This is a genomic window from Enterobacter sp. RHBSTW-00318, assembly GCF_014101375.1.
Classification (GTDB): domain Bacteria; phylum Pseudomonadota; class Gammaproteobacteria; order Enterobacterales; family Enterobacteriaceae; genus Enterobacter; species Enterobacter ludwigii.
On record NZ_JABXQH010000001.1, the window covers coordinates 2636967 to 3096583 of the forward strand.

Annotated in this window: 430 protein-coding genes, 10 tRNA genes, 6 rRNA genes, 4 pseudogenes, 1 riboswitch and 1 other annotated feature (2 of these 452 cut by a window edge); of the genes and pseudogenes, 258 read left to right on the plus strand and 192 right to left on the minus strand. The window is 55.1% G+C overall.

What is annotated here, in order from left to right:
* On the minus strand, window positions 1-46 hold the 5' end (the start) of the coding sequence (locus HV157_RS13100; RefSeq protein ID WP_134179809.1) for an MFS transporter. 1157 nt of this gene lie to the left of the window's left edge; 46 of the gene's 1203 nt are visible here — the first part of the coding sequence; the start codon lies at window positions 44-46; its stop codon lies beyond the left edge, outside the window.
* A 238-nt stretch (window positions 47-284) separates the two neighbouring features.
* The gene (locus HV157_RS13105; protein WP_068795307.1) at window positions 285-983 is read right to left on the minus strand and encodes an autotransporter domain-containing protein; all 699 of its coding nucleotides are present in this window, start codon (window positions 981-983) and stop codon (window positions 285-287) included.
* Between the two features lie 162 nt (window positions 984-1145).
* Between HV157_RS13105 and tag the strand changes: the two genes are divergently transcribed.
* Both tag and HV157_RS13115 read left to right on the plus strand, forming a co-directional pair.
* A complete protein-coding gene (tag, locus tag HV157_RS13110; RefSeq protein WP_014168140.1) occupies window positions 1146-1727 on the plus strand; it encodes a DNA-3-methyladenine glycosylase I in 582 nt (193 codons plus the stop codon).
* Window positions 1705-2145 carry an N-acetyltransferase gene (locus tag HV157_RS13115; RefSeq protein WP_182268108.1) on the plus strand — a complete coding sequence of 147 codons (441 nt, stop codon included), beginning with the start codon at window positions 1705-1707 and terminating at the stop codon, window positions 2143-2145. Before tag ends, HV157_RS13115 begins: the two co-directional genes overlap by 23 nt.
* Here HV157_RS13115 and HV157_RS13120 read toward each other — a convergent pair.
* The gene (locus HV157_RS13120) at window positions 2114-4393 is read right to left on the minus strand and encodes a molybdopterin guanine dinucleotide-containing S/N-oxide reductase (RefSeq protein ID WP_233100347.1); all 2280 of its coding nucleotides are present in this window, start codon (window positions 4391-4393) and stop codon (window positions 2114-2116) included. The genes HV157_RS13115 and HV157_RS13120 overlap by 32 nt on opposite strands.
* Window positions 4394-4605: 212 nt before the next feature.
* On the opposite strand from HV157_RS13120, the gene HV157_RS13125 reads away from it, so the two are divergent.
* The 6 genes from HV157_RS13125 (at window position 4606) to ghrB (ending at window position 10593) form a co-directional block, all read left to right on the plus strand.
* Window positions 4606-5268 (plus strand): OmpA family lipoprotein, encoded by a 663-nt coding sequence (locus tag HV157_RS13125; protein WP_079231514.1) that lies wholly within the window; start codon window positions 4606-4608, stop codon window positions 5266-5268.
* A gap of 123 nt (window positions 5269-5391) precedes the next feature.
* On the plus strand, window positions 5392-6408 hold the full coding sequence (locus HV157_RS13130; protein ID WP_014168136.1) for a LacI family DNA-binding transcriptional regulator: 1017 nt from the start codon (window positions 5392-5394) through the stop codon (window positions 6406-6408).
* Window positions 6409-6511: 103 nt separating this feature from the next.
* Window positions 6512-7261 carry a xylose isomerase gene (locus HV157_RS13135; RefSeq protein ID WP_032679355.1) on the plus strand — a complete coding sequence of 250 codons (750 nt, stop codon included), beginning with the start codon at window positions 6512-6514 and terminating at the stop codon, window positions 7259-7261.
* Between the two features lie 3 nt (window positions 7262-7264).
* Window positions 7265-8203, plus strand: a complete 939-nt coding sequence (locus HV157_RS13140; RefSeq protein ID WP_025206424.1) for a sugar kinase — start codon at window positions 7265-7267, stop codon at window positions 8201-8203.
* Window positions 8204-8311: 108 nt separating this feature from the next.
* Window positions 8312-9592, plus strand: coding sequence for an MFS transporter (locus HV157_RS13145; RefSeq protein WP_182268106.1), 1281 nt, complete (start codon window positions 8312-8314; stop codon window positions 9590-9592).
* Between the two features lie 26 nt (window positions 9593-9618).
* Window positions 9619-10593, plus strand: a complete 975-nt coding sequence (gene ghrB / locus HV157_RS13150; RefSeq protein ID WP_182268105.1) for a glyoxylate/hydroxypyruvate reductase GhrB — start codon at window positions 9619-9621, stop codon at window positions 10591-10593.
* Window positions 10594-10651: 58 nt separating this feature from the next.
* Here the strand turns inward: ghrB and cspA are convergent, their stop codons facing one another.
* Together cspA and HV157_RS13160 are read right to left on the minus strand one after the other, a co-directional pair.
* Window positions 10652-10864: an RNA chaperone/antiterminator CspA gene (gene cspA / locus HV157_RS13155; protein ID WP_014168131.1), complete on the minus strand. Its 213-nt coding sequence runs from the start codon at window positions 10862-10864 to the stop codon at window positions 10652-10654.
* 245 nt (window positions 10865-11109) lie between these two features.
* A complete protein-coding gene (locus tag HV157_RS13160; protein WP_020882641.1) occupies window positions 11110-11820 on the minus strand; it encodes a DUF3053 domain-containing protein in 711 nt (236 codons plus the stop codon).
* A gap of 331 nt (window positions 11821-12151) precedes the next feature.
* On the opposite strand from HV157_RS13160, the gene HV157_RS13165 reads away from it, so the two are divergent.
* Window positions 12152-12439 (plus strand): HTH-type transcriptional regulator, encoded by a 288-nt coding sequence (locus tag HV157_RS13165; RefSeq protein ID WP_014168128.1) that lies wholly within the window; start codon window positions 12152-12154, stop codon window positions 12437-12439.
* A 46-nt stretch (window positions 12440-12485) separates the two neighbouring features.
* On the opposite strand, the gene HV157_RS13170 is transcribed toward HV157_RS13165, so the two are convergent.
* From HV157_RS13170 to HV157_RS13185, 4 genes are all read right to left on the minus strand, one after another.
* Window positions 12486-14105: an ABC-F family ATP-binding cassette domain-containing protein gene (locus tag HV157_RS13170; RefSeq protein WP_182268104.1), complete on the minus strand. Its 1620-nt coding sequence runs from the start codon at window positions 14103-14105 to the stop codon at window positions 12486-12488.
* Between the two features lie 272 nt (window positions 14106-14377).
* The gene (glyS, locus tag HV157_RS13175) at window positions 14378-16447 is read right to left on the minus strand and encodes a glycine--tRNA ligase subunit beta (protein ID WP_014168126.1); all 2070 of its coding nucleotides are present in this window, start codon (window positions 16445-16447) and stop codon (window positions 14378-14380) included.
* 9 nt (window positions 16448-16456) lie between these two features.
* Window positions 16457-17368, minus strand: a complete 912-nt coding sequence (glyQ, locus tag HV157_RS13180; protein WP_014168125.1) for a glycine--tRNA ligase subunit alpha — start codon at window positions 17366-17368, stop codon at window positions 16457-16459.
* 161 nt (window positions 17369-17529) lie between these two features.
* Window positions 17530-17835, minus strand: a complete 306-nt coding sequence (locus HV157_RS13185) for a YsaB family lipoprotein (protein WP_182268103.1) — start codon at window positions 17833-17835, stop codon at window positions 17530-17532.
* A 184-nt stretch (window positions 17836-18019) separates the two neighbouring features.
* On the opposite strand from HV157_RS13185, the gene HV157_RS13190 reads away from it, so the two are divergent.
* A complete protein-coding gene (locus tag HV157_RS13190; RefSeq protein ID WP_020882643.1) occupies window positions 18020-19015 on the plus strand; it encodes an acyltransferase in 996 nt (331 codons plus the stop codon).
* Here the strand turns inward: HV157_RS13190 and HV157_RS13195 are convergent.
* The 4 genes from HV157_RS13195 to xylA form a co-directional block, all read right to left on the minus strand.
* On the minus strand, window positions 19008-19928 hold the full coding sequence (locus HV157_RS13195; protein WP_014168122.1) for a helix-turn-helix domain-containing protein: 921 nt from the start codon (window positions 19926-19928) through the stop codon (window positions 19008-19010). The two genes, HV157_RS13190 and HV157_RS13195, sit on opposite strands and share 8 nt — an antisense overlap.
* Window positions 19928-20467 (minus strand): isochorismatase family protein, encoded by a 540-nt coding sequence (locus tag HV157_RS13200; RefSeq protein WP_182268102.1) that lies wholly within the window; start codon window positions 20465-20467, stop codon window positions 19928-19930. Before HV157_RS13200 ends, HV157_RS13195 begins: the two co-directional genes overlap by 1 nt.
* Before the next feature lie 103 nt (window positions 20468-20570).
* Window positions 20571-22025: a xylulokinase gene (xylB, locus tag HV157_RS13205; protein ID WP_014168120.1), complete on the minus strand. Its 1455-nt coding sequence runs from the start codon at window positions 22023-22025 to the stop codon at window positions 20571-20573.
* A 71-nt stretch (window positions 22026-22096) separates the two neighbouring features.
* On the minus strand, window positions 22097-23419 hold the full coding sequence (gene xylA / locus HV157_RS13210) for a xylose isomerase (protein ID WP_182268644.1): 1323 nt from the start codon (window positions 23417-23419) through the stop codon (window positions 22097-22099).
* 371 nt (window positions 23420-23790) lie between these two features.
* On the opposite strand from xylA, the gene xylF reads away from it, so the two are divergent.
* The 4 genes from xylF (at window position 23791) to xylR (ending at window position 28767) form a co-directional block, all read left to right on the plus strand.
* On the plus strand, window positions 23791-24783 hold the full coding sequence (gene xylF, locus HV157_RS13215) for a D-xylose ABC transporter substrate-binding protein (RefSeq protein ID WP_032679983.1): 993 nt from the start codon (window positions 23791-23793) through the stop codon (window positions 24781-24783).
* 71 nt (window positions 24784-24854) lie between these two features.
* A complete protein-coding gene (locus HV157_RS13220) occupies window positions 24855-26396 on the plus strand; it encodes a xylose ABC transporter ATP-binding protein (RefSeq protein ID WP_086533114.1) in 1542 nt (513 codons plus the stop codon).
* Window positions 26374-27555: a xylose ABC transporter permease XylH gene (gene xylH / locus HV157_RS13225; protein WP_014168116.1), complete on the plus strand. Its 1182-nt coding sequence runs from the start codon at window positions 26374-26376 to the stop codon at window positions 27553-27555. The genes HV157_RS13220 and xylH overlap by 23 nt, the downstream gene beginning before the upstream one ends.
* Before the next feature lie 33 nt (window positions 27556-27588).
* Window positions 27589-28767 carry a D-xylose utilization transcriptional activator XylR gene (gene xylR / locus HV157_RS13230; RefSeq protein WP_020882649.1) on the plus strand — a complete coding sequence of 393 codons (1179 nt, stop codon included), beginning with the start codon at window positions 27589-27591 and terminating at the stop codon, window positions 28765-28767.
* A gap of 47 nt (window positions 28768-28814) precedes the next feature.
* On the opposite strand, the gene HV157_RS13235 is transcribed toward xylR, so the two are convergent.
* Window positions 28815-29639: a protein bax gene (locus HV157_RS13235; RefSeq protein ID WP_020882650.1), complete on the minus strand. Its 825-nt coding sequence runs from the start codon at window positions 29637-29639 to the stop codon at window positions 28815-28817.
* 314 nt (window positions 29640-29953) lie between these two features.
* On the opposite strand from HV157_RS13235, the gene HV157_RS13240 reads away from it, so the two are divergent.
* Both HV157_RS13240 and avtA read left to right on the plus strand, forming a co-directional pair.
* Window positions 29954-31984, plus strand: coding sequence for an alpha-amylase (locus HV157_RS13240; protein ID WP_182268101.1), 2031 nt, complete (start codon window positions 29954-29956; stop codon window positions 31982-31984).
* Window positions 31985-32164: 180 nt separating this feature from the next.
* The gene (avtA, locus tag HV157_RS13245) at window positions 32165-33421 is read left to right on the plus strand and encodes a valine--pyruvate transaminase (RefSeq protein ID WP_182268100.1); all 1257 of its coding nucleotides are present in this window, start codon (window positions 32165-32167) and stop codon (window positions 33419-33421) included.
* 4 nt (window positions 33422-33425) lie between these two features.
* On the opposite strand, the gene HV157_RS13250 is transcribed toward avtA, so the two are convergent.
* Complete coding sequence (locus tag HV157_RS13250) at window positions 33426-33881, minus strand: 4Fe-4S binding protein (RefSeq protein WP_182268099.1); 456 nt, start codon at window positions 33879-33881, stop codon at window positions 33426-33428.
* Between the two features lie 3 nt (window positions 33882-33884).
* Entirely contained in the window at window positions 33885-34703 is an 819-nt protein-coding gene (gene yiaJ / locus HV157_RS13255; protein WP_020882654.1) for an IclR family transcriptional regulator YiaJ, read from the minus strand.
* Between the two features lie 224 nt (window positions 34704-34927).
* Here yiaJ and yiaK point away from each other — a divergent pair, with 224 nt between their 5' ends.
* The 8 genes from yiaK to araD are packed head-to-tail and all read left to right on the plus strand — an operon-like array spanning window position 34928 to window position 42477.
* Window positions 34928-35926: a 3-dehydro-L-gulonate 2-dehydrogenase gene (gene yiaK / locus HV157_RS13260; protein WP_182268098.1), complete on the plus strand. Its 999-nt coding sequence runs from the start codon at window positions 34928-34930 to the stop codon at window positions 35924-35926.
* A gap of 10 nt (window positions 35927-35936) precedes the next feature.
* Complete coding sequence (locus HV157_RS13265; RefSeq protein ID WP_182268097.1) at window positions 35937-36404, plus strand: YhcH/YjgK/YiaL family protein; 468 nt, start codon at window positions 35937-35939, stop codon at window positions 36402-36404.
* 27 nt (window positions 36405-36431) lie between these two features.
* Window positions 36432-37358 (plus strand): DUF4862 family protein, encoded by a 927-nt coding sequence (locus HV157_RS13270; RefSeq protein ID WP_182268096.1) that lies wholly within the window; start codon window positions 36432-36434, stop codon window positions 37356-37358.
* 43 nt (window positions 37359-37401) lie between these two features.
* Complete coding sequence (locus HV157_RS13275; RefSeq protein ID WP_014168105.1) at window positions 37402-38721, plus strand: MFS transporter; 1320 nt, start codon at window positions 37402-37404, stop codon at window positions 38719-38721.
* 48 nt (window positions 38722-38769) lie between these two features.
* Entirely contained in the window at window positions 38770-40275 is a 1506-nt protein-coding gene (locus HV157_RS13280; RefSeq protein ID WP_182268095.1) for an FGGY-family carbohydrate kinase, read from the plus strand.
* Window positions 40272-40946, plus strand: a complete 675-nt coding sequence (gene ulaD / locus HV157_RS13285) for a 3-keto-L-gulonate-6-phosphate decarboxylase UlaD (RefSeq protein WP_182268094.1) — start codon at window positions 40272-40274, stop codon at window positions 40944-40946. Before HV157_RS13280 ends, ulaD begins: the two co-directional genes overlap by 4 nt.
* Window positions 40928-41788: an L-ribulose-5-phosphate 3-epimerase gene (locus HV157_RS13290; protein ID WP_014168102.1), complete on the plus strand. Its 861-nt coding sequence runs from the start codon at window positions 40928-40930 to the stop codon at window positions 41786-41788. Before ulaD ends, HV157_RS13290 begins: the two co-directional genes overlap by 19 nt.
* Window positions 41782-42477 carry an L-ribulose-5-phosphate 4-epimerase gene (gene araD / locus HV157_RS13295; RefSeq protein ID WP_182268093.1) on the plus strand — a complete coding sequence of 232 codons (696 nt, stop codon included), beginning with the start codon at window positions 41782-41784 and terminating at the stop codon, window positions 42475-42477. The genes HV157_RS13290 and araD overlap by 7 nt, the downstream gene beginning before the upstream one ends.
* Here the strand turns inward: araD and HV157_RS13300 are convergent, their stop codons facing one another.
* Window positions 42478-43296 (minus strand): helix-turn-helix domain-containing protein, encoded by an 819-nt coding sequence (locus HV157_RS13300; protein ID WP_025206441.1) that lies wholly within the window; start codon window positions 43294-43296, stop codon window positions 42478-42480.
* 224 nt (window positions 43297-43520) lie between these two features.
* Here HV157_RS13300 and HV157_RS13305 point away from each other — a divergent pair, with 224 nt between their 5' ends.
* Window positions 43521-44921, plus strand: a complete 1401-nt coding sequence (locus HV157_RS13305) for an MFS transporter (protein ID WP_020882660.1) — start codon at window positions 43521-43523, stop codon at window positions 44919-44921.
* 10 nt (window positions 44922-44931) lie between these two features.
* Window positions 44932-46887, plus strand: a complete 1956-nt coding sequence (locus HV157_RS13310) for a glycoside hydrolase family 127 protein (protein WP_182268092.1) — start codon at window positions 44932-44934, stop codon at window positions 46885-46887.
* Between the two features lie 95 nt (window positions 46888-46982).
* On the opposite strand, the gene HV157_RS13315 is transcribed toward HV157_RS13310, so the two are convergent.
* Window positions 46983-47723, minus strand: coding sequence for a MipA/OmpV family protein (locus HV157_RS13315; protein ID WP_014168097.1), 741 nt, complete (start codon window positions 47721-47723; stop codon window positions 46983-46985).
* 117 nt (window positions 47724-47840) lie between these two features.
* On the opposite strand from HV157_RS13315, the gene HV157_RS13320 reads away from it, so the two are divergent.
* Window positions 47841-48806 (plus strand): LysR family transcriptional regulator, encoded by a 966-nt coding sequence (locus HV157_RS13320; RefSeq protein ID WP_062777982.1) that lies wholly within the window; start codon window positions 47841-47843, stop codon window positions 48804-48806.
* Here HV157_RS13320 and HV157_RS13325 read toward each other — a convergent pair.
* The 6 genes from HV157_RS13325 to HV157_RS13350 form a co-directional block, all read right to left on the minus strand.
* Window positions 48803-50341, minus strand: coding sequence for an aldehyde dehydrogenase family protein (locus HV157_RS13325; protein WP_020882663.1), 1539 nt, complete (start codon window positions 50339-50341; stop codon window positions 48803-48805). The genes HV157_RS13320 and HV157_RS13325 overlap by 4 nt on opposite strands.
* Before the next feature lie 86 nt (window positions 50342-50427).
* Window positions 50428-52275 carry a selenocysteine-specific translation elongation factor gene (selB, locus tag HV157_RS13330; protein WP_182268091.1) on the minus strand — a complete coding sequence of 616 codons (1848 nt, stop codon included), beginning with the start codon at window positions 52273-52275 and terminating at the stop codon, window positions 50428-50430.
* Window positions 52272-53657, minus strand: coding sequence for an L-seryl-tRNA(Sec) selenium transferase (gene selA, locus HV157_RS13335; RefSeq protein ID WP_182268090.1), 1386 nt, complete (start codon window positions 53655-53657; stop codon window positions 52272-52274). The genes selB and selA overlap by 4 nt, the downstream gene beginning before the upstream one ends.
* Window positions 53658-53760: 103 nt before the next feature.
* A complete protein-coding gene (locus HV157_RS13340; protein WP_014168092.1) occupies window positions 53761-54369 on the minus strand; it encodes a glutathione S-transferase in 609 nt (202 codons plus the stop codon).
* A gap of 89 nt (window positions 54370-54458) precedes the next feature.
* Window positions 54459-55595, minus strand: a complete 1137-nt coding sequence (locus HV157_RS13345) for an HlyD family secretion protein (RefSeq protein ID WP_014168091.1) — start codon at window positions 55593-55595, stop codon at window positions 54459-54461.
* A 2-nt stretch (window positions 55596-55597) separates the two neighbouring features.
* Window positions 55598-55954 (minus strand): DUF3302 domain-containing protein, encoded by a 357-nt coding sequence (locus HV157_RS13350; protein ID WP_182268089.1) that lies wholly within the window; start codon window positions 55952-55954, stop codon window positions 55598-55600.
* A gap of 655 nt (window positions 55955-56609) precedes the next feature.
* Here HV157_RS13350 and HV157_RS13355 point away from each other — a divergent pair.
* The 9 genes from HV157_RS13355 (at window position 56610) to trmL (ending at window position 66718) form a co-directional block, all read left to right on the plus strand.
* A complete protein-coding gene (locus tag HV157_RS13355) occupies window positions 56610-58517 on the plus strand; it encodes a PTS mannitol transporter subunit IICBA (protein WP_014168089.1) in 1908 nt (635 codons plus the stop codon).
* A gap of 99 nt (window positions 58518-58616) precedes the next feature.
* A complete protein-coding gene (gene mtlD / locus HV157_RS13360; RefSeq protein ID WP_044858417.1) occupies window positions 58617-59765 on the plus strand; it encodes a mannitol-1-phosphate 5-dehydrogenase in 1149 nt (382 codons plus the stop codon).
* The gene (mtlR, locus tag HV157_RS13365) at window positions 59765-60352 is read left to right on the plus strand and encodes a mannitol operon repressor MtlR (protein WP_025206446.1); all 588 of its coding nucleotides are present in this window, start codon (window positions 59765-59767) and stop codon (window positions 60350-60352) included. Before mtlD ends, mtlR begins: the two co-directional genes overlap by 1 nt.
* 58 nt (window positions 60353-60410) lie before the next feature.
* Complete coding sequence (locus HV157_RS13370; protein ID WP_014168086.1) at window positions 60411-60773, plus strand: YibL family ribosome-associated protein; 363 nt, start codon at window positions 60411-60413, stop codon at window positions 60771-60773.
* A 285-nt stretch (window positions 60774-61058) separates the two neighbouring features.
* Window positions 61059-62714 (plus strand): L-lactate permease, encoded by a 1656-nt coding sequence (gene lldP, locus HV157_RS13375; protein ID WP_032680001.1) that lies wholly within the window; start codon window positions 61059-61061, stop codon window positions 62712-62714.
* Window positions 62711-63484 carry a transcriptional regulator LldR gene (gene lldR, locus HV157_RS13380; RefSeq protein ID WP_113656859.1) on the plus strand — a complete coding sequence of 258 codons (774 nt, stop codon included), beginning with the start codon at window positions 62711-62713 and terminating at the stop codon, window positions 63482-63484. The genes lldP and lldR overlap by 4 nt, the downstream gene beginning before the upstream one ends.
* Window positions 63481-64668, plus strand: coding sequence for an FMN-dependent L-lactate dehydrogenase LldD (gene lldD / locus HV157_RS13385; protein WP_113656860.1), 1188 nt, complete (start codon window positions 63481-63483; stop codon window positions 64666-64668). The genes lldR and lldD overlap by 4 nt, the downstream gene beginning before the upstream one ends.
* Window positions 64669-64858: 190 nt before the next feature.
* Complete coding sequence (locus HV157_RS13390) at window positions 64859-66199, plus strand: aromatic acid/H+ symport family MFS transporter (RefSeq protein WP_032679333.1); 1341 nt, start codon at window positions 64859-64861, stop codon at window positions 66197-66199.
* A 45-nt stretch (window positions 66200-66244) separates the two neighbouring features.
* Window positions 66245-66718 (plus strand): tRNA (uridine(34)/cytosine(34)/5-carboxymethylaminomethyluridine(34)-2'-O)-methyltransferase TrmL, encoded by a 474-nt coding sequence (gene trmL / locus HV157_RS13395; RefSeq protein ID WP_014168081.1) that lies wholly within the window; start codon window positions 66245-66247, stop codon window positions 66716-66718.
* On the opposite strand, the gene cysE is transcribed toward trmL, so the two are convergent.
* From cysE to HV157_RS13420, 5 genes are all read right to left on the minus strand, one after another.
* A complete protein-coding gene (gene cysE, locus HV157_RS13400) occupies window positions 66715-67536 on the minus strand; it encodes a serine O-acetyltransferase (RefSeq protein ID WP_008502718.1) in 822 nt (273 codons plus the stop codon). The genes trmL and cysE overlap by 4 nt on opposite strands.
* Window positions 67537-67614: 78 nt before the next feature.
* Window positions 67615-68634: an NAD(P)H-dependent glycerol-3-phosphate dehydrogenase gene (gpsA, locus tag HV157_RS13405; protein ID WP_014168080.1), complete on the minus strand. Its 1020-nt coding sequence runs from the start codon at window positions 68632-68634 to the stop codon at window positions 67615-67617.
* On the minus strand, window positions 68634-69101 hold the full coding sequence (gene secB, locus HV157_RS13410) for a protein-export chaperone SecB (RefSeq protein WP_014168079.1): 468 nt from the start codon (window positions 69099-69101) through the stop codon (window positions 68634-68636). Before secB ends, gpsA begins: the two co-directional genes overlap by 1 nt.
* A gap of 32 nt (window positions 69102-69133) precedes the next feature.
* Entirely contained in the window at window positions 69134-69385 is a 252-nt protein-coding gene (grxC, locus tag HV157_RS13415; protein WP_014168078.1) for a glutaredoxin 3, read from the minus strand.
* 11 nt (window positions 69386-69396) lie between these two features.
* On the minus strand, window positions 69397-69828 hold the full coding sequence (locus tag HV157_RS13420; protein WP_014168077.1) for a rhodanese-like domain-containing protein: 432 nt from the start codon (window positions 69826-69828) through the stop codon (window positions 69397-69399).
* 246 nt (window positions 69829-70074) lie between these two features.
* On the opposite strand from HV157_RS13420, the gene gpmM reads away from it, so the two are divergent.
* The 5 genes from gpmM to HV157_RS13445 are packed head-to-tail and all read left to right on the plus strand — an operon-like array spanning window position 70075 to window position 76014.
* A complete protein-coding gene (gpmM, locus tag HV157_RS13425; RefSeq protein WP_063214986.1) occupies window positions 70075-71619 on the plus strand; it encodes a 2,3-bisphosphoglycerate-independent phosphoglycerate mutase in 1545 nt (514 codons plus the stop codon).
* Window positions 71620-71652: 33 nt separating this feature from the next.
* Window positions 71653-72912, plus strand: a complete 1260-nt coding sequence (gene envC, locus HV157_RS13430) for a murein hydrolase activator EnvC (RefSeq protein ID WP_241190114.1) — start codon at window positions 71653-71655, stop codon at window positions 72910-72912.
* A 3-nt stretch (window positions 72913-72915) separates the two neighbouring features.
* Entirely contained in the window at window positions 72916-73869 is a 954-nt protein-coding gene (locus HV157_RS13435) for a divergent polysaccharide deacetylase family protein (RefSeq protein ID WP_014168074.1), read from the plus strand.
* Window positions 73870-73878: 9 nt separating this feature from the next.
* On the plus strand, window positions 73879-75084 hold the full coding sequence (locus HV157_RS13440) for a glycosyltransferase (protein ID WP_182268087.1): 1206 nt from the start codon (window positions 73879-73881) through the stop codon (window positions 75082-75084).
* A gap of 15 nt (window positions 75085-75099) precedes the next feature.
* Window positions 75100-76014, plus strand: a complete 915-nt coding sequence (locus HV157_RS13445) for a hypothetical protein (protein WP_182268086.1) — start codon at window positions 75100-75102, stop codon at window positions 76012-76014.
* Between the two features lie 30 nt (window positions 76015-76044).
* Here HV157_RS13445 and tdh read toward each other — a convergent pair whose 3' ends face one another.
* Both tdh and kbl read right to left on the minus strand, forming a co-directional pair.
* The gene (gene tdh, locus HV157_RS13450; RefSeq protein ID WP_020882675.1) at window positions 76045-77070 is read right to left on the minus strand and encodes an L-threonine 3-dehydrogenase; all 1026 of its coding nucleotides are present in this window, start codon (window positions 77068-77070) and stop codon (window positions 76045-76047) included.
* A 9-nt stretch (window positions 77071-77079) separates the two neighbouring features.
* Window positions 77080-78276: a glycine C-acetyltransferase gene (gene kbl, locus HV157_RS13455; RefSeq protein ID WP_020882676.1), complete on the minus strand. Its 1197-nt coding sequence runs from the start codon at window positions 78274-78276 to the stop codon at window positions 77080-77082.
* Window positions 78277-78491: 215 nt separating this feature from the next.
* Here kbl and rfaD point away from each other — a divergent pair, with 215 nt between their 5' ends.
* Genes rfaD through HV157_RS13485 form a run of 6 tightly spaced genes read left to right on the plus strand, consistent with a single transcriptional unit; the run spans window position 78492 to window position 84686 of the window.
* Window positions 78492-79424, plus strand: coding sequence for an ADP-glyceromanno-heptose 6-epimerase (gene rfaD / locus HV157_RS13460; protein WP_008502707.1), 933 nt, complete (start codon window positions 78492-78494; stop codon window positions 79422-79424).
* 2 nt (window positions 79425-79426) lie between these two features.
* On the plus strand, window positions 79427-80473 hold the full coding sequence (gene rfaF / locus HV157_RS13465) for an ADP-heptose--LPS heptosyltransferase RfaF (RefSeq protein ID WP_014168068.1): 1047 nt from the start codon (window positions 79427-79429) through the stop codon (window positions 80471-80473).
* Between the two features lie 3 nt (window positions 80474-80476).
* Complete coding sequence (gene rfaC, locus HV157_RS13470; protein WP_032679328.1) at window positions 80477-81460, plus strand: lipopolysaccharide heptosyltransferase RfaC; 984 nt, start codon at window positions 80477-80479, stop codon at window positions 81458-81460.
* A 3-nt stretch (window positions 81461-81463) separates the two neighbouring features.
* On the plus strand, window positions 81464-82573 hold the full coding sequence (locus tag HV157_RS13475) for a glycosyltransferase family 9 protein (protein ID WP_032679327.1): 1110 nt from the start codon (window positions 81464-81466) through the stop codon (window positions 82571-82573).
* A 5-nt stretch (window positions 82574-82578) separates the two neighbouring features.
* Window positions 82579-83487: a glycosyltransferase family 2 protein gene (locus tag HV157_RS13480; protein WP_182268085.1), complete on the plus strand. Its 909-nt coding sequence runs from the start codon at window positions 82579-82581 to the stop codon at window positions 83485-83487.
* Window positions 83475-84686 carry an O-antigen ligase family protein gene (locus HV157_RS13485; protein ID WP_182268084.1) on the plus strand — a complete coding sequence of 404 codons (1212 nt, stop codon included), beginning with the start codon at window positions 83475-83477 and terminating at the stop codon, window positions 84684-84686. Before HV157_RS13480 ends, HV157_RS13485 begins: the two co-directional genes overlap by 13 nt.
* Window positions 84687-84713: 27 nt before the next feature.
* Here the strand turns inward: HV157_RS13485 and HV157_RS13490 are convergent, their stop codons facing one another.
* Window positions 84714-85667 carry a polysaccharide deacetylase family protein gene (locus HV157_RS13490; RefSeq protein WP_059305848.1) on the minus strand — a complete coding sequence of 318 codons (954 nt, stop codon included), beginning with the start codon at window positions 85665-85667 and terminating at the stop codon, window positions 84714-84716.
* A 150-nt stretch (window positions 85668-85817) separates the two neighbouring features.
* Between HV157_RS13490 and rfaQ the strand changes: the two genes are divergently transcribed.
* The 7 genes from rfaQ to coaD all read left to right on the plus strand — a co-directional run bounded on the left by rfaQ (window position 85818) and on the right by coaD (window position 92709).
* The gene (gene rfaQ / locus HV157_RS13495) at window positions 85818-86885 is read left to right on the plus strand and encodes a putative lipopolysaccharide heptosyltransferase III (protein WP_163304333.1); all 1068 of its coding nucleotides are present in this window, start codon (window positions 85818-85820) and stop codon (window positions 86883-86885) included.
* Complete coding sequence (locus tag HV157_RS13500; protein WP_020882684.1) at window positions 86885-88012, plus strand: glycosyltransferase family 4 protein; 1128 nt, start codon at window positions 86885-86887, stop codon at window positions 88010-88012. Before rfaQ ends, HV157_RS13500 begins: the two co-directional genes overlap by 1 nt.
* 2 nt (window positions 88013-88014) lie before the next feature.
* Complete coding sequence (locus tag HV157_RS13505; protein WP_032679322.1) at window positions 88015-89112, plus strand: glycosyltransferase; 1098 nt, start codon at window positions 88015-88017, stop codon at window positions 89110-89112.
* A gap of 14 nt (window positions 89113-89126) precedes the next feature.
* Entirely contained in the window at window positions 89127-90116 is a 990-nt protein-coding gene (locus HV157_RS13510; protein WP_020882686.1) for a glycosyltransferase, read from the plus strand.
* A 65-nt stretch (window positions 90117-90181) separates the two neighbouring features.
* Window positions 90182-91456 (plus strand): lipid IV(A) 3-deoxy-D-manno-octulosonic acid transferase, encoded by a 1275-nt coding sequence (waaA, locus tag HV157_RS13515; protein WP_014168058.1) that lies wholly within the window; start codon window positions 90182-90184, stop codon window positions 91454-91456.
* Window positions 91456-92226, plus strand: coding sequence for a glycosyltransferase family 2 protein (locus HV157_RS13520; protein ID WP_063214977.1), 771 nt, complete (start codon window positions 91456-91458; stop codon window positions 92224-92226). Before waaA ends, HV157_RS13520 begins: the two co-directional genes overlap by 1 nt.
* Before the next feature lie 3 nt (window positions 92227-92229).
* A complete protein-coding gene (coaD, locus tag HV157_RS13525; protein ID WP_014168056.1) occupies window positions 92230-92709 on the plus strand; it encodes a pantetheine-phosphate adenylyltransferase in 480 nt (159 codons plus the stop codon).
* 2 nt (window positions 92710-92711) lie between these two features.
* On the opposite strand, the gene mutM is transcribed toward coaD, so the two are convergent.
* The 4 genes from mutM to radC form a co-directional block, all read right to left on the minus strand.
* Window positions 92712-93521, minus strand: coding sequence for a bifunctional DNA-formamidopyrimidine glycosylase/DNA-(apurinic or apyrimidinic site) lyase (gene mutM / locus HV157_RS13530; protein ID WP_032679319.1), 810 nt, complete (start codon window positions 93519-93521; stop codon window positions 92712-92714).
* Between the two features lie 74 nt (window positions 93522-93595).
* A complete protein-coding gene (gene rpmG, locus HV157_RS13535) occupies window positions 93596-93763 on the minus strand; it encodes a 50S ribosomal protein L33 (protein WP_003024094.1) in 168 nt (55 codons plus the stop codon).
* Between the two features lie 22 nt (window positions 93764-93785).
* Window positions 93786-94022: a 50S ribosomal protein L28 gene (gene rpmB / locus HV157_RS13540; protein ID WP_002436699.1), complete on the minus strand. Its 237-nt coding sequence runs from the start codon at window positions 94020-94022 to the stop codon at window positions 93786-93788.
* Window positions 94023-94239: 217 nt separating this feature from the next.
* Entirely contained in the window at window positions 94240-94905 is a 666-nt protein-coding gene (gene radC / locus HV157_RS13545) for a DNA repair protein RadC (RefSeq protein ID WP_182268083.1), read from the minus strand.
* Window positions 94906-95077: 172 nt separating this feature from the next.
* On the opposite strand from radC, the gene coaBC reads away from it, so the two are divergent.
* The 3 genes from coaBC (at window position 95078) to slmA (ending at window position 97442) form a co-directional block, all read left to right on the plus strand.
* Window positions 95078-96289, plus strand: coding sequence for a bifunctional phosphopantothenoylcysteine decarboxylase/phosphopantothenate--cysteine ligase CoaBC (gene coaBC, locus HV157_RS13550; protein WP_182268643.1), 1212 nt, complete (start codon window positions 95078-95080; stop codon window positions 96287-96289).
* Window positions 96267-96725: a dUTP diphosphatase gene (gene dut, locus HV157_RS13555; protein WP_014168052.1), complete on the plus strand. Its 459-nt coding sequence runs from the start codon at window positions 96267-96269 to the stop codon at window positions 96723-96725. Before coaBC ends, dut begins: the two co-directional genes overlap by 23 nt.
* 120 nt (window positions 96726-96845) lie before the next feature.
* Complete coding sequence (gene slmA, locus HV157_RS13560; protein WP_020882692.1) at window positions 96846-97442, plus strand: nucleoid occlusion factor SlmA; 597 nt, start codon at window positions 96846-96848, stop codon at window positions 97440-97442.
* Between the two features lie 39 nt (window positions 97443-97481).
* On the opposite strand, the gene pyrE is transcribed toward slmA, so the two are convergent.
* Window positions 97482-98123 (minus strand): orotate phosphoribosyltransferase, encoded by a 642-nt coding sequence (gene pyrE / locus HV157_RS13565; RefSeq protein ID WP_014168048.1) that lies wholly within the window; start codon window positions 98121-98123, stop codon window positions 97482-97484.
* A 68-nt stretch (window positions 98124-98191) separates the two neighbouring features.
* Window positions 98192-98908, minus strand: a complete 717-nt coding sequence (rph, locus tag HV157_RS13570) for a ribonuclease PH (protein ID WP_013094888.1) — start codon at window positions 98906-98908, stop codon at window positions 98192-98194.
* 125 nt (window positions 98909-99033) lie between these two features.
* On the opposite strand from rph, the gene HV157_RS13575 reads away from it, so the two are divergent.
* A complete protein-coding gene (locus tag HV157_RS13575; protein ID WP_020882693.1) occupies window positions 99034-99897 on the plus strand; it encodes a YicC/YloC family endoribonuclease in 864 nt (287 codons plus the stop codon).
* A gap of 251 nt (window positions 99898-100148) precedes the next feature.
* A complete protein-coding gene (locus HV157_RS13580) occupies window positions 100149-100766 on the plus strand; it encodes a trimeric intracellular cation channel family protein (RefSeq protein ID WP_020882694.1) in 618 nt (205 codons plus the stop codon).
* A gap of 68 nt (window positions 100767-100834) precedes the next feature.
* Here HV157_RS13580 and ligB read toward each other — a convergent pair whose 3' ends face one another.
* Window positions 100835-102505 carry an NAD-dependent DNA ligase LigB gene (ligB, locus tag HV157_RS13585; RefSeq protein WP_182268077.1) on the minus strand — a complete coding sequence of 557 codons (1671 nt, stop codon included), beginning with the start codon at window positions 102503-102505 and terminating at the stop codon, window positions 100835-100837.
* Window positions 102506-102756: 251 nt separating this feature from the next.
* Between ligB and gmk the strand changes: the two genes are divergently transcribed.
* From gmk to recG, 5 genes are read left to right on the plus strand one after another with little or no spacing between them, the layout of a single operon-like run.
* Window positions 102757-103380, plus strand: coding sequence for a guanylate kinase (gmk, locus tag HV157_RS13590; protein ID WP_014168044.1), 624 nt, complete (start codon window positions 102757-102759; stop codon window positions 103378-103380).
* A 54-nt stretch (window positions 103381-103434) separates the two neighbouring features.
* Window positions 103435-103710 (plus strand): DNA-directed RNA polymerase subunit omega, encoded by a 276-nt coding sequence (gene rpoZ, locus HV157_RS13595; RefSeq protein ID WP_000135058.1) that lies wholly within the window; start codon window positions 103435-103437, stop codon window positions 103708-103710.
* A 19-nt stretch (window positions 103711-103729) separates the two neighbouring features.
* Entirely contained in the window at window positions 103730-105844 is a 2115-nt protein-coding gene (gene spoT, locus HV157_RS13600) for a bifunctional GTP diphosphokinase/guanosine-3',5'-bis pyrophosphate 3'-pyrophosphohydrolase (RefSeq protein ID WP_014168043.1), read from the plus strand.
* A 4-nt stretch (window positions 105845-105848) separates the two neighbouring features.
* A complete protein-coding gene (gene trmH, locus HV157_RS13605; RefSeq protein ID WP_014168042.1) occupies window positions 105849-106538 on the plus strand; it encodes a tRNA (guanosine(18)-2'-O)-methyltransferase TrmH in 690 nt (229 codons plus the stop codon).
* Between the two features lie 3 nt (window positions 106539-106541).
* Window positions 106542-108623 carry an ATP-dependent DNA helicase RecG gene (recG, locus tag HV157_RS13610; RefSeq protein WP_149376825.1) on the plus strand — a complete coding sequence of 694 codons (2082 nt, stop codon included), beginning with the start codon at window positions 106542-106544 and terminating at the stop codon, window positions 108621-108623.
* Between the two features lie 2 nt (window positions 108624-108625).
* Here recG and gltS read toward each other — a convergent pair whose 3' ends face one another.
* Window positions 108626-109828 (minus strand): sodium/glutamate symporter, encoded by a 1203-nt coding sequence (gene gltS, locus HV157_RS13615; RefSeq protein ID WP_014168040.1) that lies wholly within the window; start codon window positions 109826-109828, stop codon window positions 108626-108628.
* A gap of 225 nt (window positions 109829-110053) precedes the next feature.
* Here gltS and xanP point away from each other — a divergent pair, with 225 nt between their 5' ends.
* Complete coding sequence (gene xanP, locus HV157_RS13620) at window positions 110054-111445, plus strand: xanthine/proton symporter XanP (protein WP_020882697.1); 1392 nt, start codon at window positions 110054-110056, stop codon at window positions 111443-111445.
* Window positions 111446-111564: 119 nt separating this feature from the next.
* The gene (locus HV157_RS13625; protein WP_182268076.1) at window positions 111565-113268 is read left to right on the plus strand and encodes an AsmA family protein; all 1704 of its coding nucleotides are present in this window, start codon (window positions 111565-111567) and stop codon (window positions 113266-113268) included.
* A gap of 55 nt (window positions 113269-113323) precedes the next feature.
* On the opposite strand, the gene yicI is transcribed toward HV157_RS13625, so the two are convergent.
* Both yicI and HV157_RS13635 read right to left on the minus strand, forming a co-directional pair.
* Window positions 113324-115642, minus strand: a complete 2319-nt coding sequence (yicI, locus tag HV157_RS13630; protein ID WP_182268075.1) for an alpha-xylosidase — start codon at window positions 115640-115642, stop codon at window positions 113324-113326.
* Between the two features lie 12 nt (window positions 115643-115654).
* The gene (locus HV157_RS13635) at window positions 115655-117046 is read right to left on the minus strand and encodes a glycoside-pentoside-hexuronide family transporter (RefSeq protein WP_020882700.1); all 1392 of its coding nucleotides are present in this window, start codon (window positions 117044-117046) and stop codon (window positions 115655-115657) included.
* Window positions 117047-117333: 287 nt separating this feature from the next.
* Here HV157_RS13635 and HV157_RS13640 point away from each other — a divergent pair.
* Window positions 117334-117428, plus strand: a tRNA-Sec gene (locus HV157_RS13640).
* A gap of 93 nt (window positions 117429-117521) precedes the next feature.
* Window positions 117522-119321 carry a hypothetical protein gene (locus HV157_RS13645; RefSeq protein WP_182268074.1) on the plus strand — a complete coding sequence of 600 codons (1800 nt, stop codon included), beginning with the start codon at window positions 117522-117524 and terminating at the stop codon, window positions 119319-119321.
* 17 nt (window positions 119322-119338) lie between these two features.
* Here HV157_RS13645 and HV157_RS13650 read toward each other — a convergent pair whose 3' ends face one another.
* Window positions 119339-119530, minus strand: coding sequence for a toxin-antitoxin system HicB family antitoxin (locus HV157_RS13650; RefSeq protein WP_040019068.1), 192 nt, complete (start codon window positions 119528-119530; stop codon window positions 119339-119341).
* Between the two features lie 125 nt (window positions 119531-119655).
* Here HV157_RS13650 and HV157_RS13655 point away from each other — a divergent pair, with 125 nt between their 5' ends.
* Both HV157_RS13655 and rhuM read left to right on the plus strand, forming a co-directional pair.
* Window positions 119656-119997, plus strand: coding sequence for a SymE family type I addiction module toxin (locus tag HV157_RS13655; RefSeq protein WP_182268073.1), 342 nt, complete (start codon window positions 119656-119658; stop codon window positions 119995-119997).
* A 59-nt stretch (window positions 119998-120056) separates the two neighbouring features.
* Window positions 120057-121094, plus strand: coding sequence for a RhuM family protein (gene rhuM / locus HV157_RS13660; protein WP_182268072.1), 1038 nt, complete (start codon window positions 120057-120059; stop codon window positions 121092-121094).
* Here the strand turns inward: rhuM and HV157_RS13665 are convergent.
* Window positions 121091-121528: a GNAT family N-acetyltransferase gene (locus HV157_RS13665; RefSeq protein ID WP_182268071.1), complete on the minus strand. Its 438-nt coding sequence runs from the start codon at window positions 121526-121528 to the stop codon at window positions 121091-121093. The genes rhuM and HV157_RS13665 overlap by 4 nt on opposite strands.
* A gap of 62 nt (window positions 121529-121590) precedes the next feature.
* On the opposite strand from HV157_RS13665, the gene HV157_RS13670 reads away from it, so the two are divergent.
* Window positions 121591-121746 (plus strand): hypothetical protein, encoded by a 156-nt coding sequence (locus tag HV157_RS13670; protein WP_153852750.1) that lies wholly within the window; start codon window positions 121591-121593, stop codon window positions 121744-121746.
* Between the two features lie 76 nt (window positions 121747-121822).
* On the opposite strand, the gene HV157_RS13675 is transcribed toward HV157_RS13670, so the two are convergent.
* A complete protein-coding gene (locus tag HV157_RS13675) occupies window positions 121823-122869 on the minus strand; it encodes a class I SAM-dependent methyltransferase (RefSeq protein ID WP_040018368.1) in 1047 nt (348 codons plus the stop codon).
* Window positions 122870-122946: 77 nt separating this feature from the next.
* The gene (locus HV157_RS13680) at window positions 122947-123471 is read right to left on the minus strand and encodes a lipocalin family protein (protein WP_020882704.1); all 525 of its coding nucleotides are present in this window, start codon (window positions 123469-123471) and stop codon (window positions 122947-122949) included.
* Window positions 123472-123588: 117 nt separating this feature from the next.
* On the opposite strand from HV157_RS13680, the gene HV157_RS13685 reads away from it, so the two are divergent.
* The 5 genes from HV157_RS13685 (at window position 123589) to HV157_RS13705 (ending at window position 127545) form a co-directional block, all read left to right on the plus strand.
* The gene (locus HV157_RS13685) at window positions 123589-124314 is read left to right on the plus strand and encodes a MerR family transcriptional regulator (protein WP_014168030.1); all 726 of its coding nucleotides are present in this window, start codon (window positions 123589-123591) and stop codon (window positions 124312-124314) included.
* Between the two features lie 99 nt (window positions 124315-124413).
* Window positions 124414-124827, plus strand: a complete 414-nt coding sequence (uraH, locus tag HV157_RS13690) for a hydroxyisourate hydrolase (protein WP_121340342.1) — start codon at window positions 124414-124416, stop codon at window positions 124825-124827.
* Between the two features lie 102 nt (window positions 124828-124929).
* Window positions 124930-125889, plus strand: a complete 960-nt coding sequence (locus HV157_RS13695; protein ID WP_020882705.1) for a DUF523 and DUF1722 domain-containing protein — start codon at window positions 124930-124932, stop codon at window positions 125887-125889.
* 148 nt (window positions 125890-126037) lie between these two features.
* Window positions 126038-127126: an AAA family ATPase gene (locus HV157_RS13700; protein ID WP_025206503.1), complete on the plus strand. Its 1089-nt coding sequence runs from the start codon at window positions 126038-126040 to the stop codon at window positions 127124-127126.
* Window positions 127127-127335: 209 nt separating this feature from the next.
* Complete coding sequence (locus HV157_RS13705) at window positions 127336-127545, plus strand: hypothetical protein (protein ID WP_182268070.1); 210 nt, start codon at window positions 127336-127338, stop codon at window positions 127543-127545.
* A 109-nt stretch (window positions 127546-127654) separates the two neighbouring features.
* On the opposite strand, the pseudogene HV157_RS26395 reads toward HV157_RS13705, so the two are convergent.
* The 5 genes and pseudogenes from HV157_RS26395 to HV157_RS13735 all read right to left on the minus strand — a co-directional run.
* A pseudogene (locus tag HV157_RS26395) lies at window positions 127655-128516 on the minus strand (VENN motif pre-toxin domain-containing protein); the annotation flags it as partial.
* Window positions 128515-128871 (minus strand): annotated as a pseudogene (locus HV157_RS13720) (hypothetical protein); the annotation flags it as partial. The pseudogenes HV157_RS26395 and HV157_RS13720, both read right to left, overlap by 2 nt.
* 5 nt (window positions 128872-128876) lie before the next feature.
* Window positions 128877-129830: a helix-turn-helix domain-containing protein gene (locus HV157_RS13725; RefSeq protein ID WP_014168024.1), complete on the minus strand. Its 954-nt coding sequence runs from the start codon at window positions 129828-129830 to the stop codon at window positions 128877-128879.
* A gap of 26 nt (window positions 129831-129856) precedes the next feature.
* Window positions 129857-130636 (minus strand): MBL fold metallo-hydrolase, encoded by a 780-nt coding sequence (locus HV157_RS13730; protein WP_121340344.1) that lies wholly within the window; start codon window positions 130634-130636, stop codon window positions 129857-129859.
* Window positions 130637-130730: 94 nt separating this feature from the next.
* The gene (locus HV157_RS13735) at window positions 130731-131618 is read right to left on the minus strand and encodes a LysR family transcriptional regulator (protein ID WP_020882709.1); all 888 of its coding nucleotides are present in this window, start codon (window positions 131616-131618) and stop codon (window positions 130731-130733) included.
* Between the two features lie 198 nt (window positions 131619-131816).
* Between HV157_RS13735 and HV157_RS13740 the strand changes: the two genes are divergently transcribed.
* Entirely contained in the window at window positions 131817-133013 is a 1197-nt protein-coding gene (locus HV157_RS13740; protein WP_025206507.1) for an MFS transporter, read from the plus strand.
* 2 nt (window positions 133014-133015) lie between these two features.
* On the plus strand, window positions 133016-134044 hold the full coding sequence (locus tag HV157_RS13745) for an alpha/beta hydrolase (RefSeq protein WP_032679306.1): 1029 nt from the start codon (window positions 133016-133018) through the stop codon (window positions 134042-134044).
* 43 nt (window positions 134045-134087) lie between these two features.
* On the opposite strand, the gene nlpA is transcribed toward HV157_RS13745, so the two are convergent.
* The gene (nlpA, locus tag HV157_RS13750; RefSeq protein WP_020882712.1) at window positions 134088-134888 is read right to left on the minus strand and encodes a lipoprotein NlpA; all 801 of its coding nucleotides are present in this window, start codon (window positions 134886-134888) and stop codon (window positions 134088-134090) included.
* Window positions 134889-134996: 108 nt separating this feature from the next.
* Entirely contained in the window at window positions 134997-136499 is a 1503-nt protein-coding gene (locus HV157_RS13755) for an MDR family MFS transporter (protein WP_226777994.1), read from the minus strand.
* Window positions 136500-136592: 93 nt separating this feature from the next.
* On the opposite strand from HV157_RS13755, the gene HV157_RS13760 reads away from it, so the two are divergent.
* The gene (locus HV157_RS13760) at window positions 136593-137240 is read left to right on the plus strand and encodes a TetR/AcrR family transcriptional regulator (protein WP_025206509.1); all 648 of its coding nucleotides are present in this window, start codon (window positions 136593-136595) and stop codon (window positions 137238-137240) included.
* Here the strand turns inward: HV157_RS13760 and HV157_RS13765 are convergent.
* Window positions 137237-137656 (minus strand): GNAT family N-acetyltransferase, encoded by a 420-nt coding sequence (locus HV157_RS13765; protein WP_063214961.1) that lies wholly within the window; start codon window positions 137654-137656, stop codon window positions 137237-137239. The two genes, HV157_RS13760 and HV157_RS13765, sit on opposite strands and share 4 nt — an antisense overlap.
* A gap of 186 nt (window positions 137657-137842) precedes the next feature.
* Between HV157_RS13765 and HV157_RS13770 the strand changes: the two genes are divergently transcribed.
* The 7 genes and pseudogenes from HV157_RS13770 (at window position 137843) to HV157_RS13800 (ending at window position 145805) form a co-directional block, all read left to right on the plus strand.
* Entirely contained in the window at window positions 137843-138412 is a 570-nt protein-coding gene (locus tag HV157_RS13770; protein WP_014168015.1) for a TetR/AcrR family transcriptional regulator, read from the plus strand.
* A gap of 146 nt (window positions 138413-138558) precedes the next feature.
* Window positions 138559-139680 (plus strand): efflux RND transporter periplasmic adaptor subunit, encoded by a 1122-nt coding sequence (locus tag HV157_RS13775; RefSeq protein WP_032679304.1) that lies wholly within the window; start codon window positions 138559-138561, stop codon window positions 139678-139680.
* A pseudogene (locus HV157_RS13780) lies at window positions 139680-140672 on the plus strand (efflux RND transporter permease subunit); the annotation flags it as partial. The gene HV157_RS13775 and the pseudogene HV157_RS13780, both read left to right, overlap by 1 nt.
* A gap of 61 nt (window positions 140673-140733) precedes the next feature.
* Window positions 140734-141885: an IS30-like element IS30 family transposase gene (locus HV157_RS13785; protein ID WP_001254932.1), complete on the plus strand. Its 1152-nt coding sequence runs from the start codon at window positions 140734-140736 to the stop codon at window positions 141883-141885.
* 4 nt (window positions 141886-141889) lie between these two features.
* Window positions 141890-144013: pseudogene (locus HV157_RS13790) on the plus strand (efflux RND transporter permease subunit); the annotation flags it as partial.
* A complete protein-coding gene (locus HV157_RS13795) occupies window positions 144013-145377 on the plus strand; it encodes a TolC family protein (protein WP_121340348.1) in 1365 nt (454 codons plus the stop codon). The pseudogene HV157_RS13790 and the gene HV157_RS13795, both read left to right, overlap by 1 nt.
* Window positions 145378-145508: 131 nt before the next feature.
* Window positions 145509-145805, plus strand: a complete 297-nt coding sequence (locus tag HV157_RS13800; RefSeq protein ID WP_020882719.1) for a YicS family protein — start codon at window positions 145509-145511, stop codon at window positions 145803-145805.
* A 27-nt stretch (window positions 145806-145832) separates the two neighbouring features.
* Here the strand turns inward: HV157_RS13800 and HV157_RS13805 are convergent, their stop codons facing one another.
* Window positions 145833-146783 (minus strand): LacI family DNA-binding transcriptional regulator, encoded by a 951-nt coding sequence (locus HV157_RS13805; protein ID WP_014168010.1) that lies wholly within the window; start codon window positions 146781-146783, stop codon window positions 145833-145835.
* 293 nt (window positions 146784-147076) lie between these two features.
* Here HV157_RS13805 and HV157_RS13810 point away from each other — a divergent pair, with 293 nt between their 5' ends.
* The 6 genes from HV157_RS13810 (at window position 147077) to HV157_RS13835 (ending at window position 153005) form a co-directional block, all read left to right on the plus strand.
* Entirely contained in the window at window positions 147077-147391 is a 315-nt protein-coding gene (locus tag HV157_RS13810; protein ID WP_050737657.1) for a PTS sugar transporter subunit IIB, read from the plus strand.
* Window positions 147392-147402: 11 nt separating this feature from the next.
* Window positions 147403-148728 (plus strand): PTS cellobiose transporter subunit IIC, encoded by a 1326-nt coding sequence (locus tag HV157_RS13815; RefSeq protein WP_014168008.1) that lies wholly within the window; start codon window positions 147403-147405, stop codon window positions 148726-148728.
* A 17-nt stretch (window positions 148729-148745) separates the two neighbouring features.
* Entirely contained in the window at window positions 148746-150128 is a 1383-nt protein-coding gene (locus HV157_RS13820; protein ID WP_121340349.1) for a glycoside hydrolase family 1 protein, read from the plus strand.
* Window positions 150128-150430, plus strand: a complete 303-nt coding sequence (locus tag HV157_RS13825) for a PTS lactose/cellobiose transporter subunit IIA (protein ID WP_014168006.1) — start codon at window positions 150128-150130, stop codon at window positions 150428-150430. The genes HV157_RS13820 and HV157_RS13825 overlap by 1 nt, the downstream gene beginning before the upstream one ends.
* A gap of 138 nt (window positions 150431-150568) precedes the next feature.
* Complete coding sequence (locus HV157_RS13830; RefSeq protein WP_014168005.1) at window positions 150569-151948, plus strand: carbohydrate porin; 1380 nt, start codon at window positions 150569-150571, stop codon at window positions 151946-151948.
* Window positions 151949-152099: 151 nt separating this feature from the next.
* On the plus strand, window positions 152100-153005 hold the full coding sequence (locus tag HV157_RS13835; RefSeq protein ID WP_182268068.1) for a DMT family transporter: 906 nt from the start codon (window positions 152100-152102) through the stop codon (window positions 153003-153005).
* 39 nt (window positions 153006-153044) lie between these two features.
* Here the strand turns inward: HV157_RS13835 and nepI are convergent, their stop codons facing one another.
* The 10 genes from nepI to ivbL all read right to left on the minus strand — a co-directional run bounded on the left by nepI (window position 153045) and on the right by ivbL (window position 163390).
* The gene (gene nepI, locus HV157_RS13840; protein ID WP_121340351.1) at window positions 153045-154235 is read right to left on the minus strand and encodes a purine ribonucleoside efflux pump NepI; all 1191 of its coding nucleotides are present in this window, start codon (window positions 154233-154235) and stop codon (window positions 153045-153047) included.
* A 167-nt stretch (window positions 154236-154402) separates the two neighbouring features.
* Complete coding sequence (locus HV157_RS13845) at window positions 154403-154855, minus strand: DUF1198 domain-containing protein (RefSeq protein ID WP_014167992.1); 453 nt, start codon at window positions 154853-154855, stop codon at window positions 154403-154405.
* Between the two features lie 186 nt (window positions 154856-155041).
* Window positions 155042-156046 carry an alpha/beta hydrolase gene (locus tag HV157_RS13850; protein ID WP_182268067.1) on the minus strand — a complete coding sequence of 335 codons (1005 nt, stop codon included), beginning with the start codon at window positions 156044-156046 and terminating at the stop codon, window positions 155042-155044.
* A gap of 153 nt (window positions 156047-156199) precedes the next feature.
* Entirely contained in the window at window positions 156200-157591 is a 1392-nt protein-coding gene (gene uhpT, locus HV157_RS13855; protein ID WP_020882733.1) for a hexose-6-phosphate:phosphate antiporter, read from the minus strand.
* A gap of 132 nt (window positions 157592-157723) precedes the next feature.
* A complete protein-coding gene (locus HV157_RS13860; protein WP_014167989.1) occupies window positions 157724-159043 on the minus strand; it encodes an MFS transporter in 1320 nt (439 codons plus the stop codon).
* Window positions 159036-160541: a signal transduction histidine-protein kinase/phosphatase UhpB gene (gene uhpB, locus HV157_RS13865; RefSeq protein WP_150343624.1), complete on the minus strand. Its 1506-nt coding sequence runs from the start codon at window positions 160539-160541 to the stop codon at window positions 159036-159038. Before uhpB ends, HV157_RS13860 begins: the two co-directional genes overlap by 8 nt.
* On the minus strand, window positions 160538-161131 hold the full coding sequence (gene uhpA / locus HV157_RS13870; protein WP_014167987.1) for a transcriptional regulator UhpA: 594 nt from the start codon (window positions 161129-161131) through the stop codon (window positions 160538-160540). The genes uhpB and uhpA overlap by 4 nt, the downstream gene beginning before the upstream one ends.
* Window positions 161132-161204: 73 nt before the next feature.
* On the minus strand, window positions 161205-161492 hold the full coding sequence (gene ilvN, locus HV157_RS13875; protein ID WP_014167986.1) for an acetolactate synthase small subunit: 288 nt from the start codon (window positions 161490-161492) through the stop codon (window positions 161205-161207).
* Between the two features lie 3 nt (window positions 161493-161495).
* A complete protein-coding gene (gene ilvB / locus HV157_RS13880) occupies window positions 161496-163184 on the minus strand; it encodes an acetolactate synthase large subunit (protein WP_182268066.1) in 1689 nt (562 codons plus the stop codon).
* Window positions 163185-163291: 107 nt separating this feature from the next.
* Window positions 163292-163390, minus strand: coding sequence for an ilvB operon leader peptide IvbL (ivbL, locus tag HV157_RS13885; protein WP_071605430.1), 99 nt, complete (start codon window positions 163388-163390; stop codon window positions 163292-163294).
* Between the two features lie 525 nt (window positions 163391-163915).
* Here ivbL and tisB point away from each other — a divergent pair.
* The 4 genes from tisB (at window position 163916) to emrD (ending at window position 166772) form a co-directional block, all read left to right on the plus strand.
* Window positions 163916-164005 (plus strand): type I toxin-antitoxin system toxin TisB, encoded by a 90-nt coding sequence (gene tisB, locus HV157_RS13890; RefSeq protein ID WP_020684667.1) that lies wholly within the window; start codon window positions 163916-163918, stop codon window positions 164003-164005.
* Between the two features lie 64 nt (window positions 164006-164069).
* Window positions 164070-164516, plus strand: coding sequence for a GNAT family N-acetyltransferase (locus HV157_RS13895; RefSeq protein WP_014167984.1), 447 nt, complete (start codon window positions 164070-164072; stop codon window positions 164514-164516).
* 62 nt (window positions 164517-164578) lie between these two features.
* Window positions 164579-165412, plus strand: a complete 834-nt coding sequence (locus tag HV157_RS13900) for an EamA family transporter (RefSeq protein WP_020882736.1) — start codon at window positions 164579-164581, stop codon at window positions 165410-165412.
* A gap of 175 nt (window positions 165413-165587) precedes the next feature.
* Window positions 165588-166772 (plus strand): multidrug efflux MFS transporter EmrD, encoded by a 1185-nt coding sequence (gene emrD, locus HV157_RS13905; protein ID WP_020882737.1) that lies wholly within the window; start codon window positions 165588-165590, stop codon window positions 166770-166772.
* Here the strand turns inward: emrD and HV157_RS13910 are convergent.
* Both HV157_RS13910 and dsdC read right to left on the minus strand, forming a co-directional pair.
* Window positions 166675-167763: a cellulase family glycosylhydrolase gene (locus tag HV157_RS13910; RefSeq protein WP_020882738.1), complete on the minus strand. Its 1089-nt coding sequence runs from the start codon at window positions 167761-167763 to the stop codon at window positions 166675-166677. The genes emrD and HV157_RS13910 overlap by 98 nt on opposite strands.
* An 85-nt stretch (window positions 167764-167848) precedes the next feature.
* Complete coding sequence (gene dsdC, locus HV157_RS13915; RefSeq protein WP_182268065.1) at window positions 167849-168775, minus strand: DNA-binding transcriptional regulator DsdC; 927 nt, start codon at window positions 168773-168775, stop codon at window positions 167849-167851.
* A gap of 204 nt (window positions 168776-168979) precedes the next feature.
* Between dsdC and dsdX the strand changes: the two genes are divergently transcribed.
* Complete coding sequence (gene dsdX, locus HV157_RS13920) at window positions 168980-170317, plus strand: D-serine transporter DsdX (protein WP_182268064.1); 1338 nt, start codon at window positions 168980-168982, stop codon at window positions 170315-170317.
* A 17-nt stretch (window positions 170318-170334) separates the two neighbouring features.
* Entirely contained in the window at window positions 170335-171627 is a 1293-nt protein-coding gene (dsdA, locus tag HV157_RS13925) for a D-serine ammonia-lyase (RefSeq protein ID WP_020882740.1), read from the plus strand.
* On the opposite strand, the gene HV157_RS13930 is transcribed toward dsdA, so the two are convergent.
* The 4 genes from HV157_RS13930 to HV157_RS13945 form a co-directional block, all read right to left on the minus strand.
* Window positions 171611-171958, minus strand: coding sequence for a DUF202 domain-containing protein (locus HV157_RS13930; protein ID WP_014167977.1), 348 nt, complete (start codon window positions 171956-171958; stop codon window positions 171611-171613). The two genes, dsdA and HV157_RS13930, sit on opposite strands and share 17 nt — an antisense overlap.
* A complete protein-coding gene (locus HV157_RS13935; RefSeq protein ID WP_020882741.1) occupies window positions 171948-172295 on the minus strand; it encodes a YidH family protein in 348 nt (115 codons plus the stop codon). Before HV157_RS13935 ends, HV157_RS13930 begins: the two co-directional genes overlap by 11 nt.
* Window positions 172296-172386: 91 nt before the next feature.
* Window positions 172387-173709, minus strand: coding sequence for a 6-phospho-alpha-glucosidase (locus HV157_RS13940; RefSeq protein WP_040018334.1), 1323 nt, complete (start codon window positions 173707-173709; stop codon window positions 172387-172389).
* Window positions 173706-175328: an alpha-glucoside-specific PTS transporter subunit IIBC gene (locus tag HV157_RS13945; RefSeq protein WP_182268063.1), complete on the minus strand. Its 1623-nt coding sequence runs from the start codon at window positions 175326-175328 to the stop codon at window positions 173706-173708. Before HV157_RS13945 ends, HV157_RS13940 begins: the two co-directional genes overlap by 4 nt.
* Window positions 175329-175551: 223 nt before the next feature.
* On the opposite strand from HV157_RS13945, the gene HV157_RS13950 reads away from it, so the two are divergent.
* On the plus strand, window positions 175552-176298 hold the full coding sequence (locus tag HV157_RS13950; RefSeq protein ID WP_182268062.1) for a GntR family transcriptional regulator: 747 nt from the start codon (window positions 175552-175554) through the stop codon (window positions 176296-176298).
* Here the strand turns inward: HV157_RS13950 and HV157_RS13955 are convergent.
* From HV157_RS13955 to ibpA, 3 genes are all read right to left on the minus strand, one after another.
* Complete coding sequence (locus HV157_RS13955; RefSeq protein ID WP_020882744.1) at window positions 176266-177927, minus strand: putative transporter; 1662 nt, start codon at window positions 177925-177927, stop codon at window positions 176266-176268. The genes HV157_RS13950 and HV157_RS13955 overlap by 33 nt on opposite strands.
* Before the next feature lie 152 nt (window positions 177928-178079).
* Window positions 178080-178508, minus strand: coding sequence for a small heat shock chaperone IbpB (gene ibpB / locus HV157_RS13960; protein WP_025202652.1), 429 nt, complete (start codon window positions 178506-178508; stop codon window positions 178080-178082).
* A gap of 136 nt (window positions 178509-178644) precedes the next feature.
* Window positions 178645-179055: a small heat shock chaperone IbpA gene (gene ibpA, locus HV157_RS13965; protein ID WP_008500162.1), complete on the minus strand. Its 411-nt coding sequence runs from the start codon at window positions 179053-179055 to the stop codon at window positions 178645-178647.
* Window positions 179049-179121, minus strand: a sequence feature (ROSE (Repression Of Heat Shock gene Expression) occurs in the 5'-region of heat shock genes and acts as an RNA thermometer to modulate expression.). (Overlaps the previous gene by 7 nt.)
* Window positions 179122-179369: 248 nt before the next feature.
* On the opposite strand from ibpA, the gene HV157_RS13970 reads away from it, so the two are divergent.
* Entirely contained in the window at window positions 179370-179687 is a 318-nt protein-coding gene (locus tag HV157_RS13970) for a YceK/YidQ family lipoprotein (protein ID WP_025202651.1), read from the plus strand.
* A 10-nt stretch (window positions 179688-179697) separates the two neighbouring features.
* Here the strand turns inward: HV157_RS13970 and HV157_RS13975 are convergent, their stop codons facing one another.
* The 8 genes from HV157_RS13975 to HV157_RS14010 form a co-directional block, all read right to left on the minus strand.
* Window positions 179698-180927 carry a DUF3748 domain-containing protein gene (locus HV157_RS13975; RefSeq protein WP_182268061.1) on the minus strand — a complete coding sequence of 410 codons (1230 nt, stop codon included), beginning with the start codon at window positions 180925-180927 and terminating at the stop codon, window positions 179698-179700.
* A 51-nt stretch (window positions 180928-180978) separates the two neighbouring features.
* The gene (locus HV157_RS13980; RefSeq protein WP_080271857.1) at window positions 180979-182316 is read right to left on the minus strand and encodes an MFS transporter; all 1338 of its coding nucleotides are present in this window, start codon (window positions 182314-182316) and stop codon (window positions 180979-180981) included.
* A 72-nt stretch (window positions 182317-182388) separates the two neighbouring features.
* Complete coding sequence (dgoD, locus tag HV157_RS13985; RefSeq protein WP_182268060.1) at window positions 182389-183537, minus strand: galactonate dehydratase; 1149 nt, start codon at window positions 183535-183537, stop codon at window positions 182389-182391.
* Entirely contained in the window at window positions 183534-184151 is a 618-nt protein-coding gene (locus HV157_RS13990) for a 2-dehydro-3-deoxy-6-phosphogalactonate aldolase (protein ID WP_032680045.1), read from the minus strand. Before HV157_RS13990 ends, dgoD begins: the two co-directional genes overlap by 4 nt.
* The gene (locus tag HV157_RS13995) at window positions 184135-185013 is read right to left on the minus strand and encodes a 2-dehydro-3-deoxygalactonokinase (protein ID WP_014167962.1); all 879 of its coding nucleotides are present in this window, start codon (window positions 185011-185013) and stop codon (window positions 184135-184137) included. The genes HV157_RS13990 and HV157_RS13995 overlap by 17 nt, the downstream gene beginning before the upstream one ends.
* Window positions 185010-185699, minus strand: a complete 690-nt coding sequence (gene dgoR, locus HV157_RS14000; protein ID WP_006177594.1) for a D-galactonate utilization transcriptional regulator DgoR — start codon at window positions 185697-185699, stop codon at window positions 185010-185012. The genes HV157_RS13995 and dgoR overlap by 4 nt, the downstream gene beginning before the upstream one ends.
* Window positions 185700-185925: 226 nt before the next feature.
* Window positions 185926-186738 (minus strand): sugar-phosphatase, encoded by an 813-nt coding sequence (gene yidA, locus HV157_RS14005; protein WP_020882751.1) that lies wholly within the window; start codon window positions 186736-186738, stop codon window positions 185926-185928.
* Between the two features lie 113 nt (window positions 186739-186851).
* Window positions 186852-187877 carry an NAD(P)-dependent alcohol dehydrogenase gene (locus tag HV157_RS14010; RefSeq protein WP_182268059.1) on the minus strand — a complete coding sequence of 342 codons (1026 nt, stop codon included), beginning with the start codon at window positions 187875-187877 and terminating at the stop codon, window positions 186852-186854.
* Between the two features lie 109 nt (window positions 187878-187986).
* On the opposite strand from HV157_RS14010, the gene HV157_RS14015 reads away from it, so the two are divergent.
* Entirely contained in the window at window positions 187987-188934 is a 948-nt protein-coding gene (locus HV157_RS14015; RefSeq protein ID WP_047742681.1) for a LysR family transcriptional regulator, read from the plus strand.
* Window positions 188935-188967: 33 nt separating this feature from the next.
* On the opposite strand, the gene gyrB is transcribed toward HV157_RS14015, so the two are convergent.
* The 4 genes from gyrB to dnaA form a co-directional block, all read right to left on the minus strand.
* Window positions 188968-191379, minus strand: coding sequence for a DNA topoisomerase (ATP-hydrolyzing) subunit B (gene gyrB, locus HV157_RS14020; protein WP_020882753.1), 2412 nt, complete (start codon window positions 191377-191379; stop codon window positions 188968-188970).
* A 28-nt stretch (window positions 191380-191407) separates the two neighbouring features.
* Window positions 191408-192481 (minus strand): DNA replication/repair protein RecF, encoded by a 1074-nt coding sequence (gene recF, locus HV157_RS14025; protein WP_025202644.1) that lies wholly within the window; start codon window positions 192479-192481, stop codon window positions 191408-191410.
* 147 nt (window positions 192482-192628) lie between these two features.
* The gene (gene dnaN / locus HV157_RS14030; RefSeq protein ID WP_014167956.1) at window positions 192629-193729 is read right to left on the minus strand and encodes a DNA polymerase III subunit beta; all 1101 of its coding nucleotides are present in this window, start codon (window positions 193727-193729) and stop codon (window positions 192629-192631) included.
* Between the two features lie 4 nt (window positions 193730-193733).
* A complete protein-coding gene (gene dnaA, locus HV157_RS14035) occupies window positions 193734-195131 on the minus strand; it encodes a chromosomal replication initiator protein DnaA (protein ID WP_020882755.1) in 1398 nt (465 codons plus the stop codon).
* Between the two features lie 600 nt (window positions 195132-195731).
* Here dnaA and rpmH point away from each other — a divergent pair.
* The 9 genes from rpmH (at window position 195732) to HV157_RS14080 (ending at window position 203251) form a co-directional block, all read left to right on the plus strand.
* Complete coding sequence (rpmH, locus tag HV157_RS14040; protein ID WP_000831330.1) at window positions 195732-195872, plus strand: 50S ribosomal protein L34; 141 nt, start codon at window positions 195732-195734, stop codon at window positions 195870-195872.
* Between the two features lie 16 nt (window positions 195873-195888).
* Window positions 195889-196248 (plus strand): ribonuclease P protein component, encoded by a 360-nt coding sequence (rnpA, locus tag HV157_RS14045; protein ID WP_014172301.1) that lies wholly within the window; start codon window positions 195889-195891, stop codon window positions 196246-196248.
* Window positions 196212-196469 carry a membrane protein insertion efficiency factor YidD gene (gene yidD, locus HV157_RS14050; protein ID WP_001307474.1) on the plus strand — a complete coding sequence of 86 codons (258 nt, stop codon included), beginning with the start codon at window positions 196212-196214 and terminating at the stop codon, window positions 196467-196469. The genes rnpA and yidD overlap by 37 nt, the downstream gene beginning before the upstream one ends.
* 2 nt (window positions 196470-196471) lie before the next feature.
* Window positions 196472-198115, plus strand: a complete 1644-nt coding sequence (yidC, locus tag HV157_RS14055) for a membrane protein insertase YidC (RefSeq protein ID WP_014172300.1) — start codon at window positions 196472-196474, stop codon at window positions 198113-198115.
* Window positions 198116-198187: 72 nt separating this feature from the next.
* Window positions 198188-199552 (plus strand): tRNA uridine-5-carboxymethylaminomethyl(34) synthesis GTPase MnmE, encoded by a 1365-nt coding sequence (gene mnmE / locus HV157_RS14060; protein WP_182268058.1) that lies wholly within the window; start codon window positions 198188-198190, stop codon window positions 199550-199552.
* Between the two features lie 111 nt (window positions 199553-199663).
* Window positions 199664-200839: an MFS transporter gene (locus HV157_RS14065; protein ID WP_020882757.1), complete on the plus strand. Its 1176-nt coding sequence runs from the start codon at window positions 199664-199666 to the stop codon at window positions 200837-200839.
* Window positions 200808-201779, plus strand: a complete 972-nt coding sequence (gene yidZ / locus HV157_RS14070; RefSeq protein ID WP_182268057.1) for an HTH-type transcriptional regulator YidZ — start codon at window positions 200808-200810, stop codon at window positions 201777-201779. The genes HV157_RS14065 and yidZ overlap by 32 nt, the downstream gene beginning before the upstream one ends.
* Before the next feature lie 122 nt (window positions 201780-201901).
* Complete coding sequence (locus tag HV157_RS14075) at window positions 201902-202648, plus strand: hypothetical protein (RefSeq protein WP_014172296.1); 747 nt, start codon at window positions 201902-201904, stop codon at window positions 202646-202648.
* A gap of 36 nt (window positions 202649-202684) precedes the next feature.
* Window positions 202685-203251 carry an NADPH-dependent FMN reductase gene (locus HV157_RS14080; RefSeq protein WP_182268056.1) on the plus strand — a complete coding sequence of 189 codons (567 nt, stop codon included), beginning with the start codon at window positions 202685-202687 and terminating at the stop codon, window positions 203249-203251.
* Window positions 203252-203338: 87 nt separating this feature from the next.
* Here the strand turns inward: HV157_RS14080 and HV157_RS14085 are convergent, their stop codons facing one another.
* Complete coding sequence (locus HV157_RS14085) at window positions 203339-204676, minus strand: NCS2 family permease (protein WP_138614807.1); 1338 nt, start codon at window positions 204674-204676, stop codon at window positions 203339-203341.
* A gap of 165 nt (window positions 204677-204841) precedes the next feature.
* Here HV157_RS14085 and yieH point away from each other — a divergent pair, with 165 nt between their 5' ends.
* Window positions 204842-205507, plus strand: coding sequence for a 6-phosphogluconate phosphatase (gene yieH, locus HV157_RS14090; protein ID WP_078775105.1), 666 nt, complete (start codon window positions 204842-204844; stop codon window positions 205505-205507).
* Window positions 205508-205591: 84 nt separating this feature from the next.
* Here the strand turns inward: yieH and phoU are convergent, their stop codons facing one another.
* The 20 genes from phoU to asnC form a co-directional block, all read right to left on the minus strand.
* Window positions 205592-206317 (minus strand): phosphate signaling complex protein PhoU, encoded by a 726-nt coding sequence (gene phoU / locus HV157_RS14095; protein ID WP_008500182.1) that lies wholly within the window; start codon window positions 206315-206317, stop codon window positions 205592-205594.
* 14 nt (window positions 206318-206331) lie between these two features.
* The gene (gene pstB / locus HV157_RS14100; protein ID WP_014172291.1) at window positions 206332-207105 is read right to left on the minus strand and encodes a phosphate ABC transporter ATP-binding protein PstB; all 774 of its coding nucleotides are present in this window, start codon (window positions 207103-207105) and stop codon (window positions 206332-206334) included.
* Window positions 207106-207152: 47 nt separating this feature from the next.
* Window positions 207153-208043: a phosphate ABC transporter permease PstA gene (gene pstA, locus HV157_RS14105; RefSeq protein WP_014172289.1), complete on the minus strand. Its 891-nt coding sequence runs from the start codon at window positions 208041-208043 to the stop codon at window positions 207153-207155.
* Window positions 208043-209002, minus strand: coding sequence for a phosphate ABC transporter permease PstC (gene pstC / locus HV157_RS14110; RefSeq protein ID WP_014172288.1), 960 nt, complete (start codon window positions 209000-209002; stop codon window positions 208043-208045). Before pstC ends, pstA begins: the two co-directional genes overlap by 1 nt.
* Window positions 209003-209082: 80 nt before the next feature.
* Complete coding sequence (gene pstS / locus HV157_RS14115; protein ID WP_014172287.1) at window positions 209083-210123, minus strand: phosphate ABC transporter substrate-binding protein PstS; 1041 nt, start codon at window positions 210121-210123, stop codon at window positions 209083-209085.
* A 321-nt stretch (window positions 210124-210444) separates the two neighbouring features.
* Complete coding sequence (gene glmS / locus HV157_RS14120) at window positions 210445-212274, minus strand: glutamine--fructose-6-phosphate transaminase (isomerizing) (RefSeq protein WP_032679281.1); 1830 nt, start codon at window positions 212272-212274, stop codon at window positions 210445-210447.
* Between the two features lie 228 nt (window positions 212275-212502).
* Window positions 212503-213873 carry a bifunctional UDP-N-acetylglucosamine diphosphorylase/glucosamine-1-phosphate N-acetyltransferase GlmU gene (gene glmU / locus HV157_RS14125; protein WP_182268055.1) on the minus strand — a complete coding sequence of 457 codons (1371 nt, stop codon included), beginning with the start codon at window positions 213871-213873 and terminating at the stop codon, window positions 212503-212505.
* Between the two features lie 305 nt (window positions 213874-214178).
* Window positions 214179-214598, minus strand: a complete 420-nt coding sequence (locus tag HV157_RS14130; protein WP_006177560.1) for a F0F1 ATP synthase subunit epsilon — start codon at window positions 214596-214598, stop codon at window positions 214179-214181.
* A gap of 20 nt (window positions 214599-214618) precedes the next feature.
* Window positions 214619-216001 carry a F0F1 ATP synthase subunit beta gene (gene atpD / locus HV157_RS14135; RefSeq protein WP_006177559.1) on the minus strand — a complete coding sequence of 461 codons (1383 nt, stop codon included), beginning with the start codon at window positions 215999-216001 and terminating at the stop codon, window positions 214619-214621.
* Window positions 216002-216032: 31 nt separating this feature from the next.
* Window positions 216033-216896 carry a F0F1 ATP synthase subunit gamma gene (gene atpG, locus HV157_RS14140; protein WP_020882764.1) on the minus strand — a complete coding sequence of 288 codons (864 nt, stop codon included), beginning with the start codon at window positions 216894-216896 and terminating at the stop codon, window positions 216033-216035.
* A gap of 51 nt (window positions 216897-216947) precedes the next feature.
* Window positions 216948-218489 carry a F0F1 ATP synthase subunit alpha gene (gene atpA, locus HV157_RS14145; protein ID WP_006808751.1) on the minus strand — a complete coding sequence of 514 codons (1542 nt, stop codon included), beginning with the start codon at window positions 218487-218489 and terminating at the stop codon, window positions 216948-216950.
* Window positions 218490-218501: 12 nt separating this feature from the next.
* Window positions 218502-219035, minus strand: a complete 534-nt coding sequence (atpH, locus tag HV157_RS14150; RefSeq protein ID WP_014172281.1) for a F0F1 ATP synthase subunit delta — start codon at window positions 219033-219035, stop codon at window positions 218502-218504.
* Between the two features lie 14 nt (window positions 219036-219049).
* Window positions 219050-219520: a F0F1 ATP synthase subunit B gene (gene atpF / locus HV157_RS14155; protein ID WP_003862370.1), complete on the minus strand. Its 471-nt coding sequence runs from the start codon at window positions 219518-219520 to the stop codon at window positions 219050-219052.
* A 48-nt stretch (window positions 219521-219568) separates the two neighbouring features.
* The gene (gene atpE / locus HV157_RS14160) at window positions 219569-219808 is read right to left on the minus strand and encodes a F0F1 ATP synthase subunit C (protein WP_000429386.1); all 240 of its coding nucleotides are present in this window, start codon (window positions 219806-219808) and stop codon (window positions 219569-219571) included.
* Window positions 219809-219857: 49 nt separating this feature from the next.
* A complete protein-coding gene (atpB, locus tag HV157_RS14165; RefSeq protein ID WP_014172280.1) occupies window positions 219858-220673 on the minus strand; it encodes a F0F1 ATP synthase subunit A in 816 nt (271 codons plus the stop codon).
* Between the two features lie 8 nt (window positions 220674-220681).
* A complete protein-coding gene (gene atpI / locus HV157_RS14170; protein WP_008500194.1) occupies window positions 220682-221062 on the minus strand; it encodes a F0F1 ATP synthase subunit I in 381 nt (126 codons plus the stop codon).
* A gap of 616 nt (window positions 221063-221678) precedes the next feature.
* Window positions 221679-222302 (minus strand): 16S rRNA (guanine(527)-N(7))-methyltransferase RsmG, encoded by a 624-nt coding sequence (gene rsmG / locus HV157_RS14175; protein ID WP_032679279.1) that lies wholly within the window; start codon window positions 222300-222302, stop codon window positions 221679-221681.
* Between the two features lie 100 nt (window positions 222303-222402).
* Entirely contained in the window at window positions 222403-224292 is a 1890-nt protein-coding gene (mnmG, locus tag HV157_RS14180; RefSeq protein ID WP_032679278.1) for a tRNA uridine-5-carboxymethylaminomethyl(34) synthesis enzyme MnmG, read from the minus strand.
* A gap of 374 nt (window positions 224293-224666) precedes the next feature.
* Window positions 224667-225116: an FMN-binding protein MioC gene (mioC, locus tag HV157_RS14185; RefSeq protein ID WP_020882767.1), complete on the minus strand. Its 450-nt coding sequence runs from the start codon at window positions 225114-225116 to the stop codon at window positions 224667-224669.
* A 90-nt stretch (window positions 225117-225206) separates the two neighbouring features.
* Window positions 225207-225665 (minus strand): transcriptional regulator AsnC, encoded by a 459-nt coding sequence (gene asnC, locus HV157_RS14190; RefSeq protein WP_014172275.1) that lies wholly within the window; start codon window positions 225663-225665, stop codon window positions 225207-225209.
* 151 nt (window positions 225666-225816) lie between these two features.
* Here asnC and asnA point away from each other — a divergent pair, with 151 nt between their 5' ends.
* The gene (gene asnA / locus HV157_RS14195) at window positions 225817-226809 is read left to right on the plus strand and encodes an aspartate--ammonia ligase (protein WP_182268054.1); all 993 of its coding nucleotides are present in this window, start codon (window positions 225817-225819) and stop codon (window positions 226807-226809) included.
* On the opposite strand, the gene viaA is transcribed toward asnA, so the two are convergent.
* Both viaA and ravA read right to left on the minus strand, forming a co-directional pair.
* On the minus strand, window positions 226810-228261 hold the full coding sequence (gene viaA / locus HV157_RS14200; protein ID WP_014172273.1) for an ATPase RavA stimulator ViaA: 1452 nt from the start codon (window positions 228259-228261) through the stop codon (window positions 226810-226812).
* On the minus strand, window positions 228255-229751 hold the full coding sequence (gene ravA, locus HV157_RS14205) for an ATPase RavA (protein WP_138614770.1): 1497 nt from the start codon (window positions 229749-229751) through the stop codon (window positions 228255-228257). The genes viaA and ravA overlap by 7 nt, the downstream gene beginning before the upstream one ends.
* A 222-nt stretch (window positions 229752-229973) precedes the next feature.
* On the opposite strand from ravA, the gene kup reads away from it, so the two are divergent.
* From kup to rbsR, 7 genes are all read left to right on the plus strand, one after another.
* Window positions 229974-231842 carry a low affinity potassium transporter Kup gene (kup, locus tag HV157_RS14210; protein WP_014172271.1) on the plus strand — a complete coding sequence of 623 codons (1869 nt, stop codon included), beginning with the start codon at window positions 229974-229976 and terminating at the stop codon, window positions 231840-231842.
* Window positions 231843-232058: 216 nt separating this feature from the next.
* Complete coding sequence (gene rbsD, locus HV157_RS14215; protein ID WP_020882770.1) at window positions 232059-232478, plus strand: D-ribose pyranase; 420 nt, start codon at window positions 232059-232061, stop codon at window positions 232476-232478.
* Between the two features lie 7 nt (window positions 232479-232485).
* A complete protein-coding gene (rbsA, locus tag HV157_RS14220; protein ID WP_020882771.1) occupies window positions 232486-233991 on the plus strand; it encodes a ribose ABC transporter ATP-binding protein RbsA in 1506 nt (501 codons plus the stop codon).
* Window positions 233992-233995: 4 nt separating this feature from the next.
* Window positions 233996-234961 carry a ribose ABC transporter permease gene (rbsC, locus tag HV157_RS14225; protein ID WP_020882772.1) on the plus strand — a complete coding sequence of 322 codons (966 nt, stop codon included), beginning with the start codon at window positions 233996-233998 and terminating at the stop codon, window positions 234959-234961.
* Between the two features lie 27 nt (window positions 234962-234988).
* Complete coding sequence (gene rbsB, locus HV157_RS14230) at window positions 234989-235879, plus strand: ribose ABC transporter substrate-binding protein RbsB (RefSeq protein ID WP_014172267.1); 891 nt, start codon at window positions 234989-234991, stop codon at window positions 235877-235879.
* Window positions 235880-235986: 107 nt separating this feature from the next.
* Window positions 235987-236916 (plus strand): ribokinase, encoded by a 930-nt coding sequence (gene rbsK / locus HV157_RS14235; protein ID WP_032681931.1) that lies wholly within the window; start codon window positions 235987-235989, stop codon window positions 236914-236916.
* A 3-nt stretch (window positions 236917-236919) separates the two neighbouring features.
* Entirely contained in the window at window positions 236920-237912 is a 993-nt protein-coding gene (rbsR, locus tag HV157_RS14240) for a ribose operon transcriptional repressor RbsR (protein ID WP_072255737.1), read from the plus strand.
* On the opposite strand, the gene mdtD is transcribed toward rbsR, so the two are convergent.
* Window positions 237878-239311, minus strand: coding sequence for a multidrug transporter subunit MdtD (mdtD, locus tag HV157_RS14245; protein WP_049021939.1), 1434 nt, complete (start codon window positions 239309-239311; stop codon window positions 237878-237880). The genes rbsR and mdtD overlap by 35 nt on opposite strands.
* The gene (locus HV157_RS14250) at window positions 239308-240015 is read right to left on the minus strand and encodes a FadR/GntR family transcriptional regulator (protein ID WP_020882776.1); all 708 of its coding nucleotides are present in this window, start codon (window positions 240013-240015) and stop codon (window positions 239308-239310) included. The genes mdtD and HV157_RS14250 overlap by 4 nt, the downstream gene beginning before the upstream one ends.
* Window positions 240016-240468: 453 nt before the next feature.
* Between HV157_RS14250 and HV157_RS14255 the strand changes: the two genes are divergently transcribed.
* From HV157_RS14255 to rrf (HV157_RS14270), 4 genes are all read left to right on the plus strand, one after another.
* Window positions 240469-242008: ribosomal RNA gene (locus tag HV157_RS14255) — 16S ribosomal RNA — on the plus strand.
* A gap of 85 nt (window positions 242009-242093) precedes the next feature.
* Window positions 242094-242169: transfer RNA gene (locus tag HV157_RS14260), tRNA-Glu, on the plus strand.
* Window positions 242170-242361: 192 nt separating this feature from the next.
* A 23S ribosomal RNA gene (locus HV157_RS14265) occupies window positions 242362-245267 on the plus strand.
* A 63-nt stretch (window positions 245268-245330) separates the two neighbouring features.
* Window positions 245331-245446, plus strand: a 5S ribosomal RNA gene (gene rrf / locus HV157_RS14270).
* The 16S, 23S and 5S rRNA genes sit together here with 1 tRNA gene alongside, the layout of an rRNA operon.
* Window positions 245447-245520: 74 nt before the next feature.
* Here rrf (HV157_RS14270) and mobB read toward each other — a convergent pair.
* Window positions 245521-246024: a molybdopterin-guanine dinucleotide biosynthesis protein MobB gene (gene mobB / locus HV157_RS14275; protein WP_032680055.1), complete on the minus strand. Its 504-nt coding sequence runs from the start codon at window positions 246022-246024 to the stop codon at window positions 245521-245523.
* Window positions 246021-246605: a molybdenum cofactor guanylyltransferase MobA gene (gene mobA, locus HV157_RS14280; RefSeq protein WP_182269151.1), complete on the minus strand. Its 585-nt coding sequence runs from the start codon at window positions 246603-246605 to the stop codon at window positions 246021-246023. The genes mobB and mobA overlap by 4 nt, the downstream gene beginning before the upstream one ends.
* A gap of 68 nt (window positions 246606-246673) precedes the next feature.
* Between mobA and HV157_RS14285 the strand changes: the two genes are divergently transcribed.
* The 3 genes from HV157_RS14285 to dsbA all read left to right on the plus strand — a co-directional run bounded on the left by HV157_RS14285 (window position 246674) and on the right by dsbA (window position 248656).
* Window positions 246674-246943, plus strand: a complete 270-nt coding sequence (locus HV157_RS14285; protein WP_010436801.1) for a YihD family protein — start codon at window positions 246674-246676, stop codon at window positions 246941-246943.
* A 75-nt stretch (window positions 246944-247018) separates the two neighbouring features.
* A complete protein-coding gene (locus HV157_RS14290) occupies window positions 247019-248005 on the plus strand; it encodes a serine/threonine protein kinase (protein ID WP_182269152.1) in 987 nt (328 codons plus the stop codon).
* 27 nt (window positions 248006-248032) lie between these two features.
* Entirely contained in the window at window positions 248033-248656 is a 624-nt protein-coding gene (dsbA, locus tag HV157_RS14295; protein WP_020883990.1) for a thiol:disulfide interchange protein DsbA, read from the plus strand.
* Window positions 248657-248680: 24 nt separating this feature from the next.
* Here the strand turns inward: dsbA and HV157_RS14300 are convergent, their stop codons facing one another.
* Window positions 248681-249589 (minus strand): acyltransferase, encoded by a 909-nt coding sequence (locus HV157_RS14300; protein ID WP_032679750.1) that lies wholly within the window; start codon window positions 249587-249589, stop codon window positions 248681-248683.
* Window positions 249590-250029: 440 nt separating this feature from the next.
* Here HV157_RS14300 and polA point away from each other — a divergent pair, with 440 nt between their 5' ends.
* Window positions 250030-252828 (plus strand): DNA polymerase I, encoded by a 2799-nt coding sequence (polA, locus tag HV157_RS14305; RefSeq protein ID WP_182269153.1) that lies wholly within the window; start codon window positions 250030-250032, stop codon window positions 252826-252828.
* A 312-nt stretch (window positions 252829-253140) separates the two neighbouring features.
* On the opposite strand, the gene yihA is transcribed toward polA, so the two are convergent.
* Window positions 253141-253770: a ribosome biogenesis GTP-binding protein YihA/YsxC gene (gene yihA / locus HV157_RS14310; protein ID WP_014172255.1), complete on the minus strand. Its 630-nt coding sequence runs from the start codon at window positions 253768-253770 to the stop codon at window positions 253141-253143.
* 578 nt (window positions 253771-254348) lie between these two features.
* Here yihA and yihI point away from each other — a divergent pair.
* Both yihI and hemN read left to right on the plus strand, forming a co-directional pair.
* On the plus strand, window positions 254349-254864 hold the full coding sequence (gene yihI / locus HV157_RS14315) for a Der GTPase-activating protein YihI (RefSeq protein WP_014172254.1): 516 nt from the start codon (window positions 254349-254351) through the stop codon (window positions 254862-254864).
* A 188-nt stretch (window positions 254865-255052) separates the two neighbouring features.
* Entirely contained in the window at window positions 255053-256426 is a 1374-nt protein-coding gene (hemN, locus tag HV157_RS14320) for an oxygen-independent coproporphyrinogen III oxidase (protein WP_182269154.1), read from the plus strand.
* 64 nt (window positions 256427-256490) lie between these two features.
* On the opposite strand, the gene HV157_RS14325 is transcribed toward hemN, so the two are convergent.
* From HV157_RS14325 to glnA, 4 genes are all read right to left on the minus strand, one after another.
* On the minus strand, window positions 256491-256601 hold the full coding sequence (locus HV157_RS14325; RefSeq protein ID WP_032670298.1) for a YshB family small membrane protein: 111 nt from the start codon (window positions 256599-256601) through the stop codon (window positions 256491-256493).
* 110 nt (window positions 256602-256711) lie between these two features.
* Window positions 256712-258124 (minus strand): nitrogen regulation protein NR(I), encoded by a 1413-nt coding sequence (glnG, locus tag HV157_RS14330; RefSeq protein WP_020883985.1) that lies wholly within the window; start codon window positions 258122-258124, stop codon window positions 256712-256714.
* Between the two features lie 11 nt (window positions 258125-258135).
* Complete coding sequence (gene glnL / locus HV157_RS14335) at window positions 258136-259185, minus strand: nitrogen regulation protein NR(II) (RefSeq protein ID WP_014172250.1); 1050 nt, start codon at window positions 259183-259185, stop codon at window positions 258136-258138.
* 185 nt (window positions 259186-259370) lie between these two features.
* Window positions 259371-260780 (minus strand): glutamate--ammonia ligase, encoded by a 1410-nt coding sequence (gene glnA / locus HV157_RS14340; RefSeq protein WP_014172249.1) that lies wholly within the window; start codon window positions 260778-260780, stop codon window positions 259371-259373.
* Between the two features lie 387 nt (window positions 260781-261167).
* On the opposite strand from glnA, the gene typA reads away from it, so the two are divergent.
* The gene (typA, locus tag HV157_RS14345) at window positions 261168-262991 is read left to right on the plus strand and encodes a ribosome-dependent GTPase TypA (RefSeq protein WP_014172248.1); all 1824 of its coding nucleotides are present in this window, start codon (window positions 261168-261170) and stop codon (window positions 262989-262991) included.
* A gap of 83 nt (window positions 262992-263074) precedes the next feature.
* Here typA and ompL read toward each other — a convergent pair whose 3' ends face one another.
* The 7 genes from ompL to yihU all read right to left on the minus strand — a co-directional run bounded on the left by ompL (window position 263075) and on the right by yihU (window position 271812).
* Window positions 263075-263761, minus strand: a complete 687-nt coding sequence (gene ompL / locus HV157_RS14350) for a porin OmpL (RefSeq protein WP_025202732.1) — start codon at window positions 263759-263761, stop codon at window positions 263075-263077.
* Window positions 263762-263835: 74 nt separating this feature from the next.
* Entirely contained in the window at window positions 263836-265260 is a 1425-nt protein-coding gene (locus HV157_RS14355; protein WP_020883983.1) for an MFS transporter, read from the minus strand.
* 43 nt (window positions 265261-265303) lie between these two features.
* Complete coding sequence (locus HV157_RS14360) at window positions 265304-266686, minus strand: MFS transporter (protein WP_020883982.1); 1383 nt, start codon at window positions 266684-266686, stop codon at window positions 265304-265306.
* 45 nt (window positions 266687-266731) lie between these two features.
* Window positions 266732-268756 carry an alpha-glucosidase gene (locus HV157_RS14365; RefSeq protein WP_182269155.1) on the minus strand — a complete coding sequence of 675 codons (2025 nt, stop codon included), beginning with the start codon at window positions 268754-268756 and terminating at the stop codon, window positions 266732-266734.
* 16 nt (window positions 268757-268772) lie between these two features.
* Complete coding sequence (yihS, locus tag HV157_RS14370) at window positions 268773-270014, minus strand: sulfoquinovose isomerase (protein WP_014172243.1); 1242 nt, start codon at window positions 270012-270014, stop codon at window positions 268773-268775.
* A 14-nt stretch (window positions 270015-270028) separates the two neighbouring features.
* Window positions 270029-270904, minus strand: a complete 876-nt coding sequence (gene yihT / locus HV157_RS14375; RefSeq protein WP_182269156.1) for a sulfofructosephosphate aldolase — start codon at window positions 270902-270904, stop codon at window positions 270029-270031.
* Window positions 270905-270921: 17 nt separating this feature from the next.
* Window positions 270922-271812 carry a sulfolactaldehyde 3-reductase gene (gene yihU / locus HV157_RS14380; RefSeq protein ID WP_014172241.1) on the minus strand — a complete coding sequence of 297 codons (891 nt, stop codon included), beginning with the start codon at window positions 271810-271812 and terminating at the stop codon, window positions 270922-270924.
* Between the two features lie 155 nt (window positions 271813-271967).
* On the opposite strand from yihU, the gene HV157_RS14385 reads away from it, so the two are divergent.
* From HV157_RS14385 to fabY, 6 genes are all read left to right on the plus strand, one after another.
* Complete coding sequence (locus HV157_RS14385) at window positions 271968-272864, plus strand: sugar kinase (RefSeq protein WP_182269157.1); 897 nt, start codon at window positions 271968-271970, stop codon at window positions 272862-272864.
* A gap of 34 nt (window positions 272865-272898) precedes the next feature.
* On the plus strand, window positions 272899-273699 hold the full coding sequence (locus tag HV157_RS14390; RefSeq protein WP_032679260.1) for a DeoR/GlpR family DNA-binding transcription regulator: 801 nt from the start codon (window positions 272899-272901) through the stop codon (window positions 273697-273699).
* 122 nt (window positions 273700-273821) lie between these two features.
* The gene (yihX, locus tag HV157_RS14395) at window positions 273822-274421 is read left to right on the plus strand and encodes a glucose-1-phosphatase (RefSeq protein WP_014172238.1); all 600 of its coding nucleotides are present in this window, start codon (window positions 273822-273824) and stop codon (window positions 274419-274421) included.
* Window positions 274415-275296, plus strand: a complete 882-nt coding sequence (locus HV157_RS14400) for a virulence factor BrkB family protein (protein WP_182269158.1) — start codon at window positions 274415-274417, stop codon at window positions 275294-275296. The genes yihX and HV157_RS14400 overlap by 7 nt, the downstream gene beginning before the upstream one ends.
* Window positions 275293-275730, plus strand: a complete 438-nt coding sequence (dtd, locus tag HV157_RS14405; RefSeq protein ID WP_020883977.1) for a D-aminoacyl-tRNA deacylase — start codon at window positions 275293-275295, stop codon at window positions 275728-275730. Before HV157_RS14400 ends, dtd begins: the two co-directional genes overlap by 4 nt.
* 44 nt (window positions 275731-275774) lie before the next feature.
* On the plus strand, window positions 275775-276716 hold the full coding sequence (gene fabY / locus HV157_RS14410; protein ID WP_020883976.1) for a fatty acid biosynthesis protein FabY: 942 nt from the start codon (window positions 275775-275777) through the stop codon (window positions 276714-276716).
* Between the two features lie 28 nt (window positions 276717-276744).
* Here fabY and HV157_RS14415 read toward each other — a convergent pair whose 3' ends face one another.
* The 5 genes from HV157_RS14415 to fdnG form a co-directional block, all read right to left on the minus strand.
* The gene (locus HV157_RS14415) at window positions 276745-277659 is read right to left on the minus strand and encodes an alpha/beta hydrolase (RefSeq protein ID WP_113657038.1); all 915 of its coding nucleotides are present in this window, start codon (window positions 277657-277659) and stop codon (window positions 276745-276747) included.
* A gap of 265 nt (window positions 277660-277924) precedes the next feature.
* Window positions 277925-278854 (minus strand): formate dehydrogenase accessory protein FdhE, encoded by a 930-nt coding sequence (gene fdhE / locus HV157_RS14420; protein WP_182269159.1) that lies wholly within the window; start codon window positions 278852-278854, stop codon window positions 277925-277927.
* Complete coding sequence (gene fdoI, locus HV157_RS14425; protein ID WP_113657036.1) at window positions 278851-279486, minus strand: formate dehydrogenase cytochrome b556 subunit; 636 nt, start codon at window positions 279484-279486, stop codon at window positions 278851-278853. The genes fdhE and fdoI overlap by 4 nt, the downstream gene beginning before the upstream one ends.
* On the minus strand, window positions 279483-280385 hold the full coding sequence (gene fdxH, locus HV157_RS14430; RefSeq protein ID WP_014172231.1) for a formate dehydrogenase subunit beta: 903 nt from the start codon (window positions 280383-280385) through the stop codon (window positions 279483-279485). The genes fdoI and fdxH overlap by 4 nt, the downstream gene beginning before the upstream one ends.
* A gap of 12 nt (window positions 280386-280397) precedes the next feature.
* Complete coding sequence (fdnG, locus tag HV157_RS14435) at window positions 280398-283448, minus strand: formate dehydrogenase-N subunit alpha (RefSeq protein ID WP_088202997.1); 3051 nt, start codon at window positions 283446-283448, stop codon at window positions 280398-280400.
* A 383-nt stretch (window positions 283449-283831) separates the two neighbouring features.
* Between fdnG and fdhD the strand changes: the two genes are divergently transcribed.
* Window positions 283832-284668 (plus strand): formate dehydrogenase accessory sulfurtransferase FdhD, encoded by an 837-nt coding sequence (gene fdhD / locus HV157_RS14440; protein ID WP_182269160.1) that lies wholly within the window; start codon window positions 283832-283834, stop codon window positions 284666-284668.
* 114 nt (window positions 284669-284782) lie between these two features.
* Window positions 284783-284995, plus strand: coding sequence for a DUF1471 domain-containing protein (locus HV157_RS14445; protein ID WP_008501827.1), 213 nt, complete (start codon window positions 284783-284785; stop codon window positions 284993-284995).
* A gap of 40 nt (window positions 284996-285035) precedes the next feature.
* On the opposite strand, the gene HV157_RS14450 is transcribed toward HV157_RS14445, so the two are convergent.
* Window positions 285036-285359, minus strand: coding sequence for an AzlD domain-containing protein (locus HV157_RS14450; RefSeq protein ID WP_032680064.1), 324 nt, complete (start codon window positions 285357-285359; stop codon window positions 285036-285038).
* On the minus strand, window positions 285359-286018 hold the full coding sequence (locus HV157_RS14455) for an AzlC family ABC transporter permease (protein WP_014172226.1): 660 nt from the start codon (window positions 286016-286018) through the stop codon (window positions 285359-285361). Before HV157_RS14455 ends, HV157_RS14450 begins: the two co-directional genes overlap by 1 nt.
* Before the next feature lie 104 nt (window positions 286019-286122).
* Between HV157_RS14455 and HV157_RS14460 the strand changes: the two genes are divergently transcribed.
* From HV157_RS14460 to HV157_RS14475, 4 genes are all read left to right on the plus strand, one after another.
* A complete protein-coding gene (locus tag HV157_RS14460; RefSeq protein ID WP_182269161.1) occupies window positions 286123-286671 on the plus strand; it encodes an XRE family transcriptional regulator in 549 nt (182 codons plus the stop codon).
* A gap of 17 nt (window positions 286672-286688) precedes the next feature.
* Window positions 286689-287684 carry a substrate-binding domain-containing protein gene (locus HV157_RS14465; protein ID WP_182269162.1) on the plus strand — a complete coding sequence of 332 codons (996 nt, stop codon included), beginning with the start codon at window positions 286689-286691 and terminating at the stop codon, window positions 287682-287684.
* Window positions 287685-287788: 104 nt separating this feature from the next.
* Complete coding sequence (locus HV157_RS14470) at window positions 287789-289912, plus strand: alpha-galactosidase (protein ID WP_182269163.1); 2124 nt, start codon at window positions 287789-287791, stop codon at window positions 289910-289912.
* Between the two features lie 44 nt (window positions 289913-289956).
* A complete protein-coding gene (locus tag HV157_RS14475) occupies window positions 289957-291222 on the plus strand; it encodes an MFS transporter (protein WP_044857714.1) in 1266 nt (421 codons plus the stop codon).
* 37 nt (window positions 291223-291259) lie between these two features.
* Here the strand turns inward: HV157_RS14475 and rhaM are convergent, their stop codons facing one another.
* From rhaM to rhaB, 4 genes are all read right to left on the minus strand, one after another.
* Window positions 291260-291574 (minus strand): L-rhamnose mutarotase, encoded by a 315-nt coding sequence (rhaM, locus tag HV157_RS14480; RefSeq protein ID WP_032679248.1) that lies wholly within the window; start codon window positions 291572-291574, stop codon window positions 291260-291262.
* Between the two features lie 27 nt (window positions 291575-291601).
* Window positions 291602-292432: a rhamnulose-1-phosphate aldolase gene (gene rhaD / locus HV157_RS14485; RefSeq protein WP_014172220.1), complete on the minus strand. Its 831-nt coding sequence runs from the start codon at window positions 292430-292432 to the stop codon at window positions 291602-291604.
* A gap of 109 nt (window positions 292433-292541) precedes the next feature.
* Complete coding sequence (gene rhaA, locus HV157_RS14490) at window positions 292542-293801, minus strand: L-rhamnose isomerase (protein ID WP_020883965.1); 1260 nt, start codon at window positions 293799-293801, stop codon at window positions 292542-292544.
* The gene (gene rhaB, locus HV157_RS14495) at window positions 293798-295267 is read right to left on the minus strand and encodes a rhamnulokinase (RefSeq protein ID WP_020883964.1); all 1470 of its coding nucleotides are present in this window, start codon (window positions 295265-295267) and stop codon (window positions 293798-293800) included. The genes rhaA and rhaB overlap by 4 nt, the downstream gene beginning before the upstream one ends.
* Window positions 295268-295403: 136 nt before the next feature.
* Here rhaB and HV157_RS26440 point away from each other — a divergent pair, with 136 nt between their 5' ends.
* The 3 genes from HV157_RS26440 to rhaR all read left to right on the plus strand — a co-directional run bounded on the left by HV157_RS26440 (window position 295404) and on the right by rhaR (window position 297327).
* Window positions 295404-295508, plus strand: coding sequence for an ABC transporter ATP-binding protein (locus HV157_RS26440; protein ID WP_126488657.1), 105 nt, complete (start codon window positions 295404-295406; stop codon window positions 295506-295508).
* Window positions 295509-295568: 60 nt separating this feature from the next.
* The gene (rhaS, locus tag HV157_RS14500; RefSeq protein WP_182269164.1) at window positions 295569-296405 is read left to right on the plus strand and encodes an HTH-type transcriptional activator RhaS; all 837 of its coding nucleotides are present in this window, start codon (window positions 295569-295571) and stop codon (window positions 296403-296405) included.
* 73 nt (window positions 296406-296478) lie between these two features.
* Window positions 296479-297327 (plus strand): HTH-type transcriptional activator RhaR, encoded by an 849-nt coding sequence (gene rhaR / locus HV157_RS14505; RefSeq protein ID WP_014172216.1) that lies wholly within the window; start codon window positions 296479-296481, stop codon window positions 297325-297327.
* Here rhaR and rhaT read toward each other — a convergent pair whose 3' ends face one another.
* The gene (gene rhaT, locus HV157_RS14510; RefSeq protein ID WP_020883962.1) at window positions 297328-298362 is read right to left on the minus strand and encodes an L-rhamnose/proton symporter RhaT; all 1035 of its coding nucleotides are present in this window, start codon (window positions 298360-298362) and stop codon (window positions 297328-297330) included.
* A 289-nt stretch (window positions 298363-298651) separates the two neighbouring features.
* Here rhaT and sodA point away from each other — a divergent pair, with 289 nt between their 5' ends.
* Window positions 298652-299272, plus strand: coding sequence for a superoxide dismutase [Mn] (gene sodA / locus HV157_RS14515; RefSeq protein ID WP_014833772.1), 621 nt, complete (start codon window positions 298652-298654; stop codon window positions 299270-299272).
* 7 nt (window positions 299273-299279) lie between these two features.
* On the plus strand, window positions 299280-300017 hold the full coding sequence (gene yiiM / locus HV157_RS14520; protein ID WP_086462985.1) for a 6-hydroxyaminopurine reductase: 738 nt from the start codon (window positions 299280-299282) through the stop codon (window positions 300015-300017).
* A gap of 54 nt (window positions 300018-300071) precedes the next feature.
* Here yiiM and cpxA read toward each other — a convergent pair whose 3' ends face one another.
* Both cpxA and cpxR read right to left on the minus strand, forming a co-directional pair.
* On the minus strand, window positions 300072-301445 hold the full coding sequence (gene cpxA / locus HV157_RS14525; RefSeq protein ID WP_010436910.1) for an envelope stress sensor histidine kinase CpxA: 1374 nt from the start codon (window positions 301443-301445) through the stop codon (window positions 300072-300074).
* A complete protein-coding gene (cpxR, locus tag HV157_RS14530; protein ID WP_014172213.1) occupies window positions 301442-302140 on the minus strand; it encodes an envelope stress response regulator transcription factor CpxR in 699 nt (232 codons plus the stop codon). Before cpxR ends, cpxA begins: the two co-directional genes overlap by 4 nt.
* Window positions 302141-302290: 150 nt before the next feature.
* Here cpxR and cpxP point away from each other — a divergent pair, with 150 nt between their 5' ends.
* Window positions 302291-302797: a cell-envelope stress modulator CpxP gene (gene cpxP, locus HV157_RS14535; RefSeq protein WP_020883960.1), complete on the plus strand. Its 507-nt coding sequence runs from the start codon at window positions 302291-302293 to the stop codon at window positions 302795-302797.
* 174 nt (window positions 302798-302971) lie between these two features.
* On the opposite strand, the gene HV157_RS14540 is transcribed toward cpxP, so the two are convergent.
* Both HV157_RS14540 and HV157_RS14545 read right to left on the minus strand, forming a co-directional pair.
* Complete coding sequence (locus HV157_RS14540) at window positions 302972-303952, minus strand: tyrosine-type recombinase/integrase (RefSeq protein WP_064106674.1); 981 nt, start codon at window positions 303950-303952, stop codon at window positions 302972-302974.
* Between the two features lie 69 nt (window positions 303953-304021).
* Entirely contained in the window at window positions 304022-304342 is a 321-nt protein-coding gene (locus tag HV157_RS14545) for a helix-turn-helix domain-containing protein (protein ID WP_000229411.1), read from the minus strand.
* 100 nt (window positions 304343-304442) lie between these two features.
* On the opposite strand from HV157_RS14545, the gene HV157_RS14550 reads away from it, so the two are divergent.
* The 10 genes from HV157_RS14550 to HV157_RS14595 all read left to right on the plus strand — a co-directional run bounded on the left by HV157_RS14550 (window position 304443) and on the right by HV157_RS14595 (window position 310974).
* Window positions 304443-304724: a Cox family DNA-binding protein gene (locus tag HV157_RS14550; RefSeq protein WP_021312625.1), complete on the plus strand. Its 282-nt coding sequence runs from the start codon at window positions 304443-304445 to the stop codon at window positions 304722-304724.
* Between the two features lie 10 nt (window positions 304725-304734).
* Window positions 304735-304938 carry a hypothetical protein gene (locus tag HV157_RS14555; RefSeq protein WP_032259814.1) on the plus strand — a complete coding sequence of 68 codons (204 nt, stop codon included), beginning with the start codon at window positions 304735-304737 and terminating at the stop codon, window positions 304936-304938.
* A gap of 10 nt (window positions 304939-304948) precedes the next feature.
* On the plus strand, window positions 304949-305155 hold the full coding sequence (locus tag HV157_RS14560) for a DUF4761 family protein (protein WP_032259815.1): 207 nt from the start codon (window positions 304949-304951) through the stop codon (window positions 305153-305155).
* Window positions 305145-305366: a phage filamentation protein Fil family protein gene (locus HV157_RS14565; protein WP_182269165.1), complete on the plus strand. Its 222-nt coding sequence runs from the start codon at window positions 305145-305147 to the stop codon at window positions 305364-305366. Before HV157_RS14560 ends, HV157_RS14565 begins: the two co-directional genes overlap by 11 nt.
* A 93-nt stretch (window positions 305367-305459) precedes the next feature.
* Complete coding sequence (locus HV157_RS14570; protein ID WP_044597450.1) at window positions 305460-305672, plus strand: hypothetical protein; 213 nt, start codon at window positions 305460-305462, stop codon at window positions 305670-305672.
* Window position 305673: 1 nt separating this feature from the next.
* Complete coding sequence (locus HV157_RS14575) at window positions 305674-306645, plus strand: Dam family site-specific DNA-(adenine-N6)-methyltransferase (protein ID WP_182269166.1); 972 nt, start codon at window positions 305674-305676, stop codon at window positions 306643-306645.
* Entirely contained in the window at window positions 306645-306824 is a 180-nt protein-coding gene (locus tag HV157_RS14580; protein WP_054628207.1) for a hypothetical protein, read from the plus strand. The genes HV157_RS14575 and HV157_RS14580 overlap by 1 nt, the downstream gene beginning before the upstream one ends.
* Window positions 306821-309175 (plus strand): replication endonuclease, encoded by a 2355-nt coding sequence (locus tag HV157_RS14585; RefSeq protein ID WP_096855103.1) that lies wholly within the window; start codon window positions 306821-306823, stop codon window positions 309173-309175. The genes HV157_RS14580 and HV157_RS14585 overlap by 4 nt, the downstream gene beginning before the upstream one ends.
* Before the next feature lie 158 nt (window positions 309176-309333).
* On the plus strand, window positions 309334-310332 hold the full coding sequence (locus HV157_RS14590) for an ImmA/IrrE family metallo-endopeptidase (RefSeq protein ID WP_052929074.1): 999 nt from the start codon (window positions 309334-309336) through the stop codon (window positions 310330-310332).
* Between the two features lie 3 nt (window positions 310333-310335).
* Entirely contained in the window at window positions 310336-310974 is a 639-nt protein-coding gene (locus HV157_RS14595; RefSeq protein WP_064106679.1) for a hypothetical protein, read from the plus strand.
* A 395-nt stretch (window positions 310975-311369) separates the two neighbouring features.
* Here the strand turns inward: HV157_RS14595 and HV157_RS14600 are convergent, their stop codons facing one another.
* Window positions 311370-312419, minus strand: coding sequence for a phage portal protein (locus tag HV157_RS14600; RefSeq protein ID WP_000014576.1), 1050 nt, complete (start codon window positions 312417-312419; stop codon window positions 311370-311372).
* Window positions 312420-314132 carry a terminase family protein gene (locus HV157_RS14605; RefSeq protein ID WP_001090183.1) on the minus strand — a complete coding sequence of 571 codons (1713 nt, stop codon included), beginning with the start codon at window positions 314130-314132 and terminating at the stop codon, window positions 312420-312422.
* 153 nt (window positions 314133-314285) lie between these two features.
* Here HV157_RS14605 and HV157_RS14610 point away from each other — a divergent pair, with 153 nt between their 5' ends.
* The 16 genes from HV157_RS14610 (at window position 314286) to HV157_RS14685 (ending at window position 324501) form a co-directional block, all read left to right on the plus strand.
* Entirely contained in the window at window positions 314286-315131 is an 846-nt protein-coding gene (locus HV157_RS14610; RefSeq protein WP_001373663.1) for a GPO family capsid scaffolding protein, read from the plus strand.
* A 40-nt stretch (window positions 315132-315171) separates the two neighbouring features.
* Complete coding sequence (locus HV157_RS14615) at window positions 315172-316218, plus strand: phage major capsid protein, P2 family (protein WP_096321284.1); 1047 nt, start codon at window positions 315172-315174, stop codon at window positions 316216-316218.
* A gap of 42 nt (window positions 316219-316260) precedes the next feature.
* The gene (gene gpM / locus HV157_RS14620; protein WP_182269167.1) at window positions 316261-317109 is read left to right on the plus strand and encodes a phage terminase small subunit; all 849 of its coding nucleotides are present in this window, start codon (window positions 316261-316263) and stop codon (window positions 317107-317109) included.
* Window positions 317110-317211: 102 nt separating this feature from the next.
* Window positions 317212-317700, plus strand: coding sequence for a head completion/stabilization protein (locus HV157_RS14625; RefSeq protein WP_016246752.1), 489 nt, complete (start codon window positions 317212-317214; stop codon window positions 317698-317700).
* A complete protein-coding gene (locus tag HV157_RS14630) occupies window positions 317700-317900 on the plus strand; it encodes a tail protein X (RefSeq protein ID WP_001102549.1) in 201 nt (66 codons plus the stop codon). Before HV157_RS14625 ends, HV157_RS14630 begins: the two co-directional genes overlap by 1 nt.
* 10 nt (window positions 317901-317910) lie before the next feature.
* A complete protein-coding gene (locus tag HV157_RS14635) occupies window positions 317911-318243 on the plus strand; it encodes a phage holin, lambda family (protein ID WP_064106682.1) in 333 nt (110 codons plus the stop codon).
* The gene (locus HV157_RS14640) at window positions 318230-318670 is read left to right on the plus strand and encodes a lysozyme (RefSeq protein WP_064106683.1); all 441 of its coding nucleotides are present in this window, start codon (window positions 318230-318232) and stop codon (window positions 318668-318670) included. The genes HV157_RS14635 and HV157_RS14640 overlap by 14 nt, the downstream gene beginning before the upstream one ends.
* A gap of 101 nt (window positions 318671-318771) precedes the next feature.
* A complete protein-coding gene (locus HV157_RS14645; protein WP_064106684.1) occupies window positions 318772-319305 on the plus strand; it encodes a DUF2514 family protein in 534 nt (177 codons plus the stop codon).
* Window positions 319305-319799: a phage tail protein gene (locus HV157_RS14650; protein ID WP_000917105.1), complete on the plus strand. Its 495-nt coding sequence runs from the start codon at window positions 319305-319307 to the stop codon at window positions 319797-319799. Before HV157_RS14645 ends, HV157_RS14650 begins: the two co-directional genes overlap by 1 nt.
* Entirely contained in the window at window positions 319760-320404 is a 645-nt protein-coding gene (locus HV157_RS14655; protein ID WP_182269168.1) for a phage virion morphogenesis protein, read from the plus strand. The genes HV157_RS14650 and HV157_RS14655 overlap by 40 nt, the downstream gene beginning before the upstream one ends.
* Window positions 320405-320561: 157 nt before the next feature.
* Window positions 320562-321191 carry a phage baseplate assembly protein V gene (locus HV157_RS14660; protein ID WP_001052319.1) on the plus strand — a complete coding sequence of 210 codons (630 nt, stop codon included), beginning with the start codon at window positions 320562-320564 and terminating at the stop codon, window positions 321189-321191.
* Window positions 321188-321550: a GPW/gp25 family protein gene (locus tag HV157_RS14665; protein WP_000108898.1), complete on the plus strand. Its 363-nt coding sequence runs from the start codon at window positions 321188-321190 to the stop codon at window positions 321548-321550. The genes HV157_RS14660 and HV157_RS14665 overlap by 4 nt, the downstream gene beginning before the upstream one ends.
* Entirely contained in the window at window positions 321547-322458 is a 912-nt protein-coding gene (locus HV157_RS14670) for a baseplate assembly protein (RefSeq protein ID WP_000017070.1), read from the plus strand. Before HV157_RS14665 ends, HV157_RS14670 begins: the two co-directional genes overlap by 4 nt.
* Window positions 322451-323065 (plus strand): phage tail protein I, encoded by a 615-nt coding sequence (locus HV157_RS14675; RefSeq protein WP_000063889.1) that lies wholly within the window; start codon window positions 322451-322453, stop codon window positions 323063-323065. Before HV157_RS14670 ends, HV157_RS14675 begins: the two co-directional genes overlap by 8 nt.
* Complete coding sequence (locus tag HV157_RS14680) at window positions 323055-324053, plus strand: phage tail protein (protein ID WP_182378514.1); 999 nt, start codon at window positions 323055-323057, stop codon at window positions 324051-324053. The genes HV157_RS14675 and HV157_RS14680 overlap by 11 nt, the downstream gene beginning before the upstream one ends.
* Before the next feature lie 4 nt (window positions 324054-324057).
* Window positions 324058-324501, plus strand: coding sequence for a tail fiber assembly protein (locus HV157_RS14685; protein ID WP_182269180.1), 444 nt, complete (start codon window positions 324058-324060; stop codon window positions 324499-324501).
* On the opposite strand, the gene HV157_RS14690 is transcribed toward HV157_RS14685, so the two are convergent.
* On the minus strand, window positions 324473-325075 hold the full coding sequence (locus HV157_RS14690) for a tail fiber assembly protein (RefSeq protein WP_182269179.1): 603 nt from the start codon (window positions 325073-325075) through the stop codon (window positions 324473-324475). The two genes, HV157_RS14685 and HV157_RS14690, sit on opposite strands and share 29 nt — an antisense overlap.
* Window positions 325075-325554 (minus strand): phage tail protein, encoded by a 480-nt coding sequence (locus HV157_RS14695; RefSeq protein WP_249420947.1) that lies wholly within the window; start codon window positions 325552-325554, stop codon window positions 325075-325077. The genes HV157_RS14690 and HV157_RS14695 overlap by 1 nt, the downstream gene beginning before the upstream one ends.
* A gap of 53 nt (window positions 325555-325607) precedes the next feature.
* On the opposite strand from HV157_RS14695, the gene HV157_RS14700 reads away from it, so the two are divergent.
* A complete protein-coding gene (locus HV157_RS14700) occupies window positions 325608-326189 on the plus strand; it encodes a recombinase family protein (RefSeq protein ID WP_000469845.1) in 582 nt (193 codons plus the stop codon).
* A gap of 106 nt (window positions 326190-326295) precedes the next feature.
* Here the strand turns inward: HV157_RS14700 and HV157_RS14705 are convergent, their stop codons facing one another.
* From HV157_RS14705 to HV157_RS14730, 6 genes are read right to left on the minus strand one after another with little or no spacing between them, the layout of a single operon-like run.
* The gene (locus HV157_RS14705; RefSeq protein ID WP_000979934.1) at window positions 326296-326745 is read right to left on the minus strand and encodes a phage tail protein; all 450 of its coding nucleotides are present in this window, start codon (window positions 326743-326745) and stop codon (window positions 326296-326298) included.
* A 10-nt stretch (window positions 326746-326755) separates the two neighbouring features.
* Entirely contained in the window at window positions 326756-329683 is a 2928-nt protein-coding gene (locus tag HV157_RS14710; RefSeq protein ID WP_000775062.1) for a phage tail tape measure protein, read from the minus strand.
* The gene (locus tag HV157_RS14715; RefSeq protein ID WP_000763325.1) at window positions 329684-329800 is read right to left on the minus strand and encodes a GpE family phage tail protein; all 117 of its coding nucleotides are present in this window, start codon (window positions 329798-329800) and stop codon (window positions 329684-329686) included.
* Between the two features lie 8 nt (window positions 329801-329808).
* Window positions 329809-330144: a hypothetical protein gene (locus HV157_RS14720; RefSeq protein ID WP_000047593.1), complete on the minus strand. Its 336-nt coding sequence runs from the start codon at window positions 330142-330144 to the stop codon at window positions 329809-329811.
* 14 nt (window positions 330145-330158) lie between these two features.
* Complete coding sequence (locus tag HV157_RS14725; RefSeq protein ID WP_001207578.1) at window positions 330159-330674, minus strand: phage major tail tube protein; 516 nt, start codon at window positions 330672-330674, stop codon at window positions 330159-330161.
* 12 nt (window positions 330675-330686) lie between these two features.
* Window positions 330687-331880, minus strand: a complete 1194-nt coding sequence (locus HV157_RS14730; protein WP_000224788.1) for a phage tail sheath subtilisin-like domain-containing protein — start codon at window positions 331878-331880, stop codon at window positions 330687-330689.
* 157 nt (window positions 331881-332037) lie between these two features.
* On the opposite strand from HV157_RS14730, the gene HV157_RS14735 reads away from it, so the two are divergent.
* The 7 genes from HV157_RS14735 to HV157_RS14765 all read left to right on the plus strand — a co-directional run bounded on the left by HV157_RS14735 (window position 332038) and on the right by HV157_RS14765 (window position 339163).
* Window positions 332038-333156, plus strand: a complete 1119-nt coding sequence (locus HV157_RS14735; protein WP_044597460.1) for a phage late control D family protein — start codon at window positions 332038-332040, stop codon at window positions 333154-333156.
* Window positions 333157-333210: 54 nt separating this feature from the next.
* Entirely contained in the window at window positions 333211-333447 is a 237-nt protein-coding gene (locus tag HV157_RS14740) for an ogr/Delta-like zinc finger family protein (RefSeq protein WP_223814694.1), read from the plus strand.
* Window positions 333448-333703: 256 nt separating this feature from the next.
* On the plus strand, window positions 333704-334597 hold the full coding sequence (gene fieF / locus HV157_RS14745) for a CDF family cation-efflux transporter FieF (protein ID WP_020883958.1): 894 nt from the start codon (window positions 333704-333706) through the stop codon (window positions 334595-334597).
* A 173-nt stretch (window positions 334598-334770) separates the two neighbouring features.
* Window positions 334771-335733 (plus strand): 6-phosphofructokinase, encoded by a 963-nt coding sequence (pfkA, locus tag HV157_RS14750; RefSeq protein ID WP_014172210.1) that lies wholly within the window; start codon window positions 334771-334773, stop codon window positions 335731-335733.
* 209 nt (window positions 335734-335942) lie between these two features.
* Complete coding sequence (locus HV157_RS14755) at window positions 335943-336932, plus strand: sulfate ABC transporter substrate-binding protein (protein ID WP_182269170.1); 990 nt, start codon at window positions 335943-335945, stop codon at window positions 336930-336932.
* Between the two features lie 109 nt (window positions 336933-337041).
* Window positions 337042-337785 (plus strand): CDP-diacylglycerol diphosphatase, encoded by a 744-nt coding sequence (locus HV157_RS14760; protein ID WP_047954827.1) that lies wholly within the window; start codon window positions 337042-337044, stop codon window positions 337783-337785.
* 73 nt (window positions 337786-337858) lie between these two features.
* Entirely contained in the window at window positions 337859-339163 is a 1305-nt protein-coding gene (locus tag HV157_RS14765) for an SLC13 family permease (protein ID WP_073397772.1), read from the plus strand.
* Window positions 339164-339197: 34 nt separating this feature from the next.
* Here HV157_RS14765 and tpiA read toward each other — a convergent pair whose 3' ends face one another.
* On the minus strand, window positions 339198-339965 hold the full coding sequence (gene tpiA, locus HV157_RS14770) for a triose-phosphate isomerase (protein ID WP_014172206.1): 768 nt from the start codon (window positions 339963-339965) through the stop codon (window positions 339198-339200).
* Window positions 339966-340076: 111 nt separating this feature from the next.
* Complete coding sequence (locus HV157_RS14775) at window positions 340077-340673, minus strand: DUF1454 family protein (RefSeq protein WP_020883954.1); 597 nt, start codon at window positions 340671-340673, stop codon at window positions 340077-340079.
* A gap of 112 nt (window positions 340674-340785) precedes the next feature.
* Between HV157_RS14775 and HV157_RS14780 the strand changes: the two genes are divergently transcribed.
* Window positions 340786-341205 (plus strand): DUF805 domain-containing protein, encoded by a 420-nt coding sequence (locus HV157_RS14780; protein ID WP_025202755.1) that lies wholly within the window; start codon window positions 340786-340788, stop codon window positions 341203-341205.
* On the opposite strand, the gene fpr is transcribed toward HV157_RS14780, so the two are convergent.
* From fpr to HV157_RS14800, 4 genes are all read right to left on the minus strand, one after another.
* Window positions 341206-341952, minus strand: a complete 747-nt coding sequence (gene fpr / locus HV157_RS14785; protein ID WP_014172203.1) for a ferredoxin--NADP(+) reductase — start codon at window positions 341950-341952, stop codon at window positions 341206-341208.
* A gap of 96 nt (window positions 341953-342048) precedes the next feature.
* Window positions 342049-343059 carry a class II fructose-bisphosphatase gene (glpX, locus tag HV157_RS14790; protein ID WP_044858132.1) on the minus strand — a complete coding sequence of 337 codons (1011 nt, stop codon included), beginning with the start codon at window positions 343057-343059 and terminating at the stop codon, window positions 342049-342051.
* A 109-nt stretch (window positions 343060-343168) separates the two neighbouring features.
* Entirely contained in the window at window positions 343169-344677 is a 1509-nt protein-coding gene (glpK, locus tag HV157_RS14795; RefSeq protein WP_014172201.1) for a glycerol kinase GlpK, read from the minus strand.
* Between the two features lie 21 nt (window positions 344678-344698).
* Entirely contained in the window at window positions 344699-345544 is an 846-nt protein-coding gene (locus HV157_RS14800; RefSeq protein WP_014885705.1) for an MIP/aquaporin family protein, read from the minus strand.
* A 398-nt stretch (window positions 345545-345942) separates the two neighbouring features.
* Here HV157_RS14800 and zapB point away from each other — a divergent pair, with 398 nt between their 5' ends.
* The gene (zapB, locus tag HV157_RS14805; protein ID WP_008501806.1) at window positions 345943-346182 is read left to right on the plus strand and encodes a septal ring assembly protein ZapB; all 240 of its coding nucleotides are present in this window, start codon (window positions 345943-345945) and stop codon (window positions 346180-346182) included.
* A gap of 60 nt (window positions 346183-346242) precedes the next feature.
* On the opposite strand, the gene rraA is transcribed toward zapB, so the two are convergent.
* From rraA to priA, 7 genes are all read right to left on the minus strand, one after another.
* Window positions 346243-346728 carry a ribonuclease E activity regulator RraA gene (gene rraA, locus HV157_RS14810; protein WP_014172197.1) on the minus strand — a complete coding sequence of 162 codons (486 nt, stop codon included), beginning with the start codon at window positions 346726-346728 and terminating at the stop codon, window positions 346243-346245.
* 92 nt (window positions 346729-346820) lie between these two features.
* Complete coding sequence (gene menA, locus HV157_RS14815; RefSeq protein ID WP_014172196.1) at window positions 346821-347741, minus strand: 1,4-dihydroxy-2-naphthoate polyprenyltransferase; 921 nt, start codon at window positions 347739-347741, stop codon at window positions 346821-346823.
* Between the two features lie 68 nt (window positions 347742-347809).
* Window positions 347810-349141, minus strand: a complete 1332-nt coding sequence (hslU, locus tag HV157_RS14820; protein WP_014172195.1) for an HslU--HslV peptidase ATPase subunit — start codon at window positions 349139-349141, stop codon at window positions 347810-347812.
* Window positions 349142-349150: 9 nt separating this feature from the next.
* Window positions 349151-349681 carry an ATP-dependent protease subunit HslV gene (hslV, locus tag HV157_RS14825; protein WP_014172194.1) on the minus strand — a complete coding sequence of 177 codons (531 nt, stop codon included), beginning with the start codon at window positions 349679-349681 and terminating at the stop codon, window positions 349151-349153.
* A gap of 94 nt (window positions 349682-349775) precedes the next feature.
* Window positions 349776-350777 (minus strand): cell division protein FtsN, encoded by a 1002-nt coding sequence (ftsN, locus tag HV157_RS14830; protein ID WP_014172193.1) that lies wholly within the window; start codon window positions 350775-350777, stop codon window positions 349776-349778.
* Window positions 350778-350870: 93 nt separating this feature from the next.
* On the minus strand, window positions 350871-351896 hold the full coding sequence (gene cytR, locus HV157_RS14835; RefSeq protein ID WP_182269171.1) for a DNA-binding transcriptional regulator CytR: 1026 nt from the start codon (window positions 351894-351896) through the stop codon (window positions 350871-350873).
* A 119-nt stretch (window positions 351897-352015) separates the two neighbouring features.
* Window positions 352016-354211, minus strand: a complete 2196-nt coding sequence (priA, locus tag HV157_RS14840) for a primosomal protein N' (protein WP_020883948.1) — start codon at window positions 354209-354211, stop codon at window positions 352016-352018.
* A 200-nt stretch (window positions 354212-354411) separates the two neighbouring features.
* Here priA and rpmE point away from each other — a divergent pair, with 200 nt between their 5' ends.
* The gene (gene rpmE, locus HV157_RS14845) at window positions 354412-354624 is read left to right on the plus strand and encodes a 50S ribosomal protein L31 (RefSeq protein ID WP_003862040.1); all 213 of its coding nucleotides are present in this window, start codon (window positions 354412-354414) and stop codon (window positions 354622-354624) included.
* Window positions 354625-354672: 48 nt separating this feature from the next.
* On the opposite strand, the gene metJ is transcribed toward rpmE, so the two are convergent.
* Window positions 354673-354990, minus strand: a complete 318-nt coding sequence (metJ, locus tag HV157_RS14850) for a met regulon transcriptional regulator MetJ (RefSeq protein ID WP_007369220.1) — start codon at window positions 354988-354990, stop codon at window positions 354673-354675.
* A gap of 276 nt (window positions 354991-355266) precedes the next feature.
* Between metJ and metB the strand changes: the two genes are divergently transcribed.
* The 4 genes from metB (at window position 355267) to katG (ending at window position 362369) form a co-directional block, all read left to right on the plus strand.
* Entirely contained in the window at window positions 355267-356427 is a 1161-nt protein-coding gene (gene metB, locus HV157_RS14855) for a cystathionine gamma-synthase (RefSeq protein ID WP_014172189.1), read from the plus strand.
* A 2-nt stretch (window positions 356428-356429) separates the two neighbouring features.
* The gene (locus tag HV157_RS14860) at window positions 356430-358862 is read left to right on the plus strand and encodes a bifunctional aspartate kinase/homoserine dehydrogenase II (RefSeq protein ID WP_040018285.1); all 2433 of its coding nucleotides are present in this window, start codon (window positions 356430-356432) and stop codon (window positions 358860-358862) included.
* 226 nt (window positions 358863-359088) lie between these two features.
* Window positions 359089-359979: a methylenetetrahydrofolate reductase gene (gene metF / locus HV157_RS14865; RefSeq protein WP_014172187.1), complete on the plus strand. Its 891-nt coding sequence runs from the start codon at window positions 359089-359091 to the stop codon at window positions 359977-359979.
* 209 nt (window positions 359980-360188) lie between these two features.
* Window positions 360189-362369, plus strand: coding sequence for a catalase/peroxidase HPI (gene katG, locus HV157_RS14870; protein ID WP_025202761.1), 2181 nt, complete (start codon window positions 360189-360191; stop codon window positions 362367-362369).
* 49 nt (window positions 362370-362418) lie between these two features.
* Here katG and HV157_RS14875 read toward each other — a convergent pair whose 3' ends face one another.
* From HV157_RS14875 to argE, 5 genes are all read right to left on the minus strand, one after another.
* Window positions 362419-363522, minus strand: a complete 1104-nt coding sequence (locus tag HV157_RS14875; protein ID WP_040018283.1) for a glycerol dehydrogenase — start codon at window positions 363520-363522, stop codon at window positions 362419-362421.
* A gap of 12 nt (window positions 363523-363534) precedes the next feature.
* Window positions 363535-364197, minus strand: a complete 663-nt coding sequence (gene fsa / locus HV157_RS14880) for a fructose-6-phosphate aldolase (RefSeq protein WP_040018281.1) — start codon at window positions 364195-364197, stop codon at window positions 363535-363537.
* A 128-nt stretch (window positions 364198-364325) separates the two neighbouring features.
* Complete coding sequence (locus HV157_RS14885; protein WP_040018280.1) at window positions 364326-365090, minus strand: AraC family transcriptional regulator; 765 nt, start codon at window positions 365088-365090, stop codon at window positions 364326-364328.
* A gap of 63 nt (window positions 365091-365153) precedes the next feature.
* Window positions 365154-367805: a phosphoenolpyruvate carboxylase gene (gene ppc, locus HV157_RS14890; protein WP_182378518.1), complete on the minus strand. Its 2652-nt coding sequence runs from the start codon at window positions 367803-367805 to the stop codon at window positions 365154-365156.
* Between the two features lie 270 nt (window positions 367806-368075).
* Window positions 368076-369227, minus strand: coding sequence for an acetylornithine deacetylase (argE, locus tag HV157_RS14895; protein ID WP_020883942.1), 1152 nt, complete (start codon window positions 369225-369227; stop codon window positions 368076-368078).
* 88 nt (window positions 369228-369315) lie between these two features.
* On the opposite strand from argE, the gene argC reads away from it, so the two are divergent.
* The 4 genes from argC (at window position 369316) to oxyR (ending at window position 373798) form a co-directional block, all read left to right on the plus strand.
* The gene (gene argC / locus HV157_RS14900; protein ID WP_040018278.1) at window positions 369316-370320 is read left to right on the plus strand and encodes an N-acetyl-gamma-glutamyl-phosphate reductase; all 1005 of its coding nucleotides are present in this window, start codon (window positions 369316-369318) and stop codon (window positions 370318-370320) included.
* A 6-nt stretch (window positions 370321-370326) separates the two neighbouring features.
* The gene (argB, locus tag HV157_RS14905) at window positions 370327-371103 is read left to right on the plus strand and encodes an acetylglutamate kinase (RefSeq protein ID WP_086462987.1); all 777 of its coding nucleotides are present in this window, start codon (window positions 370327-370329) and stop codon (window positions 371101-371103) included.
* A gap of 78 nt (window positions 371104-371181) precedes the next feature.
* Window positions 371182-372555: an argininosuccinate lyase gene (gene argH / locus HV157_RS14910; RefSeq protein WP_014172177.1), complete on the plus strand. Its 1374-nt coding sequence runs from the start codon at window positions 371182-371184 to the stop codon at window positions 372553-372555.
* A 325-nt stretch (window positions 372556-372880) separates the two neighbouring features.
* Entirely contained in the window at window positions 372881-373798 is a 918-nt protein-coding gene (gene oxyR, locus HV157_RS14915) for a DNA-binding transcriptional regulator OxyR (RefSeq protein ID WP_014172176.1), read from the plus strand.
* Here the strand turns inward: oxyR and sthA are convergent.
* The gene (sthA, locus tag HV157_RS14920) at window positions 373781-375181 is read right to left on the minus strand and encodes a Si-specific NAD(P)(+) transhydrogenase (RefSeq protein ID WP_014172175.1); all 1401 of its coding nucleotides are present in this window, start codon (window positions 375179-375181) and stop codon (window positions 373781-373783) included. The genes oxyR and sthA overlap by 18 nt on opposite strands.
* Before the next feature lie 196 nt (window positions 375182-375377).
* On the opposite strand from sthA, the gene fabR reads away from it, so the two are divergent.
* Window positions 375378-376016, plus strand: coding sequence for an HTH-type transcriptional repressor FabR (gene fabR, locus HV157_RS14925; RefSeq protein WP_008501784.1), 639 nt, complete (start codon window positions 375378-375380; stop codon window positions 376014-376016).
* Window positions 376017-376025: 9 nt separating this feature from the next.
* Window positions 376026-376385, plus strand: a complete 360-nt coding sequence (locus HV157_RS14930) for a YijD family membrane protein (RefSeq protein ID WP_020883939.1) — start codon at window positions 376026-376028, stop codon at window positions 376383-376385.
* Window positions 376386-376426: 41 nt separating this feature from the next.
* Here HV157_RS14930 and trmA read toward each other — a convergent pair whose 3' ends face one another.
* Complete coding sequence (gene trmA, locus HV157_RS14935) at window positions 376427-377527, minus strand: tRNA (uridine(54)-C5)-methyltransferase TrmA (RefSeq protein ID WP_182269172.1); 1101 nt, start codon at window positions 377525-377527, stop codon at window positions 376427-376429.
* A gap of 104 nt (window positions 377528-377631) precedes the next feature.
* Window positions 377632-377808: riboswitch (cobalamin riboswitch) on the plus strand.
* A gap of 65 nt (window positions 377809-377873) precedes the next feature.
* Between trmA and btuB the strand changes: the two genes are divergently transcribed.
* The 9 genes from btuB (at window position 377874) to HV157_RS14980 (ending at window position 386228) form a co-directional block, all read left to right on the plus strand.
* Window positions 377874-379721 (plus strand): TonB-dependent vitamin B12 receptor BtuB, encoded by a 1848-nt coding sequence (btuB, locus tag HV157_RS14940; RefSeq protein ID WP_182269173.1) that lies wholly within the window; start codon window positions 377874-377876, stop codon window positions 379719-379721.
* Window positions 379666-380517 (plus strand): glutamate racemase, encoded by an 852-nt coding sequence (gene murI, locus HV157_RS14945; protein ID WP_020883936.1) that lies wholly within the window; start codon window positions 379666-379668, stop codon window positions 380515-380517. The genes btuB and murI overlap by 56 nt, the downstream gene beginning before the upstream one ends.
* 384 nt (window positions 380518-380901) lie before the next feature.
* Window positions 380902-382441, plus strand: a 16S ribosomal RNA gene (locus tag HV157_RS14950).
* 70 nt (window positions 382442-382511) lie between these two features.
* Window positions 382512-382588: transfer RNA gene (locus HV157_RS14955), tRNA-Ile, on the plus strand.
* Window positions 382589-382626: 38 nt separating this feature from the next.
* Window positions 382627-382702, plus strand: a tRNA-Ala gene (locus HV157_RS14960).
* 180 nt (window positions 382703-382882) lie between these two features.
* Window positions 382883-385788, plus strand: a 23S ribosomal RNA gene (locus HV157_RS14965).
* 63 nt (window positions 385789-385851) lie between these two features.
* A 5S ribosomal RNA gene (gene rrf, locus HV157_RS14970) occupies window positions 385852-385967 on the plus strand.
* Between the two features lie 55 nt (window positions 385968-386022).
* Window positions 386023-386099 (plus strand) — tRNA-Asp (locus tag HV157_RS14975).
* A 53-nt stretch (window positions 386100-386152) separates the two neighbouring features.
* Window positions 386153-386228 (plus strand) — tRNA-Trp (locus tag HV157_RS14980).
* A gap of 97 nt (window positions 386229-386325) precedes the next feature.
* On the opposite strand, the gene hdfR is transcribed toward HV157_RS14980, so the two are convergent.
* Complete coding sequence (hdfR, locus tag HV157_RS14985; RefSeq protein WP_014172169.1) at window positions 386326-387147, minus strand: HTH-type transcriptional regulator HdfR; 822 nt, start codon at window positions 387145-387147, stop codon at window positions 386326-386328.
* 118 nt (window positions 387148-387265) lie between these two features.
* On the opposite strand from hdfR, the gene HV157_RS14990 reads away from it, so the two are divergent.
* Window positions 387266-387604, plus strand: coding sequence for a DUF413 domain-containing protein (locus HV157_RS14990; protein ID WP_014172168.1), 339 nt, complete (start codon window positions 387266-387268; stop codon window positions 387602-387604).
* 27 nt (window positions 387605-387631) lie between these two features.
* On the opposite strand, the gene HV157_RS14995 is transcribed toward HV157_RS14990, so the two are convergent.
* Window positions 387632-389152 (minus strand): YifB family Mg chelatase-like AAA ATPase, encoded by a 1521-nt coding sequence (locus HV157_RS14995; protein WP_182268672.1) that lies wholly within the window; start codon window positions 389150-389152, stop codon window positions 387632-387634.
* Between the two features lie 339 nt (window positions 389153-389491).
* Between HV157_RS14995 and ilvL the strand changes: the two genes are divergently transcribed.
* The 7 genes from ilvL (at window position 389492) to ilvA (ending at window position 396042) form a co-directional block, all read left to right on the plus strand.
* Complete coding sequence (gene ilvL, locus HV157_RS15000; protein ID WP_001311244.1) at window positions 389492-389590, plus strand: ilv operon leader peptide; 99 nt, start codon at window positions 389492-389494, stop codon at window positions 389588-389590.
* Window positions 389591-389676: 86 nt separating this feature from the next.
* Window positions 389677-389727 carry a peptide IlvX gene (ilvX, locus tag HV157_RS15005; RefSeq protein WP_102046757.1) on the plus strand — a complete coding sequence of 17 codons (51 nt, stop codon included), beginning with the start codon at window positions 389677-389679 and terminating at the stop codon, window positions 389725-389727.
* A 2-nt stretch (window positions 389728-389729) separates the two neighbouring features.
* Window positions 389730-391376: an acetolactate synthase 2 catalytic subunit gene (gene ilvG / locus HV157_RS15010; protein ID WP_182268673.1), complete on the plus strand. Its 1647-nt coding sequence runs from the start codon at window positions 389730-389732 to the stop codon at window positions 391374-391376.
* On the plus strand, window positions 391373-391636 hold the full coding sequence (gene ilvM / locus HV157_RS15015) for an acetolactate synthase 2 small subunit (RefSeq protein WP_014172166.1): 264 nt from the start codon (window positions 391373-391375) through the stop codon (window positions 391634-391636). The genes ilvG and ilvM overlap by 4 nt, the downstream gene beginning before the upstream one ends.
* Window positions 391637-391654: 18 nt before the next feature.
* Window positions 391655-392584: a branched-chain-amino-acid transaminase gene (gene ilvE / locus HV157_RS15020; RefSeq protein WP_025202772.1), complete on the plus strand. Its 930-nt coding sequence runs from the start codon at window positions 391655-391657 to the stop codon at window positions 392582-392584.
* A 60-nt stretch (window positions 392585-392644) separates the two neighbouring features.
* Complete coding sequence (gene ilvD, locus HV157_RS15025; RefSeq protein WP_182268674.1) at window positions 392645-394495, plus strand: dihydroxy-acid dehydratase; 1851 nt, start codon at window positions 392645-392647, stop codon at window positions 394493-394495.
* 2 nt (window positions 394496-394497) lie between these two features.
* A complete protein-coding gene (gene ilvA / locus HV157_RS15030; RefSeq protein WP_182268675.1) occupies window positions 394498-396042 on the plus strand; it encodes a threonine ammonia-lyase, biosynthetic in 1545 nt (514 codons plus the stop codon).
* On the opposite strand, the gene ilvY is transcribed toward ilvA, so the two are convergent.
* On the minus strand, window positions 396039-396929 hold the full coding sequence (gene ilvY, locus HV157_RS15035) for an HTH-type transcriptional activator IlvY (protein WP_020882896.1): 891 nt from the start codon (window positions 396927-396929) through the stop codon (window positions 396039-396041). The genes ilvA and ilvY overlap by 4 nt on opposite strands.
* Window positions 396930-397082: 153 nt before the next feature.
* Here ilvY and ilvC point away from each other — a divergent pair, with 153 nt between their 5' ends.
* Window positions 397083-398558, plus strand: a complete 1476-nt coding sequence (ilvC, locus tag HV157_RS15040) for a ketol-acid reductoisomerase (protein WP_014172161.1) — start codon at window positions 397083-397085, stop codon at window positions 398556-398558.
* A 68-nt stretch (window positions 398559-398626) separates the two neighbouring features.
* Here ilvC and ppiC read toward each other — a convergent pair whose 3' ends face one another.
* On the minus strand, window positions 398627-398908 hold the full coding sequence (gene ppiC, locus HV157_RS15045) for a peptidylprolyl isomerase PpiC (protein ID WP_008501570.1): 282 nt from the start codon (window positions 398906-398908) through the stop codon (window positions 398627-398629).
* A gap of 85 nt (window positions 398909-398993) precedes the next feature.
* Between ppiC and rep the strand changes: the two genes are divergently transcribed.
* Window positions 398994-401018: a DNA helicase Rep gene (gene rep / locus HV157_RS15050; protein ID WP_182268676.1), complete on the plus strand. Its 2025-nt coding sequence runs from the start codon at window positions 398994-398996 to the stop codon at window positions 401016-401018.
* A gap of 48 nt (window positions 401019-401066) precedes the next feature.
* Here rep and gppA read toward each other — a convergent pair whose 3' ends face one another.
* Both gppA and rhlB read right to left on the minus strand, forming a co-directional pair.
* Entirely contained in the window at window positions 401067-402551 is a 1485-nt protein-coding gene (gppA, locus tag HV157_RS15055) for a guanosine-5'-triphosphate,3'-diphosphate diphosphatase (RefSeq protein WP_182268677.1), read from the minus strand.
* A gap of 6 nt (window positions 402552-402557) precedes the next feature.
* Window positions 402558-403823 (minus strand): ATP-dependent RNA helicase RhlB, encoded by a 1266-nt coding sequence (gene rhlB, locus HV157_RS15060; RefSeq protein WP_014172158.1) that lies wholly within the window; start codon window positions 403821-403823, stop codon window positions 402558-402560.
* 144 nt (window positions 403824-403967) lie between these two features.
* Here rhlB and trxA point away from each other — a divergent pair, with 144 nt between their 5' ends.
* The 17 genes from trxA (at window position 403968) to HV157_RS15145 (ending at window position 419123) form a co-directional block, all read left to right on the plus strand.
* Window positions 403968-404297, plus strand: coding sequence for a thioredoxin TrxA (trxA, locus tag HV157_RS15065; RefSeq protein WP_004386384.1), 330 nt, complete (start codon window positions 403968-403970; stop codon window positions 404295-404297).
* A gap of 341 nt (window positions 404298-404638) precedes the next feature.
* Window positions 404639-405898, plus strand: a complete 1260-nt coding sequence (gene rho / locus HV157_RS15070) for a transcription termination factor Rho (protein ID WP_008501566.1) — start codon at window positions 404639-404641, stop codon at window positions 405896-405898.
* Window positions 405899-406140: 242 nt separating this feature from the next.
* Window positions 406141-407244: a UDP-N-acetylglucosamine--undecaprenyl-phosphate N-acetylglucosaminephosphotransferase gene (gene wecA / locus HV157_RS15075; protein ID WP_182268678.1), complete on the plus strand. Its 1104-nt coding sequence runs from the start codon at window positions 406141-406143 to the stop codon at window positions 407242-407244.
* A gap of 13 nt (window positions 407245-407257) precedes the next feature.
* Window positions 407258-408304, plus strand: coding sequence for an ECA polysaccharide chain length modulation protein (wzzE, locus tag HV157_RS15080; protein ID WP_182268679.1), 1047 nt, complete (start codon window positions 407258-407260; stop codon window positions 408302-408304).
* Window positions 408305-408360: 56 nt separating this feature from the next.
* On the plus strand, window positions 408361-409491 hold the full coding sequence (gene wecB / locus HV157_RS15085) for a UDP-N-acetylglucosamine 2-epimerase (non-hydrolyzing) (protein ID WP_014172153.1): 1131 nt from the start codon (window positions 408361-408363) through the stop codon (window positions 409489-409491).
* Window positions 409488-410750, plus strand: a complete 1263-nt coding sequence (gene wecC, locus HV157_RS15090) for a UDP-N-acetyl-D-mannosamine dehydrogenase (protein ID WP_182268680.1) — start codon at window positions 409488-409490, stop codon at window positions 410748-410750. Before wecB ends, wecC begins: the two co-directional genes overlap by 4 nt.
* The gene (rffC, locus tag HV157_RS15095) at window positions 410747-411424 is read left to right on the plus strand and encodes a dTDP-4-amino-4,6-dideoxy-D-galactose acyltransferase (RefSeq protein ID WP_182268681.1); all 678 of its coding nucleotides are present in this window, start codon (window positions 410747-410749) and stop codon (window positions 411422-411424) included. The genes wecC and rffC overlap by 4 nt, the downstream gene beginning before the upstream one ends.
* A gap of 4 nt (window positions 411425-411428) precedes the next feature.
* A complete protein-coding gene (gene rffA / locus HV157_RS15100) occupies window positions 411429-412559 on the plus strand; it encodes a dTDP-4-amino-4,6-dideoxygalactose transaminase (RefSeq protein WP_020882890.1) in 1131 nt (376 codons plus the stop codon).
* A 1-nt stretch (window position 412560) separates the two neighbouring features.
* A complete protein-coding gene (gene wzxE, locus HV157_RS15105) occupies window positions 412561-413811 on the plus strand; it encodes a lipid III flippase WzxE (protein ID WP_014172149.1) in 1251 nt (416 codons plus the stop codon).
* Window positions 413808-414887, plus strand: a complete 1080-nt coding sequence (locus HV157_RS15110) for a TDP-N-acetylfucosamine:lipid II N-acetylfucosaminyltransferase (RefSeq protein ID WP_182268682.1) — start codon at window positions 413808-413810, stop codon at window positions 414885-414887. The genes wzxE and HV157_RS15110 overlap by 4 nt, the downstream gene beginning before the upstream one ends.
* Window positions 414884-416236 carry an ECA oligosaccharide polymerase gene (gene wzyE / locus HV157_RS15115; protein ID WP_182268683.1) on the plus strand — a complete coding sequence of 451 codons (1353 nt, stop codon included), beginning with the start codon at window positions 414884-414886 and terminating at the stop codon, window positions 416234-416236. The genes HV157_RS15110 and wzyE overlap by 4 nt, the downstream gene beginning before the upstream one ends.
* 12 nt (window positions 416237-416248) lie before the next feature.
* Window positions 416249-416989, plus strand: a complete 741-nt coding sequence (gene wecG, locus HV157_RS15120) for a lipopolysaccharide N-acetylmannosaminouronosyltransferase (RefSeq protein WP_047356050.1) — start codon at window positions 416249-416251, stop codon at window positions 416987-416989.
* A 197-nt stretch (window positions 416990-417186) separates the two neighbouring features.
* A complete protein-coding gene (locus tag HV157_RS15125) occupies window positions 417187-418572 on the plus strand; it encodes an amino acid permease (RefSeq protein ID WP_014172144.1) in 1386 nt (461 codons plus the stop codon).
* Window positions 418573-418674: 102 nt separating this feature from the next.
* Window positions 418675-418751: transfer RNA gene (locus tag HV157_RS15130), tRNA-Arg, on the plus strand.
* Between the two features lie 67 nt (window positions 418752-418818).
* Window positions 418819-418894 (plus strand) — tRNA-His (locus tag HV157_RS15135).
* 21 nt (window positions 418895-418915) lie between these two features.
* Window positions 418916-419002, plus strand: a tRNA-Leu gene (locus HV157_RS15140).
* Between the two features lie 44 nt (window positions 419003-419046).
* Window positions 419047-419123 (plus strand) — tRNA-Pro (locus HV157_RS15145).
* Window positions 419124-419630: 507 nt separating this feature from the next.
* Here the strand turns inward: HV157_RS15145 and HV157_RS15150 are convergent.
* The 5 genes from HV157_RS15150 to hemC all read right to left on the minus strand — a co-directional run bounded on the left by HV157_RS15150 (window position 419631) and on the right by hemC (window position 425107).
* Entirely contained in the window at window positions 419631-420842 is a 1212-nt protein-coding gene (locus HV157_RS15150; protein WP_182268684.1) for an MFS transporter, read from the minus strand.
* A 169-nt stretch (window positions 420843-421011) separates the two neighbouring features.
* On the minus strand, window positions 421012-422211 hold the full coding sequence (hemY, locus tag HV157_RS15155) for a protoheme IX biogenesis protein HemY (protein WP_032680089.1): 1200 nt from the start codon (window positions 422209-422211) through the stop codon (window positions 421012-421014).
* 2 nt (window positions 422212-422213) lie between these two features.
* On the minus strand, window positions 422214-423407 hold the full coding sequence (gene hemX / locus HV157_RS15160; protein WP_014172141.1) for a uroporphyrinogen-III C-methyltransferase: 1194 nt from the start codon (window positions 423405-423407) through the stop codon (window positions 422214-422216).
* 21 nt (window positions 423408-423428) lie between these two features.
* Window positions 423429-424169 carry a uroporphyrinogen-III synthase gene (gene hemD, locus HV157_RS15165; protein WP_014172140.1) on the minus strand — a complete coding sequence of 247 codons (741 nt, stop codon included), beginning with the start codon at window positions 424167-424169 and terminating at the stop codon, window positions 423429-423431.
* A complete protein-coding gene (gene hemC, locus HV157_RS15170) occupies window positions 424166-425107 on the minus strand; it encodes a hydroxymethylbilane synthase (protein ID WP_049021997.1) in 942 nt (313 codons plus the stop codon). Before hemC ends, hemD begins: the two co-directional genes overlap by 4 nt.
* A gap of 346 nt (window positions 425108-425453) precedes the next feature.
* On the opposite strand from hemC, the gene cyaA reads away from it, so the two are divergent.
* Window positions 425454-427997: a class I adenylate cyclase gene (gene cyaA, locus HV157_RS15175; protein ID WP_014172138.1), complete on the plus strand. Its 2544-nt coding sequence runs from the start codon at window positions 425454-425456 to the stop codon at window positions 427995-427997.
* A 43-nt stretch (window positions 427998-428040) separates the two neighbouring features.
* Here the strand turns inward: cyaA and cyaY are convergent, their stop codons facing one another.
* Complete coding sequence (gene cyaY / locus HV157_RS15180; RefSeq protein WP_014172137.1) at window positions 428041-428361, minus strand: iron donor protein CyaY; 321 nt, start codon at window positions 428359-428361, stop codon at window positions 428041-428043.
* A 135-nt stretch (window positions 428362-428496) separates the two neighbouring features.
* Between cyaY and HV157_RS15185 the strand changes: the two genes are divergently transcribed.
* The 8 genes from HV157_RS15185 (at window position 428497) to corA (ending at window position 435430) form a co-directional block, all read left to right on the plus strand.
* Window positions 428497-428700: a lipoprotein gene (locus tag HV157_RS15185; RefSeq protein WP_025202779.1), complete on the plus strand. Its 204-nt coding sequence runs from the start codon at window positions 428497-428499 to the stop codon at window positions 428698-428700.
* A gap of 35 nt (window positions 428701-428735) precedes the next feature.
* Window positions 428736-429560, plus strand: coding sequence for a diaminopimelate epimerase (gene dapF / locus HV157_RS15190; protein WP_020882883.1), 825 nt, complete (start codon window positions 428736-428738; stop codon window positions 429558-429560).
* Window positions 429557-430264: a DUF484 domain-containing protein gene (locus tag HV157_RS15195; RefSeq protein WP_014172135.1), complete on the plus strand. Its 708-nt coding sequence runs from the start codon at window positions 429557-429559 to the stop codon at window positions 430262-430264. Before dapF ends, HV157_RS15195 begins: the two co-directional genes overlap by 4 nt.
* Window positions 430261-431163 (plus strand): tyrosine recombinase XerC, encoded by a 903-nt coding sequence (xerC, locus tag HV157_RS15200; protein WP_014172134.1) that lies wholly within the window; start codon window positions 430261-430263, stop codon window positions 431161-431163. Before HV157_RS15195 ends, xerC begins: the two co-directional genes overlap by 4 nt.
* Entirely contained in the window at window positions 431163-431879 is a 717-nt protein-coding gene (gene yigB, locus HV157_RS15205; RefSeq protein WP_014172133.1) for a 5-amino-6-(5-phospho-D-ribitylamino)uracil phosphatase YigB, read from the plus strand. Before xerC ends, yigB begins: the two co-directional genes overlap by 1 nt.
* Window positions 431880-431959: 80 nt before the next feature.
* Complete coding sequence (gene uvrD, locus HV157_RS15210) at window positions 431960-434122, plus strand: DNA helicase II (protein ID WP_020882882.1); 2163 nt, start codon at window positions 431960-431962, stop codon at window positions 434120-434122.
* A 149-nt stretch (window positions 434123-434271) separates the two neighbouring features.
* Window positions 434272-434328 (plus strand): YsgD/CorL family protein, encoded by a 57-nt coding sequence (gene ysgD, locus HV157_RS26090; RefSeq protein ID WP_212743980.1) that lies wholly within the window; start codon window positions 434272-434274, stop codon window positions 434326-434328.
* 151 nt (window positions 434329-434479) lie between these two features.
* The gene (gene corA / locus HV157_RS15215; protein ID WP_020882881.1) at window positions 434480-435430 is read left to right on the plus strand and encodes a magnesium/cobalt transporter CorA; all 951 of its coding nucleotides are present in this window, start codon (window positions 434480-434482) and stop codon (window positions 435428-435430) included.
* A gap of 42 nt (window positions 435431-435472) precedes the next feature.
* On the opposite strand, the gene rarD is transcribed toward corA, so the two are convergent.
* Window positions 435473-436369: an EamA family transporter RarD gene (gene rarD / locus HV157_RS15220; RefSeq protein WP_014172130.1), complete on the minus strand. Its 897-nt coding sequence runs from the start codon at window positions 436367-436369 to the stop codon at window positions 435473-435475.
* Window positions 436370-436420: 51 nt separating this feature from the next.
* A complete protein-coding gene (gene yigI / locus HV157_RS15225) occupies window positions 436421-436888 on the minus strand; it encodes an acyl-CoA thioesterase YigI (protein WP_014172129.1) in 468 nt (155 codons plus the stop codon).
* 161 nt (window positions 436889-437049) lie between these two features.
* Here yigI and pldA point away from each other — a divergent pair, with 161 nt between their 5' ends.
* From pldA to rhtC, 3 genes are all read left to right on the plus strand, one after another.
* Window positions 437050-437919, plus strand: a complete 870-nt coding sequence (gene pldA / locus HV157_RS15230; RefSeq protein WP_020882880.1) for a phospholipase A — start codon at window positions 437050-437052, stop codon at window positions 437917-437919.
* Window positions 437920-438009: 90 nt separating this feature from the next.
* Entirely contained in the window at window positions 438010-439839 is a 1830-nt protein-coding gene (recQ, locus tag HV157_RS15235) for an ATP-dependent DNA helicase RecQ (RefSeq protein WP_025202782.1), read from the plus strand.
* A 61-nt stretch (window positions 439840-439900) separates the two neighbouring features.
* Window positions 439901-440521: a threonine export protein RhtC gene (gene rhtC / locus HV157_RS15240; protein ID WP_014172126.1), complete on the plus strand. Its 621-nt coding sequence runs from the start codon at window positions 439901-439903 to the stop codon at window positions 440519-440521.
* On the opposite strand, the gene rhtB is transcribed toward rhtC, so the two are convergent.
* Entirely contained in the window at window positions 440518-441138 is a 621-nt protein-coding gene (gene rhtB / locus HV157_RS15245; RefSeq protein WP_032679213.1) for a homoserine/homoserine lactone efflux protein, read from the minus strand. The two genes, rhtC and rhtB, sit on opposite strands and share 4 nt — an antisense overlap.
* Window positions 441139-441247: 109 nt before the next feature.
* On the opposite strand from rhtB, the gene pldB reads away from it, so the two are divergent.
* The 3 genes from pldB to HV157_RS15260 all read left to right on the plus strand — a co-directional run bounded on the left by pldB (window position 441248) and on the right by HV157_RS15260 (window position 444055).
* Window positions 441248-442240, plus strand: coding sequence for a lysophospholipase L2 (pldB, locus tag HV157_RS15250; protein WP_020882879.1), 993 nt, complete (start codon window positions 441248-441250; stop codon window positions 442238-442240).
* 32 nt (window positions 442241-442272) lie between these two features.
* Window positions 442273-443073: a sugar/pyridoxal phosphate phosphatase YigL gene (gene yigL / locus HV157_RS15255; protein WP_020882878.1), complete on the plus strand. Its 801-nt coding sequence runs from the start codon at window positions 442273-442275 to the stop codon at window positions 443071-443073.
* A gap of 82 nt (window positions 443074-443155) precedes the next feature.
* Window positions 443156-444055: a carboxylate/amino acid/amine transporter gene (locus HV157_RS15260; RefSeq protein ID WP_014172122.1), complete on the plus strand. Its 900-nt coding sequence runs from the start codon at window positions 443156-443158 to the stop codon at window positions 444053-444055.
* Here the strand turns inward: HV157_RS15260 and metR are convergent.
* A complete protein-coding gene (gene metR / locus HV157_RS15265) occupies window positions 443943-444896 on the minus strand; it encodes an HTH-type transcriptional regulator MetR (RefSeq protein ID WP_014172120.1) in 954 nt (317 codons plus the stop codon). The two genes, HV157_RS15260 and metR, sit on opposite strands and share 113 nt — an antisense overlap.
* A 116-nt stretch (window positions 444897-445012) precedes the next feature.
* Here metR and metE point away from each other — a divergent pair, with 116 nt between their 5' ends.
* Window positions 445013-447274 carry a 5-methyltetrahydropteroyltriglutamate--homocysteine S-methyltransferase gene (metE, locus tag HV157_RS15270; protein WP_032680094.1) on the plus strand — a complete coding sequence of 754 codons (2262 nt, stop codon included), beginning with the start codon at window positions 445013-445015 and terminating at the stop codon, window positions 447272-447274.
* Window positions 447275-447319: 45 nt separating this feature from the next.
* Here the strand turns inward: metE and HV157_RS15275 are convergent, their stop codons facing one another.
* Complete coding sequence (locus HV157_RS15275) at window positions 447320-448126, minus strand: dienelactone hydrolase family protein (protein ID WP_014172118.1); 807 nt, start codon at window positions 448124-448126, stop codon at window positions 447320-447322.
* A 255-nt stretch (window positions 448127-448381) separates the two neighbouring features.
* Here HV157_RS15275 and udp point away from each other — a divergent pair, with 255 nt between their 5' ends.
* The 9 genes from udp (at window position 448382) to tatD (ending at window position 456290) form a co-directional block, all read left to right on the plus strand.
* Window positions 448382-449143 carry a uridine phosphorylase gene (gene udp, locus HV157_RS15280; protein WP_003860792.1) on the plus strand — a complete coding sequence of 254 codons (762 nt, stop codon included), beginning with the start codon at window positions 448382-448384 and terminating at the stop codon, window positions 449141-449143.
* Between the two features lie 137 nt (window positions 449144-449280).
* On the plus strand, window positions 449281-450738 hold the full coding sequence (gene rmuC / locus HV157_RS15285; RefSeq protein WP_182268685.1) for a DNA recombination protein RmuC: 1458 nt from the start codon (window positions 449281-449283) through the stop codon (window positions 450736-450738).
* A gap of 66 nt (window positions 450739-450804) precedes the next feature.
* On the plus strand, window positions 450805-451560 hold the full coding sequence (gene ubiE, locus HV157_RS15290) for a bifunctional demethylmenaquinone methyltransferase/2-methoxy-6-polyprenyl-1,4-benzoquinol methylase UbiE (protein ID WP_014172115.1): 756 nt from the start codon (window positions 450805-450807) through the stop codon (window positions 451558-451560).
* A 13-nt stretch (window positions 451561-451573) separates the two neighbouring features.
* Window positions 451574-452179: a ubiquinone biosynthesis protein UbiJ gene (ubiJ, locus tag HV157_RS15295; RefSeq protein ID WP_040019219.1), complete on the plus strand. Its 606-nt coding sequence runs from the start codon at window positions 451574-451576 to the stop codon at window positions 452177-452179.
* Window positions 452176-453816: a ubiquinone biosynthesis regulatory protein kinase UbiB gene (gene ubiB, locus HV157_RS15300; protein ID WP_014172113.1), complete on the plus strand. Its 1641-nt coding sequence runs from the start codon at window positions 452176-452178 to the stop codon at window positions 453814-453816. Before ubiJ ends, ubiB begins: the two co-directional genes overlap by 4 nt.
* A gap of 76 nt (window positions 453817-453892) precedes the next feature.
* Entirely contained in the window at window positions 453893-454147 is a 255-nt protein-coding gene (gene tatA / locus HV157_RS15305; protein ID WP_020882874.1) for a Sec-independent protein translocase subunit TatA, read from the plus strand.
* A 3-nt stretch (window positions 454148-454150) separates the two neighbouring features.
* The gene (gene tatB, locus HV157_RS15310) at window positions 454151-454693 is read left to right on the plus strand and encodes a Sec-independent protein translocase protein TatB (RefSeq protein WP_020882873.1); all 543 of its coding nucleotides are present in this window, start codon (window positions 454151-454153) and stop codon (window positions 454691-454693) included.
* Between the two features lie 2 nt (window positions 454694-454695).
* Window positions 454696-455466 (plus strand): Sec-independent protein translocase subunit TatC, encoded by a 771-nt coding sequence (tatC, locus tag HV157_RS15315; RefSeq protein WP_014172110.1) that lies wholly within the window; start codon window positions 454696-454698, stop codon window positions 455464-455466.
* A gap of 41 nt (window positions 455467-455507) precedes the next feature.
* Window positions 455508-456290 (plus strand): 3'-5' ssDNA/RNA exonuclease TatD, encoded by a 783-nt coding sequence (gene tatD / locus HV157_RS15320; protein WP_182268686.1) that lies wholly within the window; start codon window positions 455508-455510, stop codon window positions 456288-456290.
* On the opposite strand, the gene rfaH is transcribed toward tatD, so the two are convergent.
* Window positions 456287-456778 carry a transcription/translation regulatory transformer protein RfaH gene (gene rfaH, locus HV157_RS15325; RefSeq protein ID WP_020882871.1) on the minus strand — a complete coding sequence of 164 codons (492 nt, stop codon included), beginning with the start codon at window positions 456776-456778 and terminating at the stop codon, window positions 456287-456289. The two genes, tatD and rfaH, sit on opposite strands and share 4 nt — an antisense overlap.
* 170 nt (window positions 456779-456948) lie before the next feature.
* Here rfaH and ubiD point away from each other — a divergent pair, with 170 nt between their 5' ends.
* Both ubiD and fre read left to right on the plus strand, forming a co-directional pair.
* A complete protein-coding gene (gene ubiD / locus HV157_RS15330; protein WP_014172107.1) occupies window positions 456949-458454 on the plus strand; it encodes a 4-hydroxy-3-polyprenylbenzoate decarboxylase in 1506 nt (501 codons plus the stop codon).
* Between the two features lie 30 nt (window positions 458455-458484).
* Window positions 458485-459186 (plus strand): NAD(P)H-flavin reductase, encoded by a 702-nt coding sequence (gene fre, locus HV157_RS15335; RefSeq protein ID WP_014172106.1) that lies wholly within the window; start codon window positions 458485-458487, stop codon window positions 459184-459186.
* A 182-nt stretch (window positions 459187-459368) separates the two neighbouring features.
* On the opposite strand, the gene fadA is transcribed toward fre, so the two are convergent.
* Window positions 459369-459617 carry the final stretch of an acetyl-CoA C-acyltransferase FadA gene (fadA, locus tag HV157_RS15340; protein ID WP_044866329.1) on the minus strand. Its footprint extends 915 nt past the window's final position, so the window shows 249 of its 1164 coding nt (coding positions 916-1164); its start codon lies beyond the right edge, outside the window; it ends in the stop codon at window positions 459369-459371.

Sequence of the window (459617 nt, forward strand, 5' to 3'; positions counted from 1 at the left end):
CAAAAAGCGTTAGCCAGCGCGTACGGTTGTAAGTTGATGTGTTCATGGCAGTTGTCCTGCAAGAGAAAGTAAGGGAATTCGCTGAGGACAACGATAAACAAAACCTTAATATGCCTGGGGTAAAACGGCATGAAATGCAGGAGGAATGGAATGAAATGCCATAAATCGGGAATGAATGACCTTGCCGGGGAATGAAGCGACAGCGTGTTAGTGACTGCTATCGCTACAACCCCCACGGCTATTGTATTGAGGATGTTATCGGCACGTTTAAAAAAGTAACAACCTTAAAAATTAGCGCTCACGCCAAGGGTGTACATAAACTCCTCACCCGTGGTGGTGTATTCCCCTTGTGCTAACGACGCATAGGCCGCCATATGCGTGTTAAACGGAATATCCGTTCCGACGGTTACATCCATCCAGTTGCCGCTTTGTGCCGGTGCCGGCGTCTGTGGCATCCCAAACTGGGATTTCCACTGGTTTTCACCAAACTGCTGGTTATAGCTTATCTGCGCCCACGGGCGAAGCTCGCCGTACTGTGTATCCACGCGCCAGCCGAGCGTGCTAACGCTGGCATGCCAGAGTGGGTCGGTAAGCCCCTGCGTCGTCGCGCTGTCACCAAATTCGTTGATCATCATCGGTGCCGTGCCGTCATAACGCCATGCCATCACCGGACCGGTCGTGATACGCCCTGACACCGGAATATTCCAGCCCACGCTCATGGCCCCTGCCGGCGTGGAACCCGACGGTAAACTCAGCGCAAGTCCGGGGGCATTTTGTGAGGACTGAATCCGCTCGGCGAGAATATCCTCATAACGCGGTTGGTGATCCGCATCCCATGTATAGCGTTCCGCCGTATTACTTTGGGCGTCTGAAACGATATATTCCTGTTGCCAGGCAAAAGCTGTATTACAAAAAAACAGACAGGCTGAAATCCCCGCCAGGCCAGAAACAGCATGGCGACCACTGATTTTTTTTATCATCATCAAAGCGACTCCAGAGAGAGCCGAATTCGGCGATATTTGTCATTGTTTAGGAAGAGTTTTGCGGGCATATGGCCCTGTATTAACTATTGTCTTTATAGTAGACACGTCAAGCCTGACAGAATGAAAATTTTGCGATAACCGTTTCATTAAGGGAGATAACCGATGCAGCGTTGCGGTTGGGTAAGCCAGGATCAGCTTTATATCGACTATCACGATCGGGAATGGGGCGTACCGGAGACAGAAGGGAAAAAGCTTTTTGAGATGATCTGCCTGGAAGGTCAACAGGCGGGCTTGTCATGGATTACGGTGCTTAAGAAACGGGAAAACTATCGTAATGCTTTCCATCAGTTCGATCCGGTCGCCGTCGCTGCCATGACCGAGGACGATGTGGAACGGCTGGTCCAGGATGCAGGCATCATCCGCCATCGCGGTAAGATCCAGGCCATCATTGGTAACGCGCGCGCTTATCTGGCGATGGAGCAAAACGGAGAACCGTTCTCAGAATTTGTCTGGACGTTTGTGAACAACACGCCACAAATTACCCAGGCCGCCACGCTCGCGGAGATCCCGGCCTCCACCCCGGCGTCGGATGCGCTCTCTAAAGCGCTGAAAAAACGCGGCTTTAAATTTGTCGGCTCCACCATCTGTTACGCCTTTATGCAGGCCTGTGGCCTGGTCAACGACCACGTTACCGGCTGCGTCTGTCATCCAGGGAGGCACCATGATCCGCAAATGGGAAAGTGATAATGCCGGGCCACTCCTGAGTCTGTGGCTTGAAAGCACCACGGAGGCGCACCCGTTTATCAGCGCAAGCTACTGGAAAGAGAACGAAGGTATGGTGCGGGATGTATACCTGCCCGCCGCCGAAACCTGGATATGGGAAGAGGATGGAATGCTGCGCGGCTTTATCAGCGTCATGCAGTCCCAGTTTGTAGGCGCGCTGTTTGTCTCAACTGATTTTATTGGTCGGGGGATTGGGCGTGCGCTGCTGAACCATGTTCAACAGCGCTTCCCGTATTTAAGCCTGGAGGTCTACCAGAAAAATGTCCGGGCGGTGAATTTCTATCATGCACAGGGTTTTCGCATTGAAGACAGCGCCTGGCAGGATGACACTCAGCACCCAACGTGGATCATGAGCTGGCAGGCGGATCAAACGCCGTGAGCGTAAGCTCGGGTCCCTGATATTTCTCGACCCAGGCCAGCGCCGTGTTCCCCGCGCAGCCATTCCCCAGCTTCGAGCTGGGGAGATCTTTGGTCAGAACGTTTACTGCACCGTTTTTACAAATACCGCCTTCGCTCGGCTCCAGGTCTGGCCATGCCCCCTGGTGAATGCAGATAACGCCAGGTTTAATCCCGTCGCTCACCACCGCCCCTGCCAGCACCTGGCCACGCTGATTCCAGACGCGAACCACGTCACCGTCAACGATCCCACGCGCGCGCGCATCTGCGCTGTTCAGGGTCACGGGCTCTCGCCCGGCAACCGCATACCGCTCGCGCAGTGATGAATAGTTAAGCTGGCTGTGCAGGCGATGGGCAGGATGGGCCGATAACACCTGCAGCTGTTCCGGCTGGGCATTACCGTGCCACTCGTCCGGCTCAAGCCACGTTGGATGCGCCGGACAGTCGGCATACTTAAATTGGGCGATACGCTCGCTGTAGATCACAATCTTCCCGCTCTCGGTTTTCAGCGGATGGTTCTCCGGGTCGCGGCGGAAATCGGCGAAGCGAACAAACTGTGCATTCTGTTCACTCTCCGGCATCTCAATAATCTGGTTCGCTTCCCAGAATTGTGCAAATGGCGGCAGCGTCACGCCCTGCGGGGCCCCGCGCTGACCTGCAATCTGGTAGAACGTCTCCAGCCACTGCAAATCCGTTTTGCCCTCGGTAAAACGCTCGCGCCCCCCCGTTTCCCACAACTCGCTCAGCTCAGCAAACACCTCAAAATCATCACGCGCCTCATCACGCGGCGCTACGACGCGCTTCATCGGTACCATATGCTGATTGCTGTAGTCACCGGTCATGGTGAGGTCGTTACGCTCAAACGAGGTGGTCGCCGGCAGCACAATATCGGCATGTTTGGCTGAGGCGGTCCAGAAGCATTCTGAGATAACCACCAGTTCTGGCTTCTGCCAGGCGCGGATCAGGCGATTCGTGTCCTGGTGATGAGTAAAGTTCGCGCCGCCGGCCCACCAGACAAACCGGATATCCGGGAAGTGGCGATCCAGACCGTTATGCTGATAAAACCCGCCCGGGTTTTCCAGGGCTTCAACAATGCGCGCCACCGGGATTTTATCCACGGCATCCACACCGCCCTGAACCGAGCCCTGCAGAGAAGCCAGCACTGCCGCTTTGCGGGTCGGGTTGCCGCCATTGGCGAAGTGATAAGAGAGACCAAACCCACCGCCCGGCGTACCAATTTGTCCGAGCATGGCGGCCAGCGTCACGAGCATCCAGTGTTTCTGCTCACCGAACTGCTGGCGCTGCATCCCCCATCCGGACATTAACATCGTGGTGTTTTGGTGGAATAACGCCGCTAGTTCACGCAGTTTGGCCGCAGGAACCCCACAAATCTCTGCCGCCCACTCTGCCGTTTTGGCCATACCGTCTGTAATGCCCGTCAGATAGTCGGCGAAGTTGTCAAAACCGGTGGTACAGCGTGCGAGGAACCCGGTATCGTGCCAGCCGTTCTCCACCAGCGTATGGGCAATGCCCAGCATCATCGCCACGTCGGTGCCCATATGCGGGGCAATCCACTCGGCGCTGTCGCCGAAGAAGTCCATGGTTTCCGAGCGCATCGGGTCAATGCAGATGATGCGTTTGCCGCTTTTACGCAACGCATCGAAATACGGGATCCCCTGCTCGTCACTGGCATTCCACGCGATTTTCAGGGTGTTGAGCGGGTTGGCGCTCCACAGCACCACCACATCGGTGTGCTCCAGCACCAGCGGCCAGCTGGTCTGCTGCTGATACACTTCGTTACCGCCCACCACGTAGGGCATGATCGCCTGCGCTGCGCCGGTGGAGTAATCACCAAGATGGCCGGTATACCCCCCGGCCAGACTCATATAGCGCTGCAGTAACGTCGAAGCCTTATGCAGCACGCCATTTGAACGCCAGCCGTAAGATCCGGCAAAAATGGACGACGGGCCATACGTGTCGCGAATACGTTTGTGCTGCGCATGGATCAGCGCCAGCGCGTCATCCCAGCTCACCCGGACAAACTCATCCTGACCACGAATACCCTGCGGCTTGTCTGGCGACGCCAGAAATCCTTTACGCACCATCGGCCAGCGCACGCGCGTTTTGCTGTGCACCTGATCGCGAACGACGGTCTGTAAAGAGTTGGGATGTTGTGTTGGCAATGCCCCGCGAGACGACAGAACATTTTCGCCATCGGTTTCGACCAGCATCGGCCCCCAGTGGGCGGCGGTCAGAATCGTTTTTGTTGAGGTGCTCAAGCGTGCGCTCCTGGTTGCGTGCAGGTTTTACGGCCTTCTTAGTGAGGCAGTTTATGGTTTGTCACAAATTTCAGAGTTATACCCGGAATTTTCTCCGTATCCGGACGTCATAATCAACTGCCACGCGCGTCGTGGCAAAGAATAAAAAGGATTAAGGAAATAAGATGAAAAAATGCGTATTCGTTATTGCCGCTCTGGTGAGCGGTGCACTGGCTGTTTCTGGCTGCACAACAAACCCTTACACCGGTGAAAGCGAAGCAGGTAAATCCGGCATCGGCGCGGGTCTCGGCTCGCTGGTAGGGGCTGGTGTGGGCGCACTCTCCTCCTCCAAGAAAGACCGCGGCAAAGGCGCGTTGATTGGCGCAGCGGCAGGTGCAGCCCTGGGCGGCGGCGTGGGTTATTACATGGATGTGCAGGAAGCAAAACTGCGCGACAAAATGAAAGGCACCGGCGTGAGCGTGACGCGCAGCGGCGATAACATCATCCTGAATATGCCAAACAACGTCACCTTCGACAGCAGCAGCGCAACGCTGAAACCTGCAGGGGCGAATACCCTGACCGGCGTGGCAATGGTGCTGAAAGAGTACAACAAGACCGCGGTGAATGTGATCGGTTATACCGACAGCACCGGCAGCCAGGATCTGAATATGCGCCTGTCTCAGCAGCGTGCCGATTCTGTGGCCAGCTCGCTGATCACGCAGGGCGTTGCAGCAAACCGCATCCGCACCAGCGGCATGGGCCCTGCAAACCCTATCGCCAGCAACAGCACGGCGGAAGGCAAAGCGCAGAACCGTCGCGTTGAGATTACCTTAAGCCCAATTCAGTAAGGGCTGCCCCCCTCTTCCAGGGGGAGAGGGGGATAGGGCGTCATGCCGCCAGGTCGGCATGAACCGCTTGCCATCGCTAATTTTCCCGCTAAGGTGTTCTCACTCACTTCAGGGAATTCAGCGATGAGCAAACCAACACGGGCCACAATCAGCGACGTGGCGAAAGCCGCAAATACCGGTAAAACCAGCATTTCACGCTACCTCAACGGCGAGAAACACCTGCTGTCCGATGCGCTGCTCGCTCGTATTGAACAGGCCATTGCCGATCTCGACTACCGCCCGAGCCTTATGGCGCGCGGGCTCAAACGGGGTCGTACCCGTCTTATCGGGCTTATCATCGCCGATATCACCAACCCCTACTCCGTCAACGTATTGAGCGGAATTGAAGCCGCCTGTCGCGAAAAGGGCTTTACGCCGCTGGTCTGTAACACCAACAACGAAGTCGATCAGGAGCTGCATTACCTGGATCTGCTGCGCAGCTATCAGGTCGAAGGGATTGTGGTGAATGCCGTGGGCATGCGTGAAGAGGGCTTAAACCGCCTGCAGCAATCCTCCCTGCCGATGGTTCTCATCGACCGCAAAATTCCGGAATTCGCCTGCGATGTCGTCGGGCTGGATAACACTCAGGCGGCGACAACCGCCACTGAGCATCTGATTGAACAGGGCTTTGAAGCCATCCTGTTTCTGAGCGAACCTCTGGGCATGGTCAACACCCGTCGTGAGCGACTGAGCGCGTTTCGTGCCACGCTGGAGCGTTACCCCGGCGTGATTGCCGAGAATGCCGAAACGCCCCTCCACGAAGCCGATCAGCTCGACAATACCCTGCGGCAGTTCCACACCCGCCATCGCGGAATGCGTAAAGCCGTTATCTCTGCCAACGGGGCGCTGACCCTGCAGGTCGCCCGCTCGCTTAAGCGCATTGGCCTGCACTGGGGAAGCGATATCGGTCTGCTGGGGTTCGACGAACTCGAGTGGGCAGAACTGGCTGGCGTCGGGATCACGACCCTCAAACAACCCACCTGGCAGATTGGCTATGCCGCTGTTGAACAAGTGGTTCGTCGTATTGAAGGCACCAGCGATGCCGTTCGCGAGCAGGTATTTTCCGGCGAGTTGATTGTCCGCGGCTCCACCGCCCGTTAATTTTCCCTTGTGATACCGATCATAAATTCAACATCCTGACCTTTTCTTTGGAACCGGTTCCATCTAGCGTAATAGTATTGATGTATTGCGATGGAGTCCGACGATGGGCAGAAAAATCATGGTGGTCACCGCCGCGTATGGCGCGGAACAGGTGCGACAGGCAGGTGGTCAACGGGCAATGCTGCCCGTCATTGCGGGCGCGGGTGCCGACGGCGTCGAGATCCGCCGCGAGCTGTTCAACAGCGAAGAGCTGCTGGCGCTGCCCGCGCTGGGTGAATCCATTGAGCTGCTGGGCCTGCTGGCATGCTACTCCGCCCCTGCGGCCCTGTTTATGCCCGATGGCACCCTCAACCCTGACCTGCCCCGTTATCTCAGCGAAGCCAGTACCCTGAATGCGCTGTGGCTCAAGGTCTCACTGGGTCATTTCAGCGACACCCAGCCGCTTCACGCCCTGCGTGCCCTGCTCGATGAAAGCGGTATGGCCCTGGTGGTGGAAAACGACCAGACCGACTGCGGCCAGCTTGCGCCGATGCAGCGCTTCAAAGCCGCCTGCCGGGACATGGCGCTGCCCGTCACGCTGACGTTCGACATGGGCAACTGGCTGTGGGTGGGCGACTCCCCGGAAGAAGCCGCGCGCCATCTGGCCTCCGCAGTGAGCTATATCCACGTTAAAGCCGCCGTGCCGCATAAAGAAAATTTCCGCGCCGTGGCGCCGGATCGGGCCGATGCGCGCTGGCTGGATCTGCTTTGTCAGCTGCCCGCCGATGCCCCGCGTGGTATCGAGTTCCCGCTGGAAGGGGCGGATTTAACCGCCGTCACCCGTCATTACGTAAACCTGCTGCGTGAGGAGTAAACCATGCACAAGACGCTGGATGTGATCACTATCGGCGAAGCCATGGCGATGTTTGTCGCCACCGAAACGGGCGACCTGAGTACGGTGGAGCACTTTATCAAACGCGTGGCGGGGGCTGAGCTGAACGTTGCGACCGGCCTGGCGCGCCTCGGTCTGAACGTCGGCTGGGTCAGCCGCGTGGGTGATGACAGCTTTGGCCATTTCGTTCTCGATTCGCTGAAAAAAGAGGGCATTGATGCTTCCGGCGTCACCCTCGATGGACGCTTCCCGACCGGTTTCCAGCTTAAATCGAAAGTCGAAAATGGAACCGATCCCATTGTAGAGTATTTCCGTAAAGGGTCTGCGGCGAGCCACCTCTCAGTCGAGGATTACCACGCCCACTATTTCGCCTCCGCACGCCATCTGCATCTGAGCGGCGTGGCGGCTGCGCTTTCAGCCAGCTCGTATGCATTACTGGATCATGCCGCAACCACCATGAAGGCTCAGGGGAAAACGATCTCATTCGATCCTAACCTGCGCCCGGTGCTGTGGAAAAGCGAAGCGGAAATGATCGAGAAGCTGAACCGTCTGGCGTTTCAGGCTGACTGGGTTCTGCCGGGCGTGAAAGAAGGAATGATCCTGACCGGTAAAAACACCCCTGAAGGGATTGCCGATTTTTACCTTAACAAAGGGGTAAAAGCGGTGGTGCTTAAAACCGGCGCCGATGGCGCCTGGTTTAAAACGGCTAACGGCGAGCAAGGCGCAGTCGCGGCCGTGAAGGTCGATAACGTGGTTGATACCGTCGGCGCTGGCGATGGTTTTGCCGTGGGAGTCATTAGTGCCCTGCTGGAAGGCAAACCGCTGCAGCAGGCCGTCGCCCGGGGCAATAAAATTGGCTCGCTGGCAATCCAGGTGCAGGGCGACAGTGAAGGATTACCGACCCGCGCGCAGCTGAACGAATAAATTCCGTTTCCCTCCCCCTCTCCTCAGGTAGGTCAGGGGGAAACAAAACAAACCACCGTGTACCCTACATACAACGGCGGTACAAACCTCAACAACAGAGGCAAGCCTATGAACAGTTCGACCAATGCAGTAAAACGCTGGTGGTACATCATGCCAATCGTGTTTATCACGTACAGCCTGGCGTACCTTGATCGTGCCAACTTCAGTTTCGCGTCCGCGGCAGGGATCACCGAAGACCTGGGGATCACCAAAGGTATCTCTTCGTTGCTGGGTGCCCTTTTCTTCCTGGGCTACTTCTTCTTCCAGATCCCCGGCGCTATCTATGCGGAGCGTCGCAGCGTCCGCAAATTGATTTTCGTTTGCCTGATCCTGTGGGGTGCCTGCGCCTCACTGACCGGCGTGGTGAATAATATTCCCGCGCTGGCAGCCATTCGCTTTATTCTTGGGGTCGTTGAGGCAGCGGTAATGCCCGCGATGCTGATTTATATCAGCAACTGGTTTACCAAATCCGAGCGCTCACGAGCCAATACTTTCCTGATCCTCGGTAACCCGGTCACCGTGCTATGGATGTCGGTGGTTTCTGGCTACCTGATCCAGTCCTTCGGCTGGCGCGAAATGTTCATTATCGAAGGGGTGCCGGCGGTTATCTGGGCATTCTGCTGGTGGATGCTGGTAAAAGATAAACCTGCGCAGGCGAAATGGCTCTCCGAAGATGAAAAAGCCGCTCTGCAGGCGCAGCTGGATAAAGAACAGCAAGGCCTGAAAGCGGTGCGTAACTACGGTGAAGCATTCCGCTCGCGTAACGTGATTCTGCTCTGCGCCCAGTATTTCACCTGGAGCATTGGCGTGTACGGTTTCGTACTGTGGCTGCCATCGATTCTTCGCAATGCCGGTGAAAACCTTGGCATGGTGGAAGTGGGCTGGCTGTCGTCCGTACCTTACCTCGCGGCCACGATCGCCATGATCATTGCGTCATGGGCATCGGACAAAATGCAGAACCGTAAGCTGTTTGTCTGGCCGCTGCTGCTGATCGCTGCCTTTGCCTTCATTGGTTCCTGGGCCGTCGGCGCGAACCATTTCTGGGTCTCTTACACACTGCTGGTGATTGCGGGCGCGGCAATGTACGCCCCTTATGGACCGTTCTTTGCGATCATCCCGGAGATGCTGCCGCGTAACGTGGCAGGCGGCGCGATGGCACTGATTAACAGTATGGGAGCGCTGGGCTCGTTCTGCGGCTCCTGGTTTGTGGGTTACCTGAACGGAGCAACCGGCAGCCCGTCCGCATCGTACATATTTATGGGGGTAGCGCTTTTCGCCTCCGTGTGGCTTACTCTGATTGTTAAGTCTGCTAATAATCAACAATTACCTGTCGGCGCACGCCACGCCTGAATCCTTAAAAATCAACGGAGATTAGCATGAAGCCGTCCGTCATTTTGTATAAAGCACTGCCGGAAGATCTGCAGAAACGCCTTGAGGAACACTTCACCGTTACCCAGGTGAAGAACCTCAGCCCGGAAACCGTGGCACAGCACGCCGATGCGTTCGCCAGCGCCGAAGGTTTGCTGGGTTCAAGCGAAAAAGTGGATGTCGCCCTGCTGGAGAAAATGCCGAAGCTTCGTGCTACCTCTACCGTTTCCGTGGGCTATGACAACTTCGACGTGGATGCCCTTAATGCCCGCAAGATCCTGTTGATGCATACGCCACATGCGCTGACGGAGACCGTGGCCGACACGCTGATGGCGCTGGTCCTCAACACGGCGCGTCGTGTGGTCGAAGTGGCCGATCGCGTTAAAGCTGGCGAATGGACAAAAAGCATTGGTCCGGACTGGTTTGGGGTGGATGTTCATGGCAAAACGCTGGGCATCGTTGGCATGGGCCGTATTGGCCTGGCCCTGGCGCAGCGCGCACATTTTGGTTTTAACATGCCGATTCTGTATAACGCGCGTCGTCATCACAGTGAAGCCGAAGAACGTTTTAACGCCCGCTACTGCGAGCTGGATACGCTGCTGCAGGAAGCCGATTTTGTCTGTTTGATCCTGCCGCTGACGGACGAAACCCGTCATCTTATCGGTAAAGAGGCGTTTGAAAAAATGAAGAAAACGGCCATTTTCATCAACGCGGGTCGTGGCCCGGTGGTGGATGAGAAGGCGTTAATTGAGGCTCTGCAACAGGGTGAGATCCACGCTGCCGGTCTTGACGTGTTTGAACAGGAACCGCTGCCGGTGGACTCACCGTTGCTTTCATTGCCCAACGTGGTGGCCCTGCCCCACATCGGCTCAGCAACCCATGAAACACGCTACAACATGGCCGCGACCGCGGTAGACAACCTGATCGCTGCCCTTAGCGGAAAGGTGGAAATCAACTGCGTTAACCCGCAGGTTCAGCGATAGAAATGAAAAAACCCGCCAGAAGGCGGGTTTTTAAAATTTGTGCTACTGGGTTGGAAGCTTACAGGCTTACAACGTTACCAGCTGCTGGGCCTTTAGCGCCGCTTTCGATGGTGAAGGAAACTTTCTGACCTTCATCCAGAGATTTGTAGCCTTCGTTCTGGATAGCAGAGAAGTGTACGAACACGTCTTTAGAGCCATCGTCAGGAGTGATGAAGCCGAAACCTTTATCAGCGTTGAACCATTTTACCAGACCAGTCATTTTAGCAGACATAGAATTACCTTAATTAACAAATATATTGTGCCTTCCGGCTTGATGGATTGTGTTACAGATTTTTAAGCGATGAAGGAAGGGTCACTACGAAGGGTATCTATGGATAACAATCTGGACTGCTTTACTAAACTGCTTTAGGTCTGTGTAACAAACCGACCTGTATAGTTATACCGATGTGGTAGAAGAATAACAAGCGTTATTTTCGCCCGGAATAAAAAACCCCGCCTGAGGCGGGGTTTTCCGATTTATTCTGTGGCAGCGACCGCTGCACTCCACGCCTGACTAAAGGCCTGGTGCTGGGAGGCCAATGGCCCAATCAGCGCATTATACTGGCTTGCCTGCTGCGAGGTCGGGAACTGAATACCGTTGGCCACAAAGCTCACCTGAGTGCCCTGCTGGGAGATGAAGTCCCCCACCTGAACCAGCTGCTGCGTGAAAATTTGCGCGGCTGGGATCAGCGGTTGCATCGCTTCAGAAGGTTTCGACACCACTTTCTCATACACTTTGTCGAAGACCGGTTTGAGATCGTCGCCCTGCTTCAGCGCGGAACGTGACGCGTCCGCCTGCATTTTCGCATTCTGCAGCTGTTGGCTCAGCACGCCGAGCGCACCGTTGGACTGGCGCAGCGGTTCACGTTGCGTCATGTAATCCTGCGGGACGCGAATAGCGTTCACGCTATCCACAACCGGACGGATACCGGAATCCATCGCCTGGCTCACCTGCTGTGAATAACCATAAAGAATGGCGTAATCAGACACGAAGGGGCCAAACTGTTTTTTCTGATCCGCAGTCAGCGTCGGCAACCGTTCACCGCTGCGCATCACCGTATTCTGTAGAAAATCGATAAACGCTTTGCGCTGATCGCCTTCTTTATCAAAACACCCACTCAGGCTAACAACCATCAACAACGCCGCAATAGGCGCAAACCAGCGAGAGCAGGACTTTCCTGTCGCCATTTCATTACTCCTTTCACCCAAAAAAGCGCACACCGGCACATGCGTGCCCGACGCTGACAAGGATAGTCCAGGTCAGCCCTGCAAGATACTCTTTTCATGCAAAACGGCTATTGCCGTTTTATTTCTTACTATTTACAAAAAAATACCTGGCGAAGCCGACATAAGCGTAATCAGGTAATTAGTCTCACCCTGGCAACGGCTGAAACGCATAAAGCGATCGTTACCGCACGATTAATCACATCCGTGACGATCCGTCGTTTGTATTAGGGACTATTCTTAACAGGCTCTCTGATGTTCTTGATCCCGGTATGTGATTTAAGAGGAGTCCTCAATGGAATATAAAGATCCTGAGCTTGAGCTGCTGAGCAGCCTGGAACAGATTATTTTTAAAGATGTACCGCAGACGTTAACCCTGCAACAAAGATCCAATCCCTTTAAAGAATATGAGCAATTGCGCAAAGGGACTGGATTAAAAACTGAAGAATTCGCCAGAGCGATGGGTGTCAGCGTGGCTATGGTGCAGGAGTGGGAGTCAAAACGCGAAAAACCCACCCCAACCGAGCTAAAGCTGATGCGCCTGATTCAGGCCAACCCTGCACTCAGCAAGCATATAGCATGATGCAGTAAAGTGAGTTACCGCCCCCGCCTTTGCGGGGGCTTGTGTTTTAAAGGGGGGCACACCACCAACCCGCCTCTTCCCAGACCAGTTCATGCGTCAATGCTAACCCCCGCAAAAAAGCCTCATCGTGAGAAACCACCAGCAATGCCCCGGGGAAACCGGCCAGTGCGGCTTCAATCGCCTCGACCGAGGCCAGATCCAGATGGTTGGTCGGTTCATCCAGCAGTAAAAGCTGCGTAGCGTCCTCACGCCACAAGACACAGGCCAGAGCAGCCTTGAGACGTTCCCCGCCGCTCAGCTCAGCCAGCGGAAGCGCCACTTTGTCGGCGCCCAGCTGAAGCTGCGCTAAACGGGTTCGCAGCACACCCTCTTCCAGAGGTGTATGACTCAGATTGAGATGCGCCATCACCGACTGCGAAAGATCGAGCTGCGACAGATGTTGATCGAGATAAGCGCAGTTTACCGATACCTTACACGTTCCTGAGAGCGGAGCCACTTCGCCGAGAATGGCTTTTAAAAGCGTCGATTTACCGCAGCCGTTTGGCCCTTTTAGCGCCACGCGCATCGGTCCGTCCATCCGCCAGTTGGTCGGCGGGAGAGTGACGTGCGGCAGCACCAGCCCCTCCATCACCAGCACCTGTTTCCCCTCAGCAATCTGGCTTCCAGGCAACGTGAACATCACCGGATTCTCCTCTTCAACTCGCTCCCGGGCCTTATTCACCGCGGCATTCAGCGCTTCATGTTGATCGCCATGCTGTTTTTTCCAGGCGCCAATGCGCTCTTTGGCGGCCATTTTGTATTTGACCCGCTCGAACGAGGCGATATTAAGGTTATCGACCGTACGTAACGTCTTCGCCGAACGCCGCTGGCTTTCGTCATGCTCTTTTTGCATCCGCGCGCGGGTGCGTTTGCGTTCTGTTGCCGCATGTTCCAGTGCCGCACGGGCTGCCTGCTGTTCGGCGTCCCGCTGATGCGTATAGTCGTCGTAACTGCCACCGTAGTGGCGAAGACCCGAGGCGCTCAGTTCAAGAATACGCGGTACCTTCGCCAGCAGTTCACGGTCGTGGGAGGCGACCAGCACGCCCCCCTGATAACGGGCGAGCTGGTCGTAGAACCACTCACGTCCCTGCCGGTCGAGATGGTTGGTGGGTTCGTCCAGCAGCAGATAATCCGCATCAGCCGTAAACGCGCCACAGAGCAACGCGCGAATGCGCTCGCCGCCACTGAGTTCCATGGCTGATTTATCCGGGTCAAATGATGGAAGTTTTGCATGGAGAAACGCCTCGCTCAGGCGTTCTGCTACATCCCAGTGTCCGTCGAGTAACGCCAAATCATCGGGCTGGTAGTCACCGCTGTCGATGCGCTTACGCGCCGCAAAAATCGCCTCATACCCCAGCAGCTCAGCAAGCGTGGTTCGCGGGGTGATATCGGGCTGTTGTGCCACATAAGCGTGCGTTGCAAAACGTTCGATATGACCGCTGGCAGGTTCATCACACCCCGCCAGCAAACGTAGCAGACGTGTTTTACCGCTGCCGTTGCGGCCAACCAGCGCGCACAGTGACGGCGCCAGAGAAAGATTCAGCGGACCAAAAAGGGTATCGCCCGTCGCAAACTGACAGGTCACCTGATGCAAAATAAAAGAAGGGGATTGCGCAAAATGAGCCATAAGCACTCCTGAATGAAATCAAAACATCCCCTGCCGACGCGGTCGCGTTTAGCAAGGATCGAAATTCATCAGTCGTGTTTGTTCATTTTCGGGATGCGCTCCTGAGGGAGAAATATAACGAGAAACAGGATAACGGTAATTTGCTGACCATTTCAAGGTGAATTTTTAGGCGATTGCACTGCGCTTAGCTGGTACACAAAAAAACGAGACATAAAAAAACCCGCCGAAGCGGGTTTTTCTCATCTGCTGGCCCGTCACCGGGCACATGCACGTTACTGCAGCAGCGAAATATCCGCCACGCGCAGGAACAGCTCACGCAGTTTTTCGAGCATAGAGAGACGGTTGATACGCAGCTCTTTATCTTCCACGTTCACCATCACTTTCTCGAAGAAGGCATCGATGACATCACGCAGTTCCGCCAGCTCCACCAGGGCTTCCTGGTAGCGGCCTTCGGCGAAATACGGCTCCAGCTTGTCACGCAGTACCACAACCTGCATCGCCAGGGCGATCTCTTCTGGCTCTTTCAGCGTCGCAGCGTTGACACGCTCGTTCAGCGTTTCGTCGGATTTCGCCAGAATGTTAGAGACACGCTTGTTAGCCGCGGCCAGTGCGGATGCAGCTTCCAGCGTACGGAAGTGGGAAACCGCCTTCATACGCGCATCGAAATCTGCCGGACGGGTTGGACGACGTGCCAGTACCGCCTGAATGGTATCGACGGTGTAACCTTCGTCCTGATACCACGCACGGAAGCGACCAAGCATAAAGTCGATCACATCGTCGACCACGTTGGCGTTGGTCAGCTTATCACCGTACAGACGTACCGCTTCTTCAGTCAGGGTCTGCAGATCCAGGTTCAGGTTCTTTTCAACGATGATACGCAGCACGCCCAGGGCAGCACGACGCAGCGCAAACGGGTCTTTGTCGCCTTTTGGATGCTGGCCGATGCCAAAGATACCTGCAAGGGTGTCCATCTTATCGGCAATCGCGACCGCACAAGCCACCGGATTAGACGGCAGCGCGTCACCCGCGAAACGCGGCTGATACTGCTCGTTCAGGGCCACGGCCACATCTTCCGCTTCACCGTCGTGACGCGCGTAGTGCATCCCCATCACACCCTGGGTGTCAGTAAATTCGAACACCATGTTGGTCATCAGGTCACACTTGGACAGTAAACCCGCACGCGTTGCGTGGTTCACATCCGCACCGATTTCACGTGCGATCCAGCCAGACAGCTCCGCAATACGGTCAGTCTTGTCGCGCAGCGTACCCAGCTGTTGCTGGAACAGCACGGTCTGCAGACGTGGCAGGTGATCTTCCAGACGCTTTTTACGGTCGGTGTTGAAGAAGAACTCGGCATCCGCCAGACGTGGACGCACCACTTTCTCGTTACCGGAGATAATCTGGATCGGATCTTTTGATTCAATGTTCGCCACGAAGATGAAGTTTGGCAGCAGCTTGCCGTCGTTGGCGTAAACCGGGAAGTACTTCTGGTCACCCTTCATGGTGTACACCAGCGCTTCAGCCGGCACGGCCAGGAATTTCTCTTCGAACTTCGCGGTCAGTACCACTGGCCATTCAACCAGAGAGGTTACTTCTTCCAGCAGGCTGTCGCTCAGATCCGCTTTACCGCCAATCTTACGCGCCGCGTCTTCCGCATCCGCCTTGATTTTGGCTTTACGCTGTTCGTAGTCAGCAATAACTTTACCGCGCTCCAGCAGGATCTGCGGATACTGGTCAGCATTGTCGATGGTGAACTCAGGCTCGCCCATGAAGCGGTGCCCACGGATCACCCGATCGGACGCCACACCCAGGATGGTAGCCGGAATAACGGTATCGCCCAGCAGCAGCGTCACGGTGTGCACAGGACGTACGAAGTGCACGTCGCTTGCGCCCCAGCGCATCAGTTTTGGAATCGGCAGCCTGGCCAGCGACGTGGCGATCATGTCAGGCAGCAGCGCTTGCGCACTTTCACCTTTCACATGTGCACGGTACAGCAGCCACTCGCCTTTATCGGTGGTCAGACGCTCAGCCTGATCGACGGTGATACCACAACCACGCGCCCAGCCTTCAGCCGCTTTGCTTGGCTTGCCTTCAGCATCAAACGCCTGAGCAATCGCCGGGCCACGTTTTTCAACTTCACGATCCGGCTGAGACGCCGCCAGGTTCGCCACTTTCAGCGCCAGACGACGCGGAGCAGCAAACCATTCAATTTTACCGTGTGCCAGGCCAGCGTTATCCAGCTCAGCAGTCACGTTCGCAGCAAAAGATTCAGCCAGGCTGCGCAGGGCTTTTGGTGGCAGCTCTTCGGTGCCAATTTCCACCAGGAAAGTTTTCTCAGACATGGCCGCCTCTTATTTGTTTCGGTTGCACATCGGGAAGCCAAGGGCTTCACGGGACGCATAGTACGCTTCTGCAACGGCTTTGGTCAGGGTACGAATACGCAGAATGTAGCGCTGACGTTCAGTCACGGAGATGGCTTTGCGGGCATCCAGCAGGTTGAAGCTGTGGGCGGCCTTCAGAATACGCTCGTAAGCAGGAAGCGGCAGCGGAGACTCCAGCGCCAGCAACTGCTGCGCTTCTTTCTCGTACTGCTCGAAGCAGGTGAACAAGAAGTCCACATCCGCGTATTCGAAGTTATAAGTGGATTGCTCCACTTCGTTCTGATGGAACACGTCGCCGTAGGTGGTTTTACCCAGCGGGCCGTCGCTCCAGACCAGGTCGTAAACGCTGTCTACGCCCTGAATATACATGGCCAGACGTTCCAGACCGTAGGTGATTTCGCCGGTAATCGGTTTACATTCCAGACCGCCAACCTGCTGGAAGTAAGTGAACTGCGTTACTTCCATACCATTCAGCCACACTTCCCAACCCAGACCCCAGGCACCCAGCGTTGGGTTCTCCCAGTTATCTTCCACAAAACGGATATCGTGAATGGTTGGATCCATACCCAGCTCTTTCAGTGACCCGAGGTACAGTTCCTGAATGTTGTCTGGCGATGGCTTAATCACCACCTGGAACTGATAGTAATGCTGCAGACGGTTCGGGTTTTCGCCGTAACGGCCATCGGTCGGACGACGTGAAGGTTGCACATAAGCAGTCGCCATTGGCTCCGGCCCCAACGCGCGTAAGCTGGTCATTGGGTGTGAAGTGCCTGCGCCTACTTCCATGTCCAAAGGTTGAACAATGGTACAGCCCTGACGAGCCCAGTAATCCTGTAAGGTCAGGATCAGGCCCTGGAAGGTCTTGGTATCAAACTTTTGCATAGTATGTCGTGCTGGATACGTGTGGTTTTAAATGGAAGGGACCAGTATACCCGCTGCCTGCAAGATATACAGTACGAAACGGGTTTGTTTAGGGAAAATTGGGGAAATAAGCCACCACGCCAGGCAGCTGCCGGCGTCTGGCTGTTGATTATGCGAGCGGCTTAGCGCATGGAGAGATTTAAAAACTGACCGTCTGCGTCAAACGAACAGACAAAGCCCTCTTTACGGGACGTATGGCCTTTCAGCTCATAACTCCCCTGGAATCGCTCAAATCCGGTGACATCAATGTTCTGCGCATCCGAGTTATAGCGGCGCGCAGCCTGATCCTTACAGAACTGCTCCATATTCAGGGAGCGTTCCGGGCTGATTTTTCCCTGCTGTGCTTTTTGCACGGGTGCAGAGGGTGGCGTACTGCATCCTGCCAGGATAAACAGCAGAAAGAGTGACGCCGCACGCTTCATCATCATTTTTATTACCGCCCTGTTCAGTGGCTGTTATTTTTAGTAGCAAAGCTTTTATAGATTATGCCCTGGCATTCTGCGAACCTCGCGGCTTTCAAACAAGGCTGCTCAATAAAACTCAGAATTTTCCAGAGAGAGGCTTCAATACAATCGCAGTCACACTGAATTTACAAGGGATGATGAGGAACTGATGTCGTCAAAAATTAGCTGGATTGATAATCTGCGAGGAATAGCGTGTCTGATGGTGGTCATGATCCACACGACGACCTGGTATGTCACCAATGCGCACAGTATCAGCCCTGTTAACTGGGATATAGCCAATATTCTTAACTCCGCGTCGCGGGTCAGTGTGCCGTTGTTCTTTATGATTTCCGGCTTTCTCTTTTTTGGCGAGCGTAGCGCGCAACCGCGTCATTTTATCCGCATCGCCGCCTGCCTGGGCTTCTACAGCGCCGTGGCCTTGCTCTATATCACCCTGTTCACCTCGATTAACGCCGGGCTATCTCTCAAATACCTTCTGCAAAAACCCGTCTTCTACCATCTGTGGTTTTTCTTCGCCATTATCGTTATCTATCTGGTTTCCCCACTGATTCAGGTGAAAACCGTGAGCGGGAAAATGCTGCTGGCGCTGATGGTGGTCATTGGCATCATAGCCAACCCGAATACGGTCTCGCAGAAAATTGATGGTTTTGAATGGTTACCGGTCAATCTCTATATCAACGGCGATACCTTTTACTACGTACTCTACGGCATGCTGGGGCGAGCTATCGGGATGATGGACACCCAAAAACGCGGCATGAACGGGCTATGTGCAGCGCTGTTTATCATCGGCGTGATCGTGATTTCGCGTGGGACGCTGCATGAACTGCAATGGCGCGGCAATTTTGCCGATACCTGGTACCTGTATTGCGGCCCGATGGTCTTCATCTGTGCCGTATCCCTGCTTACGCTCGTCAAAAACACCCTGAACGCACGCCCCCTTCCGGTGCTGAGCGTTATCTCCCGGCACTCGCTCGGAATATACGGTTTTCACGCGCTGGTGATCCACGCCCTGAGAACGAGAGGGGTCGAGTTCAAAAGCTGGCCGGTGCTGGATATCCTCTGGATTTTCACCGTCACGCTGATGGCGAGCCTGCTGCTGTCAATGCTGCTGCAGAAGGTCGACACCCGCCGCTTCGTCAGTTAACGCTGCGCTGTCGGGCACGATGATACTGGCGCGGGGAGGAAAACCCCGCGGCCAGTGAGGCCTGTTCCACGCCACGCCCTTGCAACAGCCACTGTTCAGCCACCGCCAGACGCAACTGCTCCAGATAGTCGCGAACGCTTATCCCTAAATGCGTCTGAAAAAGCCGCGTTAAATGGCGCGGGCTGACATGCGCCAGAGCGGCAATCTCGGGTAAAGCCCAGGCTTTGTGCGGCTCGGTGGTAAGCGCATCCTGCGCGCGATGAATGGCCGGGTGAAGATGATTGCGGTAGCGTAACCATGGCGACAGCTGGGGATCGTCCCCGGAGCGACGAAACCAGACCACCATTTCGCGCGCCACGGCCAGCGCTTTTTCTGCGCCACACAGGCGGTTAATCATATGCAGCGCCAGGTCGATGCCCGAGGTGATGCCGGCGCTGGTCCAGATATTCTCATCCTGCACGAAGATCCGGTTTTCTTTGATGATTGCCGTCGGAGCCGCCGTACGCAAACGGCTTATAACGTCATGATGCGTTGTGCACTGCCGGTGATTCAGCAAGCCCGATTTTGCCGCCAGCAACGCCCCTGAACAGACGCACATGACGGTGATATCCTGACGATGAATGTGCGGCTGCAGGCGCATTAACCAGTGCTGAATCAACTGCGCCTGCGGCGTTGAAAACTGAAAGCGGGAGTCGCTTACCCCCGGCAGCACCAGCAAACTGCCCTCAGGCAGGCTTTCCGGCAGCGGCTGAATACCGCCCATCATCAGACCAATCGACGTCGGAACCTCTGCCTGCGGACCAATGTAATGCAGGCGAAACGCGTCCCCTGCCAGCACAAAGGTCTCTGCCGGGCCCGTCATGTCTAATGACAGCACCCCGGGCAACATCACAAACCAGACGTCGATGCTCATTACAGTGACTCCAGCGTCTCCGCAACCGTTTTAATGTCGGCAAACCGCCCGGCCAGTACCGTCTCGGTACGATGGCGCAGTTCCTCTGCGCTCAGGGTTATCCCCTTGTGCGTCATTGGAAACGTGAGCATTGCCTCGCTAACGAAGGTCACAGCATAGCCCAGATCGGATGCCACCCGCGCAGTGGTTTCACAGCATTGTTCCGTGCGAATGCCGCACACGATGAGCTGATTAATGTCTCGCTCACGCAGCCAGCGGTCAAGCCCGGTATCCGTGAACGCATTATGGACGTGTTTCTGGAAGACCACGTCCGGCTGATGACGTAAAAAGGCCATCGGTTTGACATAGCCGCTTTGCAGTGTGAACGGACCGTCTTCATCTACATGGAAAATATCAACGACAGGAATGCCACGCGCCTGGCAGCCCTCAATCAGCCCCAGCATCGCCTGCTGAAAGGCAGGAATCTCGTCCTCCTGCCAGTAATGACGATGATGAAAAGACTGCTGAGTATCGATGTTGATTAATGCAGTACGTGACATGTTGAATCTCCTCGCCAGTGGGTATGACACCATACTGGCAAGGAAATAAAGGCCCGCACAGACCAAAAAAGGACAACCTCGTGCCTCTGACAGACAACCGTATTTACGACATCAGCGGCAGCAGCTGTTGGTAGATTTTGCGAAAGACCTCGCGTCTTTGCGCATAACGCGCATGACGTGCCGCATCAGGCAGATGCGCCTGTTCCAGTTGAAGCTGCGGTAACAGCTGAGAAAGCGGCGTTTCCGGGTTCATGGCAATCTGTGCCAGTCGCGCTGCACCGAGCGCAGGCCCCACATCACCACCGGTACGAAAATCGAGCTGCAGTCCGCTGATATCAGACAGCATCTGGCGCCAGTAGCTGCTACGCGCACCGCCGCCAATCAGGGTGATACTCGCCGGCGTCACACCGCAGTCATGCACCACGTCCATTCCGTCCGCCAGGGCATATCCCACGCCTTCCAGAACGGCACGAGCCAGTTCCGCCGGACCATGCTGATGGGTTAACCCAAAGAATACCCCTTTCGCTTCCGGGTTGTTATGCGGCGTGCGCTCGCCGGAAAGATAGGGTAAAAACCAGACGGTACCCGCACTTTCATCCGCCTGCTGTGCAGCAGCAATCAGTGCCGGAACATCAGCCATCCCGGTCAGTTTCGCGGCCCAGTCAAGGCAAGAGGCGGCGCTCAACATAACCGACATCAGATGCCATTTTCCCGGCAGCGCATGGCAGAAACTGTGAACGGCACTTTCAGGATTACTGCGATAACCATCGCTGACCGCAAAATAGACGCCAGACGTTCCCAGCGAAAGCATCGCCTGCCCGGCTTCCACCATCCCGACCCCCACGGCACCCGCCGCGTTGTCACCGCCACCGGCCACCACCGGGACAGCGGGCATATTCCAGCGTTCTGCGACGGCAGGCTGTAAGGTACCCGTTATCTCACTGCCCTCATAGAGCGCTGGCATATGTTCGCGAGTCAGATGGCAGGCATCGAGCATGGCCTCGCTCCAGTCACGTTTGGCCACGTCGAGCCACATCGTGCCGGCAGCGTCGGACATGTCGCTGGCGAAATCACCCGTCATGCGAAAACGCAGATAATCTTTTGGCAGTAAAACTTTCGCCACCTGACGGAAAATTTCCGGCTCATGGCGGTGTACCCACAGTAACTTTGGTGCGGTAAAACCGGGCATCATCAGGTTGCCGGTAATACTGCGGGAGGTGGGTACTCGCTCTTCAAGGAGTGCGCACTCTTCCGCACAGCGACCATCGTTCCAGAGAATGGCCGGTCGCAGAACGTGATGCTGACTGTCCAGTAACGTCGCGCCGTGCATTTGCCCGGCAATGCCGAGGGCTTTTACGTCACGCAGACTGTGCTGTTCACCTAGCGCTTTGATTGCACGATCCGTTGCCAGCCACCACTGCTCCGGATCCTGTTCCGACCATAGCGGATGCGGACGTGAGACCTGCAGCTTTTCTGTCTGCGTTGCTAACACGTCGCCCTGCTCGCTTAACAGGATGGCTTTCACACCCGATGTGCCAAGATCAATCCCGATATACATTCGGTGACTCCTTTAACAGAAATGCCCGGTGGCGCGACGCTTACCGGGCTTACGTTATTATCTACTCGCTGTTATTTATCGAACAGGTAGTGATTAACCAGGTTTTCCAACAGCTCCTGATGCCCGCTCTGATGCTGCGGCGCCAGTTGATGCTGTTCAGCGTACTTCGCGACGTCCGCAAGCGATAACTGGCCTTTCAAAATTTGCTGACCCAGCTCACTGTTCCAGCCGCTATAACGTTTCGCGACACGTTTATCCAGTTCACCGTCTTCAATCATACGGGCGGCGACTTTCAGCGCCAGCGCCATGGTATCCATTGCGCCAATATGGCCGTAGAACAGGTCGTATTTGTCGGTGCTCTGACGGCGCACTTTGGCATCGAAGTTCAGCCCGCCGGTGGTGAAACCACCCGCTTTGATAATTTCATACATCACCAGCGCATTCTCTTCCACGCTGTTCGGGAACTGGTCGGTATCCCAACCCAGTTGCGCATCGCCGCGGTTAGCATCAACAGAACCGAAGATACCCAGCGCGATAGCAGACGCGATCTCGTGATGGAAAGAGTGGCCGCCCAGCGTGGCATGGTTGGCTTCAATGTTAACTTTGATCTCTTTTTCCAGGCCGAACTGTTTCAGGAAGCCGTACACGGTAGCAACGTCGTAGTCGTACTGGTGCTTAGTAGGTTCCTGAGGCTTCGGTTCGATCAGCAGCGTACCGCGGAAACCGATTTTGTGTTTATGGTCGACCACCATCTGCATAAAGCGGCCAATCTGCTCGCGCTCCTGACGCAGGTCGGTGTTGAGCAGGGTTTCATAGCCTTCACGACCGCCCCACAGCACATAGTTTTCGCCGCCCAGCTGATGCGTGGCGTTCATTGCGGTAACCACCTGCGTTGCCGCCCAGCTAAACACTTCCGGATCCGGATTGGTTGCCGCACCCGCGCCATAGCGTGGGTTGGTAAAGCAGTTGGCCGTGCCCCACAGCAGCTTCACGCCGCTTTGCTGCTGTTTAGCCGCCAGCACATCCACCATCTGCGCGAAATTGTTCAGATACTCTTTCAGTGAGGCGCCTTCCGGCGACACATCCACGTCATGGAAGCAGTAGTAGGGCACGTTCAGTTTGTGGAAGAATTCAAAGGCGACATCGGCTTTACGCTTCGCCAGCTCGATGGCCTCACCCGGCTGCTGCCATGGACGGTCAAAGGAACCCACGCCGAACATATCGGCTCCGTTCCAGCAGAAGGTATGCCAGTAACAGGCGGCAAAGCGCAAATGATCTTCCATGCGCTTACCCAGCACCAGCTCATCCGGGTTGTAGTGACGAAATGCTAAAGGATTGGTTGTTTTCGGGCCTTCGTAACGAACACGATCGAGTTGGTCGAAATAAGCTTGCATATTGAGCTCCATAATCAGGGTATGCGGCGAGTCGTTGATACAGGAGTAATAGTGAATAGACATTTTGGCTTGCTCAATTACGTTATTTCACACTGCTATTGAGAGAATGCACAACTGTGCGCTGGCTCGCAAAATAATGTGCAGGCAAACTATTTTTCGGTCCCTCTTCCATAATCAAATGTAATTAAGACGTTACGTATTTTAAAATTCGATCGCGGTCATAAATTCAGAAATAAACCAAATATCATAATGCGAAGATAAAAATCTGTAATTGCCAGCCCGCCTTTCCCCGTTAAAAATTTGCAGCGTCCCAGCAGTGAATGTTTCTTTTATCTCAGCAACACATACCCCTACAAAAAGGCCCTATAATTATGAAGATAAAGAACCTGTCCCTTACTCTCTGCACTACGCTCCTCCTTGCAAGCTTTGCCGGACATGCCAAGGAAGTCAAAATTGGCATGGCGATTGACGATCTGCGCCTTGAACGCTGGCAGAAAGATCGCGATATTTTTGTGAAAAAAGCGGAATCACTTGGCGCGAATGTGTTTGTGCAATCCGCGAACGGCAACGAAGAAACGCAAATGTCGCAAATTGAGAATATGATCAACCGCGGCGTCGATGTGCTGGTCATTATCCCTTATAACGGCCAGGTATTAAGTAACGTCGTTAAAGAAGCCAAACAAGAAGGCATAAAAGTCTTAGCCTATGACCGTATGATTAATAATGCGGATATCGATTATTATATTTCGTTCGACAATGAAAAAGTGGGTGAATTACAGGCTAAAAGCCTGATCGACAAAGTACCTCAGGGCAATTATTTCCTGATGGGCGGCTCGCCGGTTGATAACAACGCCAAGCTGTTCCGCGAAGGGCAAATGAAAGTCCTGAAGCCGTATATCGACAGCGGTAAGATTAAAGTGGTCGGCGATCAGTGGGCGGATGGCTGGCTGCCAGAAAACGCGCTGAAAATCATGGAAAACGCCTTAACCGCTAACAACAACAAAATCGATGCTGTCGTCGCATCCAACGATGCCACCGCAGGGGGCGCAATCCAGGCACTCAGCGCCCAGGGGCTAGCAGGAAAAGTGGCTATTTCGGGTCAGGATGCCGACCTCGCGGGCGTCAAACGCATCATGGCAGGTACACAAACCATGACCGTCTACAAACCGATTACCCAGCTTGCGAATACGGCGGCGGAAATTGCCGTGGAGCTGGGAAATGGTAAGCAACCTAAGGCAGACGCGACGCTGAATAACGGGCTTAAAGATGTTCCGGCTCGTCTGCTCACCCCCATTGAAGTCAATAAAGACAACATTGACGCCACCGTCATTAAAGACGGTTTCCACAAGAAGAGTGAACTGTAATCCAGCGCGCCCCTGCTCTGCGGGGGCGCATCGAGTTGTACTGTTCTTCCCTCGGGTCATGTGGAGCAGTTATGCCTTATTTACTTGAAATGAAAAGCATCACCAAGCGCTTTGGCGCGGTGAAAGCGGTCGACAACGTCAGTCTGCGGCTCAATCCCGGCGAAGTGGTCTCGCTGTGTGGCGAAAACGGATCGGGCAAATCGACGTTGATGAAAGTGTTGTGTGGGATCTACCCGCACGGCAGTTACGAAGGCGAAATTGTCTTTGCCGGTGAAGTGATTCAGGCGACACACATTCGCGATACCGAACGCAAAGGCATCGCCATCATCCACCAGGAGCTGGCGCTGGTGAAGCACCTCACCGTGCTGGAGAACATTTTTCTGGGGGCCGAAATTTCACGTCATGGCGTACTGGATTACGACACCATGACGCTACGCTGTGAAAAACTGCTGGCCCAGGTAAGTCTCGCGATCTCCCCGGATACGCGCGTCGGTGATCTTGGCCTCGGGCAACAACAGCTGGTTGAAATCGCCAAGGCGCTGAACAAACAGGTAAGGCTGCTGATCCTCGATGAGCCAACGGCCTCCCTCACCGAGCAGGAAACGGCCGTCCTGCTCAATATCATTCGCGATCTGCAAAACCACGGCATTGCGTGCATCTACATTTCGCACAAGCTCAATGAGGTAAAAGCCATTTCGGACACCATCTGTGTGATCCGCGACGGTCAGCACATCGGCACACGTGAAGCTGCCGGCATGAGTGAAGATGACATTATCACCATGATGGTGGGGCGCGAGCTCACGGCGCTCTATCCAAACGAACCGCACACCACGGGTGACGAAGTGTTACGCGTGGAAAACCTCACCGCGTGGCATCCCGTTAACCGCCACATCAAGCGCGTGAATAACGTCTCATTTTCCCTTCACAGCGGCGAAATCCTCGGTATCGCGGGGTTAGTCGGGGCCGGGCGCACTGAAGCCGTCCAGTGCCTGTTTGGCGTATGGCCGGGTCGCTGGGAAGGCCGTATTTTTATCGACGGACAGCCGGTAAAAATCGAGAACTGCCAGCAGGCGATTGCCCACGGTATCGCCATGGTGCCGGAAGATCGCAAGAAAGATGGCATCGTCCCGGTCATGGCGGTGGGTAAAAACATCACGCTTGCCGCGCTCGATAGGTTCTCCGGTGCGCTGAGCAGCCTCGATGATGCTGCTGAGCAGCAGTGCATTCTCCAGTCGCTCGCCAGACTCAAGGTCAAAACATCCTCCCCGGAACTGGCCATTGGACGCCTGAGCGGGGGCAACCAGCAGAAGGCAATCCTGGCGCGCTGCCTGCTCCTCAACCCACGCATATTGATCCTGGACGAGCCGACGCGTGGGATCGATATCGGCGCCAAGTACGAAATCTACAAACTGATTAATCAGCTTGTACAGCAAGGGATTGCCGTCATTGTCATCTCGTCTGAGTTACCCGAAGTGCTCGGCCTGAGCGATCGCGTGCTGGTCATGCACGAGGGAAAACTGAAAGCCAATCTGATTAACCAGAACCTGACGCAGGAGCAGGTGATGGAAGCCGCTTTAAGGAGCGAACGTCATGTCGAAAAGCAATCCGTCTGATATTAAAGTCGCTGTTCCGACGCCCGGCGCGTTTGCCGGTCTAAAAGCGTTGAACCTGCAGGTTTTCGTGATGATCGCGGCGATTATTGCCATCATGTTGTTCTTTACCTGGATGACCGATGGCTCGTACTTAAGCGCGCGTAACGTCTCTAACCTGCTGCGTCAGACCGCCATTACCGGCATCCTCGCGGTGGGCATGGTATTCGTGATTATCTCGGCGGAAATCGACCTGTCGGTAGGGTCGATGATGGGTCTGCTCGGTGGCGTGGCGGCCATTTTTGACGTCTGGCTTGGCTGGCCACTGCCGCTGACCATTGCGGTTACGCTGGTGCTGGGTCTGCTGCTGGGTGCCTGGAACGGCTGGTGGGTTGCCTACCGTAAAGTCCCGTCGTTCATTGTCACGCTGGCGGGGATGCTGGCCTTCCGCGGGATCTTAATTGGCATTACCAACGGCACCACCGTCTCCCCTACCAGCGCAGCCATGTCACAAATTGGTCAGAGCTACCTCGCCGATAGCGTCGGCTTTACGTTCGGTGTGATTGGGTTGCTGGCGTTTGTGGCCTGGCAGTGGCGTGGACGAATGCGCCGTCAGGCGTTGGGTCTGGCATCGCCAGCGTCAACGTCCACAGTCGGTCGTCAGGCACTCACTGCGGTCATTGTACTGGGCGCAATCTGGCTTCTGAACGACTATCGCGGTGTCCCGACGCCGGTATTGCTGCTGGCACTGTTGCTGCTGGCCGGGATGTTTATGGCCACGCGTACTGCGTTTGGTCGCCGTATTTATGCCATCGGCGGCAACCTTGAGGCTGCCCGCCTTTCAGGGATCAACGTCGAGCGCACCAAACTCGCCGTCTTCGCCATTAACGGCCTGATGGTTGCTATCGCCGGGTTGATCCTCAGCTCGCGTCTGGGGGCGGGTTCTCCCTCGGCCGGGAACATCGCCGAGCTGGATGCTATCGCCGCCTGCGTCATTGGCGGCACCAGCCTCGCAGGCGGTGTCGGCAGCGTGGCAGGCGCGGTGATGGGGGCATTTATCATGGCTTCGTTGGATAACGGGATGAGTATGATGGACGTCCCGACGTTTTGGCAGTATATCGTCAAGGGGGCCATTCTTTTGCTGGCAGTCTGGATGGACTCTGCAACCAAGCGACGAGCCTGATAACAATATTGTGACTTATTTGGGAAGTTAGCCATGTTTGAAAAGCGTCACCGCATCACGTTGTTATTCAATGCCAACAAAGCCTACGACCGTCAGGTGGTGGAGGGCGTTGGTGAATATTTGCAGGCGTCGCAATCCGAGTGGGATATTTTTATCGAAGAAGATTTCCGAACCCGTCTCGAAAACATCAAAGAGTGGCTGGGCGATGGGGTCATCGCTGACTACGACGACCCCGTCATTGAGCAATTGCTGACTGACGTCGACGTTCCGATTGTCGGCGTCGGCGGCTCTTACCATGCGCCCGAGCACTATCCGCCGGTCCACTATATCGCCACCGATAACCATGCGCTGGTTGAGACCGCCTTCCTGCATTTGAAAGAGAAAGGCGTCCATCGCTTCGCGTTTTATGGTTTACCGTCAACCAGCGGCAAGCGCTGGGCAGTTGAGCGCGAACATGCTTTCTGTCAGCTTGTCGCGCAGGAGAAGTACCGCGGCGTGGTTTATCAGGGGCTGGAGACCGCGCCGGAAAACTGGCAGCACGCGCAAAACCGACTGGCGGACTGGCTGCAAACCCTGCCGCCGCAAACCGGCATCATTGCCGTTACGGATGCTCGTGCCCGCCACGTCTTGCAGGTCTGCGAACACTTACACATTCCGGTGCCGGAAAAACTGTGCGTCATTGGCATCGATAACGAGGAGCTGACGCGTTACCTCTCTCGCGTGGCGCTCTCGTCCGTTGCACAGGGTACGCGTCAGATGGGCTATCAGGCGGCAAAGTTACTGCATCGTCTGCTGGATAAAGAAGCGTTGCCGCTTCAGCGCTTACTGGTTCCCCCTGTCCGTGTAGTCGAACGCCGTTCAACGGATTACCGCTCCTTAAGCGACCCGGCAGTTATTCAGGCCATGCACTACATTCGCAACAACGCCTGCAAAGGGATTAAGGTCGATCAGGTGCTGGACTCGGTGGGTATTTCCCGGTCGAATCTGGAGAAGCGGTTTAAAGAGGAAGTGGGCGAAACCATTCATGCCGTCATCCACGCCGAGAAACTGGAGAAAGCACGCAGCCTGCTGATCTCCACCTCATTGTCGATCAACGAAATCTCACAGATGTGCGGTTACCCGTCGCTGCAATATTTTTATTCGGTGTTCCGAAAGGAGTATGAAAGTACGCCAAAAGAGTACCGGGAGCGTCACAGCGAAGTGATGATGTAGAAAAAAGAGAAAAGAAAACGCCTTCCGATGGAAGGCGTTTTTTTGAATTACATATGTGCGGCGATTAAGCGCTGGTTATCCTGGTACATCGCGAACAGATAGTTGTTATAGCTCTGTCCCTTGGTCGAATAACCTTTCAGCTTGTGGATCATCGTGCTGGCCGTCACTTCCTGATCCGCTTTACGCAACTGAGCGCGCGATTTACGGAACGATGAGTAGGCCGGATGCGTGTTCAGATTCACCACGTAGGCATTCACAGAATCTTTCACCGATTCAAACTGAGAATAGCCTTTCACCTTACCTGGTGCATTGTTACAACGCCCCTTGATACATTTCATACCAAACAGGTTGTTGTTATTACGCGCCAGTTTCGAGGTACCCCAGCCACTTTCGGCTGCAGCCATGGTCGCAACCATGCTCCCCGGGATAATGTCGACACGCTCTAAGAGAGAGTTCCACGGCACACGGCGCGTGTTACCGTTCCAGCTCACCTTGTAGCGTTTGGTGATATCTTTCAGGCGCGCGCGTTCTGATGGCGACCAACGGCTGTCGTACTGTTTGGCAATCAACCAGTTACGATCCGCAGTAATCGCGGCGTTTTGACTTGTGATGTAAGGCATTACCGTCCGGAGAAACGCTTTTTTCCTTGGTGTTCCGGAAGGGTATTTTCGCAAATCAGGAAGTGAACTACTCTTTGCACTATTGCGAGAATACTCTTGTTTACTGCTAACCTTACTACTTGTCGTCTTTATTACGTGGGCTTTCTTACTCGTTGTATCCGTGTGCGTCTTCGCAAGCACCTCACCCGAAAATGCCATGGTGAGTAACATGAGTATCGCGGCCCCATATCGTCGAATGGGAGTCGATATCATTAGGTCTCCTGGTCGGATATAAACATTCCAACACCTTATTTTTTTCACAAATTTGAGAGCGGAATCTCAAATCATAACAAAAATAGACTGCAAGAGCACGTATAGAAATAGTCCAATTCCGAAACTATGTCACCTGAAACCTGCTCACATAAGCATCAATTCTGAAAAATTGTGCGCGAACTCGCAGATAACTTCCTAATTTTGCGCGGGATCACTCATCCTCACGCGTCATCCTTGCAGAAAGCCCCGGGGGATGAGTTTTTACCCAACACCTGATGGCACACTGGTCAAAAATGCCGCGACAGGAAAATGGAATGAAACGCACCGCATTAGCTTTTCTGATGTTACCCGCACTGGCTCATGCTGACTGGTCATCACCGGGTTTCAACGCCTTTAGCGCCGAAGGTACCGGGATATTCACCAGCCAGGCAAAGCTTGCGAAGGGTACTCGCCCTATTACGCTGAGTTTTGACAACACGTGCTGGCAGCCAACGGATGCAATAAAACTCAATGAGATGCTGTCGCTTAAAAAATGTGACGGCACGCCGCCGCAGTGGCGACTGTTCCGCGACGGCGAGTATCAGATGCGTGTCGATACCCGCTCCGGTACGCCCACACTGATGCTGACTATTCAGAGCGCAGCGGAACCGTCGGTTGCAAACGTTACCCGCCAGTGTCCGAAGTGGGACGGTAAACCCCTGACGCTTGAAGTTGGCAACGATTTCCCGGAAGGATCGGTGGTCCGTGATTTCTACAGCAAACAGACTGCAACAGTGCAGAATGGAAAAATCACCCTTCAACCCGCCGCCAACAGCAACGGCCTGCTGCTGCTTGAACGCGCCGAGACCGACAAACCCGCGCCGTTTAGCTGGCAAAACGCCACCGTCTATTTCGTGCTAACTGACCGCTTTGTCAACGGAGATCCCTCTAACGATAACAGCTATGGACGCCACAAAGATGGTATGCAGGAGATCGGCACCTTCCACGGTGGCGATCTCAAGGGGCTTACAACCCGGCTCGATTATTTACAGCAGCTGGGCGTGAATGCGCTCTGGATAAGCTCCCCGCTGGAGCAGATCCACGGCTGGGTTGGCGGTGGCACCAAAGGTGACTTCCCCCACTACGCCTATCATGGCTACTACACCCAGGACTGGACCACGCTTGATGCCAACATGGGCACCGAAGATGATTTACGCCACCTTGTCGATGAAGCGCATAAACGCGGTATCCGCATCCTGTTTGATATCGTCATGAACCACACGGGTTACGCGACGCTCGCAGACATGCAGGCGTTCCAGTTTGGGGCCCTTTATCTGCAGGGTGATGAACTGAAAAAAACGCTGGGCGAGCACTGGACGGACTGGAAGCCGGGAGCAGGCCAAAGCTGGCACAGCTTCAACGATTACATCAACTTCAGCGACAAAGCCGCCTGGGAAAAATGGTGGGGTAAAAAGTGGATCCGCACCGACATTGGTGATTATGACAATCCCGGCTTCGACGATTTAACCCTGTCGCTGGCGTTCCTGCCGGACCTGAAAACGGAGTCGACGACCCCTTCCGGTTTACCCAACTTCTACCAACATAAACCTGATACCCACGCGAAGGCCATTTCGGGCTACACCCCACGTGATTACCTGACCCACTGGCTCAGCCAGTGGGTACGTGACTATGGCATTGATGGTTTCCGTGTGGATACGGCAAAACACGTGGAACTCGAGGCCTGGCAGCAGTTGAAAGATCAGGCAAGCCAGGCGCTGGCAGCCTGGAAAGGCGCGAACCCCGACAAAAAACTCGACAATACCCCGTTCTGGATGACCGGCGAGTCATGGGGCCACGGCGTGATGCAAAGCGATTATTACCGCCACGGGTTTGACGCGATGATCAACTTTGATTATCAGGAGCAGGCAGCAAAAGCGGTAGATTGTCTGGCGGACATCGACCTGACCTGGCAGCAGATGGCGGAAAAACTGCAAAGCTTCAATGTCCTGAGCTATCTCTCGTCGCATGACACACGCCTTTTCCGTGAAGGCGGCCAGCGTGCCGCAGAGCTGCTCCTGCTCGCACCGGGCAGCGTACAAATTTACTACGGCGATGAATCCGAGCGGCCATTCGGACCGACAGGGTCCGATCCATTACAGGGCACCCGCTCGGATATGAACTGGCAGGACGTGACGGGCAAGCAGGCCTTAACCGTCGCCCACTGGCAGGTTCTGGGCCAGTTCCGCGCCCGGCATCCCGCAATAGGTGAAGGCAAACAAACCACGCTGTCGCTGAAAGAAGGCTACGGCTTCGTTCGCGAGCACAATGGCGATAAGGTCATGGTGGTGTGGGCGGGTAATCAATAACGACGCCAACCGGTTCCCTCTCCCCCTCCGGGAGAGGGATATTTTACCAGAACAATCCACTACCTAAATACCTTCCCGCCACATAAAACAACAATCCCGACCGCATCTCTCGATTTGCACCAGCACGGTGCTAGCGTTATGGTTACCCACTTTCAAAATAAGCTCGACAGATCACCTGCTATGACGTTTTCACTTTTCGGCGACAAATTCACCCGCCATTCAGGCATTACTCGCCTGATGGAGGACCTCAACGACGGGCTGCGCACACCAGGCGCCATCATGCTCGGCGGCGGAAACCCGGCTCAAATCCCGGAGATGAACACCTATTTTCAGACGCTGCTGGCTCAGATGCTGGAAAGCGGGAAAGCAACCGATGCGCTTTGCAACTACGACGGCCCACAGGGTAAAACCGAACTGCTGACACTGCTTGCTGAAATGCTGCGCAAAGAGCTGGGTTGGGATATCGAATCACAGAATATTGCACTGACAAACGGCAGTCAGAGCGCATTTTTCTACTTGTTTAATCTTTTCGCAGGCCGTCGCGCCGACGGCACCACCAAAAAAGTGCTGTTCCCGCTGGCGCCAGAGTACATCGGTTATGCCGATTCCGGCCTCGAAGAGGATCTGTTCGTCTCGGCGCGCCCGAATATTGAGCTGCTGCCAGAAGGCCAGTTCAAATATCATGTCGACTTTGAACATCTGCATATTGGTGAAGAGACGGGCATGATCTGCGTATCACGTCCAACCAACCCAACGGGCAACGTCATCACCGACGACGAACTGATGAAGCTGGATGCGCTGGCGAATCAGCACGACATCCCGCTGGTGATTGATAATGCTTATGGCGTGCCGTTCCCGGGGATCATCTTCAGCGAAGCACGTCCGCTGTGGAACCCGAACATCGTCCTGTGTATGAGCCTTTCCAAGCTGGGTCTGCCGGGCAGCCGTTGCGGGATCATCATCGCCAATGAAAAAATCATCACCGCCATTACCAACATGAACGGCATTATCAGCCTTTCCCCGGGGGGAATCGGCCCGACGATGATGTGTGAAATGATCAAACGTAATGACCTGCTGCGCCTGTCGAACGAGGTTATCAAGCCGTTCTATTACCAGCGGGTACAGGAAACGATCGCCATTCTTCGCCGCTACTTACCGGAAGAACGCTGCCTGATCCACAAACCTGAAGGGGCAATTTTCCTGTGGCTGTGGTTTAAGGATCTGCCGATCACCACCGAGCTTCTCTACCAGCGCCTGAAAAAGCGCGGCGTGTTGATGGTACCGGGTGATTACTTCTTCCCGGGTCTGGATAAGCCGTGGCCGCATACGCATCAGTGCATGCGCATGAACTACGTGCCCGATCCGGAGAAAATCGAAGCGGGCGTGAAAATTCTCGCCGAAGAGATTGAGTACGCCTGGCGCGAAGATAGCCAGTAACGCGTTACGCCAGATTATGCAGCCGTTCGGTGCGTAATCTGGCGGGGTCAACGCAGCGCAGCGCGTGGGTTGGGCACGCCTCCACACAGGCGGGTCCAGCCTCGCGATCTGCGCACATATCACATTTCACCGCCTGAACGCGGTTCCCCACTCGCTGAACCTGCATCGCCCCAAACGGGCACGCTACTACACAACTTTTACAGCCAATACAGCGCGCCGGCTCCACCCGCCAGGCACCCGCGGTGTGGCGAATAGCCTGTGTCGGACAAACAGTGGCACAAGGGGCATCTTCACACTGATGGCAGCCCACAGCCGTAGTGAATGCGCCGCCTTTGACCACCCGAATGCGGGGCGTAAACGCGCCTGCAGAAAGCATTCCCTGATGCGACACCACGCAGGCCACTTCGCAGGTACGGCAGCCAATGCATTTTTCCGTATCAGCCAGGATAAATCGGTTCATCTGTCACGCTCCGCGCACGTTAAAACCCAGCTCTTTTGAGATAGCCTCTGCCGTTTCCCGCAGCGGTTTCAGCAGGTTTTTTTCACCAATTTGCTTCATGCGGGACGTCGAGAGCGAAATGGAGATCGCGTACGGCACGCGGCCATGAATATCAAACACCGGTACGGCAAGACAGGAGACGCCCAGTTCGTTCTCTTCTTTATCCATCGCCATGCTGTGCTCGCGGATTTCCGCCAGCTCGTCATACATCGCGCTCAGCTCAGTAATCGTGTTGCGGGTGAGCGGCTGGATCTGCTCCTGATGGCTCTGCCAGTAGCTCGCCACATAGTCCTGATGACCAAACGCCATGTAGATTTTGCCCATCGCCGAACAATAGAGCGGCATATGCTGACCGATGTAAGCACGCGTGCGCAGCATACCGGTTGTGGGCTCCAGCTTATAAATCAGAATCGCGTGATCGTCCTCGCGGCTTGAGAAGTTCACCGTCTCACCGGTGGCGATATTCAGCGTCTCAAGGTGCGGGGCCGCCACGTGAATGATATTCAGCGACGACAGCGCCTTTTGCCCGACGGCGATAAATTTGGTGGTCAGGCGGTAGCTGCCCGCCGCAGGCGCCGGGGTAACGTACCCGCACGACTGTAATCCCTGCAGTAAGCGGTGCACGGTGCTTTTATTCAGCCCTGCCAGTTCCGATAAATGGGCCAACGGACACCCGTTCGGGTAGTTGCTGAGGATCTCAATCAGCATCAGGCCGCGAAACAAGCTCTGGCTACCTGCTGGCCTCTCTTTTTCTTGCGTCATTTCGCTCTCTTTCGTGCTCATCCAATGGCTCCTTTTTATCGCGTCCTGATGGTAGCGCAAAGTGTGGTTCAGTTCACGATCTCAACAGAAAAAACACAACCAGTTGATTTTAATCGATTTTGAAAATCATGAATGTCGTTGATCTGGCAAAATTTGATCGCTATATTTGAAATCAGATTTCGCATAGTGAAATTTAGCGATAAAAAAGCACTCGCACTTGCCCCGACAAAAACAGGAGAACAGGGATGAAAGTGACCTTTGAAGAGTTAAAAGCGGCGTTCAGGCGGGTCCTGGTCGATCGCGGCGTAAAAGCGGACACCGCCGACGCCTGCGCGGAGATGTTTGCCCGCACCACGGAATCGGGCGTCTATTCACACGGGGTTAACCGCTTCCCTCGTTTCATTCAGCAGCTTGATGCCGGCGACATCATTCCTGATGCCCAGCCAACACGGGTGACCTCGCTGGGTGCCATCGAACAGTGGGATGCCCGACGTTCCATTGGCAACCTGACGGCGAAAAAGATGATGGATCGCGCCACCGAACTGGCCGCCGACCACGGTATCGGCCTGGTGGCACTGCGAAACGCCAACCACTGGATGCGCGGCGGCAGCTACGGCTGGCAGGCCGCAGAGAAGGGGTACATCGGGATCTGCTGGACTAACTCCATTGCCGTCATGCCAGCCTGGGGCTCAAAAGCGTGCTGCATCGGCACTAACCCTCTGATCGTGGCGATTCCGTCTACGCCGATCACAATGGTCGATATGTCGATGTCAATGTTCTCCTACGGCATGCTGGAAGTGAATCGCCTGGCCGGACGCACGTTGCCGGTGGATGGGGGCTTTGATGATGAAGGGCACCTCACCAGAGAACCTGGTGTGATCGAGAAAAACCGCCGCATTCTGCCGATGGGCTACTGGAAAGGATCGGGCTTATCCATCGTCCTCGACATGATCGCAACCCTGCTCTCCAACGGATCCTCCGTTGCGGAAGTGACCCAGGACAACAGCGACGAATATGGCGTGTCACAAATCTTTATCGCCATCGAGGTCGATCGTTTGATCGACGGCCCCACCCGCGATGCCAAACTGCAGCGCATCATGGACTTTATCATCAACGCCGAGCGGGCTGATGACAACATCGCGGTTCGACTGCCGGGTCATGAATTCACACGTCTGCTCGAAGAGAACCGCCGCAACGGCATCACTATTGACGACAGCGTGTGGGCGAAAATCCAGTCTCTGTAAGGAGTGGGTCATGATTTTAGGACATATTTCGCAGCCAAATCCGTGTCGCCTGCCGTGGGCGATAGAGAAAGCGCTCGATTTTCTGCGCACCACGGATTTCACGGCGCTGGCACCTGGCGTGGTGGACATTGACGGACGTAACATTTTTGCTCAGGTGCTCGACCTCACCACCCGGACGTGGGATGAGAACCGTCCCGAAGTGCACCGTCGCTATCTGGACATACAGTTTCTGGCATGGGGTGAAGAGAAAATCGGTGTCGCCATTGATACCGGCAATAACGAAATAAGCGAATCACTGCTGGAACAGCGGGATATTATTTTTTATCACGGCAGCGAAAATGAATCATTTATAGAAATGACGCCCGGCACGTACGCCATATTTTTCCCGCAGGATGTTCACCGTCCTGCCTGCATTAAAAATAAGGTATCGGCAATTCGTAAAATTGTGGTGAAAGTAGCAATCAGCGAAATAGATTAATTTTCTGAACTCTATTGGGAATGCGAAATGACTAACACCGGTTTTATAATTGGTGCGTACCCCTGCGCACCCTCGTTTCACCAGCAAGGGGAACAAGAAGAGCAGGACTTCTGGCGAGCGCTTTCCGACACGCCAGACATTCGCGGGCTGGAGCAACCGTGTCTTGAGGATCTCCATCCGTTGGGTGACGAATGGCTGTTCCGCCATACGCCGGGGGACTGGCAAATGGTGGTTACCGCGGTGATGGAAACCATGCGCCGCCGCGGCACAAATGGCGCGTTTGGCCTGGCCTCTGCCGATGAAGAACAGCGCAAAGCCTGCGTTGACTATTACCGCCATCTGCTGCGAAAGATTGATGCCATCAATACTCGCTTTCCAGGCAAAATTATTGCCCTGGAGATGCAAGCCGCGCCGCAGGCGGGAAACCCGTCTGTTGAACAAGCTACCGCTGCGTTTTCCCGTTCTGTACGTGAAATCACCTCATGGGACTGGTCATGCGACCTGGTGCTTGAACACTGCGATGCCATGACCGGCCCCGCGCCACGCAAGGGGTTTTTGCCCTTAGCGCAGGTGCTTGAGGTGGTGAAAGAAACGGATATCAGCGTATGCATTAACTGGGCGCGGTCGGCTATCGAAGGACGCAATACCACGCTGCCGCCTGAACATGTTAAAGCCGCACTTGAGGCCGGGAAGCTGGGCGCACTGATGTTCTCCGGGACCTCCGTTCGCGGAGCGTACGGCGAATGGCAGGATCTGCACGCGCCATTTTCCCCGTTCTGTGCCGACAGTTTAATGACCACCGAACAGGTAAAAGCACTTTTTACTGCGGCGAGCGCCGCAACATTGAAATTCTCCGGTATTAAATTACTGGAAATAAATGCTAATGCTAACGTCAGCCATCGCATCGCTATTTTGCGCGACGGCATTAGTGAAATGAAAAAAGCAACGCAATAACAATAAAAATCTTATTCCGGTTACATTCACTGAGATATTAAATATGAATATTTCTACTCATGCTCTACAAGCGGATATTCCGCGCCAGCGCTGGTTAAGAATCATTCCGCCTATTCTTATCGCCTGTATTATTTCATATATGGACCGCGTGAATATCGCATTTGCGATGCCAGGCGGTATGGATGAAGAGTTAGGTATCTCTGCCACCATGGCAGGCCTGGCGGGTGGGATCTTCTTTATCGGTTATCTGTTCCTGCAGGTGCCCGGCGGCAAGATTGCCGTGCATGGCAGCGGTAAGAAGTTTATTGGCTGGTCGCTGGTTGCCTGGGCGGTGATTTCGGTCCTAACCGGCGTTGTGACCAACCAGTATCAACTGCTGGCACTGCGCTTCTTACTCGGTGTGGCAGAAGGCGGGATGCTGCCTGTGGTGCTCACGATGATCAGTAACTGGTTCCCGGACGCCGAACGCGGCCGCGCCAATGCGATTGTCATCATGTTTGTTCCCATTGCGGGGATCATCACCGCACCCCTGTCGGGCTGGATTATCACCGCACTCGACTGGCGCTGGCTGTTCATCATTGAAGGGCTGATGTCCATTGTGGTGCTGGTGCTCTGGGTGTTCACCGTCTACGACCGCCCGCAGGAAGCTCGCTGGATCTCCGAGGCCGAGAAAAATTATCTGATACAAACGCTGGCCGCAGAACAGCAGGCTATTGCCGGAAAAGCGGTGAAAAATGCCTCGCTGAGTGCTGTTCTGTCCGACAAAACCATGTGGCAGCTGATTGCCCTGAACTTCTTCTACCAGACCGGGATTTACGGTTACACCCTCTGGCTGCCAACCATTCTCAAAGAGCTGACGCATACCAGCATCGGCCAGGTGGGAATGCTCGCCATCCTGCCTTATGTCGGCGCCATTGCGGGCATGTTCCTGTTCTCCTCACTGTCTGACCGTACCGGCAAGCGCAAGCTGTTCGTCTCCCTGCCGCTGATTGGCTTCGCGCTCTGCATGTTCCTCTCCGTGGCGTTGAAAGAGAACATCTGGCTGGCCTATGCCGCGCTGGTGGGCTGTGGCTTCTTCCTGCAGTCCGCTGCGGGTGTGTTCTGGACGATTCCGGCACGCCTGTTCAGCGCAGAGATGGCCGGTGGCGCTCGCGGCGTGATTAACGCCCTGGGTAACCTCGGTGGATTCTGCGGCCCTTACGCGGTGGGCGTGCTGATCACCCTCTACAGCAAAGATGCCGGGGTGTACTGCCTCGCGGTTTCGCTGGCGCTGGCCTCGCTGCTCGCCCTGATGCTACCGGCGAAATGCGATGCCGGAGCGGAACCCAACCCCGGCGTGAACCCGCATAAGCACGCAGCCTGATCCCCCCGCCCTCTCCTGAAGAGAGGGCGTAAGACAAGAGAGTCAACGATGAGTGAAAAAGAGCCCTTCTGGCTGGGTATCGATTGTGGCGGAACGTATTTGAAAGCCGGTCTGTACACCCGCCAGGGCCAGGAAGTCTGTATTGAGCGCCGCTCGGTTGCCACACTCAGCCCACACGCAGGCCACGCTGAGCGGGATATGCACCAACTCTGGCAGCAGTGCCACACCACCGTCGCCCTGCTGCTTAAGAAGGCCGGCATCGGCGGCGCACAAATCAAAGGCGTCGGGATATCTGCTCAGGGTAAAGGACTGTTTTTACTGGACAAGCATGACCAGCCGCTCGGCAACGCCATGCTCTCCTCTGACCGCCGGGCGCTGGAGATTGTACAGCGCTGGCAGCAGGACGGTATTCCTGAAAAGCTTTATCCGCATACGCGCCAGACGTTATGGACGGGGCATCCCGCCTCCCTCCTGCGCTGGGTGAAAGAGAATGAACCGCACCGCTATCAGCAGATTGGCTGTGTAATGATGGCGCACGACTACCTGCGCTGGTGCCTCACCGGCGTTAAAGGGTGTGAAGAGAGCAACATCTCTGAATCCAATCTCTACAACATGAACACCGGGCAGTACGATCCGCAGCTCACACGCTGGCTCGGCATCGATGAAATTGACGGCGCACTGCCGCCGATCGTCGGTTCAGCAGAAATGTGCGGGGAAATCACCGCTCAGGCCGCCGCCCTGACCGGTCTCGCAGCGGGTACACCCGTTGTGGGGGGGCTGTTTGATGTGGTTTCCACCGCGATCTGCGCCGGGTTACATGACGACAGCACGCTCAACGCCGTGATGGGCACCTGGGCTGTCACCAGCGGGATCGCCAACGGTATAGGCCATAACGAGCCGTATCCCTATGTGTATGGGCGCTACGTTCATCCGCAGCACTACATCGTTCACGAAGCCAGCCCCACCTCGTCCGGTAACCTCGAATGGCTGACCACACAGTGGGGCAACATGTCATTCGATGCGATCAACCAGGCCGTGGCCAGCCTGCCGAAAGCCGGAAGCGATCTGCTCTTCCTGCCGTTCCTCTATGGCAGCAACGCCGGGCTGGAGATGACCTGCGGGTTTTACGGCATGCAGGCCCTGCATACCCGCGCGCATCTGTTGCAGGCGGTCTATGAAGGTGTGGTCTTCAGCCACATGACCCATCTTAACCGCATGCTAGCGCGCTTCACGCACGTGCAGGCATTGCGCGTAACCGGCGGCCCTGCCCATTCGGATGTGTGGATGCAAATGCTCGCGGACGTCAGCGGTCTGGCAATAGAACTGCCACAGGTCGAAGAGACCGGCTGTTCCGGCGCGGCGCTGGCCGCGCTGGTGGGTACCGGCGTTTATCCCGATTTCCGCACCGCGCAGCAGGCTGTCAGACATCACATTCGCGTCATCACACCCGACAAGCATGCCCATGCGGCCTACCAGCGCAAGTATCAGCGCTACCAGCTACTGATTTCAGCACTACAGGGCTATCACGCCCATGTTAAGGAGCACGACCTATGAGCCGACCATTACTGCAGCTGGCGCTCGACCATACCTCACTTCAGGCCGCACAGCGCGACGTCGAGCGGCTTGCGGATCACGTCGATATTATCGAAGCAGGCACCATTTTGTGTCTCACCGAAGGGCTTAATGCCGTGCGCGCACTGCGCCAGCAGTGTCCGAAAAAAACGATCGTGGCTGACTGGAAAGTGGCCGATGCCGGAGAAACGCTGGCTGAACAGGCGTTTAGCGCAGGCGCGAACTGGATGACCATCATCTGCGCCGCGCCGCTGGCAACCGTCGAGAAGGGTCACGAGGTGGCTCTGCGCTGCGGCGGGGAAATTCAGATGGAGCTGTTTGGTCACTGGACGCTGGATGATGCGCGTGAATGGCACCGTATCGGGGTCACACAGGCCATTTATCACCGTGGGCGCGACGCACAGGCCAGCGGCCAGCAGTGGGGCGAAGTAGATCTCGCCAGCATGAAAGCCCTCTCGGATATCGGCCTGCAGCTCTCGATCACCGGCGGCATTACCCCCGCCGACCTGCCGCTGTTTAAGCAGATCAATGTGAAAGCGTTTATTGCCGGACGGGCACTGACAGGCGCTGCCAACCCACCGCAGGTGGCCCATGCATTCCATTCACACATCCGCGACATCTGGGGGGAGTCACCATGCGTCAGCATCCGTTAGGTATCTACGAAAAAGCGCTGCCGAAAGCGCTCACCTGGCCAGAGCGCCTGGTGCTGGCAAAAAGCTGCGGATTTGATTTTGTCGAGATGTCGATCGATGAAACCGATGAGCGTTTGTCCCGCCTTGAATGGAACACCGCGCAGCGCGCCTCTCTGGTTGAGGCGATGCTGGAAACCGGGGTCGCGATCCCGTCGATGTGTCTGTCTGCCCACCGCCGTTTCCCGTTTGGTAGCCGGGACGAGACCGTCCGCGAGCGCGCACGCGCCATCATGACCAAAGCCATCCGTCTGGCGCGCGATCTCGGTATTCGCACCATCCAGCTTGCCGGGTATGACGTCTATTACGAAGAACATGACGAAGGTACCCGGCAACGCTTTGCCGAAGGGCTGGCATGGGCCGTGGAGCAGGCCGCCGCCGCGCAGGTCATGCTGGCAGTGGAGATCATGGATACCGCGTTTATGAACTCCATCAGCAAATGGAAAAAGTGGGACGAAATGCTCGCTTCGCCATGGTTCAGCGTTTATCCGGACGTCGGCAACCTGAGCGCGTGGGGTAACGATGTGGCCGCCGAGCTGACGCTGGGCATCGATCGCATCGCCGCCATCCACCTGAAAGATACCCAGCCCGTGACTGAACAAAGCCCCGGACAGTTTCGTGACGTACCGTTCGGTGAGGGGTGCGTCGATTTCGTGGGCATATTTAACACGCTGAATCAGCTCAATTATCGCGGTGCATTTTTGATTGAAATGTGGACTGAAAAAGCCAAAGAGCCGGTACTGGAAATCATCCAGGCACGCCGCTGGATTGAAGCCCGGATGCAGGAAGGAGGGATGACATGTTAGAACAACTCAAAGCCGAGGTCCTGGCGGCAAACCTGGCGCTGCCCGCCCACCAGCTGGTGACTTTCACCTGGGGCAACGTCAGTGCGGTGGATCGTGAACGCGGCCTGATGGTGATTAAACCCTCCGGCGTGGAATATGACGTGATGTCCGCAGAGGATATGGTGGTGGTGGACATTGCCACGGGCCAGGTGGTCGAGGGGGTTAAAAACCCCTCTTCCGACACGCCAACCCACCTGGCGCTGTATCGCCGTTACCCTGAAATTGGCGGCATTGTGCATACCCATTCCCGTCATGCCACTGTCTGGGCGCAGGCAGGGCAGGATTTACCGGCATGGGGTACCACGCACGCTGACTATTTTTATGGTGCAATCCCCTGCACGCGGTTGATGACCCCGGCTGAAATTGCGGGTGAATACGAATACCAGACCGGTGAAGTGATCATCAAAACCTTTGAGGAGCGCGACGTAAACCCGATGCAAATCCCGGCGGTGCTGGTGCATTCTCACGGCCCGTTCACCTGGGGAAAAAATGCGGCCGATGCGGTACATAACGCTGTGGTGCTGGAAGAGTGCGCCTTTATGGGGCTGTTTTCACGCCAGCTTGCGCCACAACTACCGACGATGCAGCAGGAACTGCTCGATAAACATTACCTGCGCAAGCATGGAGCAAATGCCTACTACGGGCAGTGATCACCCGGAATTAATATGCTCCTTACAGTACCGCCGTTTCCAGACGGCGGGCGTTAAGCCGGTATGCTTTGAAAATATCTGCCGGAAATACCCGACATCATTAAAACCGCAGCGGGTTGCCACTTCGGTCAGGGACGCGGAGTCGTTCAGCAACAGCTTTTCTGCCGCCCTGACGCGCTGGCGATGGATCGCCTCCGTCAGGGTTAAGTGAAAGGTCCGGCGAAATACGCGTCCCAGATAATCGGCATTGCAGTGCAAGGCTTTTGCCAGTTGCGATGTGGAAAGCGGCAGATGAAACTGCGTGCGAATAAGCTGTTTTGCCTTCCATGCCATGGCCGCGCCGGCTTCATCGGCTCTGTCTTCATAACCTGAGGAGATCGACACTTGCTGTAAAATCAGCAGCAAAATCATTTCCAGCGCCACGCTTCGCTGTAATTTTTCCTGCTCACTCAGGAATTGCCGGAATAGCGCAATCACATATTGAGCATCGCGCACGCAGCAATGTTGTTCAATGGCCACCGGAAAAGCATGTGGCAAAGGCGACGATTGCGCTTCGACCTCAAAATGCAGCCAGTAGAACCGCAGGTCCGCCGGGAAATCTTCTGTCCCCACGTGTCGACGCGCCGGCCAGAGCAGCAAGCTCTCTCCCGCTTTCACCTCAAAGAGCGTGTTTTCTTCCTGGATCGTTAATGTCCCTTTTTCAACGAAGATAATCTCCCACGAGGTTAATTTGCGCGCCGGATGCCGGCCCACGCCCCGGGAAATAAAGAGCCCACCATTTTGCACTTTAATCGGAAGCGCTATGGATAATTCAAGCATGGATATTCACCATTCCGCTCTGATTGCCATTAATATTCATCTTATGCTTTGATTATTAATGAATATCTTCCTGCCTTCCCGATCGAAATCACAAATTTATCATCAGGTCGGAATCGTCACCTTTTTATACTTTTCCCTTCCCTTGTTGGCCTGAGCGTTCGGTGCAGAATGAATGGGGTACCTTGCATAAATACGATAAAAATCGATTACCGAGGAGTTACCTCATGACTTCCACACCGATTACAGAATCACAGGTCGTACAAGGGGCAATGGATGACCGCCTGTCAGTCCGCGAAAAAATTGGCTACGGCCTGGGTGACGCGGGTGGCACGGTCATTACCTGCCTGATCATGAATTTTCTTACCTTCTTCTACACCGACGTTTTTGGTCTGACGCCTGCGCTCGTTGGCACGCTGTTTATTGCCCTGCGCGTGTTTGACGCCATTTCCGATCCGGTGATGGGGGTGATTGCCGACCGAACACAAAGCCGTTGGGGGCGTTTTCGCCCGTGGCAGCTGTGGGTGGCGCTTCCTGTCGGGGTTATCGGTGTACTGACCTTCACCGTGCCTGACGCCAGCATGGGGGTGAAAATCGCCTGGGCGTTTGGTACCTATCTGCTGTTGTCAGTGGGCTATACCGCCATCAACGTGCCCTACTGCGCGCTGATCAACACCATGACCACCCGCCACAGCGAGGTCATCTCCTGTCAGTCATGGCGCTTTGTGCTGTGCGGTGTGGCGGGCTTTTTGGTCTCTGTTGGCCTGCCGTGGCTGGTCGCAGCGCTGGGCGAGGGCAACGCTGCGCGAGGCTATCAGCTCGGCGTTGGGGTGTTGTGCGCCATCGCCGTGGTGATGTTCCTCTGCTGCTTCTTCTGGGTGCGTGAGCGCGTCCCGCTGGCGCTGATGGGCAAATTCACCTTACGCGAGCACCTGGCCGGCCTGCGCAACAACGATCAGCTCCTGCTGATGCTGGTGATGTCATTCCTGCTGATCAACGTCTTCAACATTCGTGGCGGCGGCTACATGTACTTCATCACCTACGTGCTCCAGGGCAGTACCGCTTATACCTCGCTGTTCTTCACAATGGTGACCTTTGCGGCCATTCTCGGCGCGGTGATCGTGAATCCCCTTTCTCGCCGGATTGATACCGTCAAACTCTATTACTACACCAACCTCGTGCTGGCCGCGCTCGCGGCGGGTATGTGGTTTCTGCCAGGCGGTCCGGCTCATCAGATGCTCTGGCTGATCGTTATTCTGAGTAACGGTGTCATTCTCGGTTTTACCCTGCCCCTGCACTTCTCGCTGATGGCATTTGCAGATGACTATGGTGAGTGGAAAAACGGGGTACGTTCATCTGGCATGAACTTCGCTTTCAATCTGTTTTTCATCAAGCTCGCCTGGGCGTCCAGCGCCGGGATCATCAGCCTGGTGTTTATCGCCGTCGCCTACCAGCCGGGCGCGGGCAACCAGACACCAGCCTCGTTACAGGGAATTACTGCGATGGAGACGCTGCTCCCCGCCCTTTTCCACCTGCTGCTGGCGGTCTCAATTCGCTGGTGCAGACTCAACAATCCCATGATGTCGCGCATTGCCACCGATCTGCGCCAGCGTCACGTATCGTCCTGAGGAGAATGACATGTCCATAATGGAAGCCGACCTGCACACACTGAACATCAACGACCCGTTTCTCGGTCAGTATCAGCGGCTGGTGCGTGATGTGGTGATCCCCTACCAGTGGGATGCGCTAAACGATCGCGTTACCGAAGCCGAACCGAGTCACGCCATCACCAACTTCCGCATTGCGGCAGGGCTGGAACAGGGGGAGTTCTATGGAATGGTGTTTCAGGACAGCGACGTGGCGAAATGGCTGGAAGCCGTCGCGTGGTCGTTGTGCCAGAAGCCCGACCCGGAACGTGAAAAAACCGCCGATGAGGTGATTGAGCTGATTGCGGCGGCGCAGTGTGACGATGGCTATCTCAACACCTACTTCACGGTGAAAGCACCCGGTGAGCGCTGGACGAATCTCGCCGAATGCCACGAACTGTACTGTGCCGGACATATGATTGAAGCTGGCGTGGCCTATTTTCAGGGGACCGGAAAACGCCGTCTGCTGGAGGTGGTATGCAAACTGGCGGACCATATCGACCGGGTCTTTGGCCCCGGCGAGGAGCAGCTTCACGGTTATCCGGGCCATCCGGAAATTGAGCTGGCGCTGATGCGGCTTTACGACGTCACTCAGGAACCACGTTACCTGGCTCTTGTGAAATATTTTATCGACACGCGCGGCACACAGCCTCATTTCTACGATATCGAATATGAGAAACGGGGCCGGACATCGTACTGGAACACATACGGCCCGGCGTGGATGGTCAAGGACAAAGCCTATAGCCAGGCGCATCAACCGCTTGCCGAACAACACACCGCCATCGGCCACGCGGTTCGATTTGTCTATCTGATGGCGGGCATGGCGCATCTTGCTCGCCTGAGTCATGACGAGGGTAAACGCCAGGACTGCCTGCGGCTGTGGAATAACATGGCCCAGCGACAGCTCTATATTACCGGCGGGATCGGCTCGCAAAGCAGTGGCGAAGCCTTCAGCAGCGATTACGATTTGCCTAACGATACGGTATATGCCGAAAGCTGCGCCTCCATTGGCCTGATGATGTTTGCCCGCCGGATGCTGGAGATGGAAGCGGACAGCCAGTACGCCGACGTGATGGAGCGTGCCTTATACAACACGGTACTGGGCGGCATGGCGCTGGACGGTAAACATTTCTTCTATGTGAACCCGCTGGAGGTACACCCTAAAACGCTGGCATTTAATCATGTCTACGACCACGTTAAGCCGGTTCGCCAGCGCTGGTTCGGCTGCGCCTGTTGCCCGCCCAATATCGCCCGCGTGCTCACTTCGCTGGGCCACTATCTCTATACCGTTCGTCAGAACGCGCTCTTTATCAACCTCTATGTGGGGAACGACGTCGCCATACCGGTAGATGAGGGCACCTTACAGCTACGGATTAGCGGTAATTATCCATGGCAGGAAGAGGTCAACATCGAGATCACCTCACCTGTCCCGGTGACCCACACGCTGGCACTACGTTTACCGGACTGGTGCGCAAGCCCGGCTGTGTCACTGAACGGCGAAAGTGTCACGGGTGATGTCTCCCGGGGGTATCTGTACCTCACCCGCCGCTGGCAGGAGGGAGATACCCTTACGCTGACCTTACCCATGCCGGTCCGGCGCGTGTACGGTAACCCGCTGGTACGCCAGCAGGCCGGCAAAGTCGCGCTGCAGCGTGGCCCGCTGGTCTACTGCCTGGAAGAGGCCGACAATGGCGCGAACCTGCATAACCTCTCCCTGCCTGAGCAGAGCGAATTTCGGGTCTTTGAAGGAAAAGGGATCTTTGCGCACAAGATACTGATTCAGGCGGAGGGCATCGCGCGTCACGCTGATGAGGAAGGCACGCAGGCACTGTGGCAGTACGATCGCGCCCCGGTGCAGCGCCAGCCCCGGACGTTGACCTTTATTCCGTGGTTCAGCTGGGCAAACCGGGGAGAAGGGGAAATGCGGATTTGGGTGGATGAGGCCTGAAGGCATCTATCCTGTCAGCCTCACCCCAACCCTCTCCCACAGGCGCGGGAGATAAAAACCGAGGCCGGGTAAGGCAATCGCCACCCGGCTTTAGATCAGAAACGCCAGGACATGCCGGTCATCAGCGCGAAACTGTCTTCGCGGTCGATCATCGGACTGTTCTTCACGTCGTCAGGTAACACGGTATAGACCGCGCTGGCGTTGATGAACAGATTCTGGGTTAACTGATATTTAGCCGCGAGACCCACATACGGCGTCCAGCTATCACCTGCGGTGTATTCATTGAGGCCTGAGCGGCGAGACTCATTGCCGGATACGCCGTAGTAGTAATCGTTATAGCTTTCGTCGCTGTAGAAAATACCTACCGATGGCGTCAGCGTCAGACGTTCCATCCGAACCGGACGGAAGTATGAGATTTCACCGATCACGCCGCCGCTCTCATCCATCGCATCACCCGAGACCGCCACTTTCAGCGAGCCCCAGTGTTCATGGCGGTAGTACGCCCCGCCGAGAAACGCTGATGCTTTACGCTCATCGAGGTGTTTCATCTGAGCGTCGTCGTTATCTTCAGGATCAAATCGCAGTGGCATCCACGATGCGGTCATACTGAATTCATTTTTTTCGTCTTTCCACAGGATCCATCCGCCGGTGGTCTGGCGAATATAAAACCGGTCGCCTTCATAGCTAATTAACGGTACCGCCGTGGTATTTTCGTTATATCCTTTATAAGGCGACTCATTAAATACAGCCCCCGCCCCAAGTGAAAAGTCACCAGCCATTGCAGATGATGTTGCAAATAACGTGGCTGCGATGAGTAAATTGTATTTAATAGTCATTACATGTAATCCATTTAGACGCCAAACAAGCGAGGCGAATAATAATGGTTACAAATTTGCCAATGCAACGCTGCAGTTTATATAATATTATATATAAAAACATATAAATGGGTGCGCATGATGAATAAGTTCCAGCTAAAGCCACGCGAGTTAAAAATTATTTCCGTCATCGCAGCCACCCACAGTATTGGCGATGCCGCCGCCCTGCTGGGCATGGCACAGGCTAACGTCAGTAAATACCTTTCTGACTTTGAAACGCGTGTCGGTCTTAAGGTATTTGAGCGCACGACCCGTCAACTGGCGCTAACCCAGTTTGGCGAAGCGTTACTCCCCTACATTGACGCCACGCTGGATAAAAATAGCCAGCTCATTAATTTCATTGCTGATTATAAGCATGAGAAGCGCGGAAAAGTGACCATTTACGCCCCAACGGGTATCGTGATGTATCTGGCGCGACACGTGATCCATCAGATTGAGGACATCGGTGATATCCGCATCTCGTTAAAAACATACAACCTGGATCGTAATGAATATTCCGAAGGGGTCTCGTTCCCCGATGATTGCGATATTCTCATTACCTATGCTCAGCCGAAAGATGAAAGTCTGGTCGCCAGTGTATTAACGAAATATTCCGTCACGGCATTTGCCACTGAAGAATATTTGAAAAACCACCCCTTAACCGGACCTGAAGATTTAATTAATCACTCCTGTATTTTAATAGACTCGATGCTGGTGGATGAGGCGAACATCTGGCGTTTTCGCGTCCACGGTAGTGAGACCGTATATGATTACAGAGTGACCGGAAATTATATTTGCGACAATACGCAGACGGCGCTGGAACTGGCACGAAATAATCTCGGTATTGTTTTTGCGCCGAAAGAAAGCCTGAAAAAAGAGCTTAAGAGTGGTTCTCTGGTTCCCTGCTTCCCCCATCAGGAAGAGTGGTGGCTCGACCTGACGGCGATATTCCGCAAACGTGAATACCAGCCCTGGCGCGTGCAGTACATTCTGGACGGCGTACTGAACTGCCTGCGTCAGCAAATTGCTCAGGCTGCCCAGGGGCAACCTGAGCTGGAGGGTTAGAACAGCCCCAGTGGTTTATCGGAATAACTCACCAGCAGGCATTTCGTCTGCTGATAATGCTCCAGCATCATCTTGTGGGTTTCACGCCCGATGCCCGACTGCTTATAGCCCCCAAAGGCCGCGTGCGCCGGATAAGCGTGGTAGCAGTTGGTCCACACACGCCCGGCCTGAATGCCCCGCCCCATTTTGTAAGCCAGATTACCGTTGCGGCTCCAGACGCCAGCCCCGAGGCCATACGGCGTATCGTTAGCAATCTCCAGCGCCTCTTCCATCGTTTTGAAGGTGGTGACGGCCAGCACCGGTCCGAAAATTTCCTCCTGGAAGACGCGCATGTTGTTTTTGCCGAACAGGATCGTCGGCTCCAGGTAATACCCGTCCTGCAGATCGCCGCCCAGCATTTTACGCCGACCGCCGGTCAGGACATCCGCCCCTTCTTTCTTGCCGATATCAATGTAGTTGAGGATAGTGTCCATCTGCCCGTGCGAGACCTGCGCGCCCATCTGGGTCACGTTATCAAGCGGGTTACCGCTGCGGATAGACTCGACGCGGCGAATGGCTCGCTCCATAAAGCGCTCATAGATAGACTCCTGCACCAGCGCGCGGCTTGGGCAGGTACAGACTTCACCCTGGTTAAAAGCAAACAGCGCAAAGCCTTCCAGGGCTTTATCGAAGAAGGCATCCTCTTCCTCCATGACGTCGGCGAAGAAAATGTTCGGCGATTTACCGCCCAGCTCCAGGGTCACTGGAATGATGTTCTGGGTCGCGTACTGCATGATCTGCTGACCCACTTCCGTCGACCCGGTAAACGCGACTTTGGCGATCCGTTTTGATGTCGCCAGATATTCCCCTATCTCACCCCCCGCCCCGTTCACCACGTTAATCACGCCTGGCGGGAGAAGGTCGCCAATGACTTCCATCAGCAGCAGGACTGACAGCGGGGTCAGGCGGGCCGGTTTGAGCACAATGCAGTTACCCGCCGCCAGCGCGGGCGCCATTTTCCAGCTCGCCATCAGCAACGGGAAGTTCCACGGAATGATCTGCCCCACCACGCCCAGCGGTTCGTGGAAGTGGTACGCCACGGTGTCGCTGTCTACCTCGCTAATTCCGCCCTCCTGAGCGCGAATACAGGAGGCAAAATAGCGGAAGTGGTCAATGGCCAGCGGCACGTCTGCCGCCATCGTTTCACGGATTGGCTTGCCGTTATCCCAGGTTTCCGCCGTTGCCAGTAGCTCCAGATTCTGTTCCATCCGGTCAGCGATTTTGAACAATATCGCCGCTCTGTCCTGAACAGAGGTATGCCCCCATTTGTCTTTGGCTTTGTGCGCGGCGTCCAGCGCCAGGTCGATATCCCCCTTGCCGGAGCTGGCTATTTCACACAGCGGCTGGCCGGTAACGGGCGTCAGATTGGAATAGTATTCGCCGCCGACGGGTGCAACCCAGTCGCCGCCGATAAAGTTTTCATAACGGGGCTTCAGCTTGAGGGGAAAACCATACTCGCCAGGCTGGATACGCGATGAGGGAGGATTGTTTGTCATGACCGTCTCCTTGCTGTTGGTGTACAACAAGGGTAGTTCCGGCTGGCGATTTTCTCGCCAGCCGGTAACGGTGTTTACGACGGGGGTCACGGAGTTTCAGGAAATAATAACGAATCCCGCAATAAATGATCGTTGCCACGACGACGAGTAAAGCCGATGCGGTTGAAATATTCCAGGATCTGAATCGCCAGCTTGCGCCCGACGTTCAGCCGATCGCGGAAATCTGCTGCGCAGGTCGTGCCTCGCGCCTGATCCAGCTCGCGGATCAGGTTAGCAAACGCCACAATGCGATCGTTACGGTAATAACGATCTTTCACGATCGCGACGATTAATCCCTGCTGCGCCGCATGGCGCAACACCTGGCGCATCACCTGTTCGTCGGTATTCGTTTCACGTGCGAGATCGCGAACCCACCACGGCTCGTCGCCAAACAGCGGAGCCACTTTCTGCCATATCGCCTCTTGCCCGGCGTTGAACCCGGCTTTGTGATCCGGCAGATGCAGCCAGCCGTGGTGGCTTTTTATCAGCCCACTTTCGCGCATGTTTTCAATCAACAGCAGCACCAGCGCATCGTTTTCCATCGGCAACGCCATGCGTCGCAGGCGTTCACGTCCCGGGCCGGGTTCATCCTGATGCTGTTCATGGTAAGTGGCGAGCGTGGTCAGTACCTTGCGCTGCCAGCATGCTGCGACCGGGGCATTCAGTAAATTGTTACCCGCCTGAATAAAGCCGGGCTCCTGGGTCAGCAGGCGTAATCCTTCCGCGCTGAGCTGACGAGCCCATGCGAAATCGCTCAGATTGACGGCACCGCGCTCAAGATGAACAAGCAACGCGGCTTTATCATCCGCGGCCTGCGCCAGCGCTCCCAGCCATTGCAGATACTCCGGCTTGCGCTTGCCGCGACGCGGCGGGTTGAGCGTGACCACCCGCGCCCCGGCCAGCGTCTCCCGGGCCGAAATGTCACGCAGTACCAGACGGTCATTATCCGCGATCCACAGTGGCGAATCGAAAACCAGTTCGGCAAGGTCGTTTTCCAGCAGTGACACGCGCCCGGTGATATGGCTGGCCGCGTGGTGGATATGCAGCGGCTGCCATTGGGTCAGCGGCACATGCGTCTGCAGGGCGACGATCGCCCGCTCAGAAGGCTCTGGCGGTACACCGGCCAGCAGCCAGTCGCCACGGTTAAGCTTCTCTTTTTCCGCATCGCCCGCAATATTGAGCGCGATCCGTTGCCCGGCATGGGCATGCTCTACGGGCTGGTTCTGCGCATGCAAACCGCGCACACGCATCGGGGCGTTGGCACCCGTGAGCCATAAGGTATCGCCCACGTTCACTTCACCGCTCAGCGCGGTACCGGTGACCACCAGCCCCGCGCCTTTAACGGTAAAGGCCCGGTCGATCGCCAGACGGAAACGATGATGGCTGGCATGCTCGCGTGAAGTAAGCTGCTGCAAATGGTGGCGAAGTTCGTCAATACCGCGCCCTTCTGTCGCCACGGTGACGAACAATGGCGCATCGGCAAATCCATACTCCCGCAAGGTCGCCTGCACGGTTTCACGCACCGCGTTGAGTCGCGCCTCATCGACGCGGTCAGCTTTGGTCAGCGCAACGGTCAGCTGCGGGTTGCCCGTCAGCTGTAAAATTGCCAGATGTTCACGCGTTTGCGCCATCACGCCGTCATCACAGGCCACCACCAGCAGAGCATGATCGATGCCACCGACGCCCGCCAGCATGTTAGAAAGAAACTTCTCGTGTCCCGGTACATCAATAAAACCCAGCACCCGGCCATCAGGCTGAGGCCAGTAGGCATAGCCCAGATCGATGGTCATACCGCGTTTTTTCTCTTCCGGCAGACGATCGGCATTCACCCCGGTCAGGGCCTGTAATAAGGTGGTTTTTCCGTGGTCGACGTGACCGGCGGTGGCAATAATCATTTCAACAGCATCTCCAGAAATCGCGCTTCATCTTCAAGACAGCGTAAATCCAGCCACATTCGGCCATCGTAAATGCGCCCGATAACCGGTGCTGGCAAGGCACGCCAGCGCGCCGACAAAGCGTCAAGCTGGCTGCCGCGCCCGTCACGGGGTGTAAACGTGAGCGCCGCGCTGGACAGCCTGTCCACCGGCAGTGAACCGCTGCCGATCTGCGACTGACAAGCTTCAAGGCGCACGTCAAAATCGGGGTAGTGCGGCGCAACGTGTGGCAAGAGCAGCTCACCCTGGGCGCGAATTGAGGCGGCATCACGGGCCAGCAGGCGTAGCGTGGGCAGACGTTCAGCCAGTTTTTCCGGGTGGAGATAAAGGCGCAGCGTCGCTTCCAGCGCGGCAAGCGTCATTTTATCGGCTCGCAGTGCACGCTTGAGCGGGTGCTGCTGCAGCTTCGCAATAAGCGCACGTTTACCCACGATAATCCCCGCCTGCGGTCCGCCAAGCAGTTTGTCGCCGGAGAAACTCACGAGACTGACGCCCGCCGCAATCATCTCCTGCGGCATGGGCTCTTTTGGCAGACCGTACTGGCTCAGATCGACCAGCGAACCGCTACCGAGGTCGGCCACCACCGGCACACCCAGCTCACGGCCCAGCTCCGCCAGCTCCGCCTCTTCAACGGTTTTGGTGAATCCGGCTATCTGATAATTACTGGTGTGGACCTTCATCAGCAGCCCGGTATTTTCATTCACTGCCGCGCGATAATCTTTTGCATGCGTGCGGTTGGTGGTGCCCACTTCATGCAGGGTACAGCCCGCCTGGCGCATAACATCCGGAATGCGAAACGCACCGCCAATCTCGACCAGCTCGCCACGGGAAACCACCACCTCTTTACCGCTGGCGGTCGCTGCCAGCATTAACAGTACCGCCGCCGCGTTGTTATTCACGATGCAGGCATCTTCTGCGCCGGTCAGCTCGCAGAGCAGGTCCGCCAGCGCCCGATCGCGATGTCCGCGCCCTGCGCCGTCCAGATCGTACTCAAGCGTCACGGGGGAACGCATGGCCTGCACGACTGCAGCGACGGCCTCTTCTGCCTGTTGAGCGCGACCAAGGTTGGTGTGCAGCACGGTTCCCGTCAGGTTGATGACCGGGCGTAACGCGCTTTGTGCTTTCTCCTCGAGCCTCAGTTCCACTTCCTGCCCCCACGCCGCACACCAGTCCGGCAATGCATTTTCTGTCTGAATATGGCTGCGGGCTTCGTCCTGAAGCAGACGTAATATTTCAACCGTCGCGGTATGGCCGAACCGCGCAACGGCAGCATGCACGCGCGGCTCGCGAAGAAGACGGTCGGTTGCAGGGATCTGGCTGTACAGGGAGTGATGAGTTGTCATGAAAGCGCCTGGCGAGTAAATATCATCCCCCCTCCCGACGGGAGAGGGAGTCAACATAAGAAGGGATTGTACCGCCTCCTGCTGCGAAGTGTTATAACCCGCATCAAGCCTTTGGCGGTTCGGTACGGGCAAAGCTCTCGCGCTGAAAGAGCGTTTCTGCAAGCTTCACCAGCAATGGACGGTCGACGCACCAGCCGGGGGAAACGTGGCGGAAATTGAGATAACCGATGGCACAGGCAATGGCTATCGTCGCCAGGTTCAGGCTATCGGGTTGAATTTTTCCCTCCCGGATAAGCTGTTCGCACCAGTCCAGGCTGCGGCTGATTTTTTCACGCTGGCGTAACAGTTCCGTTTCAGACTGCTGGGCGGCGGGTCTTGCCTGCTCGCGCACGGACGTTAACGCCGCATCCATAATACCATCGGCCAGCGCTTCAATTTGCTTCATTGCCAGGGCCGCGTTTGGATCGGCCGGTAACATCGCCGGGGCCACGCCGAGCAGCTCGATGTACTCCGCAATAATGGGGGAATCAAACCAGTACTGGCCTTCGTCTGTTACCAGCGCCGGTACTTTTCCCAGCGGGTTGTACTGTGCCACACCGTTTTCAGCGTGATAAGGCTGTTCATTGACGAACTCGAATTCAATCCCTTTCTCCAGCAGGAGAATCGAGATTTTTCGCACGAAGGGACTGGTGTAGCTGCCGATAAGTTTCATTGCCTGATCCTTGATGCCGAAAAAAGTCAGTATGGATCAAGCGATGAAAAAAGGGCAGGTATGCGTGTCGCATTCCTGCCCTGAAGGGGTTAGTGATCGAGATAGAGGTAGTGCATCCAGCTGGTCATACGCAGCAGCACCTTACGCATTACCGAGACGTGAGCAAAGTGATCCGAATAGACCGCCACCTGAGCATAAATGCCGTCGGGCAGCGCATCGACATCAGCATTCGGCTCCAGCTCGATAGTGCCTAATACGCCATCGGTGCCAGGGATCACGGTCAGCGACTGCAGCGCACCCTGCGCCTGGTATGACCCCCCCGGCACCACCGGCAGAATACTGGTGAGCTTGCCGGAGAAGACCTGGCCCGGCAGCGCGTTGAAGACCACTTCCGCTTCGTCGCCCGGCTTCAGACGCAGCAGCGAGTTCTGACGGAACTGGGCCACAATCTGGCGTTTCTGTTCAGGAATAAAGACCATGACCGGGCGCAGCGGCAGCGCGGCAGCATAGGTCCCCGGACGAATCAGCACCTGCGTGATATAGCCATTGCTCGGCGCACGCACCACGGTCTGATCCAGGTTGTATTTCGCTTCAGCAAGCTGAGCGCGCAGGGAAGCAACCTGGGATTGCTCACCGTTGACCATACTGTCTAACTGACTTTGTATTTGCGTCTGTTCAGCCACCGAGCCTTTTACCAGCGCATCCTGCGCCAGATAGTTTTGCCGTGCGTTGTCGATATCGCTTTCAGAGAACGGGTTAACCTTTGCCCGGCTGCCTTTCAGGTAGCGCTGGTAATCTTTATACAGGCGATCACGTTCAGCAGACACGCGCGTGGTATTGGCGACCGCTTCCGCAAGCTGCGCTTTGAGATTGTCGATATTGTGCGTGGCGGTGACCAGGTCGGCCTGCAGTCTGTCGACGCGCGCCTGATAGCGGCCCGGATCAAGTTTAAATAACACTTCGCCTTTTTTAATTAGCTGGTTATTTTTATCGGTAACTTCACTCACTACCCCAGTAACCTGCGGCGTAATCGGAATGGAAATAACCGCTTTTTGCGCCGTAAAGGTATAGGGATGGTTATAGTTCATCAACAGGATAAGCCCGGCGACAATAAACACCCCACCTAATGTTGCGGTCGCGAGGGTCCACTGGTTTACCGGAATACGGAATATTTTAAAAATGGCCCAGGCAAAGGCCACATAGGTCAAAATAATCAGCAGATCCATGATTAGTGCTCCAGCGTATTCTTGTCAGCCGTGGGAGGTGCCGCTGCCAGTTTTTGTTCTAATTCGGCCACACGTTTAGTCAGAGCATCCATACCCGGGACCTCATCAGGTTTTGAGATGTGGTTCTGCATCCCCCAGCCGCGATCTTCGCGGTACAACGTGGCCCAAATCCACAGGAACGGCCAAATCGCATGGAGCGTAAACAGGCTAATCCATCCCGCCGTATGAATGGCATCCGCATGGGGATGATTCCGTTTTTTGGCCATATTATAAGGAATATCATGGATGGCGATGATTCCGTAAAAAAGAACCAGAAATACAAAAATCAATACGCCCAGCGCAAAATAGTTGAGAAACATATTCTCCTCACTTAAACAACGTCAACTCATTAAATTAATAAAACGGTACGCAACCTAATTAATTTTTTATAAATACGAGGTGTACTTATATTTCAGAGCCGGGGAGTATCGTTTTTTATAATATCTCCATGCAAGTTTATAAGCGTGTCAAAATATATCCTGAATAATAATAGACTTAACCTTACAATATGAGCGTAACGTACCTTATTGCTTTTCGCCATACCACACATGAAAAGTCATTTTTTAGCTTTATGTGTGACTTCATGACATCCTGGCGTTGAATCGCCAGGCAGAATTTGTCGCCGATCACATCCGGAGAATTCTGCATAAAAATTTTTTGTGAAATTAGTCACAATCCAGAAACAAACTCACGACAACCAAATGTGATTTACATCACAGAAATGGGTGGTTTTTGCTTTATTTATCGCCATCGTATTTTTTTTATCCACCATTTTTGTGACGAAGATCACTTCATTCATGTCTGCACCCCCTACATTTACGTGATTCATATCACACAAATTTCCATCATCTGGACAGTTGAACGATTCAGTGCCAGATTTCACAGCATCAGAACAGGGCCCGGCTACCTCTGCCGCCTCATTAACAATAAACCTCGGGCCGCAAGCCTAAGCGTAAACAGAAGAAGGGGTGTTTTATGTCATCCGATTTCAAGATCAAAGTTCAAAGCTTTGGTCGTTTCCTCAGCAATATGGTGATGCCAAATATCGGCGCGTTTATCGCGTGGGGTATCATCACTGCGTTGTTCATTCCGACAGGGTGGTTGCCTAACGAAACGCTGGCGAAACTTGTTGGCCCAATGATTACCTACCTGCTGCCGCTGCTTATCGGGTTTACCGGTGGTCGTCTGGTGGGTGGAGACCGTGGTGGCGTTGTGGGTGCCATCACGACGATGGGGGTTATCGTCGGTGCGGATATGCCGATGTTCCTCGGTGCAATGATTGCGGGCCCTCTGGGCGGCTGGGCAATTAAGAAATTCGACGTCTGGGTTGATGGCAAGATCAAATCCGGCTTCGAAATGCTGGTGAACAACTTCTCTGCGGGCATCATCGGTATGATCCTCGCGATTCTGGCGTTCCTCGGTATTGGCCCTGCGGTTGAAGTGCTGTCCAAAGTTCTGGCGGCAGGCGTTAACTTCATGGTTGCGCACGACATGCTGCCGCTGGCGTCTATCTTTGTTGAACCGGCGAAAATCCTGTTCCTCAACAACGCCATTAACCACGGTATCTTCTCACCGCTGGGCATTCAGCAGTCTCATGACCTCGGCAAGTCCATCTTCTTCCTGATTGAAGCCAACCCGGGCCCGGGCATGGGTGTTCTGCTGGCGTACATGTTCTTTGGTCGCGGCAGTGCGAAACAGTCTGCGGGCGGTGCGGCTATCATCCACTTCCTGGGCGGTATCCACGAAATTTACTTCCCTTACGTGCTGATGAACCCACGTCTGATTCTGGCCGTTATCCTCGGCGGTATGACGGGCGTGTTCACCCTGAGCGTGCTGGGCGGTGGTCTGGTTTCTCCGGCCTCTCCAGGCTCCATCCTGGCGGTCCTGGCGATGACCCCGAAAGGTGCCTATTTCGCTAACATCGCAGCCATCTGTGCGGCAATGGCCGTCTCCTTCGTGGTCTCTTCTATCCTGCTGAAAACCAGCAAAGTGAAAGAAGATGACGATATCGAAGCGGCAACCCGGCGTATGCATGACATGAAAGCCGAATCAAAAGGCGCAACGCCGCTGGCGGCGGGCGATGTCTCTAACGACCTGAGCCACGTACGTAAAATCATCGTGGCCTGTGACGCGGGTATGGGTTCCAGCGCCATGGGTGCCGGCGTGCTGCGTAAGAAAGTGCAGGATGCGGGTCTGACCAACATCTCCGTCACCAACAGCGCCATCAACAGCCTGCCTGCAGATGTTGACCTGGTGATTACGCACCGCGATCTGACCGAACGTGCGATGCGTCAGGTTCCTCAGGCACAGCACATTTCGCTGACCAACTTCCTGGACAGCGGCCTGTACACCAACCTGACCGAACGTCTGGTGGCCGCGCAGCGTCATGAAGATAACGAAGTCAAAGTCCGCGACAGCCTGAAAGACAGCTTTGACGCGAACGACAGCCACCTGTTCCGCCTGGGCGCAGAAAACATCTTCCTGGGCCGCACGGCGTCCCACAAGGAAGAGGCGATTCGCTTTGCCGGTGAACAGCTGGTGAAAGGCGGCTACGTGCAGCCTGAATACGTTGACGCGATGCTGGAGCGTGAAAAGCTGACCCCAACCTATCTGGGTGAATCCATTGCGGTTCCACACGGTACGGTTGAAGCGAAAGACCGCGTACTGAAAACCGGCGTGGTGTTCTGTCAGTATCCGGATGGTGTACGCTTCGGTGAAGAAGAAGACGACATCGCCCGCCTGGTGATTGGTATCGCCGCTCGCAACAACGAGCACATCCAGGTGATTACCAGCCTGACCAACGCGCTGGATGACGACTCTGTCATTGAACGTCTGGCCAACACCACCAGCGTGGAAGAAGTGCTGGCGCTGTTGAACAAGTAACGGAACCTCTTCCCTCTCCCCCTGTGGGGAGAGGGTTAGGGTGAGGGCAAAGCCTCACCCCAGCCCTCTCGGGTAAAAACATTGATTAAGGTTAATACTATGAAAGCATTACATTTTGGCGCAGGTAATATCGGTCGTGGCTTTATCGGTAAACTGCTGGCAGACGCAGGCATTACGCTGACATTCGCCGATGTGAATCAGGTAGTCCTGGATGCCCTGAATGCCCGTCATAGCTATCAGGTACACGTGGTAGGCGAAAACGAGCAGGTTGAGACGGTGTCTGGCGTTAATGCGGTAAGCAGCATTGGCGAAGACGTTATCGACCTCATCGCCAGTGTCGATCTGGTGACCACGGCCGTTGGTCCGGTGGTGCTTGAGCGCATTGCCCCTGCGGTGGCGAAAGGCCTGGCAAAACGTAAAGCGCAGGGCATCGACACACCGCTGAACATCATCGCCTGTGAAAACATGGTGCGCGGCACCACGCAGCTGAAAGGCCATGTGCTCGCCGCCGTCGCGGACGAAGATAAAGCCTGGGTGGAAGCGCACGTCGGCTTTGTGGATTCCGCCGTTGACCGTATCGTTCCGCCGTCAGAATCCGCCACCCACGATCCGCTGGAAGTGACCGTGGAAACCTTCAGCGAGTGGATCGTCGATAAAACCCAGTTTAAAGGCGCGCTGCCAACCATTCCGGGGATGGAATTAACCGATAACCTGATGGCCTTTGTCGAACGTAAACTCTTCACGCTGAACACCGGGCATGCTATAACCGCGTACCTCGGAAAATTGGCCGGTCATCAGACCATTCGTGACGCGATCCTCGATGAGAGCATCCGTGCGGTGGTTAAAGGGGCAATGGAAGAGAGCGGCGCGGTGCTGATCAAACGCTACGGTTTTGATGCTGAGAAACATGCAGCATACATCCAGAAAATCCTCGGTCGTTTTGAAAACCCGTATCTGAAAGATGACGTTGAGCGCGTAGGCCGTCAGCCACTGCGTAAACTGAGCGCGGGCGATCGCCTGATTAAACCGCTGCTGGGCACGCTGGAGTATGATCTTGCGCACGCCAACCTGGTGAAAGGGATTGCCGCCGCGATGCATTACCGCAGCGAACAGGATCCACAGGCGCAGGAGCTGGCTCAGCTGATTAACGATAAAGGCCCGCAGGGTGCGCTGGCGCAGATCTCTGGTCTGGATGCCAACAGCGACGTGGTTGTGGAGGCGGTGAACGCTTACAACGCAATCAAATGATGCAGAGTGCGGCGCAGGATAGCCTGCGCCCAAATAACAGATTGTCAGATATGCAGGCAATAATGGAACAAACCCAGGCCTTTGAAAATCGTGTGCTTGAGCGTCTGAATGCTGGCAAAACCGTACGAAGTTTCCTGATTGCCGCCGTCGAGTTGCTAACCGAGGCGGTGAATATTCTGGTACTTCAGGTGTTTCGCAAAGACGACTACGCGGTAAAATATGCTGTAGAACCGTTACTGGACGGAGACGGACCGCTGGGCGATTTATCGGTACGTCTGAAGCTGATTTATGGTCTTGGCGTGTTGAACCGACAAGAGTATGAAGATGCCGAGTTGCTGATGGCACTGCGCGAAGAGTTAAATCATGACGGTAATGAGTACACCTTTACCGATGATGAGATCCTTGGCCCTTTCGGCGAGCTACACTGCGTCACCGCGCTTCCCCCTGCTCCCCATTTTGATAACAGTGACCCTGAGCTGTACGCGATGCAAAAGCTGCGTTATCAACAGGTTGTCCGTTCCACAATGGTCCTTTCCCTGACTGAGCTGATTTCCCGAATCAGCTTAAAAAAAGCGTTTCAGAAGTAAGCCTGCTCACATTGGTGTATCCTTCCCTGTAAATTCCCCGTTTTCAGAGTTATTTGTCATGAAAGAAGTCGAAAAGAACGAAATTAAACGCCTGAGCGACCGCCTGGATCTGATCCGCCACCAGATGGCTGGTCTGTCGCTGGTTGAGTCCGCCGAGAAGTATGCCGAGCTGGAGAAAGAGAGTGAGAAGCTTGAAGCGGAAATCGAGCGTCTGCGCGAAGTCAAAGGCCAGAAGCTGAGCAACGAAGCCCAAAAGCTGTTGAGCATGCCGCACCGTCGCGCCATCACTAAAAAAGAGCAGGCCGACATGGGCAAGCTGAAGAAAAGCGTCCGTGGCCTGGTGGTGGTTCATCCCATGACCGAGCTTGGTCGCGAAATGGGTCTGAAAGAGATGACGGGTTTTTGTAAGACCGCGTTTTGATCGTCCCCCGCCCTCTCTCCCAGGCGAGAGGGCGAAAACCACACCGCGTCGCCCCCCTCACCGCTTAAAATTGGCCCAACCAATCTTCCGGTAATCACTTTCCTGGTTCACAATTCCACTAATTCCCCTCACAAAATCATTGCCGACTCATAACAACTGGTTAACCATTTATTGTCATTCACCCTACAACACAATATTGGCAGGACCACTTTTACACAGTTTGTGACGCAGAGATGAGCGGAGACTCACCCGCTACGCAGACTGTCTGGTCCTCAGGAGACCTGCATGAGCCTCTGGCAACAAAACTACGATCCGGCTGGCAATATCTGGCTGTCGAGCCTGATCGCATCGCTTCCGATCCTGTTCTTCTTCTTTGCGCTGATTAAGCTCAAGCTGAAGGGATACCTGGCCGCGACGTATACCGTTGCCATCGCGCTGATGGTGGCACTGTTCTTCTATAAAATGCCGGTCGATCGCGCGCTGGCCTCCGTCGTCTATGGTTTCTTCTACGGCCTGTGGCCGATTGCGTGGATCATCATCGCGGCGGTCTTTGTCTACAAAATCTCGGTGAAAACCGGGCAGTTCGACATTATCCGCTCATCGATACTTTCCATTACCCCGGACCAGCGTCTGCAGATGCTGATTGTCGGTTTCTCCTTCGGGGCTTTTCTGGAAGGGGCGGCCGGGTTTGGCGCACCGGTTGCCATCACCGCGGCGCTGTTAGTCGGGCTGGGGTTCAACCCGCTTTACGCCGCAGGTCTTTGTCTGATCGTTAACACCGCACCGGTGGCGTTTGGTGCGATGGGGATCCCGATTCTGGTCGCCGGGCAGGTCACCGGTCTGGACAGCTTTGAAATTGGCCAGATGGTTGGCCGTCAGCTGCCGTTCCTGACCATCATCGTGCTGTTCTGGATCATGGCGATTATGGATGGCTGGCGCGGCGTGAAAGAGACATGGCCTGCGGTGGTCGTCGCTGGCGGCTCGTTTGCCATTGCCCAGTATCTCAGCTCGAATTTCCTCGGCCCTGAATTGCCGGACATTATCTCTTCACTGGTGTCGCTGGTCTGCCTGACGCTGTTCCTGAAACGCTGGCAGCCGGTACGCATCTTCCGTTTCGCCGATATGGGTGCTTCACACGTCGATCAAACCCTGGCACGTACCGGTTATACCGCGGGACAAATCATTCGCGCATGGTCTCCGTTCCTGTTCCTGACCGCCACGGTTACGCTCTGGAGTATTCCACCGTTTAAGGCCCTGTTCGCACCGGGCGGCGCACTGTATGAGATGGTCATTAACATCTCCGTGCCGTTCCTTGACAAGATGGTCGCCCGTATGCCGCCCGTGGTGCACGCCGCCACGCCGTATGCCGCGGTGTATAAATTTGACTGGTTCTCGGCAACCGGCACCGCAATCCTGTTTGCCGCTATCCTGTCTGTGGTGTGGTTACGCATGAAGCCAGCAGCTGCAGTACAGACTTTTGCGGCTACCATTAAGGAACTGATGCTGCCGATCTACTCCATCGGCATGGTGCTGGCGTTCGCGTTTATCTCGAACTATTCCGGCCTGTCATCGACACTGGCGCTTGCGCTGGCGCATACCGGCCACGCCTTCACGTTCTTCTCGCCGTTCCTCGGCTGGCTGGGGGTGTTCCTGACCGGTTCAGATACCTCATCTAACGCCCTGTTTGCGGCCCTGCAGGCGACGGCAGCCCAGCAGATTGGCGTGTCGGACATCCTTCTGGTGGCCGCCAATACTACCGGCGGCGTGACCGGCAAGATGATCTCACCGCAATCCATCGCCATTGCCTGTGCGGCGGTGGGACTGGTCGGTAAAGAGTCGGACCTGTTCCGCTTTACCGTGAAACACAGCCTGATATTCACCTGTATGGTCGGGGTGATCACGACCCTGCAGGCCTATGTCTTAACCTGGATGATCCCATGATAGTCATGCCCAGACGCCTGTCCGACGAGATTGCCTCTCGCGTACGGGCGCTGATTGAAGAACAACAGCTGGAAGCGGGCATGAAATTGCCCGCCGAGCGCCAGCTCGCCGCCCAACTGGGTGTATCGCGTAACTCACTGCGTGAGGCGCTGGCGACGCTGGTCAGCGAAGGGGTACTGGTAAGCCGTCGGGGCGGCGGCACCTTTATCCGCTGGCAGCACGATGACTGGTCCGAGCAAAACATCGTGCAGCCGCTTAAAACGCTGATGGAAAACGACCCGGACTACAGCTTCGACATCATTGAAGCGCGGCACGCCATCGAAACCAGTACCGCCTGGCATGCGGCCATGCGGGCCACTGAAGCCGACAAAGAGAAGCTCAAAGCCTGCTTTGACGCCACCCAAAGCAGCGACCCGGACATCGCCTCGCAGGCGGACGTGCGGTTTCATCTGGCGATTGCCGAAGCATCGCACAACGTCGTTCTGCTCCAGACCATGCGCGGTTTCTTCGACCTGTTGCAATCCTCCGTGAAGCAGAGCCGCCAGCGTATGTATCTGGTCCCGCCGGTATTTGCCCAACTGACCGAACAGCACGAGGCGGTACTCAACGCCATTCTGGCCGGGGATGCAGAGGCCGCGCGCAAAGCGATGATGGCGCATCTGGGGTTCGTGCACACCACCATTAAACGATTCGATGAAGATCAGGCCCGACAGGCGCGTATTACCCGTCTGCCTGGCGACAGTGATATTTCCAGGGAGAACAAAGCATGATTATTTCAGCAGCCAGTGACTATCGCGCCGCGGCGCAGCGCATTTTGCCGCCGTTCCTGTTCCACTATATCGACGGTGGGGCATATGCCGAATACACTCTGCGCCGCAACGTGGAAGATCTGTCGGAAGTGGCGCTGCGCCAGCGCGTGCTGAAAGATATGTCTGAGCTGAGCCTTGAGACAACGCTGTTTAACGAAACGCTTTCCATGCCGGTGGCCCTTGCGCCAGTCGGTTTGTGCGGCATGTACGCCCGCCGGGGTGAAGTCCAGGCGGCAGGGGCAGCGGATGCCAAAGGTATTCCGTTTACCCTCTCCACCGTCTCCGTCTGCCCGATTGAAGAAGTGGCCCCGACCCTCCAGCGTCCGATGTGGTTCCAGCTGTACGTCCTGCGCGATCGCGGCTTTATGCGCAATGCGCTGGAGCGTGCCAAAGCCGCGGGCTGTTCAACGCTGGTCTTTACCGTTGATATGCCGACGCCTGGCGCCCGTTACCGTGATGCCCACTCCGGGATGAGCGGCCCAAATGCTGCCCTGCGTCGCTACTGGCAGGCGGTAACGCACCCGCAATGGGCCTGGGATGTCGGTGTGAATGGTCGCCCGCACGATCTGGGGAATATCTCGGCCTATCTCGGTAAACCCACCGGGCTGGAAGATTACATCGGCTGGCTGGCGAATAATTTCGATCCGTCCATCTCGTGGAAAGACCTGGAGTGGATCCGCGAATTCTGGGACGGCCCGATGGTGATCAAAGGGATCCTCGACCCGGAAGATGCCCGCGATGCCGTGCGCTTTGGCGCTGACGGTATTGTGGTCTCTAACCACGGCGGACGTCAGCTTGACGGGGTACTCTCTTCCGCACGCGCACTGCCGGCGATTGCCGATGCGGTGAAAGGTGATATCGCTATCCTCGCCGACAGCGGTATCCGCAACGGGCTTGACGTGGTGCGTATGATTGCCCTTGGCGCAGACAGCGTATTGCTCGGACGCGCATATCTTTATGCACTGGCTACGGCTGGTCAGGCAGGGGTGGCGAATCTGCTCAATCTGATCGAAAAAGAGATGAAAGTGGCGATGACGTTGACCGGCGCAAAAACGATTCGCGAAATCAGCAAGGACTCCCTGGTGCAGGAGTTGGGTAAATTACCCACCGCACTGGCACCGCTTGCCCAGGGTGACGCAGCCTGACGCCCGTCTGATTCCCCTTCCCCTCTCCTCGCGTCCGAACTCCCCTCGGGCGCTTTTTTTTGTCAAAAATAACATCTAGGTAACATATTGGATAAGAAAATTTGACATACCTGTGCCGCACGCAATTGTATAGACAAGCAAATACAAGAACACAAAAACACAAAAACACCATCACATCAGAGGGGAGCGTATGAGATATTCAGGTCAGGTGGATATTCAGCAGGTGATCGACGACAGTCCCTTTTCCGGGTTTCACTGGGTGCTCATCGTGCTGGGCTTTCTGGTGCTGGCGATCGATGGTTTCGATACCGCAGCAATGGGCTACATTGCGCCCACGCTGTCGGCGGAATGGGGCATACACAAACAGGATCTGGGACCGGTACTGAGCGCAGCACTGCTCGGGCTGTCGCTGGGAGCGCTGGTCGCAGGCCCGGTATCGGACCGGATAGGCCGCAAGCGCGTACTGGTCTTTTCTTGTCTGTTCTTCGGCCTTTCAAGCCTGGGGACGGCCTGGGCACAAAGCCTTAACACCCTGACGCTATGGCGGTTTCTGACAGGCCTGGGGCTGGGTGCCGCCATGCCGAACGCCATCACCCTCATCTCAGAGTTTGCCCCTCAGCGCTGTCGCGCCATGGCGATTAATACCATGTACTGCGGCTTCCCGCTGGGCGCGGCCGGCGGTGGGGCGATATCGTCCTGGCTTATCCCGCATCATGGCTGGCGAAGCGTACTGCTGACCGGCGCGATAGCACCGCTGATATTAACGCTGCTGCTGATGCTGTTTTTACCGGAATCGGTGAAATACCTGGTGCAGCGCGGGAAAGACATGATGCAGATCCGCCGTATCACCAGCCGTTTCGCCCGCACGACCCTCGATGGCGTCACTGGTTTCTTCCTCGCAGAGGATCGGGTCGCCGCCAAAAAAGGGAGCGTAGCACAGCTGTTTTCACAGCCCTGGCTGCCTGGTACCCTGATGCTATGGGTAACCTATTTTATGGGGCTGGTGATTTATTACGTTCTGCTTAGCTGGATGCCGACACTGATGCTGGGGATGGGCTATCCCCTCGCGGAATCCGCATGGCTTACCTCGCTGTTCACCTTCGGCGGTACCGCAGGCATCCTTCTTGCGGGCTGGATGATGGATCGCTGGGAGGCACACAAAGTGGTCGCAGGTGGCTTTGTCCTGACCATGCTGCTCATTCTGGCGCTCGGCATTGAACATAATCATATCGCTCTGTTTGGCGGCTTGATTTTCCTGATGGGGATCGCGATGAACGGCGCGCAATCGGGAATGCAGACGCTGGCAGCCACCTTTTATCCTACCGAGTGTCGCGCAACGGGCATTGCCTGGATGCAGGGCATTGGCCGCTTTGGTGGCGTGGCGGGCACCATGACCAGCGCGCAGCTTCTCTCCATGCAGTGGCAGGCAGACAGCATTTTGATGATCCTTAGCCTGCCCGCTCTGCTGGCGGCCGCGGCAACCTTCTACAAAATGCTGCGTTGCCGCTCGCAGGATCTCGGCGTCGCATAAGCGGCCCGGTTTCTGCTATTCTGCCCCCGCAATTAAGGGGGCAGCATGCTTAACATCGTTTTATTCGAACCAGAAATTCCGCCGAATACCGGCAATATTATCCGCCTGTGCGCCAACACCGGTTTTCGTCTGCATATCATCGAGCCGATGGGTTTTACGTGGGACGACAAACGTCTGCGCCGCGCGGGGCTGGATTATCATGAATTTACGGCCGTGGTTCGCCATCATGATTACGCCGCGTTTCTGGAAAGCGAAAACCCACAGCGCATGTTCGCCCTGACCACCAAAGGTACGCCGGCACATAGCGCCGTGCGCTATCAGGACGGTGATTATCTGATGTTTGGCCCGGAAACGCGCGGCCTGCCGGCCACCATTCTTGATGCCCTGCCCGCTGAGCAGAAGATTCGTATTCCGATGATGCCGGACAGCCGCAGCATGAATCTGTCAAATGCGGTGTCGGTGGTGGTGTATGAAGCATGGCGCCAGCTGGGATACCCGGGCGCCATTCTCAGAAGTTAAATACCGTCACCATACTCAAACGTATGGTGAATACCGTTGAAATGCTGATCCATATCCATCGACGGTTTGTCGCTGTCTGGTTTACCGACAATACGTGCCGGTACGCCAGCGGCAGTCGTGTGCGGCGGAACAGGCTGTAGAACAACCGAACCGGCGCCTATCTTCGCACCACGACCCACTTCGATGTTGCCGAGGATCTTGGCGCCCGCGCCAATCATCACCCCTTCACGGATTTTCGGATGGCGATCGCCGCTGGTTTTACCGGTACCGCCTAACGTGACCGACTGCAGAATCGAAACGTCATCTTCAATCACCGCGGTTTCACCGACGACAATGCCGGTGGCGTGGTCAAGCATGATCCCGCGGCCAATTTTCGCGGCCGGGTGAATATCCACCTGGAAGGTTACGGAAACCTGATTTTGCAGGAAGATAGCCAGCGCGCGGCGGCCTTCATTCCACAGCCAGTGGCCGATGCGATACGCCTGCAAGGCATGAAAACCCTTCAGATACAGCAACGGCGTAGAGTATTTGTCCACCGCCGGGTCACGCGTGCGCACGGCCTGGATATCACAGGCGGCAGAAGCGATCATTTCAGGGTCAGCGGCATAGGCCTCTTCCACCACTTCACGAATGGCGATAGCGGGCATAATCGAGGAAGCCAGTTTATTGGCGAGCATATAGCTCAGGGCGCTGCCGAGGTTTTCGTGCTTGAGTAGCGTCGCATGATAGAAACTGGCCAGCATTGGCTCGCAGTCAGCCAAAGCCCGGGCTTCAGCTTTAATATTGTTCCAGACGATATCCAGTTCTTCACACGGCATTGCTTACTCCAGACGACATGTTAATGACCGGCCAGTTCTGTGCTGGCCGGGTCATAGTGCTAACAAGAATCCCTGCGACTAGTTACTGCTGCGCTCATCCTTGCGCGAACGACCTAATAAGGTCAATGCTGCCTCGCGCGCATTTTTTCCGCAATACAATACCTGATAAATTTCCTCGGTTATTGGCATTTCGACACCAAAACGGTGCGCCAATTCGCGAACTTCTTTGGTATTGCGATAGCCTTCAACCACCTGACCAATCTTCTCCTGCGCGCCTTTCACATCCATGCCCTCACCGAGCATCATGCCAAAGCGGCGGTTACGGGACTGGTTGTCGGTACAGGTCAGCACCAGATCGCCCAGGCCCGCCATGCCCATGAAGGTGGTCGGATCGGCACCCAGTGCTGCGCCAAGGCGGGACATCTCGGTTAAGCCGCGCGTAATCAGTGCGGTACGTGCGTTGGCACCAAAGCCAATCCCATCGGACATTCCGGCGCCGATCGCAATCACGTTCTTCACCGCACCGCCCAGCTGTACGCCGATAAAATCGGGGTTGCTGTAAACGCGGAAACTTTTGCCGCAGTGCAGCAGATGCTGAAGATCGTCGGAGAAGGCCTGATCGGTTGATGCCAGCGAGATCGCCGTCGGCAGGCCAGCGGCCAGCTCTTTAGCAAACGTCGGCCCCGAGATAACCGCCAGCGGGATGTCATCACCCAGCGCTTCGCGGGCGACATCCTGCAACAGGCGTCCGGTTTCGGCTTCCAGCCCTTTGGTGGCCCATACAATGCGCGCATCAGGGCGCATCAGCGGCTTGATCTGACGCAGTACTTCGCCAAACACATGGCTCGGCACCACAATCAGAATGTTGCGGCTGGCCGCCAGCGCGGTCGCAAGGTCACTTTCAAGGTGCAGGGAGTCTGGGAACGGAACGTCCGGGAGGAACGCCACGTTGCAACGGTCGCGTTGCAGCGTCGCGATATGTTTTGGGTCGTGGCCCCAGAGAACCACTTCGTGACCATTTCTTGCCAGCGTGATGGCAAGAGCGGTGCCGTATGAGCCGGCACCGATCACAGTCATTGACGCATTAAGAGTGCTCATCAGGCATCCTGATGTTGTTCAGTACCTTCGCCAGCTTGCTGCTGCAGATAGTTCATGAACAGCGCATCAAAGTTAACTGGCGCAAGGTTCAGTTGCGGGAATGTACCGCGAGAAACCAGGCTGGTGATGCATTCGCGAGCATACGGGAACAGAATGTTCGGGCAGTATGCACCCAGGCAGTGCGCCATCTGGTTGCCTTCGATGCCGCCGATGGAGAAGATGCCGCCCTGCTGTACTTCACACAGGAATGCAGTCTCTTCACCCAGAGAGGCAGTAACAGTCACACGCAGTACGACTTCATACACATCATCCGCCAGTTGGGTAGATGCGGTATCAAGATCAAGTTTAACCTCTGGCTGCCAATCTTTCTGGAAAACGTGTGGCGCATTTGGCGCTTCGAAAGAGACATCCTTGGTGTAGATACGCTGGATCTGGAAAGTCATTTCGGTGTTGTTTTGTTCTGACATGGAAAAACCCTTTTTAATTGTCCTAAAGTCTCTTAGCTCAGCAGCGGATCGAGTCCACCACGGGCATCGAGCGCATACAAGTCATCACAGCCGCCAATGTGCTGCGCATCAATAAAAATCTGCGGAACCGTCGTACGACCACTACGTTGGATCATCTCTTCGCGTTTAATCGCGTCACCGTCAATCGGCAGTTCTTTGAACGCTACGCCTTTGCTGTTCAGAAGCGCTTTTGCACGGTGGCAGAACGGGCACGTTGCTTTGGTGTAGATCTCGATATTGGCCATTACTGAACTCCTTATTTACCGCGAACCAAAGGAAGATTTTCCCCGCTCCAGCCGGAAATACCTTCTTTCAGAACCGTTACGTTTTCGAAGCCTGCTTTATGCAGCGCGCTGGCAGATTCCTGCGCCTGCATACCGGTCGCGTCAACAACGATAATCGGCTGGGCTTTATGTTTCTCAAGCTCGCCAACGTTGTTCGCTTTGATTTCAGCAGGTAACAGGTTGATAGCACCAGCAATGTGACCTTTACGGAAATCGTCACGCTGACGCAGATCGACCACGACGGCATCTTCTTTGTTAATCAGACGCGTCGCTTCACCACGGGTGATAACCTTAATCTTAGACGTCAGGCCTTTAAATGTGGTGAACAGCACAGCAGCCAGCAGGCCAATCCACGCGATGCTCAGAACCGGATGGCGGCTAACGAATTGCATAATTTCTTGCATGGAGGGTAACTACTCCGACTTAGTGATTAAAAAAACCAGGACAGGAGTATACCTGTGCGTTGTGGCAAATACAGCCAGCGACCATAACCTAATCCATTTTCTGAGGCCTGCCACCTAAAAAATTGCCTCAAAAGCGTCCGCTAAGCACCTTGCCCCTGCGCTTTCTTTGATCTTCTGCGGCTATTTGATCGATTCAGCTGTAGTAAAATTACGCAAATTTTGACTCTTGAGCATGAGGTTGTCGCAATGTCGGTTTCTAAAAAACCTATGGTACTGGTGATTCTGGATGGCTATGGCTACCGTGAAGATCAACAGGATAACGCCATTTTCAACGCCAAAACGCCGGTGATGGACGCGCTGTGGGCAAAACGTCCCCACACCCTGATTGATGCGTCCGGGCTGGAAGTGGGTCTGCCAGATCGTCAGATGGGCAACTCCGAAGTTGGACACGTAAACCTGGGTGCAGGTCGTATCGTGTATCAGGACCTGACGCGTCTGGACGTTGAAATCAAAGAACGTACCTTCTTCAACAACCCAGTGCTTTGCGGCGCGGTGGACAGAGCCGTGGCGGCCGGTAAAGCAGTTCATATCATGGGTCTGCTCTCCGCCGGTGGCGTACACAGCCACGAAGATCACATCATGGCGATGGTTGAACTGGCGGCTGAGCGCGGCGCAGAAAAAATCTATCTGCACGCTTTCCTGGACGGTCGTGATACGCCACCACGCAGCGCAAAAGGTTCACTGGCCTCCTTCGAAAACAAATTCGCCGCGCTTGGCAAAGGACGTGTGGCCTCTATCATCGGGCGCTACTACGCAATGGACCGCGACAACCGTTGGGATCGCGTTGAACAGGCCTATGACCTGATGACGCTAGCAAAAGGTGAATTCCAGTTCGCGACCGCGGTGGAAGGTCTGGAAGCCGCTTACGCGCGTGATGAAAACGATGAATTCGTGAAAGCAACCGTCATTCGTGCTGAAGGCCAGGCTGATGCCGCCATGGAAGACGGCGATGCGCTGATCTTCATGAACTTCCGTGCTGACCGCGCGCGTGAAATCACCCGTGCGTTCGTGAACAGTGATTTCGACGGTTTCACCCGTAAGAAAGTGGTGAAGATCGACTTTATTCAGCTGACCGAATACGCCGCTGACATCAATGCGCCATGCGCTTATCCACCCGCATCACTGGCCAATACCTTCGGCGAGTGGATGGCGAAGAACGACAAGACACAGCTGCGTATCTCCGAAACCGAGAAATATGCCCACGTCACCTTCTTCTTTAACGGCGGTGTTGAAGAGCCGTTCAAAGGCGAAGATCGCATTCTGATTAACTCACCCAAAGTGGCTACCTACGATCTGCAGCCAGAAATGAGCTCTGCCGAGCTGACTGAAAAACTGGTTGCGGCAATCGAAAGCGGCAAATACGACACCATCATCTGTAACTACCCGAACGGCGACATGGTGGGTCATACCGGCGTGATGGAAGCCGCCGTAAAAGCGGTAGAAGCGCTGGATCACTGTGTTGACCAGGTCGCGAAAGCGGTTGAATCCGTTGGTGGCCAGCTGCTCATCACCGCTGACCACGGTAACGCAGAACAGATGCGCGACCCGGCAACCGGCCAGGCGCACACCGCTCACACCAACCTGCCTGTTCCGCTGATTTATGTGGGTGATAAATCACTGAAAGCAGTGGAAGGCGGCAAGCTTTCCGACATCGCGCCAACCATGTTGTCGCTGATGGGCATGGAGATCCCTGAAGAGATGACTGGTAAGCCGCTGTTCATCGTGGAATAATCGCTCCCCATGAGGGGAAAGGCGATTTTTTCAATCACATGGGTCGTGAAGCCGCTTAGGTTATCAGTCAGACCTCTGCTTTGCGCCAGCGCACTCAGCGCTGGCGTATTGCTGTGCGCCGCATCCGCCCACGCGGATGACCGTGACCAGCTGAAATCCATTCAGGCCGATATCGCCACGAAAGAGCGTGCGGTACGCCAGCAACAGCAACAACGCTCTGCTCTGCTCGCTCAGCTTAAGCAGCAGGAAGAAGCCATCTCCGCTGCCGCACGTAAATTACGTGAAACGCAAAACACCCTCGCCCAGTTGAATAAACAGATCGACGAAATGAACGCGTCGATTGCCAAACTGGAACGCCAGCGTGATGCCCAGGAACGCAACCTTGCCGCACAGCTTGATGCTGCTTTTCGCCAGGGTGAGCATACGGGCCTTCAGTTGATCCTCAGCGGTGAAGAGAGCCAGCGCGGTCAGCGTCTGCAGGCCTACTTTGGTTACCTGAACCAGGCGCGTCAGGAGACTATCGCGCAGCTGAAACAGACGCGCGAAGAGGTCACCACGCAAAAAGCCGAGCTCGAAGAGAAGCAGAGCCAGCAACAGACGCTGCTCTACGAACAGCAGGCGCAACAAGCGAAGCTCGAGCAGGCCCGCAACGAGCGCAAGAAAACCCTTTCCGGTCTCGAGTCCTCTATTCAGCAAGGCCAAAGCCAGCTGAGCGAAATGCGCGCCAACGAATCGAAACTGCGTAACAGTATCGCCCGCGCGGAAGCGGCGGCGAAAGCGCGCGCCGAAAAAGAGGCCCGCGAAGCGCAGGCCGTACGCGACAAGCAGCAGGAAGCCTCACGCAAAGGTACGACCTACAAGCCAAGCGAAAGCGAACGCTCCCTGATGTCACGTACCGGCGGTTTAGGCTCCCCTCGTGGTCAGGCTTACTGGCCCGTGCGCGGTACAATTCTGCATCGCTATGGCGAACAGCTGCAGGGTGAACTACGTTGGAAAGGGATAGTTATCGGTGCGTCTGAAGGTAGCGAAGTAAAAGCCATCGCCGATGGCCGTGTGATTCTGGCCGACTGGCTGCAGGGTTACGGGCTTGTGGTAGTGGTGGAACACGGTAAAGGCGATATGAGCCTTTACGGCTACAACCAGAGCGCACTGGTCAGCGTTGGTACTCAGGTGCGCGCCGGCCAACCCATCGCCCTCGTGGGCAGCAGTGGCGGTCAGGGCCGCCCGTCACTCTATTTCGAAATTCGTCGCCAGGGTCAGGCGGTCAATCCACAGCCGTGGTTGGGAAGATAAGTTTTGCTTCAATTTCGTCGAATTGTTCTCTCCTTCGCCAGTGCACTGGCGCTGGCAGCACCGGTCTACGCTGGCAAACTCGCGATAGTGATTGATGACTTCGGTTATCGTCCGCACACCGAGAATCAGGTGCTGGCGATGCCAGCCGCCATCTCTGTCGCCGTCCTCCCGAATGCGCCGCACGCGCGTGAAATGGCGATCAAAGCGCATAACAGCGGTCATCAGGTTCTCATCCATCTGCCGATGGCACCGCTCAGCAAGCAGCCGCTGGAAAAAGATACTTTGCGCCCTGATATGAGCAGCGATGAGATCGATCGCATCATTCGCGATGCTTACAATAAAGTGCCGTACGCCGTCGGGCTGAACAACCACATGGGCAGCGCGATGACCTCCAGCCTGTACGGGATGCTCAAAGTGATGCAGTCGCTGGAGCGCTATAACCTCTATTTCCTCGACAGCATGACCATCGGCAACAGCCAGGCGATGCGTGCCGCGCAGGGTACAGGCGTGAAGGTAATAAAGCGCAAGGTGTTCCTCGATGACACCCAGAACGACGCGGATATCCGCGGACAGTTCAATCGCGCCGTACAGCTAGCCCGACGCAATGGCTCGGCTATTGCTATCGGCCACCCGCACCCGTCTACCGTTCGCGTTCTGCAGCAGATGCTGCCGACATTGCCCTCTGATATTACGCTGGTTCGTCCAGGCGATCTGCTGAATGAGCCACAGGTTGATACGTCGCGTCCTGGCAATGCACAGCCACCGGTAACACAGCCGCGCAATCCATTCAGGGGTGTGACGCTGTGTAAAACGAAACGCCCGCCGGAACCCGTCTACGCGACACGGTTCTTTGCCGTGCTTAGTGAGAGCGTGAGCCAGAGTACACTGGTGCAATATTTCCAGCACCAGTGGCAGGGCTGGAATATTACCCGGCAACAGACTGTGAGAGGCGATTAAGGTAGAACGATGCTGCAACGACACAAAATACTGCTCCTCGATACCGGCAAAGAGTGGGGCGGTGGCACCAACAGCATGCTCGAACTTCTGAAGCGGATTGACCGCGAGAAGTTCGATATCACCTGCTGTTTTTACAGTGATTACAGCCGTGCCGAAGGGCAAACAATCGGCCAGGTGCTGGACAGTATCGGCATTCCCTTAATTGTGATCCCTCAGCCACGGCAGCCCGTATGGGCGAAACTTGCGAAAGAGCTGGGCCGCAGTCTCCTTTTCTTCTCGCGCCGGGGGCGTAAGGCCTTTACGCGCCATATCGATACGCTCTGGCGTATTCGGCCCAATGTTCGCAGAATTGCAACGCTGCTCAGTGAAGGCGGATTCGATACGCTGTATATGAACAATCAGCCTGGCTCAAATGAAGAAGGGTATTTAGCCGGTGCAAAACAGCATGTGCGGTTAATTCAGCACTGCCGCATCGAACCTGTCATGACACCGCCGCTGGTCAGGCTGGTTAATGACCATGCCACAAAAATCATCGCGGTCTCCCACGGCGTTGAGCGTGTTTTACTTCAGAATGGGGTTCGCCCTGAGCTCTGCACAACCGTAAACAATGCAATCGACATCCACCAGCCCCTGCCAGACCGACGTGCAATGCGCCAGCGGCTGAACATTGATGACGATACTTTCGTTTTCGGTAGCGTGGGGTCACTGATCCCCCGCAAAGCAAACCATCATACTCTGGAGGCGCTGGCGCAGTTCAGTCAGAAGAACCCTGACGCAAAATGGAAGATGGTGTTAGTCGGTGAAGGTGGCGAACGCGACGCATTAATTGCCCAGGCCACCGCATTGAGTATTGAGAAGCAGGTCGTCTTCACGGGGTTCCAGAATACCCCCTTTGATTACCTTGCGACATTTGACGCTTTTATTTTAGCCTCACAGAGCGAAGGATTACCTCGCGTCGTGCTGGAAGCCATGTTGCTTAATATCCCTGTCATTGGCTCGCAGGTGACCGGGACAGCGGAATTAATTGACCCAGGGTCGACGGGACTCTTGTTCCCCTGGGGCGACGTTTCACAGCTTGCCGCGCATCTTGAGAGCATCTGGAAAGATGCCGATCTGCGCGCACGCCTGGCTTTGGCTGCCCGTCAGAATGTCTGTGGAACCTATGCCATTGAACAGTATGTTAGCGGCGTCGAAGCGGTACTTGGCGCAAAATAATCACACGAGATGAACATGTTTAAATTCCTTAACGCTCGCTATCGTCATATTACCGGACGACATAACATTCCGTACCGTTCCCTACCGGTAACGGGCAATCTTGTTGCCGTTGACTCCATCGTCATTCCTTGCACCGGCGCTGATTTTGTTGAAGAGGCGTTACTGTCGGCAACTTTTGCTGAGCGTTATGCCACCGGCGTCAGCGAGATCGTGATTGTCAGCGATCAGCCAGAATCTGCTTTCGGGGTGCTTCCCCCTAAAACTCGCGTAGTGACACTCACGCTTCCTAAACGAGAAGAGAGTTACCGCTACAAGCAGATCTATCTTAGCCGTCTGGTGAAGCTCAATGCGCCGCTACAGGCCCGGGGTGAAGGCGTTTTGATGATTGACTCCGATCTCAATCTGCTCAAAATGCCTGAGATCAACATGGCCGATATGCACATCTACTCCAGCTTCCGTCAGGGTAAGATGATCGCCAAACTCGATGGCGCTCCCGAGGAGAAAGTGCCCGCCTATTACAAAGAGACGGTGCGCCCTTATCTTGTCGATCACGTTAACGGCGCTTTCCTCGCAGCAACCCAAAAGACGTGGCGACGCATTTGCCCGCTGTGGTTGACCCTGTTCCAGGATACCTGGGAGCTAATGGAAGATAATCAGCCCCCAACCGATCAGCTTCCGCTCGCCGCACTTCTGGATATGCTGGATGTGAAAACGGTCAATCTGGGTGACTGGATGAACTGGCCGGTCTCTAAGAAAATTGGCGGACAAGAGGCTGTGGTACCGAAAGAGGTCATTGGCGCACACGGCGGTTTCCCGCTGTCCGAATGGCAGAAGTATCTTGAGTCACCAGACAATAAGCTGCAGTTCAAAGGTCAGGATTACACGCGAAAGGTGCGTTACCTGACAGACGAAGAGAAGAAGAACCAGTAAAAAAGGGGCCTGAGGCCCCTTTTTTTATGACTAATCCCAGCTCAGGATAACCTTTCCGGACTGGCCAGAGCGCATCGCGTCAAAGCCTTCCTGGAACTCATCGATGGAGAAGCGATGGGTGATAATCGGAGACAGGTCCAGACCAGACTGGATCAGTGCCGCCATCTTGTACCAGGTTTCGAACATCTCGCGGCCGTAGATACCTTTGATGAACAGCCCCTTGAAGATAACCTTGTTCCAGTCGATAGACATATCAGACGGTGGAATGCCCAGCATCGCAATACGTCCGCCGTGGTTCATGGTGTCCAGCATGGTGCGAAACGCCGGTGGTGCGCCGGACATCTCAAGACCCACGTCAAAACCTTCGGTCATGCCCAGCTCTTCCATCACGTCGCTCAGGCTCTCTTTAGAGACATCCACCGCGCGGGTCACACCCATTTTGCGCGCCAGCGACAGGCGATACTCGTTCACATCGGTAATCACCACATTGCGGGCACCAACGTGCTTCGCCACCGCGGCCGCCATAATCCCGATGGGACCCGCGCCGGAAACCAGCACATCTTCGCCGACCAGGTCGAAAGAGAGCGCCGTGTGTACCGCGTTGCCGAAGGGATCAAAGATAGAGGCCAGATCGTCAGAAATGTTGTCCGGGATTTTGAACGCGTTAAACGCCGGGATCACCAGGTATTCTGCGAAGCAGCCCGGACGGTTCACGCCCACGCCGATTGTGTTACGGCACAGGTGCGTGCGTCCACCGCGGCAGTTACGGCAGTGACCACAGGTAATATGACCTTCACCCGAGACGCGGTCGCCAATGTTGAAGCCTTTTACTTCCTGACCCATGCCCACCACTTCGCCGACATATTCGTGGCCCACGACCATCGGTACCGGAATGGTTTTCTGCGACCACTGGTCCCAGTTGTAGATATGAACGTCAGTGCCGCAAATGGCGGTTTTACGAATTTTGATCAGCAGATCGTTATGACCGACTTCCGGCTCCGGCACGTCGGTCATCCAAATCCCTTCTTCCGCTTTCAGTTTGGATAACGCTTTCATCACACGTCCTCAGGCAATTACGCCCAGCTGTTTGCCGATGCGGGTAAAGGCTTCCACCGCACGTTCAATTTGTTCAGGCGAATGCGCCGCAGACATCTGGGTACGGATACGCGCCTGGCCTTTTGGTACCACCGGGAAGAAGAACCCGGTAACGTAAATTCCTTCTTTCTGCAGCTCGCGGGCAAAATTCTGCGCCACAACCGCATCGCCCAGCATCACCGGAATAATGGCGTGATCGGCACCGGCGAGCGTAAACCCTGCGGCACCCATTTTTTCACGGAACAGGCGGGCGTTTGACCACAGACGGTCACGCAGCTCAGCGCCAGACTCCACCATTTCCAGAACTTTAATGGATGCGGCAACAATCGCCGGCGCCAGCGAGTTGGAGAACAGGTATGGACGGGAACGCTGGCGCAGCCACTCAACCACCTCTTTACGCGCAGCAGTATAACCCCCTGACGCGCCGCCGAGCGCTTTACCCAGCGTACCGGTGATAATGTCCACGCGGCCCATTACGTCACAGTATTCGTGAGATCCACGGCCGTTCTCACCAACAAAGCCGACGGCGTGTGAATCATCAACCATCACCAGCGCATCGTATTTGTCTGCCAGGTCGCACACGCCCTTCAGGTTGGCAATCACGCCATCCATAGAGAACACGCCGTCTGTGGCAATCAGCACATGGCGGGCACCTGCTTCACGTGCTTCTTTCAGGCGCGCTTCCAGTTCAACCATGTCGTTGTTGGCGTAGCGGAAGCGCTTCGCTTTACACAGGCGCACACCGTCAATGATAGAAGCGTGGTTCAGGGCGTCGGAGATAATGGCATCTTCTGCGCCGAGCAGCGTCTCAAACAGACCACCGTTGGCGTCGAAGCACGAGGAGTACAGGATCGCATCTTCCATCCCCAGGAAGTCCGCCAGCTTTTTCTCAAGCTGCTTATGGCTGTCCTGCGTACCGCAGATGAAGCGTACGGAGGCCATACCGAAACCGTGGGTGTCCATGCCTTGTTTTGCCGCGGCAATCAGCTCAGGGTGATTCGCAAGACCTAAGTAGTTGTTCGCACAAAAGTTGATCACATGGCTGCCATCGGCAACGGTGATGTCCGCCTGCTGAGCAGACGTGATAATACGCTCTTCTTTGAACAACCCTTCCGCACGTGCGGTGTCGAGGTCGCTGTTTAACTGTTTGTAAAAATCACCACGCATTGCAATTCTCCAGACTCGGCAAATTTTGGCACATATTACCCAACCCTGGCCGCCATGACGAGATGACACATTATCTCTTCTCGTTTTTGCAGCATAAATCACGTGTACCCTTGCGCTATGTCGGTGAATGGCTGAAGGGCAGCCATACTAATGATATGATAAGAACATTAGCGTCCGGGATTGTCCCCGGACTCCACACTTCAAAGGTTACAGTTATGATCATCGTTACCGGCGGCGCGGGCTTTATCGGCAGCAACATTGTTAAGGCCCTCAATGACAAAGGCATCACCGACATTCTGGTGGTGGACAACCTGAAAGACGGCACCAAGTTTGTAAACCTGGTGGATCTGAACATCGCTGACTATATGGATAAAGAAGACTTCCTTATCCAGATTATGGCAGGTGAAGAGTTCGGCGAGATCGAAGCCATCTTCCACGAAGGTGCATGCTCTTCCACCACCGAGTGGGATGGCAAGTACATGATGGACAATAACTATCAGTACTCTAAAGAGATCCTGCATTACTGCCTGGAGCGTGAAATTCCGTTCCTGTACGCCTCTTCTGCAGCAACCTACGGTGGCCGTACGTCAGACTTCATCGAATCCCGCGAATATGAGCAGCCGCTGAACGTCTATGGCTACTCCAAATTCCTGTTCGATGAATACGTGCGTCAGGTTCTGCCTGAAGCCAATTCCCAGATTGTGGGTTTCCGTTACTTCAACGTGTACGGACCGCGCGAAGGCCACAAAGGGAGCATGGCGAGCGTCGCGTTCCACCTGAACACGCAGCTGAACAATGGCGAAAGCCCGAAACTGTTTGAAGGCAGTGACGGCTTCAAGCGTGACTTCGTCTACGTAGGCGACGTGGCGGCAGTGAACCTGTGGTTCTGGGAAAACGGCGTCTCCGGTATCTTTAACCTGGGGACAGGCCGTGCGGAATCCTTCCAGGCCGTGGCGGATGCCACCCTGGCGTACCACAAAAAAGGCAGCATTGAATACATTCCGTTCCCGGACAAACTGAAAGGTCGTTACCAGGCCTTCACGCAGGCGGATTTGACCAACCTGCGTGCAGCGGGTTACGACAAACCGTTCAAGACCGTTGCCGAAGGCGTAACGGAATATATGGCCTGGCTGAACCGCGACGCGTAAGTATGAAAATTCTGGTGATCGGCCCGTCATGGGTGGGCGACATGATGATGTCGCAAAGTCTCTATCGTACGCTCAAGGCGCGTTATCCCCAGGCGATAATTGACGTGATGGCACCTGCCTGGTGCCGTCCGTTGTTATCGCGTATGCCGGAAGTTAACGAGGCGATCCCAATGCCGCTCGGCCACGGCGCGCTGGAAATTGGTGAACGTCGCAAGCTCGGCCATAGCCTGCGCGAAAAGCGCTATGACCGCGCCTATGTCCTGCCTAACTCCTTTAAATCCGCCCTGGTACCCTTCTTTGCGGGCGTCCCCCATCGCACCGGCTGGCGTGGAGAAATGCGCTACGGTCTGCTGAACGACGCGCGCGTGCTCGATAAAGACGCCTGGCCACTTATGGTCGAGCGCTACGTCGCGCTGGCCTATGACAAAGGCGTGATGCGCAGCGCAAAAGATCTGCCGCAACCGCTGCTCTGGCCCCAGCTCCAGGTCAACGACGGTGAGAAATCCCACACCTGCAACGCGTTTGGAATTTCATCAGAACGCCCTATGATCGGTTTCTGCCCGGGAGCAGAGTTCGGCCCGGCAAAACGCTGGCCGCATTATCATTACGCTGAGCTGGCAAAACAGCTGATCGATGAAGGTAATCAGGTCGTGTTGTTTGGCTCGGCGAAAGACCACGAGGCGGGTAACGAAATTCTGGCTTCGCTGAATACAGAACAGCAGGCATGGTGCCGTAATCTGGCAGGGGAAACCCAGCTGGAACAGGCAGTAGTTTTACTTGCCGCCTGTAAAGCCGTCGTCACCAACGACTCAGGCCTGATGCACGTCGCCGCTGCGCTCAACCGGCCGCTGGTTGCTCTGTATGGCCCCAGCAGCCCTGACTTTACGCCACCGCTTTCTCATAAAGCGCGCGTCATACGTCTGATCAGCGGTTATCACAAGGTGCGAAAAGGCGATGCGGCTGAAGGCTATCACCAGAGCCTGATCGACATCACGCCCGAGTGTGTCCTTGAAGAGCTCAACGAGCTGCTGTTGAGTGAAGAAGGATAACGGATGCGGGTATTGATCGTTAAAACCTCTTCCATGGGCGATGTCCTGCATACTCTGCCGTCGCTCACCGACGCCATGCAGGCCATTCCCGGCATTCGTTTTGACTGGGTGGTGGAGGAGGGCTTCGCACAGATCCCCACCTGGCATGAAGCAGTAGACCGCGTGATCCCGGTTGCTATCCGCCGCTGGCGTAAAGCGTGGTTCTCAGCACCGATTAAGGCTGAACGTCAAGCCTTCCGTGATGCGGTGCAAGCGCAGCGTTACGATGCCATCATTGACGCACAGGGTCTGGTCAAAAGCGCCGCGCTGGTCACGCGTCTGGCACATGGCGTAAAGCACGGTATGGACTGGCAAACCGCCCGCGAGCCGCTGGCGAGCCTGTTCTATAATCGCCGCCACCATATCGCGAAACAGCAGCACGCCGTGGAGCGCACCCGCGAGCTGTTTGCGAAAAGCCTCGGCTATGCAAAACCGGACACGCAGGGTGATTACGCTATTGCGCAACATTTTTTGCGCGATGCGAAGACGCACACACCGCCCTATCTGGTCTTTCTGCATGCCACAACGCGCGATGATAAGCACTGGCCGGAATCACACTGGCGAAGACTCATTGAGCTAATGCAACCGACCGGCATCCATATTAAACTCCCGTGGGGCGCAGAACACGAAAGGCAACGCGCAGAGCGTTTGGCCGCGGGTTTTTCAAATGTGGAAGTGTTACCTAAACTCACGCTGGCTCAGGTTGCCGCGCAACTGGCAGGCGCCAACGCCGTCGTATCCGTGGATACCGGATTAAGCCATTTAACCGCAGCGCTGGACCGCCCCAATATCACCCTCTTCGGTCCGACCGACCCGGGACTGATCGGGGGGTACGGTAAAAACCAGCATCAAATGGTGAGTCCGACGCAGCAGATGAGAGACATAACCGCAGATGCGATTTTTTCGTTTTTACAGGGCAGCCATCGGCTTTCTAACAGGGATATTTAACCCATGAGTTATGTATTTCTGCTGATTTTACTTTTTCCGGTGAAACTCATCCGGAAGCTGTTTCGCAAAGACACGGGCAGAAACCTTGTCATTCAGACAGCCAAAATCGGTGACTTTATCAATGCAACGCCTCTACTGGCGTATCTGCAAAAAAGCGATGTGCTGATCAGCCGCAGCGTTAACGCATTGGCTCAGCATGACGACAGTATCGAAGAGATCTTTTTTGTGGAGCAGCAAAAGCGCAACCTGTGGCGTAAGCTCTGCTTCGCCTGCCGGATCATGAATCGCTACGACAATGTCTATCTGCTGCAGCCCAACAGTGTGAATCTCTTTTTCGCCTCAGCCTGTAATGCAAAAAACAAACAATTTTTAAGCACTTATACGCGCAGGTGGTATCACGGAATTTTTTATGCCACGGCTGATGGTACCGTTGAGCATGGCAAAAAGACGCTGTCCGTCACTAACTATCTCAAGCTCGCCGATCGCGCGCTCACCTGGCAGGACTCACCCAAGCACGCCACAAAGCCCCTGTTCAAGCCTGCGGTTTACCCGCAAATTCTCGATAAACCCGGGGTTATCCGAATTGGTATCAGCATTTCTGCAGGCAATAAAGCAAAGACGGTTCCCCCGGTTATCTGGAAGCGTATTGTCGATCACCTTGCCGACCTGCCCTGCGAGTTTTATGTTTTTGGCGCACCGAACGAACAAACATGGATGGATGATATCACTCGTGAATACGGTGAAATTCCCAATTTTATCAATCTCATTGGTAAAATATCGCTTGAAGAGCTGCCGTGGGCGATATCAAAAATGGATTGTTATATTGCGTCAGACTCAGGGAATATCTACATCGCCGATGCGGTGGCCGTCCCGGTGGTGTTGCTGTTTGGCCCTTGCTGCCATTATGAACAACGTCCGCTTGGTAAGGTATTGCTGATTGGGAAGGATGAGAATATTTGCTCATATGTATTTGAAACACGCTACTATTTCTCACAAGATCGGGAAGAACTTTTCGCTGTGACAGACGAATCACTACGTGAGCTTAAAGATTTTATTCGCGAATTACCAAAAGCTAACACAATCACATCTCTCACTGATGCCCAGGGAAACTAATTTTTATGGCTTTTCTAAGCATCATTATTGCCGCGCATAATGCCGAAGATACCCTTCATGCCACTTTAGAAAGCCTGCAGAATGCGATTGGCAGTGCAGGTGATGCTGTTGAGATCATCATCTTTAATGACAGCTCAGATGATGGCACACAGGATATTATTGAAGCGTGGTTACCAAAATTACCTCATGCAACAGCGCGATGTGTGGATTACCGTAACGTGGGTCAGGTCCGAAACAGTGCTGTTACGCTGGCATCAGGGGACTATATTACGATGCTGGACAGCGATGACCGGCTAAAACCGGGCAGCATTCGGGATGCCGTGGATTTTCTGCAAGCACAGCGTCCAGATATGCTACTGACGCGCTTATGTGAAATTCGTGATATTCAAAAGATCACCTCAACCTGGCAGGGTTTCGACCCTGTGGCAATCTCGCAACAAGACGCGATCTCCCGTTTTTTGCGACATAAAGACTTTCAGGCACATCTGATCGGCCAATTTATTCACAAAGACCTGTATAAAGCTAACCCTATACCTTCGATGGTCTGTTACGAAGATTTCGCTGTATTCCCCGGAATGATTATGCAAGCGCATAAAATATTTTATCAGCGTCAGGGGCATTATTATTACATCAAACGTCATGGAAGCTTATCCAGCGAACTTGACGCCAGCAAAATCACTTCACTTGTTGATTGCACGCTTCGCATGGAAGAAACTTTTCCGCGCAGTTTTAAACATCTCATCAATTGTCACTGGTTTGATATATACAGTAACCATAAAAAGTATCTCTCGACGCCACACTTACATTTGGTAAAAGCTCGGGTGAGCCAGCTTTATTCGCTTTCGTTCTTCATGGACACTCATATTCGGTTTAGTTATAAGAAAAGGGTTATTAAGGCATTATGGAAAAAATAAAACTTCGACTTTATCAACTGACACTTTTTCTGAGTTTCATCTCTTTGATGCTTGCATTAGTCAATTCAGGGAAGCAACGTGAGTTTTTCTATATTGCAATTTATATCGCTATCCTCGGTTTAGCGTTTGAGTACAAAAAAATTACGCTAAAACCATTCTCAATAGCTCTTCCCATACTTCTTATCGGATTACTGAACTTTGCCTGGTATATGGTCTACGAGTACCATAACGAAGGCTTAAACATGTACAGCGATTATCTCGGTGCAAGTAAAAAATTACTTTTGGCGAGTATTCTCGTTTTCTATATTGACCGTTTTAAAGCTTATATCGACAGAGAAAGCTTTAAGAAATATTTTCTTTTAGCAACTGCGACAGGATTTGCTCTTGCAACCGGTTATGGATTGTGGCAGGCATCACAAGGTATGGCTCGTGTTGAAATGGCAATCAATCGAGCCACGGTCTCTGCCTATGTTTACTCCGTGCTGTCACTTGCCTTTGTATACAGTCTTTACCTTCAGAAAAATGTAAAGCTCTATGTTCTGGCCGGTTTAACCATTTTGGTCTCATTCTTTATTATTCTTTTGACCGGAACGCGTGCTGCAATGGGGCTCTATTTACTTCTTGCTATCGTAATGACGCTTTATCATTTCAGAAGAATTCATCTGAAATCGACTCTGATCTTTTTATGTATTGTGGCGGGTATTGTAGTCGTAAGCTACAAGCCTCTGATTTCACCTAAGATCATGCAAACTCAAACTGAACTAGAGAACTATGAGAAAGGCAACGATCGCACTTCTCTCGGCGCACGTTTTTCCATGTGGACTATCGGTATTCAAAATGGTCTGGCGCATCCTCTGGGACAGTCAGTCGAGGATCGAGAAGCATGGACAAAACGCTATGTTAGCGATGGTCATCCGCATCTCGCTGCTGCACTCGATTTTATCAAAGTACATCTACACAATGAATTCATTGAAAAGTATTCATTACAAGGAATACCTGGCCTGGCAATACTGCTCTTTTTCTTTGTGTCGATGATTGGCTACGCCATCAGAAACAAAAATGGTCTGCTATTGACTGCCATGCTTCTATTATTGCTCTATGGCCTGACAGACGTCATATTGTTGAGTTCAGAGGCATTGATATTCTTTATGATCCTGTTTGCTCTGAGTACACCTTTCTCTCAGACAAAACAACAATGATAAATAATGCCCGCCTGGCGGGCATTATTATTTCTGGTGTTGATAAAACTCCGCCAATGTCATCCCCACCGTCTTGTCCGACAGCCATGTAAACAACTGTTCCAAATCCTGGTACAACCCTTCAATGGCCGCATCATCTTTGAACGTAGGACTTCCGCCGGGCATAAATTCTGAAGAATGGAGCATAAACTCCACATAATCATTGCCCTGCGACAAGCACTGTTGTGCGACCTTAATCATCTCAGACGCGTTTCCACCGGACGGACGCAGCCAGTTAACTGACGGGGAACGGTATTTCCCACGCAGCCGATCGTAGCCCTGTTTAACGGTGTTCAGCCAGGCCGGGTGTTTATACTGAATACTCATCGGCACTTCGAGTAAAGGGCTCTTTCCCGGGCGGGAAATATCCTCTGTATCAATAAAGTAGGCATGGTCAGGGAAATGCTGATAATTCGTTCCTCCGTGACCCTGCGGTGCCCCTTTGGCATTTCGCCAGTTCACCCGTGGGGTGACGGAACAGTCAACCTGATAACCCAGCTCTATCAGCAAGTTTGCGTAGCGACGATCAAACGCCCAACGCCCGGCACGGTGGCTCAGCATTTTGGTCTGGAAGGTCTCTTCCAGTAAGTGCGTCATAAAAAGCACTTTCTCGCGCATAATTTCATCTGAAAACTCAATCAGATAAGGTTGCCAGCGCCAGTCATCACCGGTGAGGTCATGTTCAGGTGGGCTGTTCCACGCATGAAGATGCATGCCAACCTCGCCCTGGCCGCGGGCAATCACATCTTTTGCGAACTCAATGAAAACCGGTTCGATCGCCATCTCATAGTTGGTCAGCCAGACCGGCTTAAAACCAAAACGCTCGCATAGCGCCTGAAATCGCGCCAGGTAGCGTGCGTTTTCCGTTTTGATAACACGGTGGTTTTGCCAGAGATTATCGCCTTCTGTATCAATGGTGATGATAAACGCTGGTTTTTTCATAATGAGTCCGTAAGACGTAAGAGTGAGGGCTATGTTACGCACTCTGCGAAGCAGGAGTAAACCCTTCCAGGGAAATTCCTGACATTATGGAGAAAGAGTGCAAGTCGCCATCAGGTCTATTAGAATTGCTGACAGTATACCGCTGATAAGATGATGATGATTAACCTACTCGACACGCCTGATTTACGTATTTTACTTATCAAACTTCGACATCATGGCGACATGTTACTCACAACTCCGGTCATTAATTCGTTACGTCAAAAATGGCCCACGGCGCAAATCGATGTTCTTCTTTATGAAGAGACACGCGATATGCTCGCCGCGCATCCGGCGATCGGCACCATCTACGGTATAGATCGTAAATGGAAGCAGCTCGGCACCCTGAAACATCTGCAAAAAGAGTGGCAGTTACTCTGTGCCTTAAGAGCGCAGCGTTATCATCTGGTGATTAACCTTGCCGATCAGTGGCGCAGCGCCATTGTCACCCGTTTCACCGGCGCGCCAGTACGCCTCGGGTTCGCGTTTAACAAGCGAAAAAACGCGTTCTGGCGTTTTTGTCATACCGATTTGGTTTCCGTCGCCAATCACCCGTCTCTCCATACCGTTGAGCAAAATCTTTCTATTCTTTCACCGTTGCCCGTCCCGACTCAGCCAGCCGTCACTATGGCCTATCGCGCAGAGGACTGGGATCGCGCGCGCCAGCTACTGACACAACAGGGTGTGGCTGATAACTACGTGGTGATCCAGCCAACGTCACGCTGGTTCTTTAAGTGCTGGGACGAAGGCAAGATGGCGCAAACCATCACGGCACTCCAGCAGGATGGCCACACTGTAGTTCTCACCGCTGGCCCGGATAAAAAAGAGCTGGCGATGATAGACCGCATTCTCGCCGCGGCGCCAAAAACGGGCGTAGTCTCACTGGCCGGTCAACTCACGTTGCGCCAGCTGGCATCACTTATCGATCATGCACGCCTCTTTATTGGCGTCGATTCCGTTCCGATGCACATGGCCGCCGCGCTTCAGACGCCGTGCATTGCTCTCTTCGGCCCGTCAAAACGGGTGTTCTGGTCGCCATGGCAGGTCAACGGTGAAGTCATCTGGGCTGGCGATTTTGGCCCACTTCCCGACCCGGACGCCATTGATACCAAAACAACTGAACGCTATCTCGACGCCATTCCCGTTGATGTCGTGGTCTCCGCCGCCAGGAGATACCTGTAATGAAACACCATCGTTTAGCGATTGTTCGCCAAAAATACCGCCCTGATGGCGGGGCGGAACGCTTCGTTTCCCGGGCACTTACCGCACTAAGCAACCAAAACCTGGAGCTCAACGTCATCACGCGTGAGTGGCAGGGGGAGAAGCAGGACGACTGGCATATCCATATTTGCGACCCGCGTAAATGGGGCCGAATCAGTCGCGAACGCGGGTTTGCACATGCTGCGCGTGCACTGTGGGAACAGCAGCAGTTTGACATTGTGCAGAGCCACGAGCGTATTCCTGGCTGCGATATTTACCGCGCAGGGGATGGCGTGCATCGGCGTTGGCTGCTGCAGCGTGCGCGCATTCTGCCTGCCTGGCGTGCACAACTTCTGATGCACGATCGCTACCATCGCTACGTCATGCACGCCGAACGTGAAATGTATCAGGCTCCTGAATTGAAAGCCGTTATCTGCAATGCGGAGATGATCAAACGCGAAATCATCGAAGACTTTGATATTGACGCAAAAAAGATACATGTGATTTATAATTCAATTGATTCCAGCCGCTTCGTTCCGGCAACCGAAGGACAGCGCGCTGCACTGCGTCAGCAGCTCGGATTGCCTGTCGATGCCGTGGTGTTGTGTTTCGTCGGGTCAGGTTTTGAACGTAAGGGGCTGGCCAGCGCTATCCGCGCTATTGCGGGCACACCCGCGTGGCTGATTGTGGTTGGACAGGATAAAGCAGAAAGTCGTTACCGTGACCTCGCCCGTTCATTGGGCTGTGAGGGGCAAATTCGCTTCCTGGGGATGCAAAAAGAGACACTGCCATTTTACCAGGTATCCGATGGATTACTGCTGCCAACGCTGTATGATCCTTTTCCAAACGTCATTCTTGAAGCGATGGCCTGCGGTTTGCCCGTCATTACTTCAGTGAGTTGCGGTGGTGCAGAGTTTATTGAGCAAGGTCAGAATGGCTTTTACTGTGATGCACTTGATATCAGCAGATTGAAGGAGGCAGTCATGACCCTTCCATCTTTGGATAAGAATAACGATATGGGGCGGGCAGCGCGTGAGCGCGTAAAAGAAGCGACCCCAGAAAAATTATCAAGTCAGCTTATTTCGCTTTATCAAAAATTACTGGATTAAAAATGCGCATCCTAATGATTATTGATGGTTTGCCCGGTGGAGGAGCCGAAAAAACGGTTCTCACCCTCTCCAGCGGATTGATAGAAATGGGGCATCAGGTCTCCCTTTTCTCCCTGCGAAAGGTGTGCGACTACGCCATCCCGGCAGGCATTGATTATCAGGTCATTCAGGATACGTGTAAAAAGCCCTGGAGAAAGCTCACCGAGATCCCGCGCCGGGCGCAGCTGCTGGACAATGCCATTGAACAGGCTGAGCGCAGCGGGAAGTTCGACGTCATATTCTCGCACCTGCATAAAACCGATCGTATTGTGGCGCACAGTCGTGCGCTGGATCGCGATAAGGTCTGGTTCTGCGTGCATGGCATGTTCTCATTCTCCTACCTGCGTCATCGCCACGGCCTTTCACGCTGGTTTAAGCATTACAAAATTCGTCATACCTACGAAAACCGAAACGTTGTCGCCGTCTCCGCCGCCGTGCTGAAAGATCTCTCAGAGACGCTGTCCATCGACCTTCGTCGCAAAGCGGTTATCCATAATCCCTTTGATATTCCTGAAATCCAGCGTCTGGCGGATGCGCCTTTTGAGATGCAGGGGCAGGATTACATTATTCACGTGGGTCGTTTTCATGAACATAAACGCCACGACCGCCTTCTGCGTGCCTATGCGCAGAGCAAAATAGACGCATCGCTGGTGATGATGGGCAACGGTTCTGACACCAAAATTCAACAGCTTAAACAGTTAGCGAAAGAACTCGGGATCGAAGACAAGGTTATTTTCCGCCCCTTCGAGTCCAACCCTTATCCGTGGATTAAAGGCGCACGGCTTTTAGTGTTAAGTTCTGACTGTGAAGGTTTTGGTAACGTACTGGTAGAATCCATCATCTGCCAGACGCCGCCTGTCAGTACGAACTGTCCTGGCGGGCCCGCTGAAATCCTCACGGGTACGCTGGCGCGCGGGCTGTCGGAGATGAATGACGAATCACTGGCGAAAACACTGGCCGATCTCTATACCTCCCCGCCTGTCGTTGATAGCGCAACGATCGCGTCGTTCGGGATAAATGCCATTTGCCAGCAATATGTTGCGTTGGTAGACAATCAATAATAATCAGGTTTCTTATGCAAAATTCAGCGCCATTATTAAGCGTAGTGGTTGCCGTTTATAACGGCGAAGCTTTCCTGGATCAGTTCTTTACCTGCCTTGCGAATCAACAGATCGACAGTATGGAAGTCATCATCGTCAATGATGGCTCCACGGACAGTTCGATGCAGATAGTCGAAACCTGGCGTGAAAAACTGCCGCAAATGCAGGTTATCGAACAGGAAAATCAGGGTGTATCCATTGCGCGCAATACCGGTCTGGCCGTCGCTACCGGTCAATATCTCTCTTTCCCGGATATTGATGATGTCTTTAAGCCGGGCATGTATCAGCGCTTGCTTGATATGGCCGTCACGCAGAATCTGGATGTCGCCACCTGCAACGGAAACTACGTCTGGGAAAACAATAAGAAGCCTTCACGGCCGATTTTCCCGGAAGACAAGCTGGCCTCGACAGGCGTCATGACCGGTGCGGCATGGTTAAAAAAAGCGCTCGACTCACGTAAGTTTCTGCATGTGACCTGGCTGAATATCTATCGCCACGACTTTATTCGTCAGAACGGTTTTCGTTTTGAGCCCGGCCTGCGTCATCAGGATATCCCGTGGACTACCGAAGTCTTGCTCGCAGCTGACCGCGTGCAATACACCAGTGAACGTTTTTACGACTATTACATTCACTCCGCATCGGTTTCCCATATGCCGGACAATGATGACACGCTGATTCGCTCGGCGCGCCATTACATGAAAATTCTGCAGATGCTGGATGCCATCAACCAGCGTTACCCGGAAAAAGTGAAAGATATCCCCGCCTGCCACTGGCAAATCGCCAAAGAGGGGCTTGGGATCATTCATACCTTCGACAATATGAAGGATGTGCAGAAGAAGTCGATGATAATAAAAGAGTTCTTCGACACGGGTATCTGGAGGCTTATCTGGAAAAGCGCCAAAAGCCCCCGTTTGCGCTGGCGCCTGGGCCGACGCTACTTCCGTTTAAAACGGTATCTGGCATAAGAGATAGCTTTACCCGGCTTAAATGCTTAGAATTTCCCCGCCGAAACTAAAAAACGGATAATCGCTTGGAATTGTTGTATACCGCCCTGCTCTACATCATCCAGCCACTGGTGTGGCTGCGACTGTTGCTTCGTAGCCGTAAAGCGCCTGCGTATCGTAAACGCTGGGCTGAACGCTATGGTTACTGCCGCAATAAAGTCGTGCCGGACGGTATTTTGCTGCATTCCGTTTCTGTGGGCGAAACGCTGGCGGCGATCCCGCTGGTTCGCGCCCTTCGTCACCGCTATCCGTCACTGCCGATCACGGTCACGACCATGACGCCGACGGGGTCTGAACGCGCATTATCGGCGTTCGGTAAAGACGTTCAACACGTCTATTTGCCTTACGACCTGCCTTGCGCCATGAACCGCTTCCTGAATACCGTTCGCCCGAAACTGGTGATCGTCATGGAAACCGAGCTGTGGCCAAATATGATTTCCGCCCTGCATGCCCGTAAAATTCCGCTGGTGATTGCCAACGCGCGCCTTTCAGAGCGCTCGGCGAAAGGTTACGGCAAATTAGGTAAATTTATGCGCCGCCTGCTCAGCCGAATTACGCTGATTGCCGCGCAGAATGAAGAAGACGCGGCGCGCTTTCTCGCTCTGGGTCTGAAGCGCAACCAGCTTGCGGTGACGGGTAGCCTGAAGTTCGATATCTCCGTCACGCCTGAACTCGCCGCCCGTGCGATTACGCTACGTCGCCAGTGGGCACCGCGTCGGCAGGTGTGGATTGCAACCAGCACCCATGACGGCGAAGAAGCCATTATCCTGCAGGCCCATCGTAAGCTGCTGGAAAAATTCCCCGATTTGCTGCTGATTCTGGTCCCCCGTCACCCCGAACGTTTTAAAGATGCGCGTGAGATGGTGCAGAAAGGCGGCTTCAGCTTTACCCTGCGCAGCAGCGGTGAGATCCCCTCCGGCAGCACTCAGGTGGTGATTGGCGATACAATGGGCGAGCTGATGCTGCTTTACGGCATTGCCGATCTGGCTTTTGTCGGCGGCAGCCTTGTGGAGCGCGGCGGCCATAATCCGCTTGAGCCGGCCGCACACGCCATTCCGGTGCTGATGGGCCCACACACGTTTAACTTCAAAGATATCTGCGCTAAATTGCAGCAAGCCGACGGGTTAATTACCGTGACCGACGCGGACTCGGTGGTCAAAGAGGTCTCAACCCTTCTGACCGACGAAGACTACCGCCTCTGGTATGGTCGCCATGCTGTCGAAGTGCTGCATCAGAACCAGGGCGCACTCACTCGTCTGCTGCAACTTCTGCAACCTTATCTGCCTCAGCGGAGCCACTAATGTCAACGCGTCTGTCGGTCGTGATGATCGCCAAAAACGCCGCCGACCTGCTTCCGGACTGCCTGGCCTCCGTCGCCTGGGCTGACGAAATTGTCCTTCTCGACTCCGGCAGCGAGGACAACACGGTGGATGACGCCCGTGCCGCGGGTGCAAAGGTCTTTATCGATACCGACTGGCAAGGCTACGGCATCCAGCGCCAGCGCGCGCAGCGCTATGCTACTGGCGATTACGTGCTGATGCTGGACACTGACGAGCGCATCACACCAGAGCTCCGCCAGGCCATTCAGGCGGTGCTGGCAGCACCTCAGCCTGGCGCGGTATACAGCATTGCACGTCGCAACTATTTCCTTGGCCGTTTTATGCGCCACAGCGGCTGGTATCCAGACCGCGTAATGCGCCTCTACGAGCGTGAGCGATATCAGTACAACGATAATCTGGTCCATGAATCCCTGGCATGCGACAGTGCCCCCGTCATTCCTCTGACGGGCGATCTGCTGCATCTGACCTGCCGGGATTTCGCCAGCTTCCAGCGCAAACAGCTTAATTATGCCACCGCATGGGCGCATGAGCGCCACCTGCGCGGCAAGAAGGCCACGCTGACCGGTATTTTCACCCACACGCTCGGGGCATTTCTGAAAACACTGCTGCTGCGAGGCGGCGTGCTGGACGGTAAACAGGGGTGGTTACTGGCGGTGGTGAATGCCCAGTATACTTTCAACAAATACACCGAGCTGTGGGCGCTTTGCCGCGGCTACTCAGAGAAAACGTGAGCCATGAGCACAAAAGCGATTTATCCGGGTACCTTTGATCCCATCACCAACGGTCATCTTGACATCATCACCCGTGCGGCATGCATGTTTGATAAGGTGATTCTGGCGATCGCCGCCAGCCCCAGTAAGAAACCCATGTTCGACCTCAATGAGCGCGTTGCCCTTGCCACTGACGCTATCTCACATCTGCCAAACGTCGAGGTGGTGGGCTTCAGCGATCTGATGGCCAACTTCGCCCGTGCCCGGCAGGCTAACATTTTGATCCGCGGGTTACGCGCGGTGGCTGACTTCGAATACGAAATGCAGCTGGCGCACATGAACCGCCACCTGATGCCAGAGCTGGAGAGCGTGTTCCTGATGCCCTCAAAAGAGTGGTCGTTTATCTCTTCTTCGCTGGTCAAAGAGGTGGCGCGTCATCACGGTGACGTGACCCATTTCCTGCCGGCTAACGTCCATCAGGCGTTGATGGAAAAATTAAAGTAGCCCTATTTCTGGCACTGACGGCAATAGAACGTGGCGCGCTGAGCGTGCTTCGTTGCAATAATCGGTGTCCCACAGACTCTGCACGGCTCACCCTTACGGCCATATACCTGCAGCTCCTGGGCAAAATAGCCGGGTTTACCGTCGCTCTGCAGGAAGTCCTTCAGGGTGGTCCCCCCTTGCTCAATAGAACGCAACAGCACCGCTTTAATCACCCGGACCAGCAGTTCACACTCCTGAGATGACAGCGATGAGGCCAGTCGATCGGGATGGATCCCGGCGGCAAACAGCGATTCGCTGGCATAAATATTCCCTACTCCCACCACCAGCTTATTGTCCATCAGCCACGGTTTGATCGGGGTTTTCTTCTTTGCACACTTCGCTTTCAGGTATTCCGCGTTAAATGCCTCTGAGAGCGGCTCTGGCCCCAGATGCGCCAGAACGCTGTGTCCTTCAAGCTCTTTGGTCCACAGCCATGCGCCAAAGCGTCGTGGGTCGGTGTAACGCAGCACTTTACCGTTGCTCATCACCAGATCGACATGGTCATGCTTTTCCGCGGGCAGTTCTTCGGTAAGGATGCGCAGACTACCAGACATACCGAGATGGATGATAATCCAGCCGTCGGGCAGCTCCAGCAGCAGATATTTGGCGCGACGCTGGACGCTGAGAATCGGTTTATCGCTTAACGCATGGATTTCATCGGACACCGGCCAACGCAGGCGACCGTTGCGAACGATAGCATGAAGAATAGTCGCGCCGACCAGATGCGGCTCAATACCGCGGCGGCTGGTCTCTACCTCAGGTAATTCAGGCATGGTTCCTCCGGAGTAAGATGCAGAATGCAAAAAACCCCGCAGTTGCGGGGTTTTTCAATACAAGGAGGCTAAAATTATTTGATTTTAGCTTCTTTGTACAGTACGTGCTGGCGTACAACTGGATCGAATTTTTTCAGTTCCAGTTTTTCCGGCTTAGTACGTTTGTTCTTCGTGGTGGTGTAGAAGTGACCTGTACCAGCAGAAGAAACCAGCTTGATTTTCTCGCGAATACCTTTAGCCATGATTTATTTCCTCTTTAAGTACTTAGTACTTTTCGCCACGGGCACGCAGTTCGGACAGAACTGTATCAATGCCTTTCTTATCGATTACACGCATACCTTTAGCAGATACGCGCAGGGTGACAAAACGCTTCTCGCTCTCAACCCAGAAACGGTGAGAGTGCAGGTTCGGCAGGAAACGGCGTTTAGTCGCGTTCAGTGCGTGGGAACGGTTGTTACCGGTCACCGGACGCTTGCCAGTAACTTGGCAGACTCGGGACATGTCTATTCTCCAAAAATCAAATTAGCTCGAGCTTCGTATGGGGTATCGGCGCCTCGTCAGGCTTTACAGCCCGGTCATCGCATAGTTCTATTGAACTCTCGATTGCCAGGCCCAAATGCCAAACCCGAGATTCTCAAAGGTGGCGTAGTATACGCTGACTCGGCGGTGTGCTCAAGTCCCGAACAGACAAAGATCCCGATGGATCGCGAGAAATAGCCTAAATCCAGCCATGTTCTGCAAAAGAAATGTACTCGCCGCGACCAATTATCAGATGGTCGAGCACACGAATGTCCATGAATTGACAGCATTTGATAATGCGTTCGGTCATCTCTTTGTCAGCTCTGCTTGGTTCTGCACAGCCAGAGGGGTGATTATGCGCGAGTATCACGCCGGCTGCATTCACTTTTATCGCTTCCCGCACAATTTCTCGCGGATGAACCTCAACGTGGCTCAGTGTTCCGGAAAAAAGACGGCTATGTTTTAGTACCCGGTTCCTGTTATCAAGAAAGATCACCATAAAGATCTCGCGCTCCAAATCTGATAGCTGGCTCTGGAGAAATACGCGTGTCATATCCGGGGTGAGTATGGGATCTTCCTCTTCCATACGGACGTCGTAAAAACGGCGGGCCAGTTCAACAATCCCCCTCAGTTGGGCGAACTTCGCCACGCCAATTCCTTCGACGTGCCTGAATTCTGTCAGATCCGCCGTCAATAAGCCATACAACGAACCAAAATGGTCGATGAGCTCCTTTGCCAGCGTAAATACCGTTTTGCCGGGCGTTCCGGTGCGTAAAAAGAGTGCCAGCAACTCGTCGTCCTTTAACAACGTGACGCCATAGCGCAGCATTTTTTCACGCGGTAGCAGCAGTTCAGTCTCTTCCATGCCTGTCTCCTTCGGTTTGCCATCATGCTGCCACAGCCACCCCCGGCACTCGACGCCCACTTTTCATTCCTGCGTAACGCCTCGCAAACTGGCCGAAGGACAAAATCACCCCCTTTTTGGGATTGTGATAAAATGCCCGCTCTCTGGTGAAACCCAACAGGAAAGAATCATGATGAGCCTGGCCGGTAAAAAAATCGTTCTTGGCGTGAGCGGCGGTATTGCTGCCTATAAAGCGCCGGAGCTGGTGCGTCGTTTGCGCGAGCGCGGGGCGGATGTGCGGGTCGCGATAACGGAAGGCGGCAAAGCCTTTATCACGCCTCTGAGCCTGCAGGCCGTTTCAGGGTACCCCGTCTCTGACAGCCTCCTTGATCCGGCCGCCGAAGCCGCGATGGGCCATATTGAGCTGGGAAAATGGGCAGACCTGGTTATCCTTGCCCCCGCCACAGCAGATTTTATTGCCCGCGTAGCAGCCGGCATGGCAAACGATCTGGTCTCGACCATTTGCCTGGCCACGCCCGCACCTGTTGCCGTCGTCCCCGCGATGAACCAGCAGATGTACCGCAACGCCGCCACCCAACATAATCTGACGACGCTGGCCTCACGCGGCCTGCTCATCTGGGGGCCGGACAGCGGTAGCCAGGCGTGTGGTGATGTGGGTCCTGGTCGTATGCTTGACCCGCTGACCATCGTTGAGCTGGCCGCCGGCCATTTTTCGCCTGTCAACGATCTGCAACATCTCAACATCATGATTACCGCGGGTCCAACGCGCGAGCCGCTGGACCCGGTGCGTTACATTACCAACCATAGCTCCGGTAAAATGGGCTTTGCGATTGCTGCCGCGGCGGCAAAACGCGGTGCAAAGGTCACGCTGGTGAGCGGCCCGGTCTCGTTACCGACACCGCCATTTGTGCAGCGTATTGATGTCACCACCGCCCTGGAGATGGACGCCGCCGTACAGGCGCATGCGCAGAACCAGCAGATTTTTATCGGCTGTGCGGCTGTTGCAGATTACCGTGCCGAAACCATTTCCGGGTCAAAAATTAAAAAGCAAGGCGATGAATTAACACTAAAAATGGTGAAAAATCCGGACATTGTTGCGGGTGTCGCCGCACTGAAAAACCATCGTCCTTACGTTGTTGGGTTTGCCGCAGAAACAAATAATGTGGAAGAATATGCCCGGCAAAAACGTACCCGCAAAAACCTCGATTTGATTTGCGCGAACGACGTATCGCTGGCCACGCAAGGATTTAACAGCGACAGCAACGCACTGCACCTTTTCTGGCAGGATGGAGATAAAGTCTTACCGCTTGAGCGCAAGGAACTCCTGGGCCAACAATTACTGGACGAGATCGTTACCCGTTATGATGAAAAAAATCGACGTTAAGATTCTGGACCCGCGTGTTGGTAAGCAATTTGCGCTGCCAACCTATGCCACCTCCGGCTCTGCCGGTCTTGACCTGCGTGCCTGTCTCGATGACGCCGTAGAGCTGGCTCCGGGTGCAACCACCCTGATCCCAACCGGCCTGGCAATCCACATTGCTGACCCGTCGCTGGCAGCGGTGATCCTGCCGCGTTCTGGTCTGGGTCATAAGCATGGAGTGGTACTGGGTAACCTGGTCGGCCTGATCGACTCTGACTACCAGGGTCAACTGATGGTTTCCGTCTGGAACCGTGGTCAGGACAGCTTCACCATTGAACCGGGCGAGCGTATCGCACAGATGGTCTTTGTACCGGTGGTTCAGGCAGAATTTAACCTGGTGGAAGACTTTGACGCCACCGACCGTGGCGAAGGCGGCTTCGGCCATTCCGGGCGCAAATAACCGCCCGACCGACACGTATCTCACAGCGCCATAATGCAATAACAAACCGCAAACGTCAGTTTGCGGTCGCTGTGTGGATGCCAGCCTGGCAAGTGCTTATTTTCAGGGGTATTTTGTAACATGGCAGAAAAACAAACCGCGAAAAGGAACCGTCGCGAAGAAATACTTCAATCTCTGGCGCTGATGCTTGAATCCAGCGATGGTAGTCAACGCATCACCACCGCAAAACTGGCCGCCTCCGTGGGCGTGTCTGAAGCGGCGTTGTATCGTCATTTTCCGAGCAAAACCCGGATGTTTGACAGTCTGATCGAATTTATCGAAGACAGTCTGATCACTCGCATCAACCTGATTCTGAAAGACGAAAAAGACACGACTGCGCGTTTGCGTCTGATTGTGCAGCTCATTCTGGGCTTTGGTGAACGCAATCCGGGCTTAACCCGTATCCTGACTGGCCACGCGCTGATGTTCGAGCAGGACCGATTGCAGGGCCGTATTAACCAGCTCTTCGAGCGTATTGAAGCACAACTGCGCCAGGTACTGCGCGAGAAAAAAATGCGTGAGGGTGAAGGTTACAGCACCGATGAAACGCTGCTGGCAAGTCAGATCCTGTCGTTTTGCGAAGGCATGCTCTCCCGCTTTGTACGCAGCGAGTTTAAATACCGTCCAACGGACGATTTTGACGCCCGTTGGCCGTTAGTGGCGGCACAGCTGCAATAATCTTCAGGCCCGGTAAGCAGAACGCCACCGGGCTTGATATTACACGCCGAAAGCTTCGCGATACCCACGTACCGCAGCCAGATGATCCGCCATCTCAGGCTTCTCTTCCAGATACGCAATCAGGTCTTTCAGGGTGATGATCGACGTCACTTTACAGCCATAATCGCGCTCAACTTCCTGAATAGCAGAGATTTCACCACGCCCGCGTTCCTGACGATCCAAAGAGATCAGCACGCCAGCAAGCGTAGCGCCGTTGGCCTGAATAATCTCCATCGATTCGCGAATAGCGGTACCAGCGGTGATCACATCGTCCACCAGCATAACGCGACCCTGCAGCGCGCTGCCTACCAGATTACCGCCTTCACCGTGGGTTTTAGCCTCTTTACGGTTAAAGCAGTACGGTACGTCGCGGTCGTGGTGTTCCGCCAGCGCAACCGCAGTGGTAGTGGCAATCGGAATGCCTTTATAGGCCGGGCCAAACAGCAGGTCAAAATCAATGCCGGAGTCCACCAGCGCTTCGGCATAGAAACGGCCTAACAATGCCAGATCGCGCCCGGTATTAAACAGTCCGGCGTTGAAGAAATAGGGGCTCTTACGCCCGGATTTCAGCGTAAACTCGCCAAATTTCAGGACCTGCTTGTTAAGCGCAAACTCAATAAACTCACGCTGCCAGGATTTCATGGGCTTACTCCTCCGACTTTTGCTTTTGTACGAACAAAAAAAAGGCGACTCATCAGTCGCCTTTAAAATCAATTTTCTAACGCCGCCTTCTGCGTCGTTACGATAGATTCAATTCCCCCTCGGGCCAACGCCAGCAAGGTAAGAAGTTCTTCATGGGTGAACGGCTCACCTTCTGCCGTGCCCTGCACCTCAATGATGCGACCGTCTTCAGTCATCACCACGTTCATGTCAGTCTCAGCAGCGGAATCTTCGACGTATTCCAGGTCGCAAAGCGCTTCACCGTTAACGATACCCACGGAAACAGCCGCGACCATCCCTTTCATCGGATTCGTTTTCAGCTTACCGGCTGCAACCAGCTTATTCAGGGCATCAGCCAGCGCTACACATGCACCGGTAATCGACGCCGTACGCGTACCACCGTCTGCCTGAATGACGTCGCAGTCCAGAGTAATGGTAAATTCACCCAGTGTTTTCAGATCAACGGCGGCGCGCAGCGCACGTGCGATCAGACGCTGGATTTCCATGGTACGGCCGCCCTGCTTGCCTTTTGCCGCTTCGCGGGCGTTACGGGTATGGGTTGCACGCGGCAACATGCCATATTCCGCAGTGATCCAGCCCTGGCCCTGACCTTTCAGGAAGCGTGGAACGCCCTCTTCGATGGACGCGGTGCACAGCACTTTGGTGTCACCAAACTCAACCAGTACGGAGCCTTCTGCGTGTTTTGTATAGTTACGGGTCAGGGTGACGGGACGCACCTGATTGGCGCTACGACCTGCTGGACGCATAATGAAATCTCCGGCTTGAAACGAATGTGGCTGCGCATTATACGGATAAAGGACGCTTATTCCTATCCTGAGAAGCCCCCGAAAGCTATAATCCCCCCATCTCTCCTTTAAAAACGGGAATGTCTATGATCCGCAGTATGACCGCCTACGCCCGGCGTGAAATCAAGGGTAGCTGGGGTAGCGCTACATGGGAAATGCGCTCGGTAAACCAGCGCTACCTGGAAACGTATTTCCGTATGCCGGAGCAGTTCCGCAGCCTTGAACCTGTTGTACGCGAGCGTATCCGTGCTCGTCTGACGCGCGGTAAAGTGGAATGTAACCTGCGTTTTGAGCCTGATGCCAGCGCCCAGGGTGAGCTGATCCTCAACGAAAAACTGGCGAAACAGCTCGTCACTGCAGCGAACTGGGTCAAGATGCAAAGCGATGAAGGGGAAATCAACCCGGTCGATATTCTGCGCTGGCCTGGCGTCATGGCCGCCGGTGAGCAGGATCTGGACACGATTGCCGCTGAAATTCTCAGTGCCCTCGACAGCACGCTGGATGACTTTATCATTGCCCGCGAAACTGAAGGCCAGGCCCTCAAAGCGATGATTGAGCAGCGTCTGGAAGGCGTGACCACCGAAGTGGCTAAAGTCCGTACCCATATGCCTGCGGTCCTGCAATGGCAGCGTGAGCGCCTGGTGGCCAAACTGGAAGAAGCGGAAGTTCAGCTGGAAAATACCCGTCTGGAACAAGAACTGGTGCTGATGGCACAGCGCATTGACGTCGCCGAAGAGCTGGATCGTCTGGAAGCGCACGTTAAAGAGACTTACAACATCCTGAAGAAGAAAGAAGCCGTAGGGCGTCGCCTCGACTTTATGATGCAGGAGTTCAACCGCGAGTCGAACACCCTGGCCTCGAAATCGATCAATGCTGAAGTGACCAACTCCGCCATTGAACTGAAAGTGCTGATTGAGCAGATGCGCGAGCAGATCCAGAATATCGAGTAACGCTTTATTCAAGCCGCTTTCTCATCATGGCCCCGTTCAGGGGCCATTTTTTTATCGGAACAGGCTATCGGCGGCAAACGCCTATAACATGAATAATTGTAATGTGAAAATTACCGTTTATCGCCATCACACCCAGCCAAACAACGTTCAGTCATTACCAAAAATAAGGCTAACGCCCTCACACAAGAAAAACTAAATCGTGACAGACCGCACAAAACGCTACCCTGTTGCCCTCACTGTCGGGGGAACACATGCTGCTACATATCCTTTATCTCGTCGGGATCACTGCCGAAGCCATGACCGGTGCACTCGCTGCCGGACGCCGTCGTATGGATACGTTTGGGGTCATCATTATTGCTACCGCCACCGCGCTGGGAGGCGGATCGGTACGCGATATCCTGCTGGGGCATTACCCTCTCGGCTGGGTTAAGCACCCCGAGTACATCATCATTGTGGCTGTCGCCGCAGTGCTGACCACTATCCTTGCTCCTGTAATGCCCCATCTTCGACGTCTGTTTTTAGTGCTTGATGCTCTGGGCCTGGTCGTGTTCTCCATCATCGGGGCACAAATTGCGCTGGATATGGGCGAAAGCCCGGTGATTGCCACTATTGCCGCAGTCGTGACGGGCGTATTTGGCGGCGTACTGCGCGATATGTTCTGCAAACGCATTCCCCTGGTCTTTCAAAAAGAGCTCTACGCCGGGATATCCTTTGCATCAGCCGTTCTGTATATCGCTTTACAGCATTATGTTTCCAGCCATGACGTCGTGGTCATCGCCACCTTGTTATTTGGCTTCACGGCTCGCTTGCTTGCGCTGCGCTTGAAACTGGGACTGCCCGTGTTTCATTACACTCAGGACACCCACTGACTGGCCGCTATCTATTCTCCCCAACAAGATAGCGGCGTTTATCAGCGATAAGCGACAGCAAGCTCACGTCAGAATCCTTGCACTCCCTGCTTGCCGAGCCAGGCAACCAGGCCGGCAATGCCAGGATCATGAATAAACGCAACAAGCTGCCGGGCTTTCTCCTTTCCTGTGCCGGGAAGTGCCTGCCAGTCTGCTGCGTTACGCTCACGCATTTTCTGCCACGTCAGGTCTCCCAGAGCGTTTAGCGAGGCCTGCGTCAGCGGAACACCCAATGCCATGATCCAACGAATAAAGGGTCGCTCACGTACCAGATTAAAGCGATGCCAGAGCGCCAGCCCGCGTGCTGCGGAAAACCCCGGGGTAGACTCCAGCTGCGCCTGCGTTAATGTCAGCCATGAGAAGATATGTTCAAAATGATGCGCCTGATGCAGCGCTCGCCAGCCTGACTCACCGACTCCTTCAATATCCAGCACGTGCTTTGAACCAAGCCACGTCAGGCGGGCAAAGAACTGCTCCATACACGCCGGCGAGGCGTAAAAACAGCTCTGCGCATGATAATGCGAGGCCGGGGGTGTGGGCTTTTGTCTCTCTTCCCCCCGCCAGACCACCTTATCGAACCGCGGGATACCCTGCCCGGCCAGACTGACCTGTATCTGATCACCCGTCGCAATATCCAGCCTTTGCCAGCGTTCAACGGACCCGAGACTGACCCGTTGTACCTGCTTATCATCCAGCAGGACAGGGACCAGCGCCGCCACGACCGAGATTTTTCCCGTGCGCCCCACGGCAAAATGAATATCTCTTACTTCGGCGATCTGTGCGACCGGGGGGTATTTCCATGCGACGACCCAGCTGCCTTCTCCGGGCAACCAGTTTTCGCCGGGAGGAGCATCCGCGGACCGCACCACAATGCCGTCCGTGGCAAAGGGTAATGCCGTGTCGTGCCACGTCGAGCGCTGTTTCTCGACAGCATCAACAGTCTGTACAGGCAGGGTATAACGCGCCGTCAGGGAAAAGCCGGCTTTAGATAACTCAGACAGCGCACTCGACATCACTTTCGGCCCATCCGGCCAGGCCCAGATAAATATCCCTGTCTGGCTCAGAAGCGGACTGTCCTTTTGCCGCATCATCGCGCCCGCCACTTTTGCCCGTGCGTTCATTCCCCCCATCTGTCGCTGAAGATGGTTGTCGCGTAACCAAAAAAGCTCCCCCTGTAAGACGCTGTTGGCCAGCGCTCCGGTCACTTTTTTGGGCACTGCGGGAATTAAATACACTTGTGCAGTCCAGTCTTCACCTTTAAGCCCATCACCACGACTGATAGCCTGGGTTAACTTTCCGTCGCGATACACCAGCGTCACTGCCACCCCGTCGACTTTTGGCTGCATCCAGAGAGTGTCACGACCACGCATCCACTGGCGTAGCTCTTCTTTACTGGCCGCTTTATGCACTCCCGTATGGGCAACAGGATGTCTTACGCTCCCCGTTAGAACCGGTAAGGCCTCCTCAGAAGGTATATCGCCGAAGCAGCGCTGCCACTGCTTTAAACGGCCATTGAGCTGGTCATAGACGTCGTCATTCACCTCGCTCATGCCCTGCTTCCAGTAGGCATCATCCCAGCGTTTGACTTGCGCACTCAATGTCGCAATCTCTTTCTCTGCTTTTGCCTGAGACCACACGGGACACACCGCGGCACCATAGCCGCACCACAACAGCATTAATCCGCTCATCCATCGCCACATCGCCACCCCTCCTTTGCGTTGGTGGAGGTATAACCCGACGCGGAAAACCGTGCTAATAGCAATCTTTCGCTCTGCGAGGCGTTGTCAGAGGTTTATTTTTATTGCTGCAAAACAGCTGTAAAACCTGAAAACGGCGCGCAAAATTCAATAATGCAGGGGAAAAAGTGTGACAAAGGCTACGTCACACAGCGGCGACGTGTATAATAAGCCCGTATGTAGGACTTCTTCGTTAACACATACAAAAGACTCTCATGGCTCAAGGCACGCTTTATATTGTTTCTGCCCCTAGTGGCGCGGGTAAATCCAGCCTTATTCAGGCACTGTTAAAAACCCAACCGTTGTACGACACACAGGTTTCTGTTTCTCACACCACGCGTAAACCGCGTCCGGGTGAAGTGCACGGTGAACACTATTTCTTTGTTGATCACGATGAATTCAGAGCGATGATTGGCAGAGACGCGTTTCTTGAACACGCAGAAGTTTTCGGTAACTACTACGGCACTTCGCGTGAAACCATTGAGCAGGTTCTGGCCACGGGCGTAAATGTGTTCCTGGATATCGACTGGCAGGGCGCACAGCAGATTCGCAAGAAAATGCCTGATTCACGCAGTATCTTTATTTTACCGCCATCGAAAGATGAGCTGGATCGCCGACTGCGTGGCCGCGGTCAGGACAGCGAGGAAGTGATCGCCCGGCGTATGGAGCAGGCAGTTGCAGAAATGAGCCATTACGCGGAATATGATTACCTTATTGTGAATGATGATTTTGATGCCGCGCTGAGCGATCTCAAAACCATTCTTCGCGCAGAACGCTTGCGTATGAGCCGCCAGAAGCAGCGACATGACGCATTAATCACCAAACTGTTGGCAGACTGAACCCACTTTCAGTATCATGCCCAGTCATTTCTTCACCTGTGGAGCATTTTAAGTATGGCACGCGTAACTGTTCAGGACGCTGTAGAGAAAATTGGTAACCGTTTTGACCTGGTGCTGGTCGCCGCGCGTCGCGCTCGTCAGATGCAGGTAGGCGGTAAAGATCCGCTGGTACCGGAAGAAAACGATAAAACTACCGTTATTGCACTTCGCGAAATCGAAGAAGGTCTGATCAACAATCAGATCCTCGACGTACGTGAGCGCCAGGAGCAGCAAGAGCAGGAAGCCGCAGAACTGCAGGCCGTAACCGCCATTGCTGAAGGTCGTCGTTAATTAAACCTGCGGGTCGCCCTTGTATCTGTTTGAAAGCCTGAATCAACTGATTCAAACTTACCTGCCTGAAGACCAGATTAAGCGTCTTCAGCAGGCGTATCTCGTTGCACGTGACGCTCACGAGGGCCAGGCACGTTCAAGCGGTGAACCCTATATCACGCACCCGGTAGCGGTGGCCTGTATTCTGGCCGAGATGAAACTCGACTACGAAACGCTGATGGCCGCCCTGCTGCATGATGTGATCGAAGATACCCCTGCCACCTACCAGGATATGGAACAGCTGTTTGGCAAAAGCGTTGCCGAGCTGGTGGAAGGGGTCTCTAAGCTTGATAAGCTGAAATTCCGCGACAAGAAAGAGGCGCAAGCCGAAAACTTTCGCAAGATGATTATGGCGATGGTGCAGGATATCCGCGTCATTCTTATCAAACTTGCTGACCGTACCCACAATATGCGCACGCTGGGCTCACTTCGCCCGGACAAACGTCGCCGCATTGCCCGTGAAACCCTCGAAATCTACAGTCCGCTGGCGCACCGTTTAGGTATCCACCACATTAAAACCGAGCTGGAAGAGCTGGGTTTTGAAGCGTTATACCCGAACCGCTATCGCGTGATTAAAGAGGTGGTGAAAGCCGCACGCGGCAACCGTAAAGAGATGATTCAAAAGATCCTCTCTGAAATTGAAGGACGTTTACAGGAAGCGGGAATTCCGTGCCGCGTCAGCGGTCGCGAAAAACATCTGTACTCCATTTACTGCAAAATGGTGCTCAAAGAGCAGCGTTTTCATTCGATCATGGATATCTACGCGTTCCGCGTGATCGTCCACGACTCTGATACCTGCTACCGCGTGCTGGGCCAGATGCACAGCCTGTACAAACCGCGTCCAGGGCGCATGAAAGATTACATCGCCATTCCAAAAGCGAACGGCTATCAATCTTTACATACCTCGATGATCGGTCCACACGGCGTGCCTGTTGAAGTGCAGATCCGCACCGAAGACATGGACCAGATGGCGGAGATGGGTGTGGCTGCACACTGGGCTTATAAAGAGCACGGTGGTGAAAGCAGTACAACCGCACAAATCCGCGCCCAGCGCTGGATGCAAAGCCTGCTGGAGCTGCAGCAGAGTGCGGGTAGCTCGTTTGAATTTATCGAGAGCGTTAAATCCGATCTCTTCCCGGATGAGATTTACGTTTTCACCCCAGAAGGCCGCATTGTCGAACTGCCTGCAGGCGCTACGCCGGTCGACTTTGCTTACGCCGTGCATACCGATATCGGCCACGCCTGCGTGGGCGCGCGTGTCGACAGGCAGCCTTATCCGCTCTCTCAGCCGCTTTCCAGCGGCCAGACGGTGGAAATTATTACCGCACCGGGCGCACGTCCGAACGCGGCCTGGCTGAACTTTGTCGTGAGTTCCAAAGCACGCGCCAAAATCCGCCAGTTGCTGAAAAACCTCAAGCGCGATGATTCCGTCAGCCTGGGGCGTCGTCTGCTCAACCATGCGTTGGGTGGTAGCCGTAAGCTGGCTGAAATCCCGAAAGAGAACATTCAGCGTGAGCTGGAGCGCATGAAGCTCGCCTCGCTTGATGACCTGCTGGCAGAAATCGGCCTCGGCAACGCCATGAGCGTGGTCGTGGCGAAGAACCTGCAGCAGGGTGATACCACGGCGATCCCGACGACGACGCAAAGCCACGGTCATCTGCCGATCAAAGGCGCGGACGGCGTACTTATCACCTTCGCGAAATGTTGCCGTCCTATCCCGGGTGACCCGATTATTGCGCACGTCAGTCCGGGTAAAGGGCTGGTTATCCACCACGAATCCTGTCGTAACATCCGCGGTTATCAAAAAGAGGCGGAGAAGTTCATGGCAGTCGAGTGGGATAAAGAGACGGCACAGGAATTTATCACCGAAATTAAGGTGGATATGTTCAACCACCAGGGTGCCCTGGCGAACCTGACGGCAGCAATCAATACGGCCTCTTCCAACATTCAGAGCCTGAACACGGAAGAGAAAGATGGCCGCGTCTACAGCGCCTTTATTCGTCTGACCGCCCGTGACCGCGTGCATCTGGCGAACATTATGCGCAAGATCCGCGTGATGCCGGACGTGATTAAAGTCACCCGTAACCGAAACTAGACTTATGAATTCAAAACGTTACGAGCGTATCTGCGAAATGCTCGCCAGGCGTCAGCCTGACCTGACGGTCTGCATGGAGCAGGTCCACAAACCTCATAACGTCTCTGCAATTGTCCGTACCGCAGACGCCGTAGGCGTGCATGAAGTACACGCCGTCTGGCCGGGTGCCCGCATGCGAACCATGGCTTCAACTGCCGCAGGCAGCAACAGCTGGGTGTCCGTCAAAACCCACCAGACTATTGGCGAAGCCGTATCGCACCTGAAAGGTCGCGGTATGCAGGTCCTGGCCACTAACCTGTCCGCAAAAGCCGTCGATTTTCGTGAGATCGACTACACCCGCCCGACCTGTATTTTGATGGGTCAGGAGAAAACCGGGATCACCCAGGAAGCGCTGGATCTGGCGGATCAGGATATCATCATCCCCATGATCGGCATGGTGCAGTCTCTCAATGTCTCCGTGGCCTCTGCGCTCATTCTCTATGAAGCGCAGCGCCAGCGTCAGAACGCGGGCATGTACAAGCGCAGCAACAGCATGCTGCCGGAAGAGGAGCAGCAGCGCCTGCTGTTCGAAGGTGGTTACCCGGTGCTGGCTCGCGTCGCGAAACAAAAAAAACTGCCTTACCCCCACGTCAACGCGCAGGGCGAAATTGAAGCCGATGCCGAGTGGTGGGCCACCATGCAGTACGCAGGATAACCGATGAAAGGCCGTCTGCTGGATGCCATACCGCTCAATAGCCTGACGGGCGTAGGCGCGGCGCAAAGCAGTAAACTGGCAAAAATTGGCCTGCATACAGTGCAGGATCTCCTGCTCCATCTCCCCCTGCGTTATGAAGACCGCACCCAACTCTATAAGATTGGCGATCTGCTGCCTGCCATTTACGCCACCGTTGAAGGCGAAGTACTGAACTGCAATATCACCTTTGGCGGACGCCGGATGATGACCTGTCAGATCAGCGACGGCACCGGCATTCTCACCCTGCGCTTTTTCAACTTCAATGCGGCCATGAAAAACAGCCTTGCGACCGGTCGCAGGGTGCTGGCCTATGGTGAAGCCAAACGCGGGAAATACGGCGCAGAGATGATCCACCCGGAGTATCGCGTTCAGGGAGATCTGAGCACGCCGGAGCTGCAGGAGACTCTGACCCCGGTTTATCCGACGACCGAAGGCATCAAGCAGGCAACGCTGCGTAAACTCACCGACCAGGCGCTGGAACTGCTGGATACCTGCGCCATTACCGAGCTACTGCCGCCTGAGCTGGCTCAGGGCATGATGAGTCTGCCCGAGGCGCTGCGCACCCTGCACCGCCCGCCGCCAACCCTGCAGCTTAGCGACCTGGAAAGCGGCAAACACCCCGCTCAACGGCGTCTTATCCTTGAGGAATTACTGGCTCATAACCTGAGCATGCTGGCGGTACGGGCGGGCGCGCAGCGTTTTCATGCCCAGCCCTTAAGCCCGCGAAATGAACTCAAAGATAAGCTGCTGGCCTCACTGCCGTTTAAACCCACCGGTGCACAGGCACGCGTCACGGCCGAGATCGAACGCGATATGGCGCTTGATGTGCCCATGATGCGCCTGGTTCAGGGGGATGTGGGGTCCGGTAAAACGCTGGTTGCAGCCCTGGCTGCCCTGCGCGCAATTGCCCACGGCAGGCAGGTGGCGCTAATGGCCCCCACTGAACTGCTGGCTGAACAGCACGCTAATAACTTCCGCGCGTGGTTTGCCCCGCTTGGGATTGAAGTGGGCTGGCTTGCCGGGAAGCAAAAAGGTAAAGCGCGTCAGGCACAACAGGACGCCATTGCCAGCGGTCAGGTACAGATGATTGTCGGCACGCACGCGATTTTCCAGGAGCAGGTGCAGTTTAATGGTCTTGCCCTGGTGATTATCGACGAACAACACCGCTTCGGTGTACACCAGCGTCTGGCGCTGTGGGAGAAAGGGCTACAGCAGGGCTTCCATCCGCATCAGCTGATCATGACTGCCACACCTATCCCGCGCACCCTGGCAATGACCGCCTACGCCGATCTCGATACATCGACCATCGACGAACTGCCGCCGGGCCGTACACCGGTCACCACGGTCGCCATTCCGGACACACGCCGGAGCGATATCATCGACCGCGTGCGCAACGCCTGCACTCACGAAGGCCGTCAGGCCTACTGGGTCTGCACGTTAATTGAAGAGTCTGAACTGCTTGAAGCGCAGGCTGCGGAAGCGACGTGGGAAGAGCTGAAGCTGGCGCTGCCCGAGCTGAACGTGGGTCTGGTTCACGGGCGGATGAAGCCTACTGAGAAACAGGCGGTGATGCAGTCGTTCAAACAGGGTGAACTGCATTTGCTGGTTGCCACAACGGTGATTGAAGTGGGCGTAGACGTGCCCAATTCCAGCCTGATGATCATCGAAAACCCGGAACGTCTTGGCCTTGCGCAACTCCATCAGCTGCGCGGCCGCGTTGGCCGCGGTGCTGTCGCCTCTCACTGCGTGCTGCTCTACAAAGCACCGCTCTCGAAAACCGCACAGATGCGTTTGCAGGTGCTGCGCGACAGTAACGACGGTTTTGTGATTGCACAAAAAGACCTGGAGATCCGCGGCCCAGGCGAACTGCTGGGCACGCGTCAGACGGGTAACGCCGAATTCAAAGTGGCGGATTTACTGCGCGATCAGGCCATGATCCCCGAAGTTCAGCGCCTCGCACGCCATATTCATGAGCGCTACCCCGAACAGGCGGCAGCGTTAATTGAGCGCTGGATGCCGGAAACCGAACGCTATTCCAACGCCTGATCTCAGGCAAACATCGGCAGCATCAGGTAAAGCTTGATCACCAGCGCGTTGACGATATCAATGAAGAACGCCCCGACCATCGGAACCACCAGAAACGCCATATGCGAAGGCCCAAAACGTTCTGTGATCGCCTGCATGTTGGCGATAGCCGTCGGCGTTGCCCCCAGACCAAACCCACAATGCCCCGCCGCCAGCACTGCTGCATCGTAGTTTTTGCCCATCATGCGCCAGGTAACAAACATGGCGTAGAACGCCATAAACAGCGCCTGAACGGCCAGAATAGCCACCATCGGCAGCGCCAGTGAGGCCAGCTCCCAGAGCTTGAGGCTCATCAGGGCCATCGCCAGGAACAGCGACAGGCAGACGTTGCCAAGCACCGATACGGCACGTTCAAATACGCGGTAGAAGCCCATCAGCGCCAGACCGTTACTCAGCAGCACCCCAACAAACAGCACGCACACAAACGTCGGGAGCTCGAACGCTGAACCTGCCAGCCATTGCGCAACCACTTTGCCCACCGTCAGGCAGATGGCAATCATCGCGATAGTTTCAATCAACACCAGCGAAGTGATGGTGCGTCCGACGTCGGGTTTTTCAAAGGCAGTGGGCACCAGCTCATCGTCCGGTCTTCCGTCTGGCGTACCAGAGTGCTTCACCAGATACCGCGCCACCGGCCCGCCGATCAGGCCGCCCAGCACCAGACCGAAGGTGGCGCAGGCCATCGCCACTTCGGTGGCGTTTTCAAAGCCGTAGCGCTCAGTAAACAGCTTGCTCCACGCCGCCCCGGTACCGTGGCCACCAGAGAGGGTGATTGATCCGGCCAGCAGCCCCATCAGCGGATCCAGGCCCAACAGCGTGGCCATCCCGATACCAATGGCGTTTTGCATCACTAGCAGCCCTACCACCACGATCAGAAATACGCCGAGCACTTTACCACCCGTCCGCAGGCTCGCCAGGTTGGCATTCAGGCCAATGGTGGCAAAGAAGGCCAGCATCAGCGGATCTTTCAGGGACATATCAAAATCAATTTCCCAGCCCATGCTTTTCTTCAGCACCAGCAGGGCCAGCGCCACCAGCAGTCCGCCGGCAACAGGTTCAGGAATGGTGTATTTCTTCAGAAGGGAAACGCTGTGTACGAGCTTACGGCCAAGCAGTAAGACCAGCGTTGCGGCAACAAGGGTCGACAACGTATCGAGATGAATCATAAAAGGCTCCTGTTATGCGCGTGTTCCATACACACGCGGCGTTATCCTGGGCCGGCTTGCGCTCGTCATGAGCCGCCGGCGCAAAAAGTGTAATTTTTTTTCCCCATGGGTTGTAGAAAACCTGCTCACAGCGGCAGATTTTCTTGTCTTTTTTTGTTGGCAATCGTTTGCTTTTACCAGGTGGTCAGATAAAATGCCCGCTTTTCCACCGTGGGATTGCCGCCGATGTCCGTTAACACCCTTGAGTCTTCCGATGCGCAACCGATTGCGCAGAAGCAAAATAGCGAACTGATTTACCGCCTTGAAGACCGTCCGCCTCTTCCTCAGACGCTCTTTGCCGCCTGCCAACACCTGCTGGCTATGTTCGTTGCGGTGATCACCCCGGCGCTGCTCATCTGCCAGGCGCTTGGTTTACCGGCTCAGGATACACAGCACATCATCAGTATGTCCCTCTTTGCCTCCGGCGTGGCGTCCATTATTCAAATTAAAGCGTGGGGCCCGGTGGGGTCTGGATTGTTGTCGATCCAGGGCACCAGTTTTAACTTTGTCGCACCGCTGATCATGGGCGGTACAGCCCTCAAAACCGGCGGCGCGGATGTTCCGACCATGATGGCGGCGCTGTTTGGCACGCTGATGCTGGCCAGCTGCACCGAGATGGTGATCTCCCGGGTACTGCACCTGGCGCGTCGCGTGATCACGCCGCTGGTATCCGGCGTGGTGGTGATGATCATTGGCCTGTCGCTGATTCAGGTTGGCCTGACCTCCATCGGTGGCGGTTATGCGGCAATGAGCGACCACACTTTTGGTGCACCGAAAAACCTGCTGCTGGCCGGCGTGGTGCTGGCAATCATTATTCTGCTAAACCGTCAGCGTAACCCGTATCTGCGTGTGGCATCGCTGGTGATCGCCATGGCGGCCGGTTATCTGCTGGCCTGGGCGCTGGGTATGCTGCCGGAGAACACCCCGCAGACCAACAGTGCGCTGATCACCATTCCAACGCCGCTGTACTACGGCCTGGGCATTGACTGGGGTCTGCTGCTGCCGCTGATGCTGGTCTTTATGATCACCTCGCTGGAGACGATTGGCGATATCACCGCCACGTCTGATGTCTCCGAGCAGCCGGTCTCCGGCCCGCTGTATATGAAACGCCTGAAAGGCGGCGTGCTGGCGAACGGCCTGAACTCGTTTGTCTCTGCGGTCTTCAACACCTTCCCGAACTCCTGCTTCGGCCAGAACAACGGCGTGATCCAGCTGACTGGCGTTGCCAGCCGCTACGTCGGTTTTGTGGTGGCACTGATGCTGATCGTCCTCGGCCTGTTCCCAGCGGTAAGCGGTTTTGTGCAGCATATACCTGAACCGGTGCTGGGCGGCGCAACGCTGGTGATGTTCGGGACCATCGCGGCTTCCGGTGTACGTATCGTCTCTCGCGAACCGCTGAACCGCCGCGCCATCATGATCATTGCCCTGTCGCTGGCCGTGGGTCTGGGTGTTTCACAGCAACCGCTGATCCTGCAGTTTGCCCCGGACTGGGTGAAAAACCTGCTCTCTTCCGGCATTGCGGCAGGCGGTATCACCGCGATTGTTCTGAACCTCGTTTTCCCGCCTGAGAAAAATTGATCGCCCTCACGGCAGGCTGTCAACGCCTGCCGTGACATCTCTTTACACCATTCCCGCCTTGAGCATTGCGCATAAATCGTGCATAACTCCCTTATGTGCGTTTCGCGGGATGGAAGACCATGAAATTTATTGGAAAGGTACTCGTCTATCTTCTGGTGGCCCTGCTCGTTGTGGTGCTGGCGCTCTATATTCTGCTCCAGACCCGCTGGGGAGCATCTCAGGCCAGCAACTGGATAACGGTGAATACCGATTACGAACTCAATTTCGACCTGATGGATCACCGCTTTTCGTCACCTTCCCACATCATTCTGGAAAACGTCACGTTTGGCCGCGACGGTAAACCCGCCACGCTGGTGGCCAGGAAAGTCGATATTGGTCTGAGTAGCCGTCAGGTCACCGATCCGCTGCACATGGACACCATTACCCTGTTCGATGGCACGCTTAATCTTTCTCCTCAGACGGCACCGCTCCCGTTCCAGGCGGACCGTTTGCAGTTGAACAACATGGCCTTTAACAGCCCCAATACGGAATGGGATCTCAGCGCACAGAAAGTGACGGGCGGCGTCAGCCCGTGGCAGCCAGAAGCAGGCAATGTGCTGGGTAAAAACGCACAGATCCAGGTGAGCGCAGGCTCACTTACCCTGAACGGCGTGCCGGCCACCAACGTGCTGATCCAGGGGCAGCTCAACGGCAAAGAGGTGGTGCTGAACACCATTGGTGCCGATATGGCGCGCGGTTCGCTCACCGGGTCCGCCCTGCGCAACGCTGACGGCAGCTGGATTATCGACACCATGCGTCTGAATGAGATCCGCCTGCAAAGCGATAAGTCACTGGTGGATTTCTTCGCGCCTCTGACCACCATTCCCTCGCTGCAGATTGGCCGTCTGGAAGTGACTGACGCACGCCTGCAGGGGCCGGACTGGGCGGTGACCGATCTCGATTTAAGCCTGCGCAACCTGACGCTCAGCAAAGGCGACTGGCAAAGTCAGGAGGGGCGTTTGTCCATGAACGCCAGCGAGTTTATTTATGGCTCTCTGCATCTGTTCGACCCGATCATGAATGCGGAGTTCTCCCCGCAAGGCGTGGCGCTGCGCCAGTTTACCTCCCGCTGGGAGGGCGGCATGGTACGTGCTTCCGGCAACTGGCTGCGCGAGGGTAACGCGCTGGTGCTGGACGATGTCGCCATCGCCGGGCTGGAATACACCCTGCCGCAGAACTGGAAAACGCTGTGGATGGAGCCGTTACCGGAATGGCTGAACAGCCTGACGCTGAAAAAATTCGGCCTGAGCCGCAACCTGGTTATCGATATCGACCCGGCCTTCCCGTGGCAAATCACCTCTCTTGATGGCTATGGCGCGAACCTGCAGCTGGCGAAAGATCGCCAGTGGGGCGTATGGGGTGGCAGCGCAACGCTGAACGGCGCGGCGGCGACCTTTAACCGCGTGGACGTGCGTCGTCCGTCGCTGGCGCTGAACGCTAACGCCTCAACGGTAAACATTACCGACCTGAGTGCTTTCACCGAAAAAGACATTCTGGAAGCCACGGCGACGGTTTCACAGCTTCCGCCACGGCAGACCACAATCAGCCTGAACGGACGCGGCGTGCCGCTCAACGTGCTGCAGGCGTGGGGCTGGCCGGCGCTGCCCATTGGCGGTGATGGCAATATCCAGCTAACCGCCAGCGGCAGCGTGCAGGCCAACGCACCGCTGAAGCCGACGGTTAACGGGAAACTGAATGCGGTAAATATGGATAAACAGCAGGTGCAACAGACGATGACGGGGGGAGAGGTGTCGACACTATCCTCGCCCCAGCCCTCTCCCTGAAAGGAAGAGGAAGCAAACCCTCCCCCCGTTGGGGAGAGGGTCAGGGTGAGGAAAATTAAAGGTGTACCACCACCTCATTACCCTCCGCTTTCACCACCACGCCCCACTCGCTCCCGGCCTCTGAGCCGCCTTTTACGCCACTCAGTTTCTGCACGTTGCGCAAGCAGACCGACCAGGTTCGCGCGTCACCTGTGCCGGTAATGGTCACGGTGTCGCCACTGCGTGTGGCTTTCAGCGTAAATGCCACAGAACCGTCCGCCGCAGGCACTTCGCTCACCGCCATCGCGCCATCGCCCAGGTTAAACAGCTGGAAAGCTGTTCCCTCGTTCCAGGCGTAGTCCGGTTTCTGTTGATTGTTGCCCAACGCCAGCAGGGTGTTATCGCGCACATAGACCGGCAGGCTGCGGAAATCATGCTGCTGTTTATGCCAGCGGCTGCCCTTGATTTCATCGTTATGCCAGAGATGGGTCCAGCGCCCTTCCGGCAGATAAAACTGCACGTCACCGGCCTCAGAAAACACCGGGGCTACCATCACCGACTCCCCCAGCATGTACTGACGGTCGAGGTAATCGCATGCCGGATCGTCCGGGAACTCCAGCATCATCGCCCGCAGCATCGGTGTGCCATACTCGCGAGCCAGGGCAGCCTGGCGATAGAGATACGGCATCATCTGACATTTCAGCTGAGTGAAGTGACGCACCACATCACAGGACTCATCATCGTACGCCCACGGTACGCGGTAAGATTTGCTGCCATGCAGGCGGCTGTGGCTGGATAACAGCCCAAACGCGCACCAGCGTTTGTAGACGTGTGCCGGCGCGGTGTTCTCAAATCCACCGATGTCATGGCTCCAGAAGCCAAAGCCGGACAGACCAATCGACAGCCCGCCGCGCAGGCTTTCCGCCATCGACTCGTAGTTGGCGTAACAGTCGCCACCCCAGTGCACCGGGAACTGTTGCGCACCTACCGACGCCGAGCGGGCAAACAGCACCGCCTCATCCGCGCCCACCGTTTCTTTCAGTACGTTCCACACCAGTTCGTTATAAAGGTATGCGTAGTGGTTGTGCATCTTCTGCGGATCGGAACCGTCAAACCACTGGACGTCCGTCGGGATGCGCTCGCCAAAGTCGGTCTTAAAGCAGTCGACGCCAATATCCACCAGGCCTTTCAGCTTGTCGGCATACCACCGGCACGCGTCCGGGTTAGTGAAGTCATAAATCGCCAGCCCCGGCTGCCACTTGTCCCACTGCCACAGGGAGCCGTCCGGGCGCTTGAGCAGGTAGCCCTTCTCTTTCAGTTCGCGAAATACCGGCGACTTCTGGCCGATGTACGGGTTAATCCACACGCAAACCTTCAGCCCTTTCTCCTTCAGGCGGCGGATCATCCCTTCCGGATCCGGGAAGGTCACCGGGTCCCACTCAAAATCACACCACTGGAAGGCCTTCATCCAGAAGCAGTCGAAGTGGAAGACATGCAGCGGCAGGTCGCGCTCCGCCATGCCATCAATAAAGCTGTTCACCGTGGCTTCATCGTAGTTGGTGGTGAACGACGTGGTCAGCCACAGGCCGAATGACCACGCGGGCGGCAGTGCCGGACGCCCGGTGAAGCGCGTATAACGGTTCAGGACCTCTTTTGGCGTCGGGCCGTCTATCACAAAGTACTCGAGATATTCACCTTCCACGCTGAACTGCACTTTGGAGACCTTCTCGGAGCCAATTTCAAACGACACGTTTTCCGGGTGGTTCACCAGCACCCCGTAGCCGCGGTTGGTCAGATAGAACGGGATATTTTTGTATGACTGCTCGGTACTGGTGCCGCCGTCGCGGTTCCAGGTCTCGACCGTCTGGCCGTTACGCACCAGCGCGGTAAAGCGCTCACCGAGGCCGTAGACCGTTTCACCTACGCCCAGATCCAGACGCTCAAAAACATAATGACGATCGGTACGGGTATCCTGCACGTAACCGTTGTTTTTCAGCTGACTGCCGGTAATACGCTGTCCGTTGCGCAGAAAATCCAGCGCCCAGCACTCGCCTTTGGTGACGCGCACGCTGAGGTGACCGCTTTTCAGCTCAGCAAATTCGGCATTGTTTTCAATCTCAACGTTCACCTCTTTGATGACATTCAGAGGATAGTGCGGGCCGTTGTTCAGCGCGCCCTGGAAGTGCTCGATACGCACGCCGACAATCCCTTCCTGAGGGGAGAAAAGACGGACGGTGAACATCAGGGTATCAAGCTGCCAGGTACGTTCTCGTACATCACGCGGCGCCACGTACACCACAAGGTCATTGCCCTGCTGCTCTACATCGAACACATGAACCGGGCAGGTGACGTTCAGGCCCGGTTGAATGAGCCAGTTTCCATCACTGATTTTCATACTATCGTCCTCTTAGTTCTGTAATTCTTTACTCACCGGCAGGTTGTCAAACTCCTGCTGATTGCGGCGCGCGCCGTGTGCCAGCTCGCTCATGATTTTGGTCAGGAAAGGCGTTTTCAGGGTGTAGTAGCGTTTGGCGATGATGGCGCTCAGCACATAGCAGACCGCCGGGGCCAGGGTGAACAGGCCGATAATGATGCTGATGGTCGCGCTGTTCTGGGTTTTAGCTGCGGCGTCATAACCCCCCCCTGCCAGCATCCAGCCGATCATCGCCCCGCCCAGCGCCAGGCCGAGTTTCAGCACAAACAGCGTGCCCGCGAAGCTGATGCCGGTAAGACGCTTGCCGTTTGTCCATTCGCCGTAGTCGACGGTATCGGACATCATGACCCACTGGATCGGCGTCACCAGCTGATGCAACACCCCAATCACAAAGATGAAGGTGAACATCACTACAGTGGCATGCATGGGAACGAAGAACATCGCCACGCTGACCACTGCCAGGGCGGCGTTAGTCCACCAGAAGATGCTGACCTTGCATTTCCAGTCGGTGAGCGGTTTCGCCAGCGCAGAGCCAATCAGGTTGCCGACACAGTAGGTGGTGAGGAACGCGACAAAGATTTCCGGTGAGCCCATGATCCAGGTGCAGTAGTACATCATCGCGCCGCCACGCACGCAGACGGCGAGGATATTAAGAATGGTCAGCACACCAACAATACGCCACTGGTCGTTGTGCCAGATATCTCGCAGGTCTTCGCGCATGGAGGTGGTGCTCGGCGGCACCTGGATGCGCTCTTTGGTGGTGAAGAAGCAGAACGCCAGCATCAGAAACGCGACCACCGACAGCACAGCTATCCCACCCTGGAAACCGAACGCTTTGTCATCGCCACCAATCAGGTTAACCAGCGGCATCATCAGTACCGTCGAGAGCATGCCGCCCGCGGTCGCCAGCACAAAGCGCCAGGACTGCAGGGAGATACGCTGCGTCGGGTCGTTGGTGATCACACCGCCCAGCGCGCAATAAGGGATGTTAACCACGGTATAGAGCAGCGTCAGCAGCGTGTAGGTAATGGCGGCATAGATCATTTTGCCGTTGAGGCTGAGGTCCGGCGTGGTGTAGGCCAGCACGCAGACAATGCCGAACGGGATAGCACCGAACAGTATCCACGGCCGGAATTTACCCCAGCGGCTGCGGGTGCGGTCAGCGATCAGGCCCATGCACGGGTCCGAAATCGCATCCAGCGCACGTGCCAGCAGGAACATCGTGCCGACAAACCCGGCAGGAATACCGAAGATATCGGTATAGAAAAACATCATGTACAACATAACGTTATCGAAGATGATGTGACTGGCGGCGTCACCCATGCCGTAGCCAATCTTCTCTTTTACTGACAATACGTCGCTCATTTTTTTATCCTTCACGCTGTAGGGGGCGCTGAGACCGGTTACAGATTTTTAAACCATTGTTTCAGGAGCGGGTATTGCGTTTTCTGGTTAGCTGGTTACGTTTCTTGTTTTTTGTGATCGCGGTAAATATTGACGAGCACGAAATGCTAACCTGAGGATTTTCTTAGGAATTAACTGAAACAGGGGTGTTAAGGTCAAAAGAGAGGTGAAAAAAGTGTGCCGGGGTATGTGGTAAATGCCTGAAAGTAGCTATAATGCGCCCCGCCTCCATGTAGCAATGCAGGCGCGGAAGATCGTCATCTCCGGTGAGGTGGCTGGACTTCAAATCCAGTTGGGGACGCCAGCGTTCCCGGGCAGGTTCGACTCCTGTGATCTTCCGCCAAAATTCTTTTCATATGTGATGGACATCACTAGATCATTCTAAAAATTCATATATACATCTCATTTCTCACTTCCTATAATTAATGAGATCGTTATGAACGATATTCAAAAGGAACATCTTTCGCCTTTTTTCTCTGTTTTAGTTGGTTTTAATAAATCAAACTACACGCCTAAATTTATACATGAAACTATAATGCAAATTATAGATACTAAAATTTATAATGAAGGAGATATATTAAAATACCCATTATCAACTGAACTAATTAATGATTCCACATTATTTATTTCTCCTTACTCTATAAAAAAAATTCCAAGCTGGACCAGCAGAAATGATATTCATGATACAGAAAATCATGTTGCTTTGACTTTTAACCTTGGTAGTTATGTGGCATTTTATTTTTCAGAAAAAGGAATGAAAGACTCGATAAGGGAGTATTTTAAAAGCACATCACTGCCATACTTACATCCTGTTGAAATATCTAAATTAAATCACTTATTTATTAATGAAGATAATATCAAGATGTTATGGTTGTTAGGTATACATGGAAAGAATACTTTTAAGGCTGATTCAAAAGTATTGGGCGGCAATAGTGTAGCAGAATCTTTAGATCCTTTAGAGGATCAATCTTACATGATGTCTGCTGTGCGAACCGAAATTGGTATCAATAATAAAACAATAGGGCTAAATCCCTTTAAGTCATCTATTTGGAAAGGTCCATGTAAAGATTGGGAAACTTTTGAAAAAAATGTTATCGAAATATTGGACATGCTAAACTCTAACGACCAAAACAACCTTTCGCCAATAGGCATTTTAGCTAGCCCAATAAATGAGTTAACAGGCGTAAAAGATGCTTATGATTTTTCCGTGCTTGATCACGATTTCGTTCCTTACGAAATGAGCATTACAAAATCTGAATTACTAAGAAAGATTTCCAAGAAATATAAGACTGAAATCTCGCCTAACATAGGCTCATCCTTTTCACTAAAAGTTTTTTATGAAAATGTTCATTGCGGCGATATTAGCGTAAAGTTAATAATAAAAGAATATGAAGTTTCTTTTGAGATTTGTAGCCTCCATCCAATTCCACAAAAAAAAGATATACTCAATAATTACGCTAAGATTCTTAAATACCCTGAATTAATTAAGTGTTGGTATGAGTCCGGTCATGCGATAGTAAATACATGGATTTTTAAAACCGATTATAAAGATGTTGAATATAATAGGTTCATTTGGGCTGACTTCGAGAAATTTGATATCTGTAAAGAGAAACCTTTAGTGTCAGAAAAACTCGATTTAAGCATGATAGGAATGCAGGATTCTCTTTTTTGCTGGGTAAGGAATAGATGGAATAGTCGTTGGAATACTTACGAAAATTTCAATACTACTGAAAAACCTACAGGTTGGTTATATTGCGACGATGGCGCGGGAGAAAAAGCAGATTTTATTCATATCGATGAGTATCTTGGAACGACTATAGTATCTCTGATTCATATAAAAGCAGCCAATAGTATTAGCAGTGGTAGAAGAATATCTGTTGGTGCTCATGATATTGTTTTGAGTCAAGCAGTAAAAAACCTTAGATACTCAAATCGTAAAAACCTCATTCAGGATCTAACTGAAAGGGCTGCTAATTCTAAAAATAAAATGTGTTGGCATGAAAATAAATTAATACAATCTTCTGATTTTTTAAATAAACTTACAACTTTAAACGCCAACCCTAATAAAATAAAAACCCGTGTGATAGTTATACAGCCCCATACAACTAAGAGCTATTATTTGAAATCACATAATAATAATATCAAAAGACAATTAGACGTACTGTTAGTTAGTTCCGACAATGCAATAAAATCTTCAGGCGCAGAGTTTCACATTATAGGCTTTAATGATGATTGAATTTTTGAATATTATCTCTAACCGTTAGGTTCAATTCCTTTAGATCTCAATGCATCCCTCGCCAGCTCCTTCAGCCAGCTGGCGAGACTCACTCCTTCCTCAGCCGCTACAGCATCCAACTGTTCCTTCAATGCCGGATCAATACGCATCTTAAATTGCGGAGACTGTCCGCCGCCTTTTGGTTTTTTTTCGCGCGATATGATTGACATGACGCCACCTATCCATTTAATCTCACACACATAGGAGGCCACCTATACCTCCTGTCTTTGCAACGCCCCGATGTGCGGGAACACAACCGGAGCGTCTAACCTCACCAACTATCAAGGAGTTGATTATGGCTGATTCGCATTCTAACCCAGACACCGACCAGTCCGGAACCGAGCGTTCGTTAATTGTGGGATACCGCCCGAATGTTTTCGACAAATCCACGCCGAAAATTATCCTTTCCGGCAAATGGCTACGTGCCGCGGGTTTTGATACCGGAAAGCAGGTCACGGTAAAGGTCATGAAAGGGTGCATCGTTCTGATGGCTTATAACGAGCAGGAGCAAAGGTTGCAGGATGATTACAAACGGACGAAGGCAAAGCTTATTCAGATAGAGGAAGCGCTTGCCGCGATTAAAACTCAATTTCCTGGAAAGCTCCTCGAAAAATCAAATACAAACCACCTGGTTTAGCAGTTGTTTCTGGCATACTACGTGCTTATAGGGTTAGACGTTGAAGGTGTGGAGGCGACATGGTAGATAAAGACGTAATCCAATCTCCGGTAGGCGAATTTATTATGTTTTCCAGCGGTGACGGAAGAGTACGTGTCGAATGTCGCTTCGAATCAGACACAATCTGGTTATCCCAGGCAGCAATGGCCGATCTGTACGGTAAAGATGTTCGAACCATCAATGAGCATCTTATGAATATATTTTCCGAGGGTGAAATTGATCAACATTCAACTATCCGGAAATTCCGGATAGTTCGCCAGGAAGGAAAACGTAACGTGTCCAGAGAGATAGATCACTACACCCTCGAAGCAATACTTGCTGTGGGGTACCGTGTTCGTTCGCCTCGCGGCATCCAATTCCGCCAGTGGGCTACCCAAACGCTCCAGGAATATCTGGTAAAAGGTTTCGTTATGGACGACGAGCGCCTGAAGAATCCGCCTGTCGGATCATCCGCCGTACCTGACTATTTCGATGAAATGCTGGAACGCATTCGCGACATTCGAGCCAGCGAACGCCGGGTGTATCTCCGCGTGAAGGAGATTTTTGCGTTAGCCGCTGATTACCAACCATCGCTTAAAGAAACCACCCAGTTCTTCCAGACCATCCAGAATAAACTGCATTTTGCCTGCACGGGTCATACCGCTGCTGAGTTGATTCACCAACGTGCAGACGCCACTCAACCGCATATGGGACTGACCAGCTATAAAGGCGAAGAAGTCAGCAAATGCGATGTCACCACCGCTAAAAATTATTTGTCGCAAGATGAAGTAAGCGAACTAAATCGCGTCGTGAATATGTGGCTCGATTTTGCTGAAGATCAGGCCAAACGCCGCAAGCAGGTATTTTTACGAGACTGGCAAACCAAACTCGATCAGTTCCTGCAATTTAACGACCGGGACGTTTTAGAAGGGGCAGGTAAAATCAGCAAGAAAGCGGCTGATGAAAAGGCATGCTCAGAATACATGGCGTTTGAAAAAAAGCAGCGCCTGCAGAAAGAAGCCGAAGGAGAGAAAGATATCATCGGCTTAGTAAAATGGGATAAGCAGGCTAAGCGCTAATCCCGGAGCTTCATATGCAACAACGGAAATGCATTCCCTTGTCCGTCCAGTTCTGAGCGCCCCACCTGCACAAACCCCATATGCTGATAAAACGCAACGCCCTGCGGGTTTTGCTCGTTTACATCCACTTCATTCGCACCAAAATGCGCAATGGCATAGTTCAGCAGCAATTTCCCTACGCCTTTTCCCCGGCTCGCATCATCCACAAACAGCATTTCAATGCGGTTTTCATCGACGCCTAAAAAGCCATGAATAACACCCGCTTCATCACGGGCAATCATAACCTTGAGATTGGGCAGATAGGCATTGAGCAATAACGGGCGCAGCGCCGCAATATCACTTTCCTGTAAAAAGTGATGGGTGGCACGAACGGAAGACTCCCAGACTGTGACGAGACGTTCGAAGTGTGAGGGGTGTGCAGATTCGATTTTCATGAGGGGGATCATTATAGAGCGCAGCGATTAAATCAAGTATCCAGAAGCATGGAGGCAATAAAATGAAGACCTTAAATGAAGTAATAAACTCTCGAACCTGTGAAAGTCGAGAGCGTATCAAGGAAATGGCCCGGAAGTTGGTGCAGGAAACTGGTCAGCAGATAGAGCATGAAAAGCAAGAATCCCCAACAGACATTGAGAATAAAGAAACCAGCTAATCCTTCATGGTAGTTGTTCGGGTAAACCGAACAACTGAGGAACGGTAAATATTGTAGCGCCCTGTCCCCCCTCACCCTAGCCCTCTCCCTCAGGGAGAGGGAACTGACCGTGCGGTTTGTCATCCCCCACCTTAATCTCCATCACCGCATACACCCCGTCTTTCGGGACCACCACGGTGACATTTTCCACCGGCACGCCTGCCGCGATATGAATATCCTGCAGCTGCCGGAGCGTCCGCGGATAAATATCCTCCCAGCCGATACAGCGCAAAATAAAATCGATTTGTGGGCTGCTGGCCAGCATATTCGAGACAATCACCGCCCCGCCGGGCTTTATCAGCCGCAGCGCACGCTGGAGAAAAATCACCGCATCGGCATCGTTGAAATAGTCGAAAATTCCCAGCGCATCCACCAGTTCGGCCTGATGCTCGCCCAGCTCATGCAATAAATCTTCGTTACGCACCAGCGTATGGAGCAAGTTGCGCCTGAGCAGGGTCAGCTGTTCACCCACGATAATACCTTCCTGCGCCGCCATGGTTTCGGCCCAACTGAGCGCCACAGGGTCTTTATCCACCAGCGTCAGATACACCTGCTGGCCGTCGAGCTTCGCCTCGCGCAGCGCCTCCAGCACGGGAATTGCAGCCCCGCTCGCCAGGCTCACCCAATTGTTATCGTTCCCGTTGCGGATGTATTTATCCACCATCGCAGCCAGTACTTTTGCACGGGAGCGCACACCAATGGCATCGTTCGCATGGATAAACCACTGGCGGCTGTCGCTGTCCATTCGGGTTCCGTCTGGCAGGCGCTCCTCCAGCGGGTTTTGCACCACAAAAAGCGCCAGCGCAGAGGGAACCAGCCGGGTACGCCACGCGGTGAGCGCCGGACGATTGCGGTAGGCTTGCCCGGAATAACGGTTCTGTGGGACAAGCACGGCCTGTCCCCCCTCTTCGTATTCAATCAACGGAGGACGAAGCGCCGGGTCGGCTTTCAACGCCCGATTAATCGAATTGATCTCACGGGCAGTGTCGTCCTTCATCGGCCACTGGTCGCTAATATCCGGAAATGACGCACTGAAAATGGTCATATTTTCCGGTGCGTCGCCGCGAAAAGGCTGCCAGTTCATGTCGTCGTCTCCCGTTGAGCTTTTAACGGAAGTCTATCCAGGCGAGCCAGTAAAACCCTACGAAGAAAGCACGATCTTCACTGCTTAACCCACACCAGCTGATCAACCTTGAAGCCCAGACTGCGTGCGGTATTCAGGTAGTCCTGTTTCACGGCATCCGGAATCGTCGGCGTGCGAGACAGGATCCACAGATAGTCGCGGTTCGGGCCGCTCACCAGCGCATACTGGTACTTATCGTCCAGCTTGATCACGTTATAGCCGCCGTAGAAGGGGCCGAAGAACGACACCTTCAGCGCTGCCGTCGTCGGTTCGCCGGTAAAGTACGCTTTGCCTTCACTCTCATTCCACTTGTTTTTGACCGGGTCGAAACCCCGGTTAAGCACGCTGATGCCACCGTCGCTGCGCTCGCCATAGGTGGCGGTCACCTGCTCCAGACCTCGTTCGAAGCGGTTTTCCAGGCGGGCGACTTCATACCACTTGCCGAGATAGCGGCTGGCTTCAAAATTTGAAATGGGCTTTACGCCTTTCGGTGGCGTAGGGGATTTGCAGGCCACCAGAGTCAGGGCAATGGCGACACCCGTCACAACAGGCCATAGTTTCATGAGAATTCCTTTCATTTGCACGGTTGGAAGTAAAGTGTAGTGCACCGTTACGGCGCTTCATCCCGTGAGGGAAAATTCGTAGTATATTGAGAGTATTCCTCCACTCTGGACACGGACATGGCTTACTCCATCGGCGAATTCGCCAGACTCAGCGGGATCACCGCCACGACGCTGCGGGCATGGCAACGTCGCTATGGTTTACTCAAGCCACAGCGCACGGAGGGCGGCCATCGCCAGTACAGTGATGAGGACGTCCAGCAGGCACTGAAAATCCTCGACTGGGTGAAAAAAGGCGTGCCCATCGGCCAGGTCAAACCGCTACTGGAACGCCCCGTCCCGCGCCGGACCAACAACTGGCAAACGTTGCTTGAGACCATGCTGCAACGCCTGCAGGACGGGAAAATTGAGTCCCTGCGCCAGATGATTTACGACGCTGGCCGCGAATACCCCAGGCCAGAGCTGGTTGCAAATGTGCTGCGTCCGTTGCGCAGCCAGATGTCAGCCAACATCCCTGCCGCCATGACCCTGCGCGAGATCCTCGACGGTATTATCATCGCCTACGCCTCGTTCTGCCTTGAAGGCGACAAAAAAGCGCCGGGTGATAACATCCTGCTTAGTGGCTGGTACCTGAATGACCCATGTGAAATCTGGCTCGAGGCCCTGACGCGTACCGGACAAGGACACCGTATCGATATTTTGCCTACCCCCTCCACGTCACTGGCGCCTGAGATTTTCCCCGAGCGCAAATGGCTTCTGGTGACCAGCGGTAAACTGACCGCCGCACGGAAAAAGCAGGTGGCACAGTGGCAGCAGCAGGTATCCCTTGAAGTGATTATCCTCTGATTATTTTCTCCTGCGGTAAACTTCACGAAAAGTTGAATATTTTTCCGTCCCGCAAATGCTAACGTTTTCCTGTGACTGACAACCCCACAGGAAAACACAATGAAAAAAACAACCCCTCTGCTGATGCTGGCCGCCATGGCCTTTACTCCTGCCGCGTTTAGCGCCCCTGCCGGCACCCTGAGCGTACATATTCTCGACCAGCAAACCGGGATGCCGCCATCTGACGTTACCGTCACGCTGGAGAAGCAGCAGCAGCAGAACACATGGACCCAGATTGCCAGCGGCAAAACCGACCACGACGGACGTATCAAATCACTCTATCCGCAGGATCAGGACATGCAGCCAGGCGTGTATAAAGTGACCTTTAAAACCGCTGATTACTTCCACGGCAAAAAGCTGGACACCTTCTTCCCGGAGATCCCAGTGCTATTTACCGTGACCCGAACCAACGAGAAACTTCACATCCCGCTTCTGCTGAGCCAGTACGGCTACTCGACCTACAAGGGCAGTTAAGCCGCATTGATTTTAAAGGATAATAAAAAATAACTCCGCCAATACTTGGACAAATTACTAATGTTGTGTAAGTTTTAGATATACGAACTGGAGACACACACCATGACAATGAAACCTGTAATCGGTATTAGCGGATGTTTGACCGGTTCCGCCGTTCGCTTCGACGGCGGACATAAGCGTATGGGCTTTGTCATGGACGAACTGGCCCAGTGGGTGAATTTCAGGCCCGTCTGCCCTGAGATGGCCATCGGCTTGCCGACGCCACGCCCTGCACTGCGTCTTATCGTGACGGACAGCGGTGAAACCCAGATGCGTTTTAGCCACGCCCCGCACGAAGACGTTACGCAAAAGATGGCTGACTTTACGGCAGATTATCTGCCTAAAATCGGCGATCTGGCGGGATTTATCGTCTGTGCAAAATCCCCCAGCTGCGGCATGGAACGCGTGCGGCTGTATGATGAAAACGGCAACCGGGGCCGCAAGGAGGGTGTCGGGCTGTTCACTGCCACCCTCCTTGAAACCCTGCCGTGGTTACCCGTGGAAGAAGATGGCCGCCTGCACGATCCGGTGTTGCGGGAAAACTTTGTTGAGCGTGTTTTCGCGCTTCATGAACTGAACACACTGCGCGCCCAGGGTCTGACGCGCCGTGCGCTATTAGATTTCCACAGCCGCTACAAACTTCAGCTGCTGGCGCACCATCAGGCGGGTTATCGTGAAATCGGCCCGTTCGTTGCCACGCTGCACGAGTGGGAAGATCTGGACGCCTTCTTTGTGGCGTACCGCGAAAAGCTGATGACCATCCTGAAAAAACCTGCCTCGCGGAAAAATCACACCAACGTGTTGATGCATATTCAGGGGTATTTCCGTAACCAGCTCAACAGCCGCCAGCGCGGCGAACTTCGCGACGTGATCCTGCACTACCGTAACGGGCAGTTGCCCATCCTCGCGCCGATCACGCTGCTGAAGCACTACCTGGCCGAATACCCTGACCGGTATCTGATGACGCAAAACTACTTTGATCCCTATCCTGATGATTTGGGTCTGCGTCTGGCAGTCAAGTGATCATAAAAATGCGAAGGCCCCATTGACCCTCAGAGGCCCAAAGCAGTACCCCGTTTAGACGACACCCTCACTGTCGTCTCTTTTTTTGCATTTAACCTTAAAGACTGTAATTATATACAGGCCTACAGTGCAAAAAAGGAGCCTGCCTGTGATCAAAAGCCTGCATATCCAAAACTACCGCTCGATTCGCGACATGTCGCTGGAACTGGAAGCGCTCAATATCGTCTTCGGCCCCAACGGTACCGGGAAATCGAATATCTACAAGGCGATATACCTGATGCACAGCGCGGCGCAGGGGCAGTTCTCCCAGGCGCTGGCAAATGAAGGCGGTATTCTGAAGGTGTTCTGGGCAGGTAAGACCCGTAGCGACCAGCTCCGGCGGATGAACCTCGCGGTGGAAACGGACACTTACGAGTACGAGCTGCAGGTGGGCTTTGTCGAGCAACTGCCCTATCCCTCCCAGTTTCAGCTCGATCCAGTCATTAAAGAAGAGTCCATCTGGCTTACCGGTCAGCGCCGTCGCCCTTCATCACAGCTGATGAAGCGCAGGAATCAGGCGGTGTTTCTCAACAACGTGCACCACGAAAAAGTGACTCACAGCGGCACGCTGTATGAAAACGAATCGGTGTTCGGGCAGCTCGGTGAACCGCATCTCTACCCGGAAGTGTCGCAGATGCGCGAGTCCCTGCGTAACTGGCGCTTTTATCATGAATTTTCCGTCTCATCCGGCTCGGCGATGCGTGCCCCGCAGGTCGGTTTCCGCTCCCCGGTACTGGCCAGCGACGGCGCCAACCTGGCGGCCGCATTTCAGACCATTGTCGAGATTGGCGATGAAATGTTGCTGATGCGCATTCTCGACCAGGCCTTCCCCGGCTGCGAGTTTTACAGCGACAACACCGGCGGACGTTTTCGCATGATGATGCAGCGCGAGGGGCTGAGCAGGCCGCTGGAACCGGCGGAGTTTTCCGACGGGACGCTGCGCTTCCTGTGCCTGGCGGTAGCGCTGTTAAGCCCACGCCCACCGGCCTTTATCGCGTTGAACGAACCGGAAAACAGCCTGCACCCGCAGATGCTGCCCGCGCTGGCGAGCTTAATCGCCGAGGCCAGCCACTACTCACAAATTTGGCTCACCAGCCACTCGCCGGAACTGGCGAATTTGATTGAGAAACAGCGGTCGTTTTCGCTGTATCAGCTGTCGATGGTGGAGGGGGAGACGAGGGTGGAGAGGCTGGGGTAGTTTTTTGTCTTCTTGCTTCATTAAATTGAGTGATTAATAAGTGACAACGCCTTCGACCAACCACCAGTGAACTGCGGGGATGCGCTGAAGGGCTGAGCGTCGTCAGTATTGACCAGCCAAAGATATGTGAATGACTAAGATCCCGGTTCAGTAAGCGAGATCTTAGTTTTACTCTTTTCTCAGATATACCATATGTATTTTTATTTTTTATGGGTAGTCAAGACACTGGAATGTTGTATCACAGTAATTATGCCTCAGATCCAGCCCATTATTTTTTGCTACAACTTGCCGATTTTTATCATTTTTTTAGCACGTTAGCGATCAATAACATTACTCCAGCAAAACTACCAATGTATATACTTATTTTACCTAAAAAAAAAATAATACTCGGTGAAAAAGATATTGGTATTCCTTTATAAACTAAGAAAAAAACCTCTCCGCATGCATATAAAACGATCCCTGTCAGAAAAATTGAAACCATACTAAATACTATAAAAAAAACCAGAGGAAGAGTATATTTTAGTATTTTCATCTACCATCTCCTACTTGCTTCATTTTATACTCTGTATATTTACCTCCAACTTCTGAAGAAATACTACCACCAATGTCACCAATTGAGCTTGGCACATTGCTTGGTTTCATTTCTTTTGAAAGACCATAATCCCCTTTTACTTCAGTAAACTGTCTTAGGTGAGTGTTAAACTTGGGATCCCAACCACCTTTCCACCAGTTAGCACCAGCGTTAACTCCCCATTTAAGGCCATTGCCAATGCCATAACCCACAACGGAACCTGCACCATTTACTAACGCACCAGATATTGGATCTTTACCTTCAAGCCAGTTTCCTAATGCACCTCCGGCCGCATTCCAGCCAACTGTTCCTCCAATACCATTTCCGGCACTGATCACATTAACCCAGCCACCAATAATAGCTGTTGTTAGGTCTATAGTTCCATCAGCTAGATAGTTGATACCAGCATTAGCACCTGCGCCTAATCCCCATAAGACCTGAGCGCTACCGGGTAAGAGAGCTAAGCGCCACCCCTACGGCATAACGTTCATTCATTGCTTTCTGACATGCGGCCCCACTCGGATTATCGGAACAGGTCGTCATATCGACGCCGTGCTGGCGTATCCACGCTGCCTGAGCCTCTTCACTACCGTCGAATAAATTATTCTCAACACTATTCTTCCCTGCACTGGCCCCGGCCGCCGCACCAGCCGTATTTCCCCCGGCCAGCCCGCCAGCTATGCCCGCTGAAACAGATGCCAGCGTACTCACGGTCTGCTTCTGCCCTTCCGTCAGCGTCGACGGGTCTGTGTCCGGACAGAGCTGTCTGGCAATCGCTGTCGCAATCAGTTCGCCGGATGCCGCCCCCACAGCGCCTGCTGTTGGTGATGCTTCCCCCCTTCAGGGTGACGTTGTTGCCCGCAATCACGCTGCCGTTATTGACGGTAACGTCCTTCGGGGACAGGTAAAGCTTCGGCACCATCACCGTTTCGCCGTTGACGGCGGCCTTCTCCCACCACAGTAAGCTGTGGTCGAGCGCAGCAATCTGATCCGCAGTCAGCGAGACGCCAAACTGCAGGCCCAGCGACTGCTGCGCCGCCGCGGCGTTATCCATCAGATAGCGCATCCGATCCAGATCGGAGCCGATACCGTTCAGGTAGCGGTTATCGGTCTGGTCGAGCACTACGTTGGAAACATAGCGGGTATCGAACGCCGCATCGCCGAGGAAGCCGTAATAAATTAATGACGAAGCCGAAAAGTCTTACGCCATTCTGCCGGACTCACGCCAAAACGCGCCTTAAATTGCTGGCGCCAGGTCACCGCAGAGTTAAACCCTACCAGCTCTGCCACGCTTTCAATGGGCATATTCCCGGCTTCTAACAGTATCTGGCTGCGCCGCAGGCGCTCGGTGGTCAGCCAGTCGGCCACGCTCATTCCGGTGGCTTTTACAAAATGGCGGGTAAGCGTGCGGCGGCTCATCGATACCACCTCTGCCAGCGAGTCCAGATTATGCGGTTCGGCAATGTGCTGCTGGAGATAGTCAATCAGGGAGTTGATTCGTCCGTCACGGGTATCTTTCGGTACCGGCTGGGCAATAAACTGTGCCTGCCCCCCCTCGCGGTGTGGCGGTACGATCATACGGCGGGCAATCTGGTTAGCGACCACGCTGCCAAAGCGCTGGCGGATGATGTACAGGCAGCAGTCAAGCGCGGCAGCGGTACCCGCAGAGGTGATGATATTGCCGTCATCGACGTAGAGCGCATTGATATCCAGCTTTACGTCCGGGAAAAGCGTCTGAAACTGATGTTCAAACTCCCAGTGCGTGGCCGCGCGTTTACCGTCGAGAATGCCCGCATAACCCAGCACAAACGACCCCAGACAAAGCCCGACGATCTCCGCCCCGTTGTCTCTGGCCTGGACCAGGCTGTCGAGAAGCGTCTGGGGCGGGCGTTGCTGGACATGCTGCCAGTAAGGCACCACGACGATATCAGCCTGGCCGATGGCGGAGAAATCGTGAGTCGCGTTAAGCGCAAACCCGTCTGTGGATGTCAGTAATCCCGGTTTTTCGGCGCAGATCAACACACTAAAGCGCTTTTCGCCGGATACCGTATCACCAAACAAAATGCAGGGAACGGAGTAGTGGAACGGGCTGAACCCGTCTACCGCAACAATCGCGACGTTGATTAGCGCCATGTATCTCTCCTTTCCCCTGGTGATGCTCAGAATATAACGGTTTCACCATCCTCGGGAATGCTCACCGCATCACCAATCAGGTTCGCGTCAACGTACTCACGCAGCGCATGGCGGGTCAACAGACAGTGGTTGATGGCCTCCATATGGGTCGCCACAATTTTCGCCTGCGGCAGCAGGAAGTGGACGTTGAGCACATCTTCCTGGCCCATGATAATCGGCCCAAACCCGATGACGTGAGCATAGCCCGCGTTAAGCACCACCACATCCGGCTGATGCTTTTGCAGGTCGGCTGCCACTTCATCACGCCAGATGGTATCCCCGACAATGTAGAGCGTCTTCTCATCAGGATGACGTAAAACCACGCCACAGGCTTCACCCAGCCGTTCCGCCAGCTCCGGCACGGCGTAAGCACGATCGGTACCGTGCTGGCCGCCGCGGGTTTTCGCGATCCGGATATCGCCAAACGCCGTCTCCTCGGTCATTACCGTCAGGTGGGTAAATCCCTGGCTGCGCAGCAGCGCGGCGTCGCTGTCGTTCTGCACAAAGACAGGTTTATCTTTGCCGATCAGTTCCACTGCGGCGCGATCCCAGTGATCGTCATGGATATGGGTGACGATCACCGCATCCGCCTCCAGGAGCGTGCTGACGTCAACGGGAAGCTCGACCATCGGGTTGCGGATCTCCGCATGCGCCGTGCCGGGGAAGCCCGGATAAGCGCCCTTCGGGGCCAGCATTGGGTCGATTAAAAAGCGTTTCCCGGCGTAGGTAATCAGCTGAGTGGCATTACGAATCTGAGTGATGTTCATGGGTATTCTCCTCATAGTGTGAAGAGGAGAATAGCCCGATGCCGCGCGTAACAATGTGGGCCACAGGGCGATGATCGATGAAATCGGGTCAACGTTATCGCATTCGCAGCGCATCTACCACCAGAGAAAAGGCCGGCGACGGCTGCTTTCGGCTCGGGTAGTAGAGATAATACCCCGGGAAGGGCAGACACCAGGGTTCCAGCACGCGGATTAACCGGCCTTCAGCAATATGATCGCCAAACTCGTCTTCGGGCAGGAAAGCAATCCCGAATCCCGCCAGGGCAGCTTCGACAATATGCCAGGAAGTATTGAAGGTCAGTTGGCCATTCACGCGCACGTTCAGATCGCCACCGTCCTGATCAAAATCCCAGACGTAAATCCCGCCGGATTTAATCATCCTCTGGTTAATACACTGGTGCTGCGTCAGCTCATGCGGCGTTTGCGGAACAGGATGACGAGCGAAGTAGTCCGGCGAGGCGACCGCGGCCATACGCAACTGCGGGCCTATCGGCAACGCGATCATGTCTTTATCGATGGTATCTCCCATACGAACGCCCGCATCGAAGCGGTCGGCAACGATATCGCGAAAACCGTGATTGGCGTCGAACTCGATGTGAATGTCGGGGTATTGCCGCAAAAGTGGCGTCAACTTAGGCAACAGAGTGCGCGATAACACATCGGGTCCACAGGTGATCCTCACCGTGCCGGCAGGCTTGTCGCGAAGCTCCGTCAACATGTCCAGCTCCGCTTCGATTTCATCGAAACGGTTGCCAATGGCGTTGAGCAAGCGTTCGCCGGCTGCGGTGGGGGAAACGCTGCGGGTGGTGCGGGTCAGCAGGCGGATCTGCATCCGGTTCTCCAGCCCGGTTATGGCCTGGCTTAACGCGGGCTGGGTCACGCCCAACTGTGCCGCGGCACGGGTAAAACTGCCCTCACGCGCCACGGTGACAAAAGCAAAAAGATCGTTCAGGTTACGCTTCATCACACCCTCATTTATAAGCCACACTTATAAGCTCATTAAGCATTGATTAGCTAGTCAGAATACACCCGCCGTGTAAAATTTTCACTGTGACCTGACGTCAACCACATTCCAACACTTCATCTGTATGCGTTATTCCCGCGAATAGCGCCCGGCCCCGGCTTGTTCGAATCTGGCCGAACGAATAACAAGGTAAACACGATGTCCGCTATGGTGAACGAAACATCAGCGCGCCAGTCCCGTGCCTGCTGGAGCGGCGTGCTGGCAATGACCCTCTGCGCTTTTACGCTGGTCGCCTCAGAATTTATGCCGGTAAGTCTGCTGACGCCCGTTTCGCGGGATCTCGCCGTCAGTGAAGGCCTGGCGGGCCTCGGGATCGCGATATCCGGCGCGCTGGCCGTATTGACCAGCCTGTTTCTCTCTTCTCTTGCGGGAGGCATTAACCGCAAATCGCTGCTGCTGGGCCTGACGGCGTTGATGGCCGTCTCCGGTCTGATTATCGCCGTGGCTGAGAGCTATCCCCTTTATATGCTGGGACGCGCACTGCTTGGCGTGGCCATTGGCGGCTTCTGGTCGCTCTCTGCGGCGACCGCAATTCGCCTTGTGCCACCGCATCAGGTTCAACGTGCGCTGGCCATTTTTAACGGTGGCAACGCCCTGGCGACCGTCGTTGCGGCTCCGCTCGGCAGCTGGCTGGGGGCGACAATCGGCTGGCGCGGTGCCTTTTACTGCCTGGTGCCCGTGAGCCTGCTCGCGTTTATCTGGCAGTGGTTCAGCCTGCCTTCCATGTCCGTGGAAAAGCGCACCGCGTCGTCCACCAGCGCCTTCGGCCTGCTGAAAAACCCTCTGGTGGCAAAAGGAATGGTCGCGTGCGGCGTCTTTTTCATGGGGCAGTTCGCGCTGTTTACCTACGTGCGTCCGTTCCTGGAAACCGTGACTTTCGCCAGCGCGACGCAGTTATCGTTAATCCTGCTGGTGATTGGCGTGGCGGGTTTTATCGGCACCCTGCTGATCGGCACGGTTCTGCGCCGCGGATTTTACACCACGCTGGTCGCCATTCCCGTGGTGATGGCGCTGATTGCCGCGGCACTGATGGCCTTCGGCCATCACCTTGCCGCCGTCACCGCCCTGCTCGGCCTCTGGGGACTGGTCGCGACGGCCGCCCCCGTCGGCTGGTGGACCTGGGTTGCCAGAACGCTTCCTGAAAATGCCGAGGCGGGGGGCGGACTGATGGTGGCAATGGTGCAGCTCTCCATTGCGCTCGGCTCCACGCTCGGTGGCCTGGCCTTTGACCACAGCGGCTGGCAAAGCACCTTTGCACTCAGCGGTGTACTGCTTATCGCCGCTGCCATGTTCACGTTTTACACCTCACACAACGACACACTTCACAGGAGTTAATCATGAGAAGATTCACCATGGCGCTCGGGCTGTTAGTCAGCGCCTTCGCCGCCAGCGCTGCCGATATGTCCCGGGGCGCAGATAATTTCTATAAAAGCGATAAGGTTACGCAGCAGAAGGTGACCTTTAAAAACCAGTATCAGATGAACGTCGTCGGCAATCTGTATCGGCCAAAAGAGGCGGATAAAAACGCCAGACTGCCGGCGATCGTGGTCGGCCATCCGATGGGCGCGGTGAAAGAGCAAAGCGCCAGTCTCTATGCGCAAAAGCTCGCGGAACAGGGCTTTGTCACCCTGGCGATTGATCTCTCATTCTGGGGGGAAAGCGAAGGTAAACCGGGGCATCTGATCTCACCAGAAATCTATTCCGATGATTTCAGCGCGGCCGTGGATTATCTGAGCACTCAGTCTTTTGTCGATCCACAGCGCATCGGGGTGCTGGGCATTTGCGGCAGCGGCAGCTTCGTTATTAGCGCGGCGAAAATTGACCCGCGCATGAAAGCGATCGCCACCGTCAGCATGTATGACATGGGCTCCGCCTTCCGCAACGGCCTCAACCATTCCGTGACGGTTGAACAGCGTAAAGCGATGATTGCCTCTGCCGCTGAGCAGCGTCTGAAAGAGTATCAGGGTGCAGAGACAGCCTACATTCCCGGGACGGTAAATAAGCTGGATGATTCTACGCCGGCTATCCAGCGTGAGTTCTTCGATTTCTATCGCACCGAACGCGGCGGGTACACGCCACAGGGCGAGAAAGAGGCGCTGACGACGAAACCGATGATGAGCAGCATCGGTAAGTTTATGAACTTCTATCCGTTCAACGATATCGAAACCATTTCACCGCGTCCGATGCTGTTTATCACGGGTGATAAAGCGCATTCGAAAGAGTTTAGCGAAGACGCCTATAAACGCGCCGGTGAACCGAAAGAGCTGTATATCGTGCCGAATGCAGGCCACGTTGACCTGTATGACCGCACGGATCTGATCCCGTTTGCAAAACTGGCCTCGTTCTTTAAAGCCAACCTGAAATAACCCGGTAAGGCGTATAACACCCTGTTATACGCCTTTGTCCTGACTACCAGCCCGGCACCGCGCCACCGTTAAAGAGGGTCTCTGCGGCCTTCGCCACTTCCGGCGACTGATACGACTGGATAAATTCCTTCACGTTTTCCGCGTCTTTGTTGTCTTCCCGCGTCACCACGATGTTCACATACGGCGAGTTTTTATCTTCAATAAACACGCTGTCATGCACCGGCGACAGCCCGGTTTGCTGGAGATAGGTGGTGCTGATAATGGCAACATCCACTTTCGGATCATCCAGCACGCGCGGCAGTTGCGCCCCTTCCAGCTCCATGATGTTCAAATGCTTCGGATTGGCGGTGATATCCAGCGCCGTCGGCAGCAGGCCAACGTCCGGCTTCAGGGTAATCAGCTTCTCTTTTTGCAACAGCAGCAATGCGCGGCCAAGGTTGGTCGGATCGTTTGGAATGGCGATGGTCGCGCCGTCCTTCAGCTCAGACACGGATTTTATCTTGCGGGAGTAGCCGGCCATCGGGAAAACAAAGGTGTTCGCCACAGCAACCAGCTTGTAGTGATGCGCCTTGTTATCTTCTGCCAGGAACGGGCGATGCTGGAAGACATTGGCATCAAGATCGCCCTGACTGGTGGCATCATTGGGCAACAGCGAGCCGCTGAACCCCACCAGTTCCACATCCAGACCGTATTTCTCTTTCGCCACTTTTTTAGCGACTTCCGCCACGTCCTGCTCCGCGCCGTTAATCACGCCGACTTTGATGTGTTTGGCATCGCTGCCGCCTTGATCGCAACCTGCCAGCAGCAGGCCCGCGAGAACCAGAGCACCCAATCGAAGTTTCACGAGACATATCCTTTTGATAAACGTTTCAGTGACTATATCGACAACGGTACGGCTGGCTAAAAAACGAAAAAGCATCAATAAGACGGATAAGTTATATGTGCGGGGTCGCTATTGATCCGACCTGAGCATGCCCGCACGGCGTAACGGCGTTTCACGTAAAAACCACGACAGTACAAACGCCAGCACCATAATGCTTGCCGCCAGCAGGAACACCGCGTGAATGGCTGAGCCAAACGCATCAAGGTAATCGAGCCGCAGGGCCTCTGGCAGCCGGTGAATGGCCGCAGGATTGAGCTCATGCGGTAACTCCGCCCCTTGCGGTAAACGGTCCATCAGACCCGATTGCAAAACGTGGGTGAAGACCGCGCCAAACAGCGCGACGCCGATGGCCCCGCCAATGGAACGAAACAGCGTGACCCCGGAAGTCGCTACCCCGTATTGATCGGCAGAGACGCTGTTCTGCACGGCCAGCACCAGTACCTGCATGACCAGCCCCAGACCCATCCCCAGCACGCCGGTAAAAATGTACAGCTGCCAGGTCGGCGAGTGGATCGAGATACGCGTCAGCAGCACCATGCCCACCACGCCAAGCAGCGTACCGGCGATCGGAAACAGACGGTATTTTCCGGTACGGCTGATAATCCGCCCGCTGATGATCGAGGTTAGCAGCAGTCCGCCCATCAGCGGGATCAGCTGCAGACCGGCCTGAGTCGGCGTGGCGTCTTTCACAACCTGCAGATAGAGCGGCAGGAAGGTGACCGAGCCAAAGAGCGACATCCCGATAATAAAGCCAATCAGGCTGCAGAGCAGAAAACTGCGATCGCGGAACAGCGAGAGCGGAATGATCGGCTCCCAGGCCAGACGCTCCTCATAGATAAACCCGGCGATACCCGTCAGGCCAAAGGCCAGAATGCACCACAGCTGCGGGTCGTTCCACTGGCGTATCGTCCCGCCTTCAGTGGTAAACAGGATGATACACAGCAGCGCCATACTGAGGTAAATCGCCCCCAGATAATCAATCTCGTGCTTGTTGCGCCGTGCGCTGCCGTGGAACACCGCGCCTATCACCAGCAGGGCAAAGAGACCGAGCGGCAGATTGATATAAAAAATCCAGCGCCAGGAGGCGTGCTGCACGATAAACCCGCCGATAAGCGGCCCGATCACCGTCGCCAGACCAAACACGCCGCCAAACAGCCCCTGATAGCGGCCACGCTCCGCAGGCGGAATAACGTCCGCCACGGCGGCCATACTGATGACCATCAGACCGCCGCCGCCCAGCCCCTGCAGGCCGCGCATCAGCACCAGTTGGGTCATGTTTTGCGCCAGACCGCAGAGCACCGACCCTGCCAGAAACAGCACAATAGCGATTTGAAGGACGATTTTACGCCCAAACAGATCGCCGAATTTTCCGTACAGCGGCACCACAATGGTCGAGCTGAGGATATAGGCCGTCACCACCCAGGAGAGCTTATCCAGGCCACCCAGTTCCCCAACGATGGTGGGCAACGCCGTGGAAACAATCGTCTGGTCCAGCGCCGAAAGCAGCATCACCAGCAGCAACGCGCTGAACAGCAGCTTTATCGACGGCGCGTTTTGCGCAGGTTGAGTCATTACGTCGGACTCCATAAGAGATCGCTTGAAATTAATTAACTAGATAATTAATATTTAAGTAAGTGATGAATAAGATCAAGAGATCCTGCGACTATGCCAGCACATAAGGACAATTCTGAACCGCGCCGCCCCGGTCGACCACGCGGCGGAAAGCGGGCAACCGCCAGCCGCGAACAACTGCTGGATATTGCGTTGAGCCTCTTTTCCCGCCAGGGGATCGCTCAAACCTCGCTGAACGCCATCGCCAAAGAAGCGGGCGTAACGCCAGCGATGCTGCATTACTACTTCAATTCACGAGAACAATTGCTCGACGCGATGATTGAGGAGCGCTTCCTGCCCTTACGTAATCGGATCGGCGCAATTTTCGCCGAAAACCCCGACTCGCCGGTCAACGCATTAACGCAAATGGTGAAGGTACTGGCCGAGCTGGCGGAGCAGCACCGCTGGTTTGCCCCGCTGTGGATGCAGGAGGTCATCGGGGAGATGCCTGTACTGCGCACGCATCTGCACGCGCGGTTCGGTGACGACAAATACCAGGCAACGCTTGCCACCCTTAAACGCTGGCAACAGGAAGGACAACTGAACCGGGCACTCGCGCCAGAACTGCTGTTCACCACGCTGCTAAGCCTGGTGCTGGTGCCGTTCTCAAGAATGCGCAACGACGAGAGGCTACACGCCCTCTCGCCAGAGATCATTGTGCGTCACGCGCTGGCCGTGATGGGTAACGGCATCGGCGGTTAAAGGAATTTGGTCAGATAATGCCTTTGCATACCCGGGTACGGATAATCCGGCAACGACATCTGCAGCTGATAGCCCTGCTTTTCATAGAATGGACGTGCCTGGAAGCTGACCGTATCCACCAGCGCATGGGTGCAGCCTTTGCGTCGGGCTTCGTCTTCTGCCGTTTTGATAAGCTGGCTGCCGACGCCCGATCCCCGCACGGTGTCGCTGACCCACAGAAAATCGATGTTTAGCCAGTCGCCTTTGCGCACGCCAATTAACCCGCCCAGCATCACGCCCTTATCGTCTCGCACATAAACGCCAATGTCGCCGCTAAAGTTTGAGAGATCTAAAAATTGTCCGTTGTAGGCGCGAAGCCCTGTTAATAATTCTTCTTTTTCATCGTGTGTGACGTTATCCGTCGTGCTCAGATGCATATTTTTCTCCTTATTTTCTGTGCAATCTTAATATTGCACAGCCTTTCCTTCATCAAAACTCCTTTTTTTCTCCATTCTTTAAACATTGAAATATTCATTCAATAAGTACTTAAAAAAAGTCTTTCCAATACGCACCTGAAACGTATAATGAGAACGATCATTCTCACTTTTATAGGGTAACCGACGATGAGCACAAAACTGGAAGAACGCCAAAAGCAGCGTCAGGACGACATCATCGCTGCCGCGCGTCAGTGCTTTCGCGCCAGCGGTTTTCATGCGGCCAGCATGTCGCAGATCGCCAGTGAGGCAAAGCTCAGCGTCGGGCAAATCTACCGTTATTTCAGTAACAAAGATGCGATTATTGAAGAGATGATTCGCCGTATCATCGACTCACGCATCGAAGAGATTCAGGGTAAAACGCTGGTCGAGGGGATGCCTCAGGCGCTCGCCTGGCGACAGACCCTGAATGAAGATGACGATGCGCTGATGCTTGAGATGTCGGCTGAAGCCACGCGCAATCCCCAGGTGGCGGCCATGCTGGTCGAAGCGGAAAAGCGGATGTTTGCTAATGCCTGCGCACACCTGAAAAAACAGTTTCCCCACCTGAGTGATGATCATATTCGCTGCTGCGTGGAGATTACCGCGGTAATGATTGAGGGGTCTATTTACCGTCGACTCACCCCCTTAAACGTACCCTCTGAACAATTAGAGCCTCTTTATCAAAATATTTTAAATATGCTTTTCTCTGCGAAGTAATCGCATGTGAATAATTAGCGGGAAGACGTTATTCCCTTATTAACATTTCCGGCTCTGCCGGAGATGCGGTATCGCTGTGCCTTTAAATAGCCCCCTTCCTTGTTAAGCCATTAACAGGGCAGGCATCGTTCACCCTGGAAAAAATTATGAAAGCCATAACAACCTCCATCGCAGCATTATTCCTCCTGACGGGGTGCGATAATGCACAAACATCTGCTCCTCAACATCCCCTCCCGCAAGTGGGGATTGTTACGCTCCTGAGCCAACCCGTTTCCGTGGTCAGTGAACTGACCGGACGCACCACGGCCGCCATGAGCGCGGAAGTGCGTCCTCAGGTGGGCGGCATTATTCAGAAACGGCTCTTTACCGAAGGCGATACCGTGCAAGCCGGACAGGCGCTGTATCAAATTGACCCTTCCAGCTACCGCGCCGCCTACGATGAAGCCGCCGCGGCCCTGAAACAGGCGCAGGCGCTGGTGCAGGCCGATTGCCAGAAAGCTCAACGCTATACACAACTGGTGAAAGACGACGGCGTATCGCGTCAGGATGCCGAAGATGCAAAGTCCACCTGCGCGCAGGACAAGGCCAGCGTGGAGTCGAAAAAAGCAGCCCAGGAAAGCGCGCGCATTAACCTCAACTGGACCACGGTGACCGCCCCGATTGCCGGACGTATTGGCATCTCTTCGGTCACCCCCGGCGCACTGGTCACTGCCCAGCAAGAGACCGCGCTCGCCACCATTCGCGGCCTGGACAATATGTACGTCGATTTAACCCGCTCCAGCGCCGATCTTCTGCGATTACGCAAACAAACGCTTGCCAGCAACAGCGAGACATTGAGCGTGTCGTTGATCCTTGAAGATGGCAGCACCTATCAGGAAAAAGGCCGTCTGGCCCTGACTGAAGTGGCAGTGGACGAATCCACCGGGTCGGTCACACTGCGCGCCGTCTTCCCCAACCCGCAGCATCAGCTTCTGCCCGGGATGTTTGTTCGCGCCAGAGTGGATGAAGGGGTAATGAGCGAGGCCATTCTCGCCCCGCAGCAGGGAATTACCCGTGATGCCAAAGGCAACGCCACCGCGCTGGTGGTGGGGGCCGGCAATAAGGTAGAACAACGTCAGCTGGAAACGGGTGACACCTACGGCGACAAATGGCTGGTGCTGAGTGGACTGAAGGCTGGCGATAAGCTGATTGTGGAAGGCACCGATAAAGTGACCGCCGGTCAGCAAGTTAACGCCGAAGAGATGAAAACCGCGGGAGGAAACGCCTGATGTTTTCCCGCTTCTTCGTGCGTCGCCCGGTTTTTGCCTGGGTGATTGCCATTCTGATTATGCTCGCCGGGGTACTGGCAATCCGTACCCTGCCCGTCGCGCAGTATCCCGACGTCGCCCCGCCGTCGATAAAAATCTCTGCCACCTACACTGGCGCGTCGGCACAGACTCTGGAAAACAGCGTCACCCAGGTCATTGAGCAACAGCTGACCGGGCTGGATAACCTGCTCTATTTTACCTCCACCAGCAGTTCGGACGGCTCGGTAAGCATCACCGTCACATTCGAACAGGGAACCGACCCGGATACCGCGCAGGTTCAGGTGCAGAACAAAGTTCAGCAGGCCGAGTCGCGCTTGCCGACCGAGGTACAGCAGGCCGGCATTACGGTGCAAAAATCGCAGAGTAACTTCCTGCTGATCATGGGCGTGTACGATAAAACCGACCACGCCAGCAGTTCGGATATCGCCGACTGGCTGGTGAGTAATATGCAGGATCCGCTGGCACGCGTAGAGGGCGTCGGCAGCCTGCAGGTGTTTGGTGCGGAATACGCCATGCGCATCTGGCTTGACCCGGCAAAGCTGGCGTCGTACTCGCTGATGCCATCCGACGTTCAGAGCGCCATTGAAGCGCAGAACGTGCAGGTTTCCGCCGGTAAAATCGGCGCTTTACCCGCGTCCGGTACCCAGCAGTTGACCGCCACCGTGCGTGCCCAGTCGCGCCTGCAGACGGTCGATCAGTTTAAAAATATCATCGTTAAGAGCCAGTCCAGCGGCGCAGTGGTGCGTATCGGCGACGTGGCGCGCGTGGAGATGGGCAGCGAGGATTACACGGCTACCGCCAGGCTGAATGGCCACCCGGCAGCCGGTATGGCGGTAATGCTCTCGCCGGGCGCGAATGCGCTCAATACCGCCACCGCGGTGAAAGATAAAATTGCCGAATTCAAACGGGCTATGCCGGAAGGCTATGACGTGGCCTATCCGAAAGACAGCACTGTAGATTCAATTGGTCAACGCAACAGTTATGTGAAAACATGGGGTTGCGGAGGTTTTTTGAATGAGACGAACATTTACAGCAGAGGAAAAAGCCTCTGTTTTTGAACTATGGAAGAACGGAACAGGCTTCAGTGAAATAGCGAATATCCTGGGTTCAAAACCCGGAACGATCTTCACTATGTTAAGGGATACTGGCGGCATAAAACCCCATGAGCGTAAGCGGGCTGTAGCTCACCTGACACTGTCTGAGCGCGAGGAGATACGAGCTGGTTTGTCAGCCAAAATGAGCATTCGTGCGATAGCTACTGCGCTGAATCGCAGTCCTTCGACGATCTCACGTGAAGTTCAGCGTAATCGGGGCAGACGCTATTACAAAGCTGTTGATGCTAATAACCGAGCCAACAGAATGGCGAAAAGGCCAAAACCGTGCTTACTGGATCAAAATTTACCATTGCGAAAGCTTGTTCTGGAAAAGCTGGAGATGAAATGGTCTCCAGAGCAAATATCAGGATGGTTAAGGCGAACAAAACCACGTCAAAAAACGCTGCGAATATCACCTGAGACAATTTATAAAACGCTGTACTTTCGTAGCCGTGAAGCGCTACACCACCTGAATATACAGCATCTGCGACGGTCGCATAGCCTTCGCCATGGCAGGCGTCATACCCGCAAAGGCGAAAGAGGTACGATTAACATAGTGAACGGAACACCAATTCACGAACGTTCCCGAAATATCGATAACAGACGCTCTCTGGGGCATTGGGAGGGCGATTTAGTCTCAGGTACAAAAAACTCTCATATAGCCACACTTGTAGACCGAAAATCACGTTATACGATCATCCTTAGACTCAGGGGCAAAGATTCTGTCTCAGTAAATCAGGCTCTTACCGACAAATTCCTGAGTTTACCGTCAGAACTCAGAAAATCACTGACATGGGACAGAGGAATGGAACTGGCCAGACATCTAGAATTTACTGTCAGCACCGGCGTTAAAGTTTACTTCTGCGATCCTCAGAGTCCTTGGCAGCGGGGAACAAATGAGAACACAAATGGGCTAATTCGGCAGTACTTTCCTAAAAAGACATGTCTTGCCCAATATACTCAACATGAACTAGATCTGGTTGCTGCTCAGCTAAACAACAGACCGAGAAAGACACTGAAGTTCAAAACACCGAAAGAGATAATTGAAAGGGGTGTTGCATTGACAGATTGAATCTACAACCGAGTTCATTAAGATCTCGGTGGAAGATGTGATTCAGACGCTGTTTGAGGCGATTATCCTCGTGGTGGTGGTGATGTATCTGTTTCTGCAGAACATTCGCGCCACGCTCATCCCCGCGCTGGCGGTGCCGGTAGTTCTGTTGGGCACCTTTGGCGTGCTGGCGCTGTTCGGTTATTCCATTAATACCCTGACGCTGTTTGCGATGGTGCTGGCGATAGGTCTGCTGGTCGATGACGCCATCGTGGTAGTGGAAAACGTCGAGCGCATTATGCGCGATGAAGGTCTGCCCGCCCGCGAAGCCACCGAAAAATCGATGGGCGAAATTTCCGGTGCGCTGGTCGCCATTGCGCTGGTGCTTTCCGCCGTGTTTCTGCCGATGGCCTTCTTCGGCGGCTCAACCGGCGTCATCTACCGCCAGTTTTCGGTCACCATTATCTCAGCGATGATCCTCTCGGTGGTGGTGGCGCTGACCCTGACACCCGCGCTCTGCGGCTCGGTACTGCGCCATACGCCTCCTCACAAAAAAGGGTTCTTCGGCGCCTTTAACCGCTTCTACAGTAAGACCGAGCATGGCTACCAGAATAAAGTCCTCCGCGCGCTGCGCCGCTCCGCGGGCATGCTGGTGGTCTACGCCCTGCTCTGTGGCGCGATGGCCGTGGCAATGCTGAAGCTGCCCGGCAGCTTCCTGCCCACGGAGGACCAGGGTGAAATCATGGTGCAGTACACCCTGCCCGCCGGTGCGACAGCAGTACGTACCGCGGAGATCAGTCGTCAGGTTCGCGAGTGGTTCCTCACTAAAGAAAAAGCCAACACCGATGTGATTTTTACGGTCGAGGGCTTTAGCTTTAGCGGCAGCGGCCAGAATGCCGGGATGGCGTTTGTCTCCCTGAAAAACTGGTCCGAGCGTAAAGGCGATGAGAACACCGCTCAGGCGATTGCCCTGCGCGCCACTCAGGAACTCGGCTCCCTTCGCGATGCCACCGTCTTTGCCATGACGCCCCCGGCCGTAGACGGCCTCGGTCAGAGCAACGGTTTTACCTTCGAGCTCATGGCCAGCGGCAGCACCGATCGCGACACGTTGCTGAAGATGCGTAATCAGCTGATCGGCCAGGCGAATCAGGACACCTCCCTGCATGCCGTTCGCGCCAATGATTTGCCGCAGATGCCGCAGCTGCAGGTGGATATCGACAACAACAAAGCCGTATCGCTGGGGCTTTCCCTGATCGACGTCACCGATACCCTCTCCAGCGCCTGGGGCGGAACCTACGTGAATGACTTTATCGATCGGGGCCGCGTGAAAAAGGTCTACATCCAGGGAGACAGCGATTACCGCGCCGTGCCTTCCGACCTCAACAAATGGTACGTACGCGGCAGCGACAGCACCATGACACCGTTCTCCGCGTTCGCCACTACGCGCTGGGAATATGGCCCGGAGAGTCTGGTGCGCTACAACGGCTCGGCGGCCTATGAAATTCAGGGCGAGAACGCCAGTGGTGCCAGCTCCGGTACGGCGATGACCCGGATGGAACATCTGGCGAACAACCTGCCGGCCGGCACAACCTGGGCGTGGAGCGGGTTGTCGTTACAGGAGAAACTGGCGAGCGGTCAGGCAATGAGCTTGTATGCCCTCTCCATCCTGGTGGTATTCCTGTGCCTGGCCGCGCTGTATGAGAGTTGGTCGGTGCCGATTTCAGTCATTCTGGTGATCCCGCTTGGGGTGCTGGGTGCGGCGCTGGCCGCCTCGCTGCGCGGGCTGAGCAACGACGTCTATTTCCAGGTGGCGCTGCTGACCACCATCGGCCTGTCGTCGAAAAACGCCATTTTGATCGTTGAGTTTGCGGAGGCGAGAGTCGCGGAAGGTTACTCCCTGACGCGTGCCGCGCTGCGTGCGGCTCAGACGCGACTGCGTCCGATCATCATGACGTCGCTGGCGTTTATCGCCGGGGTAACACCGCTGGCCGTCGCCACCGGTGCAGGCGCCAACAGCCGCGTGGCGATTGGGACCGGCATCATCGGCGGGACGCTCGCGGCAACGCTGCTGGCCATCTTCTTTGTTCCATTATTCTTCGTACTGGTGAAACGTCTCTTCTCCGGTAAGCACGCAAACCGGAGGTCATAATGTTTCGTGTATCTGTTTTAGTGTTGGCCCTGCTGAGCGCAGGCTGTGTTTCGTTAGACCCTACCTACCAGCGTCCTGACGCGCCCGTCCCGGCCACGTTGCCGGGCACCCACGGCGAAGCCACCGCCGTGGTCAGCCAGTGGCAGCAGGTGATGAACGATCACCGCCTGAACAGGGTGGTAACAATGGCACTCACCAGCAACCGCGATGTGCAAAAAGCGATTGCTGATATCGACGCCGCCCGCGCCCAGTATGGTGAGACGCGCTCGTCTCTGTTCCCGTCGGTGGATGCCAGCCTGAGCCATACCCGCAGCCGCACGCTGGCCAGCGGCGTGAGCACCAGCGATGAGGCTAACGGCACCGTCTCCAGCTTCGAGCTGGATCTGTTTGGTCGTAACCAGAGCCTCTCGCGCGCCGCGCGTGAAACCTGGCTTGCCAGCGAGTTCACGGCGCAGAACACGCGCCTGACAATGGTCAGCGAGCTGACTACCGCCTGGATTACTCTGGCGGCAGATAACAGCAATCTGGCGCTGGCAAAATCCACTCAGGAGAGCGCAGCGAACTCGCTCAAGATTGTGCAGCGTCAGCAGGACGTCGGGGTCGCCGCCGCAACGGATGTCAGCGAAGCAATGGCGGTTTATCAGCAGGCCCGCGCCAGCGTCGCCAGCTATCAGACGCTGGTGATGCAGGACAAAAACGCCCTGAATTTGCTGGCGGGCGAGACGGTACCGGAAAACCTGCTACCCGGTACGCTGGAGAGCCTGAGCGATAACGCCATCACCCTGATCCCGGCGGGCGTTAGCTCCGCCACGCTGCTGCGTCGCCCGGATATTCAGGAGGCTGAACATAACCTGTTGAGCGCGAATGCCAACATCGGTGCTGCGCGCGCCAACTTCTTCCCGACGATTTCGCTTACCGCCAGCGCCGGGGTCGGCAGCGATTCGCTCTCGTCATTGTTCAGCCACGGCATGAAGGTCTGGTCGTTCGCGCCGTCCATCTCCCTGCCGCTGTTCAGCGGCGGCAATAACATGGCGCAACTGCGCTATGCCGAAGCGGAGAAAAAAGGGCTGATTGCCACCTATGAGAAAACCATCCAGAGCGCGTTCAAAGATGTAGCCGATGCGCTGGCGCGCCGCGAAACCCTGAGTGAAGAGCTTGATGCCCAACGTGAATACGTGGCGGCAGAGCAAAAAACGCTGGATGTGGCAACGCGCAGATATCAGGTGGGGGCGGGTGATTACCTGACCGTTCTCACCGCGCAGCGCGCCCTGTGGTCGGCACGGGCATCATTGATTACCCTGCAGCAGACCGACTTTGAAAACCGTATTACGCTGTGGCAGTCGCTGGGCGGAGGGATTCAATAACCGCCGGTGCCGGTCCGGGTGCAGGGTTCTCATACGCAGGAAGACAAAAATTCATACTTTCGGCTGGCGTCGCTACACTGAATGTAACGATATATTTCATGGGAAGCCTGTGACGTCTAAAGGGGATTTTGATGAAAGCTGCACACCTGGTTTGCCTGCTCGTTTGTCTGCTCTTCGCCGCGTTTGTCCATGCCCAGGAAAAAGACGATCCCGTGAAAGAGGCCCAGATAAAGCAGCAGATCCTTAAAGATGTGAAGAAGGCCTGCACGCCCCAGAAAAAGCAGAGCGATAAAGCCTGGCAGGCGATGATTTTGTCGTCTGAGGCCAATCAACTGTTGATCAAAAACGCCATCACGGCCGTGAAGCGCGACAATCTGGATGCTTACTGGGACGCGGTCAGTCAGGTAGATTGTATGGAAGATTATTAAGCGTGAAGCCGGGCTTCACGCTTTTTTTTAGCGCTTTCGTACATCCGGAATAATCAAATCCCCGCGCAGAACATAGGACCCCAGCATCTGCGTTTTCTCCGTCAGCCAGCCCACAATACGTGCCGCCATAGCATCCATTGAGTATTCAATGGCCGGGATCACCGGGATACCCGGCAGATGCAGCGATCCGGCAAGGCTAAAGACCATAATGTCGTCCGGTACGGATTTATTAAACGCCTGCAGCTGCGGGATCACCCGCTGAGCTTCCTGTTCGTCCGCCACCAGCAGCGCGTTAAAATTCAGCGTGCTCGCATTGTTAAGCAACTCCTGCAGCGCAACGGATGAGGAGGTGGCATCCATAAAGACGAGGTTGCGATTAAAGGGCAGGAAATTTTTCTCCAGCGCGTGTTTATAGCCCAGCAACACCTGGTCGGCGAAACCGCTGCCTTGCGGATGGATCAGGGCTATCTGGCGTCGCCCCTGGCTGGTCAGATAGTTACAGGCGGTTTCGGCGGCAAAGGCGTGATCGAACTGGATGCTGTTGGAATTATCGGACTCCATACAGTCAACGAGAATGACATTGTCCATCTCGACGTCCAGCGGGAAACGCGCGCCAATCACCAGGATGTCATCACATAACCCACAGGAAAGTTCTTCCAGGGCGTGCATCACTTCCGCTTTGGTATGCGCGAAGCGCAACAGCAGATGTTTTTGATGCTGGCTGAGGTGCTTTTCCAGCGCGTAAAGATAACCGGTGGTCTGGTTAATATTCTCCTGCGCGCAAATCACCCCAATACACCCCGTCGACTGGCTCAGCAGCGACTGCGCAATCACATTGGGCCGGTAGTTCAGTTCATCAACCGCTTTTAAAACGGCCTGGCGGCTGGCTTCCTTTACGCCACGCGACCCACTCAACACTCGCGATACCGTGGCTTTAGACACCCCGGCAAGACGTGATACATCATTGATTGTCGACATCTCTTTCCCCTGGCAGGCTTACTTCGCACCTGCAAATTCCATCACCGCTACGGCTCATATTATAGCCAGAATGGAGTATATCCTTTTCCGTTTTTCATGGAAACCGATTTTCCATTTCAACTCAAAATGATGTCAAAACGCGCAAATTATGTGACATGCATCTGGTTAATTAGCGTCATAAGTAGTGGATCTTGATGGTTGTCACACTTCTGTCTTTTATAAATGGAAACCGGTTTCCGTATAATGTCCAATCATCCTCGCAATAACTTTTTACATTTAGAGGATGGTTGTCGATGTTCAAGATTATGCTGTGTTGCTCTGCCGGGATGTCCACCAGCCTGCTGGTCAGCAAAATGGTCGATGTCGCGAAAGAGCGCGGGTTGCCGGTAAAAATAGACGCGTATGGCGTTTCCGAATTTGATACGCAGTTTCCGCAGTACCAGGTTGTCCTTCTCGGACCCCAGGTGAAGTACATGTTACAGACACTCTCAGACAAGGCGGCTACAAAGGGCATCCCGGTCCAACCCATCGACATGATGGATTACGGTATGCAACGTGGCGATAAAGTACTGGACTATGCTCTGTCGCTCATCGAAGCGACACACTAAAAGGTGTTCACATGAGTTCGTTATATCAATCAATGGTCGCGGTTATTGAGCAGTCAATTACCCCGCTGGCCGCGAAGCTCGGCCAGCAAAAGTATGTGATTGCCATCCGCGACGGCTTTACCGCCGCGCTGCCGTTTATGATCATCGGCTCGTTTATGCTGGTGTTCATCTTCCCGCCCTTCTCCGCGGATACGACAAACAGCTTTGCCCGCGGCTGGCTGGATTTCTCCCAGACTTACCGTGAACAGCTGATGCTGCCGTTCAACCTCAGCATGGGCGTGATGACGTTCTTCATTTCGGTGGGGATTGGTGCAAGCCTGGGGCGTCAGTTTAACCTCGATCCGGTGATGTCCGGTCTGCTGGCCTTTATGGCCTTCCTGCTGGTGGCAGCTCCGTATGCCGACGGCAAGATCTCGACCCAGTACCTCTCCGGCCAGGGGATTTTCACCGCGCTGATCACCGCCATCTACTCCACCCGCGTGTATGCGTGGCTGAAGCAGAACAACGTGACCATCCGTCTGCCGAAAGAAGTGCCGACCGGTGTGGCGCGTTCGTTTGAGATCCTGATCCCGGTCATGGTGGTGATCGGTACCCTGCACCCGCTGAACCTGTTTATCGAAGCACAAACCGGGATGATTATCCCGCAGGCGATTATGCACCTGCTGGAACCGCTGGTCTCTGCGTCTGACTCCCTGCCTGCCATTCTGCTCTCCGTGCTGCTGTGCCAGATCTTCTGGTTTGCCGGTATCCACGGCTCGCTGATTGTCACCGGCATCATGAACCCGTTCTGGATGGCCAACCTGTCCGCAAACCAGGCGGCACTGGCGGCTGGCGCAGCGCTGCCACACGTTTACCTGCAGGGTTTCTGGGACCACTACCTGCTGATTGGCGGCGTCGGCTCCACGCTTCCGCTGGCCTTCCTGCTGCTGCGCAGCCGCGTCACACACCTGCGCACCATCGGCAAAATGGGCGTTGTGCCCAGCTTCTTTAACATCAACGAACCGATTCTGTTCGGCGCGCCAATCATCATGAACCCGATGCTGTTTATCCCGTTCGTGTTTGTTCCGCTGGTGAACGCCTGCCTGGCGTACGGCGCCACCAAAATGGGCTGGCTGGCACAGGTGGTGTCGTTAACCCCGTGGACGACCCCGGCCCCTATTGGCGCATCGTGGGCGGCAAACTGGGCGTTGAGCCCGGTGGTGATGTGTCTGGTGTGTATGGTGATGTCAGCGCTGATGTACCTGCCGTTCCTGCGTGCTTACGAGCGTACGTTGATGAAAAACGAAGAGCAGAAAGCCCAGGCAACCGTCGGTGCCGCTGAAACAGCAAGTCATTAAGTCAAAGAGGAAAGGTCATGAAATACGCATTTCCCGATAATTTCTGGTGGGGCAGCGCAAGCTCCGCCCTCCAGACCGAAGGGACACGAGAGGGTGAAACCACCTGGGATTACTGGTTTGCCCGCGAGCCGAACCGTTTTCATAATGGCGTGGGACCGCAGCACACCTCCACGTTTTATCAACACTGGAAAACGGACATTCAGCTGTTAAAGCAGCTGAACCACAACAGCTTTCGCACCTCGATTAGCTGGGCGCGCCTGATCCCCGACGGTGTCGGTGAAGTGAACCCGGAAGCGGTCGATTTTTATCATCAGGTCATTGATGAGCTGATTGAACAGGGTATTACCCCGTTTATCACCCTGTTCCACTTCGACATGCCGATGGCGATGCAGGAGATTGGCGGCTGGGAAAACCGCAACGTGGTGGACGCTTACGCCCGTTATGCGCAGATTTGCTTCGATCTGTTTGGCGATCGCGTGCTGCACTGGTTTACCTTCAACGAGCCGATTGTGCCGGTGGAAGGCGGCTATCTGTACGATTTCCACTATCCCAACGTGGTGGATTTTCGTCGTGCGGCCACCGTGGCGTATCACACCGTGCTGGCGCATGCGCAGGCGGTACGCGCTTACCGTGCCGGGCACTTCGCCGGGGAGATCGGTATCGTACTGAACCTGACGCCGTCCTATCCGCGCTCGCAAAACCCGGCTGACGTCAAAGCGGCACACATTGCGGACCTGATGTTTAACCGCAGCTTCCTTGACCCCGTCCTGCGCGGCGAATACCCGGCGGATCTGGTGGCGTTGCTGAAATCTTACGATCAGCTCCCCGCCTGCAAACCGGAAGACAGTTTCCTGATTGCGGAAGGAAAAATCGACCTGCTCGGCATTAACTATTATCAGCCGCGTCGCGTGAAATGCCGTGACAGTGCGGTGAACCCACAGGCCCCGTTTATGCCGGAGTGGTTCTTTGATAATTACGAAATGCCTGGCCGCAAGATGAATCCATACCGTGGCTGGGAAATTTATGAGCCGGGTATTTACGATATTCTGATTAACCTGCGCGACAATTACGGTAACCCACGCTGTTTTATTTCTGAGAACGGTATGGGTGTCGAAAATGAACAGCGCTTTATTGAGAATGGTCAGATAAACGATCAATACCGCATCGATTTTATTTCCGAACATTTGGCCTGGCTGCATAAAGGTATTAGCGAAGGGTGCCAGTGTCTTGGCTACCATATGTGGACCTTTATTGATAACTGGTCGTGGTGTAATGCGTATAAAAATCGCTACGGATTTATCCAGCTCGATTTAACTACCCAGCAGCGCACCATCAAGAAAAGCGGCGAGTGGTTTGCCGCCACCGCATTAAATAACAGTTTTGACAGAGAGTCAGTGTAATGATCGCATTAGAAGAAGCCGTAATGGAAATTATCGTCAACGCCGGTCAGTCGCGTAGCCTGTGCTTTGAAGCCCTGCACGCGGCGCGTCAGGGCAACCTTGACGAAGCCAAAAGCCTGCTGCGTGAAGCCGATGGCTACGCGCGCCAGGCGCACAAAATGCAGACCAAACTGATCGAACAGGATGCGGGCGAAGCCCGCCAGCCGATGACCTTAATAATGGTTCACGCGCAGGATCATTTAATGAATTCCCTGCTGGCACGTGAATTATCCGAAGAAATAATCCATTTATATCAGAGATAATGTATGGCGAAAAAACGTTAATGTAATCACTCTGTACCTAAAATAGAAATCCACTTGTTCTGATGATAGCGACAAACTCTGTCAGATCGGAGCGGGATGGTTATTGTCTGAATAAAATTAAACTATATTGAGATAACCATGAATTATATTAAAAAACTTCCATTAACCATGGCGGTTGTCGCCGCGCTTTGCCCAATTTCTGTACTCGCACAAGAATTTACGCAAGAGCAAATCGACGCCATCGTGGCGAAAGCGGTAGACAAAGCGCTGGCCGAACGGCAGGCCAAAATGGACGCCGCCGTCGCGAAAAAAGCGGACGTGGTCACCGAACCGCAAAGCGCGGCGCAATCACCGGACCTCGCGATTCCGTTTGGGGTTAAATTTACCGGCTATGCCCGCTACGGCGCGCACTTCCAGGCAGCCGATCAGAAATACGTGGCGGTAGACGGTTCCTATAACGGTGCATCCGCAATCGGTCGTCTGGGTAACGAAGGCAACGGCGGTGAATTCCAGCTCTCCAAAGCCTTCAAGGGCGACAACGGTGCCATCTGGGACATCAACGTGATGATCGACCACTGGGGCGACGAGGTTAACCTGAAAAAAGCCTATGCCGGTGTGACCAACATTATGGCCTCCAACCCGAACGCCTACTTCTGGGCCGGCCGTGACTTCCACCAGCGTCCACAGCAGGGTATCAACGATTACTTCTGGATGAACCACGACGGCCAGGGTGCCGGGGTGAAGAACTTCGACATCGGCGGCGTGCAGTTTGACGTTGCCGCGGTGGCCGCGGTGGAATCCTGTAGCCCGGAAGTGATGGAAGATGAGGCAAACCCGTCGCGCATTACCTGTACCGGCGGTTCCGGCACGGGCGACAAGGGTAACTACGCTGCGACCTCTAAAATCCACGGCATGAAAGTCGGCCCGCTGGATCTGGAGCTGTACGCGAACTACGGTTTTGACTCCAAAGCCATTGAGAGTGAAGAGCGTCTGAAGGCCTGGCAGGGCGGCGTGGTGCTGAGCCACACCAACGACAGCGGCGTGAATAAGGTGATTGCCCGTTATTCTGATAACGCGGATAACAGCGTATTCAACAAAACCGAAGATCTGACCACGGTCTACGCCAGCTTCGAAGGGCTGTACAAATTCACCCAGGCCACGCAGGTGGAGTACATCCTCGCCTTCCACGACTACGACAACAGCCGCGATAAAACCGATAACCGTAAGAACTACAACGCCATCGTGCGTCCGATGCACTGGTGGAACGACGTTCACTCCACCTGGCTGGAAGCGGGCTGGCAGCACGTGGATTACGACAATGGCGGTGATAACAAAGGCTGGAAGCTGACCCTGTCGCAGAACATGTCTATCGCCATGGGGCCAGAGTTCCGCCCAATGCTGCGCTTCTACGTGACCGGCGGCAAAGTGGATAACGAACGCACCGCCCGTGTGAACGGTACAAAAGATGAGACGCTGGATGATTTCAACGTCGGCGCGATGTGGGAAGCGTGGTTCTAAGCAAGGTAAAAGCAAAACGGCAACGCACGTTGCCGTTTTTCGTGTTTGCACCCTCTCCCGTGGGAGAGGGCCGGGGTGAGGGCATCAGGCCACACCGCACCCGGCAAGACCCATGTTATGCTACACAAAAACCAACATAACAGGGGAGAACATGGGTTCCACACGTAAAGGAATGCTCAACGTTCTGATCGCCGCCGTTTTATGGGGCAGCTCAGGGGTTTGCGCGCAGTACATCATGGAGAAAAGCCAGATCTCGTCCCCTTACCTGACGATGATTCGCCTGCTGTTTACCGGCGTCATCTTGCTGACCCTCTCCTTCGTTCATGGCGACAAGATTTTCTCGGTCATCAAACATCGTAAAGACGCCCTCAGCCTGCTGTTTTTCTCGCTGGTTGGTGCGCTCACCGTCCAGCTCACCTTCCTGCTGACGATTGAAAAATCCAACGCGGCGACGGCCACCGTGCTGCAGTTTCTCTCGCCAACGATCATCGTCGCGTGGTTCGCGCTGGCGAGGAAAAAACGTCCAGGCGTGTTTGTTTTATCCGCCATTTTGACGTCACTTGTCGGCACCTTCCTGCTGGTCACCCACGGCGATCCAACCTCGCTCTCCATCTCCCCTGCCGCCCTGTTCTTCGGTATCGCCTCGGCCTTTGCCGCCGCGTTTTATACAACCTACCCGTCGACGCTTATCGCCCGCTACAGCACGCTGCCGATTGTTGGCTGGAGTATGTTAATCGCGGGGGTCGTGCTGACGCCGTTCTACGCCGGACGCGGGACCACCTTCGTGATTGATGGCAGCCTGCTGCTGGCGTTTTTCTATCTGGTGGTGATTGGCACGGCGCTGACGTTCAGCCTGTATCTGAAAGGCGCGCAGATGATTGGCGGGCCGAAGGCGAGCATTCTGAGCTGTGCCGAGCCGCTGAGCAGCGCCCTGCTGTCGGTGATTTTGCTTGGAGTGGCGTTTACGCTGCCGGACTGGCTGGGCACGCTGCTGATTGTGTCGTCGGTGGTGCTGATTTCGATGGATTCGAGAAGACGGGTTCAGACATCGGCGTAGCCTGATATCCCCTCTTCCCTGTGGGAAGAGGGGATTTACTTATTTTGCTTTAACCTTACTCGCCACCAGCAGCGCCGTCAGCAGCATCAGGGTTCCTGAGATCACCAGCGGTGACGTCAGCCCCAGATGGTCCAGCGCAACGCCGCCGATCGCCGCACCGCAGGTGTTCGCCAGCTGGATCACCGCGACCTGAATCGACCCGGCTTTTTCCGCCTGATCGGCGAGCGAGCGGGTGATCCACGTCGACCAGCCCACCGGCACCAGCGCAAAAGCAAAGCCCCAGATAATCGCAATCGCCGACGCAACCCACTTATCGCTGCCCCACAGCACCAGCACCGCAGCGCTAATTGCCAGCACCAGCGGCGCACCCGCCAGCGCCACTTTCAGAGAACGCTTCAGGAACGGGGACGACAGCGAGGTGCCGACAAAGCTGGCGATACCGAAGCTCAGGAGTACCAGCGTCAGGCCATCCACATCAAACCCGGCCATGTTCATGAATACCGGGCGGATATAGGTGAAGAAGGCAAACTGTCCGGCAAATGCCATAAAGATGGCGGTCATCCCCGCCAGCACGCCCGGGCGCTTCAGCAGGCTGAACATATTCTGTTTATGGTGTGCCGCTTCCCCCGGTAAGGACGGCAGCGCTTTCCAGACCCAGAGAATGCATAGCACCCCCATCACCGCGGCAGCGTTAAAGACGTTACGCCAGCCGATGATCCCGCCAAGGAAACTGCCCAACGGCGCAGCTATGACCAGCGCAATCGAAACAGCACCAAAGATCACGGAGAGGGCTTTCGGCACGGTGCGCGCGGGAACCAGACGCATGGTGAGCGAGGCCGACATTGCCCAGAAGCCACCTAATCCCAGCCCCAGGCAGGCGCGACCCAGCAGCAGCAGGGTGAAGTTATTGGCAAAAGAGACCAGCAGGCAGGAGAGCGTCAGCAGCACGCTGAACAGAATGACCACTTTGCGGCGGTCGATGGCGCCGATCACCTGGGTAATAAACAGGCTCGCGAACATCGCCACAAAGGCGGTCACGGTGACGGACTGCCCCGCCACGCCTTCGGAAATGCCCAGATCCTGCGCCATCGGCGTCAGCAGGCTCACCGGCAGAAACTCAACGGTAATCAGGCAGGCAACGCAAAATGCCACGGAGAAAACCGCCGACCAGTTGGGGCGAGTGACCTCCTGGGTCTGCGGTCTGGGCGTGGGCTGAATGTGTTCTGTCATGGCGTCACCTGAAGATAAAAACGTGCGGAAAAGTCGCGCAGTTTATCATCAAAAGTGTGACGGATTTAACGTTTCAACAACTTTCGTCGTATTTTTATCGGGCAGCGCGCACCTGTAAGACCCGCTAAGCACAGCGCCACCGGGACCGGCGGCAGGAGCATGTACTATCAATGCAAATAAAACACGCCCTCTTCCGGCAGGAAAAGCTGGTTATAGCGTAACTGGAAGGCGTTTAGCTCCTGCGGATCGGGCTCCATTTCACGCATAAAACCCAGCGTCAGACGGACCTGCGCGTCCGTGATCGGCGCGGCCAGACGGGCTTTACGCAGCATACGGTGCCAGGCAAGCAAATTCTCTTCACTGCCGTCGACAATGCAGACCTGCCAGATCAGCAGCACCTGCGCCGCGTTTTGCAGATGCGCTTCGTCCGGGCGTTCAAGGTAGCGGATAAACTCATTGCCGGGCGTTTTACCGAACTGATCGATCATCGATTCTACAGGAACCGGGGTGATCCCCAGCCGCTCGCTCAGGCGTTTAATTGCGCGACGTGAATCTGAGGTCAGGACCCGAAATCCCACCACAAACACCACGGCAAGCGTTGCCAGCATTATCCAGACCATGCGTTCTCCTCTACGTCAGCCGCTCATCATAGCGGGAAACGCGCGGCGTCGACAGCGGGCAAGGCCATAATAGTGCAGTGAAAAAAGGTGGAAAATCGTTATGAGGGCAGCGCCAGGGATGCTGGCGAGTAGTGCGCGGGAGACAGCCCGCGCAGAACGGGCTGCGGGGCTGTTGCTTTAGACCGGTCAGCGTACCTGCAGCCCTTTCAGCAGCGCGTCATGGAAGCGCTGAGGGTCCTGCATCTGTGGCGCATGGCCCATGTCGTTAAACTCAACCAGCGTCGCATGCGGAATGCGTTTTTCCGTCTCCTTACCCAGTACTGCATAGTTGCCCAGCGTCTTGCGGATCGCCGGCGGGGCGAGGTCTTTCCCGATGGCGGTGTTGTCTTTGGTGCCGATCATCAATAATACCGGCATCTTCAGTTCACCAAATTCGTAGATCACCGGCTGGGTATAAATCATGTCGTAGAGCAGGGCTGAGTTCCAGGCGACACGCGTTTTGCCCGGCCCATTGTTCAGCCCGGCCAGCATCGTCACCCAACGCTCATACTCCGGCTTCCACTCCCCGGCATAGTAGGTATTTTTCTCGTACTGACGAATGCCATCGGCGCTGGTTTTAAGTTCACGCTGATACCATTGATCGACCGTAATATGCGGTACGCCGCGGGCTTTCCAGTCTTCTAAACCAATCGGGTTAACCATCACCAGCTGTTCCACTTCCTGCGGCCACATCAGCGCGTAGCGGGTCGCCAGCATGCCGCCGGTCGAGTGTCCAATAACCGTCACGCGATCGACGCCGAGCTGCTTAAGCAACGCGTGGGTGTTATCCGCCAGCTGCTGGAAGGTGTACTGGTAATGCTCGGGTTTGGTGGATTTACAAAAACCAATCTGGTCTGGTGCCACCACGCGGTATCCGCTGGCGGAAAGCGCGCGGATAGTCCCCTCCCACGTTCCGGCGCAGAAGTTTTTACCGTGCATCAGCACCACGGTGCGGCCGTTGGGTTTTTCTGGCTTAACGTCCAGATAGGCCATATCAAGCGGCTGAAGTTGCGAGGTAAAGGTGAAATGCTTAACCGGCCAGGCGTAATCAAACCCCTCCAGCTTCTCACCGTACGTCGGCGCATCCGCCGCCAGGGCGGGGGAGGCAAGCGCCACCAATAGCGCAAGACAGGATAGTCGTCGGTTTACCATGCAAGCTCTCCATAACAAAACGGACAAAAGCCGCGGGGTGCGGCAGCAAAATTAAAATGTAGAGCATTGCAGGGAGCGGGTCTGTAAAGGGGGGTAAAGGTGGGATGTAAAAAAAGCCCGGCGGTCAACCGGGCAAAGAAGTTACCTGCACACTCAGGCTACTTTTAATTTCTGCATCCGATTTTCACGGCGAATCTTACGTTCTTCCAGCACCGCGACCATCGCCATCAGGACGATACAGCCGATGGCGGCGGCATCCAGCGCGGCAAAGGTCCCGGCCCAGCCGGTGAGGCCGAAAATCGGCGTGCCGTCGGCGATCATACCCAGACCCAGCTTGGCGAAGCTGTCACCGATCAGGTAGGCGAAGGTGCCTTTAATTCCATCGGCAGCGCCGATCGCTTTTTTCGGTACGAAGCCGACTGCTGCCACGCCGATCAGCAGCTGTGGACCAAACACCAGGAAGCCGAGCGCGAACAGGGACGCCAGGTAAACGTACTGGTTGCTGGCGTGCTGGTAGACGCCGAGCGTGGCGATAATCAGCGCCAGCGCGACGCAGGCCACCAGCGCGCGGCGACCATTGGCGAGGTCCGAGAGCCAGCCCCACAGCAGCGTGCCGACCAGCGCGCCCACTTCGAACAGGGTGAAGCCCTGAATCGCAACTTCTTTGGAGAGCTTCAGCTCCTGGAAGGCATACACGGTTGACCACTGGTCGATGCCGATGCGCACCACGTACAGGAAGATGTTGGAGAAACAGAGCAGCCAGATCACTTTGTTTTTCAGCACGTACTCAACAAAGATCTGCCATTTGGACATCTCGTTTTCTTCGGTCTCTTTGTCCTCTTCGCTGATCTCCTCGCCGAACAGCTCTTCGGCTTTGCCGAGGCCGTACGATTCCGGGGAGTCGCTGCCGTAGCGCAGGCCGATAAAGCCGACAATCAGGGCGATAATCGACGGGAAGATAAACATACCGATCACGTGGCCGTCGAACAGGTAGTTTGCGCCGAACAGCGCCACGCCTGCCGCACCCGCCCCGCCGAGGTTGTGGGAGATGTTCCACATGCCGAGGTACGAACCACGCTTGCGGCGAGGGGTCCATTTGGTGATGGTGGAGTAACTGCACGACCCGCCGGTACTCTGGAAGAAACCGCTCAGGGCGTAGAAGGCGATCATCATGAACAGGCTGACGGAGCCCGCGCCCATGCTGGCGCTGAAGCCGAGCATACAGATGGCGGAGAGGATCAGCATAAACGGCAGGAACTGCTTGGTGTTTTTGCCGTCCGCGTAGTAGGAGACGACGGTTTTACCCACGCCGTAAGTGATGGAGAAGCCCAGGCCAATCATCCCCAGCTGCGTCATGCTCAGCCCGTAGGTTGAGATCATGTCGTTCTGCGCGATGTTAAAGTTTTTGCGGATCAGGTACATGGTCAGGTAGCCGATAAAGACCACCAGGTAAGACTGCATGAACGGTTTGAACCACATTTTACGCCGCACATCGAGCGGCAGATCCAGGGTCGGCTTGCGCACCTGATTTAAGAAGGCCAGCATGATTGGTTTACTCCTGAGCTGATTTTTGCAGCATTGTAAAAACCAGCCGGGAGCGACGCCTGAGACAGCGTCCAGGTGAAACCAGGAAAATTTCTTAGTTTTGCGCCATTCGGGATGAAAAGGTGAAGCACATCACGCTTCGTGTGCCTCGCGCGGCGCCTGCGCATGCAGGAACGGCAGCAACAGCAGGGCCGAAATTCCTGCCGCGATGGCGATCACGGCGAAGAAACCGCTCCAGTGCCAGACGTCGATCACCCGCGCCAGCGGCCAGCCGGAGAGCGAAGCGCCAAGGTAAGCAAACAGCCCGACAAAGCCCGTCGCTGCTCCCGCGGCGTCTTTGTGCGAACACTCCGCCGCCGCCATGCCGATCAGCATCTGCGGGCCAAAGACGAAAAAGCCGGTGGTGAAGAAACACGCCGCCTGCATCACGTAGCTGGCAAACGGCATCAACCATAGCGAACCAACGGAAAGCAAAATCCCGGCGGCGAAGATCAGGTTCATCGGCCCGCGGTTACCGTTGAAGAGCTTATCCGAGCCCCAGCCCGCCACCAGCGCGCCGATAAAGCCGCCCAGCTCGAACATCGTCACCGCCGAGTTGGCGGTCACCAGATCGACGCCCAGGGTTTCGGACATATACAGATTGCCCCAGTCGTTGATCGCCGCACGCACCACGTAGACCAGCACGTAGCAGAGGGAGAGTAACCAGATATAGGGATTTAACAGCACATATTTGGTGAGGATCTCTTTACGCGTCAGCCCTGCACCTTCCTGCTGTTGAGCGACTTCCATCTCGTCGTGCCGCCAGTCGCCTACCGCGGGCAGGCCCACGGTTTGTGGCCTGTCACGCAGTCGCCAGCAAAGAAACAGCCCGGCAACGATCGCCAGCCCGCCGGCAATCATCATTCCCGTGCGCCAGCCGTAGTGCAGCGCCGCCGCCCCGACCACCATCGGAATAAGCGCCCCCCCGACGTTATGCGCCGTGTTCCAGATAGCCCACCAGCCGCCACGCTCGTTGCGCGAGTACCAGGCGGTAAGCAGACGGGCACACACCGGCGCGCCCCATCCCTGGAAAAAGGCGTTCAACGCCCACAGCAGCGCGAAGGCCCATAGCGAGGTGGAGAAGCCAAACAGAATGTTCACCACCCCGGTGGCAATGAGTCCTGAGCCCATAAAATAACGGGCATTCGAGCGGTCGCTGACGATACCGGAGAAGAACTTCGACAGGCCGTAGGTGATGTAAAACAGCGTCGCCAGCAGGCCAATATCGGTGCGTGTCATCACCCCGCTGGCGAGGATTTCCGGCGCGGCGGCGTTGAAACTTTTGCGGGTAAAGTAAAAAAGCGCATACCCCAGCCAGATGGTGATCAGGATATGGCGACGCCAGTAACGATAGCGGGCGTCAATTTCACGTTTATCGTTTAGCGGGGCGGCATTCGCCGGGGTTTTAAACATGCTGACTCCTCAGCGGTAAACTGACGCTGACGCGCGTGCCGTGGGTGCAGGAGATCGTCAGGGTGCCACCCAACGCCTTGACGCGCTCACGCATGCCCGCCAGGCCAAAACCCAGCTGGCCGGAGCCCGGCGGCAGACCGCAGCCATCATCTTCAATCACCAGCATCAGGCGTTCATCCTGTTGCCATCCCTGCAGCGTTACCGCGCTGGCGCTGGCGTGCTTAACAATATTATTCAGCCCTTCCTGACAGACGCGGAACAGCGTGACGCGCTGGCCCTCGCTCAGCAAAGATTCATTGATGCGCCAGTCAAGATGACTGACGATCCCGCGGCTTTCCAGCTCCATCTCGCGCATCAGAGACCGTACCGCCTGCTCAAGCGTAAGATCGTCCAGCTGGCGCGGTCGCAGCCTGCCAAGCAGTCGCCGCACCGAGTCATACACACCAAGAGAGAGCTGTTCGATATGTGCCCCGCCCTGCTTTACGCCAGCGTTTTCGGCCGCCAGACGCTGAACGATGCCTGCCTGAGTGCGAATGGCGGTAATGGTCTGGCCGATGTCATCGTGCAACTCGCGGGCCACCTCCTGCCGGACGCTCTCTTCCGTTTCCAGCAGGCGTTCTGCCAGACGGCGATTACGCGCCAGCTCGGTTTGTAATGAGTGGTTAAGTTCACGCAGGCGCTGAATCCCGGCCCCCAGCAGCAGCCCGGTCAGGCTCTGGGCCAGCAGGGAGAGCAGTAAATCGACGGGGTGATCGTGCCAGGTCTGGCTGGCAATCAGGGCGATAGCGTTCATCAGGGTGGCAATCAGCGCGCCCTGCCAGCCGTAGTGCCACGCAAGGGCAATAATCGGCAACGCCAGGCAAAACGGGGTAAAGCGCGACAGCTCATCGGGCAGGCCAAGCTGCAGCCACAGGCTGATCGCAAACAGCAGCAGATACCAGATAAGATGCCGGGCGCGCCAGTTTACCGGCTGAGAGACCAGCGCCGGTCCGAGCGGCTGCCAGACGGTACTGGTGAGGTAGTGCCAGATAACCAGGCAGGTGGGAGCCAGCGTCAGACCGCCGGTCAGCGTCAGCAGAAGGGCGTTAAGCATCTCCTCCTCGCCGGTCCACGGCAGGGACTGCAACAGCGCGGCGGCAATCAGCGCAGCCCCCTGACGCAGCAGCGTGCGCCAGTCGCGCTGGTGACGATAACGGGAGATCAGCGCCACCGGGATCAGCGTGAGTACGCTGCCCGTCAGCAGTAAAGGCAAGTGCGCCAGCGCCACCTCCTGCGCCAGCCAGACCAGCATCAGCCATTCGGCGCCCAGCAGTACCGGCCAGAAACCGCGCGGGCATTGCAGCATCAGCCCCAGACGCAGGCCAAACGGGAAAAGCAGCACCGCCAGCTCCGGGCGTTCAACCAGATGCAGGCTGATGCTCCACAGGCAGAACCAGGCGGCGGAGAAAATGGAAAAACTGGCAGCAACGGCGATCAGCCGTGAAAACAGCGGGTTCATTGCCAGCTGTCGAACATGCGGCGCGCCAGCTCAACGTCATTACTGACGCCGAGTTTTTCCATCAGGTTAGCGCGGTGAACGTGAACGGTTTTTGGCGACAGCCCCAGGTCCACGGCAATCTCTTTCACCGACATCCCCTGCGCCAGTTTTTCTGCCACCTGACGTTCGCGTCGGGTGAGTGGGTCTTGTCGCCCTGCCGCCAGCTTGATGGCGATATCCGGCGTCAGGTAGCACCCGCCGGTGGAGACCGTGCGCACGGCAGCGATCAGTTCGTCCGGGCTGCAGCGCTTGGAAAGAAATCCGCGTGCGCCTGCGTTCAGTGCCTGCTCCACCAGCGCCGGGCTGTCATGGACCGAGAGCATCACGATCGCCATCCCTTTCGGCAACTGGCTCAGCAGCTCAAGCCCCGAGAGATCCGGCATCGAGATATCGCAGATACAGACCTGGACACCGCGCCCGGGCAAACCTGCCAGCGCCTCGCGACCGGAGCCGAACTCCGCCACCACCTGAAAATCAGGCTCAAGGTTCAGCAGCTGGGCAAATCCGGAGCGGACGATGAGGTGGTCGTCGATAAGGGCGATGGTGGTCATGGCGCGTTCCTGGCGGGTTAAAAAACGCGCTTACCTTAACGATAAGCGCGTGGGGGTTCAAGCTTTGCGCTATTTACTCGAAGAACACCGCAATTTTGTTAAACATGGTGGGATCGGACTGGTTGCGCACCACTTTCTCGACATCTTCCAGCTTATCGATCTGCGCAATCATCTGCTCCAGACGCTGATCGTCATTCACCAGTAGCCAGATGCGGCTGTGCTCGCTGCCCTGAATGGGCAGACAAAGGATACCTTCCACGTTAAACGCGCGGCGGGCAAAAAGCCCACAGACGTGCGTCATCACGCCAGGGTGGTTGCGGACGGTGAGTTCCAGAATGACGTTATCATGTTGTTTCTGCATGGCTTATTCCCCCACCATCTCAGTATTTGCCGCACCTGGCGGCACCATCGGGTACACTTTTTGTTCAGGATCGATACGCACGTGGATCAGCGCCGGGCCAGGACGAGAAATCGTCGCCTGCAGCGCCGCATGAGGGTCCGCTTCCGCGTTCAAATCGCAGGTATGCAGGCCAAAACCGGCGGCAATCTGCATAAAATTAATCGTGCCTGGATAGGTCGCGGCAAACACGCCCTGCGTATAGAACAGACTCTGCTGCTGGTGCACCAGCCCCAGCGCCTGGTTGTTCATCAGGATGATTTTCACGTCTAACTGGTTTTCGGCTGCCGTCGCCATTTCCTGAATGTTCATCATCAGGCTACCGTCACCGGAGAAGCAGATCACCTTGCGATCGGGATTGGCCAGCGCCGCGCCCACTGCCGCCGGCAGGCCAAAGCCCATGGTCCCCAGTCCACCCGAGGTCAGCCACTGACGCGGACGGTTCAACGGGTAGGCCTGGGCGGTCCACATCTGGTGCTGGCCTACGTCGGTGGTGATAATTGCGCTGTCATCAACGCAGGCGGCCACGGCGTTAATCAGCCCGTAATGGCTCAGCGGGTCCCCCTCGGTTGGGATAGCGCCCGGGAACTCTTTTTGCAGATCGGCAACCAGCTGACGCCAGTCGGCGCGATCGGAAGCGTCCGTTTGCGGAATCAATTGCGCCAGCACCTCGGCAACATCACCCTGAATCGCCACATGCGGCTGCTTGATTTTACCCAGCTCGGCACGGTCGATATCCACATGAATGATTTTGGCGTTCGGGCAGAACTGCTCGGTCTTGCCAATCGCCCGGTCATCAAAACGTGCACCCAGAACAATCAGCAAATCCGCTTCTTGCAGAATGTAGTTCGTGCTGCGCGCGCCGTGCATCCCCAGCATACCCAGCGACAGCGGGTGCGCTTTTGGCAACATACCCAGCGCCATCAGGGTCATGGTGGTGGGCAGGCTGGCTTTCTCTGCGAGCTGGCGTACCGCGTCGGAGGCATTAATCGCCCCGCCACCCAGATAAAGCACCGGACGTCTGGCGGCGTTAATCATCGCCGCTGCAGCCTGCACGCTCTCTGCGCTGAACTGCGGCGCTGGCGCACGTTCACCCGGCTCCGGCAGCACGTCAATCTCGATCTCTGCGGTCTGAACATCCTTAGGAATGTCTATCCACACCGGGCCGGGACGGCCGGATTGCGCAATACGAAACGCATCGCTGATAACCTGAGGAAGCTCGGCGATATCGCGAACTAAATAGTTATGTTTAGTGATGGGGATAGAGATGCCGTAGGTATCCACTTCCTGAAACGCATCGGTACCGATCATGGAGGACGGCACCTGGCCGGTGATGCAGATCAGTGGAATTGAGTCCAGGCGCGCGTCGGCGATAGCGGTGACCAGGTTAGTCGCACCCGGGCCACTGCAGGCCATACAGACCGCGGGTTTGCCCTGCGTACGCGCCATACCCTGAGCGATGAAACCCGCACCCTGCTCGTGACGCGCCAGAACGTGACGAATCTGCGTGCTTTGGCTTAACGCATCATACAGCGGCAGCACCGTGCCGCCCGGGATCCCCGCAACCGTGGTGATGCCCTGTCGTTCCAGCAAATGAACGATTAACTGCGCGCCCGTGAAACGCGTTTTGGTGGATGTTGTGCCCGAACTTGCCATGCTCCAGTCCTTTTCTTCTGAGCCGACTTTCCGGGGAGGGTCCTTAAACGAAAAACCCCGCCCGGTTTGCGCCGGCGGGGTTTTGGATTCGTGTGTTGATCCAGTCCCTACGGCGCATTGCCGACGACCACCACCACACGCACGACGACCACTGCGGCTGGTTGCGCAGTTGCTAGTAGGGTCGAGGTGAACATGGATGCTGTCATTGGGGACCTGTGTTTGGAATCTATTGATAGAATTTATACAAACACAGCTTTTCGGGCATGACAATGGAAATATTTTCATCTGCGCAAAAATGCGTCGAAGATCACGTTTCGTTTGTTGCGTGCAGAAAACAAAAAACCTCGCCTGAGCGAGGTTTTTTTTCAGAGGTTTTGCGGTTGGTCGCCGCAGAACACACTGTGTTACGTCAACGCAAAAAGTATACGCGATCGAAGACGAACGCGCAATTCAGGCACGGATTTTGACGTTTTTGAGTATGGACCGCCTTCTGAATTTTGTCCAAAAAATACTGTTCATGCATACAGTATTTATCTATACTGAGGGTGTTCGCAGTGAGCGAGGGGGCCGCAGTTCTACCGGCGCAACGAAGTCCTGGCTGAAACGGGTGGTGCCGTCAGTGCCTTAACCCCCTGAAGTGAGCACACTGTGTTACGTCAATCCAGGTGCTGGTCACAGGCGGCGGAAAGGTACGCCAGCATCGTGCTCCTTTTAACCAAAAGGAGACGCGTATGAGCGTAGTGGATATGGTGATACTTATCCTCAAACTCATTGTTGCTGTACTGCAACTACTTGATGCTGTCCTGAAATACCTTCGGTGATTCAGGTTCAAGTCGCACCTGAGAGGGGCGGGCAACCGCCCCTCTTTAATAACGAGGGAATGCTATGTCGCGTCTGTTAATTGAGCCTGTCACGCCAGAAGAACCAGGCTATATCGCCTTAAAGGCCGAAAGTATCGCATCGAATTTCAACATGCTGCGCCGGCTGGAAGAGAACTGGCAGCGCGGTGAAAACCGTTTTAACGCACCGGGCGAAAAGCTGCTGGGCGCCTTTTTGAACGGCAAGCTGGTGGGCGTATGCGGTCTTAACCGCGATCCCTTCAGCCAGCAGCCGCGCGCCGGCCGCATTCGTCATCTCTACGTCAGCGAGAAGTGCCGCGGGCTGGGCATTGGTAAGCAGCTTCTGACCGTGGTAATGGCCGATGCCAGCATCTGGTTTGATTTTCTCAACACCCACGCGCCGGACGCTGCATACGGGTTTTATCATCAGGCGGGCTTTACGCTGGTCTCGGATGAACCACGGGTCACACACCGTCTGTTTTGCGCGGTGTGACCGGCTGGCAGCATCAGGTTGTGAATGTTACAGTTGAGTGACAATTCACCGCCAGATACGCCATGACCATTACCGTCTTCTGCATTTTACTGTTCGCCGCACTGCTGCATGCCAGCTGGAACGCCATTGTTAAAGCCGGTACAGACAAGCTCTATTCAGCAATCAGCGTTAGCGGTTCCGCCGCGTTTATCGCCCTGGTATTACTGCCCTTCTCCCCACAGCCGTCTGCTGCCAGCTGGCCGTTTTTAGGGGTCTCCTGCGCGCTGCAGGTGGTGTACACGGTGCTGGTTGCAAAGACCTACCAGGTCTCCGATATGAGCCAGACCTATCCGCTGATGCGCGGTACGGCACCGCTGCTGGTGGCATTGATAAGCGTGCTGGTGCTGGGAGATAGCCTGTCATGGCTCGCGTGGTCCGGCATCGCCGTGATCTGCCTGTCGATTCTGGCTATGGCCATGAACGGCCGCATGACGTCGCGTAAGGGGGTCTGGCTTGCACTGCTCAATGCCTGCTTTATCGCCGGGTATACGCTGGTCGATGGCACCGGCGTGCGGTTATCAGACACCGCGCTGGGCTATACGCTGTGGACCTTCTTTATGAATGGCTTCTGCCTGCTCTTCTGGGCGATGATGGCACGCCGACGCGAAGCTTCCAGATACCTGCGTACGCACTGGAAAAAAGGGCTGCTCGGGGGGATCGGCACCATGGGCTCTTACGGCCTGGCGCTCTGGGCGATGACCCAGGCTCCGCTGGCCGTGGTCGCCGCCCTGCGTGAAACATCCATTCTCTTCGGGGCGCTGATCGCATTTGTGCTGTTAAAAGAGAAGGTTGCGGGCCTGCGTATCGCGGCCGCAGTGGGAATTGCGGGCGGGGCGATCCTGCTGCGCCTGGCATAAATCACTGGCAACATTAGTTGCCGATCTTGTTTACAAATCCTGCCTTTACCCCTTCTGACATTCATCACAGGAATGCTTAATTTGTCATCTCTCTGTGGTAGATTCCTCGCGCATTTATGGGAATGCGTAGTCACTTATTCTTTATTTCTCTCTTTTGGCAAAAGTATTCAGCGACATGAAAAAACACAGGAACGTTAACTTATTGTTGATGCTGGTGTTACTGGTGGCCGTCGGTCAGATGGCGCAAACCATCTACATTCCGGCGATCGCCGATATGGCAAAGGAACTTAACGTCCGCGAGGGCGCAGTACAGAGCGTAATGGCAGCTTATCTGCTGACCTATGGCGTTTCGCAGCTGTTCTATGGACCGCTGTCTGACCGCGTCGGGCGTCGCCCGGTGATTCTGGTGGGTATGTCCATTTTCATGGTGGCGACGGTGATTGCCATTACCACCCATAACCTGACCATATTGATTGCCGCCAGCGCCCTGCAGGGTGTCGGCACCGGCGTCGGAGGGGTGATGGCGCGAACCCTGCCACGCGATCTCTATCAGGGCACCCAGCTCCGCCATGCCAACAGTTTGTTAAATATGGGGATTCTGGTGAGCCCGCTGCTGGCGCCGCTGATTGGTGGCCTGCTCGATACGATGTGGTCCTGGCGTGCCTGCTACGCTTTCCTGCTGGTGCTGTGCGTGATTGTGACCTTCAGCATGGCGCGGTGGATGCCGGAAACCCGGCCAACGGACGCGCCACGCACCCGCCTTATCACCAGCTATAAAACGCTGTTCGGCAACGGTGCGTTTACCTGTTATCTGCTGATGCTGGTTGGTGGCCTGGCGGGTATTGCCGTGTTTGAAGCCTGCTCCGGCGTGCTGCTGGGTGCCGGGCTTGGCCTGAGCAGCATGGTGGTCAGTATCCTGTTTATTCTGCCCATCCCGGCCGCGTTCTTTGGTGCCTGGTTTGCCGGCCGTCAGAACAAGCGTTTCTCAACGCTGATGTGGCAGTCGGTGATCAGCTGCCTGCTGGCAGGTCTGATGATGTGGATCCCGGGGCTGTTTGGCGTGATGACCGTCTGGACGCTGCTGATCCCGGCGGCGCTGTTCTTCTTCGGCGCGGGGATGCTGTTCCCGCTCGCCACCAGCGGCGCAATGGAGCCGTTCCCGTTCCTCGCAGGCACGGCGGGCGCACTGGTGGGGGGACTGCAGAACATCGGTTCCGGCGCGCTGGCCTGGCTCTCGGCGATGATGCCGCAAACTGGCCAGGCTAGTCTGGGGTTGCTGATGACGCTGATGGGGCTGCTGATTTTACTGTGCTGGCTGCCGCTGGCGTCGCGTGTTCCCCATCACGAGCAGCCGGTTTAACCGCATGATGGCCCGGCTTCTCGCCGGGCTTTTCACAAACAGGCGCGATCATGGCCTGCAGTAGCGGCTCTGGCGCAGGACGCCAGGCGCCCTCTTCCCCGTCGTAAAACTGAATATCCGCGTTGATAGCGTAGGGAATGTTGGCCTTTTGCAGTTCGCAGGCCATAAACGAGGCAAACGCCATTTGCGATGCGGTGGGGGTGAAGTGATTTGATTCACCTACGCCCCAGCCGCCCACCCAGCTGACGTGACCGGTTTTTTGCTGCCAGTGCAGCGCGGTCGCAATCCGATTATGGATAGCCGCTTTCTCCGCCACCGTCCCGGACGTCCACGGATATTTACCGTTACTCTTTAGCGGACCCCACGGGAAAATGTGCCACTCCGCCAGCAGATAATTTTGGCTGTGCGCCGGGAGTTTCAGGCTGGAGAGGTCCTCTGGCGCAGCCCGCAGACGTGGCGCGATGAAGATCATGCGATTAGCATCAATTGCATGAATGTCTTTGACAGTTTTCTCGTAAACCCGGTTAAGCGACGCGGCGTTATGGTTGAGCTTGTCCGCGGGTTCATAAATCAGGTCAAAACCCAGCAGGGGATAGCTTTGGCCGAAGTAGTGCGCCACGGCAATCCACCAGTTAATCACCTCTTTTTCCGTCTCGGCTTTCGGGTCGTTTTTATATTCATCGGCCTGATAAGCGATAATCGGGATCACCCCGTATTGCTCGCAGGCTTCCACCAGCTTACGCAGATGAATCAGCCGCGCCTCCGTCGGTTCATCGGCCACGCGGATACGCACATGGCTGATACCCTTCGCACGAAAATCGCGAACCACCAGCGGATCGAACTCCCGAATGCCGCGCTCGGTGCGCGCCCAGTCTACGTCCATCCCCACGCCCAGCTTTTGCGCATAAAGCGCAGCCGTCAGCGGTGGCTCAGCGGCAATCACCCAGCCGGAAGAGAACAGTAACGCAGTGGCAATCAAAGGCTTTAACACGGTGTACCTTGCGAGAAATCAAAAGCATTACCTGTATTTAGCACGCTTTTTCACATTTGGTGTAGCGCCAAAGCGTAATAATTCTTCAGCCAGCCAGTTCTCTCAGCCAGCTAATAAAGGCATCAATTTTCGGCCACTGTCGTCCTGGCAGGGTCGACATGTAGTAATGCTGATGGCATTTAAGCGTTTTCTCCCCAAACGGTGCAATCAACTCACCGCGTTCGAGCCGCTTTTGTACCAGCCGTTTTCGCCCCATCGCGACCCCGACATGGTTCATTGCCGCGACAATCGCTAAATCAGAGCGATCGAAGCCAATGCCCGATGATGATGGCATGTTCACTGCAAAATGTGCCGCCCAGCTGAGCCATTCGTCGGTACCGGAATCGTTACTCCAGGCCTGGCGATCGTGCAGGAGCGTACAGTGGCTGAGGTTGGCGGGATTTTTCAGCAGGTCATGTTCCCGGGCATACGCCGGCGAGCAGACGGGTAAAATCGCCTCGTCCATCAGGAAGTGATGCGTCAAATTGGCTGGCGGCGTATCGTCGAAATAGAGCGCCAGATCGATACCGGTTCGCTGCATATTGACGTTTTCATTGCCGGTCAGGATGGTCAGCGAGATCGCGGGATAACGCCGGGTGAAATCCCCGAGCATGGGCACCAGCCAGCACTGGGCAATCGACGGACGAGAGTAAACCGTCAACGTGCCGGACAGCGCCTGATTCTTGATATCCAGGATCTCCTGGTTCAACGTATCCAGCGACGATTTCAGCGTCCAGTAGACGCGTTTACCCTCCTGCGTCAGCTCCACTTTACGGTGGGAGCGGACAAACAGTGCTATCCCTAACTCCTCTTCCAGCAGGTTGATACGGTGACTCACCGCACTGGGGCTGAGCGACAGCTCCTCCGCCGCCAGCGCGAAGGACTCGTGGCGGGCGGCCACTTCAAACGTATACATTTTTGACAGCTGCCAGCCGTTTAACAGCCGGTTTCGACCTTCATTTGCGTCATTCATCGCACTTCTCACACGGACTTTTTCTGCTCAGGATACCGCTCAAAGTTGAATTTATGTGAACCAAACACGCATTAAGTGCGCTTTTTTGAGTCCAGTCACGCGTTTGATCCAATCTGGCTCACCTGAAAGGCAATTTATATCGTTTGTCAGCACCCGCTGATTTTTCGTCCAATACCCGTAAATAACATAAGGGTGAGGTGAGATATGGGTGCTCAGGTCTGGGTTGTGGCGACGCTGCTCATCAGCATCGCGTTAATCGTATTAACTATCGTAAAACTGAAGTTTCACCCGTTCCTGGCGCTGCTGCTGGCGAGCTTTTTTGTCGGTGCCATGATGGGAATGCGCCCGCTGGACATGGTGAATGCCATTGAAAGCGGTATTGGCGGCACGCTCGGCTTCCTGGCGGCGGTGATCGGGCTTGGCACCATCCTCGGCAAGATGATGGAGGTGTCCGGTGCGGCAGAACGCATTGGGATAGCGCTTCAGCGTTGCCGCTGGCTGTCAGCCGATGTCATCATGGTACTGGTGGGGCTTATCTGCGGCATTACGCTGTTTGTTGAAGTCGGCGTCGTCCTGCTGATCCCGCTGGCCTTCTCCATCGCCAAAAAGACCCATACCTCGCTGCTGAAGCTGGCCATTCCCCTCTGTACCGCGCTGATGGCGGTGCACTGCGTGGTTCCGCCGCACCCGGCTGCCCTGTTTGTCACGAATAAGCTGGGGGCGGACGTGGGGACGGTTATCGTCTATGGTCTGATGGTTGGCCTGCTGGCCTCGCTGGTTGGCGGCCCGCTGTTCCTGAAATTGCTGGGCGATCGCCTGCCCTTCAAAGCCGTCCCGGCTGAATTTTCTGACCTCAATGTTCGTGAAGAATATACGCTGCCCTCGCTGGGAGCCACGCTGTTTACCGTGCTGCTGCCCATCGGCCTGATGCTGGTGAAGACCCTTGCCGAACTGAATATGGCAAGAGAAGGCACGCTTTATACGCTGCTGGAATTTATCGGTAACCCGATCACCGCCATGTTCATCGCCGTGTTCGTCGCCTATTACCTGCTGGGGCTGCGCCAGCATATGGGGATGGGTACGATGCTGACCCACACCGAGCATGGCTTTGGCGCCATCGCCAACATTCTGTTGATAATCGGCGCGGGCGGCGCGTTTAACGCTATCCTCAAAACCAGCGGCCTGGCCGATACCCTGGCGCACATTCTGTCGAACCTGAATATGCACCCGATCCTGCTCGCGTGGCTGGTGGCGCTGGTTCTGCACGCGGCGGTGGGGTCGGCCACGGTGGCGATGATGGGCGCAACCGCCATCGTCGCACCCATGCTGCCGCTCTATCCTAACGTCAGTCCGGAGATCATCACCATTGCTATCGGTTCCGGTGCCATTGGCTGCACGATCGTGACCGATTCCCTCTTCTGGCTGGTGAAGCAGTACTGCGGTGCCAGCCTGAACGAGACCCTGAAGTACTATACGACGGCGACGTTTATCGCCTCGGTACTTGCACTTGGCAGCACATTCCTGCTTTCTTTCATTATCTGAGCGCGAAGAGACGTACTATGGAAAACGCAACTATCAGCACCTTAACCGCACAGTTCCCTCTGATTGAGGATCTGATTGCCCTGAAAGAGACCACCTGGCTAAACCCGCGCACCACCTCGCTTGCTGAAGGGTTGCCGTATGTCGGGCTGAGCAAAGCCGATGTGGACGATGCGCATGCACGCCTTAACCGCTTTGCGCCGTATCTGGCAAAAGCGTTCCCCGAAACGGCGGCCACGCAGGGGATTATCGAGTCCGAACTGGTGGCTATTCCGGCGATGCAGAAAAGGCTGGAGAACGAATCGGGGATAGCCATTCCCGGCACGCTGCTGCTGAAAAAAGACAGTCATCTGCCTATCTCTGGCTCCATCAAAGCGCGCGGGGGCATCTATGAAGTGCTGACTCACGCCGAAAAACTGGCGCTGGAAGCAGGGTTGCTGAGCGTCGAAGACGATTACAGCATCCTGCTGGAACCGCGTTTTAAAGCGTTCTTCAGCCAGTACAGTATCGCGGTGGGATCCACCGGCAACCTCGGGATGTCCATTGGCATCATGAGCGCGCGCATCGGCTTTCAGGTTACGGTGCACATGTCTGCCGATGCCCGTGAGTGGAAAAAAGCCAAACTGCGTAGCCACGGTGTTATCGTCGTTGAATATGAGCAGGATTACGGCGTGGCGGTGGAGCAAGGACGTAAGGCCGCGGAGAGCGATCCGAACTGTTTCTTTATCGACGATGAGAACTCCCGCACGCTGTTCCTCGGCTATGCGGTGGCAGGCGAGCGGCTAAAAGCGCAGTTTGCCGCGCAGGGCCGCGTGGTGGATGCGGAACATCCGCTGTACGTCTATTTACCCTGTGGCGTCGGTGGCGGCCCTGGCGGCGTGGCGTTTGGCCTGAAGCTGGCCTTTGGCGATAACGTACACTGTTTCTTCGCCGAGCCGACGCACTCCCCGTGCATGCTGCTGGGCGTCTACACCGGGCTGCATGATGCCATCGCCGTGCAGGATCTGGGTATCGACAACGTGACGGCCGCCGACGGGCTGGCGGTTGGACGTGCGTCTGGCTTTGTGGGCCGGGCGATGGAGCGGCTGCTTGACGGGTTCTATACCCTTTCCGATCAAAGCATGTACGACATGCTCGGCTGGCTGGCGCAGGAAGAAGGCATTCGCCTTGAGCCGTCGGCGCTGGCGGGCATGGCCGGGCCGCTGCGTGTTCCTGTCGCATCCGCGAACGCGACCCATCTGGTCTGGGCAACCGGCGGCGGAATGGTGCCGGAAGACGAGATGGCGAAGTACCTGGCTAAAGGGAAAAAATAAACTGCAGATGGGTGACCGCAAACAGCAGTGACAACGACAGCACCGCGAGGGCGATCAGGAACTTATCGCGCACCGCCTTCGGCTGTACAAAATCGTCCTGCGTCACATCCATTACGTTGCGACTGCGGGTATAGCGCCACAAAACGATCGCCACAAGCGCCAGCACGACCAGTGAGATCCAGAATGGTACGCCTGTGCGATGCCAGTTGTGCTTGATGGCGAGGGCAATCAGCGCGCCATACCCCAGTAACGTACGCAGCCAGGCCAGCGACGTCCGCTCCGGCTGCAGACCGGGGTCGGCTTCGCGTCGCGCTTTGCGGTTATCCACCATACAACACCAGCACCATCACCACGCCCGCTACCGCCAGCAAAATCATGCTGATGATGAGTAACCCACGCGTATAGGGGAGATCCTGCTTGAGCCGCATCGCCTTTTCGTTACGCAGCCAGCGTAGGTAGCCGTAAATGGCCAGCACGCCGGCAAACAGGCACAGCAGCAACGCCAGCACTTCACGGATCAGCGGCGTGGCAAAATCAGGCGCGAGCTGGTCAAGCCCCACACCCGCGGCGAGAAAGCCCAACGCGGTGCGGATCCATGCGAGGAACGTACGCTCATTAGCCAGCGAGAAGCGGTAGTCAGGGGCTTCACCGAGGCGGGAAATTTTCATGAAGATTCCTTGTCTGCTACAGGCAGGTTCCAGCATAGCGTAAATCGACAAGGACAAGGAGACCGGCATCGGGCGATGCCGGTCAGGACGATTAATGCAGCGCTGGCCAGTACGCTTTGTTGGCCTCGATCAGATCATCCAGAATCGCTTTCGCAACGGAGGCACTCGGCACCGTTTTCGACAGCGTAATCGCCTGCCACAATTTCTGGTACGAGCGCTGCTCCCAGGCATCCACTACCAGTTTTTCCACCGCTACCTGTTGGCTCATCAACCCTTTCTGGAAGTGTGGAATGTCGCCCACCGTTAACGGCTCCGGCCCGTTATGACCGACCAGGCACGGAATTTCTACCATCGCGTCGGCATCAAAGTTATGAATGGCACCGTTGTTGGGCACAATCAGCAGCATGCGCTCCTGAGTGTTGAAGGCAATCGCAGTCGCCAGATCGACGATGTACGACGCATGTTCGTCGATTTCCAGCTCCCCGGCGGACGATATACCGGCTTCGATAATCGCCCGGCAGGCGCTGAACACATGCTTCTCACGATGATCCATCACCTCGTTAGCGCGCGTGCGTTCCGGATTGGAGTGCGCGACCACGTAGTCCGGGAACAGGTAATATTTCAGATAGGTGTTTGGCATGGTGTCCGGATCCAGCGCCTGCACATCTTTTGCCTTCGCGAACGTGTCGTTCCAGCTGGCTTCGGTATGGGCATTGTCAGAGGGCGGCACATAGCCATTTTTCGCGACATATTCGCGCAGTTTCGGCATTAAATCATTGCCGTTTGCATCTTCAATGGATGTCCACCATCCGAAGTGGTTCAGCCCGTAGTAACGCACGCGCATCTCTTTACGGTCTTTAAGGCCGACTATCTGCGCCATACGCCCTTCAATGCCGATGGGCATATCGCAGATGTTGAGGATTTTGGCGTTGGGTCGCAGGCGACGGGTCGCTTCAGCCACGATGGCCGCCGGGTTCGAGTAGTTCAGCATCCACGCATTCGGGGAGTATTGCGTCATGTAATCGACCAGCTCCAGCACGCCGCCAATAGAGCGCATGCCGTAGGCGATCCCGCCGGGTCCGCAGGTCTCCTGACCCAGCACACCGTGACGCAGGGGGATTTTCTCGTCTTTTTCACGCATCGGGTATTTCCCCACGCGGATATGTGCCATCACAAAATCGACGTCGGTAAAGGCCGCTTCAGGATCGGTGGTGTAGCTAAACTCAATCTCCGGAGCCTGCTCTTTAAGGATGATCTTGCACGCCTCAGCGATGGTCTCCTGACGTGCGCCGTCGTTGTCATAGAATTTCAGCGCGCGCAGCGGAAAACGGTCGCGGTTGGCTAACAGCATCAGGACGATACCCGGCGTGAAGGTACTGCCGCCGCCTGCAATGACAACTGAGAATTTTTTCATGATATAGCCTCTGTCAGGGTAGTTTGTTCGTTTGTTGAAGGGGTTTTCATCAGCGATTCAAGCTGGTCTCGCACCTGAGGGACGTGCAGTCCAACAATCACCTGAATGCCGTTGCCGCGTCGCACCACACCGTGTGCACCCAGGGCCTTAAAGACGTCGTCGCGTTGGGTTTGCGCCATGTCGACCAGCGCGATACGTAAGCGGGTGGCGCAGTTATTAATGCTTTCGATATTGGCCGCGCCGCCCAGCGCCTGCAGGAATCCGGCGGCTTGCCCAACCTGCTGGCTGGCGGCAGCCGGTGCGGTGGTTTGCCCGCGTGCCGCTTTATAATCCGCCTTGCTGTAAAGTTTGACTTCGCTCTCTTCACGGCCCGGGGTTTTAAGGTTCAGCCGTTCAATCAGCGTTTTGAAGACCACGAAATAGAGGCCGGTGAAGCAAAGACCGATACCCATCTGGGTGAATACCGTCGAGGCGTGGTTGTGGAACATGGGGATCCAGTTTTGCGGCAGGAACTGGTCCAGCAGTCCGCCGCCCATGTTGCCCACGACGCCGAAGATGTACATCACCGTCGCCATCGTGGCGGCCAGAACGGCGTGGACGGCAAACAGTAGCGGCGAAATGAACAGGAAGGTGAATTCCAGCGGCTCGGTAATGCCCACCAGCACGGCGGTCAGCGTGGCCGGGATCAGCAGGCCTGCCACTTTGACGCGGTTTTCCGATGACGCGGTGTACCAGAGCGCCAGCGCAATCCCGACAGAGCCAAACACTTTGGCGTTGCCATGAAGCGCAAAACCGCCTTCCGGGAACAGGGTTTTCAGCGGCAGCGTGCTTTGGCTAAATTCCTGAAGATGCTGCGCCCAATAAACCTGGATGCCGCCCTCGACCGCTGCCGGGCCAAAGATAAACGGACCGTAGACAAAGTGGTGTAATCCGGTAGGGATCAGAATGCGTTCCAGGAAGGTATAAACCCACACCCCCAGCGCCCCGGCAGAGCGTAAAAAGGCCTGCAGGGACTCAATGCCGAGCTGCACTTTCGGCCAGCCCAGAAGCGTCAGCCAGGCGCAGGGGATCATCACAAAGAACGCGAGGATAACGACAAACGAGGTGCCCTGAAAAATCCCCAGGAAAACAGGCAGCTGCTTGTCGAAATAGCGGTTGTGGATAGCGGTGACAATCCCCGAAATCACAATCGCCCCAATGATGCTGGTATCGAGCGTTTTGATACCGGCAATCATGGCCAGTCCGCTGCCGGCAGTGGGCTCAGCGGCGAAGTCGACGCCAAAGAAATGACCCCATGTCATCCCCATCGCATTGATAAAGTAGTTCCAGGTCAGAAAACTGATCAGCACCGCCAGGCAGGCGCGGCCCTGCGCCTGCTTCGCCAGACCAATCGGTAAACCCACGGCAAAAATCAGCGGCATATTGCGAAACACCGCCCAGCCGCCCTCTTCAATGATGTGAACAATTTGCGCGAACAGATTATCGGGGGCGGTTAAGGCCTCGCCCACAAACAGCGGGTTGCGAAGCATGATGGCGATCCCGACCACGATCCCGGCAAAGGGAAATAACAACACCGGGGTAAACATGGCGCCGCCAAAACGTTGTATTTGACTGAGCATTTTTAAATCCTCACGTAACAACCTGTAGGGGGTAGAGGCCTTTATGATTTTTTGCTGGGCCTGAAGTGAGCATAAGAATTTACCCATGGGCGAACATGACGTGCCGCTGCGATTCGTGATCGCATTCATGGTTTTATTTTGACCAGTCAGGTCTACTTTTCGTTGTTAATATGGACATGTCAGGACGCAAGCCACGCGTTAATACGGGAAGAGAGGTCTACTGGTGATCTACAAATCTATCGCTGACAGGTTGCGGCTGCGGCTGAATTCGTCGGACTACAATATCGGGAGTCCGCTGCCGGGTGAGAAAGCGCTGGCGCAGGAGTTTGGCGTGGCGCGGATGACCATTCGGAAGGCGCTGGATCTGCTGGTGAACTGGGGGCTGGTTGAACGCCGACACGGTAGCGGGACATTCGTGGCGCGTAAAGATGTCCACCACGAAACCACCAATCTGACCGGGCTGGTGGAGGTGCTGCGCCAGCAGGGAAAAGAGGTGCAGAGCAAGGTGCTACAGTTCGAAGTGATGCCCGCTCCGCCCGCTATCGCCAGCCAGCTCCGCATTCAGGTGGATGAGCGTATCTACTTCTCGCGCCGGGTGCGTTATGTCGACGGAAAACCCCTGATGCTGGAGGACAGCTTTATGCCCGTGAAGCTGTTCCGCACGCTTTCACTGGCACATCTGGAAGGGTCGAAGTTTGATTACATCGAGAACGAGTGCGGAATAACCATCAGCGGCAACTATGAGAGCCTGACGCCGGTGCTGGCAGATAAACAGCTCGCCGGTTACCTGAACCTGCCGGAACAGACGCCGCTGCTGCGGATAACGTCTCTCTCCTACAGCGACAGCGGCGAATTTCTCAATTATTCCGTGATGTTCCGTAATACCCGTGATTACCAGGTGGACTACCATCTGCGGCGCATCCACCCGGACGATCTGCTAACTCATCCCCCAGAACAGCACCGCCAGTAGCTGCGGGGTAATAATACGCAGGAACATCACCAGCGGGTAGACCGTGGCGTATGACAGCGCCGCCGCGCCGCTGGTGGCGTGCAGGTTGTTGGCAAAGGCCAGTGCGGGTGGGTCAGTCATTGATCCGGCGAGCATGCCGCAGAGCGTCAGATAGTTCATTTTGGCGAACATCCGCGCCAGGATCCCCATCGTCAGGAGCGGAATCGCCGTGATAAATATCCCGTAGCCAACCCAGCTCATCCCCTCGCCCTTCACCAGGGTATCGATAAAATCGCCCCCGGATTTCAGGCCGACCACCGCCAGAAACAGCACAATTCCCAGCTCGCGCAGCGCCAGGTTGGCGCTCGGCGGCATAAACCAGTAGAGCTTACCGATACAGCCGATACGCCCGAGGATCAGCGCCATAATCAGCGGTCCGCCCGCCAGGCCCAGCTTGAGCGCGACCGGAAAACCCGGGACATACAGCGGAATGGAGCCAAGCAGCACCCCCAGCCCGATACCGATAAAGACCGGCAACATCTGCACCTGCTGCAGTTTTTGCTGGGCGTTACCCACCATGTCCGCTACCGCATCAATGGATGACGGGCGCCCAACCAGGTTCAGGATATCGCCGAACTGCAGGCTGGCTTCCGGGCTGGCGACCAGTTCCACCCCAGCACGGTTAAGACGGGAGATCACGACGTCATAGCGCTCTTTAACCTGCAAATCGCGTATTTTCTTGCCAAGCACATGCTCGTTGGTCACCACGACGCGCTCTACGCGCATATCGGTGCCGCGCGTGGAGAGCGAGGTCTCCACCTCCTGACCAATCACCAGCCGCGCGTTGTTTAAATCCCCGGGCTGTCCGACCAGGTGCAGCAGGTCACCCTGCTGAATAATGGTCCCGGGCGCAGGAACCATCAGCATATCGTCACGTTTAAGGCGTGAGCAGATAATATTGGCGCTGTTCAGGATCGGCACATCCTGAATCGCCATATTGTTGAGGTTGGGGTTATCGACGCGAATGTTGATGGTTTTGATCGGCATATGGCCGTTGGTGAGTGTGGTTTCGTGGTCTTTTGCCTCGTTTTCGACGTTAATGCGAAAGAGTACCCGCACCAGCCACATGGAGAGCAGAATGCCGCAAATCCCAAACGGATAGGCCATGGCGTAGCTCATCCCCATCTGGTCGACAATACCGGGAGAGATGCCAAGGTCGCGCAAAATTTGCTGCCCTGCACCCAGTGCAGGCGTATTGGTGACCGCCCCGGAGAAAATACCCAGCACCACCGGCAGAGGAATATCGAAGAGCTTATGCAGAATGGCGGTGACCAGCCCTCCCATCACCACAATGCCGAAGGCAAACAGGTTCAGCCGTAATCCGGAGACCCGAAGGGAAGCGAAAAAGCCAGGCCCCACCTGAATACCGATGGTGTAGACGAAGAGGATCAGACCGAATTCCTGGATGAAATGGAGCATTTCGGCGCTGAGCACCAGCCCAAGCTGGTCGGCAAAATGGCCGACAAAAATCCCGCCGAACAGCACCCCGCCTATCCCAAATCCGACGCCGCGGATTTTAACATTGCCAATCCACAGACCCACCACTGCGACCAGGGCCAACACGCTAACGGTTAACGCGATATCACTCATGATCCACTTCCTGTGCATAACCTTAGTTATGCTAAGGATTCTCTCAGAGCCGCACGCGGTTGTATGGGCGATGGCGCACAAAAAAGCCCTGCCGGGGCAGGGCGTTATCTTTTCATCCTCTCCCTGTGGGAGAGGCAACAACCCGCAGAGGGTTAACTGTTCAGCGCAGGACGCTCGCTAATGGCGATACGCTGCGGTGCAATGGCTTCCGGCACGTTGCGGGTCAGGTCGATATGCAGCAGCCCGTTGGTAAATGTCGCGCCGGACACTTCCATATGGTCAGCCAGAGTAAAGCTCAGGCTAAACGGCTGATTAACCAGGCCCTGGTGCAGCCATTTGGTCTCGGTTTCTTGTTTTTCCGGCGTACCTTTCACGGTCAGGCGCGTGCCTTCGAGCTGAATATCCAGATCGTCCTGGCGGAACCCGGCCAGCGCAAGGGTAATGCGATAGTGGTTGTCATCGCTTTTTTCGATGTTGTACGGCGGAAACGTCTGTTGCTCGGTGGTACTTTGCAGGGCATTAGCCAGTTTGTCAAAACCAATCCACTGACGCAGCAGGGGGGATAAATCGTAGTTACGCATACTAAATCTCCTTCTGAGAAGCGAGTTCGGCACAGTTTATTTTTGTGCGCAGTTGTTCCTGCAAATCCTCATGGATTCACATATGCTCCCATTACGGCAAGCAATTCTGGGTGGGCCGCTCGCGCGACCCGCATAATCAGTTGATCTCGATACGGCGCGGTTTTTTCTCTTCCGGAATCACACGTTCCAGTTCGATAAACAGCAGGCCGTTGACCAGGTTCGCGCCTTTCACGTGAATGTTCTCGGCTAACTGGAACTTGCGTTCAAAGTTGCGCTCGGCGATACCCTGATAAAGGTAGGTGCGTTCTTTCTGCTCAGCCGTATGTGAACCTTTCACCACCAGCAGGTTGTCCTGCGCGGTGATCTCCAGTTCGTTCTCTGCAAAACCGGCGACGGCAATGGCGATGCGGTAGTGGTTTTCATCAACCAGTTCAACATTGTATGGAGGGTAGCCGTTGCTCTGGCTTTGGTTATTTTCTAAATGGTTAAACAGGCGGTCAAAACCAATTGCAGAACGGTATAGCGGGGAAAGATCGAAGTTACGCATAAATAAAAGCTCCTGAAATCAGCGAGAAATTGTAGCCTTCCACCATGGACAGGCCAGTGTGCCCCTGAACACCCCTCAGGCGTGTTCGTTATCGGGTTACATTCTTAAAATGGGTCTGGAACCGGTCTTTTCAAGCGCAGCGGGCGCACTTTTTTTTGCACTTTCGTGCATCTCGCTTAGACTGGGACAACAGCACAAAGGGTTAAATTGCGATGGCTGCCACAGTGCGGGGTTATCGGGCTATCCATTTTGAACGAGGCTCGCTATAACCCTGAGTTGCAGGTTTATGCAGTGCCATTAACGATGACTGAGTGATGATGAAAAATGTTCTGATAAAGCTGACGACGTTCAGCGGGGTTGTTTTACTTTGCGGGTGTTCGAGCGTGATGTCTCACACCGGCGGTAAAGAAGGAACATATCCGGGGACGCGTGCCAGCGCTGAGATGATCTCCGATGACGATACCAACTGGGGCACAAAATCCCTGGTCATCCTGGATATGCCGTTTACGGCTGTGGCCGATACGCTTTTGCTGCCGTGGGATATGTTCCGTAAGGACAGCTCCGTGCGCTCGCGGGTAGAGAAAAGCGAGCAGCAAAATCTGGCCACCAATTCCGTCATTCCACCCGCTTAACGCCAACGCGTTAACGCTGCCCGGTTTCCGTTAGCCAAAGCTGACGGAAACTTTCTGTCTCTTCCATCCATGCAATAAAACGCCCGTCCGGGGAAAACACGACCGCATCACCAGACGGTGGATTGCCGTGATCGGACGTCAAAAACGTCACCTCTCCGGTTTGCGCATCACAGCAGGCAATCCGCTCTTCCAGCACAAATCCAAGACGGTGACCGGCAGGGTGCCAGGTAAATGCCGACTGAATGTCACTTTCGTTATGCGTCAACTGGCGTGGTTCGCCGCCCTCAGGAGCGATAAGCCACAGCTGCACAATACCCTTATCATCACGCATCAGAAACGCAATCTGCGTCCCCTGTGGGTTGCAGCGCACCCAGTGACGCGGCACGTTTACCAGCCCCGGGAATGCCCGCTGGTGGGTAAAGGTCAGCCGGCGCTGCATGACACCCGCCGGGGGCGCAGGCAGCGTCTCAGGAGTCCCCTGCAGCGGCGCATCGCCCGCGCGTTTCCATCCCTGCTCGTCGTTGGGCAGATCCACAATAAACAGTTCTGGCACTTTCTCGCCTGTCGCAGACACGGTATCGCCGATAAACGCCAGCCTGTCATTGCCCACCCAACCCTCTTCATAGGCTCGGTTGATCTCATCGCTGCCGGGCTGAGGTGCGGGCGTCGTGCGGCTCACCAGCACGCTCCAGAAGGTGCCGGAATATTCACGTGGATGCGTCCCCTGCGGCATCACCGGGCCAAAAGGTACTGCGAGGCCGACGTTACGTAAATCGAGCTTCGGGTCACGCTCATGCAATACATGGTCGTTGTAGGTAAAGCTCACGAACTGTCCGTCAGGGCTAAAAACGTGCACGTGGCTGCCGCCACGCAGCGCGCCTGCGGTATAAGGCGACGTGATATCCATGGCGTCCAGGTTACTCACCTGACCGTTGTGTACAACCACGCCCTGACGATGATGAAAATCGTAGTGCCAGTCTGCATCCGGGTTTTCCGGGCCGTGGATAAAGACATATTTGTCCTGCTGCGGATGAACGGTCACCACGCCAACATGCGCACCGTGACTGGCGCGATAGATCACCTCGACGTCACCCGTAATAACATTGACCCGCTCAATGGTTTCACCGGTAAACGATGCGCCGGACGGACGCACATCGTAGGCCAGCCACTGGCTGTCCGGCGTCCAGGTATTGATATTGGTAAGCTGGTGATGACGGGAGGCGAAGGTGATTTGTTTCATGGCGTTACCCTGATGCGCAGTTATCGCATCAGGGTAAAACATTGCGGGGAATTAGCCTACACGTTTGACGTCACCCACCAGCAGGATGTAGGAGAGCGCACCGAGCAAGGCCACCGCGGAGATATAGATCAGTGCCGGGCCAAAGCCATAGTCCTGAGCCAGATAACCGATGACCAGCGGAACCGTGATCCCCCCCAGTCCACCGACAAAGTTGAACACGCCACCGGTCAGACCAATCAGGCGCATCGGGGCCAGCGAGGAGACCAGCGACCAGGTGATGGAGGCAAAACCGTTCCCGAAGAACGCAATCGCCATCAGCGTCATAATCCAGACCGGATCGTTGGTGTAGTTTGCGCCCATGATGCAGGTGGAGATCAGCAGCCCGCAGATAATAGGCGTTTTACGCGCGACACCCAGCGAGAACCCTTTTTTCACCAGCCTGTCCGCCAGCCAGCCGGAAAGCAGCACACCAAAGAAGGCCGCCAGGAACGGTACGGTGGTCATAAAGCCCGCCTTCAGCGCGGTGATGCCTTTTTCCTGGGTCAGATAGTTCGGGAACCAGGTCAGGAAGAACCACAGCGTGGAGGTCACCGCGAACTGCCCCAGATAAACCCCCACCAGCTTGCGGTGGAAAACCAGCTTCCAGTCGGCTTTGGTCAGCGGCTGACGCGCCTCTTTTTTCACCGGCGCATCGCCATCCACCAGGCCGCCACCGTCGCGGATATAGTCCAGTTCAGCTTTGCTGATACTTTTGGTGAGACGCGGCGGTTGATAGACCTTGAACCAGATCAACGACCAGATAATGCCGATCCCCCCGGTCACAATAAAGACCCAGTGCCAGCTCAGCAGTTCCTGGATCCAGATCAGCAGCGGCGTCAGGAACGCCAGGCCGACAAACTGCCCGGAGGTGTAGAACCCAACGGCCGAGGCGCGTTCATGCTCCGGGAACCAGCTGGTCACCATGCGGTTATTGGTCGGAAACGCCGGGGCTTCGAAAATCCCGGTGATCGCACGCAGGCCAATCAGCGACATCAGCCCGGTGGCAAAGCCCTGGAACAGGGTCGCCACCGACCAGCCGAAGATGGCAATGAAATAGGTCAGGCGCGAGCCGACGCGGTCAAGGAACCAGCCGCCGGGGATCTGGCACAGCGTATACAGCCAGGCAAACGCCGAAAAGACGTAGCCCATTTCCGCTTTGCTGATCCCAAACTCCTCCTGAATATGGGCTGAAGCCACGGCAAGGTTGGCGCGGTCAACGTAACAGATGACCACCGTAATAAAGATCATGACCAGCGTCAGGTAGCGCCGACGCCCGGTTTTTGCAGCAGTAACAGGAATATCCATCGCAATCTGTCTCCAGATTTTGGGCATAGCGAAGCCGCTCACCATGCCCTGTAATTTACAGAGGGTGTGTTTGTTATTGTTGAAATTACTTTTTAGTGGCGATGTGCTTAGGCTGAATTACCACTCAGCGACAGAGCCATCTTCATGACGCCATAACGGGTTGCGCCAGTCCGGCGCGTTTTTACTCAGCTCAATGACTTTGTCTTCGTCGATATCCACGCCAAGGCCCGGCTTCGTTAACGGTTTAAAGAAACCGCCTTCTATGCTGAAATCATCTTTGTTTTTCACAAAGTCGAGCAGTTCCGCGCCCTTGTTATAGTGAATGCCCATGCTCTGTTCCTGGAACACCGCGTTGCGCGAGACAAAGTCGACGTGCAGACAGGCTGCCAGTGCGATCGGCCCCAGCGGACAATGCGGTGCCAGCGCCACGTCGTAGGCTTCCGCCATCCCGGCGATTTTGTAGCATTCTGTGATGCCGCCGGCATGCGACAGATCCGGCTGCAATATCGCCAGGCCGCCAGCTTCCAGCACGCGTTTGAACTCGAAGCGCGAGAACATGCGCTCACCGGCGGCAATCGGGATATGCGTCTGTGCGGCCAGTTTCGGGTAGTACTCCGCCTGCTCGGCCAACACCGGCTCTTCGATAAACAGCGGACGGTACGGCTCCAGCTCTTTAATCAGCACTTTGGCCATCGGCGCGCTGACGCGACCGTGGAAGTCCAGGCCAAACTCAATCTCGTTACCGAACGCTTCACGGATCTGCGCCACGGTATTTACCGCGCGGTCTACCGCCCGTGCGTTGTCGATGACGCCCATCTCTTCGCAGCCGTTCAGTTTAAAGGTGTCAAAACCAATATTGCGCAGCTGCCTGATACCGTCGATCACTTCCGCGGGACGGTCGCCGCCCACCCAGCTGTAGGCTTTGATTTTGTCGCGCACCAGGCCGCCCATCAGCTGCCAGACCGGGGCATTCAGCACTTTGCCTTTGATATCCCATAACGCCTGGTCGATACCGGCGATGGCGCTCATCAGAACCGGTCCGCCCCGGTAGAAACCCGCGCGGTACATCACCTGCCACAGGTCGTTGATGCGGGCAGGATCTTGTCCTGTCAGGTACTCGCCCAGCTCATGCACCGCCGCTTCCACGGTACGCGCACGCCCTTCAATGACCGGTTCGCCCCAGCCGACCACGCCTTCATCGGTTTCGATTTTCAGGAACAGCCAACGCGGCGGTAAACGGTACGTGGTGAGTTTGGTTATTTTCATTTCACTGCCTCTCGATACGCTTTCACAAATGCGGCCGCCTGCTGTGCGGTACGTTCGACGGATTGCCCGGCGCGATAGAGATCGCTGCCCAGACCCGCCCCGACACAACCTGCGTTGATCCACTGCGCCAGGTTTTCTGGCGTCACGCCCCCCACGGCAAAGACCGGTACGCTGGCGGGCAATACCGCTTTCAGCGCGCTGATATAGGCCGGACCAAAAGCCGATGACGGGAAAATTTTGAGCGACTGCGCGCCCGCATCGAGAGCCGCGAACGCTTCTGTTGCCGTTGCGCATCCCGGGCAGACGGTCATGCCGTAGCCCACTGCGCGACGGATCACCTCAGGGTGAATATTCGGCGTCACAATCAGCCTGCAGCCCATCTGCGCAAGCTGGTCCACCTGCTCCGGTTGCAGAACGGTGCCAGCGCCAATCAGCGCCTTATCACCAAACGCGTCCACGACCGCCGGGATGCTCTTTTCCCACTGTGGGGAATTAAGCGGTATTTCCACGGCGTCAAAACCGGCGTCGATCGCTGCGCCTACGTGCGCTAAAACCTCGTCGGGCGTGACGCCGCGCAGGATAGCGATGAGGGGAAGATTAGTTTGCCACTGCATGAGCGATGCTCCTTATTCCTGCCTGAAATGCCGTGTCGCCTTCTACCGCCGCCACATCCCGCCCGATGGCATTGAACGCCTGGCGGTAGCGAGAGGTCAGCGATGAACCCGCGACGAGGGTGATGGTCTGTTGCCCGGCGAACTGCTCGCTCAGGCTGGCGACTTCCGCGCCAATCAACAGGCCCGATAAAAATTCGCTGACCTGCGTACGGGGAAGCGTGCCCAGTACATGCGAAGCGCGAACTTCAAAAAGTTGCGGCAAAACGGCAGGGCTGGCGATACCCCGCTCCAGCCCGGCGGCAAAGGCCTCGGGCGAAGCGTCCTGCTCCGGCAACCCCGCGCCCACCAGCGAGTGCGTCAGCAGCAAGTGGTGCAGCTCACCGGTCATCACGGTGCGAAAATCGTGGATGTGCTCAGCGTCGGCCTGCACCCATTTACAGTGCGTGCCGGGCATGACGTAGACAGAAGAAGGAGAGAGCGTGCGCGCGCCAAGGAGCTGGGTCTCTTCGCCGCGCATCACATTGTGGTTATCGTTCCGGGAAACACACAATCCTGGAATAATCCAGATATTGTCACCAACGGACGTTAACTGCTCGCCAATGGCAGCGAACGCGGCAGGTACGGGCAGATAAGGCGCGACCTTCCAGCCCACGTTACTGCCCACCATGCCCGCCATAACCACCGGCGTGGCGCCCTCGCGCCAGTTGTGTGTCACCTCTGCTAACACCGCCTCGGGGGATTTACCGTTCAGGCGCGTCACGCCTGCTTCTGATTGCCTGCTTTCCAGGCACTGCTCGCCCTGATACAGCCAGGCGCGCAGATTGGTCGATCCCCAGTCAATAGCGATGTAGCGAGATGTCATGTGATTTCCTTCAACCTTCGTGTCGAGCTGGCAATCATCGTAAGTGCCGCCTGCTCTGCCGCGTCGCCGTCCTGATGCCGGATAGCATCGAACAGCGCTTTATGTTCCTGGAGCGTTTTTGGCATGTTGGCCTCATCGCCCATCCAGGTTCGTTCAAATACCGCGCGCTGTAGCGAGCTGATGGCAACGCTAAGCTGCTGTAATACCGGGTTATGAACCGACTGCAGCACCGCTTCGTGATAGCGGATGTCCGCTTCGTTGAACGCATCCCGGTTCTGGTTATTGGCAATCATGTCGTTCAGGGCGGACTCAATCTGAGCCAGGTCTCCTGACGTTGCACGTTCCGCAGCCCAACGGGCGATGGCCGGCTCTACCAGGTTTCGTACCTCACTCATCGCGCCAATCAGCCTTGGGTCGTAGTCGTTTTCCAGCACCCACTGCAGGACATCGGTGTCGAGGTAGTTCCACTGATTACGCGGGGCGACAAAGGCGCCGCGGTAGCGCTTCATTTCAATCAGCCGCTTTGCCATGAGCGAGCGAAACACTTCCCGAATGATGTTGCGCGAGGTTTCAAACTCCTCACACAGCTCTGCCTCAGCAGGCAGCGGTGAACCGGGAACGTACTTTCCACCCACGATCTGGGTGCCCAGCGTGATGACGATGCGATCGGTTTTATTGAGAGTCATGGAGAGTCCTTATGCTCTGTATGTTCAGGACTACTTTACCTCGACCGCTGAATTTCGCCTCACTTTTGCAGTACAAACGTGACGCCTTTCGTCATTACCGTGGCTGTAATGTAGTACAATCAATTAATGTTGTACTACAATCCAGATCACAAAAAGAACAATTCGATAAATTCAGAGCAAAAAAAAGCCCCGGTTGATAACCGAGGCTGATGAGCGTGAAACGCTGTTACTGCAGAACAAATTTCTCGATCGCGTAGGCAACGCCGTCTTCGAGGTTAGATTTGGTCACGAAATTGGCCACGTCTTTCACCGACGGGATCGCATTGTCCATTGCCACACCCATGCCCGCATATTCAATCATCGCAATGTCGTTTTCCTGATCGCCCAGCGCCATGATCTCGTCCGGTTTGATGCCCAGCGTATCTGCCAGCGATTTCACACCGGTGCCTTTATTGACGCGTTTATCCAGGATTTCGAGGAAGTACGGCGCACTTTTCAGCACGGTGTATTTCTCTTTTACCTCAGCCGGAATGCGCGCAATCGCTTTATCCAGGATATCTGGCTCATCAATCATCATCACTTTCAGGAACTGGGTGCCCGGATCCATTTTCTCAGCTTCGCAGAACACCAGTGGGATCGTCGCGACATAGGATTCATGTACGGTGTAATAGCTGATATCACGGTTAGCGGTATAGAGCGTATTGCGATCGAGCGCGTGGAAATGGGAACCGACCTCGCGGGACAGTTTTTCCAGGAACAGGTAATCGTCATAGTTCAGCGCGGTTTGCGCCACCGTGCTGCCATCCGCCGCCTTCTGTACCAGCGCACCGTTATAGGTAATGCAGTAATCGCCCGGCTGATTCATGTGCAGCTCTTTCAGGTAGCTGTGCACGCCCGCATACGGACGACCGGTGGTCAGTACCACATTCACGCCTTTTGCGCGCGCAGCGGCAATCGCGTTTTTAACGGCTGGAGAAATAGTGTGGTCTGGCAGCAACAGCGTGCCGTCCATGTCGATAGCAATAAGTTTGATAGCCATAGGGTCCCCGGGATAAATGAGTGCTGCCTCATGCTAACGCGATTAAGCCCACAAAAATAGAGCTACATTGCGCAACAAAAGCCCCCTTTTACGCCTGTCCCGGGGATCACGGCTTACTCGCGGGTGAGGACTATTTTGCCAAAAGCACCGCGGTCGAGGTGTACAAGCGCCTCTTCAAGCTGGTTAAAACGGTAGCGGTGTTCAATCACCGGTTTCAGCCCCGTGACATCGACGGCGCGGACAAAATCTTCCAGCGCACGGCGGTGCCCGACACCAATCCCCTGAATCACAGGTGATTTCAGCAAGAGTTCGCTGGCAGGCAGCGAGATTTCACTCCCGGCCAACACGCCAATGACGGATATGCGCCCGTGAACGGTAACGGCCCGCAGGGAATGTCTCAGGTTCTCCCCGCCAACGGTTTCAATAATATGGTCGATACCGCGATCCTGCGTCAGCGCGTAAATCTCGTCAGCCCAGTTCCCTTTAAGCCGGTTGATGCCCCGATCGGCACCGAGCGTTTTAGCCAGCGCCAGTTTTTCATCACTGCCCGACGTCACAAAAACTTCTGCACCGTGTGCTTTGGCGATTTGCAACGCGAAGATTGCGACACCGCCTGTGCCTTGCACCAGCACCGACTGTCCGGCACGTAACTGTCCGCGCTCCACCAGTGCAAACCATGCGGTAAGCCCCGCGCAGGGTAAGGTGCTGGCCTCTGCGTCATCCAGCGTTTCCGGGGCGGCCACCAGCCAGTTTTCACGCATGATCACGTATTCAGACAGCATCCCCTGAAAGTAACCGCCCAGCGTCTGGTAGGGCAAATTGCGGGCGTCGCCTTTCGGTTTACCGTCTACCCACTCCGGAGAGAAGGTGGAGATGACGCGAGCACCGGGTTTAAAGCGGGTAACGCCTTCACCCGTACTGTCCACCACGCCTGCCATGTCAGATGCCGGGGTAAACGGGAAGGTGAGCGCGATCGGCATGTTGCCTTCGATGACCATTTTATCGCGATAGTTGAGCGCAACAGCGTTCACCCGCACGCGCACTTCACCCGGGCCCGGCTGGGGAACAGGCGCCTGAGTGAGTCTGAGGTTTTCACGCCCAAGGGCGTCCATTGACCAGCGTTGCATCATCTCTGTCATCTTTTTCTCCTGTTATCAAATGCACTTCAGTACTGACAGTCTAACGTTGACTCATGGTCGCCAGTGGCGATACATTTTCCCACTATTGATTCCTGAAGAACGACAATCCATGACCGATACGCTGAAGGATATTCCCGTTTTTGTCGCCGCCGTAGAGGCAGGCAGTTTTGCTCAGGCCGCGGTGCGTTTGCATTTGTCGCGCTCGGCGGTAGGGAAAAGCATTGCTCGCCTTGAAGCGCGGCTGGGAGTACGCCTGTTTCAGCGCACAACGCGTAGCCAAAGCCTGACCGATAACGGTGCCCTTTTTTATGAACGCTGCCTGCGAGCACTCCAGGAAATCCGTGGCGCGGAGTCGCTGCTGGAAACAGGGAAACATCAGGTGAGTGGCCGTCTGCGTGTTGCCATGCCGGTGCTGTTTGGTCGCCAGTGCATCGCCCCGCTGCTGATAGCCTTGACGCAGGAGCATCCTGCCCTTGAGCTGGAAATGTCATTCAGCGATCGCGTAGTGGATATCGTCGAGGAAGGGTTTGATATGGCGGTGCGAAACGGCGCACTGCCGGACAGCACCATGCTGGTCGCCAGACGCCTGGGGGAACACCGAATGGTGCTGTGCGCCGCGCCGGAGTACCTGAGGAATAACGGCCAGCCTGAAACCGTTGCCGATTTACGCCAGCATAAGGCCATTAACTACCTGCGTGCCGGCAGGGTGTTACCGTGGGAACTGGCGGACCACGAAGGCACGCAGCACACCCTAATTCCCCGCTCATCCCTCAATATGGACGATCTGCAGGCTATCTGCGACGCAGCGCTGGCCGGGCATGGTATTGCATGGTTACCCTGCTGGATGGTGCGCAAAGAGCTGCAGAATGGAGGGCTCATCCCACTCTTAAAACAAGCGCCGGATGTGCGTTTCGACGTTCACGCGGTCTGGCAGCAGACGCCGCATCTGCCCCTGCGAGTCAGGATTGCGGTCGACATGCTGGTCAGCCGGTTACCGTCAGTCCTGTCGCTGGAGCTGGATGCTGATAATTCTGCGCCCACAAAAAAGCCGCGCTAAACGCGCGGCCTCTGACTTGCGGTGTAACCACTCTTAAATATCGATATTCGCCGCTTTCAGGGCGTTCTCTTCGATAAAGGCACGACGTGGTTCAACCGCATCGCCCATCAGGGTTGTGAACAGCTGATCGGCTGCAATCGCGTCTTTAACGGTCACGCGCAGCATACGACGGCTTTCCGGATCCATGGTGGTTTCCCACAGCTGATCCGGGTTCATTTCACCCAGACCTTTATAACGCTGAATAGACAGACCACGACGGGACTCTTTCACCAGCCATTCCAGCGCCTGCTCGAAGCTTGCTACCGGCTGACGACGTTCACCACGTTCGATAAACGCATCGTCTTCGATAAGACCACGGAGCTTCTCACCCAGCGTACAGATACGGCGATATTCCGGACCGGTCACAAACTCGTGCTCCAGGGGGTAATCGGTATCAACGCCGTGAGTACGCACGCGCACAATCGGTTCGAACTGCTGCTGAGCATTCTGCTGGACATCAAACTTCCACTGGCTGCCGTGCTGCTCTTTCTCGTTCAGCTCGGTTACCAGGGTGTTCACCCAGCGGGTAACAACCTGTTCATCGCTCAGATCGGCTTCCGTCAGGGTTGGCTGATAAATCAGCGCCTTCAGCAGCGATTTAGGATAACGACGCTCCATACGACCAATCATTTTCTGCGCCGCGTTAAACTCGGACACCAGACGCTCCAGCGGCTCACCGGCCAGTGCAGGGGCGTGAGAGTTCGCATGCAGGGTCGCACCATCAAGCGCGATCGCGATTTGGTACTGATCCATCGCTTCGTCGTCTTTGATGTACTGTTCCTGTTTGCCTTTCTTCACTTTGTACAGCGGTGGCTGTGCAATGTAGACGTGGCCACGTTCAACAATTTCTGGCATCTGACGATAGAAGAAGGTCAACAGCAGCGTACGGATGTGCGAGCCGTCGACGTCCGCATCGGTCATGATGATGATGCTGTGGTAGCGCAGTTTGTCCGGGTTGTACTCGTCACGGCCGATGCCGCAACCGAGCGCGGTGATCAGTGTTGCCACTTCCTGAGAAGAGAGCATCTTGTCGAAACGGGCCTTCTCTACGTTGAGGATTTTACCCTTCAGCGGCAGGATAGCCTGATTCTTACGGTTACGGCCCTGCTTCGCAGAACCGCCCGCGGAGTCCCCTTCCACGAGGTACAGTTCGGACAGCGCCGGGTCGCGTTCCTGGCAGTCAGCCAGTTTGCCTGGCAGGCCAGCTAAATCCAGCGCGCCTTTACGGCGGGTCATTTCACGGGCTTTACGCGCCGCTTCACGGGCACGTGCCGCATCGATAATTTTGCCAACCACGATTTTCGCGTCTGACGGGTTTTCCAGCAGGTACTCGCTCAGCAGTTCGTTCATCTGCTGTTCAACCGCCGATTTCACCTCAGAAGAGACCAGCTTGTCTTTAGTCTGAGAGGAGAACTTCGGATCCGGTACCTTCACGGAGACAACCGCAATCAGGCCTTCACGGGCATCGTCACCGGTGGCGCTGACTTTCGCTTTCTTGCTGTAGCCTTCTTTGTCCATGTAGGCATTCAGGGTACGGGTCATCGCCGCACGGAAGCCCGCAAGGTGAGTACCGCCGTCACGCTGTGGAATGTTGTTGGTGAAGCAGTAGATGTTTTCCTGGAAACCATCGTTCCACTGCAGCGCCACTTCCACGCCAATACCGTCTTTTTCGGTAGAGAAGTAGAAGATATTCGGGTGAATTGGCGTTTTGTTCTTGTTCAGATACTCAACGAACGCCCGGATACCGCCTTCGTAGTGGAAGTGGTCTTCTCTGTTGTCGCGTTTGTCACGCAGACGAATCGAGACGCCGGAGTTCAGGAACGACAGTTCACGCAGGCGTTTCGCCAGAATCTCATATTCGAACTCGGTAACGTTGGTGAACGTTTCAAGGCTCGGCCAGAAACGCACCATGGTACCGGTTTTGTCGGTGTCACCCGTAACAGCCAGCGGTGCCTGCGGCACGCCGTGCGTATACAGCTGACGGTGAATTTTGCCTTCGCGCTGGATAACCAGCTCCAGTTTCTGCGACAGGGCGTTAACCACGGACACACCTACACCGTGCAGACCGCCGGAAACTTTATAGGAGTTATCATCGAACTTACCGCCTGCGTGCAGAACGGTCATGATAACTTCCGCAGCCGATACGCCCTCTTCCGGGTGAATACCGGTTGGGATGCCACGACCGTCATCGGTGACGGAGACGGAGTTGTCCGCATGGATCGTGACCACAATGTCTTTACAGTGACCCGCGAGCGCTTCGTCGATAGCGTTATCTACCACCTCGAATACCATGTGGTGCAGACCGGTGCCGTCATCCGTGTCGCCGATATACATACCCGGGCGCTTACGCACCGCATCCAGCCCTTTCAGGACTTTGATACTGGAGGAGTCATAAGAATTCGACATCAACGTTTCTCGCTCATTTCAACTTGGGTTAATCCGTTATTTTACCCTTTTCCACGGTAAACATCTTCGAATTTTCGTCCGACATGTCTATAACGTGTTCAGCGCTAATCGCACTGACGAAAACCTGTGACTGCGTGGCTTTTAAGCGGCTGGCAAGCAGCCCGCGCCGCGCGTCGTCAAGTTCCGAGGCAAAATCATCTATCAGGTACAGGCAGCGTCGCCCGCTCTCGCGGGTCAAAAACTCTCCCTGCGCCAGGCGCAGCGCACACATCAAAAGCTTGAGCTGCCCACGCGACAGCGTGTCTTCCACCGGCGCACCGTCGGCACGAATGCGGAAATCCGCCTTGTGCGGGCCATGTGCGGTGTAGGTCAGCATGCGGTCGCGCTCGAAATTTCTCTCTAACACTTCGGCATAATCTGTCTCTTTCTCCCAGCCGCGCTGGAAGGAGAAGGTGAGAGAGAATTCAGGTAAAAACTGTTTGCAGGTGTCGGCCATATCGTCGGCGATACCCGCGCTGTATTCGGCACGCCAGCAGCTGATTTGTTCCGCAAGGGGAATTAATTCCTTGTCCCACGGGCGCAGCTGGGCGTAGCGTGTCACCTGGCGCAGTGCAGCGTTACGCTGCTTAAGCAGGCGCTTCAGGTTGCTCCAGGCGTTAAAGAAACCGGCTTCGTTGTGAAAGCATCCCCAGTCAAGGAAGGCTCTTCTATATTTGGGGCCGCCATTGAGTAAAGTAAACCCCTCCGGCGTAATCAGCTGCATTGGCATCAGCAGCGCGAGCTCAGCCACTTTGTGGCCGTCAGTACCGTCGATACGAACCTTGCTGTCGCCCTGCTTGTCTTTGGTCAGACCGATGGCCGTTTCACGCTCCTCGCCCTGCAAACGCCCGTGCAGAACAAAGGCTTCCTGTTCGTGGCGAATGACGCGGCCAATTTGCAGACTGCGAAACGCCCGTCCGTGGCCGAGCGTGTAGATGGCCTCAAGCACGCTGGTTTTACCGCTGCCGTTCGCGCCAACCAGGAAATTAAAGCCAGGGGATAAAGCGAGATCCGCGTTTTCGATATTGCGGAAATCTTTAATTAAAAGGCGCGTCAGTGACATATCTGGATTTCTTCGGGCCAGGGCGTAATCGGCTCAGCCCGTTTCAACGCGGACTGCACGCAGACCCTGGTGCGTACACGAAGTACGAGACAGGGGCGAGCACAGCCCGGGTTGAAAAAGGCAAGTAAGATAGCCCGATAGCGTTCACTACAGCCTCATCGGCATGACAACGTAAGCCGCACTTTGGCTGGCCGCATCTTCAATCTGTACACTCGAAACGGAGTCGGTCAGCAGAATGCGAACGTTCTCGCATTTAAGCGCGTTCAGTACATCCAGCACATAGCTGACGTTAAAGCCGATTTCCATCTCAGTCCCGGCATAGGTGACGTCCAGAATCTCTTCTGCCTCTTCCTGCTCCGGGTTGTTGGCGGTGATTTTGATCTGATTTTCGCTCACATACAGACGCACCCCGCGGAATTTCTCGTTAGAGAGAATCGCGGCGCGGGCAAAGGCCTGCTTGAGGCTGTCGCAACCGGCTTCCAGCGTTTTGTCCGGGTTCTTCGGCAATACGCGGCGATAATCCGGGAAACGACCGTCAACCAGCTTCGATGTGAAGACAAAATCACCCACGTGAGCACGGATGTTATTGCTGCCGATCTGCACGCGCAGTGGCGTATCACCACCGTCGAGCATACGCATCAGCTCAATCACCCCTTTACGCGGTACGATCACCGAATGGTTTGGCAGCGAGTCGCCAATGGGCATAGAACAGACTGCCAGTCGGTGACCGTCGGTAGCCACGGTACGCAGCTCTTCACCTTCGGTTTCGAACAGCATGCCGTTTAAGTAGTAACGAACGTCCTGATGCGCCATTGAGAACTGCGTGGCTTCAATCAGACGCTTCATCGTTGCCTGCGGCAGGGTGAATTCAACTTCACTCTGCCAGTCGTCCAGGTTCGGGAAGTCCGCGGCTGGCAGCGTCGAGAGCGAGAAACGGCTGCGGCCAGAGCGCACCAGCATACGGTCGCCTTCCAGCTGCACGGCAATTTCAGCGCCTTCCGGCAGCCCGCGGCAGATATCAAAGAATTTACGTGCCGGAACAGTGGTCGCGCCCGCTTCATGCGGCTGAGACAGCGTAACGCGCGCGATCATTTCCATTTCCAGATCTGTGCCGGTCAGCGACAGCGTACCGTCCGCGACCTGAAGCAGCAGGTTTCCGAGAATTGGCAGCGTTGGGCGGCCACCTAATGGGCCACTCACCTGTTGCAGCGGTTTTAATAAATGTTCACGTTCAACGGTAAATTTCATAGCGTCACGATGATAATGTTCTGATTAAATTGGAAAAATCTTCTTTTATGTCGTGGCTTTCTTCGCGTAACTGCTCAATCTTACGACAAGCGTGCAGCACGGTCGTATGGTCACGGCCACCAAACGCATCGCCGATCTCCGGCAGACTGTGGTTGGTTAACTCCTTTGCCAGCGCCATCGCCATCTGACGCGGACGCGCCACCGAGCGGGAACGACGTTTAGACAGCAAATCTGCCACTTTGATTTTGTAGTATTCGGCCACCGTCTTTTGAATATTGTCGATAGTGACCAATTTTTCCTGCAGTGCCAGCAAATCGCGCAGCGCTTCACGCACAAAATCGATGGTGATCGCACGGCCGGTGAAGTTGGCATTGGCAATCACGCGGTTCAGTGCCCCTTCAAGCTCACGGACGTTGGAGCGCAGACGCTTGGCAATAAAGAACGCCACTTCACCCGGCAGGCGAATGTCGTTTTCATCGGCTTTCTTCATCAGGATCGCGACGCGGGTTTCCAGTTCCGGTGGCTCGATCGCCACGGTCAGGCCCCAGCCAAAACGGGATTTCAGACGATCTTCAACGCCGTTGATCTCTTTTGGATAACGATCCGACGTCAAAATGATCTGCTGATTACCTTCCAGCAGCGCATTAAAGGTGTGGAAAAACTCTTCCTGGGATCGTTCTTTATTGGCAAAGAACTGGATGTCATCGATAAGCAGTGCGTCAACAGAACGGTAGTAGCGTTTAAACTCTTCGATCGCATTGTTTTGCAGGGCTTTTACCATGTCCTGAACGAAGCGCTCGGAGTGCATATACACCACTTTCGCATTTGGCTTACGCGCCATAATGCCGTTGCCTACCGCATGCAGAAGGTGCGTTTTACCCAAACCCGTGCCGCCATAAAGGAACAGCGGGTTGTAGGCACCACCGGGGTTATCTGCAACCTGGCGTGCCGCCGCGCGCGCCAGCTGGTTCGATTTACCTTCAACGAAGTTATCGAACGTGTGTTTAACATTGACGTTAGAACGGTAGGTTTGCTCTGCCGGAGCAGGCACGTTGTCCCAGCCCGAACGGGTCGCCGGAAGGGCGCGCGGTGCCGGCGCGGGGGCTGCCTGAGCAGGTATTGCCACATTTACCGTTTCACGCACGGTCTGCGTGACCGGTTTTGTTCCCACTTCAAAGCGTAGCTGAGGCGCATCGGATCCGCAGAAATCATTCAGCAGTCCATTGATGTTATTAAGGTATTTATCCCTTACCCAATCGAGCACAAAACGGTTTGGCGCATACAAAGCCAGCGTGTTATCGCTCAGTTCCGCCTGCAAGGGGCGGATCCACATACTGAATTCTGTGGCTGGTAACTCATCCTGCAATCGGGCAAGACACTGCTGCCAAAGCGAAAGTGACACGGCGGACTCCACTCGAACAATAAAAGAAAACTATTGAATATTCATGATTGTTGGCGCACATCGACATGACCCTGTGCAAAAGGGTGATGTGCGAACCGCTATATGCGGTTATACCCGGCCAGGATCGCTGGATCCCGATCGGGACCGCGGATCATAGCCTAAACTGAGCCAGAGATCTTCTGTTTCTCACAGATTCTTCCCGATTTATCCACAGGAAGATCGGAAACCGGGTAAGTGTAAACGATCCTGGGGTGAGTACCCTACGATTTAGCCCGCATATTGGAAAAATTAATGAGCACAGACAATTTCTTGCTTAAATGATCTAACGAAGATCCGGGACGATCCTTGCGCTTTGTTTGGGAGGCCGTATAATCCTCGACCCGGCGCGTGGTGCTCATCTTCCTGCGTCGTCCGTTGCTCATTTTCCACGCGAAAACGTGCGGAAATACGCGGGAAATAAGGAAAGAGAATTGACTCCGGAGTGTACAATTATTACAATCCGGCCTCTTTAATCACCCACGCTGAGGCGTTAGTCGTTCGAAACTCGTTCGGGTATACGCAAAAGTCAGTGAATTTATTCAAGTTTAGGTAGAAATCGCCATGAAACGCACTTTTCAACCGTCTGTACTGAAGCGCAACCGTTCTCACGGCTTCCGTGCTCGTATGGCTACTAAAAATGGTCGTCAGGTTCTGGCACGTCGTCGTGCTAAAGGCCGCGCTCGTCTGACCGTTTCCAAGTAATAAAGCTAACCCCTGAGTGGTTAAGCTAGCATTTCCCAGGGAGTTACGTTTGTTAACTCCCACTCATTTCACTTTCGTCTTCCAGCAGCCACAACGGGCTGGCACGCCGCAAATCACCATCCTCGGCCGCCTGAATTCGCTGGGGCATCCCCGCATCGGTCTTACTGTCGCCAAGAAAAACGTTAAGCGTGCGCATGAACGCAATCGGATTAAACGTCTGACGCGTGAAAGCTTCCGTTTACGTCAGCACGAACTGCCTTCAATGGATTTCGTGGTGGTGGCTAAAAAAGGGGTTGCCGACCTCGATAACCGTGCTCTCTCGGAAGCGTTGGAAAAATTATGGCGCCGCCATTGTCGCCTGGCTCGCGGGTCCTGATAGCCCTCATTCGGGTCTATCAACGCCTGATTAGTCCGCTACTCGGGCCGCACTGCCGTTTCACGCCAACATGCTCAAGCTACGGAATTGAGGCATTGCGCAGGTTTGGAGTGATAAAAGGCAGTTGGTTGACGGTGAAACGCGTATTAAAATGCCACCCTTTACACCCAGGTGGAGACGATCCCGTCCCGCCAGGACCCTTTGATACCAGAGAACACTAACGATGGATTCGCAACGCAATCTTCTTATCATCGCTTTGTTGTTCGTGTCTTTCATGATCTGGCAGGCATGGGAGCAGGATAAAAATCCTCAACCCCAGCAGCAGACCACGCAGACTACGACCACCGCAGCGGGTAGCGCCGCCGACCAGGGCGTACCGGCCAGTGGCCAGGGGAAACAGATTACGGTTAAGACCGATGTGCTTGAGCTGACTATCAACACCCGTGGTGGTGATGTTGAGCAGGCGCTGCTGTTGACCTACCCAAAAGAGCTGAAGTCTAACGAACCGTTCCAGTTACTGGAAACCACGCCTGAGTTTATCTACCAGGCTCAGAGCGGCCTGACCGGTCGTGATGGCCCGGATAACCCGGCTAACGGTGCGCGTCCACTGTACAACGTCGAGAAAGAGACCTTCGTGCTGGCTGATGGTCAGAACGAAATCGCTATCCCGATGACCTACACCGACGCCGCGGGCAACACCTTCACCAAAACCTTCACCCTGAAACGCGGTGAATATGCGGTGAACGTGGGCTACAGCGTTCAGAACACCGGTGCGAAACCGCTGGAACTGTCGACCTTTGGTCAGCTGAAGCAGTCCATCAATCTGCCGTCTCACCGTGACACCGGAAGCAGCAACTTTGCGCTGCATACCTTCCGTGGCGCGGCGTACTCCACGCCTGATGCGAAGTACGAGAAATACAAATTCGACACCATTGCCGATAACGAAAACCTGAACGTCAGCGCTAAAGGCGGTTGGGTGGCAATGCTGCAGCAGTATTTCGCCACTGCGTGGGTGCCAACCAACGACGGTACTAACAACTTCTATACCGCGAACCTGGGTAACGGTCTTGCAGCCATTGGCTACAAATCTCAGCCGGTTCTGGTACAGCCGGGTCAAACCGGTAAGCTGGCAAGCACCCTGTGGGTCGGTCCGGAAATCCAGGACAAAATGGCTGCCGTTGCGCCGCACCTGGATCTGACCGTGGACTACGGCTGGTTGTGGTTCATCTCTCAGCCGCTGTTTAAGCTGCTGAAGTTCATCCACAGCTTCCTGGGTAACTGGGGCTTCTCCATCATCGTTATCACCTTCATCGTACGTGGCATCATGTACCCGCTGACTAAAGCGCAGTACACCTCCATGGCGAAGATGCGTATGCTGCAGCCTAAGATTCAGGCAATGCGTGAGCGTCTGGGCGATGACAAACAGCGTCAGAGCCAGGAGATGATGGCCCTGTATAAAGCAGAGAAAGTGAACCCACTGGGTGGTTGCTTCCCGCTGCTGATTCAGATGCCAATCTTCCTTGCGCTGTACTACATGCTGATGGGTTCCGTTGAGCTGCGCCACGCGCCGTTCGCCCTGTGGATCCATGACCTGTCTGCACAGGACCCGTACTACATCCTGCCGATCCTGATGGGCGTAACGATGTTCTTCATCCAGAAGATGTCGCCGACCACCGTGACCGACCCGATGCAGCAGAAGATCATGACCTTTATGCCGGTCATCTTCACCGTGTTCTTCCTGTGGTTCCCGTCAGGTCTGGTGCTGTACTATATCGTCAGCAACCTGGTGACCATTATCCAGCAGCAGCTGATTTACCGTGGTCTGGAAAAACGTGGCCTGCATAGCCGCGAAAAGAAAAAGTCCTGATTCGGTAAGTTAACGCTAAAATAAGGGCGGTCGATTGACCGCCTTTTTTATTTGTATTGAACGAGACCAACCATGAGCCATAACGACACTATCGTCGCCCAGGCAACCCCACCGGGACGCGGTGGTGTAGGCATTCTGCGTATCTCCGGCCTGAAGGCCCGCGAGGTCGCCGAAGCGGTGCTGGGTAAACTGCCAAAGCCGCGCTACGCTGATTATCTGCCGTTTAAAGACACTGACGGCACGCCGCTGGACCAGGGCATTGCGCTGTGGTTCCCGGGCCCGAACTCCTTTACCGGAGAAGACGTGCTGGAGCTGCAGGGCCACGGTGGCCCGGTCATCCTCGACCTGCTGTTAAAACGCATTCTGACGCTGCCGGGCCTGCGCATTGCAAAGCCAGGTGAGTTCTCCGAGCGTGCCTTCCTGAACGACAAGCTCGACCTCGCACAGGCAGAAGCAATTGCTGACCTGATCGACGCCAGCTCCGAGCAGGCAGCCCGCTCCGCACTGAACTCGCTTCAGGGCGCGTTCTCGGTGCGCGTGAATCATCTTGTGGAAGCACTTACTCACCTGCGCATCTATGTCGAAGCGGCTATCGATTTCCCGGATGAGGAGATCGACTTCCTCTCTGACGGTAAAATTGAAGCTCAGCTCAATAGCGTGATGGCCGATCTCGACGCGGTGCGTGCCGAAGCACGTCAGGGTAGCCTGCTGCGCGAGGGGATGAAGGTCGTGATTGCGGGCCGCCCTAACGCCGGTAAATCGAGCCTGCTCAACGCCCTGGCGGGCCGTGAAGCGGCGATCGTCACCGACATCGCCGGTACCACCCGTGACGTGCTGCGTGAGCATATTCATATCGACGGTATGCCGCTGCACATCATCGACACGGCAGGTCTTCGCGACGCCAGTGACGAAGTAGAGCGCATCGGTATCGAACGTGCCTGGCAAGAGATTGAGCAGGCTGACCGCGTGCTGTTTATGGTGGACGGTACCACGACCGATGCCGTTGATCCGGCGGACATCTGGCCCGACTTTATTGCCCGCCTGCCGGCAAAACTGCCGATCACCGTGGTGCGTAACAAAGCGGATGTAACCGGCGAAACGCTGGGTATCAGTGAAGTGAATGGCCACTCACTTATTCGCCTGTCGGCCCGTACCGGTGAAGGCGTTGACGACCTGCGCAACCATCTCAAACAGAGCATGGGCTTTGATACCAGTATGGAAGGCGGCTTCCTTGCGCGCCGTCGTCACCTTCAGGCGCTGGAAGACGCGGCACGCCACCTCGATCAGGGGAAAGCGCAGCTGCTTGGCGCATGGGCGGGTGAACTGCTGGCTGAAGAGCTGCGTCTGGCGCAGCAAAATCTGAGTGAGATAACCGGCGAATTTACCTCGGACGATCTGCTGGGACGGATTTTCTCGAGCTTCTGTATCGGCAAATAATTACCGCTGATTAAAGGTGATTTCCCGGGAGGAAATCACCTTTGTCCAAATGGCAACTCGCCTAATCCCTTTTATCCCCCTATTCTGCTTGCCTGCATCTATGGGGGGTTTATGGCTCGTTTTCTGTTTTGTAGTTTTGCGCTGGTTCTGCTTTATCCATCGGGTATTGATATGTATCTGGTGGGGCTGCCGCACATTGCCCGCGATCTGGGTGCCAGCGAGGCGCAGCTGCATATTGCGTTTTCGGCCTATCTCGCCGGGATGGCATCATCGATGGTATTTGCCGGGAAAATCGCGGACAAAGCGGGTCGTCAGCCCGTGGCCATTACCTGTGCCATCATCTTCGCGCTGGCGTCAATGCTCTGTTCCCTGGCCCAGGACAGTACCCTGTTCCTGACAGGACGCTTTATCCAGGGAATAGGTGCCGGTGGCTGTTATGTGGTGGCCTTCGCCATCCTGCGCGATACCTTAAGCGCTCAGCGGCGTGCCAAAGTGCTTTCCATGCTCAACGGTATTACCTGCATCATTCCGGTGATGGCGCCGGTGGTGGGCTATCTGATCATGCTGAAATTCCCGTGGCAGAGCCTGTTCTGGACGATGGCGGCCATGGGCGCGCTGGTCTTTATCCTCTCGATCACGGTGCTGAAAGAGACCCATCCAGGCTCGCAAAACGCAGGCCATACGGCAACCCTTCATCCGGCCGAGACGCTGCTAAACCGCTTTTTCCTGAGTCGCCTGGCCATTACCACACTGAGCGTGGCGGTGATCCTGACGTATGTAAACGTTTCCCCGGTGTTGCTGATGGAGACCATGGGGTTTGATCGCGGTGAGTATTCCACCGTGATGGCACTTACCGCGATGGTCAGTATGGCCGTCTCGTTCTCGACGCCGTTCGCACTGAATATCTTCCGTCAGCGCACGCTCATGCTAACCTCGCAGGTGCTGTTCCTCGCTGCGGGGGGGATTCTGGCGACCACCAGCACACATGCGCTGATGCTGGTAGGGATTACGCTGATTTGCGCCGGCTTCTCCGTCGGCTTTGGCGTGGCGATGAGTCAGGCACTTGGCCCGTTCTCGCTGCGCGCGGGTGTGGCAAGCTCGGTGCTGGGTATTGCACAGGTCTGCGGTTCGTCGCTGTGGATATGGCTGGCGGCGGTCATCGGCCTTAATGCGCTCAATATGCTGATCGGGATTCTGATTGGTTGTAGCATGCTCTGCATCACCTTACTTATGGTCATCCAGCCCGCGGCCCATTATGAAGAAGCCAATCAGCAGTCTCGATCTTAACCTGTTGTTGTGCCTGCAGCTTTTGCTGCAGGAGCGCAGCGTAACCAAAGCCGCGAAACGGATGAACGTGACCCCGTCCGCGGTAAGTAAATCGCTGGCGAAACTGCGCGACTGGTTTGACGATCCGCTGTTTGTGAAAACACCGTTAGGCCTGCTGCCGACACCGCTGACGATGAGCCTGGAGCAGGATTTGGCCGACTGGATGCAGATTGGCAATCAGATCCTCGATAAATTCCATCATGACTCCCCGGGCGGGCTGACGTTCGTGCTGGCCGCGGAAACGCCTCTGATGCTGATCCGCTTTAATGCCCTGCTCGAGCAGGTCAATCAGCGCTATCCACAGGCCACGGTAAAGATGCGCCACTGGGATTACGACTCGGTGGATGCCATTACGCGCGGAGAAGTCGATCTTGGCTTCACGGGCCGTGAAACGCATCCGCGCTCCCGCGAGCTGTTGAAGCTCATGCCGTGGTTTATCGACTACGAAATTCTGTTCAGCGACCGCCCCTGCGTCTATTTGCGCGAAGATCATCCGGCTCTTCAGGAAAAGTGGAACCTGGAGACTTTCCTCCGCTATCCGCATATCAGCATCTTCTGGGAGCGCAGCGACACCTGGGCGCTTGATGAGGTGCTCAGAGAGATGGGACGTGAGCGTAATATCGCCATGAGCCTGCCCGGTTTCGAACAGTCGATGTTTATGGCGGCGCAGCCCGGCCATAACTACATCGCCACGGCGCCATACTACTGTCATCACTATAATCAACTCCACCAGCGTAAGCTGATCGCCCTGCCCATTCCCATTGATGAAGCCCAGGCTGAAAAACTGACCGTTCCTTTCACGCTGATCTGGCATAAACGAAACAGCCATAATCCGAAAATCCTCTGGCTCCGTGAGACAATCAAAGCGCTATATGCCGCTCCAGCGCTTATTTTTGCCTAAGAAAATGTAAAGTTGGGTCCTCAGGCTTCTCTTACTCCCATTTACTGATTAAAACAGAAGGCAAGTTAAGCGATAATCATGTAACCGTTTAACCGAATACGACCATTATCAAGGAGCGAAAAATGGCAACGCACTTTGCAAGAGGGATACTGACAGAGGGACATCTCGTATCGGCCAGAATTTCATCCGCGTGTCACCAGGAAGCACGTAAACTGCCGGAGCATCGCCGGACGCGGTTTTTGGCATCCCGCGCGCTTCTCGCTGAGCTGATGTTCATGCTGTACGGCACCAGTGAACTGCCGGATATCCTCACCCAACCTGAAGGCCGCCCGGTCTTTGCCGACCCGGAGCTGCCGCGTTTCTCCATTGCCTATACGGGCAATATCATTGGCGTCGCGCTCACCACTGAAGGGGATTGCGGCCTGGACATGGAGCTTCAGCACGCAACCCGCGGCTTCCACGGCGCGAACCCGCACGATGACTACCCGCTTTCCAGCAATGAAAAGCTGTGGGTGCGTAACCAGAACGATCCCATCGAGGCCAGAGCTCAGCTCATTACCTTACGCCAGAGCATTCGAAAGCTCTGTGGCTGTGCATCAGACGACGCCAGCCTGCTGCAATTGCTTCCAGGCTCCGGACGTCTGCGTTCCGCTAAAGCCACGCTGGTAGAGGCGCTCAGCGATGCCGAAGACGTACTGATTTGGTCCATCGCGGTGACCCCCGCCATCGAACGATTGAAAATCTGGGAATTTGACAGTCAACACGGATGGAGTAGCCTTCCGGATGTGCCCGAGCGAGCCAACGAACCCGCCGCGCGCCTGATGAGATTAACCAGTTTACCGGCAGAAAAAGCATATACCCTTAGCTGATCCATTCAGGGTCATCATGATGAAACAGGAGTAATCATGTCTGATACGTTGAAAGTTGTTACGTTACTGGGAAGCCTGCGCAAAGGTTCATTTAACGGGATGGTTGCCCGCACGCTGCCTCAGCTGGCACCGGCAGGTATGGACATTAGCGCCCTGCCATCGATTGGCGACATTCCGCTTTACGACGCGGATGTGCAGCAGGAAGAAGGGTTTCCACAGAGCGTAGAAGCGCTTGCAGAGCAGATCCGCCAGGCAGACGGCGTGGTGATTGTTACGCCTGAATATAACTACTCCGTCCCGGGTGGCCTGAAGAACGCCATTGACTGGTTATCCCGTCTCCCGGAGCAGCCGCTGTCGGGTAAACCGGTGCTGATCCAGACCAGCTCTATGGGCGCGATTGGCGGGGCACGCTGCCAGTACCATCTGCGTCAGATCCTGGTCTTCCTGGATGCGATGGTAATGAACAAACCGGAATTTATGGGGGGCGTGATTCAGAACAAGGTCGACCCGCAGACGGGTGAAGTGGTGGATAAAAGTACGCGTGACCATCTTTCTGGCCAGCTCACCGCGTTTGGTGATTATATTAAGCGAGTGAAAGCTTAAACGTAGCCTGACACCCTCACTCTGGCCCTCTCCCACCGGGAGAGGGCGCAAACACAAAAGCCCTTTTCGACGAAAAGGGCTTTCTGTTTATTTGGCATCAATAAAAACAATCTTCAGCACAAACAGCAGCGCCACAATGATAACGCACGGGCTGAGGTCGCGGAAGCGACCGGTACCAATCTTCATGACGCAGTAGGAGATAAAGCCCAGCGCGATACCTTCGGTGATCGAGAAGCTAAACGGCATCATCACCGCGGTAATAAACGCAGGCACCGCTTCGGTTAAATCATCCCACTTCACGCGCGACAGGCTGGAGGTCATTAACACCCCCACGTAGATCAGCGCGCCGGCTGCTGCATACGGAGGCACCATGCCCGCCAGTGGTGACAGGAAGATCACCAGCAGGAACAGGATACCCACCACAACCGCCGTCAGACCGGTACGGCCACCCACAGAGACACCTGAAGAGGATTCAATGTAAGCGGTAACAGACGATGTACCGATAAACGCGCCGGTGACAGAGGAGACACTGTCAACGAACAGCGCCTGCTTCATGCGCGGGAATTTCCCATTCTCATCCGCCAGGCCGGCTTTGTCGGTCACGCCAATCAGCGTACCGGAGGAGTCAAACAGGTTAACCAGCATGAAGGAGAAAATCACGCCCGCCAGACCCAGGTTCAGGGAGCCTGCCAGATCGACGTGCCCAATGACGGTAGATACGCTCGGTGGCGCGGAGACAATCCCTTTGTACTGCACATCGCCCAGCATCCAGCCCAGTAGCGTGGTGACCACGATGGAAACCAGCACGGCCGCATGAATATTGCGCGAAGCCAGGATAGCGATGATAAAGAAGCCCAGCACGCCCAGCAGCACGTTGTGCGAGGTCAGGTGACCGATGCTCACCAGCGTGTCCGGGTTAGCCACGATAACGCCTGCGTTTTTCAGACCCATCATGCCGATAAACAGACCAATACCGCTGGTAATGCCCACACGCAGGCTCACCGGAATATTGGCTATCATCCAGTAACGTACGCGGAAAATAGTCAGCAACAGCAGGCCAACCGCGCCCCAGAAGATAGCGCCCATGCCGACCTGCCATGGCAGACCCATCGCCTGGACGACCACGAACGCGAAGAAAGCGTTCAGACCCATTGCCGGGGCCAGCGCCACGGGCAGGTTAGCGAACACACCCATCAGGATACTGCCCAGCGCAGCGATCAGACAGGTGGTCACGAAGACGGCGCTGGTGTCCATGCCAGCAACGCCCAAAATTTGTGGGTTAACAAAAACGATATAGACCATCGTCAGGAAGGTGGTGAAACCGGCGATCACTTCGGTGCGTGCCGTTGTGCCGTGCTCACGCAGTTTAAACACGCGCTCAAGCAGACCCTGACCAGATGTCTGGGTAGTGTGTTGTTGACTCATCATCAATTTCCGAACAAGGAGGGAAAATTCGTCGCTATCCTATACCAAAATGCGACAATAGTGGCGGTTACAAGATACTTTTTTCATTGATTTTGCTTATACGGCAACGATTGCGTCTCATTAAACTGCCGTACGTAAACGTTAAACTTGTAAAAAGGGAAAGGCATGTCCGGAATTGAAGCGGTATTTTTCGACTGCGACGGTACGCTGGTCGACAGTGAGGTCATTTGTTCCCGCGCGTATGTGACCATGTTCAGGGAATTTGGCATTACGCTGGATCTCGAAGAGGTGTTTAAACGCTTTAAAGGCGTGAAGCTCTACGAGATCATCGACATCATTAACGAAGAGCACGGTGTGGATCTGGCGAAAGCAGATCTGGAGCCGGTCTACCGCGCCGAGGTCGCACGCCTCTTCGACTCCGAGCTGGAAGTCATTGCCGGGGCGAATGCGCTTCTGGATGCGATGACGGTGCCCATCTGCGTGGTCTCGAACGGTCCGGTCAGCAAAATGCAGCACTCGCTGGGTAAGCTTGAAATGTTGCACCACTTCCCGGAAAAACTGTTCAGCGGCTACGATATCCAGCGCTGGAAGCCAGACCCGGCGTTGATGTTCCATGCAGCAAAAGCGATGAACGTTAACGTGGCGAACTGCATTCTGGTGGATGACTCTTCTGCGGGAGCGCAGTCGGGAATTGATGCGGGTATGGAGGTGTTTTACTTCTGCGCCGATCCGCACAACAAACCAATCGATCATCCAAAAGTGACGACCTTCACCAATCTGGCGCAGCTGCCAGAATTGTGGAAGGCTCGCGGGTGGAATATTACTCGCTGAAAAAAGCCGGATAGCGCTGACGCTTATCCGGCCTATAGCGCTCGCAGGCCCGGTAAGCGCAGCAGCACCGGGCATGTTAGCGCATCACTCTTTCGGATCTTTACCCGCCAGCAGCTTGTCCAGCTCATCGCCGCCAACGTGACGGAAATCCTGTCCTTTCACGAAGTAGAAGATGTATTCGCAAATGTTCTGGCAACGGTCACCGATACGCTCTATTGAACGCGCGCAGAACAGCGCGGTCAGGACGCTTGGGATCGTACGGGAGTCTTCCATCATGTAGGTCATCAGCTGACGCACGATGCCTTCATACTCCTGGTCGACCTTCTTGTCTTCACGGTAGATACGTACCGCTTCGTCCAGATCCATTCGCGCAAAGGCATCCAGTACGTCATGCAGCATCTGCACGGTATGACGACCCAGCGACTCGAGGCTCACCAGCAGTGGCTGGTGCTGCTGAGAGAATTTCTCCAGCGCGGTGCGGCAGATTTTATCTGCAACGTCACCAATACGCTCCAGCTCGGCGATGGTTTTGATGATCGCCATAACCAGACGCAGGTCGCTCGCCGTTGGCTGACGCTTGGCGATAATACGCACGCAGGCTTCATCAATGGCGACTTCCATCATATTGACGTTTTTATCACCTTCGATAACGCGCTTTGCCAGCTCGCTGTCCTGGTTGTGCATCGCGGTAATGGCATCGGAAAGCTGCTGCTCAACCATGCCACCCATGGTCATCACCTGAGTGCGAATACTTTCCAGCTCTGCGTTGAACTGGCCTGAAATGTGTTTGTTAAGATTGAGATTGTCCATAGCGCGCTCCTGAATCAACCGTAACGACCGGTGATATAGTCTTCTGTTTGCTTTTTAGCGGGCTTGGTGAACAGATCGTCCGTATTACTGAACTCAATCAACTCGCCCAGGTACATAAACGCCGTGTAATCGGAACAACGCGCAGCCTGCTGCATGTTGTGGGTCACGATAACCACGGTGTAATCCTGCTTCAGCTCGGTGATCAACTCTTCAATACGGCCGGTAGAGATCGGGTCCAGAGCTGAACACGGCTCATCCAGCAACAACACTTCCGGGCGAATGGCGATACCACGCGCAATGCACAGACGCTGCTGCTGACCACCGGAGAGAGAGTAACCGCTCTGGTGCAACTTATCTTTAGTTTCGTTCCATAATGCGGCCTTGGTCAAAGCCCACTGAACGCGCTCATCCATATCCGTACGGGAGAGCTTTTCAAACAGACGTACGCCAAAGGCGATGTTGTCATAGATGGACATCGGGAACGGCGTCGGTTTCTGGAACACCATCCCGACTTTCGCACGCAGCAGGGCGATATCCTGGCTGTTGGTCAGAATGTTATCGCCGTCCAGGATGATTTCACCTTCGGCACGCTGCTCCGGATAGAGCGAATACATTTTGTTAAAGGTACGCAGCAGCGTGGATTTACCACAGCCAGACGGACCGATAAATGCCGTGACCTGGTTCCTGGCGATATCCAGGTTGATGTTCTTCAGGGCATGGAATTTGCCGTAGTAGAAGTTCAAATCACGAACCTGAATCTTACCCGGGGCAGTATCAACCATACTCATTGACTCATTTCCTCATTCGGCGCCGCGATCTGCCGCGCCGTAAAAATTTAACCGTGTTTCTGCTTCGCGAAAATGACGCGCGCCAGAATGTTCAGCAACAGTACGCAAAGGGTAATGATCAGCACCCCGGCCCAGGCCAGCTGCTGCCATTCCGCGAATGGGCTCATCGCAAATTTAAAAATCGTCACCGGCAGGTTGGCGATCGGCTGCATCATGTCCGTACTCCAGAACTGGTTGGAGAGGGCAGTAAACAGCAGCGGCGCCGTTTCGCCTGCAATACGGGCAATGGCCAGCAGGATACCGGTCATGATCCCCGATACGGAGGCTTTCAGCGTAATCGCGGAGATCATTTTCCACTTCGGCGTGCCCAGCGCGTAAGCCGCTTCACGCAGGCTATCCGGCACCAGTTTCAGCATGTTCTCGGTGGTACGAATGACGATAGGTACCTGCAGCAGCGCCAGCGCAATCACACCTGCCCAGCCGGAGAAGTGTTCCATCTGCGCCACCACAATGGTGTAAACAAACAGACCGACCACGATAGACGGCGCAGACAGCAGGATGTCGTTAATGAAACGAATCACCTCTGCCAGCCAGGATTTACGCCCGTACTCCGCCAGATAAATCCCCGCCATAATGCCAAGCGGTGTACCAACTACCGTCGCCCAGAGGATCAGCAAACCGCTGCCCGCCAGGGCATTCGCCAGGCCGCCGCCCGCCGTATTTGGCGGCGGCGTCATCTCGGTGAACAGTGACAGCGACATCCCGTCGATGCCGCGTACAACGGTCGAGAACAGGATCCAGACCAGCCAGAACAGACCGAACGCCATCGTTGCCATTGAGAGCGTCAACGCAACGCGGTTTTTGAAACGACGCTTCGCCTGCATTTTGCGACGGGATTCCGCCAGCGCAGTGGTGCTTTGCATTTCGAGAGTTGCCATTAGCGTGCCCCCTCATTTTTTGCGAGACGCAGGATCATCAGCTTGGAGATCGCCAGCACAATGAAGGTAATCACAAACAGGATCAGGCCCAGTTCCATCAGCGCCGCGACGTGCAGCCCGGATTCCGCTTCGGCAAATTCATTCGCCAGTGCGGAAGTAATACTGTTACCCGGCATGTAGAGGGAGGCGCTGTCGAGCTGGTAGGTGTTACCGATAATAAAGGTCACCGCCATGGTTTCACCCAAAGCACGGCCTAAACCCAGCATGACGCCGCCAATCACCCCATTTTTGGTGAACGGAAGGACGATGCGCCAGATAACTTCCCAGGTGGTACAGCCGATGCCGTAGGCCGACTCTTTCATCATCACCGGCGTTTGTTCGAAGACATCGCGCATTACCGCCGCAATGTACGGAATAATCATAATGGCGAGGATCACCCCCGCAGCCAGAATACCGATACCGAAAGCCGGGCCAGAGAACAGGGTGCCGACAAACGGAATGGCGGAGAGAACATTACCCACCGGTTCCTGGAAGTACGTTGCGAACAGGGGAGCAAAGATAAACAGGCCCCACATGCCGTATACGATACTTGGAATAGCGGCCAGCAGTTCAATGGCGATACCCAGTGGACGACGCAGCCAGCCCGGCGCCAGTTCCGTCAGGAACAGGGCAATACCAAAGCTCACCGGCACCGCAATCAGCAGGGCGATAAACGACGTCACCAGCGTGCCGTAAATCGGCACCAGCGCACCGTAGATATCGTTCGGCGCATCCCACTCTTTGGTCCACAGGAAGGAGAAACCGAATTTCTGGATGCTCGGCCAGGAGGAGAAAATGAGGGACACGATAATGCCGCCCAGCAGCAATAGCACAATCAGCGCAGCCAGTTTGACCAGCGCGCTGAAAATCATGTCACCTTTTTTACCCGGAGGGTTAAATGCAGGCTTTGTTGCAGCCATAAATCACTCTTCTGTTAAACGCGTTTACGAAATCGGCGGGTAGCGCGAGCGCCACCCGCCATTTTCGTCAGAATACTAAATTAATACAATGCTTTACCGCTGCTGTCTTTCACGTTGGTTTTCCATGCAGCGCGAATCTGCTCAACCACGTTGTCCGGCAGGGTGGCGTAATCCAGCGCGTTAGCCTGTTTGCCGCCGTTTTTGTACGCCCAGTCGAAGAACTTCAACACTTCAGCGCCCTGCTCAGGTTTCTTCTGCTCTTTGTGAACCAGAATGAAGGTGGTAGAGGTGATTGGCCACGCACCATCGCCTTTCTGGTTAGTCAGATCCTGAGCGAAGGATTTGCTCCAGTCAGCGCCTTTTGCAGCGTTAGCAAAGTTCTCTTCAGTCGGGCTGACTGGCTTGCCATCGGCAGAAACCAGTTTGGTGTAGGACAGGTTGTTCTGCTTAGCATACGCATACTCTACATAGCCGATAGAACCAGGCAGACGCTGTACGAACGCGGCGATACCGTCGTTGCCTTTACCACCCAGACCGGTTGGCCAGTTAACGGTAGAGCCGGAACCGACTTTAGATTTCCACTCTTCGTTCACTTTCGCCAGGTAGCTGGTGAAAACGAAAGAGGTACCGGAACCATCTGCACGACGAACCACTGCGATGTTCTGCGAAGGCAGTTTGACACCCGGGTTCAGTTTGGTGATGGCTTCGTCATCCCATTTTTTGATTTTACCGAGGTAGATGTCACCCAGGGTTTTGCCGTCCAGGACCAGCTCGCCTGATTTCAGGCCTGGAATGTTAACGGCCAGCACAACACCACCGATAACGGTCGGGAACTGGAACAGGCCTTCCTGCGCCAGTTTGTCATCAGACAGTGGAGCGTCTGATGCGCCGAAATCAACGGTATTCGCGGTAATTTGTTTTACGCCACCGGAGGAGCCGATACCCTGATAGTTAACCTTGTTACCGGTTTCTTTCTGGTAGGTATCCGCCCATTTGGCATACACCGGCGCAGGGAAGGTTGCACCAGCGCCAGTCAGGCTTGCTTCTGCAAATACAGAGAACGCGCTCAGAGATAAGGTCGCGGCGACAACAGTTGCGACAGTGGTACGCATAACTTTCATAATGTCTCCTGCAAGATTTTCGTAAATCGTTGTTTAGTGGCTACGATGAGCAAAATAGGACAAACAGGTGACAGATAAATGTACGAATTATGACAGTTTTATGACAATGAAAATTTAACTTAAATATCAGTAAAAATTCATTTAATTATCATCTAGTTAACCACTTACATGACAGCAAGTTTTCAGAAATATTTTCTTTATGTGACACTGAAAAAAGTAGCTGAAGATGACAGATTGTCATAAATAAAAATGCGGATGGGTTGATTAAAAACAAACCAGGAAGGGTAAAAAAGCTCCACCCGAAGGTGGAGCCTGAGGGGATTATTCTACGGTGACCGATTTCGCCAGGTTACGTGGCTGGTCAACGTCAGTGCCTTTGATCAGCGCGACGTGATAGGCCAGCAACTGCAGCGGAACGGTGTAGAAGATAGGGGCAATCACCTCTTCCACATGCGGCATATCGATGATGTGCATATTGTCGCTGCTCGCAAAGCCGGCGTCTTTATCGGCGAAGACGTACAGTACACCACCGCGGGCGCGGACTTCTTCGATATTGGACTTCAGTTTTTCCAGCAGTTCGTTGTTAGGTGCCACAACGATGACCGGCATGTCTGCGTCAATCAGCGCCAGCGGGCCGTGTTTCAGCTCGCCTGCTGCGTAAGCTTCCGCGTGGATGTAGGAGATCTCTTTCAGCTTCAACGCGCCTTCCAGCGCAATTGGATACTGATCGCCACGGCCGAGGAACAGGGCGTGATGTTTGTCAGAGAAATCTTCCGCCAGCGCTTCAATGCGTTTGTCCTGAGACAGCATCTGCTCAATACGGCTTGGCAGCGCCTGCAGGCCATGAACGATGTCATGCTCAACAGCCGCATCCTGTCCTTTCAGACGCGCCAGTTTCGCCACCAGCATCAGCAGAACGGTCAGTTGAGTGGTAAACGCTTTGGTGGAGGCCACGCCGATTTCCGTGCCTGCATTGGTCATCAGCGCCAGATCGGATTCACGAACCAGCGAAGAACCCGGCACGTTACAGATGGCCAGAGAGCCCAGATAGCCCAGCTCTTTAGAGAGACGCAGCGCCGCCAGGGTGTCCGCCGTTTCGCCAGACTGGGAAAGGGTGATCATCAGGCTATTACGACGCACCGCGGATTTGCGGTAGCGGAATTCTGAAGCGATTTCCACGTCACACGGGACACCGGCCAGGGATTCAAACCAGTAGCGGGAGACCATACCGGAGTTGTAGGAGGTACCGCAGGCCACGATCTGAATATGCTCAACCTTACCGAGCAGCTCATTGGCGTTGGCGCCCAGTTCGCTCAGGTCCACCTCGCCGTGGCTAATGCGCCCGGTCAGGGTGTTTTTGATGGCGTTCGGCTGCTCGTAAATTTCTTTCTGCATGTAGTGACGGTAAGCGCCTTTGTCGCCTGCGTCGTACTGCAGATTGGATTCGATCTCCGGGCGTTTCACCTGCTCGCCTTTGGTATCGAATACCGTCACGCTGCGACGCGTCACTTCCGCGATATCACCCTCTTCCAGGAAGATAAAGCGACGGGTAACCGGCAGAAGTGCCAGCTGGTCAGAGGCGATAAAGTTCTCGCCCATGCCCAGACCGATAACCATTGGGCTACCGGAACGTGCGGCCAGCAGCGTGGACGGATCGCGTGAATCCATGATTACCGTACCGTATGCACCGCGCAGCTGAGGGATCGCGCGCAGCACCGCTTCACGCAGTGTACCGCCCTGCTCCAGCTCCCAGTGAACCAGGTGAGCAATAACTTCGGTGTCGGTTTCAGAGACGAAGGTATAGCCGCGCGCTTTAAGTTCTTCGCGCAGCGGTTCGTGGTTTTCGATAATGCCGTTATGCACGACCACGATGTGTTCGGACACATGCGGGTGCGCATTGCCTTCAGACGGTTCGCCGTGGGTCGCCCAGCGGGTGTGCGCAATACCCGTGCCACCGTGCAGCGGATGATCTTCCGCAGCCTGGGCCAGCATCTGCACTTTACCGAGACGACGCAGACGGGTCATATGCCCTTCTGCATCCACAACCGCCAGACCGGCAGAGTCGTAACCACGGTATTCCAGACGACGTAAACCTTCGAGAAGGATTTCAGCAATATCACGCTGCGCAACTGCGCCAACAATTCCACACATAGTTTAATTTCCTGATTATGGCGTTATGCCATGCGTTGTCGCTGACCTGTATTTGCCCTTTCCGGGCACCCCGAGCCTTGTAGAGAGTGGGGTTATTGTTATAAGTACTGCCTTTGGGGGGAGGATTATGTTATCCCCTCACCCCAACCCTCTCCCCATAGGGGCGAGGGCGAAAAACACCGCACCGAACGAGCGCTCTCCTCGCGGGAGAGAGCAGGGTGCAGGTCGTTACTTTTTCTTCACCGGGCGTTTCCAGCCCTGCTTGTGAACCTGCGGCACGCGGCTCAGCACCAGCTCATTGTCGGCGACATCGCGCGTCACGGTCGTCCCGGCGGCAATGGTTACCCCGTTCCCGACCGTCACTGGTGCCACCAGCTGGGTATCAGAACCGACAAAAACATCATCACCGATGATGGTTTTAAACTTGTTGGCACCGTCATAGTTGCAGGTGATTGTTCCTGCACCAATGTTCACGTTATCGCCAATTTCTGCATCGCCCAGGTAGGTTAAATGGCCGGCTTTGGAACCTTTGCCCAGACGCGCTTTTTTCATCTCAACGAAGTTGCCAACATGGGCGCCTTCGAGCAATTCAGCGCCAGGGCGCAGGCGTGCGAACGGCCCAATGGTGCATGCCGCGTCCAGATGTGCATCTTCAACCACGCTGTACGGGCTAATGTCGCAGTCGTCACCGATGACGCTGTTTTTGATAACACAACCGGCACCAATTTTGACGCGGTGGCCAAGCGTGACGTTGCCTTCAAGGATAACGTTAGTATCGATTTCAACGTCGCGCCCGTGAGATAAGGTCCCGCGCAGATCGAAACGCGCCGGGTCGCGCAGCATAACGCCTGCCAGGAGCAGTTTTTCAGCCTGTTCGGACTGATAAACGCGTTCCAGGTGGGAAAGCTGAAGGCGGTTATTCACCCCTTCGGTTTCGCTAATCCGTGCCGGATGAACCGCCGCAATCTCACGCCCTTCCTGATAGGCCATCGCGATGATGTCGGTGATGTAGTACTCACCCTGCGCATTATTGTTGGTGAGCTTCGACAGCCAGCGCTTCAGGTCCGCGCCATTGGCAATCAGGATACCGGTGTTGATCTCCTGAATCTGACGCTGTGCGTCGCTGGCATCTTTATGCTCAACGATACCCGTTACGTTACCGTTTTCGCGGGTAATGCGGCCATAGCCGGTCGGATCGTCAAGCACGACAGTTAACAACCCGATGCCACCCTGCGGTTTAGCTTCACGCAGGCGGGCAAGGGTGTCGACAGAGATCAGCGGGACGTCGCCGTAAAGCATCAGAATATCTTCGTCATCCGCAAAGAACGGGGCGGCCTGCTGCATGGCGTGTCCGGTCCCCAACTGTTCTGCCTGAAGCACCCAGTTGAGTTTGTCATCGTTCAGCGTCTTTTTAAGCAGATCGCCGCCGTGACCATAGACCAGATGGACCTGACGGGCACCCAGTTCATTAGCGGCATCAATGACATGCTGCACCATCGGCTTTCCTGCCAGCGTGTGCAGTACCTTTGGAAGATCGGAATACATGCGGGTACCTTTACCGGCGGCAAGGATGACCACGCTCATTGTATTGTTCAACATACGCGTCCTGACTGTAATTTGAGTAAGAAGTTAAACCCGTTGACGTTGAAAATTCTACATATTTTGCGTCATAAAATGGAATGGCGGTAAAACGTTCAACATCAGCCAATAATGGCTATTTGAGGCGATTTTTAGGGGCAGAGTAAACCCCTTTTTCTCTGGAAAATAGCCTTCTCGCGATAAGTCGCTAGCACACACAATAGTTTAGCTATTCTTTTGGATCATGAATAAAGATCGGTGTGATACGAAACCATAAAAAAAGCCAGCCTGGAAACCAGACTGGCTTTGTGCTTTTCAAGCCGGTGTTACATCGCTTTTTTGGTCAACTCGATAACGCGCAGTTTCGCGATCGCTTTGGCCAGCTCCGCAGACGCCTGAGCGTAATCCACGTCACCATGAGAGCTGCTAATGTGCTCTTCAGCCTTACGCTTCGATTCCAGGGCTCGTGCTTCGTCGAGATCCTGGCCACGAATAGCGGTATCGGCCAGAACGGTCACGCTGCCAGGCTGCACTTCAAGAATGCCGCCGGACAGATAGATAAACTCTTCATGACCGAACTGTTTAACGATGCGGATCATACCAGGCTTAATGGCGGTGAGCAGCGGTGCGTGACCCGGGAAAATACCCAGTTCACCTTCACTACCCGTTACCTGGATTTTCTCGACCAGACCAGAGAACATTTGTTGCTCTGCACTGACGACGTCCAGGTGGTAAGTCATTGCCATATCACCCTCCGATTAAGGCGTTAAAGTTTTTTGGCTTTTTCCACGGCTTCGTCGATGGAACCAACCATGTAGAACGCCTGCTCCGGCAGGTGATCGTATTCGCCTTCCATGATGCCTTTAAAGCCACGGATGGTGTCTTTCAGGGAAACGTATTTACCCGGAGAACCGGTGAATACTTCCGCAACGAAGAACGGCTGGGACAGGAAGCGCTGGATCTTACGCGCACGTGCTACCACCAGTTTGTCTTCTTCAGACAGCTCATCCATACCCAGGATGGCGATGATGTCTTTCAGTTCCTGGTAACGCTGCAGCAGGGACTGTACGCCACGCGCGGTGTCGTAGTGTTCCTGACCCACAACCAGTGGATCCAGCTGACGGCTGGTGGAGTCCAGCGGGTCAACGGCCGGGTAGATACCCAGAGACGCGATCTGACGGCTCAGTACCACGGTTGCGTCAAGGTGCGCAAAGGTGGTGGCTGGGGATGGGTCAGTCAAGTCATCCGCAGGTACGTATACCGCCTGAACGGAGGTGATAGAACCGGTTTTGGTAGAGGTGATACGTTCCTGAAGAACACCCATCTCTTCCGCCAGCGTCGGCTGATAACCTACCGCTGAAGGCATACGACCCAGCAGTGCAGATACTTCAGTACCGGCCAGGGTGTAACGATAGATGTTATCAACGAACAGCAGAACGTCACGGCCTTCGTCACGGAACTTCTCAGCCATAGTCAGGCCAGTCAGCGCAACGCGCAGACGGTTTCCTGGTGGCTCGTTCATCTGGCCGTAAACCAGGGATACTTTGTCCAGAACGTTGGAGTCGGTCATTTCGTGGTAGAAGTCGTTACCCTCACGAGTACGTTCACCTACGCCCGCAAATACGGAGTAACCGGAGTGCTCGATCGCGATGTTACGGATCAGCTCCATCATGTTTACGGTTTTACCTACACCCGCACCACCGAACAGACCAACTTTACCGCCCTTCGCAAACGGACACATCAGGTCGATAACTTTGATGCCGGTTTCCAGCAGTTCCTGAGAGCTGGACAGCTCTTCGTAGGAAGGTGCTGCGCGGTGGATAGCCCAACGCTCTTCTTCACCGATGTCGCCTTTCATGTCGATTGGTTGACCCAATACGTTCATGATACGACCCAGTGTTGCTTTACCTACCGGGACTTCGATCGGGTGCTCAAGGTCTTTAACTTCCAGACCACGACGCAGACCGTCGGAAGAACCCATCGCGATGGTACGCACGATACCGCCGCCGAGCTGCTGCTGAACTTCCAGCACCAGGCTCTCGTTACCATTCTGTACCTCAAGCGCGTCGTACACGCGTGGTACGGCGTCCTGAGGGAACTCGACGTCCACCACGGCGCCGATTACCTGGACAATCTTTCCAGTAGCCATCTTGAATCCTCTACGTAATTCGTAAACCTGGTTAAACCGCGGCGGCCCCCGAGACGATCTCGGTGAGTTCCTGAGTAATGCTGGCCTGACGAGCTTTGTTGTAAACCAACTGCAGCTCTTTAATCAGGCTGCCGCCATTATCGGTCGCGGCTTTCATCGCCACCATTCGTGCGGCCTGCTCGCTGGCCAGGTTTTCTACAACGCCCTGATAAACCTGAGATTCAACGTAACGACGCAGCAGGGTATCCAACAGCGGTTTCGGATCGGGTTCATACAGGTAATCCCAGGATTTTTGCTTCAGCTCGTCATCTTCTGATGCCGGTAAAGGCAGCATCTGAGTGAGCGTTGGAACCTGAGACATGGTGTTAATAAATTTGTTGCTGACAACGTACAGTCTGTCCAGACGGCCTTCATCGTAAGCCTGCAACATCACTTTAACCGGGCCGATCAGCTCGGACAGGGAAGGGTTATCACCCATACCCGTCACCTGAGCGACAATGTTGCCACCAACGGAGTTAAAGAAAGAGACGCCTTTAGAGCCGATCATTGCGATATCGCACTGAACGCCTTTTTCAGACCATGCTTTCATATCCGCCAGCAGTTTTTTGAACAGGTTAATGTTCAAGCCGCCACACAGACCACGGTCGGTCGACACCACCAGGTAGCCCACGCGCTTAACGTCGCGTTCTTCCAGGTAAGGGTGCTTATATTCCAGATTACCGTTTGCAAGGTGACCAATCACTTTGCGCATGGTTTCTGCATAAGGACGGCTGGCCGCCATGCGATCCTGCGATTTACGCATTTTGGAAGCGGCGACCATCTCCATCGCTTTAGTGATCTTTTGCGTGTTCTGGACGCTTGCGATCTTACTACGTATCTCTTTTGCGCCGGCCATGAGCTTCTCCTCAATGCCAGGCGGCTTGTCCTGAGACAAGCCGCCGGACGATTACCAGGATTGGGTTGCTTTGAAGGAATCGAGGATAGCTTTCAGCTTGCCTTCGATTTCGTCGTTATAGCCACCGGTCTGGTTGATCTCTTGCATCAGCGGAGCGTGATCACGGTCGACGTAAGCCAGCAGAGCGGCTTCGAAGCTACCGATTTTCGCCAGTTCCACATCTTCGAGGTAACCGCGTTCAGCCGCGAACAGAACCAGGCCCTGCTGAGCAACAGACATTGGTGCGTACTGTTTCTGCTTCAGCAGCTCGGTCACTTTCTGACCGTGGCTCAGCTGTTTACGGGTTGCTTCGTCCAGATCGGATGCGAACTGAGAAAACGCAGCCAGTTCACGATACTGTGCCAGCGCGGTACGAATACCACCGGACAGTTTCTTGATGATCTTGGTCTGAGCAGCACCACCCACACGGGATACGGAGATACCCGGGTTAACTGCCGGACGAATACCGGAGTTAAACAGGTTGGTTTCCAGGAAGATCTGACCATCGGTAATGGAGATTACGTTGGTCGGAACGAACGCAGAAACGTCACCCGCCTGGGTTTCAATGATTGGCAGCGCGGTCAGAGAGCCGGTTTTACCCTTCACTTCACCTTTGGTGAAGTTCTCGACGTATTCCGCGTTAACGCGGGAAGCACGCTCCAGCAGACGAGAGTGGAGGTAGAATACGTCGCCAGGGAACGCTTCACGTCCAGGTGGACGACGGAGCAGCAGGGAAACCTGACGATATGCAACGGCCTGTTTAGACAGGTCATCGTATACGATCAGCGCATCTTCACCGCGGTCACGGAAGTATTCGCCCATTGCGCAACCGGCGTATGGTGCCAGGTATTGCAGTGCAGCAGATTCAGAAGCGGTCGCCACAACAACGATGGTGTTAGACAGCGCGCCGTGCTCTTCCAGTTTACGAACCACGTTAGAAATGGTGGACGCTTTCTGGCCGATAGCCACGTACACACATTTGATGCCGGAGTCACGCTGGTTGATGATGGCGTCGATAGCCATCGCGGTTTTACCGGTCTGACGGTCACCGATGATCAGTTCACGCTGGCCACGACCGATTGGAATCATGGCATCAACGGACTTATAACCAGTCTGCACTGGCTGATCAACGGACTGACGGTCGATAACGCCTGGTGCGATAACTTCGATTGGGGAGAAGCCATCGTGCTCAACCGGACCTTTACCGTCGATTGGCGCACCCAGGGTGTTAACAACGCGACCCAGCAGGCCACGGCCAACCGGCACTTCCAGAATACGGCCAGTACACTTAACCTTCATGCCTTCGGCGAGGTCAGCGTATGGACCCATCACAACTGCACCTACGGAGTCGCGCTCCAGGTTCAGTGCGATAGCGTAACGGTTACCCGGCAGGGAAATCATCTCACCCTGCATACAATCGGCCAGGCCGTGGATGCGGATAACACCGTCACTTACAGAAACAATAGTACCTTCGTTGTGAGCTTCGCTCACAACACTGAACTGAGCAATGCGCTGCTTGATCAGTTCGCTGATTTCGGTGGAATTCAGTTGCATGCTCCAGTCCCCTTAAGACTGCAAGACGTCTGCAAGGCGTTCAAGACGGCCGCGTACGCTGCCATCAATGACCATATCACCCGAACGGATGATTACGCCTGCCATTACAGACTTATCGATTTTGCAATTCAGCTTAACTTTGCGTGACAGACGTTTTTCCATCGCGGCGGTAATTTTCGCAAGCTGTTCATCACTCAGTTCAGTCGCAGAAGTCACTTCGACTTCAGCGGTAGCTTCACTAAGGGCACGTAAGTGCTCAAACTGCTCGAGAACATCCGGGAGCACACGGAGACGACCATTTTCTGCCATTACCTTAATCAGGTTCTGACCATTGGCATCCAGTTGCTCTCCGCACACGGCGATAAACGACGCGGCGAGAGTTTCAGGCGCTAACGCACCAGAAAGCAACTCGGCCATTTGTTCGTTTTTCGTCACCTCAGCGGCAAACGCCAGCATATCCTGCCAGCGATCGACATTTTGGTGTTCGACAGCAAAGTCAAAAGCTGCTTTGGCGTAGGGGCGAGCTACCGTAACAAATTCAGACATCAGCCCCTCCCTCCTTACAGTTCAGCGACAAGTTTGTCCACGATGTCGCTGTTAGCAGCTTCATCCACGGAACGTTCGATGATCTTCTCGGCGCCAGCAACAGCCAGAATCGCAACCTGCTTACGCAGTTCTTCGCGAGCACGTTTACGCTCAGCTTCAATTTCAGCCTGAGCTTGTGTCACGATCTTAGTACGTTCCTGTTCTGCTTCAGCTTTGGCTTCGTCCAGGATCTGCGAACGGCGTTTGTTAGCCTGTTCGATGATAACCTGAGCTTCCGCTTTCGCTTTTTTCAGCTGGTCTGTCGCGTTGGCCTGTGCAAGGTCCAAATCTTTCTTAGCGCGTTCTGCAGAAGCCAGACCGTCAGCAATTTCTTTCTGACGTTTTTCGATGGCAGCCATTAAAGGCGGCCATACATACTTCATGCAGAACCAGACAAAGAGAATAAACGCGATGGCCTGGCCGAGGATTGTTGCGTTCATGTTCACAGCACAATACCTCTTTAATATCTGTGGCTTAGGGTTTTAAAACTACTACTACGCGACAGCAAACATCACGTACAGACCCAGACCTACAGCGATCATTGGGATAGCATCCACCAGACCCATAACGATAAAGAACTGAGTACGCAGCAGAGGAATCAGATCAGGTTGACGCGCTGCGCCTTCCAGGAATTTGCCCCCGAGGATGCCGATACCGATCGCAGCACCGATAGCCGCCAGACCCATCATCACAGCGGCAGCCATGTACAGCAGATCCATATTCAGGTTTTCCATGACAGTCTCCAGTTTGTTTCAATTAAAACGTAGTAGTGTTGGTAAAAAATCAGTGCTCTTCAGACGCCATCGACAGATAGACGATCGTCAGAACCATGAAGATAAAGGCTTGCAGCGTAATGATCAGGATGTGGAAAATGGCCCAAGGCACATTCAGAATCCACTGTGACCACCACGGCAGAAGACCCGCGATCAGAATGAAAATCAGCTCACCCGCATACATGTTGCCGAACAGTCGCAGACCCAGTGAAACAGGTTTGGACAGCAGGCTAACGCCTTCCAGGATCAGGTTGACCGGAATAAACGCCCAGTGGTTGAACGGCTGCAAGGTAAGCTCTTTCACGAAGCCGCTTACGCCTTTCATTTTGATGCTGTAGAAAAGAATCAGGATAAACACGCCCAGCGCCATCGACAGGGTGATGTTCACGTCAGCGGACGGCACCACGCGCAGTGCTGGCAGACCGAGGACATGTTCGCCAATCCACGGCAGGAAATCGATTGGCAGCAGGTCCATCAGGTTCATCAGGAACACCCAAACGAACACGGTCAGGGCCAGCGGAGCAATCAGCTTGCTCTTACCATGGTACATGTCTTTGACGCTGCCATGGACGAAGCCGATGATCATTTCGATGAACGTCTGGAATTTCCCTGGAACACCGCTGGTCGCTCTTTTCGCAACACCGCGGAACATGGCCAGGAACAGAAGACCCAAAACGACCGAGAAGAACATGGAGTCGATGTTGATCGTCCAGAAGGTGGCCGGGGGGTTATGCGGATCCACCAGCGAGAATGTACGCAGGTCCAGCTGAAGGTTATTCAGATGGTGACCTATGTAATCCTGCGGCGTCATATTTTCTGAAGCCATGATGCCTTTTACCCTTTGTTGTTGATTACAGCTGGAGCCAGAACTTGTACCACCAGCACCAAAACCCACGTTGCTATCAGCGGCATGAATACCACTTTCAAAACCGCCAGCGCCATCACCAGTAGAGCAAAGGTCAGCAACACCTTACACACTTCACCGAGAGCGAAGGACCAGGCCACACGGCCTTTGGCGGGTGTATGCGCCTGATGACGCCAGGCAAAAATCATAAACAATACGTTTGGCAGAACAACCGCCAAACCCCCGCACACGGCGGAGATGCCCCAGAAGGGGTCTTTGAGGCTAAACAGCAGTCCACTTGCTATCACAGCCAGAAACTGAATGAACAGAAGCTTACGAGCAACGTTTCTACTCAAGAGCGACACAGACATCACGTTTTTACTCCTGCTCCCTTCGAGGTATGCCGCGTGTCGTATAAAACGTCCTTTAAGGCTCAGAGTCAAGCATCAAAAAGCGGTCAAATTATACGGTGCGCACCCGTGATTTCAAACATTAAGTAGCGAAAAGGTGAATAAATGTTTAAATATTTTTCCCCGCCGCTATTTTTTAACTTTTCCTGAAAGCCACGACCTTCGACCAAAACTGCAAACAGCGCGAAAACGTTGGCTACAAAGCGTGCACGAGATCACAAAACACACATTTGCGATAAAGGTGTATTTATCAAAGACGCAAATCGGTTTATTTCATCTTTATGAAATTAAAGACAAATTATCGTAACTATTTTCAAAACAGCCCGGTATACAATAAAAACCTTTTATTGACATTCTTAATAAATATTTAACATTCAATTCTGGTTGCCGTATTCCACTTTTAGCAGGCTGATATTTTCGATGTTGACTATCTTCATGCTGAACAATGGCTGTTACGTTAACCGTTAGAAAAACCTTAGTAACACAGAGGTTAAACTCTCTTCGGTAAAACCCGAGAATTTGTGCTGTTATTTAACATGGTCAGAACAGCACGAATTCCACAATTTTTATTAAATATTTAAAAATTGTTTGGCTTAATTATCACCAGATGGCGTTCACCCTCAAGCTGAGGAATGTTTAATTTCTCAACGGATTCGACAGCAAAACCCTCCGGAAGCTGTTCAATTTCATCGCCCGGCAACTGCCCTTTCAGGGCATAAAAGCGGCCATCTTGTGCAGGCAAGTGCTTACACCAGCTCACCATATCATTGAGCGACGCAAACGCGCGGCTGATAACACCGTCAAACGGTGGCTCCGCGGGGAACGCCTCTACCCTGCTCTGTACAGGAGCGATGTTCTCCAGCTTCAGCTCATGCTGGACTTGACGTAAAAAACGGACGCGTTTGCCAAGGCTGTCCAGCAGCGTGAAATGGCTCTCAGGGCGGACAATCGACAGCGGGATCCCCGGCAGGCCAGGACCTGTGCCCACATCGATAAAGCGCTCCCCTTTAAGATACGGCGCAACCACGATGCTATCGAGGATATGACGAACCAGCATCTCGTTGGGGTCGCGAACAGACGTCAGGTTGTACGCTTTATTCCATTTGTTCAGCATATCGACATAGGCCACCAGCTGAGTTTTCTGGTGATCGGTGAGCGAAATACCTGCCTGTTCCAGCAGACGAGAGAGTTTATTGAGCACAGTGGGTACCTGTTTAGACATAAATTGCCCGGTGGCGCTTACCGGGCCTACGAATTAGCAGGGCGGGTAGCGAAGCGCCACCCGCCAAAAGCACTGGATATTATGCGCTACGGCGCAGCATACCTTGCTTTTTCAGCCACACCAGCAGAATCGAAATCGCGGCAGGTGTGACACCGGAGATACGGGATGCCTGACCGATCGACACAGGCTTATGATCGTTCAGCTTGGCGATCACTTCATTGGAAAGCCCCGTCACCTGACGGTAGTCCAGCATTTCCGGCAGCAGCGTATTTTCGTTGCGCTGCTGTTTTTCAATCTCATCCTGCTGACGCGCGATGTAACCTTCGTATTTGACCTGGATCTCAACCTGTTCAGCCGCTTCAGCGTCTTCAAGGCCAGGCGCGAACGCGGTCAGTTTCACCAGGTTCTCGTAGGTCACTTCAGGGCGACGCAGCAAGTCTTCGCCGCTGGCTTCGCGCGAAAGCGGCGCAGTTAAGTGAGCATTCACTTCTGCAGCGGTTTCCGCCTGTGGATTCACCCAGGTGGTTTTCAGACGCTGACGTTCCTGCTCAATGCGTTCCAGTTTTTCGTTATAGCGCGCCCAACGTTCGTCATCCACCAGACCCAGTTCACGACCCACTTCGGTCAGACGCAGGTCGGCGTTATCTTCGCGCAGCATCAGGCGATATTCCGCACGAGAGGTAAACATACGGTACGGTTCTTTGGTACCCAGGGTGCAAAGATCGTCGACCAGCACGCCCAGATAAGCCTGAGAACGCGCAGGTGCCCAGCCCTCTTTCTCCGCAGAGAAGCGTGCTGCGTTCAGACCGGCAAGCAGACCCTGAGCGGCAGCTTCTTCGTAACCGGTCGTGCCGTTAATCTGGCCGGCGAAGAACAGACCGTGGATGAATTTGCTCTCCAGGGTTGGCTTCAGGTCACGCGGATCGAAGAAATCGTACTCAATAGCGTAGCCAGGACGAACGATTTTCGCGTTCTCCATACCCTGCATTGAGCGAACAATTTGCATCTGCACATCGAACGGCAGGCTGGTGGAGATGCCGTTCGGGTAAATTTCATTTGACGTCAGTCCTTCCGGCTCCAGGAAGATCTGGTGCTGGTTACGATCGGCAAAGCGCATCACTTTGTCTTCGATCGACGGACAGTAACGCGGGCCGATCCCTTCGATCACGCCAGCGTACATTGGGCTGCGGTCAAGGTTATTGCGGATCACGTCATGGGTTTTTTCGTTGGTATGCGTGATGTAGCACGGTACCTGCTGCGGATGTTGAGCCGCATTGCCCATGAACGAGAACACCGGCATGGGGTTATCACCGTGCTGTTGTGCCAGCACGCTGAAATCAATGGTGCGCGCATCAATACGCGGTGGCGTGCCTGTTTTCAGGCGACTGACGCGCAGCGGAAGTTCACGCAGACGACGAGACAGCGGAATGGACGGCGGATCGCCAGCACGGCCACCGCTGTAGTTATCCAGACCGATATGGATTTTGCCATCCAGGAAGGTCCCGACAGTCAGTACGACGGCTTTCGCGCGGAACTTGAGGCCCATCTGGGTTACGGCACCCACAACGCGATCGTTTTCAACGATAAGATCTTCTACCGCCTGCTGGAAGATCATCAGGTTTGGCTGATTCTCCAGGGCAGTACGTACCGCCTGACGGTAAAGCACGCGGTCTGCCTGAGCACGGGTAGCGCGCACAGCGGGACCTTTGCTCGCGTTTAGTATCCTAAACTGGATGCCGGCATGATCGATCGCTTTCGCCATCAGGCCGCCAAGTGCATCCACTTCTTTTACCAGGTGTCCTTTCCCAATGCCGCCAATCGCCGGATTACAGGACATTTGTCCCAGCGTGTCGATATTGTGTGTCAAAAGCAGGGTCTGCTGACCCATTCGCGCTGCGGCCATTGCGGCCTCAGTGCCTGCATGACCCCCGCCAATGATGATGACGTCAAAAGGATCCTGATAAAACATGGTGGTCTGCCTCGCGTAAAGCGGTATGAAAATGGATTGAAGCCCGGGCCGTGGATTCTACTCAACTTTAGTCTTTCGAGAAAGCATTGGGATCTTGGGCTATTAAAAAGAAGATCTTTTTATTTAGAGATCTGTTCTATTGTGATCTCTTATTAGGATCGAGTACCTCTGTGGATAAGCCCGATCTCACGATGAAGATCATGCAGTTAGAAAGGATCGTTTGCTGTGAATGATCGGTGATCCTGGCCAGTATAAGCTGGGATCAGATCGCGACTTTATACACAGGCCCAAAACAGCCTCAGAGTTATAACTTGGATAACTACCGCTTAATACGAGCTTTTAACCAGAGTTATCCACATCTGTTCGCGCGATCTTTAATCGTTTTTGAGTAAATTTTTCCATTCACCCAGCCAGATCTCCGCTGGATCTTCCGGAATGTCATGATCGAGGATGTTGATCTTCAGTGTTTCACCCAGCTGTTTTGCCCCACAGGCAGTCACAGCGGCTTCGACTTTCTCTATTGCACCGCAAAAGGTGTCATATTCACGACTGCCGATACCTACCGCGCCAAAACGGACGTTTGACAGGTCAGGCTGCTGTTCCAGCAGTTCGTCATATAAAGGTTGCAGATTATCCGGCAGATCGCCTGCGCCGTGCGTCGAGGTGATCAGTAGCCAGACCCCATCAGTCGGGAGATCGTCAAGCAACGGGCCGTGCAGTGTTTCGGTGGAAAAGCCCGCGTCTTCCAGCTTCTCAGCCAGATGTTCCGCAACGTATTCCGCGCCGCCCAGGGTGCTGCCACTGATAAGGGTAATGTCCGCCATTGATCGCTCGCTCAAATAAAGAGGGGCTCATTGTACGCTGTGAACGAGCTGGGATCTACCTGTGGAAAATGTGGGAATGAATTTGCCCGATCAGGGGCGGATGGTACGCATGATCGGGTTCTGCAGGGAGATCAATGTTTCAGTGGACTGAATTTCATCAATTGTTTGGATCTTGTTGATAAGTACCTGCTGGAGGGCATCAATAGAGCGGCACATCACCTTTATAAAGATACTGTAGTGCCCGGTGGTGTAGTACGCCTCTGTGACTTCTTCAAGCGCGTTGAGCTTCGCCAGGGCTGACGGATAGTCTTTGGCGCTTTTGAGAATAATGCCAATAAAGCAGCAGACGTCATAACCCAGCTGCTTAGGGCTGACGTCGATACGTGCGCCGGTAATAATCCCCGCCTGTTTCATCTTTTCCACGCGGACGTGGATTGTGCCCGGACTGACGCCAAACTGTTTCGCCAGTTCCGCGTAGGCAGTACGTGCATTGGCCATTAAGGCCTCCAGGATGCCGCGGTCCAGATTATCGATCTGATAATTTTCCATAGCTTTTTCTTATGAACATTAATGAATCTCTCTATTCTAGCGCCTTATTTTAATGAATCAAAAGTGAAGGTGGCTTTTTGTTGATGGGTTATTGAATAACAGGCCATTTCTGTTGCTTAATCTCTATCAACAGGACGCAGGAGTATAAATAATGAAAACCGCTTACATCGCAAAACAACGCCAGATCAGCTTCGTTAAATCCCATTTTTCACGTCAGCTGGAAGATAAGCTTGGTCTGATCGAAGTCCAGGCGCCCATTCTCAGCCGCGTGGGTGACGGGACGCAGGACAACCTTTCTGGATGCGAAAAAGCGGTACAGGTGAAAGTGAAAACACTGCCAGACGCCCAGTTCGAAGTGGTGCATTCCCTTGCGAAGTGGAAACGTCAAACCCTGGGACAACACGACTTCAGCGCGGGCGAAGGGCTTTACACGCACATGAAAGCCCTTCGCCCCGATGAAGACCGTCTTACGCCAATGCACTCTGTCTACGTCGATCAATGGGACTGGGAGCGTGTCATGGGCGATGGCGAGCGTCACGTCGGTACGCTGAAATCCACCGTTGAGGCGATCTACGCCGGGATCAAAGCGACCGAAGCGGCAGTGAGCAAAGAGTTTGGTCTGGCACCGTTCCTGCCGGAATCGATCCACTTTGTCCACAGTCAGGAACTGCTGAGCCGTTATCCCGATCTGGATGCCAAAGGCCGTGAGCGTGCGATCGCCAAAGAATTGGGTGCTGTATTCTTGATCGGGATTGGCGGCAAATTGTCTGACGGTAAACGCCATGATGTGCGTGCGCCGGATTATGATGACTGGAGCACGACGGGTGAGGGCGAATTCGCCGGTCTGAACGGTGATATTCTGGTCTGGAACCCGGTGCTGGAAGATGCGTTCGAGCTCTCTTCAATGGGGATCCGCGTGGATGCTGACGCCCTGAAGCGTCAGCTGGCACTGACCGGGGATGAAGATCGCCTCACGCTGGAGTGGCACCAGGCGTTGCTGCGCGGAGAGATGCCGCAGACCATTGGCGGCGGTATTGGCCAGTCCCGTCTGACCATGCTGCTGTTGCAGCTGCCTCATATTGGTCAGGTACAGTGCGGTGTCTGGCCACAACAGGTATGCGATCGCGTTGAATCTCTTCTGTAATTAGCGCTGCCAGCGTCTTAGCAGGCGGCTACGTAACCCGGTATCAAAGCGCCAGATATGATCGAAGATGCGCATGATACCGGGTTTTCCATGGGCGGACATCGCCACAGCATGGAAACGGTGCTGATGCACTCGCTGTAGCTCCTTCACTTTATTCACCACGTCATCCGGTAGCCGCTGGGCAATAAAATCGGAGATGACCACGGCGTCAGCGTCATACCAGTCTCCGCCCTGCATCCGCTCAACGATGCTTCGAAAACAGCTGGCCAGATCGGTACCGCCACGAAAGCGCTGGCTTAAAAAGCGGATCGCCTGCTCAATACCCTGCTGATGGGTCAGTTCATACCCCACAACTTCGCTGGAAAAGAGCATGATGAAGCAGCGACGTCGATCGGCGAGCGCCACGCGCATCAGAGCCAGGCAGAACGCTTTCGCGCACTGTTCGTTAAACCCTCCCATCGAGCCGGACGTATCCACGCACACAATAAAAGGCCCGCGCGGCTGTTCGTCAAAATCCTGATGGATGACCGGGCGCTGGCTGAGCTTTTCACGCCAGGCTTCGCCATGCAACCGGTAGGTCAGAAGCTGTTTTTCCACCAGCCGGCGATAAAACTCGTACTCAAGCTCGGTCATCCCCAGCGTACTCAACTCCGTGGGCAGCAGGCGCAAAATATCGTCGCTTTGCTGGAGCCCATCCACCTGCTCAGGCACGGTGGCTGGTTCACGGACCAGGGTGCGGAAGGTCTCCATTGGGGCATCTTTCTTTGGGACCGATTTGGCCTCCCGTGAGCGACCCAGCTGTTCGGCAAGCTTCATCAGCTCTGGCTGCTGTGCCAGAAAATCGCCGTACTTGACGATGAGCTGGTAATCTCCGCGCCGCAGCTGACCGGCGCTCATATCCCAAAGACGCCCGGCGGCGTTTTCATTTTCCACCAGCACCTGCTCCAGCTGACCGCTTAAGGTCATGCGTTCCTGCACTTCGCTAAGCAGCTGTTCACGCTCCTCATCCAGCAACTGCTGGTTCAACGTTGTGGCCTGCACCACCAGGCTGAGGCGCCAGCGTTGTAAAAAGAGGGTGTGTAGCGCGGGGGTAAACGTGGCGTTATCCGTGACCAGCGCTCGCGCCTGGCTGGCAAACGGAGAGTGTACCGTGTCGAGTAACGTCAGGGTTTGCGGGAGCTGGGCGATAAACTGTGACGTAGAGAGCCGCTGGCACTGCTGATAGCAGGCCACCTCGTCAGTTAATTCAGGGGGGACTTCGGTCTCTTTGAACCGCTGACGCAGGTTTTCGCGCCAGCGCGGGAGATCGTCGGTCATCGCCTTTTTGAGCCGCGGGAATTTTTCAAAAAAAGCCGCCAGCTGCGGGGAGGCCAGAAGGGTGATGACCACCTCTTCGATCAACCCCTCTTCGCTGACGGCCAGCATGACGTTAAGCGTATCCAGCGTTAGCATTGACGAGCCTGTTTGATCTGCGCGCTGACATCCTGCAGGCTGGCTTCGATGCGACCTAACCAGTCGCTATGAATAAAGAGGCATTTTTGCTGCTCGCTGAAGCGCGTATGTTGCTGGTGCCATTCCGTATCCAGCGCTTCAAGCTGGCGTTTAATCTCTTCCGGCACGCTGTCAGAGGCGCTTCCCGGAAGCGCAAGACGTGATCCCTGCAGGCTGACGTCGCGGATCACCAGATGCTGGCTGCTGTCCACTTCCAGCGTCAGCGGCTGGGCAAAACCGATGCCGTTGAGTTTGCCGCGGATCTCCCCGCCCTTATCAAGCCACTGAGCCAATGGCTCTCGCTCCACGGTGATATGGACCACCTGCATGTCATGCAGCTTAAGGGGCTGCTGAAGCAGGAGCGTCAGCGTTGTACTGGTCAGTTCGGACGGCAGCTCATAATGCGCTTTGCGGGCGAACATGCCGCCAAGGCGGTTTACTTTCAGCGCTGTTTTGTCGCTTTGTTGTTGCTGCAGCTGAATACGCCGTTGGGCAATCGCCCCGAGCTGGTTGAGCATCGACTGCTGGCCCCAGGCGTGTCCGGTCATCAATACGTCAAGCTGCTGCTGCATCAGATTCATGCCTTCCGCGTCGTGCCAGAGACAATCTTTTAAAAGGATCAGATCGATTGGCGCAACGGCATCGCGGCCGCTGAACAGGGCGCTGGCCTGCAGCAGGCGGATCGCTTTTTTCCAGCGACGATCGGAGACATACGGCGCAGAAGGCAGTAAATCGAGCTGCTGGCGCAGCAGATAGATCAGCTCAAACACCGAATCCGGCAGTGTGATTTTGCCGATATCCTCCTGCCACTGGTAATACTCCTCATCCGTGACCTGCAGCGAAGCGGGGACCGGGTTTTCATTCTCATCCTGCTGGCTGATCAGCATCGAGCGGAAGTTGGATTTATCCTGCACTTTGTCGAGCCACAGGCGGATCAGCATGCGGTCATACAGCGCTTCAAGGCTGCTGTCGGCTTCCGGGAGTTCGTTAGAGGCCGCCACCAGCAGGCGCATCGGGATTTTCTCTTCGCTGGCACCGTTGCGGAATCGACGTTCGTTTATCGCCGTGAGCAGGGTGTTCAGAATAGCCGGCCCCGCTTTCCAGATCTCATCAAGAAAAACAATTTCCGCTTCCGGAAGATACCCCTCAGTCAGGCGCTGATAGCGCCCCTCATCTTTCAGCGCCTGAATGGAAAGCGGGCCGAAAACTTCTTCTGGGGTGGAAAAGCGGGTCATCAGGTATTCGAAAGCGCGGGCGTTCTGAAAGGCAAATTTCAGCCGGCGGGCAATCAGGCTTTTGGCGATGCCCGGAGGTCCAAGCAGAAAGACGCTTTCGCCGCTCAACGCCGCCAGTAAACAGAGGCGAATGGCGTGGCTACGCTCGAAAAGGCCTTTTTCCAGCGCGCCGCTGAGGCGGGAAATTCTTTCTGCTATTAAATGTGAGTGAGCCATAATAGTTTTGCATCCTTTCGCCGTCGTGGCGGCCAATTGAAGCGAGTATAGACGTTTCAGTCAGGGCTGGTAATAGACTGAAGTGCGGCGCTATTTTCTTTGCGCTACATTAATGCGGTTGCATTTAGGGGTACGATTTTGCATTGAATCGTGCATACTGTGCGCTTTTTGTGGGCCAAGGGACTAAGCACACATTTGTTATTTAAACGAAAAGACTAGTCTATGAGCACTGATAATAAGCAATCATTACCCGCAATAACGCTTGCGGCGATCGGGGTTGTCTACGGTGATATCGGCACCAGCCCGCTTTATACGCTTCGTGAATGTCTGTCCGGTCAGTTTGGTTTTGGTGTTGAGCGCGATGCCGTCTTTGGCTTCCTGTCCCTCATCTTCTGGCTGCTGATCCTGGTGGTTTCAGTGAAATACCTCTCCTTCGTTATGCGTGCAGATAACGCCGGTGAAGGGGGGATCCTGACTCTGATGTCCCTTGCCGGGCGGAATACCTCCGCCAGAATGACGTCGGTGCTGGTCATTATCGGCCTGATTGGCGGCAGCTTCTTCTATGGGGAAGTCGTCATTACGCCCGCGATTTCGGTTCTCTCGGCGATAGAGGGGCTGGAGATTATCGCGCCACAGCTTGATTCGTGGGTTGTTCCGCTGGCGATCCTTGTCCTGACGCTGCTGTTCATCATCCAGAAGCACGGCACCGGGCTGGTGGGCAAGCTGTTCGCTCCGATTATGCTGGCCTGGTTCCTGGTCCTGGCGGCACTCGGTTTACGCAGCATTATTGCTAACCCGGATGTGCTGCATGCGCTGAACCCTTACTGGGCCGTGCATTTCTTCCTTGAATATAAAGTGGTTTCCTTCGTCGCGCTCGGTGCCGTCGTGCTCTCTATCACCGGTGTTGAGGCGCTGTATGCCGATATGGGGCACTTCGGGAAACTGCCTATCCGCGTGGCGTGGTTTTTAGTGGTCCTGCCGTCGCTGGTGCTGAACTATTTCGGTCAGGGTGCGCTGCTGCTGCAAAACCCGGAGGCGATTAAGAACCCATTCTTCCTGCTGGCTCCGGACTGGGCGCTGGTGCCCATGCTGATTCTGGCGACGCTGGCGACCGTTATTGCCTCGCAGGCGGTAATTTCAGGCGTGTTCTCTCTGACGCGTCAGGCCGTGCGTCTGGGGTATCTCTCGCCTATGCGCATTATCCATACCTCCGAGATGGAGTCGGGCCAGATTTACATTCCGTTCATCAACTGGCTGCTCTATTTCGCCGTGGTGATTGTCATCGTCAGCTTCGAGCACTCCAGCAACCTGGCGGCGGCGTACGGTATTGCGGTAACCGGTACGATGGTACTGACCTCGCTGCTCTCCACCACGGTAGCGTACCGAAACTGGCACTGGAACAAATTCCTCGTGATGATGATTCTGGTCGGCTTCCTGTGCATTGACGTGCCGCTTTTCTCCGCCAACCTCGACAAGATTGTCTCCGGTGGCTGGCTGCCGTTGACGCTCGGTCTGGTGATGTTCATTGTCATGACCACGTGGAAAAGCGAACGTTTCCGCCTTCTGCGCCGTATGCATGAGCACGGTAACTCCCTGGAGGCTATGATTGCCTCGCTGGAGAAATCGCCGCCGGTACGCGTGCCGGGCACCGCGGTGTATATGTCGCGTGCGCTGAACGTTATCCCGTTTGCGCTGATGCATAACCTCAAGCACAACAAAGTGCTGCACGAGCGCGTGATCCTGCTGACCCTGCGCACCGAAGATGCCCCGTACGTCCACAATGTCCGCCGCGTGCAAATCGAGCAACTGTCGCCGACCTTCTGGCGCGTCGTGGCAAGCTACGGCTGGCGTGAGACACCAAACGTCGAAGAGGTGTTCCATCGCTGCGGTCTGGAAGGTCTGAGCTGTCGCATGATGGAGACCTCGTTCTTTATGTCCCACGAGTCGCTGATTATCGGCAAGCGCCCCTGGTATTTGCGTCTGCGCGGCAAGTTGTACCTTATCCTGCAGCGTAACGCCCTTCGCGCGCCTGACCAGTTTGAGATCCCGCCTAACCGTGTGATTGAGCTGGGAACGCAGGTCGAAATCTAGGTCCTCGAGTGGCCTGAAGCCCTCTCCTGGATGGAGAGGGTGCAACCCTAAAAAAGCGGTAACCAAAGGGTTACCGTTTTTGCATTTATCGCCTTCTCATTTCACGTAGCGAAACGTTTCGACGCCGATCACAAATCTGTTATGTCATGGTGGTTTTCTGAACACCGTTAAGACTAAACTGATTTCAGCGAAACGTTTCGCTAGTGGAGCAAGAAAATGAAGAAAGGCACCGTTCTTAACGCAGAAATCTCATCGGTTATTTCCCGTCTTGGGCATACCGATACGCTGGTGGTTTGCGATGCAGGCTTACCGGTTCCACGCAGCACAACCCGTATTGATATGGCGTTAACGCAGGGCGTGCCCTCGTTTATGCAGGTACTGGACGTGGTGACGGCGGAGATGCAGGTTGAGGCGGCCATTCTCGCGACGGAAATTAAACACCATAATCCGCAACTCCACGAAACGTTGCTCAGCCACATTGAGCAACTGCAACAACACCAGGGAAACACCATAGAAATTCGTTACACAACGCACGAGCAATTCAAACAACAAACCGCAGACAGTCAGGCGGTGATTCGCAGCGGGGAGTGTTCCCCGTATGCGAATATCATTCTCTGTGCTGGCGTCACCTTCTGAGGCCATCATGGACGCATTACTGCAACTGAAAGGGATCGATAAAGCGTTCCCGGGCGTAAAAGCCCTCTCTGGCGCGGCTCTGAACGTTTATCCCGGACGCGTAATGGCGCTGGTGGGCGAAAACGGGGCCGGCAAATCCACCATGATGAAAGTGCTGACCGGTATCTATCAACGCGATGCCGGCTCGCTGCTGTGGCTGGGTAAAGAGACCACGTTCAACGGCCCGAAATCCTCCCAGGATGCGGGGATCGGTATTATCCACCAGGAGCTGAACCTGATCCCGCAGCTCAGCATTGCGGAAAACATCTTCCTCGGACGCGAGTTCGTTAACCGGTTTGGCAAAATCGACTGGAAAACGATGTATGCCGAAGCGGACAAACTGCTGGCGAAGCTAAACCTGCGCTTCAAGAGCGACCGTCTGGTGGGCGACCTCTCCATTGGCGATCAGCAAATGGTTGAAATCGCGAAGGTGCTGAGCTTTGAGTCGAAGGTCATCATTATGGATGAACCGACGGACGCGCTGACCGACACCGAAACCGAATCTTTATTCCGCGTTATCCGCGAGCTGAAATCGCAGGGACGCGGGATTGTCTATATCTCTCACCGTATGAAAGAGATTTTCGAGATCTGCGACGACGTAACGGTCTTCCGCGACGGGCAATTCATTGCCGAGCGCGAAGTCGCCACGCTGACCGAAGATACCCTTATCGAAATGATGGTGGGACGTAAGCTCGAAGACCAGTATCCGCATCTGGACAAAGCACCGGGTGAGATCCGCCTGAAGGTGGACAACCTCTGTGGCCCGGGCGTGAACGATGTCACCTTTACCCTGCGCCAGGGGGAGATCCTTGGCGTGGCGGGGTTAATGGGGGCAGGCCGTACCGAGCTGATGAAAGTGCTCTATGGCGCACTGCCGCGTACCAGCGGTTATGTCACGCTCGACGGTCATGAGGTGGTGACTCGCTCTCCACAGGATGGCCTGGCAAACGGCATCGTCTATATCTCCGAAGACCGCAAGCGTGACGGCTTAGTGCTGGGGATGTCGGTAAAAGAGAACATGTCGCTTACTGCCCTGCGCTATTTCAGCCGCAGCGGTGGCAGCCTGAAGCACAAAGATGAACAGCAGGCGGTCAGCGATTTTATCCGTCTCTTCAACGTTAAAACGCCGTCGATGGAGCAGGCGATTGGCCTGTTGTCCGGTGGTAATCAGCAAAAAGTGGCCATTGCGCGCGGTCTGATGACGCGCCCGAAAGTGCTGATCCTTGATGAGCCAACCCGCGGCGTGGACGTTGGGGCCAAGAAAGAGATCTATCAGCTGATTAACCAGTTCAAGGCCGACGGCCTGAGCATCATTCTGGTCTCTTCCGAGATGCCAGAAGTATTAGGCATGAGCGATCGCATTATCGTCATGCATGAAGGGCATCTCGGTGGTGAATTCACTCGCGAGCAGGCCACCCAGGAAGTTCTGATGGCTGCCGCTGTGGGCAAGCTTAATCGCGTGAATCAGGAGTAAGAAGATGACTACCCAGGCTGTTTCTGGTCGCCGTTATTTCACAAAGGCATGGCTGCTGGAACAAAAATCGCTGATTGCCCTGCTGGTGTTGATCGCGATTGTTTCGACCATGAGCCCAAACTTTTTTACCGTTAATAACCTGTTCAATATTCTTCAGCAGACGTCGGTTAACGCCATTATGGCGGTAGGGATGACGCTGGTGATTTTGACATCGGGTATCGATCTGTCCGTCGGTTCCCTGCTGGCGCTCACCGGTGCGGTTGCGGCTTCAATTGTAGGGATTGAGGTCAACGCGCTGGTGGCCGTTGCAGCTGCGCTGGCACTTGGGGCGGCAATTGGTGCCGTGACCGGTGTGATTGTGGCGAAAGGTCGCGTTCAGGCGTTCATTGCGACGCTGGTCATGATGCTCCTGCTGCGCGGTGTCACCATGGTTTATACCAACGGCAGTCCGGTAAATACCGGCTTTACGGATAACGCCGATCTGTTTGGCTGGTTCGGTATTGGTCGTCCGCTGGGTATCCCGACGCCGGTCTGGATCATGGCTATCGTTTTCCTCGCGGCGTGGTACATGCTGCATCACACCCGTCTGGGTCGTTATATCTACGCGCTGGGCGGTAACGAAGCGGCAACGCGTCTGTCCGGGATCAGCGTCAATAAAGTCAAAATCATCGTCTATTCGCTGTGTGGTCTGCTGGCCTCTCTGGCAGGCATCATCGAAGTGGCGCGCCTCTCTTCTGCGCAGCCAACGGCGGGGACGGGGTATGAGCTGGATGCCATTGCGGCAGTCGTTCTGGGCGGTACGAGTCTTGCGGGCGGTAAAGGTCGCATTGTTGGGACATTGATCGGCGCACTGATCCTTGGTTTCCTGAATAATGGTTTGAATTTATTAGGTGTTTCCTCCTATTACCAGATGATCGTTAAAGCAGTGGTGATTTTGCTGGCGGTTCTGGTAGACAACAAAAAACAGTAACTGACGACACTACAGGACATCTTAGATATGAACATGAAAAAACTGGCTACCCTGGTTTCTGCTGTCGCGCTGAGCGCAACCGTAAGTGCTAACGCAATGGCGAAAGACACCATCGCGCTGGTTATCTCCACGCTGAACAACCCGTTCTTCGTCTCTCTGAAGGACGGAGCACAGAAAGAAGCTGACAAACTGGGCTACAACCTGGTGGTGCTGGACTCTCAGAACAACCCGGCGAAAGAGCTGGCAAACGTTCAGGACTTAACCGTACGTGGCACCAAAATCCTGCTGATCAACCCAACGGATTCTGACGCCGTGGGTAACGCCGTGAAGATGGCAAACCAGGCGAAGATCCCGGTCATCACCCTTGACCGTCAGGCGACGAAAGGCGACGTAGTCAGCCACATCGCTTCTGATAACGTACTGGGTGGCAAAATCGCGGGTGACTACATCGCGAAGAAAGCGGGTGAAGGCGCGAAAGTTATCGAACTGCAGGGTATTGCCGGTACGTCAGCGGCGCGTGAGCGTGGTGAAGGCTTCCAGCAGGCTGTTGCAGCGCACAAATTTAACGTACTGGCCAGCCAGCCTGCTGACTTCGACCGCACGAAAGGTCTGAACGTGATGCAGAACCTGCTGACCGCGCACCCTGACGTGCAGGCTGTGTTCGCACAGAACGACGAAATGGCGCTGGGCGCGCTGCGTGCTCTGCAGACCGCAGGTAAATCTGATGTGATGGTTGTCGGATTTGACGGCACGCCGGATGGTGAAAAAGCAGTAAAAGATGGCAAACTGGCGGCGACCATCGCTCAGCTGCCTGAGCAGATCGGCGCAACGGGCGTGCAGACTGCTGATAAAGTGCTGAAGGGCGAAAAAGTTCAGGCCAAATATCCTGTTGACCTGAAACTGGTCATCAAGCAGTAAAAGGCGAATCAGGCAGTCGCTGGCTGCCTGAGGGACACCCTATAAAGAAAAGTGTGGCATACGCCACCGGGTCACACCGGTGGCGCTCTCAGATGGACACCTCAACCATGAAAACCGCAGGCAATCTTGTCGTCCTTGGCAGTATCAATGCCGATCACATTCTTAACCTTGAATCGTTCCCGACACCGGGCGAAACCGTCACCGGTAATCAGTATCAGGTGGCATTCGGCGGTAAGGGCGCCAACCAGGCTGTCGCTGCAGGACGCAGTGGGGCGAAGATCGCCTTTATTGCCTGCACGGGTGATGACGATACCGGTGAGCGCGTACGCAAACAGCTGGCCAGCGATAACATTGATATTGCGCCTGTCAGCGTTGTCGAAGGGGAATCAACCGGCGTGGCGCTGATTTTCGTCAACGCGGAAGGTGAGAATGTGATCGGTATTCATGCGGGGGCTAACGCCGCGCTGACCACTGAGCGGGTGAACGCGCAGCGCGAGATCATCGCGCATGCCGAAGCGCTTCTGATGCAGCTGGAATCACCCGTTGAAAGCGTCCTGGCGGCCGCAGAGATAGCGCATCAAAATCATACCACTGTCGTACTCAATCCTGCGCCTGCGCGGGTATTATCAGACGAGCTGCTGGCGCTGGTGGATATCATTACCCCGAACGAAACTGAAGCGGAGAAACTGACAGGCGTTCGCGTTGAAAATGATGACGACGCCGCGCGGGCGGCGAAAGTGCTGCACGATAAAGGCATCGGCACCGTTATCATTACCCTTGGCAGTCGTGGAGTGTGGGCCAGCGTAAACGGGGAAGGCCGTCGCGTGCCTGGCTTTAAGGTTAAGGCGATTGATACCATCGCGGCGGGAGATACCTTTAACGGTGCATTGGTGACTGCGCTGCTGGAAGGCAAGAGAATGGATGATGCTATTCGCTTTGCCCATGCCGCCGCGGCGATTGCCGTAACGCGCAAAGGTGCCCAGCCTTCCGTTCCGTGGCGTAAAGAGATTGATGAATTCTTAAGTCAGCAGGGGTAACGCTTGGCCACAATGAAAGATGTCGCCCGCCAGGCGGGCGTTTCTACGTCGACAGTCTCCCACGTCATTAATAACGATCGCTTCGTTAGCGAGGCGATTCGGGAAAAAGTCGAAGCCGCGGTTAAAGATCTCAACTATGCGCCGTCCGCGCTGGCGCGCAGCCTCAAGCTCAACCAGACGCGCACCATCGGCATGCTGATCACCGCCAGTACCAACCCCTTTTATTCTGAACTTGTTCGCGGTGTCGAACGCAGCTGCTTCGAGCGTGGTTACAGCCTGGTGCTGTGCAATACCGAAGGGGATGAGCAGCGAATGAACCGCAATCTGGAGACGCTGATGCAAAAACGCGTCGACGGGTTACTGCTGCTGTGTACCGAAACACATCAGCCCTCGAAAGAGATTATTCAGCGCTACCCTTCTATTCCCACGGTGATGATGGACTGGGCGCCGTTCGACGGTACCAGCGATCTCATTCAGGATAACTCGCTGCTGGGAGGTGACATGGCCACCCAGTATCTGATCGATAAAGGCTATACCCGCATCGCCTGCATTACCGGCCCCCTGGATAAAACCCCGGCGCGTTTGCGCCTTGAGGGGTATCTTTCTGCGATGGCGCGGGCGGGGCTTACTGTTCCGGATGGCTACCGTATTACCGGTGATTTCGAATTTAACGGCGGCTTTGAAGCTATGCAGAAACTGCTGTCGCAAGCGCAGCGTCCGCAGGCTGTGTTTATCGGCAACGATGCGATGGCGTTTGGCGCGTACCAGGCGTTATATCAGGCGGGGCTGCGTGTTCCACACGATATGGCGGTGATTGGTTACGATGACATTGAACTGGCCCGCTACATGACGCCGCCGCTCACCACGATTCATCAGCCAAAAGATGAACTGGGCGAGCTGGCCATTGATGTGCTTATCCACCGAATGGCCGAGCCCGGCCTGCAGCAGCAACGTCTGCAGCTTACTCCTGTTCTGATGGAACGGGGTTCGGTTTAGCCTTTGCTTTGTGGCGCTCTTTGATCAGGTTGCGGCCATCTTTGGGTTTTAACAGCATAAAGACCAACGCCGACACGACGGTGAGTGCGCCCATGGTAATAAAGGTATAGTGGAACTGTTCGACGGTGTTCGCGCTGTCAAAACCTTCATAAAACCGCAGTACCGCCGCACTGACGGCCACCCCCAGACTGATCGACAACTGCTGAGTCACTGCCAGCACGCTGTTGCCGCTACTGGCGTTATCGTCGGTCAGGTCGGCGAGGGTGATGGTGTTCATCGACGTGAACTGTGTCGACATGGCCATTCCCAGCACAAACAGGGGCAGGATCAGCATCCAGACCGGTAAAGAGGCGGATTGCAGGGAGAACTGCGCGATCATCAGCCCGATAAAGACCGTTACACCTACCAGCGTCTTACGATAGCCAAACCAGCGCAACACCTGCGTGACGGTTGATTTGGCCAGAATAGAGCCCATCGCCGTGGGTGCCATCATGCAACCGGCAATCAGAGCCGGGTAGCCGAAACCCACCTGCAGCATCAATGGCATCAGGAACGGCACGCAGCCCGTCCCCAGGCGTGAGGCAATGTTGCCCGCAATCCCCACGGAAAACGTTCGGGTGTTAAACAGCGACAGAGAAATTAACGGCGTCGGGTGATGTCGTGCATGACGTATATAAAGAAGGAACAGCAAAATACCGCCGAGGATGACGGAGAGTGCAATCCATGTCGCCACGATTTTCTCACCAAACAGCTCCATCCCGCTGGAGAAGAGCACCAGGCTCAGGCCAAACAGGAAAAAACCACGCATATCGAAACGGCGTCTTGGGGTGGTGAAGTTCGGCATATATTTGCGGGCATAAAGCAGCCCCGCGACGCCAATGGGAATATTAATCAGGAAGATCCAGTGCCAGCTTGCCCAGGTAACGAATACCCCGCCGAGAACCGGACCCAGTATGGGGCCGACCAGGCCGGGCATCGTGACGAAGTTGAGCACAGGAAGCAGTTCACTGCGCGGATAGGCGCGCAGTAACGCCAGACGCGCCACGGGCATCATCATTGCCCCGCCAACGCCCTGAAGAACACGGAAGATGACCAGCTCTGTAAGAGACGTTGACAGCGCACAGGCCAGAGAGCCGAGCGTAAAGAGCGTCACGGCCAGCATGAATATTTTGCGGGTGCCGAAGCGGTCAGCCAGCCAGCCGCTCACCGGAATGAGCATCGCGACAGTCAGGGTATAACTGATGATGGCGGACTGCATCGCCAGCGGGGAGCGGTTAAGGCTTTGTGCAATCGCGGGTAGCGCTGTGTTGAGGATGGTGGCATCCAGTGCCTGCATAAAGAACGCCATGGCTGCAATCCACGGCAATCCGGCCATGCTGCGCGCTTTTTTCTCTCTCATTTATGTACCTGCTGGTGGGTTGGCGCGGCCAGCAATGCCTGGCATGCATCCTGGGCTCGCTGCCCGTCGCTCTCCTGAATGGCATCAACAATCGCCTGGTGCAAATCCAGCTTTACCACTTCGTCTTGCGTAATAGAGGTAAAGTAGGTGTGGTATACCGAATGGAATAAAGAGGCAAAGGATGTCAGGAATGGATTGGCGCTCATCATATAGATGTGTTCATGCCAGGCCATATCGACCTCAATCCAGCGTTCGCGGTTGAAGTGTTTTTTCAGGAACACCATCTCTTCCATTAGGGCATTGAGCTGCGCTTTCTGTTCTGCCGTCCCGAGCGTGGCGGCAAGGAGGCAGGCCTGAGGTTCAAGACTGCTGCGCATCACCAGGAAGTGATCGACGACCTGATGAAAGTTATCTTCCGTCATCCACCATGAGAGCAGTTCCTGATCGAGGAAGTTCCAGTTGCTCTGTGGCATCACACGCGTACCAATGCGAGGACGCGGAAGCACCATGCCTTTTGCCGTTAAGGTTTTCACCGCTTCGCGAACGGCGGTACGGCTCACCCCAAACTGCTCACCCAACTCCATTTCACCCGGCAGGATGCTCCCCGGGGCATATTTACCCGCTAAAATCAGCTGAGCCAGTTTTTCTGCCAGCACATACGACAGGTTTTTTTGGGCAGCCAGTTGTTGTGCGCTTAATGGCATCGCGTTTATTCCTTAAAGATTCATGCTGATAATTATGCCACCTCGGGTGTTATTGTGGTTGCAGATACATCAAATAGAACAATTTGTAGCTTGATTTCACCCCTGTTGGTGAAAAAAAACACGGACAGAAACTTTTTTTTAATTTCCTCTTGTCACTTCAGAATAACTCCCTATAATGCGCCTCCACTGACACGGAACAACGGCACACACGCCGCCGGGTCAGCAGAGATAAGCGAAAATAAATGCTTGACTCTGAAGCGGGGAAGCGTAATATGCACACCCCGCGCCGCAGCGAAAACGAAGCGGCACTGCTCTTTAACAATTTATCAGACAATCTGTGTGGGCACTCAAAGTGACATGGATTCTTAATGTCTTCGGACAAAAAATGAATACCAAGTCTCTGAGTGAACATACGTAATTCATTACGAAGTTTAATTCACGAGCATCAAACTTAAATTGAAGAGTTTGATCATGGCTCAGATTGAACGCTGGCGGCAGGCCTAACACATGCAAGTCGAACGGTAGCACAGAGAGCTTGCTCTCGGGTGACGAGTGGCGGACGGGTGAGTAATGTCTGGGAAACTGCCTGATGGAGGGGGATAACTACTGGAAACGGTAGCTAATACCGCATAACGTCGCAAGACCAAAGAGGGGGACCTTCGGGCCTCTTGCCATCAGATGTGCCCAGATGGGATTAGCTAGTAGGTGGGGTAACGGCTCACCTAGGCGACGATCCCTAGCTGGTCTGAGAGGATGACCAGCCACACTGGAACTGAGACACGGTCCAGACTCCTACGGGAGGCAGCAGTGGGGAATATTGCACAATGGGCGCAAGCCTGATGCAGCCATGCCGCGTGTATGAAGAAGGCCTTCGGGTTGTAAAGTACTTTCAGCGGGGAGGAAGGTGTTGTGGTTAATAACCGCAGCAATTGACGTTACCCGCAGAAGAAGCACCGGCTAACTCCGTGCCAGCAGCCGCGGTAATACGGAGGGTGCAAGCGTTAATCGGAATTACTGGGCGTAAAGCGCACGCAGGCGGTCTGTCAAGTCGGATGTGAAATCCCCGGGCTCAACCTGGGAACTGCATTCGAAACTGGCAGGCTAGAGTCTTGTAGAGGGGGGTAGAATTCCAGGTGTAGCGGTGAAATGCGTAGAGATCTGGAGGAATACCGGTGGCGAAGGCGGCCCCCTGGACAAAGACTGACGCTCAGGTGCGAAAGCGTGGGGAGCAAACAGGATTAGATACCCTGGTAGTCCACGCCGTAAACGATGTCGACTTGGAGGTTGTGCCCTTGAGGCGTGGCTTCCGGAGCTAACGCGTTAAGTCGACCGCCTGGGGAGTACGGCCGCAAGGTTAAAACTCAAATGAATTGACGGGGGCCCGCACAAGCGGTGGAGCATGTGGTTTAATTCGATGCAACGCGAAGAACCTTACCTACTCTTGACATCCAGAGAACTTTCCAGAGATGGATTGGTGCCTTCGGGAACTCTGAGACAGGTGCTGCATGGCTGTCGTCAGCTCGTGTTGTGAAATGTTGGGTTAAGTCCCGCAACGAGCGCAACCCTTATCCTTTGTTGCCAGCGGTCCGGCCGGGAACTCAAAGGAGACTGCCAGTGATAAACTGGAGGAAGGTGGGGATGACGTCAAGTCATCATGGCCCTTACGAGTAGGGCTACACACGTGCTACAATGGCGCATACAAAGAGAAGCGAACTCGCGAGAGCAAGCGGACCTCATAAAGTGCGTCGTAGTCCGGATTGGAGTCTGCAACTCGACTCCATGAAGTCGGAATCGCTAGTAATCGTAGATCAGAATGCTACGGTGAATACGTTCCCGGGCCTTGTACACACCGCCCGTCACACCATGGGAGTGGGTTGCAAAAGAAGTAGGTAGCTTAACCTTCGGGAGGGCGCTTACCACTTTGTGATTCATGACTGGGGTGAAGTCGTAACAAGGTAACCGTAGGGGAACCTGCGGTTGGATCACCTCCTTACCTTAAAGAACCTGCCTTTGTAGTGCTCACACAGATTGTCTGATGAAAAGTAAATAGCAAGGCGTCTTGCGATTGAGACTTCAGTGTCCCCTTCGTCTAGAGGCCCAGGACACCGCCCTTTCACGGCGGTAACAGGGGTTCGAATCCCCTAGGGGACGCCACTTGCTGGTTCGTGAGTGAAAGTCACCTGCCGACATATCTCAAAACTCATCTTCGGGTGACGTTTGAGATATTTGCTCTTTAAAAATCTGGATCAAGCTGAAAATTGAAACGACACACATGTTATGTGTGTTCGAGTCTCTCAAATTTTCGCAAACCGGTGATGAATCGAAAGAAACATCTTCGGGTTGTGAGGTTAAGCGACTAAGCGTACACGGTGGATGCCCTGGCAGTCAGAGGCGATGAAGGACGTGCTAATCTGCGAAAAGCGCCGGCGAGGTGATATGAACCTTTGACCCGGCGATGTCCGAATGGGGAAACCCAGTGTGTTCCGACACACTATCGTTAACTGAATACATAGGTTAACGAGGCGAACCGGGGGAACTGAAACATCTAAGTACCCCGAGGAAAAGAAATCAACCGAGATTCCCCCAGTAGCGGCGAGCGAACGGGGAGCAGCCCAGAGTCTGAATCAGCTTGTGTGTTAGTGGAAGCGTCTGGAAAGTCGCACGGTACAGGGTGACAGTCCCGTACACGAAAGCACACAGGCTGTGAACTCGAAGAGTAGGGCGGGACACGTGGTATCCTGTCTGAATATGGGGGGACCATCCTCCAAGGCTAAATACTCCTGACTGACCGATAGTGAACCAGTACCGTGAGGGAAAGGCGAAAAGAACCCCGGCGAGGGGAGTGAAAAAGAACCTGAAACCGTGTACGTACAAGCAGTGGGAGCCTCTTTTATGGGGTGACTGCGTACCTTTTGTATAATGGGTCAGCGACTTATATTCTGTAGCAAGGTTAACCGTATAGGGGAGCCGAAGGGAAACCGAGTCTTAACTGGGCGTTAAGTTGCAGGGTATAGACCCGAAACCCGGTGATCTAGCCATGGGCAGGTTGAAGGTTGGGTAACACTAACTGGAGGACCGAACCGACTAATGTTGAAAAATTAGCGGATGACTTGTGGCTGGGGGTGAAAGGCCAATCAAACCGGGAGATAGCTGGTTCTCCCCGAAAGCTATTTAGGTAGCGCCTCGTGAACTCATCTTCGGGGGTAGAGCACTGTTTCGGCTAGGGGGCCATCCCGGCTTACCAACCCGATGCAAACTACGAATACCGAAGAATGTTATCACGGGAGACACACGGCGGGTGCTAACGTCCGTCGTGAAGAGGGAAACAACCCAGACCGCCAGCTAAGGTCCCAAAGTCATGGTTAAGTGGGAAACGATGTGGGAAGGCACAGACAGCCAGGATGTTGGCTTAGAAGCAGCCATCATTTAAAGAAAGCGTAATAGCTCACTGGTCGAGTCGGCCTGCGCGGAAGATGTAACGGGGCTAAACCATGCACCGAAGCTGCGGCAGCGACACTATGTGTTGTTGGGTAGGGGAGCGTTCTGTAAGCCGTTGAAGGTGTCCTGTGAGGGGTGCTGGAGGTATCAGAAGTGCGAATGCTGACATAAGTAACGATAAAGCGGGTGAAAAGCCCGCTCGCCGGAAGACCAAGGGTTCCTGTCCAACGTTAATCGGGGCAGGGTGAGTCGACCCCTAAGGCGAGGCCGAAAGGCGTAGTCGATGGGAAACAGGTTAATATTCCTGTACTTGGTGTTACTGCGAAGGGGGGACGGAGAAGGCTATGTTAGCCGGGCGACGGTTGTCCCGGTTTAAGCATGTAGGCGGAGGTTCCAGGTAAATCCGGTTCCTTGTTAACGCTGAGGTGTGATGACGAGGCACTACGGTGCTGAAGTAACAAATGCCCTGCTTCCAGGAAAAGCCTCTAAGCATCAGGTAACATCAAATCGTACCCCAAACCGACACAGGTGGTCAGGTAGAGAATACCAAGGCGCTTGAGAGAACTCGGGTGAAGGAACTAGGCAAAATGGTGCCGTAACTTCGGGAGAAGGCACGCTGATATGTAGGTGAAGCCCCTGCGGGTGGAGCTGAAATCAGTCGAAGATACCAGCTGGCTGCAACTGTTTATTAAAAACACAGCACTGTGCAAACACGAAAGTGGACGTATACGGTGTGACGCCTGCCCGGTGCCGGAAGGTTAATTGATGGGGTTAGCGGTAACGCGAAGCTCTTGATCGAAGCCCCGGTAAACGGCGGCCGTAACTATAACGGTCCTAAGGTAGCGAAATTCCTTGTCGGGTAAGTTCCGACCTGCACGAATGGCGTAATGATGGCCAGGCTGTCTCCACCCGAGACTCAGTGAAATTGAACTCGCTGTGAAGATGCAGTGTACCCGCGGCAAGACGGAAAGACCCCGTGAACCTTTACTATAGCTTGACACTGAACACTGGTCCTTGATGTGTAGGATAGGTGGGAGGCTTTGAAGCGTGGACGCCAGTCTGCGTGGAGCCAACCTTGAAATACCACCCTTTAATGGCTGGTGTTCTAACGTAGACCCGTAATCCGGGTTGCGGACAGTGTCTGGTGGGTAGTTTGACTGGGGCGGTCTCCTCCCAAAGAGTAACGGAGGAGCACGAAGGTTAGCTAATCCTGGTCGGACATCAGGAGGTTAGTGCAATGGCATAAGCTAGCTTGACTGCGAGAGTGACGGCTCGAGCAGGTGCGAAAGCAGGTCATAGTGATCCGGTGGTTCTGAATGGAAGGGCCATCGCTCAACGGATAAAAGGTACTCCGGGGATAACAGGCTGATACCGCCCAAGAGTTCATATCGACGGCGGTGTTTGGCACCTCGATGTCGGCTCATCACATCCTGGGGCTGAAGTAGGTCCCAAGGGTATGGCTGTTCGCCATTTAAAGTGGTACGCGAGCTGGGTTTAGAACGTCGTGAGACAGTTCGGTCCCTATCTGCCGTGGGCGCTGGAGAATTGAGGGGGGCTGCTCCTAGTACGAGAGGACCGGAGTGGACGCATCACTGGTGTTCGGGTTGTCATGCCAATGGCACTGCCCGGTAGCTAAATGCGGAAGAGATAAGTGCTGAAAGCATCTAAGCACGAAACTTGCCCCGAGATGAGTTCTCCCTGAGACTTTAAGTCTCCTGAAGGAACGTTGAAGACTACGACGTTGATAGGTCGGGTGTGTAAGCGCAGCGATGCGTTGAGCTAACCGATACTAATGAACCGTGAGGCTTAACCTTACAACGCCGAAGATGTTTTGGCGATGAGAGACGATTTTCAGCTGATACAGATAACAGAATTTGCCTGGCGGCTTTAGCGCGGTGGTCCCACCTGACCCCATGCCGAACTCAGAAGTGAAACGCCGTAGCGCCGATGGTAGTGTGGGGTCTCCCCATGTGAGAGTAGGGAACTGCCAGGCATCAATTAAAAGAACCCCGTACCGTATGGTGCGGGGTTTTTTGCTTTGGGTTTTTCCCGTCATCAGAGAGAGCATCAGACAGCACACCAATTCAAAATAAACGCGGCGATCTCCTCAACGTTATTCAAATCCAGTACCGGTATCTCCAGATCCAGGGCTACGTCACTGGCGACTGCAATCACATGCTCATCGAGCGTCAGCTCGTGAACATCATGCCCGGCATGGCTTCTGAACAGCAGGATCTTTGCCACCGCGTCATGCTTAAACCCCTCAACCAGCACCAGATCCAGAGTAGAGTGATCCATCCGGCTAACCAGATACATGAGATCCAGCGGCGCTTCATCCGGTGTTTCAGTCATCAATGCCCAGCGCTGATCACTCGCCACCATCGTTTGGGCTGCTCCCGCCTTACGCAGCTCATAGCTGTCTTTTCCCGGCTTATCGACATCCATATTGTGATGCGTATGCTTAATTAATCCGGGGCGAACACCTTTAGCGCAAAGCGCAGGGATCAGTTTTTTCAGCAGCGTCGTTTTCCCGGTACCACTCCAGGCTGAAATGGCCAAAACAGGTATCATTTTTTCTCCTGCATCATCTGCAAATCTTCTGTGGTATTGACGTTCATAAACGCCGACTTCAAATCGCTAAAATCGACGGAATGGCCGCCTGACTGGCGCATAAAAGCCATCACCCTGCGCTCTCCTGCCGTCAGGTACTCCTGTAACGCCGGAACTAACGAACGGTGGATCAACGCAACAGCAGGGTGGTCGCGCTCACCGTCATGGGCCCAGACAACGGGTGCGCTACCACGAAGCCGTACCATGCGTTCGACAAGACAAGACGGAATAAACGGGGTATCACACGGACAGAAGATAAACCACTCTCCGTGCGACTGCTGCATAACCGAAAGCATACCGGCCAGCGGCCCGGGGTAATTCTCCTGGGTATCCTCGTAAACGGGATACCCGCTACGCTGATAAACATCTCTATGCCTGTTAGCGCTGATGGCCATTGTCATGACCTGGCCCGCAAGCGTATCAGCGACATGCTGCCAGAGTGGCTTACCGTTAAGGAGCTGAAGACCTTTATCTTTCCCCCCCATTCGGGTTGCCTTGCCACCCGCCAGAACAACGCCGATTATTTGCTGGCCATGATTCATGAATATCGCCTCTTTTATTGTGGGATTGACCCTGCTAACGTGTCACTCTCAATGAAAGGAGCACCACCATGAAATGTAAACGTCTGAATGAAGTCATTGAACTCCTCCAGCCGGCCTGGCAAAAAGAGCCAGAGCTTAATCTGATGCAATTTTTACAGAAACTGGCGAAAGAGTCAGGTTTTGACGGCGAACTGACAGACCTTTCTGACGATATCCTGATCTACCATCTCAAAATGCGCGACTCTGCCAAAGACGCTGTTATTCCTGGTATTCAGAAAGATTATGAGGAAGATTTTAAAACCGCGTTGCTGCGCGCACGTGGCGTAATTAAAGAGTAAAAGCTTGTAAGCGGCGGCACCGAAATCGCCACAAGATGATATCCTGAATCATTCGTATAATTTCCGGATGATCGGATGAACGACCAGGCTTTTACTTTCCAGACATTACACCCGGATACCATTATGGATGCGCTGTTTGAACAGGGTATTCGGGTGGATTCCGGGCTAACCCCCTTAAATAGCTACGAAAACCGCGTCTATCAGTTTCAGGACGAGGATCGTCAGCGCTTCGTCGTAAAGTTCTATCGCCCTCAACGTTGGTCCGCAGAACAAATTCAGGAAGAGCACCAGTTTGCTCATGATCTGCTGGATGATGATGTTCCCGTTGCTGCGCCGCTTAAATTTAATAACCAAACGCTGCTCACCCACGAAGGGTTTTACTACGCCGTATTCCCAAGCCTGGGGGGCCGCCAGTTTGAAGCGGATAATATCGATCAAATGGAGTGGGTTGCCCGATATCTGGGACGCATTCACCAGACGGGACGCAAAGAAGACTTTATTGCCCGTCCGACAATCGGTATTAAGGAATACCTGCTTGAACCTCGTCAGGTATTTGAAACCTCGGCGCTAATCCCCAAAGCTCTTAAGGATAATTTCCTCAACGCGACCGATAAACTTATTGATGCGGTGAAAACCTGCTGGCGCGATGATATTTCCGTTCTGCGTCTGCACGGCGATTGTCACGCTGGTAATATTCTCTGGCGTGATGGCCCGCTGTTCGTCGATCTCGATGATGCACGTATGGGGCCAGCGGTTCAGGACCTGTGGATGCTGCTCAATGGCGATAAAGCTGAGCAACGGATGCAGCTTGAAACGATTATTGAGGCCTATGAAGAGTTTAGCCCTTTTAATTCAGACGAAATTGTCCTGATTGAACCTTTACGCGCGATGCGTTTTGTTTATTATCTCGCATGGTTAATCAGGCGTTGGGACGATCCTGCATTTCCCCGTAATTTCCCGTGGCTTACCGGAGAGGATTACTGGCGCAGCCAGATATCCACATTTACTGAGCAGGTTAAGGTTCTTAAGGAGCCCCCTCTGCAATTAACGCCGATGTATTAATTGGACACACCCAGGAGAGAGTTAATCATGAAAAAAATTTGGCTGGCGCTGGCAGGTATGATTCTGGCATTTAGCGCTTCTGCTGCGCAGTTTACCGACGGCAAACAGTATACGACACTGGAAAAGCCAGTCGCTGGCGAGCCACAGGTTCTGGAGTTCTTCTCGTTTTATTGCCCACATTGCTATCAGTTCGAGCAGGTGCTGCATGTTTCCGATAACGTGAAGAAAAAGCTTCCAGAAGGCACCAAAATGACCAAGTATCACGTTGAGTTCCTGGGTCCATTGGGTAAAGACCTGACTCAGGCGTGGGCGGTAGCTATCGCGCTGGGCGTGGAAGATAAGATCACTGCACCAATGTTTGAAGCAGTCCAGAAAACCCAGACAGTTCAGACGACTGCAGATATCCGTAAAGTCTTCGTGGATGCCGGTGTGAAAGGTGAAGAATACGACGCGGCATGGAACAGCTTTGTGGTGAAATCTCTGGTAGCCCAGCAGGAAAAAGCCGCCGCAGACCTTCAGCTGCAGGGCGTTCCGGCGATGTATGTTAACGGCAAATATCAGCTGAACACGCAGGGCATGGACACCAGCAGCATGGATATCTTCGTACAGCAGTACGCGGATACCGTGAAATATCTGGTCGAGAAGAAGTAAGATCAATAAAGAAAAAAACGCCGGTCACTGACCGGCGTTTTTGTATGAAGATTTAATCTTTTCTATCTGTTCATCTTTCTCATTCCAGAGCGTATTCAGCCAACGCTGGAAAAGACGTTTGAAATTCTTATCGTTAACGTAATCCCCGTGCAACCCGTCATCAACCGGCACCAGCTCGATGCGTACAACGATCCGCGTCAGCTTGCCGCTGAGCATATCGAAGAAGGGTGTCCTGTCGTTTTCCGGATAGCAGAGCGTGACGTTGAGTAATTTATCGAACTGCGCGCCCAACACGTTAAGCGCCATCGCAATGCCCGCAGCCTTGGGCGGCAGCAGGTGCTGATAAGGAGAGCGAGTTTGTTGACGCTTCTCTTCCGTAAAGCGCGAGCCTTCCACGAAGTTCACAATGGTTGTCGGATGCGCGCGAAATTTTTCGCAGGAACGGCGCGTGGTTTCCACATCTTTACCACGACGCTCCGGATGACGAAGCAAATAGCTGCGCGAATAGCGTTTCATAAACGGCATATCGAGCGCCCAGCAGGCCAGACCGATAAAAGGTACCCAGGCGAGCTGCTGTTTCAGGAAGTATTTGTTCATCGGGATATGTTTGCGGAAAAGCACGCATAACACCACGATGTCAGCCCAGCTGTGGTGGTTGCAGATAAGCAGGTACCAGTTCTTTTTGTTGAGGCCTTCAAGCCCTTCCACATCCCACTTCAGGTGTGGGTTCAGGTACAACAGGAACGCCAGTCCTTCACACCAGCAGTACATCATAAAATTACAAAATGCGGATACGGCTCGCCATACCACGGGCACGGGCAGCAGCAACTTAATGATGCCGGCAATAATGATCGGCACAGAACAGGCGACAGTCACCAGAATAGTTAAAATGATGCTTAAAGGTAATGTTATTGCTGCGAGCAATCTCGACATGATGAGCTTTTTCAGATGGTTAGCTGTAAGTGAGCGGCCGGCTATCCGGTGCAGGGCGCTGATTTTATCAGAAATCAGACAAAATAAGGGTGCTTTCATGCCAGGCGTTGCGGGATAACGCCCGGGAGCAGAAGATTTCGCTATAACGGCATGCGGCCCAGGGCTTATATCCACATAGACTAAATTGTCATCAATTGGCCATAAAGATCAAATGAAAGATAATAAATCTATGATATATAGCATCTATTTATTATGAGGTATGTACTTTTAGCGTCTGTTATTCCTGTGACGTAAAAGTATGCACAAACTTATCCACAGATTTATTTTTGCGAGCGTTCCTCACGATCGTAAAATCTTTTCCTGTATCTGGCGCTAATAACTGATGTTTTCATCCTTCTGTGGCATCCTTTACGCATAAATTGATTAAAGGCACGGACATTATGGTTCAGATCCCAGAAAACCCTCTTATTCTCGTCGACGGCTCTTCTTACCTGTATCGGGCGTATCATGCGTTTCCTCCTCTGACCAATAGCGCAGGGGAACCTACCGGCGCAATGTACGGCGTGCTAAACATGCTGCGCAGCCTGATTCTTCAGTACCAGCCAACCCATGCGGCAGTGGTGTTTGATGCGAAAGGTAAAACCTTCCGCGACGAGCTTTTTGAGCATTACAAATCTCACCGTCCGCCAATGCCTGACGATCTGCGTGCGCAGATTGAACCGCTGCACGCGATGGTAAAAGCGATGGGCTTGCCGCTGCTGGCCGTCTCTGGGGTCGAAGCCGATGACGTAATAGGTACGCTGGCACGTGAAGCAGAAAAAATGGGTCGTCCGGTACTGATCAGTACAGGGGATAAAGATATGGCGCAGCTGGTAACGCCAGGTATCACCCTGATTAACACCATGACCAACACCATCCTGGGGCCTGAAGAGGTGGTCACAAAATATGGCGTGCCGCCAGAGCTGATTATCGACTTCCTCGCGCTGATGGGCGACTCCTCGGATAACATCCCGGGTGTACCTGGCGTGGGTGAAAAGACCGCCCAGGCTCTGCTTCAGGGATTGGGCGGGCTGGATACGCTATACGCGGAGCCGGACAAAATCGCCGGGCTCTCCTTCCGTGGTGCAAAAACCATGGCCGGAAAGCTGGAAGAGAACAAAGAGGTGGCTTATCTCTCCTATAAGCTGGCAACCATTAAAACCGATGTTGAACTGGAACTGGAACTGGGTTGTGAGCAGCTGGAAGTGCAGCAGCCTTCCGCAGACGAACTGCTAAGCCTGTTTAAGAAATACGAATTCAAGCGCTGGACCACGGACGTGGAAGCCGGTAAATGGCTGCAGGCAAAAGGGGCCAAACCGGCCGCTAAGCCAAAGGAGACGATTGTCATTGATGCCGAAGAGCTGGCAGAAGAAGAGGCCATCGCGCTCTCTTTCGACAATTACGAAACCCTCCTTGAAGAGTCACAGCTGGTGGCGTGGATTGAGAAACTCAAAAAAGCGCCGTTCTTTGCCTTCGACACGGAAACCGACAGCCTCGATAACATCTCGGCCAATATGGTCGGCCTGTCATTTGCGACGGAGCCGGGAATGGCGGCCTATGTGCCCGTTGCACATGATTACCTCGATGCGCCTGATCAGATCCCGCGTGAGCGTGTGCTGGAGCTGCTGAAGCCGATTCTGGAAGATGACAAGGCGCTTAAGGTCGGGCAAAACCTCAAATATGATCGCGGCATTCTGCAAAACTATGGCATTGAGCTGCGCGGCATTGCGTTCGATACCATGCTGGAATCTTACATTCTCGACAGCGTGGCGGGTCGTCACGATATGGACTCCTTATCCGACCGTTGGCTCAAGCATAAGACCATTACCTTTGAAGAGATTGCCGGAAAAGGTAAAAACCAGCTCACCTTCAATCAGATTGCCCTGGAAGAAGCGGGTCGCTACGCGGCCGAAGACGCCGATGTCACGCTGCAACTGCACCTGAAGATGTGGCCAAAACTGCAGAAGCACGAAGGTCCGCTGAACGTGTTCCAGCACATTGAGATGCCGCTGGTACCTGTGCTCTCGCGCATTGAGCGCAACGGCGTAAAAATTGATCCGACGGTGCTGCATAACCACTCCGGAGAACTGGCGCAGCGGTTGACCGAGCTTGAGCAGAAGGCGCATGAGCTTGCCGGCGAACCGTTTAACCTTTCGTCTCCGAAACAGCTTCAGACCATCCTGTTTGAAAAACAGGGAATTAAGCCGCTGAAGAAAACCCCTGGCGGCGCGCCATCAACGTCTGAAGAAGTGCTTGAGGAACTGGCGCTGGATTACCCGCTGCCAAAAGTGATTCTCCAGTACCGTGGTCTGGCGAAGCTGAAGTCTACCTATACCGATAAACTTCCGCTGATGATCAACCCTAAAACGGGCCGCGTGCATACCTCGTATCATCAGGCTGTGGCGGCGACCGGTCGTCTCTCCTCGACCGATCCAAATCTGCAGAACATTCCGGTACGTAATGAAGAAGGCCGTCGTATCCGTCAGGCGTTTATCGCGCCAGACGACTACCTGATCGTCTCGGCCGACTACTCGCAAATTGAGCTGCGTATTATGGCGCACCTGTCACGCGACAAGGGGCTGCTGACGGCCTTTGCGGAAGGAAAGGATATCCACCGTGCAACGGCGGCTGAAGTCTTTGGGCTGCCGCTGGACAGCGTGACTCACGAGCAACGTCGCAGTGCGAAGGCGATCAACTTCGGTCTGATCTACGGCATGAGCGCCTTTGGCCTTTCGCGCCAGCTCAACATTCCGCGTAAAGAGTCGCAGAAGTATATGGATCTCTACTTCGAGCGTTATCCGGGCGTGCTGGAATATATGGAGCGCACCCGTGCGCAGGCGAAGGAGAAAGGCTACGTCGAAACCCTGGATGGTCGTCGCCTTTATCTGCCGGACATCAAATCAAGCAACGCCGCGCGTCGTGCCGGTGCAGAACGTGCTGCCATCAACGCCCCGATGCAGGGGACGGCGGCAGACATTATTAAGCGCGCGATGATTGCGGTTGATGCCTGGCTGGAAAAAGAGAAGCCACGCGTGAAGATGATCATGCAGGTACACGATGAACTGGTATTCGAAGTCCACAAAGATGATCTGGACACCGTGTCGAAGAAGATCCACGAACTGATGGAAAGCAGCATGACGCTTGACGTGCCGTTGCTGGTGGAAGTGGGCAGCGGTGAAAACTGGGATCAAGCTCACTAAAGGTTCTGCCAATAACGCGCTTTTTATGTAAGTTAGCAACATAACAAAGTGCGTTTTGTGACGATCATTAGAATTCCCTATGTAAAGAATGAAAAAAAACTACAAAAAGTGCTTTTTCTACAGCAAAAAAAGGGGTAGAGTTATTCGCGTAGGGTACAGAGGTAAGATGTTCTATCTTTCAGACCTTTTACTTCACGTAATCGGATTTGGCTGAATATTTTAGCCGCCCCAGTCAGTAATGACTGGGGCGTTTTTTATTGCGGCAAAGAAAAATCCAGGCAAAAAAAAGCGCGGACATCGCCGCGCTCGGTATTACTCTTCTTCCGCTTCCGTCGCGGGTTCCAGCTCGTTGAACCAGCTATCAAGCTTCTGACGCAGCTTGTCGACACCCTGCTTTTTCAGCGAGGAGAACGGCTCCACCTGTACGTCGCCGTTAAAAGCCAGCACCGCTTCGCGAACCATATTCACCTGCGCTTTACGCGCGCCGCTCGCCAGCTTATCCGCTTTAGTCAGCAGTACCAGCACGGCTATCTCACTTGAGACAGCCCAGTCGATCATCTGCTGATCAAGATCTTTCAGGGGATGGCGGATATCCATCAGCACCACCAGACCTTTCAGGCACTGGCGTTTTTCCAGGTATTCACCCAGCGCGCGCTGCCATTTGATCTTCATCTCTTCCGGTACTTGCGCGTAACCATATCCCGGTAAGTCGACCAGGCGTTTGCCTTCTGCCACTTCAAACAGGTTAATCAGCTGAGTACGGCCAGGTGTTTTTGAGGTACGCGCCAGGCTCTTCTGATTGGTCAGCGTATTCAGGGCGCTGGATTTCCCCGCGTTAGAGCGGCCAGCAAAAGCCACTTCAATGCCAGTATCAGAAGGAAGGTGGCGGATATCGGGCGCACTGGTGACAAAATGCGTCTGTTGGTAGTTCCAGGTAGTCACGTGGTCGTCTCCAAAATCGTAATCTGAGGGGGATTATACCTGAATGCCGGCAAAAGACTTTTTTGATTGCACAGTGCCTGTAGGTTAAAACCCTGGCGGTTGTGAGAGATCGGCTATGAATACTATGGGAGATTTCAGAGAATTCGCAGGCGTTAAAAAAGCCAAATTGTTTTAAATCATAAGCTTATTCTCGGGTAATTATCTGAAAATCCGTTTTTGTGCCGTTTCGTTGCTTGTCAGTTTAACTGAACAGGGTAAAGTGTGCGTCAGGGCGAGGAAGCCAACAGGAAACAGACTTAAGGATTAGGGTCAGGAGCGCCAGGAGGCGAAGACGCAGGATTGTCAGGATGACCAACGCCTGGAGGCGTTTTAACAGGAAACGGAACCGTATCACGGACGGTATTAGCCAAGGGATAAACAGGGTTTGTTGTTGGCAAACACGGAATGTCTGACCCGTTAAGGGTTGTGAGTCAGGAAAAAAGGCGACAGATTGCTCTGTCGCCTTTTTTCTTTGCTTGCTTTCTGCTAGATTTCGCCGCAATTCTATACTGAAGAAAACGACTTAAAGATAAAACATCATGAAAAAACCGACCTCCGCTGCGGGCGCTAAACGCCCTGCAAAAGCACACCGCAAAACGCGCGAAGAACTGAACCAGGAATCGCGCGATCGCAAACGCGATAAAAAACATCGCGGTCATGCTGCGGGTAGCCGTGCAAACGGTGGTGATGCTTCTGGCGCTTCTGCGAAAAACAAGCAGCAGAAAGACCCACGTATTGGCAGTAAAACACCTGTTCCACTGGGCGTGACAGACACCCCGGTCACTAAGCAGCACAAACCAAAGAGCGAGAAACCTATGCTTTCACCGCAGGCTGAGCTGGATTTGCTGGAGAACGATGAGCGCCTGGACGCGCTGCTGGAACGTCTTGAAGAGGGTGAAACCCTGACCGCCGAAGAGCAGTCATGGGTTGATGCCAAACTGGACCGCATTGATGAGCTGATGCAGAAGCTGGGTCTGTCTTACGACGATGACGAAGACGAAGAAGAAGACGAAAAGCAGGAAGATATGATGCGTCTTCTGAAGGGTGGAAACTAACATTTGCATCCGGCAGGGACGATAGTCCTGCTAATAACCCTTCCGGTTATATGTTATCTGGTGTGGTTATTCGTTAAACTACGGCGGTTGTCGCGGCGACAGAAGTGGCTGCGCACCCGAGTGATGGCCCGCGATGGGGCCAGAACGGGCCGCCGTATGCGAACGCGACACCAACGGAAGGAGTGAGCATGTCTGTACCAACTATCGACTGGGATTTGGCCCTAATCCAGAAATATAACTATTCCGGGCCGCGTTATACGTCATACCCCACCGCGCTGGAGTTCTCCGATAGTTTCGGCGAAGCGGCGTTTCAGCAGGCTGTCGCGCGCTACCCCGAGCGTCCGCTGTCGCTCTATGTCCATATTCCGTTCTGCCACAAGCTCTGCTACTTCTGCGGCTGCAATAAAATCGTTACCCGTCAGCAACATAAAGCCGATCAGTATCTGGATGCGCTGGAGCAGGAGATTCTGCACCGTGCCCCGCTGTTTGCCGGCCGTCACGTCAGCCAGCTTCACTGGGGTGGGGGGACGCCAACGTATCTGAATAAAGCGCAGATCAGCCGTTTAATGACGCTCCTGCGCAACAACTTCCGTTTTAACGACGATGCTGAAATCTCGATCGAGGTCGATCCGCGCGAAATTGAGCTGGATGTACTGGATCACTTACGCGCTGAAGGTTTCAATCGCCTGAGCATGGGCGTGCAGGACTTCAACAAAGAGGTGCAGCGGCTGGTGAACCGTGAGCAGGATGAAGAGTTTATCTTTGCCTTACTCAACCACGCCCGCGATATCGGCTTTACGTCGACCAATATCGACCTGATTTACGGCCTGCCTAAGCAAACGCCGGAGAGCTTCGCCTTCACGCTGAAACGCGTGGCCGAACTCAACCCAGACCGCCTGAGCGTCTTTAACTATGCGCATCTGCCGACGCTGTTTGCCGCTCAGCGCAAAATCAAAGATGCCGATCTGCCTTCTGCCCAACAGAAGCTGGATATTCTGCAGGAAACCATCGCCTCGCTGACCGAAGCCGGTTATCAGTTCATCGGCATGGATCACTTTGCTCGTCCGGATGACGAGCTGGCTATTGCCCAGCGCGAAGGCGTACTGCACCGAAATTTCCAGGGCTACACCACCCAGGGCGACACCGATTTGCTGGGGATGGGCGTCTCCGCCATCAGCATGATCGGGGACTGCTACGCGCAGAACCAGAAAGAGCTGAAGCTTTACTACCAGCAGGTAGATGACGCGGGCAGCGCGCTGTGGCGCGGTATCGTGTTAACGCGCGATGACTGCATCCGTCGTGATGTGATTAAGGCGCTCATCTGTAACTTCCGTCTTGATTTCAGCGACGTGGAAGCGCAGTGGGATCTGCATTTCAGCGATTACTTTGCTGATGACCTGAAGCTGTTAGCGCCTCTGGCAAAAGATGGGCTGGTGGATGTTTCAGAACGTGCAATTGACGTGACACCCAAAGGGCGCCTGTTGATTCGTAACATCTGCATGTGCTTCGACGCCTATCTGCGTCAGAAAGCGCGTCTGCAGCAGTTCTCACGCGTCATTTAAGACGTGCCAACATATTTGGCCGGGTAAGGCGAAGCCGCTACCCGGCTTTTTTGTTAGCGACTCTCTAGCTAAACAGCCCAACCAGCGCCGCGCACAGCACAGCAGCAACGGCTGTTTGTGGCGTGTGGCTTTCAGCTGCTCCACTTGAGAGCATATTCACTAATGTTTCCAGCATGATGATCACCCTCACTTTCCGGGCACGATCATACAAAAATCATTGATACAGTAAAGCGCAAAATAGCAGCAATTTGCGCTCAATTAATAACCTTTACACAAGGGTAAAGATCACTCCATGCCCAGCTCTTTCAGCTTACGCGTCAGGGTATTACGTCCCCATCCCAGCAGGCGTGCCGCTTCCTGCTTATGGCCCTGTGTATGGCGGAGTGCGGTGGTCAACAGCGTGCGCTCCATCTCGGGCTGGGCTTCAGACAGCAAGTTTTGATGACCGGAACGCAGCGCGCGATCGGCCCACTGTGCCAGCAGTGTCGCCCAGCTGTCAGGCAATGCATGTCCGGTGCTGCTTTCTGGCGCAGTCGCTTCAAACAGTTCAGCCGGTAAATCCTGAATCAGGACTTCCTGTCCGGCGGCCATTACGGTCAACCAGCGACAGGTGTTTTCCAGCTGACGCACGTTGCCCGGCCACGCCAGACGGGTGAGGGCGGCATCGGTTTCCGGGTGCAGCTGCTTGGCTTCCACGCCCAGCTCACGGGCAGCGACCTGCAGAAAATGACGCGCCAGGCGGGGAATATCTTCACGGCGTTCACGTAGCGGTGGCAAATGAACGCGGATCACGTTCAGGCGATGGAATAAATCCTCACGGAATTTACCTTCCTGGACGCGCTGCTCCAGATTCTGGTGCGTCGCGGCAATAATGCGTACATCGACCTTCACCGGCGCATAGCCACCTACGCGATAAAACTGTCCGTCGGCCAACACGCGCAGCAGACGGGTCTGGACATCCAGCGGCATATCGCCGATTTCATCCAGGAAGAGTGTTCCACCGTCAGCCTGCTCGAAGCGACCCTGGCGAATGGTATTCGCGCCGGTAAAAGCCCCTTTCTCATGGCCAAACAGTTCGGATTCAATTAAATCCTTTGGGATGGCGGCCATATTCAGGGCGATAAACGGTGCTTTTGCCCGCGGGCTGTGGCGATGTAAGGCATGCGCTACCAGCTCTTTACCGGTTCCCGATTCACCGTTAATCAGTACGCTGATGGACGAGCGTGACAGACGGCCAATGATACGAAACACATCCTGCATGGCCGGCGCTTCGCCAATGATGTCCGTCGTGGGCCCGAAGTCAGGCGTGTGACGAGGCTGCTGCTGCTCCTGGTAGTGGCTGATCGCGCGCTCAACCAGGGCGACCGCTTCGTCGATATCAAACGGTTTGGGCAGGTAATCGAACGCCCCTTGCTGATAGGCGCTCACCGCGGCGTCCAGGTCGGAATGCGCCGTCATTATGATGACCGGAAGCATAGGATGGCGTTGTTTGATCTGCTTTAAAAGCGCCAGCCCGTCCATTCCCGGCATGCGAATATCCGAAAGCAGCACATCCGGCGTTTTGGTGGTGAGTGCGTCGAGCACTTCGCTGCCGCTCTCAAACGTCGTGCAGCTTAATCCTGCCCCTGTGAGCGCGCGTTCAAGCACCCAACGGATGGAGCTATCGTCATCGACTACCCAGACTATCCCTCGTTGCATAAACGTCACCTTTATTTTTTAATCGGCAGGAAAACCGAAAACTCGGTATGTCCCGGCCAACTGGTAAATTCAATTTTTCCAGAGTGTTGATCGATCAAACTACGGGCAATGGATAACCCCAGGCCGGTACCGCCTTCGCGACCGCTGACCATCGGGTAGAACAGGGTGTCCTGAAGATGCGACGGAATACCCGGCCCGTTGTCCTCAACGTCGATGCGGGCAGCCAGACGATAGCGCACGCCGTGCAGCGTGAGCTGGAACGCGGTGCGGGTGCGCAAAATAATTTCGCCCCCTTCCGGCCCTAGTGCCTGCAGGGCATTACGCACAATATTCAGCAAGACCTGCTCAATCTGATCCGGGTCGTGCGCCAGTTCCGGCAGGCTTGGGTCGTAGTCACGGACCAGCGTGACGTTCTCCGGCAGCTCCATCGAGACGAGTTTCACAACCCGCTCAGCTACTTTATGAATACTTTCTGAGACATGCATGCCGGGCTGTTGTGGCCCGAGCAGACGGTCAACCAGGTTACGCAGGCGGTCTGCCTGCTCAATAATGACGTTGGTGTACTCCGCCAGCGCAGGGTCGGGCAGCGCTTTGGTCAGGAGTTGTGCCGCACCGCGTAAGCCACCCAGCGGGTTCTTGATTTCATGCGCCAGGCCTCGCACTAGGTCACGGGCGGCAATTTGCTGAGCATGCTGAAGTTGTTCCTGGCTCAGGCGGCGCTGATTATCCATCGGCGCCATTTCAAGCAGGATCAGCCCTTCTGGAAGCCGTTGTGCGGTAAGCGATAAAATATGTGAGCGCCCGTCGATCACCAGCGTGACTTCGTTATCGGTAAAGCCCTGACCGGCCTGCAGACTTTCCTGCATCAGGCCAATATTCAGCGAGAAATAGCTCAATAATTCCGGAAGCGGGGTGCCAAACAGTTTGCGTGAGCTCTGGGCGAGCAGCTGCTGCGCCGCCGGGTTGGCGTAATGTACGGCCAGCTCGTCGTCGACCAGCAAAATACTGTTAATTAAAGAATTGAGGATCTGCCCAGCATCGGGCAGCGTGCCAGTTGCCATTCAGCAGTCTCCTGGAGTTGGTTGCACTAATTTAGTGCAGTATAGCTTTTTCGTCGTAAAAAGCGCGTGAAATCAGTTTGTTGGTGGAGAAAAAAGCCCATCCGGAGATGGGCTGAAAGTTTCCACGGCAACAAATAAAAGCTTGTGAGATCGCGCGTAAAAGGGCGCGCGAAACTCATTGAAACTTAAACGCTGTAGTACAGTTCGAACTCAACCGGGTGTGGCGTCATACGCACACGGTCGTTCTCTTCAGTACGCAGGGCGATGTAAGCATCGATAGCGTCGTCAGTGAACACGCCACCCGCAGTCAGGAACTCGCGGTCTGCGTCCAGCGCCTGCAGGGCTTCTTCCAGAGAGCCTGCAACCTGTGGGATCTCTTTCGCTTCTTCTGGCGGCAGGTCATACAGGTTTTTGTCCATGGCTTCGCCTGGGTGGATCTTGTTCTTGATACCGTCCAGACCCGCCATCAGCAGTGCTGCGAAGCACAGGTATGGGTTAGCAGCTGGATCCGGGAAGCGAACTTCGATACGACGCGCTTTAGGAGACGCTACCACAGGGATACGGATAGAAGCAGAACGGTTACGCGCAGAGTACGCCAGCATTACCGGTGCTTCGTAGCCTGGGACCAGACGCTTGTAGGAGTTAGTGGTTGGGTTCGCCAGGGCGTTGATCGCTTTAGCGTGTTTGATTACGCCGCCAATGTAATACAGAGCCTGCTCAGACAGACCGGCATATTTGTCGCCAGAGAACAGGTTGGTTCCGTTCTTGGACAGAGACATGTGGCAGTGCATACCGGAACCGTTATCGCCGAACATTGGTTTTGGCATGAAGGTCGCGGTTTTACCGAAACGGTGCGCAACGTTGTGCACAACGTATTTGTAGATCTGAATTTCGTCTGCTTTTTTGGTCATGGTGTTGAAGCGGGTTGCCACTTCGTTCTGACCCGCAGTCGCCACTTCGTGGTGGTGAGCTTCAACCACCAGGCCCATCTCTTCCATCACCAGACACATGGTGGAACGGATGTCCTGAGCGGAGTCGACCGGAGGAACCGGGAAGTAACCGCCTTTAACGCCAGGACGGTGACCTTTGTTACCACCTTCGTATTTGGTGGAGGAGTTCCATGCACCTTCGATATCGTCGATGGCAACGTGGGAGCCAGAAATAGAGGCACCAAAACGGATGTCATCAAACAGGAAGAATTCTGGCTCTGGCCCGAACAGTACGGTGTCTGCGATACCGGTTGAACGCAGGTACTCTTCAGCGCGTTTCGCGATGGAGCGTGGGTCGCGGTCGTAGCCCTGCAGTGTGCCTGGCTCGAGGATGTCGCAACGGATGATCAGGGTTGGTTCTTCGAAGAACGGATCAATGACCGCAGTGGAAGCGTCAGGCATCAGAACCATGTCAGATTCGTTGATACCTTTCCAGCCGCCAATGGAGGAGCCGTCAAACATTTTGCCTTCTTCAAAGAATTCGGCGTTTACCTGATGAGCAGGAATAGTGACGTGCTGTTCTTTACCTTTGGTATCGGTGAAGCGCAGATCAACAAACTTCACTTCATGTTCGTTCAGCATCGTCAAAACGTGTTCAGCGGACATACTTAACTCTCCAGATTGGTCATTGTCGTCGTGGTAACGAGGTCTTCAATTTCTGTCTTGGGCTGGCTGTGTGCCATTTTTTTGCCGTATTTTTATAAAGCGAAATCTGTGCCAACTTTTAAAACACCCCAAAAAGGCGTTATCATGCGCACCATAGTGCAAAAGTGCTGCACCACAATGGTTATGTTGCACCAGTATAGTGCTTCAGTGTGAACACTAAGCACCATATTGGTGCAATTTTCGTTAAAGTGCCCTTTTTACGCTCCGTGAAAGCGATCACAAAGCATCTCTGCAATACTTGTTTGCGGGGGATGTTTGTGATCCTGTTTTGTAGTGCGATTAATCCGTGTACAATAACGCGCTATTTCTAATGCCTGAGGCAAAGTTGTGATCGAAAATTTGCGTAACATCGCCATCATCGCGCACGTCGACCATGGTAAAACCACCCTGGTTGATAAGCTGCTGCAGCAGTCCGGTACGTTTGATGCTCGTGCCGAAACTCAAGAGCGTGTGATGGACTCCAACGATTTGGAGAAAGAGCGTGGGATTACTATCCTCGCGAAAAACACCGCTATCAAATGGAATGACTACCGTATCAACATCGTTGATACCCCAGGGCACGCCGACTTCGGTGGTGAAGTTGAGCGCGTGATGTCCATGGTGGATTCCGTGCTGCTGGTGGTTGACGCATTTGACGGCCCAATGCCGCAAACGCGCTTCGTGACCAAAAAAGCATTTGCCCATGGCCTGAAACCTATTGTTGTTATCAACAAGGTTGACCGTCCGGGCGCGCGTCCTGACTGGGTTGTTGATCAGGTGTTCGACCTGTTCGTTAACCTCGACGCGACCGACGAGCAGCTGGACTTCCCTATCATTTACGCTTCGGCGCTGAATGGTATCGCGGGTCTGGATCACGAAAATATGGCGGAAGACATGACTCCGCTGTATCAGGCGATTGTCGATCACGTACCGGCTCCGGATGTTGATCTTGATGGTCCGCTGCAGATGCAGATCTCCCAGCTGGACTACAACAACTACGTTGGCGTTATCGGTATCGGCCGCATCAAACGCGGTAAAGTGAAGCCGAACCAGCAGGTTACTATCATCGATAGCGAAGGCAAAACCCGTAACGGTAAAGTGGGCAAAGTGCTGACTCACCTGGGTCTGGAGCGTATCGACAGCGAACTGGCTGAAGCGGGCGACATCATCGCGATTACCGGTCTGGGCGAGCTGAACATCTCTGACACCATCTGCGACCCGCAGAATGTGGAAGCGCTGCCAGCCCTGTCCGTTGATGAACCAACGGTAACCATGTTCTTCAACGTCAACACCTCTCCGTTCTGTGGCAAAGAAGGTAAATTCGTTACCTCTCGTCAGATCCTTGACCGCCTGAACAAAGAGCTGGTGCACAACGTTGCGCTGCGCGTTGAAGAAACTCAGGATGCTGACGCATTCCGCGTTTCTGGTCGTGGTGAGCTGCACCTGTCTGTTCTGATCGAAAACATGCGTCGTGAAGGTTTCGAAATGGCGGTTTCCCGTCCGAAAGTTATCTTCCGCGAAATCGACGGCCGTAAACAAGAGCCGTTCGAGAACGTAACGCTGGACGTTGAAGAGCAGCATCAGGGTTCTGTTATGCAGGCTCTGGGTGAGCGTAAAGGCGACCTGAAAAACATGAATCCAGATGGCAAAGGCCGCGTACGTCTCGACTACGTGATCCCAAGCCGTGGTCTGATCGGTTTCCGTTCAGAGTTCATGACCATGACGTCCGGTACCGGTCTGCTGTACTCCACCTTCAGCCACTACGACGACGTTCGTCCGGGTGAAGTTGGTCAGCGTAACAACGGCGTGCTGATCTCCAACGGTCAGGGTAAAGCGGTTGCGTTTGCGCTGTTCGGTCTGCAGGATCGCGGTAAGCTGTTCCTGGGTCACGGTGCTGAAGTTTATGAAGGCCAGATCATCGGTATTCACAGTCGTTCTAACGACCTGACTGTAAACTGCCTGACCGGTAAGAAACTGACCAACATGCGTGCGTCCGGTACTGACGAAGCAACGGTTCTGGTTCCACCGATCAAGATGACCCTGGAGCAAGCTCTGGAGTTCATCGATGACGACGAACTGGTAGAAGTGACCCCACTGTCTATCCGTATCCGTAAACGTCACCTGACCGAGAACGATCGTAAACGTGCAATGCGCGGTGCGAAAGAAGAGTAATACGGTCAATCCGTAGGCCGGGTAAGCGCATGCGCCACCCGGCACGTAAAAAGCCGCTGAGCGATCAGCGGCTTTTTTTATTATCAGAACGAATACCTTAACCCCAGGCGGATACGGTACTGCTCGCGGTTGTAATCATTCCATCTGTCCAGCCACTGGAGCTCGAGATAGGGCAGCCAGTTTTTATCGATTTTATAGCTAAATTTGTGAGTGATTTCCCAGTGATGGTCTTTGCCATTTTTGCTGTGGTAATCGTTCACGCGCTGGAAAAAATGCGGTTCAAAGGTATAGAAAAACGCATCCGTGACCTTGAAATTCCAGTAGTTAGCGAATTCGTGGGTGTCGTTTTTATCCATCTGGCCGTTGTAGTCCGGCGTATCGTAATTGTTGTGGTTATAGCGATAACGGAAGGTCAGGTTAAACCAGTCGAGAAATTTATAATTGGTATCCAGATAGATAGCGCCTCCGGACCCGGCGCTGCTGTCATTCAGTAAACCGCCAGGCTGAAAGGTGAGTTTATCGGTCGGTCTAAAAAGCGGATACCACCCTTCAATTTCGTTATAGCTGTGCTTAAGCTCGTCCCATTTGCCCACGTTATAGGCGTTAGTGAACATCAGCCCCGCGCCCTTATCGAAGTTATAGCCGGCACGCAGGATCACTTCGTGCAGTTCAGAGGCCGTATTATAGGCTTCGCGCGTTTCGACATAGGCGCCGGCAACTGCCGAGCAGGACACAGACGACACAACCAGTGCAGTAACGATTCTTTTCATAATCAGTCCATGTATGAGGTACAGAAAGGCCCCCCTCCTGTTACACAGGAAGGGAATCAGGGCCGGATTTATTGTTATAAAGTGACTGCTGACGCTTTATTGTTGGTGGTTAACTCAGGGGGTTTTGCGGGTTGTTTTTTCCGTTTTCCAATCTCCTCAATAATAAAGGCGAAGCGTGCTTCGTTGAGTTTATAAAAGAGTCCCATGGTTATCGCGGCAACGATCGCCAGGCCGCACGGCCAGAGAAAAATTAGCTGACGGAGCCCCAGTAGCGTGCCCGCACTCTGCACGGCGTGTGGAATGTAGCCAATCTGCGTCAACATAATGCCCGGCAGGAAACCGGCGAGGGCGGCGGAGATTTTGCGCGAGAAGGTATAACCGGTATAAACCGACCCTTCGGCGCGAATGCCTGTTTTCCACTCGCCATAATCCACGGTATCGGGCACCAGCGCCCAGTTGAGGCTGTTTACGAATGCCGTACCGAAAAAGGCCATGCAGGAAAAGAGCACAAAGAGCAGGGAGCTGGTTCCCCAGAGGAAGTTCATTACGTCGCCCACGGCCCACAGCGTCAGCCCGCCAAGGTAGACCGGCTTCTTGCCGAAGCGCTTAACCGCGCCAGGCACCAGAAACACGCCAACCAGAATGCAGCCCATACTGAAAAAACCCATCCACGACAGCAGATGCAGATCGTTTAGCACGTACTGGGTGTAGTAGACCTGAATCGCCAGTTTGATATTAAACGCGGCGAGGGTGCAAAGGTTGGCGATACACAACACCAGCAACGGTGGGTTGCGGAAAATGGCACAGAAGGATTTCAGGATGCCAGGCTTATGATGATCGGGCGTGACCTCCACATAGCGCTCTTTCACACCGCTGTAGCACCACCACATGCAGAACAGACCGCCGGTGACGAACACCAGTGCGGCCACCAGATAGCCGAGAGAGGGCTGGCTGACAAACAGCGCCTGGATTGGCATAAACCCCACGGTGCAGAGCAACAACCCAACCGTTGCGCCACCCTGACGCCAGGCCGCAAGCTGCGCCCGCTCGTTCGGATTTTTAGTGATGGCGGGAACCATCGCGCCATAAGAGCAGTTCATCAGGCTATAACAGAGGCCAAACATCATGAAGAGCAGGGTGGCGATAGCGGTTTTCACCGTCAGGCTAAAATCGGTGGCCACAAACTGCGCCGTGGCCACCAGGGCAACCGGCACCGAGGCATAAAGAATAAACGGCCTGAATTTGCCTCTGGCACCGATGTTACGCCGCGAATCCAGCAACACCCCGGTCAGCATGTCGGTGAATGCGGTAAAGAACTTCGCTACCAGGAAAATAATGCCGCCATAAAAAGCGGGCATGCCCAGTTCATCAGTATAAAACTTCAGCAGATACAGCGTGCCAATACAGAGCATCAGGTTAGAGCCAAAATCGCCCATCCCGTAGGCGCACTTTTCGCGCAGGCTCAGCTTCAGGGTTAACGGATCACTCTTGTGTGTCATGGTCGATCCTCACAGCGCCCCGCAGGGCGCTCTCTCAAGTCAGTTATGCTGTACGTTTGCGCAGTTCAATTTCTTCCACGATGCGCACATACATCTTCTCGTTGAGGTTGTAGAAACAGCCCATCGCCACGATGGTGATGACGGCCAGCAGACTGGGGTAGATAAATATCAGCTGCCGCAGCCCTTCAACCGTTCCGGCGGATTGCACCACGTTTGGCACATAGCCGATTTGCGTGAGCATGATGCCGGGGAAGAAGCCGGCCAGCGCCTGTGAGACCTTCCGGAAGAAGGTAAAGCCGGTATAGACCGTCCCTTCGGATCGCACGCCGGTGCGCCACTCGCCGTACTCCACGGTATCGGACACCAGCGCCCAGTTGAGGCTGTTCACGAAGGCTGAGCCGAAGAAGGCCAGACAGGAGAACGCCACAAAGCTCACCGAACCACCGCCAAAGAAGTAGTTGAGCAGGTCGCCTGCCACCCAAATCAGCAGCCCGCTGATATAGACCTTTTTCTTGCCGAAGCGACGCACCGCGCCGGGCATCATAAAGACGCCGATAAAAATGCAGCCCATGCTGAAAAATCCCATGTAGGACAACAGAATAGGGTCGTTCAGCACGTACTGCGTGTAATAAACCTGAATGGCGAGCTTAACGTTAAAGGCCCCCAGCGTGCACAGGTTGGCGATGCAGAGAATAAACAGCGGTCGGTTACCGGCGATGGCGCGAAACGACTGCAGCAGGCCGGGCTTCTGGGCTGGATTGGCGGGCTGCATCTCAACGTAACGCTCGGTCACGCCCTTATAGCACCACCACATAAAGAACAGCCCGAACAGCGAGAAGAGGGTCGCGGCAAAGATATACCCAAGCTGGTCATTGCCTTCAATCAGGTTCATTACCGGCACAAACCCGACGGTACAGAGCAGCAGGCCAAGCGTGGCGCCACCCTGACGCCAGGCGGCCAGCGAAGCGCGCTCGTCCGGGTTTTTGGTAATGGCCGGCACCATCGCACCGTAGGAGCAGTTCATCATGCTGAAGAACAGGCCGTAAAGCATGAACAGCACGGTCGCCATCACCGTTTTGCCGGTGATTTCAAACGGCGTGCCGACAAAGTTTGCGATGGCCAGTAATGTCACCGGGAACGCCGCATACAGCACGAACGGGCGGAATTTTCCCTTAGGACCGATCTTGCGTCGGGAATCGAGCATGATACCCGTGCCCATATCGGTGAAGGCGGTGAAGAACTTGGCAATCAGGAAGATGATTCCGCCGTAGGTACCAGGCAGGCCAAGAACGTCGGTGTAGAACTTCAGCAGATACAACGTGCCGATATCCAGAAGGATGTTAGAGCCGAGATCGCCCATCCCGTAGGCGAGTTTCTCTTTAAACGGCAGGCGTAGCGTTGCCGGATCGGAAGCGTGTTGACGCATTATTGTTCTCCATCTGCCCGCAGGTTTCCCTGCGGGCGAGCCTTATCAGATATGACGTAAGGTGCTAAACAGGTCTGCCCATTCGCTTTGCTGGCGATAAAACACCGGCGGTTTGCCGAGCGGAGCGTCAACGGTGATGTCACCGCCCTCATGCGTTTCACCCGTCCAGGCATTCACCCAGGTGTCCTCAGGCAAATAGAGCGTCCAGTCACGACGGCCTTCTTCATGGACCGGTGCCACCAGCAGATCGCGGCCAAACAGATACTGGTATTTCAGCGTGTAGCTGCGCGCATCGTTTTCGTAATGCAGGAACAGCGGGCGCATCACCGGCAGGCCGCTTTTCGCATTCTGCGCAACGGCGGCTTTGATGTAGGGCTTCAGGGTAGTGAAGACGGTCGTCATACGCGCAAAGTGGGCGATGGTTTCGCCGTCGCCATCAAACTGCCAGTTATCGCCAGGGCGGTTGCCCTCGTGGGTACGCATCATCGGTGTGAAGGCGCTGAAGTCGCACCAGCGCAGCAGCAGCTCTTTGCTGCGTTTCATCTCAAACAGCGTGGTATAACCGCCGATGTCGCTGTGATGCAGCCCGTGCCCGGTCATTGCCAGTGAGAGTGCCGCAGGAACCACTGACGCCAGACCGTCGTCCAGACTCCAGTCGACGTTCTGATCGCCGGCCCACATCATCACCGAGTGTTTCTGGCTGCCGGTATAACCCGCGCGCATAAAGAACAGGATCTCGCCGAGCTTGCCGGTCTCTTCCAGCGCCTCGTAGTTACATTTCGCCCATAGCGCAGGCCAGGCGTTATGCATGATTTCCGCGCTCACGCCGTTGTGCAGGAAGGTATCAGTCGGCAAATATTCACCAAAATCAGCCATCCAGCCGCCACAGCCCAGCGCTATCAGGTTCTTTTTGATGACCTCTTTGTACCAGTCGTAGGCTTCCGGATTCGTCAGGTCGATAACGCCCGCGTAGAACTCGCCGAACTCGACGTGATAGTCCTGACCGTCGGCGTTTTTGGTCAGATAACCGCGTTTCGCCGCCTCTTCACAGAGGTCTCTGTCGCTGGCCACGTAAGGGTTGATATAGGAGAGGAACTGCACGCCCTCCTGCTTCCACTGCGGGATACGTGTATCCAGCTGCGGATACAGATCGCTGTTCCACTTCCAGTTCCACATCACGCGTTTGCCAAAGGAGGTCATCCGGATGCCGGACCAGTCCTGCGCCCAGATACCGTTCACCTTCACACCGCCGTTGCGCATGGTGTCGAGCTTTTGCTGGCACACGTCGGTGCCGCCCTGAACGCCCAGCGTTACCCCGTCGTAAACCCAGTCCGGCAGTTCGGGCTGACGGCCCAGTAACCCGGTCAGTTTTTCCAGCAGATCGGCATACGTTTGCGCACATTCGAAGCGCAGCGTGGCGTTATCTTCCCAGAAGGCCAGCTCGTGGAACCCCGGCGCGCTGAAGTCGAAATTCATATAACAGCTGTTATCCACGTGGCAGTAGTACTTCTGGGTACTCACAAAGGTGGGTTGCGGGAAGAAGGTCCAGTAGTAATCGCCGCCCGCGTTCTCTTTGCAGTCTGCCTGCCAGGTGACGTAGGTCTGCTTATTACGGCCCACGCCCTGCTCGCTGGTCCACAACGGGAACGGCTTGCCGCGCAGGTCGAAGTAGGAGAACTGCTCTCCGCAACCATAGATATGATCCTCGGGCTGGGCCGCCAGCCGCAGCCAGATGCGGTTATGGCTGGAGGCATCATTTTTGAGTTTCAGCTCCAGGCGTCCTTCGGCATCCACACCCACCAGTAGCGTGGCGCTGACGGCGTCACCCCGGGTAAAGCGAATCGCCCAGCCCGCATTTTGCGGCGCGACGGTGGCCTCGGTCAGGGCAATTTTTTCGTTGAGTTTGTCTTTGATGCTGAAGTTGCCGCGAAACATCTCGATATCGGCTTCACCTGCGCCGATCCACAGGCACGGGGTGTCGGCGGTGTGGGACAGAATCAGACGATCCTGCCAGCTCAGGGTGAAACCATGTTCACTGCTTTTAAGAATAATATTGTGTAGGGTACGCATAAGATCTCCGTTTTTATTATTTGGCCTGGCTATCCAGTAATCCGGCGGCAACGGCCGGGGCTAACCCTGGCGCCAGCGGTAAGCGAGGGATCACCAGGCAATGCAGCAGATGATAAATATCCTGCTTGCCGTCCCAGACTTTGGTGGTCACTTCGTTATGGATATCCAGCTCCTGCCACCATGAACCGTTCTCGTAGTCGATCAGGTATTTGATGCAGTAATCCCACCATTTCTGATACCAGGCTTCGTACTGCGCCTCGCCGGTGACGGTATAGAGCGCATAGGCCGTTCCCATCGCTTCGACAATCGGCCAGCGCACGCGCTCGCGAACGATGGGTTTACCATCCCAGCCAACGGAATAGACAAAACCGTCGGCACCATCGGGTGCCCAGGCGTCGCGGATTGTGGCGTGGAACAACCCTTTTGCATCTTCCAGCAGCCATGCGGGGGGTGTTTCAAAACGCGCTTCCAGCGCAGCGCGCAGGTGCAGCATCAGGCGGCCCCACTCGATCCAGTGGCCTGGCGTACCGCCGTAGGCGCGAAAACGGTGAGCGGGGTTATCAATGTTGTAATCGCGGATGGGGTTCCACTGCGTATCGAAATGCTCATTAACCCGGTACTCGCCCTTGCGTGCCACGTCGTGAATGATCACCGAGGCAATGCGCAGGGCGCGGTCGAGCCATTTACGGTCATGCGTCACGTCATACACAATCAGGAAGGCTTCGACAGCGTGCATATTGGCGTTGCCGCCACGGTACTCTTCGGTTTTGCTGAAGGCCTCATCCCAGGATTCCAGGCACATCTGTTCCTGTTCGCTCCAGAAATAACGCTCAATCACCTCGATGGCATCGTCCAGTAACTTGCGAGCCTGTGGATGGCCGGTGGTGACGGCGCTGGCCGCGCCCAGCAAAACAAAGAAGTGCTGATAGCCCTGCTTGGAGGCATCCATAACGCCTTCATCGTTAATACAGGCGTACCAGCCGCCATATTGCGGGTCACGCAGCGGACCATTCAGGGCGTTGATGCCATGCTCCACCAGGGCATATGCGCCGGGACGCCCCATGTTTGCCGCCACGGCATAAACGTGCAGCATACGGGCGGTGATCCACAGATGCGTGCCCATATCGCTGCGCACCTGACCGTTATTGCCCAGCCAGCCAAAACCGGTCGGCACGGCGGCGTTTTTACCGAAATCGAGAATGCGGTCAGTCTCTTGTTCAAGCCAGCGGTTATGGCTCAGGGTGTTAAACCATTTCATGTTCGGGTCCTTTCTTAACGGCGAGCCATCATTTCGTCGACGATCTCACCCAAACGCTGCAGTTTCGGCACAGAAATATCACGGAGCATCAGTTCCGTGTCCGGCAGGCCAATCACTGATGACCAGACGGCGCGGCCAGCTAAAAAGCCGGATGCACCCGCCTGCATCGCAACACTCACCGCCCTTGGGAACAACTTATCGTCCACGCCGGATGAGAGGATCACCCACGGCATGGCGATGTTCTCGTTCAGTTTTTGCGAGGCTGTCAGCAATTCCTGCTGAGAGCCTTTGCCGAACAGGGGCATCTCCACTTTGTAGAGATCAGCTCCGCTGTCTCCCAGCTCTTTTGCCGCGTCGATAATGGCCTGTTCACGATTAAACGTCGCGCCGCGACGCGGCGGGCGGACTACCGGCTCAATAATGCTGAGCAGTCCATTGTTATGGCACAGCTGATTGAACGCCTTCACCATCTCCAGACGCTGCTGTGGATCTTCGTCGCTACGCCACAGCACCAGTAGCTTCAGTGCTTTGCCGCCATCGCGCCTGACCGCCTGAGCATCAACGTTTTTATCGATGACGACGCTGTCAACGGGGATCCCGTTCCCCGGAATAAATTCGTCTGCTGACACAATCATCGCGCAGCTTTTGGCAACGGCCTGTTGCTCAACGATCTGCTGGTAGCAAAACTGCTGATCGACAAGAATGGCGGAGGCATACGGCGACAGAATCTTGGCCGCGTTGACCTTAAAGTCGGTGAGATGCCGATCGGTGACCGGCACCGGTGCGCCAGCCGCAGCAAACATCAGGCGCATTGCTTCGCGCTGGTCAACAGCCAGCATCGCAAAACCGCCGGAAGGTCGGGTGATATCTTTCAGGGTGTACATCGTCATTCCTCAGTCCTTTCGTATCAGTGTGTTTTTTTCAGCCCGGCGGATGCGCGAACCTGTTCAAGAATGGCTGTCCAGTCTTCGCGCCCGCGTCCGGCGGCCCGCGCCTGGTTGTAGACTTCACGGGAGGCGGCGCCCAGCGGCATCGGGACGTGGAGCTGGTTTGCCACGTCCAGCGCGATCCCCAGATCTTTATGCGCGAGGTCGATCATAAAGGCCGGTGTAAGATCGCCTTTGAGCACCTTGTTAGGCCATGAGGTGGTGAAGTGGCCTTTGCCTGCTGGCGTACCGCTCATGACGCTGAGCGCCACATCGAAAGAGAGGCCGAGGGCTTCACACAGCACGGCGGCTTCAGCGGACAGCGCGTTCAGGGCAATGCTCATGTAGTTGTTAATAAGCTTCACGCGGATGCCCATGCCTGGCCCACCTGCGTTTATCAGTTCATTGCCCATCGCCATCAACACCGGCGTGGCTCGTTCAACCTGCTGCGCGCTGCCGCCAGCCAGAAGGAGTAATGTTCCGGCGACGGCATGGTCCGATGTGCGTCCGACAGGCACATCCATCATGCTGAAACCACGTTCAGCCATGTCGCGGATCAGGGCATCGGTCTGTAGCGGGTGAATGGTGGACATATCAATGACCAGCGCTTCGCGGGATAACCCTTCGCAGACGCCCTGCTCACCAAACAATACTGTGCGAACCAGGTCTCCGTTTGGCAGCATGGTGATGACAAATTCGGCTTCCTTTACTGCCTGTGCAGGCGTGGCTGCAGCCCGGGCTCCACGCGCCACCAGAGCCTGTATCGCCTGCGGGTTTACATCAAAAACGTGAAGCTGGTGGCCCTGTTTAAGCAGATTCGTTGCCATGGGCGCACCCATCTGTCCTAACCCGATAAAGGCAATTGCTGACATGCTTCTCTCCTGTCACATCGTGTCAATTATTGAGCGTTTGTGTTGTCTGTTTTTGATCGTATTTGTAATTTATAGTCAAAAAATTGACAGGGGTCACTTTTTAAACATTTCGTGAAATTAAAATGAGAGCATCAGAAAACGCAGAAGGAATCACCATGACTCGCATCGTTTGTGTCGGCATTACCGTGCTGGATCGCATCTGGTATCTCGATGATTTACCGAAAGAAGGTGGCAAATATGTCGCAAAAGACTATACGGAGGTGGGCGGCGGTCCTGCGGCGACTGCGGCGGTGGCGGCAGCGAAACTGGGGGCTGAGGTGGACTTTATTGGCCGGGTGGGTGATGACGATACCGGCAGAAGACTGCTCGCGGAGATGGAGTCCCTGGGGGTAAACACGCGCTATACGCGGATGGTGAAAGGAGCCCGTTCATCGCAATCGGCCGTGCTGGTGGATGGTCACGGGGAGCGTGTTATTGCTAACTACCCCAGCCCCGATCTCCCGACTACAGCGGCATGGTTGCAGGATATCGATTTTTCGCAATGGGATATCGTATTAGCCGACGTGCGCTGGCACGAAGGGGCTAAACAGGCGTTCACCCTTGCCCGCCAGCAGGGCGTCAGCACGCTGCTTGATGCCGATGTCACCCCGCAGGACATTGCTGAACTGGTCGCCTTAAGCGATCACGCGGCCTTCTCCGCGCCGGGTTTGCGGCGTTTAAGCCAGCTGGACGACACGGAAAACGCGCTGAGAAAAGCACAAACGCTCACAAATGGACATGTCTACGTCACGCAAGGGCGTGAAGGGTGTTACTGGCTGGAGCAGGGCGCGCTTCGTCATCAGCCGGGATTTGCGGTCGACGTGGTGGATACCACAGGTGCAGGAGATGTCTTTCACGGCGCGCTGGCGGTGAGTCTGGCGCAGCAGGGGGCGTCACCAGACGCGGTACGTTTCGCGAGCGCGGTTGCGGCACTGAAATGTACCCGGCCCGGCGGACGGGCGGGTATACCTGACTGTGATCAAACCCGCTCTTTTTTGTCACTTTTTGTATAAAATGCGGGGCGTGATGGTTTTCAGAGGACAGCCCATGAGCCTTACCGAACTGACCGGCAACCCGCGGCACGATCAACTGCTTACGTTGATTGCTGACCGCGGCTATATGAACATTGATGAACTGGCGCAACTGCTGGACGTCTCAACGCAAACCGTGCGCCGGGATATCCGCAAGCTGAGTGAGCAGGGGCTGATCACGCGTCATCATGGCGGCGCGGGCAGGGCATCCAGCGTGGTGAACACCGCGTTTGAGCAACGTGAAGTCTCCTTGACCGAAGAGAAGCGGGCCATTGCCGAAGCGATTGCCGACTACATTCCCGATGGTTCAACCATCTTCATTACTATCGGGACGACGGTGGAGCACGTTGCCCGGGCGCTGCTCAACCATAATCATCTGCGCATCATCACCAACAGCCTGCGGGTGGCGCATATTCTGTATAAGAACCCGCGCTTTGAAGTGATGGTGCCTGGCGGTACGCTGCGTCCGCATAACGGAGGCATTATCGGGCCTGCAGCGACGGCGTTCGTGTCAGGCTTCCGTGCCGATTACCTGGTGACCAGCGTCGGAGCAATTGAACACGACGGCGCGATGATGGAGTTTGACGTTAATGAAGCCAGCGTGGTGAAAACCATGATGGCCCACGCGCGACATATTTTACTGGCGGCCGATCATACGAAATACCACGCCTCTGCTGCCGTTGAAATTGGTAACGTGTCGCAGGCAACCGCGCTCTTCACCGATGAGCTACCGGGATCTGCGCTGCACAATCATCTCAAATCCAGCAAGGTTGAAGTCGTTGAGGTGAATTCAGGCGACGAACAGCAGGCAGGCTAACCCTTCTTAATGGCCCGATATTCAGGCTCGGGCCTTTCCTTTCTGTAAGCTGAATCTGGCGCATAGCCAAACCTTATCTTTCCCGCTACAGTTACTTTTCCACGGCGAGCAGGAGATAAAAAATGCTTTATATCTTTGACTTAGGAAATGTAATCGTCGATATCGATTTTAATCGGGTGCTGGGCGCATGGAGCGACTTTAGCCGTGTCCCGCTGGCGACGTTAAAGCAGAGTTTCGCCATGGGCGAGACCTTCCATCAGCACGAGCGCGGCGAAATTAGCGATGAAGAATTTGCTGAACGTCTGTGTCATGAAATGGATGTGCCGTTAAGTTACGAGCAGTTTTCCCATGGCTGGCAGGCAGTGTTCGTCGCGATCCGCCCTGACGTGATCGCCATTATGCATAAACTCCGCGAGCAGGGGCATCGGGTTGTGGTGCTGTCGAATACTAACCGTCTGCATACCACGTTCTGGCCTGACGAGTATCCTGAGGTGCAGGCGGCGGCCGATAAAATCTACCTCTCCCAGGAGATGGGGATGCGTAAACCCGAAGCGCGTATCTATCAGGCGGTTCTGCAGGCGGAAGGATTCACCGCGGCCGATGCGGTCTTTTTCGACGACAATGCCGATAATATAGAGGGAGCTAACCAGTTGGGTATCACGTCAATTCTGGTGACCGGAAAGGAGACGATACCAAACTATTTTGCGAAGCAGTTATGCTAAAAACCGTTCATCAAAAAGCCACGCATCATACTCGTCCGCTCAGGGCGTGGCTGAAACTGCTCTGGCATCGCATTGATGAGGACAACATGACCACGCTGGCGGGTAACCTCGCCTACGTGTCACTGCTCTCGCTTGTGCCGCTGGTGGCCGTCATTTTTGCGCTATTTTCCGCTTTTCCAATGTTTGCAGATGTCAGCCTGCAGCTTCGCCACTTTGTCTTTGCGAATTTTATTCCCGCCACCGGGGACGTCATACAGAACTACATTGAACAGTTTGTCGCTAACTCCAGCAAAATGACGGCGGTCGGGGCGTGTGGCCTGATCGTCACGGCGCTGTTATTGATGTACGCCATAGATAACGCGCTGAATGCCATCTGGCGGAGTAAAAAGGCGCGGCCCAAGGTTTATTCCTTTGCGGTGTACTGGATGATCTTAACGCTGGGGCCCTTGCTGGCCGGTGCGAGTCTGGCTATCAGTTCGTATCTGCTTTCGCTGAGCTGGGCCAGCGATCTCAACGGCGTTATCGATAACCTGTTGCGTATCTTCCCGCTGATTTTATCGTGGCTCTCTTTCTGGCTGCTTTACAGCGTGGTACCGACCACGCGCGTGCCTAACCGCGATGCGGTCGTGGGCGCGCTGGTCGCGGCATTGCTCTTTGAACTGGGCAAAAAAGGGTTTGCCCTTTACATCACCATGTTCCCGTCTTATCAGCTGATTTACGGCGTGCTGGCGGTGATCCCCATTTTATTTGTCTGGGTCTACTGGACCTGGTGTATCGTCTTGCTTGGTGCCGAAATAACTGTCACTCTCGGCGTATACCGCGAACTTAAAAAAGCAGCAGAAGCTGAAAAACAACAAGAAGCAGACCAACCATGATTGCATTGATACAGCGCGTAACCCGTGCCAGCGTCACCGTGGAGGGAGAGGTGACGGGTGAAATTGGCCCAGGACTTTTAGTGTTGTTAGGTGTCGAAAAGGATGATGACGAACAGAAAGCCAACCGCTTGTGCGAGCGCGTGCTGGGCTACCGCATTTTCAGCGATGCGGAAGGTAAGATGAACCTGAACGTTCAGCAGGCGGGTGGCAGCGTGCTGGTGGTCTCCCAGTTTACGCTGGCGGCCGATACCGAGCGCGGCATGCGCCCGGGTTTCTCTAAAGGTGCCGCACCGGATCGTGCAGAAGCCCTTTACGAGTACTTTGTGGCGCGTTGTCGTCAACAGGACATGAATACGCAAACCGGACGATTCGCTGCAGATATGCAGGTATCGCTGGTGAACGATGGCCCCGTCACATTCTGGCTTCAGGTATGAGCCAACTGGCGGCGTGGCCGCGGGTAACAAGAGAGAGTACAGCTATGTATCACCTTCGAGTACCGCAAACGGAAGAAGAGTTAGAAGCCTATTACCAGTTCCGCTGGGAAATGTTACGCAAGCCATTACATCAGCCAAAAGGGTCTGAGCGCGACGCCTGGGATGCGATGGCTCATCACCAGATGGTGATGGACGAAGAGGGTAACCTCGTCGCCGTCGGGCGTTTGTACATCAATGCCGATAACGAAGCTTCAATCCGCTTTATGGCGGTTCATCCTTCCGTGCAGGATAAAGGCCTTGGCACCTTGATGGCGATGACCCTTGAGTCCGTCGCCCGTCAGGAAGGGGTTAAGCGCGTCACCTGTAGCGCCCGCGAAGACGCCGTCGAATTCTTCGCCAAACTCGGTTTTGTTAACCAGGGGGAAATCACCGCCCCGCAAACCACGCCGATTCGTCACTTTTTGATGATCAAACCCATCGCTACGCTGGATGATATTCTCCATCGCGCCGACTGGTGTGGGCAGCTCCAGCAGGCCTGGTATCAGCACATTCCCCTGAGTGAAAAAATGGGCGTGCGTATTCAGCAGTACACCGGGCAAAAATTCATTACCACCATGCCGGAAATCGGCAATCAGAACCCCCATCACACCCTGTTTGCCGGCAGCCTGTTTTCACTCGCCACGCTGACCGGCTGGGGGCTAATCTGGCTGATGCTCCGCGAACGCCATCTTGGCGGCACCATTATTCTGGCCGATGCCCATATTCGTTACAGCGCGCCGATCAGTGGTAAGCCGAGCGCCGTTGCCGATTTGGGCGCACTTGGGGGCGATCTCGACCGCCTGGCGCGCGGGCGTAAAGCGCGCGTACAGATGCGCGTTGAGCTGTTCGGCGATGAAACGCCGGGTGCCGTCTTTGAAGGTACCTACATCGTTCTTCCTGCGAAGCCGTTTGGCGCGTTTGAAGAGGGTGGAAACGAAGAAGAGTAGGCTCCGGCGTCCCGGCATGATTGCCGGGCTAATTCCCCGCGCCGATCCGTCTGGCAATATCCCTCAGAAGATCGCGCGCAGACGGGCTGACCCCGCCAAGCTGGAAAAATCCATGGATAACCCCCAGCCACCGCTGAGCCGTACACGTGACGCCTTGCTCAGTCAGGCGCTGATATAGCGCCTCACCTTCGTCGCAAAGCGGATCAAACTCGGCAGTAATGATGTGCACGGGAGGCAGGCCGCTAAAATCCTTTCGCCAGAGCGGGCTCGCTTCAGGATGCTGGCGTTCCGTGTTGGCCAGATAGCGCTCATATCCGCTCAGCAGCGTATCGCGGGTGATGACGTAATCCGCGCCGTTACGGGTATAGCTTTCAAAAGAGGCCGTGGCATCCAGCATCGGGTAGATAAGAATGAGCTGCGCAGGCTGCCAGAGTCCGGAAGACGTGAGCCGCAGGGCAGTCACCAGTGCCAGATGGCCTCCCGCGCTGTCCCCGCACAGGGTGATACGGTTTTTATCCACGCCAAACATATCCGCGTATTGCCAGATCAGATGTGCGCCTCTTTCTGCATCATCATGGGCGGCAGGGTAGGTATGTTCAGGAGCAAATCTGTACTGGATCGCAATGACGCGGCAGTTGCCATAAAACGCTAACTGGCGCAGTTGATTATCGTGAGTATCGAAGCCGCCGCTGATAAAGCATCCCCCGTGGTAGTAGATAACGGTCGGCAGCTTTTCAGCAGCATCTGGCGGAGAGAAGACGCGAAATGTGATGCCTTCGAGGTTCAGCGTCTCTACGTCAACGCGCGTTTCTGTCTCACCGGCAAGCGCCGTGCTGGCAATATAGCCTGCTCTCCGGTCATCAATACTTTGGCTACGCGCAGAAGGGCGTCCTGCTGCGATGAACGCCTGAACCAGCGTATCAATCCCTTTTTCGAGTGCCATGTGGGTCCCTTTAATCTGTATGAATATACAGTGTTATAACTCAGTTTGTTGTCGAGTGAAACAGGGAAAATGAGGCTGAAAACGATTCTGGAAAGCGGCTCGCAAAAGTAAGCATGGATGTTAAATTTGGCTTTAGTCCTGAATAACGCACGTGTAGTTTGCCTGCACAGTGATGCTGGAAGATATGCGAGAGGAAGGTGAGGATGTTGCAGTCAACCAGATACAGGCCGGGCAAACCAACGTTGCCCGGCACTGTGAGTGGGGATTATTCCCCTTCACCCGGGAACAGGAACGGGTTAATAGAGCTGCGGGCAAAGCCCTCTTGCTCCATTTTGGCGTCCAGAATCAGCGAGGCGAGATCGTCGGCGACGGCTTCGACTTTCGGGTCTTTTTCCTGATAAAGGATCTTCAGGTAGGTACCGCAGCCACCGCAGCTTTCAGCTTTGACCGCCGCGTCTTCATTTTCCAGCGACCAGTAGTTGAGATCGCGCGTCTGCTCGCAGTTGCTGCATTTAATGCGCACCACGTGCCACTCGGTTTCACACAGGTTGCAGTGCAGATAACGCAACCCTTGAGTGGTACCGATCTGCACCATGCTGGACACCGGCATTGAGCCGCATACCGGGCAGAATTGACGCGCTTCGCCGTATTCGGCGCGGGCTTTACCCGGGATCAGGCTGGCCATTTGCGCCCAGTAAAGCGACAACGCCGCCCAGATGAACGGCGCTTTATCGCTGCTGACCAGGGAGAAATCGGACGCAAACAGCGCGCTCGCCATCTCTTCCAGCTCCTGATCGGAGGCTTTTTCCAGATTCTCAATGACCGCCAGCGCGGTACCGCTCATCTCGGGTTTCAGCTCGGCAATCAGGGAGTGCAGCAGCGTATGCCAGTGCTTATCGCGCGGCAGAACGTGGATATCCAGCGGAGGCTTACCCTGCTCGCTGGCCTCTTTGATGCGCGCGGTCAGGTCAATTTGCAGCGGGTGGTCGTACAGCACCACTTCCTGCGCATGGGCAACCAGCGCGGCAAAACGCAGAAAATCGCCCAGTGGGTTGTTCTCTGCCAGCTCGCGCAGACGCTCTGCGCGGCGGTTATAGAGGTTCTTGAGTCTGGGGAATAACAACGGCGGAATATATTCCGCCGTGCGTTTCTCGCTCGAACCCAGCTCATCTTGCGGGATTATGCGAATACTCATTCAGATGACTTTTCCTGTTTCTGGCGGACCTCTCGGTACCAGCGCGGGTGATGTTTCTTCGCCCACGTACTGGTTACCCAGCCTTCCACCATCGCGGTAATGGTGCCTTTCACCCAAAGGGCGGCGTAAATATGCACCATGATAACCACAATTAACGCCACTGCGGCAAATGAATGCATCATCAGCGCGAATCGGATCACCGGGATTGAGAAAGCAGGCGCAAAATACGGACGCCAGATGATCACGCCGCTCACCAGCAACAGGACCAGGAAGATAATCGCCGCCCAGAATACGCACTTCTGGCCGAAGTTATAACGCCCGGTATCACCCACTTCCTCGTTGACGACGATCTTACGAATATTCTTCGCCCAAAAGATATCATCCCGATTGATTAGGTTATGGTGCCAGTATCGGAAAAACATGATGATGAACGACGCGAACATGATGACGCCAACAAACGGGTGCAGTATACGCGCCAGCTGTGGTGTCCCCATGATCTGCATCAGCCAGTTGAAGGAGGGGAAGAAGAACCCCAGCCCGCTTATCGCCGCCAGCATGAAGCAGAAGGCGGTGACCCAGTGGTTGATGCGTTCCGGCGCGGTATAGCGCACGATGGTGTCACGTTTTTTCATTTGCGCACCTCGTCTTTCTCTTCATGCAGGTTGTCGTCTTCCTCTTCCGCGCGGTTCGGACCAACACCGACATAGTGGAAGATGCTCGCTGCGAAGGTGGCAGCAAAACCCACCGCTGCCAGCGGTTTCCAGATGCCTTTCCAGAACTTCACGGTCGCGCTGATTTCCGGGTTCTCCGGCAGGCCGTGATACAGATTCGGCTTGTCTGCGTGGTGCAGCACATACATCACGTGCGTGCCGCCCACGCCGGCCGGATCGTACAGGCCTGCGTTGTCGTAGCCACGGGTTTTCAGTTCGCCCACGCGTTCAGCCGCCAGCGTTTTCATATCCTCTTTGGAACCAAAGTGGATAGCGCCCGTCGGACAGGTTTTCACGCACGCAGGCTCCTGGCCGACGTTTACGCGGTCTACGCACAGCGTGCATTTGTAGACGCGGTTGTCTTCCGGGTTCATGCGAGGGACATCGAACGGGCAGCCCGCTATGCAGTAGCCGCAGCCAATGCACTGTTCGGACTGGAAGTCGACGATACCGTTAGCATACTGAATGATAGCCCCTTCTGACGGACATGCCTTCAGGCAGCCCGGATCCGCACAGTGCATACAGCCGTCTTTGCGGATAAGCCATTCCAGTTTGTCGTTCTGTTCCACTTCCGAGAAACGCATCACCGTCCAGGACTTGGCGGTCAGGTCAGCCGGGTTGTCGTACACCCCGACGTTGTGACCCACTTCATCACGGAGGTCGTTCCACTCAGAACAGGCCACCTGGCAGGCTTTACAGCCGATACAGGTGGTCACGTCGATAAGCTTCGCCACTTCCTGCTGGTGGTCCCGCGCCTGAGGCGCGGGCGTGAAACCGTTAGTCGCGGAACGACGGATAATGTCTTGAGATTGATAAGCCATAAGTCGTCTCCGTTACACCTTTTCCACGTTCACGAGGAAGGCCTTAAACTCCGGCGTCTGCGTGTTCGCATCACCGACGAACGGCGTCAGGGTGTTCGCAATGAACCCTTTCTTCGCCACGCCCTCATAACCCCAGTGAATCGGAATACCGATGGTATCCACCTGCTGACCGTGAACGTTCAGCGTGCGAATACGCTTGGTCACCACCGCCTTGGCCTTGATGTAGCCACGGTTAGAAGAGACCTTCACGGTATCGCCATGGGCAATGCCGAGCTTGTTCGCCAGCTTCTCGCCGATCTCCACAAACTGTTCCGGCTGCGCGATAGCGTTAAGCAGCGCGTGCTTGGTCCAGTAGTGGAAGTGTTCGGTCAGACGGTAAGTGGTGCCCACATACGGGAACTTGTCTTTTTTACCCAGCGCGTCGAAATCGCCTTTAAAGATGCGGGCTGCCGGGTTAGAGACCACGTTCGGGTGCAGCGGGTTGGTGCCCAGCGGCGTCTCAAACGGCTCGTAGTGTTCCGGGAATGGCCCTTCCGCCATCTTATCGATAGCAAACAGGCGTCCCATCCCTTCAGGCTGCATGATAAACGGTCCGACATCGCTGCCTGGAGGGGCAGTACTGTAGTCCGGAATATCCACACCGCCCCATTTCGCGCCGTCCCATTTCAGCAACTGACGCTTCGGATCCCACGGATTACCCTGCGGGTCAGCGGAAGCACGGTTGTAGAGAATGCGGCGGTTCAGCGGCCATGCCCAGGCCCAGCCCAGCGTATTGCCGAGGCCTGACGGGTCAGCATTATCGCGGTTGGCCATCTGGTTACCTTTCGGCGTCCAGCTACCGGCAAAGATCCAGCAGCCACTGGCGGTCGTGCCGTCATCACGCAGGTGCGCGAAGGTACTGAGCTGATCGCCTTTCTTCGCCAGCACCGTCCCGGTGGCCGGGTCGATAACATCTGCCAGCGCTTTACCGTTGCTCTCCATCGCCACTTCTTCCGGCGCTGGGTTTTCCGGCGTCGAGTAGTTCCAGGTCATGTTCAGCACCGGTTCCGGGTTCGCACCACCTTCTGCCGCATACATCTTACGCAGGCGTAAGAAGATACCGGCCAGGATCTCGCCGTCGTTCATGGCGATGCCAGGGGCGTCCGCACCTTTCCAGTGCCACTGCAGCCAGCGGCCAGAGTTCACGATGGAACCGTTCTCTTCCGCGAAGCAGGTAGAAGGCAGACGGAACACTTCAGTCTGAATCTTCGATGGGTCAACATCATTCGACTCACCGTGATTCTGCCAGAAGGTCGACGTCTCGGTGTTGAGTGGGTCAATCGTCACCAGGAACTTCAGTTTCGACAGCGATTCAACCACCTTGTTCTTGTTCGGGAATGAGGCGACCGGGTTAAAGCCCTGGCACAGATAGCCATTCACCTTGCCCTGATGCATCATCTCGAAGTACTGCAGAACGTCGTAACCTTTGTCCCACTTCGGCAGCCAGTCAAAGCCCCAGCTGTTTTCTGCTGTCGCTTTGTCACCGAAGAAGGCTTTCATCATCGAGACGAAGAACTTCGGATAGTTGCCCCAGTAGTTCACCTGACCTTCGAGCAGCGGTTTAGGCGTGCTGGCTGTGAGGTAGGTTTGCAGGTCGGTCTGTTTTTCGCTTGGCAGGTTCATGTAACCTGGCAGGCTTTGAGACAGCAGACCAAGGTCGGTCAGACCCTGAATGTTGGAGTGACCACGCAGGGCGTTCACGCCGCCACCTGCCATCCCCATGTTGCCGAGCAGCAGCTGAACCATCGCCATGGTACGGATGTTCTGCGCGCCGACAGAGTGTTGGGTCCAGCCGAGTGCGTAGAGGAACGACGCCGTTTTGTCTTTCGCGCTGGTTTCGGCGATAAGCTCGCACACCTTCAGGAAGTCTTCCTTCGGCGTACCACAGATGTTTTCGACAACGTCCGGCGTGTAGCGGGAAACATGCTCTTTCAGCAGGTTCCACACGCAGCGCGGATGCTGCAGCGTCGTATCACGCTTCGCAAAGCCTTTTTCGTCCAGCTCATAGTTCCAGCTGGTCTTGTCGTATTTGCGTTTTTCGGCGTCATAACCGCTGAACAGTCCATCTTCGAAGTGGTAATCCTCACGCACGATCAGGCTGGCGTTGGTATAGGCTTCAGTGTATTCGCGGTTATATTTTTCGTTGGTCATCAGGTACAGCAATACGCCTGACAGGAAAGTGATGTCAGTACCTGAACGAATAGGGGTGTAGAAATCCGCCACTGACGCAGTACGCGTAAAGCGGGGATCGATCACAATCAGTTTCGCACCGTTGTGGATTTTGGCTTCCATCGCCCAGCGGAACCCGACAGGGTGCGCTTCAGCGGCGTTACCGCCCATCACCACAATAAGGTTGGCGTTCTTGATGTCGACCCAGTGGTTGGTCATCGCACCGCGACCAAATGTTGGAGCAAGACTTGCTACCGTTGGTCCGTGTCAGACACGCGCCTGGTTGTCGACCGCGAGCATACCGAGTGCACGCGTAAATTTCTGGGTTAAATAGCCGGTTTCGTTACTGGAAGCAGACGCACACAGCATCCCGGTGGAGAGCCAGCGGTTGACGGTGACGCCTTCAGCATTCTTCGCAATAAAGTTGGCATCGCGGTCTTCTTTAATCAGTTTAGCGATGCGGTCAAATGCGTCTTCCCAGCTGATTTGCTGCCATTTATCGGAACCTGGCGCACGATATTCAGGGAATTTCAGGCGGCTTTCGGAGTGGATAAAGTCAACCAGGCCGGCACCTTTCGGGCACAGCGCGCCGCGGTTGACCGGATGGTCCGGGTCACCTTCGATATGGAAGATAGACGCTTTGGCGTTTTTAGCACCGTCGCCGAGGCTATACATCAACAGCCCGCAACCGACAGAGCAGTACGTACAGGTATTACGGGTTTCACGGGTGCGCAGCAGTTTATATTGCCGCGTCTCCGCCAGCGCTACACCGGGTGCAAAACCCAGTGCCGCCGCCGTGGTGCCTGCCATACCGCCAGCGCAGATCTTAAAGAACTGCCTTCTGCTGACCTGCATGGGTCACTCCTTGTTTCGACATTGCTTACATATGTAGTTTTGACTTCGCGGTTGAACGGTGACCGCAAAGGAGAAAAATTTGCGTTAATCCCTCAGTTCTACGAGGGATATCATCAGAATACCACAATGTCGGTACGCCTGTTCCAATGGCGTTAATACAAAGTGAACGTATTATCACTGTGTTGATTATAAAGTGTGACATGAGTCACATTATTGCCCCGGCATGTTAAAGGGCTGTATCACCGCCTCGGTTGCGCCTCTCCCAAATGAGTAGGTAAACTTGATGAGGATGGGTGCTGAAAAGTTGATCCATACTATGCGTATGGCCTGCGGTTTGTGATGCAATAGCAGGCTCACCTCCGTGGTTGTTCAGGAATACCGCTGTGTCTAAACAAAACCGTGTTACCCACTCGTCGCCACTGCCTGCCGGTATCGTGGAACTGTCGGTACACAGACCGCCCCACATTACCCACACCACGCCTGATTTTCTGGCGGAGGAAGTGCCCGTTGCTCTGGTTTACAACGGTATTTCCCATGTGGTGATGATGGCCTCGCCGAAAGATCTGGAGCTGTTCGCGATTGGCTTTTCCCTCTCGGAAGGCATCATTGAGCACCCGCAAGAAATTTACGGCATGGATGTGGTGAAGGCCTGCAACGGCCTTGAAGTGCAAATCGAACTCTCAAGCCGCCGGTTTATGGGGCTCAAAGAGCGGCGACGCGCGCTGGCCGGGCGTACCGGATGCGGGGTTTGCGGGGTAGAGCAGCTCAATGATATCGGTAAGCCTGTCGCACCTCTGCCGTTTACCCAGACCTTCAATCTGGCCCATCTCGATCATGCCCTTGAACATCTGAATGACGTGCAACCTGTCGGCCAGCTGAGCGGATGCACGCATGCGGCGGCATGGGTTCTGCCATCGGGCGATATTGCCGGGGGGCACGAGGATGTCGGCCGCCATGTGGCGCTGGATAAACTGATGGGCCGCCGGGCGCGTGAAAGCGACCTCTGGCAGCAGGGGGCGGCACTGGTCTCCAGCCGCGCCAGCTACGAGATGGTGCAAAAGTCGGCGATGTGCGGTGTTGAAATCCTTTTTGCCGTATCGGCCGCGACCACGCTGGCGGTAGAAGTGGCGGAGCGCTGTAACCTGACGCTGGTGGGGTTCTGTAAGCCGGGAAGGGCGACGATTTATACCCATCCGCAGCGTTTAATGGTTAATCAGTAAATTTGAAAAAGAATAGCAAATCCTTCCGCTTTTAGTTGTTCATGATGAGGTCTACTATTTATCTCATCAAGGCACGGTGCCTTAAACAAACGACTAATTGAAAGGGTTTATATCATGAAAAGCATCAAAACTTTTGTCGCAGTAATCGCTCTGGCTACATCTTTCGGTTCTTTCGCTGCACAGACTGTGACCGCAACCGCCTCTACCATTGATGGCGCAGAAGCGAAAATCGCTGCACAGGCTCAGGAAGCGGGCGCGTCATCTTACAAAATTACCCAGGCGTTTACGGGTAACCGCGTACACATGACCGCTGAACTGAACAAATAAGCTGCCACACCGTCGAAAGAGCGCCCCCGGGGCGCTTTTTTTATTGGATACCCGCCAGGCGCAGCAATGCAGTCACGACCGCTGCCGCCACGATCACCACAATTAACGGCATTTTTCGCCATGCCAGAAACACTGCAAACGCCACGCCCAGTACGCGCGCCATACCGGCAAAATGCTCACCTTCATAGAAGGTGGTCGCCAGTGCGACGGAAAACAGCAAAACCGTTGCCGCATCTGAAAGCAGAGCCTGAGAGCGGTCTGACAGCGCCAGTCGGTTGCCGAGTTTTGCCCCGCCGAGACGCATTAAATAGGTTCCCACGGAAAGCACGGCGATACCGAGAATAAAGACCGTCATATTCCCCATTATTTTTTCCTCGCAGCAAGACCGAGTAAAGAGAGCAGAACCGGTAAACCCACCGGGGCAAACGGCACGGCGGCCAGTGACAATGCAGCACCGCTGCAGGCGCGGATCAGGGTGGTGCGATTTTTAAAAGCCGGCACCACTAACGCCAGTAAAATCGCCGGGAATACCGCATCCAGCCCGATGGTTTCAAGGTCCGGCAACAGTTTGCCAACCATGGTGCCCAGCAATGTACCCAGCGGCCAGACGATCGCCACGCCTAAACCGCATAACCAGTAAGCCGCCTTACGCTGTTCGGGCGTTTTTTGCGACAACCCGAACACCACGCTTTCGTCGTTCATAATGTGGCAACCCAGAAAACTCAGGCCACGTTTACCCACCAGTTCACGCACCGTCACCCCAAACGGTACATGACGTGCATTAACCAGTAATCCGGCAGCCGCCGCCGCCAGAGGGTTACCGCCGCTTGCCACAATGCCGATAAACATAAATTCAGAGGCACCCGCCAGCACGGTAATGGAGAGTAAAAACGGGACCCAGACCGGGAAACCGTAGGCCATTGCCAGCGAGCCATAGGACATCCCGACGACGCCTACCGCGAGACACACCAGGATGATTGCTTTTATCGTGTCGCCTTTCAGGGTGGAGAGATGATGCTTCATACAATTTTAGCCATATCGAACGTATTTCCATTATAATGAACGCATCAGAACCGTTTTTCAAGACGAACGATTCGTTCGATTTATAGAACAAAGGGGCCGTTTTTATGACGCAGCCAATCAGCGTGATCGCTAAAAGTCTGGTGCGAGAACGCCTGCGAACCGGACTTTCACTGGCGGAAATCGCGCGCCGTGCCGGGATCGCTAAATCCACGCTGTCGCAGCTGGAGTCCGGCAACGGGAATCCCAGCCTGGAGACGCTCTGGTCACTCTGTGTGGCGCTGGACATTCCTTTTGCCCGTTTGCTCGAACCGCAGCAGCCGACCACTCAGGTGATCCGCCGTGGAGAAGGAACGAAGGTGGTTGCCGGACAGGCCAACTATGAAGCCATTTTGCTGGCGGCGTGCCCGCCGGGCGCGCGTCGTGACATCTACCTGTTACTCACCCAGCCGGGTGCCGACCGCATTTCTCAGCCACATCCGGCAGGCTCAGTGGAGCATATTATTGTGACGCAGGGTAGAGCGCTGGTTGGTCTGATCGATGCGGCGGAAGAGCTTGGCCCGGGGGATTACATTTGCTATCCCGCTGACCAGCCGCATATCTTTAAGGCCCTGGAGCCGTATACGCACGCGCTTCTGGTGGCTGAACAAAATTAACGCAGATACGGAAAATCATGTCGCTTAAAGCCATTGCCAAAGAACTGGGGCTGTCTGTTACCACCGTCAGCCGCGCCCTTAACGGGTATGACGATGTCTCCCGCGAGACGCGCGCCCGCGTCGAAGCGGAGGCTCAGCGCCGTGGCTACCGGCCAAACACCTTCGCGCGTCGCCTGAAGATGGGCAAAATCGACGCCGTGGGTCTGGTTTTTCCGGTGCATCCTGTTCCGCTCAATAACAGCGTCTTTATGGACATGGTCGGCGAAATTAGCCACGAACTGGCGCGACATGAAATCGATCTCCTGCTGATTGCCGATGACGATCTGGCGGATAAGCACAGCTATATGCGTATGGTGCAAAGTCGTCGCGTGGATGCGCTGATTGTGGCGCACACGCTGGATCATGACCCGCGGCTGGAACAGCTTCAGGCCGCCGGTTTTCCCTTTCTCGCGCTCGGACGCAGCCAGCTACCGCAGCCCTATGCGTGGTTTGATTTCGACAACTATGCCGGCACGTACAATGCCACCCGCTGGCTGATTGAAAAGGGGCATCGCCGCATCGCCTTGCTGGGTGAAAGCAACAATCAGGCCTTCATCACCCAGCGCCGCCAGGGTTATCTGGATGCGCTACGCGAAGCCGGGTTATCCAGGGAATGGCTGCGCGCCATGCCGCCTTCGCGCCGCGTGGGTTACGCCACGACGAATGAACTTCTCTCCTTGCCGCAGCCCCCCACGGCCATCATTACCGACTGCAACACTCACGGCGACGGTGCGGCCATGGCGCTGGCGCAGCGGGGTCTTCTCTGCGGTGAAAACGCCGTTTCGCTGGTGGTTTACGACGGCTTACCGCAGGACAGCATTGTCGATGTTGATGTGGCGGCGGTTATTCAGTCCACCCGCCAGGGCGTCGGGAAACAGATCGCTGACATGGTGCGTCAGTTGATTAACGGCGACGATATCGCTCAGCTACAGGTGCTCTGGCAGCCAGAGTTCTTCCCGGGTCAGACGGCCTAAACACAGCAAAATTCCAAAGCCGATCACAGATCCGAAACGTTTTGGTTTGTATCCGAAACGTTTCGGATCAACACTCAGATCATCCCGATGACAGGAGAGGTCTGATGCACGATTCCATTTTTCGACTCGAAAGTAAGGCGGTTGACCTGGTGATCACCACGCACCCGTTCGCCGAAATTCTCTACTGGGGGCCGCACCTTCACCACTTTTCACCGCAAGATGTGGTAAGTCTGGCTCGTCCGGTGGCGAACGGCAGGCTCGACGTTGACGCCCCGGTGACGCTGATGGCGGAGCTTGGACACGGCCTGTTTGGTTCGCCCGGTATTGAAGGGCACCGCCAGGGGCTGGACGGGTCGCCTGTCTTTAAAACCACCCATGTGCAGCACCAGGGGCAAACCCTGACGTTAACGGCGGAAGATGAACATGCCGGGTTGCGTCTGACCAGCGAGCTGGCACTGGATGCAAGCGGGGTTCTGGTGGTGCGTCACGGTTTAACTAACCTGCGGGCGCAGGCGTGGCAGGTTGATCGTTTCGCCGTGACGCTACCGGTCGCTGAACGCGCGCAGGACGTGATGGCGTTCCACGGACGCTGGATCCGTGAGTTCCAGCCGCATCGCGTGAAGCTTGAACACGACAGCGTTGTGATTGAAAACCGCCGCGGCAGGACCTCTCACGAACACTTCCCGGCGCTGATCGCCGGTACGTCCTCATTTAACGAAATGCACGGCGACGTCTGGGGCGTGCATCTGGGCTGGAGCGGCAACCACCGCCTGCGGGCGGAAGTCAAAACCGACGGACGCCGCTATCTGCAGGCCGAAGCCCTCTACCTGCCGGGAGAAATGGCGATTGAAGAGGGGGAAACGCTCTGGACACCACGCCTGTATGCGAGCTACTCCGCACGGGGTCTGAACGGCATGAGCCAGTCGTTCCACCGGTATCTGCGCGACAACGTTATCCGCTTCCCTGAAAACAAACCGCGCCCGGTACATCTCAATACCTGGGAGGGGATCTACTTCAGCCATGACCCGGCGTACATCATGCGCATGGCCGATGAGGCTGCGGCGCTGGGCGTGGAGCGTTTTATCATCGACGACGGCTGGTTCAAAGGCCGTAACGATGACCACGCGGCGCTGGGTGACTGGTACCTGGACGAGAAAAAATACCCGGACGGGCTGACGCCGGTGATTAACCATGTGAAAAAGCGCGGCATGGAATTTGGTATCTGGATTGAGCCGGAGATGATTAACCCGGACTCGGATCTGTATCGTGCCCATCCCGACTGGGTGCTGGCGCTGCCGGGCTACACCCAGGCAACGGGCCGTCATCAACTGGTGCTCAACCTGAATATTCCGCAGGCTTTTGATTATCTGGTCGAGCGCATGAGCTGGCTGCTGGGCGAACATGACATCGACTACGTTAAGTGGGATATGAACCGCGAACTGGTACAGCCCGGGCACCACGGCAAAGCCGCTGCGGATGCGCAGACGCGGCAGTTTTATCGTCTGTTAGACGTGCTGGGCGAGCGTTTCCCGCACATTGAATTTGAGTCCTGCTCCTCGGGCGGCGGGCGAATCGATTATGAAGTCCTGACCCGCAGCCACCGCTTCTGGGCCTCTGACAACAACGACGCGCTGGAGCGCAATACCATCCAGCGTGGCATGAGCTACTTCTTCCCGCCGGAAGTGATGGGCGCGCATATCGGTCATCATAAATGTCACGCCACCTTCCGCCAGCACAGCATTGCTTTCCGCGGCCTGACGGCACTGTTTGGCCACATGGGACTGGAGCTTGACCCGCTCACCGTCGATGCTCAGGAGCGTGAAGGCTATCGCCATTACGCCGCGCTGCACAAGCAGTGGCGGGAAGTCATCCATCACGGTACCCAGTGGCGCGTGGATATGCCGGATGCCAGCACGCTGGCGCAGGGTATAGTGAGCGAAGACAAAACGCAGGGGTTGTTTATGGTCAGCCAACTGGCCATGCCGGATTACACGCTCATGATGCCGCTGCGCATGCCGGGGCTCGACGCGCAGGCGCAGTACCGCATCACGCTGCTCGACCACCCCAACATTCGACTCACTGGTGAGGGCGGGCACACCATGCGCAAGCTACCGGCGTGGATGGAAACGTCCCAGACGGCCAGCGGTGAGTGGCTGATGCAGGCGGGGATCGCACTGCCGATTCTGGACCCGGAAACCGCCATTCTGATTGGCGTTGAACGCGTGTAAGGGTGATGGGCCAGGAGACTGGCCCTCCGTTGAGGATAAAAATAATGAACACAACAACCTGTACCCACAAAGACAACCCTAACTTCTGGATCTTCGGGCTGTTCTTCTTTCTCTACTTCTTCATTATGGCCACCTGCTTTCCGTTTCTGCCGATCTGGCTGTCGGATGTCATCGGCCTGAACAAAACCCATACCGGGATCGTGTTCTCCTGTATCTCGCTTTCGGCCATCGCCTTTCAGCCCGTGCTTGGGGTCATTTCGGATAAGCTGGGGCTGAAAAAACACCTGCTGTGGATCATCACGGTGCTGCTGTTTCTGTTCGCACCGTTCTTCCTGTATGTCTTTGCGCCACTGCTGAAAACCAGTATCTGGCTGGGGGCATTGAGCGGCGGTCTGTATATCGGTTTTGTCTTCTCCGCAGGTTCAGGCGCGATTGAGGCCTACATCGAACGCGTGAGCCGTAACAGCGTGTTTGAATACGGCAAGGCGCGCATGTTCGGCTGTCTCGGCTGGGGGCTGTGCGCTTCAACGGGCGGTATTCTGTTTGGCATCGACCCGTCGTATGTCTTCTGGATGGGATCAGCGGCTGCGCTGCTGCTGATGCTGTTGCTGGTGGTTGCGAAACCGAAGCCAAACCAGACTGCGCAGGTGATGAATGCGCTGGGGGCCAACCAGCCGCAGATCACCGCCAGGACGGTCTTTAACCTGTTCCGTCAGCGCAGAATGTGGATGTTCATTCTGTACGTCATCGGTGTGGCCTGCGTGTATGACGTTTTTGACCAGCAGTTTGCCACCTTCTTTAAAACCTTCTTCGCAACGCCGCAGGAGGGAACGCGAGCCTTTGGTTTTGCCACCACGGCGGGGGAAATTTGCAACGCGATCATCATGTTCTGCTCGCCGTGGATCATCAACCGTATCGGCGCGAAGAATACGCTGCTGATTGCCGGGCTGATTATGGCGACGCGCATTATCGGCTCGTCGTTTGCCACCACCGCGGTGGAGGTCATTGCCCTGAAGATGCTGCACGCGCTGGAGGTTCCGTTCCTGCTGGTGGGGGCGTTCAAATACATCACCGGCGTGTTCGATACCCGTCTGTCGGCCACTATCTATCTGATTGGTTTCCAGTTTGCCAAACAGTCGGCGGCGATTTTCCTCTCTGCTTTTGCCGGGAATATGTATGACCGGATCGGTTTCCAGGAGACCTACCTGATGCTGGGCTGTTTTGTACTGGCGATTACGGTGGTCTCGGCCTTTACGCTGAGCAGTAAGCAGGAGATTGCGGCGCGCCGCGCTGCGGTGGAGGCAAACTAACGCAGGACGCTGCCGCGGATGCGGCAGCGTTAACGCTTTAGGGCAGGTAAAACACCGCTTTCAGTTCGGCACTCACCGGGCTGTTGTCGGGGTTCGAGGGCATTACCTCACCCATGTATTTCCACCAGCGCTGACAAACGTCGGTCTTTGCCACCGCGTTCCAGCGCGCTTCCGATTCAATCTCAACGCTCGCAAACAGCAGGTTACGCGCCTCATCGAGATAGATAGCGTAGTGGTGCGCACCGTGGTCTTTTAATACCGCCTCCAGCTCTGGCCAGATGGGGTTATGGCGACGCGCGTACTCGTCGTGCGCGTCAGGGTTCACCTGCATCACAAATGCTTTGCGGATCATCATGCCTCCAGCCGCTTTCGCGGGCCGCTATGGGTACAAATCCAGTGCCGACTGCATCGGCGTGACGCCAAAGCGTTTACCGAGTGCAATCAGCTCTTCCCGGGTGATGGTCTGCTTCATGCCGCCCATCGACAGAACCTTCACCAGCACCTCGGCGGACTTCTCGGCGGTATCAATCAGACCAAACGTTTCGTCGAGCGTCGGCCCGCTGCCGAATACCCCGTGGAACGGCCACAGCACCAGGGAGTGGGACTGCATTTCGATGGCGGTGGCCTGGCCGATTTCGTCGGTACCCGGCACCATCCACGGCAGAATGCCGACCCCGTCGGGGAAAACCACCAGACATTCGGTGCTGCCTTCCCACAGCTTCCGCGTGAGGTAGTCGCTACTGTTTTCCAGCACGTAGGTCAGGGCGATCAGGTTAGTGGCGTGACAGTGCATGATCACCCGGTCCTTGCCGTGAGTTGCCTTGATACGCTCACAGTGAGAGAGGAAGTGCGCCGGGAGTTCAGACGTGGGCACTGCATCGTCCGTCAGCCCCCAGAGGATGTGATAGCCTGCGCCGTCGCTGTCCACTCTCACCACCCCGAGGTTGGCCTGCGGGTCGAGCTGCACGTTACGGAAGAATTTACCGGAACCGGTGACGATAAACGGCGTACTGGCGAGCTGCGGCATTGGCTGGCTCAGGGCGATATAGCGCGGCTTCTGATGGAACTCGGCGGCGAACGGTTCAATGTCGGCATCATCCAGGCGCAGCGTCAGGTTACCGCCATTGCGCTCGTCCCAGCCTTTCAGCCAGGCGTCGGAGGTGGCTTTAATCATGCCCTGGACGAACCAGGCGTTAGTGATGGTCTGCATAGTGTTTCATTTCCCGTGATCGTGGTGAGCGTTTCCCTCACCCCGGCCCTCTCCCACAGGGAGAGGGGGTAAAAGTGGCCTCTTCCACAGGAAGAGGGTGAGGGCATATTTATCCGCGCTGACTCAGCACGTCTTTCTCATACATCCGCACGTTATCCAGCCACTGACTGCCCGCTGGGGTGTCGTTACGCTGGCAGTACATCTCCCACACCGCCTGCCACGGCAGGGTTTTCTGCTCTTCCAGCAGCACCAGGCGCGCGGTGTAATCGCCGTTCTCTTCCAGCTGCTTCAGGGCGCTGGTGGGCTCCAGCAGCGCACGCAGCAGGGCTTTCTTCATGTTGCGGGTGCCAATCACCCAGGCCGCGATGCGGTTGATGGAGGCATCAAAGAAGTCGAGGCCAATGTGCACGCGGTCAAACAGATCGTGGCGAATGATTTCGCTGGCAATGGCCTGGGTTTCGTCATCCAGCAGTACCACGTGGTCGCTGTCCCAGCGTACGGGACGGCTCACGTGCAGCAGCAGGCGGGGTACGTAGAGCATGGCGGCGGAGATTTTGTCGGAGATCACCTCCGTCGGGTGGAAGTGGCCGGCATCCAGGCACAGCGCGGTCTGGCGGCTGGTGGCGTAACCCATGTAAAACTCGTTCGAGCCAACGGTGTAGCTTTCCGCACCAATACCGAACAGCTTGCTCTCTACGGCGTCGATGTGGTGCGCCGGGTTCAGTTTTTCGCTGATGGCTTCATCCAGCGCCGCCAGCAGGCGCTGACGCGGGGCCAGACGGTCAACGGTGATGTCTTTCATGCCGTCCGGGATCCAGATGTTCATCACCGACGGCGTGCCGAGCTGCTCGCCAAAGTACGCGGAGACGCGGCGGCTGGCTTTTACGTGGTCAATCCAGAACTGGCGGATATCGTCGTTCGCGTGGGCAAGGGTAAAACCGTCGGCGCTCAGCGGGTGCGAGAAGCAGGATGGGTTGAAATCCAGGCCCAGCTGGTTGGCTTTCGCCCACGCCACCCAGTTTTTAAAGTGCGCAGGTTTGATCTCGTTACGCGCGACCGGCGTGTCAGATTCCAGATAGATAGCATGCAGGTTCAGCCGCTTAGGCCCCGGGATCAGGCTCAGCGCCAGCTCCAGGTCGGCGCGCAGCTCGGTGGCGTTACGCGCTTTGCCCGGATAGTTGCCGGTGGCCTGAATGCCCCCCGTCAGCGAGCCGCCCGGGTTTTCAAAACCGGCAACGTCGTCGCCCTGCCAGCAGTGCATGGAGACCGGCAGACGATCGAGCTGGCGCAGCGCCTCATCGACATCCACGCCGACGGCGGCGTAACGCTGTTTAGCCAGGTCCCAGGCTTGTTCAAGTTGAGTGGTCATGCGCAAAGCTCCTTAGTCAGTCGGTTTTGCTGAAACTGCGCCCGATAGCGGGCAATTTCATGGCAGGGATTGGGGATGAACGTGGTCAGCGTGGCGTTCGCCGACACCACCGTGCGGAAATCGTCCACGCTGGCGAGTTCGTCCAGGGTCATGAGCTGAATGCCAATATTGCCGAGCGTCGACGCTTCAATCGGACCTGCCACCACGGTGATCCCGCAGGCATCGGCGCAGAGCTGGTTCAGAAGCTGGTTCTGGCAGCCGCCGCCGACAATATGCAGCTGAGTGAACGGCCGGCCGCGAAGGTCGGCCAGCTCGCTCAGGATCTCGGCATACAGCAGGGCGAGGCTGTCGAAAATACAGCGTGCCAGTTCTGCCGGTTTCGATGGCACGGGCTGCCCGGCGTCGACGCAGGCGGCCTGGATTTCGGCGCTCATGTCCGCCGGGTTGATAAAGCGGTCATCATTGGGATTGATCAGGAAACTGCAGGCTTTCAGTCTTTCGGTGTCGGCAATAAGCGCGGGCAGGTCGGTAATGTTCTGCTCTTTAAGCACGCGCTGGAGCAGCCACAGACCCATGATGTTCTTCAGCACGCGGTAGCGCCCTTCGGCACCGCCTTCGTTGGTGATGTTCGCGGCCAGCGCGGCATCGCTGGTGTAGGGGGTTTTGCTCTCAAAGCCCATCAGCGACCAGGTCCCGGAAGAGAGGTAGGCGGCGTCGTTACCGGCAAGCGGTGACGCAATGACGGCGCTGGCGGTATCGTGACTCGCAACCGCCACCACCGGGATCGCATTACCCTGCGGGCACATCCATTGCCCGATCACATTGCCAGGATGCGTCGGCGTACCGAACCAGGAGGGTGAAGCCCCGGTCCAGGCCAGCAGGTGTTCATCCCAGTTATCGGAGTTGATGTTCACCAGTTGCGTGGTGGTGGCGTTGGTGTATTCCCAGTTCATGTTGCCGGTCAGGCGGTAGCTGAAGTAGTCCGGGATCAGCAGTGCATGCGCCACGCGGGGAACCAGCGCCGGCTGCTGTTCGACCAGCGCGCGCAGTTGATACAGCGTATTGAATGGCAGGAACTGAATACCGCTGCGGCCATAAATATTCTCTTTGCCAAGCCCGGCAATCGCACGCGCCATCAGGCCGTCGGTGCGGCTGTCGCGATAGGCTATCGGCAAACCGACGCGTTCACCGTTGCTGTCCAGCAGGACGTAATCGACGCCCCAGGTATCGATGCCGATACTGTCGATACGGATCCCCGCATCGCAGACCTTCTGCAGTCCGGTGCGGATCGCTGCCTCAAGGCTGTCGATATCCCACACCTCACAGCCGTCCTGCTTTTGCAGGCAGTTAACAAAGCGGTGCATCTCGCGAAGCGAAAGCGTCTGCCGCTTGCCGTCATAAGTGGCCAGCATTACACGGCCGCTGGATGCACCGAGATCGACAGCCACGCAATGGCGAAAAGTCATGGTTGTGTCCTTCTTAAAGTCATTAGCGGTGAGTGTAAAAAAAGGAACCCATCACCACCTTCTCGCCAGTGACAGCGGTTTTCCGGGGCTGGCAAGAAAGCAAAGATGAACGTGAGGGAGTTCACAGTTTCCAGGCGTGGCGGGGTTTGCAGGCAGTGTGACGCTTACCGCATTTCCTGATCTTTCAGCCTGTTTCTTGAAAAACGGACAGTTTTTGCGAGGTTTACGGTCGAAAATTTAAGGTGAGGGGGCGGGGCCTTAATTACTATTTTGAGAACATTTCTCATTGGTGGGGGCCGTTATGACCGTACTGCACAGCGTGGATTTTTTTCCTTCGGGTGGGTCGTCTGTCGCGATTGAACCGCGACTCCCTCAGGTGGCGTTTCCTGAGCATCATCATGATTTTCACGAAATTGTGATTGTTGAACACGGAACGGGGATCCATGTGTTTAACGGCCAGCCGTATACCATCAGTGGTGGGACGGTCTGCTTTGTGCGCGATCATGACCGGCACTTATATGAACATACCGACAACCTGTGCCTGACTAACGTGCTCTACCGTTCGCCCGATGCGTTCCAGTTCCTGTCCGGGCTGAACCATCTCCTGCCGCAGGAGAAGGACGGCATCTATCCTTCACACTGGCGGGTGAATCAGTCCACGCTGCAGCAGGTGCGTCAGCTGGTGAGCCAGATGGAACCGCGCGACGAGGGACAGGAGACCCACGTCATCGCCACGCGTGAGCTGTTGTTTATGCAGCTGCTGGTGCTGCTGCGCCGCAGTAGCATGATGGCCGGGCTGGAGAATAACGATGCGCGTTTGACTCAACTGATGGCCTGGCTGGAGGACCATTTCGCCGAGGATGTCTGCTGGGAAACGCTGGCGGATGATTTTTCGCTGTCGCTCCGGACCTTGCATCGTCAGCTGAAGCAGCAAACCGGGCTGACGCCCCAGCGCTATCTGAACCGGCTGCGCCTGATTAAAGCGCGCCATCTGCTGCGTCATACCGATGAGAGCGTCACGGATATCGCCTATCGTTGCGGTTTCGGCGACAGTAACCACTTTTCGACCCTGTTTCGCCGGGAATTTAGCTGGTCACCGCGCGATATTCGCCAGGGAAAGGACGCGTCACTGCAGTAACGCGAGGGTTGTCACCGTTTCCCGTGGGCAAAAACGCTAATAATGTCAGGTTATTTGCTGTCGAGGTGGTGTCGTGGTTGCTCAGCTAATGCTTCGCAAAGTGGATTTTTTTGCCTCCGCCGGCCAGGCCGTCGCGGTGGCGGATCGCTATCCGCAAAACGTCTTTGCCGAGCACACTCATGAGTTCTGCGAGCTGGTGCTGGTGTGGCGGGGCAATGGCTTGCATATCCTCAACGACCGGCCCTACCGCATTACGCGTGGGGATCTGTTTTACATCCGTGCTGAAGACAAACACGCCTACGCTTCGGTCAACGACCTGGTCCTGCAGAACGTGATTTACTGCCCCGACAGGCTGAAACTCAACGTCGACTGGGCGGCTTACATTCCGGGTTTTAATGATACGAAGTGCGCGGCGCACTGGCGACTGAGCAGTAACGGCATGACGCAGGTGCGACAGGTGATTTCTCAGCTGGAGCAGGAGAGCCAGAAAAGCGATCCTGAGGCTCACCAGATGGCAGAACTGCTTTTCGCCCAGCTGGTCATGACGTTGACGCGCCATCGCTACGCCATTGATAACCCGTCGGCTACCGCGCAGGAAGCCCTGCTCGATAAGCTCATTACCACCCTGGCGGGCAGCCTTAACAAAAGCTTTGTGCTGGAGAAATTCTGTGAGCAGGCGCAGTGCAGCGAGCGCGCGTTGCGCCAGCAATTCCGCACCCAGACCGGGATGACGGTGAACCACTATCTGCGCCAGCTGCGCATCTGCCATGCCCAGTACCTGCTTCAGCATACGGAACTGATGGTCAGCGATGTGGCGATGCGCTGCGGCTTTGAGGACAGTAACTATTTTTCGGTGGTCTTTAACCGCGAGGTGGGGATGACGCCGGTTCAGTGGCGTCATCGCAGTCGTAACGCGGCGTAATCAGTTCGCCATGCCGAGACCCACAATGTTGGCCGCAATAATGATCACCACGCACCCCAGACTCAGCACGCCCACCGGGCGACGCCCGGCGTTGTTCCACTCTTTCAGAAGCAGACCAACCAGCCCACCGCACAGCACGTAGAAGCTCATGTGCAGCATCCAGCTCATATAGTCATACTGCGCCGGAATACTGGCGTGACCCCACGCGTAGAAGAAGAACTGGAGATACCACATCAGCCCGCCGAGCGCCGAGAGCAGCACGTTCCCGATAATCATCTGTTTAGCCAGCGAGAAGTCGGCTTTCAGCGACAAGGTCTTCACGTTTGCCAGACGGAAAAAACAGAAACCGAGGTTAACCACCGCTCCGCCACCCATGATCACCACGTAGCTTGGCAGTGCCACGTACAGCGGGTCGACGCCCAGTGCGGCAGCGGCTTCATGCATCGGTTTGGCGGCGTTCATCGCGAATGACATGCCTGCGGAGAAGATCCCGCACATCACCGCCAGCAGCAGGCCTTTCTTCAGGTTGAACTCTTCGGCTCTGATGCCCATTTTGCGCTCTTTCAGCTGCCCTGCGCGGGTGACAATGCCCACGCCAATGACGGCCACCAGCACGCCCAGCAGCGTCATCTGGCCGCCTTTGGTGTTGATCAGCACGTCGACGTTGCCGTTGAGGATCGGCGTCATCAGGGTGCCGACAATCAGCGTAATACCAATCGCGATGCCAATGCCCATCGACATGCCGAGGTAGCGCATGGTGAGGCCATAGTTAATGTTACCGACGCCCCACATGGCGCCAAAGAGAAAGACCGGCAGCAGGGTGGAGGCGTTAAAGGAGGAGAAGTAGCCCCAGAAATCCGGGAGCAGCATGGCGCTGATGGTCCAGGGAAGAATTATCCACGAGACCACACCGCCGACGGACCACATGGTTTCCCATGACCACTGTTTGACCTGTTTAAACGGGGCATAGAAACAGGCTGCACTGGCCGCGCCTATCAGATGCCAGAAAATACCCATCGTAATCGCATGATTCATGTTTACATCCTCATCGTTTTTATATGCCGGTGGCTTCCCACCGACTCGATGAGTGTAAAAATTAAGCAGCCGGGTAACCTTCGGAAGGTTGCCGCACTTTGGTTTTGAATGGCAATCAACGCGTTAACCGGGTGAGCAGACTCACAATTTCAGCAATAATCGAAAACCGAATAACCTTATAAAAACTACGGCATTGATAATCATTTTCAATATCATTTAATTAACTATAATGAACCAACTGCTTACGCGGCATTAACAGCTGTGCCGCCCGACAATAATGGAGAGGATTATGAGTTATACACTGCCATCCCTGCCGTATGCCTACGACGCACTGGAACCGCATTTCGACAAGCAGACGATGGAAATCCATCACACTAAACACCACCAGACCTATGTGAACAACGCGAACGCCGCGCTGGAAAGCCTGCCAGAGTTCGCTAGCCTGCCTGTTGAAGAGCTGATCACCAAACTGGACCAGCTGCCAGCTGACAAGAAAACCGTTCTGCGTAACAACGCAGGTGGTCACGCTAACCACAGCCTGTTCTGGAAAGGCCTGAAAACCGGTACCACCCTGCAGGGCGACCTGAAAGCGGCTATCGAGCGCGATTTCGGTTCTGTAGACAACTTCAAAGCGGAATTCGAAAAAGCCGCTGCGACCCGTTTCGGCTCTGGCTGGGCGTGGCTGGTTCTGAAAGGTGACAAACTGGCGGTTGTTTCAACGGCTAACCAGGACTCCCCGCTGATGGGTGAAGCAATCTCTGGCGCATCCGGTTTCCCTATCCTGGGTCTGGACGTGTGGGAACACGCTTACTACCTGAAATTCCAGAACCGTCGCCCGGACTACATCAAAGCCTTCTGGGACGTGGTGAACTGGGACGAAGCAGCAGCGCGTTTCGCCGCGAAAAAATAAGGTTGCATTGACGCCTGTGAGAAGCGAGTCTGATGACTCGCTTTTTTTGTATCTGCAGAAAGGAGCAGCGATGCATTTTCCGGTGAATGTCTTTACAGGCAAGGTAAGGGAGTACGACGGCAGCCGCCCGAGCGCCATCGCCAAAATTCAGGTCGACGGCGAGTTGACGTTAACCGACCTCGGGCTGGTGGGCGATGAGCAGGCCGAAAAGAAAATCCATGGCGGGCCTGACCGCGCGCTGTGCCACTATCCGCGGGAACACTATCAGCACTGGATAACCGAGTTTCCCGAACAGGCGGATATGTTTGTCGCGCCAGCGTTTGGTGAGAATCTCTCAACGGAAGGGCTGACCGAGAAAAACGTCTTTATCGGCGATATCTACCGCTGGGGCGATGCCCTGATTCAGGTAACGCAGCCGCGCTCGCCGTGCTTCAAACTAAACTATCATTTCGGCATCAGCGACATGTCTGCCCGACTGCAGAGCGCGGGTAAAACGGGATGGTTATATCGGGTGGTGCTGGCAGGTCAGGTATCGGCAGATGCGCCGCTGGTGCTGGCATCGCGCCTGAGTGATGTCTCGGTATATGACGCCTGCGCGATTGCCTGGCATATGCCGTTTGATGACGACCAGTACCATCGGCTTTTGTCCGCTGCGGGGCTGTCCACGAGCTGGACCCGAACGATGCAGAAACGCCGTTTAAGTAGCAAGATCGAAGATAATTCGCGGAGATTGTGGGGGAAATAGTTTCCCCGCAGGAGAGGCAAGCCGGGTCAGCGATACCGCCGCCCGGCTAAACGGCTACGAACGTTTATACAACGGCAGCCACAGCGTTAACCGCAACCCACCCAGCGGGCTGTCGTCGGCCTTCACCCAGCCGCGATGCTGCTGCATGGCGGTTTCCACAATCGCCAGACCCAGCCCCGTGCCGCCAGATTCACGGTCACGCGCCTCGTCGGTACGGTAGAACGGACGGAAAATCTGTTCGCGGTCTTCCGGGCTTACCCCAGGACCATCGTCATCAACGATGATGGTGATCCCGTCTTTATCCACCGAGAAGGCTACCTCAATCTTCGTGTGCGAATAGCGCAGGGCGTTACGTACGATGTTCTCCAGCGCGCTTTCCAGCGTGTTGGGGTTACCGTACAGCGGCCATGGCCCCGGCGGGAAGTTGACGGTAAAGGATTTCCCCATCTGCTCCGCTTCGAACGCCGCGTTATCCAGCACCTCATGCCACAGGTGGTTGGCTTTCACCGTTTCGCTCACCAGCGCATTTTTCTGCTGATTGCGCGACATGACCAGCAGGTCGTTAATCATGCTGTCCAGACGATGCGCTTCCGTTTCAATACGTTCCAGCTCTTTGCTCTCACCGCTGCGGCGACGCAGCAGCGCGGTGCCGAGCTGTAAGCGCGTGAGCGGCGTGCGCAGCTCGTGCGAGATATCCGACAGCAGGCGTTGCTGTGCCGTCATCATGCGGTCGAGGGCGCTCACCATCTGGTTAAAACTGGTCCCCGCGGCAAGGAACTCCTGTGGACCGGCTTCCAGTTCAGGGTGTTGTCGCAGGTTACCCTGCGCCACTTCGTCCGCCGCGTTTTTCAGCTTACGCGCCGGTTTCGCCAGACTCCACGCCAGCCACAGCAGCAGCGGTGAGCTAACCAGCATGGTGACAATCAGCAGCAGAAGCGGACGGTCAAACAGCAGGTTGATGAAATCGGACTGGGAGTTGCTCGCCGGGCGGATCAGGTAAAGCTGGTAATTATCCTCGCCATCTCTGACGGAGAAGGGGCCTACCATCTCAACCCGACCGTATTTTTTCTTCTGAGGATGGTCGGCGTTATCCGCCTGACCAATGAAGTTACGGATGATCTGCATTTCATTGCGATCGGCGCCAATCACGCGCCCTTCGCTGGTCACCAGCAACAGGCGCTGGCCTGGCGGTGCCCATTTGTCGATAGCGCGAAACAGCCTGCGCCACCACATTAAATCGTTCGGCGGGTCGTTTGCCAGCTCGGCTTCCACGTGCTGCTCGATCATCACGCCCTGACGTTGCTCGCTGTCGAGAAGCTCCGTCATCTGGCGTGAGTCGAGTTTTGGCAACATCAAAACGAGCATTAAAACCAGTGCCAGCGTCAGCCAGAAAATGGCGAAGATGCGGGCTGTTAAGCTTCCTATCATGAAGCGGAAACCATCAGATAACCGCGACCACGCAGGGTTTTAAACCACGGGTGCCCGTCCTTGCGTTCCGGCAGCTTGCGGCGCAGGTTCGAGATATGCATATCGATGGCGCGATCAAACGGGGTGAGGCGTTTGCCGAGCACTTCCTGGCTCAAATGTTCACGCGATACCACCTGGCCGAGGTGCTGGGCCAGCAGATACAGCAGGGTGAACTCGGTGCCAGTCAGTTCCAGCGTTTCACCGTCAAAACTCGCTTCCTGACGGCCCGGATTCAGGCTCAGGGAGTCGACTTCCAGCGTCGGTGAACTGTTGTCGCTGTTCTGCTGCTGTTCGCTCCAGTGAGAACGACGCAGGATAGCGCGAATACGGGCAACCAGTTCACGGTCGTTAAACGGCTTTGGTAAATAGTCATCCGCGCCCAGCTCAAGGCCAAGTACACGGTCAAGTTCGCTGCCGCGAGCGGTCAGCATAATTACGGGCGTCTGGTGTGTCTGGCGAAGCTCTTTCAACGTATCAATGCCGTTTTTCTTCGGCATCATAACGTCGAGCAAAAGTAAATCGATGCTGTCGTCAAGGAGACTCAGCGCCTGCTCGCCATCATGGGCAACCAGAACGTTGAAACCTTCCATGTCGAGCAACTCCTTTAAAAGGGATGTGAGCTCTCGGTCATCATCAACTAACAGGATTTTATTCATTGTTTAAATACCTCCGAGGCAGAAATTACGACATCAAGGCTATCTAATCCATGACTTTACGTTGTTTTACACCCCCTGACGCATGTTTGCAGCCTGAATCGTAGACTGTCTCTCGTTGAATCGCGACACGAAAGATTTTGGGAGCAAGTGATGCGCAAAGTTACCGCTGCCGTCATGGCCTCAACGCTGGCGTTCAGTACATTAAGCCAGGCCGCTGTAGCTATCCCCGGCGATAACGGGCCCTCAACGGAGGGGGCAACGCAGCACAGCAGCCAAAGCCATATGTTTGATGGCATAAGTTTAACCGAACATCAGCGTCAACAGATGCGAGATCTGATGCAGAGGGCACGACACGACCAGCCCCCTGTTAATGTTAGCGAAATGGAGACAATGCACCGCCTTGTCACCGCAGAAAAATTTGACGAAAGCGCTGTACGCGCTCAGGCCGAAAAAATGGCACAGGAGCAGGTTGCCCGCCAGGTAGAGATGGCGAAGGTCCGCAACCAGATGTTCCACCTGCTAACGCCCGAGCAGCAAGCGGTTTTGAACACAAGACATCAGCAGCGAATGGACCAGTTGCGTGAGGTTGCACGGATGCAGCGAAGCTCAGAAACAACGTTTTTCAGTAGCAATAGCAGTACCCGTAGTAACCAGTAAACCCTGTTTTCCTTGCCATAGACACCATCCCTGTCTTCCCCCGCATGATGCGGGGGTTTTTTTTATCAGGCACTTAGAAAAAATCCCTTATAAATCAATCCTCCTTGCAACAGCCATAAGCAGTTACAAGAAGGATATAGCGCTACGGGTGTAGACAAGATGTAGACAACATTGTCACACCATCAGCCCGCCGCCAAGAGGGTTTAAAGTTACTGCGTGTTGCAGGTAATCAGGTGCAAGGTGAGCATAAACCATCGTCTGTTGTATGCTGGCGTGCCCCAGAATTTGCTGTAACGCAATAATGTTCCCCCCGTTCATCATGAACCAGCTTGCAAATGTATGCCGAAGCACATGCGTGGCCTGCCCGCGTGGTAAATCGGGCTTAACCTGTCTGAGCCGTTCGCAGAAGTTTTCATAGTCAACTTTGAACAATGGCCCGGTGTCGCTGGTCTTGATCTCTTTCTCCAGTTCTTCCGATATGGGAACCGTGCGCTTTTTCCCGTTTTTGGTCTTAAGGAACGTCACGCGCCCGTGATTAACCTGCTCACCTCGCAGCGTGCTGCCTTCACCCCAGCGTGCGCCAGTGCTGAGGCATAGCAGTGCTACACGTCGATCGTCGCCGGTCAGAGTATCCAGCAATTTGCTGATCTCTGATTTGGCGAGATAAGTCATAGCTGGCGGCGCTTCTTTCAGTGGTTCCAGACCCTTACAGGGGTTTTCCTTTCTGAACTCTTCCAGCTTTATCAACGTGCTGAACATCCCGGACAAACGGTAAATATCCCGGTTGATCGTTGCTGCGCTGATACCGTCTTCCAGCCGTTGGCTTCGGTGCTGTGCAATCATTCGCTTGTTCAGTCGGTTAACGGCTGGATCACCAAGCGCCCTGATTGTTTTATTCAGGTGCCGCTTTTCAATCTCGCCATTTTCCTGAGTCTGTCCATATAGCAGCCACCAGGTATCTAACAACTCGCTTAAGGTGCGGCGGTCAACGCTCGCGCCCAGCCATTCTTTTTTGTCGGCGTTGGCTAATACATAACGCTCAAAAAGAACTGCCTCTTGTTTCTTCTCAAATCGCCTGCGGATACGTTTTCCGTTACGTCCGCGCGGCCATACGTCCACTTCATATTGACCACCTTCGAGCTTCTTAATCGACATAAGAAAGCCCTCCGGCGTTTATTTCCCCATCCTGATAACAGATAGTGAAAATGTAATGTTTATAAACAGTTAACCAGTTTGTTTCTCGGAGCGGTCTGATCCAGTTGACTCTGGCCCAATGTGTGCGAGGGCCGGTGCGATTTGACCAGCTTGAGGGGCGGTCTTATCAGTCATTAGCCAGAGCGTATATTTTGCGAAACGTGAATGCTGAGTGATCTTAAGCAAGATATCGCTACCAATACTCTCCACTCTTCCTGTCTCGTAATACTTCTGCGTGCCAGCAGGTATTCCTGTTAATTCAAAGAATTGCTGCCTTGTTAACCCCTCCGCATCCCTGATAGCTCTGATTTTTTCACCCACGCCGCTTGACGGGGTAGGGATCTCTACCATAACATTCTCCTTAAGGGTGGTAATCTCTACCATGAGCAACCGCCAATATAAGCAGTTACAAGCCGAAATAAGCGCCTAGCGCCGATGGGGATTATGACACATGACAGAGAAAGAGTTAGAGGGGTTCATTGAAGTGCGTCACGCCGTTGACGCGGTTCCATACCCTAAATTTGCTGAGTTAATCGGTAAGAAGCCCGCCACGGTTAAGAGCATGATTGAAGACGGTAAGTTGCCGATCATTCCGTGGAAGAACCCGGAAAGCCTGGGCGCCCGTGCTGAGAATTGGATCTATATTCCTGAGTTCAATCGTGCAATGCGTGACGCCTACTACAACCGTCCGAGAGAGCAGCGCGACGCTTGGTTGCTGTGGATCGGTCTTTGAGGTTATCGCGATGAGCCAGAAAACAGCCAACCACGAAAACCGGGTGCGTGAATGCAACGACATTCTGGACACCCATTTAAAAGATATGCAAACGGGATTCATGATTCGCACTAATAGCGGCGAGTTTATGATCAGGGATAAAAAGCTGATTAAGAAAATAACCAAAGACGTGGCCCGCCATGTTGATGGTAAATTGCTTAAATTGGGAATGTGAGGGGGCTTTTGTGGCTGTGCAATTAATACAGTTAAGTCGTCATTCATATTTATATCGTGGCTTCACTATTCAGAAATGCCCGCGTAATCCATTTACGTTTAAGCACTCTTATCGTATTTCCAGCAATGGTGATTATTACGGGCGTGACTTTGCTTTAGCGGAAGCCATGCGCACGGTTGATCAGATGTATAAGCAAGGGGGCAGTGATGCACGATGAAGGCCCATCACTGGCAAGCCTGCTTAAGCACGGGTGCCAGGTCACACACTTCAAGAACTCACGCGGCTGGCTGGAAACGCCGGACGGAAGATTTTTTAAGCCCGAACCGGCGAAGGTTCAATTTATCAAAGGTAAAAATAAACCGTTTATTTATACCCAAAGAATAAATAAAGGATTCCTGCTTGCACTGGCTGAATTATTAAAAAACTAATTAAGTAATTCGGTTTTAAAAAATCAACTCTATTTTCTCCGCCTCTTTATTAAGTGGCGGCGGTTCAACTCATTCTTTTTTGAGGAAGAGATAATGACTAGACGTGATCAATATAGCTTCATTTTGCATGTTCTTTTACCTGCTATCGAAAATGAAGGTTTAACCATTAAAACCCGCCGTGATGGCGAGTTAACCCTTTCTGCCAGTGGGTCAGTAACCACCAATTTTATAAGCAATCTGCGCCAGCACTGCATTGAAGAGTTGCAGCGCCCTTCTATTCCAGCTTCCCATTACGGAGTCCTGTAAAATGATCCGCCCGTTCATCAAATGGGCAGGGGGTAAAACCCGTGCCCTCCCTGACCTGCTGCCGCATCTTCCTAAAGCCGACTGCCTGATCGAACCGTTCGTAGGCGGCGCATCGGTATTTCTGGCGACTGAATACCGCCGCTATGTGCTGGCTGATATCAACCCGGATCTTATTAACCTGTATCGGGAAGTCACCCGTTACCCGGACTTAGTGATCGATGCGGCCCGCGAACTGTTCAACAGTAAGAACAGCCCGCAGGGATACAACGAAGTCCGCGCCGCGTTCAATAAGCAGGTGGGTACGGTAAAAAGCGGTGGGTTGCGTTATGACGCTGAAGTGGCGTGCATTATGCGCGCTGCTCAATTCCTGTATCTGAATCGCCACGGTTATAACGGCTTATGCCGATACAGTCGGAAGACCGGCTTTAACGTGCCGTTTGGCAAGTATAAGAGCGTCTACTTTCCAGAAAATGAAATCCGACTGTTTGCCGAAAAGGCCAACGATACAAAGGCAATATTTCTTTGCGCGCCGTTCCAGCGTTCTTTACAGGTCGTCACGGGTGGCGATGTTCTCGTTTACTGCGATCCGCCTTATCTGCCTGAGAGCAAAACAGCGGACTTCACCCAATACCATACCGAACCATTCACGGAAGACAACCACCGCCAGTTAGTCCAGGCACTGCTGGAAGTTAACCGTAAGCATGGCGTGAAGGTCGTCATTTCAAACAGCGACACCGAAGCCACCCGCGCGATTTATCAGCCCTTCAAGATGCACGAAATCAGCGTGCAACGTTCCGTCAGCACCGACAAAGACAACCGCCAGAAGGCCAAAGAAGTGATCGGCGTGCTGCCTGTCTGCGACTGCTGCGGGTGTTACGGCGGCGGTTGCCCTGATTGTGGCGCCGTGATGGGTGATGCGACTTACAACGCGATGGTTGCGGCGGGCACGTTTGACGATCTGGAGGCTTTTTAATGAATCTTATAGACGCCTGGATCGTTGAAATCATAAGCGTGAGTCGTGGCGAGATTGCGCCGTATTGGTTGGTTGAGGCGAAAGTAACAGCTTATGGAAGGGAGTCAATAACCACAATTCTGAAGAAATCAGAAGAGGAAGCCCAAGCCGTTAAAGTAGGGGATGTAGTTCAAATATGACCACGGAAACCCGTGGCCGTCGCGCCCCTTCTCCACCTCCACCGTATCCGGGTAGCACTGACAATGCTATCCCTTACGCTTATGGCGGGAACAAACCATACCAGCCGATTGGCGTTGATGTAGCGCCGGGGCTGGATGGTTTCGACTATCTCACGCCGGACGGCACGCGTAAGCATATTGCGTTCAGTGAACTGGTAGCGGAAGACGAAAAGCCGGAGCGCGGCAAGCTGCTGCGTCGCCGTCTGGCTTCACTTCCGCAGTATGTCCGCCGCCACTTTGCCGCGAAGCTGGATGCACTGGACGCGAAAGACCGCAAAGCAGCAGATCACTGGCTGGTTAATACCTTTGAGCGCCACGTATTAACGCGAATTGATAGCGTGAACAGTGTTTACCAGCCTGACACTGTGATGCCCGGCATTCTGCTGCCAATCCGCGATCAGCTGTTCCGTATGCTCTGGGCAGGGAAGAAAGAGTTAAAAAGACTGGCTTATACGCTTGCCGATATCTTTACGAGCGAGTTTATACGCGAGTCCGATCACCAATTGGCACGCACCGGAGATCCTGAGTTCGCGGCGCTTTCTGGCTATGGCCGTATTGCGTCGCTGGCGGTGCATATGAAAACGCCGATCCCAGGTTGGACAGCATATTGCAATGAAGAACTTGAAGCGGAGGACGCGTTACGCGCGGTTCTCCGTCTTGAGTCACCGCAGTGGTGGTTAAACCGCCTGCGCCGTATCCATGCCCGGTGGCGTGAGCATTTGATGATCGCAGCGGGATACGTCCAGAAAAAATCTTCCCCATACAGTAGCGCCCCGTGCCTTACGGAATGGCTGGCCCAGAAAAAGGCTAACCGTGAATACCTCAAGGCTATGGAACTGGAAGACCAGGACACGGGCGAGCGCATTTCACTGATCGATAAAGTCGCTGGCAGTGTTGCCAATCCGGCCAACCGTCGCCGCGAACTCATGACGAGAATGCGCGGCTTTGAAGATCTGGCGAAGCTGGAAGGGTTGGCCGGTGATTTCTACACGCTGACAGCACCTTCCCGTTACCACTCCATGCAGCATAACGGGCGCCGCAATAATAAATACTGTGGCGCGTCGCCGCGCGAGACGCAGCAATATCTTTGCAAAGTCTGGGCGAGAACCCGCGCAGCTTGGAAGAGAAAAGGGATCCGCGTCTTTGGTTTCCGCGTGGTCGAACCGCACCACGATGCAACACCCCACTGGCATTTACTTCTTTTTATGCGCCCGGAATGCGTCGAGCAGGCGCGCGAAATCTTCCGTAAATATGCCCTGAAAGAAGACGGCAACGAACCGGGAGCGCAGGAAAACCGCTTTCAGGTTGTGCCGATCGACGATGCCCACGGCAGCGCAACCGGCTACATAGCGAAATACATTTCGAAGAATATCGACGGCTTCGCGCTCGATGGTGAGAAGGACGACGAAACTGGGGAAGACCTGAAAGAAATGTCACTCCGCGTTAGTGCGTGGGCATCGCGCTGGGCTATTCGCCAGTTTCAGCAGATCGGCGGTGCGCCGGTCACGGTATATCGGGAACTTCGCCGCCTGGGCGATCGCGAACTGGTGTTACACCCTGAACTGGAAACCGCCCGGCAGGCCGCTAACGGTGGCGAATGGGATAACTACGTATTAGCCCAGGGTGGCCCGTTGGTTGAGCGCGATAAGCTGCGCATCCGTCTGAACTATGAAACCACTGAAAACGGCAACGCCTACGGTGATAACGTCCAGCGAATCACTGGTATTTACTGCCCGATTACGGGCAATGACTCTTTGATCTTCACCCGCACCACTCAATACAAAATCGTGCCGAAGCGCCAGAGCGCTGACGGTGTGGCCGTTGACGTTGGTTTTTCAGGCGGCAGCGCCGCCCCTCGGAGTTCTGTCAATAACTGTACGCGGGATCCCGCGACAGGTGCAGACGGTCTTGAACATGCCGATCACGAAGTGGGAGAGACGGTGAATTTTGATGCTCTTTCACGGCAAGAAAAGCGGGAACTGGCGCAGCGGTTAAGTGACGATGTACGCGCCAAGCGGAAAACGCGGCCACCGGAACGGGAAGACGGGGCCGGGCTATCCGTGAAAGAGCAGCAGATTAGTGAACTGCTGGCGCTACGTGGGATTGATGCCAGCGCCGGAATGGTCAGATCGATGATGGCCGGTGCGTCAGTGGCGTGCGGCGATCTTGTTATGACCGTGCAGGACGGGCGGCTGGTATCGCGCAACCGCGCCGCGTCGGGGCTGGATAAGCTGCCGTCGCAAGTGATGGCGGCGAAGCAAAAAACAAGCGATCTTGTGAACAGGATGAAAGCAGCATTTTCGCGGAACTAAGCCGATATAAGACGCTCTAAGAAGCAATTACCCATTTTCCACACAACCGAAATAGTTATGACTTTCGCCGTTTTCTGCTTATAGTGTGCGCGCTTTTGTGTCATAACTAAGCTAATAATAAATGGCATTTCGCTTACACACGCAGTTAGGAGGCTCTTATGACGAACCATAATCAGATGAGTCAGATATATTCTAAATTCGGCCGGGCCGGGTTTAATCTCTCTTACATCCGCAGGTTGTTGCCTGACTGGTGGGATGAGAAGCTTGCTGACACCCCATCAGGGCGCCAGTATGCGTGCCTGCACCTTGCGCGTATGTTTAGCATTCTCCCGGATAGCCTGAAAGATGGTAGCGAAGGGGTATGCTTTAACTTTGGTGGAAACCATAAATATAAACATCGCCAAAATGTAGCCGAGAACGATTTAGATATCGCTACTGCTGTTGCCTATACTGCGGCCGGTATTGTCGCGTCTAATTTTAAAGTCCCTTACGATGCCAGTGCAGTGCTGGATCCTTTGGCGATACGAACCCAGATTCTTACTAAGGAATCATGGGTGTCGCTAGATAGCCTGGTAACATACTGTCATTCGATTGGCATTCCTGTTGTTTATCTAAAATGCTTCCCTCAAGCTGCCAAAAAAATGGCCGGGCTGGCGCTAATGAGTCATGGGCGCCCGGTGATTGTTCTTACTCAGCCTCAGAAATACGGCTATATGCTGTTTGATCTCGCGCATGAGTTAGGCCATATCGCCAGAGGGCATCTGAACGCAGAAAACGGGCAGTGCCATATTGATGCAAAAATTGAGAATGCTTCGACGGACAACGTAGAGAAAGAAGCCAACGAGTTCGCCTTCCAGGTCATTTCGGGGCAGAAGTCTTTACGTATTGTTCCTACCGCTGGCAGGTTGAATGGGCCAGGCTTGGCTCGCGCGGCTCAAAAGTTTGGAAGTGATAATCACATTGACCCAACTCACATCGCTTTAAATTATGGTTTCGCGCAGAACTGCTGGGGCGTTGCTGTTAACGCTGTTAAATCACTCTGCGCTGGTGAAGACTCAGATCAGGATTTTGTGAGGGCCATGATGAAAAGCGGGATGGATTTAGAAAATATTCACGAAGATGATCTTAAGGTTTTAGAAAATCTAATCGGGGAATAATAAGTGATTGTTCTTTCTGACAATGATGTCATTTTGAAGCTGGCCCAGTGCAATCTGTTATCACAACTGCCAGTGGTTTTTAATCAACCCCCCGAACAGATCTTCATTAACCCTGCTGCTCGTTTTCAGCTTCTGCCAAAAAATCCTGATAAAGCAATCAGGAAGTGTGGTAGTCAGGTTGTTTACGAGCAGGTGGGTGCCTTCATCGAATCTGTGCAGGATATCCCGGAAGTTCAGGACTCACAGCTTATTGAGCTTTTGGGGAGTGTGCCCGGAATTGATGTAGGCGAACAGCTATTGCTTGCATCGTGCATAGAGAACCCGGAAGCCATCTTCATGACAGGTGATCGCCGCTGTTTGAATGCAATTGTTGCAAACCAACCAGCCCTTGCCGTAGTGCATCAGCGCTTATTGGATGCCGTTGTTACATTTGAGTCGTCACTTTTGCTATGTGTCCACGGTACAGATCGGGCTCAAGTTTATGAAAATTTGGTGAGTAATCCTAAACCTGACGGCATGTTGAAATTGGCTCTTTCAAACGCAGGCGCTGCAATGTGCGAATGTATTTTTTCCCATACTCGTGAGTTTTACGATTACCTTGCCTTCAAAGATCGACTTCCTGATCGGGAGTGGGGAAGATAAAAAATTAAGGGCTAACAAAGCCCTTTTTTATTGCGTAAAAAACAATGCAAAAAATTGCACGTAAATGCACAAAAATTTCGGCATTCGTATTGTCAGTGCAGACCAGACGGGGCGGGCCTTCCGGTGGTCTGCACATTTGCACAAAAAAGCGGGGTTTCTGCGTGCGGGCGAGGCGGGGGAATGAGCGCGCGCTGAGGGGTGGGATAGGGTCGGTATTATCTGCGCCGATTTTCGCGCCGCTGCGCCTCGCTGCTGCGTCGTTTTCGGTTCGCCGTGGTGGTTTGAGGCAAAAGAAAAGCCCCTGCCAGCGGGCTGCTGAGGGGCTTACGTGCGGTGTGGTCAGTTGCGGCCGTGCTGGCCGTTCCACGGTGGTGGTGGGTGTGTCCGGGCTGGCGTCAGATTGCTGCCTGCAACAGTGCGTAAGGATTGAAGCGCACCACGTCGATCCCCAGCCAGTCGTTTAACTCTTTCAGGCTTTCTTGTATCGGAGCCAGTTCGTTGATGGAAAACACCTTCGCCGCTTTCTCTACGTCGCCGAAGCCACCGGAGTTATTAGGCATTACCCCCATCAGAACGGGCGGCACGCGGTGCGCGGCTAGCAGGTCGTCGCGGGTGGCGTCTTTGATGCCGGTAAACTCATCCTTCGCCGCCACCTGGCTGAACGGCATAATTTGCAGGCCGTCTTTTTTCCCGCCCGCCGCGTAGACAAACAGGTTTTTAAAAGCACCGTTGCCGCGTGCATCTTTCAGCGACTTCTTAAGCTTTTCCACATCGTTATTATTCGCCACCGGGTCAGTGAGGTAGACGATCACACCCGCATGACTGCCGTTAATGTAGTAGTTGCGGCGGAACACCGTTGCTTCACCGTTCAGCATGGCGCTTTGTAGCGCGGCCAGATATTCCGGCGCGCCGTAGATCTCCTGGTGCGGGCTGGGGTTCTTGATCTGGCAGACGCTGCCCGGTTCGAACGCGTGATCGTCAACGTAGCGCGGAACAAACCAGAATTGAGCCGGGTCTATGCCGCGCCGCGTATATTTCGCCTGGCTGTGCCGCAGCTCAATCGGCTGGCCGAGTCGGTTGCGGCGGCATTCCATGTAACAGTTACCGAAAATTAAATAATCCTGCACCCAGGCGGTGAACTCCTGCCGGGTCAATAGCGGGTGTGGTATGTAGCAACTGGCGATAACATTGCGTTTAAATATCAGCGGTGACTGGTGATAGGCGGCAACGTCGAACATGCGCGCAAGCCCGTAGGGGCTGATCGGTGGTTCATACCAGCGTCCATTGTTATGGCATTCGAGGCACTCCATAAGAGACGCGCGATCGTTGACTGCGATCGGGTCGCCAAAGCTGAAAGATTCCACGCTTTCCAGCGGGGTGGCTGCGTTGCTGGCCGTGCTGGCTGGCGCAGCAGTTGGCGCCCTGAATTTCTTTTTGCCGCTCAATTAAAACTCCTCCACAAAACTGCCGTTATCGCCGGTCACTTCCGCGCCGATCGGTTCGTTGTAAATGCCCTGCATAGTTGCCCATGCCAGATCGCCGTGATTGCTGCCACGGGCGCGATCGGACTGGTAGGTTATAACGCCGCCTGCGGTGACTTTACGCACGGTCATAAACGACTGCGCGAGATCCATCATTCCGGCGTCGAACTCAAAGCGCCCGGCGCGAATGACCATCAACATTTTGAGCACCATCGACCGCTTAAGAACCGGTGAATAGTTGTATTTAACCGCCTGCGGGAAGAACTTGACCACCAGTTGATAAACCGCATCGCCGATCCCTGTGCCGTCGATAGCAATGTGCTGCACGTTGTAGCGGGTGGTGATCTCTTTAATAAATTTGGCCTGCTCTTCATACTCCATGCCGCGTAACTGGTGGCGCTCTACCGCGCGGAACTTACCACCCGGCACGGCTGGCGGGGCTAGCACAACCAGCCCGGCGCTGTCGCCTTTGCCGCTGCTGCCGTTGGGATCATAGCTAACCCAGACAGGGCGATTACCCAGCGGACGGGGTGCAAACGGGTTCCAGTCCGGCCACGCGTCCGGCATGTAGCCATCAACGCCGCAGCCCAGAATTGCGTTGTAGTCGAAGGCGCGTTCCCCGGCTTTAACGAACGTGCAGCCGTATAGGTTGGCGTATTCGTCGGGGGAGTTTTCGTTACGGATTTCATCGGTATCAACCAGATCGAAGCCGAGCTTCACGGCGTCTTCCAGCGTGACTATCTGGCGCCAGATGTTATCCCCGCATAGCTTGCCGTTTTTCAGTGCCTTATAACTGGTGTCTATATCCACCCGATCGGCACGGGGACGGTGTTTATTGAACTGATCGCCAGTCCAGAAGGGATAGGCTTCATGCTCTTCACTGGATGGCGTTGAAAAGTAGGTGCGGCGTAGCCCTTTCTGCGTCGCCATGCCTGCGGCGACTTTGCGCAGGTTGATGAAGTTGCTGATCCAGAAGGCTTCATCCAGGTACAGATCGCCGGTATAACTCTGGGCCGTCGCGGCGGAGGTGCCGAGAAAGTACAGGATCGCACCGTTGCTTAATTCAATCGCATCACCGCCCTTTAGTTCTACCCCTATTTCCCTTGCCAGCTTCTGAATGAACCGCTTGAACTGGAACGCCTGGGCGCGGCTGGCTGACAGGAATATCTGGTTATTTCCGGTTTCCAGCGCACGCAACAGCGCTTCGCGGGCAAAGTACCAGGTGGCACCAATCTGGCGCGATTTGAGGATAAAGCGGTTACGCCGGTTCCACTGTTTGAACCAGCGTTTTTGATGCTCGTATAGCGAATCAAAGACCAGGGCGCGAAGCTGGGTTATCTGTTCTTCGGTGAAATGGTTTTTCGGGGTCTTTGCCTTCTTCTCTTTCTCCTGGTCGCGTCGCTCATGCCGTTCAAAGCGGTCAAGCTGGCGCGCCAGCAGGTCAATTTCTTTGAAGTCCTTCGGGGTTTTGTCGTCCTTTTCCACCAGGCGCAGGTAACGAACGTGCGTGCGATCCTGCACCCGCTGCATGGGGGTGGCTTTATCCCATTCATAGCGGCGGCGCCAACTGTAGATCGTGTTAATGCTCACCCCGATTTCCTTAGAAATCTGAGTGATGCTAAACGCCTGCCAGTAGAGGCTTTTGGCTTTTGTGCTGAGGTCTTCGGCTGTATTCATGGCAACAGGCTATCGCGCTCGCGCGCGCAACAATATCGCCGCTGGTTGTCGCCTGAGTCCGACAAAGTGAAGGCTTTGCGCCTTCCGGCTGCAAAGGGAATGATTGGGGCACTGGTTAATATCAATCGCTTACCAACCCGGAGCTTTGTCACCATGCCAATGACAAATTTTTTCCGCGCCGCAGTAGAGGGCGCAACCTGTGACGGCCGCGTGCTGGAACGTCAGCACATCACCGAAATGGCCGAACAGTACGATCCCCAGGTCTATGGCGCCCGCGTCAATCTGGAGCACATTTTAGGCTGGTCGCCGACAAGCGATTTCCGCGCGTATGGTGATGTGGTCGAGACTAAAACCGAAGAGATTGCCGAAGGCCCGTTAAAGGGCAAGCTGGCGCTTCTGGTGAAGGTGGACGCCACGGATGAACTGGTCGAACTGAAGAAGAAACGCCAGAAAATCTACCATAGCGTTGAGGTGCATCCGTCCTTTGCAGACACCGGCAAAGCCTACCTTATGGGGCTGGCCTGTACTGATAACCCGGCGAGCCTGGGCACCGAAATGATGAAGTTTTGCACCCAGAACGCCAGCGCCAACCCACTGGCCGCGCGTCACTACGCACCTGAATGCTTCTTCACTGAAACCCTGGAATCATCCCTCGAATTTGCGCAGGAAGAGCCGCCAGCGTCCGACACCGGGAAGAATTTCTTTTCCCGTATCAAGGAAATGCTGACTGGAACCCGCCAGCACTTCGATCGTGAAAATGGCGATATCCGCCAGGCGGTTGAACTGGTAGCGGAAAGCCAGGGTGAATTGCTGGACAAGATGGAAAAACTGAGCGCAGGGCAACTTAAGAACAAGCAGACCGCCGAAGCGGTGGAGAAGTTGCGCTCTGAGTTCGACGAGATGAAAGCGCAGCTTTCTACCCAGGACGCCAGTAAATTCCGCCGCCCGGAAGCGACCGGCGCAACTGAAAAATCTAACGCCCAGCTTGCTGACTGCTGATCGCCGCCAGTAACGAAGGAACAGTACAGGAAATATAACTATGCGTAATTCTACCCGTGAATTGTTTGATGCGTATCTTGAGCGACAAGCTGAACTGAATCACATCAACAAGTCCCACGTAACAAAGTCGTTCAGCATTGATCCAAGTGTTGAGCAGACGCTTGAAGACAAGGTGCAGCAGTCTTCCGAAATGCTGAAGCTGATTAACATCTACGGCGTTAACGATCAGACCGGTGAAAAAATCGGTCTGGGCGTGAGCGGCCCGATTTCCAGCACTAACAATTCCACCACCGATCGCCGCCAGCCTGTATCCGTTACGGCGCTGGATTCGAACAAGTACACCTGTAATAAGGTGAACGCGGATACTTTCGCCTCATATGCGCAGCTTGATGCCTGGGCTAAATTCCCGGATTTCCAGCAGCGTCTGAGCAATCAGATCATTCAGCGTATCGCGCTTGACCGCATCATGATCGGCTTTAACGGAACCAGCTACGCGGATAAGTCCGACCGCAACGCTAACCCGCTTTTGCAGGATTGTGGTATTGGCTGGTTGCAACAGTACCGCGCGAACGCGCCGCAACGTGTCATGAAAGATATCACCGTGACCAGCCGCGACGATTCCAACCAGGTGATCGCTAAAGGTGATTACGGTAACTACGACTCGCTGGTTTATGACGCGGTTAACTCACTGATGGACGAATGGTACAAAGATTCGCCCAATCTTGTGGTGATCACTGGTCGTAACCTGACGGTTAGCCGTTCGTTCCCGCTCATCAATGCCGTAAGCACCAATAACCCGAACTCCGAAGCGCTGGCCGGTCAGTTGATCGCATCGCGTAAGACGATCGGCAACCTGCCTTCGTTCATCGCGCCTTTCTTCCCTGATGGCAGCATGTTTATCACTTCGTGGGAAAACCTGTCGATTTACTGGCAGGAAGGTGCGCACCGTCGCCGTATCGTGGAAGAGCCGGAATATAACCGCGTCTCTACCTACAGTTCGTCAAATGATGCCTACGTTGTTGAAGATTACGGCTTCGGCTGTCTGATCGAAGGCATTACCGCCGCAGAACCAGCACCGGCACCATAAATCAGCGCAGGCCAGCTAACTGCTGGCCGCTTTGGGGGCATCATGTTGACACCTGCTCAACAACATTTTAACCGCGTGATGGCAGAACGCCGCCACGCCAGCCGTGAGCCGTCGCAGCTTGAAATGACGGCCTACGAAACCATACTTCACCGCCTGCGACTGGATAAAGCACGTTTGAGCCGTGTCCAGTCCCAGAAGGCTAAAGCGGATTTAAAACGCGAACTGCTGCCGGACTATCAGCCGTGGATCGAAGGCGTACTTACGGCAGATTCCGGCCAGTCTGACGACGTGTTAACCACTGTCATGATCTGGTGTTGTGACTGCGGAAACATCGCCGAAGCCCTGCGCATTGGTCAGTACGTATTGCGCCATAAGTTGCCGATGCCGGATCAGTATCGCCGCACCACCGCCACCGTACTGGTGGAAGAAATTTGCGATCCCGTCCTGGCTGCATTCAAAGCTAACCCGGCTGTTGCGCCGGTCGCTGCTGACCTGCTGGAAGCGTTACGGGGTTTAACCCTGAACGAAGATATGCCGGATGAGGTGCGCTCAAAGCTGCTTAAGGCGCTGGGGTATACGCTGCGCCTGACTGACAACGTTGAATCGCTTACCGCTGCGGTTGAATACCTGCGTCAGGCGGCAGTGTTGAACCCGAAAAAAGCAGGCGTAACCCGTGATATTGAGCTTCTGCAACGTGCGCTTAAGAAGTCCGGGCAACCTGCTGACAGTGACGGCGCAGGCGGCAAGCCAGAAGCGAACAGCACCGAAACCCAGACGGCAACGCCGCCAGCGCAGCCAAAAGCGAAGCGGGAAACCAAAAAGCCCGCCGCTAAAAGTAAGCCGGCAGCGAAGAATAGAACCACGACAGCCCGCCAGAAGGCGGCGTCATAACCGAACGTGCCCCCGCGCACCCAGGCGGCACGGCAGGCGAAAACAGGCAACGCCGCGTCTTCGTCCTGCCGTCCACCGCCTGACTTATACGGAGTAGAGATCATGAGTCTGGTAGCCACTGAGCCAGTACGGCCACCATCCGATCCCGTACCGGATGATGGCGGCGCGAAAGTTGAAAGCCTGCCATTCTGGCCGGTCATTTCGCTGGCTGAACTACGCCGTGCGATGCGTCTTGATGGGCAGGTTACAACCGATCGCCTGATGTCGCGAACGGTGGAAGCGGTGGCCCATGTTAATGATCAGCTTTTCCTGTGGCGCCAGGTGCAGATTGATGCGGGATATGAGTCACTGGCAGAAATTCCGGCCAGTCCGGTGAATGGCACTTCCGTGAAGGTATGGCGCTATAAAAACGCCGTGTATTCACTCACTAAGGCGCTGTTGATTGAAGGCTACCGCGATATTGACACCACCAGTAAAGGCGAAGACCACGCGGCGGCATTGAGCACGCAGATCGATACGCTGTGGCGGGATGTGCGCTGGTCAATCCGTGATATCCAGGACGAAAGCCGGGGCCTGGCGGAGTTGGTGTAATGAACGTTCAGGCGCAGCAAAACGACACGATCGACCTGCTTTGCTGGCGCTATTACGGCAGAACAGCAGGCGTTACCGAGGCGGTGATCGATGCCAATAAGGGCATTTCCGCCGCCACTGAGTTGCAGGCCGGGCAGATTGTCTACCTGCCAGAGATCCAGCCGCCAGCCCAGCGGGAAACCGTGCAGCTATGGGATTAAGGGGGATGGTATGCACGACACACCACCGGGACTATTCGAACAAACAATGAAATGGATCGCCACTTATCTGCCAACGCTTTACGCGGCTGGTGCGGCGCTGAGTATTTCGGCGCTAATGAGTATCTACGATGGGCAGTCAATCGTTAAAACTGCCACCGGTTCACTGGTCTGCGGGATTGTCACGCTTGCGGTAGCTGGTTCGCTTGAATATTTCGGTTTGCCATCAAACGCAGCAATTTTCGTAGGTGCCTCAATCGGATTAATGGGTGCTGACAAAGTACGCAGCAAAGTAAGCGGGCTATTCGACGCACGATTTGGAGGGCCAAAAAGTGGAAGTGAGTAATAACGGCATCAACATGCTGAAAGGTTTTGAAGGGTGCAGGCTGGCCGCTTATCAGGATTCTGTAGGCGTCTGGACGATCGGTTATGGATGGACTCAACCCGTCAACGGCGTGCCGGTTGGCAAGGGTATGACCATTACGCAGGAAATTGCCGATAGCCTGTTGCGTAGCGGTCTGGTGCAGTATGAAAAAGGCGTTACGGGGCTGGTTAAAGTCACCATCAATCAAAATCAGTTCGATGCGCTGGTCGATTTTGCCTACAACCTGGGCGTAAAGGCGCTGGAAGGTTCCACACTGCTGAAAAAACTGAATGCTGGCGATTTCGCCGGGGCTGCGGCTGAGTTTCCGAAATGGAATAAAGCAGGTGGCAAGGTGTTGCCGGGGCTGGTTAAGCGTCGGGAAGCAGAGCGCACGTTATTTCTGGCCTGATCATTTTTAACTGTGCTGGCCGTGCGTATTGAGCGCGGTCATTTTTGACAGTGCTCCAGCACGTCCGGTATTGACGGTGCGAGCTGGCGAGAGGTTTTGAAATGGGGATGTTGTCACGCTGGAAAGTGATTGTTTGTTTTGTGCTGGTCGCTGCTGCTGTATGGGGGTTTAGCCACTGGCGTTACTGCGCCGGTTACGGTGATGCCAATCAGCACTGGCGTGAAAAGTGGGCGCAACGTGATGCACGCGACGCCACCGCACTGGCGCAAAGACAGGCTGAGGCCAGGGCAGAAGAGCAACGCCGACAAGGTGAAATTGATGCGATCAGAAAACAAGCCAGCCAGCAGCTTGCTGGCGTGCAGGCTGATGCCGATCGTGCCCGTGCTGCTTCTCGTGGGCTGCACGACAGGGCCGACAAACTCGCCAGGCAACTGGCAGACCGTGAACGCGCCTGCGGTGCCGGAACTCCCGGCAGAAGCGAGGCAGAAACCAGCGGCGCCGTACTGCTCGCCGACCTGTTCCGCCGCGCTGACGATCGAGCGGGGCAACTGGCAAAAGATGCTGATGAAGCAAGAGCCAGAGGATTAGCCTGTGAGGCTGCATATGATGCGGTTAAGTCCAGGAGGGATAAGTAATGCTTAAACCCGATTTGCTGCGCCAGATGATAAGCCAGCATGTGCCCTGGCTGCGCGAGAATCCCGATAATCTGGCGGTTTACCTGCGTAAAGGCCGTATGGTCAGCACCGGCCAGCGTGCTGCTGCGTTTGAGTATCGCTATACGCTGGAAGTGCTGGTGATGGATTACCCTGAATCTCTGGATACTATCAGCGTGCCGGTACTGGCATGGGCGCGATTATATCAGCCTGATCTGTTATTTAACCCGGACAGGCAGCAGAACGGCATAACATTCGAAGCCGATATCCTGAGTAACAGCACGATGGACGTGCTGATCCAGATTCAGGCTGATGAAGCGGTGATCGTCACCCGTGAAGATGGCGAGATCGTCACCCGTCACCGTGCTGACCCTGCACCGGGGCCAGAAATTGGCGCGTGGTCACTGGTATTTGTTGATGAGGTCAGCGGCGAAACATGGCAGGACAACAAACCGATCCCCTCTTCCAGCAGTTAGACGACTGGCTAGCCAGTGTGGCCGCGCAGCTTTCGCCGGGGCACCGTCGCAAGCTGACGCGCGACGTTGCGATTGGGCTGCGTAAGCGTCAGCAAAAGCGTATCGCCAGCCAGAAGAACCCCAGCGGCGAAAGCTATCAGGCCCGCCGCCGCAAAATCCTGCGCACCCAGGGCGGGATAAAGTTCATATGGAATGATGAGGCCAGGGAGTTACGCAACTGGCGAACCACGGGCAGGGGTGAGCACCGCGCAATCACCGGCTATGACGTTGATCGCGGTGCCCTGCGCACGTTCTATAAGCGCGATATCCAGCGCTATATTGAAATCAATCTCAACCAGTCAAAGCAGAACCGCACCAGAAAGGATCCGATGTTCCGTAAGCTGCGCACCGCACGCTTTCTTAAGGCTTACGGTACGGGCGGCATGGCCGTGGTTGGCTTTCAGGGGCATACCGCCGAAATTGCCAGCGTTCACCAGTACGGTGAAGTCGATAACGTGATGCCGGGTGCCCGTGCGCGCTACCCGGTGCGTGAACTCCTGGGCATGACCGAGGAGGATTTAGACTGGCTGGCCGATACTGTTGTTGCCTTCATGCAAGAGATTTGATTGTCACCAACCCGCCACAATGGCGCCGCGTTGTTTGCGCGCGCGCGACTCCTGATACTGACTGCATAACCCAAAAGCCGAAACGGTCGTAAAGCCTGCTACCGGGTGGAAGCGACGCCGGACAGCGTAACCGGCACCACGGGAGACAGTCAGCACTATGAATTTAAACGAACTCTATCGCCTTATCTGCAATCTCGCCCGCATTGGCACCGTGCTGGAAGTGGATACGGAAAAGTATCTTGCACGCGTCGAAACCGGCGAGAACAAAACCGACTGGATCCGCTGGGCAGTGCCGCGCGCCGGTGAAGCCGTGACGTGGTGGGCGCCGACAGTGGGCGAACAGGTTTATATTTTGTGCCCCTGCGGTGAGATGGAAACGGCATTTATTGCCGGAAGCCTTTACAGCGAAGACGCACCGCCGCCAGATGCTGGCGCTACCACCTGCGTAATCCTGCACCCGGATGGCGCCCGTATTTCATATGACCCGGAGGCCAGCGCGCTGGTTGTCAGCGGGGTAAAAACGGCAAGCGTCACCGCGTCGGAATCCATTACCGCCACCGTGCCGGTGGTAACGGTCAAGGCAGACACGCGCGTTACCCTGGACACGCCGGAAGTGGTCTGCACCAACAAGCTGATCACCGCCACGCTGGAAGTGCAAAACGGTGGGGAAATGAAGGGCAACATTACCCATTCAGGCGGATCGCTTTCGTCTAATGGTGTCGTTGTCCATTCGCACAAACATAGCGGCGTCCAGTCCGGTGGCAGTAATACAGGTGGCCCGGTATGAGTACAGTCCGTTACAGCGGCATGAATGCCGGTTCAGGCCATGCCATCACCGACAACGAGCATATAGCGCAGTCTATCGGCGATATTCTGTTAACGCCGATCGGTTCCCGTGTAATGCGCCGCGCTTACGGTTCGCAGCTTTTCAACCTGATAGATCAGCCGGTCGATAACGCCATAACGAAGCTGCGCGTTATGTCTGCCATTTACAGCGCCCTGTATTTATGGGAACCGCGTATCTCTCTGACCAGTATTACCCTGAGCGCGCCGGGTGCTGGTCGGCTGGTTGCCACTATTCAGGCCAACCGCACCGACAATCAGACGCCATTTAACGCCGATATCACATTGAGGGGCCAGGCATGAGCGGCACGATCGATTTATCGCAGCTACCGCCGCCCGTGGTGGTTGAACCGCTGGACTTCGAAACGCTTTTCGCGCAGCGCAAGGCCGCATTTATTGCGATGTACCCGGAAGATGAACAGGAAGAGATCGCCCGCACGCTTGAGCTTGAATCGGAGCCGATCACCATGCTGCTGGAAGAGAATTGCTATCGCGAATTGCTGTTGCGCCAGCGGGTGAATGAAGCGGCCCGCGCGGTGATGCTGGCTTATTCCACGGATAGCGATTTGGATAATCTGGCGGTCAATTTCAACGTTGAACGTCTGACCATTCAGGAAGAAGACGACAGCGTTACCCCGCCAATTGAAGCCGTGATGGAGTCAGATCCGGATTTACGCACGCGTACCCAGCAGGCTTTTGAAGGTCTGAGCGTGGCCGGGCCAACGGCGGCGTATGAATTTTGGGGGCGTTCGGCAGACGGGCGCGTAGCTGATATTTCGGCGGTCAGTCCTACACCTGCTTGCGTCACCATTTCGGTGCTGTCGCGTGAGGGTGACGGAACGGCCAGCGATGATCTGCTTTCCGTGGTCGCTACTGCCCTGAACGATGAAGAGGTGCGCCCGGTGGCCGACAGGGTAACGGTGCAGTCTGCGGAGATCGTGCCGTATCAGATCGATGCAACGCTTTACATCTATCCGGGGCCGGAAGCAGAACCCGTCCGGCAGGCATCGGAGCAACAGTTACAGGCGTATATTGCCGCGCAGAATCGCTTAGGGCGCGATATCCGTCTTTCAGCTATCTACGCCGCCCTGCACGTCGAAGGTGTCCAGCGCGTGGAACTGGCACAGCCTGTTGCGGATATCGTGCTGAGTGACTACCAGGCATCACACTGCACCGAATACACCATAACGGTGGGTGGTTACGATGAGTAATGACCTGTTACCGCCGAGCGCCAGCCGAATGGAGCGCGTCGCCGCGCGCGTCTGTGCGTCGTTGGGTGAAGTGCCCGTGCCATTGCGCCAGTTGTGGAACCCGTGGACGTGTCGGGCTGATCTGCTGCCCTATCTGGCGTGGGCCTTCTCCGTTGATCGCTGGGATGAGGCCTGGCCGATCAGCACGAAACGAAAGGCGGTGGCCGATGCGTTCTACCTGCATAAGTACAAGGGTACAACGGGTGCCATGCGCCGGGTTGTGGAGCCGTTCGGCTTCTTCATCCGGGTTAACGAGTGGTGGAACATTGATACCGCACCGGGCACCTTCACGCTGGATATTGGCGTGGAAGACCAGGGCATTAGTGAAGAAACCTATCAGGAGCTTGAACGCCTGATCGCCGATGTGAAGCCGTGCAGCCGTCATATGCTGGGAATGTCTCTTCACCTGCAAACAACCGGCGATCTGTATATCGGCGCGGGTAGTTATTCCGGCGATACGCTGACTGTGTACCCGTATTTCCCTGAAACCATAGCCGTGGGCGGTGATGATTACACCGGGGCGGCAATCCATTTAATTGACACCGTGGAGATCGCAAGTGGCGACTAAATATTATGCCGTGCTAACCAATGTGGGCGCGGCGAAACTGGCAAATGCCACGGCATTGGGTGCGCAGGTTGAGATCACCCAGATGGCTGTAGGCGATGGTAACGGCGCATTGCCGACGCCGAACCCGGCACAAACGGCGCTGGTTCATGAGTTGCGCCATGCGCCACTCAATACCCTGAGCATTGATCCTAACAACGCCAACCAGATTATTGCCGAGCAGGTGATCCCCGAAGACGTGGGCGGGTGGTGGATCCGTGAAATCGGCTTATTCGATAAAGACGGCGATATGATTGCCGTAGCCAACTGCGCGGAAACCTATAAGCCGCAGTTGCAGGAAGGTAGCGGGCGCGTTCAGATTGTCCGCATGATCCTGATCGTCAGCAACACCGCCGCCGTGACGCTCAAAATTGACCCGTCCGTAGTGCTGGCAACTCGCGCTTATGTTGATTCTCAAATTATTATCGCGAAATCGTATGCAGATGATTTGATGGATACACATCTTGCGAATGCGAATCCACATGATCAGTACCCATTGATTGCGAATGCGCTCAAAGAAATGGCCGACGCCGGATTGGTTGACGAGGTTCTCAAAAACCTTGGTTTGGGAGAAGCGGCAACGAGGAACGTCGGAACGGGTACCGGCCAAGTACCAGATATGAGTAGTTTTACAACGGGGCACTCTGGAGCAGCAGACTGGCCGATTCCTAAATCTGGATGGAGTAAGGGGCCGGATGGGGTAATTACACAATGGGGTATTTTCGGTTTCCCCGTTGGACAGACAGGGACGAATGTTGTTTTCCCGCTACCTTTCCCCGCGCGGGTCGAATCAATTACACTGACAATGGCAGATATCCAGGAGTCTCTGCTTTCTCCAACAACCATGCCTGCTTATGGAGTTAACTCAACTGGTACTTCAAGAACGGGTTTTACAGCCCGTATGTCAGGCGGCGGTGGGTTTAATCTTTGCTATATAGCGAAAGGGAGATAACAGAATGAATAAAGTTAAAAGTGTTTACAGCCCGTCCGAAAATGCAATCTACAACGCAGCGCTATACGAAAGTTATATCAAGGAGGGGACATGGCCGCAGGATGGTATTGAAATCAGCGATGAGGATGCTGTCAGATTTAATGGGGGAAATAAGCCAACAGGAAAAATGCTGGGAATGGTTTCAGGGACCCTTGCATGGGTTGATGAGCCGCCGCTTTCACCAGAACAGAAAATATCAGATGCAGAAAACATGAAAGCCACCCTTCGTGCAAAAGCAGATGCTGAAATATCCTGGCGACAGGATGCTGTTGATGCTGGTATCGCAACTGATGAAGAAACTTCAACTCTCACCCAATGGAAGAAATACCGTGTGCTGCTGATGCGTGTTGATACGTCAACAGCACCCGATATTGAATGGCCTACGCCTCCGGCAGTTCAGGCCAGATGACATCAGGCGCGGTGCTGGTATCTGTTGCCGTCACCGCGTCAATGTAATCCAGCACAATGTTAAGTCGGGTTGTTTCTGCCTGCGTCAGTTTCCGCCCGGCCTGTAATTTCAGCTGAATCAGACTAATGGAAGCCATTGCTGCATCAATCAGTGACTGGCGCTGTGCTTCTGCCGCGTCTACTGCGGCGCTATGCTGTGCCTCAGTATCGGTCACCCATTTCTCACCATCCCATTTATCGTATGGCGTTAACGGGGCTATAGTGGTTGTATTTTCGGGGTAATCACCCGGAGCTGTGATTTCTTTTGATTCTCCTGTTTTGGTGCTATAGACCGTTTCACCGCGATGGTCTGGCACATATTCCCATGAGTTAAAATCTGCAGAACGGCAGATTGCATAACCAGCCTTATGTGTGCCAGGGGCATCTAAACAGGAACATGCCGGAATGCCGACACCAACGGCAAGATATTCATTTGAAGTGGAAATATATTCCCGAGTTTCACCATCATAGCTATAGACGGTAATATTCCCCGCCTTCGTGGCAATAAGCTCGCTATTTAATACAGCGTTATCCATTATGCAGCCCTCACGATAAAGTTAAATGCAATATTTCGCGCACGTGTTTCCGTTGATGTTCTGGCAACACGTGATGCATCAAAATAATAATTCGCCTGTTTATATGTACCACCTGTCGCAATTGATGCGAGATTTGGTGTCAATGTTGAAGAGGTAAATGCGCCGACAGTATTATTATTTGGCCCCGTGGTCATATCCCAAAAGCTACCTGTAATATTTTGCAGCGTATCGCTCTGAGCACTCAATAACGCTCGCCCACTGTCCACTCCACGCCCATCATCCCAGCCACGAATAAACTCACCACGTAAATCAGGCAATTTATTTGTCGGGTAAGCCTTTGCCAGCTCCGGGTATTCTTCAGCAGAAAAAGCTGCACCATTGCATTTCAACCAGCCTGTCGGTGGTGTAGCTGAAGGCCACGGAACAGGCACACCAACCGGTAATGCAGAGCCTTCTCCCAAACCAACGTTTTGGAAAATGCATAATTTTTATGCGAATGGCATGATTTATCGTTTTAACGGAATGAAAAACTATGTTTATTGGGTATGTGCGCGTATCAACAAATGACCAGAACACGGCTTTGCAACGTGATGCGCTTGAGCGGTCAGGATGTGAGCTAATTTTTGAAGATAAAATGAGCGGGAGAACAGCGGAAAGGCCAGGGCTTAAAAAATTACTAAAGCGCCTTTCTCCAGGAGACTCGCTTGTTGTCTGGAAGCTGGATCGTCTTGGGCGGAGTATGCGGAACTTGGTAATTCTCGTGGAGGAGCTAAAGCAACGTTCCGTGAACTTCCGCAGCTTGACTGACAGTATTGATACATCAACGCCAATGGGGCGTTTCTTTTTTCATGTTATGGGGGCACTGGCAGAGATGGAGAGAGAATTGATTGTCGAGCGTACGCGTGCAGGACTGGTGGCCGCTCGCGCGCAGGGAAGGATCGGAGGTAGACGACCAAAACTAACACCAGAACAATGGGCGCAGGCGGGTAGATTAATAGCGGCAGGAGAATCTCGCCGGAGGGTTGCTATAATTTACGATGTTGGGATATCTACGCTTTACAAAAAATTCCCTGCGACCAGGAATAAGGATTCCGGCACGCATGGCCGGTTCTAACCGTGCTGGCCGTGCGTATCGAGTACAGTCATTTTTAACGGTGCTGTAGCACGGTCAGTTATGGCGGTGTGTTCCGGAAGACGAAGCGGGCAAAGGCCCGCTTTTCTTATATCGAAAGGTTGGTTTTCACCAGAGAGAAGAGATCGTCGGTAGTTGTTTCAGCCAGCTTTTCCCGTATGTCCTCGCTTACCCGTTTCAGGTTGAGCGTAAAATCAATTTTCTTTGCCTTCCCGTCCTTAAAAAATTCCGTCCGGTTTTGCGTGATCTGCTCAATGACATACATGCCGTAGATCCTGCCCGTGCCTTCTATCAGGGGCCACGGGCGCCCGGAAAAAGCCATAGTTTCCAGCATGACAAGCGACACATCACCGCCGCTTATTTCGGGGTACAGCGTGCCGCTGAGTACGAACGGTTCTTCATCTGCGCCGATGAACTGATAGCGCGGGGATTTCCCCACGCGATCGTTTTTGACGTGCCGCCAGGAGTTGGTTTTATTCGCACTCTGGTAAGGCGTGGTTTGCAGTGAAAAGGGGAACATCCCCAGAATCATCATCATGATATTGCCCTTAGACGTGATCGGTCAGTTGGGAACGCTTGCGCCGGTCGGCCTGCTGCTTCGCTAACGCAAGTTCTTCGCGCACGCGCCTGATAATGGTTTCTTCATCCAGTTTCTGGCCGCTAAAGTCGAAGTTAAGGTTATATACATCGCCACCCGGTGCAGGCATCAGCGCAGCGACGGAGGCCGCAGACGGCGACGCCGAAACGGGCACCCGGGCGGCGGGCTTCTCAACCTGCCAGGGGGTAACGGAAGCGATCAGCGATCCGGCCTGCTGCGTCACCCAATCGGTAAGGGATGGTAGCTGGCGCTGTGCCTGCTTAAGAGGTTCCGAATATCCGCCACGGATCGGGATATAGGGCTGCTTATTCTTGAAGACAATTTCGCCGGGGCCGTCTTTCTTCTCCGTGGTATTGGTGGCGATTTTGTCCAAGCTACTGCTCATCTTCGGCACGATGTTGGCCGGGCCTTTGAGCGAGTTAATCAGGTTGTCCTGTTTCTTCTGCTCATCGGTTTTCTTTTTCTCTTCGGCTTTTTTGCTTTCCTTCGCGACTGCCTGCACGTCACCGGAAAAGGCGTTAACCCGGTCTGCCAGATTGTTGACCGCTTCCGGCGTCATTTGCTGCGCAACCTGCTGCGCTGCTTTCGCTGCGTCGGGAATGGCGCCAAGCTTTTCCAGAATCCAGCCCAGCCCTTTGGCTACGGACTGAATGGGAAGAGTCAGCGCGCTGATTGCACCCCCTACCACCTTGCCGAATGTTTCCCCTGCACTGGTACAGGATGCCAGCGCTTCGCTGGAAAACTGGATCGGTTCCAGCAGTTTGGTAAACCACTCCCAGACGCCGCTGATCGCGTTGCCGATACTGTCAAAAATCGGGGCCAGCGGTGCAAATACGGCGTTAAATGCCTGCGTGATAGGTTGAAGGCCAGCCATCAGCCCGGTAAAGAACCCGCTGAAAAATGCCTTAATCGGTTGCCAGAATTTAATGACGGCCACAGCTGCCGCAGAAAAGAGAGCAATCAGCCCCCAGACGGGCGCAGAAATGCCAGCCAGTAGCGTGATAAGCGGGCCGAATACCATGCGACCGGCGCTTAACAATGCCTGCATAGGCGAGCCAGCAAGCCACTGGAACGCACCACCCAGGCGCATTACGCCGCCAGTCAGCCGCGCTATTCCTCCTTCCCCGGCCAACGTGGTGAAGCTGAGGCGAACAAGTGCCATTGGGCCGAGTACCGCACCAATGGACAGCATCAGACCGCCAACGACAACCAGCAACGCGCCTATGGCTGCGGTGACTTTCATGATTGAACCAACCAACGCCGGGTTTGCCTCAACCCAGCGGCGGACGCTGCCAACCACCTTACTGACAGTAAGCATGATATCCATCAGCGGTTCGCGGAGCGTTTCCCCTGCTGAACTGAATGCGTTAACCGCGCCGGTTTTGGTCAGTTGCCACTGAGCAGAAAGGGAAGCTTTGTTGATATCCGATTCCCGATTCATGGATCCTTTAGCGGCTGCGCCCTGCGTCAGTTCTATCTGGCGGCGTAGTTCGGGCAGATTGTTCGCAAGTTTCTGCGCATCATCGCCGAACTCTTTGCCGAAAATCTGGGTAAGGTTGGCTACCTGCTGATCCGGGGCCAGTTTTTTGGACGCTTCCAGCACTGAAATGATTGTGCCCATCGCGTCCACTGACATGCTCTTCTGAACTTTTTCGGCGCTGAGGCCGAGGGCGTCCAGACCCTGCATAAAGTTTTTGCCCTGAACCGTAGCGATTGAGAGTTCGCGCACCATTGCATTGGTGGCGCTGGCGGCAACTTCGGCAGGGGTGCCGAGCGTCAGAAAGGTGGAACCCAGCGCGGCGGCTTGCTTGTAATCCAGTTGGCTGGCAAGTCCGCCAACGCGCTGGAGCACGTCGATAATATCGGAGCCTTTCGACTTCGCGTTATCGTCCAGGTAGTTTATGGCGTCGCCTAACTGTTCAATATTCTGGGTAGGGATTTTATACAGCCCGGCAATCTTACCGAGACTTTCAGAAAGCTGGTCGGCGGGAAGTTCAAAGGCAACAGAAGCCTTTGCCGCCATGCTGGCGAAAGACAGCAGATCGGCTTTTTGTTTTTCCCACGGATCATCGATGTTTGCTACGCCCATACGTGCGCCGCCTTCGACCAGTGCGGCATAGTCAACAGCACCGTTTGCCATTGGCAGCTTTTCGCTGGCATCCATGATCGCCCGCTGCATTTCTTCATATTGCGGGGTGCGGTTGCCGCTGTCGTCACGCAAGCCGTTTACCTGTTTGGCTACGCCTTTCATGGCGTCTTCAAGGCTGCTGTAGGATTTAACCGCAGCGGCGACAGGTGCTAGGGTTGCCGCCCCTACTGCGGCGCTTTTCATCCCCCCGCTCATCATCTTTTCGCCGGTTTCTTTGGCGCGGCTGTAACGGGCCTGCGCCTGGTTAACAGCGTCAAGCCGTCGCTGCTGTTCGGCAAGCTGGCGGTTGTATTGCGCGGTGCGCTGGTTGATCTGTTCCGTCGCCCGGCTGGCGCTGCTGATCGCAATGCCTTCGCTGTAGAAGCTGGCCCGCAACTGGTTAAGCTGCGTCTGCTCGCCTTTCTGCTGCTGGGTTAACTGGCGAATGGCTGCACGTTGCTGATTGAGGGCGGCAACCTGTTCGGCGCTGCGCTGGCGTAACGGGCCATAAGCCGCCGCCATTTGCCGGGCCTGTTCTTTCGCCTGGGCCAGTTGTTCGGTGGTTTTTTTATTGGCTGCGGTGAGGCGGTCAAAGCTGGTTGCCTGACGCTCAAGCCCTTTAATGCTGGTTTTAGTCTGGTTGATTTGAGACGCCAACGCGGCGGCACTCTGGCGCGCCGCGTTGACAGGGCGGGACATATTATTCAGGGCGCTGAATGCCACCCTGATATTTAAATTGCGGTCTGCCATTTAGTTATCTCCACCACTGCGCGCAGCCGCCTGATCACGCCATAACAGTATTTCCTGTACCGTCATGGCGTCCATCTCTACCGGCCGCCAGTGGAATATGACGGCGATATCTGCCATCAGGTCTTCTATGCGTTCGCAGGGGCATCGGATGATTCGTTGCCCGTATCCGTCGCGGTCAGATCCGAAGAGGGTTGCAAAAAATCAACCACCGCGTTGGCTAGCTGGCAAAAATCCCAAGTATCCATACGGGCAATCTCATCGGCGGTTAGTGCCGGAGCGGTAACGCGGGGCAGCAGAATAACCAGCGCGTCATAGTTGGAAGTCAGCACGTCATAGGCTTTTAAGCCGCGCAGTGATCCAGCCTGTTTAAGCACGGAAGTGATCGCCACTTCGGTGATTTTGGTCTTACCGCGCGTAATAGGGGCGGTAAGAATAACGGTGTTTTCTTTGGTCTTGCTCATGGTGCCGGGTTTCCTTATAGGCCGATGTTAGCGCGGTGTTTTTCCAGCACATCCACACCGGCAACTTTGTAGATCATGTTGAGCACATCAACTTCGATGATCTCTTCGCCGTTGATGGTCAGCTTGTAATAGGTGTTTTTCAGGGTGTACTTATGCGAAGTGTCATCCCCGACTTTTGCCGAACCGGGATCCAGTTCAGTGAAGCGGCCACGCGTCTGGATTTCGCACGGTACAGCGTCGCCGGTTGCGTCGTCCTGATAGGAGCCAGCAAAACGTGTTTGCATCCCGTCCGCAGTGGTAACGCCCCATTTTTTCAGCAATCCGGCATCCAGACCGCCAAGCGTGATATCCATATCCAGGGCGCCAGCGTCGAAGCCAAGATCCACCGCAACCGAACCCGGCATACCACCCGCCTGGTAGTCTTCCGTTTTTTTGGTGAGTTTGGCGGGGGTGATTTCCGGCACCATGCCGAAGTAGTTATCCCCGTCAAAGAACATATTGAAATATTTGAGTTTCTTAGGCAGTGCCATAAGCGCCCCCGGTTAGTTATTCACTGCGCTGGAAAACGTAGCGAAATATTCGTCGGTGAACTCCTGTACCAGGCTGAGATTTTCCAGCGGTGGAACAGGGGTGTAGTTGTACTTAATGGTCAGTTGACCATTGCGCAGAGTTTCCGAGGTATTCGGTTCTGGGTCATACCAGCAGCGGGCGCCCAGCAGCTTGCCAGCCGTCACATATGAGGTCAGCTTCTTATTGATGCCGTCCACAATGTCCTTTACCAGCGACGGGGTAAGCGGTTTATCAACATAGGCGAAATGGGCTTCGGCGACGGTATCCGCAACAATCTGCGCGGTTCGGGTATAGCTTTCGAAGATATACGTTTCCGCGTCGCAGGTACGTGATCCCCAGATGCGGTAGCCGTCCTGCTTGATCAGCGTGGTAACACCTGCTGCGTTCAGTTCGTCGGCGTCGGTATCGGTGCCCTGCAACGTGAAATAGATATCCCGATCCATCCCCAGCACGTTATTAACGGGCACGTTGGAAATGGTTTTATGCCAGCCCTGCGTTGCGTCGATTTTGGCGCGCATCCCAACAGCATGGGCACCCACGGGCACGGTGGCATTAGCCCCGGCGTTGGTGTCGTAGCAGATGAAATTAGGCCAGATAACCATCATTTCACGCTGGGAGAATTGCTCGCGGTATACCTTCACTTCGGCGATTGTGTTGCAGCCGTTCGCTGCCACGTAAGCAAACGCGCGCAGCTTTTCGGCAATGACGCCGAGTTGTGCGGCTACCGCTTCCGTATCAAGCCCAGGAACAGCCAGTACACGCGGGCGCACACCTACGCGCATTTCGGCAGACAGCAGCGCGTACATGCCGGTAAAGCGCCCGTTTGCATCGGTGCCGCCAATAACCAGTTGATCCTGAGTCTGTGCGGTGCCGCCTTCTGGCGGTTTGATATTTGCAGCATCAGCAACGCGGATCACAATGGTTTGCGGGCTGGTCTGGTCTGAAATCGCTTTCAGGGTGGTAAACAGGGTGCCGGTTTTACCTGCCTTGCCCAGCATGTTAGCCACGCGGGTAATCAGTACAGGGGTATCCAGCGGGAACGCTGTTTCGTCCGCATCATCAGCGGTGCAGACAACGCCGATCACCGCCGAATCAATGTCGGTGATCATCGTGCTAAGGTCGGTGGTTTCCGTGACGGTAACACCGTGATGGTAGTTAGTGGCCATGTATTTGCCTCGCCAGTTTAATGACTGCGAATATCATTGCGGCAATGGCGGGCCGATGCGATGGATAAGGGTTGTCAGCAACCTGCAACAATGACGGGGCGTTGTTCATGCGCGCGCGCGTGGCGACGATGTACCCCATCATGATGAAGGGGTTGATATGGACACGACAGAAAACCGATATTCGCCGCGCCCGGCGTTCAGTATTGAGATTGAAGGTAAGCAGCTTACGGCGCTGGATAACCGGCTGATCTCCCTTTCCCTGACAGATAACCGGGGCTTTGAAGCGGACACGCTGGATCTGACTCTGGATGATGCAGACGGGCAGGTAGCCTTACCATCACGCGGCGCAAAGATATCGGTGGCGCTGGGCTGGGATAATGATCCATTGGTTTTTAAGGGCGTGTATACGGTTGACGAGATCGGACACTCTGGCCCGCCTGACCAGCTAACGATCAGTGCCAGAAGCGCAGATTTCCGCGATACCTTTAACGTGAAGCGGGAATATAGCTGGCACGATATTACCGTGGGGGACGTGGTCGCCAGCATTGCCAGCCGCTACGATCTGCGTGCGGGCGTCAGCGAAGAACTGGCGAAGATTGAGATAGACCACGCCGATCAGACGAGTGAATCAGATATCAGCTTCTTAACGCGCATGGCCGAAATGCTGGGCGCGGTGGCAACCATTAAAAACGGTATGCTTCTGTTTATCACGCCGGGCAAGGGAGTGACGCAGAGCGGCAAGCCGCTGCCGGTGATCGAGATAGTCCGGTCATGCGGTGATAAACATCGGTTTAACGTAGCTGACCGCGACGCGTACACGGGCGTAACTGCATACTGGCTTGATCTCAACTTTGGCAAGAAACCATCCACTACCGTGAAGAAAACCACCCGCAGGCGACGAACCAGCCAGGCCAAAAAGAAAGAACCCGCATCAAGCAAAAAAGAAGGGGATTATCTGGCCGGGGCCGAAGGCAACGTTTTTGTTATCCGTAAAACCTTCAAGACGGAAAAGGCGGCAAAGCGTGCCGCAGCGGCTAAGTGGCGGGAGTTGCAGCGCGGGGCAGCGACGTTCAGCATCACCCTGGCGCGTGGCCGCGCAGATTTGTACCCGGAACAGCCCGCCAGCGTCTACGGCTTTAAGTCCACGATCGACAGTGGGAACTGGACGATAACGCGGTGTGTTCATGATATTGGTGGGGGAGGGTTTACCACGTCGCTGGAACTGGAAGTAAAAATCGACGACTGGACAGCGGAGAGTGACGATTCAACGTCTTAAGCGTTATACTTGCGTTGATATTAACCAGTCCTGAAAGGAGGCCCGCGTATGGCAATGCGCTGTCCTCGCTGCCGTGCAATAGCAAAAACCAGAACCAGCGTTGAGCTGAGTTTGCTTGTACGGCGCAGCTATCACCAGTGTCAAAATATGTTGTGCGGGTACTGTTTCACCAGCATGACGGAAATAGACGGTTCACTAAACCAGACCCAGCCAGCGCCAGGCGCGATGGTGCCACAAGAAGCTTTTCCACGAAGTCACCACGGCGAAGATCAGCTATCGCTGGCACTGTAAACATAACGAGAAAAGATAGGGCCGGGCATGAAACCCGGCCTATTTTTTTGTCGAAGTGTAGTCAAAATGTAGACGAAGTTAAGAATAAATCCTTTTATTCCATTATGTTACTGTCTGGATTTCTTCACCATCCCTGTCTTCCCCCACATGATGTGGGGGTTTTTTTTGCCCTTCATTCTGCTTTGTTAACCGTTTATTCATCCTTTGACTCCCCATGCTTCCGTTATACTAGCGGCATGACATGACAGGAGCGTTTATGAATCAATCCTATGGAAGACTGGTAAGTCGGGCAGCGATTGCAGCGACCATCGTGGCTTCAAGCCTGTTAGTGATTAAAATTTTTGCGTGGTGGTATACCGGCTCAGTCAGTATTCTCGCGGCGCTGGTGGACTCGTTGATGGATATTGCCGCCTCGCTGACGAACCTGCTGGTTGTGCGTTACTCGCTGCAACCGGCGGATGAAGAACACACGTTTGGGCACGGGAAAGCCGAGTCGCTGGCCGCGCTGGCGCAAAGCATGTTTATTTCCGGCTCAGCGCTGTTTCTGTTTTTAACCGGTATTCAGCATCTCGTCTCGCCGTCACCGATGAACGATCCCGGCGTGGGCGTGGTCGTGACGATTGTGGCACTTATATGCACACTTGTTCTGGTAACGTTCCAGCGCTGGGTTGTTCGCAAAACGCAAAGCCAGGCTGTACGGGCGGATATGCTTCATTATCAATCTGATGTTATGATGAATGGCGCTATTCTTATTGCGCTCGGTCTGGCCTGGTATGGCTGGCATCGGGCCGATGCGTTGTTTGCGTTAGGGATTGGCATCTATATTTTATATAGCGCCTTACGGATGGGGTATGAAGCGGTGCAATCGCTTCTGGACCGCGCCCTCCCGGACTCAGAACGTAATGAAATTTTTTCTATCGTGACCTCCTGGCCTGGTGTCAGAGGTGCACACGATCTTCGAACGCGGCAGTCAGGGCCGACCCGCTTTATTCAGATTCATATTGAAATGGAAGACAACCTGCCACTGGTTCAGGCTCACGTTATTGCTGAGCAGGTCGAGCAGGCGATTTTGCAGCGTTTTCCTGGTTCAGACGTCATTATTCACCAGGATCCCTGCTCGGTTGTACCCGGACATGTTGAGCTTTCGTAATTGGTTGTAAAAAAGTGAGCCAGGCCAGCATTTTGTGTATAAATTACCGCCATTTGGTCTGACCTGAATCAATTCAGCTGGAAGTGATTGATATACTATTTGCAGTATTCGTTGGTCGATAAATTCTTCCGGCAACAGATTTCAATTTTGCATTCCTAAGTTCAGAGGTAGTCATGATTAAGAAAATCGGTGTGTTGACAAGCGGCGGTGATGCGCCGGGCATGAACGCGGCAATTCGTGGGGTTGTCCGTTCAGCGCTGACGGAAGGCCTGGAAGTTTTTGGTATCTATGATGGTTATCTGGGCCTGTATGAAGATCGCATGGTTCAGCTCGACCGTTACAGCGTGTCCGACATGATCAACCGTGGCGGTACCTTCCTCGGTTCTGCGCGCTTCCCGGAATTCCGTGATGAACACGTCCGTGAAGTGGCTATTGAGAACATGAAAAAACGTGGCCTCGACGCACTGGTTGTTATTGGTGGTGACGGCTCGTACATGGGTGCAAAACGTCTGACTGAAATGGGCTTCCCGTGCATCGGGCTGCCGGGTACGATCGACAACGACATCAAAGGCACTGACTACACCATCGGTTATTTCACCGCACTGGGCACCGTTGTTGAAGCGATTGACCGCCTGCGCGACACCTCTTCTTCCCACCAGCGTATCTCCATCGTGGAAGTGATGGGCCGTTACTGTGGTGACCTGACGCTGGCTGCGGCCATCGCCGGCGGTTGTGAGTTCGTGGTGGTTCCGGAAGTGGAATTCAGCCGTGAAGATCTGGTGGCTGAAATCAAAGCGGGTATCGCAAAAGGCAAGAAACACGCCATCGTAGCCATCACCGAGCATATCTGTGACGTTGACGAGCTGGCGAAGTACATCGAAACCGAAACCAAACGTGAAACGCGCGCTACCGTTCTGGGCCACATCCAGCGTGGGGGTTCCCCGGGTCCATACGACCGCATCCTGGCATCACGTATGGGTGCATACGCCATTGAACTGCTGCTGCAGGGTCATGGCGGTCGTTGCGTGGGTATTCAGAACGAAAAACTGGTTCACCATGACATCATCGACGCCATTGAAAACATGAAGCGTCCGTTCAAGGGTGACTGGCTGGACTGCGCAAAAAAACTGTACTGAGCGGTGACTTTCCCCCGGTCGCGCTGAGTTAACCGGGTCCGCAGTCCACGCTCATAAAGACCGGGTAAGGCGATTTCGCCGCCCGGTTTTTTTATGCCTGCTCGTTTTTTATTCCTCTACGTTATAGCCAATCTTTTTTTATTCTTTAATCATTGGTTAGCTTTCTGGCACGCTGCAAGCATCAAAACACTACACAAGAGATCCGGGCGATGAATAAATGGGGCGTGGGGTTAACATTATTGCTGGCATCGACCAGCGTTTTGGCTAAGGACATCCAGTTACTGAACGTGTCATACGACCCGACGCGTGAGCTGTACGAGCAGTACAACAAAGCCTTCGCGGCACACTGGAAACAGGAAACCGGCGACAACGTGGTGGTGCGTCAGTCGCATGGTGGCTCCGGTAAGCAGGCGACCTCAGTCATCAACGGGATTGAAGCCGACGTGGTTACCCTGGCGCTGGCCTATGACGTCGACGCCATCGCCGAGCGTGGGCGTATCGATAAAAACTGGATCAAACGCCTGCCAGACAACTCAGCGCCTTACACCTCGACCATTGTTTTCCTGGTGCGTAAGGGCAACCCAAAACAAATTCATGACTGGAACGATCTGGTTAAGCCGGGCGTTTCCATTATCACCCCGAACCCGAAAAGCTCGGGTGGCGCACGTTGGAACTACCTGGCGGCCTGGGGCTACGCGCTGCATCACAACAACGGTGACCAGGCGAAAGCCCAGGCGTTCGTGAAAGCGCTGTATAAAAACGTTGAGGTGCTGGACTCTGGCGCACGTGGTGCCACGAACACCTTCGTTGAGCGTGGGATTGGCGACGTGCTGATCGCATGGGAAAACGAAGCCCTGCTCGCCACCCACGAACTGGGTAAAGACAAGTTCGAGATCGTTACGCCAGGCGAATCTATCCTCGCCGAACCTACCGTTTCTGTGGTTGATAAAGTGGTTGAGAAGAAAGAGACCAAAGCGGTGGCGGAAGCGTACCTGAAGTATCTCTACTCGCCAGAAGGCCAGGAAATTGTGGCGAAAAACTACTATCGTCCACGCGATCCGGCAGTGGCGAAGAAATATGAAAGCGTCTTCCCGAAACTGAAGCTTTTCACCATTGATGAAGAGTTCGGCGGCTGGGCGAAAGCGCAGAAAGAGCACTTCTCTAACGGCGGAACTTTCGACCAGATCAGCAAGCGATAAACGTTAGCAGGACAGACACGGTGACCCGGCGCGAGAAATCCGCCGGGTTTTTTATTTGGTCATCATTTTGCGTTACTCTTTCGCCACTATCGAAAACAGGGAACGCATTGTGAAAAAAATACTATTACTGATTCTGGTTGTCATCATTCTTGCCGCGGGTGGCTGGTACTGGATGAAAGCGGGTAATCCGAATGCGTTGCGTCATATCGTTCTCGACCAGTGTCTGCCGAATCAACTCCAGCACCGTAACCCGGCCCCGTGCGCGCAGGTGAAGCCTGATGCGGGTTATGTGGTGTTTAAAGACCGCAACGGGCCGCTGCAGTATCTCCTGATGCCGACTTACCGTATCAAAGGAACCGAAAGCCCGCTGTTGACCGAACCGAATACGCCCAACTTCTTCTGGCTGGCCTGGCAATCACGCAACTTTATGAGCATGAAGCGCGGGACCGAGGTGCCGGACAGCGCAATTTCGCTCACCATTAACTCCCCGACAGGCCGTACGCAGAACCATTTTCATATCCATATCTCCTGCCTGCGCCCGGACGTGCGCGAGAAGCTTAATGCCGCGCAGGGGCAAATCAGTACCCAGTGGTTACCGTTCCCGGGCGGGCTGGAAGGGCATGAGTACCTCGCCCGTCGCGTGACGGAAAATGAGCTGGTACAGCGCAGTCCGTTTATGATGCTGGCTGAAGAGCTGCCGGAAGCGCGTGACCATATGGGGCGCTTCGCGCTGGCCATGGCGCAGCAGTCGGATGGATCGTTTGTCTTACTGGCGACCGAACGTAACTTGCTGACCCTGAATCGCGCGTCGGCTGAGGAATTGCAGGATCATCAATGCGATATCCTGAAGTGACATCACCATAAATAGCGTTTACTCGTCCTGCCTGTCGCCGTAGACTTGCTGAAAAAAACGACAGGAGACAGGAATGTCGCTCTGGTTAACGCATCCTCTGTTTGTGCCCTCATTGATAGTCGGCGTCACCATCGTGCTGTGGGCGACGTCGCTATTGCCGGAATTTATCACCGCGCTGCTGTTTTTCACGGCGGCGATGGCCGCCAGAATCGCCCCGGCGGAGGTGATTTTTGGTGGTTTTGCCTCGTCTGCATTCTGGTTAGTGTTTAGCGGCTTCGTGCTGGGGGTGGCAATCCGTAAAACCGGTCTGGCGGACAGGGCCGCACGGGCGTTGTCGGCAAAACTCACTGATTCGTGGGTATTGATGGTGGCAAGCGTGGTGGGGCTGAGCTACGCGCTGGCGTTTGTGATGCCGTCGAATATGGGCCGTATCGCGCTGCTGATGCCGATTGTCGCCGCCATGGCCAAAAGGGCCGCCATCCCCGACGGTTCCCGCGCGTGGTATGGCCTGGCGCTGGCCGTCGGGTTCGGAACCTTCCAGCTCTCGGCGACCATCCTGCCTGCCAACGTGCCGAATCTGGTGATGAGCGGCACCGCGGAGGGCTCGTACGGGATCCATCTGAACTATGTCCCGTATCTGCTGCTGCATACACCCGTCCTCGGGATCCTGAAAGGGGGCATTCTGATCGGCCTGATCTGCTGGTTGTTCCCCGGCAGCCCGAAACCGGCCACCGATCTTACGCCGTCTGAACCGATGGGGCGGGATGAAAAACGTCTCGCCTGGCTGCTGGCGGTGGTGCTGGGGATGTGGGTGACAGAGAGCTGGCATGGCATTGGACCGGCGTGGACGGGCCTTGCGGCGTCGGTCATCGTCATGCTGCCACGCGTCGGGTTTATCACCGGTGAAGAGTTTTCTGCGGGAGTGAACATGCGCACCTGCATTTACGTGGCGGGGATTCTCGGGCTGGCGATTGTGGTGACCCAAACGGGTATCGGTTCCGCGGTGGGGGAGGCGTTATTGCGGATTATGCCGCTTGATGCCAGCAGACCGTTCACCAGCTTCCTGGCGCTTACCGGTATTACCACGGCGCTCAACTTCATTATGACCGCGAACGGTGTACCGGCGTTGTACACCACGCTGGCACAGAGTTTTTCGGACGCCACCGGTTTCCCGCTGTTGTCGGTGATCATGATTCAGGTACTGGGGTATTCCACGCCGCTGCTGCCGTATCAGGCGTCGCCGATTGTGGTGGCAATGGGTTTAGGGAAGGTGCCTGCAAAGGCGGGGATGTTGCTCTGTCTGGCGCTGGCGATTGCAACGTATCTGGTGCTGCTGCCGCTGGATTATCTGTGGTTTAGCGTGCTGGGGAAAGTGTAATTTCCCTCCCCGGTGGGGGGAGGGAAGTCGGTTTTTACGCCTGTTTAGCCGCTTCTGCTGCTTTAACGATCACCGCGAAAGCGTCAGCTTTCAGGGATGCACCGCCAACCAGCGCGCCATCGATGTCTGGCTGGGTGAACAGCTCAGCAGCGTTGGATGCGTTAACGGAACCGCCGTACTGAATAATTACCTGCTCAGCCACTTTCGCGTCCGCTTTAGCAATGTGGTCACGGATAAATTTGTGAACCGCCTGTGCCTGCGCAGGGGTCGCTGATTTGCCGGTACCGATCGCCCAGACGGGTTCGTACGCGATAACCGCGCCTTCGAATGCTGCAGCACCCTGCGTTTTCAGCACGGCGTCGATCTGACGAGCACACACTTCTTCCGTTTTGCCTGCTTCGTTTTCGGCTTCGGTTTCACCGATGCACAGAACCGGGATCAGACCCTGCTCTTTCAGCACCGCGAATTTCTTCGCGATAAATTCGTCGGATTCTTTGTGGTAAGTGCGACGCTCAGAGTGGCCGATGATGATGTATTTCGCGCCGATATCTTTCAGCATTTCAGCAGAGGTTTCACCGGTGAATGCGCCTGACAGGTTAACGTCAACGTTCTGTGCGCCCAGAATGATGTGGCTGCCGTCAGCGGCATGTTTAGCCAGATCCAGGTACATATCCGGCGGAGCGATAGCAACCGCGCAGCCCGTCACGCCCGCCAGCTCTTTACGCAGGTTCGCAACCAGTTCGTTTACCATGTGGCGGCTGCCGTTCAGTTTCCAGTTACCCATCACTAAAGGATGTCGCATTTCAATTCTCCACGCTAAATTAGCGAATTAAGGAATATGGCCGCCCTGTCGGGCAGCATGGTCTGTGAATCAGTATAGAGATTTTCCCTCGAAAGGCTTTGCTTTTTGTCATTAATTCGCCCCTCCGAGTGTGTCTGATAGTGCCAGCTTAATCGGTTCAACAGCGAAGGTCAGTCCTTTTTCGCCGTTATCTGCCACCACATAGCGTATGGCCCCTTCGGTATCGGCGTAGTAACGCTTATTTTTACCGGCGGTGAGGAGTTTTTGCAGCTTTTGCTGGCTTTGCTTTTTGGTCAGCGCGGGCGTAAAAGCCTGCAGTATCGCGCTCATGTACTCGAGCGCTTTTGCCTTAGCGGCTTTCTGCTCTGGCCCCTGAATCGGCAGCCAGGTTATTTGCATGCTTTTGATTTTTAGCGTGCCGCGCTCCAGCGCAGTGGAGGCATATAAATTCTCGTTGATCTTGCTCGCAGCCCGGGTCAGGGTTGGCGTATCCCGGGAGCTGTCAATGGCGCGGAATTCATCCAGCGGTAGCGTGGGGTTGGTTTTATTGAAGGTTTCACGAAACTGGCTGATTGACTGATCGAACGAGGGCGCACCTGCCAGCAGATAGGGAGCTGTCGTCGGGGCAGTGGTTTCGGCGGCGTGCAGGGGGACACCCGCGATGAGCATCGCTAAACACAGGAAAAGAGAACGTGCCGAACTTTTCATCAACATTGCCCCTGGCCGTAAGTGTTCATGATTAAATCGATATCTGGTCGGCTTGTCAAAAGGTCACAACTCCAGGGTAAAATGCGCGCTATATGATAATAAGGAACCTTACATGACCATACAGCAGTGGTTGTTTTCATTCAAAGGGCGTATTGGACGCCGTGACTTCTGGATCTGGATGGCGACGTGGATCGTTGCCATGCTGCTTCTGTTTTTCGTGGCCTTCAACGCATGGCTCAGCACACAAACGGCGGCGTTTGCGCTGGTCTGTTTACTGTGGCCAACCGCGGCCGTGGTGGTGAAACGTCTGCACGATCGCGGCCGTTCCGGCGCGTGGGCTTTTCTGATTATTCTGGCGTGGATGCTGGTGGCCGGGAACTGGTCGATACTTCCGTCCATCCTTCCCTGGGTGGTGGGCAGACTGCTACCAACCATTATTTTTGTCATGATGGTGGTCGATCTGGGCGCGTTTATCGGCACCCAGAGCGAAAACAAATACGGCAAAGACACCCTTGAGGTGAAATACCGCTGATCACCAGTAGTGTTCGGCAGTCATATGGCCCGGCCGGCGGCGAAGATGTTTCGTCATCTGCCGGGTATCCTTCAGAAGCTGCTGCGTGTCGCGAACCATCTGCGGGTTGCCACACAGCATGACATGGCTGGTTTCAGCGCTCATCGGCAAGCCAATTGCGTCTTCCAGTGCACCACTCTCAATCAATGCCGGTACGCGGCCCGTCAGTGAGCCTGCTGCGGTTTCGCGGCTGACCACGGTCTGAATTTTCAGTTTCCCGCCGTACTGCTTTTCCAGCGCCTGCATCTGCGGAAGATAGCTCAAGTCTGCGGCATAGCGCGCGGCGTGAACCAGCACGATGTTTTTAAAGCGCTCAAGGTCTTTGCCGTACTGCAAAATAGAGAGATAGGGGCCAATGGCCGTGCCGGTTGCCAGCATCCAGAGGGTGTCGCAGTCCGGGATTTCGTCCAGCACGAAGAAACCGGCCGCTTCACTCACAATTTGCACATCGTCACCGGGCTTAAGCGCGGCAAGGCGTGGGCTGAGTTTGCCGTCCGGGACGGTGACCAGATAGAACTCGAGATCCGGGTTATCGGGGGCATTAACGTAGGAATAGGCGCGCTGCACGCGCTCGCCGTCAACATCCAGCCCCAGCTTCGCAAATTGCCCGGCCGTAAACGGGTGGACGGGAGCATGCAGGGTGAGACTAAATAGCGCATCGGTCCAGAACTGTATCTTTGTGACTTTACCTGTTACCCAGTCCGCCATGATCTTCTCCTGTGCTTTTTCTCTGTTCTATCTTCCGGACTTGTGGTGAAGATTTCCAGCCCATTTGGGCCGGAAAGCTCTATCGATCAAACGGTTTTACAGAATGTGCGCCTGCACGTCAGGGTCTTTACGATCCAGATAGTGAACAGACTGAATGCGGCGAATGGTGCGCGATTTACCGCGGATCAGCAGGGTTTCGGTGGTGGCCATATTGCCCTTACGGGTGATGCCATCCAGCAGGTCACCTTTGGTGATGCCGGTTGCGGAGAAGACAACGTTGTCGCTGCGCGCCATGTCATCCAGCGCAAGCACCTTGTTGGCTTCAATACCCATCGCTTCGCAGCGTGCCAGCTCTTCTTCCCCAATACGGCGATTCTCTTCGCTGTCGCCTTTGACTTCGTGACGGGGCAACAGACGGGCCTGCATGTCGCCATCCAGAGCGCGGATCACCGCGGCGGAGACCACACCTTCCGGCGCGCCGCCGATGCCGTAAAGGACATCCACTTCGCTGTCTGGCATGCAGGTCAGGATAGACGCTGCTACGTCGCCATCCGGGATGGCAAAGACGCGAACGCCGAGCTGTTGCAACTGGGCAATGGTGGCATCGTGGCGCGGTTTCGCCAGAATGGTCACGGTGAGCGCGCTAAGCGGTTTTTCCAGCGCCCTGGCAACGTTACGCAGATTCTCTTCCAGCGGCAGGCTCAGGTCGATAGCCCCTTTGGCACCGGGGCCGACAATCAGCTTTTCCATGTACATATCCGGTGCGTTGAGGAAACAGCCTTTGTCCCCTACCGCCAGCACGGCCAGCGCGTTGGCCTGGCCCATTGCCGTCATGCGGGTACCCTCAATCGGGTCGACGGCGATATCCACGGCATCACCTTTGCCGGTGCCCACTTTCTCACCGATATAGAGCATTGGCGCTTCGTCGATCTCGCCTTCGCCAATGACGATGGTGCCATCGATATTGACCTGGTTAAGCACAATGCGCATGGCATGGACAGCCGCACCGTCTGCGGTATTTTTGTCGCCACGGCCAAGCCATTTATAGCCCGCCAGTGCGGCAGCTTCGGTGACGCGGGAAAACTCGATAGCCAGTTCACGTTTCATGAGGTACTCGTGCAATCAAAAGGAATTGCACGAAGTTTATCACAGAGTGGGGGTGGGTGCGGTCGGTCCCCTCTCCCCGGCGGGGTGAGGGGACGGGTGAGGGGAGAAATTACTGCTCGTGCTCTTCCCACGCCAGGGCGCGTTTCACCGCTTTCTTCCAGCCGCTGTAGCGGTAGTTACGCTCAGTGGTTTCGATGCCAGGGCGGAATTCGCGTTCGATAACCGCTTTTTCCTGCAGTTCATCCAGATTCTGCCAGAAGCCGACAGCCAGACCTGCGAGGTACGCCGCACCCAGCGCGGTGACTTCACGTACTTCCGGGCGCTCTACGCGGGTGCCCAGAATGTCGGACTGGAACTGCATCAGGAAGTTGTTGGCAACGGCGCCGCCGTCCACGCGCAGGGCGTGCAGACGAATGCCGGAGTCAGCCTGCATTGCTTCCAGTACGTCGCGCGTCTGATAAGCGATGGATTCCAGCGTCGCGCGGATAATGTGGTTCGAGTTTACCCCACGGGTCAGGCCGAAAATCGCGCCGCGTGCATACGGGTCCCAGTAGGGGGCACCCAGACCGGTAAAGGCCGGAACCACATACACACCGTTGGTGTCCTTCACTTTGGTTGCGAAATACTCGGAGTCAAACGCATCGCTGATGAGTTTCATCTCGTCACGCAGCCACTGAATAGACGCACCTGCCATGAACACCGCACCTTCCAGCGCATAGTTCACTTCACCGCGTGGGCCGCAGGCGATGGTGGTCAGCAAGCCGTTTTCTGATTTCACCGCTTTCTCACCGGTGTTCATCAGCATAAAGCAGCCGGTACCGTAGGTGTTTTTCGCCATCCCTTCCTTAACGCACAGCTGGCCAAACAGCGCCGCCTGCTGGTCACCGGCAATACCGGCAATTGGAATACGCGTGCCGCCTTTGCCGCCGATATTGGTCTGACCGTAAACTTCAGAAGACTTGCGGACTTCTGGCAACATCGCACGCGGGATATCCAGCGCGTCCAGCATCTTGTCATCCCACTCCAGGGTATTGATGTTGAACAGCATGGTGCGCGAGGCGTTGGTGTAATCAGTGACGTGGACACGCCCCTGGGTCATCTTCCAGATAAGCCAGGTGTCGACGGTACCGAACAGCAGCTCACCGCGTTTTGCACGTTCACGTGAACCCTCAACGTGGTCGAGGATCCATTTCACTTTGGTACCGGAGAAATACGGGTCAACGACCAGACCGGTTGCGCTACGCACATAGTCTTCCATACCGTCGCGCTTCAGCTGTTCGCAGATTTCTGATGTACGGCGGCACTGCCAGACGATGGCATTGTAAATGGGCTTACCGGTTTCGCGCTCCCAGACGATAGTGGTTTCACGCTGGTTGGTAATACCGATAGCGGCAATCTCGTCGGAACTGATATCGGCTTTCGCCAGCACTTCTACCAGCGTGGAGCTTTGAGAAGCCCAGATCTCCATAGGATCGTGTTCGACCCAGCCTGGACGAGGATAGATTTGCTCAAATTCGCGCTGTGACACGCTGACGATATTCGCGTCATGATCCATTACGACAGCGCGGGAGCTGGTAGTGCCCTGGTCGAGCGCAACGATATATTTTTTTTCGGTCATGGTATGTGTCCCGTAGTCAGATTACAGCGAAGCTTTTTGTTGTGCGGTAGAAGTCGTTTCCTTCTCCTCTTCCACACAGGTGTCGCACGGTAAATGGCGACCAATTAATTTGCGGTAGCTAAATGCACCCAGCGCAGCCCCGACAACCGGTGCAAACAGCGGTACCAGGAAGTAAGGGATATCTTTACCGCCGGTGAAGGCCACGTCGCCCCATCCTGCGATAAAGGCAAAAGCTTTAGGTCCGATATCACGCGCCGGGTTCATCGCAAACCCGGTCAGCGGGCCCATGGATGCACCGATCACCGCAATCAGCAAGCCAATCAGCAGCGGTGCCAGCGGGCCGCGCGGAATGCCGTTTCCGTCGTCGGTCAGCGCCAGGATAACGCCCATCAGAATAGCGGTAATCACCATTTCAACTGCGAACGCCTGCACAAAATTGATATGCGGGTTGGGATAGGTTGAGAAAATGCCTGCCAGATCCAGACTTTCGACACTGCCACGCACCATATGATGTGTCTGTTCGAAGTCGATGAAAAGATTGTAATAAAGCCCGTAAACTAACGCCGCTGCGCAAAACGCGCCGGCAAACTGAGAAAGGATGAAGGGAACAACTTTGCGTCCGTCGAAGCACGCGAACAGCCACAGCGCGATGGTCACCGCCGGGTTAAGATGTGCGCCGGAAACCCCTGCGGTCAGGTAGATGGCCATCGCCACGCCCAGACCCCAGATAATACTGATTTCCCACTGACCGAAACTGGCACCCGCCACTTTCAGTGCAGCAACACAGCCCACTCCGAAGAATATCAACAACCCGGTACCAAGGAACTCGGCAATGCACTGGCCTTTTAAGGTTGATGTCTGACTCATAATCGGAATCCTGAAGAAATTGATGTTTATTGTTAGCATGACCGCCCGTGACAGCCACGATGCCCTGTAGACATAGTGTTAATTTATCGTTAACGAGCAAAAACGAGAAATATCGAAATCAAAATGTGTGGTCTGCGTCAATAAAATGAGCGTTTTCGCGCCATAAAGCGCATTTTTACACCAATAGAAAAATGTGAGCTGAATCATTTCATTAACGAATCAGTTAACAATTTAGGGGTATATGCCGCGAACGCACCAGGACGAGGCCGAAAAGTGTTGCAAACCACGATCTGCGCGGTCTGCCGCTGGACAGGGGCGACGGGGCTTCATACAATCGGCATATCTGTTGTGCGCGTTTACGTTAAAGCGTCGCCTTGCAATTCAGGAGAGGTAGGATCATGTCTTTAGAAGTGTTTGAGAAACTGGAATCGAAAGTACAGCAGGCGATTGACACCATCACGCTGCTGCAGATGGAAATTGAAGAGCTGAAAGAGAAGAACAACAGCCTGGCGCAGGAAGTTCAGAACGCCCAGCACAGCCGTGAAGAACTGGAGCGCGAAAACAACCAGCTGCGTGAACAGCAGAATGGCTGGCAGGATCGTCTGCAGGCGCTGCTGGGGCGTATGGAAGAAGTGTAATTTCTTTCGGGAAATGCAGAACAGGCCGGGTAAGGCGTCGCCGCCACCCGGCTTTTTTTATTACTCGATATCCAGCGGATCTTCGGAAAGGATAATCCCGGTGTTATCGGCATAGAGATGGTCACCGGAGAAGAAGGTCACGCCGCCGAAATTGACGCGCACGTCGCTTTCGCCGATACCTTCACCTGCAGCACCCACCGGAATGGCCGCGATAGCCTGAATGCCAATGTCCAGGTCTTCGAGATCGTCCACCTGGCGCACTGAGCCATACACTACAATGCCTTCCCACTCGTTCTGTACGGCAAGACGGGCGAGCTCAGCATCAATGAGGGCACGACGTACGGAGCCCCCGCCATCAACCAGCAGAACGCGGCCACGGCCGTTCTGTTCGAGCAGATCATAGAGCAACCCGTTATCCTCGAAACATTTCACCGTGACGATTTGTCCGCCAAACGACGACCGCCCACCAAAGTTGGAGAACAGCGGTTCAACGACGTTGACATCTTCCTGGTAGATGTCACAAAGCTCGGAGGTATCGTATTTCATAGGTTTAACGCTCAGTTGCTGCGAATGTGTTCAGTATATCGTGCTAAATGCGTTGTTGGCAAAATCATCAATTGTTAATTGATATTTGTCAGTTAACCCAGCGTCTGACTTAAGACAATCCCGATGACGAACAACAGGTTAGTCAGCAGTGCCCCTTTTACCGTACGCTCCAGCATTGGCGGCATGGCCGCAGGACTGAGTTCACGCATGACGAATCGCGCCTGCTTAATCAGCAGCGGTGCGGCGAGTACAAACAGCCAGCCCCATATGCTGTGCAGCGAGATAACGTTAAACAGCGCCAGGCACAGCAGAGCGCCCAGCAGCAGACACGCATGATAACGGCGTGCATTAACGGGCCCCAGACGCACGGCCAGCGTGTTTTTGCCGTTCTCACGGTCGCTGTCGATATCGCGCAGGTTGTTGATGTTAAGCACCGCCGTCGCCAGCATGCCGCAGGCGGTTGCCGGCAGGAACAGGGCCGGGATCAGGGTATGTGCCTGTAAGTATCCGCTCCCCATCACGCTCAGCCAGCCGAAGAACACAAGCACGGAGATATCACCCAGCCCAATATACCCGTAAGGGCGGGTACCGACGGTATAGGTAATGGCGGCAATAATGGCGAGCAGACCCAGTACCAGGAAACCAATGAAATCGCTGGGGGTTTTAGACGCGACCGTTACCAGCGCCAGGCCGGAAAGACAAATCAGCGCCACGGTGATGATCAGCGCGCGCTTCATCTGCGCCTGGGTAATGACCCCTTTCTGCATACCGCGCAGTGGCCCGATACGGTCGGGTTTGTCGCTGCCTTTAACCGCATCGCCATAGTCGTTGGCGAGATTGGAGAGAATTTGCAGCAGACCGGCGGTAATCAGTGCCAGCCCGGCAACCAGCGGATCGAAATAGCCTTGCCACCAGGCAAGCGCCGTACCGACGATAATGGCGGCAAAGGCCAGAGGAAGAGTTTTAGGGCGCAGACTTTCGAGCCACGCCTGAGTACGGCTGATGTCAGTCATAGTAATTTAGCCAATAAAAATGGGGGCTTTAGCCCCCATTAAACGTGATGAGAATGCAGTAACCGCGATTATAGGATAAAACGGCTCAGATCTTCATCTGCCACTAACGCATCCAGGTGTTTACCCACATATTCTGCGTCAATGGTAATGCTTTGACCGTTCAGGTCGCTCGCATCATAAGAGATATCTTCCATCAGGCGCTCCAGCACGGTGTGCAGACGACGGGCACCGATGTTCTCGGTGGTTTCGTTGACCTGCCAGGCGGCCTGGGCGATGCGTTTGATACCGTCTTCAGTGAACTCGATGTTCACACCTTCGGTTGCCATCAGCGCTTTGTACTGTACGGTCACAGAGGCATTTGGCTCGGTCAGGATGCGTTCGAAATCTTCAGTGGTCAGCGCCTGCAGCTCCACGCGAATCGGCAGACGACCCTGCAGCTCCGGGATCAGGTCAGACGGTTTCGCCACCTGGAATGCGCCAGAGGCGATAAACAGGATGTGGTCCGTTTTGACCATACCGTGTTTGGTGGAGACGGTGCAGCCTTCAACCAGCGGCAGCAGGTCGCGCTGAACGCCTTCACGGGAGACATCCGGGCCTGAGGATTCGCCACGCTTACAGATTTTGTCGATTTCGTCGATAAACACGATACCGTGCTGCTCAACCGCGTCGATAGCATCCTGCTTCAGCTCTTCCGGGTTCACCAGTTTCGCCGCTTCTTCTTCGATCAGCAGCTTCATGGCGTCTTTGATTTTCAGCTTACGCGCTTTCTGCTTCTGGCCGCCCAGGTTCTGGAACATGGACTGCAGCTGGCTGGTCATCTCTTCCATGCCAGGCGGTGCCATGATTTCCACACCCATAGGGGCAGCAGCAAGATCGATCTCAATCTCTTTGTCGTCCAGCTCGCCTTCACGCAGTTTTTTGCGGAACGCCTGACGCGCCGCTGACGGCTCAGCCTGCTGTTCAGCCTGGCCCCAGTTGTTTTTCGCCGGTGGGATCAGGACGTCAAGAATGCGCTCTTCCGCCATCTCTTCGGCGCGGTAGCGGTTTTTCTCAATCGCCTGGACGCGCACCATTTTGATCGCCGAGTCGGTCAGATCGCGAATGATGGAGTCCACTTCTTTACCCACATAGCCCACTTCGGTGAACTTGGTGGCTTCGACTTTGATGAACGGGGCGTTAGCCAGTTTCGCCAGACGACGGGCGATTTCGGTTTTACCGACACCGGTCGGGCCGATCATCAGAATGTTTTTTGGCGTCACTTCATGGCGCAGCTCTTCTTCGAGCTGCATGCGGCGCCAGCGGTTACGCAGGGCAATAGCCACGGAACGCTTGGCGTTGTCCTGGCCGATAATATGTTTGTCCAGTTCGCTGACAATTTCGCGTGGGGTCATTTCAGACATGGGAGATCCTTACGCTTTAGACGGTAATTCTTCGATGGTGTGGTTGTGGTTGGTATAGATGCAGATATCACCTGCAATATCCAACGCCTTCACCGCGATATCGCGCGCGTTCATGTCGGTATTTTCCAACAGCGCACGGGCTGCAGCCTGGGCGTACGGGCCACCAGAGCCAATAGCAATCAGGTCGTTTTCAGGCTGAATGACGTCACCGTTACCGGTGATGATAAGCGAAGCGGTTTCATCGGCCACCGCCAGCAGCGCTTCAAGTTTGCGCAGCATGCGATCGGTACGCCAGTCTTTCGCCAGCTCAACGGCGGCTTTCACCAGGTGACCCTGGTGCATTTCCAGTTTGCGTTCAAACAGTTCGAACAGCGTGAAGGCGTCAGCCGTGCCGCCTGCAAAACCGGCGATCACTTTGTCGTTGTATAAACGACGAACTTTCTTCACGTTGCCTTTCATTACGGTATTACCCAGCGTGGCCTGGCCATCACCGGCGATTACCACGTGGCCGTTACGGCGTACACTTACTATTGTTGTCACGAGCAGACCCCCTGGTTACAGAATCGGGAAACAGAAGCCCTGAGCCTGTGCTCAGGGCTGAATAGAATGATAGATGGGGGGGAATTTGGGGGTTTCAACCCCCGGTAGCGAGTCGAATGCAGTTTGTGTGTCCCGCCACTTTCAAACGGGAAATGGTTCCGTCGGCATTTTCTTTGCCTTTGACCGGGCCAATCACCACGCGATTCCAGCCGTTATTGGTGGTAATGCGTGAATCAAACCCTTCAAAAGCCAGCTGTGCGCGCACCGTTTCCGCCTGCTCAGCACCTTTGAATGAACCACATTGCACCATCCAGCGGCGTTCGTCTTTTTTCTCCGCAGTCTGCTTCGGCGCATCGGTCTCTTTGGTTACCGGTGCGGCCTGCTGCGTTTTCGGCTGCTGCGCAGTGGTATGCGCCGGCGTCTGCAGCAGATCCTGGTACGGCTGAGCCGCCTGCTTCTGCGGCTGGGCCTTCGGCGGTTGCTGCACTGGCTGGGACTGCGCCGTTCGCGTTTGCTGCTGATACGGCTGTTCCGTCACCCGCGGCTGCGTTTTAGGCTGCTGCACTGGCTGGGTTTGCGCCCACTGCTGTTGTTGCTGCTGTTGCTGTTGGAGCTGCTGCTGCGCCTGACGACGCTGCAGCGTTTGCTGACGCTGTTCCGGCGTCTGCTCGTTCCACGGCACTTCGTTCAGCTGCGTAGGCTGCTGGCGCATATCGGCCTGCATTTGTGCCAGCAACTGACGCTGTTCATCCGTCAACTGGCTGGCATTTTGCACTTCACCACCCGCTGAAGGTTCGGTCGGCGCACGTACGCCAGGCTGACGGCTTTCCAGCTCTTTGATATAGCGCCAGCGCTCTTCAGGCTTCGGCGGAAGGCCGTTTCCGGCAACCTTGCTGGCCTGAAGCGCCTCGGACTCTTCTTTTTTATGGTGCGTGATAAAGTACAGACCACCAATAAAGGCCACGACTACAGCCGCAGCAATAGCGACCATCGCTGGCGAGACAGCAGGCAGGTTACGTTGCTTTTTCCTTGAGCTACTCTTTTTGCGTCGCGAAGGTGCCGGCTGGCCGCGACGTACATAATCTCGTTGTGCCACTATCGTTTCGCTGTATTTATTCGTTCGTCAGCCCGCCATGTTACTTAAGCGGCGGGGCTTTGACCAGATAAGGGTGTCTGAAAGACATTTACTTTAAGTCAATGCCTGGGTAGAACCGCGCACAATCAATTCACAGTCCAGCAACCGCGAGCCGCTGTTAACTGTTTGACCATGCAGATGATCCAGCAGAAGAAGCATCGCTTCACGCCCAATATCATAGCGCGGCTGCGCCACGGTCGAGAGTGGAGGATCGCAAAATTCTGACAGCGAAATATTATCGAATCCGATGATCGACAAATCTTTCGGTATGCGCAGGCCGCGGCGCTTCGCATACGATAATGCCCCCAGTGCCATCACATCGCTGTGACAGAACACCGCGGTCGGCGGCTCGGGCAGATCCAGCAGCTTCTCCAGTGCCTGTCCACCGGCTTCAAAGGTGAAATCCCCGCGAGCAATGTAGTGCGGATCGACGGTGACGCCGGTACGGCGCAGCGCCTGAACGTAGCCCTGCAGGCGGTAGTGGCACAATGGCATCTCTTCCGGCCCGGCAATGCAGCCAATACGCTTGTGCCCCAGCTCCTGAAGATAGTTGACGGCGTTGAACGCGGCGGTCAGGTTATCAATATGTACCGTCGGCAGCTCCAGCTCTGGTGCAAACTCGTTGGCCATCACCATCGGCGGTAAATTGCGCTGCTCTTCAATGCTGGCATCAAACGGCAGGCGAGACCCAAGCAGCAACATGCCGTCGATCTGCTTGGTGATAATGAGGTCGATAAAGGTTTTTTCCTGCTGGTTCTGGTGAGCGCAGTCGCCAATCAGCACCAGATAACCTTGCTCTGCCGCCGTCACTTCGATACCGCGAATAATCTCGCTGAAGAAGGGATCGCAGATGTCCGGCACAATCACCAGGATGGTGCGCGACTCATTGCGTTTAACGTTTCGTCCCATCGCCTGCGGGAAATAGCCCACTTCCAGCGCAGCCTGCTCTACCCGGTTACGGGTCGCCTGGGAGACTTTATCCGGGTTCATTAATGCGCGGGACACGGTTGCCGTAGAGACTTGTGCTTTCTGGGCAACGTCTTTCATGGTCGCCGTGGCAACCTCTTTCCTGGACTTCAACGTCTTCTCCTCGCCTGAACACCGAACTTCTGACGCCACCATTTTTACAGATAGTTAATGGAATCGGTTACAGAATTTTCATAAAAAGTGTGAGGAGCGTTAAATTTTTCGATCCGTCTTCAGCCTTCGATAGGATCAACGTCCAGTACCCACTTCACTTTGCGCGCTTCCGGTAGGGTATTGATCAGCACCAGCGCGCCGCTGACGATATGTTGCAGGCGGATGCGCGAAGGGTGCTGGAGCAAAATCTGCCAGCGGAAACGTCCACCACGCTTTGGTGCCAGCGCCGGCACCGGCCCCAGTATCCACAGCGGGTTATCCACCAGCGGACTGGCCTGCAGGAGGTTTCTCAGCTGCTGCAGGAAAAGCGGTGCCTGCTGGTTGTTGTGATCTTCTGCGCGGATGATGACGTGGCTGGTCCACGGCGGAAGCTGCATCGTCTGGCGTTCTGCCAGCGCCTGCTCCGCAAACGCGTCATAGCCTTTATGCAGCAGGGTTTGCAGTAACGGATGTTCAGGATGGTGGGTCTGTAATACCACCTCACCCTGTTTGCCTGCGCGACCGGCACGTCCGGCAACCTGGGTATAAAGCTGGGCAAAACGTTCTGCAGAGCGGAAATCGGCCGAAAACAGCGCGCCGTCTACGTCCAACAGGGCGACCAGCGTTACGTCCGGGAAGTGGTGCCCTTTGGCCAGCATCTGCGTGCCAATCAGAATGCGTGCACCACCGCGATGCACTTCCGCCAGCTGCTGTTCCAGCGCCCCTTTGCGGCTGGTGGTGTCACGGTCGATGCGGGAAAGAGGAACGTCAGGGAAGAAAGGCTTAAGGGCCTCCTCCAGTTGCTCCGTCCCCAGACCGACCGGCACGATATGCGTTGAGCCACATGACGGACACTGGCGTGGTACCGGCCGCTGGCTGTCGCAGTGGTGGCAGCGCAAATGGCGCTGGGCCTGATGGAATGTGTAGTAGTGGTCGCAGCGCGGGCATTCGGCAATCCAGCCGCAGTCGTGACACAGCAGCGCCGGGGCAAATCCGCGGCGGTTAAGGAACAAAATGACCTGATTACCGGCCTGCAAATGCTGGCGCATCCGGGTGATAAGCGCAGGCGCTAACCCCGCCTGCACCTGCTGGCCTTTTAGATCCAGCACATGCTGAATGGCAGGGCGTGCGTTCCCTGCGCGCCGCGTCAGGCGCAGCATGTGGTATTTACGCTGGCGAACGTTATGCAGCGTTTCGAGGGCGGGCGTCGCGGAGCCAAGAATAATCGGGATTTGCTCGCTGTGGGCGCGATAAACGGCCAGATCGCGGGCGTGATAGCGCCAGCCTTCCTGTTGCTTATAGGAGCTGTCATGCTCTTCATCGATGACGATAACGCCGAGGTTTTTAAACGGCGTAAACAGCGAGGAACGGGTGCCAATCACAATCGCCGCTTCGCCGTTTTTGGCTTTCAGCCAGGCGCTGAGGCGCTCGCTGTCGTTCAGGCCCGAGTGTAACACTTCAACCGGCGCATTAAACCGCTCGCGAAAACGGGCGATGGTTTGTGGTGTAAGGCCGATTTCCGGAACCATCACCAGCGCCTGTTTACCCTGCGCAAGCACGTTTTCCAGTACGCTGAGATACACTTCTGTTTTGCCGGAGCCGGTGACCCCTGCCAGTAGCCAGGCGGAGAAATGATCGGAGGCGCTGTGAATGGCTCCTACGGCGGTGGCCTGCTCGGTGTTGAGTCGCAGACGATCCCCTGAAACGGAGAAACTGTCCCGCCAGTCATAAAGGGCAGGCGCCTCGCTTGCCAGTTCGCTCAGCCCTTTTTTGCGCAGGGCCTGCAGCGCCGTTTCACTCACCGCAAGCTCATCAACCTGATGTCGCCAGATTTTCCCCTGACGCAGGGCCGCCAGCGCCTGCTGCTGTTTCTGCGAGCGTTTCAGGCTATTGATATCGACCGCCTGACCCTCTTCAGTGGCAAACCAGTACCACAGGGGAGCGTGGCTGGCACTTTTACCCTGACGAAGCATAATAGGCAGGGCGTGGAACAGGACATCGCCGATGGGGTGATGGTAGTAATCTGCCGCCCACAGCAGGAGCCGCCAGATGCTGGTGGAGAAAACGGGCTCGCTGTCCAGTACCTCCGCGACGGCTTTCAGCTCATTGAGCGGCAATTCGCTCTTATCGCTCACTGACACCACAATCCCAATACGCTGCTGTTTGCCAAATGGCACGGTCACGCGACAGCCCGCTTTGGCGCTCATGCTGTCAGGCAGCAGATAGTCAAAGGTGCGGGGAAGCGGAACGGGCAGGGCAACGTGAGCGACGGGCATCGAATCTTCCTGACTTGAAAAGTGGCGCGTTAGTATACACATTAGTGAAAGCGGCGTGCGGATCAGTTTGCATACGTTGGTCAAATTCTGTATGATTCGCCGCCTTTGGTGTACTTTACGCCAAAGAACTTACATTCAACATCGCGTGGTGTCTGGCGTTAGGGCTGGAAGAGCGACGCGGCCTTAACTGAGGTTCTCCCATGAAAAAAGATATTCACCCGAAATACGAAATGATTACTGCAAACTGTTCTTGCGGTAACTCTATCCAGATCCGCTCTACCGTGGGTCACGATCTGAACCTGGACGTGTGCGGCAAATGCCACCCGTTCTACACTGGTAAGCAGCGTGATGTTGCAACCGGTGGCCGTGTTGACCGCTTCAACAAGCGTTTCAGCATCCCGGGCGCTAAGTAAGTTTCCCGAAAAAAAGGCACCGCAAGGTGCCTTTTTTGTATCCGCTTCTCAGTATTCCCACGTATCCGGGTCGATACCCAGTTCACGCATGATCACCTTCGCCTCTTCCGGAATTTCATCACTACGCTCTTTGCGCAGATCTTCATCGTTTGGCAACGGTTGACCGGTAAACGCATGCAGAAACGCTTCGCACAGCAGTTCGCTGTTGGTCGCGTGGCGCAGGTTGTTCACCTGACGACGCGTACGTTCATCGGTGAGGATCTTCAACACCTTCAGAGGAATGGAAACCGTAATTTTCTTTACTTGCTCACTCTTCTTACCGTGCTCAGCGTATGGGCTGATATATTCGCCGCTCCATTCAGCCATGAGATACCTTTAATCCTCTCAGTCATTAATCTAAAGGTGCAAAACCCGTCATCGCCAGTTTTGACCGTAATCCAGCGTAGTTTACCGTAGAGACGATACCGTGGCACGGATATTGCCGCTGCAGCGTGCACTAAAGCATATAATTTTAACGGCTATTTGCGCATTGCTCAATCTATACGCAAAGAAGTTTAGATGTCCAGATGTATTGACGTCCATACTTTCAGTGTTTACTCTGGTGCCTGACTTTTCACCTCTTTTAGCCAGGAAGCCTTCACCATGACGCGTAAACAGGCCACCATCGCAGTGCGTAGCGGATTAAATGATGACGAGCAGTACGGCTGTGTTGTCCCGCCAATTCATCTTTCCAGTACTTACAATTTTACCGGTTTTAATGAACCCCGTGCGCATGACTACTCCCGTCGCGGCAACCCGACGCGTGACGTAACCCAGCGCACGCTGGCGGAGCTGGAAGGCGGTGCAGGCGCCGTGTTAACCAACACCGGGATGTCTGCGATTCACCTGGTGACGACGGTATTTCTGAAGCCGGGCGACCTGCTGGTGGCACCGCACGACTGTTACGGTGGTAGCTATCGTCTGTTTGACAGCCTCGCAAAACGCGGGTGCTACCGCGTGCTGTTTGTCGATCAAAACGACGAACAGGCGCTGAAACAGGCGCTGGCAGAGAAACCGAAGCTGGTGCTGGTGGAAAGTCCAAGCAATCCATTGTTGCGTGTCGTCGATATTGCGAAAATTTGTCAGCGCGCAAGGGATGCGGGAGCGATAAGTGTAGTGGATAATACCTTCCTCAGTCCGGCCCTTCAGAACCCGCTTGCGCTGGGTGCCGATCTGGTATTGCATTCATGCACTAAATATCTGAACGGTCATTCTGATGTGGTAGCGGGCGTGGTGATTGCAAAAGATCCCGACGTTGTCACCGAACTGGCATGGTGGGCCAATAACATTGGCGTCACTGCGAGCGCTTTCGACAGCTACCTGTTGTTGCGCGGTATCCGCACGCTGTCGCCGCGCATGGAAGTGGCGCAGCGCAATGCTCAGGCGATTGTTGATTTCCTGAAGACCCAGCCGCTGGTGAAAAAGCTCTATCACCCGTCGCTGCCGGAAAACCAGGGGCACGAGATTGCCGCGCGTCAACAAAAGGGATTTGGCGCGATGTTAAGTTTTGAACTGGACGGTGACGAGCAAACGCTGCGTCGCTTCCTGAGCGGGCTGTCATTGTTTACGCTGGCGGAATCATTAGGTGGGGTTGAAAGCTTGATCTCCCACGCCGCGACCATGACGCACGCAGGTATGGCACCAGAAGCACGTGCCGCCGCCGGTATTTCTGAGACGCTGCTGCGTATCTCGACCGGTATTGAAGATTCTGAAGATTTAATTGCCGATCTGGAAAATGGCTTCCGGGTCGCAGCCAAGGGGTAATCATGAGTGTGATAGCGCAGGCAGGGGCGAAGGGTCGTCAACTGCACAAGTTTGGTGGTAGTAGTCTTGCTGATGTGAAGTGTTACCTGCGTGTCGCAGGGATCATGACAGAGTATTCGCAGCCGGGGGACATGATGGTTGTCTCCGCGGCTGGCAGCACCACCAACCAGTTGATTAGCTGGCTCAAACTGAGTCAGACCGATCGCCTCTCTGCGCATCAGGTGCAACAGTCCTTACGTCGTTACCAGAGTGAGCTGATTGCCGGCTTACTGCCTGCGGACGTCGCGGACGGATTGATTAGCGCCTTTACGCATGACCTTGAGCGTCTGGCTGCCCTGCTGGACAGCGGTATTACCGACGCGGTGTATGCCGAGGTGGTCGGTCACGGTGAAGTGTGGTCTGCGCGCCTGATGGCGGCCGTGCTGCAACACCTGGGCGTGGATGCAGCCTGGCTTGACGCGCGTGACTTCCTGCGCGCCGAACGCGCCGCTCAGCCGCAGGTGGATGAAGGCTTGTCATATCCGCTGCTGCAACAGTTGCTGGTTCAGCATCCGGGCAAACGTATTGTGGTGACCGGCTTTATCAGCCGCAGCAGTGCCGGTGAAACCGTGCTGCTGGGACGTAACGGCTCTGACTACTCAGCGACGCAAATTGGTGCGCTGGCAGGCGTTTCCCGCGTCACCATCTGGAGCGACGTGGCCGGTGTCTACAGTGCTGACCCGCGTAAAGTGAAGGATGCCTGCCTGCTGCCGCTGCTGCGTCTGGACGAGGCCAGCGAGCTGGCACGCCTGGCGGCACCGGTTCTGCATGCGCGTACGCTACAGCCCGTTTCCGGGAGCGACATCGACCTGCAGCTGCGCTGTAGTTACACCCCGGATCAAGGCTCTACCCGTATCGAACGCGTCCTGGCGTCCGGTACGGGGGCGCGAATTGTGACCAGCCATGACGACATCTGCCTGATTGAGTTCCAGGTCCCGGTGGGCCAGGATTTCAAACTGGCACACAAAGACATCGACCTGATCCTCAAACGCGCCCAGGTGCGTCCGCTCGCCGTTGGCGTGCATAACGATCGCCAGCTGCTGCAGTTCTGCTACACCGCTGAAGTGGCGGACAGCGCCCTGAAAATTCTTGATGAAGCGGGCCTGCCGGGCGAGCTTCGCCTGCGTCAGGGTCTGGCGCTGGTGGCGATGGTGGGGGCGGGCGTTACCCGCAACCCGCTGCACTGCCATCGTTTCTGGCAGCAGCTGAAAGGCCAGCCGGTTGAATTCACCTGGCAGTCGGAAGAGGGCATTAGCCTTGTGGCCGTACTGCGTAAAGGACCTACCGAGAGTCTGATTCAGGGGCTGCATACCTCTCTGTTCCGTGCGGAGAAACGCATTGGACTGGTGCTGTTTGGCAAAGGAAACATCGGCTCACGCTGGCTGGAGCTGTTCGCTCGCGAGCAGGTGACTCTCTCAGCGCGTACGGGGTTTGAATTTATTCTCGCGGGCGTGGTGGACAGCCGCCGCAGCCTGCTGAACTACGAAGGGCTGGATGCCAGCCGGGCGCTGGCCTTCTTTAACGATGAAGCGGTTGAACAGGACGAAGAGTCGCTGTTCCTCTGGATGCGCGCGCACCCGTATGACGATCTGGTGGTGCTGGACGTGACCGCCAGTGAACAGCTTGCCGATCAGTATCTTGATTTCGCCAGCCACGGTTTCCATGTTATTAGCGCCAATAAGCTGGCGGGGGCGAGCAGCACGGACAAGTACCGTCAAATCCACGACGCGTTTGAAAAGACAGGCCGTCACTGGCTGTATAACGCCACGGTGGGCGCTGGCTTGCCGGTTAACCATACCGTGCGTGATTTGATTGAAAGCGGCGACAGCATTCTGGCGCTGAGTGGCATCTTCTCCGGCACGCTCTCCTGGCTGTTCCTGCAGTTTGATGGCACCGTGCCGTTCACTGACCTGGTGGATCAGGCATGGCAACAGGGCTTAACGGAACCTGACCCACGCGTTGACCTCTCCGGTAAAGACGTTATGCGTAAGCTGGTGATCCTGGCGCGCGAAGCCGGTTATGACATCGAACCTGATGCCGTCCGCGTTGAGTCGCTGGTGCCTGCTGGCTGCGAGGACGACTCTGTCGACCACTTCTTCGAGAACGGCGAAGAACTGAACGAGCAGATGGTGCAACGTCTGGAAGCGGCAAACGAGATGGGGCTGGTGCTGCGCTACGTGGCGCGTTTCGAAGCGAACGGAAAAGCACGTGTGGGTGTCGAGGCGGTTCGTCCTGAACATCCGCTGGCGGCACTGCTGCCGTGCGATAATGTTTTCGCCATTGAAAGCCGCTGGTACCGCGATAACCCACTGGTGATCCGTGGCCCGGGTGCGGGGCGCGATGTGACCGCCGGGGCCATCCAGTCCGACATCAACCGTCTGGCTAAACTGCTGTAATCTTTCTTGTTCCCTCTCCCTATGGGAGAGGGACAGGGTGAGGGCATCAGACCGCACTCACCTGCCATCATGAACTCCCTTCATCTTCCCTGAGCATTCCTCACCATTCCTGGCGATTATTTCTGTTGACGTCCCTCCGCTTTTCCGTCATTTTTACATCTGGACGTCTAAACGTATAGAAGTTCGAAACACAACACACAATGACACGCGATTGATGAGGTAAGGTATGAGCTTTTTTCACGCCAACCAGCGGGAAGCCCTGAATCAGAGCCTGGCCGAAGTAAATGGTCAGATTAACGTCTCTTTTGAATTTTTCCCGCCGCGCACCAGTGAAATGGAGCAAACCCTCTGGAGCTCTATCGATCGCCTGAGCAGCCTGAAACCGAAGTTTGTCTCCGTCACCTACGGTGCCAACTCCGGTGAGCGTGACCGTACGCACAGCATCATTAAAGGCATTAAGGACCGTACGGGTCTGGAAGCGGCTCCGCACCTGACCTGTATCGACGCGACGCGCGATGAGCTGCGTGCCATTGCCCAGGACTACTGGAACAACGGTATTCGCCATATCGTCGCCCTGCGCGGTGACCTGCCGCCGGGGAGCGGTAAACCGGACATGTACGCCACCGATCTGGTCGCGCTGCTGAAAGAGGTCGCAGACTTCGACATTTCCGTTGCTGCTTATCCTGAAGTTCACCCGGAAGCGAAAAGCGCCCAGGCGGATCTGCTTAACCTGAAGCGTAAAGTGGACGCCGGTGCGAACCGCGCCATTACCCAGTTCTTCTTTGATGTGGAAAGCTACCTGCGCTTTCGTGACCGCTGTGTGTCCGCGGGCATAGACGTCGAAATTATCCCGGGAATTTTGCCGGTCTCTAACTTCAAACAGGCGAAGAAATTTGCCGATATGACCAATGTGCGCATTCCACACTGGATGTCTAAAATGTACGAAGGGCTGGACGATGACCCGGAAACACGCAAGCTGGTGGGCGCAAACATCGCGATGGACATGGTGAAGATCTTGAGTCGTGAAGGGGTGAAGGATTTCCACTTCTATACGCTCAACCGCGCGGAAATGAGTTACGCCATTTGCCATACGCTGGGTGTTCGGCCTGGCGCATAACAAATAGAAGCCCTCTTCGGAGGGTTTTTTGATTTATAAGGGTTTTATTTACCCGCCATATCAGCAATGCTGCCTTTGACGTACAGAACGCACATACTTTCAATGGGAAATTAAACGGAATTAACTATCGAATCTGTGGGTTATCTCAACTATACCTTATCAACAAGGGCGTATATCGTAACCGTAACACTGTAAAAGGGAGCATAGCGATGAGCACGTCAGACGACAGCAATAATGCGGCATCAATCGGCAAGTGCCCGTTCCATCAGGGCAGCGTCGATCACAGCGCGGGGGCAGGCACAGGCAGCCGCGACTGGTGGCCAAAACAACTCCGCGTCGATCTTCTTAATCAACATTCCAACCGTTCTAACCCTCTGGGTGAAGACTTTGACTACCGCAAAGAATTCAGCAAACTTGATTACTCAGCGCTCAAGGGCGATCTCAAAGCACTTCTGACCGACTCTCAGCCGTGGTGGCCAGCCGACTGGGGCAGCTATGCGGGCCTGTTTATCCGTATGGCCTGGCACGGCGCAGGTACCTATCGCTCCGTTGACGGTCGCGGTGGCGCAGGGCGCGGTCAACAGCGCTTTGCCCCCCTGAACTCCTGGCCAGATAACGTAAGTCTGGATAAAGCGCGCCGTCTCCTGTGGCCTATCAAGCAAAAATACGGTCAAAAAATTTCCTGGGCTGACCTCTTCATCCTTGCCGGTAACGTGGCGCTGGAGAACTCTGGCTTCCGTACCTTTGGTTTTGGGGCCGGGCGTGAAGATGTCTGGGAGCCGGATATGGACGTGAACTGGGGTGATGAAAAAGCCTGGCTCACCCACCGTGACCCGGAAGCACTGGCGAAGCGCCCACTGGCAGCCACCGAAATGGGGCTGATTTACGTTAACCCGGAAGGGCCAAACGCCAGCGGTGAACCGCTGTCAGCGGCCGCGGCGATCCGTGCCACCTTTGGCAACATGGGGATGAACGACGAAGAGACCGTTGCGTTGATTGCAGGCGGTCATACCCTCGGTAAAACCCACGGTGCAGGTGAGGCGACCCATGTCGGCGCCGACCCGGAAGCCGCGCCAATTGAAGCGCAGGGTCTGGGCTGGACCAGTACGCACGGTACCGGCGTTGGCGCAGATGCGATCACCTCCGGGCTGGAAGTCATCTGGTCACAAACGCCGACCCAGTGGAGTAACTACTTCTTCGAGAATCTGTTCAAATACGAGTGGGTGCAGACCCGCAGCCCGGCGGGTGCGATTCAGTTCGAAGCGGTGGATGCACCAGACATTATGCCTGATCCGTTCGACCCGTCGAAAAAGCGCAAACCGACGATGCTGGTCACCGATCTGACGCTGCGTTTTGACCCCGAGTTCGAGAAAATCTCCCGCCGCTTCCTGAACGATCCGCAGGCCTTTAACGAAGCCTTTGCGCGAGCGTGGTTCAAGCTGACCCACCGTGATATGGGGCCAAAAGCGCGTTACATTGGTCCGGAAGTGCCGAAAGAAGATCTCATCTGGCAGGATCCACTGCCGCAGGCGGTGTTCAATCCGACCAAAGAGGACATCGAGAGTCTGAAGGCGGAAATCATTGCCTCGGGTCTGTCCGTGAGCGACCTGGTTTCCGTTGCCTGGGCGTCTGCATCGACCTTCCGCGGTGGCGATAAGCGTGGCGGCGCCAACGGTGCGCGTCTGGCACTGGCACCCCAGCGCGACTGGGAAGTTAACGCCGCAGCGGTTCGCGCGTTACCCGCCCTGGAAGCTATTCAGCGTACCACCAACAAAGCGTCACTGGCCGATATCATCGTGCTGGCAGGTGTGGTGGGTGTTGAACAGGCGGCGAAAGAGGCCGGCGTTTACGTCAATGTACCGTTCACGCCGGGCCGCGTTGATGCGCGCCAGGATCAGACGGATATCGAGATGTTTAACCTGCTCGAACCGATTGCCGATGGCTTCCGTAACTACCGTGCACAGGTTGATGCCTCCACTACCGAGTCTCTGTTGATTGATAAGGCCCAGCAGCTGACGCTCACTGCACCAGAACTGACGGTGCTGATTGGCGGTCTGCGCGTACTGGGGGCGAACTTCGATGGCAGTCAGAACGGCGTGTTCACCCATCGTGAAGGCGTGCTGAGTAACGATTTCTTCGTGAACCTGCTGGACATGAATACCCAATGGAAAGCGACCGATGAATCAAACGAGCTGTTTGCCGGCAGCGATCGCGCCAGCGGTGAAGTGAAATACACCGCCACGCGTGCCGATCTGGTATTCGGTTCGAACGCCGTGCTGCGCGCGCTGGCCGAGGTTTACGCCAGCAGCGACGCCCATGAGAAATTCGTCCGCGACTTTGTTGCCGCTTGGGCGAAGGTGATGGATTTGGATCGGTTTGATCTGCAGTAAATACAATCCCCGCTTCGGCGGGGATTTTTTTATTATCCGGCCATACCGGTTATGCCCACTCCCGCAGGAACTGTTGCCCGTACTGATCGGCCACCAGCAGCGCCGCGTAAACCTGATCCGGTGATACCCCGCCTGGCATGTTGTGAATGGTTTCACCCTCTGCGCAGGCTGCCTCGGCAATCAGCCGCATTTTAAGCGGAATATCCTCTTTAATGTTCAGTTGTGCCAGCGTGATGGGCAAACCTACGCTGTGACACAGCGCCGCGACGGTTTCAATTTCCTCTACCGGGGCATTTTCCAGCACCAGTTGCGTCAGCGTCCCAAACGCCACTTTTTCACCGTGATAGAACGAATGTGCCTCCGGCACGGCGGTCATTCCGTTATGAATGGCGTGCGCGGCCGCCAGTCCACCGCTTTCAAATCCAACGCCGCTCAGATAGGTATTGGCTTCAATGATGCGCTCCAGCGCCGGTGTGACCACGTGCTGCCCGGCCGCGAGCATCGCTTTCTCACCCTCTTCAATTAACGTGTTGTAGCACAGCTCGGCGAGGGCTAGCGCAGCCTGGGTACATTTTCCGCCCGCCATCGTGATTGCGCCGCTACGGGAACAGGCGCGCGCTTCAAACCAGGTGGCAAGGGCATCGCCTATCCCGGCGGCCAGCAGACGCGGCGGAGCGCCAGCCACCACCCGGGTGTCGACAATCACCATGTTCGGGTTATGCGGCAGCATCAGGTAGCGATCGAATTCACCGCTGTCGGTATAAATGACGGAAAGGGCGCTGCACGGGGCGTCGGTGGAGGCGATAGTCGGGGCGATGGCAACGGGCACGTCCATAAAATGCGCCAGCGCTTTGGCGGTATCCAGCGTTTTCCCGCCGCCGATACCGAGCACCGCCATACAGTCGGCGCCGTCGGCCCGTTTTTTCAGGCGATCGATTTCGTTTTGCGAACATTCGCCACCGAAGGGCGCGATTTCAGCATGAATTCCCGCTTTTTTGAAACTCTCAAGTAAGGTCTCTTGTGCAAAACCCAGCACAAACTTATCGCCCACAACCAACCAGCGTGTTGCCAGTGGTTTCAGATAGTCGCCGAGACGGGTGAGAACATCAGCGCCCTGGATATATTTCCCCGGCGATTGAATGATACGGTCCATAACAGATCTCCCTTAGAGATTGAGGTTACCAAACGCGTTTTTCCAGTCGTGCTCAAACTTCTCTATGGCTGACTCTACCGCCGGGGTGCCGAGCATTTGTTGCGCTACATCTAAAGGAAGCGTGATTGCTTCACATCCGGCGAGCAGGCAGTCCAGCGCCTGACGTGGTGTTTTGAAGCTGGCGGCCAGCACGCTGCTTTCTGGGGCGTGCCGTTCGAGCAGGGATTGCAGCTCCTGTACCATACGAATGCCGTCCCCGCCCTGAGCGTCGACGCGGTTAACATACGGTGCGACATATTTCGCTCCCGCCAGCGCGGCCAGTAAACCCTGGGCGGCGCTGTAAACGGCCGTGCCCAACGTGGTTATGCCCTCTTTTTTCAGCATTTTTATCGCCATAAGGCCCTGTGCGGTCACCGGGATTTTCACCACGATGTCAGGAATGGCGTTACTCAGGCGTTTGGCTTCTGCCACCATCCCTTCGGCTTCACGGCTCATGGTCTGGGCAAACAGCGTACCCTGTGGCCCGATGGCGTTTTGCAGACGCGGCAGTACGTTCCAGAGGGTTTCGCCGCTGGCGGCTACAATGCTCGGGTTGGTGGTGACGCCGGCAATCGGAAAAATGCGCGCCAGGCGCTCAACCTCTGCCACGTTGGCGGTATCCAGATACAGTTCCATTATTTTTCCTTAAGTCAGAAAGGTTAACTTAAGGATAAGGTGGGGCTGCTGGCCGGGGATACAGGTCAATTTTGCCAAATACTGGACAAATGTAATGTGCTTAGTGAAGTGAGAGGGCGATCACAATGCTAGTTTTTGGCAGTCAGCTGGCTGTGATACTGGCGGCGGTACTCGGAAGGGGAGCGTTCGGTATGTTTACGAAAGAGGCGGCAGAAGTAGTTGCTGTCTGTAAAGCCGCAGCGGGCGGCAATGTCTTTGATTTTTAGATCATAACCCTTGAGCAACTGGCGCGCGTGTTCCAGACGCGTTTGGGTCAGGTATTCATTGAACCCCACGTTCCCGGTCTTCTGAAACAGATGTGAAAGGTAGTTGGGTGAAATATAAAACGCCCGCGCCACGGAATCGCGGGTCAGCGGTGAGGCGTGATGTTCATCGAGATAGCGCCGGATGGCTTCAAACAAAGCACGACTGCGGCTGTCAGTATGAATGTCGCTGCCAAGAAGATCGCGACAGTGGCTGAGCATACTCAGTACCACCAGTCTGGCCGTTTCCTGTTCATCAGGCTGCATCTGCAGCTCGGCCAGCGTTTGCAGGAGAAACGCTCCGGTTCGGGGGCCGCGCCGGGCAACCTGCTGGTGCTGTATAAGCACGTTATCCCGATAAAGACGAAGCGACAGCTGCTGTTTACCGAAGCTGATGCTGAGCGCGTGACCGGTATGAAGTAACCCCTCCGCAGAGGAAGAAAACCACGCTTCGCAGGCATTATCGAGGTTAATGACCAGGCAAGGCGTTGTGCGGGAGTGTGGGTCGGGCGGGGCAACAAACCGTACGTCACGTAGCGCGACGGTGCCATTAATGAGGTCGGTCAGAAGGGTGCTGATGTCGTGGTGCATGGCGTGAATACCGGATATCGCCCGGCAGCGTTAGCGCTGCCGGGCCTGTATGAAGCCAATGGATTAGCCTGTGTTACGCATACCTGCCGCAACGCCTGCAATCGTCACCATCAACGCCTGTTCGACGCGTGGATCCGGCTCTTTACCTTCTTCTTCCGCCAGACGTGAACGGTGCAGCAGCTCCGCCTGCAGGACGTTCAGGGGGTCGGTGTAGATGTTACGCAGCTGGATGGACTCGGCAATCCACGGCAGATCCGCCATCAGGTGCGAGTCGTTAGCAATATCCAGCACCACTTTGATGTCGTCTTCCAGCAGTTCGCGCAGCTCTTTACCCAGCGTCCACAGCTCAGGCTTCACCAGACGCTGATCGTAGTATTCCGCCAGCCACAGGTCTGCTTTCGAGAAGACCATCTCCAGCATACCCAGACGGGTGGAGAAGAACGGCCAGTCGCGGCACATGGTTTCCAGTTCGTTCTGTTTGCCATCTTCCACCACTTTCTGCAGCGCCGCGCCTGCGCCCAGCCAGGCGGGCAGCATCAGACGGTTCTGGGTCCAGGCGAAGATCCACGGGATGGCACGCAGAGACTCTACGCCACCGGTCGGGCGGCGTTTAGCCGGACGTGAACCCAGCGGCAGTTTACCCAGCTCCTGCTCAGGGGTAGCTGAACGGAAGTAAGGCACAAAATCTTTGTTTTCACGCACGTAGCCGCGGTACAGATCGCAGGAGATATCTGACAGCTCGTCCATGATATGGCACCAGGACTCTTTCGGCTCTGGCGGTGGCAGCAGGTTCGCTTCCAGAATCGCACTAGTGTAGAGCGACAGGCTGCTGATGGTCACTTCCGGCAGGCCGTACTTGAAGCGGATCATTTCGCCCTGTTCGGTCACACGCAGGCCGCCTTTCAGGCTTCCCGGCGGTTGTGACAGCAGTGCCGCATGCGCTGGCGCACCACCACGGCCAATCGAGCCACCGCGTCCGTGGAACAGCGTCAGTTCGATGCCTGCTTTTTCACAGGTCTTGATCAACGCGTCCTGTGCCTGATACTGCGCCCAGGATGCCGCCATGACGCCCGCGTCTTTTGCGGAGTCGGAATAGCCAATCATCACCATCTGTTTGCCCTGAATAAAGCCGCGGTACCAGTCGATGTTCAGCAGCTGCGTCATGACGTCGTTGGCGTTGTTCAGGTCATCAAGGGTTTCAAACAGCGGTGCAACCGGAAGGGCATAGTCGATACCGGCTTCTTTGAGCAGAAGGTGAACGCCCAGCACGTCAGACGGCGTTTTCGCCATGGAGATCACATAGGCAGCCACCGATCCTTTCGGCGCATCAACGATCGCTTTACAGGTGTTGAGCACCTCGCGGGTTTCGTTGCTTGGTTCCCAGTTACGTGGCAGCAGGGGACGCTTGGAGTTCAGTTCACGGATCAGGAAGGCTTGTTTGTCCGCTTCGGACCAGCTTTCATAGTCGCCGATGCCGAGATAGCGGGTCAGTTCGCCCAGCGCTTCGGTATGACGGGTGCTTTCCTGACGGACGTCAATACGCACCAGCGGCACGCCGAAACACTTCACGCGACGCAGGGTGTCGAGCAGTTCGCCATTCGCGATGATGCCCATTCCGCAGGCCTGCAGTGATTTATAGCAGGCATACAGCGGCTCCCAGAGCTGCTCGTTCTGGCTCAGCAGGCCTTCCGGCTTTGGCAGGCGCTGGCCTTTCAGACGCGCTTCCAGCCAGGCCTGCGTCGCCATCAGTTGGCCACGCAGTTTTTTCATCAGGAAACGATACGGCTCGCTGGCACCTTCTTCGCCGGCCAGCGCGCGCAGTTCCGGCGTGGCCTCTACCATCGACAGCTCGGAGATCAATACCTGAATATCTTTCAGGAACAGGTCGGTTGCTTTCCAGCGGCTCAACAGAAGCACGTGGCGGGTAATTTCCGCGGTGACGTTCGGGTTGCCGTCACGGTCGCCGCCCATCCAGGAGGTGAAGCGCACCGGCACAAAATCGACCGGCAGGCGGTAATCCAGATTCGCTTCCAGCTGCTCGTTCAGTTCACGCAGGTAGTTCGGCACCCCTTCCCACAGGCTATTTTCCACTACTGCAAAGCCCCATTTGGCTTCGTCGACCGGGCTTGGACGATGCTTACGAATTTCATCGGTGTGCCAGGACTGGGCAATCAGCTGGCGCAGACGGCGCATCAGCTGGTTGCGTTCGTAGTCAGCAATGTCTTTGTTATCCAGCTGCTTGAGGCAGTTGTTCACTTCCACCATTTTGTGGATCAGGGTGCGGCGAGTGATTTCGGTTGGGTGAGCGGTCAGAACCAGCTCCAGCGAAAGGGACTCCACCGCTTTTTTGATGATGTCTTCGTTGAGGTCTGGTTGGTCTTTCAGTTTACGAAGCGTACGGGCAATGACTTCCGGGTTGCTGGCAGCTTCGCCATTCGGCGAAATGCTGTGGTATTGCTCAGCGGTGTTTGCCAGGTTCAGAAACTGGCTGAAGGCGCGGGCAACGGGCAGCAGCTCATCGTTAGAAAGGTTCTGCAAGGTGGTGAGCAGCTCCTGACGACTGGCCTCGTTACCTGCACGGGAAGATTTTGACAGCTTGCGGATGGTTTCAACGCGGTCGAGGATGTTTTCCCCCAACGCCTCTTTGATGGTATCTCCAAGCACTTTGCCGAGCATACTGACATTACTACGCAACGCGGAATATTGTTCGTTCATAAAAACCCAGTCACCCCATCATTTTTGTTTATGCCCAATCGAAAATCTTTTGGACAATATTTTGTCATCTCCCTTTATAAAGCCACGTAAAACCCCCGTCGTCAATTGCTGCGAAAACGGTTCAGCAAACGAATAAATGTGGGTAATTTACGAAATTTAATTCGCTTTGCGTCAGATAAGAGATGCTTATGGGAATGTGACGAAGATCGCGGGATTTGTTGCCCTTACCCTGACCCTCTCCCACCGGGAGAGGGAACCCTCAGGGGCATTTTAATGCCAGCAGAAGTGATGCACGACCTGAGTAATCAGTTCACGGGTCGGTTTGATAAAGCGCGTTTCCAGATATTCATCCGGCTGGTGAGCCTGGTTGATGGAACCCGGGCCAAGCACCAGCGTAGGACACAGGGTCTGAATAAACGGTGCTTCGGTGCAATAGTTCACCACGTCGGTTTTCTCGCCGAGCAGCTTTTCCACGACTTCAACCAGTTGATGATCCGGCGGACATTCGTAGCCAGGGATCGGCGGATGAAGCTCGGAGACCGTCAGGCGGCCCGGCCAGCGCTCGCTGACCGGCGCCAGCGCTTCGGTCAACAGGCCGTCGAGATCGCTCAGCGTCATGCCCGGCAGCGGACGGATATCCATATGCAGTTCGCAGCAGGCGCAGATACGGTTGGATGCATCGCCACCGTGCAGGCTGCCGAGGTTCAGCGTCGGGTAAGGCACGGTGAATGCGTCGTAGTGATAACGCTCTTTCAGCGAGTCGCGCAACTGCATGATGCGGCCGATGGCGTCGTGCATCAGTTCGATGGCGTTGACGCCGCGCGCCGGATCGCTGGAGTGGCCTGACTGGCCCAGCACGCGCACCGCCGTGGAGATATGGCCTTTGTGGGCGCGGATTGGCTGCAGTGACGTTGGTTCACCAATAATGGCGCAATCCGGGCGAATCGAGGTGTTTTCAGAGAAGTAGCGCGCCCCGGCCATGCTGGTCTCTTCATCGGCAGTGGCCAGAATGTAGAGCGGTTTCTTCAGCGTTGTCACGTCCACGTCACGCAGCGCATCGAGGATAAAAGCAAAAAAGCCTTTCATGTCGGCGGTGCCCAGACCGTAAAGCTTGTTGTCATGCTCGGTCAGGGTGAACGGATCGCGTGTCCAGCGGCCATCGTCAAAGGGTACGGTATCGGTATGACCGGCCAGCAGCAGGCCGCCGGCACCCTGTCCGGTACTGGCGAGCAGGTTAAATTTATGGCGTGTTCCGGGGACGGGCTGAACCTCAACGTTAAACCCAATATCGCTAAACCAACCTGCCAGCAGATTGATTAAAGACTCATTGCTCTGATCCAGCGCTTCTTCGGTCGCACTGATGGAGGGTGTGGCAATCAGGGCGCGGTAAATCTCGATAAATGGCGGTAAGTTCATTTTCATTGTTGACACACCTTAGGTCGTGATAGTATCAATATTCATGCAATAAATGTGAATAAAAATACATTAACGTTGAGCATAAAGGAACCCGATGTTGAATACGCTGATTGTAGGCGCTAGCGGTTATGCGGGCGCAGAGCTTGTAAGCTACGTGAATCGCCATCCTCATATGACCATAACCGCTTTGACCGTGTCAGCGCAAAGCAATGATGCAGGAAAGTTAATTTCCGATTTGCATCCGCAACTTAAAGGCATTGTTGATCTGCCGCTGCAGCCAATGTCTGACATCCGCGCGTTCACCGACGGCGTTGACGTGGTGTTTTTAGCTACCGCACACGAAGTCAGCCACGACCTGGTTCCGCACTGTCTGGCGGCCGGCTGTGTGGTGTTCGACCTCTCCGGCGCCTTCCGTGTGAATGACTGCGCGTTCTACGAAAAATATTACGGTTTCACCCATCAACACCCTGAACTGCTGGAAAAAGCGGTTTACGGCCTGGCGGAGTGGAGCACAGATAAACTGAAAGAAGCGGATCTGGTTGCCGTGCCGGGCTGTTATCCGACGGCGGCACAGCTTTCTCTGAAGCCGCTGATCGACGCAGACCTGCTGGATCTGAACCAGTGGCCGGTGATCAACGCCACCAGTGGTGTCAGCGGCGCGGGGCGTAAAGCCGCTATTGCCAACAGCTTCTGCGAAGTGAGCCTTCAGCCGTATGGCGTGTTCAATCACCGCCATCACCCTGAAATCACGACGCATCTGGGTGCGGATGTCATCTTCACGCCGCATCTGGGCAGCTTCCCGCGTGGGATCCTCGAAACCATCACCTGCCGCCTGAAACCCGGAGTGACCCACGAACAGGTGAGCGAAGCCTTTACGCAGGCCTATGCGGACAAACCGCTGGTGCGTCTGTACGACAAAGGCGTGCCGGCGCTGAAAAACGTGGTTGGCCTGCCATTCTGCGACATCGGTTTTGCCGTGCAGGGTGAGCACCTGATTGTGGTGGCTGCGGAAGATAACTTACTCAAAGGCGCTGCCGCACAGGCAATGCAGTGTGCAAATATTCGTTTCGGTTTCCCGGAAACCCAGGCTCTTATTTAAGGTGTGATGATGAACCCATTAATTATCAAACTCGGTGGTGTACTGCTGGACAGCGAAGAAGCGCTGGAGCGTCTTTTTACCGCGCTGGTGAACTATCGCGAATCACACCAACGTCCGCTGGTGATTGTGCACGGTGGCGGCTGCGTGGTTGATGAGCTGATGAAAGGGCTCAACCTGCCGGTGAAAAAGAAAAATGGCCTGCGCGTCACGCCTGCTGACCAGATTGACATTATAACCGGTGCCCTGGCGGGGACGGCGAACAAAACGCTGCTGGCGTGGGCGAAGAAACACCATATCGCCTCTGTCGGCCTGTGCCTGGGCGATGGTGACAGCGTAAAAGTGACCCAGCTCGACGAAGAGCTCGGACACGTTGGACTGGCACAGCCTGGTTCGCCTAAGCTGATTAACATGCTGCTGGAAGGAGGATTCCTGCCGGTGGTGAGCTCTATCGGGGTGACCGAAGAGGGCGAGCTGATGAACGTCAATGCAGACCAGGCGGCAACGGCTCTGGCGGCTACGCTGGGCGCGGACCTGATTCTGCTCTCTGACGTAAGCGGTATTCTCGACGGCAAAGGCCAGCGTATTGCGGAAATGACCGCAGCGAAAGCCGAACAGCTTATCGAGCAGGGCATTATTACCGACGGCATGATCGTCAAAGTCAATGCGGCGCTGGATGCCGCGCGTACGCTCGGACGTCCGGTGGACATCGCCTCCTGGCGCCACGCGGAGCAACTCCCGGCGTTGTTTAACGGCACGCCGATTGGCACGCGTATTCTGGCGTAAGCAATTTACCGATTCTGCAGGCCCGGTCAGCGCAGCGCAGCCGGGCAATGAAATTCAAAGATATTAAGGAAGCATGTTATGGCACTTTGGGGTGGGCGTTTTACACAGGCAGCGGATCAACGGTTCAAACAGTTCAACGACTCTTTGCGCTTCGACTACCGCCTGGCCGAGCAGGATATCGTCGGCTCTGTGGCCTGGTCCAAAGCGCTGGTCACCGTGGGCGTTCTGACCGCAGACGAACAGCTGCAGCTGGAAGAGGCGCTGAATAACCTGCTGGAAGAGGTGCGTCTGGACCCGCAGCAGATCCTCGCCAGCGATGCGGAAGATATTCACAGCTGGGTGGAAGGGAAACTCATCGATAAAGTCGGCCAGCTGGGTAAAAAACTGCATACCGGGCGTAGCCGTAACGACCAGGTCGCGACTGATCTGAAATTGTGGTGTAAAGATACCGTTGGTGAACTGCTGGCAGCCAACCGTCAGCTGCAGGGCGCGCTGGTGGAAACCGCGCAGAACAACCAGGACGCGGTGATGCCGGGTTATACCCACCTGCAGCGCGCGCAGCCGGTAACCTTTGCGCACTGGTGTCTGGCCTACGTTGAGATGCTGGCGCGTGATGAAAGCCGTCTGCAGGATACCCTGAAGCGTCTGGACGTGAGCCCGCTGGGCAGCGGTGCGCTGGCAGGGACGGCCTATGAAATCGACCGTGATCAGCTGGCAGGCTGGCTGGGCTTTGCTTCAGCCACCCGTAACAGCCTGGACAGCGTCTCTGACCGTGATCACGTGCTGGAGCTGCTTTCCAATGCGTCTATCGGCATGGTGCATCTGTCGCGTTTTGCCGAAGACCTGATTTTCTTCAACTCCGGTGAAGCCGGGTTTGTTGAGCTGTCTGACCGCGTGACGTCAGGCTCCTCCCTGATGCCACAGAAGAAAAACCCGGATGCGCTGGAGCTTATCCGCGGTAAGTGTGGCCGTGTGCAGGGCGCGCTGACCGGCATGATGATGACCCTGAAAGGGCTGCCGCTGGCGTATAACAAAGATATGCAGGAAGACAAAGAAGGGCTGTTCGACGCGCTCGATACTTGGCTGGACTGCCTGCATATGGGCGCGCTGGTGCTGGATGGCATTCAGGTGAAACGCCCGCGTTGTCAGGAAGCGGCGCAGCAGGGCTATGCAAACTCGACCGAGCTTGCCGATTACCTGGTGGCGAAAGGCGTACCGTTCCGTGAAGCGCACCATATTGTCGGTGAAGCGGTGGTTGAAGCCATTCGTCAGGGTAAGGCACTGGAAGCGTTGCCGCTGACCGACCTGCAGAAATTCAGTGCGGTTATCGGTGATGATGTGTATCCGATTCTGGCGTTGCAGTCTTGTCTGGATAAGCGTGCAGCGAAAGGCGGCGTGTCACCGAAGCAGGTCGCGCAGGCGATTGCGGATGCGAAAAACCGGCTGGTTTGATGAGTGCGGGCTGGTGCCCTCACCCCGCCCTCTCCCACGGGGAGAGGGAGTAAACACTAAAAATGGCAACTTCGGTTGCCATTTTGCTTTTATCCCCGGCCTTTTTTACGCAAAAAAAAGCGGACCACGGGGTCCGCAAAAGTTCACGTTGGCTTTAGTTGTTCGAGTTTTGAGAGAAACTCGCTGACGGTGCGGGGACGTCAAGGGTCAAACACGTGCCGCCTCGTCTATGTGGTGTATTATTCAACAGAATGCTTGATAGGGATAATCGTTCGTTGCTATGCTATCTATCGCCATGAACTATCGTGGCGACGGAGGATGAATAATGAATATTCGTGATCTTGAATACCTGGTAGCGCTAGCCGAGCACCGCCATTTTCGCCGCGCGGCAGATTCCTGCCACGTCAGCCAGCCTACCCTGAGCGGCCAGATCCGCAAGCTGGAAGACGAGCTGGGCGTGATGCTGCTGGAGCGCACCAGTCGTAAGGTACTGTTCACCCAGGCAGGTCTGCTGCTGGTGGATCAGGCGCGCACCGTGCTGCGCGAGGTCAAAGTGCTCAAGGAAATGGCAAGCCAGCAGGGGGAGGCGATGTCCGGCCCGTTGCATATTGGCCTGATCCCAACCGTTGGCCCGTACCTGTTGCCGCACATCATTCCAATGCTGCATCAGACGTTCCCGAAACTCGAAATGTATCTGCATGAAGCGCAAACCCATCAGCTGCTGGCGCAGTTAGACAGCGGCAAGCTCGACTGTGCCATTCTGGCGCTGGTCAAAGAGAGCGAAGCTTTTATCGAAGTGCCGCTGTTTGATGAGCCCATGATGCTGGCGATCTATGAAGATCACCCGTGGGCGAACCGCGATCGCGTGCCGATGGCCGATCTGGCCGGTGAAAAACTGCTGATGCTGGAAGATGGTCACTGCCTGCGCGATCAGGCGATGGGATTCTGCTTCGAAGCGGGTGCTGACGAGGATACCCATTTCCGCGCAACCAGCCTTGAAACGCTGCGTAATATGGTGGCGGCGGGCAGTGGGATCACATTGCTGCCGGCACTGGCCGTGCCGCGCGAACGTAAACGTGACGGCGTGGTTTATCTGCCATGCATTAAACCAGAGCCACGTCGTACCATTGGTCTGGTTTATCGTCCGGGTTCACCGCTGCGCAGCCGCTATGAGCAGCTGGCAGAGGCCATCCGTGGTTCGATGGATGGCCATTTTGACAATGCGTTAAAACAGGCGGTTTAAACCGTTCAGTGCCGCGACCCGATAGGCTTCCGCCATGGTCGGGTAGTTGAAGGTGGTGTTAACGAAGTACTCGATGGTGTTACCACCACCTTTTTGCTCCATGATCGCCTGGCCGATATGAATAATCTCTGCCGCGCGTTCACCAAAGCAGTGAATACCGAGGATCTCTTTCGTCTCGCGATGGAACAGGATCTTCAGCGTACCCACGCTCATTCCCACGATTTGTGCCCTCGCCAGATGTTTAAACTGCGCGCGACCCACCTCGTAAGGCACCTTCATTGACGTCAGCTGCTGCTCGGTTTTCCCGACGGAGCTGATTTCCGGGATGGTATAAATACCTGTCGGAATATCTTCGATAAGATGTGCCGTCGCTTCGCCTTTCACCAGCGCCTGCGCCGCGATGCGTCCCTGATCGTATGCTGCAGAAGCCAGGCTTGGATAACCGATAACATCACCGACGGCATACACATGCGGCAGGGCTGTCTGGTACATGCTGTTCACCTTCAGCTGACCGCGGCTGTCGGTTTCGAGCCCGATATTTTCCAGAGCCAGAGAATCAGTGTTACCGGTACGGCCGTTGGCGTACAGCAGGCAGTCTGCTTTCAGCTTCTTGCCCGATTTCAGATGCATGATCACACCGTCGTCGCAGCCTTCAATTTTCTCGTACTCTTCGTTGTGGCGAATCACCACGCCGCTGTTCCAGAAGTGGTAAGAGAGCGAGTCTGACATTTCCTGATCGAGGAAGGCCAGCAGGCGGTCGCGGGTGTTGATCAGGTCAACTTTCACGTCCATACCCCGGAAGATCGACGCATATTCGCAGCCAATCACCCCTGCGCCATAGATAATCACATGACGCGGTTCGTGGTGCAGGCTCAGGATGGAGTCGCTGTCATAAATGCGCGGGTGGGAGAAGTCCACGTCTGCCGGATGGTACGGGCGTGAACCACAGGCGATGACAAATTTTTCCGCCGTGATGGTTTCGACCGACCCGTCGTGGCATTCGAGTGCCAGGGTGTGTTCATCAACAAAGTGCGCATTGCCCTGCAAAATTTCACAGTGGTTACGCTCATAAAACCCCTGGCGCATCCGCGTCTGCTGGTTAATAACGGTATCCGCATGATTCAGGATGTCAGCAAAGGAGGAACGAAGAAGTCGGGAGTGGTCGCTGTAAAGAGGGTTCTGGTTAAATTCAATAATGCGGCTAACGGCATGGCGGAGGGCTTTGGAAGGGATGGTGCCCCAATGGGTGCAACCGCCGCCAACGTTATGGTAGCGCTCTATCACCGCTACTCTGGCTCCCTGTTTCACCAGTCCCATAGCAGCGCCTTCGCCGCCGGGGCCGGAACCTATCACAATTGCGTCGTAATCGTAGGAATGTGGCATGGTAAGGCTTACCTGTTCTTATACATAAAAGCAACAGAATCATAACATCATTGCCCGAGTAACCCAATTATCGTTGTGCTTTTTTCCGGCAGTGGAGCACAAACCGTACGTAAACAATCATTCACAAACCCAGGCAAACAGATTAATTTTATTCTCTGGTATAGTGCCATCAGGCCTTTGGAAGGATTCAACTATCGTGATGGGCGTAAGAGCACAACAAAAAGAGAAAACCCGGCGTTCGCTGGTGGAAGCCGCATTCAGTCAACTGAGTGCCGAGCGTAGTTTTGCCAGTTTAAGCCTGCGTGAAGTTGCGCGCGAGGCCGGGATTGCGCCAACGTCCTTCTATCGTCATTTCCGTGATGTGGATGAGCTGGGTCTGACCATGGTCGACGAGAGCGGGCTGATGCTGCGTCAGCTTATGCGCCAGGCGCGGCAGCGTATCGCTAAAGGGGGGAGCGTGATCCGCACCTCTGTGTCGACCTTTATGGAATTTATTGGCAATAACCCCAACGCGTTTCGCCTGCTGTTGCGGGAACGTTCCGGAACATCAGCCGCGTTCCGTGCCGCTGTGGCGCGTGAAATTCAGCATTTTATCGCGGAACTTGCCGACTATCTTGAACTCGAAAACCATATGCCGCGTGCGTTCACTGAAGCACAGGCTGAGGCGATGGTGACGATTGTTTTCAGCGCGGGTGCCGAAGCGCTGGATGTCAGCATCGAACAACGCAAGCAGCTCGAAGAGCGACTGGTATTACAGCTCAGGATGATCTCCAAAGGCGCGTACTACTGGTATCGCCGTGAACAAGAGAAACTGGCACATCAAACCGAAGAGTGAAGGTGAGTAATGAAACAGTCAGGTCAGGATAAGGGTACGCTGTTGCTGGCATTGATCGCTGGCTTATCAATTAATGGCACGTTTGCGGCTGTGTTCAGCTCGATCGTTCCATTTTCTATTTTCCCGCTCATTGCGCTGGTGCTGACGGTGTACTGTCTGCATCAGCGTTACCTGAACCGCACCATGCCGGTCGGGTTGCCTGGGCTGGCCGCGGCCTGCTTTATTCTTGGCGTGTTGCTGTATAGCACCGTGGTGCGTGCAGAGTATCCGGATATCGGTTCTAACTTCCTGCCGGCGGTACTTTCTGTGGCACTGGTGTTCTGGATTGGCTCGCGCATGCGTAGCCGCAAGCACGAGCTGCCGGAGTAAGAGAGTGTGATGGCAGGCAGGTTGACCTGCCTGCCATCACGTTACTTCGCGGTAAGAAGTACGCCGCACTCCATATGGTGCGTATACGGGAACTGATCGAAGAGAGCCAGACGTTCAACATTGTGCGTCTGGCTTAATGTTTCGAGGTTCTTGCACAGCGTTTCCGGGTTACAGGATATGTACAAAATACGCGGGTACGCCTGCACCATCTTCTCGGTTTCGCTGTCCAGGCCACTGCGCGGCGGATCGACAAAAATCGTCTCACACTGGTAACTCTTCAGATCGATCCCCTCCAGGCGATTAAACTGGCGTACGCCATTCATGGCCTGCGTGAACTCTTCTGCAGACATACGAATGATCTGCACATTGTCGATGTGATTGGCGGCAATGTTGTACTGTGCAGCGGCAACGGACGGCTTGGCAATCTCCGTCGCCAGGACGCGCTCAAAGTTACGCGCCAGCGCCAGGGAGAAGTTGCCGTTCCCGCAGTACAGCTCTAGCAGATCGCCCTTTGACCCTTCGGTCGCCTTCAGCGCCCAGTCCAGCATCTGTACGTTCATTGCTGCGTTTGGCTGGGTAAAGCTGTTCTCAACCTGGCGGTACACCATCTCTTTTCCCGCCACCGACAGACGTTCGTCGATGAAATCCTGATCCAGCATGATTTTGGTTTTTGTTGCACGACCAATCAGGTGAACATTGATGTTCTGCGCGCGCAGGGCATCGCGCAGCGCTTCTGCCTGCTCGCGCCATTCGTCATTCAGCGCTTTGTGATACAGCAGAGAGACGATCGCCTGGTTGCTTTGTGTGGTCAGATAATCAATCTGGAACAGCTTGTGGCGCAGCACAGGGTTGTTGCGTACGCCGTCGATCATCAGCGTCATGAGCTGGTTGATGAGTTCACTCGCCGCCGGGAAACTGTCCACCCGAATGCGGGACTTCGTCTGCTGATCGAAAATGATGTGGTACAGGTCGTCAACGTCGTGCCAGATGCGGAATTCCGCACGCATGCGGTAGTGGCTAACGGGCGAGCGGAACACCTCAGGAACGGGCGCGTTGAAAGGCGTCATCATACTTTGCAGGCGGACAACTTTCTCTGCCAGCTGTGCGTCGTACTGTTCTGTTGGGAGGTGTTCGGGGGTCATGATGCGTCCTGAGTGATAAAGAATTACGCGGGGATTGTAGGGATTGTGCAGTGGATGTCCAGATTTAATGGCCAATAGCTATCTGGACATCTATACGTGTCTAATTGTAGCATTCTGTTTCCGGTCTCCTGAGAGTGAAAAGGGAATCCAGTGAAAATCTGGAGCTGACGCGCAGCGGTAAAGACTGGCGGGATGAGAATTGTAGACACTGTGAAAATGGGAAGTCTTCATCCGCAAAACGCCACCTAGCCCGAAGACCTGCCGGGATCACGTCGCATTTGGTTTCGTCATCGCGTGCTATAGATGAAGCCTGCGGCATCCTTCTTATATTGTGGATGCTTTAACAATGATTAAAAAAGTATCGCTGTTGACGGCGTTGTCCGTCACGGCATTTTCGGGCTGGGCGCAGGATAGCGCCGACTCGTTGGTGGTGACAGCAAACCGTTTTGAGCAACCTGTTAATACCGTTTTTGCACCAACGTCTGTGGTGACGCGCGAGGATATTGATCGCTGGCAGGCAAACACCGTCATTGACGTTATGCGTCGCTTGCCTGGCGTGGATACCGCCCAAAACGGCGGAATGGGGCAACTTTCCTCTCTTTTTATTCGGGGAACTAATTCCAGTCATGTTCTTATTCTTGTCGACGGGATCCGTCTTAACCAGGCTGGGGTAACGGGGTCGTCCGATCTCAGCCAATTCCCGATCGCCCTGGTGCAGCGCATTGAATATATTCGCGGGCCACGCTCTGCAGTCTATGGTTCTGATGCGATTGGTGGCGTAGTGAACATTATTACTACCCGCGCAAAGGACGGCACGACGTTGAATGCGGGCGTAGGCTCGCATGGCTACCAAAATTACGGCGGCAGCACCCAGCAAACCCTGGGTGACAGCACACGCGTGACGCTGGCGGGTGATTATACCTATACCAAAGGCTTTGACGTGGTTGCGGATGGCAACAACGGTGGTCTGGCTCAGACCGATCGTGACGGCTTTATGAATAAAACCCTCTACGGTGCGCTGGAGCATGCTTTCTCTGATCAGTGGAGCGGGTTCGTTCGCGGCTATGGCTACAGCAACCGTACCGCCTATGACGGCTATTACAGTTCATTTACGCCTGATGTTTTGGTTGATACTCGCCAGCTCTATAGCCAGACCTGGGACGCTGGACTGCGCTTTAATAATGACATCGTCCATTCACAACTTCTCACCAGCTATAGCCACAGCAAAGATTATAACTACGACCCGCATCTGGGACGTTATGATTCCAATGCCACGCTGGATGAGATCAAACAGTACAACGTGCAGTGGACCAACTCCGTTGAGGTGGGCCATGGCAATATTGGCGCAGGTGTCGACTGGCAGAAGCAGAGCACCGAACCAGGAACAAGCTATGTCACAAACGGCTATGACCTGCGTAACACCGGCGTCTACCTGACTGCGCTGCAGCAGTTTGGCGACTTTACCCTGGAAGGGGCAGCGCGTAGCGACGATAACTCTCAGTTTGGTCGCCATGGCACCTGGCAGAGCAGTGCGGGCTGGGAGTTCATTGAAGGTTATCGATTCATTGCCTCGTATGGCACTGCCTATAAAGCACCCAACCTCGGGCAGTTGTATGGTTTCTATGGCAACGACCATCTTGATCCTGAGGAGAGTAAACAGTGGGAAGGCGCGTTCGAAGGCCTGACGGCTGGCGTAAACTGGCGCGTATCGGCCTATCGCAATGACGTTGATAACCTGATCGACTTTAATAACAACCTTCAGGAATACTACAACGTAGGCAAGGCGCGTATTAAAGGGGTTGAAGCCACAGCGTCCTTTGATACAGGTCCACTGACTCATACGGTCGGTTACGATTACGTGGATGCACGCAATGCGGTAACAAACCAGCTATTGGATCGCCGGGCTAAGCAGCAGGTGAAGTATCAGCTTGATACGCAGGTCTATGAATTCGACTGGAGCCTGACTTACCACTACCTGGGAACACGTTACGACACTGACTTTGGTACCTACCCGTCTGAAAAGGTGAAAATGGGCGGCGTAAGCCTGTGGGATGTCGCAGTTTCATATCCTGTCACCTCTCACCTTACAGTTCGTGGTAAAATAGCCAACCTGTTCGACAAAGATTACGAGACAGTTTATGGCTACCAAACTGCAGGACGGGAATACACCTTGTCTGGCAGCTACACCTTCTAATCCGCGTCCCACCGTGCTGGTATTTGATTCCGGCGTCGGTGGGCTTTCGGTCTATGATGAGATCCGACATCTGCTGCCGGATCTCCATTACATTTACGCCTTTGATAACGTCGCGTTCCCGTATGGGGAAAAGAGTGAAGACTTTATTGTTGAGCGTGTGGTTGAAATCGTCACCGCGGTACAAAAGCGTTATCCCCTCTCGCTGGCGGTCATCGCCTGTAACACGGCCAGTACAGTATCGCTTCCTGCATTGCGCGAAAAATTCCAGTTCCCGGTTGTGGGCGTTGTTCCTGCAATAAAGCCTGCCGCGCGTCTGACGGCAAACGGCATTGTTGGTTTACTGGCAACGCGAGGCACGGTGAAGCGACCTTATACGCGCGAGTTAATCGACCGCTTTGCCAACGAATGCCAGATTGCGATGCTCGGTTCGGCGGAACTGGTCGAGATCGCCGAAGCGAAGCTGCACGGAAAGGCAGTGCCGCTCGAAGAGTTGCGCCGTATTCTCCGCCCGTGGCTGCGGATGCCGGAGCCACCGGACACCGTTGTGCTGGGGTGCACCCATTTCCCTCTATTACAGGAAGAGTTATTAGAAGTTCTGCCTGAGGGCACGCGGCTGGTGGATTCGGGGGCGGCTATAGCCCGACGTACGGCCTGGTTGCTGGAACATGAAGCTCCGGATGCAAAATCTGCCGATGCAAACATCGCTTTTTGTATGGCCATCACTAATGAGACCGAGCAACTTTTGCCCGTTTTACGCCGTTATGGCTTTGAAACGCTCGAAAAACTGGCGCTGTAGCACGATTTTGAGCAAAAAAGAGACGGTTGAACGTTTTTTTTAAAAGAGGGGTTGTCAACGTCTGAGAACTCCCTATAATGCGCCTCCACTGACACGGAACAACGGCTTGCAAGCCGCCGGGTTAGCGGGGTTCAGAGATGAACACCAACAGAGAAAAGCAAAAATAAATGCTTGACTCTGAATGAGGAAAGCGTAATATACGCCACCTCGCGACGGTGAGCTGTAAGCCGCGTCGCAACTGCTCTTTAACAATTTATCAGACAATCTGTGTGGGCACTCAAAGTGACATGGATTCTTAATGTCTTCGGACACTAAATGAATACCAAAGTCTCTGAGTGAACATACGTAATTCATTACGAAGTTTAATTCACGAGCATCAAACTTAAATTGAAGAGTTTGATCATGGCTCAGATTGAACGCTGGCGGCAGGCCTAACACATGCAAGTCGAACGGTAGCACAGAGAGCTTGCTCTCGGGTGACGAGTGGCGGACGGGTGAGTAATGTCTGGGAAACTGCCTGATGGAGGGGGATAACTACTGGAAACGGTAGCTAATACCGCATAACGTCGCAAGACCAAAGAGGGGGACCTTCGGGCCTCTTGCCATCAGATGTGCCCAGATGGGATTAGCTAGTAGGTGGGGTAACGGCTCACCTAGGCGACGATCCCTAGCTGGTCTGAGAGGATGACCAGCCACACTGGAACTGAGACACGGTCCAGACTCCTACGGGAGGCAGCAGTGGGGAATATTGCACAATGGGCGCAAGCCTGATGCAGCCATGCCGCGTGTATGAAGAAGGCCTTCGGGTTGTAAAGTACTTTCAGCGGGGAGGAAGGTGTTGTGGTTAATAACCGCAGCAATTGACGTTACCCGCAGAAGAAGCACCGGCTAACTCCGTGCCAGCAGCCGCGGTAATACGGAGGGTGCAAGCGTTAATCGGAATTACTGGGCGTAAAGCGCACGCAGGCGGTCTGTCAAGTCGGATGTGAAATCCCCGGGCTCAACCTGGGAACTGCATTCGAAACTGGCAGGCTAGAGTCTTGTAGAGGGGGGTAGAATTCCAGGTGTAGCGGTGAAATGCGTAGAGATCTGGAGGAATACCGGTGGCGAAGGCGGCCCCCTGGACAAAGACTGACGCTCAGGTGCGAAAGCGTGGGGAGCAAACAGGATTAGATACCCTGGTAGTCCACGCCGTAAACGATGTCGACTTGGAGGTTGTGCCCTTGAGGCGTGGCTTCCGGAGCTAACGCGTTAAGTCGACCGCCTGGGGAGTACGGCCGCAAGGTTAAAACTCAAATGAATTGACGGGGGCCCGCACAAGCGGTGGAGCATGTGGTTTAATTCGATGCAACGCGAAGAACCTTACCTACTCTTGACATCCAGAGAACTTTCCAGAGATGGATTGGTGCCTTCGGGAACTCTGAGACAGGTGCTGCATGGCTGTCGTCAGCTCGTGTTGTGAAATGTTGGGTTAAGTCCCGCAACGAGCGCAACCCTTATCCTTTGTTGCCAGCGGTCCGGCCGGGAACTCAAAGGAGACTGCCAGTGATAAACTGGAGGAAGGTGGGGATGACGTCAAGTCATCATGGCCCTTACGAGTAGGGCTACACACGTGCTACAATGGCGCATACAAAGAGAAGCGAACTCGCGAGAGCAAGCGGACCTCATAAAGTGCGTCGTAGTCCGGATTGGAGTCTGCAACTCGACTCCATGAAGTCGGAATCGCTAGTAATCGTAGATCAGAATGCTACGGTGAATACGTTCCCGGGCCTTGTACACACCGCCCGTCACACCATGGGAGTGGGTTGCAAAAGAAGTAGGTAGCTTAACCTTCGGGAGGGCGCTTACCACTTTGTGATTCATGACTGGGGTGAAGTCGTAACAAGGTAACCGTAGGGGAACCTGCGGTTGGATCACCTCCTTACCTTAAAGAACCTGCCTTTGTAGTGCTCACACAGATTGTCTGATGAAAAACAGCAGTAAAAAACCTCTACAGGCTTGTAGCTCAGGTGGTTAGAGCGCACCCCTGATAAGGGTGAGGTCGGTGGTTCAAGTCCACTCAGGCCTACCAAATCTGTCATGCAGATTTGAAGAGGTTGGTCATACGATGGGGCTATAGCTCAGCTGGGAGAGCGCCTGCTTTGCACGCAGGAGGTCTGCGGTTCGATCCCGCATAGCTCCACCATCTTTTACTGCGAAAACAAGAAAACTTCAGAGTGAACCTGAAAAGGTGCACTGCGAAGTTTTGCTCTTTAAAAATCTGGATCAAGCTGAAAATTGAAACGACACACATGTTATGTGTGTTCGAGTCTCTCAAATTTTCGCAAACCGGTGATGAATCGAAAGAAACATCTTCGGGTTGTGAGGTTAAGCGACTAAGCGTACACGGTGGATGCCCTGGCAGTCAGAGGCGATGAAGGACGTGCTAATCTGCGAAAAGCGCCGGCGAGGTGATATGAACCTTTGACCCGGCGATGTCCGAATGGGGAAACCCAGTGTGTTCCGACACACTATCGTTAACTGAATACATAGGTTAACGAGGCGAACCGGGGGAACTGAAACATCTAAGTACCCCGAGGAAAAGAAATCAACCGAGATTCCCCCAGTAGCGGCGAGCGAACGGGGAGCAGCCCAGAGTCTGAATCAGCTTGTGTGTTAGTGGAAGCGTCTGGAAAGTCGCACGGTACAGGGTGACAGTCCCGTACACGAAAGCACACAGGCTGTGAACTCGAAGAGTAGGGCGGGACACGTGGTATCCTGTCTGAATATGGGGGGACCATCCTCCAAGGCTAAATACTCCTGACTGACCGATAGTGAACCAGTACCGTGAGGGAAAGGCGAAAAGAACCCCGGCGAGGGGAGTGAAAAAGAACCTGAAACCGTGTACGTACAAGCAGTGGGAGCCTCTTTTATGGGGTGACTGCGTACCTTTTGTATAATGGGTCAGCGACTTATATTCTGTAGCAAGGTTAACCGTATAGGGGAGCCGAAGGGAAACCGAGTCTTAACTGGGCGTTAAGTTGCAGGGTATAGACCCGAAACCCGGTGATCTAGCCATGGGCAGGTTGAAGGTTGGGTAACACTAACTGGAGGACCGAACCGACTAATGTTGAAAAATTAGCGGATGACTTGTGGCTGGGGGTGAAAGGCCAATCAAACCGGGAGATAGCTGGTTCTCCCCGAAAGCTATTTAGGTAGCGCCTCGTGAACTCATCTTCGGGGGTAGAGCACTGTTTCGGCTAGGGGGCCATCCCGGCTTACCAACCCGATGCAAACTACGAATACCGAAGAATGTTATCACGGGAGACACACGGCGGGTGCTAACGTCCGTCGTGAAGAGGGAAACAACCCAGACCGCCAGCTAAGGTCCCAAAGTCATGGTTAAGTGGGAAACGATGTGGGAAGGCACAGACAGCCAGGATGTTGGCTTAGAAGCAGCCATCATTTAAAGAAAGCGTAATAGCTCACTGGTCGAGTCGGCCTGCGCGGAAGATGTAACGGGGCTAAACCATGCACCGAAGCTGCGGCAGCGACACTATGTGTTGTTGGGTAGGGGAGCGTTCTGTAAGCCGTTGAAGGTGTCCTGTGAGGGGTGCTGGAGGTATCAGAAGTGCGAATGCTGACATAAGTAACGATAAAGCGGGTGAAAAGCCCGCTCGCCGGAAGACCAAGGGTTCCTGTCCAACGTTAATCGGGGCAGGGTGAGTCGACCCCTAAGGCGAGGCCGAAAGGCGTAGTCGATGGGAAACAGGTTAATATTCCTGTACTTGGTGTTACTGCGAAGGGGGGACGGAGAAGGCTATGTTAGCCGGGCGACGGTTGTCCCGGTTTAAGCATGTAGGCGGAGGTTCCAGGTAAATCCGGTTCCTTGTTAACGCTGAGGTGTGATGACGAGGCACTACGGTGCTGAAGTAACAAATGCCCTGCTTCCAGGAAAAGCCTCTAAGCATCAGGTAACATCAAATCGTACCCCAAACCGACACAGGTGGTCAGGTAGAGAATACCAAGGCGCTTGAGAGAACTCGGGTGAAGGAACTAGGCAAAATGGTGCCGTAACTTCGGGAGAAGGCACGCTGATATGTAGGTGAAGCCCCTGCGGGTGGAGCTGAAATCAGTCGAAGATACCAGCTGGCTGCAACTGTTTATTAAAAACACAGCACTGTGCAAACACGAAAGTGGACGTATACGGTGTGACGCCTGCCCGGTGCCGGAAGGTTAATTGATGGGGTTAGCGGTAACGCGAAGCTCTTGATCGAAGCCCCGGTAAACGGCGGCCGTAACTATAACGGTCCTAAGGTAGCGAAATTCCTTGTCGGGTAAGTTCCGACCTGCACGAATGGCGTAATGATGGCCAGGCTGTCTCCACCCGAGACTCAGTGAAATTGAACTCGCTGTGAAGATGCAGTGTACCCGCGGCAAGACGGAAAGACCCCGTGAACCTTTACTATAGCTTGACACTGAACACTGGTCCTTGATGTGTAGGATAGGTGGGAGGCTTTGAAGCGTGGACGCCAGTCTGCGTGGAGCCAACCTTGAAATACCACCCTTTAATGGCTGGTGTTCTAACGTAGACCCGTAATCCGGGTTGCGGACAGTGTCTGGTGGGTAGTTTGACTGGGGCGGTCTCCTCCCAAAGAGTAACGGAGGAGCACGAAGGTTAGCTAATCCTGGTCGGACATCAGGAGGTTAGTGCAATGGCATAAGCTAGCTTGACTGCGAGAGTGACGGCTCGAGCAGGTGCGAAAGCAGGTCATAGTGATCCGGTGGTTCTGAATGGAAGGGCCATCGCTCAACGGATAAAAGGTACTCCGGGGATAACAGGCTGATACCGCCCAAGAGTTCATATCGACGGCGGTGTTTGGCACCTCGATGTCGGCTCATCACATCCTGGGGCTGAAGTAGGTCCCAAGGGTATGGCTGTTCGCCATTTAAAGTGGTACGCGAGCTGGGTTTAGAACGTCGTGAGACAGTTCGGTCCCTATCTGCCGTGGGCGCTGGAGAATTGAGGGGGGCTGCTCCTAGTACGAGAGGACCGGAGTGGACGCATCACTGGTGTTCGGGTTGTCATGCCAATGGCACTGCCCGGTAGCTAAATGCGGAAGAGATAAGTGCTGAAAGCATCTAAGCACGAAACTTGCCCCGAGATGAGTTCTCCCTGAGACTTTAAGTCTCCTGAAGGAACGTTGAAGACTACGACGTTGATAGGTCGGGTGTGTAAGCGCAGCGATGCGTTGAGCTAACCGATACTAATGAACCGTGAGGCTTAACCTTACAACGCCGAAGGTGTTTTGGCGATGAGAGACGATTTTCAGCTGATACAGATTACAGAATTTGCCTGGCGGCTTTAGCGCGGTGGTCCCACCTGACCCCATGCCGAACTCAGAAGTGAAACGCCGTAGCGCCGATGGTAGTGTGGGGTCTCCCCATGTGAGAGTAGGGAACTGCCAGGCATCAAATTACGTAGTAAGCCGGTGCATAAATCCGGTGGTTACAGCAGTCTTCGGTGGAGCGGTAGTTCAGTCGGTTAGAATACCTGCCTGTCACGCAGGGGGTCGCGGGTTCGAGTCCCGTCCGTTCCGCCACTTATTAAGACATTAAGCCTGCCTACCCGACAGGCTTAATGGCAAAAGACTTTAGGGGCGTAGCTCAGTTGGTAGAGCACCGGTCTCCAAAACCGGGTGTCGCGAGTTCGAGTCTCTCCGCCCCTGCCATATATAATCCTTTGCTTCGGCAAAGGATTTTTTTTGCCTGAAAGACGCCGAGTCCCCTCTTCAGACGTTGCAGCCAGCATTTCTGCTGGCGCATGCATCAATCCATAATATTAATTTTTAGAAGATCTTTTATCTGCGATTGCTTATCGCTGTTCTGGAGCCAGATGGCATACAGCGGTCTGGAAAGCGTGGTGGAGTCCACAACGGTATGCAACCCGGGTTTCGTGTCTGCCCAGCGAACAGGTAACCAGGTGCACCCCTTCAGCAAGGAGAGCTGCTGACAGGCGATCTCCGCAGAGCTGGTTGTTAACTGTGGCACATCATCCGGAGCAATCAATCCCGCCTCGTGTTGCTGGAAATCTGGCCCCCACTCCAGACGCAGATAGGTCAGGTCGGCTTTCATCATTGAAGGCTCGGAGGCATAAAGCGCAAGGCCAAACTGGCCAACAATCTGGCTGCTAAATTCGTCCATTTTGGGGGCTTCGGTCGTGATCAGAAGATCCAGCTGGCGCTCGTGCAGTTGCTTAACGAGCGACTGACGTTGCGCAATCCGCGCTTCAAATTGCAAATGGTTGTGGGAAGGGTAGAGCCGGGTAAGCCACTGACTGAGCATACATTCCCACAACGATGCGCTGGCCCCAATGGAGAACTCGTTATGCCTCGAGGTGTGCGCAACCTCTTTACGTGCCGCCTGCCAGGTGTTCATCAGGGTCTCTGCATACGGCAGCAGTTTTTCACCGGCTGGCGTGAGGCGTATGTTGTTGCGGTGGCGGGTAAAAAGATTCACACCCAGTTGATTTTCCAGCTGTCGAATACGAAAACTGACCGCTGACTGCGTCAGGTAAAGGGCTTCCGCTGCTCGCCCAAAGTGGCGCGTTCTGCTCACTTCCAGGAAAGTTTTTAGCAATTCCGTATCCACATCTTTCTCCGCAAAATAATTTGTCGTTATGATTTAAATGTTTTGTTTTACACTCTGTCAAGCGTAACTAATACTCCGCGCCATAAATAGCTCGGCCAAAGAATTAGGAGCGTGTAGGATGGCGGAAAGCTTTACGACGACTAATCGTTTTTTCGACAATAAAAATTATCCACGCGGGTTCTCTCGTCACGGCGATTTCACCATCAAAGAGGCGCAGATGCTTGAGCGTCATGGTTATGCCTTTAACGAGCTGGATCTGGGTAAACGTGAGCCTGCAACTGAAGACGAAAAACAGTTTGTCGCAGTCTGCCGTGGCGAGCGTGAGCCACAGTCTGAAGCAGAACGTGTATGGATCAAGTATATGGCACGCATTAAGCGTCCAAAGCGTTTCCATACGCTGTCTGGCGGTAAGCCGCAGATGGAAGGTGCTGAAGACTACACTGAGTCTGACGACTAACAAGAAAAGGGGCTGTGGCCCCTTTTTTTATGCCAGTAACTTTTGCAGGTGCAGGAGCAAGCGATCGATCGCACGATAGCTTAACGCTTCCTGCAGATGCCGCCTCTCAATGTCAGGGCACTTTTCCACATCGGCGATGGTGCGGGCGACTTTTATAAGACGCTGCCATGCGCGAATGGAAAGCCCAAAGCGCGTCAACGTATCCTCCAGCCAGCATGAATCTTCAGTCTTAAGAGGACAAAACTGCCGAATCTCAGCGTTATCCAGACGGGCATTCAGCTTATGTTGACGCATATACTGCCGGGCCTGCGCGGCGATAACCCGCTCGCGAACCTCCACCGTACTCTCTCCTCTGGCGCTGCTCTGGCTGAGCAGGCCGGGAGGAGGCAAGGGGATTTCCAGCGACAAATCGAAACGATCCAGGAAAGGACCAGATAACTTCCCCAGGTAGCGTAGCGTCTGTTCAGGCGTGGAGCGATTGTGGTTTCCCTGATAATGGCCCGATGGGCTGGGGTTCATTGCCGCTACCAGCTGGAACCGCGCGGGATAGCTTATTTTGGCGCGTGCACGGGAGATATGGATCTCACCCGATTCGATGGGCTCCCTCAGCGCATCCAGAACGCGGCGTTCAAATTCAGGCAGTTCATCCAGAAACAGGATGCCGTTGTGCGCCAGAGAGATCTCTCCCGGCCCTGGTATGGTGCCACCGCCGACCATGGCCGCCAGTGAGGCACTGTGGTGCGGAGAGCGAAACGGGCGACGTCGCCACTGTTTTTGCAATGACACGGAACTCACCAGACTAAATATCGCCGCGCTTTCCAGCGCTTCATGGTTATTAAGTGGAGGCAGTAAACCATTCAACCTGCTCGCCAGCATCGTTTTTCCTGTACCCGGTGGGCCAATCAGCAACAGGTTATGTCCGCCGGCAGCGGTGATCTCCAGCGCCCGCTTCCCCTGCTCCTGGCCGTAAATATCGCTCAGATCGTCCGGGCTTTCTGCCAGGGGATCGCCTGATTCTTCCGGCTCTGACAGCACATGTCGCCCCTCAAGATACGCGCACACTTCCTGTAAATGCCCGGCTAGCAGACATCCTCTCTCGGCTATCAGGCTCACTTCTGCACCATTTTCATTGGCAACAATGATTTGTCGACCAGCGCGAATGGCCTCCAGCGCACCCGAGATGGCACCAGGAACGCCCCTCAGCGCGCCTGTGAGCGCCAGTTCACCGATGAACTCATATGCGCCTAGTCTGCTGCTGTTAAGCTGCTCAGAGGCGGCGAGGAGCGCTATAGCGATAGGTAAATCATATCGCCCTCCCTCTTTAGGCAAGTCTGCAGGCGCAAGGTTGATGGTGATTTTCTTTGCCGGAAAGGTATAACCGCTATTAATAATCGCACTGCGCACCCGATCTCTGGCTTCCTTTACCGTGGTCTCCGGCAATCCAACCAGCGTCAGCCCGGGCAGCCCGTTGCTGAGATGAACTTCTACCGAAATAAGCGGTGCTTTTACTCCAATGGCCGCTCGGGTATAAACAACTGACAGTGACATAAGCACCTCCTCAGGAGATGACTATGCCCGTGACCGATATGCATGTTTAGCAACATTTAGCGGATTTACGCATCCTCTTCCGAGGTTTTAACGTCAAGATGTAACCTTTTCTTTTCTGTGGAACCCTGCTCGCAAAAAAATGAACAGGCGACATGCCGCTCTGTCCGTGCTGAAAAAATGAAAAATATTCACTATCTAATTTCTCCATATAAAACAATACGTTCAGAAAATATGATTCGCAGACTAACGAAACCAGCCATAAATAAATCTTGTGTTTGATTTAAAAACTGTGATACCTCTTTAGGTATTCCTTCGAACAAGATGCAAAAAGAACTGAAAATGACAGCCCTTCTACGAGTGATTAGCCTGGTCGTGATTAGCGTGGTGGTGATTATTATCCCACCGTGCGGGGCTGCACTTGGACGAGGAAAGGCTTAGAAATCAAGCCTTAACGAACTAAGACCCCCGCACCGAAAGGTCCGGGGGTTTTTTTATGACTAAAAAACTTACACGAGGAGCAGAGAATGACTAATAGCACAAAATTCTGTTTCTCCCGATTTATGACGGGGAACTAACTATGAATGGTGCACAGTGGGTAGTACATGCGTTGCGCGCACAGGGAGTCGACACTGTCTTCGGTTATCCGGGGGGCGCAATAATGCCGATTTACGATGCATTGTATGACGGCGGCGTGGAACACCTCTTGTGCCGACACGAGCAGGGCGCAGCGATGGCCGCCATTGGCTATGCACGTGCCACCGGTAAAACCGGTGTCTGCATGGCAACCTCAGGGCCGGGCGCCACAAACCTGATCACCGGCCTGGCGGATGCACTGCTTGATTCCGTTCCCGTTGTCGCCATCACCGGTCAGGTGGCCTCGCCCCTCATTGGTACTGATGCCTTCCAGGAAGTGGACGTGCTCGGCTTGTCACTGGCCTGCACTAAACACAGCTTCCTCGTTCAGTCTCTGGAAGAGCTGCCGCGTGTGATGGCAGAGGCGTTTGAGGTGGCAAACTCTGGTCGTCCTGGACCGGTTCTGGTTGATATCCCGAAAGATATCCAGGTTGCTCTCGGCGATCTGGAACCGCACTTCTCCACCGTTGAAAGCGACGATGCATTCCCGCACGCCGCGGTGGAAGAGGCGCGGCAGATGATTGCCCATGCTAAACAACCGATGTTGTACGTAGGGGGTGGGGTTGGTATGGCACAGGCCGTTCCCGCCCTGCGCGAATTCATCGCGGTTACGCAAATGCCCGCCACCTGTACGTTGAAAGGTCTTGGCGCGGTAGATGCGAACTATCCGTACTATCTGGGCATGCTGGGGATGCACGGTACCAAAGCGGCGAACCTGGCCGTGCAGGCGTGTGACTTGCTGATCGCCGTAGGTGCCCGTTTTGATGATCGTGTCACCGGCAAGCTGAATACCTTCGCGCCGAATGCCAACGTGATCCACATGGATATCGACCCGGCGGAGATGAACAAACTGCGTCAGGCGCATGTGGCCCTGCAGGGCAATCTCAACGCGTTATTACCGGCTTTACAGCAGCCTCTGAAAATCGACGCATGGCGTCAGCACACCGCCGATATGCGCGTTGAACATACCTGGCGTTACGACCATCCTGGTGACGCCATCTATGCGCCACTGCTGTTAAAGCAATTGTCCGACCGTAAACCGGCAGACTGTGTGGTCACGACGGATGTAGGCCAACACCAGATGTGGTCAGCACAGCACATGACTTACACGCGCCCGGAAAACTTCATTACCTCCAGCGGCTTGGGGACGATGGGCTTCGGTCTCCCTGCCGCGGTAGGGGCGCAGGTTGCCCGCCCGAACGATACGGTTATCTGTATCTCCGGTGACGGCTCTTTCATGATGAACGTTCAGGAGCTGGGCACCGTTAAGCGCAAGCAGTTACCGTTGAAAATCGTCTTGCTCGATAACCAGCGTTTAGGAATGGTTCGTCAGTGGCAACAGCTGTTTTTCCAGGAACGCTACAGTGAGACTACCCTGACGGATAACCCCGATTTCCTCATTCTGGCCAGCGCCTTTGGTATCCCTGGCCAGCACATCACCCGTAAAGACCAGGTTGAAGCGGCACTCGACACCATGCTGTCAAGCGAAGGGCCGTACCTGCTTCATGTCTCAATCGACGAGCTTGAGAATGTCTGGCCGTTGGTACCGCCAGGTGCCAGTAACTCACAAATGCTGGAGAAATTATCATGATGCAACATCAGGTCGCCGTGCAGGCTCGCTTCAATCCAGAGACATTAGAACGCGTTTTGCGTGTGGTACGTCACCGTGGCTTTCAGATTTGCTCTATGAATATGGAGACGGCCACTGATGCTCAAAATATCAGTATCGAATTAACCGTTGCCAGCCCGCGGTCGGTCGACTTACTGTTTAGTCAGTTAACAAAACTGGTAGACGTTGCACATGTTGCCATCTGCCAGAGCACAACCACATCACAACAGATCCGTGCTTAAGCGCGACAGGAAGAGAAAATGACGACAAAAAAAGCTGATTACATTTGGTTCAATGGTGAGATGGTTCGCTGGGAGGACGCGAAAGTCCACGTTATGTCCCACGCGCTGCATTACGGTACCTCTGTCTTCGAAGGCATCCGTTGCTACGACTCACACAAAGGGCCAGTGGTGTTCCGTCATCGCGAACACATGCAGCGTCTGCATGACTCAGCCAAAATTTATCGTTTCCCGGTTTCTCAGAGCGTGGATGAGCTGATGGAAGCCTGCCGCGACGTGATTCGTAAGAACAACCTCACCAGTGCCTATATTCGTCCGCTGGTGTTTGTAGGTGATGTGGGCATGGGCGTGAACCCGCCAGCCGGTTATACCACCGATGTGATCATTGCTGCGTTCCCGTGGGGTGCTTATCTGGGGGCTGAAGCCCTGGAGCAGGGGATCGACGCAATGGTTTCTTCCTGGAACCGCGTGGCACCAAACACGATCCCGACGGCGGCAAAAGCGGGCGGTAACTACCTCTCCTCACTGCTGGTCGGTAGCGAAGCGCGCCGTCACGGTTATCAGGAAGGTATCGCGCTGGACGTGAATGGCTATATCTCTGAAGGTGCAGGTGAAAACCTGTTCGAAGTGAAAGACGGCATCCTGTTTACGCCGCCATTTACCTCTTCCGCTCTGCCGGGCATTACCCGTGACGCCATCATCAAGCTGGCAAAAGATTTGGGTATCGAAGTCCGTGAGCAGGTCCTGTCCCGCGAATCCCTGTACCTGGCCGATGAAGTGTTCATGTCCGGTACCGCGGCGGAAATTACGCCGGTTCGTAGCGTAGACGGTATTCAGGTTGGTGCTGGCCGCTGTGGTCCGGTCACCAAACGTATTCAGCAAGCCTTCTTTGGCCTCTTCACCGGTGAAACGGAAGATAAATACGGCTGGCTGGATCAGGTTAATCAATAAGCATAAATATGGGACGGCACGCACCGTCCCATTCAATAGTCAGACGGGAGTAAATAAAGCATGCCTAAGTATCGTTCCGCCACCACCACTCATGGCCGTAATATGGCAGGTGCCCGCGCACTGTGGCGCGCCACCGGGATGACCGACGCCGATTTCGGTAAGCCTATTATCGCCGTGGTGAACTCCTTCACCCAGTTTGTGCCGGGCCACGTGCACCTGCGCGATCTCGGCAAACTCGTTGCCGAGCAAATCGAAGCCTCCGGCGGTGTGGCGAAAGAGTTCAACACCATTGCGGTGGATGACGGTATCGCGATGGGTCACGGGGGTATGCTCTATTCACTGCCGTCGCGTGAGCTGATCGCCGACTCGGTGGAGTATATGGTGAACGCCCATTGCGCGGATGCCATGGTTTGTATCTCCAACTGCGACAAAATTACCCCGGGGATGCTGATGGCCTCCCTGCGTCTGAACATTCCGGTGATCTTCGTCTCCGGCGGTCCAATGGAAGCGGGTAAAACCAAGCTTTCCGATAAAATCATCAAGCTCGACCTGGTCGATGCGATGATTCAGGGCGCGGATCCAAAAGTTTCTGATGAGCAAAGCGATCAGGTTGAACGTTCTGCGTGCCCAACCTGTGGCTCCTGCTCAGGTATGTTCACCGCGAACTCCATGAACTGTCTGACCGAAGCGCTGGGTCTGTCTCAGCCGGGCAACGGCTCGCTGCTGGCGACCCACGCCGACCGTAAACAGCTGTTCCTCAATGCCGGTAAACGCATCGTTGAGCTGACCAAACGCTACTACGAGCAAGATGATGAAAGCGCGCTGCCGCGTAATATCGCCAGCAAAGCCGCGTTTGAAAATGCCATGACGCTGGATATCGCCATGGGCGGTTCCACCAACACCGTTCTCCACCTGCTGGCCGCTGCGCAGGAGGCTGAAATCGACTTCACCATGAGCGATATCGACAAGCTGTCCCGCAAAGTACCGCAGCTCTGTAAAGTTGCGCCGAGTACTCAGAAATACCACATGGAAGATGTCCACCGTGCGGGTGGCGTACTGGGTATTCTCGGTGAGCTGGATCGCGCCGGGCTGCTGAACCGCAACGTCAAAAACGTGCTCGGCCTGACGCTGCCGGAGTCGCTGGACAAATACGACATCATGCTCACGAAAGACGATGCGGTGAAAAAGATGTTCCGCGCCGGCCCGGCAGGTATTCGTACCACCCAGGCCTTCTCACAGGATTGCCGCTGGGACACGCTGGATGACGATCGTGCAGAAGGCTGTATTCGCTCACTGGAACATGCCTACAGCAAGGACGGTGGTCTGGCCGTGCTCTACGGTAACTTTGCAGAAAACGGCTGTATTGTAAAAACCGCAGGCGTGGATGACAGCATTCTCAAATTCACCGGCCCGGCAAAAGTGTACGAAAGCCAGGACGACGCGGTAGAGGCTATTCTCGGTGGTAAAGTGGTGGAAGGCGACGTGGTTGTCATTCGCTACGAAGGGCCGAAAGGCGGGCCGGGTATGCAGGAGATGCTCTATCCCACCACCTTCCTGAAATCCATGGGCCTCGGTAAAGCCTGTGCGCTGATCACCGACGGACGTTTCTCTGGCGGTACGTCTGGTCTCTCCATTGGCCACGTGTCACCGGAAGCGGCAAGCGGCGGCAACATCGCAATTATTGAAGATGGCGACCTGATCGAAATTGATATCCCGAATCGCGGTATTCAGTTGAAACTGAGCGACCAGGACATTGCGGCGCGTCGTGAAGCCCAGGAGGCTCGCGGCGACAAAGCCTGGACGCCAAAAGATCGCCAGCGCGACGTCTCCTTCGCCCTGCGTGCCTATGCGAGCCTTGCCACCAGTGCAGATAAAGGCGCGGTGCGCGACAAATCGAAACTTGGGGGCTAATGATGGCCGAGTCGCAACCGTTATCCGCCGCCCCTGAGGGGGCGGAATACCTCAGGGCGGTGCTACGTGCACCGGTCTATGAAGCCGTGCAGGTTACGCCGCTGCAGAAGATGGAGAAACTCTCCTCGCGCCTCGACAACGTGATTCTGGTGAAACGCGAAGACCGTCAGCCGGTACACAGCTTCAAGCTGCGTGGCGCCTACGCGATGATGGCCGGGTTGACCGATGAGCAAAAAGCGCGGGGGGTGATTACCGCCTCTGCGGGCAACCACGCGCAGGGCGTCGCGTTCTCCTCTGCGCGCCTGGGGCTGAAAGCGCTGATTGTTATGCCGGTTGCTACTGCCGATATCAAAGTGGATGCCGTACGCGGTTTCGGCGGTGAAGTGTTGCTCCACGGCGCAAACTTTGACGAAGCCAAAGCAAAAGCGATAGAGCTGGCGCAGCAACAGGGGTTTACCTGGGTGCCGCCGTTCGATCATCCGATGGTCATTGCCGGGCAGGGGACGCTGGCGCTTGAGCTGCTGCAGCAGGATGCGCATCTCGACCGCGTCTTCGTGCCGGTTGGCGGTGGCGGCCTCGCGGCGGGCGTAGCGGTGCTGATCAAACAGCTGATGCCGCAAATCAAAGTGATTGCCGTTGAGGCGGAAGACTCGGCCTGTCTGAAAGCGGCGCTGGATGCCGGTCATCCGGTGGACTTACCACGCGTCGGGCTGTTTGCTGAAGGCGTGGCGGTTAAACGCATTGGCGATGAAACCTTCCGTCTTTGCCAGGAGTATCTCGACGATATTATCACCGTCGACAGCGACGCCATTTGCGCCGCAATGAAAGATCTGTTCGAAGATGTGCGTGCGGTAGCGGAACCTTCCGGCGCGCTGGCGCTGGCGGGGATGAAGAAATACATCGCGCAACACAACATCCGCGGCGAGCGTCTGGCGCATGTCCTTTCTGGTGCCAACGTGAACTTCCACGGTCTGCGCTATGTTTCCGAACGCTGCGAGCTGGGTGAGCAACGCGAAGCGCTGCTGGCGGTTACCATTCCGGAAGAGAAGGGTAGCTTCCTGAAGTTTTGTCAGCTGCTGGGCGGCCGTTCAGTCACGGAGTTTAACTACCGTTTTGCCGACGCCCGAGATGCCTGCATTTTTGTCGGCGTACGGTTAAGCCGTGGTCTGGAAGAGCGTAAAGAGATCCTCCACCTGCTCAACGAAGGTGGTTACAGCGTCGTGGATCTCTCCGACGATGAGATGGCGAAGCTGCACGTGCGTTACATGGTGGGTGGGCGTCCGTCGAAGCCGCTGCAGGAACGTCTCTACAGCTTCGAGTTCCCGGAGTCACCGGGCGCGTTGCTCAAGTTCCTGCATACGCTGGGCACGCACTGGAACATCTCTCTGTTCCACTACCGCAGCCATGGTACCGATTATGGGCGCGTGCTGGCCGCCTTCGAACTGGGCGAGCACGAGCCTGATTTCGAAACGCGGCTGAACGAGCTGGGCTATGAGTGTCACGATGAAACCCATAACCCGGCGTTCAGGTTCTTCCTGGCGGGCTAGTGGTTAGGCAGTATCTGCCAGAAGGCATCAATAAGCGGCTCCTGCAGCCGCTTTTTTTGTGCGCACACGCCAAGCTCAAACGGCGTTTTTTCGTCGCTGCGCTCCAGAATCATCACGCGATTACGCACCGGTTCCGGGCTGTTCTCCAGGACCACTTCCGGCAGCAGTGCTACGCCGCAGCCCAGCGCCACCATTGACACCATCGCCTCATGCCCGCCAACCGTCGCGTAAATCGACGGATTGCTGATCTTCTGGCGACGAAACCAGAGCTCAATACGTCGGCGCACCGGCCCCTGATCGGCCATGATAAAAGGCACCGTGGACCAGTCCGGTTTTTCCACCGACACCTGATTACGCACCGGGCAGGGTAACGCGGGGGCAATCAACACGACCGCCAGGTTCTCTAGCATTGAGAACGCGACAGCGCCCGGCAGGGTTTCGGGTTTCCCGGCAATGGCAAGATCCGCCTCGCCTGTCACCACTTTTTCCATTGCATCGGCGGCATCACCGGTGGTGAGTTTAATTTCCACCGACGGTTGTTCTGCGCGAAAGCGGTCAAGAATCGGCGGCAGATGGCTATAGGCCGCGGTCACGGAGCAGAAAATATGCAGCTCGCCGGACAGCGATGGCCCTTTCTGGTCAATGGTGTGTCGCAGCTGTTGATACTGCAGCAGCGTTTGTTGGGCAAAGACCCGTAACTCCTCACCGGCTTCCGTCAGGGTGACGGTGCGGTTGTCGCGTACAAACAGGGGCTGACCGAGGTCTTCCTCAAGGCGCTGGATCTGGCGCGAAAGCGTGGAGGGACTGACGTGCATCGCCCGGGCGCTGCGCCCAAAGTGACGGCTTTCCGCCAGATGCAGGAACATTTTCAGATCGCGTAAATCCACTGATTTCACTCCCCCTTTTTACATTGCAAATATTGCAACGTGACGTTGTGAATATATCAATTTCCGCAATAAATTTCCTGTCATATAGTAAGTTCATTCTCGCAAAAGCGAACCGAACAATAAGCACAACAACACAACATCACGGAGTCCATTATGGCTAACTACTTTAATACACTGAATTTGCGCCAGCAGCTGGCGCAGCTGGGCAAATGCCGCTTTATGGCGCGCGACGAATTTGCCGATGGCGCGAGCTACCTTCAGGGTAAAAAAGTGGTCATCGTTGGCTGCGGCGCCCAGGGTCTGAACCAGGGCCTGAACATGCGTGACTCCGGTCTGGATATTTCCTACGCCCTGCGTAAAGAAGCGATTGCTGAGAAGCGTGCGTCCTGGCGCAAAGCGACCGAAAACGGTTTTAAAGTCGGTACCTACGAAGAACTGATCCCCCAGGCAGACCTGGTGGTTAACCTGACGCCAGACAAACAGCACTCTGACGTTGTGCGTTCCGTGCAGCCGCTGATGAAAGACGGTGCGGCGTTGGGTTACTCCCACGGCTTTAACATCGTTGAAGTGGGCGAGCAGATCCGTAAAGACATCACCGTTGTGATGGTGGCACCGAAGTGCCCGGGTACAGAAGTACGTGAAGAGTACAAACGTGGCTTCGGCGTACCAACGCTTATCGCCGTTCACCCGGAAAACGATCCGAAAGGCGAAGGTATGGCGATCGCCAAAGCATGGGCTGCAGCAACGGGTGGCCACCGTGCGGGCGTTCTGGAATCGTCTTTCGTCGCGGAAGTTAAATCTGACCTGATGGGTGAGCAAACCATCCTGTGCGGTATGCTGCAGGCGGGCTCTCTGTTGTGCTTCGACAAGCTGGTGGAAGAGGGGACAGACCCGGCATACGCAGAAAAACTGATTCAGTTCGGCTGGGAAACGATCACCGAAGCGCTGAAGCAGGGCGGTATCACGCTGATGATGGACCGTCTGTCCAACCCGGCGAAACTGCGTGCTTACGCGCTGTCTGAACAGCTGAAAACGATCATGGCACCGCTGTTCCAGAAACATATGGATGACATTATCTCCGGCGAGTTCTCTTCCGGCATGATGGCGGACTGGGCTAACGACGATAAGAAACTGCTGACCTGGCGTGAAGAGACCGGTAAAACCGCTTTTGAAACCGCCCCACAGTTTGAAGGTAAAATCGGCGAGCAGGAGTACTTCGATAAAGGCGTTCTGATGATTGCGATGGTGAAAGCTGGCGTTGAGCTGGCGTTCGAAACCATGGTGGATTCCGGCATCATCGAAGAGTCTGCCTACTATGAATCACTGCACGAGCTGCCGCTGATTGCGAACACCATCGCCCGTAAGCGTCTGTACGAAATGAACGTGGTTATCTCTGATACCGCCGAGTACGGTAACTACCTGTTCTCTTACGCTTGCGTCCCGCTGCTGAAAGAGTTCATGACGACCCTGCAGCCGGGCGATCTGGGCAAAGCGATTGCGGAAGGTGCGGTGGATAACGCGCAGCTGCGTGATGTAAACGAAGCCATTCGCGGTCATGAAATCGAGAAAGTGGGCCAGAAACTGCGTGGCTACATGACCGATATGAAACGTATCGCGGTAGCAGGTTAATACCCGGGCGGGCTGATGCCCTGACCTGACTAAACGTACAAGGCCTTCTCTCAGAGAAGGCCTTGCTGTTATTTGCGGTACAGAACCTTAATAACATGGTAGCCAAACTGCGTGTGCAGTGGGCCTGTGGGTTCCAGCACCGGGCAGGAAAAGACCACTTTATCGAACGCCGGAACCATTTGACCCTGACGGAATTCACCTAAATCACCGCCGCGTTTACCTGACGGACAAATAGAGTGTTTCTTCGCCAGTTTGCCGAAGTCGGCGCCGTTTTTGATCTGCTCGAGAAGATCCAGAGCCAGTTTTTCTTCTTTTACAAGGATATGCAGTGCTGCCGCGGTTTTTGCCATGATCGTGCCTTGAGTGGTATGGATTAGGCTCGCTATACTACCACGCTGTTATTCTCCCCTCCTGACTTTCATTGAGTGATCATTTATGCGTTTAAACCCCGGACAACAACAAGCCGTCGAATTTGTCACTGGACCCTGTCTGGTGCTGGCGGGCGCGGGATCCGGCAAAACGCGCGTCATCACCAATAAGATTGCCCACCTGATCCGCGGCTGCGGGTATCAGGCTCGCCACATCGCGGCGGTGACGTTCACCAACAAAGCAGCGCGCGAGATGAAAGAGCGTGTCGGCCAGACGCTGGGGCGTAAAGAGGCGCGCGGTCTGATGATTTCCACCTTCCATACGCTGGGGCTGGATATCATCAAACGTGAATACGCCGCGCTGGGGATGAAATCCAACTTCTCACTGTTTGACGATACCGACCAGGTGGCCCTGCTCAAGGAGCTCACCGAGGGGCTGATCGAAGATGATAAGGTTCTGCTGCAGCAGCTGATCTCAACGATCTCCAACTGGAAAAACGATCTGATGACCCCGGCCCAGGCCGCGGCGATCGCCAAAGGCGAGCGGGATCGGATCTTCGCCCACTGCTACGGTCTGTACGATGCGCATATGAAAGCTTGTAACGTGCTGGATTTCGACGACCTGATCCTGCTTCCCACGCTACTGCTGCAGCGTAATGAAGAAGTGCGTGAGCGCTGGCAGAATAAAATCCGCTACCTGCTGGTGGATGAGTATCAGGACACCAATACCAGCCAGTATGAACTGGTGAAACTGCTGGTGGGACAGCGCGCGCGTTTCACGGTGGTCGGTGATGACGATCAGTCCATTTACTCCTGGCGCGGTGCGCGTCCGCAAAACCTGGTCCTGCTGAGCAAAGATTTCCCGGCGCTGCAGGTGATCAAACTGGAGCAGAACTACCGTTCCTCCGGGCGTATCCTTAAAGCCGCGAACATCTTGATCGCCAACAACCCGCACGTGTTCGAAAAACGCCTGTTCTCCGAACTGGGTTACGGTACAGAGCTAAAAGTGCTCAGCGCCAACAATGAAGAGCACGAAGCGGAGCGGGTCACAGGCGAACTCATCGCCCACCACTTCGTCAATAAAACCGAATACAAAGACTATGCGATCCTCTATCGCGGCAACCATCAGTCACGCGTCTTTGAAAAGATGCTGATGCAAAACCGCATCCCGTACAAAATTTCGGGCGGGACCTCCTTTTTCTCGCGGCCCGAAATCAAAGATCTTCTGGCCTACCTGCGTGTGCTCACTAACCCGGATGATGACAGCGCGTTTCTGCGTATCGTGAATACCCCGAAACGGGAAATTGGCCCGGCGACGCTACAAAAGCTTGGCGAGTGGGCGATGACGCGTAATAAGAGTCTCTTTACCGCCAGCTTCGATATGGGGCTGAGTCAGACACTCACCGGACGCGGCTACGATTCATTAACCCGCTTTACCCACTGGCTTGGTGAAGTGCAGCGGCTGGCAGAGCGCGAACCTATCGCCGCCGTGCGCGACCTTATCCACGGTATCGACTACGAGTCCTGGCTGTATGAAACCTCCGCCAGTCCGAAAGCGGCCGAGATGCGCATGAAAAACGTTAACCAGCTGTTCAGCTGGATGACTGAAATGCTGGAAGGCTCGGAGATTGATGAGCCGATGACCCTGACGCAGGTGGTTACCCGCTTTACCCTGCGCGATATGATGGAGCGCGGCGAGAGCGAAGAAGAGGCCGATCAGGTTCAGCTGATGACGCTGCATGCATCAAAAGGTCTGGAATTCCCGTATGTCTATCTGGTTGGCATGGAAGAGGGGTTACTGCCGCACCAGAGCAGCATTGATGAAGATAACGTCGATGAGGAGCGCCGTCTGGCCTATGTTGGCATCACGCGCGCTCAGAAAGAGCTGACCTTCACGCTGTGCAAAGAGCGTAGACAATATGGCGAACTGGTGCGCCCGGAGCCGAGCCGTTTCCTGCTGGAGCTTCCGCAGGACGACCTCATCTGGGAGCAGGAGCGTAAAATGATTACGGCTGAAGAGCGGATGCATAAGGGGCAGGCGAACGTCGCTAACATCCGCGCCATGCTGGCGAAAGCCAAAGAGAAGGGGTAGGTTGTTACACGCCCGGCAAGCGTAGCGCTACCGGGCATGTCCGACCCATTATTTCACCTCAAGCACCCAGTGTACGTAGCTCTGCCACTGACACTCCTGCTCGACCATCTCCGCCCCAAGCGGATGATTATCCAGCCAGTTTTCCGGCAACGTCAGCGAAAGTTTCTCGTCATCCGCCACCAGATTGAGTGCCGGCAGCAAATCATCGCGGCGGCGGCTGGCAAACAGAATAGCCAGACGCAGCAGGCGGCACATATGCTCGGCCACGCGCGGCGGTACGGCGTTTTGCTGATGCAAAGAGGAGAGGTCAACGGCGTTGGTCTGGTTCAACAGCAGCGTTGCCAGCAACTTTTTCTGCGCAGGGGTATAGCCGGGTAAATCGAGGTTACGCACCAGATAAGCGGCATGAGCCGGGGCCTGTTTAAAATCAATGCTCAGCCCGATTTCATGCAGTGCACAGGCACTTAGCAGCAGATCGCGACTCAAAGGGTCCAGATCCCAGGCGTTAGCCACATGATCGGCGAAGCGTGACGCCAGCTGTGCCACGCGGCCTGCCTGATCGATATCAACCAGGAAACGACGCTGCACGTTTCGCAGGGTACGGCTGCGAATGTCCTGATCGACCGACAGGTGCAACATCCCGTAGACCAGACCTTCACGCAGCGCGCCACCCGCCAGCGTCATACATTTGATGTTCAGCTCGGTGAAAATGGCGATCAGGATCGCGAGCCCGCTCGGGAATACCAGCGCGCGTTCAAGCGTCAGGCCTTCAATTTCCAGCTCTTCCAGACGCCCGCACTGAATGGCCCGCTGTTTAAGCTGCTGAAGCTTGGCAAGCGTGATTCGCTCATCCATGCCCTGCGCCATCATAATTTCCTGCAATGCCTGCACGGTACCGGAGGCCCCCACGCAGACTTTCCAGCCGTGGTAGCGCAGTTCGTCCATCACCGGGCGTAACACCTCGCGTGCGGCAGTTTCCGCCTCGTCGAAGTTTTCCTGACCCAGATTGCGGTCAGTAAAGTAGCGCTCAAGCCAGGTTACGCAACCCATCGACAGGCTGAATAGTGACGTTGCCTGCGCACCGGTGCCGGTCACGAGTTCGGTACTGGCGCCCCCGATATCCACAACCAGACGACGATCGTCGCCTCCCGTGGTGTGCGCAACGCCCTGATAAATCAGGCGCGCTTCTTCTTCACCGCTGATAACCTGCACCGGACAACCGAGAATTTCCTGCGCTTTGGCAATAAAATCCACGGCGTTAACCGCCAGGCGGAGTGTTGCAGTGGCGACGACGGTGATTTGGGAATGCGGGATATCCTGCAGACGCTCTGCAAAGAGTCGCAGGCACTGCCAGCCACGTTCCATGGCTTCAGGATAGAGGTGATTATCGCTGCTCAGGCCCGCCGCGAGGCGGACCTTGCGCTTAATGCGCGTCAGCGTTTGTATGCTTCCCGCCACCTCGCGCACAACCAGCATATGAAAACTATTCGAACCGAGATCAATTGCCGCATAAAGCGAGGTGGAGCTGAGCATAATTGTTTAACCTGAGCGACGACGATTACGCGGCGCGCCAGATCGACGCGGGCCATTGCCGGAGCGGGCGCGGGTAAGGCGCTTAGCCGGCGGCAGTTCGCTTAATAGCGCATCCGGGTTGTACTTACTCACCGGAATAGAATGGCCGATGTATGTCTCAATCGCCGGCAGGTTCAGCGCATACTCTTCACACGCGAGGCTGATAGAGTGGCCGCTTGCACCCGCACGACCGGTACGACCGATACGGTGTACATAGTCTTCGCAGTCATCCGGCAGGTCATAGTTAAAGACGTGCGTAACGGCTGGGATGTGCAGGCCGCGCGCTGCGACGTCGGTGGCGACCAGAATATCGAGATCGCCACGGGTGAATTCTTCAAGAATACGCAGGCGTTTTTTCTGCGCAACATCGCCCGTCAGCAGGCCAACACGGTGACCGTCTGCAGCCAGATGGCCCCAGATATCTTCACAGCGGTGCTTGGTGTTCGCGAAGATAATGGCGCGGTCTGGCCACTCTTCTTCGATCAGCGTTTGCAGCAGACGCATTTTCTCTTCATTGGAAGGATAGAAGAGTTCTTCTTTGATACGGTGGCCGGTTTTCTGCTCGGGTTCCACTTCCACATATTCGGCGTTGTTCATCTGCTCGAATGCCAGTTCGCGTACGCGATACGACAGGGTCGCAGAGAACAGCATGTTGAGGCGCTGATTCGCGGGTGGCATGCGGCGGAACAGCCAGCGGATATCTTTAATGAAGCCCAGATCGTACATACGGTCAGCTTCATCCAGCACCACAACCTGGATGGCACCAAGGTTAATGTGGTTCTGTTTTGCGTAGTCGATAAGACGGCCGGTGGTACCGATCAGGATATCCACACCGCTTTCCAGCACTTTCAGCTGCTTATCGTAACCATCGCCGCCATAAGCCAGGCCGATTTTCAGGCCCGTAGCCTGCATCAGGGGTTCAGCGTCTGCGTGGATCTGTACCGCCAGTTCTCGCGTCGGGGCCATAATTAGCGCGCGCGGCTGGTTAACTTTGCGGTCTGCAATCGCTGGATGAGAAAGTAAATAATGAAACGTTGACGTTAAAAACGCCATCGTTTTGCCAGTACCGGTTTGCGCCTGCCCTGCTACGTCACGTCCCGCCAGCGTCAGCGGCAGGGCGAGAGCCTGAATGGGCGTGCAGTTATGAAACCCTTTATTTTCAAGGGCTTCGATCACTTTTGGGTGCAGGGCGAAGTCGGAAAACTTCTGTTCTGTTAAATGTGTTTTGCTCATAGTGTGGTAGAATATCAGCTTACTATTGCTTTACGAAAGCGTATCCGGTGAAATAAAGTCAACCTTTAGTTGGTTAATGCGACATCAACACGTCGTTGATGAGGGCGAAACCAACGCACCAGGCTTATTCCTGTGGAGTTATATATGAGCGATAAAATTATTCACCTGACTGACGACAGTTTTGACACGGACGTACTTAAGGCTGACGGGCTGACACTCGTCGATTTCTGGGCTGAATGGTGTGGTCCTTGCAAAATGATCGCCCCGATTCTGGATGAGATCGCTGACGAATATCAGGGCAAACTGACCGTTGCCAAGCTGAACATCGACCAGAACCCGGGCACCGCACCAAAATACGGTATCCGTGGCATTCCGACCCTGCTGCTGTTCAAAAACGGCGAAGTGGCAGCGACCAAAGTGGGCGCACTGTCCAAAGGTCAACTGAAAGAGTTCCTCGACGCTAACCTGGCGTAAGGTTTCTTTGCTGCGCGTCCAGAGCGCCTAAATTATGTGGAACTCTGGACGCCCGGCTGAAGTCGTGCTAAGTTAGCTATGACTTCGTTTTAAACATATCTTGTTGTTTGAATCTTGTTTTACCCGATACTTCCCGTTGTTGACACAAACAGTGCGTGAAGTTGCTAAATTCCGGGCTTGTCACTCAATCCGTCTTGTCGTTTCAGTTCTGCGTTTTTTCCCTGTGACCAGACAGCGAACAGACATGAGTTGATGGCCGCTAAACAGGCATGGATGACCCTGCCATACCATTCACAACATTAAGTTCGAGTATCACCCCGAGTTTAAGAACCCACACCATTATGAATCTTACCGAATTAAAGAATACGCCGGTTTCTGAGCTGATCACTCTCGGCGAAAATATGGGGCTGGAAAACCAGGCTCGTATGCGCAAGCAGGACATCATTTTCGCCATCCTGAAGCAGCACGCTAAGAGTGGCGAAGATATCTTTGGCGACGGTGTGCTGGAGATATTGCAAGACGGATTTGGTTTCCTCCGCTCTGCAGACAGCTCCTACCTCGCCGGCCCTGACGACATCTACGTATCCCCTAGCCAAATCCGCCGTTTCAACCTCCGCACTGGTGACACCATTTCAGGTAAGATTCGTCCTCCAAAAGAGGGTGAACGCTACTTTGCGCTGTTGAAAGTGAATGAAGTTAACTTCGACAAACCGGAAAACTCCCGTAATAAGATCCTGTTTGAGAACTTAACGCCGCTGCACGCGAACTCTCGCCTGCGCATGGAGCGTGGTAACGGCTCAACTGAAGATTTAACCGCTCGCGTCCTGGATCTGGCATCGCCAATCGGTCGTGGCCAGCGTGGTCTGATCGTCGCACCGCCAAAAGCGGGTAAAACCATGCTGCTGCAGAATATCGCGCAGAGCATCGCTTATAACCACCCAGACTGCGTACTGATGGTACTGCTGATTGACGAACGTCCGGAAGAAGTGACCGAGATGCAGCGTCTGGTTAAAGGTGAAGTGGTTGCTTCTACCTTTGACGAACCCGCATCTCGCCACGTTCAGGTTGCGGAAATGGTTATCGAGAAGGCGAAACGCCTGGTTGAACACAAGAAAGACGTGATCATCCTGCTCGACTCCATCACCCGTCTGGCGCGTGCCTACAACACCGTCGTTCCGGCTTCCGGTAAAGTGCTGACGGGGGGTGTGGACGCTAACGCCCTGCATCGTCCAAAACGCTTCTTCGGTGCGGCACGTAACGTGGAAGAGGGCGGCAGCCTGACCATCATCGCTACGGCGCTGATCGATACGGGTTCCAAAATGGACGAAGTTATTTACGAAGAGTTTAAAGGTACAGGTAACATGGAACTGCACCTCTCTCGTAAAATTGCTGAGAAACGCGTCTTCCCGGCTATCGACTACAACCGTTCCGGTACCCGTAAAGAAGAGCTGCTCACCACCCAGGAAGAGCTGCAGAAAATGTGGATCCTGCGCAAAATCATCCATCCAATGGGTGAAATCGACGCAATGGAGTTCCTCATTAACAAACTGGCGATGACCAAAACTAACGATGATTTCTTCGATATGATGAAACGCTCGTAACGCAAATAAAGCCAGCTAGCGCCACGTTTTTACGTGGCGTTTTTCTTTTATGGCTTATACGCTATTAATGTGGACTCCCATTTGAGACCAGTCAGTGCGACAATAAGACTGTTTGTGCAGTTAACGAAATAATTGATTGAAAAATATACAAAGGGAGTTGTAAGAAGCCTTCTTTATTACTTCTGAGGCAGGGGCTTCATGGTTATACTTCCGGGACTAACTTTTGTTGAGAGCAATCCATTGTGAATCTACTCACCGCCGTTACTGAGCTAATCAGTATTTTTTTATTCACAACCTGTTTTTTGTTCATCGCGCGTAAGGTGGCCAAAAGAATAGGGTTGGTGGATAAGCCTAATTTTCGTAAACGTCATCAGGGACTTATTCCTCTGGTTGGAGGGATTTCTGTTTACGCTGGTATCTGTTTCACGTTTGGTATTGCGGATTATTATATTCCACACGCCGCCCTCTACCTTGCCTGCGCCGGTGTCCTGGTGTTAGTCGGGGCGCTGGATGATCGGTTCGATATTGCGGTAAAAATTCGCGCTACCGTCCAGGCCGCCATTGGTGTGATCATGATGGCCGTTGGCGGGCTATACCTGAGGAGCCTCGGCTATGTGTTTGGACCCTGGGAGTTAGTACTGGGGCCCTTTGGTTTCTTCCTGACACTGTTTGCCGTCTGGGCGGCGATAAATGCGTTCAACATGGTGGATGGTATTGACGGCCTGCTCGGTGGATTGTCGTCGGTTTCGTTTGCCGCAATCGGCATCATTTTATGGTTCGATGGCCAGTACAGCCTGTCGATGTGGTGTTTTGCCATGATTGCCGCCATCCTGCCTTATATCCTCTTAAATCTCGGTGCGCTCGGTCGTCGCTATAAAGTGTTTATGGGTGATGCGGGCAGTACGCTGATCGGCTTTACCGTTATCTGGATTTTGCTGGAAACCACACAGGGTCAAACTCACCCGATTAGCCCGGTAACAGCGCTGTGGATTATTGCTATTCCATTAATGGATATGGTGGCGATTATGTACCGCCGCCTGCGTAAAGGAATGAGTCCTTTCTCACCCGATCGCCAGCATATTCATCATCTCATTATGCGCGCCGGTTTTACTTCGCGTCAGGCGTTTGTGCTGATCACCCTGGCTGCCGCTATTCTGGCCACAATTGGGGTGGCTGCGGAATATTCCCATATCATTCCTGAATGGGTCATGTTGGTATTATTCTTGCTAGCATTTTTCCTCTACGACTACTGCATCAAGCGCGCATGGAAAGTGGCAAGGTTTATTAAACGTCTCAAACGCAGGATGCGTCGCAACAGTGGCAATAATACAACATTAACTAAGTAAAACCGGGACTATGATGACTCAACCGTTGGTGGGAGCGAAATCAGTGGTAACTGAGAATGAGCTGGATATTCGGGGTTTGTTTCGCGTGTTGTGGGCAGGCAAACTTTGGATTGCGGGGATCGCGCTGGGGTTTGCATTGTTAGCGCTGGCCTACACCTTCTTTGCAAAACAAGAGTGGAGCGCTACGGCAATCACTGATAAACCAACGGTTAATATGCTCGGGGGGTTCTTTTCCCAGCAGCAGTTCCTGCGTAACCTGGATATCAAAGCCAGTCTGGCCACCCCAGATCAGGCTTCCGTCATGGATGAGGCCTATAAAGAGTTTGTGATGCAGCTGGCTTCCTGGGATACGCGCCGTGATTTCTGGAGCCAGACGGATTATTACAAGCAACGGATGGTGGGCAACAGTAAAGCCGATGCCGCGCTGCTGGATGACATGATTAACAACATTCAGTTTATGCCGGGAGATGCGCTGCGTAACGTCAACGACAGCGTCAAGCTGATTGCCGAAACCGCGCCGGATGCCAATAACCTGTTGCGCCAGTACGTTGCCTTTGCCAGCCAGCGTGCGGCAAGCCACCTGAATGAAGAGCTGAAAGGTGCCTGGGCTGCCCGTACCATCCAGATGAAAGCGCAGGTTAAACGTCAGGAAGAGGTGGCTAAAGCCATCTTCGCCCGCCGTGTACACAATATTGAGCAGGCGCTAAAAATTGCCGAACAGCACAATATTTCCCGCACTGAGACGGACGTGCCGGCAGATGAACTGCCTGATTCAGAAATGTTCCTTCTCGGGCGCCCAATGCTGCAGGCTCGACTGGAAAACCTCCAGGCCGTTGGCCCTGATTTTGACCTCGACTACGATCAAAACCGCGCGATGCTGAACACCCTGAATGTCGGTCCAACAATGGACCCGCGTTTTCAGACCTATCGTTATTTGCGAACGCCTGAAGAACCTGTAAAACGCGATAGTCCGCGCCGCGCATTCCTGATGATCATGTGGGGGATTGTGGGTGCACTGACTGGCGCAGGCGTGGCGTTAACGCGTCGTCGCACTAACTAAGAACGCCGTCTACGATGAAGGCTGCGGCCTTCATCGTTTAATCGAAGAGAATCGATGTGAAAGTACTTACCGTATTTGGCACCAGGCCGGAGGCCATTAAGATGGCACCTCTGGTTCATGCGCTGGCCAGTGATCCTGATATTGAAGCGAAAGTGTGCGTCACTGCCCAACACCGTGAGATGCTCGATCAGGTCTTAACTCTCTTTTCTATCGTCCCGGATTACGATCTCAATATTATGAAACCGGGGCAGGGGTTAACGGAGATAACCTGCCGTATTCTGCAAGAGCTCAAGCCGATTCTGGAGTCCTTCAAACCTGACGTGGTTCTGGTGCATGGCGATACCACCACCACGGTGGCAACCAGCCTGGCTGCGTTTTACCAGCGAATTCCAGTCGGCCATGTTGAGGCGGGTCTGCGCACCGGCAACCTTTATTCGCCGTGGCCCGAAGAGGCCAACCGCACACTCACCGGCCATCTGGCGATGTACCATTTTGCGCCCACCGAAAACTCACGACAGAACCTGCTGCGTGAAAATATTGCCGACAACAAAATCTTTGTCACCGGGAATACGGTGATTGATGCCCTGATTTGGGTTCGTGACCGCGTGCTGTCAAACAACGATCTTCAGAAAGAACTCGCCGCACGCTACCCCTTCCTGAACAATGGCAAAAAAACCATTCTGGTCACTGGCCACCGTCGCGAGAGCTTTGGACGCGGTTTTGAGCAAATCTGTCATGCCCTGGCAGAAATCGCCGCGCAGAATCAGGATGTGCAGATTGTCTACCCGGTGCACCTTAATCCTAACGTCAGCGAGCCGGTCAACCGTATCCTTGGGCATATAGAAAACGTCCTGCTGATTGAACCGCAGGACTACTTGCCGTTTGTCTGGCTGATGAACCACGCCTGGCTGATCCTGACCGATTCCGGTGGTATTCAGGAAGAGGCGCCATCTCTCGGCAAGCCTGTGCTGGTCATGCGTGAAACGACTGAACGCCCGGAAGCGGTGAAAGCGGGCACGGTACGTCTGGTCGGCACCAATGCACAGCTGATCGTCGAAGAGGTGACGCGCCTGCTTCACGACGACGAAGAGTATCAGGCGATGAGCCGGGCCCATAACCCGTATGGTGATGGGCAGGCTTGTGGCCGTATTTTGCATGCACTTAAACACAATCGGGTATCGCTATGAGTTTTACTACCATCTCTGTCATTGGTCTTGGCTACATTGGCTTGCCCACCGCGGCAGCGTTTGCCTCCCGTCAAAAACAGGTTGTGGGCGTGGATATCAACGCGCGTGCGGTGGAAACCATTAACCGTGGCGAAATTCATATCGTGGAGCCCGATCTCGACCGCGTGGTGAAAGAGGCGGTTGATGGCGGATTCCTGCGTGCCAGCACGACGCCGGTCGAGGCGGATGCATATCTTATTGCGGTGCCAACCCCCTTTAAAGGCGACCATGAGCCCGACATGGCTTACGTCGAAGCGGCGGCAAAATCGATTGCACCGGTCCTGAAAAAAGGGGCTCTGGTGATCCTGGAATCCACTTCGCCCGTCGGTGCTACCGAACAGATGGCGCAGTGGCTGGCGCAAGCCCGACCTGACTTACGCTTCCCGCAGCAGGTGGGCGAGCAAGCTGATATCAATATTGCTTACTGTCCTGAGCGCGTGCTGCCAGGTCAGGTGATGGTAGAGCTGATTAAAAACGAACGCGTGATCGGCGGCATGACGCCAGTCTGTTCTGCACGCGCCAGCGCGCTTTACAAGATTTTCCTTGAAGGCGAATGTGTGGTGACCAACTCCCGCACCGCCGAAATGTGCAAGCTCACGGAAAACAGTTTCCGGGACGTGAATATCGCCTTCGCGAATGAACTGTCGCTGATTTGCGCCGATCAGGGGATAAACGTCTGGGAGTTGATTAGCCTGGCGAATCGCCATCCGCGCGTGAATATCCTCCAGCCTGGCCCGGGTGTGGGCGGTCACTGTATCGCTGTCGACCCGTGGTTTATTGTGGCGCAAAACCCGACGCAGGCCCGCCTGATCCGCACCGCGCGTGAAGTGAATGACAGCAAGCCACACTGGGTGCTCAGTCAGGTGAAAGCCACCGTAGCGGACTGTCTGGCTGAGAGCGGCAAACGCGCCAGTGAGCTGAAAATTGCCTGCTTTGGTCTGGCATTCAAACCGAATATTGACGACTTACGCGAAAGCCCGGCGATGGAGATTGCAGAGATGATCGCTGGCTGGCACACCGGCGAAACGATGGTGGTTGAACCCAATATTCATGAACTGCCGGCAAAACTGGCGGGCCACTGTACGTTGACCGCGCTGGATGAGGCGCTGGCGACGGCGGATGTGCTGGTGCTGCTGGTAGATCATAAAGAATTTAAAGCGACGTCCGGTGATGCCGTACGCCAACAGTATGTGGTTGATACGAAAGGTGTCTGGCGTTGAGCCACCTGAAGGGGGTTCTCGAGTCCCTTGAGTGGGAGAGTGCCTTTTTTGGTCTGCCATCAGCCATCGTGCGCCTGCGCGACGATGCGCCGGTTCTGACTGACGCCGACTTCACCGCCTGGCCGCGGGTACAGGCCAGGATCCCCGCAGACCGTGCCGACCTGCTCGATGCGCTCCAGCAACAAGGTTTTCAGCTGGTTGAAGGCGAGGTTGATCTGTCCATTACGCTCGTCTGCCATGATTCGCCCGGTGCGGAAGTGGCAACGGAGCAGGATATCCCCGCGCTGCGTCAGATGGCGGCGCGGGCGTTTGCCCGGAGCCGCTTTCGTGCACCGTGGTATGCACCGGACGACAGTGGGCGTTTCTACGCCCAGTGGGTAGAGAACGCGGTAAAAGGCACCTTTGACCATGTGTGCCTGGTGTTTCGCACTGCAGACGGCCAGATTGAGGGATTTGTCTCGCTTCGTAAGCTCAACGCGAACGAGGGGCGTATTGGTTTATTAGCCGGGCGCGGCATGGGCGAAAAACTCATGCAGGCGGCGCTTCACTGGGCGCAGCAGCAACAGCTTTTGACTCTGCGGGTGGCAACTCAGATGGGCAACACCGCCGCGCTTAAACGTTATATCGCGAGTGGTGCCAACATCGACGCCACCGCTTACTGGTTATACAGGTGACAAGATGATTCCATTTAACGCACCACCCGTCGTGGGCACTGAACTCGACTATATGCAGTCTGCTATGGGCAGCGGCAAACTCTGTGGTGACGGTGGTTTTACCCGTCGCTGCCAGCAGTGGATGGAGCAGCGGTTTCACAGCGCTAAAGTCCTGCTGACCCCGTCTTGTACCGCATCGCTGGAAATGGCGGCGTTGTTGCTGGATATCCAGCCGGGCGATGAAGTGATCATGCCGAGCTATACCTTCGTCTCTACGGCGAATGCCTTTGTCCTGCGTGGTGCGAAAATCGTCTTTGTGGATATTCGCCCGGATACCATGAACATTGATGAGACGCTGATTGAAGCGGCAATCACGGACAAAACGCGCGCGATTGTGCCGGTTCACTACGCGGGTGTGGCGTGTGAGATGGACACCATCATGGCGATCGCCAAAAAACATGACCTGTTCGTGGTTGAAGATGCCGCTCAGGGCGTGATGTCGACCTATAAAGGTCGAGCGCTGGGAACGATCGGCCATATCGGCTGCTTTAGCTTCCACGAAACCAAAAACTATACCGCCGGTGGCGAAGGTGGTGCGACGCTGATTAACGACCGTGCGCTGGTCGAGCGCGCGGAAGTGATCCGTGAAAAAGGCACCAACCGCAGCCAGTTCTTCCGGGGGCAGGTAGACAAATATACCTGGCGCGATATTGGCTCAAGCTATCTGATGGCCGATCTGCAGGCGGCATACCTGTGGGCGCAGCTGGAGGCAGCGGACCGCATTAATCTTCAGCGCTTGTCCCTGTGGCAAACTTATTACGACGCGCTGCAACCGCTGGCCCAAGCCGGGCGAATTGAGCTGCCGACCCTTCCGGCTGATTGCGTCCATAATGCCCATATGTTCTATATCAAACTGCGCGATAACGACGATCGCAGCAAGTTGATTGCCTGGCTAAAAGAAGCCGAAATTCTGGCGGTGTTCCACTATATCCCGCTGCATTCCAGCCCGGCAGGAGAGGCATTTGGGGTCTTCGCGGGTGAAGATCGCTACACCACGAAAGAAAGTGAGCGTTTGCTTCGTTTGCCACTGTTCTACAACCTCGCGCCTGTTAACCAGCGTACGGTGATTAACACCCTTCTGAGTTATTTCGGCTGATATGTCTCTGGCAAAAGCATCGGTGTGGACCGCCGCGTCCACACTTGTCAAAATTGGCGCCGGGCTACTGGTCGTCAAGCTGCTGGCCGTCTCATTCGGCCCTTCAGGCGTCGGGCTGGCAGGCAATTTCCGTCAGCTTGTGACCGTCCTTGGGGTACTGGCTGGCGCAGGGATTTTCAACGGCGTCACGAAATACGTTGCGCAGTACCATGATGATGCGGCCCAGCTTCGCCGTGTTGTCGGTACATCCTCGGCGATGGTCACCGGCTTTTCGACCCTGATGGCGGTTATTTTCCTGCTGGCAGCGGCACCCATAAGCCAGGGGTTATTTGGTCACACCCATTATCAGGGGCTGGTTCGTCTGGTCGCGCTGGTTCAGCTGGGCATTGCCTGGGCTAACCTGCTGCTGGCGCTGATGAAAGGCTTTCGTGATGCGGCCGGGAACGCACTGGCGTTAATCCTCGGCAGCGTCATCGGCGTTATTGCCTACTATTTTTGTTATCGGCTGGGCGGTTATGAAGGCGCGTTGCTGGGGCTGGCGCTGGTACCGGCATTAGTGGTCGTTCCGGCGGCGTTCATGCTAATGCGTCGGGGCACCATTCCGTTGAGTTACCTGAAACCTCAATGGGACAAGGTGCTGGCAAGCCAGCTGGGAAAATTTACCCTGATGGCGCTCATCACCTCCGTCACGCTCCCTGTCGCCTACGTGATGATGCGAAACCTGCTGGCGGCGCATTACAGCTGGGACGAAGTTGGGATTTGGCAAGGGGTGAGCAGTATTTCCGATGCCTACCTCCAATTTATAACGGCTTCCTTTAGCGTCTATTTGCTGCCAACCTTATCGCGCCTGACCTCCAGGCAGGATATCACGCGCGAAATTTCCCGCTCACTGCGGTTTGTCCTTCCCGCCGTTGCGGCAGCCAGTTTAACCGTATGGCTATTGCGCGATGTCGCCATCTGGCTGCTCTTCTCCGCGAAGTTTACCGCCATGCGCGATCTGTTTGCCTGGCAACTGGTGGGCGATGTACTGAAAGTGGGGGCTTACGTTTTTGGTTATCTGGTGATTGCGAAAGCCTCGCTACGGTTGTATATCCTGGCGGAAATCAGCCAGTTTGCATTACTGACCGCATTCTCACACTGGTTGATCCCGGCACACGGTGCGCTGGGGGCGGCTCAGGCCTATATGGCAACCTATATCGTTTATTTCGCTGCCTGTTGCGGCGTATTTTTACTTTGGCGTAAACGCGCATGACTGCACTGATTCACATACTGGGATCGGATATCCCACACCATAACCAGACCGTGTTACGGTTCTTCAATGATGAACTGGCATCGGGGGATCCCGACGCTCGTGAGTTTATGGTTGCCGGTCAGGATAATGGCCTGAGCGTGGTGTGTCCGGCGCTGACTCTCTCTTTCTGGCCGGACAAGGCTGCGCTGGCGAAGGCGGTTGTTGCCAAAGCCAAAGCGGATCGTGAGCAACGTTTCTTTTTCCATGGGCAGTTTAATACCGGCCTGTGGCTGGCGCTCCTGAGCGGGGGGATCAAACCTTCGCAGTGCAGCTGGCATATCTGGGGAGCCGATCTTTACGAAGTCTCCAGCGGCTGGAAATTCCGTCTTTTCTACCCATTGCGGCGCATGGCGCAGGGGCGTGTGGGATGCGTTTTCGCGACCCGTGGCGATCTCAATTATTTTGCTAAACGCCACCCTGACGTACGCGGTGAGCTACTCTATTTCCCGACCCGAATGAACCCGGCGCTGAACAACATGGCGAATGATACGCCGCGCGAGGGTAAACTGACGATTCTGGTGGGTAATTCAGGCGATCGCAGCAATGAACATCTTGCCGCGCTCAGGGCGGTACATCAGCAGTTTGGCGACACCGTCAACGTGATTGTGCCGATGGGGTATCCGGCCAATAACGATGCCTATATCGATGAGGTCCGCCAGCAGGCACTCGCGTTATTTAGCGCCGGGAATGTGCACATTCTCCACGATAAGCTGGAATTTGATGAGTATCTTGCGCTGCTGCGTCGGTGCGATCTGGGCTATTTCATCTTTGCGCGTCAGCAAGGAATTGGCACGCTGTGTCTGCTGATTCAGGCGGGTGTGCCCTGCGTACTCAATCGCGAAAACCCATTCTGGCAGGACATGGCGGAGCAGCATCTGCCGGTGCTGTTTACTTCCGACGTGCTTAACGAAGAGGTGGTCCGCGAAGCGCAGAGACAACTGGCGCTGGTGGACAAAAGTGCCATCGACTTCTTTAGCCCGAACTACCTCACGCCGTGGCACCGCGCGCTGCGTATCGCTGCAGGAGACAAAGCATGAGCCAGTTGCAATTCAGCGGCTTACTGATCGTTTGGCTTCTGAGCACTTTATTCATCGCCACGCTCACCTGGTTCGAGTTTCGTCGGGTGCGTTTCAACTTTAACGTCTTCTTCTCGTTACTGTTTCTTCTGACCTTCTTTTTCGGATTCCCGCTGACCAGCATTCTGGTCTTCCGGTTTGATGTGAGCGTTGCCCCGCCCGAGATCCTGCTCCAGGCGATCCTGGCAGCGACCTGCTTCTACGCCGTCTACTACGCCACCTATAAAACGCGCCTGCGTTCAGCGCAATCCACCGTGCCGCGCCGGGCGCTCTTCACCATGAACCGGGTGGAGACGCACCTGACATGGGTGATGTTGATGACGATCGCGCTGGTAAGCGTGGGTATCTTCTTCATGCACAATGGTTTTCTGCTGTTCAAGCTCCAGTCCTACAGCCAGATTTTTTCTGCCGAAGTGTCGGGCGTTGCGCTTAAGCGTTTCTTCTACTTCTTCATTCCGGCGATGCTGGTGATCTTTTTCCTGCGTCAGGACAGCAAAGCCTGGCTGTTTTTCCTGGTGAGCACCGTCGCCTTCGGTTTCCTGACCTACATGATTGTGGGAGGGACGCGTGCAAACATCATCATCGCTTTCGCAATCTTCCTGTTTATCGGCATCATCCGCGGGTGGATCTCTTTATGGATGCTGGTGGCTGCTGGGGTGTTTGGCATTGTTGGCATGTTCTGGCTTGCCCTGAAGCGCTACGGGCTCAACGTAGCCGGTGACGAGGCGTTTTACACATTCCTCTATCTCACGCGCGACACCTTCTCGCCGTGGGAAAACCTGGCGTTGTTGCTGCAAAACTACGACAAAATCGATTTCCAGGGCCTTGCGCCTATTGTGCGCGACTTTTATGTCTTTATCCCAACCTGGCTGTGGCCAGACCGTCCCGGTGTCGTACTCAACACGGCAAACTATTTTACCTGGGAAGTGCTGAACAACCACTCAGGCCTTGCGATCTCACCTACGTTGATTGGCTCGCTGGTGGTGATGGGGGGAAGCTGGTTTATCCTGCCGGGGGCGGTGGTGGTGGGGCTGATCATCAAGTGGTTTGACTGGCTCTACGTGCGCGGCAACGAAGAAACAAACCGCTATAAGGCGGCTATTTTGCACAGTTTCTGCTTTGGTGCCATTTTCAATATGATCGTTCTGGCGCGTGAAGGGCTGGATTCATTCGTGTCGCGCGTGGTTTTCTTCATGGTCGTTTTTGGCATCTGCCTGTTACTGGCCAAACTGTTGTACTGGCTGTTTGACAGTGCAGGGCTTGTGCATAAGCGCGAGCCGCAGGGCAGCACAACGCTGTCGCAAGTGTGAGTAGGGAAAGTCATGACGGATAAAACTTCTGCACCGCGCTATACGCTGCGCGGTCTGCAGCTTATTGGCTGGCGCGATATGCAACACGCGCTGGATTTTCTGTTCGCTGGTGGTCAGATGAAATCTGGTACGCTGGTCGCCATTAATGCGGAAAAGATGCTGGCGGTGGAAGACAACGCCGAAGTGAGAGGCCTGATAGAAGCGGCTGAATTTAAATATGCCGACGGTATCAGCGTGGTGCGTTCAATCCGCAAAAAGTATCCTGGCGCTAATGTATCTCGCGTGGCAGGGGCCGATCTCTGGGAGCAACTGATGGCACGCGCAGGGGCGGAAGGCACGCCGGTATTCCTGATTGGCGGTAAGCCGGAGGTACTGGCGCAGACCGAAGCGAAATTGCGCAGTCAATGGAATGTTAACATCGTGGGCAGCCAGGATGGCTACTTCAAACCAGAGGCCCGGCAGGCGCTGTTTGAACGCGTTCGCGACAGTGGAGCGAAAATCATCACCGTGGCGATGGGCTCCCCACGCCAGGAGATCCTGATGCGTGACTGCCGTCAGGTGTGTCCGGATGCCCTTTATATGGGCGTTGGCGGAACGTATGACGTCTTTACCGGCCATGTTAAGCGTGCGCCCAAAGTCTGGCAAAACCTGGGGCTGGAGTGGCTGTATCGCCTGCTATCTCAGCCGACGCGGATTACACGACAGATCCGTCTGCTTCGCTACCTTACCTGGCACTACACCGGGAAAATGTAATCAAAATGTAGCGCGATATGCTGTTCGCGCTGCAACTCCCCTGCAAAACTGCTGCGAATCTGTGCAATGCATTCATTTTTTTTATGCATCGTTTGCCATTTGCCGCATTTTAAGAAACCATTCGCCCCGTATTTTAGTACCCCTAAAAAACAATACCCGGCCTTAAGTCGGGAAACAGCAAACACAATCGAGGATCTATGGCAGAGAAAAAACCGGAGCTACAGCGTGGGCTGGAGGCTCGTCATATTGAACTGATAGCGCTGGGCGGCACTATCGGCGTGGGCCTGTTTATGGGCTCCGCAAGCACGCTCAAATGGGCAGGACCTTCGGTCTTGCTGGCTTATATCATTGCGGGATTGTTCGTTTTCTTCATCATGCGTTCGATGGGCGAAATGCTCTTCATGGAGCCCGTCACGGGTTCCTTCGCGGTTTACGCGCACCGATATATGAGCCCGTTCTTTGGCTACCTGACGGCCTGGTCATACTGGTTTATGTGGATGGCGGTTGGCATTTCTGAAATCACGGCGATAGGGGTCTACGTGCAGTTCTGGTTCCCGGACATGGTCCAGTGGATACCGGCGCTGATTGCCGTGGGGCTGGTGGCACTGGCAAACCTTGCTGCCGTTCGTCTTTATGGTGAAATCGAATTCTGGTTTGCGATGATCAAAGTCACCACCATCATCGTGATGATTGTGGTCGGGCTGGGCGTTATCTTCTTCGGCTTTGGTAACGGCGGGCACGCCATTGGCTTTGGTAACCTGACCGAAAACGGCGGCTTCTTTGCGGGCGGCTGGAAGGGCTTCCTGACGGCACTGTGTATCGTTGTGGCCTCTTATCAGGGGGTTGAGCTTATCGGTATTACCGCGGGTGAAGCGAAAAACCCGCAGGTTACGCTGCGCAGCGCCGTAGGCAAGGTGCTGTGGCGTATCCTGATTTTCTATGTGGGGGCGATCTTCGTTATCGTAACCATCTTCCCGTGGAATGAAATTGGCACGACCGGTAGCCCGTTTGTCTTAACCTTCGCAAAGATTGGCATCACGGCAGCAGCAGGCATCATTAACTTTGTGGTTCTGACGGCGGCGTTGTCAGGTTGCAACAGCGGGATGTACAGCTGCGGACGTATGCTCTACGCGCTGTCCAGAAACAACCAGCTGCCAGCGGCAATGGCGAAAGTTTCGCGTGCGGGCGTACCGGTTGCGGGGGTGGCGGTGTCGATTGTGATCCTGCTGATCGGCTCCTGCCTGAACTACATCATCCCGAATCCGCAGCGCGTGTTCGTTTATGTCTACAGCGCCAGCGTGCTGCCAGGCATGGTGCCCTGGTTTGTTATCCTGATTAGCCAGCTGCGTTTCCGCCAGGCACATAAAAAGGCCATCGCCAGCCATCCGTTCCGTTCTATTCTGTTCCCGTATGCCAACTATTTGACGATGGCGTTCCTGGTTTGCGTATTAATCGGAATGTACTTTAATGAAGATACGCGCATGTCGCTGTTTGTCGGGATGATCTTCCTGGCGGCGGTGACCGCGGCGTATAAGCTTTTTGGTCTGGGCCGCCGCGCTACCTCGCAGAAAGTGGAGGAATAAGCGGCAAAATGTGCAAACCATAACCAAACGCGCATTTTTTTCAAAAAAGCACTAGACAGCGGGGTCGGAGGTACGTAATATCCAGCCCCGCAACGGCGCTAAGCGCCCGTAGCTCAGCTGGATAGAGCGCTGCCCTCCGGAGGCAGAGGTCTCAGGTTCGAATCCTGTCGGGCGCGCCATTTTAGTCCCGGCGCTAGAGCTGCGGTGGTCTGAGAAGTAGTCAGTACCGCGTGAAAGAATACAGTGGTGGCTATAGCTCAGTTGGTAGAGCCCTGGATTGTGATTCCAGTTGTCGTGGGTTCGAATCCCATTAGCCACCCCATTATTGAAAGAGTTGTGAATTGCGAAGGTGGCGGAATTGGTAGACGCGCTAGCTTCAGGTGTTAGTGTTCTTACGGACGTGGGGGTTCAAGTCCCCCCCCTCGCACCACGACTTTTTAATGAATTGAACTAAAAATTCAAAAAGCAGTACATCGGCGAGTAGCGCAGCTTGGTAGCGCAACTGGTTTGGGACCAGTGGGTCGGAGGTTCGAATCCTCTCTCGCCGACCAATTTTGAACCCCGCTTCGGCGGGGTTTTTTGTTTTCTGCGCCTTTCTTTCCTCTGTAGTGATTCCACGACAACAGCCGGCTTTCTTGTCGCGATTCAGCGACACATAACACATTGAAAGTAAAAGATATAATAATTTGGCGGCTTTCGTGTCTCCTCCAGACGACATTTCGTCGTGTTTATCAGCAGGTTGTAGGGTCTAAGATACCGCTCAACAACATAATTTCCTTTTATCTTAAAATGTTGCGCGATGTAAAAGTTCTGCGTGTCAAGTTGGCACGTTACGTGCAATAATATACGTGTAGATGCTCATTCCATCTCTTATGTTCGCCTTAGTGCCTCATAAACTCAGGAATGACGCAGAGCCATTTACGGTGCTTATCGTCCACTGACAGATGTCGCTTCGGCCTCATCAGACACCATGGGCATAACGTTGAGTGAAGCACCAAATATGTTGTCTTACAGACCTGTTTTAACGCCTGCTTTTATAGCAGGCGTTTTTTTATGCCTTATTCCCGGTAAACGTACATGATCAGGGCGACCAGTATCAGAGCGGCTGACGAAACGCTGTAAAGCGCTTGTATGGAGCCAAACCCTGCCGCCGCCATCGCGGCAATACCGGTGAAAAGCGAGGCACTGAGCGTTTGCCAGCGCCAGACTTTACTGCTGGCCGAAGCCATGTGCGTGGTTTGAAAACTGCTGAGTACGGCAAACGTGCCGGCCGCAAAGAGAACATTTGAGGCCAGGTGTGCGACAAATATCATCCCCAGCGCGCATGCCATCCACCCGGACAACAGCGGGAGCATCCCATACGCGGCAAGGAAGATGCCGAGACACAGTAAAATCCGTGGCGTGCGTGCTGCAAAACGCGTCAGGCTGTCTCTTTTTAGCAGCAGGGGACCGCAAAGTTGTCCCATGCTCCTTGCAAAAAGCAGTGGCAAAGCAAGGCTGGCCGCATCCTGAGGATGGATCTGCTGTGCCATTGCCGGAAGAAGTGCCATGGCCGGTGAACCGACGGCGGCCAGCGCAGGCAAAATCAGCAAACTGCGTTTCTGCCGGATGGTCAACATCTGCCAGCGTAAAGCCGCAGGCGCTTTCTCTTCAGTGGGGACTGCCAGTGTGGGCGCTAAATATACACGACCCGCCAGCCAGAGCATGAACAGCGATCCGAGAAAGCTGGTGGCATCAATGGCCAGCAAGGCGAGGATGGCGATCTTCTGGAAAAGTACCATCCCCAGCCCGGTGCCTAACAAAACCTGAGCGGCAAAAATCACATTCTCGAGGCAGGTTGCGGCAGGCAGTTCTGCTTCTCTGAGTCCGCGTTTAAAGAGCAGCGTCAGGGCAGGCCAGCTCATTCCGCTGAGCAGTGCTTCGGTGGACTGCACGGCCAGTAACGCAGGGATACTGTGATAGTGCACGCCGAGCAGGGGAAAGAGCAGGGCCAGTAAGCCAAGCCCCTCGGTGAGTATCAACAGGGGTATCGGAGAATAGCGCGCGCACAGCTTTTCACTGATGAGGCTGCCGACAAAACCAGGTAACGTGGCGAAAAGAAAGGCGAGGGTAAGCAGCGCGGGCGGGGCGGACCATGCTAACAGTAAGCCGAAGACCACCACCTGGGTTACGCCATTTCCCAGTGATGTAAAGATAAAGGCACAGGCCAGCAGGCGCAGCCAGCGGTGGCAGCGCAGCGCTTCAATAAGCGCGTACAAAAGGGAGTTCATGACGATTTCCTTTCAAAAACGATTCAGTCCACGCGGCACTCGTCGCGTGTATGGAAAAAAGTTAATGAAAAGACGTCGTTACATTGGCGGGTTCGTTTTAGATGATGTGGTAAAGAATGTAGCAGGCGAAGGGGAATAAAAAAAGGAGGCCGTCTGGCCTCCTTGTTATTTATTGCTGGCTGCCATTATTTTGCAGCGTTAATAACAGCCCATCGCGGCGCATGGCGGCAGCCTCTTCCGGCTTGTGCTGCTTGTCCAGCGAATCGGCAAGCCACGCGTAGTCAAATGCGTCCGGGCGCTGTTTCAGCGCTGCACGGAAGGCGAGACTCGCTTCCTGCCATTCACCGTGCTTCATCAGCGACTGGCCCAGCGTACTCCACAGCAGTGGACGGTCGCCGACGGCTTTAATCTGCTGACGCAGCATTTTTTCAATTTGCTCAGGGTTATTGGTTTTCAGACGCGGGATCACCATAACCAGGCGATCGTCATACTGTCGCTTCAGTCCGTCGAGGAGGATCTCCTGCGCCGTGTCATGATCGTCACATTCAATCAGATGTTCTGCCATCGCAACCTGCAACGGAACCTGCTGACGCGTTTTCCGGCTCTGATTCTTCCACCAGGTTTTCAGACCATCGCTGCCGAGATCGGCACGCGCCTGATCCATCAGGCCAATCCATGCCAGACGCTGAAGTTCATCACGATGTTCATCATCACCGACGTCGGCTTTGGCCATCGACGGAATGATATCCAGCAGTGAACCCCAGGCACCGGTGCGAATATAGGCCTGCTCGGCAAGACGCAGCACTTCCGGGTGGCGTGGCGAGACTTCCAGCAGACGGTCGATACCGTGACGCGCGGCGTGGTTTTCGTTGCGGGCCAGCTGCAGGCGAACGCGGGTGATCTCAACGGGAATCGGGTCTTTCGGAGAAAGTTCTGACGCGCGTTCCAGATGCTGGTTGGCGCGGGCTTCGTCACCGCGCTGTTGCGCTGCCTCGGCGGCCAGCAGATAGTTCACCACCGGCTGTTCGGCATGGTCAGCATTTTTCGACATCAGCTTTTCAACCTGCTGATAGTCACCCTCGGCCAGCTTAAGCAGTGCCTGCTCAGTCTGCTTACGGGCGCGGCGGCGTTTACGGCCAACGAACCAGCCACGCGTATGCGCACCGGTACGGAAAATTCGGCGCAGGATCCACTCAACCGCAAGGAGCACCACCACACCGAGGATCAGAATGATCACCAGACCCGTTACGCTGGTTTCGATGTTGTAGTTATCGGTCTGGATCAGGACGTAACCCTGATGACCGGCAAGCATCGGCCCCAGGACGATCCCGGCGATCAGCAGGATGAAGAGTAAGAGTACTTTAAGCATCATTACTCTCCTTGTGGCGCGCTTTCAGGCGCTGGCGCGGCGGCAGGGGCCTGGGCGTGAGGTTCTGCCGGAACGCCCGGCTGCGCCAGCAGGTTGCGCACGCGCGTCTGCATCAGCTTCTCCAGAATCGGCTGGCTTTCCAGCTTATCCGGCACGTTCATGGTGATGTTCTGCTGGCTCAGTTTATCAATGTCATCGAGGAAAGCCGTGGTCGTGGCATCATCGGTATTGTAGTAAGCACGTACCCATGTCGAGACGTTATCAAGCGCCTGTTTGTAAGTTTCTTCCTGATGACGCGGCACGGCCTGAGCCGCCACCAGCAGGCGGGAGCGAATGTTTTCGCGCAGATAAATGTCCTGATTCGGCGCTAACAGCGGAACGGCGGTTTCGTCGCGGCGGCGGATAGTAATGAAGCTATCCATAAAGTTCTGCCAGCTTTTTTGCAGGTTCACGCGCCATTCGCTCAGGGAGCTGGAAAGCTCGGTGCCGTCAGAATCCATCGGGGAGTCATCGTCGTTGTTATCCGCCAGCTGCAGGTTATCAATCTGGTTTGAAAGCTGATTGACCTTCAGGATGATGCCATCGTAGTCCACCTGCGAAACGGCAGAGAGGCTGGCGATATCTTCGGTAATGGCACGACGCGCGGTAATGAGGCTCGGATCGTTCATGTCTGCCAGGCTCGCATCAGCGCTTTTCAACAGCGCGGCGGCGGTGGTGACGTCCTGATCGCTCCAGAGCTTACGTCCGGCCAGCTTCACCAGGAAATCGGCCTGCGAGAGCAGCCAGGTTTTGGCATCGGTACCGGAAATCGTGGCGACTTTCTGCTGCACGTCGTCCAGCTGTTTGGTCAGCTCTTCCTGTTTGCTGTTCGCCTCAGCGAGCGCCGCGGACTGCTGTTTAATCACCGTTTCCAGTTCAGTTTTCTGCGTCTCCTGCGCTTTTTGCAGGGCGGTAAGCTGATTGACCAGCGTGTCGTTGGTCGCCGTCTGGCTGGAACCTTGCTGTTTCACCAGGCCATAGAGGCCAACGCCTGCGGCCAGCGCAATGGCGATGGCTATCGCGCTCAGCGCGAGGCTGGTTTTATTGCTGCCGTTCTTCTTCTCAACGGTTTTCTCAGTCGTTTCTGACTGCGGCGTGATGTCCACAGTCTCCCTGGTCTCTTCAACCACGGCGGAGGATTTATCGTGTTCCGTCATTATGGCTTCCCATTATGAGAGTTATTGTAATGCGCGCAGCAGCGCATCGTTGTCAGCGTTATCAGCGATCCGAATATCTTGCCAGCCCAGTTCCCGGGCCTGGTTCGCCAGACGCTCACTGACGACCAGAAGCCGGCAGTGGAGTAACCAGTTTTCACGATACCAAAGGGGCACCAGCGACCAGAGCTGCTGCAGCATTTCACCGCTGGTCACCACCAGGGTCGTAATGCCGCGCATATGCCAGCGCATCGCCTCTTCCGCACCATCGTAATGTTTTGCACAACGCTGATAGCATTCGCAGAACGTGACCTCAGCCCCGCGTTCCCGCAGCGTTTCGCCCAACAGTTCGCGCCCGCCGTTACCGCGTAAAATGAGTGCACGCTTTCCGGCAATAGTTTGTAATTCAGGTAATTGTAGCAAGACTTCGCTGATTTCCCGATCTAACGGGTAACGAACGTCTGTTCCGCTTACGGTATGCAACGCCAGTGCCGTTGTACGACCAATCGCAAAATAGTGAGGGGCGGTTGGCCAGTTAAGCCCCTGCTGTTGCAGCTGTGCCTGGGCAAATTCTACCGCATGTTGCGACAGCGCAAACAGCAAGTCGCCCTGCTGGAGGGTATTCATATGGTCGGCAAGCGCGGACAGCTCTCGACCGGGGGAGAATTCAATGAGCGGAAAACTCCAGGCCACCTGCCCCAGTGCGCGCAGACGGCTCACTAACTGCTCTCCTGCGGGAGAAGGGCGGGTGACAAGAATACTCATGCAGGGGGTTCTCCATTATAAACCTCAGCCAGGATCTCGCGGGCGCCGTTATCCAGCAGCTCTTCTGCCAGCGACACGCCAAGCTGTTCGGCATCTTGCGCTTTACCGCGACGTTCACCGCGGACCATCTGTGAACCGTCCGGTGCGCCAACCAGCGCTCGCAGCCACAGTTCACCGTTAATTAATTCAGCATAGCTGCCAATCGGCACCTGACACCCTCCTTCGAGGCGGGTGTTCATGGCGCGCTCGGCGTTAACCCGGATAGCTGTCTCGTCATGGTTCAGCGGGGCAAGCAGCGCGCGGGTACGCACATCATCCAGACGGCATTCAATGCCGACGGCCCCCTGACCCACAGCCGGCAGCGACAGCTCAGGCGGCAACGCGACGCGAATGCGCGACGTCAGCCCCAGGCGCTTCAGACCCGCAACCGCGAGGATAATGGCATCGTAATCGCCGTTATCCAGCTTGCTCAGACGCGTACCAACGTTACCGCGCAGCGAACGAATGATCAGGTCCGGACGACGTTCTGCCAGCTGACACTGACGACGTAAACTGGACGTGCCAACCACGCTGCCTTCTGGCAACGCATCGAGCGAATCATAGTGATTGGAGACAAACGCATCGCGCGGATCTTCACGCTCGCAAATGGTCACCAGCCCCAGCCCTTCCGGGAACTCGACGGGCACATCTTTCATCGAATGTACGGCGATATCGGCGCGGTTCTCAAGCAATGCCAGTTCCAGTTCTTTGACAAACAGGCCCTTGCCGCCCACTTTAGCCAGTGGCGTATCAAGGATCACGTCACCGCGCGTGACCATCGGCACCAGCTCGACGCACAATCCACTGTGGCAGGCTTCAAGGCGCTGCTTAACATAATGTGCCTGCCAGAGCGCAAGAGGGCTTTGGCGTGTGGCAATTCTCAAAACATTGTCTAACATGCTTGTTACCGTCATTATCAATCGCTAACCATCCTAACATTGTTGACTCTGGGATGGCAGTTTTACGGTGATGAAGAAGAGAGGGACAGGGCGGGGTTCTCGTCAGCCACAGCCGTATTAAGGAATTTACACGTACAGAACGGTGCTACACTGTATGTAGCGCATCTTTCTTTACGGTCAACCGGCAAGGTGTTAAATTGATCACGTTTTAGACCATTTTTTCGTCGGTACCACCATAATGATAAGGGCGAAAAAAGGTAACGGTTCTCTTTTTGTAATACTGCGGGTCCGCTGTTATTTCTGTTTTGAATAGCGTGCGACACCCGGAAACATCAGGCGATACGTCTTGTACCTCTATATTGAGACTCTGAAACAGAGACTGGATGCCATAAACCAACTGCGTGTCGATCGCGCGCTTGCTGCTATGGGCCCTGCTTTCCAGCAGGTATACAGTCTTCTGCCGACATTATTGCACTATCACCATCCGCTGATGCCTGGCTACCTTGACGGTAACGTTCCCAGAGGCATCTGTCTTTTCACGCCTGATGAAACCCAACAACACTACCTGACCGAACTTGAACTCTACCGTGGCATGCCGCCGCAGGAATCACCGAAAGGTGAACTGCCGATTACAGGCGTTTACACCATGGGCAGTACCTCCTCGGTTGGGCAAAGCTGTTCTTCGGACCTGGACATCTGGGTCTGTCATCAGTCCTGGCTCGATAACGACGAGCGTCAGCTGCTGCAGCGAAAGTGCAGCCTGCTGGAAAGCTGGGCCGCGTCGCTTGGCGTAGAAGTCAGTTTCTTCCTGATTGATGAAAACCGTTTCCGTCATAACGAAAGTGGCAGTCTGGGTGGTGAAGACTGCGGCTCAACTCAGCACATCTTACTGCTGGACGAGTTTTACCGTACTGCCGTACGCCTGGCCGGTAAGCGTATTCTGTGGAATATGGTGCCGTGCGACGAAGAAGAGCATTACGACGATTACGTAATGTCGTTGTACTCCCAGGGTGTGCTGACACCAAATGAATGGCTGGATCTGGGTGGCCTCAGTTCGCTTTCCGCCGAAGAGTACTTTGGCGCGAGCCTCTGGCAGCTCTATAAAAGCATTGATTCGCCGTATAAGGCCGTGCTGAAAACCCTGCTGCTGGAAGCCTATTCCTGGGAATACCCCACGCCGCGTTTGCTGGCGAAAGATATCAAGCAGCGTCTGCACGACGGAGAAATTGTCTCTTACGGGCTGGATGCTTACTGCATGATGCTTGAACGCGTCACCGAATACCTGAAAGCCATTGATGACACCACGCGTCTCGATCTGGTGCGTCGATGTTTCTACCTCAAAGTCTGTGAAAAACTCAGCCGCGAACGCGCATGCGTGGGCTGGCGTCGTGAAGTGGTCAGTCAGTTGGTGAAAGAGTGGGGATGGGACGAAGAACGTCTGTCGATGCTTGATAACCGCGCCAACTGGAAAATCGATCAGGTGCGTGAAGCGCACAACGAACTGCTCGATGCCATGATGCAAAGCTACCGCAACCTTATCCGCTTTGCGCGTCGTAACAATCTCAGCGTTTCCGCCAGCCCGCAGGACATCGGGGTGTTGACGCGTAAACTGTATGCGGCGTTTGAAGCATTGCCGGGTAAAGTCACGCTGGTTAACCCGCAGATTTCACCGGACCTGTCAGAACCGAACCTGACCTTTATCTATGTGCCGCCGGGCCGCGCAAACCGCACCGGGTGGTACCTGTACAACCGTGCGCCAAGCATGGACTCGATCATCAGCCATCAGCCGCTGGAATATAACCGCTACCTGAACAAGCTGGTAGCCTGGGCCTGGTTCAACGGCCTGCTGACCTCGCGTACCCGGCTGTTTATCAAAGGCAACGAGGTTGTCGATTTAGCCAAACTGCAGGAGATGGTGGCGGATGTCTCCCACCACTTCCCGCTGCGTCTGCCGGCGCCGACGCCAAAAGCGCTCTACAGCCCGTGTGAAATTCGCCATCTGGCGATCATCGTCAACCTGGAATATGACCCGACGGCGGCCTTCCGCAATCAGGTGGTCCATTTTGATTTCCGCAAGCTGGATGTCTTTAGCTTTGGCGAGCAGCAAAACTGCCTGGTGGGCAGCGTAGACCTGCTGTACCGCAACTCGTGGAACGAAGTGCGTACTCTGCACTTCAACGGCGAGCAGGCGATGATCGAAGCGCTGAAAACGATTCTCGGCAAGATGCACCAGGACGCTGCGCCGCCGGACAGCGTTGAGGTGTTCTGCTATAGCCAGCATCTGCGCGGTCTGATCCGTACCCGCGTGCAGCAGCTGGTTTCAGAGTGCATCGAACTGCGCCTCTCCAGTACCCGTCAGGAAACCGGTCGCTTTAAAGCGCTGCGCGTCTCCGGACAGACCTGGGGCCTGTTCTTCGAGCGCCTGAATGTTTCAGTACAGAAGCTGGAAAACGCCATCGAGTTCTACGGCGCCATTTCGCACAACAAGCTGCATGGCCTGTCAGTGCAGGTGGAAACCAACCACGTGAAACTGCCACAGGTCGTGGATGGCTTTGCGAGCGAAGGGATTATTCAGTTCTTCTTTGAAGAGTCGGGTGACGACGCCGGTTTCAACATCTACATCCTGGATGAGACGAACCGTGCTGAGGTTTATCACCACTGTGAAGGCAGTAAAGAGGAACTGGTGCGCGACGTCAGCCGCTTCTATTCGTCCTCACATGACCGCTTTACCTACGGCTCCAGCTTCATCAACTTTAACCTGCCGCAGTTCTACCAGATTGTGAATGTAGACGGACGTTCGCAGGTGATTCCGTTCCGTACGCAGGCCGTTACGCCAGCGGTTCCCGCCAGCCAGGACACTACCCCGCTGTTGCAGCAGTATTTCTCCTGACAGTTTTTGCCCGGTATGCAGCGCACCACCGGGCAAAACAGACTCAACGAAAACGCACGTCTTCGCCTGCCTGCGCGGTCGCCGCCTGTTCCAGCAGATCCCAGAACGTTTCGCCGCTACGGTCACACACCCATTCGCCCTCTTTCAGATCGAAATGATAGCCACCCTGTTTGGCGGCCAGCCAGACCTGGTGAAGCGGCTCCTGGCGGTTAATAATAATTTTGCTGCCGTTTTCGAAGCTCAGGGTCAGAATGCCGCCGTTGATCTCACAATCGATATCGCTGTCGCCGTCCCAGTCGTCAAGCCGCTCTTCGATGGTCATCCATAAGGTGTCTGCAAGGCGATGGAATTCACTGTCGTTCATGGTTTTGTTCCTGTTTTTCGTGATGCCGGCAGTATAACGCTAAATAATTCCCGTTGCAGGAAAGCGGCAAACTCTTGCTTTTGTGTCTTCTCCTGCGATGATAGAAACAGATTTGAACTTACGGGCAACTTTATAATGAAAAATGTTTTCCGAACGCTTGCCGTTCTCATCACGCTGTTTAGTCTGACGGGCTGTGGACTGAAGGGACCGCTTTACTTCCCGCCAGCGGATAAAACGGCGCCGCCGCCGACGAAACCTGTGCAAAGCGGTATTGAGTCTTCCACACCAGACACGAACGATCGTGGCAATAATGGTGGTCCGACTCAGGTTAATCTCTGACGATTACGTTCTGTACCCGCGCAATGGAGCGAATGATGCAGTTCTCTAAGATGCATGGCCTTGGCAACGATTTTATGGTCGTCGACGCGGTAACGCAGAATGTCTTTTTCTCCCCGGAACTGATCCGCCGCCTGGCGGATCGGCATCTGGGCGTGGGGTTCGATCAGCTGCTGGTGGTTGAGCCGCCGTACGATCCTGACCTCGATTTCCACTACCGTATTTTTAACGCTGACGGCAGTGAAGTCTCCCAGTGCGGCAACGGTGCGCGCTGTTTTGCCCGCTTTGTCCGCCTGAAAGGGCTGACGAACAAGCGCGATATCCGCGTCAGTACCGCGAATGGTCGCATGGTGCTCAGCGTCACCGATGACGATCTGGTTCGCGTGAATATGGGCGAGCCGAACTTTGAACCTTCCGCCGTGCCGTTTCGCGCAAACAAAGCGGAAAAGACCTATATTATGCGTGCGGCAGAGCAGACAGTATTGTGTGGCGTCGTCTCGATGGGAAACCCGCACTGCGTGATTCAGGTTGATGATGTGGAGACCGCCGCCGTTGAAACCCTCGGCCCGGTGCTGGAAAGCCATGAACGCTTCCCGGAACGCGCGAACATTGGTTTTATGCAGGTGGTGAAGCGTGAACACATCCGTCTGCGGGTGTATGAACGCGGCGCGGGCGAAACTCAGGCCTGCGGAAGTGGTGCCTGCGCGGCAGTGGCCGTCGGCATCGCTCAGGGGTTACTGGCAGAAGAGGTTCGCGTGGAGTTACCAGGCGGTCGTCTTGATATCGCCTGGAAAGGACCGGGTCATCCGCTGTTTATGACTGGCCCGGCGGTACATGTCTATGACGGGTTTATCCATCTATGAAGCAACCAGGGGAAGAACTGCAGGAAACGGTGACGGAACTGGACGACAGTGCTGTTGTTGATTATCTGCTGAACAATCCCGCGTTTTTTATTCGCAATGCACGTCTTGTCGAACAGATGCGCGTGCCGCATCCGGTGCGCGGGACCGTGTCGCTGGTCGAATGGCACATGGCTCGCGCGCGCAACCACATCAATCAGCTTGAAGAGAACATGACGCTGCTCATGGAACAGGCGAACAATAACGAAAGCCTGTTCTATCGACTGCTGCATCTGCAGGCGCGTCTGGCCTCGGCCCACAGCCTTGACGAGTTTCTCAGCCGTTTCCACCGCTGGGCGCGAGAACTGGGGCTTGCAGGCGCAACCCTTCGTCTCTTCCCCGACCGCTGGCGCATTGGTGCACCGTCTGGTTTCACCCATCTGGCGCTGAGCCGTCAGGCGTTTGAGCCGCTACGTATTCAGCGCCTGGGTCATCAACATCACTATCTGGGGCCGCTGAACGGACCAGAATTGCTGGTGGTATTGCCAGAAGCCAAAGCGATTGGCTCGGTGGCCATGTCATTGATGGGGCGCGATGGCGACTTAGGCGTGATGTTATTTACCAGTCGCGACGCGCATCACTATGAGCAGGGGCAAGGTACGCACCTGTTGCAGGAGATCGCCCTGATGCTGCCTGAGCTGCTGGAGCGCTGGATTGAGCGCGTATGACGGACGGACTTCTTGCCACTGACGTCGCGCGCTTTCTGCGCTACCTGGGAGTTGAACGTCAGCTTAGCCCCATAACGCTGCTGAACTATCAGCGTCAGCTTGATGCCATCATGCAGATTGCCGATGAAATCGGCCTGAAAAGCTGGCAACAATGTGACGCTGCGACGGTTCGTGGCGTCGTCGTGCGTAGCCGCAGGAAAGGGTTAGGCCCGGCGAGTCTGGCGCTCAGGCTCTCTGCCCTGCGCAGTTTCTTCGACTGGCTGGTGAGCCAGGGCAGCCTTAAAGCCAATCCGGCGAAAGGCATTGCCACGCCAAAAGCACCGCGTCATCTGCCTAAAAATATCGACGTCGATGATGTCAATCGCCTGCTGGATATCGATCTTAACGATCCGCTGGCGGTGCGTGACCGCGCGATGCTGGAGGTGATGTACGGTGCCGGACTGCGTCTGTCTGAACTGGTCAATCTCGATATAAAACATCTCGATCTGGACACCGGCGAAGTGTGGGTGATGGGCAAGGGCAGCAAAGAGCGCCGCCTGCCGATTGGTCGCAATGCTGTCGCCTGGATTGAGCACTGGCTTGACCTGCGCGGGCTGTTTGGCGCGGAAGAAGATGCGCTGTTCCTGTCGAAACTCGGCAAGCGGATCTCGGCGCGTAACGTGCAGAAGCGTTTTGCGGAGTGGGGCATTAAACAGGGGCTGAACAGCCATGTTCACCCGCACAAGCTGCGCCACTCTTTTGCGACCCACATGCTTGAATCAAGCGGCGATCTGCGCGGCGTGCAGGAACTGCTCGGCCACGCGAATTTGTCCACCACCCAAATTTATACCCACTTAGACTTCCAGCACCTTGCCTCGGTGTATGACGCGGCGCATCCACGCGCCAAACGGGGGAAATAATGCGTTTTTACCGCCCACTGGGTCAGATTTCAGCCCTTACCTTTGACCTTGATGACACCCTTTATGATAACCGCCAGGTGATCCTGCGTACCGAGCAGGAGTCGCTGGCGTTTGTGCAGAACTATCACCCGGCGCTGAAGACGATGCAGAACAAGGACTTCCAGCAGCTGCGTCAGTCCCTGCGGGAGACCGAGCCGGACATTTACCATGACGTGACCGAATGGCGTCGACGTGCGGTTGAACAGGCGATGCTGAATGTTGGCATGAGCGCGCGTGATGCGGCGATAGGGGCTGAAGCGTCCATGGAAAACTTCGCCAAATGGCGCAGCCGTATTGATGTGCCACAGGAGACCCACGATACGCTGGCCGCGCTGGCAGAGAAGTGGCCGCTGGTGGCGATTACCAATGGCAATGCCCAGCCTGAGCTGTTTGGTCTTGGCGATTATTTTGAGTTTGTGCTGCGCGCGGGCCCGCACGGGCGCTCGAAACCGTTTAACGATATGTATCACCTGGCGGCGGAAAAACTGAACCTGCCGCTCGGCGAAATGTTGCATGTGGGTGATGACCTGACCACGGACGTGGCCGGGGCGATCCGCTGCGGCATGCAGGCCTGCTGGATCAAGCCGGAAAACGCTGACCTGATGACAACGCCGGACAGCCGTCTTCTGCCGCACGTGGAAATTTCACGGTTGGCATCCCTCACGACGCTGATATAATCATCAATTGTTCTGTATAAATTAACAGGGTTTTGGCGAAGGAATCACATTCGCCTGCCTGACATTACGTGACGGTGCCAATGGACGTTTCTTACCTGCTCGACAGCCTTAATGACAAACAGCGTGACGCGGTTGCCGCTTCGCGCACCAACATGCTGGTGCTGGCTGGGGCGGGCAGTGGTAAGACGCGCGTGCTGGTACACCGTATTGCGTGGCTGCAGAGCGTGGAAAACTGCTCGCCGTACTCCATTATGGCGGTGACGTTTACCAACAAGGCGGCGGCAGAGATGCGCCACCGAATCGCACAGCTGATGGGCACCAGCCAGGGCGGCATGTGGGTGGGGACTTTCCACGGTCTGGCGCATCGCCTGCTGCGGGCGCACCATATGGACGCTAACCTGCCGCAGGATTTCCAGATCCTCGACAGCGAAGATCAGCTGCGTCTGCTGAAGCGTCTTATCAAGGCGATGAATCTCGACGAGAAGCAGTGGCCGCCGCGTCAGGCAATGTGGTACATCAACGGGCAGAAAGACGAAGGGCTGCGTCCGCACCATATTCAGAGCTTCGGCAACCCGGTCGAGCAAACCTGGCAGAACGTTTATAAAGCCTACCAGGAGGCGTGCGATCGCGCAGGTCTGGTGGACTTTGCTGAGCTGCTGCTGCGTGCGCACGAGCTGTGGCTCAACAAACCGCATATCCTGCAGCACTATCGTGAACGCTTCACCAATATTCTGGTGGACGAATTCCAGGATACCAACAACATCCAGTATGCATGGATCCGCCTGCTGGCCGGTGATACCGGCAAGGTGATGATCGTTGGTGATGACGATCAGTCTATCTATGGCTGGCGTGGGGCGCAGGTGGAAAACATTCAGCGCTTCCTCAATGATTTCCCCGGTGCTCAGACCATCCGTCTGGAGCAGAACTACCGTTCGACCAGCAACATTCTGAGCGCCGCCAACGCCCTGATTGAGAACAACAACGGGCGTCTCGGTAAAAAGCTGTGGACCGATGGCGTTGACGGTGAACCGATCTCTATCTACTGCGCATTCAACGAACTTGATGAAGCGCGCTTTGTGGTGAACCGTATTAAAACCTGGCAGGACAACGGCGGCGCGCTGGAGCAGTGTGCCATTCTCTATCGCAGCAACGCCCAGTCGCGCGTGCTGGAAGAGGCGTTGCTGCAGGTGAGTATGCCGTACCGTATTTACGGCGGCATGCGCTTCTTCGAACGTCAGGAGATCAAAGACGCACTCTCGTATCTGCGTCTGATCGCAAACCGTAATGACGATGCGGCGTTTGAGCGCGTGGTGAACACCCCAACTCGCGGCATCGGTGACCGTACCCTGGACGTGGTGCGTCAGGCCTCCCGCGATCGCCAGCTGACACTCTGGCAGGCGTGCCGCGAGCTGTTGCAGGAGAAAGCGCTCGCCGGACGTGCAGCCAGCGCCTTACAACGCTTCCTGGAGCTGATTGATGCCCTGGCACAGGAAACGGCCGATATGCCTCTGCACGTTCAGACCGACCGGGTGATTAAAGACTCCGGCCTGCGCACTATGTATGAGCAGGAGAAAGGCGAAAAGGGCCAGACCCGTATTGAGAACTTAGAGGAACTGGTGACGGCAACGCGCCAGTTCAGCTACAACGAAGAAGACGAAGATTTGATGCCGCTGCAGGCGTTCCTCTCCCACGCGGCGCTGGAAGCGGGCGAAGGGCAGGCAGACACCTGGCAGGATGCGGTTCAACTTATGACCCTGCACTCCGCCAAAGGTCTGGAGTTCCCGCAGGTGTTTATCGTCGGGATGGAAGAGGGGATGTTCCCGAGCCAGATGTCGCTGGATGAAGGTGGGCGTCTGGAGGAGGAGCGTCGTCTGGCCTATGTTGGCGTGACGCGCGCGATGCAAAAGCTGACGCTGACCTATGCCGAAACCCGACGCCTGTACGGTAAAGAGGTGTATCACCGTCCGTCGCGCTTTATCGGCGAACTGCCGGAAGAGTGCGTGGAAGAGGTGCGCCTGCGCGCCAGTATCAGCCGCCCGGTCAGCCATCAGCGTATGGGCTCGCCGATTGCTGAAACGGACACCGGCTACAAGCTGGGTCAGCGCGTGCGTCATGCTAAGTTTGGTGAAGGCACCATCGTCAATCTGGAAGGTAGCGGCGAGCACAGCCGCCTGCAGGTGGCGTTCCAGGGGCAAGGTATCAAATGGCTGGTGGCAGCCTACGCCAGGCTGGAAACTGTGTAACTTTCAGAAAAATATCATTATTTTGTAATAATCTGCTAGCCTTATACGCTGAAGGTCAATTAATGCCCTTCAGCGTTCCGTTGCGTGTTGACGCCACTATTACTGCTGGCGTAACATGCGCGCACGATTACGCTAAGAGGACATTCGCCTTGGACACACCCAGTAGATACTGGCTCAATTCCCTGTCATCCAGGAACAACTCCTAAGGCTATCTCCTCTTGCTGATGGCCTTAGTGGTTGTCAGCGACCTGCATTATTCCCGTCGCGCTGAGTCAGGCTGTTTAATGGTCTGAAACCCAATTTGTTTCTGTGTGCCCACCGAACTGTCCGATATTTTTTGCATTGGGAGTCCCGGTCATGTTGAGCGCATTTCAACTCGAAAATAACCGACTGACTCGGCTTGAAGCCGAAGAGTCACAGCCCCTCATTGATGCCGTATGGGTGGATCTGGTCGAGCCGGACGACGATGAGCGCCTTCGCGTACAATCTGAGCTGGGGCAAAGCCTGGCAACCCGCCCGGAACTGGAAGACATCGAAGCATCTGCTCGTTTTTTTGAAGATGAAGACGGTCTGCATATTCACTCCTTCTTCTTCTTTGAAGACGCCGACGATCACGCAGGTAACTCCACCGTGGCGTTTACCATTCGTGACGGTCGCCTGTTTACCCTGCGCGAGCGTGAGCTGCCCGCGTTTCGTCTCTACCGCATGCGCGCCCGTAGCCAGGCGATGGTCGACGGTAATGCCTACGAACTGCTGCTGGACCTGTTTGAAACCAAAATCGAACAGCTGGCGGATGAAATTGAAAACATCTACAGCGACCTGGAAAAGCTGAGCCGCGTCATCATGGAAGGTCATCAGGGCGATGAATACGACGAAGCGCTCTCGACGCTGGCAGAACTGGAAGATATCGGCTGGAAGGTGCGTTTGTGTCTGATGGATACCCAGCGCGCGCTGAACTTCCTGGTGCGTAAGGCGCGTCTGCCGGGCGGTCAGCTGGAGCAGGCGCGTGAGATCCTGCGCGATATCGAATCCCTGCTGCCGCACAATGAATCGTTGTTCCAGAAGGTCAACTTCCTGATGCAGGCGGCGATGGGCTTTATCAATATCGAGCAGAACCGCATCATCAAGATCTTCTCGGTGGTCTCGGTGGTCTTCCTGCCACCAACGCTGGTGGCCTCGAGCTACGGGATGAACTTTGAGTTTATGCCGGAGCTTAAGTGGAGCTTTGGCTACCCTGGCGCGATTATCTTTATGATCCTCGCCGGGCTGGCGCCGTACCTCTACTTCAAGCGCCGTAACTGGCTGTAAACTTCAGGCGGGTGGCGTTGTGCCTGCCCGCCTCATCACCGTTTACAATCCTTTGCGCGTTCTGCGCTGGGTATAAAGGGCGTCTGCAACAAAAATCGCCAGCGCCACCCAGATAAAGGCAAACGTCACCATCTTATCTGCACCCGGTACTTCGCCGTAAAACACCACTGCCAGCAGGAACATCAGCGTCGGACCGATGTACTGAAAGAAGCCCAGCGTGGAGAGACGCAGGCGCGTTGCGGCACCGGTGAAGCACAGCAGAGGAATGGTGGTTACCACACCGGCCGCCATCAGCATCAGATTCAACGACAACGGGTTACTGCCCATATGGCTGGTTGCGCTGTCGGCAATACCAAACAGGTAAATCGCCGCGACCGGCAATAGCCACAGGGTTTCAAACAGCATCCCGGTCTGCGCTTCAACGGCTATTTTCTTCCGGACCAGCCCGTAAAACGCAAAGCTGAATGCCAGGCCCAGAGCGATCACGGGCAGCGAACCGAAGGTCCACAGTTGGACCAGCACGCCGCAAAAAGCGAGGATGACCGCCAGCCACTGCATGCGACGGAAGCGCTCGCCCAGGAAAATCATGCCCAGAACAATGTTGACCAGGGGATTAATAAAATAGCCCAGGCTCGCTTCGAGCATGTGATGGTTATTGACTGCCCAGATAAAGAGCAGCCAGTTGCCGCCTATCAGCACGGCTGAGAGGGCCAGCAGGAACACCTTTTTCGGCGTTTTCAGCAGCGTTTTGACGCCAGACCACTGACGGCTGACGCTCATCAGCGCGATCATAAAGAAAAACGACCAAATCACACGGTGTGTGAGGATCTCGTCAGCGGGTACGTAAGCGATAAACTTGAAGTACGCCGGTGCGATACCCCAAATAAAATAAGCGGCAAGGGCGAGTAGTACGCCCTGCCGCGTTTGTTTAGCATCCATCGGGATAATCCGTTACAAAAAAGTGAATTAATTTTACCCGATTTTAGGGTTTCAACCCACCATATAAGTGGCAGTTGCGCTGGCGATATAGACCTGCTCTTCGTTATGCAATTCAACGCGGGCGACGGCGACCTTATTCCCCGCGCGCAGCAGGCTGCTGGTGGCGGTAAAACGGTTTCCGCGCCCGGGACGCAGGTAATCGACGCGTAAATCGATGGTGCCCATACGCGACAAACGCTGGCGCAACTCGTCTTCATTGATGGTGTCATGGCGCGTCAGCGTACTGCCCACACAGACCAGGCCCGCCGCCACATCCAGCGCTGAGGCAATCACCCCGCCGTGCAAAATACTCTGCGCCCAGTTGCCTACCATCATCGGCTGGTTGTTGAAGCTGAGCTGGGCAAACGCTTTCTCGTAGCGCTCGAGTTCCAGACCCAGTGCACGGTTAAACGGCATATGGTAAACAAAAATCTCGCCCACGAGTTTTAACGCTTCTTCGGCGGTAAGCATGGCTGACATGAGGCATCACATCCTTATTGTTAATAAAATGTTGATTTTATGCTTCAGCAATAAGGAATTCCACTTTCAGAAACGAGGATGCAGCAGTTGTCGCAGAAGTATGTAGAATATCCGCCACATAACAATTCAACTAATTAACTCTTTGCAGGAGAACACCACCGATGCGGACGTATCTGGCCTGGTTACTGGCGGCGGTTGCGCTGCCCCTCACAGCATATGCCCAGGAAGCGACGATTAAAGAAGTTCACGATCAACCTGCCGTGCAGGGCAGCATTATCGCGAACCTTCTTCAGGAACATGATAATCCGTTCACGCTGTATCCGTATGACACCAACTACGTGATATACACGCAGACCAGCGATCTCAACAAAGAGGCGATAAGCTCCTATAACTGGTCCGATAATGCGCGTAAAGACGAAGTGAAGTTCCAGTTAAGTCTCGCGTTCCCGTTCTGGCGCGGCATTCTGGGACCGAATTCAGTGCTCGGCGCCTCTTACACGCAGAAATCCTGGTGGCAGCTTTCCAACAGTGGCGAATCTTCACCGTTCCGTGAAACCAACTATGAGCCGCAGCTGTTCCTCGGTTTTGCGACCGATTATGAATTCGCGGGCTGGACGCTGCGTGACATTGAGGTGGGCTTTAACCACGATTCAAACGGACGCTCCGACCCTACCTCGCGCAGCTGGAACCGTGCCTATACGCGACTGATGGCGCAAAACGGCAACTGGATGGCTGAAGTGAAGCCGTGGTTTGTGGTGGGCGATACCGACGACAACCCGGATATCACCAAATATATGGGTTACTATCAGCTCAAAATCGGCTATCAGTTGGGTGACGCGGTGCTGAGCGCCAAAGGCCAGTACAACTGGAACACCGGTTACGGTGGCGCGGAACTGGGCCTCAGTTATCCGGTGAGCAAGCACGTTCGCCTCTATACTCAGGTTTACAGCGGTTACGGCGAGTCGCTTATCGATTACAACTTCAACCAGACCCGTGTAGGTGTGGGCGTGATGCTGAACGATATTTTCTAGGCAGCTCGAATGTTTTTTCGTTAAACGTTGAAGTTTCTCTCTCAGGCGCTGAAAATAGCGCCTGTTTTATTTCTGGCAAATGGGGTTAACGTGGCGCAGGCGGAAGTATTGAATCAGGAATCGCTGGCTAAACAGGTTTTGCATGAAACCTTTGGCTACCAGCAGTTCCGCCCTGGCCAGGAAACCATCATTGAAACCGTGCTGGAAGGCCGCGATTGTCTGGTGGTCATGCCTACCGGCGGCGGTAAATCCCTCTGCTATCAGGTGCCCGCGCTGGTGCTCAACGGCCTGACGGTCGTGGTATCGCCTCTTATTTCCCTGATGAAAGATCAGGTCGATCAGCTCCTTGCCAACGGCGTGGCGGCGGCCTGTCTTAACTCCAGCCAGACCCGCGAGCAGCAGCAAGAGGTCATGGCCGGTTGCCGTACCGGGCAGGTTCGCCTGCTGTATATCGCGCCGGAACGTCTGATGCTGGATAACTTCCTCGATCATCTGTCGCACTGGAATCCGGTCCTGCTGGCGGTGGATGAAGCCCACTGTATCTCCCAGTGGGGACATGATTTCCGCCCGGAATATGCGGCGCTCGGCCAGCTCCGTCAGCGTTTTCCCGAACTGCCGTTTATGGCGCTCACCGCGACGGCAGATGACACCACGCGTCAGGATATCGTCCGGCTGCTGGGGCTGAACGATCCGCTGATTCAGGTCAGCAGCTTCGACCGCCCGAACATCCGCTACATGCTGATGGAAAAATTCAAGCCGCTGGATCAGCTTCTGCGCTACGTGCAGGAGCAGCGCGGGAAGTCCGGCATCATCTACTGCAACAGCCGCGCGAAGGTGGAAGACACGGCCGCGCGCCTGCAGAACCGTGGTTTTAGCGCCGCCGCCTACCATGCCGGGCTGGAAAACGCGGTTCGCGCCGATGTGCAGGAGAAATTCCAGCGCGATGATCTGCAGATTGTGGTGGCGACGGTGGCGTTCGGAATGGGGATCAACAAGCCGAACGTGCGCTTCGTCGTACACTTCGACATTCCGCGCAATATCGAATCGTACTACCAGGAAACTGGCCGCGCCGGGCGTGATGGACTGCCTGCAGAAGCCATGCTGTTTTACGATCCGGCCGACATGGCGTGGCTGCGCCGTTGTCTGGAAGAGAAACCGCAGGGCCAACTGCAGGATATCGAACGCCACAAGCTCAACGCGATGGGCGCGTTTGCCGAAGCGCAAACCTGCCGCCGTCTGGTGCTGCTCAACTACTTTGGCGAGGGGCGTCAGGAGCCGTGCGGCAACTGCGATATCTGTCTTGACCCACCAAAGCAATACGATGGCCTGATGGATGCGCGCAAAGCGCTCTCGACCATCTATCGTGTGAACCAGCGCTTCGGCATGGGCTACGTGGTGGAAGTGTTGCGTGGGGCGAATAACCAGCGTATCCGCGACATGGGACACGATAAGCTGCCCGTCTACGGTATCGGCAAAGACCAGAGCCACGAGCACTGGGTGAGCATCATCCGTCAGCTGATTCACCTGGGCTTTGCCACGCAAAACATTGCCCAACATTCCGCGCTTCAGCTTACCGAAGCGGCACGTCCGGTGCTGCGCGGGGATATCGAACTGAAGCTCGCGGTTCCGCGCGTTGTCGCCCTGAAGCCGCGGGTGATGCAAAAATCGTACGGCGGCAATTACGACCGCAAGCTGTTTGCCAAACTGCGCAAGCTGCGTAAAGCCATTGCTGATGAAGAGAACATTCCGCCCTACGTGGTCTTCAACGATGCGACGCTTATCGAGATGGCAGAGCAGACGCCGCTCAGCGCCAGCGAAATGCTCAGCGTCAACGGTGTTGGCACGCGCAAGCTGGAGCGCTTTGGCAAAGAGTTTATGGCGCTTATCCGCGCTCATGTCGACGGTGACGATGAGGAGTAGTCAGCCAGCCTAAAAAATGTCAGGATGGTGACTCACTTAATTATTTCCCTGCGAGTTAATTATGTTAATGCTATTTCTTACCGTGGCGTTAGTGCACATCGTTGCGCTCATGAGCCCGGGCCCTGACTTTTTCTTCGTGTCACAAACCGCCGTCAGCCGCTCCCGCAAAGAAGCGATGATGGGGGTGCTGGGTATCACCATGGGCGTTATGGTCTGGGCGGCCGTGGCGCTGCTTGGTCTGAACCTGATTCTGGCGAAGATGGCCTGGTTGCACAACATCATCATGGTTGGCGGGGGGCTTTACCTTTGCTGGATGGGCTACCAGATGCTGCGCGGGGCGTTGAAGAAAGAAGAGAAAAAGCCGGAAGAACCGAAAGTTGAGCTGGCAACGGGCGGCCGGAGTTTTATTAAAGGGCTGCTCACCAACCTGGCGAACCCAAAAGCGATTATCTATTTCGGCTCCGTGTTCTCCCTGTTTGTGGGTGACAACGTGGGGGCGGGTGCGCGTTGGGGCATTTTCCTGCTGATCGTGGTGGAAACTTTTGCGTGGTTTACCGTGGTTGCCAGCCTGTTTGCCTTACCGGCGATGCGCCGCGGTTACCAGCGTATTGCGAAGTGGATTGACGGCTTCGCCGGCGCGTTGTTCGCCGGCTTTGGCATTCATCTCATCATTTCTCGCTAAGCATGACGCGCTGACGCAAGCAGCGCGCCTACCAGCATAAACAGCGAACCAAAGACTTTGTTCAGGGCCTTCATCTGCTTAGGCCCTTTAATCCACACCGCAATCCGCTGCGCCAGCGTCGCGTAACCAATCATCACGATGATATCGACAACAATGGTGGTCGCACCCAGCACCACGTACTGCATGACCTGTGGCTGATGCGGGACGATAAACTGCGGGAACAGCGCGGCGAGGAAAACAATACTTTTCGGGTTGGTCAGGTTCACAAACACCGCGCGTTTAAACAGGCGTCCGCGTGTTTGCGTCTGGGCGAGCGTATTAAGATCAATTGAGCCTGCTGCACGCCACTGCTGAATACCGAGCCAAATCAGGTACGCGGCACCGGCCCATTTCAGCACATCAAAGGCCAGTACCGAGCGGGAGAACAGCGTACCCAGACCAATGCCCACCAGCACGATATGAATGCCCAGACCGGTCTGCAAACCGGCAATGGATGCCGCGGCACCGCGATAGCCGTGGTTGATGGAGGTGGTCATGGTGTTAATGGCGCCTGAACCTGGGGAAAGGCTAAGGATGATGGATGTCAGCAGATAAGCGAACCACCACTCGAAGGTCATTTGAAACTCCCGAATTGTCTGTTTTTATGCCACAATACGCTATTGTTACGTCATTTTGTGACCGGTGACGAAAAAACGATATTCCTTGGCTTACGGGGGTGGAAACCCGATGTTTCAGCAGAAAAAGGACTGGGAAACACGAGAAAACGCATTTGCTGCTTTCTCTATGGGGCCGCTGACCGATTTCTGGCGTCAGCGTGAGGAAGATGAGTTTACGGGTGTTGGCGATGTTCCGGTACGCTTTGTGCGTTTCCATGATGAGAAAAACGATCGGGTGATCGTGGTCTGTCCGGGACGTATCGAGAGCTACATCAAATACGCTGAACTGGCCTATGACCTGTTCCATCTGGGCTTCGATGTGTTGATTATCGACCATCGCGGCCAGGGGCTTTCTGGCCGCTTATTGTCGGACACGCATCGCGGTCATGTGGATAACTTCAGCGATTACGTCGACGATCTTGCCGCCTTCTGGCAGCAGGAGGTTCAGCCGGGCCCGTGGCGTAAGCGCTATATTCTGGCGCACTCCATGGGTGGGGCGATTTCGACGCTGTTTTTACAGCGCTATGACCACCAGTGTGATGCCATTGCGCTCACCGCGCCGATGTATGGCATCGTCATGCGTTTTCCGGACTGGATGGTGCGCCATATTCTCGACTGGGCTGAGGGCCATCAGCGCATTCGTGAAGGGTATGCCATCGGGACAGGGCGCTGGCGCGCGCTGCCGTTTGCCCTCAACGTATTGACCCATAGCCGGCAGCGTTATCGCCGTAACCTGCGTTTTTATGCCGATGAACCGCGCCTGCGCGTCGGTGGCCCGACATATCACTGGGTGCGGGAAGGGATCCTTGCCGGTGAACAGGTGCTTGCTGGTGTTGGTAAAGATGATACGCCGACACTTCTGATTCAGGCTGAAGAAGAACGTGTGGTGGATAACCGCATGCATGATCGCTTTTGTGAACTCCGCGCTGCCGCCGGTCACCCTTGCGAAGGGGGTAAACCGCTGGTCATCAACGGCGCGTACCATGAGATCCTTTTTGAAAAGGACGCTATGCGCTCAGTCGCGCTAAACGCCATTGTTGAATTTTTCGACAGGCATAATTGATTGTTGTTTTACCACCAGAGGTTGAAATCCCTATGTACCAGGTTGTTGCATCTGATTTAGATGGCACGCTGCTTTCGCCCGACCATACCCTGTCGCCTTACGCGAAAGAGACCTTAAAGCTTCTGACCGCCCGCGGAGTGAACTTCGTGTTTGCCACCGGCCGCCACCACGTGGACGTGGGGCAGATCCGCGATAATCTTGAGATCAAATCGTACATGATCACCTCCAACGGTGCGCGCGTACACGATACCGATGGCAACCTGATCTTTACGCATAACCTGGATCGCGACATTGCCGCCGATCTGTTCGGCGTAGTGCATAACAACCCGGACATTATCACTAACGTTTATCGCGATGACGACTGGTTCATGAATCGCCATCGCCCGGATGAAATGCGTTTCTTCAAGGAAGCGGTATTTAACTATTCCCTGTACGAGCCAGGCCTGCTGGAGCCGGAAGGGATCAGCAAGGTGTTCTTTACCTGCGAAAGCCACGAAGCGTTGCTGCCGCTGGAACAGGCGATTAATGCGCGTTGGGGTGACCGCGTCAACGTGAGTTTCTCGACCCTGACCTGTCTGGAAGTTATGGCGGGGGGAGTTTCCAAAGGGCACGCGCTGGAAGCCGTGGCGAAACGTCTGGGCTTCGAACTGAAAGACTGTATCGCCTTCGGTGATGGTATGAACGACGCCGAAATGCTCTCTATGGCGGGCAAAGGCTGCATTATGCAGAATGCACACCAGCGTCTGAAAGACCTGCACCCGGAACTGGAAGTGATTGGGTCTAACGCTGACAACGCAGTACCAAAATACCTGCGTAAACTGTTCCTTGAATAATCTTCATTTGATTGTTTATCGCTCAGTTGTCAACTAAAGAGTTCGCTACAATGCCTGTCCTTCTTTCTGAGAGACAAGCATTGTGGCGCTACTCATTATTACCACTATCCTGTGGGCCTTCTCTTTTAGCCTGATTGGCGAATACCTCGCCGGGCACGTCGACAGCTACTTCTCGGTGCTGATGCGCGTGGGGCTGGCGGCGCTGGTATTCCTGCCCTTTCTGCGTACACGCGGGCAATCGCTGAAGACCATTTTGCTGTACATGCTGGTGGGGGCGATGCAGCTCGGCATCATGTACCTGTTCAGCTTCCGGGCTTACGTCTACCTGTCTGTCTCTGAATTTCTGCTTTTCACCGTGCTTACGCCGCTCTATATCACGCTGATTTACGATCTGCTCAGCAAACGTCGTTTGCGCTGGGGATATCTGTTGAGCGCGGCGCTGGCGGTGATCGGGGCGGCGATTATTCGCTACGACAAAGTGAGCGACCACTTCTGGACCGGGCTGATGTTCGTGCAGCTGGCGAACCTCAGCTTTGCCATCGGTATGGTCGGGTACAAGCGCCTGATGGAAACCCGTCCGATGCCACAGCATAACGCGTTCGCCTGGTTCTATATGGGGGCAGCTATCGTCGCGGTGGCGGCATGGTTTATGCTCGGCAACCCGCAAAAGCTCCCGACGACAACCCTGCAGTGGGGCGTTCTGGTCTGGCTGGGCGTGGTGGCATCGGGGCTGGGTTACTTCATGTGGAACTACGGCGCTACGCAGGTAGACGCCGGTACGCTGGGGATCATGAACAACGTGCATGTGCCTGCAGGGCTGCTGGTGAACCTTGCCATCTGGCAGCAGCAGCCTCACTGGCCGAGCTTCCTTATTGGGGGAGCAGTGATTCTGGCTTCGCTGTGGGTCCATCGCCGTTGGGTCGCTCCGCGCTCCGCACAAACGGAAGATGGTCGCACGCGTGGTTCCGCGCAGAGCGAATAAACGCTTCCGTAATCGGCTGACGCTGCTCGCCATCGCGCACGGCGGCGTACAGCCGGCTCCATAGTCCCTCACCCAGGGTTTTAGTGACAACCAGACCCTGGCGTTCAAAACTCTCCACAACCCAGTGTGGTAGCGCCGCGATGCCCATTCTGGCAGCAACCATCTGAATTAACAGCAGGGTGTTATCCACGCTTTTGAGCTGCGGGCTAATGCCGGCCGGCTGCAGGAAGTGACGCCAGATATCCAGCCGACTGCGCTGTACCGGGTAAATCAGCAGCGTTTCACTGGCTAAATCTTCCGGGGTGATACGCGTTTTACTGGCCAGCGGATGATCCGGAGCCAGCACCAGACGTACCTCATAATCAAACATTGGCGAATAGTGCAGGCCGCTGCGGGGCAGAATGTCTGAGGTCATCACCAGATCCAGTTCGCCCTGCTGGAGCGACGGCTGCGGGTCGAACGTCACGCCGGATTTGAAATCCATCTCCACCTGCGGCCACCTCTGGCGGAAGTTCTCAAGCGCGGGTGTCAGCCATTGAATACAGCTGTGACACTCAATGGCGATACGCAGTCTGGTTTGCTGCGGCTCGTTACAGGACTGCAGCGCGCTGGCTATTTGCGGCAGCACCTGATTAGCCAGCTGCAGCAGGATCTCGCCCTGAGGCGTAAAGCGTAGCGGCTGGCTCTTACGAACAAAAAGACGAAAGCCGAGGCGTTGTTCCAGATCGCTGAACTGGTGAGAAAGGGCGGACTGGGTCTGGTGCAGCGTGGCTGCCGCCGCCGCGAGAGAACCGCAATTTCGCAACGCTTGTAGCGTTTTCAGGTGTTTAATCTCGATCATGAAAGTCCTTCACTTCGCCATGAACATTTTGCGCTTGAGGAATATACAGTAACTGCCAATTATGGATGTGTAAACATCTGGATGGCTAAATACGAAAAATTCACAGGGGACACACCATGACAATTCGCAATCACACTCTCGGTTTCCCTCGCGTTGGCCTTCGCCGCGAGCTGAAAAAAGCGCAGGAAAGTTACTGGGCAGGTACCTCTGGCCGTGAAGAATTGCTGGCAGTGGGCCGCGAACTGCGTGCGCGCCACTGGGAACAGCAAAAGCAGGCGGGCATTGACCTGCTGCCCGTGGGCGATTTCGCCTGGTACGACCATGTTCTGACCACCAGCCTGCTGCTTGGCAACGTGCCGGCTCGTCATCAGAACAAAGATGGATCGGTAGATATCGACACCCTGTTCCGCATTGGCCGTGGTCGTGCGCCAACGGGAGAGCCTGCGGCAGCGGCGGAAATGACCAAGTGGTTCAACACCAACTATCACTATATGGTGCCGGAATTTGTGAAAGGCCAGCAGTTCAAACTGAGCTGGACCCAGTTGCTCGACGAAGTCGATGAAGCGCTGGCGCTGGGCCACCAGGTGAAACCGGTACTGCTGGGGCCGGTAACGTATTTGTGGCTGGGTAAAGTGAAAGGCGAGCAGTTTGACCGTCTCAGCCTGCTGAACGATATTCTGCCGGTCTACAAACAGGTGCTGATTGAACTGGGTAAACGCGGAATTCAGTGGGTGCAAATCGATGAGCCTGCGCTGGTGCTGGAGCTGCCGCAGGCGTGGCTGAAAGCGTTTAAACCCGCTTACGATGCCCTTACTGGTCAGGTGAAGCTATTGCTGACCACCTATTTTGAAGGCGTGACGCCGAACCTGAGTACTATTACTGCGCTGCCGGTTCAGGGTCTTCATGTTGACCTGGTCCACGGCAAAGATGACCTGGCCGAACTGCACAAACGTCTGCCCGAAGAGTGGCTACTCTCGGCCGGACTGGTGAATGGCCGTAACGTCTGGCGCGCCGATCTGAGCGAGAAATATGCACAGATTAAAGATATCGTCGGCAAACGTGAGCTGTGGGTGGCCTCCTCCTGCTCTCTGCTGCACAGCCCAATCGATCTGAGTGTGGAAACCCGTCTGGATCCCGAGGTGAAGAGCTGGTTTGCCTTTGCGCTGCAAAAATGTGAAGAGCTGGCGCTGCTGCGTGATGCGTTAAATAGCGGTGACACCACGGCCATTACCGACTGGAGCGCCCCCATTCAGGCGCGTCGTCATTCGGCGCGCGTCCACAACCCGGCGGTCGAAAAACGTCTGGCGGCCATTACCGCGCAGGACAGCCAGCGTCAGAGCCCCTATGAAGTGCGTGCCGAAGCCCAGCGTGCCCGTTTCAACCTGCCAGCGTGGCCAACCACCACCATCGGCTCCTTCCCGCAGACGACGGAGATCCGCGGCCTGCGTCTGGATTTCAAAAAGGGCAACCTCGATGCGAATCACTACCGCACCGGCATCGCTGAGCACATCAGACAGGCGATTGTTGAGCAGGAACGTTTAGGTCTGGACGTGCTGGTGCACGGTGAAGCCGAGCGTAACGACATGGTGGAATACTTCGGCGAACATCTGGACGGTTTCGTCTTTACGCAGAACGGTTGGGTGCAGAGCTATGGTTCCCGCTGTGTGAAGCCACCGGTGGTGATTGGTGACGTCAGCCGCCCGCAAGCGATCACCGTAGAGTGGGCAAAATTCGCCCAGTCCCTGACCGACAAACCGGTGAAAGGGATGCTGACCGGCCCGGTGACGATCCTCTGCTGGTCCTTCCCGCGTGAAGATGTGACCCGTGAAACCATCGCCAAACAGATTGCGCTCGCGCTGCGTGATGAAGTGGCCGATCTGGAAGCGGCGGGTATCGGCATCATCCAGATTGATGAACCGGCGCTACGCGAAGGTTTGCCGCTGCGTCGCAGTGACTGGGATGCTTATCTGAAGTGGGGTGTGGAGGCTTTCCGCCTCAACGCCGCGGTCGCGAAAGACGACACGCAGATCCACACCCACATGTGTTACTGCGAATTTAACGACATTATGGATTCGATTGCCGCGCTGGATGCCGACGTGATCACCATCGAAACGTCGCGTTCAGACATGGAACTGCTGGAGTCCTTCGAAGCGTTCGAGTATCCAAACGAAATTGGGCCGGGTGTCTACGACATCCACTCCCCGAACGTACCGAGCGTGGAGTGGATTGAGAGCCTGCTGAAAAAAGCCGCCCAGCGGATCCCGGCTGAGCGCCTGTGGGTCAACCCGGACTGCGGACTGAAAACCCGCGGCTGGCCGGAGACCCGCGCGGCACTCGCGAACATGGTCAGGGCGGCGCAGAATTTGCGTCAGGCCTGATAAATCCGAAGCCCGGCAAGGCGTAGCCGCGACCGGGCTTTTGTTTTACGCTTTTTTCCCGCCGTACTGGCTGAACCATGCCAGCATCCGCTGCCAGCCATCTTTAGCCGATTCTGCGTGATAGCTCGGACGATAGTCGGCATTAAAGGCGTGGCCGGCATCCGGATAAACAATGATTTCAGCTTTTGCATTGGCTGCACGGAGCGCATGGCGCATGGTCTCTACCGTATCAAGCGGGATCCCGGTGTCCTGGCCGCCATAAAGCCCTAAGACTGGGGCATTTAACTCGGTGGCGATATCAACGGGATGCTTCGGCGAGTTCAGCGTTTTCTCCCCCACCAGTTTGCCGTACCAGGCAACGGCGGCTTTAAGCTGCGGATTATGTGCGGCATACAGCCAGCTGATACGTCCTCCCCAGCAGAAACCCGTCACCATCAGACGATGTGCGTCGCCGCCATTGCGCGCAGCCCAACTGGCCACGTGGTCCAGATCGGCCAGTACCTGTGCATCCGGCACTTTGCTGACCAGGTTGCTGAACAGCGTCGGTATATCGCTGTAGTCGTTCGGATCGCCCTGACGGAAATAGAGCTCTGGCGCAACAGCCAGATAACCTTCCAGCGCCAGACGGCGGCAAAGGTCGCGAATATGTTCGTGAACGCCGAAAATTTCCTGAACCACAATCACGATGGGCAGCGGGCCGTCGGCCGATTTTGGCCGCGCGTGGTAAGCAGGCATATTCTCCCCCTGTGAGGGGATGGAGGTCTCACCTGCCGTAATGGCCTCTTCAGGTGTTGAGACGATGGTTGATGCATGAGGGGCCGCTGCAGGTGCAAAACCGGTTTTTTCAGTCATGGCATTCTCCGTACCAATGAGTTAGCGCAAAGTTAAATATAGTCACCAGGTTAACAATTCACAGTGCCTGAAACGGTCTATCTTTTGTGCAGCACCTGACGATATAACTTGTTAATGTGATGTGAATCACTATTTCATGGAAATTTACTGCAATCATTTTCATTCATGGTGAGATGTGTCACGTAATTCTGCTTACTGCTTCTGTAAAGTACCTTTTTACTTCTTCTGACTAACCGACCCACAGAGGAGTCACCTATGTCTAAGTCTGATGTTTTTCATCTCGGCCTCACTAAAAACGATTTACAAGGGGCTACGCTGGCTATCGTCCCGGGCGATCCTGAGCGTGTGGAAAAGATCGCCGCGCTGATGGATAAGCCGGTTAAGCTTGCTGCCCATCGTGAATTCACCACCTGGCGCGCTGAGCTGGATGGCAAAGCGGTGATCGTCTGTTCTACCGGTATCGGTGGCCCGTCCACCTCAATTGCTGTTGAAGAGCTGGCGCAGCTGGGCATTCGTACTTTCCTGCGTATCGGGACTACCGGTGCCATTCAGCCGCATATCAACGTTGGCGACGTGCTGGTGACAACCGCTTCCGTGCGTCTGGACGGCGCGAGTCTGCACTTTGCCCCTATGGAATTCCCGGCGGTGGCGGATTTCGAATGCACCACCGCACTGGTTGAAGCCGCGAAATCCGTTGGCGCAACCACCCACGTAGGCGTGACCGCCTCTTCTGATACCTTCTACCCAGGCCAGGAGCGTTATGACACCTTCTCCGGCCGCGTGGTAAGCCGTTTCAAAGGTTCTATGGAAGAGTGGCAGTCTATGGGCGTAATGAACTACGAAATGGAATCTGCAACCTTGCTGACCATGTGCGCAAGCCAGGGTCTGCGTGCCGGTATGGTGGCGGGCGTTATCGTCAACCGTACCCAGCAGGAGATCCCGAACGCGGAAACCATGAAGCAGACCGAAAGTCATGCTGTGAAAATCGTGGTTGAAGCAGCGCGTCGCCTGATCTAATCCCTTGTTATACGAAAAAAGGCCGACCCGTTCGGCCTTTTTTTTGCGTAGCGCCTCGCAGGAAAACCCTTTCAAACTGGACGTTTATACAGCACAATTCTATTTTGTGCAGGTAATACGTTGATGCAGGGGGCATTGTGGATATCTCAATCCTGATTTATGCAGTGATTGCGCTGGTGGGCGTGGGGGCAGGCTGGCTGATTTCCAGCTACCAGCACGCGCAACAAAAGGCCGATCAACTGGCCGAGCGCGAAGAGATAGTCGCCGATTTAAGCGCAGCAAAACAGCAGGTTGCGCTGAGCGAACACTGGCGTGACGAATGCGAACTGCTCAACAACGAGCTGCGCAATCTTCGCGATATCAACACCTCACTGGAGGCCGATCTCCGCGAAGTGACTACCCGCCTCGAATCCACCCAGCTGCATGCGGAAGATAAAATCCGCCAGATGATGAACAGCGAGCAACGCCTCAGCGAGCAGTTCGAGAACCTCGCGAACCGCATTTTTGAACACAGCAACCGCCGCGTAGACGAACAAAACCGCCAAAGCCTGAATAGCCTGCTAACGCCCCTGCGTGAACAGCTGGACGGCTTTCGTCGTCAGGTACAGGACAGCTTTGGCCAGGAGGCTCGCGAGCGGCACACGCTGGCGCATGAAATTCGCAATCTTCAGCAGCTGAATGCGCAAATGGCGCAGGAAGCGGTCAACCTGACCCGTGCGCTGAAGGGCGATAACAAAACCCAGGGCAACTGGGGGGAAGTGGTGCTGACCCGCGTGCTGGAGGCCTCTGGCCTGCGGGAAGGGTATGAATACGAAACGCAGGTGAGTATCGAGAACGATGCCCGCTCGCGTATGCAGCCTGATGTGATTGTGCGGCTCCCGCAGGGCAAAGATGTGGTGATAGACGCCAAAATGACGCTGGTGGCTTATGAGCGCTATTTCAATGCGGAAGATGACTACACCCGCGAGTCGGCGCTGCAGGAGCACATCGCCTCCCTGCGTAACCACATTCGTCTGCTGGGCAGAAAAGACTACCAGCAGTTACCCGGCCTGCGCTCGCTGGATTACGTCCTGATGTTTATTCCGGTTGAACCCGCGTTCTTGCTGGCGCTCGACAGACAGCCTGAACTGATTACCGAAGCCCTAAAAAATAACATTATGCTGGTGAGCCCCACCACGCTGCTGGTGGCATTGCGCACCATTGCCAACCTGTGGCGCTATGAACATCAGAGCCGCAATGCGCAGCAGATTGCCGATCGCGCCAGCAAGCTTTACGACAAAATGCGCCTTTTTGTGGATGATATGTCCTCGGTCGGGCAAAGCCTTGACCGCGCCCAGGATAACTATCGCCAGGCGATGAAAAAACTCTCTTCCGGGCGTGGCAACTTACTGGCGCAGGCCGAAGCATTTCGTTCCCTGGGTGTGGAGGTGAAGCGCGAGATTAATCCGGAATTAGTTGAGCAGGCCACCGCCCAGGATGAAGAATTTCGCCTGCGCGAAGGCGCTGGCGAACAAAAGACAAACAGTGAAGACAATACGTTAGCGACAGATTTAACGTCAGACGAGCGTCCGGCACGTTTCTTTCGCGAAGGTTGAAACGTAGGGCAAACGCGCCCAATCTGTTACACTTCACGAACATTTTACTGATAAGCAGGCTCTGAGATGGTTGACGATTCACAAGACACGACGCACTTTGGCTTTCAGACTGTCGCCAAAGCGCAGAAAGCTGATATGGTGGCCCACGTATTTCATTCCGTGGCGGCGAAGTACGATGTGATGAATGACTTGATGTCGTTCGGCATTCATCGCTTGTGGAAGCGCTTCACCATCGACTGTAGCGGTGTGCGTCGTGGACAAACGGTACTGGATTTAGCCGGCGGTACAGGCGATTTGACAGCAAAATTCTCCCGTCTGGTGGGCGAAACCGGTCGCGTTGTTCTGGCAGATATTAACGACTCAATGCTCAAAATGGGACGTGAGAAGCTGCGTAACATCGGCGTGGTAGGTAATGTCGAGTATGTGCAGGCGAACGCCGAAGCGCTGCCTTTCCCGGATAATACCTTTGACTGCATCACTATCTCCTTCGGCCTGCGTAACGTCACCGATAAAGAAAAAGCGCTGCGCTCCATGTACCGCGTGTTAAAGCCGGGTGGACGCCTGCTGGTGCTCGAATTCTCCAAACCGATTCTTGAGCCGTTAAGCAAAGCTTACGACGCATACTCATTCCATGTGCTGCCGCGCATTGGTGAGCTGGTGGCAAACGACGCGGAAAGCTATCGGTACCTGGCGGAATCTATCCGTATGCACCCGGATCAGGACACCTTAAAGGCCATGATGCAGGATGCGGAATTCGAGAACGTTGAGTATTTCAACATGACGGCAGGTGTCGTCGCGCTGCATCGCGGTTATAAGTTCTGAGTGGAGGTTTCCCGTGCCCTTTAAACCCTTTGTCACCGCAGGCATCGAGAATGTCCTGAATGCCTTTCTTTACCGCGCACCGGCGCTAAAAGCCGCACGTCAGCGGCTTAACGGCAAGGTGCTGCGAGTTGTTCTGAAAGAGTTCTCGACGCCGCTTGTGCTGGTTTTCAGTGAACGCCAGCTTGACGTTCTGGGTGAGTGGGAAGGTGAAGCCGACTGCTCCGTGATTACGCACATGAGCGTGCTGCCAAAATTACGTGACCGTCAGCAGCTTACGACGCTTATCCGCAGCGGTGAGCTGGAAGTGGAAGGCGACATTCAGGTCGTACAGAATTTCGTTGCGCTCAGCGATCTGGCCGAGTTTGACCCGGCGGAGCTGCTTGCGCCTTTCATTGGCGACATTGCTGCCGAAGGGATCGGTAAAGCCATTCATGGCGGTACGTCTTTTCTTCGCAAGAGTCTGCAACGACAGCAACGCTATGCGGCGGAAGTGCTGACTGAAGAGTGGCGTATGGCCCCTGGCGCGCTTGAAGTTGCATGGTTTGCGGAAGAGACCGCAGCGGTTGAACGCGCGGTGGATGCCTTAACCAAACGGCTGGAAAAACTGGAGGGCAAATGACGCCTGGTGAAATTCGGCGCCTCTATTTTATCGTCCACACCTTTTTGAGTTACGGGCTCGACGAGCTTATCCCCAAAATGCGTATCACGCTGCTGCTTCGCATCTGGCGGCGGATGTTGTTCTGGATGCCTAATCGTCATAAAGATCAGCCGCTGGGTGAACGTCTTCGCCTGGCGCTCCAGGAGCTGGGCCCGGTATGGATTAAGTTCGGGCAAATGCTCTCGACTCGCCGCGATCTTTTCCCGCCGCAGATTGCCGATGAACTGGCACTGCTGCAGGACCGCGTTGCACCGTTTGACGGTGTGAGAGCGAAAAAACAGATCGAAGAGGCGATGGGCAATATTCCTGTCGAGACCTGGTTTGACGATTTCGAAATAGAACCTCTTGCTTCAGCCTCTATCGCCCAGGTGCATACAGCACGTCTGAAAGAGAACGGCAAAGAGGTGGTTATCAAAGTGATCCGCCCGGACATCCTGCCGGTAATCCGAGCGGACATGAAGCTTATCTATCGGCTTGCACGCTGGGTTCCGCGCCTGCTCCCCGACGGACGCCGTCTGCGCCCAATGGAAGTTGTGCGGGAGTATGAAAAAACGCTGATTGATGAATTAAACCTGCTGCGTGAATCGGCAAATGCCATCCAGCTGCGCCGGAACTTTGAAAACAGCCCGATGCTCTATGTGCCGGAAGTGTATTCGGACTACTGCAGCCAGAACATGATGGTAATGGAGCGGATTTACGGTATTCCGGTCTCGGATGTGGCAGCCCTGGAAAAGCAGGGAACCAACATGAAGCTGCTGGCCGAGCGTGGTGTACAGGTCTTCTTTACCCAGGTATTCCGCGACAGCTTTTTCCACGCGGACATGCACCCGGGGAATATCTTCGTCAGTTATGAGCACCCGGAAGACCCGAAATATATCGGTATTGACTGCGGTATTGTGGGCTCGCTGAACAAAGAAGATAAGCGCTATCTCGCTGAGAACTTCATTGCCTTCTTTAACCGTGATTACCGCAAGGTGGCCGAGCTGCATGTTGATTCTGGCTGGGTTCCGCCGGACACCAACGTCGAAGAATTTGAGTTTGCTATCCGTACCGTCTGCGAGCCGATTTTTGAAAAGCCGCTGGCAGAAATTTCCTTCGGACACGTATTGCTGAACCTGTTTAACACGGCACGCCGCTTCAACATGGAAGTGCAGCCACAGTTAGTTTTACTTCAGAAAACATTACTTTACGTTGAAGGTGTAGGTCGACAGCTCTATCCTCAGTTAGACTTATGGAAGACTGCGAAACCTTTCCTTGAATCCTGGATTAAGGATCAGGTGGGCATTCCGGCGCTGGTGCGCTCTATTAAAGAGAAAGGCCCGTTCTGGATAGAAAAAATGCCTGATATTCCTGAACTGATTTACGACAGTTTGCGTCAGAGCAAGAACCTTCAGCACAGCATGGATAAAATCGCCCGCGAGCTTCAGTCCAGCCGTGTTCGACAGGGGCAGTCGCGCTATCTCTTTGGCATTGGAGCAACGCTGCTGCTGAGTGGTACGCTGTTGCTGATTACTCGCCCTGACTGGCAGATGATGCCCGCCTGGCTGATGGCTGGCGGTGTTGTGGTCTGGCTCGCCGGCTGGAGAAAAACGCGCTGATTTTGCGTCGCTATCGACGGGTCGCCTACGTATAATGCGACCTGACTCATTAATCATCTATCCCTGAGGTACATGTATGGGTGGTATTAGTATCTGGCAATTGTTGATCATTGCCGTCATCGTCGTGCTGCTGTTTGGCACGAAAAAGCTCGGTTCTATCGGCTCCGATCTGGGCGCGTCTATCAAAGGCTTCAAGAAAGCGATGAGCGATGATGAGAGCAAGCAGGATAAAACCAGCCAGGATGCTGACTTTACTGCTAAATCCATCTCCGACAAGCAGGAAGAGGCGAAAAAAGAAGACGCTAAACGCCACGATAAAGAGCAGGTGTAATTCGTGTTCGACATTGGTTTTAGTGAGCTGCTGCTGGTCTTTGTGATTGGCCTGATAGTGTTAGGACCCCAGCGTCTGCCGGTGGCGGTGAAAACCGTTGTGGGCTGGGTACGCGCGCTGAGATCGCTGGCTTCGACCGTACAAAATGAGCTGGCGCAGGAACTTAAGCTGCAGGAGTTTCAGGAAAGCCTGAAAAAGGTGGAAAAGGCGAGCATGGATAACCTGACGCCTGAACTGAAAGCCTCAATGGATGAACTGCGTGAAGCGGCAGAATCCATGAAGCGCTCCTACAGCGTCAACGATCCTGAAAAGGCGAGCGATGAAGCCAACACCATCCACAACCCGGTGGTGAAGGACAGCGAAGCGCAGCGCGAGGGCGTTACGCCTGCCAGCGCGGAGCATCAGGCTACCGCGCCAGAACAAACGCCGCAGGAATCTGAACCGAAAAAACAGGCGCAGCCGGAAGCACCGGTGGTAAAAGCGGCTGACGTTAAGCCTGCCGCGCCTGTTTCCGAATCATCCCCCTCGTCGAGTGATAAAGCGTAAACATGGCAGTAGATGATACCCAACCGCTGATTACGCACCTCATAGAGCTGCGTAAGCGCCTGTTAAACTGCATTATCGCGGTTTTCCTCATTTTCTTATGCCTGGTCTATTTCGCCAATGATATCTACCAGGTTGTCTCTGCGCCGCTGATCAAGCAGATGCCGCTGGGGGCAACGATGATCGCAACCGACGTTGCATCACCGTTCTTTACCCCTATTAAGCTCACCTTCTGGGTATCGCTGATTGCCTCTGCGCCGGTCATTCTTTATCAGGTGTGGGCGTTTGTGGCGCCAGCGCTGTACAAGCATGAACGCAAGCTGGTGATCCCGCTGCTGGTATCCAGCTCGCTGCTGTTCTATATCGGCATGGCGTTCGCCTACTTTGTTGTCTTCCCGCTGGCCTTTGGCTTCCTGACGCATACCGCGCCGGAAGGGGTTCAGGTGTCGACGGATATCGCCAGCTACCTCAGCTTTGTGATGGCGCTGTTTATGGCATTCGGCGTGGCATTCGAAGTGCCGGTAGCCATTGTGCTGCTTTGCTGGGTAGGGGTGACTACCCCTGATGACCTGCGTAAGAAGCGCCCGTATATCCTGGTTGGCGCGTTTGTGGTTGGCATGCTGCTCACACCACCTGACGTCTTCTCACAAACGCTGCTGGCAATACCGATGTATTGTCTGTTCGAAGTCGGCGTATTCTTCTCGCGTTTCTACGTGGGAAAAGGGCGTCGGTCGGATGACGAAGACGATACGTCGGAAAAGACCACTGAAGAGTAAAACCAGCCGCCCGTCAGGGCGGTTGTGCTATGGGGAATCGCATGTTTGATATCGGACTCAACCTGACCAGCTCGCAGTTTGCGAAAGACTGCGATGAGGTCGTCGCGCGTGCTTTTGCCGCCGGGGTGAAAGGACTGCTCCTGACGGGAACCAACCTGCATGAAAGCGAGCAGGCGCAGCAGCTTGCTCAACGCTATGATCGCTGCTGGTCAACCGCTGGCGTGCATCCTCATGACAGCAGCCAGTGGACGCCGCAGAGCGCTGAAATCATACACAGGCTGGCGAAAACCCCTGAAGTCGTGGCCATTGGCGAATGCGGTCTCGATTTCAACCGTAACTTTTCCAAACCAGCCGAACAGGAAAACGCCTTCACCGCCCAGCTCGCCCTGGCGGCAGAGCTTGGAATGCCTGTGTTTATGCACTGCCGTGACGCGCATGAGCGCTTCCTCGCCTTGCTGGAACCCTGGCTCGATAAACTGCCCGGTGCGGTACTGCACTGCTTTACCGGTTCACGGCAGGAAGCGCTGGAGTGTCTGGAACGCGGGTTATATCTGGGCATTACCGGCTGGGTTTGCGATGAACGTCGCGGGCTTGAGCTTCGCGAGCTGTTGCCGGTGATCCCGGCGGACCGCTTGCTTGTTGAAACCGACGCACCTTATCTGCTGCCGCGAGATATGCAACCCAAACCGGCTTCTCGACGTAACGAACCGGCCTATCTGGGGCATATTCTTGAGAGCGTAGCGCGCTGGCGCGGAGAAGACCCGCACTGGTTGTGCGCACAGACGGATGACAACGTGCGTCGCCTGTTCGGGATAGACGTTTAAACTTTGCGGAAGTCGGTGTTTTTCACGCTCTGCAATACCTGTTTATTCAGCAGGTTGAGCAGCAGCATGGAGCGTGCTTCACCGTCAGGCTCGGCGAAAATCGCCTGTAAGCCCTCGAAAGCCCCTTCAGTGATGACGACGCTGTCGCCTGCGTAGGGGGTTTCCGGATCGGTGATGCCTTCAGGTTGCTGGTACACCGAAAGCTGATGAATCACCGTTGACGGGACCGTTGCCGGGTGAGCGCCAAAACGCACAAAGTGGCTGACACCGCGTGTGGCGCTGATGGTCGTGGTGTGAATCACTTCCGGGTCGAACTCAACGAACAGATAGTTCGGGAATAATGGCTCACTGACGGTCGTGCGCTTCCCGCGCTGCATTTTTTCAAGCGTGATCACGGGTGTCAGGCAATTTACAGACTGACGTTCAAGATGTTCCTGCGCGCGCTGAAGTTGCCCGCGTTTGCAATACAGTAAATACCAGGCCTGCATAATCACTCTTTCCCTTAGTTCGGGGCGCAAGCATATCAAAACCCTGGCGGGATCGCTAAGTTGATTATAATGGGGGAAAAGGGAACAGAATGCATAAGTTCACGCTAATTTAACAAAATTACAGCATCAAGCAGGCTTACGCCGTATAATGAAGCGCTTACAGAGAGGCCATGACTAACTGCATGAAATACCACGATCTCCGCGACTTCCTGACGCTGCTGGAAAAGCAGGGCGAACTCAAACGCATTACACTTCCTGTTGATCCTTATCTGGAAATGACAGAAATTGCTGACCGCACCCTGCGTGCCGGTGGCCCCGCTTTACTGTTTGAAAACCCAAAAGGGTATTCGATGCCGGTGCTGTGCAACCTGTTTGGTACACCGCGCCGTGTGGCGTTGGGGATGGGACAGGAGGACGTCACGGCGCTGCGCGAAGTGGGTAAACTGCTGGCGTTTCTGAAAGAGCCAGAGCCACCGAAAGGTTTCCGCGATCTGTTCGATAAACTGCCGCAGTTTAAGCAGGTGCTAAACATGCCAACCAAACGTCTGCGCGGCGCACCGTGTCAGCAGAAAGTGCTGGAAGGCGATGCGGTGGATCTGACAAAAATTCCTGTCATGCAATGCTGGCCTGAAGATGCTGCGCCGCTTATCACCTGGGGGCTCACCGTCACGCGTGGTCCGCACAAAGAGCGACAAAATCTGGGTATTTACCGCCAGCAGCTGATTGGCAAGAATAAGCTCATCATGCGCTGGTTGTCACATCGTGGCGGCGCCCTGGATTTCCAGGAGTGGTGTGCTGAACACCCGGGCGAGCGTTTCCCGGTTTCCGTTGCGTTAGGCGCCGATCCGGCCACGATTCTGGGGGCGGTAACGCCAGTGCCGGATACGCTGTCCGAATATGCCTTTGCAGGCCTGCTGCGCGGAACCAAAACCGAAGTCGTGAAGTGTATTTCTAATGACCTTGAAGTTCCTGCCAGCGCGGAGATCGTTCTGGAAGGTTACCTTGAGCAGGGCGAAATGGCACCGGAAGGGCCATACGGTGACCACACCGGCTATTACAACGAAGTTGATAACTTCCCGGTGTTTACCGTCACGCACATCACCCAGCGTGAAGATGCGATTTACCACTCCACCTATACCGGACGTCCACCGGATGAACCGGCGGTACTGGGAGTGGCGCTGAACGAAGTGTTTGTGCCGATCCTGCAAAAGCAGTTCCCGGAAATTGTTGATTTTTACCTGCCGCCGGAAGGGTGTTCGTATCGCCTGGCGGTGGTGACGATGAAGAAGCAATATCCTGGTCACGCTAAACGCGTGATGATGGGCGTATGGTCTTTCCTGCGCCAGTTTATGTATACCAAATTTGTTATTGTCTGCGATGATGATGTTAACGCCCGCGACTGGAATGACGTTATCTGGGCCATTACTACGCGAATGGATCCGGCGCGCGATACGGTGTTAGTCGAAAACACGCCGATAGATTATCTGGATTTTGCCTCGCCGGTCTCCGGTCTTGGCTCAAAAATGGGACTGGATGCCACAAACAAATGGCCCGGCGAAACCGAGCGTGAATGGGGTCGACCGATCAAAAAAGATCCTGCCGTGACCGCGCGTATTGACGCGATCTGGGATGAACTGGCCATAATGAATAACGGTAAACCTGAAACAGGCCGTTAAGCCCTATAGACTTCACGACAGAGAGAGCGAATGACAACCTTAAGCTGTAAAGTGACCTCGGTAGATGCTATCACCGACACCGTATATCGCGTCCGTTTAGTACCTGAAGCGGCATTCTCTTTCCGCGCCGGTCAGTACTTGATGGTCGTGATGGATGAGCGTGATAAGCGTCCCTTCTCTATGGCTTCTACGCCAGCAGAGCAGGAATTTATTGAGCTTCATATTGGTGCGTCTGAGCTTAACCTGTATGCGATGGCCGTCATGGACCGCATTCTGAAAGAACGTGAAATCGTGGTGGATATTCCTCACGGTGATGCCTGGCTGCGTGAAGATGAAGACCGTCCGCTGATCCTGATTGCGGGAGGAACGGGTTTCTCTTACGTGCGCTCTATCCTGCTGACGGCCCTGGCGCGTAACCCGGATCGCGATATCACCATCTACTGGGGCGGCCGCGAAGAGAAACATCTCTACGACCTGTCTGAACTGGAAGCATTAAGCGTCAATCATCCACACCTGCGCATTGAGCCGGTGGTGGAGCAGCCTGAAGAGGGCTGGCGTGGGCGCAGCGGTACGGTGCTGACGGCGGTGCTGCAGGATCACGGCACGCTGGCGGGACATGATATCTATATTGCTGGCCGTTTTGAGATGGCGAAAATTGCCCGTGACCTGTTCTGCAACGAACGTGACGCGCGTGAAGACCGTCTCTTCGGCGATGCGTTCGCGTTCATTTAAATAAAAAACCCGCCCCTGACAGGCGGGAAGAACGGCAACTAAACTTTATCTCTTCGCCACTGGCGCCATAACAGCGTTGGCTGCGCGTGCTCACCCGAATCCCTTACTTCCGTAAGCGCATCGGGTGCCGCTCGCGTGCCGCCGTGTTCTGGCGACACTGGCTGTAAGAACCCCTCGAAGAGTTACACTCGCTCAAATACCGTCGCGATACCCTGACCCAGCCCTATACACATCGTCGCCAGACCAAACTGAGCGTCTTTGCGTTCCATCAGGTTAATCAGCGTGGTGCTGATGCGTGCCCCGGAACAACCCAGCGGGTGGCCGAGGGCGATCGCGCCGCCATTGAGGTTAATCTTGTCGTCTATCTGATCCATCAGGCCCAGATCTTTGATGCACGGCAGGATCTGCGCGGCAAAGGCTTCGTTCATCTC

Excerpts from the sequence above, each read along its gene's own strand:
- HV157_RS13665 (WP_182268071.1), bottom strand. The coding sequence starts at position 121,528 with ATGAAAATCGAATCTGCACACCCCTCACACTTCGAACGTCTCGTCACA.
- ppiC (WP_008501570.1), bottom strand. The coding sequence starts at position 398,908 with ATGGCAAAAACCGCGGCAGCACTGCATATCCTTGTAAAAGAAGAAAAA.
- cspA (WP_014168131.1), bottom strand. The coding sequence starts at position 10,864 with ATGTCTGCTAAAATGACTGGTCTGGTAAAATGGTTCAACGCTGATAAA.
- rpmH (WP_000831330.1), top strand. The coding sequence starts at position 195,732 with ATGAAACGCACTTTTCAACCGTCTGTACTGAAGCGCAACCGTTCTCAC.
- tatA (WP_020882874.1), top strand. The coding sequence starts at position 453,893 with ATGGGTGGTATTAGTATCTGGCAATTGTTGATCATTGCCGTCATCGTC.
- rfaC (WP_032679328.1), top strand. The coding sequence starts at position 80,477 with ATGCGGGTATTGATCGTTAAAACCTCTTCCATGGGCGATGTCCTGCAT.
- HV157_RS13650 (WP_040019068.1), bottom strand. The coding sequence starts at position 119,530 with ATGTCAATCATATCGCGCGAAAAAAAACCAAAAGGCGGCGGACAGTCT.
- pfkA (WP_014172210.1), top strand. The coding sequence starts at position 334,771 with ATGATTAAGAAAATCGGTGTGTTGACAAGCGGCGGTGATGCGCCGGGC.
- recG (WP_149376825.1), top strand. The coding sequence starts at position 106,542 with ATGAAAGGCCGTCTGCTGGATGCCATACCGCTCAATAGCCTGACGGGC.
- pyrE (WP_014168048.1), bottom strand. The coding sequence starts at position 98,123 with ATGAAATCCTGGCAGCGTGAGTTTATTGAGTTTGCGCTTAACAAGCAG.
- gpsA (WP_014168080.1), bottom strand. The coding sequence starts at position 68,634 with ATGAGCACTCTTAATGCGTCAATGACTGTGATCGGTGCCGGCTCATAC.
- menA (WP_014172196.1), bottom strand. The coding sequence starts at position 347,741 with ATGACTGACATCAGCCGTACTCAGGCGTGGCTCGAAAGTCTGCGCCCT.
- HV157_RS13675 (WP_040018368.1), bottom strand. The coding sequence starts at position 122,869 with ATGAACTGGCAGCCTTTTCGCGGCGACGCACCGGAAAATATGACCATT.
- HV157_RS15125 (WP_014172144.1), top strand. The coding sequence starts at position 417,187 with ATGGCAGAGAAAAAACCGGAGCTACAGCGTGGGCTGGAGGCTCGTCAT.
- HV157_RS13935 (WP_020882741.1), bottom strand. The coding sequence starts at position 172,295 with ATGAAAATTTCCCGCCTCGGTGAAGCCCCTGACTACCGCTTCTCGCTG.
- ibpB (WP_025202652.1), bottom strand. The coding sequence starts at position 178,508 with ATGCGTAACTACGATTTATCCCCCCTGCTGCGTCAGTGGATTGGTTTT.
- rraA (WP_014172197.1), bottom strand. The coding sequence starts at position 346,728 with ATGAAATACGATACCTCCGAGCTTTGTGACATCTACCAGGAAGATGTC.
- HV157_RS13785 (WP_001254932.1), top strand. The coding sequence starts at position 140,734 with ATGAGACGAACATTTACAGCAGAGGAAAAAGCCTCTGTTTTTGAACTA.
- HV157_RS13975 (WP_182268061.1), bottom strand. The coding sequence starts at position 180,927 with ATGAAACAAATCACCTTCGCCTCCCGTCATCACCAGCTTACCAATATC.
- murI (WP_020883936.1), top strand. The coding sequence starts at position 379,666 with ATGGCTACCAAACTGCAGGACGGGAATACACCTTGTCTGGCAGCTACA.
- mdtD (WP_049021939.1), bottom strand. The coding sequence starts at position 239,311 with ATGAGAGAGAAAAAAGCGCGCAGCATGGCCGGATTGCCGTGGATTGCA.
- HV157_RS14675 (WP_000063889.1), top strand. The coding sequence starts at position 322,451 with ATGAGTAATGACCTGTTACCGCCGAGCGCCAGCCGAATGGAGCGCGTC.
- HV157_RS13765 (WP_063214961.1), bottom strand. The coding sequence starts at position 137,656 with ATGCATCTGAGCACGACGGATAACGTCACACACGATGAAAAAGAAGAA.
- sodA (WP_014833772.1), top strand. The coding sequence starts at position 298,652 with ATGAGTTATACACTGCCATCCCTGCCGTATGCCTACGACGCACTGGAA.
- HV157_RS13740 (WP_025206507.1), top strand. The coding sequence starts at position 131,817 with ATGTCCGCTATGGTGAACGAAACATCAGCGCGCCAGTCCCGTGCCTGC.
- tatC (WP_014172110.1), top strand. The coding sequence starts at position 454,696 with ATGGCAGTAGATGATACCCAACCGCTGATTACGCACCTCATAGAGCTG.
- dtd (WP_020883977.1), top strand. The coding sequence starts at position 275,293 with ATGATTGCATTGATACAGCGCGTAACCCGTGCCAGCGTCACCGTGGAG.
- dsdA (WP_020882740.1), top strand. The coding sequence starts at position 170,335 with ATGGAAAACGCAACTATCAGCACCTTAACCGCACAGTTCCCTCTGATT.
- HV157_RS13685 (WP_014168030.1), top strand. The coding sequence starts at position 123,589 with ATGGCTTACTCCATCGGCGAATTCGCCAGACTCAGCGGGATCACCGCC.
- HV157_RS14635 (WP_064106682.1), top strand. The coding sequence starts at position 317,911 with ATGCACGACACACCACCGGGACTATTCGAACAAACAATGAAATGGATC.
- HV157_RS13830 (WP_014168005.1), top strand. The coding sequence starts at position 150,569 with ATGAATTATATTAAAAAACTTCCATTAACCATGGCGGTTGTCGCCGCG.
- rhaM (WP_032679248.1), bottom strand. The coding sequence starts at position 291,574 with ATGATCCGCAAAGCATTTGTGATGCAGGTGAACCCTGACGCGCACGAC.
- pstA (WP_014172289.1), bottom strand. The coding sequence starts at position 208,043 with ATGGCAACTCTCGAAATGCAAAGCACCACTGCGCTGGCGGAATCCCGT.
- HV157_RS13955 (WP_020882744.1), bottom strand. The coding sequence starts at position 177,927 with ATGAGTGATATCGCGTTAACCGTTAGCGTGTTGGCCCTGGTCGCAGTG.
- HV157_RS13340 (WP_014168092.1), bottom strand. The coding sequence starts at position 54,369 with ATGAAACTTATCGGCAGCTACACCAGTCCCTTCGTGCGAAAAATCTCG.
- HV157_RS14590 (WP_052929074.1), top strand. The coding sequence starts at position 309,334 with ATGACGAACCATAATCAGATGAGTCAGATATATTCTAAATTCGGCCGG.
- pldB (WP_020882879.1), top strand. The coding sequence starts at position 441,248 with ATGTTTCAGCAGAAAAAGGACTGGGAAACACGAGAAAACGCATTTGCT.
- rbsA (WP_020882771.1), top strand. The coding sequence starts at position 232,486 with ATGGACGCATTACTGCAACTGAAAGGGATCGATAAAGCGTTCCCGGGC.
- HV157_RS13745 (WP_032679306.1), top strand. The coding sequence starts at position 133,016 with ATGAGAAGATTCACCATGGCGCTCGGGCTGTTAGTCAGCGCCTTCGCC.
- HV157_RS13235 (WP_020882650.1), bottom strand. The coding sequence starts at position 29,639 with ATGATATCGACTCCCATTCGACGATATGGGGCCGCGATACTCATGTTA.
- ilvL (WP_001311244.1), top strand. The coding sequence starts at position 389,492 with ATGACAGCCCTTCTACGAGTGATTAGCCTGGTCGTGATTAGCGTGGTG.
- araD (WP_182268093.1), top strand. The coding sequence starts at position 41,782 with ATGTTAGAACAACTCAAAGCCGAGGTCCTGGCGGCAAACCTGGCGCTG.
- HV157_RS13520 (WP_063214977.1), top strand. The coding sequence starts at position 91,456 with ATGTCAACGCGTCTGTCGGTCGTGATGATCGCCAAAAACGCCGCCGAC.
- gyrB (WP_020882753.1), bottom strand. The coding sequence starts at position 191,379 with ATGTCGAATTCTTATGACTCCTCCAGTATCAAAGTCCTGAAAGGGCTG.
- HV157_RS13345 (WP_014168091.1), bottom strand. The coding sequence starts at position 55,595 with ATGGATCTGCTGATTATTTTGACCTATGTGGCCTTTGCCTGGGCCATT.
- wzzE (WP_182268679.1), top strand. The coding sequence starts at position 407,258 with ATGACTCAACCGTTGGTGGGAGCGAAATCAGTGGTAACTGAGAATGAG.
- kup (WP_014172271.1), top strand. The coding sequence starts at position 229,974 with ATGAGCACTGATAATAAGCAATCATTACCCGCAATAACGCTTGCGGCG.
- HV157_RS14930 (WP_020883939.1), top strand. The coding sequence starts at position 376,026 with ATGAAACAGTCAGGTCAGGATAAGGGTACGCTGTTGCTGGCATTGATC.
- HV157_RS13355 (WP_014168089.1), top strand. The coding sequence starts at position 56,610 with ATGTCATCCGATTTCAAGATCAAAGTTCAAAGCTTTGGTCGTTTCCTC.
- pstC (WP_014172288.1), bottom strand. The coding sequence starts at position 209,002 with ATGGCTGCAACAAAGCCTGCATTTAACCCTCCGGGTAAAAAAGGTGAC.
- ilvN (WP_014167986.1), bottom strand. The coding sequence starts at position 161,492 with ATGCAGAAACAACATGATAACGTCATTCTGGAACTCACCGTCCGCAAC.
- uhpA (WP_014167987.1), bottom strand. The coding sequence starts at position 161,131 with ATGACCACCATCGCCCTTATCGACGACCACCTCATCGTCCGCTCCGGA.
- yiaJ (WP_020882654.1), bottom strand. The coding sequence starts at position 34,703 with ATGAGCACGAAAGAGAGCGAAATGACGCAAGAAAAAGAGAGGCCAGCA.
- HV157_RS14580 (WP_054628207.1), top strand. The coding sequence starts at position 306,645 with ATGAATCTTATAGACGCCTGGATCGTTGAAATCATAAGCGTGAGTCGT.
- rep (WP_182268676.1), top strand. The coding sequence starts at position 398,994 with ATGCGTTTAAACCCCGGACAACAACAAGCCGTCGAATTTGTCACTGGA.
- HV157_RS15110 (WP_182268682.1), top strand. The coding sequence starts at position 413,808 with ATGACTGCACTGATTCACATACTGGGATCGGATATCCCACACCATAAC.
- rhaA (WP_020883965.1), bottom strand. The coding sequence starts at position 293,801 with ATGACCACTCAACTTGAACAAGCCTGGGACCTGGCTAAACAGCGTTAC.
- metF (WP_014172187.1), top strand. The coding sequence starts at position 359,089 with ATGAGCTTTTTTCACGCCAACCAGCGGGAAGCCCTGAATCAGAGCCTG.
- xylA (WP_182268644.1), bottom strand. The coding sequence starts at position 23,419 with ATGCAAGCTTATTTCGACCAACTCGATCGTGTTCGTTACGAAGGCCCG.
- HV157_RS14780 (WP_025202755.1), top strand. The coding sequence starts at position 340,786 with ATGACCATACAGCAGTGGTTGTTTTCATTCAAAGGGCGTATTGGACGC.
- HV157_RS13655 (WP_182268073.1), top strand. The coding sequence starts at position 119,656 with ATGGCTGATTCGCATTCTAACCCAGACACCGACCAGTCCGGAACCGAG.
- mtlR (WP_025206446.1), top strand. The coding sequence starts at position 59,765 with ATGCAGAGTGCGGCGCAGGATAGCCTGCGCCCAAATAACAGATTGTCA.
- mnmG (WP_032679278.1), bottom strand. The coding sequence starts at position 224,292 with ATGTTTTATCAGGATCCTTTTGACGTCATCATCATTGGCGGGGGTCAT.
- rhtB (WP_032679213.1), bottom strand. The coding sequence starts at position 441,138 with ATGACCTTCGAGTGGTGGTTCGCTTATCTGCTGACATCCATCATCCTT.
- rpmE (WP_003862040.1), top strand. The coding sequence starts at position 354,412 with ATGAAAAAAGATATTCACCCGAAATACGAAATGATTACTGCAAACTGT.
- HV157_RS14740 (WP_223814694.1), top strand. The coding sequence starts at position 333,211 with ATGCGCTGTCCTCGCTGCCGTGCAATAGCAAAAACCAGAACCAGCGTT.
- HV157_RS13165 (WP_014168128.1), top strand. The coding sequence starts at position 12,152 with ATGGAATATAAAGATCCTGAGCTTGAGCTGCTGAGCAGCCTGGAACAG.
- HV157_RS13990 (WP_032680045.1), bottom strand. The coding sequence starts at position 184,151 with ATGCAGTGGCAAACTAATCTTCCCCTCATCGCTATCCTGCGCGGCGTC.
- HV157_RS13325 (WP_020882663.1), bottom strand. The coding sequence starts at position 50,341 with ATGACAAACAATCCTCCCTCATCGCGTATCCAGCCTGGCGAGTATGGT.
- HV157_RS14565 (WP_182269165.1), top strand. The coding sequence starts at position 305,145 with ATGCACGATGAAGGCCCATCACTGGCAAGCCTGCTTAAGCACGGGTGC.
- HV157_RS13475 (WP_032679327.1), top strand. The coding sequence starts at position 81,464 with ATGAGTTATGTATTTCTGCTGATTTTACTTTTTCCGGTGAAACTCATC.
- HV157_RS14765 (WP_073397772.1), top strand. The coding sequence starts at position 337,859 with ATGTCGCTCTGGTTAACGCATCCTCTGTTTGTGCCCTCATTGATAGTC.
- HV157_RS14250 (WP_020882776.1), bottom strand. The coding sequence starts at position 240,015 with ATGCCATTAAGCGCACAACAACTGGCTGCCCAAAAAAACCTGTCGTAT.
- HV157_RS13635 (WP_020882700.1), bottom strand. The coding sequence starts at position 117,046 with ATGAGCGACGTATTGTCAGTAAAAGAGAAGATTGGCTACGGCATGGGT.
- rfaH (WP_020882871.1), bottom strand. The coding sequence starts at position 456,778 with ATGCAGGCCTGGTATTTACTGTATTGCAAACGCGGGCAACTTCAGCGC.
- dsdC (WP_182268065.1), bottom strand. The coding sequence starts at position 168,775 with ATGAATGACGCAAATGAAGGTCGAAACCGGCTGTTAAACGGCTGGCAG.
- HV157_RS13115 (WP_182268108.1), top strand. The coding sequence starts at position 1,705 with ATGATCCGCAAATGGGAAAGTGATAATGCCGGGCCACTCCTGAGTCTG.
- yidA (WP_020882751.1), bottom strand. The coding sequence starts at position 186,738 with ATGGCTATCAAACTTATTGCTATCGACATGGACGGCACGCTGTTGCTG.
- wecG (WP_047356050.1), top strand. The coding sequence starts at position 416,249 with ATGACGGATAAAACTTCTGCACCGCGCTATACGCTGCGCGGTCTGCAG.
- lldR (WP_113656859.1), top strand. The coding sequence starts at position 62,711 with ATGATAGTCATGCCCAGACGCCTGTCCGACGAGATTGCCTCTCGCGTA.
- metR (WP_014172120.1), bottom strand. The coding sequence starts at position 444,896 with ATGATCGAGATTAAACACCTGAAAACGCTACAAGCGTTGCGAAATTGC.
- zapB (WP_008501806.1), top strand. The coding sequence starts at position 345,943 with ATGTCTTTAGAAGTGTTTGAGAAACTGGAATCGAAAGTACAGCAGGCG.
- HV157_RS14775 (WP_020883954.1), bottom strand. The coding sequence starts at position 340,673 with ATGAAAAGTTCGGCACGTTCTCTTTTCCTGTGTTTAGCGATGCTCATC.
- HV157_RS13945 (WP_182268063.1), bottom strand. The coding sequence starts at position 175,328 with ATGCTCAGTCAAATACAACGTTTTGGCGGCGCCATGTTTACCCCGGTG.
- atpG (WP_020882764.1), bottom strand. The coding sequence starts at position 216,896 with ATGGCCGGCGCAAAAGAGATACGTAGTAAGATCGCAAGCGTCCAGAAC.
- xylH (WP_014168116.1), top strand. The coding sequence starts at position 26,374 with ATGTCGAAAAGCAATCCGTCTGATATTAAAGTCGCTGTTCCGACGCCC.
- tisB (WP_020684667.1), top strand. The coding sequence starts at position 163,916 with ATGAGCGTAGTGGATATGGTGATACTTATCCTCAAACTCATTGTTGCT.
- HV157_RS13125 (WP_079231514.1), top strand. The coding sequence starts at position 4,606 with ATGAAAAAATGCGTATTCGTTATTGCCGCTCTGGTGAGCGGTGCACTG.
- HV157_RS13130 (WP_014168136.1), top strand. The coding sequence starts at position 5,392 with ATGAGCAAACCAACACGGGCCACAATCAGCGACGTGGCGAAAGCCGCA.
- argC (WP_040018278.1), top strand. The coding sequence starts at position 369,316 with ATGTTGAATACGCTGATTGTAGGCGCTAGCGGTTATGCGGGCGCAGAG.
- HV157_RS13265 (WP_182268097.1), top strand. The coding sequence starts at position 35,937 with ATGATTTTAGGACATATTTCGCAGCCAAATCCGTGTCGCCTGCCGTGG.
- HV157_RS13290 (WP_014168102.1), top strand. The coding sequence starts at position 40,928 with ATGCGTCAGCATCCGTTAGGTATCTACGAAAAAGCGCTGCCGAAAGCG.
- glnL (WP_014172250.1), bottom strand. The coding sequence starts at position 259,185 with ATGGCAACTGGCACGCTGCCCGATGCTGGGCAGATCCTCAATTCTTTA.
- rpoZ (WP_000135058.1), top strand. The coding sequence starts at position 103,435 with ATGGCACGCGTAACTGTTCAGGACGCTGTAGAGAAAATTGGTAACCGT.
- HV157_RS13135 (WP_032679355.1), top strand. The coding sequence starts at position 6,512 with ATGGGCAGAAAAATCATGGTGGTCACCGCCGCGTATGGCGCGGAACAG.
- ompL (WP_025202732.1), bottom strand. The coding sequence starts at position 263,761 with ATGAAAAGAATCGTTACTGCACTGGTTGTGTCGTCTGTGTCCTGCTCG.
- HV157_RS14475 (WP_044857714.1), top strand. The coding sequence starts at position 289,957 with ATGAACACAACAACCTGTACCCACAAAGACAACCCTAACTTCTGGATC.
- udp (WP_003860792.1), top strand. The coding sequence starts at position 448,382 with ATGTCTAAGTCTGATGTTTTTCATCTCGGCCTCACTAAAAACGATTTA.
- uhpB (WP_150343624.1), bottom strand. The coding sequence starts at position 160,541 with ATGAACCCGCTGTTTTCACGGCTGATCGCCGTTGCTGCCAGTTTTTCC.
- HV157_RS14725 (WP_001207578.1), bottom strand. The coding sequence starts at position 330,674 with ATGGCACTGCCTAAGAAACTCAAATATTTCAATATGTTCTTTGACGGG.
- HV157_RS13695 (WP_020882705.1), top strand. The coding sequence starts at position 124,930 with ATGACAATGAAACCTGTAATCGGTATTAGCGGATGTTTGACCGGTTCC.
- emrD (WP_020882737.1), top strand. The coding sequence starts at position 165,588 with ATGAAAAAACACAGGAACGTTAACTTATTGTTGATGCTGGTGTTACTG.
- HV157_RS13770 (WP_014168015.1), top strand. The coding sequence starts at position 137,843 with ATGAGCACAAAACTGGAAGAACGCCAAAAGCAGCGTCAGGACGACATC.
- HV157_RS14355 (WP_020883983.1), bottom strand. The coding sequence starts at position 265,260 with ATGACACACAAGAGTGATCCGTTAACCCTGAAGCTGAGCCTGCGCGAA.
- HV157_RS13105 (WP_068795307.1), bottom strand. The coding sequence starts at position 983 with ATGATGATAAAAAAAATCAGTGGTCGCCATGCTGTTTCTGGCCTGGCG.
- HV157_RS14470 (WP_182269163.1), top strand. The coding sequence starts at position 287,789 with ATGCACGATTCCATTTTTCGACTCGAAAGTAAGGCGGTTGACCTGGTG.
- HV157_RS13240 (WP_182268101.1), top strand. The coding sequence starts at position 29,954 with ATGAAACGCACCGCATTAGCTTTTCTGATGTTACCCGCACTGGCTCAT.
- radC (WP_182268083.1), bottom strand. The coding sequence starts at position 94,905 with ATGGAAGAGACTGAACTGCTGCTACCGCGTGAAAAAATGCTGCGCTAT.
- HV157_RS13800 (WP_020882719.1), top strand. The coding sequence starts at position 145,509 with ATGAAAGCTGCACACCTGGTTTGCCTGCTCGTTTGTCTGCTCTTCGCC.
- xylF (WP_032679983.1), top strand. The coding sequence starts at position 23,791 with ATGAAGATAAAGAACCTGTCCCTTACTCTCTGCACTACGCTCCTCCTT.
- HV157_RS13995 (WP_014167962.1), bottom strand. The coding sequence starts at position 185,013 with ATGACATCTCGCTACATCGCTATTGACTGGGGATCGACCAATCTGCGC.
- HV157_RS14585 (WP_096855103.1), top strand. The coding sequence starts at position 306,821 with ATGACCACGGAAACCCGTGGCCGTCGCGCCCCTTCTCCACCTCCACCG.
- dsbA (WP_020883990.1), top strand. The coding sequence starts at position 248,033 with ATGAAAAAAATTTGGCTGGCGCTGGCAGGTATGATTCTGGCATTTAGC.
- fsa (WP_040018281.1), bottom strand. The coding sequence starts at position 364,197 with ATGGAACTGTATCTGGATACCGCCAACGTGGCAGAGGTTGAGCGCCTG.
- ilvA (WP_182268675.1), top strand. The coding sequence starts at position 394,498 with ATGGCCGAGTCGCAACCGTTATCCGCCGCCCCTGAGGGGGCGGAATAC.
- HV157_RS14065 (WP_020882757.1), top strand. The coding sequence starts at position 199,664 with ATGGCTCGTTTTCTGTTTTGTAGTTTTGCGCTGGTTCTGCTTTATCCA.
- HV157_RS13500 (WP_020882684.1), top strand. The coding sequence starts at position 86,885 with ATGAAACACCATCGTTTAGCGATTGTTCGCCAAAAATACCGCCCTGAT.
- HV157_RS14365 (WP_182269155.1), bottom strand. The coding sequence starts at position 268,756 with ATGCGTACCCTACACAATATTATTCTTAAAAGCAGTGAACATGGTTTC.
- HV157_RS15150 (WP_182268684.1), bottom strand. The coding sequence starts at position 420,842 with ATGAACTCCCTTTTGTACGCGCTTATTGAAGCGCTGCGCTGCCACCGC.
- HV157_RS13815 (WP_014168008.1), top strand. The coding sequence starts at position 147,403 with ATGAGTTCGTTATATCAATCAATGGTCGCGGTTATTGAGCAGTCAATT.
- yihS (WP_014172243.1), bottom strand. The coding sequence starts at position 270,014 with ATGAAATGGTTTAACACCCTGAGCCATAACCGCTGGCTTGAACAAGAG.
- HV157_RS14460 (WP_182269161.1), top strand. The coding sequence starts at position 286,123 with ATGACGCAGCCAATCAGCGTGATCGCTAAAAGTCTGGTGCGAGAACGC.
- HV157_RS13190 (WP_020882643.1), top strand. The coding sequence starts at position 18,020 with ATGTCGTCAAAAATTAGCTGGATTGATAATCTGCGAGGAATAGCGTGT.
- HV157_RS13320 (WP_062777982.1), top strand. The coding sequence starts at position 47,841 with ATGATGAATAAGTTCCAGCTAAAGCCACGCGAGTTAAAAATTATTTCC.
- sthA (WP_014172175.1), bottom strand. The coding sequence starts at position 375,181 with ATGCCACATTCCTACGATTACGACGCAATTGTGATAGGTTCCGGCCCC.
- HV157_RS14290 (WP_182269152.1), top strand. The coding sequence starts at position 247,019 with ATGAACGACCAGGCTTTTACTTTCCAGACATTACACCCGGATACCATT.
- ivbL (WP_071605430.1), bottom strand. The coding sequence starts at position 163,390 with ATGACAGCATCCATGTTCACCTCGACCCTACTAGCAACTGCGCAACCA.
- coaD (WP_014168056.1), top strand. The coding sequence starts at position 92,230 with ATGAGCACAAAAGCGATTTATCCGGGTACCTTTGATCCCATCACCAAC.
- atpA (WP_006808751.1), bottom strand. The coding sequence starts at position 218,489 with ATGCAACTGAATTCCACCGAAATCAGCGAACTGATCAAGCAGCGCATT.
- ilvC (WP_014172161.1), top strand. The coding sequence starts at position 397,083 with ATGGCTAACTACTTTAATACACTGAATTTGCGCCAGCAGCTGGCGCAG.
- rfaF (WP_014168068.1), top strand. The coding sequence starts at position 79,427 with ATGAAAATTCTGGTGATCGGCCCGTCATGGGTGGGCGACATGATGATG.
- argE (WP_020883942.1), bottom strand. The coding sequence starts at position 369,227 with ATGAAAATGAACTTACCGCCATTTATCGAGATTTACCGCGCCCTGATT.
- HV157_RS13390 (WP_032679333.1), top strand. The coding sequence starts at position 64,859 with ATGAGATATTCAGGTCAGGTGGATATTCAGCAGGTGATCGACGACAGT.
- fabY (WP_020883976.1), top strand. The coding sequence starts at position 275,775 with ATGTATCACCTTCGAGTACCGCAAACGGAAGAAGAGTTAGAAGCCTAT.
- mutM (WP_032679319.1), bottom strand. The coding sequence starts at position 93,521 with ATGCCTGAATTACCTGAGGTAGAGACCAGCCGCCGCGGTATTGAGCCG.
- HV157_RS13420 (WP_014168077.1), bottom strand. The coding sequence starts at position 69,828 with ATGCAAGAAATTATGCAATTCGTTAGCCGCCATCCGGTTCTGAGCATC.
- tatD (WP_182268686.1), top strand. The coding sequence starts at position 455,508 with ATGTTTGATATCGGACTCAACCTGACCAGCTCGCAGTTTGCGAAAGAC.
- HV157_RS13860 (WP_014167989.1), bottom strand. The coding sequence starts at position 159,043 with ATGTTTAAAACCCCGGCGAATGCCGCCCCGCTAAACGATAAACGTGAA.
- HV157_RS13445 (WP_182268086.1), top strand. The coding sequence starts at position 75,100 with ATGTTTAAATTCCTTAACGCTCGCTATCGTCATATTACCGGACGACAT.
- atpE (WP_000429386.1), bottom strand. The coding sequence starts at position 219,808 with ATGGAAAACCTGAATATGGATCTGCTGTACATGGCTGCCGCTGTGATG.
- HV157_RS14690 (WP_182269179.1), bottom strand. The coding sequence starts at position 325,075 with ATGGATAACGCTGTATTAAATAGCGAGCTTATTGCCACGAAGGCGGGG.
- HV157_RS13775 (WP_032679304.1), top strand. The coding sequence starts at position 138,559 with ATGAAAGCCATAACAACCTCCATCGCAGCATTATTCCTCCTGACGGGG.
- atpB (WP_014172280.1), bottom strand. The coding sequence starts at position 220,673 with ATGGCTTCAGAAAATATGACGCCGCAGGATTACATAGGTCACCATCTG.
- glnA (WP_014172249.1), bottom strand. The coding sequence starts at position 260,780 with ATGTCCGCTGAACACGTTTTGACGATGCTGAACGAACATGAAGTGAAG.
- HV157_RS14650 (WP_000917105.1), top strand. The coding sequence starts at position 319,305 with ATGCTTAAACCCGATTTGCTGCGCCAGATGATAAGCCAGCATGTGCCC.
- ilvM (WP_014172166.1), top strand. The coding sequence starts at position 391,373 with ATGATGCAACATCAGGTCGCCGTGCAGGCTCGCTTCAATCCAGAGACA.
- HV157_RS14550 (WP_021312625.1), top strand. The coding sequence starts at position 304,443 with ATGACAGAGAAAGAGTTAGAGGGGTTCATTGAAGTGCGTCACGCCGTT.
- HV157_RS13250 (WP_182268099.1), bottom strand. The coding sequence starts at position 33,881 with ATGAACCGATTTATCCTGGCTGATACGGAAAAATGCATTGGCTGCCGT.
- HV157_RS14630 (WP_001102549.1), top strand. The coding sequence starts at position 317,700 with ATGAACGTTCAGGCGCAGCAAAACGACACGATCGACCTGCTTTGCTGG.
- ulaD (WP_182268094.1), top strand. The coding sequence starts at position 40,272 with ATGAGCCGACCATTACTGCAGCTGGCGCTCGACCATACCTCACTTCAG.
- HV157_RS13120 (WP_233100347.1), bottom strand. The coding sequence starts at position 4,393 with ATGCTGGTCGAAACCGATGGCGAAAATGTTCTGTCGTCTCGCGGGGCA.
- HV157_RS13480 (WP_182268085.1), top strand. The coding sequence starts at position 82,579 with ATGGCTTTTCTAAGCATCATTATTGCCGCGCATAATGCCGAAGATACC.
- trmL (WP_014168081.1), top strand. The coding sequence starts at position 66,245 with ATGCTTAACATCGTTTTATTCGAACCAGAAATTCCGCCGAATACCGGC.
- metJ (WP_007369220.1), bottom strand. The coding sequence starts at position 354,990 with ATGGCTGAATGGAGCGGCGAATATATCAGCCCATACGCTGAGCACGGT.
- rbsC (WP_020882772.1), top strand. The coding sequence starts at position 233,996 with ATGACTACCCAGGCTGTTTCTGGTCGCCGTTATTTCACAAAGGCATGG.
- yihT (WP_182269156.1), bottom strand. The coding sequence starts at position 270,904 with ATGACGATGTACACCCTGAAAGATATCACCCGACCTTCCGGCGGTTTT.
- HV157_RS14875 (WP_040018283.1), bottom strand. The coding sequence starts at position 363,522 with ATGGACCGTATCATTCAATCGCCGGGGAAATATATCCAGGGCGCTGAT.
- HV157_RS13280 (WP_182268095.1), top strand. The coding sequence starts at position 38,770 with ATGAGTGAAAAAGAGCCCTTCTGGCTGGGTATCGATTGTGGCGGAACG.
- ravA (WP_138614770.1), bottom strand. The coding sequence starts at position 229,751 with ATGGCTCACTCACATTTAATAGCAGAAAGAATTTCCCGCCTCAGCGGC.
- glpK (WP_014172201.1), bottom strand. The coding sequence starts at position 344,677 with ATGACCGAAAAAAAATATATCGTTGCGCTCGACCAGGGCACTACCAGC.
- selB (WP_182268091.1), bottom strand. The coding sequence starts at position 52,275 with ATGATTATTGCCACCGCCGGTCACGTCGACCACGGAAAAACCACCTTA.
- phoU (WP_008500182.1), bottom strand. The coding sequence starts at position 206,317 with ATGGACAATCTCAATCTTAACAAACACATTTCAGGCCAGTTCAACGCA.
- HV157_RS14720 (WP_000047593.1), bottom strand. The coding sequence starts at position 330,144 with ATGAGCAAGACCAAAGAAAACACCGTTATTCTTACCGCCCCTATTACG.
- cyaY (WP_014172137.1), bottom strand. The coding sequence starts at position 428,361 with ATGAACGACAGTGAATTCCATCGCCTTGCAGACACCTTATGGATGACC.
- atpI (WP_008500194.1), bottom strand. The coding sequence starts at position 221,062 with ATGTCTGTGTCGCTCTTGAGTAGAAACGTTGCTCGTAAGCTTCTGTTC.
- rhlB (WP_014172158.1), bottom strand. The coding sequence starts at position 403,823 with ATGAGCAAAACACATTTAACAGAACAGAAGTTTTCCGACTTCGCCCTG.
- avtA (WP_182268100.1), top strand. The coding sequence starts at position 32,165 with ATGACGTTTTCACTTTTCGGCGACAAATTCACCCGCCATTCAGGCATT.
- rhaD (WP_014172220.1), bottom strand. The coding sequence starts at position 292,432 with ATGCAGACCATCACTAACGCCTGGTTCGTCCAGGGCATGATTAAAGCC.
- cysE (WP_008502718.1), bottom strand. The coding sequence starts at position 67,536 with ATGCCGTGTGAAGAACTGGATATCGTCTGGAACAATATTAAAGCTGAA.
- tdh (WP_020882675.1), bottom strand. The coding sequence starts at position 77,070 with ATGAAAGCGTTATCCAAACTGAAAGCGGAAGAAGGGATTTGGATGACC.
- yigB (WP_014172133.1), top strand. The coding sequence starts at position 431,163 with ATGCGTTTTTACCGCCCACTGGGTCAGATTTCAGCCCTTACCTTTGAC.
- HV157_RS14715 (WP_000763325.1), bottom strand. The coding sequence starts at position 329,800 with ATGGCAGATATCGCCGTCATATTCCACTGGCGGCCGGTAGAGATGGAC.
- HV157_RS14415 (WP_113657038.1), bottom strand. The coding sequence starts at position 277,659 with ATGGCACTCGAAAAAGGGATTGATACGCTGGTTCAGGCGTTCATCGCA.
- yiaK (WP_182268098.1), top strand. The coding sequence starts at position 34,928 with ATGAAAGTGACCTTTGAAGAGTTAAAAGCGGCGTTCAGGCGGGTCCTG.
- HV157_RS14665 (WP_000108898.1), top strand. The coding sequence starts at position 321,188 with ATGAGTACAGTCCGTTACAGCGGCATGAATGCCGGTTCAGGCCATGCC.
- HV157_RS13755 (WP_226777994.1), bottom strand. The coding sequence starts at position 136,499 with ATGACTCAACCTGCGCAAAACGCGCCGTCGATAAAGCTGCTGTTCAGC.
- yigI (WP_014172129.1), bottom strand. The coding sequence starts at position 436,888 with ATGTCAGCCATGCTTACCGCCGAAGAAGCGTTAAAACTCGTGGGCGAG.
- pldA (WP_020882880.1), top strand. The coding sequence starts at position 437,050 with ATGCGGACGTATCTGGCCTGGTTACTGGCGGCGGTTGCGCTGCCCCTC.
- HV157_RS13510 (WP_020882686.1), top strand. The coding sequence starts at position 89,127 with ATGCAAAATTCAGCGCCATTATTAAGCGTAGTGGTTGCCGTTTATAAC.
- tpiA (WP_014172206.1), bottom strand. The coding sequence starts at position 339,965 with ATGCGACATCCTTTAGTGATGGGTAACTGGAAACTGAACGGCAGCCGC.
- HV157_RS13350 (WP_182268089.1), bottom strand. The coding sequence starts at position 55,954 with ATGTTTCTCAACTATTTTGCGCTGGGCGTATTGATTTTTGTATTTCTG.
- uraH (WP_121340342.1), top strand. The coding sequence starts at position 124,414 with ATGAAAAAAACAACCCCTCTGCTGATGCTGGCCGCCATGGCCTTTACT.
- glyQ (WP_014168125.1), bottom strand. The coding sequence starts at position 17,368 with ATGCAAAAGTTTGATACCAAGACCTTCCAGGGCCTGATCCTGACCTTA.
- HV157_RS14545 (WP_000229411.1), bottom strand. The coding sequence starts at position 304,342 with ATGGTAGAGATCCCTACCCCGTCAAGCGGCGTGGGTGAAAAAATCAGA.
- HV157_RS14685 (WP_182269180.1), top strand. The coding sequence starts at position 324,058 with ATGAATAAAGTTAAAAGTGTTTACAGCCCGTCCGAAAATGCAATCTAC.
- HV157_RS14705 (WP_000979934.1), bottom strand. The coding sequence starts at position 326,745 with ATGATGATGATTCTGGGGATGTTCCCCTTTTCACTGCAAACCACGCCT.
- uhpT (WP_020882733.1), bottom strand. The coding sequence starts at position 157,591 with ATGCTGGCCTTCTTAAATCAGGTGCGCAAGCCGACCCTGGATCTGCCG.
- HV157_RS13440 (WP_182268087.1), top strand. The coding sequence starts at position 73,879 with ATGCTGCAACGACACAAAATACTGCTCCTCGATACCGGCAAAGAGTGG.
- HV157_RS13580 (WP_020882694.1), top strand. The coding sequence starts at position 100,149 with ATGCTGCTACATATCCTTTATCTCGTCGGGATCACTGCCGAAGCCATG.
- HV157_RS14325 (WP_032670298.1), bottom strand. The coding sequence starts at position 256,601 with ATGCTGGAAACATTAGTGAATATGCTCTCAAGTGGAGCAGCTGAAAGC.
- HV157_RS13220 (WP_086533114.1), top strand. The coding sequence starts at position 24,855 with ATGCCTTATTTACTTGAAATGAAAAGCATCACCAAGCGCTTTGGCGCG.
- hemC (WP_049021997.1), bottom strand. The coding sequence starts at position 425,107 with ATGTTAGACAATGTTTTGAGAATTGCCACACGCCAAAGCCCTCTTGCG.
- HV157_RS14360 (WP_020883982.1), bottom strand. The coding sequence starts at position 266,686 with ATGCGTCAACACGCTTCCGATCCGGCAACGCTACGCCTGCCGTTTAAA.
- HV157_RS14625 (WP_016246752.1), top strand. The coding sequence starts at position 317,212 with ATGAGTCTGGTAGCCACTGAGCCAGTACGGCCACCATCCGATCCCGTA.
- yihX (WP_014172238.1), top strand. The coding sequence starts at position 273,822 with ATGCTTTATATCTTTGACTTAGGAAATGTAATCGTCGATATCGATTTT.
- trxA (WP_004386384.1), top strand. The coding sequence starts at position 403,968 with ATGAGCGATAAAATTATTCACCTGACTGACGACAGTTTTGACACGGAC.
- glmU (WP_182268055.1), bottom strand. The coding sequence starts at position 213,873 with ATGTTGAACAATACAATGAGCGTGGTCATCCTTGCCGCCGGTAAAGGT.
- hemY (WP_032680089.1), bottom strand. The coding sequence starts at position 422,211 with ATGCTTAAAGTACTCTTACTCTTCATCCTGCTGATCGCCGGGATCGTC.
- rhtC (WP_014172126.1), top strand. The coding sequence starts at position 439,901 with ATGTTAATGCTATTTCTTACCGTGGCGTTAGTGCACATCGTTGCGCTC.
- HV157_RS14610 (WP_001373663.1), top strand. The coding sequence starts at position 314,286 with ATGCCAATGACAAATTTTTTCCGCGCCGCAGTAGAGGGCGCAACCTGT.
- HV157_RS13485 (WP_182268084.1), top strand. The coding sequence starts at position 83,475 with ATGGAAAAAATAAAACTTCGACTTTATCAACTGACACTTTTTCTGAGT.
- HV157_RS13835 (WP_182268068.1), top strand. The coding sequence starts at position 152,100 with ATGGGTTCCACACGTAAAGGAATGCTCAACGTTCTGATCGCCGCCGTT.
- rhaB (WP_020883964.1), bottom strand. The coding sequence starts at position 295,267 with ATGACTTTTCGCCATTGCGTGGCTGTCGATCTCGGTGCATCCAGCGGC.
- lldP (WP_032680001.1), top strand. The coding sequence starts at position 61,059 with ATGAGCCTCTGGCAACAAAACTACGATCCGGCTGGCAATATCTGGCTG.
- HV157_RS13805 (WP_014168010.1), bottom strand. The coding sequence starts at position 146,783 with ATGTCGACAATCAATGATGTATCACGTCTTGCCGGGGTGTCTAAAGCC.
- fdhE (WP_182269159.1), bottom strand. The coding sequence starts at position 278,854 with ATGAGTATTCGCATAATCCCGCAAGATGAGCTGGGTTCGAGCGAGAAA.
- rph (WP_013094888.1), bottom strand. The coding sequence starts at position 98,908 with ATGCGTCCAGCAGGTCGTAGCGCCAATCAGGTGCGTCCCGTCACCCTG.
- HV157_RS13275 (WP_014168105.1), top strand. The coding sequence starts at position 37,402 with ATGAATATTTCTACTCATGCTCTACAAGCGGATATTCCGCGCCAGCGC.
- pstS (WP_014172287.1), bottom strand. The coding sequence starts at position 210,123 with ATGAAAGTTATGCGTACCACTGTCGCAACTGTTGTCGCCGCGACCTTA.
- ubiB (WP_014172113.1), top strand. The coding sequence starts at position 452,176 with ATGACGCCTGGTGAAATTCGGCGCCTCTATTTTATCGTCCACACCTTT.
- argB (WP_086462987.1), top strand. The coding sequence starts at position 370,327 with ATGATGAACCCATTAATTATCAAACTCGGTGGTGTACTGCTGGACAGC.
- HV157_RS15275 (WP_014172118.1), bottom strand. The coding sequence starts at position 448,126 with ATGACTGAAAAAACCGGTTTTGCACCTGCAGCGGCCCCTCATGCATCA.
- ilvB (WP_182268066.1), bottom strand. The coding sequence starts at position 163,184 with ATGGCAAGTTCGGGCACAACATCCACCAAAACGCGTTTCACGGGCGCG.
- priA (WP_020883948.1), bottom strand. The coding sequence starts at position 354,211 with ATGCCCGTCGCTCACGTTGCCCTGCCCGTTCCGCTTCCCCGCACCTTT.
- rhaS (WP_182269164.1), top strand. The coding sequence starts at position 295,569 with ATGACCGTACTGCACAGCGTGGATTTTTTTCCTTCGGGTGGGTCGTCT.
- HV157_RS13575 (WP_020882693.1), top strand. The coding sequence starts at position 99,034 with ATGATCCGCAGTATGACCGCCTACGCCCGGCGTGAAATCAAGGGTAGC.
- HV157_RS14570 (WP_044597450.1), top strand. The coding sequence starts at position 305,460 with ATGACTAGACGTGATCAATATAGCTTCATTTTGCATGTTCTTTTACCT.
- glpX (WP_044858132.1), bottom strand. The coding sequence starts at position 343,059 with ATGAAACGTGAACTGGCTATCGAGTTTTCCCGCGTCACCGAAGCTGCC.
- HV157_RS13270 (WP_182268096.1), top strand. The coding sequence starts at position 36,432 with ATGACTAACACCGGTTTTATAATTGGTGCGTACCCCTGCGCACCCTCG.
- yidC (WP_014172300.1), top strand. The coding sequence starts at position 196,472 with ATGGATTCGCAACGCAATCTTCTTATCATCGCTTTGTTGTTCGTGTCT.
- lldD (WP_113656860.1), top strand. The coding sequence starts at position 63,481 with ATGATTATTTCAGCAGCCAGTGACTATCGCGCCGCGGCGCAGCGCATT.
- ilvE (WP_025202772.1), top strand. The coding sequence starts at position 391,655 with ATGACGACAAAAAAAGCTGATTACATTTGGTTCAATGGTGAGATGGTT.
- ppc (WP_182378518.1), bottom strand. The coding sequence starts at position 367,805 with ATGAACGAACAATATTCCGCGTTGCGTAGTAATGTCAGTATGCTCGGC.
- xylR (WP_020882649.1), top strand. The coding sequence starts at position 27,589 with ATGTTTGAAAAGCGTCACCGCATCACGTTGTTATTCAATGCCAACAAA.
- HV157_RS13850 (WP_182268067.1), bottom strand. The coding sequence starts at position 156,046 with ATGGTAAACCGACGACTATCCTGTCTTGCGCTATTGGTGGCGCTTGCC.
- xanP (WP_020882697.1), top strand. The coding sequence starts at position 110,054 with ATGTCCGTTAACACCCTTGAGTCTTCCGATGCGCAACCGATTGCGCAG.
- HV157_RS13980 (WP_080271857.1), bottom strand. The coding sequence starts at position 182,316 with ATGGTGAGCGGCTTCGCTATGCCCAAAATCTGGAGACAGATTGCGATG.
- HV157_RS13795 (WP_121340348.1), top strand. The coding sequence starts at position 144,013 with ATGTTTCGTGTATCTGTTTTAGTGTTGGCCCTGCTGAGCGCAGGCTGT.
- xerC (WP_014172134.1), top strand. The coding sequence starts at position 430,261 with ATGACGGACGGACTTCTTGCCACTGACGTCGCGCGCTTTCTGCGCTAC.
- HV157_RS13725 (WP_014168024.1), bottom strand. The coding sequence starts at position 129,830 with ATGGCGCTAATCAACGTCGCGATTGTTGCGGTAGACGGGTTCAGCCCG.
- HV157_RS14400 (WP_182269158.1), top strand. The coding sequence starts at position 274,415 with ATGCTAAAAACCGTTCATCAAAAAGCCACGCATCATACTCGTCCGCTC.
- dut (WP_014168052.1), top strand. The coding sequence starts at position 96,267 with ATGATGAAAAAAATCGACGTTAAGATTCTGGACCCGCGTGTTGGTAAG.
- fdxH (WP_014172231.1), bottom strand. The coding sequence starts at position 280,385 with ATGGCTTATCAATCTCAAGACATTATCCGTCGTTCCGCGACTAACGGT.
- HV157_RS13185 (WP_182268103.1), bottom strand. The coding sequence starts at position 17,835 with ATGATGATGAAGCGTGCGGCGTCACTCTTTCTGCTGTTTATCCTGGCA.
- rffA (WP_020882890.1), top strand. The coding sequence starts at position 411,429 with ATGATTCCATTTAACGCACCACCCGTCGTGGGCACTGAACTCGACTAT.
- HV157_RS14735 (WP_044597460.1), top strand. The coding sequence starts at position 332,038 with ATGGACACGACAGAAAACCGATATTCGCCGCGCCCGGCGTTCAGTATT.
- mobB (WP_032680055.1), bottom strand. The coding sequence starts at position 246,024 with ATGATACCTGTTTTGGCCATTTCAGCCTGGAGTGGTACCGGGAAAACG.
- hemN (WP_182269154.1), top strand. The coding sequence starts at position 255,053 with ATGTCTGTACCAACTATCGACTGGGATTTGGCCCTAATCCAGAAATAT.
- metE (WP_032680094.1), top strand. The coding sequence starts at position 445,013 with ATGACAATTCGCAATCACACTCTCGGTTTCCCTCGCGTTGGCCTTCGC.
- wzyE (WP_182268683.1), top strand. The coding sequence starts at position 414,884 with ATGAGCCAGTTGCAATTCAGCGGCTTACTGATCGTTTGGCTTCTGAGC.
- HV157_RS13670 (WP_153852750.1), top strand. The coding sequence starts at position 121,591 with ATGAAGACCTTAAATGAAGTAATAAACTCTCGAACCTGTGAAAGTCGA.
- cpxP (WP_020883960.1), top strand. The coding sequence starts at position 302,291 with ATGCGCAAAGTTACCGCTGCCGTCATGGCCTCAACGCTGGCGTTCAGT.
- HV157_RS13760 (WP_025206509.1), top strand. The coding sequence starts at position 136,593 with ATGCCAGCACATAAGGACAATTCTGAACCGCGCCGCCCCGGTCGACCA.
- pstB (WP_014172291.1), bottom strand. The coding sequence starts at position 207,105 with ATGAGTATGGTTGATACTGCCCCGGGTAAGATTCAGGTTCGTGATTTG.
- HV157_RS13160 (WP_020882641.1), bottom strand. The coding sequence starts at position 11,820 with ATGGCGACAGGAAAGTCCTGCTCTCGCTGGTTTGCGCCTATTGCGGCG.
- HV157_RS13310 (WP_182268092.1), top strand. The coding sequence starts at position 44,932 with ATGTCCATAATGGAAGCCGACCTGCACACACTGAACATCAACGACCCG.
- glmS (WP_032679281.1), bottom strand. The coding sequence starts at position 212,274 with ATGTGTGGAATTGTTGGCGCAGTTGCGCAGCGTGATATTGCTGAAATC.
- HV157_RS13200 (WP_182268102.1), bottom strand. The coding sequence starts at position 20,467 with ATGTCACGTACTGCATTAATCAACATCGATACTCAGCAGTCTTTTCAT.
- HV157_RS14575 (WP_182269166.1), top strand. The coding sequence starts at position 305,674 with ATGATCCGCCCGTTCATCAAATGGGCAGGGGGTAAAACCCGTGCCCTC.
- ilvD (WP_182268674.1), top strand. The coding sequence starts at position 392,645 with ATGCCTAAGTATCGTTCCGCCACCACCACTCATGGCCGTAATATGGCA.
- HV157_RS13370 (WP_014168086.1), top strand. The coding sequence starts at position 60,411 with ATGAAAGAAGTCGAAAAGAACGAAATTAAACGCCTGAGCGACCGCCTG.
- HV157_RS14450 (WP_032680064.1), bottom strand. The coding sequence starts at position 285,359 with ATGGGGAATATGACGGTCTTTATTCTCGGTATCGCCGTGCTTTCCGTG.
- yieH (WP_078775105.1), top strand. The coding sequence starts at position 204,842 with ATGTCCGGAATTGAAGCGGTATTTTTCGACTGCGACGGTACGCTGGTC.
- atpD (WP_006177559.1), bottom strand. The coding sequence starts at position 216,001 with ATGGCTACTGGAAAGATTGTCCAGGTAATCGGCGCCGTGGTGGACGTC.
- argH (WP_014172177.1), top strand. The coding sequence starts at position 371,182 with ATGGCACTTTGGGGTGGGCGTTTTACACAGGCAGCGGATCAACGGTTC.
- viaA (WP_014172273.1), bottom strand. The coding sequence starts at position 228,261 with ATGCTAACGCTGGATACGCTTAACGTCATGCTGGCCGTCAGCGAAGAG.
- HV157_RS14655 (WP_182269168.1), top strand. The coding sequence starts at position 319,760 with ATGGCAGGACAACAAACCGATCCCCTCTTCCAGCAGTTAGACGACTGG.
- HV157_RS14385 (WP_182269157.1), top strand. The coding sequence starts at position 271,968 with ATGACTCGCATCGTTTGTGTCGGCATTACCGTGCTGGATCGCATCTGG.
- HV157_RS13140 (WP_025206424.1), top strand. The coding sequence starts at position 7,265 with ATGCACAAGACGCTGGATGTGATCACTATCGGCGAAGCCATGGCGATG.
- HV157_RS13810 (WP_050737657.1), top strand. The coding sequence starts at position 147,077 with ATGTTCAAGATTATGCTGTGTTGCTCTGCCGGGATGTCCACCAGCCTG.
- rarD (WP_014172130.1), bottom strand. The coding sequence starts at position 436,369 with ATGGATGCTAAACAAACGCGGCAGGGCGTACTACTCGCCCTTGCCGCT.
- HV157_RS14885 (WP_040018280.1), bottom strand. The coding sequence starts at position 365,090 with ATGCACCACGACATCAGCACCCTTCTGACCGACCTCATTAATGGCACC.
- yihI (WP_014172254.1), top strand. The coding sequence starts at position 254,349 with ATGAAAAAACCGACCTCCGCTGCGGGCGCTAAACGCCCTGCAAAAGCA.
- HV157_RS14285 (WP_010436801.1), top strand. The coding sequence starts at position 246,674 with ATGAAATGTAAACGTCTGAATGAAGTCATTGAACTCCTCCAGCCGGCC.
- glnG (WP_020883985.1), bottom strand. The coding sequence starts at position 258,124 with ATGCAACGAGGGATAGTCTGGGTAGTCGATGACGATAGCTCCATCCGT.
- HV157_RS13940 (WP_040018334.1), bottom strand. The coding sequence starts at position 173,709 with ATGAAAAAATTCTCAGTTGTCATTGCAGGCGGCGGCAGTACCTTCACG.
- HV157_RS14445 (WP_008501827.1), top strand. The coding sequence starts at position 284,783 with ATGAAAAGCATCAAAACTTTTGTCGCAGTAATCGCTCTGGCTACATCT.
- grxC (WP_014168078.1), bottom strand. The coding sequence starts at position 69,385 with ATGGCCAATATCGAGATCTACACCAAAGCAACGTGCCCGTTCTGCCAC.
- coaBC (WP_182268643.1), top strand. The coding sequence starts at position 95,078 with ATGAGCCTGGCCGGTAAAAAAATCGTTCTTGGCGTGAGCGGCGGTATT.
- HV157_RS14615 (WP_096321284.1), top strand. The coding sequence starts at position 315,172 with ATGCGTAATTCTACCCGTGAATTGTTTGATGCGTATCTTGAGCGACAA.
- dgoR (WP_006177594.1), bottom strand. The coding sequence starts at position 185,699 with ATGACTCTCAATAAAACCGATCGCATCGTCATCACGCTGGGCACCCAG.
- HV157_RS14710 (WP_000775062.1), bottom strand. The coding sequence starts at position 329,683 with ATGGCAGACCGCAATTTAAATATCAGGGTGGCATTCAGCGCCCTGAAT.
- HV157_RS14990 (WP_014172168.1), top strand. The coding sequence starts at position 387,266 with ATGGCGGAAAGCTTTACGACGACTAATCGTTTTTTCGACAATAAAAAT.
- HV157_RS14300 (WP_032679750.1), bottom strand. The coding sequence starts at position 249,589 with ATGTCGAGATTGCTCGCAGCAATAACATTACCTTTAAGCATCATTTTA.
- fieF (WP_020883958.1), top strand. The coding sequence starts at position 333,704 with ATGAATCAATCCTATGGAAGACTGGTAAGTCGGGCAGCGATTGCAGCG.
- mobA (WP_182269151.1), bottom strand. The coding sequence starts at position 246,605 with ATGAATCATGGCCAGCAAATAATCGGCGTTGTTCTGGCGGGTGGCAAG.
- HV157_RS14860 (WP_040018285.1), top strand. The coding sequence starts at position 356,430 with ATGAGTGTGATAGCGCAGGCAGGGGCGAAGGGTCGTCAACTGCACAAG.
- HV157_RS13970 (WP_025202651.1), top strand. The coding sequence starts at position 179,370 with ATGATGAAAAATGTTCTGATAAAGCTGACGACGTTCAGCGGGGTTGTT.
- nepI (WP_121340351.1), bottom strand. The coding sequence starts at position 154,235 with ATGACAGAACACATTCAGCCCACGCCCAGACCGCAGACCCAGGAGGTC.
- HV157_RS14390 (WP_032679260.1), top strand. The coding sequence starts at position 272,899 with ATGAGCCTTACCGAACTGACCGGCAACCCGCGGCACGATCAACTGCTT.
- yidZ (WP_182268057.1), top strand. The coding sequence starts at position 200,808 with ATGAAGAAGCCAATCAGCAGTCTCGATCTTAACCTGTTGTTGTGCCTG.
- dgoD (WP_182268060.1), bottom strand. The coding sequence starts at position 183,537 with ATGAAAATAACCAAACTCACCACGTACCGTTTACCGCCGCGTTGGCTG.
- xylB (WP_014168120.1), bottom strand. The coding sequence starts at position 22,025 with ATGTATATCGGGATTGATCTTGGCACATCGGGTGTGAAAGCCATCCTG.
- HV157_RS14130 (WP_006177560.1), bottom strand. The coding sequence starts at position 214,598 with ATGGCAATGACTTACCACCTGGACGTCGTCAGTGCAGAGCAACAAATG.
- oxyR (WP_014172176.1), top strand. The coding sequence starts at position 372,881 with ATGAATATTCGTGATCTTGAATACCTGGTAGCGCTAGCCGAGCACCGC.
- uvrD (WP_020882882.1), top strand. The coding sequence starts at position 431,960 with ATGGACGTTTCTTACCTGCTCGACAGCCTTAATGACAAACAGCGTGAC.
- mnmE (WP_182268058.1), top strand. The coding sequence starts at position 198,188 with ATGAGCCATAACGACACTATCGTCGCCCAGGCAACCCCACCGGGACGC.
- hslU (WP_014172195.1), bottom strand. The coding sequence starts at position 349,141 with ATGTCTGAAATGACCCCACGCGAAATTGTCAGCGAACTGGACAAACAT.
- btuB (WP_182269173.1), top strand. The coding sequence starts at position 377,874 with ATGATTAAAAAAGTATCGCTGTTGACGGCGTTGTCCGTCACGGCATTT.
- HV157_RS14605 (WP_001090183.1), bottom strand. The coding sequence starts at position 314,132 with ATGAATACAGCCGAAGACCTCAGCACAAAAGCCAAAAGCCTCTACTGG.
- ilvG (WP_182268673.1), top strand. The coding sequence starts at position 389,730 with ATGAATGGTGCACAGTGGGTAGTACATGCGTTGCGCGCACAGGGAGTC.
- fdoI (WP_113657036.1), bottom strand. The coding sequence starts at position 279,486 with ATGAAAAAACGTGACACCATCGTGCGCTATACCGCGCCGGAACGCATC.
- atpH (WP_014172281.1), bottom strand. The coding sequence starts at position 219,035 with ATGTCTGAATTTGTTACGGTAGCTCGCCCCTACGCCAAAGCAGCTTTT.
- HV157_RS14730 (WP_000224788.1), bottom strand. The coding sequence starts at position 331,880 with ATGGCCACTAACTACCATCACGGTGTTACCGTCACGGAAACCACCGAC.
- tag (WP_014168140.1), top strand. The coding sequence starts at position 1,146 with ATGCAGCGTTGCGGTTGGGTAAGCCAGGATCAGCTTTATATCGACTAT.
- fpr (WP_014172203.1), bottom strand. The coding sequence starts at position 341,952 with ATGGCGGACTGGGTAACAGGTAAAGTCACAAAGATACAGTTCTGGACC.
- selA (WP_182268090.1), bottom strand. The coding sequence starts at position 53,657 with ATGACAACTCATCACTCCCTGTACAGCCAGATCCCTGCAACCGACCGT.
- glyS (WP_014168126.1), bottom strand. The coding sequence starts at position 16,447 with ATGTCTGAGAAAACTTTCCTGGTGGAAATTGGCACCGAAGAGCTGCCA.
- rbsD (WP_020882770.1), top strand. The coding sequence starts at position 232,059 with ATGAAGAAAGGCACCGTTCTTAACGCAGAAATCTCATCGGTTATTTCC.
- HV157_RS14800 (WP_014885705.1), bottom strand. The coding sequence starts at position 345,544 with ATGAGTCAGACATCAACCTTAAAAGGCCAGTGCATTGCCGAGTTCCTT.
- HV157_RS13195 (WP_014168122.1), bottom strand. The coding sequence starts at position 19,928 with ATGAGCATCGACGTCTGGTTTGTGATGTTGCCCGGGGTGCTGTCATTA.
- wzxE (WP_014172149.1), top strand. The coding sequence starts at position 412,561 with ATGTCTCTGGCAAAAGCATCGGTGTGGACCGCCGCGTCCACACTTGTC.
- hemX (WP_014172141.1), bottom strand. The coding sequence starts at position 423,407 with ATGACGGAACACGATAAATCCTCCGCCGTGGTTGAAGAGACCAGGGAG.
- HV157_RS14080 (WP_182268056.1), top strand. The coding sequence starts at position 202,685 with ATGTCTGATACGTTGAAAGTTGTTACGTTACTGGGAAGCCTGCGCAAA.
- HV157_RS14455 (WP_014172226.1), bottom strand. The coding sequence starts at position 286,018 with ATGAAGCATCATCTCTCCACCCTGAAAGGCGACACGATAAAAGCAATC.
- kbl (WP_020882676.1), bottom strand. The coding sequence starts at position 78,276 with ATGCGTGGTGATTTTTACAAACAGTTAAACAGCGACCTCGACACCGCA.
- HV157_RS14085 (WP_138614807.1), bottom strand. The coding sequence starts at position 204,676 with ATGAGTCAACAACACACTACCCAGACATCTGGTCAGGGTCTGCTTGAG.
- rbsB (WP_014172267.1), top strand. The coding sequence starts at position 234,989 with ATGAACATGAAAAAACTGGCTACCCTGGTTTCTGCTGTCGCGCTGAGC.
- ghrB (WP_182268105.1), top strand. The coding sequence starts at position 9,619 with ATGAAGCCGTCCGTCATTTTGTATAAAGCACTGCCGGAAGATCTGCAG.
- gpmM (WP_063214986.1), top strand. The coding sequence starts at position 70,075 with ATGTCGGTTTCTAAAAAACCTATGGTACTGGTGATTCTGGATGGCTAT.
- hemD (WP_014172140.1), bottom strand. The coding sequence starts at position 424,169 with ATGAGTATTCTTGTCACCCGCCCTTCTCCCGCAGGAGAGCAGTTAGTG.
- gmk (WP_014168044.1), top strand. The coding sequence starts at position 102,757 with ATGGCTCAAGGCACGCTTTATATTGTTTCTGCCCCTAGTGGCGCGGGT.
- dsdX (WP_182268064.1), top strand. The coding sequence starts at position 168,980 with ATGGGTGCTCAGGTCTGGGTTGTGGCGACGCTGCTCATCAGCATCGCG.
- yidD (WP_001307474.1), top strand. The coding sequence starts at position 196,212 with ATGGCGCCGCCATTGTCGCCTGGCTCGCGGGTCCTGATAGCCCTCATT.
- slmA (WP_020882692.1), top strand. The coding sequence starts at position 96,846 with ATGGCAGAAAAACAAACCGCGAAAAGGAACCGTCGCGAAGAAATACTT.
- mioC (WP_020882767.1), bottom strand. The coding sequence starts at position 225,116 with ATGGCGGACATTACCCTTATCAGTGGCAGCACCCTGGGCGGCGCGGAA.
- rpmG (WP_003024094.1), bottom strand. The coding sequence starts at position 93,763 with ATGGCTAAAGGTATTCGCGAGAAAATCAAGCTGGTTTCTTCTGCTGGT.
- HV157_RS14660 (WP_001052319.1), top strand. The coding sequence starts at position 320,562 with ATGAATTTAAACGAACTCTATCGCCTTATCTGCAATCTCGCCCGCATT.
- metB (WP_014172189.1), top strand. The coding sequence starts at position 355,267 with ATGACGCGTAAACAGGCCACCATCGCAGTGCGTAGCGGATTAAATGAT.
- mtlD (WP_044858417.1), top strand. The coding sequence starts at position 58,617 with ATGAAAGCATTACATTTTGGCGCAGGTAATATCGGTCGTGGCTTTATC.
- trmA (WP_182269172.1), bottom strand. The coding sequence starts at position 377,527 with ATGACCCCCGAACACCTCCCAACAGAACAGTACGACGCACAGCTGGCA.
- HV157_RS13930 (WP_014167977.1), bottom strand. The coding sequence starts at position 171,958 with ATGGTGGATAACCGCAAAGCGCGACGCGAAGCCGACCCCGGTCTGCAG.
- yigL (WP_020882878.1), top strand. The coding sequence starts at position 442,273 with ATGTACCAGGTTGTTGCATCTGATTTAGATGGCACGCTGCTTTCGCCC.
- HV157_RS13300 (WP_025206441.1), bottom strand. The coding sequence starts at position 43,296 with ATGCTTGAATTATCCATAGCGCTTCCGATTAAAGTGCAAAATGGTGGG.
- recF (WP_025202644.1), bottom strand. The coding sequence starts at position 192,481 with ATGTCACTGACGCGCCTTTTAATTAAAGATTTCCGCAATATCGAAAAC.
- cpxR (WP_014172213.1), bottom strand. The coding sequence starts at position 302,140 with ATGAATAAAATCCTGTTAGTTGATGATGACCGAGAGCTCACATCCCTT.
- HV157_RS14755 (WP_182269170.1), top strand. The coding sequence starts at position 335,943 with ATGAATAAATGGGGCGTGGGGTTAACATTATTGCTGGCATCGACCAGC.
- HV157_RS13705 (WP_182268070.1), top strand. The coding sequence starts at position 127,336 with ATGGGTAGTCAAGACACTGGAATGTTGTATCACAGTAATTATGCCTCA.
- HV157_RS14700 (WP_000469845.1), top strand. The coding sequence starts at position 325,608 with ATGTTTATTGGGTATGTGCGCGTATCAACAAATGACCAGAACACGGCT.
- gpM (WP_182269167.1), top strand. The coding sequence starts at position 316,261 with ATGTTGACACCTGCTCAACAACATTTTAACCGCGTGATGGCAGAACGC.
- HV157_RS13145 (WP_182268106.1), top strand. The coding sequence starts at position 8,312 with ATGAACAGTTCGACCAATGCAGTAAAACGCTGGTGGTACATCATGCCA.
- HV157_RS13315 (WP_014168097.1), bottom strand. The coding sequence starts at position 47,723 with ATGACTATTAAATACAATTTACTCATCGCAGCCACGTTATTTGCAACA.
- HV157_RS14670 (WP_000017070.1), top strand. The coding sequence starts at position 321,547 with ATGAGCGGCACGATCGATTTATCGCAGCTACCGCCGCCCGTGGTGGTT.
- yicI (WP_182268075.1), bottom strand. The coding sequence starts at position 115,642 with ATGAAAATCAGTGATGGAAACTGGCTCATTCAACCGGGCCTGAACGTC.
- dapF (WP_020882883.1), top strand. The coding sequence starts at position 428,736 with ATGCAGTTCTCTAAGATGCATGGCCTTGGCAACGATTTTATGGTCGTC.
- ubiD (WP_014172107.1), top strand. The coding sequence starts at position 456,949 with ATGACTAACTGCATGAAATACCACGATCTCCGCGACTTCCTGACGCTG.
- HV157_RS14555 (WP_032259814.1), top strand. The coding sequence starts at position 304,735 with ATGAGCCAGAAAACAGCCAACCACGAAAACCGGGTGCGTGAATGCAAC.
- rbsK (WP_032681931.1), top strand. The coding sequence starts at position 235,987 with ATGAAAACCGCAGGCAATCTTGTCGTCCTTGGCAGTATCAATGCCGAT.
- HV157_RS14465 (WP_182269162.1), top strand. The coding sequence starts at position 286,689 with ATGTCGCTTAAAGCCATTGCCAAAGAACTGGGGCTGTCTGTTACCACC.
- rhuM (WP_182268072.1), top strand. The coding sequence starts at position 120,057 with ATGGTAGATAAAGACGTAATCCAATCTCCGGTAGGCGAATTTATTATG.
- HV157_RS13845 (WP_014167992.1), bottom strand. The coding sequence starts at position 154,855 with ATGGTCTGGATAATGCTGGCAACGCTTGCCGTGGTGTTTGTGGTGGGA.
- HV157_RS13895 (WP_014167984.1), top strand. The coding sequence starts at position 164,070 with ATGTCGCGTCTGTTAATTGAGCCTGTCACGCCAGAAGAACCAGGCTAT.
- rhaT (WP_020883962.1), bottom strand. The coding sequence starts at position 298,362 with ATGAATCATGCGATTACGATGGGTATTTTCTGGCATCTGATAGGCGCG.
- HV157_RS13170 (WP_182268104.1), bottom strand. The coding sequence starts at position 14,105 with ATGGCTCATTTTGCGCAATCCCCTTCTTTTATTTTGCATCAGGTGACC.
- HV157_RS13900 (WP_020882736.1), top strand. The coding sequence starts at position 164,579 with ATGACCATTACCGTCTTCTGCATTTTACTGTTCGCCGCACTGCTGCAT.
- fre (WP_014172106.1), top strand. The coding sequence starts at position 458,485 with ATGACAACCTTAAGCTGTAAAGTGACCTCGGTAGATGCTATCACCGAC.
- trmH (WP_014168042.1), top strand. The coding sequence starts at position 105,849 with ATGAATTCAAAACGTTACGAGCGTATCTGCGAAATGCTCGCCAGGCGT.
- yihU (WP_014172241.1), bottom strand. The coding sequence starts at position 271,812 with ATGTCAGCAATTGCCTTTATCGGGTTAGGACAGATGGGTGCGCCCATG.
- HV157_RS13645 (WP_182268074.1), top strand. The coding sequence starts at position 117,522 with ATGAACGATATTCAAAAGGAACATCTTTCGCCTTTTTTCTCTGTTTTA.
- corA (WP_020882881.1), top strand. The coding sequence starts at position 434,480 with ATGTTGAGCGCATTTCAACTCGAAAATAACCGACTGACTCGGCTTGAA.
- HV157_RS14075 (WP_014172296.1), top strand. The coding sequence starts at position 201,902 with ATGGCAACGCACTTTGCAAGAGGGATACTGACAGAGGGACATCTCGTA.
- rfaD (WP_008502707.1), top strand. The coding sequence starts at position 78,492 with ATGATCATCGTTACCGGCGGCGCGGGCTTTATCGGCAGCAACATTGTT.
- ligB (WP_182268077.1), bottom strand. The coding sequence starts at position 102,505 with ATGTGGCGATGGATGAGCGGATTAATGCTGTTGTGGTGCGGCTATGGT.
- asnC (WP_014172275.1), bottom strand. The coding sequence starts at position 225,665 with ATGGAAAATTATCAGATCGATAATCTGGACCGCGGCATCCTGGAGGCC.
- HV157_RS13305 (WP_020882660.1), top strand. The coding sequence starts at position 43,521 with ATGACTTCCACACCGATTACAGAATCACAGGTCGTACAAGGGGCAATG.
- HV157_RS15195 (WP_014172135.1), top strand. The coding sequence starts at position 429,557 with ATGAAGCAACCAGGGGAAGAACTGCAGGAAACGGTGACGGAACTGGAC.
- rpmB (WP_002436699.1), bottom strand. The coding sequence starts at position 94,022 with ATGTCCCGAGTCTGCCAAGTTACTGGCAAGCGTCCGGTGACCGGTAAC.
- HV157_RS14010 (WP_182268059.1), bottom strand. The coding sequence starts at position 187,877 with ATGACAGAGATGATGCAACGCTGGTCAATGGACGCCCTTGGGCGTGAA.
- katG (WP_025202761.1), top strand. The coding sequence starts at position 360,189 with ATGAGCACGTCAGACGACAGCAATAATGCGGCATCAATCGGCAAGTGC.
- cpxA (WP_010436910.1), bottom strand. The coding sequence starts at position 301,445 with ATGATAGGAAGCTTAACAGCCCGCATCTTCGCCATTTTCTGGCTGACG.
- HV157_RS13730 (WP_121340344.1), bottom strand. The coding sequence starts at position 130,636 with ATGAACATCACTCAGATTCGTAATGCCACTCAGCTGATTACCTACGCC.
- HV157_RS13820 (WP_121340349.1), top strand. The coding sequence starts at position 148,746 with ATGAAATACGCATTTCCCGATAATTTCTGGTGGGGCAGCGCAAGCTCC.
- HV157_RS14995 (WP_182268672.1), bottom strand. The coding sequence starts at position 389,152 with ATGTCACTGTCAGTTGTTTATACCCGAGCGGCCATTGGAGTAAAAGCA.
- rho (WP_008501566.1), top strand. The coding sequence starts at position 404,639 with ATGAATCTTACCGAATTAAAGAATACGCCGGTTTCTGAGCTGATCACT.
- gltS (WP_014168040.1), bottom strand. The coding sequence starts at position 109,828 with ATGATTCATCTCGATACGTTGTCGACCCTTGTTGCCGCAACGCTGGTC.
- polA (WP_182269153.1), top strand. The coding sequence starts at position 250,030 with ATGGTTCAGATCCCAGAAAACCCTCTTATTCTCGTCGACGGCTCTTCT.
- HV157_RS14015 (WP_047742681.1), top strand. The coding sequence starts at position 187,987 with ATGACCGATACGCTGAAGGATATTCCCGTTTTTGTCGCCGCCGTAGAG.
- ibpA (WP_008500162.1), bottom strand. The coding sequence starts at position 179,055 with ATGCGTAACTTCGATCTTTCCCCGCTATACCGTTCTGCAATTGGTTTT.
- HV157_RS13625 (WP_182268076.1), top strand. The coding sequence starts at position 111,565 with ATGAAATTTATTGGAAAGGTACTCGTCTATCTTCTGGTGGCCCTGCTC.
- HV157_RS13735 (WP_020882709.1), bottom strand. The coding sequence starts at position 131,618 with ATGAAGCGTAACCTGAACGATCTTTTTGCTTTTGTCACCGTGGCGCGT.
- rfaQ (WP_163304333.1), top strand. The coding sequence starts at position 85,818 with ATGATGATGATTAACCTACTCGACACGCCTGATTTACGTATTTTACTT.
- HV157_RS13680 (WP_020882704.1), bottom strand. The coding sequence starts at position 123,471 with ATGAAACTATGGCCTGTTGTGACGGGTGTCGCCATTGCCCTGACTCTG.
- HV157_RS13490 (WP_059305848.1), bottom strand. The coding sequence starts at position 85,667 with ATGAAAAAACCAGCGTTTATCATCACCATTGATACAGAAGGCGATAAT.
- HV157_RS13825 (WP_014168006.1), top strand. The coding sequence starts at position 150,128 with ATGATCGCATTAGAAGAAGCCGTAATGGAAATTATCGTCAACGCCGGT.
- ubiE (WP_014172115.1), top strand. The coding sequence starts at position 450,805 with ATGGTTGACGATTCACAAGACACGACGCACTTTGGCTTTCAGACTGTC.
- wecC (WP_182268680.1), top strand. The coding sequence starts at position 409,488 with ATGAGTTTTACTACCATCTCTGTCATTGGTCTTGGCTACATTGGCTTG.
- secB (WP_014168079.1), bottom strand. The coding sequence starts at position 69,101 with ATGTCAGAACAAAACAACACCGAAATGACTTTCCAGATCCAGCGTATC.
- asnA (WP_182268054.1), top strand. The coding sequence starts at position 225,817 with ATGAAAACCGCTTACATCGCAAAACAACGCCAGATCAGCTTCGTTAAA.
- HV157_RS14645 (WP_064106684.1), top strand. The coding sequence starts at position 318,772 with ATGGGGATGTTGTCACGCTGGAAAGTGATTGTTTGTTTTGTGCTGGTC.
- HV157_RS14540 (WP_064106674.1), bottom strand. The coding sequence starts at position 303,952 with ATGTCGATTAAGAAGCTCGAAGGTGGTCAATATGAAGTGGACGTATGG.
- HV157_RS15185 (WP_025202779.1), top strand. The coding sequence starts at position 428,497 with ATGAAAAATGTTTTCCGAACGCTTGCCGTTCTCATCACGCTGTTTAGT.
- dnaN (WP_014167956.1), bottom strand. The coding sequence starts at position 193,729 with ATGAAATTTACCGTTGAACGTGAACATTTATTAAAACCGCTGCAACAG.
- gppA (WP_182268677.1), bottom strand. The coding sequence starts at position 402,551 with ATGCTCAGCTCCACCTCGCTTTATGCGGCAATTGATCTCGGTTCGAAT.
- HV157_RS13505 (WP_032679322.1), top strand. The coding sequence starts at position 88,015 with ATGCGCATCCTAATGATTATTGATGGTTTGCCCGGTGGAGGAGCCGAA.